Annotated in this window: 415 protein-coding genes, 12 tRNA genes, 1 other RNA gene, 8 pseudogenes and 1 riboswitch (2 of these 437 only partly in view); of the genes and pseudogenes, 211 read left to right on the top strand and 225 right to left on the bottom strand. The window is 69.6% G+C overall.

Translation table 11 applies throughout. The annotated features are described in order from the left end of the window. Positions 1-386, bottom strand: the 5' portion of a protein-coding gene (locus ACH4YL_RS04840) for a VOC family protein (RefSeq protein ID WP_398504877.1). It extends 7 nt beyond the left edge of the window; 386 of the gene's 393 nt are visible here — the first part of the coding sequence; it begins with the start codon at positions 384-386; its stop codon lies off the left edge, out of view. Positions 387-524: 138 nt separating this feature from the next. Beyond that, on the bottom strand, positions 525-1,433 hold the full coding sequence (locus ACH4YL_RS04845) for a GlxA family transcriptional regulator (RefSeq protein WP_398505594.1): 909 nt from the start codon (positions 1,431-1,433) through the stop codon (positions 525-527). 139 nt (positions 1,434-1,572) lie between these two features. Between ACH4YL_RS04845 and ACH4YL_RS04850 the strand changes: the two genes are divergently transcribed. The 3 genes from ACH4YL_RS04850 to ACH4YL_RS04860 all read left to right on the top strand — a co-directional run bounded on the left by ACH4YL_RS04850 (position 1,573) and on the right by ACH4YL_RS04860 (position 4,907). Beyond that, positions 1,573-2,166, top strand: coding sequence for an MBL fold metallo-hydrolase (locus tag ACH4YL_RS04850; protein ID WP_398504879.1), 594 nt, complete (start codon positions 1,573-1,575; stop codon positions 2,164-2,166). A gap of 168 nt (positions 2,167-2,334) precedes the next feature. After that, complete coding sequence (locus tag ACH4YL_RS04855) at positions 2,335-2,922, top strand: hypothetical protein (protein ID WP_398504880.1); 588 nt, start codon at positions 2,335-2,337, stop codon at positions 2,920-2,922. 152 nt (positions 2,923-3,074) lie between these two features. Beyond that, the gene (locus tag ACH4YL_RS04860) at positions 3,075-4,907 is read left to right on the top strand and encodes a sulfatase (protein ID WP_398504882.1); all 1,833 of its coding nucleotides are present in this window, start codon (positions 3,075-3,077) and stop codon (positions 4,905-4,907) included. A gap of 70 nt (positions 4,908-4,977) precedes the next feature. On the opposite strand, the gene ACH4YL_RS04865 is transcribed toward ACH4YL_RS04860, so the two are convergent. After that, the gene (locus ACH4YL_RS04865; RefSeq protein WP_398504884.1) at positions 4,978-5,736 is read right to left on the bottom strand and encodes a CDP-alcohol phosphatidyltransferase family protein; all 759 of its coding nucleotides are present in this window, start codon (positions 5,734-5,736) and stop codon (positions 4,978-4,980) included. A gap of 112 nt (positions 5,737-5,848) precedes the next feature. Between ACH4YL_RS04865 and ACH4YL_RS04870 the strand changes: the two genes are divergently transcribed. The 5 genes and pseudogenes from ACH4YL_RS04870 to ACH4YL_RS04890 all read left to right on the top strand — a co-directional run. After that, positions 5,849-6,847, top strand: a complete 999-nt coding sequence (locus ACH4YL_RS04870) for a zinc-binding alcohol dehydrogenase (RefSeq protein ID WP_398504886.1) — start codon at positions 5,849-5,851, stop codon at positions 6,845-6,847. Between the two features lie 105 nt (positions 6,848-6,952). Beyond that, complete coding sequence (locus ACH4YL_RS04875) at positions 6,953-7,351, top strand: 6-pyruvoyl trahydropterin synthase family protein (RefSeq protein ID WP_398504887.1); 399 nt, start codon at positions 6,953-6,955, stop codon at positions 7,349-7,351. A gap of 53 nt (positions 7,352-7,404) precedes the next feature. Next, entirely contained in the window at positions 7,405-8,499 is a 1,095-nt protein-coding gene (locus tag ACH4YL_RS04880; protein ID WP_398505595.1) for a glycosyltransferase family 4 protein, read from the top strand. Beyond that, positions 8,496-9,410 carry a methyltransferase domain-containing protein gene (locus ACH4YL_RS04885; RefSeq protein WP_398504888.1) on the top strand — a complete coding sequence of 305 codons (915 nt, stop codon included), beginning with the start codon at positions 8,496-8,498 and terminating at the stop codon, positions 9,408-9,410. The genes ACH4YL_RS04880 and ACH4YL_RS04885 overlap by 4 nt, the downstream gene beginning before the upstream one ends. Positions 9,411-9,436: 26 nt before the next feature. Then, positions 9,437-10,336, top strand: a pseudogene (locus ACH4YL_RS04890) (lysylphosphatidylglycerol synthase transmembrane domain-containing protein); the annotation flags it as partial. On the opposite strand, the gene ACH4YL_RS04895 reads toward ACH4YL_RS04890, so the two are convergent. Beyond that, positions 10,268-11,140 (bottom strand): RibD family protein, encoded by an 873-nt coding sequence (locus ACH4YL_RS04895; protein ID WP_398505596.1) that lies wholly within the window; start codon positions 11,138-11,140, stop codon positions 10,268-10,270. The pseudogene ACH4YL_RS04890 and the gene ACH4YL_RS04895 sit on opposite strands and share 69 nt — an antisense overlap. A gap of 29 nt (positions 11,141-11,169) precedes the next feature. After that, the gene (locus ACH4YL_RS04900; RefSeq protein ID WP_398504890.1) at positions 11,170-11,973 is read right to left on the bottom strand and encodes a creatininase family protein; all 804 of its coding nucleotides are present in this window, start codon (positions 11,971-11,973) and stop codon (positions 11,170-11,172) included. A gap of 148 nt (positions 11,974-12,121) precedes the next feature. Between ACH4YL_RS04900 and ribA the strand changes: the two genes are divergently transcribed. Next, a complete protein-coding gene (gene ribA / locus ACH4YL_RS04905) occupies positions 12,122-12,781 on the top strand; it encodes a GTP cyclohydrolase II (RefSeq protein WP_398504892.1) in 660 nt (219 codons plus the stop codon). 30 nt (positions 12,782-12,811) lie between these two features. On the opposite strand, the gene ACH4YL_RS04910 is transcribed toward ribA, so the two are convergent. The 3 genes from ACH4YL_RS04910 to ACH4YL_RS04920 all read right to left on the bottom strand — a co-directional run bounded on the left by ACH4YL_RS04910 (position 12,812) and on the right by ACH4YL_RS04920 (position 14,139). After that, complete coding sequence (locus ACH4YL_RS04910) at positions 12,812-13,198, bottom strand: VOC family protein (RefSeq protein ID WP_398504894.1); 387 nt, start codon at positions 13,196-13,198, stop codon at positions 12,812-12,814. Position 13,199: 1 nt separating this feature from the next. After that, complete coding sequence (locus tag ACH4YL_RS04915) at positions 13,200-13,487, bottom strand: ArsR/SmtB family transcription factor (protein ID WP_398504896.1); 288 nt, start codon at positions 13,485-13,487, stop codon at positions 13,200-13,202. 79 nt (positions 13,488-13,566) lie between these two features. Beyond that, on the bottom strand, positions 13,567-14,139 hold the full coding sequence (locus tag ACH4YL_RS04920; protein ID WP_398504899.1) for a GNAT family N-acetyltransferase: 573 nt from the start codon (positions 14,137-14,139) through the stop codon (positions 13,567-13,569). Positions 14,140-14,198: 59 nt separating this feature from the next. Between ACH4YL_RS04920 and ACH4YL_RS04925 the strand changes: the two genes are divergently transcribed. Both ACH4YL_RS04925 and ACH4YL_RS04930 read left to right on the top strand, forming a co-directional pair. After that, positions 14,199-14,465, top strand: a complete 267-nt coding sequence (locus ACH4YL_RS04925; protein WP_398504901.1) for a hypothetical protein — start codon at positions 14,199-14,201, stop codon at positions 14,463-14,465. Positions 14,466-14,507: 42 nt separating this feature from the next. Continuing rightward, positions 14,508-16,001 (top strand): APC family permease, encoded by a 1,494-nt coding sequence (locus ACH4YL_RS04930; RefSeq protein WP_398504903.1) that lies wholly within the window; start codon positions 14,508-14,510, stop codon positions 15,999-16,001. Between the two features lie 12 nt (positions 16,002-16,013). On the opposite strand, the gene ACH4YL_RS04935 is transcribed toward ACH4YL_RS04930, so the two are convergent. Next, positions 16,014-16,403, bottom strand: a complete 390-nt coding sequence (locus tag ACH4YL_RS04935; protein WP_398504905.1) for a hypothetical protein — start codon at positions 16,401-16,403, stop codon at positions 16,014-16,016. 793 nt (positions 16,404-17,196) lie between these two features. Here ACH4YL_RS04935 and ACH4YL_RS04940 point away from each other — a divergent pair. Beyond that, complete coding sequence (locus ACH4YL_RS04940; RefSeq protein WP_398504907.1) at positions 17,197-17,694, top strand: lamin tail domain-containing protein; 498 nt, start codon at positions 17,197-17,199, stop codon at positions 17,692-17,694. A 161-nt stretch (positions 17,695-17,855) separates the two neighbouring features. Here the strand turns inward: ACH4YL_RS04940 and ACH4YL_RS04945 are convergent, their stop codons facing one another. From ACH4YL_RS04945 to ACH4YL_RS04965, 5 genes are all read right to left on the bottom strand, one after another. Beyond that, entirely contained in the window at positions 17,856-18,302 is a 447-nt protein-coding gene (locus ACH4YL_RS04945; RefSeq protein ID WP_398504908.1) for a hypothetical protein, read from the bottom strand. Between the two features lie 195 nt (positions 18,303-18,497). Continuing rightward, positions 18,498-18,920: a hypothetical protein gene (locus ACH4YL_RS04950; RefSeq protein ID WP_398504910.1), complete on the bottom strand. Its 423-nt coding sequence runs from the start codon at positions 18,918-18,920 to the stop codon at positions 18,498-18,500. Positions 18,921-18,968: 48 nt separating this feature from the next. Next, positions 18,969-19,376, bottom strand: coding sequence for an SHOCT domain-containing protein (locus ACH4YL_RS04955; RefSeq protein WP_398504911.1), 408 nt, complete (start codon positions 19,374-19,376; stop codon positions 18,969-18,971). 110 nt (positions 19,377-19,486) lie between these two features. Continuing rightward, complete coding sequence (locus ACH4YL_RS04960; RefSeq protein WP_398504912.1) at positions 19,487-19,684, bottom strand: hypothetical protein; 198 nt, start codon at positions 19,682-19,684, stop codon at positions 19,487-19,489. 109 nt (positions 19,685-19,793) lie between these two features. After that, the gene (locus tag ACH4YL_RS04965; protein ID WP_398504913.1) at positions 19,794-22,460 is read right to left on the bottom strand and encodes a LuxR C-terminal-related transcriptional regulator; all 2,667 of its coding nucleotides are present in this window, start codon (positions 22,458-22,460) and stop codon (positions 19,794-19,796) included. A gap of 177 nt (positions 22,461-22,637) precedes the next feature. On the opposite strand from ACH4YL_RS04965, the gene ACH4YL_RS04970 reads away from it, so the two are divergent. Then, entirely contained in the window at positions 22,638-24,005 is a 1,368-nt protein-coding gene (locus tag ACH4YL_RS04970) for a diacylglycerol/lipid kinase family protein (protein ID WP_398504914.1), read from the top strand. A gap of 48 nt (positions 24,006-24,053) precedes the next feature. Here the strand turns inward: ACH4YL_RS04970 and ACH4YL_RS04975 are convergent, their stop codons facing one another. Beyond that, positions 24,054-24,908 (bottom strand): ABC transporter permease, encoded by an 855-nt coding sequence (locus ACH4YL_RS04975; RefSeq protein WP_398504916.1) that lies wholly within the window; start codon positions 24,906-24,908, stop codon positions 24,054-24,056. After that, positions 24,905-25,906, bottom strand: a complete 1,002-nt coding sequence (locus ACH4YL_RS04980) for an ATP-binding cassette domain-containing protein (RefSeq protein ID WP_398504918.1) — start codon at positions 25,904-25,906, stop codon at positions 24,905-24,907. The genes ACH4YL_RS04975 and ACH4YL_RS04980 overlap by 4 nt, the downstream gene beginning before the upstream one ends. Positions 25,907-26,039: 133 nt before the next feature. Between ACH4YL_RS04980 and ACH4YL_RS04985 the strand changes: the two genes are divergently transcribed. The 3 genes from ACH4YL_RS04985 to ACH4YL_RS04995 all read left to right on the top strand — a co-directional run bounded on the left by ACH4YL_RS04985 (position 26,040) and on the right by ACH4YL_RS04995 (position 29,109). Further along, complete coding sequence (locus tag ACH4YL_RS04985; RefSeq protein WP_398504920.1) at positions 26,040-27,236, top strand: sensor histidine kinase; 1,197 nt, start codon at positions 26,040-26,042, stop codon at positions 27,234-27,236. Beyond that, on the top strand, positions 27,233-28,009 hold the full coding sequence (locus tag ACH4YL_RS04990) for a response regulator (RefSeq protein ID WP_398504922.1): 777 nt from the start codon (positions 27,233-27,235) through the stop codon (positions 28,007-28,009). The genes ACH4YL_RS04985 and ACH4YL_RS04990 overlap by 4 nt, the downstream gene beginning before the upstream one ends. A 320-nt stretch (positions 28,010-28,329) precedes the next feature. Continuing rightward, positions 28,330-29,109 carry a maleylpyruvate isomerase family mycothiol-dependent enzyme gene (locus ACH4YL_RS04995; protein WP_398505598.1) on the top strand — a complete coding sequence of 260 codons (780 nt, stop codon included), beginning with the start codon at positions 28,330-28,332 and terminating at the stop codon, positions 29,107-29,109. 88 nt (positions 29,110-29,197) lie between these two features. Here the strand turns inward: ACH4YL_RS04995 and ACH4YL_RS05000 are convergent, their stop codons facing one another. From ACH4YL_RS05000 to ACH4YL_RS05010, 3 genes are all read right to left on the bottom strand, one after another. Beyond that, positions 29,198-29,650 carry a phospholipase gene (locus ACH4YL_RS05000; protein WP_398504924.1) on the bottom strand — a complete coding sequence of 151 codons (453 nt, stop codon included), beginning with the start codon at positions 29,648-29,650 and terminating at the stop codon, positions 29,198-29,200. 352 nt (positions 29,651-30,002) lie between these two features. Continuing rightward, on the bottom strand, positions 30,003-30,683 hold the full coding sequence (locus tag ACH4YL_RS05005) for a response regulator (protein ID WP_398504926.1): 681 nt from the start codon (positions 30,681-30,683) through the stop codon (positions 30,003-30,005). Beyond that, a complete protein-coding gene (locus tag ACH4YL_RS05010) occupies positions 30,680-31,831 on the bottom strand; it encodes a sensor histidine kinase (protein ID WP_398505600.1) in 1,152 nt (383 codons plus the stop codon). Before ACH4YL_RS05010 ends, ACH4YL_RS05005 begins: the two co-directional genes overlap by 4 nt. Positions 31,832-32,014: 183 nt before the next feature. Here ACH4YL_RS05010 and ACH4YL_RS05015 point away from each other — a divergent pair, with 183 nt between their 5' ends. From ACH4YL_RS05015 to ACH4YL_RS05025, 3 genes are read left to right on the top strand one after another with little or no spacing between them, the layout of a single operon-like run. Beyond that, positions 32,015-32,950 carry an ABC transporter ATP-binding protein gene (locus tag ACH4YL_RS05015; protein WP_398504927.1) on the top strand — a complete coding sequence of 312 codons (936 nt, stop codon included), beginning with the start codon at positions 32,015-32,017 and terminating at the stop codon, positions 32,948-32,950. Beyond that, positions 32,947-34,500, top strand: coding sequence for an ABC transporter permease subunit (locus tag ACH4YL_RS05020; protein ID WP_398504929.1), 1,554 nt, complete (start codon positions 32,947-32,949; stop codon positions 34,498-34,500). The genes ACH4YL_RS05015 and ACH4YL_RS05020 overlap by 4 nt, the downstream gene beginning before the upstream one ends. Then, positions 34,497-35,312, top strand: coding sequence for an ABC transporter permease (locus tag ACH4YL_RS05025; RefSeq protein WP_398504931.1), 816 nt, complete (start codon positions 34,497-34,499; stop codon positions 35,310-35,312). The genes ACH4YL_RS05020 and ACH4YL_RS05025 overlap by 4 nt, the downstream gene beginning before the upstream one ends. A 95-nt stretch (positions 35,313-35,407) precedes the next feature. Here ACH4YL_RS05025 and ACH4YL_RS05030 read toward each other — a convergent pair whose 3' ends face one another. Beyond that, complete coding sequence (locus tag ACH4YL_RS05030) at positions 35,408-36,037, bottom strand: GNAT family N-acetyltransferase (RefSeq protein ID WP_398504933.1); 630 nt, start codon at positions 36,035-36,037, stop codon at positions 35,408-35,410. 128 nt (positions 36,038-36,165) lie between these two features. Here ACH4YL_RS05030 and ACH4YL_RS05035 point away from each other — a divergent pair, with 128 nt between their 5' ends. After that, positions 36,166-36,486 (top strand): GYD domain-containing protein, encoded by a 321-nt coding sequence (locus ACH4YL_RS05035; RefSeq protein ID WP_398504934.1) that lies wholly within the window; start codon positions 36,166-36,168, stop codon positions 36,484-36,486. A 66-nt stretch (positions 36,487-36,552) separates the two neighbouring features. Here the strand turns inward: ACH4YL_RS05035 and ACH4YL_RS05040 are convergent, their stop codons facing one another. Continuing rightward, positions 36,553-37,290: an SDR family NAD(P)-dependent oxidoreductase gene (locus ACH4YL_RS05040; RefSeq protein ID WP_398504936.1), complete on the bottom strand. Its 738-nt coding sequence runs from the start codon at positions 37,288-37,290 to the stop codon at positions 36,553-36,555. A gap of 147 nt (positions 37,291-37,437) precedes the next feature. Here ACH4YL_RS05040 and ACH4YL_RS05045 point away from each other — a divergent pair, with 147 nt between their 5' ends. Both ACH4YL_RS05045 and ACH4YL_RS05050 read left to right on the top strand, forming a co-directional pair. Next, positions 37,438-37,971 (top strand): FxLYD domain-containing protein, encoded by a 534-nt coding sequence (locus ACH4YL_RS05045; RefSeq protein ID WP_398504938.1) that lies wholly within the window; start codon positions 37,438-37,440, stop codon positions 37,969-37,971. A 180-nt stretch (positions 37,972-38,151) separates the two neighbouring features. After that, a complete protein-coding gene (locus ACH4YL_RS05050; RefSeq protein WP_398504940.1) occupies positions 38,152-38,376 on the top strand; it encodes a cold-shock protein in 225 nt (74 codons plus the stop codon). A gap of 12 nt (positions 38,377-38,388) precedes the next feature. Here the strand turns inward: ACH4YL_RS05050 and ACH4YL_RS05055 are convergent, their stop codons facing one another. Next, positions 38,389-38,793 (bottom strand): DUF5997 family protein, encoded by a 405-nt coding sequence (locus ACH4YL_RS05055; RefSeq protein WP_398504942.1) that lies wholly within the window; start codon positions 38,791-38,793, stop codon positions 38,389-38,391. Between the two features lie 58 nt (positions 38,794-38,851). Here ACH4YL_RS05055 and ACH4YL_RS05060 point away from each other — a divergent pair, with 58 nt between their 5' ends. Together ACH4YL_RS05060 and ACH4YL_RS05065 are read left to right on the top strand one after the other, a co-directional pair. Continuing rightward, positions 38,852-39,613, top strand: a complete 762-nt coding sequence (locus ACH4YL_RS05060) for a LysR family substrate-binding domain-containing protein (protein WP_398504944.1) — start codon at positions 38,852-38,854, stop codon at positions 39,611-39,613. Positions 39,614-39,933: 320 nt separating this feature from the next. Then, on the top strand, positions 39,934-41,847 hold the full coding sequence (locus tag ACH4YL_RS05065) for a protein-arginine deiminase domain-containing protein (RefSeq protein WP_398504946.1): 1,914 nt from the start codon (positions 39,934-39,936) through the stop codon (positions 41,845-41,847). A gap of 69 nt (positions 41,848-41,916) precedes the next feature. On the opposite strand, the gene ACH4YL_RS05070 is transcribed toward ACH4YL_RS05065, so the two are convergent. From ACH4YL_RS05070 to ACH4YL_RS05080, 3 genes are all read right to left on the bottom strand, one after another. Next, positions 41,917-44,430, bottom strand: a complete 2,514-nt coding sequence (locus ACH4YL_RS05070) for a SpoIIE family protein phosphatase (protein WP_398504948.1) — start codon at positions 44,428-44,430, stop codon at positions 41,917-41,919. Positions 44,431-44,743: 313 nt separating this feature from the next. Continuing rightward, the gene (locus ACH4YL_RS05075) at positions 44,744-46,054 is read right to left on the bottom strand and encodes a phytase (protein WP_398504950.1); all 1,311 of its coding nucleotides are present in this window, start codon (positions 46,052-46,054) and stop codon (positions 44,744-44,746) included. Between the two features lie 756 nt (positions 46,055-46,810). Further along, the gene (locus ACH4YL_RS05080; protein ID WP_398504951.1) at positions 46,811-47,830 is read right to left on the bottom strand and encodes a M28 family peptidase; all 1,020 of its coding nucleotides are present in this window, start codon (positions 47,828-47,830) and stop codon (positions 46,811-46,813) included. Between the two features lie 127 nt (positions 47,831-47,957). Between ACH4YL_RS05080 and ACH4YL_RS05085 the strand changes: the two genes are divergently transcribed. After that, positions 47,958-48,452 (top strand): hypothetical protein, encoded by a 495-nt coding sequence (locus ACH4YL_RS05085; RefSeq protein WP_398504953.1) that lies wholly within the window; start codon positions 47,958-47,960, stop codon positions 48,450-48,452. A 78-nt stretch (positions 48,453-48,530) separates the two neighbouring features. On the opposite strand, the gene ACH4YL_RS05090 is transcribed toward ACH4YL_RS05085, so the two are convergent. Beyond that, positions 48,531-48,890 carry a hypothetical protein gene (locus ACH4YL_RS05090; protein WP_398504955.1) on the bottom strand — a complete coding sequence of 120 codons (360 nt, stop codon included), beginning with the start codon at positions 48,888-48,890 and terminating at the stop codon, positions 48,531-48,533. A 117-nt stretch (positions 48,891-49,007) separates the two neighbouring features. Between ACH4YL_RS05090 and ACH4YL_RS05095 the strand changes: the two genes are divergently transcribed. Then, positions 49,008-49,748, top strand: a complete 741-nt coding sequence (locus ACH4YL_RS05095) for a PP2C family protein-serine/threonine phosphatase (RefSeq protein WP_398504957.1) — start codon at positions 49,008-49,010, stop codon at positions 49,746-49,748. 41 nt (positions 49,749-49,789) lie between these two features. On the opposite strand, the gene ACH4YL_RS05100 is transcribed toward ACH4YL_RS05095, so the two are convergent. The 4 genes from ACH4YL_RS05100 to ACH4YL_RS05115 form a co-directional block, all read right to left on the bottom strand. Beyond that, complete coding sequence (locus ACH4YL_RS05100; protein ID WP_398504958.1) at positions 49,790-50,299, bottom strand: hypothetical protein; 510 nt, start codon at positions 50,297-50,299, stop codon at positions 49,790-49,792. A gap of 124 nt (positions 50,300-50,423) precedes the next feature. Further along, on the bottom strand, positions 50,424-52,178 hold the full coding sequence (locus tag ACH4YL_RS05105; protein ID WP_398504960.1) for a cation:proton antiporter: 1,755 nt from the start codon (positions 52,176-52,178) through the stop codon (positions 50,424-50,426). Between the two features lie 106 nt (positions 52,179-52,284). Next, complete coding sequence (locus ACH4YL_RS05110) at positions 52,285-53,178, bottom strand: SDR family NAD(P)-dependent oxidoreductase (RefSeq protein ID WP_398504962.1); 894 nt, start codon at positions 53,176-53,178, stop codon at positions 52,285-52,287. Between the two features lie 59 nt (positions 53,179-53,237). Beyond that, positions 53,238-53,981 (bottom strand): SDR family oxidoreductase, encoded by a 744-nt coding sequence (locus ACH4YL_RS05115; RefSeq protein WP_398504964.1) that lies wholly within the window; start codon positions 53,979-53,981, stop codon positions 53,238-53,240. 140 nt (positions 53,982-54,121) lie between these two features. On the opposite strand from ACH4YL_RS05115, the gene ACH4YL_RS05120 reads away from it, so the two are divergent. Both ACH4YL_RS05120 and ACH4YL_RS05125 read left to right on the top strand, forming a co-directional pair. Further along, entirely contained in the window at positions 54,122-54,805 is a 684-nt protein-coding gene (locus ACH4YL_RS05120) for a helix-turn-helix domain-containing protein (RefSeq protein WP_398505602.1), read from the top strand. Between the two features lie 10 nt (positions 54,806-54,815). After that, entirely contained in the window at positions 54,816-55,649 is an 834-nt protein-coding gene (locus ACH4YL_RS05125) for a helix-turn-helix transcriptional regulator (protein WP_398504965.1), read from the top strand. Between the two features lie 4 nt (positions 55,650-55,653). On the opposite strand, the gene ACH4YL_RS05130 is transcribed toward ACH4YL_RS05125, so the two are convergent. Continuing rightward, positions 55,654-56,919 carry an MFS transporter gene (locus tag ACH4YL_RS05130; protein ID WP_398504967.1) on the bottom strand — a complete coding sequence of 422 codons (1,266 nt, stop codon included), beginning with the start codon at positions 56,917-56,919 and terminating at the stop codon, positions 55,654-55,656. 105 nt (positions 56,920-57,024) lie between these two features. On the opposite strand from ACH4YL_RS05130, the gene ACH4YL_RS05135 reads away from it, so the two are divergent. From ACH4YL_RS05135 to ACH4YL_RS05160, 6 genes are read left to right on the top strand one after another with little or no spacing between them, the layout of a single operon-like run. Next, on the top strand, positions 57,025-58,038 hold the full coding sequence (locus ACH4YL_RS05135) for an ABC transporter substrate-binding protein (protein WP_398504968.1): 1,014 nt from the start codon (positions 57,025-57,027) through the stop codon (positions 58,036-58,038). Further along, positions 58,028-59,140 carry a FecCD family ABC transporter permease gene (locus tag ACH4YL_RS05140; protein WP_398504970.1) on the top strand — a complete coding sequence of 371 codons (1,113 nt, stop codon included), beginning with the start codon at positions 58,028-58,030 and terminating at the stop codon, positions 59,138-59,140. The genes ACH4YL_RS05135 and ACH4YL_RS05140 overlap by 11 nt, the downstream gene beginning before the upstream one ends. Beyond that, positions 59,137-59,952 carry an ABC transporter ATP-binding protein gene (locus ACH4YL_RS05145; RefSeq protein ID WP_398504972.1) on the top strand — a complete coding sequence of 272 codons (816 nt, stop codon included), beginning with the start codon at positions 59,137-59,139 and terminating at the stop codon, positions 59,950-59,952. The genes ACH4YL_RS05140 and ACH4YL_RS05145 overlap by 4 nt, the downstream gene beginning before the upstream one ends. Continuing rightward, positions 59,949-60,767: a Rossmann-like domain-containing protein gene (locus ACH4YL_RS05150; RefSeq protein WP_398504974.1), complete on the top strand. Its 819-nt coding sequence runs from the start codon at positions 59,949-59,951 to the stop codon at positions 60,765-60,767. The genes ACH4YL_RS05145 and ACH4YL_RS05150 overlap by 4 nt, the downstream gene beginning before the upstream one ends. Continuing rightward, on the top strand, positions 60,764-61,828 hold the full coding sequence (locus ACH4YL_RS05155; RefSeq protein WP_398504976.1) for a GHMP kinase: 1,065 nt from the start codon (positions 60,764-60,766) through the stop codon (positions 61,826-61,828). Before ACH4YL_RS05150 ends, ACH4YL_RS05155 begins: the two co-directional genes overlap by 4 nt. After that, on the top strand, positions 61,749-62,759 hold the full coding sequence (locus ACH4YL_RS05160; RefSeq protein ID WP_398505604.1) for a pyridoxal-phosphate dependent enzyme: 1,011 nt from the start codon (positions 61,749-61,751) through the stop codon (positions 62,757-62,759). The genes ACH4YL_RS05155 and ACH4YL_RS05160 overlap by 80 nt, the downstream gene beginning before the upstream one ends. Positions 62,760-62,931: 172 nt before the next feature. Here ACH4YL_RS05160 and ACH4YL_RS05165 read toward each other — a convergent pair whose 3' ends face one another. Then, the gene (locus ACH4YL_RS05165; protein ID WP_398504978.1) at positions 62,932-63,465 is read right to left on the bottom strand and encodes a DM13 domain-containing protein; all 534 of its coding nucleotides are present in this window, start codon (positions 63,463-63,465) and stop codon (positions 62,932-62,934) included. Between the two features lie 224 nt (positions 63,466-63,689). Here ACH4YL_RS05165 and ACH4YL_RS05170 point away from each other — a divergent pair, with 224 nt between their 5' ends. Then, the gene (locus ACH4YL_RS05170) at positions 63,690-65,855 is read left to right on the top strand and encodes an NPCBM/NEW2 domain-containing protein (protein WP_398504979.1); all 2,166 of its coding nucleotides are present in this window, start codon (positions 63,690-63,692) and stop codon (positions 65,853-65,855) included. A 102-nt stretch (positions 65,856-65,957) separates the two neighbouring features. Continuing rightward, positions 65,958-67,058, top strand: coding sequence for a magnesium and cobalt transport protein CorA (locus tag ACH4YL_RS05175; protein WP_398505606.1), 1,101 nt, complete (start codon positions 65,958-65,960; stop codon positions 67,056-67,058). Between the two features lie 24 nt (positions 67,059-67,082). Here the strand turns inward: ACH4YL_RS05175 and ACH4YL_RS05180 are convergent, their stop codons facing one another. Beyond that, positions 67,083-67,220 (bottom strand): hypothetical protein, encoded by a 138-nt coding sequence (locus ACH4YL_RS05180; RefSeq protein WP_398504980.1) that lies wholly within the window; start codon positions 67,218-67,220, stop codon positions 67,083-67,085. Positions 67,221-67,305: 85 nt separating this feature from the next. Between ACH4YL_RS05180 and ACH4YL_RS05185 the strand changes: the two genes are divergently transcribed. Continuing rightward, entirely contained in the window at positions 67,306-68,589 is a 1,284-nt protein-coding gene (locus ACH4YL_RS05185) for an alpha/beta family hydrolase (RefSeq protein ID WP_398504982.1), read from the top strand. Here the strand turns inward: ACH4YL_RS05185 and ACH4YL_RS05190 are convergent. The 3 genes from ACH4YL_RS05190 to ACH4YL_RS05200 form a co-directional block, all read right to left on the bottom strand. Further along, positions 68,576-68,755 carry a hypothetical protein gene (locus ACH4YL_RS05190; RefSeq protein WP_398505608.1) on the bottom strand — a complete coding sequence of 60 codons (180 nt, stop codon included), beginning with the start codon at positions 68,753-68,755 and terminating at the stop codon, positions 68,576-68,578. The genes ACH4YL_RS05185 and ACH4YL_RS05190 overlap by 14 nt on opposite strands. Positions 68,756-68,872: 117 nt before the next feature. Continuing rightward, on the bottom strand, positions 68,873-69,415 hold the full coding sequence (locus tag ACH4YL_RS05195) for a PadR family transcriptional regulator (protein WP_398504983.1): 543 nt from the start codon (positions 69,413-69,415) through the stop codon (positions 68,873-68,875). Positions 69,416-69,620: 205 nt separating this feature from the next. Further along, positions 69,621-71,654: an FAD-dependent oxidoreductase gene (locus ACH4YL_RS05200; RefSeq protein ID WP_398504985.1), complete on the bottom strand. Its 2,034-nt coding sequence runs from the start codon at positions 71,652-71,654 to the stop codon at positions 69,621-69,623. Positions 71,655-71,849: 195 nt separating this feature from the next. Here ACH4YL_RS05200 and ACH4YL_RS05205 point away from each other — a divergent pair, with 195 nt between their 5' ends. The 5 genes from ACH4YL_RS05205 to ACH4YL_RS05225 all read left to right on the top strand — a co-directional run bounded on the left by ACH4YL_RS05205 (position 71,850) and on the right by ACH4YL_RS05225 (position 78,358). Then, on the top strand, positions 71,850-72,437 hold the full coding sequence (locus ACH4YL_RS05205; protein ID WP_398504987.1) for a hypothetical protein: 588 nt from the start codon (positions 71,850-71,852) through the stop codon (positions 72,435-72,437). 46 nt (positions 72,438-72,483) lie between these two features. Continuing rightward, positions 72,484-73,266 (top strand): hypothetical protein, encoded by a 783-nt coding sequence (locus ACH4YL_RS05210; RefSeq protein WP_398504989.1) that lies wholly within the window; start codon positions 72,484-72,486, stop codon positions 73,264-73,266. 131 nt (positions 73,267-73,397) lie between these two features. Continuing rightward, entirely contained in the window at positions 73,398-74,492 is a 1,095-nt protein-coding gene (locus ACH4YL_RS05215; RefSeq protein ID WP_398504991.1) for an LLM class flavin-dependent oxidoreductase, read from the top strand. A 5-nt stretch (positions 74,493-74,497) separates the two neighbouring features. Then, entirely contained in the window at positions 74,498-75,118 is a 621-nt protein-coding gene (locus ACH4YL_RS05220) for an FMN reductase (RefSeq protein ID WP_398504993.1), read from the top strand. An 87-nt stretch (positions 75,119-75,205) separates the two neighbouring features. Then, positions 75,206-78,358: an ATP-binding protein gene (locus ACH4YL_RS05225; protein ID WP_398504995.1), complete on the top strand. Its 3,153-nt coding sequence runs from the start codon at positions 75,206-75,208 to the stop codon at positions 78,356-78,358. Positions 78,359-78,364: 6 nt separating this feature from the next. Here ACH4YL_RS05225 and ACH4YL_RS05230 read toward each other — a convergent pair whose 3' ends face one another. From ACH4YL_RS05230 to ACH4YL_RS05250, 5 genes are all read right to left on the bottom strand, one after another. Beyond that, positions 78,365-79,441: a MerR family transcriptional regulator gene (locus ACH4YL_RS05230; protein WP_398504997.1), complete on the bottom strand. Its 1,077-nt coding sequence runs from the start codon at positions 79,439-79,441 to the stop codon at positions 78,365-78,367. A gap of 131 nt (positions 79,442-79,572) precedes the next feature. Beyond that, positions 79,573-80,430, bottom strand: coding sequence for an ABC transporter permease (locus ACH4YL_RS05235; protein ID WP_398504999.1), 858 nt, complete (start codon positions 80,428-80,430; stop codon positions 79,573-79,575). Beyond that, positions 80,427-81,398, bottom strand: a complete 972-nt coding sequence (locus ACH4YL_RS05240; RefSeq protein ID WP_398505000.1) for an ATP-binding cassette domain-containing protein — start codon at positions 81,396-81,398, stop codon at positions 80,427-80,429. The genes ACH4YL_RS05235 and ACH4YL_RS05240 overlap by 4 nt, the downstream gene beginning before the upstream one ends. 104 nt (positions 81,399-81,502) lie before the next feature. Further along, a complete protein-coding gene (locus ACH4YL_RS05245) occupies positions 81,503-82,054 on the bottom strand; it encodes an NADPH-dependent FMN reductase (protein WP_398505002.1) in 552 nt (183 codons plus the stop codon). Positions 82,055-82,199: 145 nt separating this feature from the next. Beyond that, positions 82,200-82,583: a hypothetical protein gene (locus tag ACH4YL_RS05250; protein ID WP_398505004.1), complete on the bottom strand. Its 384-nt coding sequence runs from the start codon at positions 82,581-82,583 to the stop codon at positions 82,200-82,202. Positions 82,584-82,760: 177 nt separating this feature from the next. Here ACH4YL_RS05250 and ACH4YL_RS05255 point away from each other — a divergent pair, with 177 nt between their 5' ends. After that, positions 82,761-83,645, top strand: a complete 885-nt coding sequence (locus ACH4YL_RS05255; RefSeq protein ID WP_398505006.1) for a hypothetical protein — start codon at positions 82,761-82,763, stop codon at positions 83,643-83,645. On the opposite strand, the gene ACH4YL_RS05260 is transcribed toward ACH4YL_RS05255, so the two are convergent. From ACH4YL_RS05260 to ACH4YL_RS05275, 4 genes are all read right to left on the bottom strand, one after another. Then, the gene (locus ACH4YL_RS05260; RefSeq protein ID WP_398505007.1) at positions 83,625-85,571 is read right to left on the bottom strand and encodes an FUSC family protein; all 1,947 of its coding nucleotides are present in this window, start codon (positions 85,569-85,571) and stop codon (positions 83,625-83,627) included. The two genes, ACH4YL_RS05255 and ACH4YL_RS05260, sit on opposite strands and share 21 nt — an antisense overlap. 58 nt (positions 85,572-85,629) lie before the next feature. Next, positions 85,630-86,574: an NADP-dependent oxidoreductase gene (locus tag ACH4YL_RS05265; protein WP_398505009.1), complete on the bottom strand. Its 945-nt coding sequence runs from the start codon at positions 86,572-86,574 to the stop codon at positions 85,630-85,632. A 99-nt stretch (positions 86,575-86,673) separates the two neighbouring features. Continuing rightward, on the bottom strand, positions 86,674-87,693 hold the full coding sequence (locus tag ACH4YL_RS05270) for an endonuclease/exonuclease/phosphatase family protein (protein WP_398505011.1): 1,020 nt from the start codon (positions 87,691-87,693) through the stop codon (positions 86,674-86,676). Between the two features lie 55 nt (positions 87,694-87,748). Beyond that, a complete protein-coding gene (locus ACH4YL_RS05275) occupies positions 87,749-88,489 on the bottom strand; it encodes a TetR/AcrR family transcriptional regulator C-terminal domain-containing protein (RefSeq protein ID WP_398505013.1) in 741 nt (246 codons plus the stop codon). Between the two features lie 266 nt (positions 88,490-88,755). Between ACH4YL_RS05275 and ACH4YL_RS05280 the strand changes: the two genes are divergently transcribed. After that, a complete protein-coding gene (locus ACH4YL_RS05280; protein ID WP_398505015.1) occupies positions 88,756-89,565 on the top strand; it encodes an MBL fold metallo-hydrolase in 810 nt (269 codons plus the stop codon). Positions 89,566-89,585: 20 nt separating this feature from the next. Here the strand turns inward: ACH4YL_RS05280 and ACH4YL_RS05285 are convergent, their stop codons facing one another. Both ACH4YL_RS05285 and ACH4YL_RS05290 read right to left on the bottom strand, forming a co-directional pair. Continuing rightward, on the bottom strand, positions 89,586-89,969 hold the full coding sequence (locus ACH4YL_RS05285) for an RNA-binding S4 domain-containing protein (RefSeq protein WP_398505017.1): 384 nt from the start codon (positions 89,967-89,969) through the stop codon (positions 89,586-89,588). Positions 89,970-89,979: 10 nt separating this feature from the next. Further along, positions 89,980-92,505: an FtsX-like permease family protein gene (locus tag ACH4YL_RS05290; protein ID WP_398505019.1), complete on the bottom strand. Its 2,526-nt coding sequence runs from the start codon at positions 92,503-92,505 to the stop codon at positions 89,980-89,982. Between the two features lie 205 nt (positions 92,506-92,710). On the opposite strand from ACH4YL_RS05290, the gene ACH4YL_RS05295 reads away from it, so the two are divergent. Further along, entirely contained in the window at positions 92,711-94,183 is a 1,473-nt protein-coding gene (locus ACH4YL_RS05295) for an APC family permease (protein WP_398505021.1), read from the top strand. A 9-nt stretch (positions 94,184-94,192) separates the two neighbouring features. Continuing rightward, on the top strand, positions 94,193-95,155 hold the full coding sequence (locus tag ACH4YL_RS05300; RefSeq protein ID WP_398505023.1) for a hypothetical protein: 963 nt from the start codon (positions 94,193-94,195) through the stop codon (positions 95,153-95,155). Between the two features lie 36 nt (positions 95,156-95,191). Here ACH4YL_RS05300 and ACH4YL_RS05305 read toward each other — a convergent pair whose 3' ends face one another. Beyond that, positions 95,192-97,246, bottom strand: coding sequence for a PhoX family protein (locus ACH4YL_RS05305; RefSeq protein ID WP_398505025.1), 2,055 nt, complete (start codon positions 97,244-97,246; stop codon positions 95,192-95,194). 285 nt (positions 97,247-97,531) lie between these two features. Between ACH4YL_RS05305 and ACH4YL_RS05310 the strand changes: the two genes are divergently transcribed. Further along, the gene (locus ACH4YL_RS05310) at positions 97,532-99,094 is read left to right on the top strand and encodes a VWA domain-containing protein (protein ID WP_398505027.1); all 1,563 of its coding nucleotides are present in this window, start codon (positions 97,532-97,534) and stop codon (positions 99,092-99,094) included. On the opposite strand, the gene ACH4YL_RS05315 is transcribed toward ACH4YL_RS05310, so the two are convergent. Both ACH4YL_RS05315 and ACH4YL_RS05320 read right to left on the bottom strand, forming a co-directional pair. After that, positions 99,075-100,181, bottom strand: coding sequence for a sensor histidine kinase (locus ACH4YL_RS05315; RefSeq protein ID WP_398505028.1), 1,107 nt, complete (start codon positions 100,179-100,181; stop codon positions 99,075-99,077). The genes ACH4YL_RS05310 and ACH4YL_RS05315 overlap by 20 nt on opposite strands. Further along, the gene (locus tag ACH4YL_RS05320) at positions 100,178-100,831 is read right to left on the bottom strand and encodes a response regulator transcription factor (RefSeq protein ID WP_398505030.1); all 654 of its coding nucleotides are present in this window, start codon (positions 100,829-100,831) and stop codon (positions 100,178-100,180) included. The genes ACH4YL_RS05315 and ACH4YL_RS05320 overlap by 4 nt, the downstream gene beginning before the upstream one ends. 145 nt (positions 100,832-100,976) lie before the next feature. Here ACH4YL_RS05320 and metG point away from each other — a divergent pair, with 145 nt between their 5' ends. Continuing rightward, the gene (metG, locus tag ACH4YL_RS05325) at positions 100,977-102,590 is read left to right on the top strand and encodes a methionine--tRNA ligase (RefSeq protein WP_398505032.1); all 1,614 of its coding nucleotides are present in this window, start codon (positions 100,977-100,979) and stop codon (positions 102,588-102,590) included. Positions 102,591-102,646: 56 nt separating this feature from the next. Here the strand turns inward: metG and ACH4YL_RS05330 are convergent, their stop codons facing one another. From ACH4YL_RS05330 to aspS, 5 genes are all read right to left on the bottom strand, one after another. Beyond that, complete coding sequence (locus ACH4YL_RS05330; protein ID WP_398505034.1) at positions 102,647-103,402, bottom strand: L,D-transpeptidase family protein; 756 nt, start codon at positions 103,400-103,402, stop codon at positions 102,647-102,649. Positions 103,403-103,413: 11 nt separating this feature from the next. Continuing rightward, positions 103,414-104,256 (bottom strand): hypothetical protein, encoded by an 843-nt coding sequence (locus tag ACH4YL_RS05335; RefSeq protein ID WP_398505036.1) that lies wholly within the window; start codon positions 104,254-104,256, stop codon positions 103,414-103,416. Further along, positions 104,234-104,758 carry a SigE family RNA polymerase sigma factor gene (locus tag ACH4YL_RS05340; RefSeq protein ID WP_398505038.1) on the bottom strand — a complete coding sequence of 175 codons (525 nt, stop codon included), beginning with the start codon at positions 104,756-104,758 and terminating at the stop codon, positions 104,234-104,236. Before ACH4YL_RS05340 ends, ACH4YL_RS05335 begins: the two co-directional genes overlap by 23 nt. A 148-nt stretch (positions 104,759-104,906) precedes the next feature. Next, positions 104,907-105,857: an intradiol ring-cleavage dioxygenase gene (locus ACH4YL_RS05345; RefSeq protein WP_398505040.1), complete on the bottom strand. Its 951-nt coding sequence runs from the start codon at positions 105,855-105,857 to the stop codon at positions 104,907-104,909. Positions 105,858-105,983: 126 nt separating this feature from the next. Beyond that, positions 105,984-107,756 (bottom strand): aspartate--tRNA ligase, encoded by a 1,773-nt coding sequence (gene aspS, locus ACH4YL_RS05350; protein WP_398505041.1) that lies wholly within the window; start codon positions 107,754-107,756, stop codon positions 105,984-105,986. Between the two features lie 150 nt (positions 107,757-107,906). Here aspS and ACH4YL_RS05355 point away from each other — a divergent pair, with 150 nt between their 5' ends. Next, on the top strand, positions 107,907-110,033 hold the full coding sequence (locus tag ACH4YL_RS05355) for a SpoIIE family protein phosphatase (protein ID WP_398505043.1): 2,127 nt from the start codon (positions 107,907-107,909) through the stop codon (positions 110,031-110,033). Here ACH4YL_RS05355 and ACH4YL_RS05360 read toward each other — a convergent pair. The 3 genes from ACH4YL_RS05360 to ACH4YL_RS05370 form a co-directional block, all read right to left on the bottom strand. After that, positions 109,988-111,052, bottom strand: coding sequence for an AI-2E family transporter (locus ACH4YL_RS05360; protein WP_398505044.1), 1,065 nt, complete (start codon positions 111,050-111,052; stop codon positions 109,988-109,990). The two genes, ACH4YL_RS05355 and ACH4YL_RS05360, sit on opposite strands and share 46 nt — an antisense overlap. 129 nt (positions 111,053-111,181) lie before the next feature. Continuing rightward, on the bottom strand, positions 111,182-112,156 hold the full coding sequence (locus ACH4YL_RS05365) for a pirin family protein (protein ID WP_398505046.1): 975 nt from the start codon (positions 112,154-112,156) through the stop codon (positions 111,182-111,184). Between the two features lie 129 nt (positions 112,157-112,285). Next, complete coding sequence (locus ACH4YL_RS05370) at positions 112,286-112,747, bottom strand: SseB family protein (RefSeq protein WP_398505048.1); 462 nt, start codon at positions 112,745-112,747, stop codon at positions 112,286-112,288. A gap of 131 nt (positions 112,748-112,878) precedes the next feature. Here ACH4YL_RS05370 and ACH4YL_RS05375 point away from each other — a divergent pair, with 131 nt between their 5' ends. The 3 genes from ACH4YL_RS05375 to ACH4YL_RS05385 all read left to right on the top strand — a co-directional run bounded on the left by ACH4YL_RS05375 (position 112,879) and on the right by ACH4YL_RS05385 (position 116,561). Beyond that, a complete protein-coding gene (locus ACH4YL_RS05375; protein WP_398505050.1) occupies positions 112,879-114,705 on the top strand; it encodes an acyl-CoA dehydrogenase in 1,827 nt (608 codons plus the stop codon). A gap of 98 nt (positions 114,706-114,803) precedes the next feature. Next, positions 114,804-116,102: a M18 family aminopeptidase gene (locus ACH4YL_RS05380; protein ID WP_398505052.1), complete on the top strand. Its 1,299-nt coding sequence runs from the start codon at positions 114,804-114,806 to the stop codon at positions 116,100-116,102. A gap of 87 nt (positions 116,103-116,189) precedes the next feature. After that, positions 116,190-116,561, top strand: a complete 372-nt coding sequence (locus ACH4YL_RS05385; protein ID WP_398505054.1) for a hypothetical protein — start codon at positions 116,190-116,192, stop codon at positions 116,559-116,561. A gap of 54 nt (positions 116,562-116,615) precedes the next feature. On the opposite strand, the gene ACH4YL_RS05390 is transcribed toward ACH4YL_RS05385, so the two are convergent. After that, entirely contained in the window at positions 116,616-118,391 is a 1,776-nt protein-coding gene (locus ACH4YL_RS05390; protein WP_398505055.1) for an NHL domain-containing thioredoxin family protein, read from the bottom strand. A gap of 39 nt (positions 118,392-118,430) precedes the next feature. On the opposite strand from ACH4YL_RS05390, the gene ACH4YL_RS05395 reads away from it, so the two are divergent. Further along, entirely contained in the window at positions 118,431-118,925 is a 495-nt protein-coding gene (locus tag ACH4YL_RS05395; protein ID WP_398505056.1) for an LURP-one-related/scramblase family protein, read from the top strand. Between the two features lie 243 nt (positions 118,926-119,168). Further along, entirely contained in the window at positions 119,169-119,996 is an 828-nt protein-coding gene (locus ACH4YL_RS05400) for a maleylpyruvate isomerase family mycothiol-dependent enzyme (protein ID WP_398505058.1), read from the top strand. 24 nt (positions 119,997-120,020) lie between these two features. Here the strand turns inward: ACH4YL_RS05400 and ACH4YL_RS05405 are convergent, their stop codons facing one another. Together ACH4YL_RS05405 and ACH4YL_RS05410 are read right to left on the bottom strand one after the other, a co-directional pair. Next, complete coding sequence (locus ACH4YL_RS05405) at positions 120,021-121,319, bottom strand: nitrate/nitrite transporter (protein ID WP_398505060.1); 1,299 nt, start codon at positions 121,317-121,319, stop codon at positions 120,021-120,023. Beyond that, positions 121,316-121,957 (bottom strand): GntR family transcriptional regulator, encoded by a 642-nt coding sequence (locus ACH4YL_RS05410; protein ID WP_398505062.1) that lies wholly within the window; start codon positions 121,955-121,957, stop codon positions 121,316-121,318. The genes ACH4YL_RS05405 and ACH4YL_RS05410 overlap by 4 nt, the downstream gene beginning before the upstream one ends. A gap of 223 nt (positions 121,958-122,180) precedes the next feature. Between ACH4YL_RS05410 and ACH4YL_RS05415 the strand changes: the two genes are divergently transcribed. Next, positions 122,181-123,092, top strand: a complete 912-nt coding sequence (locus ACH4YL_RS05415; protein ID WP_398505063.1) for a D-alanyl-D-alanine carboxypeptidase family protein — start codon at positions 122,181-122,183, stop codon at positions 123,090-123,092. Between the two features lie 83 nt (positions 123,093-123,175). Here the strand turns inward: ACH4YL_RS05415 and ACH4YL_RS05420 are convergent, their stop codons facing one another. The 3 genes from ACH4YL_RS05420 to pdhA (ACH4YL_RS05430) are packed head-to-tail and all read right to left on the bottom strand — an operon-like array spanning position 123,176 to position 126,780. Beyond that, the gene (locus tag ACH4YL_RS05420) at positions 123,176-124,633 is read right to left on the bottom strand and encodes a dihydrolipoamide acetyltransferase family protein (RefSeq protein WP_398505065.1); all 1,458 of its coding nucleotides are present in this window, start codon (positions 124,631-124,633) and stop codon (positions 123,176-123,178) included. A 15-nt stretch (positions 124,634-124,648) separates the two neighbouring features. After that, positions 124,649-125,629, bottom strand: a complete 981-nt coding sequence (locus ACH4YL_RS05425) for an alpha-ketoacid dehydrogenase subunit beta (protein WP_398505067.1) — start codon at positions 125,627-125,629, stop codon at positions 124,649-124,651. Between the two features lie 2 nt (positions 125,630-125,631). Further along, on the bottom strand, positions 125,632-126,780 hold the full coding sequence (gene pdhA, locus ACH4YL_RS05430; protein WP_398505069.1) for a pyruvate dehydrogenase (acetyl-transferring) E1 component subunit alpha: 1,149 nt from the start codon (positions 126,778-126,780) through the stop codon (positions 125,632-125,634). A 327-nt stretch (positions 126,781-127,107) separates the two neighbouring features. On the opposite strand from pdhA (ACH4YL_RS05430), the gene ACH4YL_RS05435 reads away from it, so the two are divergent. From ACH4YL_RS05435 to ACH4YL_RS05445, 3 genes are all read left to right on the top strand, one after another. Next, positions 127,108-127,770 carry a response regulator gene (locus ACH4YL_RS05435; protein ID WP_398505071.1) on the top strand — a complete coding sequence of 221 codons (663 nt, stop codon included), beginning with the start codon at positions 127,108-127,110 and terminating at the stop codon, positions 127,768-127,770. A gap of 125 nt (positions 127,771-127,895) precedes the next feature. Then, positions 127,896-128,312: a pyridoxamine 5'-phosphate oxidase family protein gene (locus ACH4YL_RS05440; RefSeq protein ID WP_398505073.1), complete on the top strand. Its 417-nt coding sequence runs from the start codon at positions 127,896-127,898 to the stop codon at positions 128,310-128,312. Positions 128,313-128,327: 15 nt separating this feature from the next. Further along, positions 128,328-129,335, top strand: coding sequence for a phosphotransferase (locus tag ACH4YL_RS05445; RefSeq protein ID WP_398505075.1), 1,008 nt, complete (start codon positions 128,328-128,330; stop codon positions 129,333-129,335). A gap of 29 nt (positions 129,336-129,364) precedes the next feature. Here the strand turns inward: ACH4YL_RS05445 and ACH4YL_RS05450 are convergent, their stop codons facing one another. Further along, positions 129,365-130,882 (bottom strand): protein kinase, encoded by a 1,518-nt coding sequence (locus ACH4YL_RS05450; protein ID WP_398505077.1) that lies wholly within the window; start codon positions 130,880-130,882, stop codon positions 129,365-129,367. Between the two features lie 307 nt (positions 130,883-131,189). On the opposite strand from ACH4YL_RS05450, the gene ACH4YL_RS05455 reads away from it, so the two are divergent. The 6 genes from ACH4YL_RS05455 (at position 131,190) to ACH4YL_RS05480 (ending at position 138,669) form a co-directional block, all read left to right on the top strand. Further along, on the top strand, positions 131,190-132,806 hold the full coding sequence (locus ACH4YL_RS05455; protein WP_398505078.1) for a protein kinase: 1,617 nt from the start codon (positions 131,190-131,192) through the stop codon (positions 132,804-132,806). A 498-nt stretch (positions 132,807-133,304) separates the two neighbouring features. After that, the gene (locus tag ACH4YL_RS05460) at positions 133,305-133,553 is read left to right on the top strand and encodes a hypothetical protein (protein ID WP_398505080.1); all 249 of its coding nucleotides are present in this window, start codon (positions 133,305-133,307) and stop codon (positions 133,551-133,553) included. Between the two features lie 96 nt (positions 133,554-133,649). After that, a complete protein-coding gene (locus tag ACH4YL_RS05465) occupies positions 133,650-134,291 on the top strand; it encodes a PadR family transcriptional regulator (protein WP_398505082.1) in 642 nt (213 codons plus the stop codon). A gap of 104 nt (positions 134,292-134,395) precedes the next feature. Next, a complete protein-coding gene (locus tag ACH4YL_RS05470) occupies positions 134,396-135,169 on the top strand; it encodes an ABC transporter ATP-binding protein (RefSeq protein WP_398505083.1) in 774 nt (257 codons plus the stop codon). Then, positions 135,166-138,030, top strand: coding sequence for an FtsX-like permease family protein (locus ACH4YL_RS05475; RefSeq protein WP_398505085.1), 2,865 nt, complete (start codon positions 135,166-135,168; stop codon positions 138,028-138,030). Before ACH4YL_RS05470 ends, ACH4YL_RS05475 begins: the two co-directional genes overlap by 4 nt. A gap of 99 nt (positions 138,031-138,129) precedes the next feature. Beyond that, the gene (locus ACH4YL_RS05480; protein WP_398505087.1) at positions 138,130-138,669 is read left to right on the top strand and encodes a bacterial proteasome activator family protein; all 540 of its coding nucleotides are present in this window, start codon (positions 138,130-138,132) and stop codon (positions 138,667-138,669) included. A 122-nt stretch (positions 138,670-138,791) separates the two neighbouring features. Here ACH4YL_RS05480 and ACH4YL_RS05485 read toward each other — a convergent pair whose 3' ends face one another. From ACH4YL_RS05485 to pdhA (ACH4YL_RS05515), 7 genes are all read right to left on the bottom strand, one after another. Continuing rightward, positions 138,792-139,772, bottom strand: coding sequence for an NAD(P)H-quinone oxidoreductase (locus ACH4YL_RS05485; protein WP_398505088.1), 981 nt, complete (start codon positions 139,770-139,772; stop codon positions 138,792-138,794). Between the two features lie 42 nt (positions 139,773-139,814). Continuing rightward, positions 139,815-140,894, bottom strand: coding sequence for a potassium channel family protein (locus tag ACH4YL_RS05490; protein WP_398505089.1), 1,080 nt, complete (start codon positions 140,892-140,894; stop codon positions 139,815-139,817). Continuing rightward, complete coding sequence (locus tag ACH4YL_RS05495; RefSeq protein ID WP_398505091.1) at positions 140,891-142,345, bottom strand: molybdopterin molybdotransferase MoeA; 1,455 nt, start codon at positions 142,343-142,345, stop codon at positions 140,891-140,893. Before ACH4YL_RS05495 ends, ACH4YL_RS05490 begins: the two co-directional genes overlap by 4 nt. Then, a complete protein-coding gene (locus tag ACH4YL_RS05500; RefSeq protein ID WP_398505093.1) occupies positions 142,342-143,268 on the bottom strand; it encodes an NTP transferase domain-containing protein in 927 nt (308 codons plus the stop codon). The genes ACH4YL_RS05495 and ACH4YL_RS05500 overlap by 4 nt, the downstream gene beginning before the upstream one ends. Before the next feature lie 164 nt (positions 143,269-143,432). Beyond that, positions 143,433-144,818 (bottom strand): dihydrolipoamide acetyltransferase family protein, encoded by a 1,386-nt coding sequence (locus ACH4YL_RS05505; protein ID WP_398505094.1) that lies wholly within the window; start codon positions 144,816-144,818, stop codon positions 143,433-143,435. After that, positions 144,818-145,822, bottom strand: a complete 1,005-nt coding sequence (locus ACH4YL_RS05510) for an alpha-ketoacid dehydrogenase subunit beta (protein ID WP_398505095.1) — start codon at positions 145,820-145,822, stop codon at positions 144,818-144,820. Before ACH4YL_RS05510 ends, ACH4YL_RS05505 begins: the two co-directional genes overlap by 1 nt. Then, positions 145,819-146,955: a pyruvate dehydrogenase (acetyl-transferring) E1 component subunit alpha gene (pdhA, locus tag ACH4YL_RS05515; RefSeq protein ID WP_398505097.1), complete on the bottom strand. Its 1,137-nt coding sequence runs from the start codon at positions 146,953-146,955 to the stop codon at positions 145,819-145,821. The genes ACH4YL_RS05510 and pdhA (ACH4YL_RS05515) overlap by 4 nt, the downstream gene beginning before the upstream one ends. Before the next feature lie 204 nt (positions 146,956-147,159). On the opposite strand from pdhA (ACH4YL_RS05515), the gene ACH4YL_RS05520 reads away from it, so the two are divergent. After that, positions 147,160-147,681, top strand: a complete 522-nt coding sequence (locus tag ACH4YL_RS05520) for an Lrp/AsnC family transcriptional regulator (protein ID WP_398505610.1) — start codon at positions 147,160-147,162, stop codon at positions 147,679-147,681. Between the two features lie 79 nt (positions 147,682-147,760). Here the strand turns inward: ACH4YL_RS05520 and ACH4YL_RS05525 are convergent, their stop codons facing one another. Both ACH4YL_RS05525 and ACH4YL_RS05530 read right to left on the bottom strand, forming a co-directional pair. Then, a complete protein-coding gene (locus ACH4YL_RS05525) occupies positions 147,761-148,354 on the bottom strand; it encodes a TetR/AcrR family transcriptional regulator (protein ID WP_398505099.1) in 594 nt (197 codons plus the stop codon). Beyond that, entirely contained in the window at positions 148,351-149,868 is a 1,518-nt protein-coding gene (locus ACH4YL_RS05530) for a 3-hydroxyacyl-CoA dehydrogenase (protein WP_398505101.1), read from the bottom strand. Before ACH4YL_RS05530 ends, ACH4YL_RS05525 begins: the two co-directional genes overlap by 4 nt. 123 nt (positions 149,869-149,991) lie before the next feature. Between ACH4YL_RS05530 and paaN the strand changes: the two genes are divergently transcribed. Further along, positions 149,992-151,653: a phenylacetic acid degradation protein PaaN gene (gene paaN, locus ACH4YL_RS05535; protein ID WP_398505103.1), complete on the top strand. Its 1,662-nt coding sequence runs from the start codon at positions 149,992-149,994 to the stop codon at positions 151,651-151,653. Positions 151,654-151,675: 22 nt separating this feature from the next. Here the strand turns inward: paaN and ACH4YL_RS05540 are convergent, their stop codons facing one another. The 5 genes from ACH4YL_RS05540 to ACH4YL_RS05560 all read right to left on the bottom strand — a co-directional run bounded on the left by ACH4YL_RS05540 (position 151,676) and on the right by ACH4YL_RS05560 (position 155,559). Next, positions 151,676-152,479: a TrmH family RNA methyltransferase gene (locus ACH4YL_RS05540; RefSeq protein ID WP_398505105.1), complete on the bottom strand. Its 804-nt coding sequence runs from the start codon at positions 152,477-152,479 to the stop codon at positions 151,676-151,678. A 133-nt stretch (positions 152,480-152,612) separates the two neighbouring features. Beyond that, positions 152,613-152,837, bottom strand: a complete 225-nt coding sequence (locus tag ACH4YL_RS05545; protein ID WP_398505107.1) for a hypothetical protein — start codon at positions 152,835-152,837, stop codon at positions 152,613-152,615. Between the two features lie 95 nt (positions 152,838-152,932). Further along, positions 152,933-153,283: a hypothetical protein gene (locus ACH4YL_RS05550; protein ID WP_398505108.1), complete on the bottom strand. Its 351-nt coding sequence runs from the start codon at positions 153,281-153,283 to the stop codon at positions 152,933-152,935. 132 nt (positions 153,284-153,415) lie between these two features. Beyond that, on the bottom strand, positions 153,416-154,675 hold the full coding sequence (locus tag ACH4YL_RS05555; protein WP_398505109.1) for an HTTM domain-containing protein: 1,260 nt from the start codon (positions 154,673-154,675) through the stop codon (positions 153,416-153,418). Further along, on the bottom strand, positions 154,672-155,559 hold the full coding sequence (locus ACH4YL_RS05560; protein ID WP_398505111.1) for a DUF5819 family protein: 888 nt from the start codon (positions 155,557-155,559) through the stop codon (positions 154,672-154,674). The genes ACH4YL_RS05555 and ACH4YL_RS05560 overlap by 4 nt, the downstream gene beginning before the upstream one ends. A gap of 113 nt (positions 155,560-155,672) precedes the next feature. On the opposite strand from ACH4YL_RS05560, the gene paaA reads away from it, so the two are divergent. The 6 genes from paaA (at position 155,673) to ACH4YL_RS05590 (ending at position 160,566) form a co-directional block, all read left to right on the top strand. Then, the gene (paaA, locus tag ACH4YL_RS05565; protein WP_398505112.1) at positions 155,673-156,638 is read left to right on the top strand and encodes a 1,2-phenylacetyl-CoA epoxidase subunit PaaA; all 966 of its coding nucleotides are present in this window, start codon (positions 155,673-155,675) and stop codon (positions 156,636-156,638) included. After that, on the top strand, positions 156,635-156,925 hold the full coding sequence (gene paaB, locus ACH4YL_RS05570; protein ID WP_398505113.1) for a 1,2-phenylacetyl-CoA epoxidase subunit PaaB: 291 nt from the start codon (positions 156,635-156,637) through the stop codon (positions 156,923-156,925). Before paaA ends, paaB begins: the two co-directional genes overlap by 4 nt. Next, positions 156,922-157,638, top strand: coding sequence for a 1,2-phenylacetyl-CoA epoxidase subunit PaaC (gene paaC, locus ACH4YL_RS05575; RefSeq protein WP_398505114.1), 717 nt, complete (start codon positions 156,922-156,924; stop codon positions 157,636-157,638). Before paaB ends, paaC begins: the two co-directional genes overlap by 4 nt. Next, complete coding sequence (gene paaD, locus ACH4YL_RS05580; RefSeq protein ID WP_398505116.1) at positions 157,632-158,144, top strand: 1,2-phenylacetyl-CoA epoxidase subunit PaaD; 513 nt, start codon at positions 157,632-157,634, stop codon at positions 158,142-158,144. The genes paaC and paaD overlap by 7 nt, the downstream gene beginning before the upstream one ends. Beyond that, a complete protein-coding gene (locus tag ACH4YL_RS05585) occupies positions 158,145-159,194 on the top strand; it encodes a 2Fe-2S iron-sulfur cluster-binding protein (protein WP_398505118.1) in 1,050 nt (349 codons plus the stop codon). It abuts the gene before it with no gap. Between the two features lie 214 nt (positions 159,195-159,408). Beyond that, the gene (locus ACH4YL_RS05590; protein WP_398505120.1) at positions 159,409-160,566 is read left to right on the top strand and encodes an acyl-CoA dehydrogenase family protein; all 1,158 of its coding nucleotides are present in this window, start codon (positions 159,409-159,411) and stop codon (positions 160,564-160,566) included. Between the two features lie 25 nt (positions 160,567-160,591). Here ACH4YL_RS05590 and ACH4YL_RS05595 read toward each other — a convergent pair whose 3' ends face one another. The 4 genes from ACH4YL_RS05595 to ACH4YL_RS05610 form a co-directional block, all read right to left on the bottom strand. Beyond that, positions 160,592-160,936 (bottom strand): rhodanese-like domain-containing protein, encoded by a 345-nt coding sequence (locus ACH4YL_RS05595; protein WP_398505122.1) that lies wholly within the window; start codon positions 160,934-160,936, stop codon positions 160,592-160,594. A 63-nt stretch (positions 160,937-160,999) separates the two neighbouring features. After that, positions 161,000-161,833, bottom strand: a complete 834-nt coding sequence (locus tag ACH4YL_RS05600; protein ID WP_398505123.1) for a hypothetical protein — start codon at positions 161,831-161,833, stop codon at positions 161,000-161,002. Positions 161,834-161,866: 33 nt separating this feature from the next. Further along, the gene (locus tag ACH4YL_RS05605; RefSeq protein WP_398505124.1) at positions 161,867-163,396 is read right to left on the bottom strand and encodes a DUF2252 domain-containing protein; all 1,530 of its coding nucleotides are present in this window, start codon (positions 163,394-163,396) and stop codon (positions 161,867-161,869) included. Positions 163,397-163,536: 140 nt separating this feature from the next. Beyond that, complete coding sequence (locus ACH4YL_RS05610) at positions 163,537-163,887, bottom strand: winged helix-turn-helix transcriptional regulator (protein ID WP_398505126.1); 351 nt, start codon at positions 163,885-163,887, stop codon at positions 163,537-163,539. A gap of 145 nt (positions 163,888-164,032) precedes the next feature. Here ACH4YL_RS05610 and ACH4YL_RS05615 point away from each other — a divergent pair, with 145 nt between their 5' ends. Next, positions 164,033-164,644 carry an FMN-dependent NADH-azoreductase gene (locus ACH4YL_RS05615; RefSeq protein ID WP_398505127.1) on the top strand — a complete coding sequence of 204 codons (612 nt, stop codon included), beginning with the start codon at positions 164,033-164,035 and terminating at the stop codon, positions 164,642-164,644. 199 nt (positions 164,645-164,843) lie between these two features. Here the strand turns inward: ACH4YL_RS05615 and ACH4YL_RS05620 are convergent, their stop codons facing one another. The 3 genes from ACH4YL_RS05620 to ACH4YL_RS05630 all read right to left on the bottom strand — a co-directional run bounded on the left by ACH4YL_RS05620 (position 164,844) and on the right by ACH4YL_RS05630 (position 167,515). Next, entirely contained in the window at positions 164,844-165,515 is a 672-nt protein-coding gene (locus ACH4YL_RS05620) for a response regulator (RefSeq protein ID WP_398505128.1), read from the bottom strand. Positions 165,516-165,551: 36 nt separating this feature from the next. Beyond that, the gene (locus tag ACH4YL_RS05625) at positions 165,552-167,264 is read right to left on the bottom strand and encodes a sensor histidine kinase (protein WP_398505129.1); all 1,713 of its coding nucleotides are present in this window, start codon (positions 167,262-167,264) and stop codon (positions 165,552-165,554) included. 167 nt (positions 167,265-167,431) lie between these two features. Further along, a tRNA-Leu gene (locus ACH4YL_RS05630) sits at positions 167,432-167,515 on the bottom strand. A 320-nt stretch (positions 167,516-167,835) separates the two neighbouring features. Here ACH4YL_RS05630 and ACH4YL_RS05635 point away from each other — a divergent pair. From ACH4YL_RS05635 to pknB, 6 genes are all read left to right on the top strand, one after another. After that, positions 167,836-168,687 carry an FhaA domain-containing protein gene (locus ACH4YL_RS05635; protein WP_398505130.1) on the top strand — a complete coding sequence of 284 codons (852 nt, stop codon included), beginning with the start codon at positions 167,836-167,838 and terminating at the stop codon, positions 168,685-168,687. A gap of 10 nt (positions 168,688-168,697) precedes the next feature. Further along, positions 168,698-169,210, top strand: coding sequence for an FHA domain-containing protein (locus tag ACH4YL_RS05640; protein ID WP_398505132.1), 513 nt, complete (start codon positions 168,698-168,700; stop codon positions 169,208-169,210). A gap of 129 nt (positions 169,211-169,339) precedes the next feature. Continuing rightward, entirely contained in the window at positions 169,340-170,836 is a 1,497-nt protein-coding gene (locus ACH4YL_RS05645) for a Stp1/IreP family PP2C-type Ser/Thr phosphatase (RefSeq protein WP_398505133.1), read from the top strand. 25 nt (positions 170,837-170,861) lie between these two features. After that, positions 170,862-172,271: an FtsW/RodA/SpoVE family cell cycle protein gene (locus tag ACH4YL_RS05650; protein WP_398505135.1), complete on the top strand. Its 1,410-nt coding sequence runs from the start codon at positions 170,862-170,864 to the stop codon at positions 172,269-172,271. After that, positions 172,268-173,728 carry a peptidoglycan D,D-transpeptidase FtsI family protein gene (locus ACH4YL_RS05655; RefSeq protein WP_398505137.1) on the top strand — a complete coding sequence of 487 codons (1,461 nt, stop codon included), beginning with the start codon at positions 172,268-172,270 and terminating at the stop codon, positions 173,726-173,728. Before ACH4YL_RS05650 ends, ACH4YL_RS05655 begins: the two co-directional genes overlap by 4 nt. 180 nt (positions 173,729-173,908) lie before the next feature. Continuing rightward, complete coding sequence (pknB, locus tag ACH4YL_RS05660) at positions 173,909-175,891, top strand: Stk1 family PASTA domain-containing Ser/Thr kinase (RefSeq protein ID WP_398505139.1); 1,983 nt, start codon at positions 173,909-173,911, stop codon at positions 175,889-175,891. A 111-nt stretch (positions 175,892-176,002) separates the two neighbouring features. Here pknB and ACH4YL_RS05665 read toward each other — a convergent pair whose 3' ends face one another. From ACH4YL_RS05665 to ACH4YL_RS05690, 6 genes are read right to left on the bottom strand one after another with little or no spacing between them, the layout of a single operon-like run. Then, complete coding sequence (locus ACH4YL_RS05665) at positions 176,003-176,680, bottom strand: class E sortase (protein ID WP_398505141.1); 678 nt, start codon at positions 176,678-176,680, stop codon at positions 176,003-176,005. A 60-nt stretch (positions 176,681-176,740) separates the two neighbouring features. Then, the gene (locus ACH4YL_RS05670) at positions 176,741-177,994 is read right to left on the bottom strand and encodes a class E sortase (RefSeq protein WP_398505143.1); all 1,254 of its coding nucleotides are present in this window, start codon (positions 177,992-177,994) and stop codon (positions 176,741-176,743) included. After that, complete coding sequence (locus ACH4YL_RS05675; RefSeq protein WP_398505145.1) at positions 177,991-178,629, bottom strand: aminodeoxychorismate/anthranilate synthase component II; 639 nt, start codon at positions 178,627-178,629, stop codon at positions 177,991-177,993. The genes ACH4YL_RS05670 and ACH4YL_RS05675 overlap by 4 nt, the downstream gene beginning before the upstream one ends. Further along, complete coding sequence (locus ACH4YL_RS05680; RefSeq protein WP_398505146.1) at positions 178,626-178,799, bottom strand: hypothetical protein; 174 nt, start codon at positions 178,797-178,799, stop codon at positions 178,626-178,628. The genes ACH4YL_RS05675 and ACH4YL_RS05680 overlap by 4 nt, the downstream gene beginning before the upstream one ends. A gap of 57 nt (positions 178,800-178,856) precedes the next feature. Further along, positions 178,857-179,576, bottom strand: a complete 720-nt coding sequence (locus ACH4YL_RS05685; protein ID WP_398505148.1) for a class E sortase — start codon at positions 179,574-179,576, stop codon at positions 178,857-178,859. 20 nt (positions 179,577-179,596) lie between these two features. Beyond that, on the bottom strand, positions 179,597-180,364 hold the full coding sequence (locus ACH4YL_RS05690; RefSeq protein ID WP_398505150.1) for a DUF881 domain-containing protein: 768 nt from the start codon (positions 180,362-180,364) through the stop codon (positions 179,597-179,599). Positions 180,365-180,506: 142 nt separating this feature from the next. Between ACH4YL_RS05690 and crgA the strand changes: the two genes are divergently transcribed. Further along, on the top strand, positions 180,507-180,764 hold the full coding sequence (gene crgA / locus ACH4YL_RS05695; protein WP_398505152.1) for a cell division protein CrgA: 258 nt from the start codon (positions 180,507-180,509) through the stop codon (positions 180,762-180,764). A gap of 256 nt (positions 180,765-181,020) precedes the next feature. Here crgA and ACH4YL_RS05700 read toward each other — a convergent pair whose 3' ends face one another. Then, entirely contained in the window at positions 181,021-181,920 is a 900-nt protein-coding gene (locus ACH4YL_RS05700; protein ID WP_398505154.1) for a rhomboid family intramembrane serine protease, read from the bottom strand. A gap of 179 nt (positions 181,921-182,099) precedes the next feature. Then, a complete protein-coding gene (locus ACH4YL_RS05705) occupies positions 182,100-182,633 on the bottom strand; it encodes a peptidylprolyl isomerase (protein WP_398505156.1) in 534 nt (177 codons plus the stop codon). 295 nt (positions 182,634-182,928) lie between these two features. Between ACH4YL_RS05705 and ACH4YL_RS05710 the strand changes: the two genes are divergently transcribed. Continuing rightward, positions 182,929-183,612 (top strand): DUF5324 family protein, encoded by a 684-nt coding sequence (locus ACH4YL_RS05710; RefSeq protein ID WP_398505158.1) that lies wholly within the window; start codon positions 182,929-182,931, stop codon positions 183,610-183,612. 60 nt (positions 183,613-183,672) lie between these two features. Here the strand turns inward: ACH4YL_RS05710 and ACH4YL_RS05715 are convergent, their stop codons facing one another. Then, a complete protein-coding gene (locus tag ACH4YL_RS05715) occupies positions 183,673-184,071 on the bottom strand; it encodes a DUF6344 domain-containing protein (RefSeq protein WP_398505160.1) in 399 nt (132 codons plus the stop codon). A 174-nt stretch (positions 184,072-184,245) separates the two neighbouring features. Further along, a complete protein-coding gene (locus ACH4YL_RS05720) occupies positions 184,246-185,154 on the bottom strand; it encodes a LysR family transcriptional regulator (protein ID WP_398505162.1) in 909 nt (302 codons plus the stop codon). Between the two features lie 94 nt (positions 185,155-185,248). Between ACH4YL_RS05720 and ACH4YL_RS05725 the strand changes: the two are divergent. From ACH4YL_RS05725 to ACH4YL_RS05745, 5 genes and pseudogenes are all read left to right on the top strand, one after another. Next, positions 185,249-185,829: pseudogene (locus ACH4YL_RS05725) on the top strand ((2Fe-2S)-binding protein); the annotation flags it as partial. Positions 185,830-185,873: 44 nt separating this feature from the next. Then, positions 185,874-185,987 (top strand): annotated as a pseudogene (locus ACH4YL_RS05730) (xanthine dehydrogenase family protein subunit M); the annotation flags it as partial. A 68-nt stretch (positions 185,988-186,055) separates the two neighbouring features. Then, on the top strand, positions 186,056-186,442 hold the full coding sequence (locus ACH4YL_RS05735; RefSeq protein WP_398505164.1) for an FAD binding domain-containing protein: 387 nt from the start codon (positions 186,056-186,058) through the stop codon (positions 186,440-186,442). Between the two features lie 235 nt (positions 186,443-186,677). Further along, positions 186,678-187,073 carry an XdhC family protein gene (locus tag ACH4YL_RS05740; protein WP_398505166.1) on the top strand — a complete coding sequence of 132 codons (396 nt, stop codon included), beginning with the start codon at positions 186,678-186,680 and terminating at the stop codon, positions 187,071-187,073. Then, complete coding sequence (locus ACH4YL_RS05745) at positions 187,070-187,795, top strand: intradiol ring-cleavage dioxygenase (RefSeq protein ID WP_398505168.1); 726 nt, start codon at positions 187,070-187,072, stop codon at positions 187,793-187,795. The genes ACH4YL_RS05740 and ACH4YL_RS05745 overlap by 4 nt, the downstream gene beginning before the upstream one ends. A 27-nt stretch (positions 187,796-187,822) precedes the next feature. Here ACH4YL_RS05745 and ACH4YL_RS05750 read toward each other — a convergent pair whose 3' ends face one another. Beyond that, entirely contained in the window at positions 187,823-189,334 is a 1,512-nt protein-coding gene (locus ACH4YL_RS05750) for an FAD-binding oxidoreductase (protein ID WP_398505170.1), read from the bottom strand. A 172-nt stretch (positions 189,335-189,506) separates the two neighbouring features. Here ACH4YL_RS05750 and polX point away from each other — a divergent pair, with 172 nt between their 5' ends. Then, complete coding sequence (gene polX / locus ACH4YL_RS05755) at positions 189,507-191,240, top strand: DNA polymerase/3'-5' exonuclease PolX (RefSeq protein ID WP_398505172.1); 1,734 nt, start codon at positions 189,507-189,509, stop codon at positions 191,238-191,240. A gap of 127 nt (positions 191,241-191,367) precedes the next feature. On the opposite strand, the gene ACH4YL_RS05760 is transcribed toward polX, so the two are convergent. Together ACH4YL_RS05760 and ACH4YL_RS05765 are read right to left on the bottom strand one after the other, a co-directional pair. After that, complete coding sequence (locus tag ACH4YL_RS05760) at positions 191,368-191,763, bottom strand: iron chaperone (protein ID WP_398505612.1); 396 nt, start codon at positions 191,761-191,763, stop codon at positions 191,368-191,370. 184 nt (positions 191,764-191,947) lie between these two features. Then, positions 191,948-192,403, bottom strand: coding sequence for a carboxymuconolactone decarboxylase family protein (locus ACH4YL_RS05765; RefSeq protein ID WP_398505174.1), 456 nt, complete (start codon positions 192,401-192,403; stop codon positions 191,948-191,950). A 179-nt stretch (positions 192,404-192,582) separates the two neighbouring features. Between ACH4YL_RS05765 and ACH4YL_RS05770 the strand changes: the two genes are divergently transcribed. Further along, positions 192,583-195,051 carry a tetratricopeptide repeat protein gene (locus tag ACH4YL_RS05770; RefSeq protein ID WP_398505176.1) on the top strand — a complete coding sequence of 823 codons (2,469 nt, stop codon included), beginning with the start codon at positions 192,583-192,585 and terminating at the stop codon, positions 195,049-195,051. Between the two features lie 93 nt (positions 195,052-195,144). Here the strand turns inward: ACH4YL_RS05770 and ACH4YL_RS05775 are convergent. Next, positions 195,145-195,217 (bottom strand) — tRNA-Ala (locus ACH4YL_RS05775). A gap of 180 nt (positions 195,218-195,397) precedes the next feature. Between ACH4YL_RS05775 and ACH4YL_RS05780 the strand changes: the two genes are divergently transcribed. Both ACH4YL_RS05780 and ACH4YL_RS05785 read left to right on the top strand, forming a co-directional pair. Further along, positions 195,398-195,946 carry a helix-turn-helix domain-containing protein gene (locus ACH4YL_RS05780; protein ID WP_398505178.1) on the top strand — a complete coding sequence of 183 codons (549 nt, stop codon included), beginning with the start codon at positions 195,398-195,400 and terminating at the stop codon, positions 195,944-195,946. A 49-nt stretch (positions 195,947-195,995) separates the two neighbouring features. Further along, positions 195,996-197,342, top strand: coding sequence for a serine/threonine-protein kinase (locus ACH4YL_RS05785; RefSeq protein WP_398505179.1), 1,347 nt, complete (start codon positions 195,996-195,998; stop codon positions 197,340-197,342). A gap of 75 nt (positions 197,343-197,417) precedes the next feature. Here the strand turns inward: ACH4YL_RS05785 and ACH4YL_RS05790 are convergent, their stop codons facing one another. The 12 genes from ACH4YL_RS05790 to dnaA form a co-directional block, all read right to left on the bottom strand. Then, positions 197,418-198,854 carry a hypothetical protein gene (locus ACH4YL_RS05790; RefSeq protein WP_398505181.1) on the bottom strand — a complete coding sequence of 479 codons (1,437 nt, stop codon included), beginning with the start codon at positions 198,852-198,854 and terminating at the stop codon, positions 197,418-197,420. Continuing rightward, a complete protein-coding gene (locus tag ACH4YL_RS05795; RefSeq protein ID WP_398505183.1) occupies positions 198,851-200,815 on the bottom strand; it encodes a VWA domain-containing protein in 1,965 nt (654 codons plus the stop codon). The genes ACH4YL_RS05790 and ACH4YL_RS05795 overlap by 4 nt, the downstream gene beginning before the upstream one ends. 209 nt (positions 200,816-201,024) lie before the next feature. Beyond that, the gene (locus tag ACH4YL_RS05800; RefSeq protein ID WP_003958712.1) at positions 201,025-201,159 is read right to left on the bottom strand and encodes a DLW-39 family protein; all 135 of its coding nucleotides are present in this window, start codon (positions 201,157-201,159) and stop codon (positions 201,025-201,027) included. A gap of 180 nt (positions 201,160-201,339) precedes the next feature. Then, a tRNA-Ile gene (locus tag ACH4YL_RS05805) sits at positions 201,340-201,413 on the bottom strand. Positions 201,414-201,482: 69 nt separating this feature from the next. Beyond that, positions 201,483-202,028 carry a DUF3566 domain-containing protein gene (locus ACH4YL_RS05810; protein ID WP_398505185.1) on the bottom strand — a complete coding sequence of 182 codons (546 nt, stop codon included), beginning with the start codon at positions 202,026-202,028 and terminating at the stop codon, positions 201,483-201,485. Between the two features lie 120 nt (positions 202,029-202,148). Next, on the bottom strand, positions 202,149-204,758 hold the full coding sequence (gyrA, locus tag ACH4YL_RS05815) for a DNA gyrase subunit A (RefSeq protein ID WP_398505187.1): 2,610 nt from the start codon (positions 204,756-204,758) through the stop codon (positions 202,149-202,151). Positions 204,759-204,799: 41 nt separating this feature from the next. Beyond that, positions 204,800-206,869, bottom strand: a complete 2,070-nt coding sequence (gene gyrB, locus ACH4YL_RS05820) for a DNA topoisomerase (ATP-hydrolyzing) subunit B (RefSeq protein WP_398505189.1) — start codon at positions 206,867-206,869, stop codon at positions 204,800-204,802. A 538-nt stretch (positions 206,870-207,407) separates the two neighbouring features. Further along, on the bottom strand, positions 207,408-207,983 hold the full coding sequence (locus tag ACH4YL_RS05825; RefSeq protein WP_398505191.1) for a DUF721 domain-containing protein: 576 nt from the start codon (positions 207,981-207,983) through the stop codon (positions 207,408-207,410). Then, the gene (gene recF / locus ACH4YL_RS05830; RefSeq protein ID WP_398505193.1) at positions 207,980-209,131 is read right to left on the bottom strand and encodes a DNA replication/repair protein RecF; all 1,152 of its coding nucleotides are present in this window, start codon (positions 209,129-209,131) and stop codon (positions 207,980-207,982) included. Before recF ends, ACH4YL_RS05825 begins: the two co-directional genes overlap by 4 nt. A 31-nt stretch (positions 209,132-209,162) precedes the next feature. Continuing rightward, positions 209,163-210,038 (bottom strand): phosphogluconate dehydrogenase (NAD(+)-dependent, decarboxylating), encoded by an 876-nt coding sequence (gene gnd / locus ACH4YL_RS05835; protein WP_398505195.1) that lies wholly within the window; start codon positions 210,036-210,038, stop codon positions 209,163-209,165. Positions 210,039-210,174: 136 nt separating this feature from the next. Further along, positions 210,175-211,305, bottom strand: coding sequence for a DNA polymerase III subunit beta (gene dnaN, locus ACH4YL_RS05840; RefSeq protein ID WP_398505197.1), 1,131 nt, complete (start codon positions 211,303-211,305; stop codon positions 210,175-210,177). A gap of 876 nt (positions 211,306-212,181) precedes the next feature. Further along, the gene (gene dnaA / locus ACH4YL_RS05845) at positions 212,182-213,924 is read right to left on the bottom strand and encodes a chromosomal replication initiator protein DnaA (RefSeq protein ID WP_398505199.1); all 1,743 of its coding nucleotides are present in this window, start codon (positions 213,922-213,924) and stop codon (positions 212,182-212,184) included. Between the two features lie 361 nt (positions 213,925-214,285). Here dnaA and rpmH point away from each other — a divergent pair, with 361 nt between their 5' ends. From rpmH to ACH4YL_RS05890, 9 genes are all read left to right on the top strand, one after another. Continuing rightward, on the top strand, positions 214,286-214,423 hold the full coding sequence (gene rpmH / locus ACH4YL_RS05850) for a 50S ribosomal protein L34 (RefSeq protein WP_006381191.1): 138 nt from the start codon (positions 214,286-214,288) through the stop codon (positions 214,421-214,423). A gap of 18 nt (positions 214,424-214,441) precedes the next feature. After that, positions 214,442-214,813, top strand: a complete 372-nt coding sequence (gene rnpA, locus ACH4YL_RS05855; protein WP_398505201.1) for a ribonuclease P protein component — start codon at positions 214,442-214,444, stop codon at positions 214,811-214,813. Then, positions 214,810-215,169: a membrane protein insertion efficiency factor YidD gene (yidD, locus tag ACH4YL_RS05860; protein ID WP_398505203.1), complete on the top strand. Its 360-nt coding sequence runs from the start codon at positions 214,810-214,812 to the stop codon at positions 215,167-215,169. The genes rnpA and yidD overlap by 4 nt, the downstream gene beginning before the upstream one ends. 3 nt (positions 215,170-215,172) lie before the next feature. Continuing rightward, positions 215,173-216,441, top strand: coding sequence for a membrane protein insertase YidC (yidC, locus tag ACH4YL_RS05865; protein ID WP_398505204.1), 1,269 nt, complete (start codon positions 215,173-215,175; stop codon positions 216,439-216,441). A 14-nt stretch (positions 216,442-216,455) separates the two neighbouring features. Beyond that, entirely contained in the window at positions 216,456-216,965 is a 510-nt protein-coding gene (locus ACH4YL_RS05870; protein ID WP_398505206.1) for a protein jag, read from the top strand. A gap of 113 nt (positions 216,966-217,078) precedes the next feature. Then, positions 217,079-217,795 carry a 16S rRNA (guanine(527)-N(7))-methyltransferase RsmG gene (gene rsmG, locus ACH4YL_RS05875; RefSeq protein WP_398505208.1) on the top strand — a complete coding sequence of 239 codons (717 nt, stop codon included), beginning with the start codon at positions 217,079-217,081 and terminating at the stop codon, positions 217,793-217,795. Between the two features lie 293 nt (positions 217,796-218,088). Next, positions 218,089-219,165 (top strand): ParA family protein, encoded by a 1,077-nt coding sequence (locus ACH4YL_RS05880; RefSeq protein ID WP_398505210.1) that lies wholly within the window; start codon positions 218,089-218,091, stop codon positions 219,163-219,165. Beyond that, positions 219,162-220,268 (top strand): ParB/RepB/Spo0J family partition protein, encoded by a 1,107-nt coding sequence (locus tag ACH4YL_RS05885; RefSeq protein WP_398505212.1) that lies wholly within the window; start codon positions 219,162-219,164, stop codon positions 220,266-220,268. The genes ACH4YL_RS05880 and ACH4YL_RS05885 overlap by 4 nt, the downstream gene beginning before the upstream one ends. 309 nt (positions 220,269-220,577) lie before the next feature. Beyond that, the gene (locus tag ACH4YL_RS05890) at positions 220,578-221,195 is read left to right on the top strand and encodes a GNAT family N-acetyltransferase (RefSeq protein WP_398505214.1); all 618 of its coding nucleotides are present in this window, start codon (positions 220,578-220,580) and stop codon (positions 221,193-221,195) included. 86 nt (positions 221,196-221,281) lie between these two features. Here the strand turns inward: ACH4YL_RS05890 and trxA are convergent, their stop codons facing one another. The 7 genes from trxA to ACH4YL_RS05925 form a co-directional block, all read right to left on the bottom strand. Beyond that, positions 221,282-221,614 carry a thioredoxin gene (trxA, locus tag ACH4YL_RS05895; protein WP_398505216.1) on the bottom strand — a complete coding sequence of 111 codons (333 nt, stop codon included), beginning with the start codon at positions 221,612-221,614 and terminating at the stop codon, positions 221,282-221,284. 52 nt (positions 221,615-221,666) lie between these two features. Then, entirely contained in the window at positions 221,667-222,641 is a 975-nt protein-coding gene (trxB, locus tag ACH4YL_RS05900; RefSeq protein ID WP_398505218.1) for a thioredoxin-disulfide reductase, read from the bottom strand. A gap of 122 nt (positions 222,642-222,763) precedes the next feature. After that, the gene (locus ACH4YL_RS05905) at positions 222,764-223,681 is read right to left on the bottom strand and encodes an anti-sigma factor family protein (RefSeq protein ID WP_398505220.1); all 918 of its coding nucleotides are present in this window, start codon (positions 223,679-223,681) and stop codon (positions 222,764-222,766) included. Further along, on the bottom strand, positions 223,678-224,400 hold the full coding sequence (gene sigM / locus ACH4YL_RS05910; protein WP_398505222.1) for an RNA polymerase sigma factor SigM: 723 nt from the start codon (positions 224,398-224,400) through the stop codon (positions 223,678-223,680). The genes ACH4YL_RS05905 and sigM overlap by 4 nt, the downstream gene beginning before the upstream one ends. Positions 224,401-224,425: 25 nt before the next feature. Next, positions 224,426-226,126 carry a protein kinase family protein gene (locus ACH4YL_RS05915; protein WP_398505224.1) on the bottom strand — a complete coding sequence of 567 codons (1,701 nt, stop codon included), beginning with the start codon at positions 226,124-226,126 and terminating at the stop codon, positions 224,426-224,428. 120 nt (positions 226,127-226,246) lie between these two features. Next, positions 226,247-228,403, bottom strand: a complete 2,157-nt coding sequence (gene murJ / locus ACH4YL_RS05920) for a murein biosynthesis integral membrane protein MurJ (RefSeq protein ID WP_398505226.1) — start codon at positions 228,401-228,403, stop codon at positions 226,247-226,249. Positions 228,404-228,448: 45 nt separating this feature from the next. Then, a complete protein-coding gene (locus ACH4YL_RS05925; protein ID WP_398505228.1) occupies positions 228,449-230,821 on the bottom strand; it encodes a DUF6049 family protein in 2,373 nt (790 codons plus the stop codon). Between the two features lie 181 nt (positions 230,822-231,002). On the opposite strand from ACH4YL_RS05925, the gene ACH4YL_RS05930 reads away from it, so the two are divergent. Next, positions 231,003-232,469 (top strand): CCA tRNA nucleotidyltransferase, encoded by a 1,467-nt coding sequence (locus tag ACH4YL_RS05930; protein WP_398505230.1) that lies wholly within the window; start codon positions 231,003-231,005, stop codon positions 232,467-232,469. 125 nt (positions 232,470-232,594) lie between these two features. Here ACH4YL_RS05930 and ACH4YL_RS05935 read toward each other — a convergent pair whose 3' ends face one another. The 3 genes from ACH4YL_RS05935 to ACH4YL_RS05945 all read right to left on the bottom strand — a co-directional run bounded on the left by ACH4YL_RS05935 (position 232,595) and on the right by ACH4YL_RS05945 (position 235,798). Continuing rightward, positions 232,595-233,863: an MFS transporter gene (locus tag ACH4YL_RS05935; RefSeq protein ID WP_398505232.1), complete on the bottom strand. Its 1,269-nt coding sequence runs from the start codon at positions 233,861-233,863 to the stop codon at positions 232,595-232,597. A gap of 76 nt (positions 233,864-233,939) precedes the next feature. Beyond that, on the bottom strand, positions 233,940-235,022 hold the full coding sequence (locus tag ACH4YL_RS05940) for an inositol-3-phosphate synthase (protein ID WP_398505234.1): 1,083 nt from the start codon (positions 235,020-235,022) through the stop codon (positions 233,940-233,942). A gap of 59 nt (positions 235,023-235,081) precedes the next feature. Beyond that, a complete protein-coding gene (locus ACH4YL_RS05945) occupies positions 235,082-235,798 on the bottom strand; it encodes a helix-turn-helix transcriptional regulator (RefSeq protein WP_398505236.1) in 717 nt (238 codons plus the stop codon). Between the two features lie 359 nt (positions 235,799-236,157). On the opposite strand from ACH4YL_RS05945, the gene ACH4YL_RS05950 reads away from it, so the two are divergent. After that, complete coding sequence (locus tag ACH4YL_RS05950) at positions 236,158-238,845, top strand: transglycosylase domain-containing protein (protein ID WP_398505238.1); 2,688 nt, start codon at positions 236,158-236,160, stop codon at positions 238,843-238,845. Between the two features lie 123 nt (positions 238,846-238,968). Then, positions 238,969-240,483 (top strand): glycosyltransferase family 87 protein, encoded by a 1,515-nt coding sequence (locus ACH4YL_RS05955; RefSeq protein ID WP_398505240.1) that lies wholly within the window; start codon positions 238,969-238,971, stop codon positions 240,481-240,483. Positions 240,484-240,579: 96 nt separating this feature from the next. Here ACH4YL_RS05955 and ACH4YL_RS05960 read toward each other — a convergent pair whose 3' ends face one another. The 3 genes from ACH4YL_RS05960 to ACH4YL_RS05970 form a co-directional block, all read right to left on the bottom strand. Beyond that, positions 240,580-241,611, bottom strand: coding sequence for an alanine racemase (locus tag ACH4YL_RS05960; RefSeq protein ID WP_398505242.1), 1,032 nt, complete (start codon positions 241,609-241,611; stop codon positions 240,580-240,582). 85 nt (positions 241,612-241,696) lie between these two features. Continuing rightward, positions 241,697-242,815 carry a lipid II:glycine glycyltransferase FemX gene (locus ACH4YL_RS05965; protein WP_398505244.1) on the bottom strand — a complete coding sequence of 373 codons (1,119 nt, stop codon included), beginning with the start codon at positions 242,813-242,815 and terminating at the stop codon, positions 241,697-241,699. A 108-nt stretch (positions 242,816-242,923) separates the two neighbouring features. Then, on the bottom strand, positions 242,924-243,241 hold the full coding sequence (locus ACH4YL_RS05970; protein ID WP_398505246.1) for a hypothetical protein: 318 nt from the start codon (positions 243,239-243,241) through the stop codon (positions 242,924-242,926). Positions 243,242-243,500: 259 nt separating this feature from the next. Between ACH4YL_RS05970 and rpsF the strand changes: the two genes are divergently transcribed. From rpsF to rplI, 4 genes are all read left to right on the top strand, one after another. Beyond that, positions 243,501-243,791, top strand: a complete 291-nt coding sequence (gene rpsF, locus ACH4YL_RS05975) for a 30S ribosomal protein S6 (RefSeq protein WP_006604399.1) — start codon at positions 243,501-243,503, stop codon at positions 243,789-243,791. A 74-nt stretch (positions 243,792-243,865) separates the two neighbouring features. Further along, positions 243,866-244,471 (top strand): single-stranded DNA-binding protein, encoded by a 606-nt coding sequence (locus ACH4YL_RS05980; RefSeq protein ID WP_398505248.1) that lies wholly within the window; start codon positions 243,866-243,868, stop codon positions 244,469-244,471. A gap of 56 nt (positions 244,472-244,527) precedes the next feature. Continuing rightward, on the top strand, positions 244,528-244,764 hold the full coding sequence (gene rpsR / locus ACH4YL_RS05985) for a 30S ribosomal protein S18 (RefSeq protein WP_003956534.1): 237 nt from the start codon (positions 244,528-244,530) through the stop codon (positions 244,762-244,764). A gap of 17 nt (positions 244,765-244,781) precedes the next feature. Next, the gene (gene rplI, locus ACH4YL_RS05990) at positions 244,782-245,228 is read left to right on the top strand and encodes a 50S ribosomal protein L9 (RefSeq protein ID WP_398505250.1); all 447 of its coding nucleotides are present in this window, start codon (positions 244,782-244,784) and stop codon (positions 245,226-245,228) included. 180 nt (positions 245,229-245,408) lie between these two features. Here rplI and ACH4YL_RS05995 read toward each other — a convergent pair whose 3' ends face one another. After that, positions 245,409-246,746, bottom strand: a complete 1,338-nt coding sequence (locus tag ACH4YL_RS05995; RefSeq protein WP_398505252.1) for an MATE family efflux transporter — start codon at positions 246,744-246,746, stop codon at positions 245,409-245,411. A 442-nt stretch (positions 246,747-247,188) separates the two neighbouring features. Here ACH4YL_RS05995 and dnaB point away from each other — a divergent pair, with 442 nt between their 5' ends. Genes dnaB through ACH4YL_RS06010 form a run of 3 tightly spaced genes read left to right on the top strand, consistent with a single transcriptional unit; the run spans position 247,189 to position 249,508 of the window. Then, positions 247,189-248,655 (top strand): replicative DNA helicase, encoded by a 1,467-nt coding sequence (gene dnaB / locus ACH4YL_RS06000; RefSeq protein WP_398505613.1) that lies wholly within the window; start codon positions 247,189-247,191, stop codon positions 248,653-248,655. Between the two features lie 11 nt (positions 248,656-248,666). Beyond that, positions 248,667-248,861: a hypothetical protein gene (locus ACH4YL_RS06005; protein WP_175302441.1), complete on the top strand. Its 195-nt coding sequence runs from the start codon at positions 248,667-248,669 to the stop codon at positions 248,859-248,861. 14 nt (positions 248,862-248,875) lie between these two features. Next, a complete protein-coding gene (locus ACH4YL_RS06010; protein WP_398505255.1) occupies positions 248,876-249,508 on the top strand; it encodes a DUF2461 family protein in 633 nt (210 codons plus the stop codon). A 57-nt stretch (positions 249,509-249,565) separates the two neighbouring features. Here ACH4YL_RS06010 and ACH4YL_RS06015 read toward each other — a convergent pair whose 3' ends face one another. After that, entirely contained in the window at positions 249,566-249,760 is a 195-nt protein-coding gene (locus tag ACH4YL_RS06015) for a hypothetical protein (protein ID WP_398505257.1), read from the bottom strand. 278 nt (positions 249,761-250,038) lie between these two features. Then, complete coding sequence (locus ACH4YL_RS06020; protein WP_398505258.1) at positions 250,039-251,178, bottom strand: abortive phage infection protein; 1,140 nt, start codon at positions 251,176-251,178, stop codon at positions 250,039-250,041. A gap of 227 nt (positions 251,179-251,405) precedes the next feature. Between ACH4YL_RS06020 and ACH4YL_RS06025 the strand changes: the two genes are divergently transcribed. After that, a complete protein-coding gene (locus tag ACH4YL_RS06025; protein ID WP_398505260.1) occupies positions 251,406-252,785 on the top strand; it encodes a serine hydrolase domain-containing protein in 1,380 nt (459 codons plus the stop codon). A gap of 53 nt (positions 252,786-252,838) precedes the next feature. On the opposite strand, the gene ACH4YL_RS06030 is transcribed toward ACH4YL_RS06025, so the two are convergent. The 5 genes from ACH4YL_RS06030 to ACH4YL_RS06050 form a co-directional block, all read right to left on the bottom strand. Next, the gene (locus tag ACH4YL_RS06030) at positions 252,839-253,999 is read right to left on the bottom strand and encodes a winged helix DNA-binding domain-containing protein (protein WP_398505262.1); all 1,161 of its coding nucleotides are present in this window, start codon (positions 253,997-253,999) and stop codon (positions 252,839-252,841) included. A gap of 67 nt (positions 254,000-254,066) precedes the next feature. Further along, positions 254,067-254,519: a GNAT family N-acetyltransferase gene (locus ACH4YL_RS06035; protein ID WP_398505264.1), complete on the bottom strand. Its 453-nt coding sequence runs from the start codon at positions 254,517-254,519 to the stop codon at positions 254,067-254,069. A 10-nt stretch (positions 254,520-254,529) separates the two neighbouring features. Beyond that, entirely contained in the window at positions 254,530-254,988 is a 459-nt protein-coding gene (locus ACH4YL_RS06040; RefSeq protein ID WP_398505266.1) for a MarR family winged helix-turn-helix transcriptional regulator, read from the bottom strand. Between the two features lie 114 nt (positions 254,989-255,102). Then, on the bottom strand, positions 255,103-255,987 hold the full coding sequence (locus ACH4YL_RS06045; protein ID WP_398505268.1) for a GNAT family N-acetyltransferase: 885 nt from the start codon (positions 255,985-255,987) through the stop codon (positions 255,103-255,105). Positions 255,988-255,992: 5 nt separating this feature from the next. Next, positions 255,993-256,550, bottom strand: a complete 558-nt coding sequence (locus tag ACH4YL_RS06050; protein ID WP_398505270.1) for a DUF2269 domain-containing protein — start codon at positions 256,548-256,550, stop codon at positions 255,993-255,995. A gap of 76 nt (positions 256,551-256,626) precedes the next feature. On the opposite strand from ACH4YL_RS06050, the gene ACH4YL_RS06055 reads away from it, so the two are divergent. Both ACH4YL_RS06055 and ACH4YL_RS06060 read left to right on the top strand, forming a co-directional pair. Continuing rightward, complete coding sequence (locus ACH4YL_RS06055; RefSeq protein ID WP_398505272.1) at positions 256,627-257,277, top strand: HAD family hydrolase; 651 nt, start codon at positions 256,627-256,629, stop codon at positions 257,275-257,277. A gap of 285 nt (positions 257,278-257,562) precedes the next feature. Further along, positions 257,563-259,149: a globin domain-containing protein gene (locus tag ACH4YL_RS06060; protein WP_398505274.1), complete on the top strand. Its 1,587-nt coding sequence runs from the start codon at positions 257,563-257,565 to the stop codon at positions 259,147-259,149. Between the two features lie 16 nt (positions 259,150-259,165). Here the strand turns inward: ACH4YL_RS06060 and ACH4YL_RS06065 are convergent, their stop codons facing one another. From ACH4YL_RS06065 to ACH4YL_RS06080, 4 genes are all read right to left on the bottom strand, one after another. Further along, on the bottom strand, positions 259,166-259,645 hold the full coding sequence (locus ACH4YL_RS06065; protein ID WP_398505276.1) for an NUDIX domain-containing protein: 480 nt from the start codon (positions 259,643-259,645) through the stop codon (positions 259,166-259,168). Positions 259,646-259,697: 52 nt separating this feature from the next. Beyond that, the gene (locus tag ACH4YL_RS06070; RefSeq protein WP_398505278.1) at positions 259,698-260,588 is read right to left on the bottom strand and encodes a LysR family transcriptional regulator; all 891 of its coding nucleotides are present in this window, start codon (positions 260,586-260,588) and stop codon (positions 259,698-259,700) included. Positions 260,589-260,771: 183 nt separating this feature from the next. Next, entirely contained in the window at positions 260,772-261,932 is a 1,161-nt protein-coding gene (locus ACH4YL_RS06075; protein WP_398505280.1) for a cystathionine gamma-lyase, read from the bottom strand. 13 nt (positions 261,933-261,945) lie between these two features. After that, a complete protein-coding gene (locus ACH4YL_RS06080; RefSeq protein WP_398505282.1) occupies positions 261,946-262,323 on the bottom strand; it encodes a phage holin family protein in 378 nt (125 codons plus the stop codon). A 45-nt stretch (positions 262,324-262,368) separates the two neighbouring features. Here ACH4YL_RS06080 and ACH4YL_RS06085 point away from each other — a divergent pair, with 45 nt between their 5' ends. The 4 genes from ACH4YL_RS06085 (at position 262,369) to ACH4YL_RS06100 (ending at position 264,644) form a co-directional block, all read left to right on the top strand. After that, a complete protein-coding gene (locus ACH4YL_RS06085; protein WP_398505615.1) occupies positions 262,369-262,686 on the top strand; it encodes a cupin domain-containing protein in 318 nt (105 codons plus the stop codon). 192 nt (positions 262,687-262,878) lie between these two features. Further along, complete coding sequence (locus ACH4YL_RS06090) at positions 262,879-263,091, top strand: DUF5326 family protein (protein WP_398505617.1); 213 nt, start codon at positions 262,879-262,881, stop codon at positions 263,089-263,091. A 196-nt stretch (positions 263,092-263,287) separates the two neighbouring features. After that, complete coding sequence (locus ACH4YL_RS06095; protein ID WP_398505284.1) at positions 263,288-264,058, top strand: IclR family transcriptional regulator; 771 nt, start codon at positions 263,288-263,290, stop codon at positions 264,056-264,058. A gap of 151 nt (positions 264,059-264,209) precedes the next feature. Continuing rightward, positions 264,210-264,644: an SsgA family sporulation/cell division regulator gene (locus tag ACH4YL_RS06100; RefSeq protein WP_398505286.1), complete on the top strand. Its 435-nt coding sequence runs from the start codon at positions 264,210-264,212 to the stop codon at positions 264,642-264,644. A 51-nt stretch (positions 264,645-264,695) separates the two neighbouring features. On the opposite strand, the gene ACH4YL_RS06105 is transcribed toward ACH4YL_RS06100, so the two are convergent. Then, on the bottom strand, positions 264,696-266,045 hold the full coding sequence (locus tag ACH4YL_RS06105; RefSeq protein WP_398505288.1) for a YibE/F family protein: 1,350 nt from the start codon (positions 266,043-266,045) through the stop codon (positions 264,696-264,698). Between the two features lie 72 nt (positions 266,046-266,117). Then, positions 266,118-266,274: riboswitch (TPP riboswitch) on the top strand. Here ACH4YL_RS06105 and thiC point away from each other — a divergent pair. The 3 genes from thiC (at position 266,267) to ACH4YL_RS06120 (ending at position 271,626) form a co-directional block, all read left to right on the top strand. After that, positions 266,267-268,033: a phosphomethylpyrimidine synthase ThiC gene (gene thiC, locus ACH4YL_RS06110; protein ID WP_398505290.1), complete on the top strand. Its 1,767-nt coding sequence runs from the start codon at positions 266,267-266,269 to the stop codon at positions 268,031-268,033. (Overlaps the previous riboswitch by 8 nt.) 363 nt (positions 268,034-268,396) lie before the next feature. After that, positions 268,397-270,037, top strand: a complete 1,641-nt coding sequence (locus ACH4YL_RS06115; protein WP_398505292.1) for an alpha/beta fold hydrolase — start codon at positions 268,397-268,399, stop codon at positions 270,035-270,037. Further along, positions 270,034-271,626 carry an alpha/beta fold hydrolase gene (locus ACH4YL_RS06120; protein WP_398505294.1) on the top strand — a complete coding sequence of 531 codons (1,593 nt, stop codon included), beginning with the start codon at positions 270,034-270,036 and terminating at the stop codon, positions 271,624-271,626. The genes ACH4YL_RS06115 and ACH4YL_RS06120 overlap by 4 nt, the downstream gene beginning before the upstream one ends. Positions 271,627-271,656: 30 nt before the next feature. Here the strand turns inward: ACH4YL_RS06120 and ACH4YL_RS06125 are convergent, their stop codons facing one another. From ACH4YL_RS06125 to ACH4YL_RS06135, 3 genes are all read right to left on the bottom strand, one after another. Then, positions 271,657-272,484: a hypothetical protein gene (locus ACH4YL_RS06125; protein ID WP_398505296.1), complete on the bottom strand. Its 828-nt coding sequence runs from the start codon at positions 272,482-272,484 to the stop codon at positions 271,657-271,659. Between the two features lie 148 nt (positions 272,485-272,632). After that, positions 272,633-273,736 (bottom strand): metallophosphoesterase, encoded by a 1,104-nt coding sequence (locus ACH4YL_RS06130; protein WP_398505619.1) that lies wholly within the window; start codon positions 273,734-273,736, stop codon positions 272,633-272,635. Positions 273,737-273,896: 160 nt separating this feature from the next. Then, on the bottom strand, positions 273,897-275,009 hold the full coding sequence (locus ACH4YL_RS06135; RefSeq protein WP_398505297.1) for a LacI family DNA-binding transcriptional regulator: 1,113 nt from the start codon (positions 275,007-275,009) through the stop codon (positions 273,897-273,899). 387 nt (positions 275,010-275,396) lie between these two features. Here ACH4YL_RS06135 and hisC point away from each other — a divergent pair, with 387 nt between their 5' ends. The 6 genes from hisC (at position 275,397) to ACH4YL_RS06165 (ending at position 285,964) form a co-directional block, all read left to right on the top strand. After that, positions 275,397-276,476 carry a histidinol-phosphate transaminase gene (gene hisC, locus ACH4YL_RS06140; protein WP_398505298.1) on the top strand — a complete coding sequence of 360 codons (1,080 nt, stop codon included), beginning with the start codon at positions 275,397-275,399 and terminating at the stop codon, positions 276,474-276,476. 249 nt (positions 276,477-276,725) lie between these two features. Next, on the top strand, positions 276,726-278,234 hold the full coding sequence (locus tag ACH4YL_RS06145; protein ID WP_398505299.1) for a cytochrome ubiquinol oxidase subunit I: 1,509 nt from the start codon (positions 276,726-276,728) through the stop codon (positions 278,232-278,234). A 21-nt stretch (positions 278,235-278,255) separates the two neighbouring features. Beyond that, positions 278,256-279,257, top strand: coding sequence for a cytochrome d ubiquinol oxidase subunit II (cydB, locus tag ACH4YL_RS06150; protein WP_398505300.1), 1,002 nt, complete (start codon positions 278,256-278,258; stop codon positions 279,255-279,257). Between the two features lie 15 nt (positions 279,258-279,272). After that, positions 279,273-283,013, top strand: coding sequence for a thiol reductant ABC exporter subunit CydD (gene cydD, locus ACH4YL_RS06155; protein ID WP_398505301.1), 3,741 nt, complete (start codon positions 279,273-279,275; stop codon positions 283,011-283,013). A gap of 81 nt (positions 283,014-283,094) precedes the next feature. After that, the gene (locus ACH4YL_RS06160) at positions 283,095-284,804 is read left to right on the top strand and encodes a GAF domain-containing sensor histidine kinase (RefSeq protein ID WP_398505621.1); all 1,710 of its coding nucleotides are present in this window, start codon (positions 283,095-283,097) and stop codon (positions 284,802-284,804) included. A 107-nt stretch (positions 284,805-284,911) separates the two neighbouring features. After that, positions 284,912-285,964, top strand: a complete 1,053-nt coding sequence (locus tag ACH4YL_RS06165; protein ID WP_398505302.1) for a M23 family metallopeptidase — start codon at positions 284,912-284,914, stop codon at positions 285,962-285,964. A gap of 33 nt (positions 285,965-285,997) precedes the next feature. Here ACH4YL_RS06165 and ACH4YL_RS06170 read toward each other — a convergent pair whose 3' ends face one another. Further along, positions 285,998-286,870, bottom strand: a complete 873-nt coding sequence (locus tag ACH4YL_RS06170) for a Cof-type HAD-IIB family hydrolase (RefSeq protein WP_398505304.1) — start codon at positions 286,868-286,870, stop codon at positions 285,998-286,000. A 190-nt stretch (positions 286,871-287,060) separates the two neighbouring features. On the opposite strand from ACH4YL_RS06170, the gene ACH4YL_RS06175 reads away from it, so the two are divergent. Next, positions 287,061-287,960, top strand: coding sequence for an LLM class flavin-dependent oxidoreductase (locus tag ACH4YL_RS06175; protein WP_398505306.1), 900 nt, complete (start codon positions 287,061-287,063; stop codon positions 287,958-287,960). Between the two features lie 15 nt (positions 287,961-287,975). On the opposite strand, the gene ACH4YL_RS06180 is transcribed toward ACH4YL_RS06175, so the two are convergent. From ACH4YL_RS06180 to ACH4YL_RS06200, 5 genes are all read right to left on the bottom strand, one after another. Beyond that, on the bottom strand, positions 287,976-288,545 hold the full coding sequence (locus ACH4YL_RS06180; RefSeq protein WP_398505308.1) for an RNA 2'-phosphotransferase: 570 nt from the start codon (positions 288,543-288,545) through the stop codon (positions 287,976-287,978). Between the two features lie 126 nt (positions 288,546-288,671). After that, positions 288,672-289,625 (bottom strand): MerR family transcriptional regulator, encoded by a 954-nt coding sequence (locus ACH4YL_RS06185; RefSeq protein ID WP_398505310.1) that lies wholly within the window; start codon positions 289,623-289,625, stop codon positions 288,672-288,674. A 9-nt stretch (positions 289,626-289,634) separates the two neighbouring features. Next, positions 289,635-290,540: a metal-dependent hydrolase gene (locus ACH4YL_RS06190; RefSeq protein WP_398505312.1), complete on the bottom strand. Its 906-nt coding sequence runs from the start codon at positions 290,538-290,540 to the stop codon at positions 289,635-289,637. Then, entirely contained in the window at positions 290,537-292,306 is a 1,770-nt protein-coding gene (locus tag ACH4YL_RS06195; protein ID WP_398505313.1) for an SDR family oxidoreductase, read from the bottom strand. Before ACH4YL_RS06195 ends, ACH4YL_RS06190 begins: the two co-directional genes overlap by 4 nt. 10 nt (positions 292,307-292,316) lie before the next feature. Next, the gene (locus ACH4YL_RS06200) at positions 292,317-293,159 is read right to left on the bottom strand and encodes a M24 family metallopeptidase (protein WP_398505315.1); all 843 of its coding nucleotides are present in this window, start codon (positions 293,157-293,159) and stop codon (positions 292,317-292,319) included. A 229-nt stretch (positions 293,160-293,388) separates the two neighbouring features. On the opposite strand from ACH4YL_RS06200, the gene ACH4YL_RS06205 reads away from it, so the two are divergent. The 5 genes from ACH4YL_RS06205 to ACH4YL_RS06225 all read left to right on the top strand — a co-directional run bounded on the left by ACH4YL_RS06205 (position 293,389) and on the right by ACH4YL_RS06225 (position 297,726). Continuing rightward, complete coding sequence (locus tag ACH4YL_RS06205) at positions 293,389-294,354, top strand: ABC transporter ATP-binding protein (protein WP_398505623.1); 966 nt, start codon at positions 293,389-293,391, stop codon at positions 294,352-294,354. Continuing rightward, entirely contained in the window at positions 294,351-295,253 is a 903-nt protein-coding gene (locus ACH4YL_RS06210) for an ABC transporter permease (protein ID WP_398505317.1), read from the top strand. Before ACH4YL_RS06205 ends, ACH4YL_RS06210 begins: the two co-directional genes overlap by 4 nt. Further along, positions 295,250-296,161 (top strand): ABC transporter ATP-binding protein, encoded by a 912-nt coding sequence (locus ACH4YL_RS06215; protein ID WP_398505319.1) that lies wholly within the window; start codon positions 295,250-295,252, stop codon positions 296,159-296,161. Before ACH4YL_RS06210 ends, ACH4YL_RS06215 begins: the two co-directional genes overlap by 4 nt. A 16-nt stretch (positions 296,162-296,177) precedes the next feature. Next, positions 296,178-296,897 (top strand): ABC transporter permease, encoded by a 720-nt coding sequence (locus tag ACH4YL_RS06220; protein ID WP_398505321.1) that lies wholly within the window; start codon positions 296,178-296,180, stop codon positions 296,895-296,897. Positions 296,898-297,111: 214 nt separating this feature from the next. Beyond that, complete coding sequence (locus ACH4YL_RS06225) at positions 297,112-297,726, top strand: NADPH-dependent F420 reductase (protein WP_398505323.1); 615 nt, start codon at positions 297,112-297,114, stop codon at positions 297,724-297,726. 371 nt (positions 297,727-298,097) lie between these two features. On the opposite strand, the gene ACH4YL_RS06230 is transcribed toward ACH4YL_RS06225, so the two are convergent. From ACH4YL_RS06230 to ACH4YL_RS06270, 9 genes are all read right to left on the bottom strand, one after another. After that, positions 298,098-298,907 carry an HAD family hydrolase gene (locus ACH4YL_RS06230; protein ID WP_398505325.1) on the bottom strand — a complete coding sequence of 270 codons (810 nt, stop codon included), beginning with the start codon at positions 298,905-298,907 and terminating at the stop codon, positions 298,098-298,100. Next, entirely contained in the window at positions 298,904-300,181 is a 1,278-nt protein-coding gene (gene serS / locus ACH4YL_RS06235; RefSeq protein WP_398505327.1) for a serine--tRNA ligase, read from the bottom strand. Before serS ends, ACH4YL_RS06230 begins: the two co-directional genes overlap by 4 nt. 684 nt (positions 300,182-300,865) lie before the next feature. Further along, positions 300,866-301,801: a prephenate dehydratase gene (pheA, locus tag ACH4YL_RS06240; protein WP_398505329.1), complete on the bottom strand. Its 936-nt coding sequence runs from the start codon at positions 301,799-301,801 to the stop codon at positions 300,866-300,868. 68 nt (positions 301,802-301,869) lie between these two features. Next, a complete protein-coding gene (gene efeB, locus ACH4YL_RS06245; protein WP_398505331.1) occupies positions 301,870-303,102 on the bottom strand; it encodes an iron uptake transporter deferrochelatase/peroxidase subunit in 1,233 nt (410 codons plus the stop codon). Positions 303,103-303,109: 7 nt separating this feature from the next. Next, positions 303,110-305,062, bottom strand: coding sequence for a copper resistance protein CopC (locus ACH4YL_RS06250; protein WP_398505333.1), 1,953 nt, complete (start codon positions 305,060-305,062; stop codon positions 303,110-303,112). Positions 305,063-305,092: 30 nt separating this feature from the next. Then, complete coding sequence (locus ACH4YL_RS06255) at positions 305,093-305,548, bottom strand: copper chaperone PCu(A)C (protein WP_398505335.1); 456 nt, start codon at positions 305,546-305,548, stop codon at positions 305,093-305,095. Beyond that, positions 305,545-306,204: an SCO family protein gene (locus ACH4YL_RS06260; protein WP_398505336.1), complete on the bottom strand. Its 660-nt coding sequence runs from the start codon at positions 306,202-306,204 to the stop codon at positions 305,545-305,547. Before ACH4YL_RS06260 ends, ACH4YL_RS06255 begins: the two co-directional genes overlap by 4 nt. A gap of 59 nt (positions 306,205-306,263) precedes the next feature. Then, the gene (locus ACH4YL_RS06265; RefSeq protein WP_398505338.1) at positions 306,264-306,995 is read right to left on the bottom strand and encodes a YcnI family protein; all 732 of its coding nucleotides are present in this window, start codon (positions 306,993-306,995) and stop codon (positions 306,264-306,266) included. Between the two features lie 95 nt (positions 306,996-307,090). Continuing rightward, on the bottom strand, positions 307,091-307,894 hold the full coding sequence (locus ACH4YL_RS06270; protein ID WP_398505339.1) for a hypothetical protein: 804 nt from the start codon (positions 307,892-307,894) through the stop codon (positions 307,091-307,093). Positions 307,895-308,086: 192 nt separating this feature from the next. Between ACH4YL_RS06270 and ACH4YL_RS06275 the strand changes: the two genes are divergently transcribed. Further along, positions 308,087-308,548, top strand: a complete 462-nt coding sequence (locus tag ACH4YL_RS06275; RefSeq protein ID WP_398505340.1) for an ATP-binding protein — start codon at positions 308,087-308,089, stop codon at positions 308,546-308,548. Positions 308,549-308,613: 65 nt separating this feature from the next. On the opposite strand, the gene ACH4YL_RS06280 is transcribed toward ACH4YL_RS06275, so the two are convergent. Continuing rightward, positions 308,614-310,083, bottom strand: a complete 1,470-nt coding sequence (locus ACH4YL_RS06280; protein ID WP_398505342.1) for an aminopeptidase P family protein — start codon at positions 310,081-310,083, stop codon at positions 308,614-308,616. Between the two features lie 100 nt (positions 310,084-310,183). Then, on the bottom strand, positions 310,184-311,734 hold the full coding sequence (locus tag ACH4YL_RS06285) for a PP2C family protein-serine/threonine phosphatase (protein ID WP_398505344.1): 1,551 nt from the start codon (positions 311,732-311,734) through the stop codon (positions 310,184-310,186). Between the two features lie 487 nt (positions 311,735-312,221). Between ACH4YL_RS06285 and ACH4YL_RS06290 the strand changes: the two genes are divergently transcribed. Further along, on the top strand, positions 312,222-312,905 hold the full coding sequence (locus ACH4YL_RS06290) for a bifunctional DNA primase/polymerase (protein ID WP_398505346.1): 684 nt from the start codon (positions 312,222-312,224) through the stop codon (positions 312,903-312,905). A 242-nt stretch (positions 312,906-313,147) separates the two neighbouring features. Next, complete coding sequence (locus tag ACH4YL_RS06295; RefSeq protein ID WP_398505348.1) at positions 313,148-313,714, top strand: hypothetical protein; 567 nt, start codon at positions 313,148-313,150, stop codon at positions 313,712-313,714. Between the two features lie 223 nt (positions 313,715-313,937). On the opposite strand, the gene ACH4YL_RS06300 is transcribed toward ACH4YL_RS06295, so the two are convergent. From ACH4YL_RS06300 to ACH4YL_RS06310, 3 genes are all read right to left on the bottom strand, one after another. After that, positions 313,938-314,930, bottom strand: coding sequence for a DUF5926 family protein (locus ACH4YL_RS06300; RefSeq protein WP_398505350.1), 993 nt, complete (start codon positions 314,928-314,930; stop codon positions 313,938-313,940). A gap of 370 nt (positions 314,931-315,300) precedes the next feature. Next, positions 315,301-315,900 (bottom strand): ATP-binding protein, encoded by a 600-nt coding sequence (locus ACH4YL_RS06305; RefSeq protein ID WP_398505352.1) that lies wholly within the window; start codon positions 315,898-315,900, stop codon positions 315,301-315,303. 53 nt (positions 315,901-315,953) lie between these two features. Beyond that, a complete protein-coding gene (locus ACH4YL_RS06310) occupies positions 315,954-316,763 on the bottom strand; it encodes a glycerophosphodiester phosphodiesterase (protein ID WP_398505354.1) in 810 nt (269 codons plus the stop codon). Positions 316,764-317,024: 261 nt separating this feature from the next. Between ACH4YL_RS06310 and ACH4YL_RS06315 the strand changes: the two genes are divergently transcribed. Continuing rightward, a complete protein-coding gene (locus tag ACH4YL_RS06315) occupies positions 317,025-318,710 on the top strand; it encodes a trypsin-like peptidase domain-containing protein (protein ID WP_398505355.1) in 1,686 nt (561 codons plus the stop codon). Positions 318,711-318,764: 54 nt separating this feature from the next. On the opposite strand, the gene ACH4YL_RS06320 is transcribed toward ACH4YL_RS06315, so the two are convergent. Beyond that, complete coding sequence (locus ACH4YL_RS06320; RefSeq protein WP_398505357.1) at positions 318,765-319,388, bottom strand: class I SAM-dependent methyltransferase; 624 nt, start codon at positions 319,386-319,388, stop codon at positions 318,765-318,767. Positions 319,389-319,529: 141 nt separating this feature from the next. Here ACH4YL_RS06320 and ACH4YL_RS06325 point away from each other — a divergent pair. Then, a tRNA-Ser gene (locus ACH4YL_RS06325) sits at positions 319,530-319,614 on the top strand. Positions 319,615-319,956: 342 nt separating this feature from the next. On the opposite strand, the gene ACH4YL_RS06330 is transcribed toward ACH4YL_RS06325, so the two are convergent. Together ACH4YL_RS06330 and ACH4YL_RS06335 are read right to left on the bottom strand one after the other, a co-directional pair. Then, positions 319,957-322,587, bottom strand: coding sequence for a hypothetical protein (locus tag ACH4YL_RS06330; protein ID WP_398505359.1), 2,631 nt, complete (start codon positions 322,585-322,587; stop codon positions 319,957-319,959). 249 nt (positions 322,588-322,836) lie between these two features. Beyond that, the gene (locus tag ACH4YL_RS06335; RefSeq protein WP_398505361.1) at positions 322,837-323,106 is read right to left on the bottom strand and encodes a hypothetical protein; all 270 of its coding nucleotides are present in this window, start codon (positions 323,104-323,106) and stop codon (positions 322,837-322,839) included. Positions 323,107-323,326: 220 nt separating this feature from the next. On the opposite strand from ACH4YL_RS06335, the gene ACH4YL_RS06340 reads away from it, so the two are divergent. The 7 genes and pseudogenes from ACH4YL_RS06340 to ACH4YL_RS06370 all read left to right on the top strand — a co-directional run bounded on the left by ACH4YL_RS06340 (position 323,327) and on the right by ACH4YL_RS06370 (position 329,871). After that, positions 323,327-323,653, top strand: coding sequence for a DUF5919 domain-containing protein (locus ACH4YL_RS06340; protein WP_398505363.1), 327 nt, complete (start codon positions 323,327-323,329; stop codon positions 323,651-323,653). After that, positions 323,650-324,435, top strand: a complete 786-nt coding sequence (locus ACH4YL_RS06345; protein ID WP_398505365.1) for an inositol monophosphatase family protein — start codon at positions 323,650-323,652, stop codon at positions 324,433-324,435. The genes ACH4YL_RS06340 and ACH4YL_RS06345 overlap by 4 nt, the downstream gene beginning before the upstream one ends. A gap of 31 nt (positions 324,436-324,466) precedes the next feature. Continuing rightward, positions 324,467-324,577: pseudogene (locus ACH4YL_RS06350) on the top strand (UTRA domain-containing protein); the annotation flags it as partial. A gap of 249 nt (positions 324,578-324,826) precedes the next feature. After that, positions 324,827-325,159, top strand: a complete 333-nt coding sequence (locus tag ACH4YL_RS06355) for a trypco2 family protein (protein WP_398505366.1) — start codon at positions 324,827-324,829, stop codon at positions 325,157-325,159. A gap of 136 nt (positions 325,160-325,295) precedes the next feature. After that, a pseudogene (locus ACH4YL_RS06360) lies at positions 325,296-325,706 on the top strand (trypsin-like peptidase domain-containing protein); the annotation flags it as partial. Positions 325,707-325,985: 279 nt separating this feature from the next. Continuing rightward, positions 325,986-328,682: a tetratricopeptide repeat protein gene (locus ACH4YL_RS06365; RefSeq protein WP_398505625.1), complete on the top strand. Its 2,697-nt coding sequence runs from the start codon at positions 325,986-325,988 to the stop codon at positions 328,680-328,682. 370 nt (positions 328,683-329,052) lie between these two features. After that, positions 329,053-329,871 carry a hypothetical protein gene (locus tag ACH4YL_RS06370; RefSeq protein WP_398505368.1) on the top strand — a complete coding sequence of 273 codons (819 nt, stop codon included), beginning with the start codon at positions 329,053-329,055 and terminating at the stop codon, positions 329,869-329,871. Positions 329,872-329,926: 55 nt separating this feature from the next. On the opposite strand, the pseudogene ACH4YL_RS06375 reads toward ACH4YL_RS06370, so the two are convergent. Next, positions 329,927-330,322: pseudogene (locus ACH4YL_RS06375) on the bottom strand (Ku protein); the annotation flags it as partial. A gap of 956 nt (positions 330,323-331,278) precedes the next feature. Here ACH4YL_RS06375 and ACH4YL_RS06380 point away from each other — a divergent pair. Beyond that, positions 331,279-331,983: a hypothetical protein gene (locus tag ACH4YL_RS06380; protein ID WP_398505370.1), complete on the top strand. Its 705-nt coding sequence runs from the start codon at positions 331,279-331,281 to the stop codon at positions 331,981-331,983. A 161-nt stretch (positions 331,984-332,144) separates the two neighbouring features. Here ACH4YL_RS06380 and ACH4YL_RS06385 read toward each other — a convergent pair whose 3' ends face one another. After that, a complete protein-coding gene (locus ACH4YL_RS06385) occupies positions 332,145-332,840 on the bottom strand; it encodes a hypothetical protein (protein WP_398505372.1) in 696 nt (231 codons plus the stop codon). Positions 332,841-333,292: 452 nt separating this feature from the next. Here ACH4YL_RS06385 and ACH4YL_RS06390 point away from each other — a divergent pair, with 452 nt between their 5' ends. From ACH4YL_RS06390 to ACH4YL_RS06400, 3 genes are all read left to right on the top strand, one after another. After that, entirely contained in the window at positions 333,293-334,543 is a 1,251-nt protein-coding gene (locus ACH4YL_RS06390; RefSeq protein ID WP_398505374.1) for an HAD family hydrolase, read from the top strand. 178 nt (positions 334,544-334,721) lie between these two features. Beyond that, a complete protein-coding gene (locus ACH4YL_RS06395) occupies positions 334,722-335,687 on the top strand; it encodes a DNA-processing protein DprA (protein ID WP_398505376.1) in 966 nt (321 codons plus the stop codon). After that, positions 335,684-336,427 (top strand): ComF family protein, encoded by a 744-nt coding sequence (locus ACH4YL_RS06400; protein ID WP_398505377.1) that lies wholly within the window; start codon positions 335,684-335,686, stop codon positions 336,425-336,427. Before ACH4YL_RS06395 ends, ACH4YL_RS06400 begins: the two co-directional genes overlap by 4 nt. A gap of 558 nt (positions 336,428-336,985) precedes the next feature. Here the strand turns inward: ACH4YL_RS06400 and ACH4YL_RS06405 are convergent. From ACH4YL_RS06405 to ACH4YL_RS06415, 3 genes are all read right to left on the bottom strand, one after another. Next, a complete protein-coding gene (locus tag ACH4YL_RS06405) occupies positions 336,986-338,209 on the bottom strand; it encodes an HTTM domain-containing protein (protein ID WP_398505378.1) in 1,224 nt (407 codons plus the stop codon). Continuing rightward, entirely contained in the window at positions 338,199-338,810 is a 612-nt protein-coding gene (locus tag ACH4YL_RS06410; RefSeq protein WP_398505627.1) for a DUF5819 family protein, read from the bottom strand. The genes ACH4YL_RS06405 and ACH4YL_RS06410 overlap by 11 nt, the downstream gene beginning before the upstream one ends. Positions 338,811-339,052: 242 nt before the next feature. Then, positions 339,053-340,384, bottom strand: a complete 1,332-nt coding sequence (locus ACH4YL_RS06415; protein ID WP_398505379.1) for an ice-binding family protein — start codon at positions 340,382-340,384, stop codon at positions 339,053-339,055. 631 nt (positions 340,385-341,015) lie between these two features. Here ACH4YL_RS06415 and ACH4YL_RS06420 point away from each other — a divergent pair. Together ACH4YL_RS06420 and ACH4YL_RS06425 are read left to right on the top strand one after the other, a co-directional pair. Then, positions 341,016-341,288: a hypothetical protein gene (locus ACH4YL_RS06420; RefSeq protein ID WP_398505381.1), complete on the top strand. Its 273-nt coding sequence runs from the start codon at positions 341,016-341,018 to the stop codon at positions 341,286-341,288. Positions 341,289-342,117: 829 nt separating this feature from the next. Then, positions 342,118-342,657 (top strand): GNAT family N-acetyltransferase, encoded by a 540-nt coding sequence (locus tag ACH4YL_RS06425; RefSeq protein WP_398505383.1) that lies wholly within the window; start codon positions 342,118-342,120, stop codon positions 342,655-342,657. Between the two features lie 727 nt (positions 342,658-343,384). Here ACH4YL_RS06425 and ACH4YL_RS06430 read toward each other — a convergent pair. Further along, a complete protein-coding gene (locus tag ACH4YL_RS06430; RefSeq protein ID WP_398505385.1) occupies positions 343,385-343,963 on the bottom strand; it encodes a TetR/AcrR family transcriptional regulator in 579 nt (192 codons plus the stop codon). Positions 343,964-344,054: 91 nt separating this feature from the next. Between ACH4YL_RS06430 and ACH4YL_RS06435 the strand changes: the two genes are divergently transcribed. Further along, positions 344,055-344,501 (top strand): anthrone oxygenase family protein, encoded by a 447-nt coding sequence (locus ACH4YL_RS06435; RefSeq protein ID WP_398505386.1) that lies wholly within the window; start codon positions 344,055-344,057, stop codon positions 344,499-344,501. 126 nt (positions 344,502-344,627) lie between these two features. Here ACH4YL_RS06435 and ACH4YL_RS06440 read toward each other — a convergent pair. From ACH4YL_RS06440 to ACH4YL_RS06455, 4 genes and pseudogenes are all read right to left on the bottom strand, one after another. Continuing rightward, a pseudogene (locus ACH4YL_RS06440) lies at positions 344,628-345,054 on the bottom strand (IS5/IS1182 family transposase); the annotation flags it as partial. A gap of 141 nt (positions 345,055-345,195) precedes the next feature. Further along, complete coding sequence (locus ACH4YL_RS06445) at positions 345,196-345,855, bottom strand: class I SAM-dependent methyltransferase (protein WP_398505387.1); 660 nt, start codon at positions 345,853-345,855, stop codon at positions 345,196-345,198. An 820-nt stretch (positions 345,856-346,675) separates the two neighbouring features. Further along, positions 346,676-347,614, bottom strand: coding sequence for a sigma-70 family RNA polymerase sigma factor (locus tag ACH4YL_RS06450; RefSeq protein ID WP_398505389.1), 939 nt, complete (start codon positions 347,612-347,614; stop codon positions 346,676-346,678). 10 nt (positions 347,615-347,624) lie between these two features. Continuing rightward, positions 347,625-348,827, bottom strand: coding sequence for an NAD(P)/FAD-dependent oxidoreductase (locus tag ACH4YL_RS06455; RefSeq protein ID WP_398505390.1), 1,203 nt, complete (start codon positions 348,825-348,827; stop codon positions 347,625-347,627). 294 nt (positions 348,828-349,121) lie between these two features. Between ACH4YL_RS06455 and ACH4YL_RS06460 the strand changes: the two genes are divergently transcribed. Next, complete coding sequence (locus ACH4YL_RS06460) at positions 349,122-349,937, top strand: DUF899 domain-containing protein (RefSeq protein ID WP_398505391.1); 816 nt, start codon at positions 349,122-349,124, stop codon at positions 349,935-349,937. Positions 349,938-349,983: 46 nt separating this feature from the next. Here ACH4YL_RS06460 and ACH4YL_RS06465 read toward each other — a convergent pair whose 3' ends face one another. The 3 genes from ACH4YL_RS06465 to ACH4YL_RS06475 form a co-directional block, all read right to left on the bottom strand. Continuing rightward, the gene (locus ACH4YL_RS06465) at positions 349,984-350,424 is read right to left on the bottom strand and encodes a VOC family protein (protein ID WP_398505392.1); all 441 of its coding nucleotides are present in this window, start codon (positions 350,422-350,424) and stop codon (positions 349,984-349,986) included. 139 nt (positions 350,425-350,563) lie between these two features. Further along, positions 350,564-351,088 (bottom strand): hypothetical protein, encoded by a 525-nt coding sequence (locus ACH4YL_RS06470; protein WP_398505393.1) that lies wholly within the window; start codon positions 351,086-351,088, stop codon positions 350,564-350,566. 237 nt (positions 351,089-351,325) lie between these two features. After that, positions 351,326-352,399 (bottom strand): alkene reductase, encoded by a 1,074-nt coding sequence (locus ACH4YL_RS06475; RefSeq protein WP_398505394.1) that lies wholly within the window; start codon positions 352,397-352,399, stop codon positions 351,326-351,328. Between the two features lie 117 nt (positions 352,400-352,516). On the opposite strand from ACH4YL_RS06475, the gene ACH4YL_RS06480 reads away from it, so the two are divergent. Further along, a complete protein-coding gene (locus ACH4YL_RS06480) occupies positions 352,517-352,897 on the top strand; it encodes a MerR family transcriptional regulator (RefSeq protein WP_398505396.1) in 381 nt (126 codons plus the stop codon). Between the two features lie 215 nt (positions 352,898-353,112). On the opposite strand, the gene ACH4YL_RS06485 is transcribed toward ACH4YL_RS06480, so the two are convergent. From ACH4YL_RS06485 to ACH4YL_RS06495, 3 genes are all read right to left on the bottom strand, one after another. Next, positions 353,113-354,174, bottom strand: coding sequence for a hypothetical protein (locus ACH4YL_RS06485; RefSeq protein WP_398505397.1), 1,062 nt, complete (start codon positions 354,172-354,174; stop codon positions 353,113-353,115). Between the two features lie 146 nt (positions 354,175-354,320). Next, positions 354,321-354,905, bottom strand: a complete 585-nt coding sequence (locus tag ACH4YL_RS06490) for a TIGR03086 family metal-binding protein (RefSeq protein WP_398505398.1) — start codon at positions 354,903-354,905, stop codon at positions 354,321-354,323. Positions 354,906-355,257: 352 nt separating this feature from the next. Continuing rightward, entirely contained in the window at positions 355,258-356,178 is a 921-nt protein-coding gene (locus tag ACH4YL_RS06495) for a helix-turn-helix domain-containing protein (RefSeq protein ID WP_398505399.1), read from the bottom strand. 323 nt (positions 356,179-356,501) lie between these two features. On the opposite strand from ACH4YL_RS06495, the gene ACH4YL_RS06500 reads away from it, so the two are divergent. After that, the gene (locus ACH4YL_RS06500) at positions 356,502-356,909 is read left to right on the top strand and encodes a RidA family protein (protein WP_398505401.1); all 408 of its coding nucleotides are present in this window, start codon (positions 356,502-356,504) and stop codon (positions 356,907-356,909) included. 25 nt (positions 356,910-356,934) lie between these two features. Here ACH4YL_RS06500 and ACH4YL_RS06505 read toward each other — a convergent pair whose 3' ends face one another. From ACH4YL_RS06505 to ACH4YL_RS06520, 4 genes are all read right to left on the bottom strand, one after another. Continuing rightward, the gene (locus ACH4YL_RS06505) at positions 356,935-357,192 is read right to left on the bottom strand and encodes a hypothetical protein (protein ID WP_398505403.1); all 258 of its coding nucleotides are present in this window, start codon (positions 357,190-357,192) and stop codon (positions 356,935-356,937) included. 176 nt (positions 357,193-357,368) lie between these two features. Beyond that, on the bottom strand, positions 357,369-357,722 hold the full coding sequence (locus tag ACH4YL_RS06510) for a VOC family protein (protein WP_398505405.1): 354 nt from the start codon (positions 357,720-357,722) through the stop codon (positions 357,369-357,371). Positions 357,723-357,894: 172 nt separating this feature from the next. Beyond that, on the bottom strand, positions 357,895-358,680 hold the full coding sequence (locus tag ACH4YL_RS06515) for an MBL fold metallo-hydrolase (protein WP_398505406.1): 786 nt from the start codon (positions 358,678-358,680) through the stop codon (positions 357,895-357,897). A gap of 142 nt (positions 358,681-358,822) precedes the next feature. Then, positions 358,823-358,951, bottom strand: a complete 129-nt coding sequence (locus ACH4YL_RS06520) for a hypothetical protein (protein ID WP_398505407.1) — start codon at positions 358,949-358,951, stop codon at positions 358,823-358,825. A gap of 130 nt (positions 358,952-359,081) precedes the next feature. On the opposite strand from ACH4YL_RS06520, the gene ACH4YL_RS06525 reads away from it, so the two are divergent. Further along, the gene (locus ACH4YL_RS06525; RefSeq protein ID WP_398505408.1) at positions 359,082-360,365 is read left to right on the top strand and encodes a GDSL-type esterase/lipase family protein; all 1,284 of its coding nucleotides are present in this window, start codon (positions 359,082-359,084) and stop codon (positions 360,363-360,365) included. Positions 360,366-360,466: 101 nt separating this feature from the next. After that, positions 360,467-360,925, top strand: coding sequence for a hypothetical protein (locus ACH4YL_RS06530; protein WP_398505409.1), 459 nt, complete (start codon positions 360,467-360,469; stop codon positions 360,923-360,925). 16 nt (positions 360,926-360,941) lie between these two features. Here the strand turns inward: ACH4YL_RS06530 and ACH4YL_RS06535 are convergent, their stop codons facing one another. Together ACH4YL_RS06535 and ACH4YL_RS06540 are read right to left on the bottom strand one after the other, a co-directional pair. Beyond that, positions 360,942-361,136 (bottom strand): hypothetical protein, encoded by a 195-nt coding sequence (locus ACH4YL_RS06535; protein ID WP_398505410.1) that lies wholly within the window; start codon positions 361,134-361,136, stop codon positions 360,942-360,944. Positions 361,137-361,267: 131 nt separating this feature from the next. Further along, positions 361,268-362,158 carry a bifunctional DNA primase/polymerase gene (locus tag ACH4YL_RS06540; RefSeq protein WP_398505411.1) on the bottom strand — a complete coding sequence of 297 codons (891 nt, stop codon included), beginning with the start codon at positions 362,156-362,158 and terminating at the stop codon, positions 361,268-361,270. 321 nt (positions 362,159-362,479) lie between these two features. On the opposite strand from ACH4YL_RS06540, the gene ACH4YL_RS06545 reads away from it, so the two are divergent. The 9 genes from ACH4YL_RS06545 (at position 362,480) to ACH4YL_RS06585 (ending at position 371,130) form a co-directional block, all read left to right on the top strand. Then, entirely contained in the window at positions 362,480-362,785 is a 306-nt protein-coding gene (locus tag ACH4YL_RS06545; RefSeq protein ID WP_398505412.1) for a hypothetical protein, read from the top strand. Between the two features lie 204 nt (positions 362,786-362,989). Beyond that, the gene (locus tag ACH4YL_RS06550) at positions 362,990-364,168 is read left to right on the top strand and encodes an acyl-CoA dehydrogenase family protein (protein ID WP_398505413.1); all 1,179 of its coding nucleotides are present in this window, start codon (positions 362,990-362,992) and stop codon (positions 364,166-364,168) included. Continuing rightward, a complete protein-coding gene (locus tag ACH4YL_RS06555; protein ID WP_398505414.1) occupies positions 364,165-365,061 on the top strand; it encodes a bifunctional MaoC family dehydratase N-terminal/OB-fold nucleic acid binding domain-containing protein in 897 nt (298 codons plus the stop codon). The genes ACH4YL_RS06550 and ACH4YL_RS06555 overlap by 4 nt, the downstream gene beginning before the upstream one ends. A 2-nt stretch (positions 365,062-365,063) precedes the next feature. Beyond that, positions 365,064-366,086, top strand: a complete 1,023-nt coding sequence (locus ACH4YL_RS06560) for an acyl-CoA dehydrogenase family protein (RefSeq protein WP_398505415.1) — start codon at positions 365,064-365,066, stop codon at positions 366,084-366,086. Further along, positions 366,083-366,499, top strand: a complete 417-nt coding sequence (locus ACH4YL_RS06565) for a MaoC family dehydratase (RefSeq protein WP_398505416.1) — start codon at positions 366,083-366,085, stop codon at positions 366,497-366,499. Before ACH4YL_RS06560 ends, ACH4YL_RS06565 begins: the two co-directional genes overlap by 4 nt. Then, positions 366,496-367,662 carry a lipid-transfer protein gene (locus ACH4YL_RS06570; protein ID WP_398505417.1) on the top strand — a complete coding sequence of 389 codons (1,167 nt, stop codon included), beginning with the start codon at positions 366,496-366,498 and terminating at the stop codon, positions 367,660-367,662. The genes ACH4YL_RS06565 and ACH4YL_RS06570 overlap by 4 nt, the downstream gene beginning before the upstream one ends. Positions 367,663-367,714: 52 nt before the next feature. Continuing rightward, positions 367,715-368,611: a DUF1906 domain-containing protein gene (locus ACH4YL_RS06575; RefSeq protein ID WP_398505418.1), complete on the top strand. Its 897-nt coding sequence runs from the start codon at positions 367,715-367,717 to the stop codon at positions 368,609-368,611. Positions 368,612-368,750: 139 nt separating this feature from the next. Beyond that, positions 368,751-369,338: a SigE family RNA polymerase sigma factor gene (locus ACH4YL_RS06580; protein ID WP_398505419.1), complete on the top strand. Its 588-nt coding sequence runs from the start codon at positions 368,751-368,753 to the stop codon at positions 369,336-369,338. A gap of 145 nt (positions 369,339-369,483) precedes the next feature. Then, entirely contained in the window at positions 369,484-371,130 is a 1,647-nt protein-coding gene (locus ACH4YL_RS06585) for a long-chain fatty acid--CoA ligase (RefSeq protein WP_398505420.1), read from the top strand. 45 nt (positions 371,131-371,175) lie between these two features. Here the strand turns inward: ACH4YL_RS06585 and ACH4YL_RS06590 are convergent, their stop codons facing one another. Beyond that, the gene (locus tag ACH4YL_RS06590) at positions 371,176-374,958 is read right to left on the bottom strand and encodes a PAS domain-containing protein (RefSeq protein WP_398505421.1); all 3,783 of its coding nucleotides are present in this window, start codon (positions 374,956-374,958) and stop codon (positions 371,176-371,178) included. A gap of 169 nt (positions 374,959-375,127) precedes the next feature. Further along, positions 375,128-375,583, bottom strand: a complete 456-nt coding sequence (locus ACH4YL_RS06595) for an SSI family serine proteinase inhibitor (protein WP_398505422.1) — start codon at positions 375,581-375,583, stop codon at positions 375,128-375,130. Between the two features lie 263 nt (positions 375,584-375,846). Between ACH4YL_RS06595 and ACH4YL_RS06600 the strand changes: the two genes are divergently transcribed. The 15 genes from ACH4YL_RS06600 (at position 375,847) to ACH4YL_RS06670 (ending at position 389,864) form a co-directional block, all read left to right on the top strand. After that, positions 375,847-375,940: transfer RNA gene (locus ACH4YL_RS06600), tRNA-Ser, on the top strand. 205 nt (positions 375,941-376,145) lie between these two features. Next, positions 376,146-376,218, top strand: a tRNA-Arg gene (locus tag ACH4YL_RS06605). A gap of 417 nt (positions 376,219-376,635) precedes the next feature. Further along, complete coding sequence (locus tag ACH4YL_RS06610; RefSeq protein ID WP_398505423.1) at positions 376,636-376,890, top strand: hypothetical protein; 255 nt, start codon at positions 376,636-376,638, stop codon at positions 376,888-376,890. A gap of 314 nt (positions 376,891-377,204) precedes the next feature. Further along, complete coding sequence (locus ACH4YL_RS06615) at positions 377,205-377,450, top strand: hypothetical protein (RefSeq protein WP_398505424.1); 246 nt, start codon at positions 377,205-377,207, stop codon at positions 377,448-377,450. A 156-nt stretch (positions 377,451-377,606) separates the two neighbouring features. Then, on the top strand, positions 377,607-378,062 hold the full coding sequence (locus tag ACH4YL_RS06620; RefSeq protein ID WP_398505425.1) for a hypothetical protein: 456 nt from the start codon (positions 377,607-377,609) through the stop codon (positions 378,060-378,062). A gap of 263 nt (positions 378,063-378,325) precedes the next feature. After that, the gene (locus ACH4YL_RS06625) at positions 378,326-379,201 is read left to right on the top strand and encodes an arginase family protein (protein ID WP_398505426.1); all 876 of its coding nucleotides are present in this window, start codon (positions 378,326-378,328) and stop codon (positions 379,199-379,201) included. 58 nt (positions 379,202-379,259) lie between these two features. Further along, on the top strand, positions 379,260-380,126 hold the full coding sequence (locus ACH4YL_RS06630) for a DUF2797 domain-containing protein (protein ID WP_398505427.1): 867 nt from the start codon (positions 379,260-379,262) through the stop codon (positions 380,124-380,126). Between the two features lie 88 nt (positions 380,127-380,214). Next, the gene (locus ACH4YL_RS06635; RefSeq protein ID WP_398505428.1) at positions 380,215-380,559 is read left to right on the top strand and encodes an antibiotic biosynthesis monooxygenase family protein; all 345 of its coding nucleotides are present in this window, start codon (positions 380,215-380,217) and stop codon (positions 380,557-380,559) included. Continuing rightward, positions 380,540-381,436 (top strand): amidohydrolase family protein, encoded by an 897-nt coding sequence (locus ACH4YL_RS06640; RefSeq protein WP_398505429.1) that lies wholly within the window; start codon positions 380,540-380,542, stop codon positions 381,434-381,436. Before ACH4YL_RS06635 ends, ACH4YL_RS06640 begins: the two co-directional genes overlap by 20 nt. 67 nt (positions 381,437-381,503) lie before the next feature. Continuing rightward, a complete protein-coding gene (locus ACH4YL_RS06645; RefSeq protein WP_398505430.1) occupies positions 381,504-382,241 on the top strand; it encodes a response regulator transcription factor in 738 nt (245 codons plus the stop codon). Beyond that, positions 382,241-383,851: an ATP-binding protein gene (locus tag ACH4YL_RS06650; RefSeq protein WP_398505431.1), complete on the top strand. Its 1,611-nt coding sequence runs from the start codon at positions 382,241-382,243 to the stop codon at positions 383,849-383,851. The genes ACH4YL_RS06645 and ACH4YL_RS06650 overlap by 1 nt, the downstream gene beginning before the upstream one ends. Positions 383,852-383,876: 25 nt before the next feature. Further along, positions 383,877-385,262, top strand: a complete 1,386-nt coding sequence (locus tag ACH4YL_RS06655) for a glycosyltransferase (RefSeq protein WP_398505432.1) — start codon at positions 383,877-383,879, stop codon at positions 385,260-385,262. Further along, positions 385,259-387,463, top strand: a complete 2,205-nt coding sequence (locus tag ACH4YL_RS06660; RefSeq protein WP_398505433.1) for an ArnT family glycosyltransferase — start codon at positions 385,259-385,261, stop codon at positions 387,461-387,463. Before ACH4YL_RS06655 ends, ACH4YL_RS06660 begins: the two co-directional genes overlap by 4 nt. A gap of 95 nt (positions 387,464-387,558) precedes the next feature. After that, a complete protein-coding gene (locus ACH4YL_RS06665) occupies positions 387,559-389,073 on the top strand; it encodes an MFS transporter (protein WP_398505434.1) in 1,515 nt (504 codons plus the stop codon). Between the two features lie 35 nt (positions 389,074-389,108). Next, complete coding sequence (locus tag ACH4YL_RS06670) at positions 389,109-389,864, top strand: TetR/AcrR family transcriptional regulator (RefSeq protein WP_398505435.1); 756 nt, start codon at positions 389,109-389,111, stop codon at positions 389,862-389,864. Positions 389,865-389,899: 35 nt separating this feature from the next. Here the strand turns inward: ACH4YL_RS06670 and ACH4YL_RS06675 are convergent, their stop codons facing one another. The 3 genes from ACH4YL_RS06675 to ACH4YL_RS06685 all read right to left on the bottom strand — a co-directional run bounded on the left by ACH4YL_RS06675 (position 389,900) and on the right by ACH4YL_RS06685 (position 393,553). After that, positions 389,900-390,367, bottom strand: coding sequence for a PPOX class F420-dependent oxidoreductase (locus ACH4YL_RS06675; protein ID WP_398505436.1), 468 nt, complete (start codon positions 390,365-390,367; stop codon positions 389,900-389,902). Positions 390,368-390,605: 238 nt separating this feature from the next. Next, positions 390,606-393,044 carry an MFS transporter gene (locus tag ACH4YL_RS06680; protein WP_398505437.1) on the bottom strand — a complete coding sequence of 813 codons (2,439 nt, stop codon included), beginning with the start codon at positions 393,042-393,044 and terminating at the stop codon, positions 390,606-390,608. A 20-nt stretch (positions 393,045-393,064) separates the two neighbouring features. Further along, positions 393,065-393,553: a MarR family winged helix-turn-helix transcriptional regulator gene (locus ACH4YL_RS06685; RefSeq protein ID WP_398505438.1), complete on the bottom strand. Its 489-nt coding sequence runs from the start codon at positions 393,551-393,553 to the stop codon at positions 393,065-393,067. A 197-nt stretch (positions 393,554-393,750) separates the two neighbouring features. Here ACH4YL_RS06685 and ACH4YL_RS06690 point away from each other — a divergent pair, with 197 nt between their 5' ends. Further along, entirely contained in the window at positions 393,751-393,975 is a 225-nt protein-coding gene (locus ACH4YL_RS06690; protein WP_398505439.1) for a hypothetical protein, read from the top strand. Between the two features lie 24 nt (positions 393,976-393,999). Here ACH4YL_RS06690 and ACH4YL_RS06695 read toward each other — a convergent pair whose 3' ends face one another. From ACH4YL_RS06695 to ACH4YL_RS06735, 9 genes are all read right to left on the bottom strand, one after another. Next, positions 394,000-394,770, bottom strand: coding sequence for a hypothetical protein (locus ACH4YL_RS06695; RefSeq protein WP_398505440.1), 771 nt, complete (start codon positions 394,768-394,770; stop codon positions 394,000-394,002). 81 nt (positions 394,771-394,851) lie between these two features. Beyond that, positions 394,852-395,706 (bottom strand): RNA polymerase sigma factor SigF, encoded by an 855-nt coding sequence (locus ACH4YL_RS06700; RefSeq protein WP_398505441.1) that lies wholly within the window; start codon positions 395,704-395,706, stop codon positions 394,852-394,854. Between the two features lie 235 nt (positions 395,707-395,941). Then, the gene (locus ACH4YL_RS06705) at positions 395,942-396,787 is read right to left on the bottom strand and encodes an RNA polymerase sigma factor SigF (protein ID WP_398505442.1); all 846 of its coding nucleotides are present in this window, start codon (positions 396,785-396,787) and stop codon (positions 395,942-395,944) included. Positions 396,788-396,980: 193 nt separating this feature from the next. Next, a complete protein-coding gene (locus tag ACH4YL_RS06710) occupies positions 396,981-397,274 on the bottom strand; it encodes a Dabb family protein (RefSeq protein ID WP_398505443.1) in 294 nt (97 codons plus the stop codon). Between the two features lie 16 nt (positions 397,275-397,290). Continuing rightward, positions 397,291-397,455: a hypothetical protein gene (locus ACH4YL_RS06715; protein ID WP_398505444.1), complete on the bottom strand. Its 165-nt coding sequence runs from the start codon at positions 397,453-397,455 to the stop codon at positions 397,291-397,293. A gap of 217 nt (positions 397,456-397,672) precedes the next feature. Then, positions 397,673-397,757: transfer RNA gene (locus tag ACH4YL_RS06720), tRNA-Ser, on the bottom strand. Between the two features lie 44 nt (positions 397,758-397,801). Then, a complete protein-coding gene (tadA, locus tag ACH4YL_RS06725; protein WP_398505445.1) occupies positions 397,802-398,230 on the bottom strand; it encodes a tRNA adenosine(34) deaminase TadA in 429 nt (142 codons plus the stop codon). A 74-nt stretch (positions 398,231-398,304) separates the two neighbouring features. Beyond that, positions 398,305-398,841, bottom strand: a complete 537-nt coding sequence (locus ACH4YL_RS06730) for a hypothetical protein (RefSeq protein WP_398505446.1) — start codon at positions 398,839-398,841, stop codon at positions 398,305-398,307. Between the two features lie 155 nt (positions 398,842-398,996). Continuing rightward, the gene (locus tag ACH4YL_RS06735; protein ID WP_398505629.1) at positions 398,997-399,182 is read right to left on the bottom strand and encodes a hypothetical protein; all 186 of its coding nucleotides are present in this window, start codon (positions 399,180-399,182) and stop codon (positions 398,997-398,999) included. Positions 399,183-399,265: 83 nt separating this feature from the next. Between ACH4YL_RS06735 and upp the strand changes: the two genes are divergently transcribed. Then, a complete protein-coding gene (gene upp, locus ACH4YL_RS06740; RefSeq protein WP_398505447.1) occupies positions 399,266-399,901 on the top strand; it encodes a uracil phosphoribosyltransferase in 636 nt (211 codons plus the stop codon). 27 nt (positions 399,902-399,928) lie between these two features. Here the strand turns inward: upp and ACH4YL_RS06745 are convergent, their stop codons facing one another. Next, the gene (locus ACH4YL_RS06745) at positions 399,929-400,552 is read right to left on the bottom strand and encodes a LytR C-terminal domain-containing protein (protein ID WP_398505448.1); all 624 of its coding nucleotides are present in this window, start codon (positions 400,550-400,552) and stop codon (positions 399,929-399,931) included. 136 nt (positions 400,553-400,688) lie between these two features. Continuing rightward, positions 400,689-400,985 (bottom strand): type II toxin-antitoxin system VapB family antitoxin, encoded by a 297-nt coding sequence (locus ACH4YL_RS06750; RefSeq protein ID WP_003955420.1) that lies wholly within the window; start codon positions 400,983-400,985, stop codon positions 400,689-400,691. 96 nt (positions 400,986-401,081) lie between these two features. Between ACH4YL_RS06750 and ACH4YL_RS06755 the strand changes: the two genes are divergently transcribed. Beyond that, positions 401,082-402,623, top strand: a complete 1,542-nt coding sequence (locus ACH4YL_RS06755; RefSeq protein WP_398505449.1) for a helicase HerA-like domain-containing protein — start codon at positions 401,082-401,084, stop codon at positions 402,621-402,623. 25 nt (positions 402,624-402,648) lie between these two features. On the opposite strand, the gene ACH4YL_RS06760 is transcribed toward ACH4YL_RS06755, so the two are convergent. After that, positions 402,649-404,184 carry a M28 family metallopeptidase gene (locus ACH4YL_RS06760; RefSeq protein ID WP_398505631.1) on the bottom strand — a complete coding sequence of 512 codons (1,536 nt, stop codon included), beginning with the start codon at positions 404,182-404,184 and terminating at the stop codon, positions 402,649-402,651. Between the two features lie 201 nt (positions 404,185-404,385). After that, a complete protein-coding gene (locus ACH4YL_RS06765; RefSeq protein ID WP_398505450.1) occupies positions 404,386-404,970 on the bottom strand; it encodes an HhH-GPD-type base excision DNA repair protein in 585 nt (194 codons plus the stop codon). A gap of 114 nt (positions 404,971-405,084) precedes the next feature. Between ACH4YL_RS06765 and ACH4YL_RS06770 the strand changes: the two genes are divergently transcribed. Genes ACH4YL_RS06770 through ACH4YL_RS06785 form a run of 4 tightly spaced genes read left to right on the top strand, consistent with a single transcriptional unit; the run spans position 405,085 to position 410,697 of the window. Next, positions 405,085-406,245 carry an AAA family ATPase gene (locus tag ACH4YL_RS06770; protein WP_398505451.1) on the top strand — a complete coding sequence of 387 codons (1,161 nt, stop codon included), beginning with the start codon at positions 405,085-405,087 and terminating at the stop codon, positions 406,243-406,245. Continuing rightward, positions 406,242-406,658 carry a hypothetical protein gene (locus tag ACH4YL_RS06775; RefSeq protein WP_398505452.1) on the top strand — a complete coding sequence of 139 codons (417 nt, stop codon included), beginning with the start codon at positions 406,242-406,244 and terminating at the stop codon, positions 406,656-406,658. Before ACH4YL_RS06770 ends, ACH4YL_RS06775 begins: the two co-directional genes overlap by 4 nt. Next, positions 406,655-408,340: a hypothetical protein gene (locus ACH4YL_RS06780; RefSeq protein ID WP_398505454.1), complete on the top strand. Its 1,686-nt coding sequence runs from the start codon at positions 406,655-406,657 to the stop codon at positions 408,338-408,340. The genes ACH4YL_RS06775 and ACH4YL_RS06780 overlap by 4 nt, the downstream gene beginning before the upstream one ends. Then, a complete protein-coding gene (locus ACH4YL_RS06785) occupies positions 408,337-410,697 on the top strand; it encodes a bpX6 domain-containing protein (protein WP_398505455.1) in 2,361 nt (786 codons plus the stop codon). Before ACH4YL_RS06780 ends, ACH4YL_RS06785 begins: the two co-directional genes overlap by 4 nt. A 52-nt stretch (positions 410,698-410,749) precedes the next feature. On the opposite strand, the gene ACH4YL_RS06790 is transcribed toward ACH4YL_RS06785, so the two are convergent. After that, the gene (locus ACH4YL_RS06790; protein ID WP_398505457.1) at positions 410,750-413,068 is read right to left on the bottom strand and encodes a glycosyl hydrolase family 18 protein; all 2,319 of its coding nucleotides are present in this window, start codon (positions 413,066-413,068) and stop codon (positions 410,750-410,752) included. Positions 413,069-413,241: 173 nt separating this feature from the next. Between ACH4YL_RS06790 and ACH4YL_RS06795 the strand changes: the two genes are divergently transcribed. Continuing rightward, entirely contained in the window at positions 413,242-414,318 is a 1,077-nt protein-coding gene (locus tag ACH4YL_RS06795) for a helix-turn-helix domain-containing protein (RefSeq protein WP_398505458.1), read from the top strand. Between the two features lie 18 nt (positions 414,319-414,336). On the opposite strand, the gene ACH4YL_RS06800 is transcribed toward ACH4YL_RS06795, so the two are convergent. Beyond that, positions 414,337-415,485 (bottom strand): sulfite oxidase, encoded by a 1,149-nt coding sequence (locus ACH4YL_RS06800; RefSeq protein ID WP_398505459.1) that lies wholly within the window; start codon positions 415,483-415,485, stop codon positions 414,337-414,339. 123 nt (positions 415,486-415,608) lie between these two features. Between ACH4YL_RS06800 and ACH4YL_RS06805 the strand changes: the two genes are divergently transcribed. After that, positions 415,609-416,997 carry an FAD-binding oxidoreductase gene (locus tag ACH4YL_RS06805; protein WP_398505461.1) on the top strand — a complete coding sequence of 463 codons (1,389 nt, stop codon included), beginning with the start codon at positions 415,609-415,611 and terminating at the stop codon, positions 416,995-416,997. Positions 416,998-417,021: 24 nt separating this feature from the next. On the opposite strand, the gene ACH4YL_RS06810 is transcribed toward ACH4YL_RS06805, so the two are convergent. After that, positions 417,022-417,987 (bottom strand): ArsR/SmtB family transcription factor, encoded by a 966-nt coding sequence (locus ACH4YL_RS06810; protein ID WP_398505633.1) that lies wholly within the window; start codon positions 417,985-417,987, stop codon positions 417,022-417,024. A 58-nt stretch (positions 417,988-418,045) separates the two neighbouring features. Between ACH4YL_RS06810 and ACH4YL_RS06815 the strand changes: the two genes are divergently transcribed. Continuing rightward, positions 418,046-419,347 (top strand): MFS transporter, encoded by a 1,302-nt coding sequence (locus ACH4YL_RS06815; RefSeq protein ID WP_398505463.1) that lies wholly within the window; start codon positions 418,046-418,048, stop codon positions 419,345-419,347. Between the two features lie 66 nt (positions 419,348-419,413). On the opposite strand, the gene ACH4YL_RS06820 is transcribed toward ACH4YL_RS06815, so the two are convergent. Then, positions 419,414-420,577, bottom strand: coding sequence for a serine hydrolase domain-containing protein (locus ACH4YL_RS06820; RefSeq protein ID WP_398505635.1), 1,164 nt, complete (start codon positions 420,575-420,577; stop codon positions 419,414-419,416). A gap of 174 nt (positions 420,578-420,751) precedes the next feature. Next, positions 420,752-421,645: a hypothetical protein gene (locus ACH4YL_RS06825; RefSeq protein WP_398505465.1), complete on the bottom strand. Its 894-nt coding sequence runs from the start codon at positions 421,643-421,645 to the stop codon at positions 420,752-420,754. A 156-nt stretch (positions 421,646-421,801) separates the two neighbouring features. On the opposite strand from ACH4YL_RS06825, the gene ACH4YL_RS06830 reads away from it, so the two are divergent. Then, positions 421,802-422,005, top strand: coding sequence for a hypothetical protein (locus tag ACH4YL_RS06830; protein ID WP_398505467.1), 204 nt, complete (start codon positions 421,802-421,804; stop codon positions 422,003-422,005). A gap of 228 nt (positions 422,006-422,233) precedes the next feature. On the opposite strand, the gene ACH4YL_RS06835 is transcribed toward ACH4YL_RS06830, so the two are convergent. Continuing rightward, a complete protein-coding gene (locus tag ACH4YL_RS06835; RefSeq protein ID WP_398505469.1) occupies positions 422,234-422,470 on the bottom strand; it encodes a hypothetical protein in 237 nt (78 codons plus the stop codon). Positions 422,471-422,561: 91 nt separating this feature from the next. Here ACH4YL_RS06835 and ACH4YL_RS06840 point away from each other — a divergent pair, with 91 nt between their 5' ends. The 4 genes and pseudogenes from ACH4YL_RS06840 to ACH4YL_RS06855 all read left to right on the top strand — a co-directional run. Next, positions 422,562-423,140 carry a flavoprotein gene (locus tag ACH4YL_RS06840; protein WP_398505471.1) on the top strand — a complete coding sequence of 193 codons (579 nt, stop codon included), beginning with the start codon at positions 422,562-422,564 and terminating at the stop codon, positions 423,138-423,140. 64 nt (positions 423,141-423,204) lie between these two features. Then, a complete protein-coding gene (locus tag ACH4YL_RS06845; protein WP_398505473.1) occupies positions 423,205-423,330 on the top strand; it encodes a hypothetical protein in 126 nt (41 codons plus the stop codon). A 97-nt stretch (positions 423,331-423,427) separates the two neighbouring features. After that, positions 423,428-423,925, top strand: a complete 498-nt coding sequence (locus tag ACH4YL_RS06850) for a hypothetical protein (protein WP_398505475.1) — start codon at positions 423,428-423,430, stop codon at positions 423,923-423,925. 168 nt (positions 423,926-424,093) lie between these two features. Further along, positions 424,094-424,393, top strand: a pseudogene (locus tag ACH4YL_RS06855) (tyrosine-type recombinase/integrase); the annotation flags it as partial. Positions 424,394-424,473: 80 nt separating this feature from the next. Here ACH4YL_RS06855 and ACH4YL_RS06860 read toward each other — a convergent pair. Continuing rightward, a tRNA-Ser gene (locus ACH4YL_RS06860) sits at positions 424,474-424,561 on the bottom strand. A gap of 73 nt (positions 424,562-424,634) precedes the next feature. Here ACH4YL_RS06860 and ffs point away from each other — a divergent pair. From ffs to ACH4YL_RS06890, 6 genes are all read left to right on the top strand, one after another. Then, positions 424,635-424,729: signal recognition particle sRNA small type (gene ffs, locus ACH4YL_RS06865), an RNA gene on the top strand. 90 nt (positions 424,730-424,819) lie between these two features. Further along, a complete protein-coding gene (locus tag ACH4YL_RS06870; RefSeq protein WP_398505476.1) occupies positions 424,820-427,069 on the top strand; it encodes a DNA polymerase III subunit gamma and tau in 2,250 nt (749 codons plus the stop codon). A 72-nt stretch (positions 427,070-427,141) separates the two neighbouring features. Further along, positions 427,142-428,392: a phosphoribosylamine--glycine ligase gene (gene purD, locus ACH4YL_RS06875; RefSeq protein ID WP_398505478.1), complete on the top strand. Its 1,251-nt coding sequence runs from the start codon at positions 427,142-427,144 to the stop codon at positions 428,390-428,392. A 308-nt stretch (positions 428,393-428,700) separates the two neighbouring features. After that, complete coding sequence (locus ACH4YL_RS06880) at positions 428,701-430,335, top strand: hypothetical protein (RefSeq protein WP_398505479.1); 1,635 nt, start codon at positions 428,701-428,703, stop codon at positions 430,333-430,335. Between the two features lie 184 nt (positions 430,336-430,519). Further along, positions 430,520-431,977 carry a N,N-dimethylformamidase beta subunit family domain-containing protein gene (locus tag ACH4YL_RS06885; RefSeq protein WP_398505481.1) on the top strand — a complete coding sequence of 486 codons (1,458 nt, stop codon included), beginning with the start codon at positions 430,520-430,522 and terminating at the stop codon, positions 431,975-431,977. A gap of 116 nt (positions 431,978-432,093) precedes the next feature. Next, the gene (locus ACH4YL_RS06890) at positions 432,094-432,993 is read left to right on the top strand and encodes a phosphoribosylaminoimidazolesuccinocarboxamide synthase (protein WP_398505483.1); all 900 of its coding nucleotides are present in this window, start codon (positions 432,094-432,096) and stop codon (positions 432,991-432,993) included. A gap of 61 nt (positions 432,994-433,054) precedes the next feature. Here ACH4YL_RS06890 and ACH4YL_RS06895 read toward each other — a convergent pair. The 8 genes from ACH4YL_RS06895 to ACH4YL_RS06930 form a co-directional block, all read right to left on the bottom strand. After that, a tRNA-Gly gene (locus ACH4YL_RS06895) sits at positions 433,055-433,127 on the bottom strand. Between the two features lie 22 nt (positions 433,128-433,149). After that, entirely contained in the window at positions 433,150-433,758 is a 609-nt protein-coding gene (locus tag ACH4YL_RS06900) for a response regulator (protein WP_398505485.1), read from the bottom strand. Further along, positions 433,755-434,996 (bottom strand): sensor histidine kinase, encoded by a 1,242-nt coding sequence (locus ACH4YL_RS06905; RefSeq protein ID WP_398505487.1) that lies wholly within the window; start codon positions 434,994-434,996, stop codon positions 433,755-433,757. Before ACH4YL_RS06905 ends, ACH4YL_RS06900 begins: the two co-directional genes overlap by 4 nt. A 26-nt stretch (positions 434,997-435,022) precedes the next feature. Further along, positions 435,023-435,787, bottom strand: a complete 765-nt coding sequence (locus tag ACH4YL_RS06910; protein ID WP_398505489.1) for an ABC transporter permease — start codon at positions 435,785-435,787, stop codon at positions 435,023-435,025. Position 435,788: 1 nt separating this feature from the next. Continuing rightward, positions 435,789-436,712, bottom strand: a complete 924-nt coding sequence (locus ACH4YL_RS06915; protein WP_398505491.1) for an ABC transporter ATP-binding protein — start codon at positions 436,710-436,712, stop codon at positions 435,789-435,791. Positions 436,713-436,867: 155 nt separating this feature from the next. Then, positions 436,868-436,943 (bottom strand) — tRNA-Gly (locus ACH4YL_RS06920). An 80-nt stretch (positions 436,944-437,023) separates the two neighbouring features. Beyond that, positions 437,024-437,095, bottom strand: a tRNA-Gly gene (locus tag ACH4YL_RS06925). A 111-nt stretch (positions 437,096-437,206) separates the two neighbouring features. Then, positions 437,207-437,542 carry an Lsr2 family protein gene (locus ACH4YL_RS06930; RefSeq protein ID WP_398505493.1) on the bottom strand — a complete coding sequence of 112 codons (336 nt, stop codon included), beginning with the start codon at positions 437,540-437,542 and terminating at the stop codon, positions 437,207-437,209. Positions 437,543-437,833: 291 nt separating this feature from the next. On the opposite strand from ACH4YL_RS06930, the gene purS reads away from it, so the two are divergent. From purS to ACH4YL_RS06955, 5 genes are all read left to right on the top strand, one after another. Then, a complete protein-coding gene (gene purS / locus ACH4YL_RS06935; RefSeq protein ID WP_215092426.1) occupies positions 437,834-438,079 on the top strand; it encodes a phosphoribosylformylglycinamidine synthase subunit PurS in 246 nt (81 codons plus the stop codon). After that, positions 438,076-438,756 carry a phosphoribosylformylglycinamidine synthase subunit PurQ gene (gene purQ / locus ACH4YL_RS06940; protein ID WP_398505495.1) on the top strand — a complete coding sequence of 227 codons (681 nt, stop codon included), beginning with the start codon at positions 438,076-438,078 and terminating at the stop codon, positions 438,754-438,756. Before purS ends, purQ begins: the two co-directional genes overlap by 4 nt. Further along, complete coding sequence (gene purL, locus ACH4YL_RS06945) at positions 438,753-441,002, top strand: phosphoribosylformylglycinamidine synthase subunit PurL (protein ID WP_398505497.1); 2,250 nt, start codon at positions 438,753-438,755, stop codon at positions 441,000-441,002. Before purQ ends, purL begins: the two co-directional genes overlap by 4 nt. A gap of 130 nt (positions 441,003-441,132) precedes the next feature. Beyond that, on the top strand, positions 441,133-441,633 hold the full coding sequence (locus ACH4YL_RS06950; protein ID WP_398505499.1) for an ArsR/SmtB family transcription factor: 501 nt from the start codon (positions 441,133-441,135) through the stop codon (positions 441,631-441,633). Positions 441,634-441,643: 10 nt separating this feature from the next. Further along, positions 441,644-442,507 carry a M23 family metallopeptidase gene (locus ACH4YL_RS06955; RefSeq protein WP_398505501.1) on the top strand — a complete coding sequence of 288 codons (864 nt, stop codon included), beginning with the start codon at positions 441,644-441,646 and terminating at the stop codon, positions 442,505-442,507. A 45-nt stretch (positions 442,508-442,552) separates the two neighbouring features. Here ACH4YL_RS06955 and ACH4YL_RS06960 read toward each other — a convergent pair whose 3' ends face one another. After that, on the bottom strand, positions 442,553-442,954 hold the full coding sequence (locus ACH4YL_RS06960; RefSeq protein WP_398505503.1) for a nuclear transport factor 2 family protein: 402 nt from the start codon (positions 442,952-442,954) through the stop codon (positions 442,553-442,555). A gap of 93 nt (positions 442,955-443,047) precedes the next feature. On the opposite strand from ACH4YL_RS06960, the gene ACH4YL_RS06965 reads away from it, so the two are divergent. From ACH4YL_RS06965 to purM, 4 genes are all read left to right on the top strand, one after another. Further along, the gene (locus ACH4YL_RS06965) at positions 443,048-443,839 is read left to right on the top strand and encodes a sterol carrier family protein (RefSeq protein ID WP_398505505.1); all 792 of its coding nucleotides are present in this window, start codon (positions 443,048-443,050) and stop codon (positions 443,837-443,839) included. 61 nt (positions 443,840-443,900) lie between these two features. After that, positions 443,901-444,725: an META domain-containing protein gene (locus ACH4YL_RS06970; RefSeq protein ID WP_398505507.1), complete on the top strand. Its 825-nt coding sequence runs from the start codon at positions 443,901-443,903 to the stop codon at positions 444,723-444,725. Between the two features lie 98 nt (positions 444,726-444,823). After that, positions 444,824-446,341, top strand: coding sequence for an amidophosphoribosyltransferase (gene purF, locus ACH4YL_RS06975; RefSeq protein WP_398505508.1), 1,518 nt, complete (start codon positions 444,824-444,826; stop codon positions 446,339-446,341). 31 nt (positions 446,342-446,372) lie between these two features. Further along, entirely contained in the window at positions 446,373-447,440 is a 1,068-nt protein-coding gene (gene purM, locus ACH4YL_RS06980) for a phosphoribosylformylglycinamidine cyclo-ligase (protein WP_398505510.1), read from the top strand. Between the two features lie 91 nt (positions 447,441-447,531). Here the strand turns inward: purM and ACH4YL_RS06985 are convergent, their stop codons facing one another. After that, on the bottom strand, positions 447,532-447,783 hold the full coding sequence (locus tag ACH4YL_RS06985) for a DUF3073 domain-containing protein (protein WP_360873139.1): 252 nt from the start codon (positions 447,781-447,783) through the stop codon (positions 447,532-447,534). 290 nt (positions 447,784-448,073) lie between these two features. Beyond that, entirely contained in the window at positions 448,074-449,156 is a 1,083-nt protein-coding gene (locus ACH4YL_RS06990; protein WP_398505512.1) for a Leu/Phe/Val dehydrogenase, read from the bottom strand. Positions 449,157-449,312: 156 nt separating this feature from the next. Here ACH4YL_RS06990 and ACH4YL_RS06995 point away from each other — a divergent pair, with 156 nt between their 5' ends. Both ACH4YL_RS06995 and bldC read left to right on the top strand, forming a co-directional pair. Further along, the gene (locus tag ACH4YL_RS06995; RefSeq protein WP_398505514.1) at positions 449,313-450,152 is read left to right on the top strand and encodes a hypothetical protein; all 840 of its coding nucleotides are present in this window, start codon (positions 449,313-449,315) and stop codon (positions 450,150-450,152) included. 510 nt (positions 450,153-450,662) lie between these two features. After that, positions 450,663-450,869: a developmental transcriptional regulator BldC gene (bldC, locus tag ACH4YL_RS07000; protein ID WP_003949541.1), complete on the top strand. Its 207-nt coding sequence runs from the start codon at positions 450,663-450,665 to the stop codon at positions 450,867-450,869. Positions 450,870-451,210: 341 nt separating this feature from the next. On the opposite strand, the gene ACH4YL_RS07005 is transcribed toward bldC, so the two are convergent. The 3 genes from ACH4YL_RS07005 to hrpA form a co-directional block, all read right to left on the bottom strand. Then, positions 451,211-451,405: a DUF6274 family protein gene (locus tag ACH4YL_RS07005; protein WP_398505516.1), complete on the bottom strand. Its 195-nt coding sequence runs from the start codon at positions 451,403-451,405 to the stop codon at positions 451,211-451,213. A 152-nt stretch (positions 451,406-451,557) separates the two neighbouring features. Continuing rightward, a tRNA-Asp gene (locus ACH4YL_RS07010) sits at positions 451,558-451,632 on the bottom strand. Positions 451,633-451,745: 113 nt separating this feature from the next. Beyond that, on the bottom strand, positions 451,746-452,095 hold the 3' portion of the coding sequence (gene hrpA, locus ACH4YL_RS07015) for an ATP-dependent RNA helicase HrpA (RefSeq protein ID WP_398505518.1). It continues 3,580 nt past the right edge of the window; 350 of the gene's 3,930 nt are visible here — the last part of the coding sequence; the start codon falls outside the window, past its right edge; it ends in the stop codon at positions 451,746-451,748.

The raw sequence follows: 452,095 nt of genomic DNA on the forward strand, positions 1-452,095 counted from the left end.
ACCGGCCGGCCGGCGGGTTGGAACAGTTCGATGAGGTTGCCTGCCGGGTCGGTCAGCAGGATCTGGCGTCCTCCGGGACCGGCGACGACCTCACTGAGGAAGGAAACACCGGCGCTGCGCAGCCGAGCGATCTCGGCATCGAGGTCGTCAAAGGTGAGGTGGATGCGATTGCCGCCCGCGACGGCAGCCTCCTTCGGGGTGGCCCGGGCGCCCGAGCTCGCCGGGCCCGACAGCAGCAGACGCAGCCGACCACGGACCACGTCGGCGAAGGCAGGCGCGGCGCTGGAGTGCAGCGTGAACCCGAGGTGGGTGGTGTAGAAGTCGGTGGCGGCCTGCACGTCATCGACGAGGTAGCGGACGCTGACGTATTCGTCGTGAGTGGTCATGGCTCGAACCTCGCAACGGTCTCGTTGGTTTCAGGACCGGCATCAGCTGCCTGATACAGGTGCCCATTATCTGCCGCCGCGTACTGAAAGGCCGCGTGACCCTTGCACCGACAGGCCTGCGTCGGCCCGCCCGGCTCGCTACGGCGCGTTGCTGAAGGAGCGGCGGTAGGAACGGGGCGGTACACCCCGGCGGCGTACGAACTGTTCGCGCAGGACAGCCGCGCTTCCGTATCCGACCCGGTGGGCGATCTCCTCGATCGGCAGGTCCGTGGTTTCCAGGAGTTCCTCGGCGCTGCTCAGTCGCAGGCTCCGGAGCCAGGCGTGCGGGGTGGTGCCGGTCGCGGCGGCGAAGCGGCGGGCGAAGGACCGTTTGCTCATCACGGCGCGCCGGGCCAGTTCCGCGACGGGAAGCGGTTCGTGGAGGTGCTCGCGGGCCCAGGCGAGCACCTCGGCGAGACGCTCGTCCTGGCAGTCCTCAGGTACGGGGGAGGTCAGATACTGGGCCTGACCGCCGTCCCGGTGCGAGGGCAGCACCATGTCGCGGGCGACGGCGTTGGCCATCGCGGCCCCGTACTCCCGTCTCAGCAGGTGCAGGCAGAGATCGAAGCCCGCGGCGGCTCCCGCACCCGTGGTGATCCGCCCTTCGTCGATGTACAGGGCGTCGGGGTCCACAGCGACGTCCGGGTGGCGGTGGGCCAGCAGTTCGGCGAACCGCCAGTGCGTGGTGGCCCGTCGGCCGTCGAGCAGACCGGCGGCGGCGAGCGCGAACGTGCCGACGCAGTGGGCCGCGACCAGTGAGCCGCTCTCGTTTGCGGCCGACAGCGCGTCAAGCACGGCGGGACCGGGTGGCGTACGGAAGCCGGCCCATGGCAAGGCGATCACCAGATCGGCGGCAGCCAGCCGGTCCAGGCCGTGCTCGACCATGAGCGGCACGCCGAGGTCGGTAGGGACCGGCCCGGGCCGGTCGGTGCACAGCACGAAGTCGAAGCCGGGCAGCCCCTCCCCGTGAGGACCGAACACCTCGGCGACGATGCCCACGGCGAGCATGCCGACACCAGGTGGTGCGTACGCGGCAACGGTCACGAAAGGCGGCACGGGAGCAGTGTGGCACGGCTGGCACGAATCCTGCGATGAGCGGCAGCAGTGCCACTCGTCAACGACCCGGCCTGCCCGCGACGATGGGGACATGACAGACGAACCGCTCGGCCGCAGCGCCGTGTACACGATCCTCACCACCGGCTACGTCGGCTCCACCGGTCCCGGAGTCGCCGCCACCGTCTCCTACGTCACCGACGGCGACCGGCACGTGATCTTCGACCCGGGCATGGTGGCGAGCCGCGACCACATCCTCGGCCCGCTCGCTGAGTTGGGGCTCGGCCCCGACGACATCACCGACGTGGTGCTCAGCCACCACCACCCGGACAACACCATGAACGTGGGCCTGTTCGGACGGGCCAGGGTCCACGACCACAAGGTGGAGTACGTGGGCGACCAGTGGAGGAACCGGGACGCGGAGGGCTATGAACTGACCCCGTCGCTGCGGCTGATCCGCACACCGGGACACAGCCTTGAGGACATCACCCTGCTGGCCGGCACGGACACGGGCGTGGTGGCGTTCGCCGGCGACCTGTGGTGGCACTCGGACGGCCCCGCGGACGACCCCGTAGCCCCGGACCGCGAGGTACTCCGCGCCTCCCGGCTCCGCGTGCTGGCCGCCGCGGACCTGATCGTGCCCGGCCACGGCGGCCCCTTCAAGGCCGACATCACCGCGCCACGCTGACTGTCCCGTCCACGCTGTGAGATGCAGAACTCCGTCGCGCCGGAATGCGCAGCTCACGCCAGTGGTACCGCCAACCGGGTCGGGCTGTCGGCCGGTTCGGCACGGTGTCAGACCAGTGGCCGGATTTGCGCGCACACTGGTGGCCCCCTGAAGCAGGCGGGAGAGACCGTGGACGACCCCAGCCCTCAAGGAGGCGGGAAAGACGTCGGCACGGGCGGACGCAGCGCTCCCTCTCAGCCGGGAGTCATCGGCATCGCGCTCGCCGCCATGCTGACAGCCGCACTCGCAGAGGGTTCCTGGCAGTGGTTCGCCACATACATCGGAGTGACGCTTCTTGCGTTGATCTTCTGCTTTTATCGCCTGCCGGCGTGGAGGCCCGGCCTCCACGCCGCGTACGTCGCAAACCTGACGGCGTATTCGCTCGTCGTGGGCTTGTGCGTCGCGATCACGCTGGCTCCGATGCTGCAGCGCTGGGCGTGGTTGTTTCCGATGCCGGGTACCCGCAGCGAGTGCCGTGAGCTGGGCAAGTACGAGAGCCTACGCACGGAGGCCTCGCTGGCGAACCTCGCCGGTCACGGACGTGCCGCCCTCGCTCAGGCGCAATACCTCCAGAGCCATACTGCCGTTGCCGACTGCCTGTCAGCCACAACAACCCTGTGGCTGCCAGTCTATGGACTCGGGGCGGCCGTACTGGTGGGCTTGGGCGCGTGGTTCTTCGACCGAGCTCGGGCGCGCAGTGACGCAGGGCGTGCCTGAACCGGACGGCGCATCGGCAGCGGCCCCTTCCGATCACGGCGACCTGGTTGCTTGAACTGAAGCCGCCGGCGAGGCGTACAGATAGGGGCGGGCCGCGACCTCCCGGCCTGATCCGGCGGCCACCCGCCGGGCTTCGCACGGAAGGACCTTCGGTGTCGCTCTGGACGCGCTCTCGTCAGCTGCCGAACACGGACAACGCAAGTACGGACTCCGCCGCCGTTCAAGACGCCGCCGCACGTGACGACGCCGACGTTGGCGAAGACACCACCGCCGGGGAACCCGCCCGTGGCGGCTCCGGCGACTCGGGCGACTCCGGCGAAACGGTCGCCACCGCCCGCCGGGACAAGCACCCGGCCGTTGCCTGGGTGATCGCTGCCCTCGCCGCCCTGTTGGTGCTCTTCGCTCTCCTCCTGCCGAACCAGCTCACCCGCCTCACGCCCGGCGCGTTCGTGCGCATCCCGGTGGAGGGGATCTTCGGTGCCGCCGTGCTGCTCACCCTGCAGCCGAGGGCGAGGCGGGTGGCGGCGGTGTTCGCCGGCGCGGGGCTGGGCCTGTTGACCGTCCTGAAGCTCCTCGACATGGGCTTCTACTCGTTTCTCGACCGGCCCTTCGACCCGGTGCTCGACTGGATCCTGTTCGACGACGCCGAGGCGTTCCTCAGGGACTCCGTCGGCCGGGGCGGCGCCATCGGTGCCGTGGTCGGGGTCGTGGTCGTCGTCCTTGCGCTGCTCGTCCTCATGACACTGGCAGTCGTCCGGCTGAGCCGTCTCGTCGTCCGGCACAGCGCCGCGGCGACCCCTGCCATCCTCGTACTCGGGACCGCCTGGATCACCTGCACGGCGCTCGGCGTGCAGGTCGGGGGCGTACCGGTCGCGTCCACGAGCACCGCCACGCTCGTGAAGAGCCATGTGAAGCAGATGCGTGCGGGCTTGAACGACGAGCAGGTGTTCGCCAGGGAGGCCCGGATCGACGCCTTCCGCGACACTCCGGCCGACCGGCTGCTGACCGGGCTGAGCGGCAAGGACGTCATCTTCGTCTTCATAGAGAGCTACGGGCGCAGCGCGGTCCAGGACCCGGCAATGGCGTCGCAGGTCGGTGCGGTGCTCGCGGACGGGAACAGCCGGCTGCGCGCGGCCGGGTTCTCCTCCCGGAGCGCCTTCCTCACCTCGCCGACGACGGGCGGAGGCAGTTGGCTGGCCCACTCCACCTTCGCGTCAGGCCTGTGGATAGAGAACGAAGGGCGCTATCGCAGCGTCACCTCGAGCGATCGGCTGACCCTCACCGGCGCCTTCCAGGAGGCGGGCCGGTGGCGGACGGTCGGCATAATGCCGGGCGTCACGCGGGCCTGGCCGGAGGGACGGCTCTACGGTCTCGACCAGATCTACGACTCCCGGCAACTCGGGTACGAGGGACCGAAGTTCAGCTGGACGCCCGTACCCGATCAGTACAGCCTGTCGGCGTTCGAGCGCCTGGAGCACGGCAAGCCGGGCCGCGAGCCGCTGATGGCGTCGATCATCCTCACCTCCAGCCACCAGCCCTGGGCGCCCATACCCAGGATGATCGGCTGGGACCAGGTCGGTGACGGCTCCGTCTACCACTCCATCGAAGAAGCGGGCAAGGACCCCGAAGAGGTGTGGAAGGACCCCGACAACGTGCGCACCGAGTACCGGAATGCCATCGAGTACTCGCTGAACAGCCTCATCTCCTACGTGGAGAAGTACGGCAACGACGACACCGTGCTCGTCTTCCTCGGCGACCACCAGCCCGTCCCGACCGTCACCCGCGGCGAACTCGGCCGGGACGTGCCGATATCGATCGTCGCCCGCGACCCGGCCGTGCTGGACCGGATCTCCGGCTGGGGCTGGCACGACGGTCTCAAGCCAGGGCCGAAGGCTCCGGTCTGGCGGATGGACACCTTCCGCGACCGGTTCCTCACCGCCTACGGCCCGAAGCCCGGCCCCGTCCCGTCGCCGCCGACTCGGTGACCGCCGGGTCACACCATCGGAACGTTCCGGGACTACGAAGACCGGGAGCGCTGCGGGACGGGGGGGCGGGTCAAGCCCTCTCGTGACTCGGGTCCCGGACCACCACTGCGCTGTCACGGACCCTGACGCGCCACAGCCACCTGATGTCACGCGCGAAAGACCAGACGAGCAGTGCCAGCGCCACGAGGACTGCCGCGTACGCAGGCAGGCGCGGGACGATCCCGGCGCCGACCACGAGAAGGACGATCCCTTGCAGCGCGGCCACCGTCTTGCGGGCCGTGCTCGGCGGAAGTGGCCCGTTCAGCCACGGCAGTACGCGGGCCGCGACGACGAAGGCGTAGCGCATGGCGCCGATCAACAGCACCCATGCGCCCAGTGACATGGCGACGTAGACGCTGAGCACCAGGATGAGGAAGGCGTCGACCTCCATGTCGAAGCGTGCCCCCAGGGCGGACTCCGTCCCCGTGCGCCGGGCGACTTGGCCGTCGACCCCGTCAAGGATCAGCGCCACCGCGGCGAGGCCGACCAAGACCGCGACCGGCGGACGGCTCAGGAAGGAATCCGCTATCAGCGCGGTCACACCTCCGACGAGCGTCGTCCGGGCCAGGGTGACACCGTTGGCCGGACCGAAGGGCCTGGGCCACCGCCGGCTCAGGGCACGGGTGAGCACAGCCCAGGTGGCGAGCGTGAACGCCAGGCCCGTCAGCCATCCCGCGGGCCCCAGCCCGACCACCGTGGCGAGCACGGCCAGCAGCAGCGTCTGCGCTCCCGCCCCCACGGCCGTCTCCGGGCGCAACAACCTCGCGTCGTAAGTGCCGATCAGGGCCACCGCGCTCCACCCTCCGGTCGTGTGACAGAGTCGATGAGTGCCGCGTACCGTTTGCGGCCTCGTGATTATCAGAACGTGAACCGTCACCCCAGCGTTCAGCAGGAGGTCGCCGATGGAGCGAGCCGCACGCGCCTTCTGGCTCCGCTCCCCCGGCCACGGCGAGATTCGCGACGCTTCTCTGCCGGAACCGGCGGACGACGACGTCGTCGTGCGCACGCTGTTCTCCGGCGTGAGCCGTGGCACGGAGAGCCTCGTCTTTCGCGGCGGCGTACCGCGGAGCCAGCACACCGCGATGCGGGCGCCGTTCCAGGACGGTGAGTTTCCCGGGCCCGTGAAGTACGGCTATCTCAACGTCGGCCTCGTCGAGGAAGGACCGCGGCATCTCGTCGGCCGCACGGTCTTCTGCCTCTACCCGCACCAAAGCCGTTACGTCGTCCCGGCGAGTGCCGTGACCCCGGTGCCGGACACCGTCCCCGCAGGTCGGGCCGTGCTGGCCGGGACGGTGGAGACCGCGGTGAACGCCCTGTGGGATGCCGCGCCGCTGATCGGCGACCGGGTCGCCGTCGTGGGAGCGGGCATGATCGGCAGCTCTGTCGCCGCGCTTGTCGCCCGGTACCCCGGCGTGCGCGTCCAGTTGGTCGATGCCGACCCGGCCCGTGCCGCCGTCGCCGAAGCGCTGGGCGTCGACTTCGCGCTCCCCGAGGACGCCCTGGGCGACTGCGACCTGGTGTTCCACGCGAGCGCCACCGAAGCCGGACTCGCGCGCTCACTGGAGCTCCTGGCCGCGGAGGGAACGGTCCTGGAGCTGAGCTGGTACGGCGACCGGCAGGTCAGCCTGCCGCTCGGAGAGGCCTTCCACTCCGGCCGGCTGGTGCTGCGGGCCAGCCAGGTGGGGAGGGTGTCACCGGCGCGGCGCTCCAGCCGGACGTACGCCGACCGGCTCGCGCTCTCGCTCGAGCTGCTCGCCGACCCGGCCTTCGACGCACTGATCACCGGCGAATGCGCCTTCGAGGAACTGCCGTCGGCGCTGGCCGAGATCGCCTCCGGTGCCCTTCCCGGGCTCTGCCACCGGGTGACGTACGACACGGCCGCTGCCGCCGGTTCCGCCTGAACATCGAACGACCTGGGCCTTTGAACGCGCAGTACGCTCCGGCCGTACTGAAGTGCAGGGGCCGTCACCGGCCCGCATGCGTCGGAGACCGGGAGGTCGCAGCCGTTGTTCAGCGTCACCGTCCGTGAGCACCTGATGATCGCCCACAGCTTCCGCGGGGAGGTCTTCGGCCCCGCGCAGCGTCTGCACGGAGCGACGTTCCTTGTGGACGCCACCTTCCGCCGTCCCGAGCTCGACGCCGACAACATCGTCGTCGACATCGGCCTGGCCACCAAGGAACTGGGCGTCGTGGTGGGTGAGTTCAACTACCGCAATCTCGATGACGAGTCCGAGTTCGCCGGTATCAACACCTCGACGGAGTTCCTGGCCAAGTTCATCGCAGACCGGCTGGCCGACCGGGTGCACGCCGGTGCGCTGGGCGAGGGCGCCCGTGATCTGGCCGGCATCACCGTCACCCTGCACGAGTCACACATCGCGTGGGCGAGCTACGAGCGCGCACTGTGAACCACTCAGCCGCCACCGCCGCCGCCACGCCCGAGCACTCGGTTCGGGTCGTGATGCCCGGCGGAGTCGACGATCCGGCGGCACCGAGTGGCGGCAACACCTACGACCGCAGGGTGTGCCGGGACCTGTCCCGGCTGGGCTGGCAGGTTCATGAGCACGCCGTCGCGGGCGACTGGCCCCAGCCCCGGGAGGACGCGCGCGCGGAACTGGCGCGAATACTCCGGGAGTCGGCCGACGGCTCCCTCGTCCTCCTCGACGGGCTCGTCGCGTGCGCGGTCCCCGACATCATCGTCCCGGAGGCCGGCCGGCTGCGCCTCGCGGTACTGGTGCACCTGCCGTTGGGCGACGAGACCGGACTCGCTCCAGGCACGGCAGCGGCTCTGGACGCCAAGGAACGCACGACGCTGCGGGCCGTGGCTGCGGTCGTGGCCACCAGCGACTGGGCGGCCGGCAGGCTCGTGGACCACCATGGGCTCGACCCCGGCAGGGTCCACGTCGCCGCGCCCGGAGCCGACATCGCGCCGCTGTCCGCCGGCACCGCATCAGGCACCGCATCAGGCGCCGACAGCGCCCCGCGCCTGCTGTGCGTCGCCGCGGTGACCCCGCGCAAAGGCCAGCACGAGCTGGTCAAGGCCCTCGCGACCGTCGCCGACCTGCCGTGGAGCTGCGTCTGCGTCGGCGGACTGGGCCAGGATCCCGGTTACGTGGCCCGGCTGCGGGAGCTGATCGGCGAGCACGGCCTCGGCGACCGGGTTCAACTCGCCGGCCCCCGGACCGGCCCCGAGCTGAACGCGAGCTACGCCGCCGCCGACCTCCTGGTGCTCGCCTCGCACGCCGAGACGTACGGCATGGCCGTGACCGAGGCGCTCGCGCGCGGCATTCCCGTACTGGCGACGGACGTCGGCGGCCTCCCGGAGGCGGTCGGGCACGCGCCCGACGGCAGCGTCCCGGGCGTTCTCGTGCCGCCCAACGACCTGGCGGCTCTCGCTGCGGCGTTGCGCCACTGGCTCCGCGAGCCCGGCGAACGCCATCGCTCGAAGGCGGCCGCACGACGGCGGCGCACCGCGCTGGCCGGCTGGGAGACGACCTCGAGGAACCTCGCCAAGGCGCTGGAACAACTCCAGCAGGACTCCCGGAGGACCACATGAGTGGCACCGACGCAGCTCGTTACGCCCCGGAGTGGCTGGCCCTGCGGGAGGGCGCCGATGCCGCCGCCCGCTCACGCGAACTCCTCGCCCCGCTGCGACAGCAGCTGGCAGTGGCGGCCAAGCCGGCCGACCAGCCGGAACGGGACGTGGCGTTGGTGATCCGCGACCTCGGCTGCGGCACCGGTTCCATGGGACGCTGGCTCGCGCCTCGTCTGAACGGTCCCCAGCACTGGATCCTGCACGACCACGACCCCGATCTGCTCGAGCTGGCCGCCGCGCGGATGCCCCGTACGGCCGCCGACGGCAGCCGCGTCACGGTCACGGTGGAACGCGGAGACGTCGCCCACCTGGACGCGGACGGCCTCCGAGGCACCTCGCTGGTGACGGCGTCCGCGCTGCTGGACCTGCTCACCCGCGACGAGTTGGACGCTCTCGCCGCGGCCTGCGCCGCGGCCGAATGCCCGGCACTGCTGGCGCTCTCCGTCGTGGGGCGGGTCGACCTCACTCCGGACGACCCGCTGGACGCCGAGATGGCCGAGGCGTTCAACTCCCACCAGCGCCGCGAGGATCGGGGCCGCAGGCTCCTCGGACCCGACGCCGTCGCGGCGGCCTCCGCGGCCTTCGCCCGCCATGGCATGACCGTACGGGCGCACAACAGCCCGTGGCGGCTCGGTCCCGGTTCCGCGGGCGGCCAGGGCCGGCCGGGCTCTGGCGACGACGGGTCCGCGCTGATGGGTGAGTGGCTGCGCGGCTGGGTCGACGCCGCCGTCGAACAGTCGCCGGAGCTTGCGCCGCGTGCCGACGCGTATGTGCGGCGCCGCCTTGCGGCGTGCGAGGCCGGTGAGTTGCGGATCGTGGTGCACCACAGCGATGTGCTGGCCCTGCCCCGGCCGACGGGAGGCGCGTCGTGATCAAGGCGGTCCAGGCGCGTCTGGGCATGCTCGCCGGAGCGGCCATCCTCGTGGCGATGGTGTCCTGGCAGGGCGGCGCCTTCCTCGACGGTCTGCGCGGAATCGACGGCCCGACCCTGCTGGCCGCTCTCGGCCTCGGCCTGTTCACCACCGTGTTCAGCGCGTGGCGCTGGTGCCTGGTGGCCCGAGGCCTGAAAATCCGGATTCCGCTGGTCCCGGCCGTCGCCGACTACTACCGCGCTCTGTTCCTGAACGCGGCGCTGCCCGGCGGTGTCGTCGGCGACGTGCACCGCGCGGTACGGCACGGGCGAAGCTCCGGGGACCTCGGGCGGGGCGTCCGCGCGGTCGTCCTCGAACGGATCGCGGGCCAAGTGGTCCTTGTCGCCGTCGGCGTGACGCTCCTGATCGCGCAACCCTCCCGGGCCCTTGCGGAGACCGGCCGCGTCGTCGCGACGCCGGGCGCCGCGGCGGCCCTGGCCGTGGTGTGCGGGCTGGCGATCGTGGCTGCCGTCCGGCTCCGCAGGAAGCCGGGCACCTCGCGATGGCACCGCGCGGTACGCGCCACGCTCGCCGAAGCGCGCCTCGGACTGCTCGCCCGTGGGACCTGGCCAGGGGTGTTGATGTCGTCCGTCGCGGTGCTGGCGGGCCATCTCGCCATGTTCCTTCTCGCCGCCCGAGCCGCGGGATCAACCGCGCCCGCGGCCGAGTTGCTGCCTCTGATGGTGCTGGCGCTGCTCGCCATGGCGCTGCCGCTGAACGTCGGCGGCTGGGGGCCCAGGGAAGGAGTCACCGCCTGGGCCTTCGGAACCGCGGGTCTGGGCGCTGCCCAAGGGCTGACCACTGCCGTGGTGTACGGACTACTGGCCCTCGCCGCGAGCCTGCCCGGTATCGGCGTGCTCGTCGCCCAGTGGTTCACCGGGATGCGCCGTCGTCCGCAGGTCGAGTTCGAAGAGAGTGTCCTCGCCAAGGGCAGCGCGTCGCGTCGGCGGACGGAGCGCGTCCCGCATCAGCTCCGGACCGGGGAAACCGAGTCCTCGGACGCCGTCGCCGAGCAGGACCGGTGCCACGGTGACATAGAGCCGGTGCAGCGCCCGCGCGTGGAGAAAGCGCGACACGGTTACGCCGCCGCCCTCGACCAGCACGCGCCCCAGGTCGCGTCGCGCGAGCTCACGCACCAGGCGTCGTGGGGCGAACGCGCTGTCGGGCAGGGGCAGTACGTCAACGCCGTCAATGTCCGCGGCGGCCTTCCCGCGCTCGCTGTCGGCGCCCACCACCCACAGGGTCGGTGCCGCCCCGTCGGTGAACACCTTGCGTTGCAGCGGCACTCGGCCGTGCGGATCGAGGACGACGCGTACCGGGTTGGCTCCCGTACAGGAACGGACCGTCAGTTGGGGATCGTCCGCGACGGCGGTGCCGGCCCCGACGATGACCGCGTCGGCGAGCGCGCGCAGGCGGTGCAGGTGCTCGCGGTCCTCCTCGCCGGTGACGTAGTCGGCGTCGCCCGTACGGCTCGCGATGAAACCGTCCAGACTCTGCCCCAGCTGCGCGAACGTGAAGCGGGGACCGGCCAGGCACAGCGACAGATAGCGGTCGGCGAGGGCATCCGCCTCGGGCGAGGCGTTTCGCCACTGGCGTCGGCCGTCCGCGTCCCGGAACAGCCCGGCGGCCTCGGCGTCCGCCTCGGTCCGGATGCCGCGCAGCAGCTCCCAGGCTGCCGATGCGTCGAGCATGCCGACACGGTGCGACGCGGCGCGGCCGGTCAACGCGTCTCCCGAATCCGGGACTCTGCGTCTGCCTCTGCCGACGGCTCTTCCGCCGGCTCTTCCGGTGTCAGGAGTGAGAAGTATTCGGCGAATGAATCGACGAGGCCGGCCAACAACTCTTTCCCCTTACCGGGCGAAGCCATCGACGGGCTGCCGATCACGCCGGATTCCGTGTAGGCCCGCATACCGAGAGTGAGCAAATGCTCCCGGTCGTCGGCGAGGAAATCGGAGGTCTCGTAACCGGGGCGGACGAGTTCTGGATGGTCATGCAACAGGATGGACGTCTCCACTTCACCCGCATGCATATCGCTGTGGGGCGACGTCTGCACACCGGCCCTGTCCCGTGCCGCACTCCAGTCGGCCGGGCCGGGGAAAAGGGCCATGCGAATTCCACTGCCGGCGGACTCCTGAACCACGTTGCGCAGTACGTAGTTTCCGCCGTGACCGTTGATCAGAACCAGGTTATTGATACCGGAACGGCGGAGCGATTCGGCGATGTCCCGCACGACGGCAGTGAGTGTTGTCGCAGAAATGCTGACGGTTCCCGGCCAGGCAGCGTGCTCGTGCGAGCAGGAGATCGTCAGAGGAGGAAGACAGTGGACCGGATACGCGGAGGCGACCTCCCTGGCGATGGCGCAGGCTATGACCGTGTCGGTCATCAGGGGGAGAAACGGCCCATGTTGCTCGAAACTGCCGATGGGAAGGACCGCCACATCGGCTCGGCCCTCCCTCACATCCTCCGTCGTTGTCTCCAGCGGCAACAGCCCCAATGCCGGCAGCCGGACGTACGGGCCACTCATGTTTCCCGACCCACTCTTTCTTCGTTCCAGGAGATGCGGCCGCCGAGCGACCCCAATTGAGATGGTCGAACGTGATTGCCGAATAGGCAAGTTGACCCTCTCGCCGATTAGGATTCCACCACCCGAGGTTACCCGATAGGATCTGGCCATGATAGATACGGATGACGCACACCACCCCGACACCGCTCGTTCATCAGGCGTCGAACGCGTGGCAAGTGTCCGACTGTCCACCGAGCATGGTGATTTCCTCGCCGTGGGCTACCTGGACCGCGATCGCGGCGATGAACAAATAGCCTTGATATACGGCGACGTTGAGGGAGCCGGAACGCTTACCCGGCTGCATTCGGAGTGTCTGACCGGGGACACCTTCGGATCCAAGCACTGCGAGTGCGGGGATCAGCTGTCCGCGGCGCTGCGAGCCATCGTGAGCGAAGGACGCGGCATTCTTGTCTACCTCCAGGGGCACGAGGGGCGAGGCATCGGCCTGTTGGCCAAGCTTCAGGCGATGCAGCTCCAGGCGGAGGGGCTGGACACCGTCGAGGCGAATCTCGCGCTCGGGCTCCCGGCCGACGCTCGCGACTACAGGGTGGCGGCGGACATCCTGCACGACCTCGGCGTGCGATCCGTACGACTGATGTCGAACAACCCGCGTAAGCGCGCGGCGCTGCTCAAGCACGGCATCGAGATCACCGAACAGGTTTCGCTGCTGACACCACCGCGCGAGGAGAACATCTTCTACCTGCGGACCAAGCGGGAACGCCTCGGTCACTACCTTCCGCACCTGGACCGCGCACCCGAACCGTCCTGAAGCACGGCCGGCTCGTGCGCGGTCCGCTCGCTACTTCTGGTGCGCGATCTGGATCAGGTTGCCGCAGGTGTCGTCGAGGACGGCCACGGTCACCGGCCCCATCTCGACCGGCTCCTGCGTGAACCGCACCCCGAGCCCGCTCAGCCTCGCGAACTCCGCGTGGACGTCGTCGACGGCGAAGGACGTGTACGGGATCCCGTCCTCGACCAGCGCCTGCTTGAAGGGCTTGGCGGCGGGGTGGCCATCCGGTTCCAGGACGAGTTCGGTGCCGTCGGGGTCGTCGGGCGAGACCACGGTCAGCCACCGGTCTTCGCCGATGGGGACTTCGGTCTTCTTCACAAATCCCAGCACCTCTGTGTAGAAGCGCAGGGCCTTGTCCTGATCGTCGACAAGGACGCTGGCCAGGTTGATCCGCATATCAGGTCTCCGGTCGGTCACGCCTGAGCCACCGGGTGGCGATGCGCTCAAGCGGTTCTGTGTTGAGGTCGTGGAACTTGCAGCGGCCTTCCCGCCGGGTCTCGATCAGGCCCGCGGCTTCGAGCACGGCCAGATGCTGCGAGATCGCCTGGCGGGACGACCCGAGCCCGTGCTTCATGGCAAGCCGCGCGCAGATCTCGAACAGCGTCTGCCCGTTCCGATCGGTCAGCTCGTCGAGGATCTTTCTCCGGGTGGGATCGGCAATTGCCTTGAAGACATCGTCTGCCACTCCGCAACAATAGGCAAGCATCCACTTGCCTATCAAGTCGCGTGCGCGATGCGCGCCGGATCGAGGGCCCATCCGCGGGTCAGCGCAGGTCGAGCCGCATCAGGACCCGGGGATGACCGGCCAGCACCGAGGTGGTGTCGGCGACGTGGGTGAACCCGGCGCGCTCGAAGTTCTTCCGGATCCCGGCGTACGCCATCGTCATGTCGACCTTGGCGTCACCGTTGTCGAGTGGATAGGCCTCGATCGCCGGTGCGCCGTGGTTGCGGGCGAACTCGACCGCGCCGGCGATGAGGGCGTGCGAGATTCCCTTCTTCCGGTGGCCGGGGCGTACGCGGATGCACCACAGCGACCAGACCGGCAGGTCGTCGACGTGCGGAATCTTCCGGTTGCGCGCGAAGGAGGTGTCCGAGCGCGGCGCCACGGCGGCCCAGCCGACCGGCTCGTCGCCGTCGTAGGCGAGCACTCCCGGAGGGGGTTCCGTACGGCACAGCTCGGCGACGCACTCTCCGCGGGCCGGCCCGCGGAGCTCGTTGTTGAGCTTGGACGGGATCCGGTAGCTCAGGCACCAGCAGACGTTGGCCCCGGGCGACTTCGGGCCGAGCAGGGTCCGGACATCCTCGAAGACCGAAGCCGGGCGAACCTCAATGGTCATGGCACCACAGTGGCACGGCGCGTTCGCCCTAGAAATCGAACACGTGTTTTAATTCAGGTATGGCGCGACCCCTCCACCCCGACGACCTGCTGGCGGCGCAGCACGAGTGGAACCGCACGTACGCGGAGCTTGCCGACCGGCCGGTGGACTACACGGCGCTGCGACGCAGGCTGCTCCGACTGTCCGGCCGGATCTTCTGGCACCCCTTCTGGTCGACCACCGCCGGCCGGGGACCTGCCGCCCGGGTGGAGCTGCGCCGCCGGGTCCGCGCGCAAGAGCGGGACATGCACGCCAAAGCGGGGCTCAATGGCGCAAATGCGAAGTAACTCCCTGTTCTATGGATTCACGCACAACCGGAGCGAGGGAACATGGCCGACGACACTGTGGACGCAGTCCCGCCTGCCGGGTTGAAGGCCAACGCGATCAACTTCGTCGACGCGCTCGTCATCGGGCTCAACGCCACCTCCCCGGCGTACTCGCTGGCTGCGGTCATCGGCCCGATCGTGGCGCTCGTGGGCATCTACGCCCCTGGCGTGATGTTCGCGTCGTTCGTGCCGATGCTGTTGATCGCGTCGGCGTTCTACTACCTCAACAAGGTCGACCAGGACTGCGGCACGACGTTCTCGTGGGTCACCCGGGCCATGGGGCCCTGGGCCGGGTGGCTCGGTGGATGGGCCATCGCGATGACCGGAGTCCTGGTGGTCGGGTCGCTGGCGGACGTCGCCGTTACCTTCGCCCTGCTCGCCTTCGGCCTCGACAGCTGGGTCGACAACGACTTTGTGCGCCAGTTGCTGACCGTGCTCCTCATCCTTGTGATGACGGCCGTGTGCGTCATCGGCATCGAGGTGTCGTCCAAGGTGCAGAACGTCCTCATCCTCGCGCAGATCGCATTCCTGCTCATTTTCGTCGCGGTGGCGCTCTACCGTGTCTACGCCGGTACGAGCACGTTCGACTTCATCGAACCGTCGATCGACTGGCTGAACCCCTTCGGGGCCGGAGGCGCGGCGCTGACCGGAGCCCTGCTGCTGGGCGTGTTCATCTACTGGGGCTGGGAGTCGGCGGTCAATCTCACCGAGGAGACGGAGGACTCCGCCACCGCTCCCGGCAAGGCCGCCGTCTGGTCGACGATCGTGCTGCTGGTGACTTACGTGTCGGTCGGTTTCGCGGTCGTGGCCTACGCGGGGACGACCTTCCTGGCCGACAACGCCGAGGAGGAGGAGTTCATCTTCGCCCTGCTCGCCGGCGAGGTGATGGGGCGCTGGGACTGGGTCGTACTGCTTGCGGTCTCGACGTCCGCGCTGGCCTCGACGCAGACGACGATCATCCCGGCGTCGCGCACCGCCTTGTCCATGGCGCGCCGTCAGGCGCTGCCGCAGCATTTCGCACGTATCCACCCGCGGTTCCACACGCCCGACGTGAGTACGTGGTGGGTCGCCGGCATCGCCATCGCCTGGTACGTCGTCGTCAACCGGATCAGCACCAACGCCCTCTTCGACTCGCTCACGGCGCTGTCCTTGCTGATCGCGTTCTACTACGCGCTCACGGGCGTCGCCTGCGCGGTCTACTACCGCCGCCATCTGACCGAGAGCGTCCACAACTTCGTGCTCATCGGCATCGGCCCGCTGGTCGGCGCCGGACTCCTGACGTGGCTGCTCGTGAAGTCGGTCTCCGACATGTCCGACCCGGCGAACTCCTACACCGGAACCTCGTGGCTCGGGCTCGGCCCGCCGCTTGTCATCGGCATCGGCATCGCCGTCGCGGGTCTGGTTCTCATGGTCGTGTGGCGGCTGATGGCACCCGCCTTCTGGTCGGAGCACGCGGGTGTGGTCGACCCCGAGCTTGTGCACGACAAGGAGTCCTGAAGCATCGGTTGCTCACACCGCGGCGGCGCGTGATCGCACGGCCAGAGCTGTCCAGACGTCCCGGTCGTGCGGCAGTTCCACGACCTGTGCTCCGGCGGCCCGCAGAAAGGCCGTGACGGCGCCCGACCTGCGGTCGTCGAGGGAGAAGACCCATGGTCCGGGGACCAGGACCGTGTGGATGGCGCCCACCGACGCCTGGGCGAGCAGCCGCCGCAGCTGGGGCTGAACCATCCGGTGGGAGACGCCGTTGTCCAGAAAGACATGCGGCGGATGGAGTCCGAGTACGTCTGCGTGCACCTCCAGCGCGCGCACATGGAGTGCCATGCGCCAGATGTCGTAGGGGAAGCAGCGCAGGTAGGCCGCGGTGACGGTGCCGGGCTGGTGGGCGTGCGTGCTGGTCATGGGGCGTTCCTTGCTGAGCGAAGAGCCGTGGCGGCCCTGCGATTCCGCTCGTCTTGCGCCCGGTGCCTGAAGGAGGCCGGGACGGGCGCCGACGCTCGGTGAAGGCGTGGCTGTACGTGTCCGGCGCGATGTCGCCTGGTGGACGGCATGACCGGACGGGAATTGGCCGGGCCTGCGATCGCCGCGATCGGCAGCGCTGACGGGCCTGCTCTCAGGGCCTTCCCGCAAACAAGGTTCCGCTCGGGGAGCGGATGGTGCGGGCCGCTGCGGCTCTGTCGTTCCGCTCCACGGTCCACCACTCACCTCTCACAATGGACCGAACCTCACGCAATGTCTAGACCACTGCAAATACTCCGCATCGCGACATTCGGCGCCGCACCCGAGCCGTACCCGAGGAGCCTCCCGTTCCCGGACATCCGTACGACACCGCGTCGCCTGTGCGAAGAAACGTTCAGAGGTGTCGTTACGAGATGCCGTCCGCCGTCCGGATGACACACCGGGTGCCCCACGCGGCGGTACGCCGCGGCACGCAAGGGCTTGCTGTTGACCATTGAACGGATCGGTGCAGCGATCAGTGAATGTCAGGGTCACGTTCGCGCCTATGCATGACCGATACAGGCGATTGTTACGGAAATATCCGCAAACTGTAACGCGCGCCGATTGACCCGCTATCAGACCTCGTGACGCCTCAGAGTGTGGTCCTCGGCCCAGCACGGGCCGGGAACCTGCAACTCGCATCGCTCCACTTGCTCTCAGCAGCGTGTGGAGCACTGTTCTTGAGGAGACGTCACCTATGTCTGCTTCTCGCACCACCCGCCGTATCGTCGCGACCGCCCTCGCGACCGGCGCCGTCCTCTCCGCCGTCGCCCTGCCGGCCTCGGCCAACGACAACGACCGCTACCGCGACCGCGACCGCGACCGGCACCACGGGCAGTCCCGGGTGAGCATCAGCGACGTGCAGGCCGACAGCCCCGGACGCGACAACCGCAGCAACCGGTCCCTGAACGCCGAGTGGGTCGAGATCACCAACAACGGCCGCCGCAGCGTGGACCTGGACGGCTGGACCCTGCGCGACGAGGACGGCAACCGCTACCGCTTCGACGACGTCCGCCTCGCCGGCCGTTCCACCGTCCGCATCCACACCGGCTACGGCCGCGACACCCGCACCGACCTCTACCAGGACCGCCGCAACCACATCTGGGACAACTGGTCCGACACCGCGACCCTGCGCGACGACCGCGGTCGCACCGTCGACACCGAGTCATGGGGCCGCGGGCGCAACCACCACTGATCCAGCCGATGAGGGTCGTCCGGTGTCGACACCGGACGACCTGCCCCTCCAACGGCCGCGTGCCCCGGGCAGCCTGATCTGCCCGGGGCACAACAGTGTCGAGTACCGACAGGTCGCCGCTGCCGGACGTCAAGGATTCATCGGGGAGCAGCTGCGTCGGCTCACCGTCTCCGGCCCCGCCCCTCGGGGAACTGGCCCAGGTGGACCGCGCCGTGGACGACCCGCGCAAGCTCCCGGGCGTCCTCGGTGAACGTGTCGATGCGGATCCTGTCCCCGCTGTGCAGCCGGATCTCACAGGTGAAGCCCATGCCCCGGGCCTCGGCCAGCGGACGGCCGTCGTCGCCGCCGGCGCCCACCTGCGAGATGTCCTCCCAGGGGATCAGTGTGGCGTCGCCCGCCACCCGGTGGGTGAGCCCTCGCTCATGGATGTCGAAGCACTGCTCCCGGGTGCGGAACGACTGCATCAGCCGCCAGCTGCCCAGACCCAGACCCGCCAGGCCGACCCCGAGCAGCAGCCCCGCCAGCTGCGGCGCACCCTCCGTACTGCCGATGGAGGCGACCGCCACCGGCACTCCGAAGGCCATGCCCACGGCCCCGACGGCCAGCATGATCCCTGCCTGCCGCAGGCGCCGGCTGCCGTCCGTACGGTGTTCTCGAACGAACCCTCCCAGCCGCCTGGCCGCATCCGTGCGCCGCATCGAGCCCCCCTATAGCGTCGTGGACACCTCAACCGTGCGCCTCAATGGTGCGCCTCTTTGCCCGTCCTTTCACCCCCGCCCCCCGCGGGGATGAACGGGCGGACCTCATCCGGTCATGGTGTCTTTGTTGACGACGCACAGTGCCCAGATGACAAAGGCGTACAGCGCGATCGCGATGACCGACCAGACCGGGTAGTACGGCAGGGTCAGGAAGTTCACGATGATGAGCAGGCCCGCGAGGCCCACACCGACGATCCGCGCCCACATCGGCGCCCTGAACAGGGCGAGGCCCACGAGGACGGCGACGGCTCCGAGGATCAGCTGGAACCAGCCCCAGCCGGTCAGATCGAATCGGAACACGTAGTTCGGTGTCGACACGAAGATGTCGTCCTCGGCGATGGCCATGATGCCCCGGAAGACGTCGAGGACACCGGTGATGATCAGCATGACTGCGGCGAACACCACGAGTCCGCCCGCGACCGATTGGGATGTGTCGGACGTGTGCCTCGCCTGCGTTGCCTGTGACATGGCGTTTCCTCTCTTGACCAGATCGGCGCCGGTTGGGTGAGCGTGGGCTCAGTGCAGGATCTTTTCCTTGGCCCGCTCGAATTCCGCGTCGGTCAGCTCGCCCTTGGCCTTGAGCTCGGAGAGCTTGGCCAGCTGGTCCGCCCCGCTGCCCGCGCCGCCTGCCGTGTCCCGGATGTAGGTGTCCATGGCGGCTTGCTGCTGCCGTGCGTGGTTGATCTCGCGATTGCCCATGCTCTTGCCCCGGACGATCACGTACACGAGCACGCCGAGGAACGGGATGAGCATCACGAAGAGCAGCCATCCGGCCTTCGCCCATCCGCTCATGTCGTCGTCCCGGAAGATGTCGATGATGATCCGGAACAGCAGGACCAGCCACAACACCCACAGGAAGATCCACAACACGGTCCAGAACGCGCCCAGTACCGGGTAGTCGTACGCCAGGATCAAGCCGTCCATCGTTTCCTCCAGCCGTTTGGCTCGGAACAAGGTCTGATCCCCTCCAGCGTCCGCTCGCCCGCACCACCGGTCCTCACCCGCGGAGGGTGATTCGTGTGCCCCTCGCCGGGTCAGTCGGGCAGCTGGCGCATCTCGACGACGTGCAGGCCCAGGTCCTGGAAGCGGACGAGCAGCCCGTAGAGATGCGCCTCGTCGGTGACCCGGCCGAAGAGCAGTGTCTGCTGTGGCGCGAGCACCTTCTCCAATTCGGGGAAGGCATCAGCGACCGTCAAGGAGAGCCGGCCGGTAATGCGGAACTCGTATCGCATGGGCGCACTTCCCATGTCTGGGGGATCGGTCCTCTCTCGCCCTTCGCATGGTCCCCGCCGAACCGCACGGCGGCATCACCCGGACCAGGTGATACGAGGCGCCAAACGATCACAGCAGATTGAATTCCTTCGCCCGGCGGACCGCCTCGCCGCGCCGGGAGACCGACAGTTTGCGGTAGACGCCCTTCAGATGCGTCTTGACCGTGTTCGCCGACAGATGCAGCTCCACGGCGATCTCCTCGGTCGACATCATCTGCGCGGCAAACCGAAGCACCTCGCGCTCGCGGTCGGTGAGCCGCTGGACAAGAACCGGGCCCGATGACGTCTCGGCCAGCCAGGCGTACGTGTCGGCGAGTTCGGCCCGGCGCTCCAGCAGGTGCCGCAGCCAGGGATCGGCTTCGGCGAAGGGACGGCGCAGCTGTTCGGGTCGGGCCGCGCTCAGCGCCTGGGCCAGCAGGCCGTCCGCCGTCGCGAAGTCCTTGGCCAAGGTGGCGGCATGGGCCTGCAGCAGCAAGGAACGGACCTGGTCGGCAGTGCCTGCGTCGGGCCGGTTGCTCAGCGGCGCCAGGAGACGCAGAGCGCGATCGGTCTCTCCCGCGGCCAGGTGAGCCGCGGCGAGGGCGACGGTGGCGGCCGGTGAGCCGGAGCCGACGTCGCCCAGAGCGCTGATCGCCTCCCGGGGATCGCCGCAGGCCAGATGGACGGCGGAGCGGGCGACGGCTCTGCGCTCGGCCGGCCAGGGCGGCGGCGGCTGAGGTCCGGACGGCCCCTCGCCTCGGCCCGATAGCCGTGTCTCGCCCTCGGATTTTTCCGCGGCCTCGATGGCCTCCAGCGCCTCTCGCCAGTTCCCGTACGCCAGGTCGAGCCCGGAGCGGATGATCGCGTGCTCGGTGGCGCAGAGGGGATCGTGCTCGGTGTCCGCCGAGTCGGCACAGAGGCCGAGATGACGCTGCGCACCCCAGAGATCGCCCTGTTCCGATGCGACGGTGGCCAGCGCGAGATGGCAGAGCCCGGTGCGCTCGGCCGGCGGCATGCCGCCCTTCTCGGCGACGGAAAGAGCCTGCAAGGCATGCCTCTCCGCCTCGCCCAGTGCCCCGGTCACGCTCTCGACCAGGGCCAGCTCCCCCAGACAGCGGTGCCGGACGGCCTGTGTCACATCGGGGCCGCAGCTCTTCACCGCGTGCGTGAAGGAGGTGCGGGCGTCGCCGAGGCGTCCGGCCAGCAGGAGCGCCCGGGCCAGCCCATAGCGACGCAGCGCCTCGAGCTCCGGGTGTTCCGCCAGTCTCGGCCCCGCCAACTGCGCCATGAGGTCGCCTGCCTGCCCGGCCAGAACCTCGGGTGGCGGCGAAGACACGGCGGAGGGACCCGCGAGGAGCCGTAGCAGCGCTTCGGCGAGCAGCGCTTCGGCCGGCGGCTCTGCTCCGGCGGCCGTGCTCCGCAAGTGCTCCCCGGCCCGGTCGAGTTGCGTACGGCAGCCCGGCGCGTCGTGTTGTGCGAGCGCGCGGGCCGCCGCGACGAGGGCCGGGGCGGCGCCGGCGACGTCCACGGGCATGCCGGAGAAGAGCCGCTGGAGCCGGTGGGCGTCCGGGCCGGTGAGGAAGCGTCCGATCGCGAGGTGGTCGACGGTCAGGGCGGCCGCGTACTGCCACTCACCCGCCTCGGTCGCGTGCTCCAGCGCTTCGGTGAGCCGCCCCGAGTCGGCGAACCAGCGCGCCGCGACACGGCGCAGCTGAGGTTCGAGACCGGGCCGGCTGCTGCGCAGATGGGCGCGGAGCACTTCGGCGAACAGCGGGTGGCAGTGGTACCAGGGCGTGTCCCCGGTCCGTTCGACGAAGGCGTTGGCGCGGGTGAGCCCGGCCAGGATCCACTCGGCGTCCTCGTGCCCGGTCAGCGCGTTCGCCAGCTGCGGGTGCACGCGCTCCAGGATGCTCGTACGCACCAGCAGATCCCGGGTGGCGGCGGGCTGGGCGTCGAGCACTTCGGAGAGCAGGTAGTCGGCGACGACGCTCTGGGACGCGGCGAAGGACCGGGCGAAGCTGTTCGGGTCGTCGGCGCTCTGCATCGCGAGGGCGCACAGTCTGAGCCCCGCCGCCCAGCCCTCCGTACGGCGGGTGAGGGCGCTGACGCTGTCGTCCTGCGGGGCCACGCCGTGCCGCTTCAGCAAGGTCGCGGTCTCGTGCTCGTTGAACGCCAGGTCAGCGCCGCGGATCTCGCAGATCCGGTCTTCGGCGCGGTAGCGGTGCAGCGGGAGCAGCGGATCGAATCTGCTGATCAGCACGAGGCGCAGCTGTGGTCGCGCATGGCTCACGACGAAGTCCAGGCCGGACGCCACCTCGCGGGACGGTGCCCGGTCGAGGCCGTCGAGGACCAGGACCACCGGGTGGTTCAGGCGGGTCAGAGCGGCGGCAAGCCGGGCCAGCAGCGAGTGATCGACGGTGCCCGGCCGCGCCGGTGTGCCGACATCGTCCGGCAGCGGCACGTGCTGGTGGCGGAAGGCCGCGACGACATACGCCCAGAACGCGCCGGGGACCCGGTCGTCGCCCTCGACGGTGAGCCACACGACCGGTCCAGGCGTCGCGGCCTGAACCGCCCACGAGGCGGCGAGTGTGGTCTTGCCGGCGCCTGCCGGACCGGTGATCAGGGTCAGCGGCCCGGCCGTACCGGCGGTCAGCCGGTCCTGCAGCCGCCTCCTGGTGACGAACGTCCTGGGAACCGCGGGGACGGCGAATTTCGCGGTGAGAAGAGGGTCGCCGTCCGGCGTCTGCTGTGCCCTCATACGGGCGGGGCGGAGGTCTCCCCCGCCGTCCGCCGGTGCTGAGGCTGCGCTAGGGGGCATTGGCGTTTCCGTCCGGCCATTCAGTAGCTCAAACCGGATCACACTGGTATGAACAGCACAATCGTCACAGGGCGTGCTCATGATCGCCACGCGGGCGCAACGAGGGGCGGAAGGTGAATGGACACGGACACGGTTGGAGGCGGGCACGGCAGCGCGGCACAGCGCTGGGCCGCGCGTTCGGCACTGGCGGCCGGGGCAGCGGCCCTCGTGGTGCTGCTGGTGTCTGCCGGGCTCAGAAGCATCGCGCTGGTGGCTCTCTGGGTGGGCGGACTGGCCGTCGGCGCTGCCGGCGTGTGGTGGGCGCTGAGCCGTCGCGGACTCGTCAGGGCAATCGGGTTCACACTGGCCGCGGCGGCACCGGCCGTGGTGCTGGCGCTCTGCGTCGTGGCCGGCCTGCTGTGGGAGATGCTGGTCTCCGCCGCCCTGTGGGCCCTGGCCGTCTGGGTCGGCAGGATCGCTCTCAGAGGAGACGGCAAACCGTCCCGCACACAGGAATCCTCGACCACACCGCCCGTACGCGCCTTCCTGATCATGAACCCGCGGTCCGGCGGCGGAAAGGTGGTGCGGTTCGGCCTGAAGGAGAAGGCCGAGGCGCTCGGGGCCGATGTCCTGCTGCTGCCCGCCGATCATCAGGAGGACGTCGTCGAGCTGGCGCGCAGAGCCGTGGCCGACGGCGCCGACCTGCTCGGCGTGGCGGGCGGCGACGGCACACAGGCCCTGGTCGCGGGCGTGGCGGCCGAGCACGGCGTTCCGTTCATGGTCATCCCGGCCGGCACCCGCAACCACTTCGCCCTGGACCTCGGACTGGACCGGGAAGACCCCTCGACATCGCTGGACGCGCTGACCGACGGCGTCGAACTACGCATCGATCTCGGCTTCGTCGGCGACCGCGCCTTCGTCAACAACGCCTCCTTCGGCGCGTATGCGGCCGTCGTCCAGAGCCCCGCCTACCGCGACGACAAGATCCGCATCATCATGCAAATGCTTCCGGACCTGCTGACCCACCAGGCCGGTCCCCGGCTGGTGGTGCACGCGGGCGACGTGACCATCGACGAGCCTCAAGGCGTGCTGGTCAGCAACAACCCGTACCGGGTGGACGATCTTGTCGGACTCGGGCGCCGGGACCGGCTGGACTCCGGCTTCCTCGGCGTCCTCGGCATCCAGGTCGACAACGCGGCTCAGGCGGCCGGCATGCTCCGCGGGAAGAACGCGAGTGGCCTGACCGTGCTGACCACCCATGAACTGGTCGTCGACGCCGACGAACCCGAGGTCCAGGTCGGCGTCGACGGCGAGGCACTGACCCTGCCCACGCCCGTGCGCTGCGGGATCCGGCCGCGGGCCCTGCGCGTACGAGTGCCACGGAACCGCCCCGGCCTGCCTCTGTCGAAACCGCCGATGGACTGGCGACGGCTGCGGACGCTGGCGCTGACGATGGGGCGGGTTGCGGTGGGCACAGGGGCCGGGAGCAAAGGGGCCGGGCGGTAGCGCGTCGCGGGCGGGACGGTGGCGCGCCCGGCTCGGGCTCCCGCGGCGTCACAGATCGCGGCGGCGCACCATCACCACCGCGAGGACTGCCGCGGCAAGCGGCCACGCGGCGAACACGATCCACGCCTCGGTGATCGTCTCCGGGTACTTGCCCGGGTCGAAGTGTGACGCGGGGTTCTCGACCAGGGCCTCCCATGCCGTGAGAGGCATGGCATTGCCGATCTCCGCGACCCATCGGTACGTATCGCCCTGGAACAGCGCCGGCAGCAGGAGCAGCACGCCGACGACAGCGACGACGGTGCCCGTGGCGTGCCGGATCAGCGCGCCGAGTGCCATGCCGACCAGGGCGCAGAGCGGTGCGAGGAGCGCGGACGCCACGACGGCCCGCAGTGCGCCGGGATCGCTGACCGACAGTCCGCCGTGTTCGCGCAGGAGCGCCTGGCTCACACCGAACGAGGCCGCGGAGACGGCCGTGCCGAGGACGAGCATCACCGCCGCCACGACGGTCACCTTGGCCGCCACCACCGGACCACGAGCGGGGACGGCCGTGAAGGTCGTACGGATCAGTCCGCTGGTGTACTCGCCGAAGACCACGATGGCGCCGACGCTGCCCGCGATGATCATGAGGATCTGGTAGGCGGGATCCACGAAGGCGGTCGACATCGGATCGAAGCGGAACTCGGGATTGAAGGGGTCGGCGGCCGGCTGGTGTGCCAGCCGACTAGCGTTGGACCGGGCCGAGTTCACATTGATCCCGATGACGACGAGCGCGCCGACCCCTAGGACCCAGTAGGTGGAACGCAGCGACCACAGCTTGATCCACTCGGCGGCGAGCAGCTGCCGGAACCGGCCGCGGGACTCCGTTCGCTGCTCGGGGACGACGGGAACGACAAGGGCGGTCATCGTGCCTCTCCTGCCCGTGACTCTTCTGCTCGGGACTGTCCTGCCCGTGACTCTTCTGCTCGGGACTGTCCTGCCCGTGACTCTTCTGCTCGGGACTGTCCTGCGAGGAATTCGACGCTGTCTGCGGTGAGTTCCATGAACGCCTCCTCCAGCGATGCGGTCTTGGGACTGAGTTCATGCAGCAAGATCCGGTGCCCGAAGGCGAGTTCGCCGATACGGGCCGCGCTCAGCCCGGTCACCGTGCACACCTCGTCGCCGCCCGGCTGCACCGAAGCGCCTTCGGAGGTCAGCACGGCCGCCAGCGCGGCGGTGTCGGGAGTACGCACGGTCACGCGCAGCCCGGTGCCGCGGGCCGCGAAGTCCGCCGGGCTCTCCGCGGCGATCAACTCGCCCCGGCCGATGACGATGAGCTGGTCGGCGGTGTTCTCCATCTCGCTCATCTGATGGCTGGAGACAAAGACGGTGCGGCCCTCGGCGGCCAGCCGCCGGAACAGGCCGCGCACCCACAGCACGCCCTCCACGTCCAGGCCGTTGAGCGGCTCGTCGAACAGCAGCACCGGTGGATCGCCGAGCAGCGCGGTGGCGATGCCGAGGCGCTGCTTCATGCCGAGGGAGAACCCGCCGACCCGGCGCCGCGCCACCTCGGCGAGGCCCACATCCTGGAGCACCTCGTCTACTCGCCTCCGCGGGATGCCGTTGCTCCGCGCCAGCGCGGACAAATGCGCCGCGGCGCTGCGCCCGCCGTGCACATCGCCCGCGTCGAGCAGCGCGCCGACGTGCCGCAGCCCGCGCGGACGGTCCCGGAACGGGCGGCCGTCAACGGTGGCGGTACCGCCGGTCGGATCGTTCAGGCCGAGGATCATCCGCAGCGTGGTGGTCTTGCCGGCCCCGTTCGGGCCGAGGAACCCGGTGACATGCCCCGGGCGCACCGTGAAGCTCAGTCGGTTGACGGCGGCGGTCCGCCCGTAACGCTTCGTCAGTTCGTTGACTTCGATCACCCGGCCAACGGTGCCGGGCGCCGCACCCGCACGGCATCGGGCCGGCGATCACATTCGCGGCGGCGGCTGTAGCCCGTGGGCGTACGCCCACGGGCCGATGCCCCGGCGGGCAGCACGCGGCTACGATCCGCGCATGTCGCCCCTGCCACGTCCGCCGCTGCTCAAGCGCGTCCCGCCGGGCGTGTGGATGGTCCTCGTCTGGTGTGCGGTCACCGCGTACACCATCGTCATCGAGGAGCTGCCGGGCTGGTCGCGGTGGTCCTTCCTCTTCGACAGCCAGGGGAACAATCCGCCGCGCTGGCCTCAACTGGCCGTCGCCTTCGTGATGGTGCTGTGCGCGGCGCTGCCGCGCCGCCGACCGCTGGCGGCCCTCGCCCTGCTGCTCGCCGGAACGATCGTCTCGGCGGTCGCGCTGGGCGTGAAGGACATCCCGCTGCTGCAGTTTCTGGCGGTCGACATCGCTCTTTGCTTCATCGCCGCCACCCGCAGCCGCCGCACCTCGGTCACCGCGGCCGTCATGGCGCTCGTGGTGCTGCTCGGATATGCGGTCGCGCGGGTGCTGCTCGGGATGCCCATCGAGACCTCGACCGTGCTGATCGTCGCCCTGACGACCGTCATCGTCTGGCTGATCGGCAATTCGATCCACCAGAGCCACCAGCATGCCGAGACACTGCGGGCCCAGGCCGCGGACCGGGCGATCACCGCCGAACGGCTCCGGATCGCCCGCGAGTTGCACGACATGGTCGCCCACAGCATCGGCATCATCGCCATCCAGGCGGGCGTGGGCAGCCGCATCATCGACACCCAGCCGGCTGAGGCCCGTAACGCACTGTCCGCCATCGAGGCCACCAGCCGCGAGACGCTGTCGGGGCTGCGGCGGATGCTCGGCGCCCTCCGCCGGTCCGGTCCCGGCGAAGAGGCACGGCCCGCACCGCTGGACCCGGCGCCGGGCCTGGCGGACGTCGACCGGCTGGCCGCGAGGACGCGGGACGCGGGCGTACGCGTCGATGTGCGGTGGCACGGAGAACCTCGTCAGCTGCCGGCGGAGATCGACCTGTCCGCGTTCCGCATCATCCAGGAGGCGGTCACCAACGTGGTGCGTCACGCGGGCACCGGACACTGCCGGGTGTCCATCGGCCACCAGGACGACGAGGTGTCCGTCGAGGTCGTCGACGACGGGCGGGGCGGCGCGGTCGAGGGCACCGGATACGGCATCGCGGGGATGCGCGAACGAGTCGGCCTGCTGCACGGCCACTTCACCGCCGGGCCCCGCCCGGAAGGCGGCTTCCGGGTGGCGGCCCGGCTGCCGGTGCCGACGGGGATCCGATGACGGACGAGGCGGAGGCGGGCGAGGCGGAGGCGGGCGAGGCGGAGGCGGGCGAGGCGGAGGCGGGCGAGGCGGAGGCGGGCGAGGCGAGGACGGGCGAGGCGATTGGGGTCGAGCCGAAGGCGGTCCGCCTCGTACTCGCCGACGATCAGCCACTCGTACGCGCCGGCCTGCGCGTGCTCATGGCCGACACCCCCGACCTCGACGTCGTGGCCGAGGCCGCGACCGGCGCCCAGGCGGTCCAACTGGTCAGGGACGTCCGGCCCGACGTCGTGCTGATGGACATCCGGATGCCCGGCATGGACGGAATCGAGGCCACCCGGATGATCACCACGGGTCCCGGGACGGCACGTGTCCTCGTGCTGACCACGTTCGACGACGACGATCACGTGTATGCCGCGCTGCGGGCGGGCGCGAGCGGATTCCTCGTCAAGGACATGGCGCTGGAGGACATTCTCGCGGCGATCCGCGTCGTCGCCGCCGGGGACGCACTGATCGCGCCGAGCGTCACCCGCCGCCTGATCGAGGAGTTCGCCGCCCGCCCCGAACCCGCACCGCAGCCACGGCCGGTCGAGGGCATCACCGGGCGGGAATGCGAGGTGCTGACGCTCGTCGGACGCGGCATGTCCAACAGCGAGATCGCAGGCCACCTCGGCATCAGCGTGGCCACCGCGAAGGCGCATGTGGCACGGCTGTTCACCAAACTCGACGCCCGCGACCGGGTGCAGCTGGTGATCACCGCGTACGAGGCGGGCCTGGTGGCACCGCCTCGGTGAACGCGCACAACTTGCGCGGCTACAGCAGGAAGACCAGCCCGACCCCACCCGCGCCCCCGGCAATCAGCCAAGCTGGGTGTCGGCTCCCGCCATGCCGCGGCGCACCGCGCGTGGGAGGAGGGCTGGATCTGACGGGTGCCCGCGTTCCTGCTCAGGCGCTTGTTCTGGCCACCGATGCCTGGTTGTGTACCGCACACGATTTCGAACGGTACGAGGCGAGGATGGGAGCCGTGGCATCGGTGACAGGGCAGAACGCTGGTCAGGAGGCCGGCCGGGACGCCGGTCAGGACGCCGGTCAGGACGGACGCGGCACGCTTCCCGTGGGGCTTGCGGACGCGATACGCGCCACCGCCGAGGAGATCGCCGCCTTGCTGCGCGGCGTTCCCGACACGGACATCCCCGTACCCCGGTCGGAGTGGAGCGTCGGCGCGGCGGCGGCCCATCTGGCGCAGGCCAATGAGCTGATGGCCGATGTCGCTGCCGGGCACGAGCGCCGCTATGGGGACGGCACTCCACAGAGCCTGGCCGCTGCCAATGAGCGTGCGCTCGCCGAGTTCGGCGAGCGCGGGGCCGATCCGCTGGCGGGGATGATCGTGGAGCAGGCCGAGGCCTTTCTCAGAGCAGTTGACCAGCACGCGGTGGAGGGGACGGTGGTCACCCCGCTGGGGCCGATGAGCCGGGCCGAACTGGGCTCGTATCTGCTGACGCACCTGCTCGGCCACGGCTACGACCTCGCCCGCGCGCTGGGGCGCCCGCACATGATCGACCGCGCCCGGGTCGAACTGAGTCTGCCGTTCATGATCACGGCCATGCCCCGGGTCGTCAACGCCACTGCCACGGCCGGGCTGACCGCCTGCTACACGGTCCGCCTGTGGGGCGGGGCCCGCTTCGGCGTCACATTCACCGGCGGTGCCGTCGCCGTGAGTCCGCAGCCACCGAGCCGCCCGGACTGCACCATCCTCACCGAGCCGGTCACCTTCCTGCTCATGGCGCTCGGCCGCTGCGACCCGCGCGGTGCCATCGCCAGGGGTCGCGTACTCGCCTGGGGACGCAAGCCGTGGCTCGCTCCCCGCTTCCCGACACTCTTCACCGCGCCCTGAACGAGACCGCTCTCAACGACACGGCTCTGAACGACACCGAGTCCGGGCGCGGGGTGCGGCGCACCCGCGTCCGGACTCGGTGGCAGCATCAGCCGAAGATGTCGACCGCGTGGTAGTACGTCCAAGCCGTGCCGTTGCAGGCCGACTTGGTGGCGCCCGAGTAGTTGTTGCAGACGCGCTTGAGGTCCTCGTAGAAGGCGGAGTCGATCCGGGCCTTGTTGGCGGAGAAGGAGCCGGCCGCCTTGTAGTTGCGGTAGCCGAAGTCGTGACGCGCGCAGGACATCTGGAACGGGAAGCCGAAGGGGTTGTCGGGCGAGGAGCTGCAGTAGTCCGTCGACCAGTCGAAGCCGTACGCGGCCCACGCGCCCTGGTTCTGGCGGGCGGCGCTCCAGGCGTTGTAGCTGGAGGCGCTGGTCTGGGTCCAGGAGCTGAGGACCTGGGGCTTGTCCGCGGGGGCCGCCGAGGCGGACGCGGCGGGGATCAGGGCCAGGGGTACGGACAGAACGGCGGCGGAGAGGGGTAAGGCGTAACGACGACGCATGCGTGACCTCCATGGGTGGGGGGCCGTGCTTCCCCGTGGGATCTCACGGGGCGAATCCAGCGTGACGTCATGTCCCTGTCATGCAAAGCCCAAATAGGGCACGCATAAGGGGATTTCTGAAGTGATTCGCCGCCAGAACCGCAGATGTTCAAGGAAAGAGAGGTTTCAAGGCGGCCGGGCCCCATACATGGCTGCTCCATGGCGCTGCCGGAACACCGGACGAGCAACCCGATGGCGCGGGTGACGCAGTTGACGCCACCCATGCGCCACGCCGGTCGGCCGACTGTGGTCACGGTCGGCTTCAACCGCGAGGCCAACCGCGAGGGCCTGCCCTTGGGACCAGGCCCCGGGTCTATCCCCCGGCGCCTGGCACCACCAGCCCCGATTCGTACGCCGCGACCACTGCCTGCGTACGATCCCGCAGCCCCAACTTGCTCAGCACCCGGCTCACATGGGACTTGACCGTCTCCTCGCTGACATACAACCGGGCGGCGATCTCCGGGTTGGACAGTCCTTCGGCGATGAGCCGCAGCACCTCCGTCTCGCGCGGGGTGAGCGCGGCCAGCGGTGCGGCAGGGGCAGCGGACTGCTTGCGGCGCAGCCGGGCGAACTCGTGGACGAGGCGGCGGGTGACGGTCGGCGCGAGCAGCGCCTCGCCCGCGGCGACGATCCGTACGGCGTCGAACAGGTGCTCCGCCGTGACGTCCTTCAGCAGGAACCCGCTGGCACCGGCGCCCAGCGCGTCATAGACGTGCTCATCGAGGTCGAAGGTGGTCAGGATGAGGATCCGCGGACCGGCGCCGTCCCCGGCGGCGGTGCAGATCTGTCCGGTGGCCTCGATGCCGTCCATGCCCGGCATCCGGACGTCCATCAGCACGACATCGGGACGCTGCTCCCCGCAGACCCGTACCGCCTCGGCGCCGTCGGATGCGGTGCCGACCACGGTGAAGTCGGGCTGGGTGTCGAGGAGTCCGGCGAAGCCGGCCCGTACCACCTCGTGGTCGTCCACGACGACGATCCTGGTGCTGGTCATCGGACGGCCTCCGAGACCGCTGCGGGGAGCCGTGCCTCCACCAGGAAGCCGCCGCCGGGCGCCGGTCCTGAGCGCAGCTCGCCACCGACCGCCGCGACACGCTCACGCATCCCCAACAGGCCATGGCCGGAAGGCCTGTTCTCTGCGGCCGGCCCCGGTCCGTTGTCCCTGATCCGCAACTCGAGTGCCTCCGGGGCGTAGCGCAGTTCGACATCGACGGCCGCACCCGGAGCGTGCCGCCGGGCGTTCGTGAGCGCCTCCTGGACTATGCGGTACGAGGTGAGCTCGATGCCCGGGTCGAGCGGTGCCACCGGTCCGCTGACGATCAGCCGGGTGCTGGCCCCGGTGGCCTCGCGGGCCTCGTCCAGAAGTTCATTGAGCTGGGTGAGTCCGGGCTGGGGCTTGCGGGTGACCGGCGGCGCGCCCGCGTCCTCGCGCAGCACCCCGAGCAGCCGCCGCATCTCCGTCAGCGCGGCCCGGGCGGTGTTCCCGATGTCCAGCAGCCGCTTCGCCCCCGCCTCGGGCATGCCCGGGGTGGCCAGCCGGGCGGTCTCCGCCTGCACGGAGATCATCGAGATGTGGTGTGCGACCACATCGTGGAGCTCGCGGGCGATCCGGGCACGCTCGCCGCGTGCCGCATGCTCCAGCAGCGTGTCCGCGATGGCCCGTTCGGTTGCATCGCGCGCCACCGCCTCCGCGCGCGTGCGGCGGCCGATGCCGTCGGCGGCCGCCGCAGCCGCGAACACGGCGACCAGCACTGCATAGACACGGACGCCGGTGGTCTCGGGATCGGCGAGCGCCACCGCGACATACGGCAGCACCATCAGCACCGCGAGCCGGCGGGAGCCGCGGTTGCCGAGGCGGTGCAGAACGAGCAACTGGGCGGCGAGCCCGGCGAGCGTCAGGCATTGGAAGCCGGCGAGCGCCAGCACGCTCGCGGCGGTGACGGTGACGGCTGCGGTGGTCAGATGCACCCGCACGAGCGCGGCCGGGGCTGTGGTGCAGAGAGCGAGCAGCAGCGCGAGCGGCAGATTGGCCTGGATGCCCGCGGCGCGGACAGCGATCTCGAAGGCCGCGAGCAGCGCGAGCACCGCCGCGACCCCTGCCGGCCCGTCGGCGGATCCCGCGATCCGTTGCGCCCCGCGCATGATTCCTTCACTCACGCAGACCATTGTCCCGGCGCGAACGCCCGATTACGTCCCCCTGGCCAGCAGTCCTCACATCCCCCGCGCGAGGGACGCGACAAGGCGGCTGTCCCTCAGGTCAGGGGTGCCGAAGAGCCCTCCCTCGCGTGACGACCGGGGGCGCCTGGTTTCTCTAGCCTTTTTCGCATGCAGGCAACCATCGAAGTTCAGGGATTGCGCAAGCAGTTCGGGCAGACCGTCGCCGTCGACGATCTGTCCTTCACCGTGCAGCCCGGCCAGGTCACCGGCTTCGTCGGGCCGAACGGCGCGGGCAAGTCCACCACGATGCGCATGCTTCTCGGCCTTGACGCGCCAGACGCGGGCAGCGCGCTGATAGGAGGGCGTCCGTACGCAGCGCTGCGCCATCCGCTGACCGAGGTGGGGGCTCTGCTCGACGCGGCTGCCGTGCACCCGAGCAGGCGCGGCCGTGACCACCTGCTGTGGCTGGCGCACTCGCATGGGCTGTCGGCGGGCCGGGTGGACGAGGTGCTGGAGAGCGTCGGCCTCGCCTCGGCGGGGAGGCGGCGGGCGGGCGGTTACTCACTGGGCATGCGACAGCGGCTCGGCATCGCCGCGGCACTGCTCGGCGACCCGCCGGTGCTGCTCCTGGACGAACCGGTCAACGGCCTTGATCCGGAGGGCATCCGGTGGATCCGCGGCTTTCTTCGCGCACTGGCGCGGGAGGGCCGTGCGGTGTTGGTGTCCAGCCATCTGATGAGCGAGCTCGAGGACTCCGCCGACCACCTGGTGGTCATCGGCCGCGGCCGGCTCATCGCCGACACCTCCGTCGCCGGACTGCTGGCCGCGGCCTCGGGCGACCGAGTTGCGCTGCGTACGTCCGCGCGTACGGAAGCGATGGCGCTGCTGGCCCGCGAGGGCGGGACCGTCGCCGCCAACGGGCAGGAATCGCTGACCGTGACCGGGCTGCCGGCGGAGCGGATCGTCTCGCTGCTGGGCGCCGGCGGGGTGCCGTTCTCCGAGGTCAGTGCGCACCGGGCGACGCTTGAGGAGGCGTACATGGAGCTGACTCGCGACGCGGTCGAATTCCAGTCCGCCGCGGTGAACGGGGAGGACGCGCGATGACCACTCCCACCACTCCCGCGAATCCTCCCGCTCCTGCCGTCACCCCCTACCGCTCCCAACTGGCTTCCGCACGTGCTGGTTTCCCACAGCTGCTGCGGGCCGAGTGGACCAAGCTGCGCACCGTAAGCAGATGGGGCGCCACTCTGCTCGCCGCGGTAGTGGTCACCGTGCTCGTCTCGCTCCTCTCCGCGTACAGCGGCAGCAGCAGCTTCTCCGGGAACCGGTCCGCGCCCCCGGTGGGCCCGGACGGCACCGTGGTCTCCGACAACTTCCCCTTTGTGCACCAGCCGTTGACCGGAGACGGCAGCATCACCGCGCGGGTGTCCCCGTTCACCGGCCGCGAGGGCTCCATTGCTCCATGGGCCAAAGCCGGAATCATGATCAAGGAGAGCACCAAGCCGGGCGCGCCCTACGTCGCGGCCATGATCACCCAAGGGCACGGAGTCCGGCTCCAGTCCAACTTCACCCATGACATTGCGGGGGGCGCCACCAACGACGACGAGCCGCACTGGCTGCGGCTCACCCGCTCCGGCGACGAGCTCACCGCGTACGAGTCGGCCGACGGCAAGGACTGGAACAAGGTAGGCACAGCAAAGCTCACCGGGCTGCCGCGGACCGCACAGGCAGGTCTGTTCGTCGCCACACCCGGACAGGTCCGTGTGGAGCGACAGTTCGGCTCCACCTCGGTCGGTTCGGAGCCCGCCGAGGTCACCGCGTCCTTCGACCACCTGACGGTGGACGGCGGCCAGGGCGGCTGGCTGCAGGACGACATCGGCGAGGTCCTCCCCGAGGGCAGCGAGGAGACCCAGGGGGCGACGGAGAAGTCGACGGAGAAGTCCGGCACTTGGACGCTGACCGGCTCGGGCGACATCGGCCCCTTCACCCCGGAGACAGACCTCACGCAACAGTCCCTCAGCGGAGCCCAGATCGGGCTGATCCCGCTGGCCGCGTTGGGCGTGCTGTTCATCACCGCCGAATACCGCCGGGGCATGATCCGCACAACACTGACGGCCAGCCCGCGTCGGGGCAGGGTGCTTGCCGCCAAGGCCGTCGTGCTGGCGGGAGCCGCATTCGTGGCCGGACTTGTCGCCGCCGTCCTGTCCTTCCTGCTCAGCGAACCCGCATTGCGGGAAAAGGCCCCCAACCCGCTGTTCCACCCCGAAGCGGCACTCACCGACGGCCCGGTACTCCAGGCCGTCGTTGGAACTGCCGTGCTGCTGGCCGCCGTCGCCGTACTCGCGCTGGCCGCGGGCGCGCTCCTGCGGAACACGGCGGCAGCGATAACGCTGATCGTGATCCTGCTGGTACTTCCGGTCCTCCTCCTCTCCGGGCTGCCGCTGGACACCGCGAACTGGGTGATGAAGCTGACGCCACTCGCCGGATTCGCAGTGCAGCGGACGCTTCCGGAGTACGCCCACACTGACGACATCTGTCTGCCCGAGGACGGCTGTTACCCGCAGGGCCCGTGGACGGGACTCGCGGTGCTGTGCGCCTACGCGGCCCTCGCCCTGGGCCTGGCCATCTGGCGGCTGCGGAGGCGGGACGTATGACGGGCGGCCCTACGACCCGCCGTACAACGGGACACACGAGCGGTGCCCTGCACGCGGAGTGGACCAAGCTCCGCACGCTGCCGAGCACTTGGTGGCTGATGCTTGCCGCCGTGGCGCTCATGGTGGCGCTGGGGGCGATGGCCACCGGCTCGGTGACCACAGATCAGTGCCCGTCCCCGACCGAGTGCCACGAGGACACGGTCAAGCTGAGCCTCACCGGAGTCTGGCTCGGTCAGGCGGTGGTCGCCGTCCTCGGGGTGCTGGCGATGAGCAGTGAGTACGGCACGGGAACCATCCATGCGACGCTGACGGCGATACCGGGCCGCGTCCGCGTCCTCGCCTCCAAGTCGGTGATCGTCACTGCGGCCGCACTGGCCACAGGCGCAGTCGCCGTCCTCGCCTCGCTCCTCGTCGCCCGGCTGATCCTCCCCGGCAACGGCTTCAGCGCGGCCCCGCTCTCCCTCGCTGAAGGCCCGACCCTCCGCGCCGCCACCGGCACGGTGCTCTACCTCGGCCTGATAGCCCTGCTCGCTCTGGGGGTGGCGGCGCTCGTACGGGACACGGCGGGGGCAGTCACATCGGTGCTCGGACTGCTCTACGCCTTCCCCGTCGTGGCGGAGCTGGTCGCCGACGAGCGCTGGAGCGAACGCCTCCAGAAACTGACGCCCACCTCGGCCGGCCTGTCCATCCAGGCCACCGAGAACCTGGACGCCCTCCCGATAGGCCCCTGGCCGGGCCTCGGCGTCCTGACGGCCTGGTCGGCTGCGGCGCTGCTGGCGGGAGCGGCGGTGTTCAGGCTGAGGGACGCGTGAGCGGACGGGGCTGTGCCCCTGCCATGCCGGAACCGACCGCTTGGTTCCCCATCGGCAGGTGGCTGGGTGTGGCGGTGGTTCGGAGATCGCGTACCTCAGTGGCCAGGGTTCGGCCCGGAGCTCAACGTGCGGCGGACCAGGACGCGTCCCGTCGGGGTAGGGCGGGCGACCTCCTCGAAGCCGGCGGCGAGGAAGAGCGGCAGCGTGCCGGTGTAGGAGCCGGAGGGGCTGCGGCGGGTGGTGGCGGGGTCGACGGGGACCGCCTCGACGACCCGGCCGCCGCGGCGGGAGATCTCGTCGAGCGAAGCCGCGAGCAGAGCGCGCGTCACCCCGCGGTGCCGCCACTCCTCGAGCACGAAGAAGCAGGGCAGCACCCAGGGGTCGTCGTCCGCCGGCGTCCGGCCGGTGGCGCCCTGAGGAGCGGAAGCCGTGTCGCGGGTGGTGTTCAGCCGCGGAAAGGAGCTGCGCCGGTCGAGGGCGCACCAGCCGACCGGCTCATCCCCGACGTACGCCAGCAGCCCGGGAAAGCGGTCCTCCGCCAGAAGCGCCTGGGCCTCGACGCGCCGGGGACGGATACGCGGTTCGTTCTTGCTCTCACGCCACCAGAAGCACCAGCAGCCGCGATTGCCACCCATACGGCGGCACAGCGTGGCGAAATCGTCCCACCGGCCCTGCGTCAGCGGCGCGATGTCGATCGTCCGTGGCGGGGTGTCGTCGTGCGGCATCGGACGCGGTCTCCTCATGGCGGACGGCGGCAGCCTAGGGCCTTGCACTCATAACGACGTAGGAAGCGAAACAGAGGAGAATCCGACCAAAGACCACAAATCATGACGTATGCGAAAGGCGGCGTCCGATGCCTAAGTACCTTGTCAAGGCCACGTTGACCGTGGACGGGCTGAAGGGCCTGCTCAAAGAAGGTGGCACGGCCCGCCGTGAGGTCGTCGAGCGCTTGGTCCAGAGCCTCGGTGGTCAGGTCGAATCAATGAACTGGGCATTCGGCGGCGACGACGTCTACGTCATGGTGGACCTGCCGAGCAATGTCTCCGCAGCGGCCATGGGCCTGGTCACGTCGGCGGCCGGCGGCGTTCACACGAGCACGGTCGTGCTGCTGACGCCTGAGGAGATCGACGAGGCGGTCCGCCAGAAGGCGGAGTACCGCGCCCCCGGCGACTGACGCACCGGATTCGGCAGCCCCGGGTTGCCCCCGCCCTGCATTCCTCCGCCCCCACATTCCTCTGCCCTACAGTCCGCCTGCCACCCGCAGAATCGCCCCCGTCGCATAGGAGGCGTCGTCGGACAGCAGCCAGGACACCGCCCCGGAGATTTCTTCGGGCTGCCCCGAGCGGCCTATCGGAATGGTCGTGGCCAGCCGTTCGGGCCGTTGTGGATCCTCGTGGAACTCGGTCCAAATGATTCCGGGCGCCACACAGTTGACCCGGATACCGTCGGCGGCCACCTCCTTGGCCAGCCCGACCGTCATGGTGTCGACGGCTGCCTTGGTGGCGGCGTAGTGGACGTACTGACCGGGGCTGCCCAGCGTTGCCGCGGCCGAGGAGATGTTGACGATGGCGCCGCCACCGGTCCGCGTCATGTCCCGCACGGCCCGCCGCGCGCACAGCAGATACCCCAGGACATTGACCTCCAAGGCGCTCCGCATGCCGCTCGGGTCAGCGTCTGCGAGGCGTCCGTTGGGGCCGCTGACGCCCGCGTTGTTCACCAGCCCGGTGACGGGACCGAGTTCGGCCGCTGCGGTCTCGAAGAGCCGGTCGACCGCGGCCTCGTCCGCGGTGTCCACCGGTACGGCCACACATCGGCGACCGGGCTCCCTGACCTCGGCCGCCACCGCTTCCGCGGCGGCTGCGTCGGAGCGGTAACCGATCACCACGTCATGCCCGTCGGCAGCCAGCCGCCGGCAGATCGCGGCTCCGATTCCACGGCTGCCCCCGGTGACGACTGTGACGTTCCGCTGCTCTTTCACGGGGATCACCCTAAGACTCGACGCGGCTCGGCCATGTGCCGCGGCCCCGTCCAGCCTTGCCGGGCCATTCGGGTGAACAGCCTCCACCACCACCGCCTCGACATGCGCCCGCGCCTGACCAGTCATTCACTGGCTGAGGGAGGTGTCATGGCCGGATACAGGATGCCGGGAAGCTGGAAGCGTCGTGCGGTCGGGGCCGTCGTCGCCGTGGGCGTCGCCGTCGGGGCGGCAGGCTGCACGGACGACAGCAGCAGCCCCTCGGACGTCGCGAGCAAAGCCGCGTCCGCCATCGAGTCCGCGGGCGCCGAGGTCACCGCGGCCGCGTCGTCACTGTCCTCCCAGGCGGCGGAGGCAGTGGAGTCCGCGACCACGGAGGCGCAGCGGAAGCTGGACGAGATCAAGGGCGGCGTGAACGCCAAGGACGTCGTGAAGCTCGGCGCCCCGCGCGCCGGCGGCGAGGGGCGGATCACCGTGACCGTCACGGCGACCAACGCCACCGACTCCGACAAGTCCTTTGCCGTGCAGGTCAACTTCCGGGACCAGGGCGGCAATCTCCTGGACACGGTCGTCGTCACGGTGCGCGACGTGGCGGCGGGCACCAGCGGCAATGCCACCGCGGTCAGCAACCGCAAGCTGTCCGGTGAGGTGAAGGCGGAGGTCGGCAGCGCGCTGAGGTACTGACCGCGCTGAGGCACTGACGCTGCGGCATGTCCGTGCGTACGCCTCCGACGCGGAGGCGCCTCCGGTTACGGCCGGCCGGGACTGCGCAGACAACTCCGGTCAACACTCCCGGTGTTGGCGAAGCGAGGTGCTCAGTACGACGGCACACACGGCACAAACCGGACCCGTAGGGTTCCACTCATGGTTACTGCGACTGTCCGCGAGTGGCACGAAGAGGAAGGGTGGGGCGTACTCGACTGCGCCGAGACGCCCGGCGGCTGCTGGGGCCACTTCTCCCACATCCAGATGGACGGGTTCCGCAGTCTGCTGCCCGGACAGCACGTGGACCTCGAATGGGAAGCCCCCGGCTTCAAACAGGACGGGTACGACTACCGCGCGGTGAGCATCGCGCCCCGGCCCGTCTGACGTCCGCAGAGGTCAGGAACGCGGTCCGCGGGGCTTCTCGTCCCGTTCCGCGTTCTTCTCCTTGATGCGCGCCGCTTCCTTCCGGACGTCCGCCTGGGTCGCGCGCTCCCGCTGCAGCCACTCGGGGCTTTCCTGCTTCAGCGCGTCGATCTGTTCCGTCGTGAGCGGGTCCGTGACTCCGCCGCGTGCGAGGCCCGCGATCGAGACACCCAGTTTCGCCGCGACCACCGGGCGGGGGTGCGGGCCGTTGCGTCGCAGTTCTTGCAGCCACTCCGGCGGGTCGGCCTGCAGTGCGTTCAGCTCGGCCCGCGAGACCACGCCCTCCTGGAATTCGGCGGGGGTGGCCTCGAGGTACACACCCAGCTTCTTTGCCGCGGTTGCGGGCTTCATCGTCTGGGTGGTCTGGTGCGACGTCATGGTGTCCAGGGTAACGAGCGTGTGCGCCGCCTCCGACCACGACCGATAGCCTGGTGAAGTGACAGGCTCGGATGCATCCCCTTCGTTCCGGCTCGCCTACGTCCCTGGCGTGACGCCCACGAAGTGGGTGCGGATCTGGAACGAGCGACTGCCCGACGTCCCCCTGACCCTCGTCCCGGTGTCCCCGGCCGAGGCGTTTGACCTGCTGCGGAGCGGCGGAGCGGACGCCGGTTTCGTACGTCTGCCGGTCGACCGGACCGACCTCAGCGCGATCCCTCTGTACACCGAGACGACCGTCGTCGTGGTCCCGAAGGACCACGTCATCGCGGCGGTCGACGAGGTCTCCGCGGAGGATCTGGCCGACGACATCGTGCTGCACCCCTTCGACGACACCCTCGACTGGGAACGACGGCCGGGACTGGCCGCGAACGAGCGCCCGGCCACGACGGCCGACGCCGTCGAGCTGGTGGCGGCGGGAGTGGGGCTGCTCGTCGTGCCGCAGTCGCTCGCCCGCCTGCACCATCGCAAGGACCTCACATATCGGCCGGTCTCCGACGCCCCCGAGTCGGGCGTCGCGCTGTCCTGGCCGCAGGACGCGACCACCGATCTGGTGGAGGACTTCATCGGCATCGTCCGCGGGCGGACCGTGAACAGCACACGGGGCCGTACGCAGGCACCGGCCGCGGCCCCGGCGACGCCGAAGCGCAAGCCCGTGGCCAGTAAGGCGAGTAAGGCCGGTAAGGCGACGGGCAAGAGTCCACGGAGCGGTTCCGGCGGCCCCAAGGGCGGCAAGCGGGGCAAGCCGCGCCGCCGGTCATAGCCACGCCGGTCGTAGCCACGCCGGTCATAGCCACGCCGGTCATAGCTACGCCGGTCACATCCCCGGCTGCGCGCGCCCGGACGACCAGCCGCATCACCGGGACACCGTGATCATCACCACCGGGCCCTCCGCCGGTGCTCCCCGCCCTCCGGGCTTCATGGAACAACGTCGCCAGTAGCGCACCGCGCGCGACGCGACGTCATGCCACGGGCTGACATCCCGACCGACCCCGGTATGAACCCCGTTCACTCAGGCAACCCATCCCCCGTCTCCGCCCCTCTTCCGGCTCGGTAGCTGACCACCACCAGAAGGGGCACATCTTGCGTACGAGTCATGCGAGACGAGCGGCGCTCGCCGTCACCATCGTCGGGGCCGTACTGGCCCCCGTGTCACCGGCGTTCGCCGCCGGTGAGCCGCAGGCCGATCTCCGGGCGGATGTGAACCGGGACGGGCGCGTGGACGTCGCCGGGGGGACGGATGCCGACGGGGAGGACACCTGGACCACTCAGCGCGGGGCGATATTTCTGCCCAACATCGATGACGACACCAAGCGGTGCGCCATCAAGGGCCCGGGTGGCAAGCCGCTGCCCGACGCCAAGCTCGCCGCGTGCAACGACGCCGCCGACACCACGGTGAACGGCTCCGACGACGCCGCCGATCTCGCGCGCGTCCGTTCCGTACCGATGGCAAAGCTGCCGAACACCGCGACCGGCACCCTCAAGGTCACGGCCGGGGCCAAGAACACCCGGGTCTTCGTCAAGCGCTCGACCGGCTGGGTCTGGGTCACCGCCAAGACCCGCCTGACAGCAGCCGAGTTGCGGGCCGGAGTGGAGCTCGGGGTCGAGAGCACCGATGTCATACGGGACGACAAGAAGTGGGGCGGCCGGGCCACCGTCCGGCTGACCGTCACGACCAACGGCAAGAGCAGCTCGGACGACATCACCCTCCGCGTCGCGCCGCTGCTCACCCACCACCATGTGCAGAACGCGCAGCAGCTCCTGGTCACCAAGGTGCCCGGGAAGGACGACTACGCACTGCGGAACCAGGCCTTCGTCAAGGGGCTCGCCGCCGAGGTCAAGTCCGCCGGGATCAGCAAGCCGTTGGTGACCTTCGACAAGTACCAGGACGTCTGGGCGCAGGACTTCGTCGAGCCCGGATACGTCAGCATGACCGGCCCCGGCGGACGGGCGCAGACCATGCGCATCATGCTGCGGTCGGCGCAGGCCGACCGTGAGGCCGGGCGGGAGCTCTTCGAGAAGCTGCGCGGCAACGGCGTCGGCGTCGTGCAGGTGTCCGGGGTCAAGGACACCGAGGAGTGGACCCTCAACTCCATGGGCAACCTGGAGACCATCCCTCCGTACGCGAACGGCGGCCGGTCCTTCCCCGCCGGGCGCATCATCATGGGCGAGCGCAAGGACAACGGCTCGAAGCCCGCGCTGGCGATGCGCACCCTGCTGAAGTCGCAGGGATTCCAGGACCCGTTGTTCCTCGACACCTCGTGGCTGCATGTCGGGCACGTCGACGAGTTCGTGCAGTTCCTGCCCGCGAACACCCCGCGTGGCTGGAAGCTCGCCATCGCCGACACCGACGCGGGGATCCAGCTGCTGCGCGATGCGCAGAAGGCCGGGAACGGCAAGACGAAGATGTTCTCCGTGCCCGGCAGCAAGGACCTGCCCGCGCCCAAGGAGACCATCGACCAGGCGCTCGCCTCGAAGTACCTGGTGGCCGACAACACCCTCGCCGCGCAGCGGATCGCGGCGAACCTCGCGACGCTCAAGCGCGAGACCGGTGTGACCGACGCCGAAATCGTCAAGGTGCCCGCGCTGTTCACGCGCGGCACGGACGAGGGCGAGCGCGGTGACCGGATGCCGCGGCTGTCGCGGATGGGAGCCGGCGAAGTCCCGGACGGGGTCCGGGAGTACGGGCAGCAGAAGGAGCTCGACCGGCACGCCGACCGCGCCGGAGCGGCGGAGACCGTGATGACCAGCGCGTACGTGCCGGGTGCGGTCAACGGCATCCTGCTCGGCCGGGACCGCTACCTCGCTCCGCGCCAGTGGGGTCCGGTCATCGGCGGCAAGGACATCTTCACCACCGCCGTGACCGCCGCGTACACGCAGGCCGGCATGAAGGTCTCGTACATCGACGACTGGCACACGTACCACGTCGGCATGGGCGAGATTCACTGCGGGACGAACACGCTGCGGGATGCTTCCGCCCCCTGGTGGAAGCTGTAGCAAGGCCCGGTATCAGGGCCCCGTATCAGGGCCCGGTGAAACGGCCTGGTGCGCACGTCTCTCCACTCTCTACGCGGAGGCGTGCGCACCGTCCTCCGGCGGGGACACCAGCGTCTCCGCCCACACCTGCTTCCCACCGCTCAGCGGCACCGAGCCGTACGACTCCGACACCGCCTCCACCAGCATGATCCCGCGGCCGCCCGTCGCCTCCCAGCTCACGCTCGCTGGTCTGACGGGCGCCCGCGGCGAGGAGTCGCTGACCGCCACCCGCAGCCGCTCTCCGGCCAGCATGAGGTCGAGGCGGATCTGGCCCTGCGTGTGTACGAGTGCGTTGGTGACCAGTTCGGAGACGATCAGCAGGATCGCGTCCCGCTCCTCCGCCACCCGCCACGCGCGCAGCGTGCGGGAGGTGAAACGGCGGGCGTGCGCGACCGCTTCCGGCAGTCGCCAGACCGTCCAGCCCGCGCGCAGCGGCCGGACTCCTATGCCGTCGTAGCGCAGCAGCAGCAGCGCCACGTCGTCGTCGCGGCGGTTGGCGCCGCCGAGCAGTTCGTCGGCCATCCGGCCGGGGTCGGTCGGGTCGGCGGTGGACAGTGCGCCGCACACGCGCCGCAGGCCGTCCTCCAGATGCAGGCTCGACGACTCGACCAGGCCGTCCGTGAGCAGCGCGAGCACCGCGCCCGGCGCCAGCGCGACCGCGGTCATCGGGAACTCCGCCTCCGCGAGCACGCCCAGCGGCGGCCCGCCCTCGACGGTCAGCTCCCGTGTGCTTCCTTCCGGGCTGCGCAGTAAGGGCGGCAGATGCCCCGCCCGTACGCACCAGGCGTTGCCCTCCTCCATGTCGATGGCGACATAGCAGCAGGTGGCGAAGAGGTCGGTCTCCATGCCGACAAGCAGCCGGTTGGCGAGCGAGACGACGACGTCCGGCGGATGGCCCTCGACGGCATAGGCCCGGATCGCCGTGCGCATCTGGCCCATGATCGTCGCCGCGCCGGCGTTGTGGCCCTGCACGTCGCCGACGACCAGCGCGACATGGTTCTCGGAGAGCGGGATGACGTCGTACCAGTCGCCGCCGACCTCGAGTCCCACCGTCGCGGGCAGATAGCGGGCGACGGCCAGTCCGCCGGGCAGGCGCGGGAGTTTCCGCGGCAGCAGGCTGCGCTGGAGCATCGTGGCGAGTTCGTGCTCGGCGTCGAAGGCGTGGGCGCGCACCAGCGCCTGGCCGACCAGGCCCGCGGTCGCGGTGAGGAGCGAGCGTTCCTCCGGGCCGAACTCGTGCGGCTCGTCCCAGCCGACCAGGCACGCGCCGACCACCCGGCCCTCGGCCGGCAGCGGCAGTACCGCGAGACCGCCGGGGCCGACGCCGTGCAGGCCCGGTTCGAGTGCGGAGCCCGCCGTCCACAGGCTGGCGCGGCCCTCGCGCAGTGCGGCCTCCAGCGTGGGCAGGGCGTACGCGGGTGCGTCGGGCCACTCGGAGCGCCATTCGGAACGCCACAGCTCCGGCCAGTCGTCCGGCTCCGGCGGGTCGAGGACGGTGACCACCAGCCGGTCCGCCTCGAGTTCGGCGAGCGCCACCCGGTCCGCGCCCAGCGGGTCGCGCAGCGCCGCGACGACCGCGCGGCTCACGTCCCGTACGGTCATCGCCCCGGCCAGGGCGACCGACAGCCGCTGCACCCGGGAGACCTCGTCGCCGCCGGCCCGCAGGTGCGAGGCGTCGGCGAGCACGCCGAGCACCCGCTCCGGCTTGCCTTGACCGTCCACCAGCACCCGGCAGCGCAGCCGCAGCCAGCGCAGCTCGCCGTTGGGGCGGCGGATGCGGAACTCCAGTTCGCGGCCGCCGGAGGTGGTGCGGCCCGGTTCGACGATCGACATCAGCGCGTGCAGGTCGTCGGGGACGGTGTGTGCGAGCAGGGTCTCCACGCGTCCGTCGAAGTCGCCCTGCGGGATGTCGACGAGGTCGAGGACCTGGCTGTCCGCGTCGATCTGGCCGCTGCTCAGGACGAGCGTGAACTTGCCGACGCGCAGCCGGTCCAGCGCCGGGCCGAGCACCGGCCGGGCCCGGGAGCCCGGTGTGCCCGGTTCGGCGCCCGTACGCCCGATCGGGTGGGCGCCCAGCTCGCCGCCGGCCTCGAGGAAGGCGGTGACCTGGTCGGCGTACAGCTCCAGAAAGCTGCGCCGGTCCTGGTCGAAGCCCTCAGGTTCGTCGTCCACGACGACCAGGCAGCCGAGTGCGCTGCCGTTCCCGCCGAGCGGCAGTGCGCCGACCGAGATGTCGGCCGGCGGCGGCGCCTCCGGATGCTCGCCGTACGCGACAAGGCCCGCCGCGTTCAGCCAGAGCGGGCGGCCGGCGCGGAAGGCGTCCACGACTGGACCGTGACCGGACAGGGGGTAGCTGGGCGAGAGGCCGTACCGGGCCGTGGAGCCGCCGGACGACTCCGCCAGCTGGAGGCAGTCGTTCTTCTTGCCCAGCACATAGACAGCGGCCAGCGCCGCCCCGCCGAATACCCGGATCCGCTCTCTCACAGTCCGCAGCGCCTCCATGGCCGGATGTGGACGCGATTCGGTGGCGGCATCGCCGGACATGTCATCGTTCCTCGCCTCCGACGGTCTCACGGCGAAGCGGCCCTACGAGGCGGCCCGCCCACCTCGTCGCGCGCCCGGACCAGTCGCTTCCAGCCTAGGGAAGGTGGGCGTCGCGTGCGGTGCTTCTGCGGGTGTTCCGGGGCTTTGGGCCTCGTGGGACGGGATTGCCCTGCCAGTACAGACCCGGTTTTCGGGCCGCACTGACAGGGTGTGGATGCATGGTCGACAGAGAGTTGCCGAACGGCGGAAACCGGCCTCGGCCCCGGACTCGGTCGGCTTCGGACCCGGGCTCGGTCCCGCCCTCGCTCGGGCCTCAGTCGTCGACGGCGTCCAGGACGTCGCCGAGGCTCACGAACTTGAAGCCGGTGGCCTCCCGGTCGCCCTCGACCGGAGTGTCGTGGCCGTCCTGGACGACAAGCAGACCGCGCGGGTACTTCTTGCCGAGCGGCGCGTTGAGCACGGCCGCGCCGTCGCACTCCTCGGATCCGTCGACCGTCCCGGTGGCGGCGACGCGGAAGCCGCCTTCGTACTCGTTGTCGTCCTTCAGCTCGCGGTCGTACAGCGCGAAAGTGTTGTCGCCCTGGCTGGAGGCGAGCAGATAGCCGTCGCCGTCGGACTCGGTGAGCAGGGTCAGCCCTTCGACGTCGGCGGAGATGCGGGTGCCGCCGAAGCCCGGGTCGGCGCCCGGGGCGCACTCCTCGGTCTCCTCGTCGTAGACGCCCGGTACGCCGAACTCGCGGACCTTGTCCACGAGTTGGGGCTTGCCGGTGAGGTCGGCGCGGATCCGCCAGATGCCGATGTCCTCCTGACCGGCGTAGAGCACCCCGTTGGCGGGGTCGACGACCATGCCCTCGACCTGCGGCAGTTCGCCGGGCTCGGCGCAGGGGGTCCAGGACGTGCCGTTCGGCAGCCGGAAGGCGGACGGCAGGTCGATCGTGCGCAGCTTGCGGTAGCCGACGGTGCCGCCGGGCTTCGCGGTCAGCTCCAGCAGCGCGACGCTGGTCCTGTTGCGCTGACTGACCAGCGCGTATGTGCGTCCGCTCGTACGGTCGGTCCAGGTGGCGAGGCCGTAAACGGTCCTCTGGTCGTTGATCTCGTCCTGGTCGGCCGAGAACACGGGCGCGGCGGCGGGGTCGGTGATGTCGGTGAGCGGCGTACGGCTGTTGCCGTTGATGCGGTAGAAGCGCAGCCGGTCCTGGCCGCGGTCGGTGGTCACGGCGATGTCGGCCCGCCCGGACGTCAGCCGCAGACCGTGGACGAGGTCCACGTTGTTGAACCTGCCCGGTGCGTCGTCCGGACCCGGCGCGGCGGGCGCGGGGATGGACTGCACTGTGCGGGCGTCGAGGTCGAAGACCCGAAGCCCGCCTTCCTTGGCGGTGGCGACGACGAGGCTCCGGCCGGGGTCGGCGGCGTTGCGCCAGATCGCGGGGTCGTCGGCGTTGGCGTTGCCGCCTGCCTCGTCGTCGTAGAGCGTGGCGGTCTCGGCTCGCGGCGTGACCGCGGGCAGTGGTTCGGAGGCATGGTTGCGCGCCTCGGCGGGCGTGGCCGCGGCGAGTGCGGCGATCGCCGCGAGAGCGGTGCCGAGGACGAGGGCGGCCGGCTGTGCAGAGCGGGGCCTGCTCACGAATGCGCTCCTAAGTCGGTAAGCGGATGTCAGGAACCGGATGTCAGGAAACCGGATGTCGGGAACATGACGATTGCTCAGGTGAGCGTGGAAGCAGGGGGTGGCGGTGGGGCGTACGGGAGGCGATTCCCGCGTGTGGGGGCCGTGAATTCGACGATGCGCGGTGGTACGGCCGGTTGGCCGGCGGGATGCGGCGTGCGGCTGTCGGCCCACCGGGCCACGGGACACGGCCAGTTGGCGCGGCGTCCGACGCGCGGCGGCACCGCCGGCCGGCAGGGCGGGCGGGAAGGGAACGGGCGCGGCCTGGCCGCCCGCCGCACCGCGCCTCAGCGGCCGTCGGCCGGTGTGGCCAGGACACGGCGGCGCGCGGCGGCACGGCGGTTGGCCAGCGGGATGCCGCGCACCGCCGTCGGCCCACCGGGCCACCAGACGCCGTCAGTTGGCGCGGCGTCCGATGCGCGGCGGCACCGCCGGTTGGGCGGCGGGATGCGGCGTGCGCCACCGGCGCGGACAGTTGGCGCCGCGGCGACGCACCGCGCCGCCGCTGGCCGGCAGGGCGGGAAGAGAACGGTCGCGGTCAGGCCGCCGCTGGCCGGCAGGGCGGGAAGAGAACGGTCGCGGTCAGGCCGCCGACCGGCCGGCAGGGCGGGAAGGGAACGGGCGCGGCCTGCCTGCCCGCCGCACCGCGCCTCCGGAGCCGTCAGCCGGTGGCCAGGGCACTGACAACGCGAAGCGCCAAGTCACCGCAGACCGGCGTCAGTTGGCGGGCCAGGACACCGCCGTCGTCGCCGTTGCCACCGACACCGTCGTCAGGCGGGCGTAGTCGAGCGTGTCCGGGGTGTCCGTCGGGCGGTGGTAGTTGGGGTTGCGGAAGTTGGCCGTGTTCGTGAGCATCAGGGCCGGGATTCCCGCGTTCCAGAAGGACGCGTGGTCGCTGCGGCCCAGGTGGTTCATCGGGGGAACCGCAAGGCCGATGAGCGCGCCCAGCGGGCCGTCGGGGCGCGGATCGCGCAGGGTGACGACCGGGAGCGGCGGGTCCATGGACTTTGCCGCGTGGCGCCAGAGCGCCGCCGCGGGGGCCGTCGAGCGGCGGTGGACAACCAGCGTGAAGTCGCCGCGGCGGCCGGATGAGCGGACTTCGGCGGCCACGGCGGGAAACGCCCTGGCGAAGCCGGGTGGCATCCGCTGCGTACCGGGACCGGTCGCGAAGCAGCCGACGGACTCCAGGCAGATCATGCCCGCCACCCGCCGCCCGGCCCGACGGGCCCGACGGGCCGCGACCCGGGAGCCGATCATCCCCAGTTCCTCCATGTCGAAGATCATGAGCGTGACGGCGGGCTGTTGCGGCAGAGCGCCGAGGAGGCGGGCGACCTCCAGCAGCGCGGCGACTCCGGACGCGTTGTCGTCGGCGCCGGGGCTGCCGTCGACCGTGTCCAGATGCGCTCCGACGATCACGGTGGGCCGGGAGTCGCCGCCCGGAAGCCGGGCCACCAGGTTCGCCCCGGCCAGCCGCCGGTGCAGCCGGAGCCCGAGCGCGACGGCACGGCTGCCGGGACGGTCCGCGGAGCCGAGCCGCCACCGGACGTCGAACGGCTGCCGCTCCGTCCGCCAGCCTGCCGCGGCCAGCTCACGGGTCACATACGCCTCGGCCCGCCGCATCGCCTCGGGCTCGCGCATCCGGCTGCGCGGCCGGTCGGCGAGGAACTCGACATCGCCGCGCAAACGCTGCGAGTCGGCGCGCAGGCCCAGTTCGCGTACGAGGTCCGTGGCGTCCATGGCACCGATGGTCGCGTACGTCCCCGATCCGCGCCCCTCCTGACATCTGTCAGGACCGCGGGCCCCGCCCCGCTGGCTAGCGTCACGCCTCGTACCAGGCCGTATCTGTCGAGGAGAACACCGAACCGTGGCACGTATCCGTAAAGCACTCACCGCGGCGGTCACCAGCGTCGCCGCCCTGTCCGCGGTGCTGGTCGCCGCTCCCACAGCCTCCGCCTACGACGGCTCGCCCTGCCACTCGCCGACCAACCGCCAGTTGACCAACCCGTACAACGGCCTGACCTTGAACCAAGAGGTCAAGTACTGCCCGCTGTGGCGCGGCAACGTGCCGGTGTACGCCGGCCGGGACGCCAACAGCGCCGTCGTCGGATACCTGACGTACGGCGGTTCCTCGAACTGGTTCGTCTACGAGAAGCAGGGCGGCACCGTCAGCCTCAGCGGCGGCGTCAACAACTGGTGGGCCAGCACGCTGGCCGACAACGGCCAGTGGGGCTGGGTCCCGGAGGTCTACTTCTCCGGCGGCGACAACTACGAGAGCGACGCGGGGCTGTACGAGCCCGGCGACGTTGCCTGCGTCTGGCCCTGCGACGCGTACCGCCCCACGCCGCCGTGGCGAGCCTGATTCCGTAGGCCGGTCGGGGGACCGGGCGCGCCGGCGGCACGGGGGCCGTCGGCGCGCCCGGCGTGAACTGCCTCTGGATCAGGCGGGCTGCTTCACGCAGGTGCCGACCACATAGCCGGTGACGCCGTGACGGGTCACCTTGACCCAGCGCTTGCTGGTGATGTTGCACTTCGTGTACTCGCCGCCGTAGTACATCCGGCACGGCGAAGGAGCGGTCTCCCCCTTGTTCAGCTGGGCAAGTGCCGTGCCGCTGGTGCTCGTTCGGTCGCGGATGATCACCGTCTCGAATGCCTTCGCCGTACAGCCCGCCGCGGAGGCGGTGACCGCGACGGTCTCCGTCGCGGAGGCGGGTCCGCCGGCGATGATCGTGGTGCCGACCAGTGCGGCGGACATCGCGGCGGACATCAAGGTCGCGCCGAAGATCCGGCGTGCGCGCATATCTGTTGCTCCCCGTATTTCGTTGACGCGGGCATGCCGCCCGCCCGTGCACGGGGAAGACTAGATCCACAGGCGGAAGACTCTGCCCCGGTCCCTTCGGAGCGGGACACTTGTGGTGTGCCGTACATAGCCGTGACCGCCCTGAGTCACGCGGGTCTGCTCCGCGACCACAACGAGGACAGCCTCGTCGTCGGGCCGTGGACTCTGTGCGGCACGGTGACCGAGAACCCCCAGACCCTGCTGTTCCCGGTCGGCTCACCCCTCGTCGTCGCGGTCGCCGACGGCCTCGGCGGGCATCCGGCCGGCGAGGTGGCCAGCGCGCTCGTCGTCCGGCGGATCGCCGCGCTCGGCCCTTCGCTGGACGACGAGGAGACACTCGGTGACGCCCTGGAACTCTGCAACCACGTCGTGTACTCGGCCGCGGTGGACGATCCCGATCTGCTGGCCATGGGGACGACGGTCGCGGGGGTCGTCGTCCTGGAGAAGTCGCTGATGGTGTTCAACGTCGGCGACAGCAAGGTGTACGACGCGACTCCCGGCGAACTGCGCCAGGTGAGCGTGGACGACAGCCCGCCGCCGGCGCCGGGACGGCGCACCACGTCGGCGGTCACCCAGACCCTCGGCGGCAGCCCGGACTTCAGAGCCGTCACACCGCATCTGGCGTTGTTCCCGCTGTCCCCCGGCGACCGCTATCTGATCTGCAGCGACGGTCTCACCGATCCGGTGCCGGACGAGGAGATCGACGCCCTGCTGCGGGTGCACGACGACGGCCGCGCGACCTACGAGCTGTGGAAGGCGGCCATCGAGGCCGGCGGCCCCGACAACATCACGCTCGCGCTGGTCCGCCTCGGCGAGTAGGCGCGGCGAGTGTGCCGCAACAAGTAGGCGCGGCGAGGAGGTCAGCCCGCGGTGGCCTTGCGCCCGTGCTTCGGGTGGTACGCGGCCAGCGCCCACAGCACGAAGACGTTCATCGCGATCATCAGCACCGACCAGAACGGCGCGTACGGCAGGAACAGGAACTGGACCACGATGCCGAGCGAGGCGAAGAACATCCCCACGTGGCGCGCCAGGCCCACGCCTCTGAGCAGACCCACGCCCGTGAGGGCCGCGAGGACGCCGACGATCAGGTGGACCCAGCCCCAGCCGGTGAGGTGGAGCTCGTAGACGTAGGACCCGATGCTGCTGTAGACGTCGTCGCCGGCGATCGCGGCTATGCCCTGGAGGATCGCGAGCACGCCGTCCACGAGCAGCAGGATGCCGGCGAAGAGATAGCCCGTCTCCGCCCAGGCGCTTTCCGGGTCGGGGGCCGGAGCCGGGGACGAGAGCCCGTCGGCGCGCTGCCACGGCTGGTCTGCGCCGCCCATGCCGCCACTCGACGGGGTTCCTGAAGCGTGCGGTTCCTGACTCATTCGGCCCGACCATCCTTAGGAGCGGTGTGCTGCGGGTACCGGCTTCCGAGCCTGCGGCGGAGGCGGACGGGCGGCGATCCGGCGGCGGCCAGTCGGGTGACGGCCCGCGCGGTGACGGCCGGGGTTACGGGCGGCGTGGGCCCAGCAGTACCAGCAGGTCCGTGTCCTTGATCTGCGGCGCTTCGGCCGCCGGAGTGAGCGCGCCCTGAGCGTCCACCGTGAACAGCAGGTCGTGGGCCTCCGGGACGCCGTCCGCGCCGCGCCGGGTGACGACGCGCGCGCCTTGTGCGTAACGGCGGGACACTTCCGCGGCGTGCAGTTCGTCGCCGAAGACCGTCCGGTCGCCGGTGAAAGGCGCGACGACCGCGCCGCCGTGCGGTGCGTGCGCGAGCCGGTACACCGGCGGGGCTTCGTCGTCGGACCCGAGCACGGCGGAGGCGAGCGCGTTGAAGTCGTCGTCCGCGGTGAGCAGGAGTACGGACGTGATGCCTTCCAGGACCGCGCCCTTGCCGGTGGCGTAGCCCAGCAGCTCGCCCGGGGCGAGTTCGAGGCCCGCCCCGGCGATGCGTTCGCGACGGCCTTCCTCCCCCGCCCACATCACGACGCCGAGCCCGGCCGCCTTCAGCGCGCTGCCCAGCTCCACCACCCACATGTCCCCGCCGACCAGCAGCGGACGTGAGCGGGCGCTGCGTACGACGCCCAGCCGGCGGGCCGCCGGGACCGCGGTCAGACCGTAGAGCGTCACCGTCGCGACGATCACCACGAACGTGGCCGGAAGGATCTTCGTGGCCCCGCCCACTCCCTTGTCGGCGAGTGTCGCCGAGAACGCCGACGCCGTGGACGCGGCGACGATGCCCCGCGGGGCCATCCAGCCGATGAAGGCCCGCTCGCCGCGCGCGAGATCGGTGCCGTACGTCGCCGCCGCGGTCACCAGCGGCCTGACCACGCACACCAGCACCGCCACCAGCACCAGCGTCGGCAGGACCACATGGCGCAGCGAGGCCGGAGTGACCGTGGCGGAGATGGAGATGAAGAGCAGTCCGACGATCTGCGTCACCAGGGTCTCGAAGAACGGATGCCGGGCCGGTACGTCCAGCCCCGGCAGATTCGCCACCGCCACGCCCATCACGATGGCGGCGATGAGTCCCGTGTCGTCCCGTACGGCGTCGCAGAGCGCGGCCACCCCGACGACCGCGGCGAACTGGGCGGATGTGCCGAGCACTTCGCCCAGCGGCAGCCGGGTCAGCAGCACCCACAGCACCGCGGCCCCGACGGCGCCGCCGGCAAGACCGATCGCGGTGCTGACCGCGAAACCTCCCACGACACGGCCCACGCTCTCGTTTCCGCCGTTCAGCACCGCGTGGAAGACCAGCGCGCCGAGGATGCCGCCCACGGCGTCGATCAGGGATCCCTCCCAGACGAGGATGCGCTGCAGCCGCTCCGAAGGCCGTACGAAACTCAGCAGCGGTCCGACCACGGTCGGCCCGGAGACGACGAGGATCGCGCCCAGCATGAGGGCCGCCCGGTCGGACAGGCCGAGGAGCGGCGCCGCGGTGAACGCGACGACGGCCGTCGTGAGGAGTGTGCCGATCCAGATCAGCCGGACCACGACGCGGCGGGTGTGGCCGGTCAGTTTCCGCAGGTCGAGGCCGAGGCCCGCGTCGTACAGCACGACTGCCACCGCGAGCGAGACCAGCGGCGGGAAGGCGTCGCCGAGCAGGCGGTTGGGGTCGATGTCGTCGGTCAGCGCGCCGGCGGCGAAGCCGACCGGGAGCAGGACGATGATGGCCGGAATCCTGAGCAGCGTCGCCAGGATCTGGGACCCGGCGGCGAGCACGACGGTCAGCCCGATGCCGGCGAGGATCTCCTGCGTCGTCACCGCCGGCGCCTCCCGCTCCCGATCTCGCTTCCGCCTCCCGGTCCCGTTCTGGAATCCGACCACGGGCGGCCGGCGCGCGCATGCCGGGCACCGCCCTGGCGCCCGGTCAGCTCACGCGCGGCGTGAGCAGATCCGCGAGGCCGAGCCGGTCGAGGAACTGCGCCCGGACGCGGTCGGCGACATCGCTGACCTCCTGCGAACCGTCGTCACTGGGATCGACATGGACGCGGAACGGGCGCTCCCCGCGCGGCGCTTCGACCACCGAGACGATGGCGTCGGCGACGGCGGACACATCGGCGTCCGGCGGCGCGAGCGCGGCGAGCCGTGCCCCGACCTGCTCGTTCAGACCGGCGTAGAACTTCTCGTACGCGGCCGCGGTGTTCTGGTCGGCCGGGCGGCCGCCGTTGGCGAAGTGGTTGGTGCCGGAGGTGAAGGCGCCGGGCACCACGATGGACGTCTCGACGCCGAAGCGGGCCAGCTCGGCGGCGTAGCTGACGGCGAGCGCGTCCATCGCCGCCTTCGCCGCGAAGTACGGGGCCAGATACGGCGGAGTGCCGCCGCGGGTGCTGGTGGAGCCGACCCAGAGCAGCAGGCCGTGGCCCTGGGCGCGCAGCCGCGGCAGGGCGGCGCGGTTGACGCGCTGGGTGCCGAGGACGTTGGTGTCGTAGACGGCGGCGATCTCCTCCGGCGTGAAGGCCTCTGTCGGACCGGTGACCATATGGCCGGCGTTGTGGACGACGACGTCGATGCCCGGCGTCTCGGCGAGCACACGCTCGACTGCGGCGTCCACGGAGGACTGCGAGAGCACGTCGAGTTCGACCGTACGGAGGTCTTCGCGGTGCTCGGCGGCGTACACGGCGGCCTCGTCCGCCCGGGCCGCATTGCGGCCGGCGAGGTCGCGCATGCCCGCGTACACGGTGTGGCCGGCGCGGGCCAGGGCCCGCGCGGCGAGCGCACCGAATCCGCTGGACGCGCCGGTGATGAGGATCGTCCGGCTCATTGCTCGTTGCTCCTTGTCGACGTTGTCGTGCAGGGGTGGTCACAGTCGTGCAGGGGTGGTCAGACGATGCCGCCGTTGGCGCGGACGACCTGGCCGTTGATCCAGCGGCCGGGCCCGGCGAGGAAGGCGACGACCTCGGCGATGTCCTCGGGCGTGCCGAGGCGTTCCAGCGGCGGCTGCGCGGCCATCCGCGCGACGGTCTCCTCGTCCTTGCCGTCGAGGAACAGCGCGGTGGCGGTCGGTCCGGGTGCGACGGCGTTGACCGTGATGTCCTTGCCGCGCAGTTCACGGGCGAGGATCAGGGTCAGCGCCTCGACGGCTCCCTTGCTCGCGGCGTAGGCGGCGTACGTCGGCATGTTGAGTCCGAGCACCGACGTGGAGAAGTTGATGACCGCTCCGCCGGGGCGCAGCCGGCGCGCGGCCTGCTGGTTGACGACGAAGGTGCCGCGGATGTTGGTGCGGTGCATCCGGTCGAGCGCGTCGAGGTCGAAGTCGGCCAGCGGCCCCAGGACCATCGTCCCGGCCGCGTGCACGACCACGTCCACGCCGCCGAAGGCCTGCTCGGCGGCGTCGAACAGCGCCTCCACCGCCTTCTCGTCGGCCACGTCGGCGCGCACGGACAGAGCCCGGCCGCCGGCCTCGCTGATCGCGGCGACCGCGGACTCGGCCTCCGCCTGGTTCCCGGCGTACGCGATGGCGACCGCGTAGCCGCCCGCGGCGAGATGTTCCGCGGTACGGCGGCCGATGCCGCGCGAGCCGCCGGTCACGATCGCCACACGAGTGCTGTCCGGCGCTGTAGTCATCGTGTCGGTCCTTCCGGAAGGGGTCGTCGGTGCTGGTGACATCGACGATCCCCGCGGCGGCGGACGGCAGCGAGAGTGCTTCTTACCCTGGGGACGGCACCACCTGGTTCGGATCCGCGCGCTCGCGGACACTCGAAGGCATGGAACTCGGCCACTTCGTGCGGACCCGCCGCGCAGCGCTGCGTCCCGCCGACGTCGGTCTGGCGGGCGGGCCCCGCCGCCGTGTGCCGGGCCTGCGGCGGGACGAGGTCGCGCGGCTCGCCGGTCTCTCGCCCGGCTACTACGCCCGGATCGAGCAGGGCCATGAGCGCCGCCCGTCCGCCGCCGCGCTCGCGGGAGTGGCCCGCGCGCTGCGGCTGAACCGGGACGAGCACGATCTGCTGTTCCGGCTCACCGGCCGTACGCCCGCGCTCGAACGGCATGTGGAACCGGCCCTGCTCACGCTGCTCGACCGGCTCGCCGACCTGCCGGCGCTGATCACGACGGGGGACGACGAGGTGCTCGTACGCAACGGTCCGGCGCGGGCGCTGCTCGGCCACCGGCCCACGGCCCGCATCGCCGCCGACGGACCGGCCCGCGTACGGCTCGTCCATCCCGCGCTCGGACCGCTGGAGCTGGACCGCGGCAGCCTGCTGTCCGCGGACGGCGGCCAGCGGCTGGTCTGGTTCACCGCGCCGCCGCTCGGCCCGGCGGCCGATCTGCTGCGCCTGCTCACCGTGATCGGCACCCAGGAGCTGCACGCAGTCGGCTCGGACATCGGCTCGGACGTCGGCCCGGATATCCGCCCGGATATCGGCTCTGGCAACCGCGATCAGAGGATGTGACGATTCCGCCATGGACCGGAAGGAACTCGGCAGCTTCCTCAAGACCCGCAGGGCGAAGATCCGTCCGGCCGACGCGGGACTGCCCGAAGGCACCCGCCGCCGGGTCTCCGGCCTGCGGCGCGACGAGGTCGCCCTGCTCTCCGGGATGTCCACCGACTACTACATCGAGCTGGAACAGGGCCGCGGCCCCCGGCCCTCCGAGCAGATGCTCACCGTGATGGCCCGCGCGCTGCGGCTGACCGCCGACGAGCGCGACTACCTGTTCCGGCTGGCCGACTACGCGCCGCCGGTCTCGCCCGCCACCGAGCAGGTCCGTCCGCGGCTGCGCGATCTGCTCGACCGGCTCGCCGACACCCCGGCGCTGATCATCACGGATCTGCACGAGGTCCTCGAACAGAACGCCCTGGGCGCCGCGTTGCTCGGCCCGCACAACATCGGCCCCTGGCCACAGGGCAGTTTCGCGTACCAGTGGTTCACCGATCCGAACTCCCGAGGCATCTATCCGCAGGAGGACCACGACACCCAGTCGCGGGCGTTCGCCACGGATCTGCGCGCCGCGCTGGCCCGGCGCGGCAACGACCGGGCCACCGCGGAGCTGATGAACCGGCTCTGCGCGGAGAGCGAGGAGTTCGCGGCCCTGTGGAAGGCGCACGACGTCGCCGTGCGGCACAGCGACCGCAAGCGGATCGTGCACCCGGAGCTCGGCGTCGTCGACGTGTACTGCCACAACATGCCGACGGACGACGGCCGTCAGCGCCTGCTGTGGTTCGCGCCGGTGCCGGGAACGGCGTCCGGCGGGCAGCTCGAAGCGCTCACGGCGTCGGCCGGCGGGCGCCGGGCCTGACGGTTCAGGCGGACGCGGCCCCGGTCCGCGCCTCAGTACGGGAGAAGTTCCGGGCCGTCGGCACCAGGGCCGCCGCGGCCGGTGCGAGGAAGCAGATCAGCGCGCACGCCCCGAGCACCGGGCGGACTCCGAAGGCGTCGATGGCCGGGGCGATCAGGGCGAGGCCGACCGGGGCGAGACCGTAGGAGAGCATGAAGTCCAGCGAGGAGACCCGGGCCAGTTTGTCCGGTTCGACCTCTCGCTGAGTGGCCGTGAACCAGGGCACGTTGAAGAGTTCGATGCCGATTCCGGCGACGGCGTACGCGCCGATCACGACGGCGGGATGCACCGGCAGCATCAGACTGAGCGGCGCGAATCCGTACAGAGCGAGCCCGGCGAACGCCGCCCAGCCCTGTGCGCGCGGCCGCCAGCGCGCGATCACCAGCGCTCCGCCGAGTGCGCCGACGGTGTAGGCGGTCATGGCCGCCGCGAGCACCACTTCGGTGTCGTACCGGTCGCGGCTGATCAGCGGCAGGGCGACGCCGGTGGCGGAGTATCCGGTCGCGATGACGGCGGTGAGCGCGGCGAGACCGGCCAGGAACCACGGATGCCTGCGGGCCTCGCGTATGCCGTCGATGAACTCGGCCCGGAACGAGGCGCGTTGCACCGGCCCGGCCGGCGCGTCCTGCGGGCCGGGACCCGGCACGAGCGCCGCGACCAGCCAGAGCAGACCGATGCCGAGCAGCAGCGCCCGGATGTCGAGCACCACGGCGAGCAGCGCGGTCAGCGCGGGTCCGGCGAGCGTGGTGACCCGTACGGACAGGGTCATCGCGGCATTGGCCTGCTGCCTGCGCCCGCCGTCCACCACCTCGGCGGTGAGCGCCTGGAACGCCGGCCGGCACGCGCCCTGACCCGCTCCGGCCAGCGCCGCGGCCGCGGCCATCAGCAGCAGCGAGCGGCCGAGCCCGGCGGCGAGCAGCGGAGCCGCGGTCGCGGCGGCGAGCGCGGACCACAGGACGACCGCACGGCGTGAGTGCCGGTCGGCCAGCACCCCGCCCACGGCGACCGCGGCGAGGAATCCGGCGGTACGGGCCGCGAGCAGCAGACCGAGCGCGGCGGGCGAGAGCGTCCGGTCGAGGACCGCGAGGCCGAGGACGAAGGGCAGTGCCCAGGTGGCCAGACCCGAGGCCGTCGTACCTGTCCAGAGCCGCAGGAACGCGGTGTCGAGAAGGACGGAACGCGCGGGCGGCGGCTCGGTCTTGGAGGCGGCCGGTGCGGGCGAAGTCGCCACGGTGTGAGCTCCCGTCGGTAGCTTAATGAAAATGATTACCGTTACAGTACCCCTTGCCTCCGGTCGCTCCAGACCGGTGCGCGTCCGCGAACCACCGGAGGATTCATGCGTCAGCCCGTCCGCATCGGCACAGCCCTGGCACTCGTTCTCGCGACAGCGGGCTGCTCGGCCCAGGCCGGCGGCTCCGGCCCGGCGGACAAGGCCGCCGCCGCAGCGAAGACGACCGTCACCAGCTGCGGCCAGAAACTGTCCTTCGCCAAGCCGCCGCAGCGGGCCGTCACGCTGGACCAGGGCGCGACCGAGACGCTGCTGGAACTCGGCCTCACCGACCGGATGGCCGGCACGTCCAATCTGAAGACGAAGATGCCGGAGCAGTACCGGGCCGCGTACGCGAAGGTCCCGGTGCTCAACCCGAAGATCATCACCGGCGAGCAGCTGCGCGCCGCCACCCCTGACGTCGTCGTCGCGTCCTTCGCCGATCTGTACGCGAAGGACCGGGCGGGCACCCGCGAGGAGCTGAGCTCGCTCGATGTGCCCTCGTACGTCAGCGCCGTTGAGTGCCCAGAGCAGAGCGGACCCGGCAGCACGCCGTTCGACCTGCTCTTCCAGGACTACGAGAACCTCGGGAAGATCTTCGGCGTCGAGGACCGGGCCGCCGCGCTCGCGAAGGAGCAGCGGACCGCCGTCGAAAAGGCGGCCGCGGCCGGCGCGAAGGTCAAGGACAGGCCGACCGTCGTGTGGGTGTACTCCGTCTTCAACGGCGCGCCGTACGTGGCCGGAAAGAGCGCGCTGCCCAGCGCGATGAGCTCGATCGCAGGCGCGAAGAACGCCTTCGACGACGTTGCCGAGGACTGGCCGGAGGTCTCCTGGGAGGAGATCGCCGAGCGGGACCCGGACTTCATCGTGCTCGGCGACCTCTCCGAGCGCGGGCGGCCCGGCGACAGCGCCGACGAGAAGCGGGCGCTGATGCGCAAGGACCCGCTGGTGTCGAAGCTGACCGCGGTGCGGGAGAACCGGATCATCGAGGTGCCCGGTGTCGAGATGGACCCGTCGGTGCGCTCCGTCAACACCCTTGGCCTGCTGGCGAAGGGCATGAAGGACCTCGGGTATGTCCGCTAGTTCTCCGGTCCCGGCCAGGGTGGATCTGCTGCATCCGGCGGCGCGCGCGGAGCCCGTTCCCGTACGGGACTCCGTACCGGCCACCGGGCGTTCGGCGCTGTCGCAGGCCGCGCTGTTCCTGCTCGGCGCGGCGGCGCTGCTCGCGTCCGTCGCGGTGTCCGTACGCGTCGGCACCACCGACATCGGATACGCCGACGTGGCCAGGACCTTCGGCTTCCGTCTCGGCCTGGACGTCGAGCCGTTGCCGCGGCTCGTCGACTCGCTGATCTGGGATCTGCGCCTGCCGCGCGTGCTGATGGCGGCGCTGGTCGGCGCTTCGCTCGCGGTGTGCGGCGCCGTGCTGCAGGCCGTGACCCGCAACGCGCTCGCCGACCCGTATCTGCTCGGAGTGTCGTCGGGAGCCTCGACCGGGGCCGTGGCGGTGGTCGTCCTCGGCATCGGGGCGGGCTCGCTGGGCGTGGCGGGCGGGGCGTTCGCCGGCGCGCTGCTGTCGTTCGGGCTGCTGATGCTGCTGCTGCGGCGCTCCGGCCTGGACTCGATGCGGATCGTGCTGACCGGAGTGGTCGTCGGCCAGCTCTTCACCGCGCTGACCTCGCTGGTGCTGATGGCCGCGGGCGACGCGGACAGCACCCGCGCGATCACGCACTGGCTGCTCGGCTCGATGGCCCCGTCCCGCTGGGACTCCGTCGCCGTCTGCGCCGCCGTCACGCTGGCCGGGCTCGCCGTGGTCTGGCTGTACGCGAACGCGCTCGACAGTTTCTCGTTCGGCGCCGACACCGCGTCCTCGCTGGGCATCGACGTACGCGCGACGCGTGCCGTGCTGCTTGTGGTGACCGCGGTCCTGACCGCCGTGGCCGTCGCCTCCGTCGGCGCGATCGGCTTCGTCGGGCTGATCGTGCCGCACGGCATCCGCTTCCTGACGGGGCCGCTGCACCGGACGCTGCTGCCGTACTCGGCGCTGGCCGGCGCGGTCTTCCTGGTGTGGACGGACGCTCTCGCCCGGGTCGCGTTCGCGCCGCAGGAGGTCCCCGTCGGAGTGTTCACGGCGCTGCTCGGCGTGCCGCTGTTCCTGCTCGTCCTGCGCAAGCGAGGTGAGCTGTGAGGATCAGCGCGGAACGACTGAGCTGGTCGGTGGACGGCACGACCGTCGTACGCGATGTCGGCCTGGACATCGCACCCGGCGAGACCGTCGCACTGCTCGGGCCCAACGGGTCGGGAAAGTCCTCGCTGTTGCGCTGCATCGCGGGTCTGCGCGCCCCGTCCGCAGGCACGGTCCGCTACGACGGCGAACCGATACGGGAGTGGAGCGCGCGCCGGATCGCGCAGCACGTCGCCTTCGTCGAACAGGCCGCGGACATCGACAGCGATCTGCGCGTCGCCGACGTCGTCGGCCTCGGCCGCACCCCGTTCCGGGACCGCTGGCGCGGCCAGGGCGCCGCCGACCGCGCGGTCGTCGCGGCCGCGCTCGACCGGGTCGGACTCACCGCGCTCGCCACACGCGAGTGGAAGGCGCTGTCCGGCGGCGAGCGTCAACGCGCCCATATCGCACGGGCCCTGGCCCAGCAGCCGTATGCCGTCCTGCTGGACGAGCCGACCAACCACCTCGACGTACGGCACCAGCTGGAGCTGATGGATCTGCTGGCCGGCACCGATCAGACCGTGCTGGTCGCGCTGCACGATCTGTCGCTGGCCGCGCGGTACTGCGACCGGCTGCTGCTGATGCACCGCGGTCGGCTGGTCGCCGCCGGCCCGCCGAAGGACGTGCTGACGCCGGAGCTGCTCGCCGAAGTCTTCGAAGTGGACGCGGAGATCGGCCCGGACACCCTCGGCAATCCGGCGGTCGCCTACCGCGGCGTCGCGCCCCGAGCCTCCCTTTTCAACGAGCTCAACAAGCCCCACAAGGAGTCCCAGTGAAGAACGTCGACGAGCTGCTGACCGCCGTACTGGCCGGAGAGCTCGGGACGCCGCCCGCCGAGCTGACCGCGACCAGCGTGTTCTGGATACATCACGGCACGCGACTGGCGGGCGGCGACACCACCTACCTCAACCAGTACGTCCTCGTACGGCTCGGCGGCTCCTTCGGCGGCTGTGCCTTCGAGGCTGGTGAGATCGATCCGGCGATCTGTCGCGACTCGTCCGGCATCACCATGGACGTACTGCTGCGGGAAGCGCCCCGCCCGCTGCGGATCGCCGCGCTCGACGCGTATCTCGCCGAGACGCGCCCGCACCGGGATGCCGGTGCGGCCGGTGACGCCGAGCCGGTGGCGCTGCCCGCCGGGCCGCCGGAAGTTCGGGCGCGTGCCCGGGACGAGGCCGTCGCCGGGCTCCTCGACATCCGGGACGGCGCGAAGGTCGCGCTGATCGGTGTCGTCAATCCGCTGGTGGCGGCGATCCGTGAGCGCGGCGGGGTGCCGCTGCCGTGCGACTTCAACCTCCGCACGACGCAGTGGGGCGACCCGGTCACCAAGGACATGGACGAGGTGCTGGAGCGGGCCGATGCGGTTGTCGCCACCGGAATGACGCTCAGCAACGGCTCGTTCGACACGATCCTCACGCGCTGCCGCGACAGCGAGCTGCCGCTGGTCGTCTACGCACAGACCGGCAGCGCGGTGGCCCGTGCCTTCCTCGGCCACGGGGTGACCGCGCTGTCCGCGGAGCCGTTCCCGTTCTCCCAGTTCAGCGCCGAGCCGACGGCGCTGTACCGCTACCGCGCCACCAGCGGCTCATGACGGCGGACACCCGCCGTGCCGGCGCCGATGTCGTGAGCCGCGGCAGGGGGTACGCGTCCTGTCACCACGGCGAGATCCTGCAGGGCGTCTTCCTCGACGGCCGCGGGCGGCGCCGCGCCGGCCTGGTCACGCTGCCGATGTACGGACTCGGCACGACGGCCGAGTTCGTACGCCGGCCGGGCACGGACCTCTCGGTCGTACCGGCCGACCGCACCAAGGCGCTGCGGGCCGCGGGCCTCGCCGTCGAGGAGTGCGTGCGGCTCCTCGGTGGCCCGGCCTGCGGTGGTGAGTTGCGGCTGACCGCCGACGTACCCGTCGGTCTGGGCATGGGCTCGTCCAGCAGCGATGTCATCGCCGCGGTGCGCGCGGTCGCGGACGCGTACGGACTGCGGCTGCCGCCCCAAACCATCGCCGCACTCGCGGTCCGCGCCGAGCGGGCGTCCGATCCGCTGATGCTCGACGGGCGGCCGGTGCTGTTCGCCCAGCGCGAGGGACACGTCCTGGAAGTGCTCGGCGAGGCGCTGCCGCCGGTCGTCGTGGTCGGCTGCACGCTCGGCGGCGGGCGGCCTGTGGACACCCTGTCGCTGCCCGCCCGACGTTACGACGACGAGGAGGTACAGGCCTTCGAGCAGCTGCGCTCGGCGCTCCGGCGGGCGATCGCCGACCGCGATCCGGCACTGCTCGGACACGTCTGCACGGCCAGCGCGAAACGCGGCCAACGGACGCTGCGCCATGCCGAGTTCGACACACTCCGCCATGTCGCGCGGCGGACCGGCGCGACAGGAGTGCAGATCGCGCACAGCGGCAATGTGGCCGGGCTGCTGTTCGACCCGGCTGGTTCGGGCCTGCGCCGCCGGATGCGGCACTGCGTACACGCGCTGAACAGCAACGGCATTCCCGTCACCCGGACCTTCACGACCTTCACCACCACCGAGGAGATCCCGGATGGATCAGCAACTGGGCGCGCGGCCGAACGGCGCGATGGACGAGCACATCGCGGAGTCGATCGGCCGGCCGGACCTGATACGCCTCGACGACCGGCTCATATGTCTGCGCTTTGAGACCATGAAGGTCGTCTCCGCACTCGCCGCGGTACGGCACCTGCTCGACACCGGAGCCGTCCGCCGCGGCGACACGCTGCTCGACAGCTCCAGCGGTATCTACGCCTACGCGCTCGCACTGGCCTGCCACCGCTACGGGATGCGCTGCCACATCGTCGGCTCGACCACCGTCGACCACACGCTGCGCACTCAACTCGCGGTGCTGGGCGCGACGTTGGAACAGATGGAGCCGTGCAGCGACCTGAAGCTCGACCAGAAGCGGCGGGTCGCACGCGTGCGGGAGATCCTGCGCGAGCACCCGGACTACCACTGGATGCGCCAGTACCACGACGACATCCACTATCTCGGATACCGGGCCGTCGCCGACCGCATCCACCAGGAGACCGGCACCGACGAGCTCACGGTCGTGGGCGGCGTCGGCTCCGGGGCGTCCACCGGCGCGCTCGCCCGCTGTCTGCGGGAGCGTGCGCCGGGGGTCGGTCTGGTGGGCGTCCAGCCGTTCGGCAGCGTCACGTTCGGCAGCGAGCATGTCGCCGACCCCGAGATCATCATCGCCGGGATCGGCAGCTCCATTCCGTTCGGCAATGTCAATCATGATCTGTACGACACGGTGCACTGGACCGCCTTCGACGCGGCGCTCGCCGGCAGCGTGGATCTGCTGCGCAGGCATGCGGTCTTCGCCGGCCTGTCCACCGGGGCCGCGTATCTCACCGCCCGGTGGGAGCGCGACTGCGCGCCGGGGCGGACGGTGCTGTTCATCGCCGCCGACACCGGCCACCGCTATGTGGACTCGGTGTTCGCCCGCCACCGGGAGGCCGGCCGCATCGAGGACTTCGCGCCGCGTGCGGTGTCGTCCCAGGCGGAGCTGGCGCTGCCGTGGTCCCGGATGAGCTGGGACCGCGCACCGGCGCCCGGGCACGACAGGCCCTAGGGAGTGTCGTCAAAGTATCGCCGTCCGCCCGGAGGGCGGGGCATGCGGCGTCCGGTGCGTGCGATCGCAAGGCGCCGGTGCGCCCTCGTAGCGGAGCTACTTGGGCGTATCGGCAACGCAGCGAGCGTGCGTGCAGGGCGTCGCATGCCAGGCGAGACTTTGCGGACACGACCTAGACGCGGGAGAGTTCGGCCGCCCCGAAGGAGACGTCGAAGCGGTCGCACCAGATGCTCACGCTGTTGTAGTCGGACAGGTCGACGTCCCTCGGCAGCGCGTAGTTCTGGTCGCCCTTGTTGCCCTTCAGCTCGCCGAGGCTGAGGTGCGACTTGTCGTCGAACACGTGCCAGCCGGCCCGGCCCTCCTTCACCGGCGCGTCCGCGAGCAGGACGCGCAGGGCCGGGCCGTTGCTGGTGTCGAGGTTCTCCAGCCGCAGGACGTGTGAACCGTCGGCCAGGCGCACGATCTTGATGGAGCCGGTCGTCCTGTGCTCATGGCTGATCAGCTCGCCCGCCGCGACGGTCCGCGGTGCCGCGGCCGCGGCGCCTTGGTCCTGTGCCGCAGGCGCGGCGGCGGCCGGCAGTTCCTCTCGTACGGTCTCGTCGACCCAGAGCTTCCACGGCTGGAACCACAGGGCTCCGAAACCGGCCGCGACCAGGCCCAGCACGAGCAGCCCGATGACCACCGGCCGCCTCAGAATGGCTCGCATGTCTCTCGTCCCCCAGATCATGTGCGTGTGCGTTCTCCTGCCCGATTCAACGCGACGCGGAGCACGATCGGCTGCGGATGACCGGTGACGAAAGTCTTACGGCGGGCCCGCCGAGCTCCCGCCCTGACGGATGTATTGACATGTACCGGCCTTGGCGCTGGGATGTGGTGACTTTCGTTCGTCCCCGTTTACTTGTGTGCGACATTCACCCCACGGAGCCGCACGTGCGAACCGAACGACACTCCATCAGACCCTTCCGACAACGCCTCGTTGGCGTCGCCGCGGCCTTAGGTCTGGCCGCCGGCGCGCTCGTGACCACCCAGGCCGCCGCGGCCGAAGCCCCCGCGACACCCGCCGCGCCCGCGGCACCCGCGGCACCCGCCGCCGACAACGGCCTTGCCCGTACGCCCCAGATGGGCTTCAACAACTGGAACTCCACCCACTGCCGCGCCGAGTTCAACGAAGCCATGGTCAAGGGCGTCGCCGATGCCTTCGTGACCCAGGGCCTCAAGGACGCCGGCTACACCTACGTCAACATCGACGACTGCTGGGCCCTGCCGAACCGCGACGCGAGCGGCAATCTCGTTCCCGACCCGGTCCGCTTCCCGAACGGCATCAAGGCCGTCGCGGACTATGTGCACTCCAAGGGCCTCAAGTTCGGGATCTACTCCAGCGCAGGCACCAAGACCTGTGACGTACAGGGCTTCCCCGGCGGCCTCGGACACGAGCAGCAGGACGCCAACCTCTGGGCGTCCTGGGGCGTGGACTACCTGAAGTACGACAACTGCAACAACACCGGCGCCGACGCCCGGCAGCGCTACAAGGCCATGGCCGACGCGCTGAAGGCCACCGGCCGGCCGATCCTCTACAGCATCTGCGAGTGGGGCGAGAACCAGCCCTGGAACTGGGCCGCGGAGTACGGCAATTCCTGGCGCACCACCGGTGACATCTCCGACTCCTGGACCAGCATGATCAATATCGCCCACCGGAACCAGCCGCTCGCGCCGTACGCCAAGCCCGGCGCGTGGAACGACCCCGACATGCTCGAGGTCGGCAACGGCGGCATGACCGACACCGAGTACCGCACGCACTTCAGCCTCTGGGCGCAGATGGCCGCGCCGCTGCTCATCGGCAGCGATCTGCGCAGCGCCTCGCCCGCGACCCTGGCGATCCTGAAGAACACCGACGTCATCGCCGTCGACCAGGACAGCCTCGGCAAGCAGGGCACGGTGGTCTCCAGCTCCGGCGGTCTGGTCGTGATGTCCAAACCGCTGGCCGACGGCAGCCGTTCGGTGACGCTGACGAACGAGACGACATCGGCGAGGACGATCTCGACGACCGCCGACGCGATCGGGCTCGGCGGCGCGTCCTCGTACGCGCTCAAGGACCTCTGGACCAAGCAGACCAGCACCACGACGGGTGCCATCAGCGCCTCGGTGCCCGCGCACGGCACGGTCATGTACCGCGTGACTCCGGGCAGTCCGGTGCCGCCGCCGACCGGGGTCAACCAGCTCAGCGATCTGCCGTGGACATCGGCGGCGAACGGCTGGGGTCCGGTCGAGCGCGACCGCAGCAACGGCGAGCAGACGGGCGGCGACGGCCGCACGCTCACCATCGGCGGCACCACCTACGCCAAGGGCCTCGGCACCCACGCACCGAGCGACGTGACGTACCACCTGGGCGGCGCATGCCGGTCGTTGAGCGTCGACGTCGGGGTGGACGACGAGTCGACGGCGGGCGGGTCCGTGGTGTTCCAGATCTACCGGGACGACGCGTTGGTCGCGGACAGCGGAGTGCGCAGGGCGAGCGATCCGCCGACGCGGCTCACCGCGGACCTCAGTGGCGCGGCCAAACTGCGGCTGGTCGTCACCGACGGCGGCGACGGCATCGACTACGACCACGCCGACTGGGCCGACGCCGAACTGGCCTGCGGAAACGGCCCGTCGGCCGGCACGCACGCGCTGAGCGACCTGGCGTGGAGCGCGGCGGTGGGCGGCTGGGGTCCGGTCGAGCGGGACCGCAGCAACGGCGAGCAGCCGGCCGGCGACGGCCGCACGCTCACCATAGGCGGCACCACCTACGCCAAGGGCCTCGGCACCCACGCACCGAGCGACGTGACGTACTACCTCGGCGGCACGTGCTCCCGGCTCACCGTGAACGTCGGCGTCGACGACGAGTCGGGCGGATCCAACGGCTCGGTCGTCTTCCGGATCTACCGCGACGGCACACTGGCCGCGGACAGCGGCCGCGTCACGGGCGCGGACACGGCCAGGCCGCTGACGGCGGACCTCACGGGCGGCCTCGAACTGAGGCTGTCCGTCACGGACGCCACCGACGGCGGCAACTACGACCACGCCGACTGGGCGGGCCCCCAGCTGACCTGCGGGTAGTTGCGGTGTCCTGAATCCCGACCGCCGGGTGGGCCTTACGGTCCGCCCGGCGACCGGTGGCAGACTTGGGCTCGGTCGTCCGAAGGAGCCACCGCCGTGCCCATGATCCGCAAGCTGCGCCGCGTGATGCGCCGCGCCTACCGCCGTACCGTGGATCTGAGCCACCCCGCCCGTTCGCCGCTGGGCAGTTCGGTGGTCAACTGCGTGATCTACGAGGACGGTGTGCGCCAACCAGGCCAGCCCCCGGCCGACGAGGCGCTGCGCCTGGTCCGCAAGTCCGGACGCGCGTTCGTCTGGATCGGGCTCTTCGAGCCGACCGAGGCCGAGTTCGCCGGGATCGCCGAGCTGTTCGGGCTGCATCCGCTCGCCGTCGAGGACGCGGTGCAGGCGCATCAGCGGCCCAAGGTGGAGCGGTACGAAGGCATCGGCAAGAGCGCCGGCTCACTGTTCGCCGTCTTCAAGACCTGCCGGTATGTCGAGCACGACGAACTCACCGCCCACAGCGAGGTGGTCGACACCGGTGAACTCATGGTCTTCGTGGGCTCCGACTTCGTGATCACCGTCCGCCACGGCAGACACGGCTCCCTCGGACCGCTCCGCGAGGCCCTGGAGGCCGTGCCCGAGCAGCTGGCGAAGGGCCCGGCCGCCGTGCTGCACGCCATCGCCGACCAGGTCGTGGACGACTATCTCGCCGTTGTCGACGCCGTGCAGACGGACATCGACGACGTCGAGACCACCGTCTTCAGCGAACAGGCCGGCCGCGGCGACGCCGGCCGGATCTACCAGCTCAAGCGCGAACTGCTGGAGCTGAAGCGGGCCGTCGGGCCGCTGGACCGGCCGCTGTGGACACTGGCCACGACCCAACTGCCGCCGGTCGGCCCCGACATACAGCCGTACTTCCGTGATGTCGTCGACCATCTGGCCCGGATCAACGAGCAGATCACCGCCTTCGACGGACTGCTCGACTCCATTCTCCAGGCGCACCTCGCGCAGGTGACCGTCGCCCAGAACGAGGACATGCGCAAGATCACGGCATGGGCGGCGATCGTCGCCGTGCCGACGATGGTCTGCGGTGTGTACGGCATGAACTTCGAGCACATGCCGGAGCTGCGCTGGACGTACGGCTACTACCTCGTCCTCGGCGTCATGGCGACCGCCTGCGTCGTCATCCACCGCGCCTTCCGCCGCAACGGCTGGCTCTGAGGCGCAACCGGGCCGGACCTGGCGTCACTGCGCCGCGGGCCGGACCGCGGCCGTGCTGTTCCTGACCACCAGCCGCGTGCCCAGCTCGATCCGCGCCGGCTCACCCTCGGCGTCACCCTGACCGGTCCGGTTCGCCGGCTGGACCACACCCGCGAGCTGCATGCCCGCCTCAGCAGACAGGCTTAGGCTGGTGGGAGAGACGGTACGAGCGTGGTTCCTGTCTCCCCTGGGTTGGGGGTGAACCACTGTGCTGTTCACCGATCGCACCGATGCCGGGCTTCGGCTCGCCGAAGCGCTCCGGCACCTACAGACGGAGAAGCCCGTCGTCCTGGGGCTGCCCCGCGGCGGAGTCCCGGTGGCCTTCGAGGTGGCGCGGGCACTCGGCGCACCGCTCGATGTGATCGTCGTCCGCAAGCTCGGCGTCCCGTACCACCGGGAGCTCGGGTACGGCGCGATCGGCGAGGGCGGCGTACGGGTCATCAGCGAGGACATCGTCGCGCTCAGCCGGGTCGGGCGGGACGAGCTCGACGCGGTCGAGCGGGCCGAGGAGGCCGAGCTCGGGCGGCAGGCGAAGCGGTTCCGGGCGGACCGGCCGCGAGTGGCGACCGGCGGCCGGACCGTGATCGTCGTGGACGACGGCATCGCCACCGGCGCGACGGCCTCGGCCGCCTGCGAGGTCGTACGGGCACAGGGCGCGGCCCGCGTGGTGCTGGCCGTGCCGGTCGCGCCGCCGGACGCGGTCGAGCGGCTGCGCGCCGAGGCGGACGAGGTGGTGTGCCTGTCCACGCCACGCCTGTTCCGTGCGGTGGGCGAGTGGTACCAGGACTTCTCGCAGACCCCGGACGAGGAGGTCGTCGCGCTGCTCGCGCAGGCCACCGCGCCTGAGGCGGGCAGCATCGAGACCGCGGTGGAGCTGGATGCGGACGGGGTCCGGCTGGCCGGGGACCTCAGCAGGCCGGAGGGCGCGGAGGAGATGGTGATGTTCGCCCACGGCTCCGGCAGCAGCCGGCACAGCCCGCGCAACCGGAAGGTGGCCGGGGCACTGAACCGCGCGGGCCTCGGCACGCTGCTCTTCGACCTGCTCACACCGGCCGAGGAAGCCGACCGGGCCAATGTCTTCGACATCGCGACGCTGGCCCGCCGTCTCGCCGGCGCCACCGACTGGCTGCGCACCCGCGAGTCCGTCCCGATCGCCTACTTCGGTGCGAGCACCGGAGCCGCGGCGGCACTGGCGGCGGCCGCGTCCGCCGACGCGGACATCGCCGCCGTCGTCTCCCGCGGCGGCCGCCCCGACCTGGCGGGTGAACACCTCTCCGAGGTCCGCGCCCCGACGCTGCTCGTCGTGGGCGGCCGCGACACGCTGGTGCTCGAACTCAACCGGCACGCCCAGGCCGAACTGCGCTGCGAGAACCGGCTGGAGATCGTTCCCGGCGCCACGCACCTCTTCGAGGAACCGGGCGCTCTGGACCAGGTCGCGGATCTGGCCACGAACTGGTTCACCAGCCATCGCCTGCGCACTACGTCTGCGTGACGAACAGGCCCAGAGCGAGGACGGCGACCAGGCACCCGTACAGCGCGAGCGTCACCGAGCGCGCCTCGGCGGACGGGTCGCCGCCGCCGGCACGGGATAGGCGGAGAGCAGAAGTCGCCAGCATGGCGAGCGCGGCCGTGGTGAAGACGGCGATCAAGGAAACCATCACGCGGCGACGTTCTCACGGCCGGTCGGGACCCGCACTCCGGAGTACTCCGTCCCGGTGGGGCGGGCCGCGGCGGCAGCCTAGGTTGCCGCAACCCGGCGACCTCTTCGAGACGCTTCACACCGTCCGCGTGGGAAACTCCGCCAGCGCCTCGGTCAGCCACTTCGTCCAGAACGTCTCCAGCTCGATGCCGCCGCGCAGCACGATGTGCCGCAGCCGGTCCTGCTCGGTGCCCTGCCGTTCCGCCGGGAAGTCGCGTTCCTCGATCGCCAGATACTGCTCCAACTGCCGCTTGTGCAGCGCGAGATGACGTTCCAGCTCCGCGGCCATTCCCGCGCTGCCGACCACGCCCGCCGCGCGCAGCCGCAGCAGCAGCGGATCGCGGACCGGCCTCGGGTCCTCGGCCCTGGCCACCCATGCGGTCAGCTCGGCGCGGCCCGCGGGCAGCACCTCGTACTCCTTCTTCTGCCCGCGGGTCGGCTGCGCCGCCGGCAGTGCGCGGATCTGGCCGGCCTGCTCCAGCTTGCCCAGCTCGCGGTAGATCTGCTGGTGCGTGGCCGACCAGAAGTAGCCGATCGACTTGTCGAAACGGCGGGTCAGCTCCAGACCCGAAGAGGGCTTTTCGAGCAGCGCAGTGAGGATCGCGTGCGGCAGGGACATGGCCCGATCCTAGGTTCGGACGACAGGCGCTAGGGAGTGTCGGCAAAGTATCGCCGTCCGCCCGAAGGGCGGGGCATGCGGCGTCCGGTGCGTGCGATCGCAAGGCGCCGGTGCGCCCTCGTAGCGGAGCTACTTGGGCGTATCGGCAACGCAGCGAGCGTGCGTGCAGGGCGTCGCAGGCCAGGCGAGACGTTGCGGACACGACCTAGAGCGCCGCCGCCAGCCGGGTGCCCTGGTCGATGGCGCGCTTCGCGTCCAGCTCGGCCGCCACGTCCGCGCCGCCGATGAGATGCACGGAACGGCCGGCCGCGGCCAGTTCCTCGTACAGTCCGCGCTGCGGCTCCTGACCCGTGCACAGCACGACCGTGTCGACGGGCAGGACGGTGGTGGTGCCGTCCACCGTGACATGCAGCCCGTCGTCGTCGATCCGCTCGTACGTCGCCCCGGCCGTCATCGTCACGCCGCGGTGCTTGAGCTCCGTCCGGTGGATCCAGCCCGTCGTCTTGCCGAGGCCGGCGCCGACCTTGCTGCTCTTGCGCTGCAACAGATGCACGGAACGCGGCGGCGCGGTCCGCTTCGGCTCGGTCAGCCCGCCCGGCGCGCTGTAGGAGGTGTCGACGCCCCACTGCCGGAAGTACGTCTCGGCGTCGAGGCTCGCGCCCTCCCCGGCGTCGGTGAGGAACTCGGCGACGTCGAAGCCGATGCCGCCCGCGCCGACGACCGCGACCCGCTCGCCGACCGGAGCGCCGTCGCGCAGGACGTCGAGATAGCTGAGGACGCTCGGGTGGTCGACGCCCGGGATCTCGGGGATGCGCGGGCTGACGCCGGTGGCGACCACGATCTCGTCGTACGCGCCGGACTCGAAGGTGTCCGCGTCGACGCGGACACCGAGGCGGAGTTGCACGCCGTGCGTGTCGAGCTGCGTACGGAAGTACCGCAGCGTCTCGTTGAACTCCTCCTTGCCCGGGATCCGCTTGGCGATGTTCAGCTGCCCGCCGATCTCGTCGGCCGCGTCGAAGAGCGTGACCTCGTGGCCGCGTTCGGCCGCCGAGACCGCGCAGGCGAGCCCGGCGGGACCGGCGCCGACGACGGCGACGCGCAAGCGCCGCCGGGTCGGGAACAGCACCAGCTCGGTCTCGTTGCACGCGCGCGGATTGACCAGGCAGGAGGTGAGCTTGCCGCTGAAGGTGTGGTCCAGGCAGGCCTGGTTGCAGCCGATGCAGGTGTTGATGGTGTCGGCGCGGTCCGCCTCCGCCTTGGCGACGAAGTCCGGGTCGGCGAGGAACGGACGCGCCAGCGACACCATGTCCGCACGGCCGTCGGCGAGCAACTGCTCGGCGATCTCGGGGGTGTTGATGCGGTTGCTGGTGACGAGCGGCACGGACACCGAGCCCATCAGCTTCTTCGTCACCCAGCTGTACGCGCCGCGCGGCACCGAGGTCGCGATGGTCGGGATACGGGCCTCGTGCCAGCCGATCCCGGTGTTGATGATCGTCGCTCCGGCCGCCTCGATCTCCTTGGCGAGCGTGACGACCTCGTCGAGCGAGGAGCCGCCGGGCACGAGATCGAGCATGGAGAGCCGGTAGATCAGGATGAATTCGGCGCCGACGCGCTCACGGGTGCGGCGGACGATCTCCAGCGGCAGCCGGATGCGGTTCTCGTACGAGCCGCCCCAGCGGTCGGTGCGGTGGTTGGTGGCGCTCGCGATGAACTCGTTGATGAAGTAGCCCTCGGAGCCCATGATCTCGACGCCGTCGTACCCGGCGGACTGCGCGAGCGCGGCCGCCCGGACGAAGTCCTCGATCGTCTCCTCGACCTCGTCGTCGGTGAGCGCATGCGGGACGAACGGGCTGATCGGCGCCTGGATGGCGCTCGGCGCGACAAGATCGGCGTGGTACGCGTACCGCCCGAAGTGCAGGATCTGCATCGCGATCCGGCCGCCCGCGGCATGCACGGCGTCCGTCACGGTCCGGTGGCCCTCCGCCTCGGCCTCGGTGGTGAGCTTGGCGCCGCCCTCGTACGGCCGTCCCCGGTCATTGGGCGCGATGCCGCCGGTGACGATGAGCCCGACGCCGCCGCGGGCGCGGGCGGCGTAGAAGGCGGCCATCCGCTCGAACCCGTTCTCCGCCTCCTCGAGCCCGACGTGCATGGAGCCCATCAGGACCCGGTTGGGGAGCGTGGTGAAACCGAGGTCGAGGGGGCGCAGGAGATGGGGGTACGGGGTTGTCGTCTCGGGCATCGCGGAGGCCTCCTCGGGCGGGGTCGGTCGCTTTCTGTTGTAGCGGCCGCGAGATGTTTTTGCAACAAGGTGCAAAACCGTGAGCGAAACCTCACCCCGGACCCGCTCTCGGGCCGCCGATCCGACAAACGTGCCAATCATCCGTACGGGTGGAGTTGGTCGCCGCCCACGTCCGCGCGCCCATAGCGTGCCCCTGTGGCGGGATGGGAGCAGTTGAGCGCGCTGGGGATCGTGGCGATTCTCGGCACGCAGGGGGTCGCAACAGCGTCGGCGGACGAGCTCCCGCCGGCCGGCGGGCCGTGGCTCGAGCCGGTGTGCGCACTGGTGCTTGTCGAGGTGCCGCCGCCCGTACCGGTGTCGGTACAGGTCTCGATCGAGCTGTTCGGCGACTGCGCACCGCCGCCGGAACCGGCGCCGCCGCGGCCCGCACCTCCGGCGCCCGCGCCACCCGGCACACCCGCGCCCAGCACGCCGCCCCCGCCTCCGCCCGCGCCGGAGCCGGTGCAGCCGGCACGTCCCGAGCCGCCGGCCCCGACGCCGAAGACACCGGAGCCCGAGCCGTCGCCGGAGCCGGAACCGGAGACCGAGACGCCGACCGTCGTCGAACAGGCCGGCCCGCCGGCCGCCCCCCGTGCCGTACGCAACTACCGTCCCGCTCCCGGGCGGCGGGACGACGGCGGCACACCCCTCACGATCCTGATGCTGGTGACCAGCGTCCCGGCCGTGCTCGCGGCGGCCATGCTGCGCCCGCGCTCGGGGTCAGCCTCCTCCCGCCGCTCCTGAACCCACCGCCACACCCCCGCACCCCCCACCCTCACGGAGATCACTCATGTCGGAATGGCTGGTCCTGGCCCTCGCGATGGCCGCCGCCTGCGCCGTCGTCCTCGTCGTCACACTGCTCAGCCACCGGCTGAACCGGGCCGGATCGGTGGACGGCGAAGCGGCCGAGACCCCCGACGTCCTCGAGTACATGACGATGATGGTCGGCGTGGTGTACGCAATCGTGCTCGGTCTGGCGATCGCCGGCGTCTGGGAGGCCCGCAGCGCCGCACAGGACGACGTACGCCGCGAGGCACAGGCCCTGTACGAGGTCACCAAGCGCGCCGAGGTCTATCCGGCCGACGTCCAGGAAGGGCTGCGCGCGGACATCGACGAGTACGTCTCCCATGTCGTCCACCAGGAGTGGCCGCGGATGATCGACCGCAACGAGCTGTCCGGCCGGGGCGGCGAGCTGCTCGACGTCGTGCGCGCCGACATCGCGCAGCGGAAGCCGGCCGACGAGCTGGAGGCGCAGGCGTACCAGCCGATGCTCGACCAGGTCGCCATCGCGGACGACGCGCGCAACGCCCGCGCGGAGAACGCCGGTGAGACGCTGCCGGGCGTGGTGTGGTTCGGCCTGATCAGCGGCGCCCTGGTGACGATCGGGCTGATCTTCACGATGCAGATGGGCCGCTCGTCCCGGGAGCTGCTGCTCGCCGGTCTCTTCTCGGCGCTGATCGCGTTTCTGCTGTTCCTGGTGTGGGACTTCGACGCGCCGTTCGGCCGGTCGGGCTCCGAATCGGCGGATGCGTTCCGCGAGCTGTTCGCGAGCGCCGCGGGTACGGGCAGCTAGCCGCGAGTACGGGCCCGGATCCGGAGCCCCGGAGCAGAAGCCCCGGAATAGAAGGGCTGTGCCTCTCGTTGGCGCGTATGGTTCAATATTCAACCATCGAGGTTGAAGCCCTTACGCGAGAGGTGAGCTCCATGCAGTTCGGCATCTTCACCGTCGGCGACGTCACCACCGACCCGACCAACGGCCGCACGCCGAGCGAGCACGAGCGGATCAAGGCGACGGTCGCCATCGCCCGCAAGGCCGAGGAGGTCGGACTCGACGTCTTCGCGACCGGTGAGCACCACAACCCGCCGTTCGTCCCGTCGTCCCCCACCACGCTCCTCGGCTACATCGCGGCGCGTACCGAACGGCTGATCCTGTCCACCTCCACCACGCTGATCACCACCAACGACCCGGTGAAGATCGCCGAGGACTACGCGTACCTCCAGCACCTCGCCGAGGGCCGCGTCGACCTGATGATGGGCCGCGGCAACACCGGACCGGTCTATCCGTGGTTCGGCAAGGACATCCGCCAGGGCATACCGCTCGCCATCGAGAACTACGCGCTTCTCCACAAGCTGTGGAGGGAGGACGTCGTGGACTGGGAGGGCAAGTTCCGTACGCCGCTGCAGTCCTTCACCTCCACGCCGCGACCGCTCGACGGCGTGCCGCCGTTCGTCTGGCACGGCTCCATCCGCTCGCCGGAGATCGCCGAGCAGGCCGCGTACTACGGCGACGGCTTCTTCCACAACAACATCTTCTGGCCGATGTCCCACACCCAGAAGATGGTCGAGCTCTACCGGCAGCGGTACGCGCACTACGGACACGGCACGGCCGAGCAGGCCATCGTCGGCCTCGGCGGCCAGGTCTTCATGCGCAGGAACTCGCAGGACGCGATCAGCGAGTTCCGCCCGTACTTCGACAACGCGCCGGTCTACGGACACGGTCCGTCGCTGGAGGACTTCACCGAGCAGACGCCGCTGACCGTCGGCTCCCCGCAGCAGGTCATCGAGCGGACCCTCGGCTTCCGTGAGGCGGTCGGCGACTACCAGCGCCAGCTGTTCCTGATGGACCACGCGGGACTGCCGCTCAAGACCGTGCTGGAGCAGCTCGACATCCTCGGCGAAGAGGTCGTGCCGGTGCTGCGCAAGGAGTTCGCCAACCTGCGGCCGGCCGGGGTGCCGGAGACCGCGCCGCTGCACCCCGCCGTCCGCATCCCCGTCGCCGCTGCCGGCAAGGAGGCGTAACCGTCATGCAGACACTGAAGCTGGTCGCCGTTTCGGCCGGACTGAGCGTGCCGTCCTCGACCAGGCTGCTGGCCGACCGGCTCACCGAGTCCGTACGCAACCGGCTCGCCGAGCAGGCCACGGACGACGGGTTCGAGGTCGAGGTGACCGTCGTCGAACTGCGCGAGCTGGCCGTGCCGATCGCCAACCACCTGGTGACCGGGTTCCCGGCGCCGGCGCTCGGCGAGGCGATCGAGGCGGTGACTGAGGCCGACGGCCTGATCGCGGTGACGCCCGTCTTCGCGGCCTCGTACAGCGGTCTCTTCAAGTCGTTCTTCGACCTGATCGAGCCCGACGCGCTCACCGGCAAGCCGGTGCTGATCGCGGCCACCGGCGGCACCGCCCGGCACTCGCTGGTGCTGGAGCACGCCATGCGTCCGCTCTTCGCCCACCTGCGCGCCCTGGTCGTGCCGACCGCGGTGTACGCGGCGTCGGAGGACTGGGGCGGCACGGGCGACGCGCTGACGGACACGCTGCCGAACCGGATCGGGCGCGCGGGCGGTGAGCTCGCGGAGCTCATGGTCACGGCGTCCGCCAGGACGGCGCGCAGGACGGCCGATCCGCTGGCCGAGCTGCGCTTCACATAACCGGAGGGCCCGAACGCCGGAGGCGGCACAGGAACTCGCACGGATTCTCATGTGCGGGTTGTCAGTGCCGCCTCCTATGGTTTCGGCATGACCCCTGCACTGATCGGGCGTGACCACCCCGCAGGCGTCCTCCGCGCGGAGATCGGCCGGGCGACGGACAGCCACGGCGGCCTGCTGCTGGTCACGGGCGAGGCAGGGATCGGCAAGACCTCGCTGGTCACCGACGCCGCCGACGAGGCGCGGCGGCGCGGCGCGCTGGTACTCGGCGGCTCCTGCTGGGACTCGGAGAGCGCGCCGGGCTACTGGCCGTGGGTGCAGGTGGTGCGCGGACTGCGGCGCGGCGTCAGCCAGGACGAGTGGGCCGAGGCGGAGAAGGCGGCGGGCGGACGGCTCGCGGTGCTGCTCGGCGAGGCGTCCGGCGGGGCGTCCGGGGAGGACGACAAAGAGCCGTTCGCGGTGTACGACGCGGTGACGACCGCACTCGTCACGGTGTCCCAGAGCCGCCCGGTCATGGTGGTCCTGGACGATCTGCACTGGTCCGACCCCGCCTCACTGAAACTGCTCGAATTCGCGGCCCAGCACGCCTGGTTCGAGCGGCTGCTCCTGGTGGGGACGTACCGGGACGCGGAAGTGGAGACCCCCGACCATCCGCTCCAGCCGCTGATCCTCCCGCTCGCGGCGCGGGCGACGACGACGCTGACGCTGACCGGCCTGAAGCGGGACGAGGTCGGCTCGCTGATGACGCTCACGACGGGGCGCGAGCCGGCGGCGGCGCTCGTCGACGAGGTGCACCGGCGTACCGGCGGCAATCCCTTCTTCGTCGAGCAGACCGCGCGGCTCTGGCACGGCGGAAGCCCGGTCACGGCGGTCGCGCCGGGCGTGCGTGAAGCCGTGCGCAGGCGGCTGACGCTGCTGCCCGAGCCGGTCGGGGAGCTGCTGAACAGCGCCGCCGTGCTGGGGCGCGAATTCCGTCGCGGGGTGCTCGCCGTCGTGGCCGGTGCGCCCGTGCCGCATGTGGACCGGCTGCTGGACCGGGCCGTCGCGGCGCGGCTGGTGACCGTGCGTGAGGGCGGCCGGTTCGCCTTCGCGCACGATCTGGTGCGGGAGACGCTGTACGACTCGCTGGACGACGCGGACGCGCGGCGGCGGCACGGCACGGTGGTCCGGGCGCTGGACGGGGCTCCGGACATCGCGGACCAGGTCATCCCTGCCGACCTCGCGAGGCACGCATATCTGGCGGGCGACGAGCTGCCGGCCGAGCGCCGCACCGAGCTGCTGCTGACGGCGGCGCGGGACGCGTCGAGCAGGCTGGCCACCGAGGAGGCGGTCGGGCACTACCGGCGGGCGTTGGAGGTCGCGGAGGAAGGCGCGCGGGGCGGCGGCGAGGACGAGCCGTTGCAGCGAAGAGCCGCGCTGATCGCCCTCGACCTCGCCGGCGAGCTGCACCACTACGGCGCCGCGGAATCGGAGTCGTGGCCGGTCTTCGACCACGCCGCGGCCCTCGCGGACGAGGTCGGCGAGCCCGAACTGCTCGCCCGCGTCGCCATCACGCTGCATGTGCACGGTTCCCTGGCCGACGAACGGCGCCGGAAGCAGACGGCGGCACGGCTGCGGGAGGCCTACCGCGCGCTGGTCGGTGGCACCGCGGACGCCGAGGAGTTCAGTCCCGAACGGATCGCACAGGAGCTGGCCGTGCGGTACACCGCGCACGCCAGGCGCCTGGAGGACGACGAGGCCCTCGCCTTCGCGCTGTGGGCGCGGCACGACTCGATCTGGGGCCTCGGCACCGCCCAGGAGCGGATGGACCTCACGAGCGAGATGGCGGCGGTGGCGCGCCGTACCGCCAACCGCGACATGGAGTTCCACGCCACGGCGATGCGCTGGGTCACGATGCTCGAACTGGCCGACCCCCGCTATCTCGATCAACTGCGCACCTCACAGGCCGTCGCCGAGCGGCTCAAGGTGCGCCGCCTCGAACTGGGCAAGGCGGTCGACAAATGCCTGGTCGACGCGCTCACCGGCCGCTTCGACGAGGCCGAGGAACATCTGGCGGGCGTCAGCGTGCTCGGCCACGAGCACTCGCCGTTCGCCTTCATGTCGCTGCACATCGAATGGAGCCTGCGGCTGCTCCAGGGACGCGTCGGCGAGGCGGACGCGATCCTGGCGCAGCTGGAAGAGACGGCCCACCCGTATCCCGGGCTGCTGGAAGGAGTCACCGCGGCCGAGCGCGGCGACCGGGCGACCGCGCTGAGGCTGCTGTCCGAGCTGGACGCCGCGCCGGACCCGCTGCCCCGGGTGTTCGCGCCGCTGGGGATGCGGCTGCGGGCGCAGGCGGCGGCTCTTTCCGGGGACGAGGATCTCATCGCGGCGGCCTGGGCCGAGCTCGATCCGTACCGGGGCCAGTGGGTCGTTTCCCTGTACGGCTGCGACATCAGCGGCCCGGTCGACCTCTGGCTCGGCTTGCTGGACGCGGCGCGCGGCCGCTGGACCGAGGCGATCGACGAACTCACCGCGGCGATCGCCTCCGCGGACCTCCTCCGCGCCCGGCCCTGGGCGGTGCGCGCGAAGTCGGCCCTGGCGGGAGCGCTGCGCGCCCGCGCGACGGCCGGCGACGTCGCGCGGGCAGGGGCCCTGGCGGCGGAGGCGACACAGGAGGCGGAGTCCCTCGGCCTGCGACCGGCCGGGACTCCGCCGCCGCACGACGCGCCCGTACGGGACGAATTCCGCCGCGACGGAGCCGTCTGGGTCCTCACCTACCGCGACAGGCCCGTTCATGTCCCGGACGCCAAGGGCCTGCGCGACCTCGCCGTACTGCTCGCACGCCCGGGCACCGAGGTCCCCGCCGTCCGCCTGCTCGCCCCGGAGGCGGGCCAGGCATTCGGCGGGGACCCGGTGCTCGACGAGGAGGCCAAGTCGCAGTACCGGCGACGCCTCGAGCGCCTGGACGAGGAGATCGACCGGGCGGCGGAGCTGGGCGACACGCGCAGGGCCGATGAGTTCGACCGCGAACGATCGGCCCTGCTGGACGAGTTGCGCACGGCCGCCGGCCTCGGCGGCCGCACGCGCCGTCTCGGCGACGAGGCCGAGCGGGCCCGTAAGACGGTCACCGCCCGCATCCGCGACACCCTGCGCAGACTCGACGCGCTCCACCCCGAACTCGCCGCACATCTGCGGGAGTCCGTCACCACCGGTTCGTACTGCTCCTACCACCCGCCGCGGCCGGTCGACTGGCGTCTGTGACCGCGCTCAGAGCCGCACCACATCGGCGACGACGCACGCGATGTTGTCGGGGCCGCCCGCGCGATGAGCGAGCGCGACCAGTTCGGTGACGGCCTCCTCCGGGTCCGCGACCGTGGCGAGCGCCCGGCGTACGTCCGCGTCCGGCACCGCCGTGAACAGGCCGTCCGAGCACAGCAGATACCGGTCGCCGGCCCGCGCCTCGTGCAGCCGCAGATCGGGCCGGACGGCAGCGCCACCGCCGTCCAGCGCGCGCAGCAGCAGCGCCCGCTGAGGATGCGTCGCCGCCTCCTCGGGGCTGAGCTCACCCTCGTCGATCATCGACTGGACGACCGTGTGGTCATGGGTGATCTGGAAGAAGTCGCCGTCGCGCAGCACATAGGCGCGGGTGTCCCCGACATGGACCAGGGCCAGCTGCGAGCCGGTCCACACCATCGCGGTCAGCGTTGTGCCGGACTCGGCGAAGCCGCTGACGGCGGTGTCGGCCCGAAGGACCGCGTCCTCAAGGGCGTTGAGCAGGTCTCCGACCCGGGTGGAGCCGGATTCCTCCGCCTGCAGGGGCTTGAGCGCGTCGATCGCCGCGGTGCTCGCGGGCGCGCCCCGGCCCCCGTACCCGTCGGCGACGGCGATCAGCCGGGAACCGGCGTACGCGGCATCCTGGTTGGTCTCCCGGACGAGTCCGCGGTCCGACCGTGCGGCGTAGCGGAACCCCAGAGGTGCAGTGAGCTGAGACATGGTGTCGGTGTCCTTCCCTGACAACTGGTCGACGAGGAAGACAGCCAGGTCACGCCGGGCGGAGGTGTCCGCCTCCACCTGGGCCCAGTACGCCCGGATGTCCCGGGCGGCCGCGGCCGCGTCCGACGCATGCAGGTCGCAGACGTCCTGGATCCGGGCCAGCGGCATGCCGATCCGGCGCAGCCACGCCACCAGCCGGGCCCGCTCCAACTGCGTCTCGTCGTAGTACCGGTAGCCGGTGTACGAGTCGACGCGGGCGGGCCGCAGCAGGCCCAGCTCGTCGTAGCGGCGCAGCGCCTTGGCGGACAGCCGGGAGGCGCGGGCGAACGCGCCGATCGTCAGCAGACCCATGCTTTCCTCCTCGTACCGGGCGCTCCGCCCGGCCCGACCGATGCTGCGGCTTCCCCCGCCGGGAAGGTCAAGGCAGACGGCGGCGGGCGCCCCCGGACCACCGAGGACGCCCGTCTCACCCGCCCGCAACCTCACTTGCGGTTGTAGAGCCGCATTGTCACCGAGCCGAAGACCAGCACGAACAGGCCCGCCCAGCCCAGCGACCACGCGATGTCCGCCGCCGGCCAGTTGCCGGCCATCAACTCCCGTACCGCCGTGGCCACATGGGTCACCGGGCTGTTGTTGACGAAGGCCTGCAGCCAGCCCGGCATCGTCTTCGGGTCGACGAAGACATTGCTCAGGAAGGTCAGCGGGAAGATCACCATCATGCTGACGCCCATCACGGACTTCTCCGTGCGCAGCAGCAGCCCGAACATCGTCCAGATCCAGGAGAAGGAGAACGAGAAGACCATCAGCAGCGCGACGCCGAGCAGCATGCCCGGGACTCCGCCGTCCGGCCGGTAGCCGATGATCACGCCGACCGTCAGCATCACCACGGACGCGAGGAAGTACCGGACGACATCGCCGAGGAGATAGCCGACCATCGGGGACGGCCGCCAGATCGGCAGCGTGCGGAAGCGGTCGAAGACGCCCTTGGTGATGTCGGTGTTGACCGCGACGCCCGTGTACATCGTGATCATCACGACGCTCATGGTCAGGATGCCCGGCAGCAGGAACTGGATGTACGCCTCGACCGAGCCGGCCAGCGCCCCTCCGAAGAGGTACGTGTACATCAGCACCATCATGATCGGGAACGCCGTCACGTCGAAGAGCTGCTCCGGCACATGCTTGATCTTCAGCATCGCCCGCCAGCCGAAGGTCAGCGACGCGGAGAGCGCGCTCGGCCGCGGTGGTCGTTCCTTGCTCACCAGCAGCGCGGCGAGATGCTCCGCCTTCGGCGCGTCGAGTACCAGGTCTTCGACATCCTTGGTGGTGGTCGCGGTGCTCATGCCGCCGTCCCCTTCTTGTCGGTGAGGGCGAGGAAGACCTCGTCCAGGCTGGGCTGTCCCAGCGCGAAGTTGTCCACGGTGATTCCGGAGCGGGCGAGCTCCGCCAGTGCTCGCGCGGCCTGTTCCGCCGCGCCTTGATCCGTGCCGTGTCCGTTGACGCGGGCGGTGAGGGCGACCGGGTCCGAGTCGAGCTGGACCTCGGCGTTCAGGGCCTGGGCCAGGACGCGCTCGGCGTCCGGCCGCTGCCCGGCGTCGCGCAGCCGCAGATGGACCGCGCCCGAGCCGACCGACGACTTCAGCTCGCCCTTGGTGCCTTCGGCGATGACCTTGCCGTGGTCGATCACGGCGATACGGGACGCCAGTTGGTCGGCCTCGTCCAGATACTGCGTGGTCAGCAGCACCGTCGTGCCCTGGGCGACGACCGCGCGCACGATGTCCCAGACCTGGTTGCGGCTGCGCGGGTCGAGGCCGGTGGTCGGCTCGTCGAGGAAGAGCAGATCGGGAGTGTTCAGGATGGACGCGGCGATGTCGATTCGGCGCCGCATGCCGCCCGAGTAGTTCTTCACCTGCTTGTCCGACGCTTCGGAGAGGCCGAAGGCCTCCAGCAGTTGGGCGGACCGCTCGCGGGCGTCCGGCTTGGGGTGGCCGAGCAGCCGCGCCAGCAGCACCAGGTTTTCGGTGCCCGTGAGGTCCTCGTCGACAGAGGCGTACTGCCCGGTCAGGCTGACCCTGCTCCGTACCGCGTCGGCGTCCTTCTGCACGTCCTTGCCGAACACGCGGGCCTCGCCGCCGTCCGGCCGCAGCAGGGTGGCGAGCATCTTGACCGTGGTCGTCTTTCCCGCGCCGTTCGGCCCGAGGACGCCGTACACGGTGCCCGCCGGCACGCTGAGATCGACGCCGTCGACGGCCCGGTTCTCACCGAAGACCTTCACCAGACCCGCGGTCTCGATTGCCAGTTCTGTACTCATCGTCAGTTCCTTCGGAAGGTCTCGGAGGTCTCTCGGAGGTCTAGGAGGTCCAGCAGGTTCACGGGTTTGACCGTTGCCAACGGCGGAACTCATCGGCGGCGGCGTCAGGAAACGTACGGACGTGCGGCGCGGGCCTCGCGCAGCGCCAGTCCCCACCAGCCGAGCTGGTCGAGCATCAGCGCGGCCGCGCGGTCGCGGTCCTCGCCGGTCTCGTCGAGGAGGTTGATGCTGACGCCGTTGCGCAGGGTCACGGTGTGCAGCTCGGTGAAGACCGAACGCAGCTGCTCGACCGCGTACAGACCGCGCGAGCCGTGCCCGTAGCTGACGAAGGCGACCGGCTTGGTCTGCCACTCGTCGTAGGCGTAGTCGATGGCCTGCTTGAGGGAGGCGGGGAAGGAGCGGTTGTACTCCGGGGTCACGACCACGAACGCGTCGGCGCGGCCGACCTCGGCGACGAAGTCCCGCATCTGGCCGGTCGCGCGGTCCGGATAGCGGACCGGGAAGTCGAAGTCGACGAGATCGACCACCGACAGCTCCAGCTCCGCACGCTCGGCGGCCCGCTCGGCGAACCAGCGGCCGACCTTCTCGCCGACCCGCCCCTCACGTGTGCTGCCGATGATGACCGCGACACGCAGCGGCGGTACGTCCTGCTGCATCGGCGCCTCCCTCCATCGGTCTCACTCTGTAGGCGCGAGACGACGACGCGCGGCCGCCAGATCGGATCTGGCGGCCGCGCGAGGTCAGGGATTCCGGCGGGTCTGCGCGGGACGTGGCAGACGGAGAAGCTCACGGCTCGGAAGCTCACGACTCCCGCATGTAGAAGATGTAGAAGCTCACGGCCAGCATCACGGCACCGATGACGAGCCCGATCACGGAGGAGTGCAGCACGCTCTCGCCGGTCTGGCTGTTCAGGAAGCCCATCGCCACGCCGGTCAGCACTCCGTACGCGCCGGCGCGCAGCTCGCGCGGCAGCGACTGCTGGAAACGGCCCAGCGTGTACGCCAGCCCGGCGAAGATGAGCCCGACGACCGCGCCGAAGAGGACGTCCCACCAGGTGACGGGCTGGCCTTCGCGGCGGAGGAATCCGGCGTAGAAGCCGTAGAACACCCCCAGCGAGAGGGGCAGCGCCCAGCTGAGGGAACCGTGGTGCTGTCGCTGAACGGGCATCGTTGCGTGTGTGGCCATGGCGGAGAGCTCCTTCCCTCTCGTCCTGCCTTCAGAGCACACCCGCCGCGGCCGCCTGGCAAGTCAGAGGCCAGGACCGGGCGGCATGGACCGGGCATGGGCTGCCCGGGCGACCGACCCACCCTGGTCGGCGGAGCACCGCTCGCGCCGGGCCCCCGCCCCGCGTTCCCTGGAGGAGTGCGGAGCTTCCTGTCAGCGGTGCTGATCGCCCTCGTGGCCGTCCTGACGCCGCTGAGCGCGCTCGCCGTCTGGGCGGACCGGGACATCGGCGACACGGACGGATATGTGGCCGCGATGGCTCCGCTCGCCTCCGACCCCGCGGTGCAGAACGCGGTCGCGGTCCGGATCACCGACGAGGTGATGCAGAAGATCGACGCGGGTCCGTTCCAGGAGGGCGTGCAGCAGCTCGTGCACGAGGCGGTGATCTCCTTCGCGGGCACGGAGGCGTACAAGACGGCGTGGAACACGGTCAACCGAGCCGCGCACACGGCCGTTGAGGATTCGCTGACGAGCGACAGCGCGGACTCGGTCGGCATCGATCTGGCGCCGGTGATCGAGCAGGTGAAGCGGCAGCTCAGCGACGAGGGCATTCCGTTCGCGGACCAGATCCCGGTCGGGAACACCAGGATCACGGTCCTGGAGGCCGACCGGCTCGGCGAGGCGCGCGAGGTCTTCGACGGGCTCCAGATCGCGGGCGTCTGGCTGCCGGTGGCGACGCTGCTGCTCGCGGTGACGGGAGTCCTGCTCGCTCTCCACCGGCCGCGGGCCCTGACCGGCCTCGGCCTCGCACTCGCCGCGGGCGGCCTGCTGCTCCGCGGCTCGGTGGCCGTGGGCCGCGGCCTCGCGCTCGACGACCTCCCCCCGGATGTGGACCGCCCCGCGGCGGGAGCGGTCTTCGACGCGCTGACCTCGCCCCTGCGCACGACGTCGTGGTGGCTGCTCGGCGCGGGCCTCGCGCTGGCGGCGGGAGCCTGGCTGCTGCCCCACGCCCTGTCCCGGGTCGCCGCGGCCGGCGCAGGTCCGGTGCCGAAGGCCCTTCGTTCACCTCTCCCGGGCCGGTGACGCGATCGCCCGCGCCGCCCGCACCTCCTGCCGCAGCGGAGCCAGCACGCCCTCCTCGTCGCCCGTCAGCTCCGCCCTGACCTCCACCAGCACCTCGCTGCTGCGTACGCCCGCCGCCAGCTCGCGCAGCTGCTGTTCGATCTCGGCGATCTCCTCCGGCGCAGGCGGCTTCGCGCCGTAGGTGACGCGGACGCGGGCTGCCGTCGTCGCGTCCACGATGCGCTCGACCGCGACGACCAGCGGCCACCAAGCGGCCGCCCGGGTCCCCGTCGGCGGCGGTTCGGTCAGCGCCCGCTGGAACTCCGACCGTACCGACGACAGGTCGCGGTAGATCCGGCGACGGCGGCGCACCCGTTCGCTCTGGTCCTTCCCCGCTCCGAACGCGAACGCCACATAGCCCGCCGCGTCGTCGACCGCCTCCGCCAGCCGGTCGCCGATCCGGGTGTGCCAGCTCTCCGGCCAGAGCAGATAGCCCGCGACCAGCGCGATCGTGCAGCCGATGAGGCTGTCCACGAGGCGCGGCAGGAGCAGGCCGAAGCCCTCGTGGTTGAGGACGTCCGAGAGCAGCAGGATCACGGGTGTGATGGCCGCCGTCTGGAAGGCGTAGCCCTTCGCCGTGAGGGCGGGGATCAGCGCCGCGAGGACCAGCATCACCGGTACGTCCCACCAGCCGCGCGGGACTTGGGAGAGCACCGCCGCGGCGACCACGAGACCCGCCGCCGTGCCGAGCGCGCGCAGCACCGCGCGGGAGAAGACCGAGCCGAAGTCCGGCTTCATGACAAAGGTGACGGTGAGCGCCACCCAGTACGAGCGCTCCACCGTCACCAGCGAGGCAAACGCCTGCGCGAGGCCGATGCAGAGCGCGAGCCGCAGGCCGTAGCGCCAGGACGGTTCGGAGAACAGCACGCTGCGGGTCGTGCGCCGGAAGCGGATCCGCAGAGCGGCCGGGCGGCCGAGCCGGTCGTCGACGTTGTACGGGTCGGGGTCCGCCTTGTGCACGACCGCCGCGGCATGCCGCAGCGCGCTCTCGACGGCGCGGTCCGCGGGGCCTTCCGGCTCCGGCAGCACCAGCCGGGGCGCTGCACCGCGCCGCTGTTCGGCGACGTCGTCGGCCAAGTCCCGTACCGCCGCGGCGATTTCGGGCCGCCGCGAGGCCCGCCCGTGCAGATGCGCGGCGGCGGCCGCCTCGACCAGCGGAATGAGCACATTGAGCTGCGAGAGCTGCCGCACGAGCGGGCTGCGCCGCCCGTGGTCGCCCGCCCGCCGCGCGAGGATCAGGTCGTACGAGGTGTTCAGCGACTCCGTGACCGCCTGGCGCTTGTCCTCGTACTCCGCTGTGCCGGCGGCCGCCAGCACGTCCGCGACGCTGCGATAGGTCGCGGCCACCGCGGCCCGCTCCGGCTCGCGTCCGCGCAACGGCCAGGCCAGCAGCGTCAGTACGAGCACAAAAAGCCCGCCGAGCCCGAGCAGCAGCGGCGCCTTCCACCACGGCTGCGGCATCGGCAGTCCCGCGCCGACGACCGCGTTGAGCAGGAGCAGCAGTCCGGAGACGGAGGCGACCGCGCCGATCGACGAGATCATTCCGGAAACCAGCGCGACCAGCGTCAGCACGCCGACCGCGAGCCAGCCCTCGCCGTACACCAGCGTGCCGAGCGTGACGCCGACCGCGCCGAAGAGCTGCGGCACCGCGATGTTGAAGATCCGCATCCGGTACGCGTCGGCGGTGTCGCCGATGACCCCGGCCAGCGCGCCCATCGACGCCAGCGCGCCGTACACCGGCTGTCCGACGGCGAGCCCGACCGCGAGCGGCGCGGAGAGCGCGACCCCGGCCCGGCAGACCGCGGCCCACGGCACCGGCGCCTGCTGCGGCCGCAGGCCCTTGAGCAGCCACTCGGGTGGGGACAGCCGTCCCGCTCGGGTCTCCATGGTCAAGACATGCCTTATTCAGGCGTGCGGGAGCAAGTCCCGTATTGACAGGTGGGCGTCAGAGCGCGAAGACCGTCTTGCCGCGCGCGCCGCCGGCACGGGACGTTGCCAGCGCCTCCGGGGCCTTCTCCAGCGGGAGTTCGGCGTCCACCGGCACCAGGAGCTCACCGTCCGCGGCCGCCGCTGCCAGGGTGTCGAGCAGGGCGGCCGACGGATGCTGCTGGAAGTCGACGCCCTCGACACCTTGCGGGAGCCGTGCCGCACCGGCCACGGAACGCGTGGTCAGGGCCCGGCCGCCGGGACGGACGTGCGCGGCGTACGCCGTGAAGGCGTCCGGATCGGCGGAGACCAGGTCGATCAGCGCGTCAATGCCGGCCGGGCAGCCGGCCCGTACCGCCGAACCGGCGTCCTGCGCCGTGACGTCGATCGTCGCGGCCGCTCCGAGCGCGGCCATCCGCTGCTCCTCGTCGCCGCGCACCGCCGCCAGGACCCTGACCCCGCGGGCCGCCGCCAGTTGGGTCAGCAGGCTGCCGACGCCGCCCGCCGCGCCGATGACCAGCAGCGACTGTCCGGCGGTCACTCCGGCAGCGGCCAGGATCTGTGCGGCGGTCATCCCGGCCGTCGGCAGCAGGGACGCGGTCTTCAGCGACAGCCCGTCCGGTACGTAGGTGATCGCCCCGTCCTGCGGCATCGTGACGTACTCGGCGTATGTGCCGGTGCCCACCGGCGGCCGGCCCGCCTGGCCGAAGACCGCGTCGCCGACCCGGAAGCGGTTGTCGCCGGGCCCGACCACATCGACGCGGCCCGCGAAGTCGCCGCCCAGGACCAGCGGAAAGACATGCGGGGCCACGCCCTCCAGGGCTCCGTCGGCGACCCGCCAGTCGAACGGGTTGAGCGCCGCGTACTCGACCTTCACCAGGACCTCGCCCTCGGCGGGGTCCGGCTTGGGGACCTGGATCAGTTCGGGCTCGGCCTTGAACGCCTTGACCGCGACAGCGCGCATCCGGAACGCCTCCTGACTGACGGCCCCCCAGGGCCCTGTCCGGCCTGATCGGCCGGACAGGACCAGGTGTCACGGACCTACTTTCACCCGGCGCGGCGGTCAGCGCACGTCGTCGTGGAGTTCGAGCCGGACCAGCAGCGCACGGTGGTCGGTGTCCGCCAGCTGGAGAAAGCGGGCCCTGCGCACCGAGAAGTCCTCGCTGACCAGCACATGGTCGATCTGCGCGCCGAGCGGCCTGCGCACCTCGGCCGGCCAGGACGGCGTACGGGACGCGCCCACGAGAGTGGCGCTGTCGCGCAGATCGCCGGCGTCGAGCACCCGGCGGAAGGCGGCATGGTCCTGCGTGGCGTTGAAGTCGCCGGCGAGGATCGTCGGGGAACCCTTCACCCCGGCGGCGTACACCCGTACCCGCCCGAGCTCCCGGTTCCAGTCGGCGATGCCGGCCGGGACGGGCGGCAGCGGATGGGCGAGCTGGAGATTCACCTGCCGTCCCGCGACGACGGCGACGGCGCCCGGCATCGCGAGCCTGCTCTCGATGCCGGCGGCGGTGCGCAGCGGATGTTTGCTGAGGATCGCCGAGCCGGAGGCCCAGTCGCCCTCGACGACCTTGCGGTACGGGTAGTCGGCGGCGGAGACCTTCGCCGCGAGCGCTTTCGAGCAGCTGCTCGCGCACTCCTGGACGAAGACGATGTCGGGGCGCTCGCTCCGGAGGGTCGCCAGCAGGCCCTCGGTGGCGTTGCCGAACTCGACGTTCGAGGTGAGCACCTTCAGACGGCCGACGACCGGCCCGGGCGGATCGTCGGTGAGACCGGTGTCGTACGGCCTGACGAACCAGCCGGTGACCGCGAGCACCGCGACCGCCCAGACCATGCCGGTGCGCCAGCGCGCCAGCAGCGCGAGCAGCAGCGCGAAGCCGGCTGGGGCCAGCAGCCACGGCAGAAAGGCGAGCAGCTGCGGCACGGGCGTGACGAAGTCGGTGTCCGCCGCGCGGCAGACCGCGACCACGGTGGGCGCGAGCAGCAGCAGACCCGCGAGCCAGGCGGCGGCACGGCGGCCGCCGGAGGCGCGGTACGGGAGGTCGGGCCCGGCGGCCGGGGCCGCCTGGATGGTGCTGTCCAAACCGGCCTCCGGGAGCGGGTGCACGTACGGGGTGGGTCACTCCCCTGTGAGGACGTCAGTTCCGCCGGACTTGTTGCGGCACGTCACCGGCAATCTTGCGTGCCGGGGCGTACGGCCGCAGCGCGGCGATCAGCAGGTCCAGTCCGAAGGCGAACTCGGCGTCGTGGTCGATCACCGCCAGGAGCGGGGCGAGCTTGGCCACGGCCGGGAGTCCGGACTCCGCGAGATCCGCCGTCCGCTCCCGCAGCTCCGCGTCGTCGTACTCCGGGGAGCAGGGCGAATGGAACTGCCGCAGCAGAGAGCCGATCTGGAAGGCGATGAGCAGCCGCAGCGCGTGCACGGCGGCGGCCTCCTCGAAGCCGTGCTCCAGCAGGACGGCGAGGGAGCAGTCGATGATCACCAGCGCGCTCGGCGAGGAGAGGTGGTGGACCAGCACCAGCTCGCAGGCGCGCGGGTGGCGCAGCGACGCCTGCCGGAAGGCGTACGAGAGGGAGCGGATGCCGTCCTCCCAGTCGCCGTCGGGCTTGCGGGTCATGGACAGCTGGATGTCCGTGGTGATGAACTCCGTGATCCCGTCGAGCACATCGTCCTTGCCGCCCACGTGGTTGTAGAGCGACATCGCCTGGACGCCGAGGGTGGCGGCGATCCGGCGCATGGAGAGCGCGGTCACGCCCTCGTCGTCGACGATGCGGAGCGCTGCGGCAACGATCCGCTCACGGGACAACGGCTCACGGGCCGTCGCCTGTTTCGTCAACGACTCGGCCCGCGTGGGTTGTTGACCTGACTCGGCAGACATCCGACCGCTCCCCGGTTTCGCCCAACCACTTGACGGCTTACAGCGTAAGTGCTTCTCTCGGGCCGGTACTTACGGTGTAAGTACGGCACAGGCCTGGAGGGCCAGTTCACATGAGCAAGGCAGTGCGTGAGGCGTTGTTCCCCGACCATCTCGAGCATACGGAGCGGACACCGCGCGAGTCAGCCCTCCTCTGCGCGAGACCGTCGCCCCCTGCCGGACCCGCCCCCGCACTTCCACTCCCTCTCAAGCCGTAGCCGGAGGAACGCATGTCCTGGCCCACGGTCCACCACCTCGACTGCGCCCCGATGCACCCCGTCGGCGGCTCCCCGCTGGTCGCTCACTGCCTGCTGGTCGTGACGGGCAGCGGCCTCCTCCTCGTCGACACCGGCCTCGGCGCCGCGGACATCGCGGACCCGCGCCGGCTCGGCCCGCTGTTCCGCCGCACCATGCGCCCGACGCTGGACCTGTCGCACACGGCGGTCCATCAGATCCGGGCGCTCGGCTACGACCCGTACGACGTGCAGGACATCGTCCTGACCCACCTCGATCTGGACCACGCGGGCGGCCTCGCGGACTTTCCCTGGGCGCGGGTCCATGTGATGACCGACGAGTACCGCGCGGCGATGCGGCGCGACGGCCGCCTCGACGCGAGCCGCTACGTCACGGCCCAATGGGCGCACGGCCCGCAGTGGATGATCCACGACACGGCGGACTCCGACTGGCACGGCTTCGCGGCCAGCCGGGTCCTGCGTGCCCCGGACGTCCTGATGGTCCCGCTCCCGGGCCACAGCCGCGGCCACTGCGCGGTCGCGGTCCAGCAGCCGGACCGCTGGCTGCTCCACGCGGGAGACGCGTACTTCTTCCACGGCGAAATGGACCTCCGCCGCCCGCGCTGCCCGCGCCCGGTGGCCCTGCACCAGCGCCTGGTCGCGGACCACCACGGGCAGCGGATGACGCAGCTGGAACGGTTGCGGGAGCTTCGGCGGATCGACCCGAGAGTGATCCGGATCTTCTCCTCGCACGACGCGTACGAGTTCAGCCAACTCACCGCACAAACGGTCGGTCCGCTGCGCTGACGCACGCAGCAGGACCACCCCTACGGCTTCGGCAGTCCGCCCTGGAGCCGTTCCATCTCCCGCCTGTCCCGCTTCGTCGGACGCCCCGCGCCCCGTTCCCTGATCGCCACCGGGGCCGTGAACTCCTTCGGCGGAGGCGGCGGGCTGTTGTCCACGTAGCACTGGACCGCGACCGGGGCGCCGACGCGCTTCTTCACGATCTGGGAGACGACCACCAGGCGCTCGCGGCCCGCGTGGAACAGCCGGACCTGGTCGCCCGTGCGCAGCGCGTGGGCCGGTTTGACGCGGTCGCCGTTGACGCGGACATGGCCCGCGCGGCAGGCCGACGAAGCCTGGGAGCGGGTCTTCGTCAGGCGTACCGACCAGATCCAGGCGTCGACCCGTACCGTCCCTGCAGCATCCATGTCCCCGACTCTACGACTCCCGCGCCGCCCGCACCGGCAGGATTTTCAGAGCCCGCCATGCCGGGATCAGCGTCGCCGACAGCGCCAGTGCCAGTGCCGTGCCCACCACCGTGCCGTAGATCCACAGCGGGCCCGTCGGCAGCAGGCGGTCCGCCGCCGCGTGGGCGAACGGGACCAGGGTCGTCGCCGCGGCCGCCGTGCCCAGCAGGACGCCGATGGCCGCCACCAGCAGGCCCTCGACCGTCAGCATCCGCATGACCTGCGCCTTCGTCGCGCCGGTCAGCCGCTGGAGGCCGAACTCCCGGCGGCGTGCGCCCGTCGCCATGGCCAGGCTGTTGACCACCGAGATCGCGGTGTACGCGACGATCATGCCGACCAGCAGATAGTTGATCCACGCCTGCGTCTCGGTGTCCTCGGAGTGCGCGGCGATCAGCGCGTCGCGGTCCGACACCGCCAAGCCGGGAGTACGGGCCGTCAGTTGGCCCAGCGCGTCCTCGACATCGGCGCCGGGCTTCGCCACCACCAGGACCTGTTGCGGCAGGCCCTCCGTCGTGTGCGGCGCCAGCAGTTCCGCCGGGAGCAGTGCCGCCTCGGAGCCCGCCTTCGGACGGTACGTCGCAACCACCTTCACCCGCGCCGTACTCCCGTCCCCGAGCCGCAGCGTCAGCGTCTCGTCCACCTCGTGGCCCGACTCTTCCGGCAGCGCGATCGTGTCGCCGCGCAGGTCCCCGAGGCTGCCCGCGGTCACCGTCGCCGTGCCGGCCGCGCCCGCCGCGCTCACGCCCTGCAGCGCGATGCCGTCCTCACCGGTCTCCGCGCCCCGTCCGTCGGGCCGCTCGATGAACCCTGTGCTGGTCACGTACGCACTGGCCGCCGCGACGCCGGGCAGCTCACGGACCCGGTCGGCCAGGTCCGGCGCCACCGTGCCGGATGCGGAGGTGACGACCGCGTCCGCGCGCAGATTCTCCGAGAAGGCCCGTTCCACGACGTCGGCCTGCGTCGTCTGGAGGTACAGATTGGCCGTGGCGACGCCGACCGCGAGCATCACCGGCGTGACGGCCGCGGCGACCTGGACGATGCGGGCCCGGGAGTTGAGCATCGCCAGCTGACCGGTGGTGCCGGTCAGCGCGCCGACCGGCCAGTGCAGCAGCGCCGCGCAGACCCTCGTCAGCCACGGGGCGATCAGCGCGAGACCGATCGCCGCGCAGATGACCGTCGGGCCGGCGGTGCTCGCCGCGATCGGTCCGTCCATCACCGTCCAGGTGACGATGGCGAGCGCGGCCGCGCCGCCGAGGAAGACAATGGCGAACAGCAGCCGGATCACGGAGAACCAGCGCTGTTGCAGGGCCGCGTCGGCGAGCGCCTCGGTGGGCCTGGTCCGTACCGCGCGCCGGGTCCCGATGAGGCCCGCGCCGACGGCGGTCGCCAGCACCGCGCCGCCCGCCGCGGCCAGCGGGATCCAGCCCTGGCTGAACTGCACGGCGTCCGTTGTCACACCGCTCCGCGCGAGCTGCTCGAACAGCGCGGCGCCGAGCCGGCGGCCGGGCAGCCAGGCGAGCAGCGCGGCCGCGACGGCGATGACAAGCGTCTCGGCGACCAGCATCCGGCGCAGCTGGCGCGGGGTCGCGCCGATCGCGCGCATGAGGGCGAGTTCGCGGCGGCGCTGGGCCGCGGAGAGTGCCATGGTGCCGGCGGTGACAAAGAGCGCGACCATGACGGCCATGCCGCCGAAGACGGCGGAGAGCGAGATCAGGTCCTCGCGCCGCTCCAGGGCGGCGGGGTACTCGGCGAAGCCGCGGTCGTCGCCGGAGAGAATCTTGACGGGTGCGCCGGCGAGCACGTCATCCACAGCTGCCCGGACCTGGTCGAGGTCCGCACCGGGCCGCGCCACGACCGCCAGTGCGTCGAAGCTGCCCGCGCCCGAAAGCCGCTGAGCCACCTCGTCGGAGAAGAACACCGTCTCCCGCGCCACCGTCGCGGCCCGTGCCACACCGCTCACCTCGTACGCCGCCGTCTCCCCGTGCGCCGCGACCCGTACCGAATCCCCCACTCCCGCACCGGACTTCGCCGCCGTCGCCGCGTCCAGCACCACTTGGCGGGCGCCGTTCGGCGCGGACCCGGACTCCAGCCGGTACGGCGCGAGCGACGCCGAGCCCCACCCGTGCCCCTGCACTCCCACAGAACCATTCAGCACCGTCGCCGCGAACGTCACATCGCCGACCACCTGCCGCACTCCCGCGGCACCCCGCACCTTCTGGGCCAGCGCGGCGTCCACCGGCACGCTCTCCGCGAGCACCGCCTGCTCGCTCTCCTCCGGATCCCCGGGATGCAGCTCGTACGAACGGTCGCCGGTCACCACCAGCGAAGCCCTGGCAAGCCGCTCCGGCGGCACGTTGTTGCGGATGCCGGTCTCCAGCAGCCCTCCGCAGGCCAGCACGATCGCCGTGCCGCAGAAGAGCGCGACGAAGGTGGCCAGGAAGCCGCCTTTCCGGAACCGCAGGGTACGTAGCGCCAGCCGCATCATGTCCATGGTCATGACGCTACGGAGAGCGAGAACCGGGGCCCATGGCGTCACCCAGTCTCTTAAGGGTGGGGGAAGCCCCACCCCGCTCACCACCGCGCACGCATCCGACTACGATGCGCTCGTTCTCCCCTTTACGGAGCCCAGCACTCCGGCCCGGGACGTTCATTTCTGACGCATCGACAGATGTCGTGCGGCACAAGCGCGTTCGGAGAGTGCCATGCGCAACAACTCCGTCAGAGGACTGCAGCCCAACGTTCTCGGGACCTTCGACACGATCGTGATGGCCATCGCCGGCAGCGCCCCCGCCTACTCAATCGCCGCGACCACCGCCGTACTTGTCGCGACCGTCGGCCTCGCTGGACCGGCCGCACTGCTCTACTGCGCGATCCCGATGCTCGGCATCGTGCTGGCCTTCGGCCGCCTCGGCCGGATCGACATCAACGCGGGCGCGGGCTACTCCTGGGTGGGCCGCACGCTCCACCCGTTTCTCGGGTTTCTCTCCGGCTGGGCGCTGGTCGTCTCCACGACGCTGTTCATGGTGGCCGGTTCGCTGCCCGCCGGCGCGATGACGCTCGCGCTCTTCGACCCGGCACTCGGCGAGAACACCGCGCTCGCGACGCTCGTCGGCGCGGCCTGGTTCCTGGCCATGCTGCTGGTGGTGCTGGGCGGTGCCCGGCTCACCGTGCGCGCACAGCTGCTGATGACCGGTGTCGAGCTGACGATCCTGCTGTTCTTCATCGTCGCCGCGCTGCTGCACAACGGCGCCGCGGCCGCCTTCGACTGGTCGTGGCTCGGCTTCTCGCACTTCGACGGACCGGCCGGATTCGCCTCCGGCGCGCTGATCGCCGCCTTCTACTACTGGGGCTGGGACGTCACCAGCAATCTCAGCGAGGAGACCCGGGACAGCCGCCGCACCGCCGGACTCGCCGCCCTCGTCGGCGTCGGCGTCGTCTTCCTGCTCTTCGAGGCCTTCACGATCGCGGTGAACGTGATCCTGACCGCCGAGGACATCAAGGCGGGCGGGGCCAATGTGCTGTCCCTGCTCGGCGATGCGATCTGGCCCGGTGTCGGCGGAAAGCTGCTGGTCGTGGCGGTGCTGCTGTCCACGGTCGCGACGCTGGAGACGACGCTGATCCAGGTGACGCGCTCGCTGTTCGCGATGGGCAGGGACCGTACGATGCCGGCCGCGCTCGGCACGGTCCACCGGCGCTGGAACACGCCGTGGGTGGCGGTCGCCGTCGTCGGCGCGGTCGCGCTCGCGATGTTCGTGGCGTCCACCGCGCTCGGCTCGGTCGGCGCCGTGCTGGAGGCCGCCGTCGCCGCGATCGGACTCCAGATCGCCTTCTACTACGGGCTCGCCGGCATCGCCGCCGTCGTCGCCTACCGCAAGACGCTGCTGCGCTCCGTACGGGACTTCGTCCTCGGCGGCGCCTGGCCGCTGCTCGGCGCGCTGTTCATGCTCTGGGTCCTCGTCGAGGCGCTGGGCGAGCTGAGCAATGCCTCGCTCGCTATCGGCATCGGCGGGCTCGCGGCCGGAGTCTGGCCGATGATCCGGTACTGGCGGCAGGGAAGTTCGTACTACCGCCCGGCGCGACTGGACGCGTCGTCGGCCATCGCGCCGTGCGAGGACGGCGACAGCGACTCGCGCCGTCCCGACTATGCCAACTCCTCGCTGGCCACGGACTTCTGAGCGACTCAGATGGCCGCAAGACGCCGCTTCACCCCGGACTTCGACCCCGCTTTCGGGGACCGCCCGCTCGCCGAGGCCCTGCACGACATCGTCATCGGCCGCTGGCAGGGCGTACGGGATCTGCTGCGCGACACCGGCGACGACTGGCCGCTGCGCACCCACCGGCTGCGGCTGCTCTCGCACGCGGCGGTGGGAACGTCGGCCGTGGATACCTGGCGCGCGGCCGAGCCGGCGAGCGGGGACGCGGCGGTGCTGCGGGCGGCGACGGAGGTCGTACGCGTCTTCCACCAGGCGATCGAGATGGGCCGCAAGACGGCGATCGACCGTGCGCGGCTGGACACGACGGTGCGGATCTGTCTGACCGCCGCCGACGCGAAGCCGGCCGATCCGATGCCGTGGGTGTCGCTGCTGACGGTGGCGCGGCTGTACGAGACGGGTGTGCCGCGGCGCGAACTGCGGCGCTGGTGGGACGAGTTGCGCCGGCGCGACCCGTACAACATCGAGGGCCATGTGCAGCTGCTGCGCTACTGGTCGGCGCGCTGGCACGGCACGCACGGCGCGATGTACGACTTCGCACGGGACGCGGTGGGCGCGGCGCCGCCCGGCTCGCCGCTGCCGGTGCTGGTGCAGATCGCCCGGGTCGAGGAGTACCGGTACGCCACCGAAACGGCCAAGGGCCGGCCCCCGGTGCGGGACTTCGGACGGCACTGGCACCACGAGCTGGCGGTGGCGGAGGTACGGCGCACCTGGGACCGCTGGATCGGCGGCCGCACGCCGGGGCCCGCCGCCCCCGAAGAGGTCGGCGAGCTCAACTATCTGGCGCATGCGGCCTGTTACGCGGGCATGGGCCAGGAGGCCCGGTATCTGTTCGTGCAGCTCGGGCCGCGGGCGGCGCGGGTGCCGTGGCAGTACACGGGCGACCCGGAAGAGCAGTTCATGAGGTGGCGCACACAGGTGCGCGCCACCTCATAGGCACCGGCTCACTCCGGAGTGATGCCTGAGACCTGCTTACACGCCGATGTCGCGGCCGTCCTTGCGCCAGACGGAGACGACCGACGGGCGGACGAGCTTGCCCGGTCCGTCCGGCCAGATGCTCTTCGGCTGCTCGACGGACGCGCCGTCGAGCTCGCCCGGGTGCTGGACCGCGACCAGGACCCGGCGGTCCTGGATGATCGGGCCACAGGTCTCCGCGCCGGCCGGGACGGTGAGGAACTGCTTGAGCTCACCGCGCCGCTCACCCTGCGTCGCCACGCCGAACAGGCCGTCGTGGGAGCCGAGCTGGGCACCGTCCGTGGAGATCCACAGGTTGCCGTGGTCGTCGAAGGCCACATTGTCCGGGCAGGAGATCGGGCTGACCTTCTCCTTCGGGTAGCCCGCGAAGTACGTGGCCGGGTCGTTCGGGTCACCGGCGACCAGGAAGAGCCGCCAGGCGAAGCCGTCGCTCGTCGGGTCGTCCCAGTTCTCGGCGAGCTCCAGGATCTGGCCGTGCTTGTTCAGGTTGCGCGGGTTGGCCTCGTCAGCACCGGGCTTGCCGGTCTTGCCGCGGTCGGTGTTGTTGGTCAGCGCGATGTACACGCGGCCGGTGCGCGGGCTCGGCTCGACGTCCTCGGGACGGTCCATCTTGGTGGCGCCCACCTTGTCGCCGGCGAGGCGGGTGAAGACGTACACCTCCTCGGCCGTCATGCCGGGCACGTGCGAGACATCGCCGGTGGCGAGCGGGATCCAGACGCCGCTGCCGTCGAACTCGCCGTCGTTCGGGAGCTTGCCGGTGCCGTCGATCTCGGCGGCCGGGCTGTCGCCGGTCAGCTTGGCGACATACAGCGTGCCCTCGTCGAGCAGCGTGAGGTTGTGCTCGCGCGCGCTGCGGCTCGAGCCCTTCTTCATCTTCTTGCTCGACACGAACTTGTAGAAGTAGTCGAAGCGCTCGTCGTCGCCCATGTAGACCACCGGACGGCCGTCGGCGGTCAGCCGCGGCTGGGCGGCCTCGTGCTTGAAGCGGCCGAGCGCGGTGCGCTTGCGCGGGGTCGAGTCCGGGTCGTACGGGTCGAGCTCGACGACCCAGCCGTGGCGGTGGACCTCGTTGGGCTCCTGCGCCACGTCGAAGCGCTTGTCGAACCGCTCCCACTTGCGCTCGGTGGCGGCGGTGCCGATGCCGTAGCGCTTGTCGGTCGCACTCGAGCCGTTGGCGAAGTACTGGTTGAAGTTCTCCTCGCCGTGCAGCGTGGTGCCCCACGGGGTGGTGCCGCCGGCGCAGTTGTTGAGCGTGCCGAGGACCTTGGTGCCGGTCGGGTCGACGGAGGTCTTCAGCAGCGCCGACCCTGCGGCCGGGCCGGTGACCTTGAACTCGGAGGTCGCGGTCAGACGCCGGTTGAGGTAGTGGCGGGTGACCGGCGTGAGCTTGCCGGAGCTGCGCTCACCCTGCACGACGACGACGGAGAGGCCGTGCGCGGCCCAGGCGATCTCGACCTGCTCGCGGGTCGGGTTGGCCGCGTCGTAGCCCCTGAACATCAGGACTTCGTCCGTGTACTCGTGGTTGGCCACGAGGATCTGCCGGTTGTGCTCGTCGAGCGGGAGCAGCGACAGGAAGTCGTTGTTGTAGCCGAACTGGCCGGCCTGCGCCTTGGCGGTCTGGTTGTCGGCGTCGAAGGCCGGGGCGCCGCGGAGGATCGGCTCGCCCCAGCGGATGACGACGTTCTGGGCGTATCCGTCGGGGACGGTGACCTTGTCGTCCTTGTTGGGCGCGACGGGCGCGAAGCGGAGTCCGCGGGCGCCGTCGGTCTTGCCGCCGTGGCCGAAGGTGTCGGCCGGTGTGGCGGAGGCCTGGGTTCCGTCCAGGCCGACGACGGCGGTGGTGCCGGCGGCAGCGGCGACGGTCACGACGGCGGCGGCGCGCACCATCGAACGGCGGGAGAGCGTGCTGGCTATGACGTCGCCGACGTACTCGTTGTCGCTGGTGTTCGGCACCTCGTGGAAGCAGGCGTCGCCACAGCGGTATCTACAGGTAAGGGCGGAACGTCCGCCTGCATGCGGTTTTGTGCTCAACAACGGCAGGAGCTTGCGCACTTGGTCCTCCTCCGGCGCACCCCGCGCCGACATCGTGTCGGAATATCTCCGGCCGTGACGTTAGGGGTGTATGTGTGCAGGGTGGCGGACACAAGGTGAACGCCGGATGAATCCACGGGAGTTTGGTTTGAGCAGGGTGACTGGTGGCGCGCGGTGCCCGCCCCTGCCGGGGACGGCCGCGGGCGGCCGCTAACCTTACGTGTCCGCCCTGGCCAGGACACCCCTTGGACGCCCGGCCCAGGTGCGGACATACACGGCACTCAACTCATGCGAAAGGCCTCGCACATGGGCATTCGGAGCTTGCTGCGCAAGGTGTTCGGTCGCGACCGCTCGGAGCCGAACGCCACGGCGACGGCCCCGTCGGCCTCAGCCTCCGTCCCGCCCCAGCCGTCCCACCCGGACCAGTCCCCCGAGGACAGGGCGGCGGACCTGGTGTCGGCGGCATTCGACAACCCGACCCCGTCCCGGGGCTCGTCCACCGGCTCGGTCCCGCCGCAGACCCGTACGGAACGGGAGCCGGAGGGTGAGCCTGCGGAGGCTGCCGCGACGGCTGCCGCCTCGGACGAGGCCCCGGCTGCCGCCGACGTTTCGGCGGAGCCGGAAGCCGCGGCCGTCGAGGCCGAGCCCGCCGCCGACGCGCGGGCTGAGGCTGCCGCCTCGGACGTCGAGATCCCGGCCGCGGCCGAGCCGGAGGCCGACGTCGCCCCGGCAGAGCCGGAGGCCGTGCCCGCCGAGGCACAGCCCGCCGCAGACACGGTGCCCGAGGCCGAGGCCTCGGATGCCGAGCCGGTCGCGGCGGCCGAACCGGTGACCGCGGAGGTCGTCCCGGCCGAGCCGGAGGCCGTCACCGTCGAGGCGCAGCCCGCCGAACCGGAGACCGCAGAGGTCGCTCCGGCGGAGCCCGAGCCCGTCACGGAGAACCAACCCGTGACCGCCGAGGTCGCTCCTGTCGAGCCGGAGGCCGAGCCCGCCGAGGCGCAGCCCGCCGCAGACGCGGGGTCTGAGGCCGAGACTGAGGCCCAGCCCGCCGAGCCGGTAGCGGCGGCCGAACCCGTGACCGCAGAGGTCGTCCCGGCCGAGCCGGAGGCCGTCACCGTCGAGGCCCCGGACACCGAGCCGGTCGCGGAAACCGAACCCGCCGAGCCCGAGCCCGTCGCGGCGGCCGCGCAGAGTGACGTGCCCCTCGATGTCACCGACGTCACCGCGCTCGCACGCGTCCAGGCGCAGGCGCCCGGGCTCACCGGGGCGTACGCCGCCGCCGGGGACGCTCTCGAGCGCGCCGGGCTCACCGGCACCCGCGCCCGGGTGTATCTCGTGCTCGACCGGTCCGGGTCCATGCGGCCGTACTACAAGGACGGCAGCGCACAGTCCCTCGGCGAGCAGGCTCTCGCTCTCGCCGCGCAGCTGGATCAGGACGCCGCCCTCAGCGTCGTGTTCTTCTCGACCGAGGTCGACGGCACCGGCGAGCTCAACCTCGACGCGTACGAGAACCGCATCGACGAGCTGCACGACTCCCTCGGGCGGATGGGGCGTACCAACTACCACCTCGCCGTCGAGGAGGTGCTGGCCCTGCACGCCAAGGCCGACCCCGCGAGCGCCGCGTTCGTGATCTTCCAGACCGACGGGGCTCCCGAGTCCAAGACCGCCGCCACCGCCGCGCTGGCCGCGGCCGCGGACAAGCCCGTGTACTGGCAGTTCGTCGCCTTCGGGGAGCACGACGCGAAGGCCTTCGACTACCTCCGCAAGCTCAGCGCCACCAACGCCGGGTTCTTCCACGCGGGCCCCGTGCCCCGTGAGCTCCCCGACGCGGAGCTGTACGACGGGCTCCTCAGGACCTGGAAGCCGTAGGCGGTTTCGCCGTAGGCAGTGTCACGGTGACGGTCAGGCCGCCCTCCGGGCCCGGCTCGGCCGTCACCGTGCCGCCGTGTGCCTCGGCGATCGAGCGGACGATCGACAGGCCGAGGCCCGCACCCGGGCCCATCCGGTCGCGGCCCTCGCCCCGCCGGAACGGCTCGAACAGGCCCGGAATGTCGGAAGCGTCCACCACCGGCCCGGCGTTGGCGACCACCAGCACACCGCCCGCCACCGACACGGACACCGTCCCGCCCGGCACGTTGTACGTCACCGCGTTCGCCAGCAGATTCCCCACCAGCTGAGTCAGCAGCATCGGGTTCCCGCGCACCAGGCCGCTCGACGAGACCGTCGCCTTCACCTCGTGCCGCGCCGCCTCGTCGGACACGATGTCGCCCAGGTCGACGTCCTCCCGCTCCGACAGGCCCCGCTCGCTGCGCGCCAGCACCAACAGCCCCTCGATCAGGCGCTCGCTACGGCGGTTGCTGTCCAGCAGCACCTGTTTCACATCGGACTCGTCCAGGCCCACCTGGATCGCCGTGCGCTGCGTGGCCAGCGGCGTACGCAGCTCGTGCGACGCGTTCGCGATGAACCGCCGCTGGCTGTCGAACGCCTTCTCCAGCCGCGCCAGCAGCGCGTCCAGCGTGTCCCCGAGCGCCTTCAGCTCGTCGTCGGGCCCGCGCACCGCGATCCGCCGGTCCAGGGTGTGCTCCGAGAGCCGCCGGGCCCTCGCCGTCATCTTGTGCACGGGACGGAGCACGCGTCCCGCCATCCACCACCCCACCACCACCGCGACGACGGCCGTCGTCAGCAGCGCGAACGCCGACCAGATCAGCATTTGCTGTCCCGCCGCGTCCCGGACGCTGTCGGTCAGCTGGACGACCGTGACCCCGCGTACGTCCGACACCGGCAGCGCGGGCTCGGTGCGCGCCCTGATCGCCGCGACCCGGCTCTCCGTTCCGGCGCGGGAGAGCAGGTTGACGACCCCGAGCAGCAGCCCGCCGAGGACCAGGAAGACTCCGCCGTAGACGAGCGCGATCCGCGTCCGGATCGTCGAACCCGGGCCTATGAGGCCGCGGCTCACAGCGCGTACCCCACGCCCTGCACCGTGCGGATCAGCCCCGGCTCCCCGAGCTTCGACCGCAGCTTGCTCATGCAGACCCGTACCGCGCCCGTGAACGGGTCCGCGTGCGCGTCCCAGGCCCGCTCCAGCAGTTCCTCCGCCGAGACCGTCGCACCGTCCGCCTCCAGCAGGATCTGCAGCACGGAGAACTCCTTCGGCGACAGGTCGAGATCCCGCCCGTCCCGCGTCGCCGTCCGCCGCACCGTGTCCAGCCGTACGCCGTGCCGCTCCAGCAGCGGTGGCACCGGCCGTGCGCTGCGCCGGCGCAGCGCACGCACCCGGGAGACCAGCTCCGGGAACTCGAAGGGCTTGCCCAGGTAGTCGTCGGCGCCGAGGTCGAGGCCCTCCACCCGGTCCTCCATCGACGCCGCCGCGGTCAGCATCAGGATTCTGGTGCGGGATCCGGACGCGACGAGTTCGCGGGCGACCTCGTCGCCGTGCACCCGCGGCAGATCACGGTCGAGCACGACCACGTCGTAGTCGTGCAGTCCGAGGTAGGCGAGCGCCGCGTCCCCGCTGTAGACGGTGTCGACGGCGAATCCGGCCCGCCGCAGCCCGGTGGCGACCAGCTCGGCCAGGATTTCCTCGTCCTCGGCCACCAGTACCCGCATGCTGTCGTCCCCTTGCACCCGCCGAGCCGCCTCTCCCCCAAGGATGCGTCTTTCTACGGGACGGGATGTTTCGCGAACGTCTCCACGGCCGCGGTGCGGATTATCCGGGTGAGTGGACCTTCCGCGGGCCGATAGGATTTCGACCATGGCGGCCACTGGATCCGAGAAGCAGGGGGCGAAGGCGTACTACGTCTCGACCCCCATTTACTACGTCAACGACGCTCCTCACCTGGGCCACGCCTACACGACCGTCGCAGGCGACGTGCTCACCCGCTGGCACCGCCAGCGCGGCGAGAAGGTGTGGTACCTCACCGGCACGGACGAGCACGGTCAGAAGATCATGCGCACTGCCGAGGCGAACGGCGTCAGCCCGCAGGAGTGGTGCGACAAGCTCGTCGAGGAGGCCTGGAAGCCCCTCTGGGAGCACCTGAACATCGCGAACGACGACTTCATCCGCACGACGGAGAAGCGGCACACGGACCGTGTGCAGGAGTTTGTGCAGGACCTGTACGACAAGGGCGAGATCTACCAGGGCGGGTACGAAGGCCCGTACTGCGTGGGCTGCGAGGAGTACAAGATCCCCGCGGATCTGCTCGACGGCGAGGGTGAGTACGCCGGGCAGAAGCTCTGCCCGATCCACAAGAAGCCGGTGGAGATCCTCAAGGAGGAGAACTACTTCTTCAAGCTCAGCGAGTACGGCCCGAAGCTGCTGGAGTTCTACGAGGCCAACCCCGGCTTCATCCAGCCCGAGTCCGCCCGCAACGAGGTCGTGAACTTCGTCAAGCAGGGCCTTCAGGACCTGTCGATCTCGCGCTCGACGTTCGACTGGGGCATCAAGGTCCCGTGGGACCCGAAGCACATCATCTACGTGTGGATCGACGCGCTGCTGAACTACGCGACCGCGGTCGGCTACAACGAGAACCCGGCGAAGTTCGAGTCGACCTTCCCGGCCAATGTGCACCTGGTCGGCAAGGACATCCTGCGCTTCCACGCGATCATCTGGCCCGCGATGCTGCTGGCGAACGGCCTGCCGGTGCCCGGCAGGATCGCGGCGAACGGCTGGCTGATGGTCGGCGGCGAGAAGATGTCGAAGTCGAACCTGACGGGCATCAAGCCGCAGGACCTGACCTCGCACTTCGGCGTGGACGCGTACCGCTGGTACTTCCTGCGCGCCATCGCGTTCGGCCAGGACGGCTCGTTCTCCTGGGAGGACTTCACCGCCCGCTACACCAGCGAGCTGGCCAACGACTACGGCAACCTCGCCTCCCGCGTGGCGGCGATGGTCGGCAAGTACTTCGGCGGGGCGCTGCCGGAGGCGACGGCGTCCGGCGAGGCGGAGAAGGCGGTCCAGGAGGGCCTTGCCAAGGCGGTCGCGGAGGCCGACCGGAAGATCGGCGAGGAGCTGGACTTCCAGGGCGGCATCCTGGCGATCTTCGACTTCGTCAAGCAGGTCAACGGCTATCTGACCGAGCAGGAGCCGTGGAAGGTCGCCAAGGACGACTCCGCCGAGGGCCAGGCCCGTCTCGCGACGATCCTGTACACGGCGGCCGAGTCGCTGCGCGCGGTCGCGGTGCTGCTGAACGCGGTGATGCCGGTGACCTCGCAGGCGCTGTGGGACTCGCTCGGCGCGGAGGCCCAGCTGGGCGCGCTGGCGGACCAGCGGGTCCAGGACGCGGGCGAGTGGGGCCGGCTGCGGCCGGGCGCGACGGTGACCAAGGGCGCGGTGCTGTTCCCGCGCCTGGAGGAGAAGCCCGCGTAGTCAGGCGTACGTGAGAAGGGGCCCCGGACCGTGTCGTCCGGGGCCCCTTTCGCGCGTCAGCGGGCCAGCGCCGCCGCGTCGCCCATCGCCACCAGCGGGTGTTTCGCCGGGTCCAGCCACCGCAGCAGTTCCTTCATGCGGGCCCTCGGCAGCGCCACGCAGCCCTGCGTCGCACCACCGTGATCCACATGGATCCAGATGCCGCCGCCCTTGGACGCACCGAGCGGGCGGGTCCAGTCCAGCGGTGTCGTGCCGGGCTTGCGGTTGTAGTTGACCGCCACCACGAAGTCGAACGCCCCGGCCAGCGCCTGCCCGTCGAAGCCGGTGCCCCTCGCGCTGAAGGCGGGACCGCGGTCGTACGGCAGCTTCGTGCCCGGGTCCGGCAGCCGGCCGCCCGCATCGGTCAGGCCGAACACCCCGACCGGGGAGCGCAGGTCGCCCTGCCGGTGGTCGTCGGTCCAGCCGCGCAGCGCGTTGCGGGCGGGCCACGGGCCGGAGACGGGCTGCCAGCCGCGTACCGGGTCGCGCTCGTAGAGGACCGCGGTGGAGCGGTTGGAACGCGGGCTCTCGCCCGTCACCACGATCGCCTGCCGGGTCGCGTCGGGTATCTGCCCACGGGTCTTGGGTCCGAGGGCCGGTATCTCCTCGGCGCGCACCGGCACGACGGTCGGTGGTTCGGGCGCGGACCGGCCGATGCTGCCGCCTTCGGAGCCGTTGCTCACGGATCTCGGGGACGGCTCGGTCGCGCACCCGGTGAGCAGCAGTCCGGCGGCCAGCAGCGCGGCCGGAAGCACTCCCGTGCGGAAGGACATGCGCGGACCTTTCACCTCGGGTTGCCCGGTGTCGGGTCGGTCAATGACTGGCCGGTCGTCGCACGCTTGGGCGGCGGTGTCGAGGCTGCCGTCGGCGGGGCAGCGGCTCCGTCGTCGCCGAAACGGGCTCCCGCGAGCATCCGCCGCACGTCGTCCACCGTCTTCGCCGACGTGCCCACTCCGGCGCAGAGACTGACGGACACCACCCCCGAGTCCGGGTTCGGCAGAGCGCCGAGCAGCGTGCTGTACTCGCTGCCGCCGCGGATCGCCCGGCAGGCGGGCTGCACGGTCTGCCTGTACAGCACGGGCGGGACCTGCACCTTGGTGCGCAGTCCCGCACTGCTCTCCATGGCCAGCGTAAGCAGCACGTGGCCAGGCTGCAGGGCCTGGACCGGCAGGCACTCGCGCTGGTCGCTCGCCGGGCAGGGCCGGTCATGGGCCGTGAGCTGCTGCGTACCGGCGAAGCCGCGGGCCGGGGCCTTGTGCAGAAGGTCTTCGGGCTCGGCCAGGGCGTGCCAGTCGGCGGGCAGCCGCAGCGTGAGGTTCCCGAGGTCCGGGAAGCGTACGGCGGTGGTGCCGCCCGTGCTGAGGGACGGCGCGGGGCCGGCGGGCTGCACCGGCTCGGGGTCGCCGCGCAGCGCCTGCGGCATCAGCGTCCCCGCCAGCACCAGCGCCGTCACGGCGGCCGCGGCGGCGCCCGCGGTACGGCGCCGCAGGCGGCGACGGGCGATCCGTTCGCGTACCTGCTGGAGCCGTCCGTCGGGAGTGGGCAGCTTCGGCGTCCCACGCTCCAGCAGGATCCGCAGCTCCAGCTCCTCGAAGAGGTCCGGGTCACGGTCGCGCACAGCGGTCACCGCCTTCCGCCACGGTCTGCGGCAGCGCGGCCCGCAGCGTGCGCAGCGCCTTCGCGGACTGGCTCTTGACCGTGCCGGGCGCGCAGCCGAGCGTGGCGGCGGTGTCCTCGACGCTCAGGTCCTCGAAGTAGCGCAGCACCACCACCGCGCGCTGCCGCACCGGCAGCGCGCGTATCGCGGCGGCGAGCGACTGTTCCAGGTCGACGCTCTCGTAGGCGTCGGACGAGGCGGCCGCGTCCGGGAGTTCGCCGTGCGGCACCTCGCCGCGCCAGCGTCTGCGCCACCACGACGCATGCGTGTGCACCAGCGCCTTGCGGATGTAGGCCTCCGGATGGTCCCCGGAGATCCGGTGCCACTTGGGCCACACCTTCGCCAGTACGGTCTGGAGCAGGTCCTCCGCGAGATGCCCGTCGCCGGTCAGCAGCCAGGCCATCCGCAGCAGCCGCGGACCCCGGGCGGCGACAAACGCCTCGAAGTCCCCGTCGCCGCCCTCGGAGCCCATCGCCCAGTCCTCGCCTCTGTCTCTGTATTCCGTCTCCCACGCCATGGGAACGCGGCGGGACACGGGTCGGGTTGCCCGCGGCACGCAAGAAGGGCCCGGGAACCTTTCGGTTCCGGGCCCTGCTTGGGTGCGTGGCGTACGGCGCGGGTCAGCCGGTGCCGGTGTGCGTCTCGTCCGGGTCGACGCCGAGCGTCAGCGAGGCCTGAACTCCCCTGGCGATGCGCCCCTTCTGGTACCTCAGCGTGAGCAGACCGCCCTCGGCGCCGTTGTCCGGGTAGATGCTGTCCTCGTCGAGCGTCGTGCGCTCCGTGGTGCTCGTGGAGTACGGCGCGACCTTCGCGGAGTCCAGCACCGCGTTCTCGGCGAGGAAGAGCTGTCCGGTGTGGCAGGTGTGCCCGCCCTCGTAGCCGCTGTCGGTCAGCTTGCCGCCGACATGGACCTTGGTGTGGATATGGACGCAACGTCCCCGGTACCAGCCGGGGAAGACGGTCTTGAACTGCACATAGCCGCTCTTGTCGGTGAGTTGGGTGCCGCGCAGATACCGCTTGTCGTCGGTGGGCTCCTCGTGGCCGCCGCCTCCGCCGGTCCCGCCGGAGGGCGGCGTGCCGGTCGGTTCGCCGGTCGGCGTACCGGTCGGTGTGCCGCTGGGAGCGTCCGTCGGAGCTCCGCTCGGCGGCGTACCGCCACCGCCGCCGCCCGAACTGAGGTCCTCGTAGCCGGAGTAGATGCCCAGCGCGTCGCAGTGCCAGATGTCGACCGCCGCGCCCTTGAGCGGCTTGCAGGTGTCCGAGTCGATCACCTTCAGGCGGAGGGTCATCGGGATGCCCTCCCGGTCCTCCGTGATGTCCCTGCGGATCTTGTCGGCGTCGATGTAGTACGGCCCCTCGGTGGTCTCCGAGGTGAGCCGGTAACACACCTCACCCGTGGCGGTCGCGGTTCCGGAGGGCGTTGCGGACGCCTTCTTCGCCGACTCGCCGGCCGACGCCGTGGCGGCGACACCGGCCCCGACGCCGGCGGCGGCCAGCGCCGCCCCGCCCGCGACGATCAGCCGGCGCCGTGTCATGTCCCGTTTGTGGGCGGGTCCCTGGGTTTCGTCCATGACCGGGACGCTAGGGAGCCGCCCTGGCAGGGACATGGGAGCGGGCTGTCGGCTTCCTGTGCGAGTGCCCGGGTACGGCGAAGGGGCCCAGGACCTTCCCGGTCCTGGGCCCCTTCGCCGTATGCGCTACTCGCCCGGCTTCGCGACCGGCTTGCGGAGCGCGATGTTCAGCTCCTTGAGCCGCGCCTCTTCCAGCTCCGTCGGCGCGCCCATCATCAGGTCCTGCGCGTTGCCGTTCAGCGGGAAGGCGATCGTCTCGCGGATGTTCGGCTCGTCGGCCAGCAGCATCACGATGCGGTCGATGCCCGGCGCGATGCCGCCGTGCGGCGGGGCGCCGAACTGGAACGCGCGGAGCATGCCGGAGAACTCGTGCTCCACGGTCTCCTTCGAGTAACCCGCGATCTCGAACGCCTTGAACATGATCTCGGGCTCGTGGTTCCGGATCGCGCCGGATGACAGCTCGACGCCGTTGCAGACGATGTCGTACTGCCAGCCCAGGACATCCAGCGGGTCCTGGGTCTGCAGGGCCTCCAGGCCGCCCTGCGGCATCGAGAAGGGGTTGTGCGAGAAGTCGATCTTGCCGGTCTCCTCGTCCTTCTCGTACATCGGGAAGTCGACGATCCAGCAGAACCGGAACACGCCCTCCTCGAAGTGGCCCGCCCGCTTGGCCGCCTCGACACGGACCGCGCCCATGATCTTGGAGACCTCGTCGAAGTCCCCAGCGCCGAAGAAGACCGCGTGGCCGGGCGCGAGCGAGAGACGCTCGGTGAGGACCTTGACGTTCTCCTCGGTGAGGAACTTGGCGATCGGTCCGGTGAGCGAGCCGTCCTCGCCGACGCGCACCCACGCCAGGCCCTTCGCGCCGTGCTCGACCGCGTACTCGCCCAGGCCGTCGAAGAACTTGCGGCTCTGCGCGGCGACGTCCGGCACCGGGAGCGCGCGCACGTGCTTGCCGGCGAACGCCTTGAACTCCGAGCCCTCGAAGACATCGGTGATGTCCACCAGCTCCAGCTTCGCGCGCAGGTCCGGCTTGTCGTTGCCGTACTTGAGCATCGACTCGCGGAACGGGATGCGCGGGAACGGCGAGGTGACATGCCGTCCGTCGCCGAACTCCTCGAACAGCTCGGTCATCAGCTGCTCGATCGGCCGGAAGACGTCCTCCTGCTCGACAAAGCTCATCTCGACGTCGAGCTGGTAGAACTCGCCCGGCGAGCGGTCGGCGCGCGCGTCCTCGTCGCGGAAGCACGGCGCGATCTGGAAGTAGCGGTCGAAGCCGGAGATCATCAGCAGCTGCTTGAACTGCTGCGGGGCCTGCGGCAGCGCGTAGAACTTGCCGGGGTTCAGGCGCGAGGGGACCACGAAGTCACGCGCGCCCTCGGGAGAGGTCGCGGTCAGGATCGGCGTCGCCATCTCGTTGAAGCCGAGCGCGGTCATCTTGTGGCGGATGGCGGAGATGACGGCCGTGCGCAGCATGATGTTGCGGTGCATACGCTCGCGGCGCAGGTCGAGGAAGCGGTACTCGAGACGGCGCTCCTCACCCACCCCGTCGTCGGTGTTGATCTGGAACGGCAGCTGCTGCGCCGCGCCCAGCAGCTCGACCGCGGTGACCTCGACCTCGATCTCGCCGGTGGGCAGCTCGGGGTTGATGTTCTCGGCGCCGCGCGAGACGACCTGTCCGTCGACGCGGACGACCGACTCCTTGTTGACCTTGTCGAGGGCCTCGTAGGCGGCGGTGCCGGGGCGGGCGACGAGCTGCGTGATGCCGTAGTGGTCGCGCAGATCGATGAAGAGGATGCCGCCCAGGTCTCGGCGATTGTGCAGCCAGCCACTCAGCCGGACGTCGGTGGAGACGTCAGAGGCGCGGAGCTCGCCGCAGGTGTGGGACCTGTACCGATGCATCGTCGTTCATCCAGTCTTAGCGATTGGGGGTGGGCCGGGCCCGTCAAGGTTACCGCCCGGCTCCCGTACCACTCATTGACATATGCATGCCCCGACCGAGGGCGGCACCCCGGCAGGTCGTCGCGCGGAAGATCGGAATAAAGTGAGGCAATGCGCACGGAGGACGTCCTGGCCGCGATCGCGACCGGCCTGTGGCGGTGGGACAACACTTCCGGGACGGTCACCCTCGACGCTGAGGCCGCCCGGCTGCTCGAGCTGCCCGCCGAGGCCGGTGTCTATCCGGAGTCCGCCGTACGCTCCCGTTTCCACCCGGTCGACTGGAACGAGATCAACGGCGTCGTTAACCTCGCCATCGCCGAGGGCACGCTCGCCGAGTCCCGGCTGCGGATCGTCGACGGGGAGGGCCGAGTGCTGCGGACCGTACGCGGCCGGTCCAGGCCGATCCCGCGCGACGGCCGCTACGAACTGGTCGGCACGATCCAGGAGGTCGCCGAGCCGCCGGCCGGCAGCGCGGCCCGGACGCCCGTCACCGGCGACTGGCGGCGTTCCCGGGAGGCCTTTCTGCTGGACGCGGGCCGGGCGCTGGCCGAGGCCCGCTCCACCGCCGAGGTGCTGCGGGTGGCGGCCTCGCTGTCCATGCCGGGTTTCTCGCCGGACGGTCTGGCGGTGTTCGGGGTCGCGGGCGAGCGGCTGACGATCATCGGGCACCACGGGCACGGCGAGGGCGACGAGAACCCGTTCGCCACCATGTCGCTGGAAACGGACTATCCGGCGGCCGAGGTGGTGCGCACCGGCCGGGCCTCGTATCTGCCGACGCCGGAGGAGTACCGCCGCCGCTATCCCACCACCTGGCCGCTCGCGCAGCGCTTCGGCCGGCAGTCCTGGGCCTTTCTGCCGCTGATCGTCGCCGGGCGCACGATGGGCGCGTGGATGGCGGCCTTCAAGCATCCGGTCGCCTTCACGCCCGACGAGCGGTCCGTGCTGACGACGGTCGCCCGGATGCTGGCGCAGGCGCTCGCACGGGCCGGCGTCGCCGAGTCGGAACGCGAGCTGTCGCTCGGACTGCAGCGCTCGATGATGCCCGTGCTCGGGCCCGCGATCCCGGGGATGGCGGTGGCCGCGCGGTATGTGCCGACGGGCGGCGGACTCCAGGTCGGCGGCGACTGGTACGACATGATTCCGCTGCCCGGGGGCGCCTCCCATGCCGATGGCCATGGAGGTGGACGGTTCGCGCTGGTCATCGGCGATGTCCAGGGCCACGACGTGCGCGCGGCCGGACTCATGGGCCAGCTGCGGATCGCGCTGCGCGCGTACGCCTCCGAAGGGCACCGGCCGGACGCCGTGCTCTCCCGGGCCTCCCGGTTTCTGCACGGCATCACCAGTACGTACGAGGAGGGCGACCACATCGGTCCCCGCTTCGCCACCTGCCTCTATCTGGAGGTCGACCCGTCGACCGGGCTGATCGAGATCGCCCGGGCCGGGCATCCCGACCCGGCCGTGCGGACGGCCGACGGCACGGTCCTGATGCGGCCCACCGAGGGCGGCCTGCCGCTCGGCATCGACCCGGACACCGACTACCCGACGACGCGGCTGGTGCTGGAGCCTGGCGACACGATGATGGTCTGCACCGACGGGCTCATCGAGACCGGCGGCCACGACCTGGACACCGGCTGGGCACGGCTCCGCTCGGTCCTCGAGGGCCATCCGGACAAGTCGCTGGACGAGCTCGCCGACACCCTCGTACAGGCCGTGCACGGTCCCGGCTCGCACTACACCACCGGACCGCTCGCCGACCGCCGCGAGGACGACATCGCGGTTCTGCTGCTGTTCAGGGAGGTGGCGCCGGCGCGGGTGGCCCCGCGGCGCACGGCGATGAGCGTGGCCCAGGCGGAGCCGGAGCGGATCGCGGCCGCCCGCCAGCAGGTGAAGGAGCTGCTCCACGACTGGGCAGACCACGAGCAGATCGACGCCGCGGTGCTGATGGTCTCCGAGATGGTCACCAACGTGCTGGTCCACACGGACGGCAACGCGCTGCTGGTGGCGGAGGTGACCGGCGGCGACGGCACACGACGGCTGTGGGTGGAGGTCACGGACGCCAGCGACGAACTGCCGCACAGGCGGCGGCCCGGTGAGATGGCCTCGTCCGGGCGCGGGCTGCTGCTGATGGAGATGCTGGCGGACGCGTGGGGCGTGGATCCGCGGGGCGAGGGCAAGTCGATCTGGTTCGAGCTCTACGAGTCGGACGGGCTCTCGGCCGCGGCTTCCGCTCCCGAGTAACGGGTGCGCAGCTCGCCGATCACGCCGAACACCGCGGCGGTCAGCGGCACCGCGAGCAGCATCCCCAGAATCCCGGCGACGGACGCCCCCGCCGTGATCGCCAGCATCACCACGGCCGGATGCATCCGCACCATGCGGCTCTGGATCATCGGCTGGAGCACATGCCCCTCCAGCTGCTGCACGGCCAGCACCACACCCAGCGCCCACAGCGCGATCACGAACCCCCGGTCCGCGAGCGCGACAAGGACGGCGACGGCGCCCGAGACGAACGCGCCGAGGTAGGGGATGTACGCACCGACGAACACCAGCGCGCCGAGCCCGACGGCTCCGGGGACGCGCAGGATCAGCAGCCCGACGGTGATGCAGATCGCGTCGATGAGCGCGATGAACGTGGTCCCGCGCATAAAGCCCTCGACGGCCTTGAACGCGCGCCGCCCCATGGCCTCGATGACGTCACCCGCCGCGCGCGGCGCGAGCGAGCGCAGCGCGCCCACCGCCCTGTCCGAGTCCCGGAGAAAGAAAAAGCTGAGCAACAGGGACAGTACGGCGGTGGCGATCAGCTCGCCGACCACGCTCAGCCCGCTGATGACTCCGGACGCGGCCGTCTCACCGAACTTACCCAGCAGATCCCTGGAGTTGGCGGCGAGATCGTCCAGCGAGGTCCCGGCGGCCCCGAACCGTTCGGCGAGGTCCTTCGCCGCCTGCCGCAGCGAGTCGACGATCTGGTCGCCGGTATCGATCAGTGCGCGGACGACCAGGTACATGGCCCCGCCGACCACCCCGACCACGGCGACACAGGTCAGTCCCGCGGCCAGCGAGCGCTGCACCTTCATCCGCAGGAGCCACCGGTTCACCGGCCCGAGGAGCGCGGTGCCGAGGAGCGCCAGCAGCACGGGCGTGACGGCGGTCTGCAGGACGATGACCAGCCAGACGCCGACCGCGATCACTCCGGCCACCAGCAGTGCGACCACGCACCAGGCCGCGACACGCCTCACGGACTCCGGAAGAAGGGTCTGCACGAACCCACCCGATCACAGGCCCGTGACCCCGTCCCGCCCACCGGGGCCGCGCGGGTGACGCCCCATCAGGTGACGCACCCCTTCGAGTGCGTCACCCGCCTCACCGGCTCCGCGGGGGAGCCGGGTGGGCTACAGACCGCCCTCGTCCATCCCGTGCACGGCCGGGATGGTGCCGAGCCGGCCCTTCTGGAAGTCCTCGAACGCCTGCTGAAGCTCGGCCTGCGTGTTCATCACGAACGGCCCGTAGTGCGCCATCGGCTCACGGATCGGCCGGCCGCCGAGCAGGATGATCTCCAGGTCGCCGGTGTGCGAGCCGTTCTGCTTGTCGTCGGCCCACACGGTCAGCGAGCCGCCGTCGCCGAACACCGCGGTCTGGCCCATGTGCACGGGCCGCCGCTCGGCGCCGACCGCGCCGCGACCGGCGAGGACGTACGCGAGGCCGTTGAAGTCCTCGCGCCACGGCAGTGTGATCTGCGCGCCCGGCCGCAGGGTGGCGTGGATCATCGTGATCGGCGTGTGCGTGATGCCGGGGCCTTCGTGGCCGTCCAGCTCACCGGCGATGACCCGCAGCAGCGCGCCGCCGTCCGGCGAGGTGAGCAGCTGGACCTGGCCGCCGCGGATGTCCTGGTAGCGGGGGTCCATCATCTTGTCGGCGGCCGGCAGGTTGACCCACAGCTGAAGCCCGTGGAAGAGGCCGCCGGACATGACGAGCGACTCCGGCGGCGCCTCGATGTGCAGCAGCCCGGACCCGGCGGTCATCCACTGGGTGTCGCCGTTCTGGATGGTGCCGCCGCCACCGTTGCTGTCCTGGTGGACGAAGGTTCCGTCGATCAGGTACGTGACGGTCTCGAAGCCGCGGTGCGGATGCCACGGCGTGCCCTTGGGCTCGCCCGGCGCGTAGTCCACCTCGCCCATCTGGTCCATCATGATGAACGGGTCGAGGTACTTGTAGTTGATCCCGGCGAACGCACGCCGCACCGGGAAGCCCTCCCCCTCGAACCCACTGGGCGCCGTGGTCACGGCGAGCACGGGACGGGTCACAGCTCCGGCCGGCGCGGAGACGCGCGGCAGGGTGAGCGGATTCTCGACGGTCACTGCAGGCATGGCGGGACCTCCTTGTACGACCAGGTTAGTTGAATTCTGAACTTCCTGCCACCCGGAACGAGAAACGCCCGGGAGGAATTCCCCCCGGGCGTACCGCCTGCGACCTGTCAGCCGCCTGTCAGCCTTGCGTCAGCCGTACATCCGCCGCATCGCGAAGTCCACCATCTGCTCCACGGCCTTCGCGTCGAAGACCATCCGGTGCTCACCCTCCATGTCGAGGACGAAGCCGTACCCGGTCGGCAGCAGATCGATCACCTCGGCGCCGGTGATCACGAAGTACTTGGACTCCTTGCCCGCGTACCTGCGCAGCTCCTTGAGCGAGGTGAACATGGGGATGACCGGCTGCTGGGTGTTGTGCAGGGCCAGGAAGCCGGGGTTGTCGCCGCGCGGGCAGTAGACCTTCGAGGTGGCGAAGATCTGCTGGAAGTCCTCGGCGGACAGCGATGCGGTGGTGAAGGCCCGCACCGCGTCGGCGAGCGAGGGCGGCGACGGCTCGGGGTACAGCGGCTGGCCGCCGTGCTGCGGCGCACCGTAGGGCTGCTGCGGTGCGTACTGCTGCTGAGCACCCGGGTTCTGGTCGTAGCCGTACATGTCCGCAAGAGTAACGAGTCACAGTTGACCCAATAGGGGTTGCGTCTTATTACCGACGGGTAGCATCATCGTAGCTACTTACAGGTATGCGGATCAGAAATCTGCCTCCCGATCTTTACGGAGCCGTCGCCATGGGGCACTACAAGTCGAATCTCCGCGACATCGAGTTCAACCTCTTCGAGGTCCTCGGGCGCGACAAGCTGTACGGCACCGGCCCGTTCGCGGAGATGGACGTCGACACCGCCAAGAGCATCCTCGAAGAGGTCGCCCGCCTCGCCGAGAACGAGCTCGCCGAGTCCTTCGCGGACGCCGACCGCAACCCCCCGGTCTTCGACCCCGAGACCAACACCGCGCCCGTCCCGGCGTCCTTCAAGAAGAGCTACCAGGCCTTCATGGACTCCGAGTACTGGCGTCTCGGCCTCCCGGAGGAGATCGGCGGCACCACCTCGCCCCGCTCTCTGATCTGGTCGTACGCCGAGCTGCTCCTCGGCTCGAACCCGGCGATATGGATGTACTCCTCGGGCCCGGCCTTCGCCGGCATCCTCTTCGAGGAGGGCAACGAGGCGCAGAAGAAGGTCGCCGAGATCGCCGTCGAGAAGCGCTGGGGCTCCACCATGGTCCTCACCGAGCCGGACGCCGGCTCGGACGTCGGCGCCGGCCGCACCAAGGCCGTGCAGCAGGACGACGGCACCTGGCACATCGAGGGCGTGAAGCGCTTCATCACCTCCGGTGAGCACGACATGGAGGAGAACATCCTTCACTACGTGCTGGCGCGCCCCGAGGGCCACGGCCCCGGCACCAAGGGCCTGTCCCTCTTCCTCGTGCCGAAGTTCAACTTCGACTGGGAGACCGGCGAGCTGGGCGAGCGCAACGGCGTGTACGCCACGAACGTCGAGCACAAGATGGGCCTCAAGGCGTCCAACACGTGCGAGATGACGTTCGGCGACCAGCACCCGGCCGTCGGCTGGCTGATCGGCGACAAGCACGACGGCATCCGCCAGATGTTCATGATCATCGAGTTCGCCCGGATGATGGTCGGCACGAAGGCCATCGCGACCCTGTCCTCCGGCTACCTGAACGCGCTGGAGTACGCCAAGGAGCGCGTCCAGGGCCAGGACCTGATGAACTTCGCGGACAAGTCCGCGCCCAAGGTCACCATCACGCACCACCCGGACGTCCGCCGCTCGCTCATGACGCAGAAGGCGTACGCCGAGGGCATGCGCGCCCTGGTCCTCTACACCGCGGCCGTCCAGGACGAGATCGCCGCCAAGGAGTCCGCGGACGAGGACGCCGCTTCGCTCGTCGCGCTGAACGACCTGCTGCTGCCGATCGTGAAGGGCTACGGCTCCGAGAAGTCGTACGAGCAGCTGGCCCAGTCGCTGCAGACCTTCGGCGGCTCCGGCTACCTCCAGGAGTACCCGGTCGAGCAGTACATCCGGGACGCCAAGATCGACACGCTGTACGAGGGCACCACGGCGATCCAGGGCCAGGACTACTTCTTCCGGAAGATCGTCCGCGACCAGGGCCAGGCGCTGAACACGCTGTCCGAGGAGATCAAGAAGTTCCTCGCGGTCGGCACGGGCGGCGAGGAGCTGGCCCCGGCCCGCGACGCGCTCGCCAAGGCGGCCGTGGACCTGGAGGCGATCGTCGGCACGATGACGAACGACCTCATCGCCACCGGCGAGGACGTCAAGAACATCTACAAGGTGGGCCTGAACACCACGCGTCTGCTGATGGCCTCCGGCGACGTGGTCGTCGGCTATCTGCTGCTGCGCGGCGCGGCGGTCGCGGCGGAGAAGCTGCCGACGGCCTCCGCGAAGGACGTGCCGTTCTACCAGGGCAAGATCGCGGCCGCGAAGTTCTTCGCCGCCAACGTCCTGCCGGGCGTCTCGGCCGAGCGCGCGCTCGCCGAGACGGTCGACGGCTCGCTGATGGACCTGGACGAGGCGGCCTTCTAGGCCCCGACCGACCGTCCGTGATGCGGCCCGCCCCTGCTCAGGGGCGGGCCGCATCTTTCCGTACGCGCCCCGCGCACGCCCCTCGTTAAGGTGACTTCATGAGCAGCAGCGCGCCCCGCTTCGACCGCGGCCACACCGACGACCTGATGTCCTTCCTGACGGCCGCGCCGTCTCCGTACCACGCGGTGGCCACCGCCGCGGAGCGGCTGGAGAAGGCGGGCTTCCGGCAGATGCTGGAAACCGACGCGTGGGACGGGACCAGCGGCGGCAAGTACGTGCTGCGGGGCGGGGCGATCATCGCCTGGTACGTCCCGGAGGGCGCGGCCGCCCACACTCCGTTCCGGATCGTCGGCGCGCACACCGACTCGCCCAATCTGCGGGTCAAGCCGCAGCCCGACATGGGCGCCCACGGCTGGCGGCAGATCGCCGTCGAGATCTACGGCGGCCCGCTGCTGAACTCCTGGCTCGACCGCGATCTGGGCCTGGCCGGCCGGCTCACACTGCGCGACGGCACGACGCGCCTGGTCAACATCGACCGGCCGCTGCTGCGCGTGCCGCAGCTCGCCATCCACATGGACCGCGGGATCTACGAGAAGGGTCTCCAGCTCGACAAGCAGAAGCACATGCAGCCGATCTGGGGCCTGGGCGACGTCGTGCACGAGGGCGATCTGATCTCGTTCCTGGAGGAGGAGACCGGGCTCCCGGCGGGCGAGGTCTCCGGCTGGGACCTGATGACGCACTCGGTCGAGGCCCCGGCGTATCTCGGCCGCGACCGCGAACTGCTCGCCGGCCCCCGGATGGACAACCTGCTGTCGGTGCACTCCTGCACGGCGGCGCTCGCCGCCGTCTCCGCCTCCGGCGACCTGCCGTACATCCCGGTGCTCGCCGCCTTCGACCACGAGGAGAACGGCTCACAGGCCGACACCGGCGCGGACGGCCCGCTGCTCGGATCGGTGCTGGAGCGTTCGGTGTTCGCGCGCGGCGGATCGTACGAGGACAAGGCCCGCGCCTTCGCCGGCACGGTCTGCCTGTCGTCCGACACGGGTCACGCGGTGCACCCGAACTACGGCGAGCGGCACGACCCGACGCACCACCCGCGCGCGAACGGCGGCCCGATCCTCAAGGTCAACGTGAACCAGCGGTACGCCACCGACGGCAGCGGCCGGGCGGTGTTCGCGGCGGCCTGTGAGAAGGCGGGCGTGCCGTGGCAGACATTCGTCTCGAACAACGCGATGCCGTGCGGCACGACCATCGGCCCGATCACCGCGGCCCGGCACGGCATTCAGACCGTGGACATCGGCGTGGCCATCCTGTCGATGCACAGCGCGCGCGAGCTGTGCGGCGCGGACGACCCGTATCTGCTGGCGAACGCGCTGTCGACGTTCCTGGCGGGCTGACGTCCCGCTGAAGTCCCTTCGTACGAGGGGCAGTTGACGGCCATTGCGAAACATCCGGGAAAGGCCGCGCCCGGCACGCTGACGACCATGGTTCTGCTCGGTCACCAGACGGTCGGCTCCCACCGGCCCGGCCCTTCACGTCGCACACTGTCCCTCGCGCTCGCCTCGGCGGCCGCCGTCCTGCTCGCGGGGACCTGGCTGTTGATCCAGCGGCACAACGAACGGCCGCCGTGGGCGCAGGACATCGCGTACGAGGCGGGCTTCGTCCAGGGCAACCGCGTCCGCCACTACGACAGGACCGGCCAGGAGGTGAAGGACCTCCTGGCCGGCGGCTGCGCCCGGCTCCGGGCGGAAGGCGTGGGCGGGCTCAAGGCGACATACGACCCGGATCTGTGGGTGGACGGCTGCCTGGCGGGCGCGGCGGGGCGACAGCCCGAGCGGCAGGGCCTGTTCCACTAGCCGGTGTTGAGCCCGACCCGCCGTTGAGCCCGATCCGCCGTTGAGCGCGATCCGCTATTGGGCCTGATCCATCCCGGCCAGTACGAGCGGCAGCCGCGAGGCCCCGTCCGCGGTCAGCTTCACCGGCACGCCCCAGTCCTGCTGATGCACATGGCAGGCCGGGTACTCGTTGGCCGGGTCGTCGTCGCAGGACGCGGCCATCGCGGAGACATGCAGCACGCCTTCGCCGATCTCCGGATTGAGCTCCACGTCGCGGGACAGATCGGTCCCGGCCCCGTCGCCACCCGTCAGCAGCTCGGGCGGGGTCGAGGAGACGAGCAGCCGGGTGGAAGGCCCGTACCGGGTGTCGAGCTTCTGGCCCGCCGGGGCCTGGAAGACGACATCCAGCCGCAGCGTGCCCGGGGCCACTTCGGTGGCGGCGCGCTGGGTGCGGTGGGCGACCGCCTCGACCCTGACCGCCTCCTCCGGCAACCGCAGCCGGGTCAGCCGGTGCCGGGCCGACTCGACGACGACGATCTCGTCACCGTCGAGCACCGCGCCGGACGGCTCGCGCAGATCGGTCGCGAGCGTGGTGACCTCGCCGCTCGCCGGGTCGAAGCGGCGCAGCGCGTGGTTGTACGTGTCGCTGACGGCGACCGACCCGTCCGGCAGCGCGGTCACGCCGAGCGGGTGCTGGAGCAGAGCCTGGCCGGCCGGTCCGTCGCGGTGCCCGAAGTCGAAGAGACCGGTGCCGACGGCGGTGTGCACCACCAGATCACGGTCGATCCAGCGCACCGCCGAGGTCTCGGAGTCGGCGATCCACAGCCGTTCCTCGGTCGCCGCGAGCCCGGACGGCTGGGCGAACCAGGCCTCGGCTGCGGGCCCGTCGACAAGCCCTTCGTTGGTGGTGCCCGCCGCGACCTCCACGGTCCTGGCGGCCGGGTCGTACGTCCACAGCTGGTGCACGCCGGCCATGGCGATCCACAGCTTCCCGCCCCACCAGGCCAGGTCCCACGGCGACGACAGCGCCACATCCAGCGCCGGACCGCTGGTCGGCGAGCCCTGCCACCACTGCTTGCCGGTACCGGCGAGCGTCTCGATCGCACCGGTTTCGGGGTCGTACGCGCGGATGGCGTGGCTCACGGTGTCGGCGACCGCGACGCGCCCGTCGGGCAGCAGCGCGAGGCCCTGCGGTTCGTTGAACTCGCCGTCGCCGATGCGCCGTACGACGCTCTCGCCGTCCGGCTCCAGCTCGACGAGCTGGTTGCGCGTGGTGTCGGAGACGAGCAGATTCCCGGACGGCAGGCGGACGGCCTTCCCGGGGAACCGCAGATCGGTCGCGACGGGCTCGGGCGGCACATACGGCCCGTCACCGCGCCGCAGCGTCCCCTTGGCCGCGTGCTCGGCCTCCAGCTCCTCCACCAGCTTCGCGATGGCGTGCGCATGTCCCTCACCGGCGTGCTGGGCGACGACGTAGCCCTCGGGGTCGATGACGACGAGCGTCGGCCAGGCGCGTACGGCGTACTGCTTCCAGGTGGCGAGCTCGGGGTCGTCCAGGACGGGGTGGTGCACCTGGTACCGCTCGACGGCGTCGACGACGGCCTGGTGCTCGGCCTCGTGCACGAACTTCGGCGAGTGGACGCCGATGATCACCACGGTGTCGCGGTGCTTCTCCTCTAGCTCACGGAGCTCGTCGAGGACGTGCAGGCAGTTGATGCAGCAAAATGTCCAGAAATCGACAATTACGATCTTTCCTCGCAAGTCGGCGAGGGTGTACTGCCTGTCACCTGTGTTCAGCCAGCCGCCCTTGCCGATCAGCTCAGGGGCCCGAACGCGTGCACGTGTAGCCATATCCCCATCCAACAGCACGAGCGGGGGTACGCATTCCGCATGAGATATCTCGTGCGGGACAAGATCTTCGCGATCGGCGACGACTACTGGATCGAGGACGAGCACGGCCGCCACGCCTTCCTCGTCGACGGCAAGGCCCTGCGGCTGCGCGACACCCTGGAGCTCAAGGACCCGACGGGTCTGGTGCTGATCACGCTGAAGAAGAAGCTGCTCAGCCTGCGGGACACGATGACCATCGAGCGTGACGAGCAGCCGCTCGCCACCATCCGCAAGAAGCGGCTTTCGCTGCTGCGCAACCACTACCGGGTGACGCTGGTCGAGGGCACGGAGCTCGATGTGAGCGGGCGCGTCCTGGACCGGGAGTTCGTCGTCGAGTACGACGGGGAGCTGCTGGCCCACATCTCGCGGAAGTGGTTCCAGGTCCGCGAGACGTACGCGGTCAACGTCGTCCGGGAGGACGCGGACGCCGCGCTGCTGATCGCCGTCGCGGTGTGTGTGATCCGGATGGCGGAGAAGGAGCGGGAGTCGGACTGACGGTCCGGCATGTCCGGGCGGCCCGCCGAGTGAGCCGGGAATGACCCGGTTCGTACCGGTCCGGGCACGCTGCCGTAGACCCACTCCCCGCCCTGGCATTCGAGGCGCCCACACCGGCCTACGATCGTCACACGAAAGCCCTGCCGGGCCAGGGCCCGGCAGCGTAACTTAACTGCCGAGCCTCCCACGCAGCCCAGCAGTCAGCAGCCCAGCCCGCGTACCGCAGAACCGCCGAGGGGTCCCGTGACCGTCCATCCCAGCCTCCAGACCTACGCCGACGCCTGGACCCACTCCATCGAATCGATAGCCGAGCTGGTGCAGCCGCTCGTCGAGGGTGAGTGGAACCGGCCCACTCCGTGCCCGGGCTGGTCGGTGCGTGACCTGGTCTCGCATGTCATCGGCATGGAGTGCGAGATGCTCGGCGACCCGCGGCCCATCCACACGCTGCCGCGCGATCTCTACCATGTGCAGAGCGACTTCGCCCGCTACATGGAGATGCAGGTCGATGTGCGCCGGCACCACACCGCTCCGGAGATGACCTCGGAGCTGGAGTACACGATCATCCGCCGGGCCCGGCAGCTGCGGAACGAGAACCGCGGGCCGGACACCATGGTCCGTGCGCCGCTCGGCACCGAGCAGACACTCGAAGTCGCCATGCGGATGCGGGCGTTCGACACGTGGGTGCACGAGCAGGATCTGCGCATCGCGCTCGCCAAGCCGGGCAACCTCGACGCGCCGGGTGCGTACATCGCGCGGGACTTCCTGCTCGAGGCGCTGCCGAAGGTGGTCGCCAAGGACGCGGGTGCGCCGCCGAGTTCGGCGGTCGTCCTCGATGTGCACGGGCCGGTGGAGTTCCTGCGTACGGTCCGGGTGGACGCGGACGGTCAGGGCACGGTCGACGGCGCGCCCTCGCTCGGGCCGCTGGTGACGCTCGCCATGGACTGGGAGACGTTCTACCGGCTGGCCTGTGGGCGGGTCCGGGCGACCGCGGTGCCGGACCGGATCAAGGCGGACGGCGACCCGGATCTGGCGGCGGCGATTCTGCGGGAGTTCGCGGTCACGCAGTCGTAGGCGAACGGTTCACGCACCGGCCCGTCACACCGGTACGTGCACCGTCTCCACCCGGCTCGCCACCAGCCGCTCCCGCTCCCGCCGTACCGTCCGTGCCCTGAGGCGCAGGATCTGCGCGATGCCCAGCGCCTCCAGCACGAACACCGACGAGAACGCGATCCGGTAGTTGTCGCCGGTCGCGTCCAGCAGCACGCCGACCGCCAGCAGTGTCGTCATCGAGGCAACAAAACCGCCCATGTTGACGATGCCGGAGGCGGTGCCCTGACGCTGCGGCGGATTGGCGGGGCGGGCGAAGTCGAAGCCGATCATCGACGCGGGCCCGCAGGCGCCGAGCACCGTGCAGAGTGTGATCAGCAGCCACATCGGGGCATGGTCGCCGGGGTAGACGATGGTGGTGGCCCAGAGCAGCGCGGTCGCTGCGACCGTGCCAAGGGCGAGCGGGACCCGTGCGGCGTGGTGACGGGCGATGACCTGTCCGTAGACGAGGCCCACGACCATGTTGGAGAGCACGACCAGAGTCAGCAGCGAGCCGGCGCCCTCCCGGGACAGGCCCTGCGCCTCGACCAGGAACGGCATGCCCCACAGCAGCAGGAACACCATCGCCGGGAACTGGGTGGTGAAGTGCACCCACATGCCCAGCCTCGTGCCCGGCTCCCGCCAGGACAGGGCGATCTGCTTGCGTACGAACGCGGCCCCGGAGTGCTGCGCGGGCGCGGGTTCGTGGCCCTCGGGATGGTCCTTGAGGAAGAGCAGCAGCAGGACGAGGACCACACCTCCGGCCGCCGCGCTGCCTGCGAAGGTGGCGGTCCAGCCGAGGCCGTGCAGCATCCGCGCGATGAGCAGCGTCGAGACGAGATTGCCGGCCATGCCGAAGAGGGCGGCGACCTGGCCGATGAGCGGTCCGCGGCGGGCCGGGAACCAGCGGGAGCCGAGCCGCAGCACGCTGATGAAGGTCATGGCGTCGCCGCAGCCGAGCAGCGCGCGCGAGGCGAGGGCCATTTCGTACGACGGCGAGAGCGCGAAGCCGAGCTGGCCCGCGGTGAACAGCACCACGCCGAGGGCCAGCACCTTCTTGGTGCCGAGCCGGTCGACCATCAGGCCGACGGGTATCTGCATGCCCGCGTAGACCAGCAGTTGGAGTATGGAGAAGGTGGAGAGCGCGGAGGCGTTGACGTCGAAGCGGTCGGCGGCGTCGAGTCCGGCGACGCCGAGGGACGTACGGAAGATGACCGCGACGAAGTAGACGGAGACGCCGATGCCCCAGACGGCTGCGGCGCGCCGGCCTCCCGGCGGGTCTCCGGGCAGTGCGACGGGCGCGGTCACCGGACTTCGCCCCGCGCGAGGTTGCTGAACCAGCCGACGTGCCGGTGGACGAGTGCCGCGGCCTTGTCCGGGTCACCGGCGCGGAGCGCTTCGAGGATCTCGCTGTGTTCGGCGACGTTCTTGGTGATGCGGTCGGGGTGCGCGTGCATCACGGCGACGCCCATCCGCAGCTGGCGGTCGCGGAGTTGGTCGTAGAGGCGGGAGAGGATCTCGTTGCCGCCGCTGCGCACGATCTCGGCGTGGAAACAGCGGTCGGTGACGGCGACGGCGGCCAGATCGCCCGCCTCGACCTGGCGCTTCTGCTGCTCCAGCAGCTCTTCGAGCCGGGCGAGCAGCCGCGGCGACGCCGGTACGGCCTTGCGGGCGGCGTGCTCCTCGACCAGCAGCCGGGTCTCCACGACGTCGGCGATCTCCTGGGCGGAGACGGCGAGGACGAGCGCGCCCTTCTTCGGGTAGAGCTTGATCAGCCCTTCGACCTCGAGCTTGAGGAGGGCTTCGCGGACGGGCGTGCGCGATACGCCTACGGCGTCGGCGAGTTCACCTTCGGTGAGGAGGGTGCCGCCTTCGTAGCGGCGGTCGAGGACGGCCTGCTTGATGTGGGTGTAGACGCGGTCGGCTGCGGGTGCGGCGGCGGGCATGCGCACAGCTTAGATACAACACAGGTGCATCAGAAAGCCGTGTCCACGATGCAGGACGGAACTTGTGTGGCAGAGGCGTACATCCCTTCGACACGTTCGTGAGTCTCGTATCGGGGCCCTCGTGTCACCGTGGCGCGCTACACCGGTCCCACTTCGACCATTTCGTCGCTTTTGGACGAATTCGTGAACTCGGAGCGTTTTCTTGATATCCAGCCTCCCGGGCGTGCGCAACGCCGCCGTGGTCGCCCTCACCGCCGGCGCGCTGCTGACCGTCTCGCCCCTGGCCGCGCCCGCACACGCGGTCCCCGTTCCGCCGATCGCGAGCAAGGGCGCGGTCCTGCTGAACAACGCGACCGGCACCGCCGTCTACACCAAGACCCCGGACACCCGGCGTCAGATGGCCAGCACGACGAAGATCATGACGGCCGCGGTGGTCGTGAACACCAAGGGCATCAACCTCAACCACGTGGTCACGATCAAGCAGTCGTACCGCGACTACGTGGTCAAGCAGGGCGCCAGCTCGGCCGACTTGAAGACCGGCGACAAGGTGACCGTCCGTCAGCTGCTGTACGGCACGATGCTCCCGTCCGGCTGCGACGCCGCGTACGCGCTCGCCGACCTCCTCGGCAAGGGCACCACCCCCGCCGCGCGGACCAAGTCGTTCATCGCCAAGATGAACCAGACGGCCACCTCGCTCGGCCTGAAGAACACCAAGTTCGATTCGTTCGACGGCATTTCGCAGGCGGGCCAGAACTACACGACGCCCCGCGACCTGGCGAAGATCGCGAGCTACGCGATGAAGAACGCCAACTTCCGGGCCGTCGTCGCGACTCCGAAGTACGTGACCACGGCGCCCACCAGCAAGGGCACCAAGCGCACCTACACCTGGTACAACACCAACCAGCTGCTCGGCTCCTACAAGGGCGCCATCGGCATCAAGACCGGCACCGGCACCGCCGCGGGCCCCTGCCTGGTCTTCGCCGCCACCCGCGGTGACAAGACCTTCGTCGGCGTCACGCTGAACGGCGCCGACCGCTACAAGGACGCCGCGAAGCTGCTCGACTTCGGCTTCGGCTCCAGCACCGCGAAGACGATGCAGCTGCGCTCCCTGCCTGCGGGCGCGGAACGCGACTGACGCACGGCGCAAGGCGCAAGGTAAAAGCAACGAGGTCCCGTGACGCTGAGCGCGTCACGGGACCTCATGCGTAGGGGCAGTGATCAGGCCCAGGTGATCAGCCGCTTCGGCTGCTCCAAGATCGCGGCGACGTCCGCCAGGACCTTGGAGCCGAGCTCGCCGTCGACGAGCCGGTGGTCGAAGGACAGCGCCAGCGTGGTGACCTGGCGCGGCTTGACCTTGCCCTTGTGGACCCACGGCTGGAGCTTGATCGCGCCGACCGCGAGGATCGCGGACTCGCCGGGGTTCAGGATCGGCGTGCCGGTGTCGACGCCGAAGACGCCGACGTTGGTGATGGTCACCGTGCCGCCCTGCATCGCCGCCGGGGTCGTCTTACCCTCGCGGGCCGTGGCCACCAACTCGCCGAGCGCCTGCGCCAGTTCGGGCAGGGTCTTGTCGTGCGCGTCCTTGATGTTCGGCACGATCAGACCGCGCGGCGTGGCCGCGGCGATGCCCAGGTTGACGTAGTGCTTCTGCACGATCTCCTGGTTCGCCTCGTCCCAGGCGGCGTTGACCGCCGGGTTCCGCTTGATCGCGACCAGCAGCGCCTTGGCGATCAGCAGCAGCGGATTGACCCGGAGACCGGCCATGTCCTTGTCGGCCTTGAGCTCGTCGACGAGCTTCATCGTCCGCGTCACGTCGAGCGTGATGAACTCCGTGACATGCGGCGCGGTGAAGGCGCTGCCGACCATCGCGGCAGCGGTGACCTTCCGTACGCCCTTGATCGGGATACGCGTCTCCCGCGCACCGGCAGGCACGGCGACCGGCGCGGCCGCGGCCGGAGCGGCGGACACCGGCTCCGCGACGGGCGCGACGGGTGCGGGTGCCGTGGCCGCCTGCGCGGCCGCGTGCACGTCGTCCCGGGTGACGGTCCCTTCGGGACCGGTCGGCACGATCGTCGCCAGGTCGATCCCGAGGTCCTTCGCGAGCTTGCGCACCGGCGGCTTGGCGAGCGGCCGGGCGGCCGGGGCGGCGCCCCCGGTGTGCCCGTTCATCTCGGCCTGGATCGCGGCGGCGGCGTACTGCTCCGGGGCGGGAGCGGCGGCCGGCGGAGCGGCCGCGGCGCCGGCCGCGCCCGGCACGGCCGGGACCGCGGCGCCCTTGCGCGGGCGGCGCTTCGTCGAGGACTCGGCGACGCCGTAGCCGACGAGCACCGGCTGCCGGCCCTGCGGCGCGGCAGGTTCGGCGGGCTCGGGGACCTCAGCGGCAGGAGCTGCCGCGGCAGGCGCGTCGCCGCTTCCCGGGGCCACGTCGATCGTGATGATCGACGTGCCGACGTCCACCGTCGTGCCCTCCTCGAAGCGCAGCTCGTGCACGACCCCGTCGTACGGAATCGGCAGCTCGACCGCCGCCTTCGCCGTCTCGACCTCGCACACCACCTGGCCGTCGGTCACGGTGTCACCGGGCTGTACGTACCACTTGAGGATCTCGGCCTCGGTGAGTCCCTCGCCCACGTCGGGCATTTTGAACTCGCGGAAGCGGAGCGAAGTGTCTTGCGTCATGGTCACAGCACCTCCTCAGTACGCGAGCGAGCGGTCGACGGCGTCCAGAACCCTGTCCAGACCGGGGAGGTACTCCTCCTCGAGCCTGGCCGGCGGATACGGCGCGTGGAAACCGCCGACCCGCAGCACCGGGGCCTCCAGGTGGTAGAAGCACCGCTCCGTGATGCGAGCGGCGATCTCCGCGCCGGAACCGTAGAAGACCGGGGCCTCGTGCACCACGACCAGGTGGCGCGTCTTCTGCACCGACGTCTGGATGGCGTCGAAGTCGATCGGGGACATCGAGCGCAGGTCCAGGACCTCCACCGACTTGCCCTCTTCCTGCGCCGCGGCGGCCGCCTCCAGACAGACCTTCACCATCGGGCCGTACGCGGCGAGCGTGAGGTCCGTGCCGGTCCGCGCGACGCGGGCGGTGTGCAGCGGTCCGGGGATGGCGTCGACATCGACCTCACCCTTGTCCCAGTAGCGCCGCTTGGGCTCGAAGAAGATCACCGGGTCGTCGCTCTGGATCGCCTGCTGAAGCATCCAGTACGCGTCCGACGAGTTGGACGGCGAGACCACCTTCAGGCCCGCGACATGCGCGAACAGCGCCTCCGGCGACTCGCTGTGGTGCTCGACCGCGCCGATGCCGCCGCCGTACGGAATGCGCACGACGACCGGCATCTTGATCTTGCCGAGCGCCCGGGCGTGCATCTTCGCGAGCTGCGTGACGATCTGGTCGTACGCCGGGAAGACGAAGCCGTCGAACTGGATCTCCACGACGGGCCGGTAGCCGCGCAGCGCGAGGCCGATCGCCGTGCCGACGATGCCGGACTCGGCGAGCGGCGTGTCGATGACGCGGTCCTCGCCGAAGTCCTTCTGCAGTCCGTCGGTGACCCGGAAGACGCCGCCGAGCTTGCCGACGTCCTCACCCATGATCAGGACCTTGGGGTCGGTCTCGAGCGCCTTGCGCAGCGACTCGTTGAGCGCCTTCGCGAGCGGGAGCTTCTGTACGGCCATGGTTACTTGCCCTCCTCGGCGAAGGACGCCTGGTACGCGAGGAACTGGGCGCGCTCCTCGTCGACGAGCGCGTGCCCGTCGGCGTAGACATTCTCGAAGATCGCCAGGTGGTCCGGGTCGGGCATGGCCCGCACCGCCTCACGCACCCGCTTGCCGAGCGTCTCGCTCTCCTCCTCCAGGGAGGTGAAGAACGCCTCGTCGGCGTGGCCTGCGTTCTCGAGATACGTACGGAGCCGCAGGATCGGGTCCTTGGCCTCCCAGGCCTGGCGCTCCTCGTCCGCACGGTACTTCGTCGGGTCGTCCGACGTGGTGTGCGCGCCCATCCGGTAGGTGAACGCCTCGACCAGCGTCGGTCCCTCGCCGCGGCGGGCCCGCTCCAGCGCCGACCGGGTCACGGCCAGGCAGGCGAGGACGTCATTGCCGTCGACGCGGACGCCCGGGAAGCCGTAGCCCTGGGCGCGCTGGTAGAGCGGCACCCGGGTCTGCTTCTCGGTCGGCTCGGAGATCGCCCACTGGTTGTTCTGGCAGAAGAAGACCACCGGCGCGTTGTAGACCGCCGAGAAGGTGAAGGACTCGGCGACATCGCCCTGGCTGGACGCGCCGTCGCCGAAGTACGCGATCACGGCGGAGTCGGCGCCGTCCTTGGCCACGCCCATCGCGTAGCCCGTGGCGTGCAGCGTCTGCGAGCCGATGACGATCGTGTACAGGTGGAAGTTGTTGGTGTTCGGGTCCCACCCGCCGTGGTTCACACCGCGGAACATGCCGAGCAGATTGGTCGGGTCGACCCCGCGGCACCAGGCGACGCCGTGCTCGCGGTAGGTCGGGAAGACATAGTCGTCGTCGCGCAGCGCGCGGCCCGACCCGATCTGTGCGGCCTCCTGGCCCAGCAGAGATGCCCACAGACCGAGCTCGCCCTGGCGCTGGAGCGCGGTCGCCTCGGCGTCGAAGCGGCGGGTCAGGACCATGTCCCGGTACAGTCCGCGCAGCTCGTCGGGGCTCAGGTCGATTTCATAGTCCGGGTGCTCGACGCGCTCGCCCTCGGGCGTCAGCAGCTGTACGAGCTGAGGCTCGGAACTTTGCGGCTTCTTCGCGGCGCTGGCGCGCTTGCTGCTGCGGCGCGGTTTGCGCGCGGCAGTGCTCTCCACGGTCACGTGCGTTGCTCCTCCGTCGGTCCGGCCCCCGGGTTCGCCGGCGTGGCCAGTGCGGCTCGCCTGATTCCGTACGCGTGCACGGGGTGGGTGCGACTCGTCCGGGAACAGGCGTGACAGGTGCCCCGGCGAGCGCCCTGCCAAAGGCACGTTACCCAGTGGGCAGCATTACTGCGAAACCCCACTTGACCTGCGATTTTGCTTGGATTTCCAAGTAAATCGAGAAATTCGGGAACAACCACTGGTCACAGCCTTGCAGGCCGCCGGAACACGGGCACGTTATCCCGGCGACCCCGGGCACGGGAAGAGTAGGTGTGTGAGACTCCTTTCGTGCGTGAAGAGGGAAAAATCACGGTATTTCTCGTTGACGACCACGAGGTCGTTCGGCGTGGCGTCCATGAGCTGCTCTCCGTGGAGGACGACATCGAGGTGGTCGGCGAGGCCGGCACGACCGCGGACGCCCTGGTCAGGATCCCCGCGACCCGCCCCGATGTCGCCGTGCTGGACGTCCGGCTGCCGGACGGCAGCGGCGTCGAGGTCTGCCGCGAGATCCGTTCGGTGGACGACAGCATCAAATGCCTGATGCTCACCTCGTACGCCGACGACGAGGCCCTCTTCGACGCGATCATGGCCGGCGCCTCGGGCTATGTGCTCAAGGCGATCCGCGGCAATGAGCTGCTGACGGCCGTACGGGACGTGGCGGCCGGCCGGTCGCTGCTGGACCCGGTGGCCACCGCCCGGGTGCTGGAGCGGCTGCGCGACGGCAACAGCCCCAAGGACGACAAGCTGGCGGGCCTGACCGAGCAGGAACGCAGGATTCTGGACCTGATCGGCGAGGGCCTGACCAACCGGGTCATCGGCGAACGGCTGCATCTCGCCGAGAAGACCATCAAGAACTATGTCTCCAGCCTGCTCTCCAAGCTGGGCATGGAGCGGCGTTCGCAGGCCGCCGCGTATGTGGCCAGGGTGCAGGCCGAGCGTCAGAACAACTGACGTCCCCGTAGGAGGGTCACCCGTTCGGGCTGACCCGTTCCGGCACCACGACCGGGACCAAGGTCCCTTCGGCCGGGGGCAGGGGCCTCTGTTCCGACAGGTGCCGGTGACCGAGAGTGGAAGTCATGTCCACCGAGGATCGCCGCGCCATCGAACTGCTCACCCGGGTCTCGTACGGACGGCTGGCGACCAGCATGCGCGCGCTGCCGTTCGTGGCCCCTGCCCGGCACATCGTGGTGGACGGCCGGGTCGTCCTGCGGATACACCGCGGTTTCGGCTATCACCGAGCGTGCAACGGCAGCGTGGTGGCGTACGGCGCGGACAACTTCAACTCCGGGGCCGCGGCGCTGTGGTCCGTGCAGTTCACCGGCAAGGCGGAGATCGTCCAGCCGCCGGACGACCAGATCAGGCTGTTCGGCGAGCAGCCGCACCACATGAACGGCGAGGCCTTCGATCCGGTCTTCATGCGCATCGAGCCGCAGTTCGTGACCGTGCACACCCTGGACTATCTCGAAGAGCCGCCCGTGCGGCACGCCGCGTGATCTAACATCTGGCGCGTGCCGCGCTCATCTGCAACAGCCCCACCCGTCGGTGCGCTGCTCAGCCGCTACGAGGACCCGGGCGAACCGCTCTCCTGCGAGCCCGTCACCCTGGGCCTCCTCAACCGCGGCTACCGGCTCGCCACCACCCGCGGCGCGTACTTCCTCAAGCACCATCTCGACGGCGACCACGAAGCCATCGCGCGCCAGCACCGCGCCACCCAGCGGCTCCAGGCGCTCGGCGTGCCCGTCGCGCCGCCCGTCGAGGACGCGCAGGGCCACACCGTCGCGGTGATCGGCGGCCGGTGCTACGCGCTGCATCCGTGGGTCGACGGACGGCATCGCGACGGCGCGCATCTGACAACGGTCCAGTGCCGCCGGCTCGGCTCACTGCTGGGGCTGGTCCACACCTGTCTGGAGCAGGTCATGGAGGTGGACGCCACAGAGCGCCGCGAGTACGAGAGCGCCGACCCCGACGAGACCTTCGCGGTCATCGACGAGCTCCTGGCACTGGCGCGGGCCGCCAGGCCCCGGGACTCCTTCGACAACCTGGCCGAGCACCGCCTCCTGGAACGCCGCGCCCTGCTGGAACGCCATGCTCACCGCCGCCCGCCGCCGGCCTGCGCGGGAGGCTGGGTCCACGGCGACTTCCACCCGCTGAACCTGCTCTACCGCGGCGCGGAACCGGCCGCGATCGTCGACTGGGACCGGCTCGGCGTCCAGCCGCGCGCGGAGGAGGCGGTCCGGGCGGCGGCGATCTTCTTCGTCCAGCCCGCCGGAGAGCTGGACCTGGCCAAGGTCCGTGCGTACGCACAGGCCTACCGCCGCGCGGCGGGCGCGGACGCGGCAGAGCTGGCGGCGGCGGTGCACCGGGTGTGGTGGGAGCGGCTCAACGACTTCTGGATACTGCGCTGGCGCTACCTGCTGCACGACCGAAGGGCCGACCCGCAATTCGCTGCGGTGTCGGCCCTGGCGGTGTGGTGGACGAGGGAGTACGACGCGGTGCGCGAGGCGTTCGCGGCGTAGGGCGGCGTGGGTGGGGCGGCGTGGGGCGACTACTCGCCGTTGCCGCTCGGCCCGCCTGTCGGGTCCGTCGGGTCGTCCGTCGGCGTCGGCGGGTCCGTCGGGTCCTCGGTCGTCGGGTCGTCCGTCGGCGTCGGCGGGTCCTCCGTCGTCGGGTCGTCCGTCGGCGTCGGCTTGGTGCTCGGCGTGAACGACGGGGTGTCGGACGGCGTGAACGACGGCTGCTGCTCGTTGCCCGTGGACGTCTCCTCGTCCTCCGTGGGCTCGGTCTCCTCGTCCGTCGGCGACGGAGTGGTCTCCTGCGTCGACGGAGTGTCGGAGATCGTCGTGCCGTCCGACGGGTTCTTGCCGGTGTCGTTCGCCTTGTTCAGCGCGAACGCGATGCCCATGGCGATGGCGACCACGGCGAGCGCGGCCAGCAGCCACAGCTTGCCGCGGCCACCGCCGTTCTTGCGCCCCCGGCCGCCGTTGTACCCGCCGGTGTATCCGCCGTCGTCCGGGTTCATCGGCGGCAGGATCGGGCCCTGCGAGGTCTCGCCGTGCACCGGGTGCTGCATCGCGGTCGGCCCGGTCATCCCCATCGCCGGGGTCAGGCCGCCTTCGTGCATGTCGACCGGGCCGGTGTTCCAGGCCCCGGTGTGGCTGCCGGCCTGCTGGAGCATCTGCAGCCCGTACTGCACCAGACCGCGCATCTCCTCCGCGCTCTGGAACCGGTCGTCCGGGTCCTTCGCCAGCGAGCGCATCACCAGACCGTCGAGCTCCGGCGGCACCACGTCCGAGACCTCGGACGGCGGCAGCGGGATGTCCTGGACGTGCTGGTAGACCACCGAGAGCGGGGTCTCGCCGGTGAACGGCGGCCGCAGCGCGAGGAGTTCGTAGAGCAGACAGCCCGTCGCGTACAGATCGGAGCGGTGGTCGACGGCCTTGCCCAGCGCCTGCTCGGGAGAGAGGTACTGCGGCGTGCCCATGACCATGCCGGTCTGCGTCATCGTCGTCGACGCACCGTGCAGGGCACGGGCGATGCCGAAGTCCATCACCTTCACCGCACCGGAGTTGGTGATGATGACGTTCGCGGGCTTGATGTCGCGGTGCACGATGCCGTGCTGGTGCGAGTACGCGAGCGCCTCGAGCACACCGGAGACGATGATCAGCGCCTGCTCCGGCGGCGGGGCCTCCGCATTGATCAGGAGATCGCGGATCGTGCGGCCCTCGACCAGCTCCATGACGATGTACGGCACGGACTGGCCGTTCACCTCGTCCTCGCCGGAGTCGTACACGGCGACGATCGCGTGGTGGTTGAGGCCCGCGACCGACTGCGCCTCACGCGTGAAGCGGGCCTTGGAGACCGGGTCCTCGGCAAGGTCCGCGCGCAGCAGCTTCACCGCGACGGTACGGCCGAGCCGTACGTCCTCCGCGGCGAACACCTCGGCCATGCCACCGCGGCCGAGGCGGTGGGTGAGGCGGTACCGGCCGTCGCCCACCAGCCCGCCGGCTCCCCAGGAATCAGCCGAATCCGGCACTCCGCCGCCTGCTTCGGGTTCGGGTGCCATCAGTCCTCGCTGTCGTCCTCATCGGTGCCTGTGTCGTGTCACGCTACAGCCTTCGCGCGACCGGACCGTTCGGGATGGACCGGCCATCAAACCCGCTGTCCGGGTGGCCAGGCAAATTCCATGCGGTTCCTGTAACGCTTCCGAGACGCTTGTTGTGCGTACGGTCACGGAACGGGCACCTGGCTTGACGTGTCGGACCCCTCGGGCAGACTTGCCCCGTAATACGGATCACGATCGCGAACGGATCACTATCGCGGGCCGTCAGGCTTGCGCGCCGAGGAGTTCGCGCCGAGGGGGATGCACAGTCATGAGCCAGGACGGCGCGCAGGGCCGCTATGCGGGTGGTTCCGTGGCGGGTGGCCGGTATCAGCTTCGCGACCTGCTCGGCGAGGGCGGCATGGCGTCCGTGTACCTGGCGTACGACAGCGCACTCGACCGCCAGGTCGCCATCAAGACGCTGCACACGGAACTGGGGCGCGAGCAGTCCTTCCGCGAGCGGTTCCGGCGCGAGGCCCAGGCGGTCGCCAAGCTGTCGCACACCAATATCGTCTCCGTCTTCGACACCGGCGAGGACGAGCTCGACGGCTCGCTGATGCCGTACATCGTGATGGAGTACGTCGAGGGCCAGCCTCTCGGATCCGTACTGCAGACGGACATCCAGCAGTACGGCGCGATGCCGGCCGACAAGGCGCTGAAGGTGACGGCCGATGTGCTGGCCGCGCTGGAGACCAGCCATGAAATGGGCCTGGTCCACCGCGACATCAAGCCCGGCAACGTGATGATGACCAAGCGCGGCGTCGTCAAGGTGATGGACTTCGGCATCGCGCGGGCCATGCAGTCCGGCGTCACGTCGATGACGCAGACCGGCATGGTCGTCGGCACTCCGCAGTATCTGTCGCCCGAGCAGGCACTCGGCCGCGGTGTGGACGCCCGCTCCGACCTGTACTCCGTCGGCATCATGCTCTTCCAGCTGCTGACCGGCCGACTGCCGTTCGACGCGGACTCGCCGCTGGCCATCGCGTACGCGCATGTACAGGAGGAGCCGGTCGCTCCGTCCACCATCAACCGCTCCGTCACCCCATCGATGGACGCACTGGTCGCGCGGGCGCTCAAGAAGAACCCGAACGAGCGATTCCCGAGCGCGGCGGCGATGCGCGACGAGATCGCGCGGGTGGCGAGCGCCGGTCAGACCGGCGCTCCGATGATCATCGGCGGCGCTCCGGCGTCCAGCGGCTCGGGCGTCGGCTCGGCGGTCTTCCCTCCGCTGGACCAGTCGGCTCCGCCGCCACCGCACAGCGTGCAGACGCCGTACCAGCCGGGCCCGTACGGCCCGCCGACCCCGGCGCCGACGCCCGCTCCCGCCCAGCACTACGGATACCCGCAGACGCCCGCGCCTGCGTACCAGAACCCGGTCTCGACGCCGCCTCCGTACACCATCTCGCCGCAGGCGCCCCATACTCCGGCCCCGAGCGGCGGCGGTGGCGGCGGCAAGCGGAACATGCCGGTCATCGTCGGTGCGATCGCGGTGGCGGTGCTGGCGGTCGGCGGTCTGATCACGGCGATCGTGCTGAACAAGGGCAACGACGAAAACAAGGGCGGCGACGACCCGACCGCGAGCCAGACGGCCGAGACCGGGGTCGTGCCGCCGGACCGCTCGCGGACGATCGAGACGTCCAAGTGCACGGACGCCTACGAGGACGGCACGGACCCGTCGAAGGTCCAGGCGCCCGATCTGCTGTACAAGGACGTGCTCTCGGTGAAGGAGTGCCTGCGGGCGGCCGGCTGGACGTGGAAGGTCGTCGAGGTGCACAACCCGCAGTACCCCAAGGACGCGGTGCTCAAGCAGTTCCCGGGCCAGGGCCAGGCGGTCGTCCCGAAGAACCAGGAGTTCGAGCTCGAGATCTCCTCGGGCAAGTCGGGCTGACGGCCCTTTCGGGCCCGGGACACGGGCCTGACCCTCCCCGATGCCGGGGCCCGTTGACGACGGGCGCCCGAGATGCCGGAAGTGTCATGACATGTGACGCTGAGTCCGATATCTCGGCGGCTCGGCACGGGAGGGGGTCACCCGGTGACTCCAATGCTCCGCACGCGGTGCGCAATCGCGGTCACAGTCACCGCCGCGGTCGCCTCGCTGCTGCTCGCCGCCCCGACGGCGTACACCGAGGAGTCCAGGGGCCCGGAACGCGCAACCAGCGCCAGACCCAGCGCCTCCACCTCCTACGCGGGACGCCCGGCCGGCGAGGGCCGTCCGCGGCCGGGGCGACCATCCGTACCGAAGAGCCCGAGCGAGTCACAGGTTCCCGACGCGTCCGGAAGGCCGTCGCGTCCCCCGTCCGCTCCACCCGACGCGTCCCGTTCCGATTTTGCTACAGAATCCGGCTCCGCTTCCGCGTCGAAATCCGCCTCCGACACACCGTCGCGCGTGAACCCGTCCCCCTCCTCACCCCCTCCCACGGAGGAGGAGGCACTCGAGACGGAGGAGCTCGAGGACGCCGCCAAGCCTCAGTCGCCCGCGCCGACCCTCACCGCGCCCGCCGATGCACGTCACAGGACCGAACAGGCCGTTCCCGAGGCCGTCGCGCACCAGATTTCGCCGGTGTCACTGGGCATCGGCATGGCCCTCATGGGGCTTGGAATCGGCTTCCTGGGCGTACGGATGAGGCGTCGCTGAGCCTCCTCGTTCCCTTCATGTCCCCCTCAAGACGGACCCGGAGGCTCAGTCTCCCGATGGTTGCCGGGCTCGGCATACCCGGTATACATACTGAGTATGTCCATTCGCCACGGCCTCCTAGCCCTCCTCGAGCACGGTCCTCGTTACGGCTCACAGCTCCGCAGTGAGTTCGAGTCACGCACCGGCGCCACCTGGCCGCTGAACGTGGGCCAGGTCTATACGACCCTCAACCGCCTGGAGCGCGACGGCATGGTCGCCCAGAGCGGCGAGGACGACGCCGGCCATGCGCTGTATGTGATCACGGACGCCGGGCACGCCGAGCTGAAGAGCTGGTTCCAGACGCCCGTGGACCGCAGCAGCCCGCCCCGCGACGAACTCGCCATCAAGCTCGCGATGGCGATCGGGGCTCCCGGCGTGGACATCCGCGCCGTCATCCAGTCGCAGCGCCACCACACCGTGAAGGCGATGCAGGACTACACCCGGCTCAAGGCGCAGGCGCTGGCCGCCATCGAGAACGAGGGCTCGCAGGAGCGCGACGACGTGGCCTGGCTTCTCGTACTGGAACAGCTGATCTTCCAGACGGAGGCCGAGGCCCGCTGGCTCGACCACTGCGAGGTGCGGCTGATCCGGCTCGCACTCTCCGCCAAGGCCGACCCTGGAGCCGACCGTCCTACGGCCGCCTCGCTGCTCACGCAGCAGCCCGCGGCGGATGCCGCGTCCAGGGCGGAGCCCACCTAGCTGCCCCGGCCGGTACACGACCACCGGCGCGGGCCACCACCGCGCAGTTCCCACTCACGCACTCACACTTCCGCTCACCCGTCCGTCCAAGGGGGACCGTTCCCATGTCCAACCTCCAGTCACATCAGACACACCAGCCACATCCGACGCAGCAGCAGCCCGTGCTTCAGCTCAAGCAGCTGACCCGGGTGCACGGCAGCGGCGCGACCGAGGTGCACGCCCTGCGCGGCATCGACCTCGATGTCTTCCCGGGCGAACTCGTCGCCGTCATGGGCCCGTCCGGCTCCGGCAAGTCCACGCTGCTCACCATCGCGGGCGGCCTCGACGCACCCACCTCGGGAAGCGTGATCGTCGAGAACACCGACATCACCACCGCCGACCGCAAGACGCTCGCCGCACTGCGTCGCCGCAGCATCGGCTATGTCTTCCAGGACTACAACCTGATCCCGGCGCTCACCGCCGCCGAGAACGTCTCGCTGCCGCGCGAACTGGACGGCGTCTCCGCCCGCAAGGCCCGTGGCGAGGCCGTCGCCGCGCTGGAGGAGATGGAACTCGGTCATCTCGCCAACCGCTTCCCGGACGAGATGTCCGGAGGCCAGCAGCAGCGTGTCGCCATCGCCCGCGCCCTCGTCGGCGAGCGCCGGCTCGTACTCGCCGACGAGCCGACCGGCGCGCTGGACTCCGAGACCGGGGAGTCCGTGCTCGCGCTGCTGCGCTCCCGCTGCGACGCCGGCGCGGCCGGCATCCTCGTCACACACGAACCGCGCTTCGCGGCCTGGGCGGACCGTGTGGTCTTCCTGCGCGACGGCGCGGTGGTCGACCAGACCGTCCGCAGCCAGGCCGACTCGCTGCTCTCGGGCCAGGCGGCCGAACTGTGAATACCTGGTACCACTCCTGGCGGGCCGCGATCCGGATCGCCCGCCGCGACGCCGTCCGCTTCAAGGGACGCAGCTTCCTCGTCCTCGCGATGATCGCTCTGCCCATCCTCGGTGTGAGCGCCGCGGATCTGACGCTGCGCAGCGCGCAGCTCTCCACCGAGCAGAGCCTGTCGCGCGAGCTGGGCGGAGCCGATGCCCGGCTGTCCGACCCCGGCATGGGCGGCGCACCGCTGATGCAGGACCTGGACGGTAACGGCTATGCGCCGGTCGGGGACTTCGAGAACAAGCCGTATCCCGAGGGCCAGACCGATGTCGCCAAAGCTCTGCCCGCCGGCGCCAAGTCCCTGACGGACCGGACCGGTTCGGCCAAGCTGCGCACCACGCACGGCCTGCTGAACACCGAGATCCGCGAGCTCAACTCCTCGGACCCGCTGGCCAAGGGCCTCATGGTCGTCGACCGCGGACGGCTTCCGCAGAAGGCCGGCGAGGTCGCCGCGACCACACACTTCCTCGAGGAGAGCGGTCTGAAGGTGGGCTCGACGCTCACGGCGCGCGCATTCGACCGCGAGTACCGGATCGTGGGCGCGTACGAAATCCCGAGCGCGCTGAACGCCGACCAGGTCAACGCGCTGCCTGGCGCTCTGCTCGCACCGCTCGACAAGGCCCTCGAAAAGGCCGGACTGCCGACGACCGCGAGCAGCGCCACGTATCTGGTGGGCGTCGACGGTGGTTTCACGTGGAACATGGTCAAGCAGGCCAACACCAAGGGTGTGACGGTCCATTCGCGCGCCGTCGCGCTGAACCCGCCGGCCAACGCCGACATTCCGTACTACCAGCAGGACGGTTACGGGAAGTACGAGGAGAGCACGGGCGCAAAGGCCGCCGCGCTCGCCGCGGTCGGCACCGTCGTCGGCCTCGCGATGCTGGAGATCTGTCTGCTGGCAGGGCCCGCCTTCGCGGTCGGCGCCCGGCGCTCGCGTCGCCAGCTCGGCCTGGTCGGCGCCAACGGCGGAGACCGCCGCCATATCCGCGCCATCGTCCTCGCCGGCGGCCTGGTGATCGGCGTTGCCGCGGCCGTGGTCGGCACCCTTCTCGGTCTGCTGCTCACCTTGGCGCTGCGCCCGCTGCTCGAGGAGTACATGGGCGCGCGGTTCGGCAGCTTCGACGTGCGGCCGCTGGAGCTGCTCGGCATCGGGCTGCTCGCCGTCTTCACAGGTCTGATGGCGGCGCTCGTGCCGGCCATCACCTCGTCCCGTCAGTCCGTACTGGCCTCGCTCACCGGTCGCCGCGGCGTCCGGAAGAGCAACCGGGTGCTGCCGGTGATCGGTCTGATCGCCGTCGCACTGGGCGCGACGATCGCGCTCTACGGATCCACGATGACCGACCAGGCGATCGTGGTCGCGGGCGGCAGCGCCATCGCCGAGCTGGGTGTGGTCGCGCTGACGCCGGCCCTGGTCGGCCTCTTCGGCCGCACCGGGCGCATCCTGCCGCTCTCTCCGCGGCTCGCGCTGCGGGACGCGGTGCGCAACCGGGGCCGTACGGCTCCCGCGGTCGCCGCCGTGCTGGCCGCCGTCGCGGGCACGGTCGCGGTGGCAACCTACGCCGCGAGCAACGAAGCCCAGGCCAAGGCGGCGTACGAGGCCCGGCTGCCGCACGGCGCGGTCTCCGTGATGCTCGAGGAGGCCGGCGGCCGGGACGTGCCCGCCGTACGTGACACGGTGCAGAAGATGCTGCCCATCGACGTACGCGCCGATGTGGACCGCATCGTGGTCGGCAAGACCAACTGCCCCATCTACGGCGGTTACGACGGGGGCTGCGGACGGTACGAGGTGATGGTGCCGAAGGCCAACGAGTGCCCGCTGTGGGTGACCGACCCGGCCCATCCGGACCAGGATCCCGCGGACAAGTTCAGCAAGGCCGAACGGCGCAAGCTCGCGAACGACTGGCGCTGCCAGGAGTCCGGCGGCTGGATCAGCGTCGACGGCGGAGTGCTGGTCGGCGACGCCAAGCTGGTGAAGGCGCTCGCGATCGACGACCCGGCAGCCGAGAAGGCGCTGGCGGCGGGGCAGATCGTCTCCTTCGACAAGAGGAACATCGACGCCAACGGCAAGATCTCCATCCGGCTGATCACCGATGTCAAGGCAGCCGACGCGGCCATGGAGAAGGGCAAGGAGGCACCGGGTGCCGTCAAGTCGTTCGACACGCACCAGGTCTCCGGGCAGCAGAAGAGCTACGGCGTCTCGATGATCCTGCCGCCCGCCGCGGCGAAGGCCGCGGGCATCACCACGGTCCCGTTCGGCGCGTACTACTCCACGGACAAGATGCCGAGCAGCGAACAGCGACAGCGGCTGGACAGCGAGCTCGACAAGACCGGCTCCGACATCAACCTCCACATCGAGAACGGCTACACCAGCGAGAACAGCATCATCCTGCTGGCGCTGACGGTCTTCGCCGGACTGATCACCATCGGTGCGGCCGGCATCGCCACGGGTCTCGCGCAGGCCGACGCCGAGGCCGATCTCAAGACGCTCGCCGCGGTCGGCGCACCTCCGCGGGTGCGCAGGACTCTCAGCGGGTTCCAATGCGGGGTGGTGGCCGCGATGGGTGTGCTGCTCGGTTCGGCGGCGGGTGTGCTGCCGGCGATCGGGCTGCGGCTCACCGAGGAGCGCCAGGAGATGAAGTGGTACCAGGAGAGCCTTGACCAAGGCTTTGCCTCGTCCGACTCGCTCCCGTACGTGCCGATCATCGTGCCCTGGGAAACCCTTGCCGCGCTGCTGATCGCGGTCCCCGTGGGCGCCGCGCTGCTGGCTGCTCTGGTGACCCGCTCCCGTGGGGCCCTGTCCCGCCGCGAGGCCACGTAACCGGCGTCTGATCACCTATTTTGTGCCCCCGTACGAGGGTGGATCTCTCTCGTACGGGGGCACACGTGTGGTGAGGCGCGTGTGCGAGAGAATGGCGGCATGGAGATGCCGAGGAATGAACGGTCGCAGGAGAATCCTCACGTCCTGGTCGTGGGACAGGACGGGATGACGCTCGGCGGCGGTGACAGTGACGACGAGTCGCGCGAGGTCCCGGTGACGGAGATGGTCGAACAGCCTGCCAAGGTCATGCGGATCGGCAGCATGATCAAGCAGCTGCTGGAGGAGGTCAGAGCAGCACCTCTCGACGAGGCGAGCCGGGTACGGCTCAAGGAGATCCACGCCAGCTCGGTGAAGGAGCTGGAGGACGGCCTCGCCCCGGAGCTCGTCGAGGAACTGGAACGCCTCTCCCTCCCGTTCACCGACGAGGCCATCCCCTCAGAGGCCGAACTGCGCATTGCGCAGGCCCAGTTGGTGGGCTGGCTGGAGGGCCTGTTCCACGGCATTCAGACGGCACTGTTCGCCCAGCAGATGGCGGCCCGCGCCCAGCTCGAACAAATGCGCCGGGCCCTCCCGCCTGGCGCCTCCCACGAGGACGAAGACCCCCAGCACGGCGCGATCCGCTCGGGCCCGTACCTCTAGGCCGTCAAACGAACAAGCCTTCAAACGAACTGAATCGGCCGGGGCGCTTGCCCCGGCCGATTGCGTGCTCGGGCCGCGGCCCGGCGCCGGATGCACCCCGGGCCGGTCCGCAGGGCGTGGGACTACCCCGCCACCAACAGCACCTTGCCGACGTTCGCGCCGGACTCCAGCACCCGGTGCCCCTGGGCCGCATCGCTCATCGCGACCTGCCGGTCCACGACCGCCCGGACCCGGCCGTCCTCGAGCAGCGGCCACACATGCTCCCGCACGGCCGCCACGATCGAGGTCTTCTCGCCCAGCGGCCGCGCCCGCAGCGACGTCGCGGTGACCGCGGCCCGCTTACGCAGCAGTGCCCCCAGGTTCAACTCGCCCTTGACGCCACCCTGAAGGCCGATCACCGAGAGCCGCCCGTTGACCGCCAGTGCCTGCACATTCCGGTCCAGATACTTCGCGCCGACGATGTCGAGGATCACGTCCGCCCCGGCTCCGTCCGTTGCCTTCCGCAGCTCCTCCACGAAGTCCTGCTGCCGGTAGTCGATCAGAATGTCCGCGCCCAACTCGGCGCACCGCGCGAGCTTCTCGGGCCCGCCGGCCGTGACGGCCACCCGCGCGCCCACCGCCTTGGCGAGCTGGATCGCCATCGTGCCGATGCCGCTCGCACCGCCGTGGATCAGCAGCGTCTCGCCCGGCCGCAGGTGCGCGATCATGAACACGTTCGACCACACCGTCGCGGTCACCTCCGGCAGCGCCGCCGCCGTGACCAGGTCAAAGCCATTCGGCACCGGCAGCAGCTGCCCGGCCGGCACCGCGACCTGCTCCGCGTACCCGCCGCCGCCGAGCAGCGCGCAGACCTCGTCGCCCACGGTCCAGCCCGAAACCCCGGCCCCGATCGCCGTGATCCGGCCCGAGCATTCGAGGCCCGGGTACGGGGACGCCCCGGGCGGCGGGTCGTAGAAGCCCTGCCGCTGCAACAGATCCGCACGGTTGACCGCGCTCGCCGCAACCTCGACGAGGACCTCTCCATCGCCGAGTACGGGGTCAGGCACCTCGGCCCACACAAGCGCCTCGGGACCACCAGGTTCGGGAATCGTGATCGCATGCATGGCCGCGAGGCTACTCCAGCCGTCCAGGAGGCAGGACCGAGGCTAATCCCGGGCGTTGAGCGGTGAGCCTCTGTCCGCGCGCACGATCGTGATCAGACGGTCCGTCAACTGGAGCGGGCTGGCGGCGGGATCGTCATAGGCGATCAGCCGATGCCCCCGGAGCACGCTCACCACCAGATCGTCCGTCTCCCGGACACCACGCCCCGCCTCGGCCTTTATCACCGGCCGTTCGATGAGATCCAGGCCGCTGCCCTGCTGGATCAGGTCCTCCATCACCGCGCCCGCGCTGGGGCTGAGCACGGACAGACCCAGCAGCCGGCCTGCCGCACTGGCGCTGGTGATGACCGCGTCCGCACCGGACTGCCGCAGCAGCGGTGCGTTCTCCTCCTCACGCACCGCGGCAACGATCTTGGCTCGGCGGTTGAGCTGCCGCGCCGTGAGCGTGACCAGCACCGCCGTGTCATCGCGCTGGGTCGCGATGACCACCTGCCGGGCCTTTTGCACCTCGGCACCGAGCAGCACGTCGCTGCGCGTCGCATCGCCCACCACACCCACATAGCCATCGGCGTTGGCGGCCTCGATCACCTTGCTGCTGGGGTCGACGATGATGACCTGTTCCTTGCTCAGACCCGTGGCGGTCAGCGTCTGCAGCGCGGAACGGCCCTTTGTCCCGAAGCCGACGATGACGGTGTGCTCACGCAAGCGAAGCCTCCAGCGGTTCAGCCGAAATTCCTCGCGGGTCCGTTCGGTGAGGACCTCAAGAGTGGTGCCGACCAGGATGATCAGAAAGAGCACGCGCAGGGGCGTCACCAGCAGCACATTGGTGAGTCTCGCGACGTCGCTCTGCGGGACGATGTCGCCGTATCCCGTGGTGGAGAGGGTGACCGTGGCGTAGTAGACGGCGTCGAGGAAGTCGACGGACCCATCGGCGTTGTCGTGGTAGCCGCCGCGGTCGGACCAGACGAGCAGCACGGTGAGTGCGAGCACCGCCAGCGCCATCAGCAGCCGCTTGGCGACCTGCCGCAGTGGGCGCTCGACCACGCGGCGTGGGAGCTTCACACGCCTGGTGGCCAGCTGCTCGTCGTCCTGCCGGGCCATGGCGTCATGGCCAGGAAGTTTCACGTGAAACACCCGTCCTCAACGGCCGAGGACGCCCCCGGCGTCCAGGGCAGATCGAGGACCTCCAGCTCGTCTCCGGGCCGTGCACCGCCCGGCGGAACGACGGCCAGCCCATCGGCGGCGGCGATCCCGCGCAGCATCGCCGGCCCGTTGTAGTGCAGCGGCACGAGGTGCTCGGCGCGATGGACGAAGGGCACCAGGCGGGTGTCGTAGGGATGCCCGTGCACCTCGTCGCGTACGGGCGCACGGTACGGAGCAGGAGCCGACAGACCGGCCAGACCGCGCAGCAGCGGCTCGGCGAGCGTGAGCAGCCCGGAGACGGCCGCGAGCGGATTGCCGGGCAGCCCCACCAGATGCCTGGCCGGGTGGTCGCCCTCGGACGTGAGCCGCGCCAGCAGCATCGGATGCCCCGGCCGTACGGCGACTCCGTCGACCAGCAGCTCGGCACCGGCCTTCCGCAGCACCGGATGCACATGGTCGACGGGACCGGCGGCCGTACCGCCGGTGGTGACGATGAGATCGGCCTCGGAGGTGGTGACGGCCCCGTGGAGTGCGTCGGCGTCGTCACCGAGTCGCCGGGTGGCGACGACCTCGACGCCCAGGGCGCGCAGCCAGGGGCCGATCAGCGGGCCGAGGGCATCACGGATCAGGCCGTCGTGGGGGAGTCCGGCGGTGAGCAGTTCGTCGCCGAGGACCAGGACCTCGACGCGCGGCCGCGGGACGGTGAGCAACGCGTCGTAGCCCGCCGCCGCTGCCAGTCCCAGCACCGCCGGGGTCACCAGGGAGGCGGCGGGCAGCAGTTGGTCGCCCGAGCGGCACTCCTGTCCTCGCGCGCGGATGTCCTGGCCGGGCACCACATCCCGCTCGGCGTACAGCACCCGCTGTTCCGCGTCGGTACGGGCGTGCTCCGCACGGATCACCGCGGTGGCCTCGGGCGGGATACGGGCGCCGGTGGCGATCCGCACCGCCGCGCCGTCCGGCAGCGGCGGAGCGTCGGCGTGGCCCGCGAGGATGGAGCCGTCGCCTTGGACACGCCAGGGGCCGGGGCCCGCGACCACCCAGCCGTCCATGGCGGAGGTGTCGAACGACGGCAGATCACAGAGCGCGGTGAGCGGCTCGGCGAGGACCTGGCCGAAGGCCTGGTCCAGGGGCACGCTGCGGGTACGGGCCGGGACGCTGCGCCCGATGCGCGCGGCGAGTGCGCGGGCGTCGGGCCACACGGTCGCGCGATGGCGTTCACCGGCGGGGTCGGCACGGTTGGCGGGGTCGGCGGGCGTTGCGGGGGTGGGCTCCTGCCGTGTCTGCCGGCCCACGAGCGCAAGGGCTTCCTCGACGCCGTCGGACTCGGCCTCGACCTGAGCCCGGGCCTGGGCCCGGTCGGCGGCGTCCTTGGCTCGATCGGCGCCGGGCGTCCGGGGCTCGTCGGCGCCGACCTCGTGGTTCTGGCCGTTCATCCGGCGTCGGCCTGCCCTGGCCCGGCGGCCTTGTCCTGGGGCGGGGCCTGTTCGGCCTCCCGGGGCAGGGCCGGTTCGGCCTCGTCCGCCCACCGAACGGCAAGCGCGGCGGCCTTGCGGGCCGCCTCCGCGACCGCCTCGGGGCCGCCGTCGCCCGCCTTGGCCGCCGCGTAGCCCACCAGGAAGGTGGTCAGCGGTGCGGCGGGGCGGGCGACGCCGTGCGCGGCATCCCGGGCGACGTCGAGCAGGACGCCGATGGGGACGTCGAGTTCGATGCCGAGTTCGTCCTTGACTGCGGTGATCCATTCGTCCAGCACGTTCCCATGCTCCCTGATACGGGCCCTGGCCGCGGAGATGTCCTCCCAGGTGTCGCAGTCGAAGGAGGCGAGTGGCTCCGCGTCGATCCGGGCAAGGTCCAGTTCATCCGTCAGCAGCCGCAGCGGCAGCCCGGCGAGAGTCCCGTACTCGGTGGCGAGCAGGGCCAGTTCACGGCGGAGCGGCTCGGTGCGGTAGGCGGCGACGAGCGGCTGATCGCGGCCACCGGCATCGGTGAGCAGGGCCGCCTCGCGCCCGCTGGTGCCGAGAGCGCCGATCAGCCGGTGCACGGTCCGCTCTTCGAGGAACGGCAGATCCGCCGAGAGGACCAGCACGGAATCGGCCCCGACCTGCCGCACTCCGGCGTCCAGCGCCGCGAGCGGCCCGCCGCCCGGCGGCTCCTCGCGCGCCCAGACCACGGGCCGGGCAGTGGCCCGACGACCGCCGACGACCACGGTGCGTCCCGCGTCACGACAGGCACCGAGGACACGGTCGAGCAGGGCGCGCCCGCCCACGCTCACGGCCGGCTTGTCTGCCCCGCCCAGGCGCTTCGCGGCACCTCCGGCGAGCACGATGGCGTCATACGCGGTGGCGGCATACGCGGTCATGCCTGAAGTATGGGCCGCGATCCGCGTGGGCGGGGAGCCTCGAGTGGATCTTTCTTTCCGCTCCCCGGCCCAGTTTTCCTTGTCCAGGGCCTTTCGTCTGGATCAGGCCGGATCAGTGCTTGGTGCCAGGGCACGCGAGCCCGGCAAGATCCAGACGGCAGACCCTAGAGGCTGCGCAGCAGCACCGACGGGTGCTCCACACAGTCCGCCACGTAGCGCAGGAAGCCGCCCGCCGTGCCTCCGTCGCAGACCCGGTGGTCGAAGGTGAGCGACAGCTGGACGACCTGGCGTACGGCCAGTTCGCCGTCGTGCACCCACGGCTTCGGGACGATCCGGCCGACGCCGAGCATCGCCGCCTCCGGGTGGTTGATGATCGGCGTGGAGCCGTCGACGCCGAACACTCCGTAGTTGTTCAGCGTGAACGTCCCGCCCGTCAGATCCGCCGGAGTCAGCGTCCCTTGCCTGGCCTTCTCCGTCAGCCTGCCGAACTCCTCGGTCAGCGACTCGGCCGAGCGGCTGTGCGCGTCGCGCACCACGGGCACGACCAGACCGCGCTCGGTCTGCGCCGCGAACCCGAGATGCACCTCGGGCAGCCGCACGATCTCCCGGGCCTCCATGTCCACCGTGGAGTTGAGCTCCGGGTGGCGGGCGAGAGCGGCCGTGCAGATCCGGGCGAGCAGCGCGATGAGCGAGATCTTCGGTCCGCCCGCCGCGTTCATCGCGGCCCGCGCGGCCATCAGCTCGGTGGCGTCCGCGTCGACCCAGCAGGTCGCTTCCGGTATCTCGCGCCGGCTGCGGGAGAGCTTGTCGGCCACGGCCCCACGCACGCCGCGCAGCGGTATCCGCTCACCGCGCAGCCCGGCGGAGACCGGGGCGGCCGGAGCGACGGGCTCGGTTGCGACCGGTGTCCCGGTGGCGGACCGCATCGCGAATTCGACATCGGCCCGCAGAATCAGGCCGTCGGGACCGGACCCTGCCAACTGCCGCAGATCGAGACCGTTCTCCCGGGCGAGCCTGCGTACGAGCGGCGAGATGACGGGCACGGGCCCGCTCTCCGCCACGGTCCGACGCGGGGGTTCGGCAGGGGGTTCAGCAACGGGGGCGGGAGCCTGGGCAGGAGGTGCGGTCAGCGCCTGTGCGGCCGGAGCCGCAGGCCGGATCCGTCGCCGACGGGCCGCGGGCGCACCCGTGCCGTAGCCGACGAGCACATTGCCGGACGACTCGTGGGATGCGCCGGAGCCGGCGGCCTCAGTACCGCGGGACGAGCCGGAGGAGTTTGCAGCCCCTGCCCCGCCCAGATCCACCGCGCCGACGGCAACCGTCAACAGCGGCGCACCGACCGGAAGTTCCGCACCCTCCTCGCCGAAACGCGCGGTGACCACACCTCCGTACGGGCACGGCACCTCCACCATCGCCTTGGCCGTCTCGACCTCGACGACAGGCTGGTCGATGGCGACGACATCGCCCACGGAGACCAGCCAGCGCACGATCTCCGCCTCGGTCAGCCCTTCTCCGAGGTCCGGCAGCTTGAACTCCAGCACCTGAGCCATCAGCTCCCCGCCTCCCACTGCAGCCGCGCGACCGCGTCCAGCACCCGGTCCACTCCCGGCAGATGGTGCCGCTCCAGCATGGGCGGCGGATAGGGAATGTCGAATCCGGCCACCCTGAGCACCGGAGCCTCCAGATGGTGGAAGCAGCGCTCGGTGACGCGCGCGGCGATCTCTCCGCCGGGGCCGCCGAAGCCGGTGGACTCATGGACGACGACCGCCCGTCCCGTGCGCCGCACGGACGCGCAGACCGTCTCGTCGTCGAACGGCACGAGCGAGCGCAGATCGACGACTTCCAGGTCCCAGCCCTCGGCCGCGGCGGCCTCCGCCGCCTCCATGCAGACCGGAACGGACGGACCGTAGGTGATCAGCGTGGCGCTGCGCCCGGGACGGCGGACCACGGCCCGGCCGATCGGCTCGACCTCGGTCGGAGCCTCGGGCGACCAGGTCGCCTTCGACCAGTACAGCCGCTTGGGCTCCAGGAAGACCACCGGGTCGTCGGACGCGATGGCGGCCCTGAGCAGCCCGTACGCGTCGTCGACGGTGGCGGGCGTGACGACATGGAGCCCCGGAGTCGCCATGTAGTAGGCCTCGGACGAGTCGCTGTGGTGCTCGACGCCGCCGATTCCGCCGCCGTACGGCACGCGGACGGTGATCGGCAGCGGCATCCCGCCGCGCGTGCGGTTCCGCATCCGCGACACATGGCTGATCAGCTGCTCGAACGCCGGGTAGGCGAAGGCGTCGAACTGCATCTCGACGACCGGCCGCAGCCCGTACATCGCCATGCCGACGGCCGTGCCGAGGATGCCGGCCTCGGCGAGCGGCGTGTCCGTACAGCGGTCTTCGCCGAACTCCTTGGTCAGCCCGTCCGTGACCCGGAAGACCCCGCCGAGCGTGCCGACGTCCTCCCCCAGCACATGGACGGTCGGGTCCTCGGCCATCGCGTCGCGCATCGCGCGCTGCAGGGCCTGCGCCATGGTGGCGGGCTTCACCGCGGCCGTGGTCATCGAGCGTCTCCCTCAGCGTCGAGCTCGGCCCGCAGCTGCGCCGCCTGCTCACGCAGCTGGCTCGTCTGCTCCGCGTAGACATGCGCGAACAGGTCCATCGGGTCGAGCACAGGCTCGGCGTTCATCCGGTCGCGCAGCTCGGCGGCCATGGTCTCGGCAGCCTCCGCCGCGGCCCGTTTGCCGTCCTCGTCCAGCAGTCCTCGCTCCGTCAACTCCCGCTCCAGCAGCCGGATCGGATCGTGCGCACGCCAGGCCTCGACCTCGCTGTCGACGCGGTAGCGCGTCGCGTCGTCGGCGTTCGTGTGCGCCTCGATGCGGTACGTCACGGCCTCGATCAGTGTCGGGCCGCCGCCGCGCCTGGCCCGGGCCACGGCCTCGCCGAGCACCTCGTGCACCGCGGCCGCGTCGTTCCCGTCGACCAGTCGGCCGGGCATTCCGTAACCCACGGCCTTGTGCGCGAGCGAGGGCGCGGCGGTCTGCTTGGCCAGCGGAACCGAGATCGCGAAGCCGTTGTTCTGTACGAGGAAGACGACGGGGGCCTGCCACACCGCGGCGAAGTTCAGCGCCTCGTGGAAGTCGCCCTCGCTGGTGCCGCCGTCGCCGACCATGGCGAGCGCGACGACGTCGTCACCCTTGAGCCTGGCCGCGTGGGCAAGGCCGACGGCGTGCGGCAGCTGGGTGGCGAGCGGGGTGCACAGCGGCGCTATGCGGTGCTCGTGCGGGTCGTATCCGGTGTGCCAGTCGCCGCGCAGCAGCGTGAGTGCCTGCACGGGGTCGAGGCCGCGCGCCACGGCCGCGAGCGTGTCGCGGTAGCTGGGGAAGAGCCAGTCGCGCTCCTCCAGGGCCAGCGCGGCCGCGACCTCGCAGGCCTCCTGCCCGGTGCTCGACGGGTAGACGGCGAGGCGGCCCTGCTTGGTGAGAGCCGTCGCCTGCGCGTTGTACCTGCGTCCGCGCACCAGCTGTGCGTACAGCCTCAGCAGCAGCTCGGGGTCCGCGCCGGCCGCGGCGTCTGTGCCGAGCACGCGGTACGGCTCCGGGTCCGGGAGCAACGGTGTGGGGTCGGTGCGGGGCTTCCACGCCGGGGGCGGGGTGGGCCGGTAGGCGGCGGCACCGGGCAGCTCCTGAACCGTCATGCTGCTCTTTCGCAACGCGAGCACCTCCTCATGGGAGCGACGACGAAGCGGCCCGAGTGTGGCTCGCCTCACCTACCGATTGTTCGGTCGTGGACGCATTTTGGCTACAGGCACCTTCAGCCTGTGGACAAACGGTTCTCCACAGCCTCTGATGGAGACAGGTCGTCCATGTCGGAGAGGCGGGGGGATATGGCAGCTGAACAAATGGCCGAGGGCGGGAACCGGGCGGAGCAGGGTCCTCCGGCGCGACCGCTGGACGCCATCGACCGGGACATCCTCCGCATCCTCCAGACGGACGGCCGCGCCTCGATCCGTTCGGTGGCCGAGCGCGTCCACGTATCCCGCGCCAATGCGTACGCCCGCATCAACCGACTCATCGACGACCGCGTCATCCGCGGCTTCAGCGCCCGGGTGAACCACGAGCGCGCAGGCCAGGGCGCCTCCGCCTACATCACGCTCAAGATCGTGCAGAACTCCTGGCGCACGGTGCGCGAGCAGCTGGAGGCACTGCCGGGAGCCGCCCACATCGCGCTGGTCAGCGGTGATTTCGACGTACTGCTGCTGGTGCACACCCCGGACAACAGGACGCTGCGGGAGCTGGTGCTGACCCGGCTGCAGTCGATCCCGGAGGTGCTGTCCACGCGCACGCTGCTGGTCTTCGAGGAGACGGATCTCGACCCCGGGCCGGGCGGCCAGGGCCCGGCCACCGAAATCGACCCGCTATAGAGCTGACCCGTACGTGGCCCCTATGGCGCCCGCCGGTACGCCTGCCCCGCAGGGCCGTCCGCAGCGCGGGTGACCGCGTCTACGAGTCCGTACGCAGCCCGTCGAAGGCGAGGCGGACCACCGTCTCGGCCACCTGGTCGGCGTCGTATCCGCCACCCGGGTGCGGCCGGTACCACTCCACCAGCGAGTTCACCATGCCGAAGAGCAGCCTGGTCGCCAGCCGGATGTCCACGTCCGCGCGGAGATCGCCGTCCGCCGCGGCCGCCTTCAGCAGATCGGCGACCCGCTGGTCGAACTCCCTGCGCCGCTCCATCGCCCAGCGCTCGGTCTTCGTGTTGCCCCGTACGCGCAGCAGCAGCGTCACATAGGGCAGGTCGGCCACCAGCACCTCTACGGTGCGCCGGGTCACGTACTCCACACGCTCGATGGCGCGCCCGCGCACCGCGCCCGGCTCGTCGAGGATCGCGAAGAGCGCGTCGAGCGCCCGGCTCACGGCCCGGCGCAGCAGCTCCTCCTTGCCCGCGACATGGTGGTAGATGGACGACTTGGAGATGCCGGCGGCCTGGGAAAGGTGCTCCATGGACGTGCCGTCGTAGCCGCGCTCGTTGAAGATGCGGACGGCGACGGTCAGCAGCGTCTCCGGGGTGTACGTGTCCCGCTTGGCCGTGGTCATGTGCCCGCCTCGTCCTTCTCCATCCGGATGTACGACTGCCGGTAGAGCCCCAGGGAGGGGGCGTAGCGTCCGGTGGGCACGCGTGTGTCGAGCTCGTCCAGCAGCTCGTGAGCCCAGGCGCGGCCCAGCCTGTGCCCCCATTCCACAGGCCCCAGCGGGTAGTTCACGCCGAGCCGCATCGCGGTGTCGATGTCCTCCGCCGAGGCGACTCCCTTGGCCACGGCGTCGGCGGCCAGATCCACCAGCATCGCGACCGTACGGGCCACGATCATCCCGGGTACGTCCTTGATGACGCTGACGCTCTTGCCTATGGCCTGGAACAGGCCGATCGACTGCCTGAGCGTCTCCCATCCGGTGATCTCGGAGGCGGAGAGCGCGATCCGGGTGGCGTCCCGGTAGTCGAGCGCCAGGTCGAAGTAGACGACGTCGCGGAACTCGGCCGAGGTCTGGCCGTCGGCGAGCACGAGCTGGCCACCGCTGGGAAGCAGAATCCTGGTGCCCTTGTCCTCGTCCACCTCGCGGACGGTGATGCCGGCCTCCCGGATCAGCCCGATGAGCTCCCCCGCGGGCCCGAGATCGCCTTCCACGGTGATCTCGGACGGCGGCTCGGTGGCCGGTGCGGTGTGCGGCTCGGGGCGGATCGCGTCGTCCTCGTACGGGAACCAGCCGCGCCCGCTCTTGCGGCCGTGCTGCCCCGACTCGACCAGCCGCCGCTGGGCGAGCGAGGGGGTGAATTTGGGGCTCTGGAAGAAGGACTCCCAGACCGACCTGGTCACGGCCTCGTTGACGTCCTGCCCGATCAGATCGGTGAGCTCGAAGGGGCCCATCTTGAAGCCGCCGGACTCGCGCAGCACCGCGTCGATCGTGGCGGGGTCGGCGCCCTGCTCCTCGTAGACCGCGAAGGCTTCCGCGTAGAAGGGCCGGGCGATGCGGTTCACGATGAAACCGGGGGTGTCGGCGCAGCGCACTGGCGTCTTGCCCCAGGCCTTGGCGGTCTCGTACGCGCGCGTGGCGGCCGCTGCCTGGGTGGCGAAGCCGCTGACGACCTCGACCAGGGGGAGCAGGGGCGCCGGGTTGAAGAAGTGCAGTCCGACGAAGCGGCCGGGGTGCTTCAGGGCGCCGGCGACGGCGGTGACGGAGAGGGACGACGTGTTGGTGGCGAGGAGGCAGTCGTCCGCGACTATCTCCTCGAGTGCCGCGAACAGCTCCTGCTTCACCGGCAGTTGTTCGAGCACGGCCTCGATCACGAGTGCCGTGTCGGCGAGCTCTGCGAGGTCCGCCGCCGGACTCAGCCGCGCCTTGGCCTGATCACGCTCGGCCGCCGGTATCCGGCCTTTCTCGACCAGCCGGTCGAGGCGCTTCCCGATGGCCTCCGCGGCCTCGCCCGCGCGTCCGGGAAGCGCGTCGTACAGCCGTACCGGATGGCCCGCGACAAGGGCGACCTGGGCGATTCCCTGCCCCATGGTGCCGGTGCCCACCACGGCGACGGTGCGGCTCTTATCGATGGCGGTCATGGGAGAGATCCTCCCCGATGAGTTGTCCACAGGTTTGACAGGCCCCCTTGTCCCGACCGATCGTTCGGTTACTCTAACTCTGTCATTCCATTCCTGCCCAGCTCGACGAGGAGTTGGTCCGTCATGCAGCTGACCGAGACCCACCGGCCGACGCTCGACCAGGCCCTCGATGCGATCCGCACGCGCGCCTACTGGTCCCCGCACCCCGAGCACCCCAAGGCGTACGGCGAGGACGCGCCGGCCGAAGGCCTCGCCGCCTTCGAGGCGCTCCGCGGTACCCGCTTCGACCTGGACCAGCCGGGCACCGACGACTGGACTGGCGGTGAAGTCTCGCCGTACGGACCGGAGTTGGGCATCCAGTATCCCCACCCGGACGTGGACGTCCTGCTGCCCGCGATGCGCGCGGGCATGGTGGCCTGGCGCGAGGCCGGTCCGGAGACCCGGGCGCTGGTCTGCGTGGAGATCCTGTCCCGCATCAGTGCCCGCACCCATGAGTTCGCGCACGCGGTGATGCACACCAGCGGGCAGGCCTTCATGATGGCGTTCCAGGCCGGCGGCCCGCACGCCCAGGACCGCGGCCTGGAGGCCGTGGCGTACGCCTACGAGGAGCAGACCCGCACTCCGGCCGCCGCCGACTGGTCCAAGCCCCAGGGCAAGCGCGACCCCCTGGAGCTGCGGAAGTCCTTCACCACGGCGGGCCGCGGCATCTCCCTGCTGATCGGCTGCAACACCTTCCCGACGTGGAACGGGTACTCGGGCCTGTTCGCCTCCCTGGCCACCGGCAATCCGGTCCTGGTCAAGCCGCACCCGCGCGCGGTGCTGCCGCTCGCGCTCACGGTGCGCGTGGCCCGCGAGGTGCTCGCCGAGGCCGGCTTCGATCCGAACCTGGTCTGCCTGGCCGTCGAGCGACCGGGCGAGGGCATCGCCAAGACCCTCGCGCTGCGGCCCGAAGTCAAGATCATCGACTACACCGGGTCCACCGCCTTCGGCGACTGGCTGGAGGCCAACGCCCGACAGGCGCAGGTCTACACCGAGAAGGCAGGCGTGAACACCGTCGTCGTCGACTCCACGGACAACTACAAGGGGATGCTGTCCAACCTCGCGTTCTCGCTCTCCCTGTACAGCGGCCAGATGTGCACCACCCCGCAGAACTTCCTGATTCCGCGCGACGGCATCACGACCGACGCCGGACACAAGTCGTACGACGAGGTGGTGGGCGACCTCGCCGCCTCGGTGGGCGGCCTGCTCGGCGACGACGCCCGGGCGAACGCGCTGCTGGGCGCGCTGGTCAACCCCGATGTGAAGGCCCGGCTCGAGGGCGCCGCCGCGCTGGGCGAAGTGGCACTGCCCTCACGGAAGATCGCGAACCCGGAGTTCCCGGAAGCCGTCGTCCGTACGCCGGTGATCGTCAAGCTCGACGGCGCCAAGCCGGACGCCGAGGCCGTGTATCTGACCGAGTGCTTCGGCCCGGTGTCGTTCGCGGTCGCCGTCGACTCGACGGCCGACGGTCTGGAGCTGCTGCGGCGCACGATCCGTGAGAAGGGCGCGATGACGATCGGCGCGTACACGACGTCGGCCGACACGGAGCGCGCGATCGAGGACATCTGCTTCGACGAGTCGGCGCAGCTCTCCCTGAACCTCACGGGCGGGGTGTACGTCAACCAGACGGCGGCGTTCTCCGACTTCCACGGCTCGGGCGGCAACCCGGCGGCGAACGCGGCGCTGTGCGACGGCGCGTTCGTCTCGAACCGCTTCCGGGTGGTGGAGGTCCGCCGCCAGGCCTGACGAGGTGGTGCCGGCCGTGGCCTCAGGGAGCACCTGGGGCCGCGGCGGTCCGGTCCTGCGCGTTCGGGGCCTGCGGCGGACCTCCTCCCCAGTGGAAGAGGGTCATGGCCACACTGGTGGCGAGGTTGTAGCTGGACACCTGGGGCCGCATGGGGAGCGCCAGAAGCTTGGTTGCCTGCTCCCGGAGCTCGGGCGAGACGCCATGGCGCTCGGAGCCGAACACCAGCAGCGCGTCGTCAGGGATGGCGACGGACCGGATGTCCGCGCCCTCCGGGTCAAGGACGTACAGCGGGCCCGGCGGCAGGTCGGCGGGCTGGAGCCGCTCCACTGCGGTGGCGAAGTGCAGGCCGGCCGCAGACCGGACCACGTTGGAGTGCCACGGGTCCATGTCGCCCGTGGTGACCACACCTGTGACCCCGAAACCGGCAGCGAGACGGACGACGGCCCCGACGTTCCCAAGATTGCGGGGGTTGTCCAGAACGACGATCGGTGACGACCGGGGCAGCGCCGCCAGACCCTCGAGGTTCGCCTGACGGTTGCGCCTGAACACCAGAGCGGCGACCCGTGTGGGATGGACCTTGGGCACCAGCTCCCGGAGGGTGTCGGCCGGCACCTCCACGACGAGCTCCTCGATCCGGGCCGTCACGTCGTTAGCCAAGTCAGCGGCAAGGGCCAGGGCGGCCTCTTTGTCACTGGTGATCGCACACCGCACGTCAGCCCCGAAACGAAGCGCGTGTTTCAGCGCATGGAAGCCGTCGAGGAACACCGTGTCCGGGGCCGTTTCGCGCCATTGCCGCACAACGCTCGTGGCGTCGTCATCGCTCATCGCCTCAGCCTACGGACGCTCCCCGATGTCCCGGCGCACCAGGGGCGATGCGTTCCAAGGGCATCTCGCCGCTCCGTGCCTGTCTGCCCGCCTGCCTGTTCTGGATGCCTGGATGCCTGGATGCCTGGATGCCTCATGGAAGGATTTCCAAGGGTTCGTACTCATGCGCTCTGCCGTTGATCCACTCGACCCATGTGGGGTCGTCGAGCAGCGCCCCGGCATCCGGAAGTCCGGCCCGTCTGAGGAACTCCAGCAGATCCCGGTCGGAGTGCGCGAGGCCCATGATCTGATCGCGCACCGTGACCCGTCGGCCGCCTGACGGGCTGATCCGGTGCACCACGATCGGCGGGTGGCTCATGCGTCCAGGCTGCGACGGCTCGCCCGACACAGCACGCCGGGCTCTCGACCGGGGCGACGCAGGGCGCAGGACTCGACGTGTTCGGCCATGACGGTCTACGCCTCCCCGTCCTCGGCCTGCTCATGGGCGTGCTTGAGCGACATCCGCGCATCGACGACGTCCGCGGTCAGGGTCGCCCAGTACGGATGCGTGCTCACTGCGGCCGACAGTTCGAGCAGCCGTCGGCGCAACCGCTCCACCTCCGCCGCCTGCTCCTCGGTGTAGCCCGGGCTGTCCGGGAAGGACACCACGCGGTCGCCGAGTACGTGCTTCTCGCTCGTCCAGCCGGGCTCCGGGGTCACCGACCACGGCAGGGCCCGGCACAGCGCCACGTACTCGGCACGCGTCCGGTGCAGGTCGAGTTGGGCGACGCGGAGATCGTCGGGGAAGTCGTACGGTTCAGCCACACCGGAATGGTACGTCTGTTCGATTTTCAATGGCGAGCGCCGCGCCAAACTGAGGTGAGGCGAACTGAGATGAGGTGAGGCGAAGCGACGGGCTCCGACCCGAGCTTCGAGCCCGAAGAGGCGGCAGCTGCCTCAGCCGACGAGCGTGCGCGTCTGATCCGGGCTTTCCTGCCGCTGCCTGGGCACCTTGGCCGCCGCCCTCGGGAACAGCCGGTCCCGTCCTCGCGTCGCTCTCGCGCCGAGCCAGACCAGGAAGGCGGTCGGCAGGAAGACCGCGTCGGCAGCGATCATCGCGAGCGAGAAGAACGGCAGCCCGAGCAGTACGGCGATGGCCGCGTGCTCCAGCATCATGGCCACGAGCAGGACGTTCTTGACGCGGCGGTTGAAGAGCGTGAAGGGGAAGGCGACCTGCACGACGACCGTGCCGTAGGTGAGGACCATCACCATCACGCCGCCCGAGGCGAGCAGGTCGGAGAGCGCCGGCCAGGGCGTGAAGTAGTCGAGCTTGAGCGGGTAGTAGAGCGCGGTGCCGTCCTGCCAGCGCGAGCCCTGGATCTTGTACCAGCCGGCGGTGGCGTAGATCAGACAGACCTCGGCCATGATCACGACGAGGCCGGCGTTGTGGGCGAGATTGGCGAGAGCGTCCAGCAGGATGCGCGGCTCGCTGCGCGGGGCGTGCCTGTTCACCATCCACCACAGCCCCTGGGCCACCCACACCACCCAGAGGAGCAGGAGTATGAGCCAGCCGGTCTGGTTCAGGAAGGTGGCGATGAACAGGCCGATGCCCAGTACGGTCCAGAGGGCCGGACCGACGCGGTCGCGAGTCCTCTCCGGTGCCGTGGAGGCCTCCGGGCTCGTCGAACGCGCCGCGAACGCCGCTCGTCGCGCGTCCAGGGACCAGACCTGTCCGCAACGGGTCACGACGAGATAGATCGCTATGAGGTGGATGACGTTGTCGCCGCCGTCGCCCATGAAAATGGAGCGATTCTGCAGCGACAGCACACCGATCATGAAGAGCACGGACATCGTGCGGGTCCGCCAGCCGAGCATCAGCAGCACGCTGGACAGCGCGGAGACCGCGTACACAACCTCAAACCAGAGGGTGCTCTCCGACCACATGAGCATGGTGAAGGCGTCATTGCCCGCAATGAGCTGCCGCGCCATGTCCCAGCTCCATGGACCGGTCGGACCGTACATCTCATGGCGGTTGGGGAACTCACGGAGCAGGAAGAGCAGCCAGGTGCCGGCGAAACCGATCCGGATGATGGCGCTCTGGTACGGGCCGAGGGCCGTGGAGGTAATGCGCTGCAGGGCTCCGGCGACCCCACGGTCGGAGGTCCCGCGGTCGGTTGGCCGGCGTTCGGTTGTCCCGCGGTCGGTGGCATCGCTCACTTGCGTGCCTCCGTACGTCCGTTGTCGGCCCCTCCGGGCAGATCGGCGACGGTGACCGTCCACCACGGCAGGACGCGGTACACGGGTCGGGTGTCGATCTTCTCGTCGCTCCACTTCGGGGGCTTGACGGAGCGGGTCGAGGACCTGAGCCGGATGCGCTCGACGGGGCCGCCGAGGTCCTGCGCTTCCAGGCGCAGCATCACGATGCGCCGGACATAGCTTTCGGAGAGCTGGCCGCGCAGGCCGTTGCCACGGTTCTCGTTGTCGTGCGAGTTGATGTAGAAGTCCCAGGCCCGGCGCAGCTCGTTCTGCTGGGTGTGGCTGGGGAGGAGATTGCCGCGGATCGCTTCGCCGTCCTCGGCGGACAGATCGATCCAGTCGGTGCTCCTGCGGCCGCCCTCCGAGTCCGTGAACTCGGCTTTCACCTGTACGGCGACGTTCTGCTGGAGCGGGTTCGGGGCGAAGAGCTTCCAGTTCTGCTCGAACTCGGGATAGACCCAGCCGTCTACCGCCTTGCCGTGCTGCTTGGTCACTGTGTTGGACGGCGCGACGTGCAGAAACACCATGACGAGATGAACGCCGGCCAGGACAGCGACGAGCGCGAGGGAGACGGCGACGGCCACCTGGTAGGGCAGCGAGAGCGCTGCGATGCCGCGGGGAATGGGCCCGGGATCGACAGGCGCGGGCTCTGCGGGCCCGGGGTGGGGCTGGGGCGACTGGGTGAGCTCGGGGTGGGGCTGCGGCACAGGCTCAGTGGGCTCGGACTGCGGCCGGGACTCGGACACGACAGTAGGCCGGGACTCGGGCTCGGGGGCGTCTCCGGACGGCGGCCCGGAGCTCAGGCTCCCGGCGCTTTTTACGCCCTCGTCCTCGTTGGAGTCCATCCCGCCCCGATCCCCATCGGTCCACCTCGGTTATCCACAGGGTTGACACCTTAAGGGCCCTCGACTCACCATTGAAGTCCATGAACCGAACGATCGGTCGGTAGGGGGCCCGGATGACGGCAGTGACTGCGGATACGTACGAGGCGGTTTTCGACGCCGCCGTAGCCGCCGACGAGCGCATCGAGCCACGCGACTGGATGCCTGACGCCTACCGCGCGACGTTGGTCCGGCAGATGGCGCAGCACGCCCACTCCGAGATCATCGGCATGCAGCCCGAGGCGAACTGGATCACGCGCGCGCCGTCGCTGCGGCGCAAGGCGATCCTGATGGCCAAGGTGCAGGACGAGGCCGGCCACGGCCTGTATCTGTACAGCGCCGCCGAGACCCTGGGCACCAGCCGCGACGAGCTGCTCGACAAGCTCCACGCGGGCCGCCAGAGGTACTCGTCGATCTTCAACTACCCGACGCTGACCTGGGCCGATGTCGGCGCGATCGGCTGGCTGGTGGACGGCGCGGCGATCACCAACCAGGTGCCGCTGTGCCGCTGCTCCTACGGTCCCTACGCCCGCGCGATGGTCCGGATCTGCAAGGAGGAGTCCTTCCACCAGCGCCAGGGCTACGAGCTGCTGCTCACGCTCTCGCGCGGCACGGCCGCCCAGCACGAGATGGCGCAGGACGCGGTGAACCGCTGGTGGTGGCCGTCGCTGATGATGTTCGGCCCGCCCGACGACGAGTCGTCCCATTCGGTGCAGTCCATGGCCTGGAAGATCAAGCGGCATTCGAACGACGAGCTGCGTCAGCGCTTCGTCGACATCTGCGTCCCGCAGGCCGAGGCCCTCGGCCTCACACTCCCCGACCGCGATCTGCGGTGGAACGAGGAGCGGGGTCACCACGACTTCGGCGCGATCGACTGGGCGGAGTTCCAGGAGGTCCTCAAGGGCAACGGCCCGTGCAACGAGCAGCGGCTCACACAGCGCCGTAAGGCACACGAAGAGGGCGCCTGGGTCCGCGAAGCGGCTTCGGCATACGCCGAAAAGCGCCAGGCACAGCACGCGAAGCCCGGGGAGGCGACGGCATGAGCAGCTCGACCAACTGGCCGCTGTGGGAGGTCTTCGTGCGCTCGCGCCGTGGACTGTCGCACACGCACGCGGGCAGCCTGCACGCCCCGGACGCGGAGATGGCGCTGCGCAATGCCCGCGATCTCTACACCCGGCGGAACGAAGGCGTGTCCATCTGGGTGGTGCCCTCCACGGCGATCACCGCGTCCTCGCCGGACGAGAAGGACCCGTTCTTCGAGCCCTCAGCCGACAAGCCCTACCGGCACCCGACCTTCTACGAGATCCCGGACGGGGTGAAGCACCTGTGACCACCACGGTGAATGCCGCGGCGCTCGCCCTCGGCGACGACGCGCTGGTGCTCTCCCACCGGCTGGGGGAGTGGGCGGGTCATGCGCCCGTTCTGGAGGAGGACGTCGCTCTCGCCAATATCGCGCTGGATCTGCTGGGCCAGGCGCGCGTGCTGCTCTCACTCGTCGGCGACGAGGACGAGCTGGCGTATCTGCGCGAAGAGCGCGAGTTCTGCAATCTCCAGCTGGTCGAGCAGCCGAACGGCGACTTCGCGCACACCATCGTCCGCCAGCTCTACTTCTCCGTCTACCAGCGGCTGCTGTACGGGCAGTTGGCGACCGGCGACAGCGAGTTCGCCGGGCTCGCGGCAAAGGCGGTCAAGGAGGTCGCCTACCACCAGGACCACGCCGAGCACTGGACCGACCGCCTCGGCGACGGCACCGCCGAGAGCCATCAGCGGATGCAGCGGGCGTGCGACGCGCTGTGGCGGTTCACCGGTGAGATGTTCCAGCCGGTCGAAGGGCTGGACATCGACTGGCAGGCGCTGGAAGCCGGCTGGCTGGAGACCGTCACCGCCGTGCTGGTGCGCGCGACGCTGACCGTGCCCGAAGGGCCTCGGTCCGGCGGCTGGGCGGCGGGCGCGGGTCGCCAGGGACTGCACACGGAGTCGTTCGGGCGGATGCTGGCGGAGATGCAGCATCTGCACCGCAGCCACCCGGGGGCGTCATGGTGACCGACACGCGCCTCACCGGCGAGACACGGCTGGAGGCGGAGCTGCGCAAGCTGGCCGGCTCCGTGCCCGACCCGGAGCTGCCCGTTCTGACGCTGGAGGAGCTCGGTGTGCTCCGCGGGGTACAGGTCCTCGGCCCGGGCAGGGTCGAGGTGGAGCTGACGCCGACCTACACAGGCTGCCCGGCGATCGAAACGATGACCTCCGACATCGAGCAGGTGCTGCACGACCACGGGATACCGGAGGTCTCGGTCGTGAAGGTCCTCGCGCCGGCCTGGTCGACCGACGACATCAGTGCGGAAGGTCGGCGCAAGCTCGCCGAGTTCGGCATTGCGCCGCCGCGCGCGCACGCCGCGGAGGGCCCGGTGGCGCTCACGCTCTCCGTGCGCTGCCCGAACTGTGGCTCCACCGACACCGAGATGCTGAGCCGGTTCTCCTCCACCGCCTGCAAGGCGCTGCGCCGCTGCGTCAGCTGCCGCGAACCCTTCGACCACTTCAAGGAGTTGTAGATGTTCCATCCGCTCCGGGTCAGCGAGGTCGAACAGCTCACGGACGACTCGGTGGCCGTCACCCTCCAGGTGCCGCCCGAGCTCCGGGAGGCCTTCCGCCACACACCCGGCCAGCACCTGGCGCTTCGCCGACTGGTGCAGGGCGAGGAGATCCGCCGTACGTACTCGATCTGCGCTCCGGCCGCTCCGGCAGGCGCCGATCCGGTCCTGCGCGTGGGCATCCGGCAGGTCGACGGCGGCGAGTTCTCGACGTATGCGCTCAAGGAGCTCGCCGTCGGCGACATCGTCGAAGTGATGCCTCCGATGGGCCGGTTCCTCCTCGATCCGCGGCCCGGCTACTTCGCGGCGATCGTCGGCGGCAGCGGCATCACGCCAGTGCTGTCGATGGCTGCGACGCTGCTGGCGCGGGAGCCGGAGGCCCGGTTCTGCCTGATCCGCAGCGACCGCACCGTGGCCTCGACGATGTTCCTGGACGAGGTCGCCGACCTCAAGGACCGCTTCCCGGAGCGCTTTCAGCTGGTCACAACACTCTCCCGGGAGGAGCAGGCGGCAGGTCTGCCGTCCGGGCGGCTCGACGGGGACCGGCTGACCGAGCTGCTGCCGGCTCTGCTCCCGGTGGCGGACGTGGACGGCTGGTACCTCTGCGGCCCCTTCGGCCTGGTCCAGGGCGCGGAGCGGGCGCTGCGCGGCCTCGGCGTCAGTCGGAGCCATATCCACCAGGAGATCTTCCACGTCGATGACGCACCGGCCCCGGCGCCGGTGGCCGCGCCGTCTCATGCGGAGCTGACGGCGACGCTGGACGGCCGGTCGGGCAAGTGGCCGGTGCAGGAAGGGGAGTCGCTGCTCGAGACGGTGCTGCGGAGCCGCGCGGACGCTCCGTATGCGTGCAAGGGCGGGGTCTGTGGGACCTGCCGCGCCTTCCTGGTCTCCGGCGAGGTGCGCATGGACCGCAACTTCGCGCTGGAGCCCGAGGAGACCGAGGCGGGCTATGTGCTGGCCTGCCAGTCCCATCCGGCAACGCCCGAAGTGGAGCTGGACTTCGACCGCTGACCCCGTTCACCCGGTGCCGCGTCCACTTCCAGGGGCCGCGCTCCTTTCCAGGGCGGCGTACCCGTCCAAGGGCTGTGTTCGCTTCCAGGGCTGTGTTCATTTTCAGGAACGTGTTCTATCTTGGCGGTCTCGATGGGCTTGACGGTCCGTCAGATACACGGGGACACAGCCCGGACAGCGTTCTTGCGGCATCGGCGCGTGGGAGGACAAGCCAGTGGACTTCACCTTCACCGAGGAGCAGCAGGCGGCCGTCGAGGCTGCGAAGGCCGTCTTCTCCGGCGTCGCGCCGGACGGTGTGCCGAGCCCCGCGCTCACACCGGGCGCGGTGGCCGAGGAGTTCGACCGGCCGCTGTGGGCCAAGCTCGCTGACTCCGATCTGCTGAGCCTGGTGCTCTCGCCGGAGCGCGGCGGTGCCGGCCTCGACGCCATCGCGCTCTGCCTGGTGCTCCGCGAATCCGCCAAGGTGCTGGCCCGCGTGCCGCTGCTGGAGACCAGCGCGGTCGCGATGGCCGTGGAGCGTTATGGCGACGCCGAGTTGAGCGACGAGATTCTTCCGCGGGTCGGCCGCGGCGAGCTGGTGCTCACCGTCGGTGCCAACGGCCGAACCGGTCATGATCCCGCCGAGCTCGCTGTTTCGGCGCGCCCCGACACCGACCGCGGCGAGGGCTGGCTGCTCGACGGCGTGCAGACGGGCGTGCCCTGGGCCCACTCCGCGGACCTGATCGCCGTGCCCGCGCACACGGATGACGGCCGCGCCACGCTGGCACTGATCGCCCGCGACCGCGAAGGTCTTTCCTTCGCCGAGCAGATCTCCACCAGCGGTGAGCGGTTCGCCGAAGTCAGCCTGGATTCCGTACGGATCGACAGCCGCGAACTGATCGACGCCGAAGGCGCCTGGGAGTGGCTGCGTCAGCTCCTGGCCACCGGGACATGCGCGCTGGCGCTCGGTCTCGGCGAGGGCGTGCTCACGATGACCAGCGAATACACGGGCAAGCGCGAGCAGTTCGGATTCCCGGTCGCCACGTTCCAGGCCGTTGCCGTCCAGACAGCAGACCGCTTTATCGATCTGCGGGCGATGGAGGCGACGCTGTGGCAGGCGGCCTGGCGGCTGACTCCGGCGCGGGGGAGCGCGGGACTCGGCGGACCGTTGCCGGTGGCCGGGGATGTCGCCGTGGCGAAGATCTGGGCCTCGGAGGGCGTTCGCCGCGTCGTCCAGACCGCCCAGCATCTGCACGGCGGCTTCGGCGCCGACACGGACTACCCGCTGCACCGCTATCACGCCTGGGCCAAGCAGCTTGAACTCTCACTCGGCCCGGCCGCGGCCCACGAGGAAGCTCTGGGCGACCTGCTGGCCGCCCACCCTCTGGGCTAGCGCCTGCCGGACAAAGGCCCCTGGCTCACAGGACGAAGGCCGGGGTGCCGTTGTCCGTGACCATCGGGCGGCCGGCACCGTCCCACGCCTGCATGCCGCCGTCGACATTCACCGCGTCGATGCCCTGCTGCACCAGGTACTGGGTGACCTGCGCGGACCGGCCGCCGACCCGGCACATCACATAGGCCCGGCGTCCCTCGGCCACCGCCTCGGTCACCTCGCCGAACCTGGCCACGAAGTCGCTCATCGGCACGTGCAGCGCGCCCTCGACATGTCCGGCCGCCCACTCGTCGCTCTCACGAACGTCCAGCACCAGACCGTCGGACGGCACCTCCGCGACGTCCACCGAGGGGAGCGGGGCGAAATTCATGGGTCATGCCTTCTCTCGTACCTACGCGGCAGGGCTGCCGGGTTCCGGAGAACCCCGGAAAACCTACTGCACCAGACCGGACAGTTCCTTCTCGCGTTCGGCGACCTGGGCCAGCAGCTGCTCGGCGATCTCCTCCAGCAGCCGGTCCGGGTCCTCCGGAGCCATCCGCAGCATCGAGCCGATCGCGCTCTCCTCCAGCTCCTTCGCGACCGCGGTCAGGAGCTCCTTGCGCTGCGCCAGCCACTCGAGCCGGGCATAGAGCTCCTCACTCTCGCTGAGCGGCGGCTGCTCGGGCACGGGCCCGGCCTCCCACTCCGCGGCCAGCTCCCGCAGCAGCTCCGCGTCGCCCAGCCCGTACGCCGCGTTCACCCGCGTGATGAACTCCTCGCGCCGGGCCCGCTCCGTCTCCTCCTGTGCCAGGTCCGGATGGGCCTTGCGGGCGAGCTCGCGGTAGAGCTTGCGCGCCTCGTCGCTCGGCCGCACCCGCTTCGGCGCCCGGACAGGCTGCTCGTTGAGCATGGCGGCGGCCTCGGGGGAGAGGCCGTCGGAGTCCATCCAGTCGTGGAACAGCTCGTCGACACCTGGCATGGGCATCACGATGGCCCGCGCCTCCTGAGCCTTGCGCAGATCCTCCGGATCGCCGGTGCGGGCGGCCCGGGCCTCGGCGATCTGCGCGTCCAGCTCGTCCAGCCGCGCGTACATCGGGCCGAGCTTCTGGTGGTGGAGCCTGGAGAAGTTCTCCACCTCCACCCGGAACGTCTCCAGAGCGATCTCGAACTCGATCAGCGCCTGCTCGGCCGCGCGCACCGCCTTCTCCAGCCGGGCCTCCGGCCGCGGCTGCGCGTCCTGCTCTTCGTCGTTCCGGGTCGTTGGACTCCCGGGGGCATCCTGGGTCACTCGTCCAGCCTACGGGCGTGGCGGCGTGCCCTGTCACACCCCCAGCTCAGCGGCAATCCGCCCGCTCTTGATCGCCGCCAGCAGCTCCGCGTGATCCGCTTCCGTACGGTCCGCGTAGAGCATCGCGAAGCCGGCCACGGCCTCGTCCAGCTCTTCGCCCTTGCCGCAGTACCCGGCGATCAGCCGCGGATCGGCACTGTGCGCATGGGCCCGCGCCAGCAGCGCGCCGGTCATCCGCCCGTAGTCGTCCACCTGGTCGGGTGCGAGCGCGGCCGGATCGACGCTGCCCTTGCGGTTCCTGAACTGCCTTACCTGGAAAGGCCGTCCGTCGACCGTCGTCCAGCCCAGCAGGATGTCGCTGACGACCTGCATCCGCTTCTGGCCCATGACCACACGCCTGCCCTCGTGCACGACCTCGGGCACGGGGAATCCGGCGGCCGGGAGATACGGCAGCAGCGCCGACGGCCGCGCCTCCTTCACCTGAAGCACCAGCGCATCGCCGCGGTGGTCGAGCAGCAGCACCACATACGACCTGGTGCCGACGCTTCCGGTGCCGACCACACGGAACGCCACATCGTGGATCGCGTACCGCGCGAGCAGCGGCAGCCGGTCCTCCGACACCGTGCCCAGATAGTGCTCCAGCGACGATGCGACGGCGCGCGCCTCCGCGTCCGGCACGCGGCGCAGCACCGGGGGCGCGTCCACGAAGCGCCGTAGTTCGCCGCTGCCGTCGGTCACCGCCACCGTCGCCTTCGCGGCGAAGCGCGCACTGGTGTTGTTGCGGGCCTTCTCCGAGACCCGCTCCAGGGTGCCGAGAAGATCGCGCGCGTCCGTGTGGGAGACGAGCTCCTCGTCCGCGATGGCGTTCCAGGCGTCCATCGCGGGGAGCCCTGCCAGCAGGCGCATGGTGCGCCGGTAGGCGCCCACGGCGTCCAGCGCGGCTGCCCGGCACACGGTCTCGTCCGCGCCCGCCACCCGGCCGGCCAGCACCAGGGAGACAGCGAGCCGCTTGACGTCCCACTCCCAGGGGCCGACGACGGTCTCGTCGAAGTCGTTGAGGTCGATCACCAGGCGGCCGCGCGCGTCGCCGTACAGGCCGAAGTTCGCGGCGTGCGCGTCGCCGCAGATCTGCGCGCTCACACCCGTGGTCGGCGTGCCCACCAGGTCGTGGGCCATCAGCCCGGCCGAGCCACGCAGAAAGGCGAACGGCGAGGCGGCCATCCGGCCGACCCGTATCGGCGTCAGCTCCGGCACCCGGCCACGGCTGGACTCCTCCACGGCCTCGACCGCGTCGGGCCGGCCCACGGCCAGCATCAGCGAGTCGTGCGAGGACCGCGGTACCCGCTCCCGCAGCGCCTTGCCTTCCTGCTTCGGCGTACGCCCTGCAGCCGAAGAGCCCATCACGCCATGGCCATGGCGCCGTGCGAATCCGGGGACGTCCGGGATACGCACGCTCTGCGGGGACCCGCCTGCCGAACCGGTCACGGCCTCGCCCTCCGTCGTTGACGCGGAACTCCCGGACTCCGCCCGCTCCGCCGGCATCACCGTCTCAGCTTCGCTCATGACGTGCTGCCTCCCCCGTCGTCGTACATCCTCAACATCAACTGGCATCGACCGTACAGCCGCCGCCCGGCAGTCGTCTCCCCCTGTGGATAACGTGCAGCCGCTCTGCGGCCTGCGCTTTCGTACCGCTTCGTACCGCGCTAGCAGGAGTCCTTGGCGCCCGGCGCCAAATGCTGATCGGCCCAGAGCGCCAGCTCCTTGAGCGCGGGCTCCATCGCGGTCCCGGCCGCGGTCAGCCGGTACGAGACCCGCAGCGGCGGCCCTTCGTCGACCTCGCGGACGACGAGCCCGGCCGCACCCAGCTCGGTGAGGCGGTCCGAGAGCATGCGCTCGCTGATGCCCGGGATGGCCCGCCGCAGCTCGGCGAAGTGGACGGCGCGCTGCTGCAGCACGGAGACGATCAGGCCGGTCCAGCGCTTGCCGAGCAGCTCGAAGACGCGCGTGATGCCCACGTCGACCTTCTTGCACGCCTCTTCACTGTGTTCCGCCATGGCTTCAGAGTACTGCGCCGAAGGCAGGGACTTACAAAAGATTAGTGACTGTGCTATCCATAGGTGCATACGGAACTTCAGTTCCGAACGAATCCCCCGAGTCCAGTCCCCTGCATAACCCGGCATCATCCCTATGGAGAACCTCATGGCCACGCTGCTGCACCTCGACTCCGCCGTCTTCCCCCAGGGGTCGGCGTCCCGCGATGTCACCGCCGCCTTCGTCCAGGCCTGGCGGGAGCAGCACCCGGAGGGCGAGGTCGTCTACCGCGACCTTGCCGCCGCTCCGCTGCCCCACCTGGACATCGCCGCCGTCTCTGCCGGCGCGGATGACGCGCTGCGCGCCGAGCTCGCAGCCGAGCTGCAAGCGGCGGACGCCGTGCTGATCGGCGCTCCGATGTACAACTTCACGATCTCGTCCACCCTGAAGGCATGGCTCGACCAGGTGATCATCGTCGGCCACAACGCGAGCCCCGACGGCCCGGTGGCGGGCACCCCGGTCACCGTCGTCGCCAGCCGCGGCGGCTCCTACGCTCCCGGTACGCCGCGTGAGGACTTCGAATTCGTCCAGAACTACCTGGAGAAGGTGCTCACCGGCATGCTCGGTGCCGAGGTCGACTTCATCGTCCCGGAGCTGACCCTGGCTCACGTCAAGGAAGAGATGGCGGAGCTGATCCCGCTGGCCGAGGCATCGCGCGCCAAGGCCCTGGACGAGGCTGCCGAGAAGGCCAAGGCCCTCGCCGCCCGTCTCGTGGCCTGATCGCCCGCACCCGGCGCAGCGCACGCACCGCACGCCACACGCGCTCCCCGCGCACCGTGCGTCCCGCGCACCACATGTGAACGCCCGCAGCGGGTCCACCCCTGCGGGCGTTTCACGTGAAACAGGCAACGCGGATGTTCCACGTGAAACGTGGAGCGCGGGGCTCGCCGCTCAGTACCTGCTGCTCAGTACCCGCTCCTCAGTACCCGCTGCCCAGCCCCGCGTCGCGCGCCAGCAGCGCCGCCTGCACCCGGTTCTCGCACTCCAGCTTCGCCAGGATCCGGCTCACATACGTCTTCACCGTCGCCTCGCTCATATGCAGCCGCCGCCCGGCGTCCGCATTGGAAAGCCCCTCGCCGAGCAGCGACAGCACCTCCCGCTCGCGCGCGCTCAGCCCGGCCACCCGGACCCGTGCCTCCTCGCTGCGGGTCGCCGCCCGCCCCGTGGCCAGCTGGTCCACCACATGCCGAGTGGCCCCGGGAGAGAGATAGGCGTCTCCGGCGGCCGCGGCCCGTACCGCCCCGATGAGCTCCGCGGGCGCGGTGTCCTTCAGCAGAAAGCCCGCGCCGCCGGACTCCAACGTCCGCAGCACGTTCTCCCGTTCACCGAAGGTCGTCAGCACGATCACCCGCGCCTCCGGGACCGCCCGCCGCAGCTCCCCCATCGCCGTGAGTCCGTCCATGACCGGCATCTGAATGTCGAGGAGCACCACATCGGCGCTGTGCGCCCGCGCCAGGTCGACGGCCTCGCGCCCGTTCGCCGCCTCCGCCACGACCTCGATCTCGCGGTCAGAGGTGAGGATCATCCGGATCCCGGCCCTGATCAGCGGCTCGTCATCGGCGATGACGACCCGGATCCGCGACCCCGTCACTTGAAACCCCCCACGCCTACGCGGCTTCCTGCCTGGCTAGCGACTGACCTCGTACGACTTCTTCTCGATCAGCTTGCCGTCCTTGAAGCAGAACCGGAACACCGGCTCGGTCTCGATGTTCTCCCCCACCTCCGAGGACATCAGCACCAGACAGTCCGAGCCCTCGGGCTCCTTCGGTCCCTTCCCGCCCAGCCCGGTCGTGGAGATCGTGTCCCCGCTGGGAAGCCGGTCGCGTACCTCGCTCTCCGCGTCACCGACCTGCACCATGTCGTACTCGCCCGGGTCGATCATTCCTTCCTCTATCGACCCCACCACGAAGAACAGTCCGAAGATGCCCACGGCCCCCAGCACCAGCGCCGCCGCCACGGCTATCCCACAGCCCAGCGCGACACCGCTGCCCTTGCTCCGGCCCTGCTGTCCGTCCATCGCCATGGCCCCCACCGCCAACTCCCGCTCCGTAACGCTCCAGTTCATGACCGGAACACCGTCCGCGTAAGTGGCCTGCGGCGACTGCTGGCGGAAGTCGTCCTCCGCGGCGACGAAAGGCGCTGCCTCCACCACTCCGTACGGCAGCACTCCCGCCACCCGAAAGCCCCCGTCGTCCGCCGGCCCGGCATGCACGATCCCGCCGACCAGTCGCGCGCGCTCCCGCAGCCCGGTCAGCCCCTGCCCGCCGCTGACCACCTCGCCGGGTGCCGGAGCCGCCCCGGGACCGCTGACGATCTCGACGACGAAGGAGTCCGGCTCGTACCGCAGCTCCACATCGATCGGAACCCCGGGAGCGTGCTTGTACGCATTGGTCAGCGACTCCTGGACGATGCGGTACGCCGCGTGGTCGGCCGCCGCGGCGAGCGGCCGCGCCTCGCCCGTGCACCGCAGTTCCACCTCGTTGCCCGCGGCCCGCGCCGCCGCCACGAGACCCGTGATCCCGGCCGTACCGCGCGCCGCCCGCCCCGACTCGTCCACCGGGGCCGGTGCCTCGACCCCGTCCCGCAGAATCCCGACGACCTCCCGCAACTCGTGCATCGCGGTCACCGACGCGCTCCGCAGCACCCCGACCGCCTCCCGCTGCCGGTCCGTCAGCTCGGGATCGACCTCCAGCGCACCGGTGTGCACGGAGATCAGCGCCAGCTGGTGTCCGAGGCTGTCGTGCATGTCCTGGGCTATCCGCTGCCGTTCACGCAGCCGCGTCTGTCCCTCGATCATCACGCGCTCCCGCAGCAGCTGTGCGTTGCGCTCCTGCAGCGCATGCAGCAGCGTCCGGCGCTGCGTCCAGTACCGGCTGGCCAGACCCGGCACGACCGTCGCCGCCAGGAAGTACAGAGTGGCGAGCAGCACCAGCGTCAGCGGCCGCTCCTCGGACCAGGTGTCCACGAGCATGGAGGTGACGAAGAGGGCGTACGCCACGGTGAAGGCCGTCAGCGCACGGCCGGCGCCGACAATCCTGCGCCCCGCCGACCAACCGACGACCATCAGCACCGGCGCGAAGCCGGTCGTGAGGGGCGCGAGCACGCCCGTGAGCACCAGCACAGGTGTGGGCATCCGCCGCCGCAGGAACGAGAGCAGCGCCGCAGCGGCCCCCACGAAGAACAGCCGGGGCCCGGCACCCCCCGTCAGCTCCTCGGTACCGGCCGCCATGAGGCCCAGCACCAGCGCAAGAACCACTTCGGCGGCGGTCCTCTTGCGCGACCACAGCTCAGGTGCCGCCAGCCACGCCCACCCGGCCCGGATCTTCATTGACGCGTTCACGCCCGAACCCTAGACAGTCGGCCGCCGCGCCCGCGGCCGACTTTCGTCGCGCCGGAAAGCGACGAACGTCGCACAGTCGCATATCCCACACTCCAGCGACCCGTCCGAGTGCATCCGGGCAACGCAGAAGCCCCGTAGGTCGATGACCTACGGGGCTTCCGATCTTGTGCGCGAGGGGGGAGTTGAACCCCCACGCCCTTTCGGGCACTGGAACCTGAATCCAGCGCGTCTGCCTATTCCGCCACCCGCGCATTGGGTGCTGCCGCCTGCCGTTTCCCACCTGATTCGGTGCGTCCGCCTGGCGACATCCAGAAGATTAGCACGCTGCACACGGTGGATTCACATCCGTTTGTTTGCCGAACCGGACCCTGGAACAGGGAACCGATGGAGGTCCGGCCCCACTCCTCCTCGGCGCACGCCGGGTGCGGGACACTGTCAGGAGGCCGCCTCTACGATCCGTGTGAGAGGTGACACTCATCGACGGGGCAGACAAGGGGAACCAGCCGATTTCCCGACGCGTGGATACGATCAGTAAGCAGTACCAGGACGGCAAGCACGGAGGAGGTGCCTCATGGGAGTCCTGAAGAAGTTCGAGCAGCGACTCGAAGGTCTGGTCAACGGCACCTTCGCCAAGGTGTTCAAGTCCGAGGTCCAGCCTGTCGAGATCGCCGGCGCCCTCCAGCGCGAGTGCGACAACAACGCGACGATCTGGAACCGCGAGCGGACTGTCGTCCCCAATGATTTCATCGTCGAGCTCAGCGCGCCCGATTTCGAGCGCCTGAGCCCGTACTCCGGCCAGCTCGGCGACGAGCTCGCCGGCCTGGTGCGCGACTACGCCAAGCAGCAGCGCTACACCTTCATGGGCCCCATCAAGGTCCATCTGGAGAAGGCGGACGACCTCGACACCGGTCTGTACCGGGTGCGCAGCCGCACCCTCGCGTCGAGTACGTCACAGTCGCCCGAGCGGGCTCCTGCAGGCCCCGGTCCCGCGGGCCCGGCCGCCGCACGCGGCGGGTACGGCTATCCGCCCGTCGGCGCTCCTCCCATGCCGGCCGCGCCGCCTCCGGGCGCCGGCCGCCCCGGTCCCGCGCCCGTCGCGGACCGCCGCACGGCACCGGGCCCCGGCCCGCTGCCGGGCACCCAAGTACGACGCTGGATCGAGATCAACGGCACCCGCCATCAGATCTCCCGCCCGACGCTGGTGCTGGGTCGCAGCACCGACGCCGATGTGCGGATCGACGACCCCGGCGTATCGCGCCGGCACTGTGAGATCCGGACCGGAACGCCCTCGACGATCCAGGATCTCGGGTCTACCAACGGCATCGTGGTAGACGGGCAGCACACCACCCGCGCTACGCTCCGCGACGGCTCGCGGATCGTCGTGGGCAGCACCACCATCGTTTACCGGCAAGCCGAAGGGTGAAGCGGGGGCAATGTCAGAGCTGACCCTGACGGTCATGCGGCTAGGTTTCCTGGCCGTTCTGTGGCTGTTCGTGATCGTGGCCGTCCAGGTCATCCGCAGCGATCTGTTCGGTACGCGGGTGACGCAGCGCGGCTCACGCCGCAATGCCGACGCGCGACCGCAACAGCCGCGCCAGTCCGCCGCGCCACCGCAGCAGCGGCAGCAGACGAACAACCGCCAGCGGCGCGGTGCGCCCACCAAACTGGTCGTCTCCGAAGGCACCCTCACGGGCACCACGGTGGCCCTGCAGGGCCAGACCATCACGCTGGGCCGGGCGCACGATTCAACGATCGTGCTGGACGACGACTACGCGTCCAGCAGGCATGCCAGGATCTACCCCGACCGTGACGGCCAGTGGATCGTCGAGGATCTCGGGTCCACCAACGGCACGTATCTCGACCGGACCCGACTCACCACACCGACGCCGATTCCGCTGGGCGCGCCGATCCGCATCGGCAAGACCGTCATCGAGCTGCGGAAGTAGTACGACAATGAGCGAGCGGAGCGAGCGAGCCGCAGCGGTCCCGACAGCGGACCGGGACGGGCTCCCGACCGGAGGGTGGGCAGTGTGGCTCGAGACCGGCTGTACCCCGATCCGACCGGCGAGGTGCGCATGAGTCTGTCTCTGCGCTTCGCCGCCGGATCGCACAAGGGCATGATCCGGGAGGGCAACGAGGACTCCGGCTACGCCGGCCCGCGCCTGCTGGCCATCGCCGACGGCATGGGCGGCCAGGCCGCCGGCGAGGTCGCCTCCTCGGAGGTCATCTCGACGCTCGTCACGCTCGACGACGACGTGCCCGGCTCGGACATCCTCACCTCGCTCGGTACGGCCGTGCAGCGCGCCAATGAGCAGCTCCGGCTGATGGTCGAGGAGGACCCGCAGCTCGAAGGCATGGGCACCACGCTCACCGCCCTGCTGTGGACCGGCCAGCGCCTCGGCCTCGTGCACGTCGGTGACTCCCGCGCCTATCTGCTGCGCGACGGCGTGCTGACGCAGATCACGCAGGACCACACCTGGGTGCAGCGCCTCGTCGACGAGGGCCGGATCACCGAGGAAGAGGCCACCACCCACCCGCAGCGCTCCCTGCTGATGCGCGCGCTGGGCAGCGGCGACCATGTCGAGCCCGATCTCTCCATCCGCGAGGTCCGGGCCGGCGACCGCTATCTGATCTGCTCCGACGGCCTGTCCGGCGTCGTCTCCCACCAGACGATGGAGGAGACGCTCGCCAGCTACCAGGGCCCGCAGGAGACCGTGCAGGACCTGATCCAGCTCGCGCTGCGCGGCGGCGGCCCCGACAACATCACCTGCATCGTCGCCGACGTCCTCGACACCGACTCCAACGACACCCTGGCCGGGCAGCTCAACGACACCCCGGTCGTCGTCGGCGCGGTCGCCGAGAACCAGCTCCAGCTGAACGACGGCGGCGCCATGCAGACCCCGGCGGGACGCGCGGCCGGCCTCGGCCGTCCCGTACCGCCGCAGCAGAACGGCAGCTTCGGCCCGCCCGGCAGCGGCGACGGGATGGGATACGGCGGAATGCCGCCCGAGGGCAGCTTCGGCGCGTACTCCGACGAGGACTTCATCAAGCCGCGCGGCGGCCGCCGCTGGCTCAAGCGGTCCTTCTACATCGTGCTCGCGCTGGCGGTCGTCGGCGGCGGTCTGTACGGCGGCTACCGCTGGACGCAGACCCAGTACTACGTCGGATCCAAGGGCGAGCACGTCGCGCTCTACCAGGGCATCAGCCAGGACCTGGCCTGGCTCTCGCTCTCGAAGGTGGAGAAGGACCACCCCGAGATCGAACTCAAGTACCTCCCGCCCTACCAGCGCAAGCAGGTCGAGGACACGATCACCCAGGACAGCCTCGGCAAGGCGCGCACGAAGGTCGACGAGCTCGCCGCGCAGGCGACGGCCTGCAAGAAGGAAGAGCAGCGCCGCGAGGCCGCCGACAATGCGAGCGCCCCGCCGCCCGGTGAGGGCGAGGCCGGTGGCACCACCGGCAAGCCGACCACCCAGAACGCCCAGACCAAGCCGACCGCAGCCACTCCCTCTCCGAGTCCCACCCTCTCGGAGGAGGAGCAGAAGCTGGCCTCGAACTGCGGAAAGCAGTAATCAGCCGTAGGGGGCCTTCTCCACCATGAGCGTTGTCACCAACACCACCACGATCGGCGCGATCGAAGCACCGAGCCGCCGCAACACCGAACTGGCGCTGCTCGCCTTCGCCGTCGTCATCCCGGTGTTCGCGTACATCAACGTGGGTCTCGCCCTCGACGGCGAGTTCCCCAGCGGCGTACTCGGCTACGGGCTCGGCATCGGTCTGCTCGCCGGCGTGGCCCATCTCGTGGTGCGCAAGTTCGCCAAGTACTCCGACCCGCTGCTGCTGCCCCTGGCGACCCTGCTCAACGGCCTTGGCCTGGTGCTCATCTGGCGTCTCGACCAGTCGCCCCGGCTGATCCAGCGCGCCGAGCGGCTGTTCGGCGCGTTCTCCCCCGACGCCCCCAAGCAGCTGCTGTACTCCGCGGTCGGGATCGCGCTCTTCGTGGCCGTACTGCTGATCCTCAAGGACCACCGGATCCTGCAGCGCTACACGTACATCTCGATGGCCGTGGCGCTGGTCCTGCTGATCCTGCCGATGTTCTTCCCAGCGGTGAACGGCGCGAAGATCTGGATCAGCCTCGGCCCCTTCTCCATCCAGCCCGGCGAGTTCGCGAAGATCATCATCGCGGTCTTCTTCTCCGGCTACCTGATGGTCAAGCGCGATGCGCTCGCGCTCGCCAGCCGCCGCGTCATGGGCCTGTACCTGCCGCGCGGCCGTGACCTCGGCCCGATCCTCGTGGTCTGGGCGATGTCCATCCTGATCCTGGTCTTCGAGACCGACCTCGGTACCTCGCTGCTGTTCTTCGGCCTCTTCGTGATCATGCTGTACGTCGCCACCGAGCGGACCAGCTGGATCGTCTTCGGTCTGCTGATGTCCGCGGTCGGCGCGGTCGGCGTCGCCACCTTCGAGCCGCACGTCCAGCAGCGCGTCGACTTCTGGCTCAACCCGTTCGCGGAATCGACCTGGCTGCAGAGCGAGCAGGTCGGCCAGGCGCTGATGTCCTTCGGCTCCGGCGGCACGCTCGGCACCGGCCTCGGCCAGGGCAACTCCGACCTGATCGGCTTCGCCGCCAACTCCGACTTCATCCTCTCCACCGTCGGCGAGGAGTTCGGCCTCGCCGGCATGATGGCGTTCCTGCTGATCTACGGCCTGATCGTGGAGCGCGGCGTACGCACCGCACTCGCCGCCCGCGACCCGTTCGGCAAGCTCCTCGCGATCGGCCTCTCCGGCGCCTTCGCCATCCAGGTCTTCGTGGTCGCCGGCGGTGTGATGGGCCTCATCCCGCTGACCGGTATGACGATGCCGTTCGTCGCGGCAGGCGGCTCGTCCGTGATCGCGAACTGGGCCCTGATCGCCATCCTGATCCGTATCAGCGACACCGCGCGCCGTCCCGCGCCGGCTCCCGCTCCGTCCCCCGACGCCGAAATGACCCAGGTGGTCCGACCGTGAACAAGCCCCTGCGCCGGATCGCGATCTTCTGCGGACTGCTCGTCCTCGCCCTGTTGGTGCGCACCAACTGGCTGCAGTACGTCGAGGCGGAAGAGCTCAACACGCACAAGAAGAACCGCCGCGTCCTGATCGAGCGCTACAGCAACGAGCGCGGCAACATCATCGTCGACGGCAAGCCCATCACCGGCTCGGTCGAGACCAACGACACCGACTTCACGTTCAAGCGCACCTACGTCAACGGGCCCATGTGGGCGCCGGTGACCGGGTACGCCTCGCAGGCCTTCGACGCCAACCAGATCGAGAAGCTCGAGGACGGCATCCTCACGGGCAACTCGGACCAGCTCTTCTTCGACCGCACGATGGCGATGTTCACCGGCGACAAGAAGAAGGGCGGCAACGTCGTCACGACCCTCAGCGGCGCCGCGCAGACGGCCGCCTACAAGGGCCTCGGCTCCAAGAAGGGCGCGGTCGCGGCCATCGACCCGCAGACCGGCAAGATCCTCGCGCTGGCCTCGACGCCTTCGTACGACCCCGCAACCTTCGCCGGCTACGGCGCCTCCGACGAGAAGGCGTGGAACGCGCTCGAGAAGGACAAGGACAAGCCGAAGCTGAACCGCGCGCTGCGCGAGGTCTATCCGCCCGGCTCGACCTTCAAGGTGGTCACGGCGGCCGCCGCGCTGGAGCACGGCATCGTCACGGACATCAACGCGGCGACGGACACTCCGGAGCCGTACACGCTTCCCAACACCACCACGAAGCTGCCCAACCACGCCGGCGGGTGCGAGAACGCCAGCCTGAACAATGCGCTCAAGGTCTCCTGCAACACCGTCTTCGCCAAGCTCGGTGACGAGGTCACCCGCGACAAGATGGTGGAGACGGCGCAGAAGTTCGGCTTCAACAACCCGGAGATCGACACCCCGGTCCGCGCGGCTGCCTCGGTCTACGACAAGGCGATGGACAAGCCCGGCAACGCGCTGTCCTCCATCGGCCAGTTCAACACCGCGACGACCCCGCTCCAGATGGCCATGGTCACCGCGGCGATCGCCAACGACGGCAAGCTGATGAAGCCGTACATGATCGACCAGCTGGAATCTCCCAACCTGGACGTCATCAGCAAGACCGAGCCGCAGGAGATGAGCCGCCCGGTCTCGCAGAAGAACGCGCAGCTCCTGCAGGAGATGATGGAGAACGTCGTCGAGAACGGCACCGGCGGCAACGCCAAGATCGACGGGGTCACGGTCGGCGGCAAGACCGGCACCGCCCAGCACGGCGAGAACAACAGCAAGAACCCGTACGCCTGGTTCATCTCGTACGCGAAGACCGACGACGGGTCGCCCGTCGCGGTCGCGGTCGTCGTCGAGGACAGCGAGGCCAAGCGCGACGACATCTCCGGCGGCGGCCTGGCCGCCCCGATTGCCAAGGCCGTGATGCAGGCGGTACTGGACAGCAAGAAGTGATGCGAGAAGTGACGCGGATCACGTCCGGCCCCCATACCTGCACATTGCGATACCGGTCGGGTATCAGGTGACGGTCACGGGCCGATCAGGTGGTGCGTGGCCGGTACCGTATGCGCGAACAGCACACCGCCGGACCACACGCTGGTGCGGTCGGGACTGACGGAGAGGGCTGGATCAGTTATGGAAGAGCCGCGTCGCCTCGGCGGCCGGTACGAACTGGGCTCGGTGCTCGGCCGTGGTGGCATGGCAGAGGTCTACCTCGCCCACGACACCCGGCTCGGCCGCACCGTCGCCGTGAAGACGCTGCGGGCCGACCTGGCCCGTGACCCGTCCTTCCAGGCCCGGTTCCGCCGTGAGGCCCAGTCGGCCGCCTCGCTCAACCACCCGGCGATCGTCGCGGTGTACGACACCGGCGAGGACTACGTGGACGGGGTCTCGATCCCGTACATCGTGATGGAGTACGTCGACGGCTCCACGCTCAGAGAGCTGCTGCACTCGGGCCGCAAGCTGCTGCCCGAGCGCACGCTGGAGATGACCATCGGCATCCTCCAGGCCCTCGAGTACTCGCACCGCAACGGCATCGTCCACCGCGACATCAAGCCGGCGAACGTCATGCTGACGCGCACCGGCCAGGTCAAGGTCATGGACTTCGGCATCGCCCGCGCCATGGGCGACTCCGGCATGACGATGACCCAGACCGCGGCGGTGATCGGCACCGCGCAGTACCTCTCCCCGGAGCAGGCCAAGGGCGAGCAGGTCGACGCACGCTCCGACCTGTACTCCACCGGCTGTCTGCTCTACGAGCTGCTCACCGTGCGTCCGCCGTTCATCGGCGACTCCCCGGTGGCAGTGGCCTACCAGCACGTACGGGAAGAGCCGCAGCCGCCGAGCAACTTCGACCCCGAGATCACGCCCGAGATGGACGCCATCGTCCTGCGGGCCCTGGTCAAGGACCCCGACTACCGCTACCAGTCCGCCGACGAGATGCGCGCGGACATCGAGGCCTGCCTCGACGGCCAGCCGGTCGCGGCGACGGCGGCGATGGGCTCGGTCGGCTACGGCGGTTACGCGCCGGACGACCAGCCCACGACGGCGCTGCGGCAGGCCGACCCCGGCGGCCAGACGTCGATGCTCCCGCCGATGAACCCGGACGACGGCGGCTTCGGCAGCTATGACGACCGCCCGGGCCGTCGCCGCCAGAAGAAGTCGAACACCTCGACCGTCCTGCTGGTGCTGGCGGGAGTCCTGGTGCTGGTCGGCGCGGTGCTGATCGGCAGGTCGGTCTTCGGCGGCGGTGGCGGCGGAAACGGCGAGGTGCCGGTGCCGTCGCTCGTCGGCAAGACCATGGTGGAGGCCAAGACGCTGGCGACCAACGCCGGTGTCGAGGTCGCGCAGTCCGGCACGGAGCGCTGCGACCAGCCCAAGGGCGCCATCTGCAAGCAGACGCCCGGCGAGGGCGAAAAGATGGAGCAGGGCGAGACGATCCAGGTGGTGGTCTCCGAGGGCGCTCCGAAGATCGAGGTCCCGGACGTCACGGAGAAGTCCCAGGCGAACGCCGAGGAGGCGTTGAAGCGCAAGGGCTTCAAGGTCGAGGTCGTGGAGGAGGAGTCGGACGAGGAGCCCGGCACCGTCTTCAAGCAGGACCCGCCGGGCAACAGTCAGGCCGAGAAGGGCTCGACGATCACCATCACGGTGGCCAAGGAGTCGCTCGTCGACGTGCCGCCGGTGGTGGGCCAGCAGTTCGACGCCGCCAAGGCCCAGCTCGAAGGCCTCGAGTTCGAGGTCGTGCGGAACGACGTCGACTCGAACCAGCCCTTGGGTCAGGTGATCAAGCAGTCTCCGGAGGGCAAGGCGTCGAAGGGCGCGAAGATCACGCTCGACGTCTCCAAGGGACCGCAGGTGACGCAGCAGCCTGTTCCCGAGGTCAGGACCAGGACGGTCGGCCAGGCCAAGCAGATCCTGGCTCAGCGCGGCTTCACGCAAATCCAGTTCGCGCCGGGCAGCCCGACGGATGACAACGCCATCGTCATCGGCATGGACCCGCAGCCGGGTACGCAGGTGGACCCCGCGACCCAGGTGATCACGCTCCAGACGACCGCCGGGAACGGCGGGAACAACGGCGGGAACGGCGGCGGGTTCATCGGCGGCCAGGACAGCGACTGACCGGTCCTCAGGACGCTTCACACAGGAAGCCCCGGCACCCTCCCAAGGGTGCCGGGGCTTCCCGCTGTCGGCGCGGGCCGTGCCGGGGCTTCCCGCTGTCGGCGCGGGCCGCTAGCGCAGCTCGTCCGGCAGCGTGCGGTCCTTGTCGACCTTCTGCGTCCGCACCAGCTCGCCCCAGACGATGTACCGGTAGTCCGAGGTGAAGACCGGCGTGCAGGTCGTCAGCGTGATGTAGCGGCCCGGCTTGGTCTTCCCCGACCCCTTCGGGACCGGCTGCAGCACATCCACGTTGTACTTCGAGGTCTCCGGGAGCTTCTTGTAGACCTTGTAGACGTACCAGGTGTCCTTCGTCTCGAAGACGATCGGGTCGCCTTCCCGCACCTTGTCGATGTTGTGGAACTTCGCGCCGTGGCCGTCGCGGTGCGCGGCGAGCGTGAAGTTGCCCTTGCTGTCCCAAGGGAGCGCCGACTTGATCGGGTCCAGGTAGTAGCCCGCGATGCCGTTGTTGAGCTTCTTGGCGTCGGTGCCCTTCTTCACCAGCACCTCGCCGTTCTTCATGGCGGGCACGTGGAGAAAGCCGATGCCGTCCTTGACGTCGAGCGCGCCGGGACCGTTGTTCGCCCAGTCGTCGCGCATGCTGTCGCCCTGGCGGGAGGCCTCACGGTCGGCGAGGACATTGGTCCACCACAGCGAGTAGACGACGAAGAGCCCCAGCACCACGCCCGCAGTGATCAGCAGTTCGCCGAAGACACTGATGGCGCCGGCGATCCGGCTGCGCGCACGTGACACTGCACCTTTTCCCGTCTTGAAGCTTGAAGCCTGTCAGCAAGTCATCTGTCAGCAAGTCAGTCAGCCGACGAGCGCGTCCGGTTTGCCCTTGCTGCGCGGCCGTTCCTCGACCATCTTGCCCCACACGATCATTCGATAGGTACTCGTGAATTCAGGCGTACAGGTCGTCAGCGTGATGTACCGGCCGGGCTCGGTGAAGCCCGAGCCGGGCGGCACCGGACCGATCACGCCGATGTTCGACGGCGAGGTCTGGGGCAGGATGCTCGCCATCTTGTACGTGTAGTACGCGTCCTGCGTCTCAACGACGATCGGGTCCCCCGGCTGAAGACGGTTGATGTACCGGAACGGTTCGCCATGGGTGTTGCGATGGCCGGCCACCGCGAAATTGCCCGACTTGTCCGCGGGCATCGCGGTCTTGAGCTTGCCCTCGCCGTAGTGGCCCACCATGCCGCGGTCGAGGACCTTGGGCTTGCTGATGCCCTCGGCGACCGGGACGACCACATCCAGCTTGGGGATGTACATGATGGCGAAGCCCTGGCCGGGCTCGAAGGCGCCGGGCTGACGGCCGTTCGCGAAGTTGTCCTCGATCCTGTTCTTCTCCCGGCCGGCCTGCTGCTCGGCGCGTATGTTCGTCCACCACAGCTGGTACGTGACGAACAGCAGCATCAGCACGCCGAAGCTGATGAAGAGCTCGCCGATGGCACGGCTGGCGATGACGGCGGGGCTGTCCTTGGCCGCACGGGCCGCACGGCGGGCCTCGACGCGCGTCATGGGCCGCTCGCGGCCCGCGGCGGCGGGCGAGGCCTCAGGGTGCCTGCGGCCGCGGCCCTTGGCCGCTCTGCGGCGCTCGGCGCGGCCGGGACCGGCCGGGGTCTGGGCGGCGCGGCGGGTGTCGGACGTACGCAGCGCGACGGTCTCGTCGTCCGGAACCTCCGGAGCGTCGGCAAAGAACGCGTCGCGCGCGTCCGGCTGCGGGTCGGGCGCGGCCACCGGTATCGGCTGTGTGAGCTGCTCCGGTCTCACTTGCTCGGGCACGGCCTGCTCGGGCATCGCCGAGACGAACGGCCCGGGCTGCGGCGCGTGCGGCTGGGCCTGGGCCTGCGGCCGCCCGTACCAGTCCTGCTCGTAGCCGACCGGGTCGTACCACTCCTGCGGCTGGGACGGCTGCGTCTGAGGCGGCTGCGTCTGCTGCGGGGGCTCCTCGGCCGGCGGAACGTTGGCCGTCCGGAACCACGGCGAACCGTGCTCCCCGGGCGGAAGGGGGTCCGTCAGCGGGTCGTACTCGTACCCGTCCTCAGGGCCTGCGGCGTTCACGCCAGAGCCTTGCCCACCACCGGCGCGAGCCCCGCCGAACGCTCGACCGCCCCGGTGTCGCCGCACTGCTCGAGCCAGTTGGCGAGCATCAGATGCCCGTGCTCGGTGAGCACCGACTCCGGGTGGAACTGGACGCCCTCGACCGCCAGTTCACGGTGGCGCAGCCCCATGATGATGCCGTCCGCGGTGCGCGCCGTGACCTCCAGCTCGTCCGGCAGGTCCGCCGGCTCCGCGGCCAGCGAGTGGTAGCGGGTCGCGGTGAACGGCGAGGGCAGCCCGGCGAACACGCCCTTGCCCTCGTGTGTGACCGGCGAGGTCTTGCCGTGCAGCAGTTCCGGCGCGCGGTCCACCACGCCGCCGTACGCCACCGCCATCGACTGCATGCCGAGGCAGACGCCGAAGACGGGCACGCCAGTGGCCGCGCAGTGGCGCACCATCTCGATGCACACACCGGCCTGCTCGGGGGCGCCGGGACCGGGGGAGAGCAGCACGCCGTCGAAGCCGTCCTGCGCGTGCTCGAGCGCGACGGCGTCGTTCCGCACCACCTCGCACTCCGCACCCAGCTGGTACAGGTACTGGACGAGGTTGAAGACGAAGCTGTCGTAGTTGTCGACGACGAGGATGCGCGCGCTCACCGGGCCGCCCCCGCTCCGTCGACCGTCACGTCATTGAACGGAAGCAGCGGCTCCGCCCACGGGAAGACGTACTGGAACAGCACGTAGACGACCGCGAGGGCCAGCACGAGCGAGAGGAATGCCCGCACCCATACGTTGCCCGGCAGATGCCGCCAGATCCAGCCGTACATGCTGTCCCTTTCCGTGTTGGTACCGCACCAGACTAAAGGGCGGCCGGGGCACATGTGTCAGCTGCGCAAAGCTTCCGGTTTGCCGTCGGTCACAGGCTGGGTGGCGTCGAGATGCGCCCAGGCGATCAGCCGGTGGCTGCTGCCCCACTCCGGGTCACAGGTGGTCAGCGTCAGATAGCGGCCCGTCCCGTCGAAGCCGGACTTGCGCGGGACGGGGTCGATGACGCCGATGTCGCTCGGCAGGGTGCGGTAGGGCTCCTTCTCGATGCGGTACGTGAACCAGGTCGTCCCGTCCGTCAGCACCACCGCGTCCCCGGGCCGCAGCTTCGGGAAATCCTTGAACGGGTCGCCGTAGGTGCGCCGGTGGCCCGCGACCGAGAAGTTGCCGGTGTCGCCGAGCCGGGCGGTGGAGGCGTAGTGCCCGAGGCCCTTCTTGAGGGTCTTCGTCGCGGTGCCTTCCAGGACCGGCCAGTCCCAACTCCCGCCGAAGCGGGGGATGTACATGACGGCGAAGGGCTTGCCGTTCTCGTACGCCTTGGGCGCGGGCGGCACGGTCGCCCCGGGAGCGGGCCCTGGGGCGGGCGCTGGGTTTGTCGGGGCAGGCGTCTCGATCGTGCCTCGCGACCACTGGTCCTGGAGCCGGTCGATCTGGCCGTCCGTGGCGCCGGCCGCCTTGACCCCGGTCCAGAACAGGACGTACACGACAAAGAGCACAATCAAGGTGCCGACGGTGATGCACAGTTCGCTGAAGGTCCTGACGACGATCCGTACCGACACCGACCCCCCAGGCGCTACCGCTACTGCACGGGCTTCGCGTAGTGGAGATCCACTGTGCCCGAGTAGCCCGGGAGAGTCACCGCCCCGCGCTCGTCGACTTTCCAGCCGAGGCCGTAGGCCTTCACATACAGCTGGTAGTTCTGGATCGCCGGGGACTCGTCAAGCGCCTTCTTGAGCGCGCTCTGGTCGCCGACGGCGGTGACCTTGTACGGAGGCGAGTAGACCCGCCCCTGCAGGATCAGTGTGTTGCCCACGCACCGTACGGCGCTGGTGGAGATCAGCCGCTGGTCCATGACCTGGATGCCCCGCGCGCCGCCCTGCCACAGAGCGTTGACCACGGCCTGCAGGTCCTGCTGGTGGATGACGAGGTCGTTGGCCTGCGGTTCCGGGTAGCCGGGGGCGGCCTGGGCGTTCGGCGGAGCATCATTGAGGGTGACGGTGAGAGCGGGCCCGGTGAGCTTCTCGGTGCCCGCGGCCCTCTCCAGCGCGCCGAGCTTCGCGTCCTCGGCCTTGGTGGATCCGTCGTCGCGCTGGGCCAGGGCGTCGACGTCCTCACGCAGGGCCGCCATGGACTCGTCGAGATCGCCGTTCTTGGTACTGCGCTGCTGGATCAGGTCCGAGAGCTTCAGCAGCGAGTCGTCGGTACGGAGGTTGGTGCCCTTGGCGGTGTTGAAACTGGTCACAAAAATCAGCCCGGCCAGCGCGAAGACGGCAGCCGTCAGCAGCCGGCCGGTGCTCCACCGGAAGCGGTGAACCGGCCCTTGGGGTGAGTCGGCAGAATTGCTCAACGTACCCTTATCTCCTCAGGCGCCGCGGAAGCACTACGCTAACGGACGCCCGGGGGAGGCAGCGGTTCCCCCCTCGCTCCATCCCCGGCGCCAGCCACAGTTCCCTGCGCGGTCACGCAGCGCATCGACAGGAGAGTCCCTCGTGCCGAAGTCACGTATCCGCAAGAAGGCCGACTTCACGCCGCCGTCGGCATCGAAGCAGGCGACCGCCATCAGGCTGACCAATCGCAGCTGGGTCGCACCGGTGATGCTCGCTCTGTTCCTGATCGGGCTCGCCTGGATCGTTCTCTTCTATGTGACCGAGGGCGATCTTCCGATCAAGAGCTTCGGCAACTGGAACATCGTCGCGGGCTTCGGCTTCATCGCCGCCGGCTTCGGTGTCTCCACCCAGTGGAAGTAGCTCCACCACAGCCTCGGAGTCAAGCCTTGCCCCAAGGTTATCCACAGCGTTGTCCACAGTGGGGAAAAGGTCTGACGATCTGTGGATAACCTTCTGGGCATTGACGCCGGTGTGACTGCATCGGCCATCTTGGTGAAGTGTCCCGCCCCTTGTCCCTGCTGGGGAAACCCAGCTCAGCGACAAGGGGCACACTTGTCCCCCACAGCATGCACAAGATCCGCCACACGCTGTGGACAACTTTGGGGAAAGGTTCCGCTCAGGTGAGCGAGGCGGTCCTGACGATCACGATGGCCACGATCGCCAGCAGGACCACGGCACAGCTGCCGATCTGCACCAGCCTGCGGTGCTCGCGCGGCGCGTAGACCAGACCGGCGGTGACCAGACCACCGGCGACCAGGCCGCCGATGTGGCCCTCCCAGGAGATGTTCGCCCACGTGAAGGTGAAGAACAGGCTCAGCGCGAGCAGCGCGATGACCGGCCGCATGTCGAGGTTCGCGCGCCGCGCCAGCACGGCGAAGGCGCCCATCAGGCCGAAGATCGCGCCCGACGCACCGAGCGAGGGCTGATTCGGCGCGGCCAGCAGATAGGCCAGCGCACTGCCGCCGAGACCCGCGATCAGATAGACGGCGAGGAAGCGGGAACGGCCGAGAGCCGGTTCCACCATCCTGCCGAGGACCCACAGACTGATCAGGTTGAAGAGAATGTGCTGCACTTCTTCGTGCAGGAAAGTGGCGGTGATCAGGCGGTACCACTCGCCGTCCGCCACTCCGATGACATCGAAGCCGAGCTGGGGGCTGCGGGCGAGCCCGATCAGCTCCGTCTCGGCGAGGAACCGGTCGCCCAGCGCCAGCACCACGACATACACAGCGACATTGATCGCGACGAGAATCTTCGTGACGAAGAAGGGATCGGCCTCTATGGTGCCGCCGGCGACGGTCCGCGGCTGGTTCGCGGCCGGCGCGTGTCCCGTACCGGAGCCCTTGCGCACGCACTCCGGGCACTGGAAGCCCACCGACGCGTCGATCATGCAGTCCGTGCAGATCGGACGCTCGCAGCGGGCACAGCGGATGCCCGTCTCACGGCCCGCGTGGTTGTAGCAGCTGGGCAGGCTGTGCGCGTCCTGCGGCTCCTGCGGACTGCCCGGCGCCTGGTCCATGACGTCCCTCGATCTCCTTAGCTCAACACACCGCCCCGTCCATCCAGACGGACGGACGGGGCGCATTTGTTCCCTCAGGTTCGCTGCGGCAGCGTTCTTTCCCGGATCGATACCGGGTGCACTCGCGGGAGCGGCTCCGCGAGGGGACCAGCCCTCGCGGATCACGGCTCTGCCGGGGATCAGCCCTCGCGGGTCTCCACGACGACGGACTCGATCACGACGTCGTTGACCGGGCGGTCGGTGCGGGGGTTGGTCTTCGTGCTCATGATGGCGTCCACGACCTTCTTGCCGGCCTCGTTCGAGACCTCGCCGAAGATGGTGTGCTTACGGGTCAGCCAGGCGGTCGGCGCCACGGTGATGAAGAACTGCGAGCCGTTGGTGGCCGGGCCGGCGTTGGCCATGGCCAGCAGGTACGGCTTGTCGAAGGCGAGATCGGGGTGGAACTCGTCCGCGAACTCGTAGCCCGGGCCGCCGGTGCCGTTGCCCAGCGGGTCACCGCCCTGGATCATGAAGCCGCTGATCACGCGGTGGAAGACCGTGCCGTCGTACAGCTTGTCCGTGGACTTCTTGCCGGTCGCCGGGTGGGTCCATTCGCGCTCGCCCTTGGCGAGCTCGACGAAGTTCTTGACCGTCTTGGGGGCGTGGTTCGGCAGAAGCCGGATCTCGATGTCGCCTTGGTTGGTCTTCAGGGTGGCGTAAAGCTGCTCGGCCACGATGTGCCTTCCGTAAGTCTTCCTCTGACGTCGCCCGATCCTCGCACGGAAGGGGCTCCCGGGGAGAAAAGACGCCGAGTAGTCGTCGGAGCGGCGCGCTATGGGGCGAACCGTGGCATCGTCGACCGCAAGCTCCCTACAACTCCGCACAACTCCCCAGATGACCCGGATGCCCGCCCCGCATGCCGAGGCAGCGCCGAGCGGGCATGATTTCCAAACAGGCGGAAAGGCGAATCTGTGCCCAACTGGGGATGAACCCCAGGCCCCCAGAACGCCACCGAGGAGGAGGATCCCCGTGACCCGCATGGACAGCGTGCGCGCCGCGACCGATACGGCGAAGGAGAGCGCGCGTCACGCCGCGGACGTGGTGGCGCCCTACGCCAGTACGGCCAGGGACCAGGCCACGCACTACGCGCATGAGGCGCGCGTACGGCTTGCGCCCAAAGTGTCGAAGGCAGCTCAGCAGGCCCGCGTTCAGGCCCGCTACCAGTACGACGCCCGTGTTGCGCCGCATGTGCCGCCGAAGGTGGACGACGCAGCGCACCGGGCCGCGGTCCAGACCCGGAAAGCCGCTCGTCAGGCGGCGGACTACACGGTTCCGCGCGTCGAGCACGCGGTGGCCGTCGCTCAGCCCATGAAGGAAGAGGCTGTGATCCGCTCCGCTGCCGTGCTGGCCGCGCTGCGCGGTCAGGTGACGGCGAAGGACATTCAGAAGCTCGTGAGAAAGCACGAACGGCGCTCGAAGGCCGCACGGCTCGCCAAGGGTCTCGCGATCATCGGCGTGCTGGCCTGTGGAGCCATCGCCGTGTGGAAGTGGTGGGACAAGCAGGCCAACCCGGACTGGCTGGTGGAACCGCCCGCGGCCACCGAGGTCTCTCCGCTGTCGTCCGTCGACGGCAGTGACCAGGCTGATCTGGACCCGGAGGTGCAGGCGAAGCAGGCCGAGGCGGAGGCTGGGGACCGCGACGAGGGCCGCTGATCACAGACCGTCCGTGTGGCCGGGCGGGTGGCGTCGGGAGAAGTACGAGTCCCCGGCGCCTCACGCCGAGGTGAACGCCTGCTCCGGGACGCTGCCCGCCGCCCCGCTGCCCGTGCCGCTCTCGTCGTCCGCGTCGATCGCGGGCACGTGCCGGGTGGCGGGCGACGAGCCATGGGCTTCTGCGCGGATGCGCTGCTTGATCGTGGGCGGCAGCGACCTGTCGCGCGCCCCCGGGCTCCATCGTGTGCCCTGAGCGGGCACTGTCGGCGGGACAGCCTCCTTGCGCGCCTGCCGCGGCAGTGCCGGGCGCTGCGGCGTGCGGGCGGCCGGCTGCTTCGCCGGCTGGGCGGTGGCGGTGGTGGCGGTGGCGGTGAGCCCCGCCGGGACGAGCAGCGCAAAGAGCGCGGCGATGAACGCGGTGAACGCGGTCCACAGATTCCTGACCTTTACGGCGGCCATGACCCCTCGCTTTCGGGTTGAGCGTTTTACATACCTTCCTCATGATGTGTACGCATCTCGAGTTGCGTCGTAGCCACGCAGCCGCCAACCAGTTCTTCTGATCAACACCACCCGGTCGGTCCAATGGGGCGGCTTCGGCGCGGTGCAGCCCGGTTCCGGACGCGTCCGCGCGGTTCAGCGCGTGGCGTGCGCGCTCTCCCGCACGATGCCCCGCAGCCAGGCGGCTGCCGGATCGCCATCGAGGCGCGGGTGCCAGGTGATTCCGTACGGAAAAGGCTGGAGCTCGGGCGGGGTCTCGGCGATCCGGAGCGCCGGGTCGTCGGCGTACGAGAGGGGCATCCGGCGCGGGAGGGTGGCGATGAGGGGTGTGCCCGGAAGTGCGGTCGCGGCGGCGGAGTGGTACGGGACGCGCAATCCGGTGGGCCGGCGCAGGCCGAACTCCGCCAACCGCCGTTCCACGACGGTCTGTTCGGCGCTGTTGATCGTCACCATGACATGCGGATGGCTCACGTACTCCGCCATGGTCAGCCGGCTTGCTGTGACCGGGTGATCGCGGGAGAGGAGACAGACGAATTCCTCGTCGAACAGCGTTTCCCAGCGCAGTGTCCCGGGCGGGACGACGCCGGAGATCGTCAGGTGCACGCGGCCGTGCTCCATGTCCTCGAAGGTGGTGTCGCTCATCGGCTCCACGGTGAGCGAGACGCCGGGCGCCTGGTGGAACACCTGCTGGAAGAGGTGTGGGCCGAGCAGGGTGGTGGCGTAGTCCGTGCACTGGATGCGGAAGAAGTCGGTCGCCGTGGCCGGGTCGAAGACATCGCCGCGCAGCACGGTCTCCAGCCGGGGCAGCAGGATGGTCAGCTCGGCCTGGATCTTGCCGGCGCGTGGGGTGAGTTCATAGCCGCTGCGGGTGCGGACCAACAGCTCGTCGCCGAAGGTGTCCCGGGCGCGCTGGAGCGTGCGGCTCATGGCGGGCTGGCTGAGGTGGAAGCGCTCGGCGGCCCGCGAGACATGGCGCTCCTCGAGGAGCACAGCCAGTGCTTCGAGCAGGTTCAGATCGGCCCCGCGGATATGCGTCGGGCGCATTCTGTAGCTGTTCAACTTTCATTGGACGTATGGCGACGGCGGTAGAAGGCTCATCCGCAACCCGCGATTCGGGACAGACGAGGAGCGCTGAGCGATGTCCGATCACAGCAGACGCGATGTGTTGAAGGCGGGCGGTGCCACCGCGGCCGCGGTGCTGGTGCCCGTGGCCGACGGCGCGGAACCGGCCGCCGCAGCAGAGCCGGCGGCCGTTCCCCGGGCCGTCGGCGACATCTCGCTCCGGGTCAACGGGAGCACCCACCGTCTGACCGTCGAGTCCCGGGTGACGCTGCTGGACGCGCTGCGCGAGCAGACCGGCCTGACCGGCACCAAGAAGGCTGCGACCGCGGTGAATGCGGCGCGTGCACGGTGCTGGTCGACGGGCGGCGCATCACGTCGTGTCTGACGCTCGCGGTGATGCAGCAGGGCCGGGACATCACGACGATCGAGGGTCTGGCGCGCGGCGACCGGCTGCATCCGGTGCAGGAGGCGTTCGTACGGCGGGACGCCTTCCAGTGCGGCATCTGCACACCGGGCCAGATCATGTCGGCAGTGGCCTGCATCGACGAGGGCCACACCGGGTCAGACGACGAGATCCGCGAGTGGATGAGCGGCAATCTGTGCCGCTGCAGCTGCTATCCGAACATCGTCGACGCGATCGCCGACGCGGCGAAGGCGGTGCGGCGACGAAGCTCTTCGACTACACGCGCGCCACGCTTCCCGTGGACGCGGTACGGCTCGTCGCCGCCGATCCCACCGCCACATACGTCGCCGGCGGCACCGAGCTCCTCAATCTGATGAAGGACGGCGCCGAGTCGCACGACCTCGTCGTCGACATCAACGCCCTGCCTCTCGCGGCCGTCGAGGAGAACGGCGGCGGGCTGCGGATCGGCGCCTGGCCCGGATGTCCGATGTCGCGCTCCATCCCGTCGTACGAAAACGACTGCCCGTGCTGTCCCAGGCGCTGCTCGCCTCGGCATCCCCGCAGGTCCGCAACATGGCGTCGATCGGCGGCAACCTGCTGCAGCGCACCCGCTGCTGGTACTTCCGGGGCGAGGACTTCGCCTGCAACAAGCGCAAGCCGGGCAGCGGATGCGCGGCGCTCACGGGACAGAACCGCTGGCATGCCGTTCTCGGTGGCAGCGACCAGTGCATCGCCGTCCATCCGTCCGATCTCGCGGTCGCACTGCGGGCGCTCGACGCGACGGTGCACACGCTGAAACAGCGCAGCCGAGCGCCGACGGCAGCCGGGGTGCTGTTTCACGTGAAACAACGGAGCTCACGCCACTGATCGCCGAGGACGCCCGCCGGCTGCTCCTACGGGAAGAGAGCGCGCTCCTCACCTACCGGGACGGCTCCCGGGTCTTCGTCACCTGCGTCGTCCCTCCGCCTCGCATGCTGATCTTCGGCGCCGGCGATTTCGCGGCGGCCCTGGCGGCGATCGGCAGGGTTATGGGTCACCGGGTCACGGTCTGTGACGCCCGGCCCTGTTCACCAGCGCCGACCGCTTTCCCGACGCCCACTCGGTGGTGGTGCGCCGTCCGGACCGGTACCTCGCCGAGGAGGCCGCGGCCGGCCGGCTGGACGCCCGTACGGTCGTCGTCTCGCTCAGCCACGACCCGAAATTCGAAGTCCCGCTGCTGGAGCTGGCCTTGAGCATGGAGCTGGCGTATGTCGGGGCGATGGGGTCGCGCCGCAGTCATCTGCGCCGGCTGGACACCCTGCGCGAGAATGGAGTCTCCGAGGGCGCGCTGGCCCGGCTCTCGTCTCCCGTCGGCCTCGACCTGGGCGGGCGCACCCCGGCGGAGACCGCTGTGTCGATCGCCGCGGAGATCGTGGCCGTACGGCACGGTGTGCAAGGTGCCCGGCTCTCGCACCGCGACGGCCCGGTCCACCTTCGACAGAAGGAGAGGGTCGCATGACCACTCGGCGTACCTTCCTGGTGGCCGCCACCGGATCGGCCGGACTGGCCGCGCTCGGGACGGCCTGCACGGCCGGCTCGGACAGCGACCAGGGCAGCGCGGCGACCAGTGGGGCGGGCGACACCGCGACAGGGACCTCGACTCCGCCGCAGTCCGCCGGCGACGGCACCTCGCCGGGCTGCGTGCTGACCCCGCGGTCCACCGAGGGGCCGTACTACGTCGATCTGGACCGGGTCCGCGAGGACGTCACCGAGGGCCGGGACGGCGCACCGCTGCGGCTCGACCTGACGGTGGTGAGGGCGTCAGAGGGCTGCCGGCCGGTCGCCGGGGCGGCCTTCGACATCTGGCACTGCGACGCCACCGGCGACTACTCGCTGAACGGCGCGAGCTTTCTCCGCGGCACACAGCTCACGAACGCGTCCGGCCGGTGCGCCTTCCGCACGATCGTGCCGGGCTGGTACGCGGGACGGGCTCCGCACATCCACTTCAAGGTGCATCCGGATCCGGCGGCGGACGGGAGTGCGGAGTTCACCGGCCAGTTCTATCTGCCGGAGGATCTCCTCGCCGCGGTCTACGCCCGCGAACCCTACGCACGCCGTCCCGGCCCGGACACCTCCAACAGCCGGGACTCCTTGTACCGGGCCAGCGGCCCCGCCACCACGCTGAAGCCGGTGCGTGACGGCGAGGGCTACCGGGCCTCGTATGTGGTGGGGCTGGCCTGAGACCGGCGCTGGGGCCTGTCGTCTGGGTCAGGCCCTAGGCCCGACCGCCTGGTCGTAGCGGAACAGGCGGCTGGGGTCGTAGCGGTGCTTGACCGCCACCAGGCGGCCGTAGTTGCCGCCGTAGTACGCGGTCTGCCAGCCCCGCAGGTCCGGGTCGGGGAAGTTGACGTACGCCGCGGAAGTCTCGAGCTCACGGCGGAGCGTGCGGTGCATCGTGCGGGTCTGCACCAGCAGGTCCTGAACGGCCTCCTGGGGTGTGCTGGGCTTCCAGTGCGTTCCGATGTCGATGACGAACGTGGCGTCCCGGTGGGGGTACGCGGTCTCGTCCGCGGCAGGGGCCCCGCTGCGTCCGCCCATCGCGAAGAGCGTGACGTAGCCCGAGTTGCCGACCGTTCCCGGCCGCCAGTGGCGGACCCATTCGACGACGGACTCGACCGTCCCGGGGCTCAGCCACCGGTTCGGCACAAGTGACTTGGACGCCGCCGCCGCACCCTCGCCGGGCTTCTCCAGGAGGTAGTCCTGCGCGGACCAGAAGTGGCGCTGCTCGATGAACTCCTTCGTCGGCCCGAGCTCCAGCACCGGGGCGAAGATCCGCCGCAGCGCCGCCTCGTCGCCAAGCCGCTGGCCCAGCAGCGCGACGGCCGCCGGTCCGTCGCCCGGGTGCTTGAAGCCGATGCGTACATCGAAGTCGCCCGCCTCGTCGGCCGCGAGGATCTCCTGCACGGCCGCCACCAGCCCGACCCCGGCCCGTAGATCGAAGGACAGGTCGAAGACGGTGGCGATCTGATCCGCGACCGGAGTGGCGTCGAAGGCGAACGCGGCGTTGATCCCGAAGTTGCCGCCCGCTCCGCCACGGCAGGCCCAGAACAGGTCCGCGTTCTCGTCGTCGGCGGCCCGCACCAGCGAGCCGTCGGCCAGGACCACGCGGGTCTCCGCCAGCCGGTCGCAGGTCAGACCCCACTTGCGGTCGTTGAAGCCGAGCCCGCCGCCGAGAGTAAGACCGGCCACGCCCACGCCGGGGCAGCGGCCGCCGGGGAAGTACAGATTGGCCGACCTGGCCGCGTAGACATCGGAGTTGGTCGCACCGCCGCCGAGCAGCAGCCGCGTGCCCTGGACCGTCACGTCCCTCATCCGGCGCAGCGAGATGAGAAGGCCGCGGGTGGTGGAGTAGCCGGCGTAGTTGTGGCCCCCCGAGCGCGGCGCGAGCGGCACGCCGTGCTGGGCCGCCCACCGCACAGACACCTGCACGTCCTGCGCCGTCGCACAGGCCACGATCCCGGCCGGCAGCACATCGGCGTACCGCAGGTTGTCCGGCAGGGCCAGCGTGCGGAACTCGTCACTGCCGGGCAGGTACAGCGCCGCCGCCGGGCTGAGCCTCCGGCGCAGCTCCCGCCAGGCCCGCGGCTCCGGCCCGGCCGCGGGCGCCGCAGCGGACCCGGCCGCGGCGGCTGCCGAGCCCTGGCCGCCGATCAGCCCGGCTGCCAGGCCGACAGCGGTGGCCCGGGCTCCGTTACGCAGTACGTCTCGTCGGCCGACCATCACAAGGTTCCTCTCCTCGTCCCACCTCGGAATGATCATGGTGTGGGCCATTGGAACCTTGTGGACCCGAGGCGCTCCGGACGGGCGGGGTGTGCACCCGAACGGCGTCCGCGGCCGGCCCACGGCCGCAGCCAGGTATGCCCGCCCGGCAGGACCGGAGCACCCTGGAGACATGGTCCGAGCCAACGAGGAGATCGAAGCGCTGCTGCAGGAGTACGCCGACCTCATCGCGATCACCGGCGGCGACGCCTTCAAGGTGCGTTCCTACGAAAAGGCCGCCCGGTCCATCGGCGGCCACCCTGCCGACGTCTCGAAGCTCGACGCCAAGGCCCTGCGGGAGATCCCCAACATCGGCAAGTCGATCGCCGACAAGATCGTGGAGTATGTGCGCTCCGGGAACATCTCCACCATCGAGGAGACCCGGGCGTCGATCCCCGCCGGCGTCCGCGAGCTGATCACGATCCCCACCCTCGGGCCCAAGAAGGCCATGGTCCTCCATGAGGAGCTGGGCATTTCATCCGTGGACCAGTTGCTCGACGCCATCCGTGAGGAGCGGCTGCGCGATCTGAAGGGCTTCGGCGAGAAGACCGAGGAGAACATCCTGCACGGCATCACCCTGATGCAGCAGGCGGGCAGCGGCCGGATCCTCATCGGGGCCGCCATGGACACCGCCGAGCAGATCGTCGCCGAGCTGTCCCGGATCGCCGGATGCGAACGGTGCACCTACGCCGGCTCGCTGCGCCGCATGAGGGAGACGATCGGGGACATCGACATCCTGGTCGCGGCCGAGAAGTCGGCACCGTTCATGGAGGCCATCGGGAACCTGCCGTACACCGCCGAGATCATCGCGCACGGCGAGAAGAAGACCTCCATCCGCACCGCCAAGGGCCTCCAGGTCGATCTGCGGGTCATTCCGCCCGTCTCCTGGGGAGCGGGACTGCAGTACTTCACCGGCTCCAAGGCGCACAACATCCGCACCCGCGAGATAGCCGTGCACCACAAGCTCAAGCTCTCCGAGTACGGGCTCTTCGACGTCGAGACCGGCAAGACGATCGCCTCGGAGACGGAGGAGGAGATCTACGACCGGCTCGGCCTGCCCTGGATACCGCCGACGCTGCGGGAGGACCGGGGCGAGGTCGCGGCCGGGCTGCGCGGCGAACTGCCCGAGCTCGTGGCCGACGGCGACATCAGGGGAGACCTGCACACCCACACCGACCTCACCGACGGACTCGCCCCGCTGGAGGACATGGTCGCCGCCGCTGCCGCTCTCGGCTACGCGTACTACGCCGTCACCGACCACGCGCCGAACCTCTATATGCAGCGCATGACCGACGAGAAGATGCTCGCGCAGCGGGAGCGCGTACGTGAACTCGACCGCAAGCACCGCGGAATGAGGCTGCTGCACGGCACCGAGCTCAACATCGGCCCGGAGGGGGAGGTCGACTGGCCCGACGACTTCCTGGCCGGCTTCGACCTGTGCGTGGCATCCGTCCACTCGCACTTCAACCAGAGCCGGCAGGCCCTGACGCGCCGTCTCGTCCGCGCCTGCGAGAACCCGTACGTCGCCGTCATCGGCCATCCCACCACTCGGCTGATCGGCAAACGCCCGGGGATAGACGCCGACTTCGACGCGGTCTTCGAGGCCTGCGCGAGAACGGGCACCGCACTTGAGATCAACGCGCATCCCGAGCGGCTCGACCTGCGCGACGAGGACATCCTGCGCGCGAAACGGTACGGCGTGAAGTTCGCGGTGAATTCGGACGCGCACTCCACCACGCATCTGCCCTACATGCGGTACGGGGTGGGCACGGCTCAGCGCGGCTGGCTGACGAAGGACGATGTCATCAACACCTGGCCCCTGACGAAGCTGCGCCGTTTCCTGCGCGGCGGGGGCGCTCGGACGTAGCGATCGCAGCCGCCTCACCGGGACCGAGGTCCTTGACGTGTGCAAACCCATGAAGGCGGCCTCGGCACGAGAAAGCCCCTCGATCGACGTTTCCGCAGATCGAGGAGCCTTCCGCTGCCCTCGGGCCTCAGTGCACTGCTTTCTTCACGAGCTCGCCGATCCTCGTCTCGTCGGCGGCGGTCAGCTCCTTCAGGGCGAAGGCGGTCGGCCACATGGCGCCCTCGTCGAGGTTCGCCACATCGTTGAAGCCGAACGTCGCGTACCTCGCGTTGAACTTCTCCGCGCTCTGGAAGAAGCAGACGACCTTGCCGTCCTTGGCATACGCGGGCATCCCGTACCAGAGCTTCGGCGCGAGGTCCGGCGCGCTTGCCTTGACGACAGCGTGGATTCGTTCGGCCATCACCCGGTCCGACTCCTGCATCTCGGCGATCTTCTCGACCACCGCGGCCTCGTCAGCCGCCGCCTTGTCGGCGCGCGATGCGCGGCGTGAGGACGCTCTCAGCTCCTTGGCGCGCTCCTTCATGGCGCTTCGCTCCTCGTCCGTGAATCCTTCGGACGTCCCCTTGGCCGCGGTGGTCCTCTTGGCGGGCTTCTGCGTGGCGTTCACGGCGGTTTCCTCCTGATATGCGGATTGCTGGTTGTTCTTCATTCTGGAGAGGTGCCGCGGCGACGGCTTCTCCGAAACTGATCTTCGGTGCCGGCGCCCGTCAGCCCCACGCGCCGGCGATCTGGCGGGTCGTGGCGTTGAGCCGGTTGAACAGGTTGGTGACACCGATCATCAGGACGATCGCGGCCAGCTGCTTCTCGTCGAAGTAGGTAGCGGCCGTGTCCCAGACTTCGTCGCTCACCGGGTCGGGACGGTCGGCCAGCCGCGTCGCCGCCTCGGCCAGCGCGAGGGCCGCCCGCTCCTCCTCGGTGAAGTACGGGGCTTCCCGCCAGGCGGCGACCGTGGCAAGGCGTTCGTCGCTCACGCCGGCCTTACGGGCCGTCTTGGCGCCGCCGTCGACGCAGGCGCTGCAGCCGTTGATCTGGCTGACCCGCAGGTGCACCAGCTCCAGCGTCTGCCCGTCCACGCCACCGGAGTGGACGGCCTTGAAGATCTCCTGAATGGGCTGCATCGCGTCGGACAGCACAACTGCGGGGTTCTGCATACGGGACTGCATCTGTCTGCACCTCTTCCGGGTCGGTGCCCCGTTCCCTCGGGGCGTGACTCCATAACAGCCGGGACCGCCTGCCACGACCACGCGGATGGGACACCGTGGGACAGCTGAAACAGCCTTGACCGGCGGTGACTTGGCTGGCGAAACTTCTGGCGAAGCGGGACGGAAACGCGGGGGGAACAGTGAACGGTCAGGAACGGACGGCACACGCCGACCCACAGGAGGAGCTGGCCGCGCGGCTGCGGCTGCTCCAGGAGCTGTCGGGGCTCGGCGTACGGGCTCTCGCGCGGGACGCCGACCTCAGCTCGTCGTCGCTGTCGCGCTACCTCAACGGGCAGACGGTGCCGCCCTGGCCCGCGGTGGTCGCGCTCTGCCGCCTCGTCAAACGCGACCCGCGCCCTCTGCGTCCCCTCTGGGAACGGACCTCGAACCCCTTGCCGGCGCCGCCGAAGAGCAGCCGCCTGGTGCGGCCGGCGCCCCGCAACGATCTGCCGCGCGACGCACCCGACTTCACCGGACGCGAGGAGCAGCTCGCCGCGGTGTTCGCCGCGGTCGCCAGCCATCGGGCGGTCTCCGTCGACGGCATGGCGGGCGTCGGCAAGACCTGTCTGGCGGTGCACGCCGCGCACCGGCTCGCCGCCGGCTTCCCGGACGCCCAGCTCTATGTGGACCTGCACGGGTTCACCGAGGGCCGGCCCCCGCTCGACCCCGACTCCGCACTGCGGATGCTGCTCGGCGCACTCGATGTCCCCTCCGAGAAGGTCCCGCAGGAGGGAATCGAGGAGCTGGCAGCCTGCTGGCGGTCGGAACTGGCCCGCCGACGGGTCGTCGTGGTCCTCGACAACGCCGCCGACGCCGACCAAGTCCGCCCGCTGCTGCCCGGCGCCGGCCCCTCCGTCGCCCTGATCACCAGCCGCAACCGGCTCCTCGGTCTGGACGAGGTGCCTCCGGTCTCGCTCGACGTGCTGAGCCCGCAGGAGAGCGCAGAACTCCTTGCCCGCGCCAGCGGCGACCCAGGCGGCCCCGACAGCAGACTGGCCCGCGATCCGGAGTCCGCCGCCGAGGTGCTGCGGCTGTGCGGCCATCTGCCGCTGGCCCTGCGGCTGGCCGCGGCACGGCTGCGGCACCGGCCGGGCTGGACCGTGGGCATCCTCGTCGAGCGGATGGCCGAGGGCGCGAGCGAGTTCGACGCCGAGTTCAGCGCGGCGTTCGCCATGTCGGTACGGCAGTTGAACCGGTCCCAGGCCCGCCTGTTCCGGATGCTCGGCCTGTTGCCCGGGGAGTTCTTCGACGAGTACGTGGTGGCGGCGCTGGCGGACATGCCGCTGCGCAGCGCCCGGGCGATGCTGGAGGACCTGCTCGACGCGCACCTCGTCCAGCAGCCGACGGGGAGCCACTACCGGCTGCACGACCTGGTGCACCAGCACGCGCGCCGGGCCGCCGCGGAGCAGGACTCGGCGGCCGAGCGGGAGCGGGCCCTGGGCCGGGTGCTCGACTACTACGTGCACGCGGCAGCCGCCGCCGACGCCGCGATGCCGTTCCTGTCGTCCGGTCGTACGGCCTCCGCGGGCCGGCCGCCGGCCGAGCTGCCGAGGTTCGCGGACAAGAACGCGGCTCTCGCCTGGCTCGTCAAGGAGTACGGAAACCTGATGGCCGCCTTCGAGACGGCGGCCGCCGTCGGGGCCGACGTGCACGTGTACGAGCTGCCGCGCTTCCTGCGGGCGTACTTCGCCCGCCGCTGCGGCACGACGCATCTCAACTTCCTCTTCGAGCGTTCGCTGGCTGCCGCCGAGCGCCTGGGTGATCCGCTGCAACTGGCCGAGGCACACAGTGACCTGGGCTTCGCGCGCTACAACGCGGGCCGGATGGCGGAGGCCGCCGCCGCATACGAGGCAGCCGGACTCCGGGTGTCCCAGGCGGGAGACACCCGGGCGGAAGCCGAACTGGCCGTGCGCCGCGGTTACCTGAGCTGGGACACGGGCCACGTCGAGGAGCCGCTCGAACTCTTCCGGCTGGCGGGGAAGCTGTACGAGCAGGCCGACAGCCCGGCGGGCGCGGCCCACGCGGCCGCGTCGGAAGCCTGGGCGATGCTGCAGCTCGGACACCGGGAGGAGGCGGCGCAGCGGGCCCGCGAGGTGCTGGGCATCCCCCACACCGACCCCGCCTGGCCGCCCACGCTGACGGCTCGGATCACCCTCGGCGTGGCCATCGCCCACGAAAAACCTGACGAGGCAGCGGAGCATCTGCGTCAGGCACTGGCGCTGGCCCGCGACGACGGACACCTGAACAACCAGGCGTGGTGTCTCAACTGCCTGGGCGTCGCGCTGCGGCAGATGCGCCGCTACGAGGAGGCGCTGGCCAGCCACCGGGAGGCGTTCGCGCTGCTCGACGAACTGTTCGAGGAACACTGGAAGATCCATTTCCTCAACGGCTACGGCGAGACCTGCCGGCTTGCTGGTCTCCCCGAAGAGGCCCTCCGTCTGCACCGGCAAGCGCTGGAGCTGGCCCCGAAGCTCGGAAACCGGTACGAGGAAGCGCTGGCCCACGAAGGGATCGCGATCGTGCTCGACGAGACGGATCCGGCCGAGGCCGCCGAGCACCGTGCGGCGGGGCAGGCCGTCCTGCAGGAGCTCAACCCCGGGGCTTACTGATCGGCCCGGAATGAGATGGCGGTGGCATGACACGCCCCTTGGGACAAAAAGACCCCCTGATCGCGTTTCCGCAGATCAGGGGGTCTTTGTGAGTGGAGCCTAGGGGAGTCGAACCCCTGACATCTGCCATGCAAAGACAGCGCTCTACCAACTGAGCTAAGGCCCCGGAAGGGTGGGTACGGCCGAGCAGACACACACATCGGCCACCGCCGCAGACCAGAGTACCGGGTGACCCCCTGGATCCTGCAAAAGGATTGGGACTCCCCGTCGGCGACCACTCTCCGTAAGATGCTCGGCGAGGTTCGCAGCAGCGAAGCCCGCTTTGGGGAAGCGATGGGGAGACGCAATGGACGCCGCACAGCAAGAGACGACCGCTAGAGCCAGAGAGCTGCAGCGCAGCTGGTACGGAGAGCCGCTGGGGGCGCTCTTCCGCCGGCTGATCGATGATCTGGGTCTGAACCAGGCCCGGCTCGCAGCCGTGCTCGGGCTGTCGGCTCCGATGCTCTCCCAGCTGATGAGCGGCCAGCGCGCCAAGATCGGCAACCCCGCGGTGGTCCAGCGCGTACAGGCACTGCAGGAGCTGGCGAGTCAGGTAGCCGACGGCAGTGTCAGCGCGGTCGAGGCGACCGACCGGATGGAAGAGATCAAGAAGTCGCAGGGCGGCTCCGTCCTCACCGGCACCAGCCAGAGCACCAGCAGCTCGGGGGCGCCGACAGTGCGCCGGGTCGTACGCGAGATCCAGTCGCTGCTGCGCTCCGTGTCCGCCGCCGGCGACATCATTGATGCGGCCGACTCCCTCGCCCCGACCCACCCCGAACTGGCAGAGTTCCTCCGGGTGTACGGCGCGGGGCGCACCGCGGACGCGGTGGCGCACTACGAGTCACACCAGAGCTGATCACCGAGGCACGGAGCCTCACTAGGGAACGGGGAGCGGGCGCAGCGCAATGGGTGAGGTCTTCGCTGGTCGGTACGAACTGATCGACCCGATCGGGCGCGGCGGCGTCGGTGCGGTCTGGCGCGCCTGGGACCACCGGCGCCGTCGCTATGTGGCCGCCAAGGTGTTGCAGCAGAGCGATGCTCACACGCTGCTGCGCTTCGTCCGCGAACAGGCCCTTCGGATCGATCATCCCCATGTCCTCGCCCCGGCCAGCTGGGCCGCGGACGACGACAAAGTGCTGTTCACCATGGATCTGGTGAGCGGCGGGTCGCTGGCGCATGTGATCGGCGACTACGGCCCGCTGCCGCCCCGTTTTGTGTGCACCCTGCTCGATCAGCTGCTGTCCGGTCTTGCCGCGGTGCACGCGGAGGGGGTCGTGCACCGCGACATCAAGCCGGCGAACATCCTGATGGAGGCCACCGGGACCGGACGGCCGCATCTGCGGCTGTCCGACTTCGGGATCTCCATGCGCAAGGGCGAGCCGCGGCTGACCGAGACCAACTATGTGGTGGGCACGCCCGGTTACTTCGCGCCCGAGCAGATGCTCGGCGCGGAGCCGGACTTCACCGCCGATCTCTTCGCGGTCGGCCTGGTCGCGCTCTATCTCCTCCAGGGCCAGAAGCCCGACTCCCAGGCGCTGGTCGAGTACTTCGCCAACCACGGCACACCCGGCGCGCCTCAGGGCATCCCGGAACCGCTGTGGCAGGTACTGGCCGGTCTGCTGCAGCCCGACCCGCAGGCGCGGTTCCGTACGGCCACAGGCGCGCGCAAGGCGCTCACCTCTGCCGTCGAGATGCTTCCGGAGGCCGGCGCGGACGAAGAGCCGGTGGAGGTCTTCGACCAACTGGGCCCGCTTCCCTCGGGGTTCGGCGCGAACGGCCCCGAAGATCCGGCTCAGGCGGCCGCCCAGGCTCCCGTACAGCGGCCGCTTCCGCCGTCGGAGACCGGCAGCTTCCACCTGGCCCCGCCACCGCAGCAGCCGCCCACACAGCCGCCTCACCCGGCCCATCCGGCCACTCCTCCCCCCATGCCTGCGGCCTCCGAGCCGACGCCAACACCGACGCCGACTCCCATCCCCGCTCCCGTACCGGCGCACAGCGCATCCCCCCTTTACGCTCAGGCGCACCCCGAGCAGTACATGCAGCCCCGGACCGGTCCGACCGGTCCGGTGAGTTACGAACCGTCTCCTACTCGTGCTTACACCGCTCAGAGCGCTCAGGTTCCGCACCCGCACGCACCAGTTCCGCAGACGGCAGCAAAGCGACCGGGACCGCCCCCGAAGGTTGCGGTCCCGGTGCTGATCGTCGCGCTGATCTGTTTTGCGGTCGGAATCTGGGCGCTGACCCAGTCCTGAGCGCCCAGTCCTGAGTCACGCGCAGTCCCGATTCACGCAGCCCTGAGCCACGCGGCCCGAGCCGCCCGTCCTGAACTACCAGGCGGGCGGCGGCCCGTACTGCCCCTGCCCCTGTCCCTGCCCTTGCGCCTGTCGGGGATCCTGGACCGGCCCGCCAGGCAGCTGACCTCCCAGAGCCTGGCCAGGCACATGCCCCGCCACCTGACCGTGACCAACCGCCTGTACCGCGCCCGGCGTCCGTCGCCGCGCAAGCAGCATCCACGCCCCGAGCCCGAGCACCAGCACGGTCCCCGCGCCGATACCCGCTGCCGCGACCAACTTCATCGTGCCGCTCTTCGCCACCTCGGGCGCGCTCTTCCCGCTGTCGGCGGCCGCCTGGTCGTCGTCGGTGACCTGGAAGTCCCCGGCGGAGTCTGCATACGCCGGGGCGCTCGTCGCTTCTCCCTCGACGTTCACGCGCAGGGTGAGCGGAATCGCCGTCGTGCCGTACTCGTCGCCGACTTCCGGATTGAGCGTCACCGAGAGGTAGTACCAGCCGGCGAACCGCATGGCCTTGGTGGAGGAGTTCGAGTCGTACCGGTTCGCGTATGCCACCGGCGGCAGCGGATCCAGTGCGACCGACTTCTGCTTGCCGTCGTAGTAGCTGCTCTCGGCGTGCTCGGCCATCCCGCGCGCCGGGTTGTGGAGTGACAGCACCAGGGCGTTGGAAACAACATCGGCACTGTCGGAGGCCTGGCTGGAGCCGAGGTCCGCGCTGGCGAAGATCTGCTGTCCCCAGTTCACCGGCACCCGGTAGAACCTCGTCTGACCGGGGACGATCGAGTCCTGCCACTCGCCTTCCTTGAGACCGGTGGCGTCCGTGAAGCTCGTCCCACCGGACCGCTTCTCCGGACCGCCGCCGGGCGCCGGCGGCGAGGCTGAGGGCCAGTTCTCGGACGGCGCGGTCGCCGCGGCCGACTTCAGCCCGGGCTCGGAGGCGAAACGGATCTCCACGTCCCACGCTTCGGGTGTGGAGGTGTCCTCACTGGTCCGCTCGAGAAGGACGTAGTACGGGCCCGCCTCCTGGCAGCTGCTGCTGTCCTCCTCGATCGTCCGGTCCGCGTAGGCGGCGACCGGCCTGGCATACGCAGCGGAGCCGAACTGGGCGTCCTCACTGCCGCACTTGGTGCCCGAGCGGTCCTCGATGCTCACCGCGAGCTTGTCCGAGTAGGCGACCTTGGTGGCCAGCTTGGGAACCGCCACCGCCGAGATGTACGCATTGCTCTTGGCGTCCAGGTCGACCCGGTAATAGCGCTTCTCGCCCGGCTTGATCGAGTCCTTGTAGGCCGTGCCGGGCTGCAGGGACGGTCCGTCGCTGTTGACCGCCGCGCCCTGGACGGGCTTCACCGCGCTGTCGAAGACATACGGATTGGGTTTGCCCGCCGCCCATGCCTGCCCCGGCAGCGCCGCCACCGCGCACATCGCCGCGATGGCGGCCGCCGTCACCCGGCCCGTGCCGCGCTGCCTCTTCACGCGCTTCTCCTTGATGTGGTGGTGTCCGTGGTGTTGTCCGTGATCCTGCTCGTGGCCGTGCCGCCCGACCTGCGGCGTACGAGGACGAGGGCCAGGCCCGCGATCAGGATGACCGCTCCGCCGGCCGTAGCGGCGATCACGGTGCCGGACCATCCTGCCCCGCCGTTCGCTCCGCTGTCTGCGCGGGCGGCCGAATCGCCCTTGTTGTCCGCCTTGTTGTCCGCCTGCTGGGCGGCGGGCGGCGCGTCGTGCTGCGGCCCGGCCAGTTCCCTGCCCAGCACCGCCACCCTCAGCACCACGCCGATCTGCGGGTTCTCCGCGATCTCGGCGGCCTTCGCGCCCAGCGTGACGGCGATGTAGAAACCACCTCTGGTGTGCACCGGCACGACGTTCGGGTGGGACTCGTGGCGGTTGGTCCAGGCGACCGGCACGGTGCCCATCTCCAGGGCCATCGGCCGTCCGTTGTAGACCGTCTGCGGGCTGAACTCGCCGGTGCCGCCGCCGACCGGCGAACGTCCCGGCGTGAAGACCTGAGTGGCTCCGTACGACCAGACCGACGAAGAGCCCTTCACCGTCGGCTCGTTGGCGAACTCCACGTCGTAGCGAAGCTGCTGGCCCCAGCCCACCGGCACCTTGTACCAGAGCGTCTGCGAGGGCAGCACCTTGTCCCGCCACACGCCCTGTCCGACCTCCTTGGCGTCGTTGAACCCTGTGCCGCCCGTCACGTCCCGCGGATCGCCCGTCGGCAGTGAAGCGTCCTTGTCGCCCTCCCCGTACTCCGGCTGCGACTGCGCCGGCGTCACTCCATCGGGCAGCGGCTGCTCGACGCCGTACGTCAGCTCCAGCGGCCAGCGCGCGGCGTCCGAGGCCTTCTTGCTCTCCCGCCCGACGACCAGCCAGTACCGGCCCGCCCTGTCGCAGGCACTGGTGCCCTTCTCGCTGGGAATCCGGGCAACGGCCGAGGTCAGTGGTGTCGCGCCTTCCTTCTGGAAGAAGTGCTCGGTGCTGGTCTCACAGGAACTGTCAGTGCCGTACGCAATCCTGGTGCGCAGTGCGTCCAAGGTGTCGACCGCCGCCCCCGGTTGCGGCACCGCCGTCGCGGAGAACTGAACAGTGGACGCGTCATCCAGATCGACCGCGTAGTACCGCTCCTCACCGGGCCCGATGGTGTCCAGATACTGCCCCGGCAGAAGTGCGGGCGCCGCGTCGCGCCGCGGCGTGCCCGCGACCGGCTTGCCGCGGAATTGGTACCCGTCGGCGGACAGCTGCGCGGAGCGCTGGAGCTGGCGGGCGAGCGCCTTGGCGTCAGGAGCGTCGTAGTAACGGCCGTTGCCCGCCTTCGCGATGCACTCCAGCTGCTGCCGTGCCGCGCCGCGCACCTGGAAGCCGACGGCGTCGATCCGCAGTCCGACGCCCTCCTTCGAAAGCTGCTCGGCGACCTCACAGGGCTGTGGAGAACCGCAGTTGTCGTCGCCGTCGGAGATCAACAGGATCGTACGGGTGCCGATCGCGCCGTCCGTGGGCTCGGGAAGGTCCTTGGCGGCCTTTTGCAGCGAAAGCCCTATAGGAGTGTCGCCCTTGGGCTGCACGCCTGCCACGGCCTGCTTCAGGCCCGCCCGGTCCAGCGGCTGTACGGGCCGTACGAGCCGGGTGTCGGTGCACCCCGCAGGCTGATCGGCGCCATAGACGCGCAGCCCGGTCGGATGTCCGTCGGGCAGCGCGTCCACCACCGTGCCCACGGCCGCGCGTGCGGAGTCCATCCGGCTCCGCCCGGTGCCGTCGTCGTCCGCCATGGAGCCGGAGGAGTCGAGCACCATCACCAGGCTGCTCTTCCCGTCCGTCGCCGCCGGCTGCGCCGTCTGCTCGGCCGCGCCCGCGGCTGGCAGTGGCCCCACCGCCAGCGCGAGCAGCGCCGCCCCGATCGTTGCCGCCGACGCCCGGCGGCCCAGTGCTGCCTTCACTCGTGTTCCCCTCCCGAGTCCCCGAAGTTTGCTCTCGCAACCTAGTGATTTGCGGAGGTGAACTCAAGAGAAGGACTGTCACGGTCCCGCTACGGCAGACCGAGCTTCCAGGGCCCACGACCGGCCCACGACCGGCCCACGAACCCGGACAGCGCGAAGCCCCGGCCGCTTCACGCGACCGGGGCCTCACCACTCAAGATTGCTGCGTCTCACACACCCGAACCTGCGGGCACGGAGTCGGTCGCCTCCGTCCACAGATCCTGCTCGGCGCGATCCGCCTGGATCTGGCGGTACACGAGGAGCCCGCCGATGGCGGCCAGTGCGACCAGGAGAAGCTTCTTCACCGCGCGACCTCGTCTTTCCTTGACGTATGAGGACTTCTGCCGCCCGACTATACACACCGACCGATACCATTCGGTGACCTGCACGGGTCCCGGCCACGGCCTGTCAGGAAGCCCAACTGGGGTCCGGGACAAAGCGATCGGCCCGCACGGAGAAGCTCCGTACGGGCCGAATCAGAAATGTGGGGCTAACAGGATTTGAACCTGTGGCCTCATCCTTATCAGGGATGCGCTCTAACCAACTGAGCTATAGCCCCGCCGCGCTGCGCGCTGACTCATGAAGATTAGCGCACGTCGGGGCCAGTCCCAAAATCGGTTGTCCTGTCTCACTCGTCCTCTGCGAGCGTCAGCTCGACGCCGCCCACAAATCCTGCGGACAAGTTGTAGATGAACGCTCCGAGCGTCGCCAGCGCCGTGGCCAGCACCACATCGATGACCGCGATCACCGAGGTGAAGATGAGCACCCGCGGCAGCGACAGGAACGACTGAAGATCAAAACCATTGCTCTCGTTCGAGCCGGTGGCCTCGCTGATCGTGCCGCCGACCGTGGAGAAGACGCCCATGGCGTCCATGACCATCCACAGCACCGCGGCCGCGATCACCGTGCAGATGCCCAGCGCGATGGAGAGCAGAAAGCTGACCTTCATCACCGACCACGGGTCGGCCTTGGCCACCCGCAGTCGTGCCTTGCGGGTACGCGGAGTGGTCCGCGCACCGGTACGCGGCACCCGCACACCCGCCTGCGTTCCTCCGCCCCCAGGGGGCGAGGGATACGCCTGCGGCGGGTGGTACGGCTGAGCCGGCTGCTGCGGCGCCGGCTGCTCGCCGCCAAACATCTCGTACTGGGGCTGGTGCCCCCGGGTGTCCGTCACCGTCATCCCCCTGCGTTCGGCGGGGGTGGCCCCACCCTGGGAGTCCGCGGCAGGGCCACGGGCACCGTTCGCTCCAGCTCCGCCATCGGCCGAGCCGGCGCCCGTGGCTCCACTCACGCTTTACTCCTCGTGCTCCCCGGCCGAGGACTCGGTGCCCTCGACTGCCGCCTCGGCCGCACCGCCCTCGGCCTCCACGGTCCCTTCGACCTCTGCGGCCGCTTCGACCTCTTCAGCCTCACGACCGGCCTCGGCGTTACGAGCGATACCGACAACGGCATCGCGCTTGCCCAGGTTGATCAGTTGGACGCCCATGGTGTCACGGCCCGTCTCCCTGACTTCGTTGACTCGCGTACGAATCACACCGCCACCGAGGGTGATGGCGAGGATCTCATCCGAACCCTCGACCACCAGCGCGCCCACGAGAGAACCACGGTCCTCCACGATCTTGGCGGCCTTGATACCGAGGCCACCGCGACCCTGGACGCGGTATTCGTCGACGGCGGTCCGCTTCGCGTACCCACCATCAGTGGCTGTGAATACGAACGTACCGGGCCGGACGACATTCATCGAGAGCAGTTCGTCGCCCTCGCGGAAACTCATGCCCTTGACCCCGGATGTCGCACGGCCCATCGGGCGCAGTGCTTCGTCCGTCGCGGTGAACCGGATCGACTGGGCCTTCTTGCTGATGAGCAGCAGATCGTCCTCGGCCGACACCAGCTCGGCGCCGATCAGCTCGTCGTCGCTGCCGTCCTCCGTCTCACGGAGGTTGATCGCGATGACACCGCCCGACCGCGGAGAGTCGTAGTCCTTCAGCGACGTCTTCTTCACCAGGCCGCCCTTGGTGGCGAGCACCAGATAGGGCGCGGCCTCGTAGTCGCGGATCGCGAGAATCTCGGCGATCTGCTCGTCCGGCTGGAAGGCCAGCAGGTTGGCGACGTGCTGGCCACGCGCGTCACGGCCGGCGTCCGGGAGCTCGTACGCCTTGGCGCGGTAGACACGGCCCTTGTTGGTGAAGAACAGCAGCCAGTGGTGCGTCGTGGAGACGAAGAAGTGGTCGACGATGTCGTCTTCCTTGAGCTTCGTGCCCCGCACGCCCTTGCCGCCGCGCTTCTGCGAGCGGTAGTCCTCCGTCTTCGTGCGCTTCACATAGCCGCCACGGGTGATCGTGACGACGATGTCCTCCTCGGCGATCAGGTCCTCGATGGACATGTCACCGTCGAAGGGCACCAGCTTGGAGCGCCGGTCGTCGCCGAACTTCTCGACGATGACGGCCAGTTCCTCGCTGACGATCTGACGCTGCTTCTCGGGCGAGGCCAGGATCGCGTTGTACTCGTTGATCTTGGCCTGCAGCTCGTCGTGCTCGGCGACGATCTTCTGGCGCTCCAGGGCGGCCAGTCGGCGCAGCTGCATCTCGAGGATGGCATTGGCCTGGATCTCGTCGATCGTGAGGAGACCCATCAGGCCCTCACGCGCGATCTCGACCGTGTCGCTGCGCCGGATCAGCGCGATGACCTCGTCGATCGCGTCCAGCGCCTTGAGCAGACCGCGCAGGATGTGCGCCCGCTCCTCGGCCTTGCGCAGCCGGAACTTCGTCCGCCGGACGATGACCTCGACCTGGTGGTGCACCCAGTGGCGGATGAACGCGTCCAGCGAGAGCGTCCGCGGCACGCCGTCGACCAGCGCCAGCATGTTCGCGCCGAAGTTGGTCTGCAGATCGGTGTGCTTGTAGAGGTTGTTCAGCACGACCTTGGCGACGGCGTCGCGCTTGAGCACGATCACCAGGCGCTGGCCGGTGCGGGACGAGGTCTCGTCACGGACGTCGGCGATGCCGCCGATCTTGGCGTCCTTCACCAGGTCGGCAATCTTCTGCGCGAGATTGTCCGGGTTGGTCTGGTACGGAAGCTCCGTGACCACCAGGCACTGGCGGCCCTGGATCTCCTCGACCTCGACGACCGCGCGCATCGTGATCGAGCCACGGCCGGTGCGGTACGCCTCTTCGATGCCCTTGCGGCCCACGACCAGTGCGCCGGACGGGAAGTCCGGGCCCTTGATCCGCTCGATGAGCGCGTCCTGAAGCTCCTCGTGGGTGGCGTCCGGGTGCTCCAGCGCCCACTGTGCGCCGGCCGCGACCTCGCGCAGATTGTGCGGCGGGATGTTGGTGGCCATGCCGACGGCGATGCCCGCCGAGCCGTTCACCAGCAGGTTCGGGAAGCGCGCCGGCAGAACCGTCGGCTCCTGGTTACGCCCGTCGTAGTTGTCCTGGAAATCGACGGTCTCCTCGTCGATGTCCCGGAGCATCTCCATCGACTGCGGCATCAGCTTGCACTCGGTGTACCGCATGGCAGCGGCCGGGTCGTTGCCCGGGGAACCGAAGTTGCCGTTGGAGTCGACCAGCGGCATCCGCATCGACCACGGCTGCGCGAGACGTACGAGCGCGTCGTAGATCGAGGAGTCGCCGTGCGGGTGGTACGTACCCATGACGTCACCGACGACGCGGGCGCACTTGTAGAAGCCCTTCTCGGGCCGGTAGCCACCGTCGTACATCGCGTACAGCACGCGCCGGTGGACGGGCTTGAGACCGTCCCGTACGTCGGGCAGCGCACGCGAGACGATGACGGACATCGCGTAGTCGAGATAGGAACGCTGCATCTCCGTCTCGAGCCCGACGGGCTCGATCCGCAGTGCCGGCTCTTCCTCTTCGGTGGTCACAGGAGTGTTCTCGTCGGCCATTGCTGGTCTTCAGTCCTTTCGTGCGGTCAGCAGAGACCGACTCAGATGTCGAGGAAGCGGACGTCCTTGGCATTGCGCTGGATGAACGAGCGCCGTGCCTCGACGTCCTCGCCCATCAGCACCGAGAACAGGTCGTCGGCCTGCGCGGCGTCGTCCAGCGTGACCTGGCCGAGAACGCGGTGGTCCACATCCATCGTGGTGATGCGCAGCTCCTCGGCATTCATCTCGCCGAGACCCTTGAAGCGCTGGACCGAGTCGTCCTTGATCCGCTTGCCGTTCTGCTTGCCGAGCTCGACGAGCGCGTCGCGCTCACGGTCCGAGTACGCGTACTCGAAGTCGTCCCGGCCCCACTTGATCTTGTAGAGCGGCGGGCGCGAGAGGTACACGTGCCCGGCCTCGACCAGCGGCCGCATGAAGCGGAACAGGAAGGTCAGCAGCAGCGTGTTGATGTGCTGACCGTCGACGTCGGCGTCCGCCATCAGAATGATCTTGTGATAGCGGAGCTTCTCGATGTCGAAGTCCTCGTGGACTCCGGTGCCGAAGGCCGAGATCAGCGCCTGGACCTCGGTGTTCTGCAGGATCTTGTCGATCCGCGCCTTCTCGACGTTCAGGATCTTGCCTCGGATCGGCAGGATCGCCTGGTACATCGGGTTGCGGCCGGACTTCGCCGAGCCGCCGGCGGAGTCACCCTCGACGATGAAGATCTCGCACTTCGTCGGGTCGTTGGACTGGCAGTCACTCAGCTTGCCGGGCAGCGAGGCCGACTCCAGCAGGCCCTTGCGGCGGGTCAGGTCGCGGGCCTTGCGGGCCGCGACACGCGCCGTCTGCGCCTGGATGGACTTGCGGATGATGTCCGCGGCCTCGTTCGGATTGCGGTCGAACCAGTCCGTGAGGTGCTCGTGCACGACCTTCTGGACGAAGGTCTTCGCCTCCGTGTTGCCGAGCTTGGTCTTGGTCTGGCCCTCGAACTGCGGCTCGCCGAGCTTGACCGAGATGATCGCGGTCAGACCCTCGCGGATGTCCTCGCCGGAGAGGTTGTCGTCCTTCTCGCGGAGCAGCTTCTTGTCGCGCGCGTACCGGTTGACCAGGCCCGTCAGAGCGGCCCGGAAGCCCTCCTCGTGCGTACCGCCCTCATGCGTGTGGATCGTGTTCGCGAAGGAGTAGACACCCTCCGTGTACTGCGAGTTCCACTGCATCGCGATCTCGACCGAGAGCATCCGCTCCTTGTCCTCGGCCTCGATGTCGATGACCGTCGGGTGGATCAGATCGCCCTTGCGGGAGTTGAGGTACTTGACGAAGTCGACGATGCCGCCTTCGTAGTAGTACTTCACGGTGCGGGCCTGCTGCTCCTCGGCGGCCTCGGCCTCCGGGTCGTCCGCACCCATCGTCGCCTTCGCCGAATCGCGCTCGTCCGTCAGCGTCAGGGTCAGGCCCTTGTTGAGGAAGGCCATCTCCTGGAAACGGCGGGAGAGCGTCTCGAAGGAGTACTCGGTCGTCTCGAAGATGTCGCTGTCGGCCCAGAACGTCACCGTGGTGCCGCTGTCGTCGGTCTTCTCGCTCTGCGCGAGCGGGGCGGTGGGGACGCCGAGCTTGTAGTCCTGCGTCCAGCGGTAGCCGTCGCGCTTGACCTCGACCGCGACCTTCGACGACAGGGCGTTGACGACGGAGACGCCGACGCCGTGCAGACCACCGGAGACGGCGTAGCCGCCGCCGCCGAACTTGCCGCCCGCGTGCAGAACGGTGAGCACGACCTCGACGGCCGGCTTGTTCTCGGACGGGACGATGCCCACCGGGATGCCACGGCCGTTGTCGATCACGCGCACGCCGCCGTCGGCGAGGATCGTGACGTCGATGGTGTCCGCGTGGCCCGCGAGGGCCTCGTCGACGGAGTTGTCGACGACCTCGTACACAAGGTGATGGAGACCACGCTCACCGGTCGAGCCGATGTACATGCCGGGGCGCTTGCGGACCGCGTCGAGACCCTCGAGGACGGTGATCGCGCTGGCATCGTACGAGGCGGTGACCTCGCCGTTCCCACCGGCAGGAGTGGACGGGATGTTCTCGTTGGGGTTGCCGGAATCGGCCACGAAGCGCCCTTTCTGGCACAGCACAAGCCGTTCTCCGGGCAGGCGGGAGCGGCTGCGTCGTTCGACATGTTCCGCAAGTAGGCGGGATTGTTCATCAGTCTACCGGTACCGCCGAGCCGAATGGGGGTTTGCCGGTAGCTGAGTCCTCATGTGCCGCCCTGAACACTGACCGTCCGACTCCCCATATTCGGGAAGGGGCTCCAGGAGGCTCACACGGGCATTGAGCGCTTCGGCCTGTCAACCACCGGCTACGGTGAGGGACCCCTCACGGGGAATGCCGGGCCTGCGGGGGCCGGGGGCGCGGGAGTTGCGGTCGGTGCCGGGGGTGGGCGGGCGTCCTGCGGGGCCGTGACGGTGTCGCGTCAGAACTCGGGCGGAGCCCGGAAAAGACGGGCCCACCGTCGCGCGAAACCGCGCCGTCTGCGCTGGGTGAGCCCGAGAAACACTCAAGATTCGGCAGCTGTTCCCGGAGGACCTCAACGCCGCGCGAAGCTGCAGCGCAGAACCGCCGGAGCCAAGCCCCGGAACGCGGGGTCCCGGGGCCCAGCTCCCGGCCCGTACATCACCCGTACGTGTCACCCGGGCCGACGCTGCCCGGCGCCCGCAGCGGCCCGAACCTTCGCGGCGGCCCGCCCGGCCCCAACACCTTGATCAGCCGGACCGTCCCATGGCCCAGGTCCTCGTTCAGCCGCGCCACCAGCCGTGGCGCGAGCAGTCGCAGCTGTGTCGCCCAGGCCGTCGAGTCGCACTGCACGGTCAGTACCCGCTCGTCCTCGTCGTACCGCTGCGGCACACAGTGGTTCGCCAGATCGTCGCCGACGATCTGCGGCCAGCGGCCCATCACGCCGCCCACCGCCGCCGGTGTCTCCCAGCCGCGCTCGGTGATCAGCCGGTTGATCGCCGCACCCAGCGGCAGCGGATCGCGCCCGTCGGCCCGCGCACCGGAGCGCAGCCCTCCGCCCCGCCTGGCTTGCCGCTTTTCCTGCGCAGCCGCACCCCGCGCCTTCGCCTGTTCCTTCGCCGCGCGCAACGCGACCCGCGCCAGGTCCACGCCGGAGGACTCGGGCGTGGAGGGCGCGTTCAGAGGCTCAGGGGGCGCAGTGGGCCCAGGGGGCTCAAGCGGCTGGTTCTCGCTCATACGCGCTCCACCTCGCCGTCCGCCACCGTGAACCTCACTCCGGCCAGCACCCCCGGCACATCGTCGTCGACCGCCGCGGTCACCAGCACCTGCTCCGCCGGAGCGACCAGTTCCGCCAGCCGTTCCCGACGCCGCGCGTCCAACTCGGCGAAGACGTCGTCCAGTACGAGAACCGGCTCATTGCCCTCGGCCCGCAGCAGGTCGTACGAGGCCAGCCGCAGCGACAGCGCGTACGACCAGGACTCGCCATGGCTGGCGTAACCCTTCGCCGGCAGCTCGCCCAGCTTGAGCACCAGCTCGTCACGGTGCGGCCCGACGAGTGTCACGCCCCGCTCGATCTCCTGCTTGCGCACCTCGGCCAGCGCATCGATCAGCTGCGCGTACAGCTCCTCGCGACCGTGCGCACCCGCCGCACCCGCGGCTCCGGCCGCTCCCGCGCCCTCGGCGGAGGAACGGTACTCCAGCGTGACCGGACCACCCCCGGGAGCCAGTGCCTCGTACGCCTTGTCCGTCAGCGGCTGCAGCGCCGCGATCAGATCCATCCGCTGCGCCAGCAGCTCCGCACCGGCCCGCGCCAGATGCTGGTCCCACACGTCCAGCGTCGACAGGTCCATGCCGCGCCCACCGTGCCGCCGCGCCATCGCGGCGGACTTCAGCAGGGTGTTGCGCTGCTTGAGCACCCGGTCGTAGTCCGACCGCACGCCCGCCATCCGCGGCGACCGCGCGGTGACCATCTCGTCCAGGAACCGCCGGCGCTCGCCCGGGTCGCCCTTCACCAGCGCCAGATCCTCCGGCGCGAACAGCACGGTCCGTACGATCCCCAGCACATCACGTGGTTTGACCTGCGAGGACCTGTTGATACGCGCCCGGTTCGCCCGGCCCGGATTGAGCTCGAGCTCGATCAGCTGGGAGCGTTCGCCCTGTGTGACGGCCGCGCGTATCACCGCGCGCTCCGCGCCCATCCGCACCAGCGGCGCGTCGGAGGAGACCCGGTGGCTGGCCAGCGTCGCCAGATAGCCGACCGCCTCGACGAGATTGGTCTTGCCCTGCCCGTTCGCCCCCACAAAAGCGGTGACGCCCGGATCGAGTGGGACCTCGACCCGGGCGTACGAGCGGAAGTCGGCCAGCGACAAGTGCGTGACGTGCATGGATGTACGCCGACCTCCCCCGGCTCTGGGACTACTTGTTCTCGACCGCGTGACCGCCGAACTGGTTCCGCAGCGCAGCGACCATCTTCATCTGCGGGGAGTCGTCCTGACGGGACGCGAACCGCGCGAACAGCGACGCGGTGATCGCGGGCAGCGGCACTGAGTTGTCGATCGCGGCTTCCACAGTCCAGCGGCCCTCGCCGGAGTCCTGTGCATAACCGCGCAGCTTCTCCAGGTGCTCGTCCTCGTCCAGCGCGTTGACCGCCAGGTCGAGCAGCCAGGAGCGGATGACCGTGCCTTCCTGCCAGGAGCGGAGGACCTCGCGTACGTCGGTGACCGAGTTGACCTTCTCCAGCAGCTCCCAGCCCTCGGCGTAGGCCTGCATCATGGCGTACTCGATGCCGTTGTGGACCATCTTCGCGAAGTGGCCGGCGCCGACCTTGCCCGCGTGCACCGCGCCGAAGTCGCCCTCGGGCTTGAGCGCCTCGAACACCGGCTGCACCCTGGCGACATGCTCGGCATGGCCGCCGTACATCAGCGCGTAGCCGTTCTCCAGGCCCCAAACGCCGCCGGAAACACCGCAGTCGACAAAGCCGATGCCCTTGATGCCCAGCTCGACCGCGTGCTTCTCGTCGTCCGTCCAGCGGGAGTTGCCACCGTCGACCACGACGTCGCCGGGCGACAAAAGCTCGGCCAGCTCGTCGATGGTGGACTGGGTCGCGGCACCGGCCGGGACCATCACCCAAACGACCCGCGGGGCCTTCAGCTTGCCCACAAGTTCCTCAAGGCTGTGGACATCGGCGAGGTCCGGGTTGCGGTCGTAGCCGAGGACGGTGTGGCCTGCGCGGCGGATGCGCTCGCGCATGTTGCCGCCCATCTTGCCGAGGCCGACGAGACCGAGCTCCATCACAGATTCCTTAAGCGTTGTATGCCGATTCGTACCCGGCTCCGAGCCTACGCCCGGCCGGTGCGTACAGCCCGACGGGCCTGCTCGGGCGGGAGCAGGCCCGTGGGATTCACACCTTCGGCGGCCCTGGCGGGAGTCAGCCGGAGAGCCGTACGGGCATGATCAGGTACTTGTACGCCTCGTCCGCCTCGGCATCCACAGCCGGCTTGCCGCTCAGCAGCGCGGGCTTGGTGGAGGTGGTGAACGACAGCTGGGCGACCGGGGAGTCGATCGCGCTCAGACCGTCGAGCAGGAACGTCGGGTTGAAGGCGATCGAGATGTCGTCGCCCTCCAGCTGCGCGTCGACTCGCTCCACAGCCTGTGCATCGTCGCTGGAGCCGGCCTCCAGGATCAGCACGCCCTGCTCGAAGCTGAGCCGGACCGGAGTGTTCCGCTCGGCGACGAGGGCCACACGCTTGACGGCCTCGACGAACGGAGCGGTCTCGATGACCGCCACCGAGTTGAACTCGGTCGGGAACAGCGTCCGGTACTTCGGCAGATCGCCTTCGAGCAGCCGGGTCGTGGTCCGCCGCCCGGCGCCCTCGAAACCGATGAGCCCTTCGCCCGCACCCGAGCCGGACAGCGCGAGCGTGACCGTGTCACCGCTGGTCAGAGCCTTGGCGGTGTCCAGCAGCGTCTTGGCGGGCACCAGCGCGACGGCGGACGCCTCCGGGTTCTCCGGCTTCCACAGGAACTCACGGACCGCGAAGCGGTAACGGTCGGTCGAGGCCAGCGTGACGCTGTCGCCCTCGATCTCGATACGCACGCCGGTGAGGACGGGCAGCGTGTCGTCACGGCCGGCTGCGATGGCCACCTGCGCGGCGGCAGAGGCGAAGACCTCACCGGGCACGGTGCCGGTCGCGGTCGGCATCTGCGGCAGCGCCGGGTACTCCTCCACAGGCAGGGTGTGGAGTGTGAATCGCGAGGAGCCGCAGACCACGGTCGCCCGTACACCGTCTGTGGAAATCTCCACCGGGCGGTTGGGGAGGGCCCGGCAGATGTCGGCGAGAAGGCGGCCGGAGACGAGCACGGTGCCGTCCTCGTCCACCTCGGCATCGACGGAGACCTTGGCCGAGACCTCGTAGTCGAAGCTGGAGAAGCTCAGGGCGCCGTCCTCCGCCTTCAGAAGAAGGCCCGCGAGTACGGGCGCCGGCGGACGGGCCGGGAGGCTGCGGGCCACCCAGGCCACCGCCTCCGCGAGTACATCGCGCTCAACCCGGATCTTCACCGGAACCGCCTCCTGCTGTTGCTGGCTCGCCCTTGCTGGCCTTCGTCGTCGGCTGTGTCGCCGGGGACCAGTCTGACGCACGGCACCGACAGTCGGTGCGGGTCGGGGTCAAGTCATGCCAACCGGTGTCGCGGGCTCCGGGCCTCAGTTGTGCACAGGGCCGTCTTCGAAGCGAATTTCCCGGTAACTCTAAGTGGGAGTAGTAGTAGGGCCTGTGGAAACCGTGGATAACGTCATCCGCGCAGGTCAAGGCCGCTTTTTTGTCCACCGGGCCTGTGGGCGGAGGCGGTGGACAACCGGGGGTTTCTGTGGACGCCGGAAAGTTCTGCACATTCGGTGCACAGCCCGACGGGACTTCTCCCCAGTGCTGTCCCCAGCTTTACCCACGTTCCCCACAGGCCAACCGACCACGTTGGTGTGACGCCTTTCACTCGAGTCGGTGAGAGACGGTGTTTCGTTGCCGAACAGTGGACAGCGGTGTGGAGAAGCTGTGGGCAACAGGGCGATGCCTGTGGGCTGCCGGTGGACAACATCGATCACACCCTGTGGACACTTTCTGCGTCCACAGTCTGTGGAGCGTGGTTTGCCACAAATCCACAACCACTTGACCTGGTGTGATCAAGTCTCAACAACCGTACCTGTGGACGCAGTCTGGACAACTTCGCGGTCCCCAGGCTGTGGACGGAAGATCGTCCCCAGATCTGTGGAGAACCCCGCGGCACGGTCCCGTATTCGAACAGCGCGAGAACGCACCGGGGACGCGCAGCGGACGCGGAACGACTCGCAACGGCTCAGAACGACGAGGAGCGCCCCCGGGACGGGTGTCCCTGGGGCGCTCCTGACGTCTCTTGCGGGTGGCGTCTCGGCCTGGCTTCGTCAGCCGTTCTTGATCCGGTTGGTGAGCTCGGTGACCTGGTTGTAGATCGAGCGCCGCTCGGCCATCAGCGCGCGGATCTTCCGGTCCGCGTGCATCACCGTCGTATGGTCGCGGCCGCCGAACTGTGCGCCGATCTTGGGCAGTGAGAGATCGGTCAGCTCACGGCAGAGGTACATCGCGATCTGCCGGGCCGTCACCAGCACCCGGCTGCGCGAGGATCCGCAGAGATCCTCCACCGTCAGCCCGAAGTAGTCCGCGGTCGCCGCCATGATCGCGCCGGCCGTGATCTCGGGCGCGGAGTCCTCGCCGCCGGGGATCAGGTCCTTGAGCACGATCTCGGTGAGCCCGAGGTCGACCGGCTGCCGGTTGAGCGACGCGAACGCCGTCACCCGGATCAGCGCGCCCTCCAGCTCGCGGATATTGCGCGAGATCCGGGACGCGATGAACTCCAGTACCTCCGGCGGGGCGTTGAGCTGTTCCTGCACCGCCTTCTTCCGGAGGATCGCGATCCGGGTCTCCAGCTCCGGCGGCTGTACGTCGGTGGTCAGCCCCCACTCGAAACGGTTCCTCAACCGGTCCTCGAGCGTCATCAGCTGCTTCGGCGGCCGGTCCGAGGAGAGCACGATCTGCTTGTTGGCGTTGTGGAGCGTGTTGAAGGTGTGGAAGAACTCCTCCTGCGTCGACTCCTTGCTCGCCAGGAACTGGATGTCGTCGACGAGCAGGATGTCCACATCCCGGTAGCGCTTGCGGAACGTGTCGCCCTTGCCGTCGCGGATCGAGTTGATGAACTCGTTGGTGAACTCCTCCGAGCTCACATACCGCACCCGCGTCCCGGGGTAGAGGCTGCGGGCGTAGTGCCCGATGGCGTGCAGCAGATGGGTCTTGCCGAGCCCCGACTCCCCATAGATGAACAGCGGGTTGTACGCCTTGGCCGGGGCCTCGGCGACCGCGACGGCGGCCGCGTGCGCGAACCGGTTGGACGCGCCGATGACAAAGGTGTCGAAGAGGTACTTCGGGTTCAGCCGGGCATGCGGCTCACCGGGTCCCGGCGCCGGCGACGGCTGCGCGCCGAGCGGCCCGGGCACGCCGCGATGCCGGCCCCCGCTCTCGGGAAGCTCATGGCGCTCCGGCCGCTGCTGCTCGTACTGCTGACGCTCGGGCGGCTGCGGCTGCCGGTAGTCGTGCTGCGGCTGGTGCGGCCTGGTGGTGGCGTACGGGTCGCGGTCCTGGAAGCCGCCGAGCCGAGGCTGCTGCCAGGACAGGTCCTCCTGGGTGCGGGGCCAGGCACCCGGCTCGTGCCGCTGCTGCTGGTAGTCGGGATAGGCAGGGCGGATCTCCGGCATTCCGTCGTCGCCGGGCCGGCGCCCGTATCCCTGATAGCGATCGTTCTGCTGGTCGTCGTGCTGCGGGCCCTGATAGAGGGGCGGCTCCTGGGGCGGAGGCGCCTGCTGCGGGGCCGGGGGCTCGCCAACGGAATCGTCGACGGTGATCGCGATCCGGATCGGGCGGCCGCACTCACGGCTGAGGGTCTCGCTGATCAGCGGTGCGAGTCGGCCCTCGAGGACGCGCTTGCCCCATTCATTGGGGACGGCGAGCAGCGCGGTGTCGGCCACCAGTGCGAGTGGCTGGCAGCGCTCGATCCACTGCTTGTCCTTGGGCTCGATGCCCTGCTGGCCCTCCGCAAGGAGCTGTTCCAGCACTCGTGGCCACACTGCGGCAAGATCGGCAGGTACATCAGCCACAAGGCACGCTCTCTCACAGGTCCCACGAATGTGTGGTTCTCGGGACGGGATGGGAAGACAGGCAGGAAAGGAATCGGAGTTCAGCCACGGTAGTCGTGGCGACTGACGCGGTTCAAGTTGTTGTCCACAGCCTGTGCATAGTGGGCCGGGGTGTGACGCTGGTTTGACCGGATGGCGTAGCCGCGCGTACCGTAACCAGGTCGAGTTGTCGATGGCTGCTGCCGCCTGCCTCCGATGGGCAAAGATCACGATCAGTGATTGTGAAGCGGTGCACTCGGGCGTAAACGCGAGCTACTCGTGGGCGCACGGTGACAGCCAGGCGATGTCCCGCCACCACCGAATCTTTATCTGGAGCCCCCGAGTGAGCAAGCGCACCTTCCAGCCGAACAACCGTCGTCGCGCCAAGACCCACGGCTTCCGCCTGCGGATGCGCACCCGTGCCGGCCGCGCGATTCTCGCGAACCGCCGTGGCAAGGGTCGCGCCAGCCTGTCCGCCTGATCACGTACAGGTCGTGACGTGCTGCCTACCGAGAATCGGCTGAGGCGGCGCGAGGAATTCGCGACCGCGGTACGCCGAGGACGCCGGGCCGGTCGCCCGCTTCTCGTCGTCCATCTACGCAGCGGTGCAACGGACCCGCACGCGCCTGGGGAGAGCGCTCCTCCGACGCGTGCGGGTTTCGTCGTGAGCAAGGCAGTGGGCGGAGCGGTCGTACGCAACAAGGTCAAGCGCAGACTGCGTCACCTGATACGCGAACGACTCGTCCAGCTGCCCCCCGGTAGCCTGGTGGTCGTACGGGCGCTGCCCGGCGCGGGTGACGCCGACCATGCACAGCTGGCCCGAGACCTGGACACCGCTCTTCAGCGGCTGCTGGGAGGGGGCGCGCGATGAAGTACCCGCTGCTGGCTCTGATCAAGCTGTATCAGTGGACGATCAGCCCGCTGCTGGGCCCTGTCTGCAGGTACTACCCGTCGTGCTCCCACTACGGATACACGGCCATCGACCGCCACGGCGCGGTGAAAGGCACAGCGCTGACCGCCTGGCGCATCCTGCGGTGCAATCCGTGGTCGCCGGGTGGCGTGGACCATGTGCCTCCTCGCAAGCGTCCGCGGTGGCACGAGATGCTGCGTGATGCACTGCGCGGCAGTAAGGGCGGGCACTCAACCGCCGATGTGCCTCCCCGGGGGTCGACCCCCGAACCCCCGAGTCCGGCGGTAGAGACCTCGCCCAATGCTCAAGGAGCCTGATTAGTGGACACGATTGCCAGTCTCTTCAGCTTTATCACCACACCTGTTTCGTGGGTCATCGTCCAGTTCCACAGCATCTACGGGGCGATCTTCGGCCCCGACACGGGCTGGGCCTGGGGACTGTCCATCGTGTCGCTGGTGATCCTCATCCGGATCTGTCTGATCCCGCTCTTTGTGAAGCAGATCAAGTCGACCCGGAACATGCAGGCGCTCCAGCCGAAGATGAAGGCGATCCAGGAGCGCTACAAGAGCGACAAGCAGCGACAGTCCGAAGAGATGATGAAGCTGTACAAGGAGACCGGGACCAACCCGCTCTCCTCGTGCCTTCCGATCCTCGCGCAGTCGCCGTTCTTCTTTGCCCTGTATCACGTGCTGTCGAAGATCGCCTCGAACGACACCATCGGCGTCATCAACGAACCGCTGCTGCAGAGCGCTCAGAAGGCCCACATCTTCGGTGCCCCGCTCGCCGCGAAGTTCACGGACAGCGCGGAGAAGGTCGCGGCCCTCAACGCCTCGATCACTGATGTGCGCATCGTTACCGCGATCATGATCGTCCTGATGTCGGCGTCGCAGTTCTACACGCAGCGCCAGCTGATGCAGAAGAACGTCGACCTGACGGTGAAGACGCCGTACATGCAGCAGCAGAAGATGCTGATGTACATCTTCCCGGTCATCTTCGCCGTGATGGGCATCAACTTCCCCGTCGGTGTCCTCGTCTACTGGCTGACCACCAACGTGTGGACCATGGGCCAGCAGATGTACGTGATCAACCAGAACCCGACCCCCGGCAGCAAGGCCCAGGACCACTACCTGCAGCGGCTGCTGAAGAGCGTCACCTCCCGTGGCGAAGTGCGTTCGCGGCGCAAGCGCAACGTCATCCAGGCCATCGTCGCCAAGGGCCCGGACCGCAACGACAACGAGCGCAAGTTCATCACCGGTCTGGCCAAGGCCGGCCTCGCCGCCCAGGCGGACGGCACGGTGGCCAAGAGCGAAACGGCCGAGGCCGAAGCCGATGGCGGCGCTGCAGGCAGGCGCCAGCAGCCCAAGCGTCAGACCAAGTCGAAGCGCCAGTCCGGCAGTGCCCACCAGGGCGCGGCCAAGAGCACGGACGCAGACGACTCCTCTAAGCCCTCGCTGCAGAAGAAGGACGCGCCCCAGGATGCCGCGCCAAAGCCGGCCGGCAAGCCCGCCTCGGGATCCACGCGCCAGCAGCCCAAGTCCGGACAGCGCAAGGGCCAGCAGCGGCCCAAGCACCCGTCGTCCAAGAAGTAAGAAGGAGTCCATCCGTGACGGAAGGCACCATCCCCGCCGCCGCCGAGGGCGACACCCTGACCCGCCTTGAGCAGGAAGGGGAGATCGCGGCCGACTACCTCGAGGGTCTGCTCGACATTGCCGATCTCGACGGCGACATCGACATGGACGTCGAGGCCGACCGGGCTGCGGTCTCAATCATCAGCGAAGCGGGTAGCCGGGATCTGCAGAAGCTCGTCGGCCGAGACGGTGAGGTCCTGGAGGCTCTCCAGGAGCTGACTCGGCTCGCCGTGCATCGCGAGACCGGTGACCGCAGCCGGCTCATGCTGGACATCGCAGGCTTCCGGGCCAAGAAGCGCACGGAGCTTGCCGAGCTCGGCGCCAAGGCCGCGGACGAGGTGAAGAGCACCGGTGAGCCGGTGAAGCTGGACCCGATGACGCCCTTCGAGCGCAAGGTCGTGCACGATGCGGTTGCGGCCGCGGGCCTGCGCAGTGAGTCCGAGGGCGAGGAGCCGCAGCGCTTCGTCGTCGTGCTCCCCGCCTGACCACCATCGTTCCATCGGCCCCGTCTGTTCGCAGGCGGGGCCGATCTTTGTAAGCCTGATAGTCAGCCACCACGGTCCGCCCTGCGGTCGTGCGGTACGGAAGGACGGTTCCCGTGACGGAGGCAGCAGAGCTTCCCCAGGCGCCCGAAGTGGCGCGAGCGGTATTCGGAGAGTTCTTTCCGGAGGCCGTGCGGTATGCGGAGCTGCTCGCGGACGCCGGAGTCAAGCGCGGCCTGATCGGTCCTCGCGAGGTGCCGCGGCTGTGGGAGCGGCATCTGCTGAACTGTGCGGTTCTCTCCGAGGTCGTGCCCGAGGGTGTCACGGTCTGCGATGTGGGCTCGGGAGCCGGCCTGCCGGGTATCCCTCTGGCGCTAGTGCGCCCGGATCTGAAGATCACGCTCCTTGAGCCGCTGCTGCGGCGCACCAATTTCCTTCAGGAGGTTGTCGAGCTCCTGGGCCTCGATCACGTCACCGTGGTGCGCGGCCGGGCCGAAGAGGTTCTCGGCACACTGCCGCCCGTCCATGTGGTGACCGCGCGCGCCGTGGCACCGCTGGACCGGCTGGCGGGGTGGGGAGTGCCGCTGCTGCGTCCGTACGGAGAGATGCTGGCCCTCAAGGGCGACACCGCCGAGGAGGAGCTCCTGGGAGCTCGGGCCGCGCTGAGTAAGCTCGGTGTGGTGGAAACCTCGGTGCTGCATGTCGGCGAGGGACTTGTCGATCCGCTCGCCACGGTGGTGCGGGTGGAGGTCGGGGAGAGCCCGGGCGGAGTGCGTTTCGCGGCCAAGCGCGCCAAGGCTGCCCGCACGAGTCGCACACGTAGGCGCCGTTGATCCGTATCAGCTGATCGGTGCGGTGTGATCCGTACAGTCCGTACTGTCTATCAGCGATGCTCCATACAAGCAGCCATACGTACCCATTTCGGAGTGTCGTGCAGGTGTAGTCCTGCGGCCCGTGCATCGTGTTTCACGTGAAACGTCGCTCACTGCTGCAGGGAATCATCAGCCGCGGACGTGCTGCCGCTCCGACTCGGAACCGAGAGCCCCTCGTGAGGGCCCCGGAATTGTCCACAGAGGTGGATTCATCCACAGAACCACCTGCCTCGCTGGTTCACGACCCCGAAAGCATGGCAGGCTCTGTTCATCGCGAGCCTGAAGTCGAGGAGAGTGAATCCTTGCGGTCCGACGCCAACATCGCGGGACCGATGACCGACCCGGTCCCCGGTCCCCGTACAGAGTCTGCGGGAGCGGATGTTTCACGTGAAACACCGCCCCCGATGGACGACACCCCCATTGGTCGAGCTGCCCAGCTGGCTGTGGAGGCGCTGGGGCGTGCCGGTGAGGGTCTGCCCCGACCTGACCAGACACGCGTCATGGTTGTCGCCAACCAGAAGGGCGGTGTGGGGAAGACCACCACCACGGTCAACCTCGCCGCCTCGCTCGCGCTCCATGGCGCGCGCGTTCTGGTCGTCGACCTGGATCCACAGGGCAACGCCTCCACGGCGCTGGGGATCGATCACCACGCCGAAGTCCCATCTATCTATGACGTCCTGGTGGAGAGCAAGCCGCTCTCCGAGGTGGTCCAGCCGGTCCCGGACGTCGAAGGTCTCTTCTGCGCCCCCGCCACCATCGATCTCGCCGGTGCGGAGATCGAGCTGGTGTCGCTGGTGGCGCGGGAGAGCCGACTGCAGCGGGCAATCCAGGCCTATGAGCAGCCGCTGGACTACATCCTCATCGACTGCCCGCCATCGCTGGGTCTGCTGACCGTCAACGCGTTGGTGGCCGGTGCGGAGGTGCTCATCCCGATCCAGTGCGAGTACTACGCGCTGGAGGGCCTGGGCCAGCTGCTGAGGAACGTGGACCTGGTGCGCGGGCATCTCAACCCGACCCTGCACGTGTCGACGATTCTCCTCACCATGTACGACGGCAGAACCCGGCTCGCCTCGCAGGTGGCGGACGAGGTGCGCAGCCATTTCGGCGAGGAGGTGCTGCGGACGAGCATCCCCCGCTCGGTACGCATCTCGGAGGCGCCGAGCTATGGGCAGACGGTCTTGACCTACGATCCAGGTTCCAGCGGGTCGCTGTCGTATCTTGAGGCGGCTCGTGAGATCGCGTTGCGTGGGGTTGGGATCCAGTACGACCCGCAGCATGCCCATCTGGGCATTCAGAACAGCCAGCAGAGTATGTCGGAGGGGATCCAGTGAGCGAGCGACGTAGAGGATTGGGGCGTGGGCTCGGTGCGCTGATCCCTGCCGCTCCCCAGGAGAAGCAGGTGCCCTCTGACGGGGCTTCCGGCTCTCCAGGAGCGGCACCGGTGCTGACCGCGGAAAGAGGTGTGGCGGCAGCCAAGGTGACGACGCTGCCGTCCGCTGCTGTACCGCCCGAGGCCATGACTGCCGCACCGGAGCCGGAGGCCGTACCCCAGCCGGCCGAGCCGGCCGGTGCGCACTTCGCCGAGCTGCCGCTGGACGCGATCACACCCAACCCGCGCCAGCCGCGTGAGGTCTTCGACGAGGATGCCCTCGCCGAGCTCGTCACGTCGATCAAGGAAGTCGGTCTTCTTCAGCCGGTTGTCGTGCGCCAGTTGGGGCCGGAGCGGTACGAGCTCATCATGGGTGAGCGCCGCTGGCGGGCGTGCCGTGAGGCCGGTCTGGAGCGGATCCCCGCAATCGTCCGGCACACGGATGACGAGAAGCTCCTTCTGGACGCGCTGCTGGAGAACCTGCACCGCGCCCAGCTGAACCCGCTGGAAGAGGCCGCCGCCTACGACCAGCTGCTCAAGGACTTCAACTGCACGCACGACCAGCTGGCCGACCGGATCGGACGCTCGCGTCCGCAGGTGTCCAACACGCTGCGTCTGCTGAGGCTCTCCCCTCCGGTCCAGCGCCGCGTTGCCGCCGGGGTCCTCTCGGCCGGTCATGCCCGTGCGCTGCTCTCGGTGGATGACTCCGAGGAGCAGGATCGCCTTGCGCACAGGATCGTGGCCGAAGGGCTCTCGGTTCGTGCGGTCGAGGAGATCGTGACGCTGATCAACTCGAACCCCAAGAGCACGGCCAAGCCGAAGAGTCCGCGGGCCGGTGCCCGGCTCTCGCCGGCGCTCACCGATCTCGCCTCACGACTCTCGGACCGCTTTGAGACGCGAGTGAAGGTCGACCTCGGCCAGAAGAAGGGAAAGATTGTCGTCGAGTTCGCTTCGATAGACGATCTGGAGCGCATCCTTGGCACGCTCGCCCCGGGCGAGGGACGGGTCCTGGAGAAGGGACTCGCCGAGGAGAACGAGGAGTACGAGCAGGACGACGAGGGCTGAGGCCTTCCGTACTGATGCCGAGGGCGGGTCGTGACCGGGTTGTTGACCGGGACACTGCCCGCCCTTTGCCTGTCTGGCGGTATCGGCACCGGGGCCAGGTCGATACGATGCGTTCTGGTATGGCACATCCACCTTGATCCACCTCAGAGGGAGGGCGAGGGCCATGCGAACGGTGAGCCGCAGCCAACTGGTCACAGCTGGCTTGGGCCTGGGGGCAGTCGGGGGCTTCATCAGCAGCCTGCTCCATGAGCGGAGTGCGCTGGCGGCCGCTCGTCATGCGGCCGGGGAAGGAAGCGAGGAACAGCCTTCATGGGGCGTCGGCTTGTACCCCTCACGCTGGACAACCTTTCGGACCTTCCCAAGCGTTGTCGTGCGTGCGTCTTCTGGGAACTTGATCCGGTCAGCGGGGAAGCCGCGGTAAAAGCGGGAACTCCCGAGCTGGAGAAGGAGGCCTGGATCTCGGCCGTCCTGCTCGAGTGGGGATCCTGCGGCCGGGTTGTCTATGTCGACGAGGTGCCCGTCGGCTTTGTTCTCTACGCGCCTCCGGCGTATGTGCCGCGCTCAACGGCTTTCCCCACGAGCCCTGTCTCGGCGGACGCGGTGCAGCTGATGACCGCCTGGATCAACCCGGGGTATCAGGGGCAAGGGCTCGGGAGAGTCATGGTGCAGACCGTGGCGAAGGATCTCCTTCGGAGGGGCTTCCGTGCGATCGAAGCATTCGGCGATGCCCGCTGGAAGGAACCCGCCTGTGTGCTGCCGGCCGATCATCTGCTGGCGGTGGGCTTCAAGACCGTGCGTCCGCATCCGATGCATCCGAGGCTGAGGCTGGAACTGCGGACCACGCTCTCCTGGAAGGAAGATGTGGAGCTGGCCCTGGACCGGCTGCTCGGCGCGGTGCAGAAGGAGCCCGTGCTCCGTCCGCTGTAATCCTGGCTCCGCCAACAACGAGAATGGGCTCATCCCCGTGAGGAATGAGCCCATTCGTTGTTTCACGTGAAACAACGGCGCCGTGATTACTCGCCGATGAAGTTCTCAAGGTCGCGGACGATGGCGGCCTTCGGCTTGGCGCCGACGATCGTCTGGGCAACCTCGCCGTTCTGGTACACGTTCAGCGTCGGGATGGACATGACGCCGTACTTGGCGGCCGTGGCCGGGTTCTCGTCGATGTTGAGCTTCACGACCTCGATCTTGTCGCCGTGCTCGGCCGCGATGGCTTCAAGAGACGGCGCGATCTGGCGGCACGGACCGCACCAGGCGGCCCAGAAGTCCACCAGTACAGGCTTGTCGCTCTTGAGGACATCCTCTTCGAAGGTGTCATCGGTAACGTTCTTCAGCGCGCCGGCCACGGCGGCCTCCTTACTGATTTATGCGGGGTGTGCAGAGGAGTTGGTGCAGGGGTCAGACCGCTGAGGTCTTCTCCGGCTCGGCATCGTTCTCACCGTCGGCGAGAGCGGAGAGGTAGCGCTCGGCGTCGAGCGCGGCGGAGCAGCCGGTGCCGGCAGCCGTGATCGCCTGACGGTAGGTGTGGTCGACGACATCGCCCGCGGCGAAGACACCGGTGAGGTTGGTCCGCGTCGACGGTGCTTCGACCTTCAGGTAGCCCTCGTCGTCCAGGTCGAGATGTCCCTTGAAGAGCTCCGTCCGCGGGTCGTGGCCCACGGCGATGAACAGGCCGGTGACCGGGAGCGCGGAGGTCTCACCCGTCTTGGTGTTGCGGAGGGTCAGACCAGAGAGCTTCTGATCGCCGTGGATCTCGGCGATCTCGCTGTCCCAGGCGAAGGAGATCTTCGGGTCGGCGAAGGCGCGGTCCTGCATGGCCTTGGAGGCGCGCAGGGTGTCACGGCGGTGGACGATGGTCACGGACTTGGCGAAGCGCGACAGGAACGTCGCCTCCTCCATTGCCGTGTCACCACCGCCGATCACGGCGATGTCCTGGTCCTTGAAGAAGAACCCGTCACAGGTCGCACACCAGGAGACGCCGCGTCCGGAGAGCGCGTCCTCATTCGGCAGGCCGAGCTTGCGGTGCTGGGAGCCTGTCGTGACGATGACGGCCTTGGCACGGTGGACGGTGCCCGCGGTGTCGGTGACGGTCTTGATCTCACCCGTGAGGTCGACGGAGATCACATCGTCGGGAACGAGCTCGGCGCCGAACCGCTCGGCCTGGGCGCGCATGTTGTCCATGAGGTCCGGGCCCATGATGCCGTCGCGGAAGCCCGGGAAGTTCTCCACATCGGTCGTGTTCATCAGCGCACCGCCTGCGGTGACGGCACCCTCGAACACCAGCGGCTGCAGAGACGCGCGCGCGGTGTAGAGCGCCGCCGTGTAGCCGGCCGGACCGGAGCCGATGATGATCACGTTACGGACGTCGCTCACGGGTTACTTCCTCGTCTCTGCTGACTGCCTGTTGACTGGGCCGGGTCAATGACTCTCACCCCACCCAACGGATCCTACGGGGCTTGCATTCCCGGGGTGTCCGAGCAGCGCGGCGGGGTGTGTCAGCGCCGAGGATAGGCGTCGGTGAGCAGCAGTTTCCCCGTGGGTGCAGAACCGGTATCGGCGCATGCCGCGTCGATCACATACGCCTGAACCTGCTTGTTGTCCGTGGTGTGCGGGAACACGACGAGGTACACGGCGACGGGGCCGTTCTCACCTTCATAACTGTCCCGCTCGAAGGCGATCGGCGCGTCAGTCCGTCCAGTGCCCTTCTGAATGCAGGGCGGCACCTCTTGAGATGTCATCTCCATCTTGTCCGGCGCAGCAGAGCGGGTTTGGCCTTCGATCGAGGGCCCCTTCTCGATCTTCGTCTGGTCTCGAGCCGGACTGGAGGCGACGAGCGCCTTGACGCGGCCCTCAAGGCTGCTCGCGGAGAGGCTTTGCGCGGCGGCGTCTGCGCGACTGCTGGCGCCCTGATCTTGGCTCGCAGTGTTGTTGTCGCCGGTGAATTTGACCTGCTGGAAGAACAGCAGACTCATGCCGACAGCTGCTGCGCCGAACACTGTTCCCAGGACGACCTTGCGGCGCTTCCGGGCGTGACGACCGCGACCGGGACCGGTGGCACCGCGCGCATGTCCGGCGGGCCGATCGGCCGACGTGGTCTCGGGCTGCGGAGCGGTAGGCGATGTTTCACGTGAAACATGCGCGCTCTCTTCGGGGACGGTGGAGTCCAGAAGAGCCTCGGCGGCGAGAGCGGCATCGATGCGCTCCGCGATATCGGCAGGCATCCGTGATGCGCCGGGCAGCGTCCCGAGCAATCCGCGGATCTCCTCCAGGGACGCACGAACATCCGCGCACAGGGGGCAGCTGTCCAGATGCTGCTGCAGATCGGCTGTACGGGAGGGCGAGAGCAGGCCTTCGGTGAGATCAGAGATCTCCGAGACGTCCGGGTGCTGAGTCATGTCGGCCGTGGAAGTCACGCTCGCCCACCTCCGCCCTTCACAGCCGCAGGATCATTCGGCCCTGCGTCCCTCTGTCCCGATGCCGGTGGTTGTCCCGACGCTGGTGGGACGGATCCCCCCGGCGTCCGGTTCCTTCCCCCGCTGAGTTCGCTGCTATCCCTGGCATCACTGCGCAGATGGGTGAGCATCGGCAACAGCCGTGCCCGCCCTCGGGCGCAGCGGCTTTTGACGGTCCCTGTCGGCACATCGAGGATGCTGGCCGCTTCAGCGACGGGGTAGCCCTGCATATCCACCAGCACCAGTGCCGCCCGCTGGTCTGCGGGGAGTTTCGCCAGCGCGGCCAGCAGCTCACGATGCAGATCCTGGCGCTCGGCCGGGGCTTCGGCGGACTCATGAGGCTCGAGGAGCTGCTCCAGGCGCTCCGTGTCGTCGACCGGGGAGGTCTTGCGCGAGGCTGCTTTACGGGCCCGGTCGAGGCAGGCGTTCACGGTGATGCGGTGGAGCCAGGTGGTGACGGCGGACTGGCCGCGGAAGGTATGGGCGGCCCGGAAGGCTGATACCAGAGCGTCCTGGACTGCGTCAGCGGCTTCCTCACGGTCTCCGAGCGTACGCAGGGCAACGGCCCAGAGCCTGTCACGGTGCCGCCGTACGAGCTCACCGAAGGCATCCGGGTCCCCCGCGACATGGCGCGCCAGAAGATCCTGGTCGCTCATGTCGCCGAGTGTCGCGTCGTCCAACGGTGAGCCCCCTCCCCGGATGCCGTCAGCTGGTGATCTTGATCTCCGAGACCTTGCCGCGGTAGTCCCCGCCGTCATCCTGCGGAAGATCGGTCAGCCAGACCAGAACGTACCGCGACTGGACCGGCTCACCGGGCTTGAGGGCCACATTCGAACCAGATCCCTCGGTGACCTTGGTGAAGCCGTCGAAACTGGTCGGCTCCGAGGTGGCATCCTCCGGCGCGGCCAGCAGCTCCACCGAGGTGCTGCCTCCGAGGAAGGAGACATCCACCGTGCCGACCTGCTGAACCTTGCCAAGGTCGAGAACGATGCCGACGCCCGACTTCAGCCGCCCGAAGTCCGAGGTCTTGTAGAGATCCGTGTTCCAGGACGTGCTCGGGTCGCCGTCGTAGCTGTTCTTTATCGCAGCAGGCTTCTCGGTGCGATCCTGACCGAAGGGGTCGAAGTCATGGGCGTCGACGATGGAGACCGGCAGGCCGGCCTTGGGATCGTCGTTCTTCTCGCCGCCGCCGGTCTGCGAGGTTCCCGGATCCACCGGATCCTTGTCGCGGTCGATCAGCTTGTCCGCGATCTGCCAGCTGCCGAGCCCGAGCGCCGCGATCAGCAGCGCGGCAACCCCCCACTTGAGGACCCTGCCCGTACGGCTCTCGAGCGGCGCGGGAGGAGCGGGCGCCGGCTGGGGAGCCGTCGGCCCGGGGCGGTTCGCGGTCCGGCCGTACGTGCCCTGCTGGTAGGTGGTCCGCTGGTACTCGGGCCGGGCGGCGAAAGTGGGCTCCGGCGGGCGGATGCGGGGCATCGCGGCGACGGCCTTCGCCAGTTCGTCAGGCGTGGTGCACGGTGGCTCCTGGCGGGAGGCCGTGGCGCCATCGTTGACCAGTGCGCGCATTGCCAGCTCGGAGAGCCCGCGGTGGACCCCGGCCCGCACCTGGTCGGGGGCGAGGAGCCCCACGCCCTTGGGCAGCCCGGAGAGGCCGTACGCATCGCTGTGGTACGGCCAGCGTTGGGTCAGGGCGGCGTACAGAAGAGCGCCGATCGCCTCGGTGTCGGTGCGCTGCGGACGGTCGGCGGTGATTCCGCGCAGAGCGGCGTTCACCGCGAGTCCGCGGATCCGGTACTGCCCGGTCGAACTGCGCAGCACGGCACCCGGCGTCAGCCGGAGATGGGCCAGGCCCTCGCGGTGCGCGGCGGCCATCGCCTGGGAGAGCTGGTCGACGAGCTGGTATGCGTCGTGCGGTTCCATCGGGCCCATGGCGAGCAGAGCGGTGAGCTCGGTCGCGTCAGGAAGCCACTCGTGGACGACATAGACGAGGTCGTTCTCCTCGACCGCATCCAGGACCTGCACGAAACGGGGGTCGCCGAGAAGCGCCGACGAACGGGCCGCCGCGAGTACGGAACGGGCCCGGGGATGGTCGGCGGGGAGGAGATGGACCCCCACGGCGCGACGCAGCTTCTCGTCCACAGCACGCCAGCTGCTGAAACCGTCCAGACGGGTGACGCACTCCTCGAGCCGGTAGCGTCTGGCGAGCTTGTGGCCGCTGTGCAGCTCGGGCGTGGCGATGGTGGGCTCCGTGCCTTTCCGCTCGTTGCCCGTGTCCGGCGCGTCCTTCTCCGCCGTTTCCTGGGATTCCGCCGCCCCGTCGGTCGTGGCCTTGCCCGCCTGGGCGGTCAGCGGATCGTCTCCGCCGTTGTCGGCCACGTCGACGGCAGCCGTGCTACGTTCCGCCACCGTCGTTCCTGCCTCCCCATCCGTTGTGCATAACCAACAGCCAAGCCAATTGTGCCCACAGTCCGGCGCTATGCACGACACACAGCGGCGGGCGATGGTTGTGCGGGAACCACGCGTTCCTTATCGGCCAAGGCGCCCGCGCACCATGCCGACCATGGAGTTGAGCTCCTCGATGCGCATCTTCTTTGCCGCGACGAAGAAGACGCCGAGCAGCATGATCCCCCCGCCGACCAGCGCGGCAAGCGACGCGGCCGCACCGCTGCCGAGCGCCTTGATGATGACGAAAGCGACCGCACCGCCGGCAACCGCGGCGGGAACGGAAGCCATACAGAGACGGGCGTACGTGCGCATGACGTGTGCACCGTCCAGGTCGCCGCCCAGTCGCCTCTTCAGCCTGCGCCAGGCGATGCCCACGCCGACGACATAGGCGAGGCCGTACGAGGCTGCCATGCCGACAACGGCCCAGCGGGCGGGCAGCACCATGAAGCTGACCACGGAGGCGGCGGCATTCACGAGAGCCACGACCACGGTGTTGTAGAAGGGAGTCCGGGTGTCCTCGTACGCGTAGAAGCCGCGGAGCACGACGTACTGCACGGAGTACGGGATCAGGCCCAGACCGAAGGCCATGAGAGTGAAGCCGATGCCACGGGCGCCCTGGGCTCCCGACCCGGCGTAGAGCAGGGTCGCCATCGGTACGCCGAGTGCGACGAAGGCGAACGAGCACGGCACGATCGCGACGGCTGAGGTGCGCAGCCCGTAGGAGATGTCGTCACGGACCGCGGCAGGGTCGCCGTCGTGGGCCGAGCGGGAGATCCTCGGAAGTACCGCGGTCATCACAGAGACGGTGATGATGGCCTGCGGCATCTGCCACAGCAGCAGCGCGTAGTTGTACGCGGTGATACCGGTACCGGTGAAGCCTTGCTGCTCAGCGGTGGCGCCCGCCGCGGTGGCCAGCTGCGTGACGACGATCATGCCGAGCTGATTGGCGAGAACGAAGAAGAAGGTCCACTTGGCGAGCCCGACGGCCTTGCCCAGACCCTGGCCCTTCCAGTCGAAGCGCAGCCGCATCTTGAAGCCGGCCTCGCGCAGATACGGGACCATCGCCAGCGCCTGGACGGTGAGACCCAGGAGCGTGCCGAGGCCCAGCAGCCGGACACCTTCCGGCGTGATGGTCTCGGCCCGGACCCCGGTCTCGGTGAAGCTGCCGAAAGCCCAGATGAACGCCCCGAAGGTAGCGATGATCACGATGTTGTTCAGGACGGGAGTCCACATCATCGCGCCGAACCGGTCGCGGGCGTTGAGGATTTGGCCGAGAACCACGTGGAGGCCCATGAAGAACATGGTGGGCAGGCAGTAGCGGGCGAAGGCGACCGTTACTTCCATCTTCTGCGGGTTGGAGGCGATCTCCGGAGACATCATCCGGACCAGCAGCGGAGCGGCGAGCACACACACGGTCGTGACGCCGGCGAGCAGGACGACGACAAGTGTCAGCAGCCGGTTGGCGTAGGCCTCGCCACCGTCGTCGTCGTTCTTCATGGCGCGCACGAGCTGCGGGATGAATACCGCGTTCAACGCGCCGCCGCCGACCAGGACGTAGATCATTGTCGGCAGTACGTTGGCGACCTGGTAGGAGTCGTTGAGGGTGCCGACGCCGATCGCGGCGGCCATCACCAGGGTCCGAAGGAAGCCGGTCAGCCGCGAGACGATCGTGCCGGCAGCCATGACCGCACTGGACTTCATCAGGCTGGAGGCCCGTCCGCCCGGCTTCTTCGGGGCCGGTGTCGCCGGGATCGGTTCGGGGGCCGGAGTCGGCTGACCTGAGGCCTGCTGGTCCCGGAAGAGATGCGCGAACGCGTCAGGCTCCGGCTCCTGCTCTCCGGCGTGGGTGACCAGGTCGTCGACACCGGTGTACTGAGTGGTCCTGACGTCGTCCCCGTAGGGCAGATGACGGGACGGTCCGGAGGGCTCGGGCGGCGGGGTCTGCGCCCAGATACGGGGGTCGGGAGCGTGCTGGGGCGTCGGCGGCTGCTGGTACAGCGGCTGCGGTTCCTGGTACGTCCCCGGGGGCGGCGGCGGGTGGGAGGCGCGGTCGTAGAGCGCCTCGGTCACCGGGTCCTGGGCGGACAGATCTTGCGCCTGGTAGGGATCGCGGGCGTAGGCGTCCTGGACGTACGGGTCCTGAGCGTAGGGATCAGGGACAGGCTGGGGCGGCGGTACCTGGCCTGCGGGGTCCACGTCCCCGCTCTGGCCACGGTCACCGTCGTACGGCGCGTTCATTGCTACCCCACCTCATCGTCCCCGGCCGGCCGGCCACGACATCGCTCAACGGTCCACTTTCTCACCCGTGCCCGACGGGTCGCCGCTTTCGGGTCCGGTGTTTGGTGTCGGGTCACTCGCCTGCCCGGGATCGGGCCGGTCGATGTCACCCGAGGACTGTTCCGCGTGGTCCGACGGGTCGTCGCCGTCGGGAGCGAGCTCTGCGTCGTCCGATGCCGAGTCTTCCGGGGCCTCCGCGGTCTCTGCTCGGGCGGCCGCGCGCTTGCGCTGCGTATACATCCTGACGCCTGCGAGCACGAGCAGCAGCACGCCGCCGGCGATGACAAGCATCACGGTGGGGGTGATCTCGGAGACCTTCACCGTGAAATGCATCGCCTTGCCGTACGGCTTGCCGTCCTCGGTGTAGAGCTGGGCCGTCATCTGCACCGGGCCGTTGGCGTTCGCCGCCGCGTCGAACTTCACGGACTGGCTGTGGCCGCCCTCGACCTTGATGGGCTTTGCGGCGATGGCCTTGTCGTCGTCGAGGCTGAGGCGGGTGGCGTTGTCCGACTCCAGCCGCAGCACCAAGTGGTCGATGCCCTGGACCAGCCTGTTCTGGACGGTGACCGGGATCGTCGCGCTCCGCCCCGACAGGGTGATCTGAGACTTCTCGATCAGCTGAACCTGCTCGGTCAGTCCTTGCAGATAGGTGCGCACGTCGCCGCGATAGCCCTGAGCGGCCACCAGGGCGCCGCGCCAGGTCGTCGACATCTCCCGGTCGATGGCCCGGCCGAAGGGGGTCACCACCCGGTCCTGAGCGGTGAGGATGACCTTGAAGCTGTCGAGCTCGTTCTGCGTGTTGCGGATGTCACGGAAGGCATGGACCGGCAGCTCCTGCTTCCTGAGCCGGTCGGGGTAGCGGGAAGCGCTGGGCACCTTGGTCGTGGCATTGGCGTCGGGCTTGGCTCCCGCGGCCGCGATCAGGTCGACCGGCTGCGTCCAGCGCTGGGCAGAGAGGGCTTCCACCGCACGCGCCATGGACTGGGCCTGCGAGGCGGTCGGCATCCGCTGTGGTGCGACGACGATGCTCCGCTGGTTGTCCGTGTCCTGGAGGGCGACCGACAGCGTCTGGGCGAGGAATTCCTGGATCGCGAGCGTCGAGCTGCCGGCGTTGAGCATGTCGCCCTGGAAGGCGGTGGACAGCCGGGAGTCGGCCACCACGGCCGTTGTCCCGCCGCCGATGGGACGGGCGGCACTTGCTGTGTACGGAAGATCGTCGCGGAGACTGTCGCTGCGGGCGATCACCTTGTGCGCGCCTGCCGAGGTGGCGACGTCGACGATCGAGGAGTCGATCGCGCCGTCCACGGGCCAGGCGAAGTCGGTGGACGGTTTCACATGGAGGATCGTCTCGACGGTCTTCTCGGCGACCTCAGTGGCCGACTGCAGATGGCTCAGAGAACCGGAGACGTTCTTGCCGCGGTGGGCCAGAGACGCGAGATCGGGGTCCGCGAACGGCAGGGCGACCACCTTGCGGCCCTGGACCGCGGCCTCGACGGAGTTCAGCCACTGCTCGGCGAGCGCCTGATTCTTGCCGGCGACGGTGGTGTTTCCGCTTTTGACCTGGTAGTTCCTGGTCATCGCATCGACGGTGGCCAGAAGATCGGGATCGATGACCCAGGTGACGGGCAGCTTGCTGCCGAGCGAGACAAGCTGGCCCAGCCGCCCGTCCGGCGCGAGCTCGGCGGCCAGCGCCTCGTCCTCGAAGACCGGAGTCTGCTGCTCGTCCGACCCTGTCTCCGAGGTGAGATGGGTCGAGGAGATCAGCGGCCAGAGATAGGTGAACTGGGTCTTCTTTTCCGCGGCCTCGGGCTGCCAGGGGAGGAAGGTCCGCTCGATGCCCTTCAGCTGCTCGAACGGCTCGTCCGGGGTCTGGCCCCTTACGGTCACCCCGAGTTGGTAGACGCCGTCGTCGTCGAGTTCCAGCTCTCCGACAGGGACCGAGAGCGTGAAGTCCCGGCTGATGCCCGAGACGAGCTCGGGGAACTTCACGGCGTACTTGTCGTCGACGGCCGGGGCATCGGCATCTGCCGCATATCCGGTCCGCTCGGCCGCCCGGTCGATGGACGTTCTGCTGGACAGCCGCGGACCCACACGGAGGTCGAGCTGGGCGTCGGTGACCGTCTGCTTGCCCTTGTTGGTCACCGTGCCGGAGATCGTCAGCGTGTCGTTCTTGCCGGGCGCGACCGGCGTCAGAGTGTTGAGAGACACATCGACCGCCCGGGAGCCCGAGGGTTCATCGGCGGCAGACGCGGAAGGTGCGGCCGCACCAATGAGCAGTCCGGCCACCAGCGGGGCCCCGGCGATCAAGGCGGCTGTGCGTCGCAGCCACCGGCGGGCAGGAGAAGGACTCATCCCCTGGAAGTGTGCCGCCTCGGCCACGCGCCTGTCCGTCCCTCGTTGTCTGATGCCGTTGGTCGTTCTCGCCTCATTGCGTCCACGCATGGTAACGAGGTGCGCTGTGTCGAAGTGCCGCGGAGTGCCCCACATGATCGGAAGGGACCTTCGGACCGCTCATAAACAGGGACGCTCCGGTCGGCCGGGCAACGTACCCTGTTTTGTTGTGCCGAACGCCAATGAAGACAACCCCACTGCACTGAGTCAGGTGCAACACCGCGCGGTGACCGAACTGCTGCGGGTATCCCCTGTCGCCGACGACCTCGCCCGCCGCTTCCAGGAGGCCGGGTTCAGCCTTGCACTCGTTGGCGGCTCGGTGCGGGATGCGCTGCTGGGCCGGCTCGGCAATGATCTCGACTTTACGACCGACGCCCGCCCCGAGGACGTACTGAAGATCGTCCGTCCCTGGGCGGACTCGGTGTGGGACGTGGGTATCGCCTTCGGCACGGTCGGCTGCCAGAAGAGCGCACGTGTCGGAGAGGCTGTCCAGGACTTTCAGATCGAGGTCACTACATACCGCTCGGAGGCCTACGACCGGACCTCGCGCAAGCCCGAGGTGTCCTACGGCGAATCGATCGAGGAAGACCTGGTCCGCCGTGATTTCACGGTGAACGCCATGGCGGTCGCGCTGCCGGAGAAGGAATTCATCGACCCTCACAACGGCCGGGAGGATCTCGCGGCGCGTGTGCTGCGGACTCCGGGTACGCCGGAGGCGTCCTTCTCCGATGACCCGCTGCGCATGATGCGGGCCGCACGCTTTGCCGCGCAGCTGGACTTCGAGGTGGCGCCCGAGGTGGTCACCGCGATGAAGGAGATGGCGGACCGCATCGAGATCGTCTCTGCCGAGCGCGTGCGCGATGAGCTCAACAAGCTCGTCCTGTCCGCTCACCCTCGCAAGGGTCTGGCATTGCTCGTCGATTCCGGCCTGGCCGACCGGGTGCTTCCCGAGCTGCCCGCGCTGCGACTGGAGAGCGATGAGCACCACCGGCACAAGGACGTGTATGAGCACTCCTTGACGGTCCTGGAACAGGCCATCGATCTGGAGGAGAACGGCCCGGATCTGGTGCTGCGCCTGGCAGCGCTGCTCCATGACATTGGAAAGCCGCGGACTCGGCGCTTCGAGAAGGACGGCCGGGTCTCTTTCCACCATCACGAGGTGGTGGGCGCAAAGATGACCAAGAAGCGGATGGCCGCTCTCAAGTACTCCAACGACATGATCAAGGACGTCTCGCGACTGGTGGAGCTGCATCTGCGGTTCCACGGTTACGGGACCGGAGAGTGGACGGATTCGGCGGTGCGTCGCTATGTGCGCGACGCCGGACCGTTGCTCCCGGGGCTGCACAAGCTGACCCGTTCTGACTGCACGACCCGCAACAAGCGCAAGGCGAGCGCGCTCTCCCGGGCGTATGACGGGCTTGAGGAGCGGATCGCTCAGCTGAAGGAGCAGGAGGAGCTGGACGCCATCAGGCCCGACCTGGACGGCAACCAGATCCAAGAGATCCTGGGCATCGGGCCGGGGCCGGTCATCGGCAAGGCGTACGCCTTCCTCCTGGAGCTGCGGCTGGAGAACGGGCCGATGGAGCACGACGCGGCGGTTGCGGCACTCAAGGAATGGTGGGCGTCACAGGACTGACTGTGGGTGCCGAGCGGCGTGAAACGGCGCCATGTTTCACGTGAAACATGGCGCCGGATCCATGAGGACGCGGCGATGGGGCGATGTTTCACGTGAAACATCGCCCCTCGGCGTAAGAGGTGAAGCTAGAGGGCCGCGCTCGCGCGGCTCCAACGGGCCGTCGTCGCGGCAACCGCTGCGTAGATGGCGGCGACCACAAGGATGAGGGCCACGGATTGTCCGTCGGGCGGCAGCATCAGCGCCGCGACGGCCGAGGCCCCGACGAACGCGACGTTGAACAGCACGTCGTAGAGCGAGAAAACCCTGCCGCGGTAGGCGTCGTCCACCGATGTCTGGAGGACCGTGTCCGTGGTGATCTTTGCCGCTTGGGTGATCAGGCCCAGGACGAACGCGGCGACCAGTATCGGGCCTGGGGTGAACGGCAGCCCCAGAGCGGGGACAAGTACGGCGGCCGCTCCCGCGCACGCCACCAGCCAGTGGAACGGGCCCAGTCGGCCGACCGCCCATGGAGTCACCACCGCTGCCGTGAAGAATCCCGCCGCAGAGATCGCGAGGGCCACCCCGAGCAGAGCCAGACCGTCCTTCTCCTTCTCGTACCAGGCGTACCGGCAGAGCATCAGGACCATCACGGTGAGCGCTCCGTAGCAGAAGCGCAGGAGCGTCATCGCGATCAGCACCCGGGTCGCCGGCTTGCGTTCCGCTAGATGGCGCACTCCGCTCACCAGGCCGCGCGTCGTGGAGGCCAGCGCGGCGGCCAGCCGGGGCTGCACCAACTCCTCGTCGGGGCCCAGTAGTTTGCGGTCCATCCGGAGCGAGGCAAGCGCCGCGCAGAGATAGAGCGCGGCTCCGAGCATCACGACGGCGGCGTCGGAGTCTTCGGACACCAGCCGCACCGCAAAGGCGAGACCGCCGCCCGCGGTCGCGGCGAGCGTGCCGGCCGTTGGTGAGAGGGAGTTGGCCATCACCAGCCGCTCGCGATCGACTACACGCGGCAGCGCCGCGGAGAGCCCGGCCAGTACGAAGCGGTTGACGGCGGTGACGGACAGAGCCGAGGCGTAGAACAGCCAGTCGGGCACGGAAGCGAGGATCAGCACGGCCGTGCTGGACGCGAGGAGCGCCCGCAGCAGATTCCCGTACAGGAAGACCTGTCGGCGTTGCCAGCGGTCCAGCAGTACGCCGGCAAAGGGGCCGATCAAGGAGTACGGCAGCAGCAGCACCGCCATGGCGGAGGCGATGGCAGCCGGAGAGGTCTGTCTCTCCGGCGAGAACACCACGTACGTGGCAAGCGCTACCTGATACACGCCGTCGGCTGCCTGGGACAGCAGCCGGACGGTCAGCAGCCGACGGAAGTCGGTCAGGCGCACGAGTACGCGCAGGTCACGTACGACAGGCATGCGATCAAGAGTCACACACACGGAGGGTCCCTGGGCGGATTACCCAGGGACCCTCCGTGGACGATCAGAAGAACGCTTAGCGCTCGACCTCGCCCTTGATGAACTTCTCGACGTTCTCGCGGGCCTCGTCGTCGAAGTACTGCACCGGCGGGGACTTCATGAAGTACGAGGACGCGGAGAGGATCGGGCCGCCGATGCCGCGGTCCTTGGCGATCTTCGCGGCGCGCACGGCGTCGATGATGATGCCCGCGGAGTTCGGGGAGTCCCAGACCTCGAGCTTGTACTCGAGGTTCAGCGGAACCTCACCGAAGGCGCGGCCCTCAAGGCGGACGTACGCCCACTTGCGGTCGTCGAGCCATGCCACATAGTCCGACGGACCGATGTGGACGTTGTCCTCGCCCATCTCGCGGTCACGGATCTGCGAGGTGACGGCCTGCGTCTTCGAGATCTTCTTGGACTCCAGGCGATCACGCTCGAGCATGTTCTTGAAGTCCATGTTGCCGCCGACGTTCAGCTGCATCGTGCGGTCCAGGATGACACCCCGGTCCTCGAAGAGCTTCGCCATCACGCGGTGCGTGATGGTGGCGCCGACCTGCGACTTGATGTCGTCGCCGACGATCGGGACGCCCGCCTCGGTGAACTTGTCCGCCCACTCCTTCGTACCGGCGATGAAGACCGGAAGGGCGTTGACGAACGCGACCTTGGCGTCGATGGCGCACTGCGCGTAGAACTTCGCAGCGTCCTCGGAGCCGACGGGCAGGTAGCAGACCAGGACGTCGACCTGCTTGTCCTTGAGGATCTGGACGACGTCGACCGGGGCCTCGGCGGACTCTTCGATGGTCAGGCGGTAGTACTTGCCCAGACCGTCCAGGGTGTGGCCGCGCTGCACGGTGACGCCCGAGTTCGGGACGTCGCAGATCTTGATGGTGTTGTTCTCGCTGGCGCCGATGGCGTCCGCCAGGTCGAGGCCGACCTTCTTGGCGTCCACGTCGAAGGCGGCGACGAACTCGACGTCGGAGACGTGGTAGTCGCCGAACTGGACGTGCATCAGACCCGGCACCTTGCCGGCCGGGTCGGCGTCCTTGTAGTACTCGACGCCCTGCACCAGCGAGGCGGCGCAGTTGCCCACGCCGACGATGGCTACGCGAACCGAACCCATTCCGGTTGCTCCCTGTGTGTTCTCGGTATTACGGCTGAGACCTCGCTGATCGCTGGGTCTCACTTGGTGGTGTCGTCGGTCGGATCCGGCGGGGTCGAGGGCCCGGGGGGTGTATCCCCGGGCGACTCGGCACCCGTGTGCCGGGGCAGGCCGCCCGTCGCTCCAGATGTGTTGTCCTGCTGAGCTGAGCGCTCGGAGGAGGGATCTCGCCGATCCCGCCCCGCCCGCTCGCTCTCGATGAGCTCGTTCAGCCAGCGCACTTCGCGCTCCACGGACTCCATACCGTGTCGCTGCAGCTCAAGGGTGTAGTCGTCGAGGCGCTCGCGGGTGCGGGCCAGGGAGGCGCTCATCTTCTCCAGCCGCTCTTCCAGCCGGCTGCGACGGCCCTCCAGCACCCGCATGCGCACCTCGCGCTCCGTCTGGCCGAAGAAGGCGAAACGAGCGGCGAAGTGCTCGTCCTCCCAGGTGTCCGGGCCGGTGTGCGAGAGCAGCTCCTCGAAGTGATCCTTACCTTCCGCCGTCAACCGGTAGACGATCTTGGCGCGGCGTCCCGCAAGTGATGCGGCGAGAGCGTCTTCGGGAGCGCTGCCCGGTTCCTCGATCAACCAGCCGTTGGCGACCAGCGTCTTGAGGCAGGGGTAGAGGGTCCCGTAACTGAAGGCCCGGAAGATTCCCAGCGAGGTATTGAGCCGTTTCCGCAGCTCATACCCGTGCATCGGGGCTTCACGGAGCAGACCGAGAACGGCGAACTCGAGGATGCCGGAGCGCCTGCTCATCGTTGCCTCCTCCGCTGTCTCGGTCACTTATGCCGTGCTGATGTATCGACTCGATACATCAGCACGATAGGCGGACGTGCCGCCTGCGACAAGAGGGGCCATCGTGAACGGCATCACATCGTCAATTCATAGCGAGCAAGTTGCCTGATTTAGGGTGAACTTCAACGATAGGTGGGTTTTGACCGTGCGTAGTCTGTGCGGCATGCAGACCACCGGGAACCACGTGACGCCTGAGGGCGTCATCGCCGTGGATGCACAGCGGATGAGCTCTTTGCGGAGCTGGTCCGTATCCATTTCGGGGGGACCGGAACACAACTGCCGCTTCCAGGCGTCTTGCCTGCCCGAGGAGTAGTCGTTCGATGAGCGAGCACCGTCGCAAACCGCCACAGCCGCAGGGTGGCGGGCGTGCGGCCGCCAGGCGCGCCGCCCAGCAGCCGTCAGGCCGCCGCGCGGCCCCGTCCAGGGGCACCAGCGCTGGATCTGCTTCAGAGTCGTACGGTCAGGAGCGGCCCTACGGCGGCCGCGCCGAGGCCCGTCGTGCCGCGCAGCGCAGTGGCGGCACCGGTGGTCACGGAGGCCGTGGCGGGGGCCGCCGAGGCGGCGGTGGCGGAGGCCATGAGGGTCCCGGCCGCGGCCGTGGCGGGAGCCCCGGCAAGAAGCGGCTGATCGACTACCCGCGCCACAACAAGTACGGGTGGCGTCGCTGGGTGCCGTCGTGGAAGCTCGTCTCCGGGCTCTGCATTGCCTTCCTCGCCAGCCTGATGGGTGCGGCGACCATCGCGTACGCGATGGTGGAGGTGCCGAAACCGGACGAAGCGGCCCAGGCGCAGAACAACGTCTACTACTGGGAGGACGGCTCGCAGATGGCCGCCACCGGTGGTGAGGTCAACCGCCAGATCGTCGGGATCGAGGAGATCCCTGTGGCGATGCAGAACGCGGTGATCTCGGCGGAGAACAAGACGTTCCGGAAGGACAGGGGCATCGACCCGGTGGGCATCAGCCGGGCGCTGCTGAACATGGCCAAGGGCGGGCAGACCCAGGGCGGCTCCACCATCACTCAGCAGTATGTGAAGAACGCACGGCTCGGCGACCAGTCGCAGACCCTGAGCCGTAAGTTCAAGGAGCTGTTCATCTCCATAAAGGTCGGCACCGATATGGAAAAGCCGGACATCATGGCCGGCTATCTGAACACCTCCTACTACGGGCGCGGCGCCTATGGAATCCAGGCCGCGGCCCGTACGTACTTCGGCAAGAACTCGAAGGACCTGAACGCCAGTCAGTGCGCCTTCCTTGCCTCGCTGCTGAAGGGTGCGACTTACTTCGACCCGGCCGGCTCCACGGACATCGACCCCGCGGCGACGCCGGAGGCCAACAAGGCCCGCGCCACCGAGCGCTGGGGCTGGATCCTCAACGAGATGGTCAAGGACGGGTACCTGACCGCCGAGGAGAGGGCCTCGTACAAGGCGTTCCCACCGGTCAAGCCCGTCACGAAGGGCGCCAAGCTGGGCGGGCAGGTCGGCTATCTGGTGGACCTTGCCAAGGCCAACTTCCTCAACAACAACGCCGAGGGTGTGGGCGCCAAGGAGCTTGCGCAAGGCGGCTACGAGATTCACACGACCTTCGAGAAGGACAAGGTCAAGAAGCTCGAGGACGCGGTCAAGAAGGTCCGCAAGGAGAACATCGACCCGAAGAAGCGCCCCGAAAAGGACACCCACGTCCAGTTCGGCGGCGCGTCGGTCAACCCGCAGACCGGTGCCATCGTCGCGATCTACGGTGGCGAGGACGCGACCAAGCACTTCACCAACAACGCCGACGCGACCGGTGCCCAGGTCGGATCGACCTTCAAGCCGTTTGTGCTCGCCGCTGCCATGAGTGAGGGTGTGCGCGACCCCGAGGGTCCGGAAGAGCAAGGGAGGGACGAGCGCACCATCGTCGATCCCGACAAGAGCGTGTACAACGGCGTGAACAAGCTCAAGATCAAGAGGTGGGACGGCAGCGTCTGGCAGAACGAGGAGGGGAAGGAGTGGCTGCAGACCAATGACGGCGACGAGTCGTACAAGAACATCACGCTGCGTGAAGCCATGATCCACTCCGCCAACTCACCCTTCGTGCAACTCGGCATGGACGTCGGCATCCCGCAGGTGAGGCAGGCGGCCATGGACGCCGGACTGTTGGAGGGCTCCCTCAACAAGTCGAACGTCCCCTCGTTCTCGATCGGTATTTCCTCCCCCAGCGCCATCCGCATGGCTGGCGCGTACGGAACCTTCGCGGCCAATGGCGAGCAGCGGGACCCGTACTCCGTCACGAAGGTCGTCAAGCGCGGCAAGACGATCTGGGAGCACGAGGACGTGCCCGAGCGGGCTTTTGACACCGCCGTCGCGAGCAACGTCACCGACGTGCTCAAAGACGTCGTCGAAGACGACGAGGGCACCGGTAAGAACGCCCGGCTTCCCGGTCGTGACGTCGCCGGCAAGACCGGTACGACCGACGGAAACAAGTCGGCGTGGTTCGTCGGCTACACCCCGCAGCTGTCGACCGCGATCGACATGTACCGCCTCGACGACAACGAGAAGAGCGGCAAGAAGCGCGAGTTCCTCGAGATGTTCGGCACGGGCGGCCAGAAGAAGATCCACGGTGCCTCGTTCCCGTCCGAGATCTGGCAGGCGTACATGTCGGAAGCGCTAAAGGGCGCAAAGTTCCTGGAGTTCCCCAAGCCTGAGCCGATCGGTGACGCCGTCTGGGGCGGTGGCGCCACCAGCCCGTCGCCGACGCCGACCGAGTCGCCGTCCGGTTCTCCGTCCACGACGCCGTCGATCACGCCGTCCCTGACGCCGTCCGGCTCTCCGGACCCGAGCGAGTCCTGCAACCCGTGGGAGGACTTCACCTGCGGCACCCAGGGCGGCAGCACCGGCACCCCGACCAACGGCGGAGCCAACAACGGCGGCGCGGACGGCGGCGTCACAACGAGTCCAACGACGTCACCGGATACCAACGGCGGCGGTAACGGCAACGGCAACGGAGGCTTCTTCGGAGGATCGACGGGTTAGCAACCGTCTGTCCGAGCCCCGCAAACCTGTGAGGGCCGCCGCAACCCCGGTACGCACAGCCTGTGCGCTCCGGCTGCGGCGGCCCTCGCCGCGTACTGGATCCCGTACGGCAGGATGTGCACCATGCCCAGCGCAGAAGAGACGAGCGTGTACCAGGACCGGCCGGACGTACGGCCCACCCGGCGGGACTCCGTCGCGGCGTCCGGCAGCCAGCTGATCGGCGGTCCGATCGGCCGCTGGGCCAGTCGCGCCGGCAGCGGCTACCTCACGCCCGTGCGTGTCGTGGCATTGGTGGCCATCGGGATGTTTGCGCTGGGCATGGTGCAGAAGATGCCTTGTTACAACTGGGCGTGGTTCCGAGGCACCAGTTCCCAGTACACACACGCCTGCTACTCCGACATCCCGCACCTCTACCTGGGCCGCGGCTTCTCGGAAGGACTCATTCCGTACTTCGACCAGCTGCCCGGCGACATGGAGTACCTCGAGTACCCCGTGCTGACCGGGCTGTTCATGCAGGTCGCGTCCTGGCTCAATCTGGCCGGCGGCTCCATGCAGAACCAGGAGCAGATGTACTGGATGGTCAACGCGGGCATGCTGTTGATCTGCACCGCGGTCATCGCCGTCTGTGTGGCCCGCACACACCGTCGTCGGCCCTGGGACGCGCTCCTGGTGGCGCTGGCACCCGCCTTCGCCCTCACCGCCACCATCAACTGGGACCTGCTGGCCGTGGCTCTCACCGCGGCGGCGATGCTGATGTGGTCCCGCAGCAGGCCGCTGGCCTTCGGCATCCTCATCGGGCTGGCGACCGCGGCCAAGCTCTATCCCGTGCTGCTGCTCGGCCCGCTGCTTCTGCTGTGCTGGCGGGCCGGCAAATGGCGGGAGTTCACCACAGCGGCGCTGGGCGCGGGCGGTGCCTGGCTGGCGGTGAATCTGCCGGTGATGCTGCTGGCGCCGGAGGGCTGGAAGAAGTTCTACACCTTCAGCCAGGAGCGGCAGATCGACTTCGGATCGTTCTGGCTGATCATCACGCAGCGCACGGGCGAGCCCATCGAGGTCGACTCCGTGAACACCTACGCCACGCTGCTGATGATCCTGGCCTGCGCGGGCGTTGCGGCGCTGACGCTGAGTGCTCCCCGGCGGCCGCGCTTCGCGCAGCTCGCGTTCCTGGTGGTCGCCGCGTTCATCCTCACCAACAAGGTCTACTCACCGCAGTACGTACTGTGGCTGATTCCGCTTGCGGCGCTGGCCAGGCCGCGCTGGCGGGACTTCCTGATCTGGCAGGCCTGCGAGGTCATGTACTTCCTCGGGATCTGGATGTACCTCGCGTACACCACAAGCCCCAAGCACCAGGGACTGCCGCCCGAGGGCTATCAGGTGGCGATCGCACTGCATCTGCTGGGCACGCTCTATCTGTGCGCCGTGGTGGTGCGGGACATCCTGATGCCGGAGCGGGACGGTGTACGGCAGGACGGGTCGGACGATCCGTCGGGCGGTGTGCTCGACGGGGCCGAGGACGCCTTCGTGCTGGGGCGTGCGGCGCATCCTCCGCGGCATGCGGCGCACGCCGTGGAGGGGCCGAAGGTGGAGTGGGGCACAGGCTCTCCGCAGGGCTCCGGTGGGGCTCAGCCGTCGGCCTAGCGGCCTTCCTGACGGGTCCTGGCCGTCCCCTTACGGCCGTTCCTTCTCCCGGCCTCCCCAGGAGTCCTCTTGGATCTCAGGAGGCTCTCGGCGGCCCTAGCGGTCGACGAGGCGGTCGAACTGCGTTGTCGTATGGCGCAGATGCGCCACCAGCTCGTCGCCGACCTTCGGCTCCTGTGATTCCGCGGGCACGAACAGGATCGAGACCTGCATGTGCGGCGGCTCCGCGAACCAGCGCTGCTTGCCCTCCCAGACGAACGGCGACAGATTCCGGTTGACGGTCGCCAGGCCCGCGCGTGCGACGCCCTTGGCTCGCGGCATCACGCCGTGCAGGGCCTTCGGGGCCTCCAGGCCGACGCCGTGGGACGTGCCGCCGGCGACGACGACCAGCCAGCCGTCGGACGCGGCCTTCTGCTGGCGGTAGCCGAAACGGTCACCCTTGGCGACGCGCGTGACGTCGAGGACGGCGCCGCGGTACTCGGTTGCCTCGTGGTCGCCGAGCCACAGCCGCGTACCCATGCGCGCGCGGAAGCGGGTCTGCGGGAACTGCTGCTGCAGTCGCGCCAGCTCGGTCGCGCGCAGATGGCTCACAAACATGGCGTGCAGCGGCAGCCGGGCGGCGCGCAGCCGGTCCATCCAGCCGATGACCTCCTCGACCGCGTCCGAGCCGTCCGTACGGTCCAGGGGCAGATGGAGCGCGAAGCCTTCCAGCCGTACGTCCTCGATGGCGGCGTGCAGCTGGCCCAGCTCGTGCTCGGCGATGCCGTGGCGCCTCATGGAGCTCATGCACTCGATGACCACTCGCGCCCCGACCAGGGCGTGCACACCGTCGACCGAGGAGACCGAGCGGATGACGCGGTCGGGCAGCGGAACCGGTTCCTCACCGCGCCGGAACGGCGTCAGGACCAGGAGGTCGCCGCTGAACCAGTCCTTGATCCGGGCCGCTTCATAGGTGGTGCCGACGGCCAGCATGTCGGAGCCGAAGCGCGAGGCCTCTTCCGAGAGCCGCTCGTGACCGAAGCCGTAGCCATTGCCCTTGCACACCGGTACGAGTCCGGGGAACTGGTCGATCACGGACTTCTGGTGCGCCCGCCAGCGCGCGGTGTCGACGTACAGGGAGAGCGCCATGGCCGGCCCGGAACCTTTCTGGTGTGTGCGGTGTATCAGAGATATGTGCGAGATCTACGAGGTTACGGCGTGGGCCGCGGCGGCGTCAGCGGCGCGACATGTAGATGTCGAGCGCCTTGTGCAGCAGCTTGTTGAGCGGGAAGTCCCACTCGCCGACGTACTCGACGGCCTCGCCGCCCGTGCCGACCTTGAACTGGATCAGACCGAAGAGGTGGTCGGTCTCGTCCAGCGAGTCGCTGATGCCGCGCAGGTCGTAGACGGTAGCGCCCATGGCGTAGGCATCGCGCAACATCCGCCACTGCATTGCGTTCGAGGGCCGGACGTCACGGCCGATGTTGTCGGACGCGCCGTAGGAGTACCAGACGTGCCCGCCGACGACCAGCATGGTCGCCGCGGACAGGTTCACACCGTTGTGCCGCGCGAAGTACAGCCGCATGCGGTTGGGGTCCTCGGAGTTCAGCACCTTCCACATGCGCTGGAAGTACGAGAGCGGGCGCGGCCGGAAGTGGTCGCGCACGGCGGTGATCTCGTACAGCCGCTGCCATTCCTCAAGGTCCTCGTAGCCGCCCTGGACGACGTTGACGCCGGCCTTCTCGGCCTTCTTGATATTGCGTCGCCACAGCTGGTTGAAGCCCTTGAGGACATCGTCGAGCGAACGGTTGGCCAGCGGCACCTGATAGACGTACCGCGGCTGGACGTCGCCGAAGCCGGCACCGCCGTCCTCGCCCTGCTGCCAGCCCATCTTCCGCAGCCGGTCGGCCACTTCGAAGGCGCGCGGCTCGATGTGCGTCGCCTCGACGTCCCGCAGCCGCTTCACGTCGGGGTCCTGGATGCCCGCCTTGATCGCCGGCGCGTCCCAGCGGCGGATGACCACCGGCGGGCCCATCTTCACGGAGAACGCACCCTGCTGCTTGAGGTGGGCGAGCATCGGCTGGAGCCAGTCGTCCAGGTTCGGTGCGTACCAGTTGATCACCGGGCCCTCGGGCAGATAAGCGAGGTACCGCTTGATCTTGGGCAGCTGGCGGTACAACACCAGGCCCGCGCCCACGAGTTCGCCGCTCTTGTCGAACCAGCCCAGGTTCTCCGAGCGCCATTCCGTCTTCACGTCAGCCCACGCCGGGACCTGGCAGTGACTTGCCGAAGGCAGGCTCTGGATGTACGCCAGATGCTGCTCTCGGCTGATGGTCCTCAGGGTCAGGGTCATGCGGGGCGCTCCTCGGCAGGTGTGTCCCCATGGGTACAGGGGCTCCGGCTCTCGCGCCGAAGCCTACTGCGCTGGGGGAGCGCCCCGAATGGCCGTGTGAGAACGGGGCTAGTAGCTGATCAGGCCACCGAAGAGCCCGCCGTGTGCCATTCCGAGGAAAAAGCCGAAGGCCGAGGCGCCGAGTCCGACGATCAGGAGGAAGCGTTCGCGGGTTGTGACCGAGATGAACTGGCCGTATGCGCCCGTGAGAATCCCGATCAGTCCGGACCAAGAAGTGAGCAGGTGCAGGTTGTAGAACTGCGCGGACACAAACGCCACCGCACCCAGCACCAGGGTCGCCACCATCAGGGCGTCCTGGAGCGGATGAGGTTTGCCGTCTGTGGCGAGAAGAGAGCCTGTGGGGTTCTGTCGCATTGTTTGTGCCATGAAGCACCTCCTGGCCTTCCCGGAAGGCGGCGCCTGTGACGCCGCCCACACCCGATGGGTACAGGGTGGGGCCCCTGGCCACCGGATTTCAACCGGAAGGGCGGCAGCAGGTACTCTGTACGGTCTGCACCGGTGTCTGCCCTGACCAGAACACAATCCCCCCGGATTGTCAGTGGCGGCCGATACCGTTGCTTACGCATCACGACCCTCCTGCCACGGAACGACCGTGGCCGCTGAGTCCAAAGGAGGTGGGTTCCACATGCGTCACTACGAGGTGATGGTCATCCTCGACCCCGATCTCGAGGAGCGCGCTGTCTCCCCGCTGATCGAGAACTTCCTCTCCGTCGTCCGTGAGGGCAACGGAAAGGTTGAGAAGGTCGACACCTGGGGCCGTCGTCGTCTCTCTTACGAGATCAAGAAGAAGCCCGAGGGCATCTACTCGGTCATCGACCTGCAGGCCGAGCCTGCGGTCGTCAAGGAGCTCGACCGACAGATGAACCTGAACGAGTCGGTCCTCCGGACCAAGGTCCTCCGTCCCGAGACCCACTGAGCACCTAGCTCAGAGGTCATCGGGTTCGAGTAGCAGCAAGCAGCCAGAAGCAATCCCCGCCGAGAGGTTCACCCATGGCAGGCGAGACCGTCATCACGGTCGTCGGCAATCTCGTCGACGACCCCGAGCTGCGCTTCACCCCGTCCGGTGCGGCGGTCGCGAAGTTCCGCGTCGCGTCCACTCCCCGCACCTTCGACCGTCAGACCAATGAGTGGAAGGACGGCGAAAGCCTCTTCCTCACCTGCTCGGTCTGGCGTCAGGCGGCGGAGAACGTCGCCGAGTCGCTCCAGCGCGGCATGCGTGTTGTCGTGCAGGGCCGGTTGAAGCAGCGGTCCTATGAGGACCGCGAGGGCGTCAAGCGCACGGTCTACGAGCTGGATGTCGAGGAAGTCGGCCCCAGCCTCAAGAACGCCACGGCCAAGGTCACCAAGACCACCGGCCGCGGTGGCCAGGGCGGTTATGGCGGCGGTCAGCAGGGCGGCGGCAACTGGGGCGGCGGTCCCAGCGGTGGTCAGCAGCAGGGCGGCGGCGGTGCACCCGCCGACGACCCCTGGGCCACCAGCGCGCCGGCCGGCGGCGGCCAGCAGCAGGGCGGCGGAGGCAGCTGGGGCGGAAGCTCCGGCGGCTCCGGCGGTACTGGCGGTTCTGGCGGCGGCTACTCGGACGAGCCCCCCTTCTAAGGGATCCCTACCAGGGGAGCTCGTACCCCCACTTCTTGATCACACAGGAGATACACATGGCGAAGCCGCCTGTGCGCAAGCCTAAGAAGAAGGTCTGCGCATTCTGCAAGGACAAGACCGTTTACGTGGACTACAAGGACACGAACATGCTGCGGAAGTTCATTTCCGACCGCGGCAAGATCCGTGCCCGCCGCGTTACCGGCAACTGCACGCAGCACCAGCGTGACGTCGCCACGGCCGTGAAGAACAGCCGTGAGATGGCGCTGCTGCCCTACACGTCCACCGCGCGCTAAGGGAGGGTGACCGAATCATGAAGATCATCCTCACTCACGAGGTCTCCGGCCTCGGCACTGCCGGCGACGTCGTTGACGTCAAGGACGGCTACGCTCGCAACTACCTGGTCCCGCGTGGTTTCGCGATCCGCTGGACCAAGGGTGGCGAGAAGGACGTGGCGCAGATCCGCCGCGCCCGCAAGATCCACGAGATCGCGACCATCGAGCAGGCCAACGAGATCAAGGCCCGTCTCGAAGGCGTGAAGGTGCGTCTGGCTGTTCGCTCCGGCGAGGCCGGCCGCCTCTTCGGCTCCGTCACCCCGGCCGACATCGCCTCGGCGATCAAGGCTGCCGGTGGCCCGGAGGTCGACAAGCGTCGCGTTGAGCTCGGTACGCCGATCAAGACCCTGGGCGCGCACCAGGTGTCCGTGCGTCTGCACCCCGAGGTTGCCGCGAAGCTCGGCATCGAGGTCATCGCCGCGTAAGCGCTGCGCTGAGCAGAGTACGTAAGAAGGGCCGCATCCTGAGGGTGCGGCCCTTCTGCTGTGTTGGCGCGGCGTGGTGGGTCGTGTCTTATGCGCCTGTGTTTCACGTGAAACGTGGCTTCGGTAGCGCGGCTTGCGTGAGCCGGGTTCCCGTCCGCTCGGTTTCACGTGAAACAGGGATCAGCGCGTGGCGCCCGTGACGATCCAGCGGCCAGAGCGAGTGCGCAGCCACAGCGTGACCATGCGGACGGTCATCATCAGCGCCATCGCCCACCACAGGGCCGTCAGCCCGCCGCCGAGGACAGGGATGAGCAGCGCGACGGGCGCGAAGACCGCCAGAGTCACCAGCATGGCGCGGGCGAGATACGGGCCGTCGCCCGCTCCCATCAATACGCCGTCGAGGACGAAGACGACGCCGGCGATGGGCTGGGAGAAGGCGACCACCAGCAGCGCAGGGAGCAGGGTGTCGTGGACGGCGGGGTCACTGGTGAACAGCGGGATGAGCAGCGGTCGCGCGGCCACGATCAGCAGGCCGAGCACCACGCCGGTGGCGATGCCCCACTCCACCATGCGGCGGCAGGCCTGACGTGCCCCCTCGGCGTCACCGGCGCCCAGATAGCGGCCGATGATCGCCTGCCCGGCGATGGCGATCGCGTCGAGCGCGAAGGCCATGAGGCTCCACAGCGAGAGGACGATCTGATGGGCGGCGATATCGGTGTCGCCCAGGCGGGCCGCGACGGCGGTGGCGATCATCAGGATGGCGCGCAGCGAGAGCGTACGGACCAGGAGAGGGGCACCAGCCTGTGCGCTGGCTCGTATGCCCGACGCGTCCGGTCGGAGAGAGGCTCCGTGCCGTCGTGCGCCGCGGACAACCACGATGAGGTAGGCAACGGCCATGGCGGTCTGGGCGAGGACAGTGCCCCAGGCGGAGCCGGCGATGCCGAGGCCGGCGCCGTAGACAAGGCCCACGTTGAGGACCGCGTTGGCGGCGAAACCGCCGATGGCGACGTACAGCGGGGTCTTGGTGTCCTGAAGGCCGCGCAGCACGCCGGTCGCGGCGAGCACGATGAGCATCGCGGGGATGCCGAGGCTGGAGATCCGCAGATAGGTGGTGGCGTACGGGGCGGCCGTGTCGGAGGCTCCGAAGACCTGGACGAGCCAGGGTGCGGCGGGCAGGGTGACGGCGATGACGGCCACGCCTAGGAGCAGGGCGAGCCAGATGCCGTCCATCCCCTGCCGGATGGCGGCGGCCAGATCGCCGGCGCCGACGCGGCGTGCGACGGCGGCCGTGGTGGCGTACGCGAGGAACACGAAGACGCTCACGGCGGTCATCAGGAGGGCCGCGGCGACACCCAGTCCGGCGAGTTGCGGGGTTCCGAGATGGCCGACGATGGCGCTGTCGACGATCACGAAGAGCGGCTCGGCGACGAGGGCTCCGAAGGCGGGAACGGCGAGCGCGATGATCTCTCGGTCATGGCGTCGCCGGAGAGCCTTCGGTGTCGCGGGGGCCTGTGTCATGGCATCAATGTAATCTTCCACAGGTAAGAGATGCAATTGCCTTGCAGTCCTTACCGAGGGTCATCCGGTCGGCGCTGCTGTGCGCCGTTTGTTCTGATCTTGGTCCAGTCGGGAAAGTTTTTCTCCCCCACAGCCGGTGGACGGAAAAAGTGCAGGTCAGAGGGTATCCGGCGAGGCGGGCGCGACTTTGTCCACAGTGCTGTCCCCCGGTCCGTGCACAGGTTCTGCGGGGTTCTCCACAGCATCTGGTCGCTCGTCCACACGGCCTGTGGATAACCAGATTGGCTGACGGTGCCGACGGGCCTACCGTGGACCGTCGCCCGACGCGCCGGAAGCGGAGTCTGGCCGTTCGTTTTGTCAGTGCCGTGCCGTAGAAAGAGGTGCACGGCGAGGTCCGCGGGGCGGACGGAGGGAGGTGGGCCGGGTGAGCATTTCCGAGCCCTTGGACGACCCGTGGGCGGCCGACGGCGGCCCCGGCGATCGTCTGCCCGTCTCCCGTCAGCGTCGCAATGACAGCCGTGCCGGTCGCGAGGACCAGCACGAGCGCGGCAGGGACAACGGCGCGTGGGACGGCGGCTCTCCCGGCTTCGAGCGCGTGCCTCCGCAGGACCTGGATGCCGAGCAGTCCGTCCTCGGCGGCATGCTCCTCTCCAAGGACGCCATCGCTGACGTCGTGGAGATCATCAAGGGCCATGACTTCTACCGGCCCGCACACGAGACCGTTTACACGGCGATTCTCGACCTCTATGCCAAGGGCGAGCCGGCCGACCCGATCACGGTCGCGGCCGAACTGGTCAAGCGCGGTGAGATCACCCGCGTCGGCGGTGCGCCGTATCTGCACACGCTGGTCCAGTCGGTGCCGACCGCGGCGAACGCCTCGTACTACGCGGAAATCGTGCACGAGCGTGCGGTGCTGCGCAGACTCGTCGAGGCCGGCACCAAGATCACGCAGATGGGATACGCGGCCGACGGCGACGTCGATGAGATCGTCAACTCCGCGCAGGCCGAGATCTACGCCGTCACCGAGCAGCGCACCAGCGAGGACTATCTGCCTCTCGGCGAGATCATGGAGGGCGCGCTCGACGAGATCGAGGCGATCGGCTCGCGCAGCGGCGAGATGACCGGTGTGCCCACCGGCTTCACGGACTTCGACTCGCTGACCAATGGCCTGCACCCGGGCCAGATGATCGTGATCGCAGCCCGTCCCGCCATGGGTAAGTCCACGCTGGCGCTGGACTTCGCCCGGGCCTGTTCGATCAAGAACAACCTGCCCAGCGTGATCTTCTCCCTCGAAATGGGGCGGAACGAGATCGCGATGCGCCTGTTGTCCGCGGAGGCGCGGGTGGCGCTGCACCATATGCGTTCCGGCACCATGACCGACGACGACTGGACACGGCTGGCCCGTCGGATGCCGGATGTCTCCCAGGCTCCGCTCTATATCGACGACTCCCCGAACCTCTCGATGATGGAGATCCGCGCGAAGTGCCGGCGGCTGAAGCAGCGCAATGATCTGAAGCTGGTCGTCATCGACTATCTGCAGCTGATGCAATCGGGTGGCTCGAAGCGTGCCGAGAGCCGTCAGCAAGAGGTCTCGGACATGTCCCGAAACCTCAAGCTGCTGGCCAAGGAGCTGGAGCTCCCGGTGATCGCGCTCTCCCAGCTGAACCGTGGCCCCGAGCAGCGCACGGACAAGAAGCCCATGGTCTCCGACCTGCGTGAATCCGGCTCCATCGAGCAGGACGCCGACATGGTGATCCTGCTGCATCGCGAGGACGCGTACGAGAAGGAGTCACCGCGGGCGGGCGAGGCGGACTTGATCGTGGCCAAGCACCGTAATGGTCCGACGGCCACGATCACCGTCGCCTTCCAGGGGCACTACTCGCGCTTCGTCGACATGGCGCAGACCTGAGCGCTCGGCGTGTGGGATCTCAAGTTCGGCTGCACAATCTCACCGCCCGCTTCATATCGACTGCACTCTCCGTGTTCCTCGACGAACTCGCCCACCGCGCACGGCACATCGAACTGGCCGGCGAGCCCCGCCGCAGCACCTCCCACCTTGTCTGGGGTTACGCCTCCCTGCCCGTCTCACTCTCCGCGCGCGCGGATCATGGGTGAGCTATCCTCCGCGCATGCGCGGACAGTTCACCGGCTGGCCGGAGCAGGCCATGGACGTGTTGTGGCAGCTCCAGGGCGAACCGACCCACGCGACCCGCGAGCGCTACCGCGCGGACCGCGAACGCCTGGTCCGGCAGCCGATGATCGCCCTGCTCAACGAGGTCGCGGACACCGACCCCCGGTACGAGGACTTCTCCGTCTGGCACTACCGCACCGACTCCTGGTGGTGGCAGCACCAGGGCGCGGTGATCCGGCTCGGCCGCAAGATCGAGATCGGTCTCCGGTTCGCCCTGGACGGCCTGCGGATCCAGGGCGCTTGGTGGTACCCCGATCCCGGCCAGGTGGACATGTTCCGCAAGGCCGTGGCCTCCGAGGGGAGCGGCCGCGAACTGTCCGCCATCGTCGAGGACGTGCGGAAGAAGGGCTACGACATCTCAGGGGACGTGATGAAACGCCCCCCGCGCGGCTATCCGGCGGACCACTCCCGTACGAACCTGCTGCGCCACCGTTCGCTGATCGCCGCCCGTCCCCTCGGCTGCGAGGAGTGGCTGCACACCCCCGAGGCGGTCGACCGGGTCCTCTCGGCCGCCGCCGACCTGGACGCCCTGCTGATGTGGCTGGTCCGCCACGTGAAGCGCACCGCCTGACATCACGAGGGCGCCGCGGCACGGGAGGAACCACACCCGTGCCGCCAGCCCTCGCGCTCAGAAGATGCGCACCTTCAGCGCCGACCGGTCGTCCATCGCCCGATAACCGTCCGGCACTTCGGCCAGGGGGCCAGCACGGTCGAAGACCGGCCCCGGACCGAGGGCCCCGGAGAGCACATCCGGCAGGAGTTTGGGAATGCAGGCACGGACCCGGGCGATGCCCCCGCGAAGCGCGATGTTGCGGTCGAACATCCGGCGGCAGAACGACCCCCGCGTTTCCCGCCGTACGTCACCCCCACACAGCCGACCGCACCGCCGTCCCGGGTGATAGCGGGCCGTGAGACACCGCAGGTCAGCGATCTGCCCGTCCGGAGCGGCCTCAGTAAACCTGGCGGGGATGCACCGAGAGCCGAGACAACCGCAGATGAAGCAGCGTGAGACACCGCAAGAAGTCGCAGGTCACAGCCTCGGCCTATACAGCGAAGCGCGAGAACCTACACGGCTCCGGTCCGGCTCGGGATGCGCGCCGGTCAGCACCCCGCCCGGCGGTAGTGGCGGGCCAGCGCATGGAACGAATCCTTCGGCTCCCAGTGCCAGGTGGACGAGGGGTCCCCGGGGTCTTTCTTGATTGTTTTCGTGATGCTGTAGCTCGCCATGTCGAGGTCGAAGCGCGGCTCGGGCCGGTGCGGGGCGTCCGGGCTGACGAAGTTGTACACCATCGCCGCGTACAGTCCCATCGACTCGTAGACGTCCAGCACGTCGGTGAGGTAGGCGGCCTGGGTGCGCTCGCTGCGGACCAGGTCGCCGATGATTTCTTCCGGCTTCTTGTCGTAGTCGACGACGTTCCAGCCCATGCCGCCCTGCTCGGGAGCGCCTACGTAGGTGCATGACCCGAACTCGGAGATCACAACCGGCTTTCCCCAGCGCCGATACGGCGTGAGCTCCCGTACGTAGTCGGCCCGCCGGGGGAAGTACGAGTAGTAGTTGACGCTGACGATGTCGAACAGTCCCCAGTCCACGTCGTCGTCCTGTGCCGCGCCATAGGTCAGCCTGCCGCGGAAGACGGACCTGCCGACCGCCGCCGCACGCGCGATGAAGCTGCGCAGCCGCCGCATCATCTGCTCGGGGTCGAATGTGCCGTTGAGCAGGTTCTCGATCCGCTCCAGGACGTCTTCGCCGGGCACGATGCCCGGTACGAACAGCACGAACTCGCAGCCGACGCTGAGATGGACCTCGGCCCCATGCCGCCGCAGCCGTTCGGCGTGCCTGCCGGTCTCCGCCAGGTGGTCGAGGATCTCCCGTTCCGGGACGTCGCCCAGGCGCGGTTGGAGCCAGACGTGCAGTCCGTGCTCCGCCGCTTCCGTCGATGTGGCCGAGAGCCGGTCGATGCCGTCGCCGAAGACGGATATCGAGCCGGCGTGCAGCTCCTCCTTGATCACCCGGATGTCTTCGCGCATCCTGGCGGCGTTCCAGCCCGTCGCCGGCGTCTCGCCCTCTCCGACCTCGTAGCAGACGCCCCGGTACGTCAGGCCGCGCCGGTGCCGGGCCCCCGTCGCCGTCACGGCGGCCTCGGCCCGGCCCGTCGTCAGTAACGGCCCTGCCGCTCCCGCGACTCCGGCGGCCGCCGCTCCAGCCAGAAACCGCGCTCGACTAATGCCCTTGCGATGCACTCTGCCTCCCCAGTTGTCCGTCCATCGGTCGCGAACCCATCGTTCGGCGACGCGGTTCCAGTCTTGTCAGCGGTGGGACGCACGGCCGTCGGCCTATGGTCTACGGCGCCGAGACCTTGGTATCCGCGAGCCAATCCCGGCCGTCGCGGGAGCCCGGTCCTTCCGCGCGCCGCGTAATGCCGTGCAATGCAGTCGACTCGGTGCGGCCTCGCCGATAGACCTGCCTCATGACCTCACTCTTTGAAGAGCTTCTCCCCGCCACTCAGCGGACGCTGCTGCACCGCATCGCCGTCGCCCAGTCGGAGGGCCGTGCCCCGTCCTTCGCCGCAGGAGTGGCCCGTGACGGGCGAGTTGTCTGGACGGGCTCGCGTACCTCGGTCGACGGACATGCGCCGGACGCCGACACCCAGTACCGCATCGGCTCCATCACCAAGACGTTCACTGCCGTCCTGGTGCTTCGGCTGCGTGACGAGGGGCTGCTCGATCTCAACGACGCGTTGGAGAACCACCTTCCGGGGACGGGCGTGGGGGATGTGACCATCGCTCAACTCCTCGCCCACAGCGCCGGTTTGAGCGCCGAGGCTCCGGCACCGTGGTGGGAGCGGACGCCTGGATCGCTGCGTCCGGGCCTTGCCGACGTGCTCGGTGACCAGACGCGTATGCATCCCACCGGTCGCCGATTTCACTACTCCAACCCCGGCTACACACTGCTCGGTTCGCTGATCGAGGCGGTACGTGGAGCGTCCTGGGAGGACGTGCTGCGGCGCGAGATCCTGGAGCCTCTGTCCATGGACCGTACGAGCCCTCAGCCGCAGGCTCCGGCTGCCGGCGGTTGGGCGGTGCACCCCTGGGCCGATGTGCTGTTGCCGGAACCGTCGGAGGATCTCGGTCTGATGGCTCCGGCCGGTCAGCTCTGGTCGACGGTCACCGACCTCTGCCGCTTCGCCGTCTTCCTCGCCGACGGCGACGAGCGGGTGCTGAGCGCGTCGTCGGTGCGCGAGATGAGGACGCCGTCCGTGCCTCCGGAGGCCGGCGAGTGGGACAGCGCCTACGGCCTGGGGCTGCAGATCATCCGGAGGGACGGCCGCACGCTGGTGGGCCACGGGGGCTCCCTGCCCGGCTTTGTCGCGGGACTCTGGCTGAGCGTGGACGACGGCATTGCCGCGGTTGCGCTCGCCAATGCCACCTCTGGGCCTCTTACTGGAGCGGTCGCCACCGATCTCGTACGGCTCGTGGCCGAGGCGGAGCCGCGCATCCCGGAGCCCTGGCGGCCGCTGCCCGAGGTCGACCGGGAGCTTCTGGAGCTGACCGGGCCCTGGTACTGGGGGACTTACTCGTATGCCCTGCGCCTTGTGGCCGAGCGCGGTCTGGAGCTGGGGCCTCTCAACGGCGACGGCCGGGGTTCGCGCTTTGTGGCGGAGGAGGACGGGACCTGGACCGGACTGGACGGCTACTACGCGGGAGAGACGCTGCGCGTGGTGCGGGGCGCGGACGGCTCGGTGAGCCTCGATCTCGGGTCGTTCGTCTTCACGAGGGAGCCCTATGAGCCGGGAGAAGCGGTTCCCGGCGGTGTCGACAAGGAGGGCTGGCGCGGCCTCCGGCTGTGAAATCGGCGCGATGTTTCACGTGAAACGAGCGCATGGACGCCGCTGAGCAACGCCTACGCCGTCAACTCGCGTTCCAGCGGAGTACGGAAGCGAGGAGTGATCCGAGCCTCGCCGACCCAGTTCGAAAGCCGTGCGGCCTCCGCTTCGACAGCAGCGGAGGCCTCACGGCCAGGATCGGTCAGCAGCCGCCAGGCGATCTCACCGTCGGGCCGCTGTGCCCAGCCGCCGACTATCTGCCCGTTCCACCAAACGGTCGGGCCGATATTGCCCGACCGGTCGAAGAGTGACGAGCGGTGGTCGGCGGTGAGGTGGAAGCCGCGGTCGGCCCAGGCCATGGCACTCGGGTCGAGCGCGGGGAGCAGCGCGGCCCAGGGCTCGACGGGCGGCTCGGGCGCGGCGTCACCGGGCGCCACAAATCCAGTGCCTTCATCGAGACGGACCTCTTCCGCGCCGACAGCGGCCAGCGCCTTGCGTACGTCGCCGAGAGTCCAGCCCGTCCACCACTTGAGGTCGGCCTCCGTAGCGGGGCCGTACGAGAGAAGCCAGCGGCGGGCCAGTTCGGCCCGGCCCTCGGCGGCGGGCCGCGCCGGCCATGGGTCGCTTGCCGTCCAGCGGAACTGGCTGGAGGTCCAGGAGCCGCGTGGCCGGTCCCGTCGGATGCGGCAGTCGGCGGCGAGCACCCGGATCACGCGCGTTGCGACGCCCTGCACCGTCTCCCACTTCTTGCCGGGGAAGACGGTGATCTTCGTCTTCAGTGCCGGGACATCGGCGGAGAGCTGGCTGCCCGTCGCCGGGCCCCGCTCGGCGAGTGCGGCCAGCACCGACGCCTCGGTGTCGGCAAGCCAGCGCTCATCCAGGCCGTTCGCGTCCTCCGCGAGATGGCTGAGCAGTGTTCTGCGCTCCTTCGCGGCGATGGCGCGAGCGGTGGAGGCGTCGACGTAAGGGGCGAGTTCGGTGGAGACGGCGAAGAGTGTGTTCCGCATGGAGAGAAGGCGGACCAGCGCCACGTCCTCGTACAAGGACCGCTCCACGGCCTGCACACTCGGTTCGGCGAGGCGTGCGCAGACGGAGAGGAACACGGTCGCGGCATCAGTGGCATGCAGCGCGAGCACCGCGTCCGCGACCGCCACCGGATCGTCCGCCCGCACGGATGGAGCCAGCAGATGACGTCGGCCGAGGCGGATGCGGCGCTGCTCGTCGCTGATCAGGTGCACGCGAACTCCTCGGTCAGAGCGGCAGATTCAGAGCGCGGGGCCGGAGTGGTAGATCGGGTGACCGGGGTCAGAGCTGCAGCTTGAACCCGATGTGGGACGGCGTGAAGCCCAGCCGTTCGTAGAAGCGGCGGGCGTCCGTGCGGGAGGCGTCCGAGGTCAGCTGCACCAACTGGCAGTCCCGGCGGCGGGATTCGTCGATGGCCCACTCGATGAGCCGGGTGCCGAGTCCACTGCCGCGCTCGTCGGCGTGGATGCGTACGCCTTCGATGATCGAGCGGGTGCTCCCGCGCCGGGACAGCCCATGGATGATCGTGAGCTGGAGTGTGCCGACGACGCGGTCCGCGCGTACGGCGACGGCCTGGTACTGGTTCGGGTCCTGGGCCAGCAGTTCCAAGGCCGCGGCGTACGGGGTGAGGTCGTCCGGCGACTCGCGCTGAGCGCCCAACTGGTCGTCGGCGAGCATCGCCACTATCGCCGGGATGTCCTCGAGCGCCGCGGGACGTATTTCCAGATCGCTCATGATCCGCAGACTACGCGGGGACCCGCAGTTCCTCGACGGTCCGGACCAGGGGAGCGAGCTCGGGGTTCTTGGCGGCCTCGTCGAGGGCCTCGCGGAGTGCCGCGTCATTGGTCGGCCGGGCCTCGGTGAGCAGAGCCAGGCCGGCCTCGGTCACATCGGTGTAGATGCCACGGCGGTCGGTGTCGCAGAGATAGCGGGTCAGCAGGCCGCGGTCTTCGAGCCGGGTGACAAGGCGGGTCGTGGCGCTCTGGCTGAGAACAACCGCGTCGGCCACCTGCTTCATCTGGAGATGCCCGCCGGGGCCGCTGTGCTGGCGGCTCAGGACGTCCAGCAGGGAGTACTCACGTGTGCTCAGGCTGTGCTTGCTCTCGAGGGCGCGCTCGATATGGGATTCGATCTTGCCGTGGAGCAGGGACAGCGCGCACCAGCTCTGGGCGAGCGCGGTGAGTGCGGGATCGGTCGCGGTCATCTGTTTCCTCCTCCGGTCCGAGCGGCTCTCACCAGGATAGACGACGCGCGCAATATCCCGCGTTTGCAATTACCTGTGATCTGAATTGCTGTCCAGCCCTCTGGGCCGCGCCGGCTAGCCCGCCGCGACCGAGAGCGGAGCGAAGCGGCGGGTCCAGTCACCGGGCAGGTCATCGATGGCACAGGTCATGACCGCGTTGAACGCGACGGTCTCCAGGCCGTGCTCCTTCACCCAGGTCAGCAATTCCTCATGACGTACGTCGATGTCCGTGCGGAACGGCCGGTCGGTGGCGGCGGCGAGCGAGGCGATCAGCGCCTTCGCGGTCTCGGCGTCCCGGGCGATCAGCGGCCCGATGACATGGGTCTCCATGTTCGGCCAGGCTGCCGCGTACCCGGTCAGTGCGCCGTTGTCCTCCGCCACCCGTAGGTGGTCCGCGAAGGCGGGCAGCCGCGTGATCATGTGGGTGCGGTCCAGGCCGAACACCTCGGTGTCCAGGCGCACGATCGCGGACAGATCCTCCGCGGTCGCCGGCCGGGTGGCCACGGTAGGAGCGGTGGCCCGGTCCGAGGTGCGCTCCGAGGTCGGCTCCGAGGCCCGGAAGTGGCCGCGGACCATCTCGGCGCGCCCGATGGTGGTGAAGCCCAGCTCCTCGTAGAGAGGCTGTCCGTACGGGGTGGCATGCAGGGTGAGCGGGGTGTCTCCGGCCTGCTGCTGCAGGTACGTCATCATCCGGCGGCCGACGCCCTGCCGGGCGTATCGCTCGGCGACCAGCACCATTCCGATGGCGGCAAGTCCGCGTCCGTACGAGGTCACCACGCAGGCCGACACCAGCCCCTTGCCCGACGGATCGTCGATGCCGTATCCCGTCCCCGCCGTGAGCAGCAGGCCCCATTTGTGCTCCTCGCGAGGCCATCCGCGGTCCTCTGAGAGGTCGGCGCAGGAAATGAGGTCGTCCGTGGTGAGACGGCGGATGGGCAGCTCGGCCAGCGGTGTCGGCATGAGGATCAGGCTGTCGGACGCAGTGATCGCTCGTCCAGTGCTTTCCGGGAAGTGGTCTCAGGGGCTTGCGGGGTGCGCATCCGTCGTCCGCGGCGGGTCAGACCCCAAGGCTTCAGGACCGAGATGGCCGTCATGAACAGATACGCGCTGAGAGAGACGATCGGACCCATCGCGAGGTCGAGCGGACTGGCCAGTGGGCTGCCCGACGAGACGGTCTCGACGGCTTCCTTGACACCCGGGCGCAGCGCGAAGAGCGAGGCGGTGATGGTGATCAGGGTCAGCCAGAACTTTGTGTAGACCCAGCGGTGCCTGGCGAGGCCCCACTTGGTGCCGAGCGACAGAACGAGACCGCTGACCAGGGTCAGGACCGCGATGGGAATCACCAGCCAGTCGGTGAAGATCTTCATCGAGCGGACGGCGGCCTCGATCATGGGGCCGGAGTCCGTGGTTGCTGCGGTGAGGGCAAGCGCGAGCAGGCCGAGCGTGAGCCCGAGCCAGCCGGCGGCTGCGGAGACATGGACGACGAGGATGGCCCGGCGAGCGGGACGCTTGAGTGGTTTCACGTGAAACACGGTGCCGGGCGGGGAGTCGTATGACGTCTGACAGCGGGAGTAATCGCGGGTACTAACCTCGGCGTACATGGCGCACCCCGAGAGCCCTCGCAGACTCCATCTCTTCGATCTGGACGGCACGCTCATCCGCGGATCGGCGGCTCCGGTGGAGATATCCCGGCAGCTCGGGCTGCTGGAGGAGATCGGCGAACTGGAGCGTGACTTCATCGCTCGCAGGATCGGCCCGCCGGAGTACGCGGTCCGTGTGCACGCGCTCTGGTCCGATCTCACCGAGGCGCATGTGGCGGCCGCCTTTGAGGCGGCGCCCTGGCTCGAGGGCATCAGGGAGGTGTGGCGCGAGATCCGTGAAGGCGGTGACTACTGCGCGGTCATCTCCCTCTCGCCCTCGTTCTTTGTGGAGCGGCTGCTGGACTGGGGAGCGCATGCGGCCCATGGATCCCGCTTTCCCGATGTGCCCTTCACACAGCCTGTGGATCCGGCAGGCATTCTCAGCGCCGCTGCGAAGGTGAAGATCGCGAACCGGCTCTGTGCAGAGTTCGGGGTGGGCCTGGACACATGTGTTGCATACGGTGATTCCATGTCCGACGCAGAGATTTTCGCGTCGGTGCCCACCACGGTGGCGGTGAACGCTGACCACCATTTGTCCGGCCTGGCCACACATGTCTATGCGGGGGGCGATCTGCGCGAGGCCTATGAACTGGTGCGATTCGGCCGGTAGCTGAGGAACTCGCGGACGGTCCGTGGGGCCGGCAGATGGGCATGGGCGCACTCGAGCGTAACGGGAAAGCGGGTTCGGGCACCCGGACTTTCCGCTCTTTGGCCTATGCCAGGGCGCCGCCTGGCATGCTGCGACACGGGCGCTGCGGGCAATGTCACATTCCGGGCTTACTTCTCCTGATGCACCCGGTGGCGATGGTTAGTGTGGGCCGGTAGCTAGTCCTGTGGCATAGCGGGGATTTGAGGCACGTTCCGTGGTGGCGGAAGTGCGGAGACCGACCGAGAGATGTTCGAGGCGAGGCACACAATGGACGCTCCGACCACCACGTCGGCCGACAACGGCACTTCAGGCGACAACGACAAGGGTGGATGGTTCACCCCTCGCAAACAGCCCGTCCAGGGCCAGGCGCCCCCAGCTGAGGGCCCTTCCCCTGAGAGCGCGGGGCAGGAGCGCGTGGTTCCCCAGAGGCGGCCTGTGGCCTCCATACGCCCGGTGGGCTCCGGCGCCTCACGTATGGCCCCGCCGTCCCCTTCCACCGCCCCCCAGGCCCCGAGAAGCAACGCTCCGGCGCCCACCGCGCCTGTGGACGAGACTCACCGGTCCTCCGTACCTCAGCCTCTGCGCCGCGAAGCCGAAGAGCCCCACCAGGTAGCCGAGATCCATGGTGGTGCCCAGCCCGGCGAGACGCCGGCCGGCCACCAGCCGCACGACGGGAACGCCGGGCACAGCGCCCCCGCAGCCCCCGCGGCCCCCGCCGACAACGCGTCTCCCGACGCCATCCTCATCCGCCGCACCATGGCGGAGGTGGCACCCGTCGCGGACAAGGTCACCTCGTACTTCTACGCACTGCTCTTCGTCCGCCACCCGGAACTGCGCGGTCTCTTTCCCGCCGCCATGGACGCCCAGCGCGACCGGCTCCTCAAGGCACTGCTCACCGCCGCCGAGCACATGGACAACGCTGCCGTCCTCACCGACTACCTGAGGAATCTGGGCCGCGGCCACCGCAAGTACGGCACTCAGCCCGCGCACTACCCGGCCGTCGGCGAGGCGCTGATCGGCGCCCTGACCCGGTACGCGACGACGACCTGGGACGAGGAGACCGAGGCCGCCTGGGTGCGTACGTACACCACGATCTCCCAGATCATGATCGACGCTGCCGCCGAGAACGAGCGGCACGCGCCTGCCTGGTGGCATGCAGAACTGGTCTCGCACGACCTCCGGACCCCGGAGATAGCGATCATCACGGTCCGCCCCGACCAGCCGTACCCCTTCCTGGCCGGGCAGTACACCAGCCTGGAGACACCCTGGTGGCCGCGGATATGGCGGCACTACTCCTTCGCCGGCGCTCCCCGCTCCGACGGCCTGCTCTCCTTCCACGTCAAGGCGGTGTCGGCCGGCTGGGTCTCCAATGCCCTGGTCCACCACGCACGCCCCGGCGACGTACTTCGCCTCGGACCGCCCGCCGGTTCGATGACCGTCGACCACACCACCGACAACGGCCTGCTCTGTCTGGGCGGCGGCACCGGCATAGCGCCCATCAAGGCGCTGGTCGAGGATGTCGCCGAGCACGGCAAGCGACGGCCGGTGGAGGTCTTCTACGGGGCGCGCACCGACTTCGACCTGTACGACATCGACACCATGCTGCGGCTCCAGCAGACGCACCACTGGCTGTCGGTCCGCCCTGTGGTGGACGACCGGGCGCACTTCCCGGACGCCGTGCGGGAATTCGGCCCCTGGTACGAGTACGACGCCTATCTCTCCGGCCCGCCGGGCATGATCCGCAGCGGCGTCCACGCACTGCGGGGCATCGGCATACCGTCCGAGCGGATACGTCACGACTCCCTGGAGGAGCTCGTGGCCGCTGGCGACTAGGTCGCAGTCGCCAGTATCAGCCCAGGTCAGGGGCGTGCATCGCCCGTACGCCCTCGATGTTGCCGTCCAGATAGTGCCGCAGCGACAGCGGTACGAGATGGACCGCCGCGATGCCCACCCGGCTGAAGGGCACCCGCACGATCTCGTACTCGCCGCAGGGATCGTCGATCTCCGGGCCGTGCCGTCGCGAGGGGTCCATGGACTCCAGCCTGCAGACGAAGAAGTGCTGCACTTTCACCCCCGTCACACCGCCGTCCGCGATGTGTTCGACGGTGTCGACGAAGCACGGCACCACATCGGTGATCTTCGCGCCGAGCTCCTCGTCCACCTCCCGGTGGAGTGCGTCGACGACGGTGGCGTCCTCCGGCTCGACCCCGCCGCCGGGCGTCAGCCAGTACGGATCCACGCCGGGCTTGGTGCGCTTGATCAGGACAAGATCGTCGCCGTCGAGCAGGATGGCGCGTGCGGTGCGCTTGACCACTGGCCGTTCGGTCATGGCTAGAAAATGGCCCGCTCGGCACGTTCTGAAACTCCTGAGCGCGGGGCGTTCACCAGCCGACGGCAGCGCGCAGCAGCCACTCGTGCGCCCGCGCGATGTGCGGGAGTGCGAGCGTGCCGGTGCGTACGACGAGGAAGTAGGTGCGCAGCGGCGGCACCGGAGGATCCAGCAAGGCCACCACCCGCCCGGCCTGAAGGGCCTCCTCGCACAGATAGCGCGGCAGGACGGCGAGGCCCGCGCCCGAGGCGGCGGCCGCCAGGACGGCCCGCAGATCCGGTGCGATGACGGCGCCCGCGGCGGCCGGCCGGGTGTCGAAGACGGCGGACCAGTAGCGGGAGACCAGCGGCAGGGACTCGTGCACCTCCACCACGGGCAACTGCTCCAGCACCAGCTGCCCGCCGCGCAGCACGTCGGGACCCAGCCGGGCCGCCCAGCGCGGCGCCGCTATCAGCACGTGCTCCTCGTCGCACAGCGGAGTCGAGGTGAGCAGCCCACCGCGCGGCCGTGCCGTGGTGATGGCCAGATCGTGGTGGCCGGCGGCCAGCCCTTCCAGCGTCTCCTCGGTGGTTCCGAAGGACGCCCGCAGCGCCAGCCCCTGGGAGGTGAGCGGAGTGAGCGCGGGCAGGGCGCGCAGCGAGGTGAACTCCGGGGGGCCGGCGAGATGCAGGGTCCGTACGCCCGACTCCTCGTCGAGGCCGGTCTCGGCGATCTCCACCAGGGCGTCCAAATGCGGGGCGGCCCGGTGCGCGAGTTCGTCGCCGATGGTCGTCGGTGTGACACCGCGGGCCTGGCGGAGGAAGAGCGGACGGCCCAACTGCCGTTCCAGGGTGCGGATCTGCCCGGTCACAGCGGGCTGCGAGAGGCCCAGGAGCGCCGCGGCGCGGGTGAAGGAGCCGGCCCGGTGCACCGTGACGAACGTGCGCAGCAGGGCCAGATCCATGCCATGCCCCTCCCGGCCGACGATGCTCGCGGACCGGACAACTATAAATAAGTCGATAGGTCGCTGTCGCTACTGTGATTGGACACTGACACAGAGTCAACTAGCCTTGTTAGCACGGTTCTTGAGGGGGAGAACCGGGGCGGTCCGAGCCATGAGGGGGGAGGCTCGGGCCGCCCAGCTCCGCTACCCCTCCGCCCCCTCCGCCGCCTCGTCCAGCGCCCGCAGCACGTCGGCCACCAGATCGTCCGCGTCCTCCGCACCCGCCGAGAACCGGATGAAGCCCTCCGGCACCGCATCGCCGCCCCAGCGGCCCCGCCGCTCCGCGGACGACCGCACCCCGCCGAAGCTCGTCGCGTCGTCCACCAGCCGCAGCGCCTCCAGGAACCGTTCGGCGTGCCCGCGGTCGGGCAGTACGAACGAGACCACGGAGCCGAAACGCCGCATCTGCTGCGAGGCGATCTTGTACGAAGGGTCCGTCGGCAGGCCCGGATAGCGAAGTGCGCTCACCTCGCCGCGCCCGCCCAGGGCCTCCGCGAGCGCCAGCGCGTTCGCGCACTGCCGCTCGGCCCGCAGTTGCAGCGTGGCCAGCGAACGATGCGCCAGCCAGGCCTCCATGGGCCCCGGAATCGCCCCGACGACCTTGCGCCAGCCCCGTACACCGGCCGCCAAGCCGGCGTCACGACAGGTCACATGGCCGAGCAGGATGTCGCCGTGGCCCGTCATCCCCTTGGTGTCGCTCGCCACCGAGAAATCGGCGCCGAGCTGCAACGGACGCTGACCGAGCGGGGTCGCGAGCGTGTTGTCGACGGCCACCAGTGCGCCGGCGGCGCGCGCCGCCTCAGCCAGCCGCCGTACGTCGCACACATCGAGGCCCGGATTGGACGGCGTCTCGATCCACAGCAGCCGCGCACCCTCCAGAACCGACAGCTGGGCATCGCCTCCTGTCGGCGCGGTCCTGACCTCGACTCCGTACGCCTCAAGCCGTTCGCGCAGCAGCGGCAGCGCCTGGTAGCCGTCGTCCGGCAGCACGACTGCGTCGCCGGCCTTGAGCTGGGAGAAGAGCACGGCGGAGATCGCCGCCATCCCCGAGGCGAAGGTCACCGTCTCGACCGGCTCCCCCGGCGCCTCCAACTCGCCGATCGCCCGTTCCAGATGCGTCCACGTCGGGTTGGAGTCGCGCCCATAGGTGTACGGCCCGGTCGGCTCGCCCGGCAGATGGAAGTGGGCGGCGAAGACCGGGCCCGGCAGGGTCGGTTCGTACTTCACCGCCTCCGGCAGCCCGGCCCGCACCGCCCTGGTGCCGTCGCCCACGGCCCCGCGTGGCGTGGAGATGTTGTCGCTCATGGTCGTGCGGCTCTCAGTCGTTGTCGGGCAGGGCCATGTTCATCGCCCACGAGACGAGCGAAATGATCAGGCCGCCGAGTATGGCGGTCCAGAAGCCCTCCACTTGGAAGTTCAGGTCGAGCTGGTCGGCCAGCCAGGAGGTCAGCAGCAGCATCAGCGCGTTGATGACCAGGGTGATCAGCCCGAGCGTGAGGATGAACAGCGGCAGTGTGAGCAGCTTCACGATCGGCTTGACGAGGAAGTTGACCAGGCCGAATACCAGCGCCACCAGGACCAGGGTCCAGGCCTTCTTGCCGGTGCTGTCGCCGGTCAGGGTGATGTCCGAGAGCAGCCAGATGGCCACGAGCAGAGCCGCGGCGTTGGCGATCGTCTTGACTACGAAATTCTTCATGGTCTGATCGTGGCAGACGTGATCGGAACGATGGCAGGGGCGGACATGAAGGCATTCCGACTGGACGAGCTGGAGGCGGAGCGTGCCGCCAACGACGGCGCGTATCTGCAGTTCCTGCGCGAACGGAACATGTCGGTCGGCCTGTACGCGCTGGACGCCGGCGCACTGGATCCGCAGCAGCCGCACAACCAGGACGAGGTCTACTTCGTCGTGAGCGGCCGCGCGGCGATCACGGTCGGCATGGAGACGACCCATGTCGGACGCGGCAGCGTGGTCTATGTCCCGGCCGGGGTGGCGCACAAGTTCCACCACATCACGGAGGACCTGCGGGTGATGGTGGTCTTCTCGCCGCCCGAGAGCTGACGTCTTCCCGAGAGTCCCTCGAGAGCTGACGTCTACGCCTGGGAGCCGACGCCGACCCTGCCCGGTCCCTAGGGGTTCGATCAGGGGAGATCAAGGGCTCACGGGCCCCCGCGCGCCCCTGCTCCCGCCTAGCATCGAGGGCAGGAACTCAGAGAATCAGAGAATCAGGGAAACGGAGAAAGGCCGATGGCTGTGCGGGAGATATTCGCTGGGATGCCGTGGTGGGTGAAGTGGATCGCGGTGCCCGTCATCGCCCTTCTGCTGTTCGGAGGGTTGATTGCCAACCTTGTCGGCATCGTGATCGGACTGCTCTTCAAGATCCTTATTCTTGTTGCCCTGGTCGGTGGACTGGTCTTTGTCGTACGGAAGTTCACGGGTTCGTCGAACTCACGCAGTGACTGGTAACCGCTGTTCGGCCGGGTATTAGCCCGGCTGGGGGAATGCCTGTCGAACCCCAGGTACCGCCAGGCGGGCGCCCATTACATTGGCAACCCGCCCCGGCCCCTGGGAGCTTCGGCCCTTGGATGGTTCGTGCGGCGGGCGCGCGGGGGCGGCCCCCGCGGGCGGGCGCGCTGCCCGTCACCATGCCTGGGGGTGACCTTTGACCACGGCCACGAATGCCGCTGCCCCTACGTTGATCGGGTCGGTCCAGCGGGCGCTGAAGTTGTTGGACGCGGTGGCGGCGCACGCCGACGGGGCCCCCGCGAAACAGCTCGCGCGCGAAGCGGGGCTGCCTCTGCCCACCGCGTACCACCTGCTGCGCACCCTGACCCACGAGGACTATCTCCGCCGCGAGAAAGGGGTGTTCGTCCTCGGTGAGGCGGTCGGCCGGCTCGCTCTCGGCGGCGCTCTGCAGAATCGTCGCAGCAGGCTCGAGAAGTCGCTGGTGCACTGGCGGGACGCGATCGGCGTCCCGGTCTACTTCGCGCTCTACCACGAGGGCGAGATCGAACTCGTCGCCGTCGCCGACACCCCCTACGCCCCCGCCGTCGCGGAGTGGGCGGACTTCCGTGAGACCGGTCATGCACATGCGATCGGGCAGTGTCTGCTGAGCCAGCTCGACGAGGCCGGGCGGCGTGATCATCTGGACCGTCATCCCGTTCAGGCGGTCACGCCCTATTCCGTTCGGGACAAGCGTTCGCTACTGGAACGGCTCGCTTCGACGGAACGGATGCAACCCGTTGTGGAACGGCAGGAATATGCACTCGGCACGGTCTGTGCAGCTATTCCGATCACCGCAGGATCCGGCGCCGCGACGATGGCGATTTCTCTACCACTCCACCAGCAGGGACGATTGATGCCCGCGATTGAACAGCTGCGCAAGGGAATTGGCGGACTGCTCGGCTCCCTGGCGTTCTCTATCAGTATCTGAAAAATCACTCCTTGTGGACCTCTAGTACTTACACCACGATTACGTCAAGAGGGCCAAGAGGATCATTCCCGGCCGTTTTGAGCACGCTTCCGTCCAACAACACGTTCCGTCCAAGACGTCAATCACTGCTTCATCCACTGCGGGGTACACGATGCGCGAGTCGGTCCAGGCCGAGGTCCTGATGAGTTTTCTTGTCTCCGAGGAGCTCTCGTTCCGAATCCCGGTGGAGCTGCGGTACGACCCGGTGGATCCGTACGCGGTGCGGATGACCTTTCACCTTCCCGGGGACGCTCCGGTGACCTGGGCGTTCGGCCGCGAACTGCTGCTGGACGGGATCCACGGACCGAGCGGGGACGGCGATGTGCACATCACACCGACCGGGCCCGAGGGGAAGTGGGACCTCCGCATCCGGCTCCAAGTGGGCCGGGACCGGGCGGTGTTCCAGGTGGGCGGGGCGCCGATCGTGGCTTTCCTCGACCGCACCGACAGGCTGGTGCCGCTGGGACAGGAGCGTACGTTCGGAGACTTCGAGGGCAATCTCGAGAAGGCGCTCGGACGCATCCTCGCCGAGGAGAACGCCGGCTGAGGACTTCGGACGCCTGTTGAGGCACCTTGGACCACGGCTCTGAGGCCACCGCTACTTCTTGCGGCGGCGACCCGAGCCACCCCGCCCCAGCGGCCCGCTCCGGGCCCCTGATCCGCCCGGTGCCGCCTCTTCGTTGCGCGGCCGGTCCGCGGAGACCACCAGCGCCGCCAGGCCCGTGGTCACCGGCACAGAGGCGACCAGACCGATCGAGCCGATCAGGGTCCGTACGATCTCCTCCGCCACCAGCTCGCTGTTGGCCACGGTCCCCACGCTGCTCTGCGCGATCGAGAACAGCAGGAGCAGCGGCAACGCCGCGCCCGCATAAGCCAGTACGAGCGTGTTGACGACGGACGCGATGTGGTCCCGGCCGATCCGGATGCCGGCGCGGTACAGCCCGCGCGGCCCCATGGAGGGATCCGCCTGATGCAGCTCCCAGACCGCCGAGGTCTGGGTCACGGTCACATCGTCGAGTACACCGAGCGAGCCGATGATGACCCCGGCGAGCAGCAGACCGCTCATGTCGATCCCGGGGAACAGACCGTGAATCAGACCGGTGTTGTCGTCGGTGTTGCCGGTCAGGCTCGCCCAGCCGAGGAAGATCGAGCCGAGCACCGCGATCAGCAGCAGTGAGACCAGGGTGCCGAGGACCGCGACCGAAGTACGTGCGGTCAGCCCGTGGCACAGATAGAGCGAGACCAACATGATCGCGCTCGCTCCGACCACCGCGACGATCAGCGGATTGGAGCCCTGCAGGATCGCGGGCAGGATGAACATGGTCAGCACGGCGAACGAGGCGGCCAGCGCGATCAGCGCCATCACGCCACGCATACGACCCACGAGCACCACGGTGATCGCGAAGATCGCCGCCAGCACCATCATCGGGAAGCCGCGGTTCACATCGATCACCGAGTACTGCAGGTCGCGGGGTGCGTCGGGAGCGAACGCGACCACGACCCCCTGGCCGTCCTTCAGCTGCCGGGGCGCATCGGGCTGGATGATCTCGGTAAATTTGCGGCCTTTGTTCGCGCCGGAAGTGACCTCGACCGTCGCCTTCGCGCAGCTGCCCTGCTGCGCGTTGACCGCCTCGCGTCCCTCAGGCGTGGAGGTGTCACCGGTCGGCGGCACCTGCGCGGCGTTCACGTCCTTGCAGTTGACCTTGTCGACCTGCACCACCCTTCCGTCCTCGGTCTGCCGGTCGAAGCCGACACCGGTGCGTTCATGGGCGGGAGTGCCGCCCGGCCAGAGGACCAGAAGGCCCACGACGACCGCGGTGGCGAACGGAATCAGCACCGCGGCGATGACCTTGCGGAGATGCCGGGAGACGGGTGCTGCGGGTCCGTGACTGTGCGTATGGCCGTGGGGTTCTGGCGGCTGCTGCGGTGCTGGCGGCGAAGAGGTCACCGACCGATCATCGCAAGAACGGGAAGGGGGCCTCTGTTCAGCACGCCAGAAGTGGCGCTAGCGTGGTGGCACCTTTGCACACGCGGGAGCTCGGAGCACCGGGCTGAGAGGACGCTGACCTCCGTCCCTGTGGCGTTTCACGTGAAACGCCTCCGGACGGAAGCCGCTGCGTCGACCGCCGAACCTGTTACCGGGTAATGCCGGCGTAGGGAGTAGGTCTCATGACCGTTCAGGATGCACGCACGCCTGCCGTCGACCAGGCGGAGCGCACGCCGGGCTGGCACAAGGGATACGTCGAGGGCTCGCGCCCCGACCTCCGGGTGCCGGTCCGTCAGGTGCACCTCACCAATGGCAAGGACGTGACGCTGTACGACACGTCCGGGCCGTACACCGACCCCACCGTCGAGACCGATGTCCGCCGCGGACTTCCGCCGCTGCGGGAGAACTGGATCATCGGCCGCGGCGACACCGAGGAGTACGCGGGCCGTCCCGTCCGTCCCGAGGACGACGGGATCAAGCACACCTCGCCGCGCGGGGGCCTCAGGAATCTCGACGCGGTCTTCCCCGGCCGTCCGCGCCAGCCCCGCCGGGGCCGGGCGGGAGCGGCGGTCACCCAGCTCGCGTACGCCCGTCGTGGCGAGATCACGCCGGAGATGGAGTACGTCGCGATCCGCGAGAACGTCTCTCCGGAGGTCGTACGGGAGGAGATCGCGGCGGGCCGCGCCGTGCTGCCGGCCAACGTCAACCACCCGGAGATCGAGCCGATGATCATCGGCAAGCGGTTCCTGGTGAAGGTCAACGCCAACATCGGCAACTCCGCGGTCACCTCCTCCATCGAGGAGGAGGTGGACAAGATGACCTGGGCCACGAAGTGGGGCGCGGACACGGTCATGGACCTCTCGACCGGCCGCAATATCCACACCACGCGTGAGTGGGTGCTGCGCAACTCACCGGTCCCGATCGGCACGGTGCCGCTGTACCAGGCCCTCGAGAAGGTCGACGGCAGGGCCGAGGACCTGACCTGGGACGTCTACAAGGACACGGTCATCGAGCAGGCCGAGCAGGGCGTCGACTACATGACGGTGCACGCGGGGGTGCTGCTGCGGTACGTGCCGCTCACGGCCCGCCGCAAGACCGGCATCGTGTCGCGCGGCGGCTCGATCATGGCGGCCTGGTGCCTGGCGCACCACAAGGAGTCGTTCCTGTACGAGCACTTCGAGGAGCTCTGCGAGATCCTCGCCGCGTACGACGTGACGTACTCCCTCGGCGACGGCCTGCGGCCCGGCTCGATCGCGGACGCTAACGACGAAGCGCAGTTCGCCGAGTTGCGCACACTCGGCGAACTCAACACGATCGCCAAGCGCTTCAACGTGCAGACGATGATCGAAGGACCTGGTCACGTCCCGATGCACAAGATCAAGGAGAACATCGACCTCCAGCAGGAGATCTGCGAGGAGGCCCCGTTCTATACGCTCGGCCCGCTCACCACGGACGTGGCCCCCGCGTACGACCACATCACCTCCGGCATCGGCGCGGCGATGATCGCCTGGTGGGGCACGGCCATGCTCTGCTACGTCACGCCCAAGGAGCACCTGGGTCTGCCGAACCGCGACGACGTGAAGACCGGCGTCATCACCTACAAGATCGCCGCTCATGCGGCGGACCTCGCCAAGGGGCACCCGGGCGCTCAGGAGTGGGACGACGCGCTGTCGGACGCGCGCTTCGAGTTCCGGTGGGAGGACCAGTTCAATCTGGCCCTCGACCCGGACACGGCACGGGAGTTCCACGACGAGACGCTGCCGGCCGAGCCGGCGAAGACCGCGCACTTCTGCTCGATGTGCGGTCCGAAGTTCTGCAGCATGAAGATCTCGCAGGACATCCGGCGGCAGCACGGGGAGTCGCAGGAGGAGATCGAGGAGGGCATGGCGGAGAAGTCACGGGAGTTCGCCGCCGCGGGCAACCGCGTCTATCTGCCGATCGCCGACTGACCCGCACAGCCGCACGCCGCACGCAGACGACGAGCCGCACGCACACGACGTAGCGCCGTCCCGAGAAGCGAGAGCCTCTCGGGACGGCGCTACGTCGTGTCGGCGAGCCTTCGTAGTCACCGGGCGTGCGGTCCTGCCGGAGTCGCGCCGCGCCGTTGGACGCCTTCCGGTTGCCGTGGCATCCGCGGCGTTGCGCGGGACGGGCGACTCCGTGGCCCGGGCGTCGCGTGTTGCCGAGTGATCCGCCTGCGCGCGTGCGCATGCTGCACCACGCGGTGTCCGCCCCGACCTGCCGGCGTGAGGAACCACGTGGCGGTGCCCGGGCGGGGACGGCTGTGAACGTCGCCGGACGAATGGGATCACATGGCTGAGCGAAGCACTGGTTCGGGCGGCCCTTCGGCCGTTCAGGAGAGCGGCAGGACCGCAGGCACGCGGGCGCAGCGCCGCGGCGTACGACGGCGCTTCGGGCGCACGCTCACCGGGGCGGCGGTCGTCGCAGCTGTCCTGGCGTTCGTGAGTGCTGTGGCCCCGGCACCGAGCAGTGCCGCCGCACCATCCGTCGACGGCTCCCGAGGTGATCCGCCGCGGTTCGCGCCTGCTCCCTGCCCGGTGACACCCGAGCCGATCGCCGGTCGCTGCGGGTTCCTGGAGGTCCCCGAGAATCGGGCCGATCACGGCGGGCGGACCATCCGGCTGGCCGTGGCCATCATTCCGGCAGCCTCGGCGACACCCGCCGAGGAACCGGTGGTGTTCATGACGGGAGGTCCCGGAGGCGACGCGATCGGGGACATTCCCTTCCTGATCGGTGCCGGTGTTAACCGGGATCGCGATCTGATCGTCATGGCCCAGCGCGGAGAGCGCTTCTCAGAGCCGAATCTCGCCTGCCCGGAGGTGGACGCGTTCTCCGCCGAAGCCGTGGGGCTGCGCTACGACGCGCCGTCGACGGGCCGGCTCCTCGTGCGCGCGATGAAGGAGTGCCGCGATCGTCTGGCGGCCGACGGGACCGACCTGAGCGCGTACAACACCACCGAGAACGCCACGGACTTCGCCGATCTGCGCAAGGCGCTGGGAATTCCCCGGTGGAACGTCTACGGGTACTCGTACGGCACCGACCTGGCCCTCACCTACCTCCGCGAGCACCCCCAGGGAATCCGGGCCGTGGCGATCGACTCGGTCGTACCGCCGCGGGTCGTGAGCCTGCCATGGACATGGAGCAGCGCCCAGGAGGGCATCAACACCATCTTCGCGGCATGCGCGGCCCAGCCCCTGTGCCGCAACCGCTACCCGGACCTGCCTCGCACGCTGACGCAGCAGGTGCGCAGGCTGGAGGCGCACCCGCTGAGGCTGAGCGTGCCGCCGCCGGGCGGAGGAGACCCGGTGAAGGTCGTTCTCGACGGGGGCGCGCTGGCGAACCTGCTGGTCGCCAACGCCGTCCCGGCCGTCGACGTCCCCGCGGCGCTCGAAGAGCTCGCCCATGGAAATCCGCAGCGCTTCGCGCAGGCCCGCGCGGCCGGCGCGAATCCCGTCGTGGGTGAGACCGCCTACGGCCTCACGGAGTCGGTGGCTTGCGCCGAGTGGGTGCCGGGCTTTTCGGCGGCCGACCTGCTGAACGCGGGCCGCCGGGCCTTCCCGGGGTGGCCGGACACGGTTCTCGCGCAGGCCCCGCAGCTGCCTTTCCAAGAGCAGGTGTGCCGCGCGTGGGACGTGCCGGACCGCACCGCCTTCCATCGCATGACGACCTTCAGCAAGGTGCCGACGCTCGTCGTCTCGGGGACGTTCGATGCCAAGACCGGGGCGCAGTGGGGGCGTTTCGCCGCCCGTACGCTGCCCCGCTCGACCGTTGTGCGGATTCCCGGCATCGGCCACTGGGTCGTCCCCCAGTCGCCCTGCGCGCAGGACGTCCTGGCCTCGTTCCTTGCCAATCCGGTCTCGCCCGACACCAGTTGTGTGGCACCCCTGACGCCGAAACCTTTCACGATCATCCCTGAGCTGGAGTCCAGATGATGTCCACACGCGCGTCCCGCCGCCGCCACGTAGTGCGACGGCTCCCGGCCACCCTGGCCGCGGTCGCGATCGGTTCCCTCGTCACGGGCCTGCTCGGAACTTCCGCCCAGGCCGAGCCCCGCGACGGAGCGCCGGTCGGCACGGTCGCCCGGACGGTGGGCGAGGCCCGGTTCGTTCCGGGTCCCTGTCCGAGAACCGCGGACCCGATCCCGGCGCTTGAGGGAGCCCGGTGCGGAACGCTCACCGTGCCCGAGGACCGGGGGCGGCGCCACGGGCGGAAGATCACCCTCGGGGTCGCGATCGTGCCGGCGCTCACGAGCACGCCGGCTTCCGACCCGATCGTGTGGTTTGCCGGAGGGCCCGGCGACGACGCGGTCGGCGAGGCCCAGATGGCGATCGACGGCGGCCTGAACCGCCACCGAGACGTGATCTTCATGTCCCAGCGCGGGACCTACTCGGCCGACCCGGTGCTCACCTGCCCGAACATCGACGAGTTCAACGCTCGCGTGACCAGCCTGGTCTTCGGTGCGCGGTCCACCGAACGTCTGCATGTCGAGGCGACGCGGACCTGCCGTCAGCAGCTGGCGGGTCGCAGCGTCGACCTCGCTGCCTACAACAGCACCGAGAGCGCTGCCGACTACGCCGATCTGCGCCGAGCACTCGGCCTCGCGAAGTGGAATGTGTTCGGCATCTCCTACGGGACCGACCTGGCGCTCACGTACATGCGTGAGCATCCGCAGGGCATCAGGTCGGTCGGCATCGACGGGGTCCTGCCGCCGTCACTGGCGGGGCCGAGCCTGACCTGGAGCAGCGCCCGGGAGGGCTTCGACGGTCTGTTCCGGGCGTGCGCCCAACAGCCCGCCTGCGCGGGCCGCTATCCACAGCTGCCCGCCACGTTCGAACGCCTTGTCCGCGAGCTCGAAGCCCGCCCGGTCACCGCGAACGTCACGATCCCCGAGCGCCCGACGCCGGTGAAAGCGGTGCTGGACGGCGGAGCCCTGGTCAACTGGATGACATCGGCGACCCACGTCGCGGCGGGAGTGCCCCGCTCCATTGACGAGCTGGCCCAGGGCAATCCGCAGCGGATCGCGGATCAGTGGGTGAACGGCAAGTACAGCCCACAGGCGATCGGGCGGCTCAGCCACGGGCTCGCCTACGGCGTTTTCTGCAGCGAGTGGACACCGTTCGACAGCGAGGCGGACGTGATCCGGGCCGGGCGGCGTGCGTTCCCGTCATTCCCCCGCTCCGTGCTGGCCAACGGTCCGCAGCTGCCCTTCCTCCACGCGGACTGCCGTGCCTGGGACGTCCCCCCGGCGCCGCGTTCGTTCCGGGAGGTCACCCGCAGCAAAATCCCGACCCTCGTCATGTCGGGCGGGTTCGACTCCCAGACCGGGGCAAGCAACGGTGCGTACGCCGCCCGAACGCTGAGCCGGGCCACGGTGGTGACGGTCCCCTACACCGCCCATGTGACCTTCGCTGCGTCTCCGTGCGCACAAGCGATCACTCTCTCGTTCTTCGACAGTCCGACCGGGCCGGACACCGGATGCATCGCCGGCGTCCAGCCGCCTCAGTTCGAGATCGGTCCGTGAAGCACCGGTTCCGGGCAGGAAGGTGAGAGATCACTCCGGCTGGTGCTCCGGGCCGCCGAAATCCGGGCTCGTGAAGTCCGGGCTGGTGAAGGTGGGCCGCTGTCCCGCCGTCGAGCCCTCGCTCGGGCTGGAGTAGTCCGGGCCGCTGTAGCCGACCTTCGGGATCCGGCTCACATGGCGCGGCGGGGCAGCGGACTTCGGGTCGGCGCTGGGATCAGCCAGCGCCGCCCGCAGGAACGGCAGGAGGCCGCGTTCCAGGACAGCGTGCCGCCAGGCGTCCTTGGCACGTGCCACCTCGTCGGGCAGTTCGCCCGTCATCTCCTCGGCGGGCAGCTGGGTCGCGCCGTTGCGCAGCGCCGTGATCAGCAGTCCGATGGCGGCGGCCAGGATCGCGGCCGCCGTCAGCGCACCGAAGAACCAGCCGGCGGCCACCATGGTCTCGGCGAAGGCAGGAGTGGGGCTGAGCATTTTCAGGATGTAGCCGACCAGCAGGAATATCAGCGCGGCCGTCCCGGCGAGAACCGGAGCCAGCACCGCGATGACGGCGCCGAACCCGGCGCCGCGCTCGGCCGCCTCGCCGGCCGCGGGGGCCAGCACGGAGTTGTGCACGGATGCCACGGACGTGGGCGCGCGCATCTCTTCGCGGATCTTGATGTAGTGCTCGTACTCGGCAGCGGCGGCCGTGGTGATCAGCGCCGTCGCGTTCAGGGCCATCGTGCGCAGTTGTTCGGCGTTCAGTCGCTGCCCCACGGCAGCGAGATCCGGTCTGTCATGGGCGTTGCGCAGCGCGTCGTCGAGGATGCGCTCGTACTCGGCGCGGTCCTCGGTCAGCAGGTGCGGAGCGCTGTTCATGTGCATCCCCCGATGCTCCGTAGGGCCCGGATTGCCCGGGTCGACCGGGCGGTTGGGCGGAAACGGAGGAGAGCCTGCTACGGATAAGCCGATGGTAGAGCGGTTACAGCACGTGGTGACAGGGGGTTTCCGTAAATCGCGTGTCGCGGGCGGCTCAGTTGGGCAGCGGGAGTTGGACGACAAGAAGCTTTCCGGCCATGGTCACGCCGCCGTCCATGGCGATCGCCAGACCGTCCGCGTACACATGCGGTCCTTCGACAACCGGACGCGCTCCGTCCTCGCCGTCCTCCGTGCCCACTTCGCCGAGCAGATACGGAATGGGGCTGTGGCCGTGCACGACGCGGTTGCCTCCGTAGGCGGCGAGCAGTTCGCGTACGGCCTGCGGGCCGGCCTCGTCACGGAAGGCGAAGCGCTTGGTGAGCTTGCGGAACAGATCCCAGCACTCGTCGGCGTCGTTGCGGGTCAGGATCGCGTGGACGGTGTCGTTGACGTCCTCGATGGTGGAGCCGTAGTCGAGATATGCGGTGGTGTCGGAGTGCATCAGCAGATGCTCGTCCTCCTCGACCACCGCGTCGAGCCGCGCCATCCACTGCAGATGGACGTCCTGCAGGCGGTCCATGTCGGACTTCTGGCCGCCGTTGAGCAGCCAGGCCGCCTGAAAAGTGGCAGTGCCCGCACCGGAGTTGACGGGGGTGTCCCCGAAGCGCTTGGCGCCGAGGAGCAGCAGCTCGTGGTTGCCCATGAGGGCCTTGCAGTAGCCGCCGGCAGCCGCGGCCTCGGCGGAGAGCCGCATGACCAGATCGATGACGCCGATGCCGTCGGGGCCGCGGTCGGTGAAGTCGCCGAGGAACCAGAGGCGGGCATGGCCCGCGGCCCAGTTGCCGTCCGCGTCGATGAGGCCCTGTGCGGTGAGAGCCTCGACGAGTTCGTCGAGATAGCCGTGGACGTCGCCGACGACGTACAGAGGGCCGAGGCCCTCGGGCGACTCGTCCGGTGTGATCTCCACCTGGACGGTGTCGCCGGGGCCGCCGAGGGTGATCACCGGAAGATCGCGCTCGGTGGGCGTGTAGCCGTCCGGGGCCTCGCCCTTCGGGACCGCGTTTCCGGGATGTTCGGACTGGGGCGCTCCGGCTTCCTCCTGGGGCGCCTGTGACTGCACGGGAACCTGTGCGTACGGCGGAACGCGGAAATCGCGCAATGTCGCCGTCCGCACCACGGGTCCCTGACCGGCCCCCTGAGTCATCGACCCCTCCACCACCGTCGCGCCGCCGTTCACCTCTCGGCCCAGCCTGGTCGGGGTGGTCCGCGGTGTCGTCCGCCCATCATAGGAATGAGCCCCGCGCTGTGTGACGCACCAGGGGTGGTGAATCCATCTGCACCCCTGATGCGCCGGGTTGTTTCGCCCCAATTCGGAAGGTCTAGTCCGGTGATGGGGATCGCGGGGCGCTCACGGTCGTCCGCGGAGGGCGACGCTGCGAGGACGTCCGGACGATCAATTCCGTCGGTATCACCTGCTCGACCGGCCGGTCCTCGTCGATTCCCTCGATGGCGTCGATGAGGAGCTGGACGACCGCCGTGCCGATCCTGCGCGGCTTCAGCGACAGCGTGGTGATGGGCGGTTCGGTGGTCGCGTACACGGTCGACTCGCTGCAGCAGACCAGCAGCAGGTCGTCGGGGACGCGCAGGCCGTACCGTCGGGCGGCGGCGAGCAGATCGGTGCCGTTGGGGTCGAAGAGCCCGTAGACGGCATCGGGCCGGTCCGGGCGGGCGAGCAGCCGGTCGGCGGCGACGGCTCCGGCACACGGGTCGTGCGCCGGATAGGACTCGTAGACCGGGTCCTGGCCCACCCGCTCGCACCAGTTCAGATACGCGGTGGTGGACAGGCGGGTGTAGGTGTCGGTGGTGTTGCCGGTGAGGAGGCCGATCCGGCGGGCGCCGGCTTCGGCGAGATGGTCGAGCAGACCGAGTACGGCCGCTTCGTGATCGTTGTCGACCCAGGCGGTGACCGGAAGCGTCCCGGCGGGGCGGCCGTCGGAGACGACGGGCAGGCCCTGGCGGACGAGTTCGGTGACGACGGGGTCGTGGTCGGAGGGGTCGATGACGACGGTGCCGTCGAGGGCGACGTTCGACCAGACGTCATGGCGTGATGTAGCCGGAAGGATGACTAGGGCGTACCCGCGGGCTAAGGCCGCGGAGGTCGCGGCTCTGGCCATCTCGGCGAAGTACGCGAACTCCGTGAAGGTGAAAGGTTCATCCCCGTACGTCGTCACCGTCAGTCCGATCAGTCCGGACTTGCCGGTACGGAGCGTTCTGGCCGCCGCGGACGGGCGATAGCCCAGTCGATCGGCGACCTCGCGGACATGCCGGCGGGTGGCGTCGGGGAGCCGGCCCTTGCCGTTGAGCGCGTCCGAGACAGTCGTGATGGAGACACCGGCTGCGGCGGCGACGTCTCGGATGCCCGCCCGGCCTTGCCGGCTGCCCCGGCGGGATGTGTCCGTCCGGCTCACCTGGTGCTTCCCTGCTGCTGTCATGGCGAGCCGATAGTAGGGCTCGCGCGGTCGGTAAGGCCGGTCGCATATTCACTCGTTGACAGGCACGTTTCTGCAAGGTGATGGTCACCCAACTCCCTTGGAAAATAAGGGAGTTGATCCTATACGTAGCTGCGTCGGGGGCGCCGGGCGGTATCGGCCTGTCGAATGGTCCATGTTTCGAAGAGGTCTCAACTCACCACTACGGGGGATGCGCGCTACGGAGTGAGCCACCGGCGCGCGCCACAGTCAGGAGCGCTCCCCCTCTCTCGGCGCCTTCCCGGCCGGTCCCGCACCTTCCCTGCCGCCGCCCATTCGCAGCGGGCCGGAATCCTCTTAAGGTGAGCAGTATTGGTACTGATGTGTACGGACGGTCGAGGAGGACCTGCGGTGAGCGAGACGAGCCCCAAGCTGCGCGCCGAGCTGGACGGCATTCCCACTTACAAGCCCGGCAAGCCCGCTGCCACAGGTGGCCCGGTCGCGTACAAGCTCTCGTCCAACGAGAACCCCTATCCGCCGCTGCCGGGTGTGATGGAGAGCGTGATCGCCGCCGCGGGCGCTTTCAACCGATACCCGGACATGGCGTGCACCGGCCTGATGAACGAGCTGGCGGACCGTTTCGGGGTCCCGGTTTCGCATCTGGCCACCGGCACGGGCTCGGTGGGTGTGGCCCAGCAGCTTCTCCAGGCCACATCGGGCCCGGGTGACGAGGTCATCTACGCCTGGCGGTCCTTCGAGGCGTACCCGATCATCACCCAGATCAGCGGCGCGAAGTCGGTGAAGGTGCCGCTGACCGCCGGTGAGGTGCACGACCTGGACGCGATGGCCGGCGCGATCACCGACCGGACCCGGCTGATCTTCGTCTGCAACCCCAACAACCCGACCGGCACCGTGGTCCGCCGGGCCGAGCTGGAGCGGTTCCTCGACCGGGTGCCGTCGGATGTGCTGGTGGTGCTGGACGAGGCGTACCGCGAGTTCATCCGCGACGCCGATGTGCCGAACGGCATCGAGATCTACCGCGACCGCCCCAATGTGGCGGTGCTGCGCACCTTCTCCAAGGCGTACGGCCTGGCGGGGCTGCGGGTCGGCTTCGCGATCGCTCATGAGCCGGTGGCCGCGGCGCTGCGCAAGACCGCGGTGCCGTTCGGCGTCTCGCAGCTGGCGCAGGATGCGGCGGTGGCCTCGTTGCGTGCCGAGGACGAGCTGCTCGGCCGGGTCGGTTCGCTGGTCTCCGAGCGCGTCCGGGTGGCGGAGTCCCTGGTCAAGCAGGGCTGGACGGTGCCGGAGACGCAGGCGAACTTCGTCTGGCTGCGGCTCGGCGAGCGCACGGTCGACTTCGCGGCGGTCTGTGAGAAGGCCGGTGTCGTGGTGCGGCCGTTCGCGGGTGAGGGCGTACGGGTCACGATCGGCGAGACCGAGGCGAACGATCTCTTCCTGCACACCGCGGAGGCGTTCCGCAAGGAGCTCTAGACCGTCTCGAGCGCGAGATCGGGTGGGGCCGCAGGGCGGGCGCGAGTGCGTTGTCCTGCGGCCTCGAAAACGGCCGTCGCCCCCAGGTCCGGGCGGAAGGGGTACCCCGCTCATGGGTTCGGATTGCGTATGGGTCATAATTGCTTGTGAATGTGAACGCGTTCACAAGCGAGTCCTGATTATCCCGGGATAGGTGGGATCAGAGGGACAAACTGCCGCTGTGACCACGGCGAGTAAGGAGAAGCCGACGTGGACCTGGCTCTGGCGCCCGAGACTCTGGCGCGATGGCAGTTCGGCATTACTACCGTCTACCACTTCCTCTTCGTCCCCCTGACGATCTCTCTCGCCGCGCTCACCGCCGGCCTGCAGACCGCCTGGGTGCGGACGGAGAACGAGAAGTACCTCAGGGCCACGAAGTTCTGGGGCAAGCTGTTCCTGATCAACATCGCCATGGGCGTGGTCACCGGCATCGTCCAGGAGTTCCAGTTCGGCATGAACTGGTCGGACTACTCACGCTTCGTCGGTGACGTGTTCGGCGCACCGCTCGCCTTCGAGGCGCTGATCGCCTTCTTCTTCGAGTCCACCTTCATCGGGCTGTGGATCTTCGGCTGGGACAAGCTGCCGAAGAAGATCCATCTCGCCTGCATGTGGATGGTCTCGATCGGCACGATTCTCTCGGCGTACTTCATCCTGGCCGCCAACTCCTGGATGCAGCACCCGGTCGGCTACCGGATCAACGAGGAGCGCGGGCGGGCCGAACTCACCGACTTCTGGCATGTGCTGACCCAGAACACCGCGCTCACCCAGTTCTTCCACACCATCTCGGCCGCCTTCCTGGTCGGCGGCGCGTTCCTGGTCGGCATCTCGGCCTTCCACCTGGCGCGCAAGAAGCACATCCCGGTGATGCGGACCTCGCTGCGGCTCGGGCTGGTCACCATCGTGATCTCCGGACTGCTCACGGCTGTCAGCGGCGACCTGCTCGGCAAGGTCATGTACAAGCAGCAGCCGATGAAGATGGCCGCGGCCGAGGCACTGTGGGACGGCGAGGCGCCGGCGCCCTTCTCGATCTTCGCGTACGGGGACGTCGACGCAGGTCACAACAAGGTGGCCATAGAGATCCCGGGACTGCTGTCCTTCCTGGCCAACGACGACTTCACCTCGTACGTCCCGGGCATCAACGACGTCAACAAGGCCGAGCAGGAGAAGTTCGGGCCCGGCGACTACCGGCCCAATATCCCGGTCGCGTACTGGGGCTTCCGCTGGATGATCGGCTTCGGGATGGCGTCACTCACCATCGGTCTGATCGGGCTCTGGCTCACCCGGAGGAAGTTCCTGCTGCCGGCCGCACTGCGGACGGGCGACGACGAAGTGCCGCATCTGGTGCTCTTCCGGAACAAGGCGCTGAACCCCAGGCTCACCAACTGGTACTGGATCATCGCGCTCTGGACGATGGCCTTCCCGCTGATCGCCAACTCCTGGGGCTGGATCTTCACCGAGATGGGCCGTCAGCCCTGGGTGGTGTACGGCGTGCTGCGCACGCGTGACGCGGTCTCTCCCGGTACCTCGCAGGGCGAGGTGCTCACCTCGATGATCGTCTTCACGCTGCTCTACGCGGTGCTCGCCGTCATCGAGGTCAGGCTGCTGGTGAAGTACGTCAAGGCCGGACCGCCCGAGCTCACCGAGGCCGACCTCAACCCGCCCACCAAGATCGGCGGCGACGACCGTGACGCCGACCGGCCGATGGCCTTCTCGTACTGAGGCCCAAGGAGCTGCTGAGGCATGGAACTTCACGACGTCTGGTTCGTACTCATAGCCGTCCTGTGGATCGGCTACTTCTTCCTCGAAGGCTTCGACTTCGGGGTCGGTGTTCTCACCAAGCTGCTGGCCCGGGACCGGACCGAACGGCGGGTGCTGATCAACACGATCGGGCCCGTCTGGGACGGCAACGAGGTCTGGTTGCTGACCGCCGGCGGCGCGACGTTCGCCGCCTTCCCGGAGTGGTACGCCACGCTCTTCTCCGGCTTCTATCTGCCGCTGCTGCTCATCCTTGTCTGTCTGATCGTGCGCGGTGTCGCCTTCGAGTACCGGCACAAGCGGGACGAGGAGCGGTGGCAGACCAACTGGGAGCATGCGATCTTCTGGACCTCGCTGCTGCCGGCTCTGCTCTGGGGCGTGGCCTTCGGCAATATCGTGCGCGGCGTGAAGATCGACGGAGAGATGGAGTACGTCGGCACCTTCTTCGACCTGCTCAATCCGTACGCGATCCTCGGCGGGCTGGTGACGCTGACGCTGTTCACTTTCCACGGTGCGGTGTTCACGGCGCTGAAGACGCTGGGGGAGATCAGGGAGCGGGCGCGGACACTGGCTCTGAGGCTGGGTCTGCTCACGACGGCGCTGGCGCTCGCCTTCCTGATCTGGACCCAGGTCTCGCACGGCGATGGCAGCAGCCTGGTCGCGATGGTCGTCGCCGTGTTGTCGCTGGTCACGGCGATCGGAGCGAACCAGGTGGGCCGGGAAGGCTGGGCGTTCGCGCTGTCCGGAGTGACGATCGTGGCCGCGGTCGCGATGCTGTTCCTGACGCTGTTCCCGAACGTCATGCCGTCCTCGCTCAATGAGGAGTGGAGCCTGACGGTCACCAATGCCTCGTCGAGTCCGTACACGTTGAAGATCATGACCTGGTGTGCCGCCATCGCTACGCCGCTGGTGCTGCTCTACCAGGGCTGGACGTACTGGGTGTTCCGCAAGCGGATCGGCACGCAGCACATCGCCGATGCGCACTAGTGGGGGATGTTTCACGTGAAACCGATCGACCCGCGTCTGCTCCGGTACGCCCGGGCCACCCGTCGCTTTCTGGTCGCCGTGGTGCTCCTCGGACTGGTCGGGGCAGCGCTGGTCGTCGCCCAGGCGATGCTGATCGCCGACGTGGTCGTGGGGGCGTTCCAGAAGGAGCTCCCGGCCTCCGGACTCGCGACGCCGCTGGCACTGCTGGCGGCGGTCGCGGCCGGCCGGGCCGTCGTCTCCTGGCTGACCGAACTCGCCGCGCACCGGGCGAGCGCGGCGGTCAAGTCGGAACTCCGCGGTCGATTGCTGGCACGGGCCGCGGAACTCGGGCCTTCTTGGCTGAGCGGTCAGCGCACCGGCTCGCTCGTCGCGCTCGCCACGCGCGGTGTCGACGCACTCGACGACTACTTCTCCCGCTATCTGCCGCAGTTGGGGCTTGCGGTTGTCGTGCCGGTGGCTGTGCTGGCGCGGATCGTCACGGAGGACTGGGTCTCGGCGGCGGTCATCGTGGTGACCCTGCCGCTGATTCCGCTGTTCATGGTGCTCATCGGCTGGGCCACGCAGGCCCGGATGGACCGGCAGTGGCGGCTGCTGTCCCGGCTGTCGGGGCACTTTCTGGATGTGGTCGCCGGTCTGCCCACGCTGAAGGTCTTCGGGCGGGCGAAGGCACAGGCCGAGTCGATCCGGTCGATCACTTCTGAGTACCGGCGCGCCACGCTGAAGACGCTGCGGATCGCGTTTCTCTCGTCGTTCGCGCTGGAGCTGCTGTCGACGCTGTCGGTGGCGCTGGTGGCCGTCGGCATCGGGATGCGGCTGGTCCACGGCGATCTGGATCTGTACACCGGCCTGGTGATTCTGATCCTGGCGCCCGAGGCGTATCTGCCGATCCGGCAGGTGGGGGCGCAGTATCACGCGGCGGCGGAAGGACTTTCGGCGGCGGAAGAGATCTTTGAGGTCCTTCAGACCTCGCCGCCCGGCGGTGGGTCGGCTCCGGTGCCCGGCACCTTGCGGCTTGAGCTCGACGAGGTGACCGTCCGCCATGCCGGGCGCAGTGAACCGTCGTTGGCGGCGGCCACCATGGTCGTTTCACCCGGCGAGACGGTCGCGGTGGTCGGTCCCAGCGGAGTCGGAAAGTCGACGCTGCTCGATGTGCTGCTCGGGTTTGTGGAGCCGGCCGAGGGGCGGGTGCGGGTCGGGGGTGTCGACGTGGCCGAGCTCGAGCCGGAGCGGTGGCGCGAACAGATCGCGTGGGTGCCGCAACGGCCGTATCTCTTCGCCGGGACGATCGCGGAGAACGTACGGCTGGCGCGGCGGGATGCGGATGACGCGGCGGTGATGGATGCGCTGCGGGAGGCCGGGGCGTACGAGTTTGTGGCCGCGCTCCCCCACGGCCTGGACACCGTCCTCGGCGAGGACGGCGCGGGTCTCTCGGCCGGCCAGCGGCAACGGCTCGCCCTGGCACGGGCGTTCCTCGCCGACCGGCCGGTGCTGCTGCTCGACGAGCCTACGGCCGCGCTTGACGGCGAGACGGAGGCGGGCATCGTCGAGGCGGTGCGACGGTTGGCCGCGGGCCGGACGGTGGTGCTGGTGGTCCACCGCCCCGCGCTGCTCGCGGTCGCGGACCGGGTGGTGGAGCTGCGCCCCTCGGGGGTGGGTGTTGTCCCCGCCCACCCGCCCCTTGCGTGGGAACCCGGGGGTTCCCCGGACGCTTCCGGGATCCCGTGGCCGTCGGCTTCGCCGGACGGCGGGCTGGATCGTGCGCCCGGCTTCGCCGAGGCGGATGCGGTCGTTGGGCATGGAGCCCGAGAGGTCTCGAGTGCCGTGGCTGAGGGCGTTGTGTTTCGGCCCGCGAGGGCGGCAGGGGTGGTTGGCGACGGAGGCACAGAAGGCGCCAGTACCGCGGCCGGGGCGGCGGGGGTCGCTGGGCAGCGAGCCTCAGAGAGCGCCAGTGCCGGGGCCGGGGCCGTGGAGGTCCGGGCCGATCGGGTCGTGGGTGGGCGCTCGGCAGGGGTTCTCTCGCGTGTGCGCGGGGCCGCAGGGGAGTTGCGAGGGCGCTTTTGGCTCGCGTTGGTGCTGGGGAGCCTCGCGATGGGGTCCGCCGTTGGGCTCATGGGGGTGTCCGGGTGGCTGATTTCGCGGGCCTCCGAGCAGCCGCCAGTGCTCTATCTGATGGTGGCCGTGACCGCGACCCGGGCCTTCGGGATCGGGCGGGCCGTCTTCCGGTACGCCGAGCGGCTCGTGTCGCACGATGCCGTACTGCGGATGCTCGCCGAACTGCGGGTCGCCGTCTACCGGCGGTTGGAGCGGATCGCGCCCGCCGGGTTGCGGCAGAGCCGGCGCGGTGACCTGTTGTCCAGGCTCGTCGCCGATGTGGACGCCCTGCAGGACTACTGGCTGCGCTGGCTGCTGCCCGTGGGCGTCGCCGTCGTCGTGGGCGCGGGATCCGTCGGGTTCACGGCCTGGCTGCTGCCCGAGGCCGGGGCGGTGCTCGCTGTCGGACTGTTGGCCGCCGGAGTGGCCGTGCCGCTGCTCGGCGGGAGTGTCGCGCGGCGGGCAGAGCGTCAACTCGCGCCTGCGCGCGGGACGCTGGCCACCCATGTCGTCGATCTCCTGCGTGGCACCGCCGAACTGACCGTCGCCGGCGCGCTGGAGGACCGCCTCGACAGGACCCGCCAGGCCGACCGGCTGCTGACCGGGATCGCCTCCCGAACCGCGGCCGCGGCCGCGCTCGGCTACGGGCTCTCCGCGCTGGCCTGCGGGCTCACCGTCGTCGGCGCCGCGCTCGTCGGCGTGCAGGCGGTGGCGGCCGGGCGTCTCGACGGAGTGTCGCTCGCGGTCGTGGTGCTCATCCCGCTCGCCGCCTTCGAGGCCGTCGTCGGTCTGCCGTTGGCTGTGCAGTACCGGCAGCGGGTCCGCCGGAGCGCGGAGCGGGTGTACGAGGTGCTGGACGCGCCTGTTCCCGTACACGATCCGGAGCAGTCGGCGACCCCGCCCGCGACCGCGTTCCCGCTCGAAGTGCGAGGGCTGCGCGCCCGGCACGCAGGACAGCAGCGGGACGCGCTCGACGGTCTCGACCTCACGCTCACCGCCGGCCGGCGCATCGCCGTCGTCGGGACGTCGGGCTCGGGCAAGACCACCCTCGCGCAGGTGCTGCTCCGCTTCCTGGACGCCAGGGACGGGACGTACACGCTCGGCGGCGTGAATGCCGCCGCACTCGACGGCGACGCGGTCCGGCGGTTCGTCGGGCTGTGCGCGCAGGACGCGCACCTCTTCGACAGTTCCGTACGGGAGAACCTGAGGCTCGCGCGTACCGACGCGACGGAGGACGAACTTCGGCACGCGCTGGGCAGGGCGAGGCTCCTGGACTGGGTCGACACGCTGCCCGACGGCATGGACACCCTGGTCGGCGAGCACGGCGCCCAGCTCTCCGGCGGTCAGCGGCAGCGGCTCGCGCTGGCGCGAGCGCTGCTGGCCGACTTCCCGGTGCTTGTGCTCGACGAGCCCGCCGAACATCTGGACCTGGCGACGGCGGACGCACTGACGGCTGATCTGCTGACGGCGACCGAGGGACGCACGACGCTGCTCATCACCCACCGGCTGCGGGGACTTGAGGCCGTCGACGAGATCGTCGTGCTGGAGGACGGGCTGCCGGTGCAGCGCGGTCCGTACGACGAGCTTGCCGTGGCCGACGGTCCGCTGCGCCGGATGCTGGAGCGTGAGCGGGCCGCTGATCTGCTCGGCTCCCGGCGCGCGTAACCGGCTGGGGACGCCTTCTGGGAGGCGGGTGGACCCGACTTTCGTCGCCAAATGGGACTTATTAGTCTCAACGGCATGACAGTGCCCGAGCCCAAGGTTCCGAAAGATCCGATCGAGGCCGCGACAGCGGCGACCCGCAGCCTCCAGGGCCTGTCCACCGAGCTCACCGCGCGCGTGCCGCAGCTGCTGGAGGCCATGCGCTCCGTCGGTACGGGCTTGGAGCTGCACTCGACGCTGGACCGTATCTGCGAGACCGCGGCGGAACTGGCCGATGCCCGCTATGCCGCCATCGGCGTCGTCGACGAAGAGGGCACGGGACTGTCCGCCTTCGTGACGTACGGAGCCGACGAGGAGGTGGCGCAGCGCATCGGCCACCGGCCCGACGGACACCGTGGGCTGCTCGGTGCGCTGATCCACGATCCCGCACCGGTCCGCCTCGCCGACCTGACCTCCGATCCGCGCTCCGCCGGATTCCCGCCCGGTCACCCGCCGATGCGGAGCTTTCTCGGCGTCCCGATCCGCGTGCAGGGGGAGATCTTCGGCAATCTCTATCTGACGGAGAAGCACGGCGGCGGCGAGTTCAACGACTACGACCTCCACATGGTGCGCGTTCTCGCCACCGAGGCCGGGATCGCCATCGGCAATGCCCGCCTCTACGAGGCGGCGCGCCAACGCGAGCGCTGGATCGACGGTTCGGTGGCCGTCACCACCGCGCTGCTCTCCGGCGGCGATGCCGACGACGCCCTGGCTGTCGTCGCCGAACAGGCCCGCCGGCTGGCCGATTCCGCCGCCGGGATCGTGCTGCTGCCCGCGGAGGACGGGGGGCTGGAGATCGTCGCCGTGGCCTCCGATCGTCCCGCCACCTCGCTGGGCCTGGTCCTCCCCGCGGAGAGTGCGGTGGTGACGAAACTGCTGGCCGGTGAGCCGGTGTTCGTCGCGGACGCGGCGACCGACCCGCGGATGATCAGCAGGCCGGCCGGACAGTACGGACCGAGCATGATCCTTCCGCTGCACAGCGGCGGACGTGTGCTCGGTGCGCTTGCCATGCCACGGGCCCGCGGGGCACGGAAGTTCAGCGAGGCGGAGCGGACGCTGGCCACGCAGTTCGCCTCGCAGGCGGCGCTGGCGCTGATGATGGCCGAGGCCCAGCGGGACCGGGAGCGGCTCGCGGTGTACGAGGACCGCGACCGGATCGCCCGCGATCTGCACGATCTGGTGATCCAGCGGCTGTTCGCCACCGGGATGATGCTGGAGGGCGCGCAGCGCAGATCGCTGGTGCCCGCGGTCCAGGACGGCGTCGGCAAGGCGGTCGACGAGCTGGACGTCACGATCCAGGAGATCCGCACGGCCATCTTCGCGCTCCAGCAGGGACCGGCCGAGGCCCCGTCCGGGCTGCGGACCCGCGTACTGCGCGAGATCAACATGGCGGCGGTGCCGCTCGGTTTCAAGCCCTCGCACCGCTTCCTCGGGCCGGTGGACTCGGTTGTCGGCGAGCTCACCGGAAAGAACCTGATCGCGGCGCTGCGGGAGGCGCTGTCCAACGCCTTCCGGCACGCGGACGCGTCCCGTATCGACGTCGTCGTCGACGCCACCGTGACGCTTCCGGACGGTTCCGACGGCGTACGGCTGTCGGTCGCCGACGACGGTGTGGGCCTTTCGGAAGGCGGCCGGCGCAGCGGGCTGCGCAATCTGGCGCGGCGGGCCGAGTCGCTGGGCGGATCGAGCGACAGCGGCCCGGGCATCGGGGAGGACGGCGGCGGTACGACGGTGACCTGGGAGGCGCCCCTCTAGCCCGGTCAGCTCCCCGGCGGCCCACGGGCGTCGGATGCTGGGCCAGGTGGCCGTACGACACCGCACAGGTACCCGGTTTCGCCGCCGCGCCGGGTGACGATCCGGGCATGAGCTTGAGACACCGCGACAGGCTGCTGCTCGTCCCGGTGGCGCTGTGCGCACTCATCGGTACGGGCGCGACCGCGCCGGCGGCCACCGCGTCCGACGGGCCGGATGTGAGTGCCGGCACCGCGGTGGCGCGGCTGCTCGAGGACGCGGCGAAGGTCACCGCCGGCTATGAACGCGGCAGGCGCGCGGCCGAAGTGCAGCGCGCCGCGGCGGGGCAGTTGCAAGGCCAACTGGCCCGGCAGCGCGTCGAACTGAGCACGATCCACGACGCCGTTGGCGGGGTCGCCCGCGCCCAGTACCGCACCGGCGGCCCGCTCGCGTTCACCGCTCAGCTTCTGCTGGCGAAGGATCCCGACGAGTTGTTGCGCGGACGGCGGCTCGTCCGGCAGGCGGAGACCGCCGTCAACAAGCTGGTCGACCGGGTCCGGCAGGCCGAACAGCGCCTCTCCGCGGCGGAGAGCAGAGCCCGCGCGGCCTGGCAGGACCTCGACGTGCGCAAGGCGAAGCTGGCCACGATCAAGCAGGCCATCGAGACACAGCTCGAGGCCGCGCAGTGGCAGTTGCAAGGCGAGGCGGACCGCAGCGTCGCTGCCGGCACGTGCGCGGGCGCTGTACGGCTCGACCCGGGCACCGGTGCGCGGCCCGGCCCGGAGTGGGTGACGCCGGTGGAGCAGTACCGGCTGTCCGCCGGGTTCGACAGCGCCGGGGAGCGCTGGTCGCACCGGCACACCGGACAGGACTTCGCAGTCGGCATCGGCGCTCCGGTGCGCGCGGTCGGGGCGGGCCGGGTGCTCTCGGTCTCCTGCGGCGGGGCGTTCGGGATCGAGATCGTCGTGCAGCACCCGGGCGGGTACTACACGCAGTACGCGCACCTGGCCTCGGTCGCGGTCGACCAGGGCGAGCAGGTGCGCACTGGGCAGTCGATCGGGCAGGCGGGCACCACGGGCAACTCGACCGGGCCGCACCTGCATTTCGAGGTGCGGCTCACGCCGTATCTGGGGTCCGGAGTGGATCCGGCCGGCTGGCTTCGGGAGCGCGGGGTCGCGCTGTGACCTTGAAGTGGGCCTGGCCGAAAGAGACAGGAGCTAGTGCTCGCGCCGCGGGAGGTCGCGGAGTATCTGCTCGATGACGACCGCGACGCCGTCCTCGTTGTTGGCGACGGTCCGCCCGGAGGCCGCGGCGATCACATCCGGGTGGGCGTTGCCCATCGCGTACGAGGTCCCGGCCCAGGTCAGCATCTCCACGTCGTTCGGCATGTCGCCGAAGGCGACGACCTCGTCGGCCGAGATGCCGCGGTGCGCGCAGCAGAGCGCGAGGGTGCTTGCCTTGCTGACGCCCAGGCCGCTGATCTCCAGCAGGGCTGTCGGGCTGGAGCGAGTGACGGACGCGAGGTGGCCGATGGCCGTACGGGCCAGGATGAGGAAGCCGTCCGGCGTGAGCTCGGGGTGGTGGGCGAGCAGCTTGATCACCGGAGCGCCGGAGCCCGGCCCGTCCGCGTTGAGCAGCTTCTCGGCGGTGGCGACCGTCGCGCCCGGGTCCAGATGGAACGGCGGATAGCCCGGCTCGTAGTGGATGCCGGTGGTCATCTCGACGGCGAAAGAAGTGCCTGGGGCGGCGTCGCGCAGCGCGCGGACGACATCGAAGGCGGTCTCCCGCTCCAGGTCGCGGACCTCCAGCAGCTCTCCGCCGGCATGCAGATCCACGACGGCCGCGCCGTTGGCGCAGATCGCCAGACCGTGGCCATGGACATGGTCGCTGACGACATCCATCCAGCGGGCGGGCCGGCCGGTGACGAAGAAGACCTCGATCCCGGCGTCCTCGGCGGCGGCGAGTGCGGCGACCGTGCGGTCCGACAGGGTCTTGTCGTCGCGCAGCAGGGTGCCGTCGAGATCGGTGGCGATCAGCCGGGGAGCAGCGGGCAGCGGGCGGGGATCGGTAGCTGAGGTCTCTGAGGTCACAGATCCATTCTCATGTACGACGGTGCACGTGCGTGCAGGAGGGCGCACATCTGAGAGCACGTACGGCACGAGGGCGCAGATGCGCCTCGGCCGTGCGGGCCCGCGTCGACGGCCGGTACCCGCGGCGTACGCGACCGGCGGGTCTGAGGCGCGTACGGGCAACCCTCCGGAGACACGTACGCTCAAAGGCATGCGTTTGAGCACCGTGATCCTCCCTGTCCGCCGCTGGCACGAAGGTGGCCGCGACGAGTGGCTCCGAGCCGAGCAGCTCGGTTTCCACACCGCGTACACCTATGACCACCTGTCGTGGCGGACCTTCCGCGACGGCCCCTGGTACGGCGCTGTCCCGACGCTGACCGCCGCTGCCGCCGCCACCGAGCGGCTGCGCCTCGGCACGCTGGTGACCTCGCCGAACTTCCGGCACCCGGTCACGCTCGCCAAGGACCTGATCTCGCTGGACGACATCTCCGGCGGACGGATCACGCTGGGCATCGGCGCGGGCGGCAACGGCTTCGACGCGACGGTGCTGGGCCAGGAGGCGTGGACGCCGCGCGAACGGGCCGACCGCTTCGCCGAGTTCGTGCCGCTGCTCGACCGGCTGCTGACCGAGGACTCCGTGACGTACGACGGAACGTTCTACTCGGCGGTGGAGGCGCGCAACATCCCCGGCTGCGTGCAGCGTCCGCGGCTGCCGTTCGCGGTCGCCGCGACCGGGCCGCGCGGGCTGAAGCTCGCGGCGCAGCACGGGCAGGCGTGGGTGACCACGGGCGATCCGAAGATCTTCGAGACGGGTACGCCGGAGGATTCGCGCGAGGCGATCCGCGGGCAGATCGAGAAGCTCGGCAAGGCGTGCGCGGAGGTCGGCCGGGACGTGGCCGAACTGGACAAGATCCTGCTCACCGGCTTCACGCCGGACCGGGGCGCCCCGCTGGAGTCGCTCGACGCCTTTGTGGACTTCGCGGGCAAGCACTTCGAGCTCGGCTTCACGGAGATCGTGATCCACGCGCCGATCCCGGACTCGGACTTCGCCGCGGACCAGGCGGTCTTCGAGAAGATCGCGACCGAGGGCCTGGCCCAGCTCGGCGGCTGAGCCCCGGATCGGGGGCTACTGGCCGGACTGCTGGCCGGGAAGGCGGAGAAACTCCGGAGGTACGGCGTCGGCGAGCCAGACGCCGTTGGCGCTGACCCGGAAGACATGGCCGGCCTGGTGCATCGCCCCGGCGTCCACCGAGAGGACGACGGGGCGGCCGCGCCTGGCGCCGACACGGGTCGCGGTCTCGCGGTCGGGCGAGAGATGGACATGGTGGCGCTTCATCGGCCGCAGCCCCTCGGCCCGGATCGCGTCCAGGCTGGCGGCGACGGTGCCGTGGTAGAGGTACGCGGGCGGTTCCGCCGGCGGCAGGCCGAGGTCGACCTCGACGGTGTGGCCCTGGTTGGCGCGGATGCGCGGGCCGTCGATGGTGAATCGCCGCTTGTCGTTGACGGCGACAACATGGTCGAGCTCGGCGCGGGTGAACCGGAAGCCGTGCGCGGCCGCGGCCCGCATCAGCTCGTCGACCGGCACCCAGCCGTTCTCGTCGAGGGTGATGCCGATCCGCTCGGGCTGGTGCCGCAGATGCTTCGAGAGGTACTTCGACACCTTCACGGTGCGTCGTTCGTCGGGTCTTTCGTTCATGTCGTCAGCGTGCCCGTCAGCCGCATGTCAGCGCCACTGAAAATTATTGCTCTACAGGTTTGATCCACAGCCAACTGTAGTTATCCACAAGGGAATTGGCGCTTCTGTGGACAACAGAGGCCTGCTTCACGGCTCTTGATCAAGTTGCGGTGAATATCCGCCTTTTGAGGCAAGAGTGTCCAATGTCCTGGCCTGTACCTCCCGTTCGGCCGCGGCCGCGATGAAAGCCGCCGCGTTCTGGGTCCCAACCAGCGCGTCCACCGCCCGAATTGTCTCCGCGGGCAGTGCCACCGAACGAGGCTCGCTCTCGACCACCGGCGGGCCGCCCGCGCTCAGATGCTGCTGCAGATGGCGGGTCGCGAACGTCCGCATGGCCCGCGCCAGTTCGGCGTCCACCGTCTGCTGGGCGAGCGGTCTCAGCCGCCGTACCAACGACGCCGCCTCGGCCGCGTCCGCGTCCGTCGGCGGCCGGTGCCCCAGATAGCGTGCGAAGACATGCTCGGTCGTGAACTCCAGGAATCTGGAAGCGATGTGCTCCACCTGGCCGCGAAGCTCCCGCAGATGACCGGAGATTGCCGGAAGCGGCACCCCGGCCGCGTACAACTCGGCCGCCACCGCGAGCTCTTGCGGGCTGGGCACCAGGAACTCGTCGTCCCGACCGGGAACCGGCTCCAGCACGCCGAGCTCCACCGCCTCCCGGACCGCCGCGTCGTCCGGCTTGCCGCCGAACTTGGCGTCCAGCTCGTCCCTGGTGATCCGGGCCGCCTCCTCGTCCGTCCAGGGTCCCTGCACCTCGGCGACGAGACCCAGCACGCCGCCGAGCCCCCGGCCGGTGTCCCAGGCCTCCAGCAGCTCCTTGATCGAGGCCAGCGTGTAGCCGCGGTCGAGCAGATCGGCGATCTGCCGCAGCCTCGCCAGATGGGCGGAGCCGTACACATTGGCCCGGCCGCGGCGCTCCGGCTTGGGCAGCAGTCCACGGTCCTGGTAGGCGCGGATCGTCCGCACGGTGGCGCCGCTGCGGTGCGCCAGATCCTCGATCCGGTACTCGGCGCGATACTCGACTGCCGGCTCCGCGAACACGATCACTCCCTACTTGCCCATGGCGGCACGACCCACCGCTCCCGCCGCCGCACGGGCCGCGGGCGACGTGGCGAGATACTCGACCGCCTTGCGCAGCGACCCCTCCTGCGAGGGATGGTACGACCGCCGGAAGTAGCGGGGTATCGCCGCACCCAGCTCGCGCCAGCCGGGCAGCAGCCCCTTGTCCACCGCCCTGTTGTGCTCGCGCAGCGAGTACCGCAGCCGTCCGGCGAGCCGCGGGTCGTGGCGGATCAGATACGACGCACCCCACGCCCACAGCCACAGCAGCACGGGCGCGGTGACCGCCATGCCTTCGATGCGGCGGGCATAGCGCGGCAGGCCCGTGCCGCCGCAGTGCTGGTACATGTCGAAGGCCACCGCCCGGTGCTCGACCTCCTCCGCGCCGTGCCAGCGCAGCAGATCCAGCATGACCTCGTCGGATCCTGCCCGGTCCAGCCCCTCGGCGTGCAGCACCCAGTTCCCCAGGACCGCCGTGAACTGCTCGATCGCGGCGATCACGGAGAGCCGGAAGCGCAGCCACTCCTCGGCCGGTACCGGGGCGCCGAACGGCGGCTGCTCGCCGAGGACCTTCTCGAAGAGGAAGTCGACGTGCCGGGTGTACGCCTCCGTGTCCAGCCGCTGCTCGGCCAGATGATCCAGGACGTACGCATGCTGAACGCTGTGCGTGGCCTCCTGGCCCATGAAGCCCTTGACGTCCTTGAGCAGCTCCGGGTCGCGTACCAGCGGCAGGGCCTCCTTGAAGACCTTGACGAACCACCGCTCCCCGGCGGGCAGCAGCAGGTGCAGCACGTTGATGACATGCGTGGCGGTCGGCTCGCCCGGTATCCAGTGCAGCGGGGTGCCGTGCCAGTCGAACGAGACCCTGCGCGGCGAGATCTCGTAGTGGTCGCTCACAGCGGCGGCTCCATCCGGGCGAGCCTGCGCAGCGTCCTGGGCGTGAAGCGGGACATCAGCAGCGCGCCCCTGGCCTCAGGCGTCACCGGAACCACCGCCTGGTTCTTCACCACGGCGCGCAGGATCGCATCGGCGACCTTCTCCGGCGGAAAATTGCGCAGACCGTACAGCCGGGCGGACTTCTGCTGCCGCCGCTTCTCCTCCGCCTCGTCGACCCCGGCGAAACGCGCGGTGGACGTGATGTTGGTGTTCACCAGGCCGGGGCAGATCGCCGACACCCCGATCCCCTGGTCCGCCAGCTCCGCCCGCAGGCATTCGCTGAGCATCAGCACCGCGGCCTTGGAGGTGCTGTACGCGGGCAGCACCTTGGAGGGCAGATAGGCGGCCGCCGACGCGGTGTTGACGATATGGCCGCCCTGGCCGCGCTCGGCCATCTGCCTGCCGAAGAGCCGGCAGCCGTGGATGACTCCCCACAGGTTCACGTCGAGGACCTTCCGCCAGTCCTCGGCGCTCGTCTGGAGGAAGGAACCGGACAGCCCGATTCCGGCGTTGTTGACCAGGACGTCCACGATGCCGTACTCGGTGGCGACTTTCTCGGCGAGCTTCTCCATCGCCTGCTCGTCGCTCACGTCCACCGTCTCGGCCCAGGCGTCGGGCGAGCCGATCAGCCGGGACATCTCCGCCGTCCTGGCCGCGCCCTCCGCGTCCCGGTCCACCGCCACGATCCGCGCGCCCGCCTCGGCGAACGCGAAGGCCGTGGCCCGTCCGATGCCGCTGGCCGCGCCCGTCACCAGGACGAGCTGCCCGCCGAACCGCTCCGCGTACGGCCCCCGGGCCACGGCCTGGAGTGCTCCGGCGCCGGCCGCCTCGTCGTCGTGAGCCAGGACGAACTCGCCGATCCAGGACGCCAACTGGTCGGGCCTGGTACGCGGCACCCAGTGCTTGGCCGGCAGCGAGCGGCGGGTCAACTGCGGTGCCCACGTCCCCAGTTCGTCATAGAGTCGCTCGGAGAGAAAGGCGTCGCCGGTCGGCGTGATCAGCTGCACCGGCACGTGCGCGTACGCATCGGATCGCGGGCGGCGCAGCCGGGCGCGGACGTTGTCGCGGTAGAGCCATGCGCCGTGTGCCGCGTCCTGCGGGAGCGAGGAGGTCGGATAGTCGCCGCCGGGCACCTTCTCCAGCCGCTCCAGGATCTTCGGCCAGCGCTTGCCCAGCGGCCCGCGCCAGGCGAGTTCGGGCAGCACCGGCGTATGCAGCAGGTACACGTACCAGGACTTGGCGCCCTGGCCGAGGAGCTGGCCGACCCTGCGCGGCGTCGGCCGGGTCATCCGCTTCTTGATCCAGTGCCCGAAGTGGTCCAGGGACGGGCCGGACATCGAGGTGAAGGAAGCGAGGCGGCCCTCGGTGCGCTCCACCGTCGAGAACTCCCAGGCCTGCACCGAGCCCCAGTCGTGGCCGACCAGATGCACCGGCCTGTCCGGGCTCACCGCGTCCGCGACCGCCAGGAAGTCGTCCGTCAGCTTCTCCAGTGTGAAACCGCCGCGCAGCGGCTTCGGCGCGGACGAGCGGCCGTGGCCCCGGACGTCGTACAACACCACATGGAAGCGGTCGGCCAGCCGCGCTGCGACCTCGGACCAGACCTCCTTGCTGTCCGGATAGCCGTGCACCAGCACCACGGTCGGCTGCTCCGGGTCGCCGAGCTCGGCGACGCACAGCTCGATCCCGCCCGTACGGACCCAGCGCTCCCGCGCCCCGTCAAGACTCACGCCGTCCTCCTCATCGATCTTCCGCCCAGCGCCGCACATGCGGCAGATCGTCGTCCAGCCAGAACGCGCTCTGCTCGGGATCCTTGGAGTCGGTGACCACCAGGATCTCCTCGAACTTCGCGCCCGTACCCCGGAATCCGAGATGCGGCTCGACCGCCCACAGCCCCGGCCGCGGCGGGTGGTCGGAGAACTTGTACGGGCTCCACAGCGGCGACCAGCCGTCCCGGTGACCGTGCACCGCGTCGCCGGCAAGGCCCTTCAGCGACTGCGTGCCGAACCCGAAGAGATGCGGCGACCAGCGCCGCTCCTTCACCCGGTCGATCTTGTGGGCGATCACGCCGAAGGGATACGCGCGATGCCGGTTGGCATACCCCTGGCGGACCATCAGCCGGTCCACGTCCTCGTAGATCTCGCGGAGCGAACGCCGCTCCCGCACCTCGCGGAGGATCAGCTCGCGGTGTGCCTCCAGATCGGCGAGCAGCTTGCTGTGGACGGGGCTCGGGCCGAGGCAGCCCGAGTACCCGACGTCCGCGGTGTAGCCCTTGTACACAGGGGCCATGTCGAGGATGAAGGGCATGCCCGCCTCGAGGGCGCGGTTGGTCGGGAAGAACTGCAGCGGTATCCGGAAGCCGGCGAAGGCGGTGCGGTCCCCGAACCAGGCGAACGGCAGGTGGAACCAGTCGCGCACACCCCGTTCGCGCAGCCACTCACGCTGCATCCGGGCCGCGCCCCGCTCCGTCACACCGGGCTTGAGCTGCGCCGCGACCGCCTCCGCGCACTCGTACGCGAGGCGCTGCACTTCCCGGAACCCCCGCAGTTCCGCGGTCAGTTCGCTTGCCACTGCTGAGGTCATGCCACCTCGCTCCATGAGCGGTACGTATCCGTAACTTGACACTGATGAATGTGACAATGACCGGCGGCGGCGTCAAGGGGCGTGCACGACCTGTGGACAACTCAGGTCCATCGCGTTGTCTACTTAAGTCGCTGCCCCCTACGGGTCCGTACCTCTCGAGTCGGACACGGATCCAGCCGCCCAGGCTGACGCCCGCTGTGTCCTGCGCCACTACGGTCGAACCGTGACTGTGATCGCGACCGAAAGCCTGAGCAAGCGGTTCCCGAGGGTGACCGCTCTTGACCGGCTCTCGTTGGACATCGGACCCGGTGTGACCGGCCTGGTGGGCGCCAACGGAGCCGGCAAGTCCACGTTGATCAAGATCCTGCTGGGTCTGTCCCCCGCCACGGAAGGCCGGGCCGCAGTGCTCGGCCTCGACGTCGCCACCAGCGGCGGCGCCATCCGTGAAGCGGTGGGCTACATGCCCGAGCACGACTGCCTGCCGCCCGACGTCTCGGCCACCGAGTTCGTCGTCCATATGGCGCGCATGTCCGGGCTGCCGCCGACGGCCGCCCGCGAGCGCACCGCGGACACCCTGCGGCATGTCGGCCTCTACGAGGAGCGGTACCGCCCCATCGGCGGCTACTCGACCGGCATGAAACAGCGGGTGAAACTCGCGCAGGCCCTCGTCCACGACCCGAAGCTGGTCCTCCTGGACGAGCCGACCAACGGCCTGGACCCGGTCGGCCGCGACGAGATGCTCGGCCTGATCCGCCGCATCTGGACGGACTTCGGGATCTCGGTCCTGGTCACCTCGCATCTCCTCGGCGAACTCGAGCGCACCTGTGACCATGTCGTCGTCATCGACGGCGGCGCGCTGCTGCGCTCCAGCTCCACCAGCGACTTCACCCAGAAGACCGCGACTCTCGCGGTCGAGGTCACCGACACCGACCTGCACCCCGACGGCACCGCGGCGGTCCGCAAGGCGCTCGCCGCCGCCGGGATCACGCTGCACGCGGGCGTGGAAGACGGACTGCCCGGAGCCGGTCACATCCTGCTCGTCGAGGCGACCGGCGACGAGACGTACGACATCGTGCGCGACACCGTCGCCGAGCTCGGCCTCGGACTCGTACGGATGGAACAGCGGCGCCACCACATCGCGGAGGTCTTCCGCCCGGAGGCAGCGGATCAAGCGATGGAGGTGCAGGCCCGATGAGCACGCAGACCCCTGGGGCGGTCCCCGAGACCACCCGTATCCACAACATCGGCTACCGGAACTACGACGGACCGCGGCTCGGCCGCGCCTACGCGCGCCTTTCGCTCTACTCGCAGTCGCTGCGTGGCGCCTATGGGCTCGGCCGCTCCGCCAAGTCCAAGGTGCTGCCGATGATCCTCTTCGCGGTGATGTGCCTGCCCGCGGCGATCATCGTCGCGGTCGCCATCACCACCAAGCTCACCGACCTCCCGCTCGACTACACGCGCTACGCGATCGTCACGCAGGCGGTCATCGGACTCTTCCTGGCCGCGCAGGCCCCGCAGTCCGTCTCGCGCGATCTGCGCTTCAAGACAGTGCCGCTGTACTTCTCGCGGCCCATCGAGCGGATCGACTACGTCCTGGCCAAGTACGGGGCGATGGCCTCGGCACTGTTCGTCCTCACCGCCGCGCCGCTGGTCATCCTGTACATCGGCTCGCTGCTGGCCAAGATGGACTTCACCGACCAGACGAAGGGCTTTGCGCAGGGAATGGTCTCCGTGGCGCTGCTGTCCGTGCTCTTCGGCGGCCTCGGCCTGGTGATGGCGGCGCTCACGCCGCGGCGCGGGTTCGGCGTCGCCGCCGTGATCGCCACGCTGACCATCACCTACGGCGCCGTCTCCACCGTCCAGGCGATCGCCTGGGAGACCGACTCGCCCGGCGCGATCAAGTGGCTCGGCCTGTTCTCGCCGGTCACGCTCATCGACGGCGTACAGACCGCCTTCCTCGGCGCCACCTCCGCCTTCCCGGGTGAGGCGGGCCCCGGAGCGGGCGCGGGCGTGGTCTATCTGCTCGTGGTCCTCGCGCTGGTGGCCGGCTCGTACGCCGTCCTCATGCGCCGCTACCGGAAGGTCGGGCTGTGACAACCATCAACATCGAACACACCTCGCGGTGGTTCGGAAATGTCGTGGCCGTCAACGACGTGACCATGACGATCGGCCCGGGCGTCACCGGACTGCTCGGCCCCAACGGCGCCGGGAAGTCCACGCTCATCAACATGATGGGCGGTTTCCTCGCCCCGTCGACGGGAAGCGTGACGCTCGACGGACACGCGATCTGGCGGAACGAATCCGTCTACCGGCAGATCGGGATCGTGCCGGAGCGGGAGGCGATGTACGACTTCCTCACCGGCCGCGAATTTGTCGTCGCCAACGCCGAACTGCACGGCCTCGGCAAGGCGGAGGCCCAGAAGGCGCTCGCCACGGTCGAGATGGAGTACGCGCAGGACCGCAAGATCTCGACGTACAGCAAGGGCATGCGCCAGCGCGTGAAGATGGCCTCGGCCCTGGTCCACGAGCCGTCCGTGCTGCTGCTCGACGAGCCCTTCAACGGCATGGACCCGCGTCAGCGCATGCAGCTGATGGATCTGCTGCGGCGGATGGGCGCGGAGGGCCGCACCGTCCTGTTCTCCTCGCACATCCTGGAGGAGGTCGAGCAACTCGCCTCGCACATCGAGGTGATCGTGGCCGGACGGCATGCCGCCTCCGGTGACTTCCGTAAGATCCGCAGGCTGATGACGGACCGGCCGCACCGCTACCTGGTGCGCTCCAGCGACGACCGGGCGCTCGCCGCTGCCCTGATCGCCGACCCGTCGACGGCGGGCATCGAGGTCGACCTGACCGAAGGCGCACTGCGCATCCAGGCCGTCGACTTCGGCCGGTTCACCCAGCTGCTGCCGCGGGTCGCCCGCGAGCAATCCATCCGCCTCCTGACGGTCTCGCCCTCGGACGAGTCCCTCGAGTCGGTCTTCTCCTACCTCGTAGCGGCCTGAAAGGAGCTGTGACGTCATGTACAACCCCACAGTCGCCCGGCTCACCTATCGGGCCGTGCTCGGCAGGCGCCGGGCCGCGATCCTGTTCGTCCTGCCCGCGCTGCTGCTGGTCATCGCCGTGGCGGTACGGAGCTTCAACGGCGTGGACGACCAGGTCGCCGCGGACGTACTCGGCGGATTCGCCATCGCCACGATGGTGCCGCTGATCGGCGTGATCGCGGGCACCGGAGCGATCGGGCCCGAGATCGACGACGGTTCGATCGTCTATCTGCTGGCCAAGCCCGTGACGCGGCCGACGATCATCTTCACCAAACTGATCGTGGCGATCGCCGTGACCATGGCGTTCTCCGCGATTCCGACGCTGATCGCCGGATTCATCCTGAACGGCAACGGCCAGCAGGTCGCGATGGCATACACGGTGGCCGCACTGGTCGCGTCGATCGCCTACGCCGCGCTGTTCCTGCTGCTCGGCACGGTCAGCCGGCACGCGGTCGTGATCGGCCTCGTCTACGCACTGGTCTGGGAGACGCTGTTCGGCAGCCTCGTGCCCGGAGCGCGCACGCTGAGCGTCCAGCAGTGGGCACTCTCGCTCGCGGAGAAGATCGCCGGCGAAGGGCTGATCGGCTCGGACGTGGGCCTGCCGCTGGCGGTGACGCTGCTGGCCGGAGTCACGGTGGCGGCGACGTGGTACGCGGGCCAGAAGCTGCGGGTGCTGAAGCTGGCCGGCGAGGAGTAGGTCGGCGAGGAGTAGCCGGCGAGGAGTAGGTCGGCGAGGAGTAGCCGGCGAGGAGTGGGCCGGAAGGTTCCCGCGCGGGTTTCAAGGTCAACCCCTGTCCAAAGGACAGGGGTTGACCTTTTCCGCCCTCCTGCAGGACTAGGCCCATTCCCGGACCCGGCCTCGTCCCATCGACCGATCCCTTGGGTCCGCCGGCGCGCCTAACGTCGGGCACATGACCAACATCGGAGTTTTCGGAACCGGACATGTCGCCCGAGCGGTCGCCGCGGGAGCAGCCGCCGCCGGCCATCACATCGTGTTCGGCTCGCGCGAACCGGACAGCAGGAAGGACCTCGGCTTTCCCGTCGGCACGCTCGACGACGCCGCGGCCCACGGCGACATCGTCGTCAACGCCACGCCAGGCACCGAATCGCTCGCCCTGCTCCGGCCTCTCGCGGCGCGGCTCGACGGCAGGGTGCTCCTCGACATCGCCGTCGGGCTGACCGAGACCATGGAGCTCGCGCATCCCAACTCCAGCATCGGCGAACAGATCCAGCAGGCACTTCCCGCCACCAGAGTCGTCAAGACCCTCTGCACCATGGACGCCAACGTGATGGCCGCACCGCAGCGGCTCTCCCGGCCCGGCACGGTGTTTCTCTCCGGGGCCGACGCCGGGGCCAAGGCGCAGGTCGCGGACCTGCTGCGGGATCTCGGCTGGGCGGAGGAGACACAGCTCGACCTCGGCGGGATTCACACCGCCCGCGGCCAGGAGCATCTCGCGCTGCTGTTCATGGGAGTGGCCGGCGCACTCGGCACGTACACCTTCAACTTCGATGTCGTACGGAGCTGACGCGGGACCCGTACGGATAATCAGTGGCCCCGAACCGCCCGCCCGGGCACAGTGGTTGAGGTCGGCGCACAACAGTGCGACCGATGCCACCGACCGGGAGTGGAGCGCGGCGATGACCGAGAGTACGAGTCCGTCGAGCTCCCAGCAGGGCAGCGCCGGGCAGGCAGCGGAGTAGCCACCGACACTCCGCGGAGCCGCCCGCGAGCAGTTGCCCGGGGGCGGCCGCTTCGAGCGCGCGAGAGCGCGGGCCGCCCCCTCCCGGCGGGCTGGGACGTTTGTGCCCACCCGTCCCGCCCGGCGGAACGTCTGCCCATTACGAGGCCGCCCACAACGAGGCCCACAACGAGGCCCAGAACCAGGCCATCAACGCCCTAGGGCATCAACTGCTCCAGGACCACCGCGATGCCGTCGTCCTCGTTCGAGGCCGTGATCTCCTGCGCCACGGCCTTCAGTTCGTCATGCGCGTTGGCCATCGCCACTCCGTGCGCCGACCAGGCGAACATCGGAATGTCGTTCGGCATGTCGCCGAACGCGATCGTCTGCGCCGACTTCACACCCAGGCGCCGCGCCGCAACCGAGAGGCCTGTCGCCTTCGTCAGGCCGAGCGGCAGGATCTCCACTATCCCCGCGCCCGCCATCACCACGTCCACCAGACTGCCGACCGTCGCCCTGGCCACCTTGGCCAGGGCGTCGTCGTCCAGCCCGGGGTGCTGGATGTACATCTTGTTCAGCGGCGCCGACCACAGTTCCGCCGGGTCCTCGAAGGCCAGCGTCGGCAGCGGTCCTTCCTGCACCCGGTAGCCGGGGCCGACCAGCACCTCGCCGTCGAGTCCGTCGCGGCTCGCGGCCAGCGCCAGCGGGCCTATCTCCGCCTCTATCTTGGACAGCGCGAGCCCGGCCAGCTGCCGGTCCAGCGTCACCGACGTCAGCAACCGCCGCGCCCCGGCGTCATAGACCTGCGCGCCCTGGCCGCAGACCGCGAGGCCCTTGTACCCGAGGTCGTCCAGGATGTGCCGGGTCCACGGCACCGAACGGCCGGTGACGATGATGTGCGCGGCACCCGCCGCGGTGGCCGCGGCGAGCGCGTCGCGGGTGCGCTGTGAGACGGTCTCGTCGGAGCGCAGCAGCGTGCCGTCGAGGTCCGTCGCGATCAGGCGGTACGGGAACGGGGCGGAGCTCACTTGGCGACCGGCTCCAGTACCTCACGGCCGCCGAGGTAGGGACGGAGCACCTCGGGCACCCGCACCGAGCCGTCGGGCAGCTGGTGGTTCTCCAGGATGGCCACGATCGTCCGCGGGACGGCGCACAGCGTGCCGTTCAGCGTCGACAGCGGCTGCACCTTCTTGCCGTCGCGCATCCGGATCTGCAGGCGGCGCGCCTGGAAGCCGTCGCAGTTCGACGCCGAGGTCAGCTCGCGGTACTTGCCCTGGGTCGGGATCCACGCCTCGCAGTCGTACTTGCGCGAGGCGGACGCACCGAGGTCGCCGGTCGCGACGTCGATGACCTGGAAGGGCAGTTCAAGACCGGTCAGCCACTGCTTCTCCCAGTCCAGCAGCCGCTTGTGCTCGGCCGCCGCGTCCTCGGGGGCGACGTACGAGAACATCTCGACCTTGTCGAACTGGTGCACCCGGAAGATGCCGCGGGTGTCCTTGCCGTATGTCCCGGCCTCGCGGCGGAAGCACGGCGAGAACCCGGCGTATCGCAGCGGCAGCTTGTCCGCGTCGATGATCTCGTCCATGTGGTACGCGGCGAGCGGGACCTCGGAGGTGCCGACCAGGTAGTAGTCGTCCTTCTCCAGGTGGTACACGTTCTCCGAGGCCTGGCCGAGGAAGCCGGTGCCCTCCATGGCGCGCGGACGAACCAGCGCCGGGGTCAGCATCGGGATGAAGCCGGCCTCGGTGGCCTGCGCGATCGCGGCGTTCACCAGCGCGAGCTCCAGCAGCGCGCCGACGCCCGTCAGGTAGTAGAAGCGCGAGCCCGACACCTTGGCGCCGCGCTCGACGTCGATCGCGCCCAGCGCCTCGCCGAGCTCCAGGTGGTCCTTGGGCTCGAAGCCCTCGGCGCCGAAGTCGCGGATGGTGCCGTGCGTCTCGAGGACGACGAAGTCCTCCTCGCCGCCGACCGGGACGTCCTCATGGACGATGTTCCCGAGCTGGAGGAGCAGTCGCCTGGTCTCGTCGTCGGCCTCGTCCTGCGCGGCGTCGGCCGCCTTGACATCGGCCTTCAACTGCTCGGCCCGCTTCAGCAGCTCGGCGCGCTCTTCCGGAGAGGCCTTGGGGATGAGCTTGCCGAGCGACTTCTGCTCGGAGCGCAGCTCATCGAAGCGGATGCCGGACGACCTGCGCCGCTCATCGGCGGAGAGCAGGGCGTCGACGAGGGCGACGTCCTCTCCACGGGCGCGCTGGGAGGCGCGAACACGGTCGGGGTCCTCACGGAGCAGGCGAAGGTCAATCACCCCACCAGGTTACCGGTGCGGACTCGGGCCCTCTCAATCCGTTATTGCACCGCGTGCCTTATGTCTGAATTGCCGGAATTTGGAAAGGCGCCGGTATTCCACCGGGGCAAGCGTCAATAAACGCACCGCTTTTCGCTGAAACGGGGCATCCGGGCGGGGCCGGAATTGACCCGCTCCCCTTGCGCGCCCGGGGACTTGAGCTGGCGTTGTCCACAGGGATGTGACGCTCCGCAAGGTTATCCACAGGCTGTGTGAGCAGTCTGTGGATCGCGGAAGTGATCATTTTCAAAGCTGTGCGCGAGTCGAGAGATTCCCGGCCCAAACCCACCCCACACACTCATTCGGGTGGGAATTCCTCGCTCCAAAGAGTTGATCAATGAAATGGAGGTGACATCGAGATGACACGGGTGACCTGTCGTCCTGTGGATGGAACTGGGGCTAGTGGGCCGATTTGTCGACTGTGTCTGTTCGTCTTGTCGACTTGTCCCCAGGTCGAGAACCGTGCCTGTGGATAAGTTCTGTGGACAACGAAAAATGTGCAGGTAGGACCGGCGAGAACGATGGCGGAGCTGTGGCCGAGCCCGTAACGGTTCAGGGCGCGGCGATGGGTGGCCGCAGGGGTGGCCATGGGCGCAGCTGTACGGGGGCGGGCTCGGGAGCGGTCAGGGGTGCGAGCGCCACGCGTCAGGCGCGGCCGTCCTGGCAGCGCGCCAGCCAGTCGGAGGCCGCCGTGAACTCCGCGTCGGACGTCCCGGCGCGCAGCTTCCGTACGTCCTCCACCGCCACACCCGCACGCGGATACGAACCGAGGAAACGCACATTCGGGCAGATCCGCTTCAGGCCCATCAGCGCCTCGCCCACCCGCCGGTCGGCGATATGGCCCTCGGCATCCACGGCGAAGCAGTAGTTCCCGATCCCGGCGCCCGTCGGCCGGGACTGGATCAGCATCAGGTTGACCCCGCGCACCGCGAATTCCTGCAGCAGTTCGAGCAGCGCACCGGGGTGGTCGTCGCCGAGCCAGATGACCACCGACGTCTTGTCCGCGCCGGTCGGCGCCGCGGGCCTGGCGGGCCTGCCCACCAGGACAAAACGGGTCTCCGCGTTCTCAGCGTCGTGGATGTCGGTCACCAGCGGCACGAGGCCGTAGGTCGCCGCCGCGAACTCGCCCGCGAAGGCCGCGTCGTACCGGCCCTCCTGCACCAGCCGCGCGCCGTCCGCGTTCGACGCGGCCGACTCCCACAGCGCGTCCGGCAGATTCGCCCGCAGCCAGTTCCGAACCTGGGGCTGGGCGACCGGATGGCCGGTCACCGTCTTCACCTCGGACAGCTTGGTGCCGGGCCGCACCAGCAGCGCGAAGGCGATCGGCAGCAGCACCTCGCGGTAGATCATCAGCGGCTCGCCGGAGGCCAGTTCGTCGAGGGTCGCGGTGACACCGCCCTCGACGGAGTTCTCGATCGGCACGAGAGCGGCCGCGGCGTCACCGTTGCGTACGGCATCGAGCGCCGCCGGCACGGACACCATCGGGACGAGCTCCCGGGTGGCGGCTTCGGGCAGCGTCCGCAGGGCCGCTTCGGTGAAGGTGCCCTCGGGACCGAGATAGGTGTAGCGCGTGGCCGACATACCGTCACCCTAATGGGCTGCCGGGTTTCCCGACTCGAGAAGCCGTTGTCCCGCCTGGCTGCCGGGTTTCACGACTCCAGGAGCCGCTGTCCCACGTACTCGCCGTCCTTCGGCCCGCCCGGCACCGCGAACAGGCCGCTCGCTTCGTGGCGGATGAACGCCGACAGCGCGTCGCCGCGGTCCAGCTTGCGCTGCACCGGCACGAAGCCGCGCAGCGGATCGGCCTGCCAGCAGACGAAGAGCAGCCCCGCGTCCGGCGTCCCGTCCGCGCCGATCCCGTCGTGGAAGGAGAACGGCCGGCGCAGCATCGCCGCTCCGCCGTTCTGCTCCGGCGCGGAGATCCGGGCATGGGCGTTGTCCGGGATGACCAGCTTTCCGTCCGGGCCCGTCTCGTCGAGCGCGAGCTCGGTCGTCTCGGTGCCGCCGGTGAGCGGGGCGCCGTCGGACTTGCGCCGTCCGATGACCGCTTCCTGCTTGCTCAGCGGAAGCTTCTCCCAGTCGTCCAGCAGCATCCGGATGCGGCGTACGACGGCGTACGAGCCGCCGGCCAGCCAGTCGTACTTCGTACCCGACGGCACGAAGATCCGCCGGTCGAAGTCGGGCTCGGGCGGCTTCGGATTGCGCGTGCCGTCGACCTGGCCCATCAGATTGCGCGCGGTCATCGGCTTGCCGGTGGCTCCCGGCGAACGGTTGAAGCCGTTCATCTGCCAGCGCACCCGCGCCGCTTCCCCCGCGGCCTTCTGGATCGCGCGCAGCGCGTGGAAGGCGACCAGCGCGTCGTCGGCCCCGATCTGCACCCACAGATCGCCGTTCGAGCGCTTCGGATCCAGCTGGTCGGAGGAGAACGCGGGCAGCGGATCCAGCCCCGGCGGCCGCTGAGTCACCAGACCCGTACGGTCGAAAAAGGTGCGGCCGAAGCCGAACGTGACGGTCAGCGAAGACGGTCCGGCGTCCAGCGCGACGCCGGTGTCTCCGTCGGCAGCCGGCCGGCCCGCCATCAGCTCGCCCGCCAGCGCCGACCAGCGGCGCAGCAGCGCGGCGGCCTCCGTGCGGCCCGCGCCCGCCGTGAGATCGAAGGCGATCAGATGGCCGCGGGCCTGCAAGGGCGTGGTGATGCCCGCCTGGTGCGTGCCGTGGAAGGCGAGTTCGGTCGAGCCGACCTCGGCCAGCGCGGTCGGGGCGTCGCCGGTCGCGGCGGCGTGCGCGACGGCTCCGCCCGCCGCACCGAGCGCGAGACCGGCCGCGCCGGCCGCGCCCACGGTGCCGAGCAGCCGTCGCCTGGAGATCTCTTGGTCGTGCATAGCCGTGTCAGCCGATCTTGATGTTCTTGTCGACGGTCGTCTGGTCGATTTCGGAGCTCCGCACGGTCACCTGGACCTGCCAGTCGCCGGGCATCGGGATCTGGACCGCATCCGCGCTCCAGTGCCCGGCGACGACCCGGTCCGGAGTGATCGGCAGCGGGCCGATCTGCTTGGCCTTGAGCGTGAAGGAGACCTTCAGCTCGGGCACGTCCATCGGCTTTCCGTCCGGCCGGTCGAGCCAGACGTGCATTTCGTTGCCGCCGGGAGCGGCCGGGTCGAGAGTGAGCCGGGCCGTGCCCTTGCCGTTCTGGCCGCCGGTGTCGAAGGGGAGCTTGATCTCGACGGGTCCCGCGGGTGCGGCCGGTGCGCCCTGGACGGTGCCGCCGGCCTTGGCGGCTTCCTCTTCCGTACGGCCGGGTTCGGTGGAGGTCAGCACGGTGGTCACGGCGAGCACGACCACCGCGACGCCCGCCTCGGCCAGTACGGAACGGCGCAGTCCGGACCGTACGGGATCGGCGTCCCTGGCCTTCTTCTTCTGCGCGGTGGCCACCGCGGCCTGCTGGCGGGCGAGTTGAGCGGACCGCTCCGGATCCACGCCCTCTGCTGCGGCCTCGCTCTCGGACTCGGTTTCGGGAACGGTGACCGGCTCTTCTACGTCCTCGGTCTCGTCCTCGGTCGCGCCCTCGGCCTCCGCCTTCTCCTTCGCCGTCTCCGCAAGCTGTGCCGTCCACCGCCGCGACATCCGTGCGACGGCGACCATGACGACCACCAGCCCGACCTTGACCAGCAGCAGCTGCCCGTACGCCGTGTCCGTCAGCGCCGACCAGGAGCCGACCTGCCGCCACGACTGGTAGATCCCGGTCGCCACCAGCACGCAGACGCTTGCGAAGGCCATGGTGGAGAACCGCCGTACCGCCGACGGTTCCAGCGACGGCACGCGGAAGAGCGCGGTCAGCAGCGCGGCGAGGCCGCCGAGCCAGCCCGCCACGGCCAGCAGATGCAGTACGTCGACGGGCATCGCGAGACCCGGCTGGATGCCGGTCGACGCGTGCTCCGACAGGGCCCAGGTTCCGGCGACCCCGGCGGCGACGACGATGCCGCCGACGGCCAGACCGAAGGTGAGGTCCTTCTTCTCGCCCTCGTCCTCCCGCTTGGCGTACGCCCCGAACAGCACGGCGATGAACAGCGCGGCCGCTCCGAGCAGCAGCAGTCTGGAGACGAGCGCGGCACCGGTCTTGGTCTCCAGGACGTTCTGCAGCCCGCCGAGGTCGAAGGCGTCCGCGAGCTTTCCGGATCCCGTGTACGGGGTGCGCAGCAGCAGCATCGCGAAGGTGGCGGCGGTGAGCGCCACCCAGCCCTGGACGACGAGGCGTTGCAGTGGCCGTGCCGAAGCGCCGCGCTGCCAGCAGAAGAGCACGAAGGCGGCTCCGCCCGCCAGGAGTACGAAACCGGCGTACGCCACATAGCGCGCGATGTCGTACAGGACGCCGACCACACCTCCGCCGGCCTCCTGGTCGGGCAGCGCGACCTCGGTCTTCGACGGCGCTCCGATCGAGAACGTGAACGCGCCGGCGATCGGATGACTGTCGGCCGAAACGGCCCGCCACGCCACGGTGTACGTGCCGTCGGGCAGCCCCGGCAGCAGATCGACGCCGTAGCCGACCTTGCCGCCGCCGGACAGGTTGCGGATCTTGGCCTTGTCGGCGCGCTTGCCGCTCGGTTCGAGAACCCGGATCGAGTCGTCGTCCATCGCGACCTGCTCGGAGAAGGTGAGCGCGACGTCCTTGGGGGCGGTGGCGACCACCGCCCCGTCCTTCGGATTGCTCCCGGTCAGGGCGGCATGTGCCGCCGCGGGGCTCGCGGTCGCCAGCAGCGCGCCGAAGAGCGTGCCGACGAGCACGGCCGCGGCCAGCAGCAGCCGGACCGGCGAGGAGCCGAGGCGCGGGGCGGTGGCTGTCATGGTGTGATCAGTTCCCCTCAGTGCTCATCGTCAGTTCTTCTCCGGGTTGTACGTGGGCTCCTTGACGGGAAGTTCGACCTTGATCGGTCCGGACTTCTCGAAGTGCAGCTCCACGGCGACCTTCTGGCCCTGCTGCGGCTTCTGCTTGAGCTCCATGAACATGATGTGGCTGCCACCGCGTTCAAGATCGAGCTCGCCGTCGGCCGGGACGTCGAAGGACTCCGCCTTCTGCATCGTCTGGTTCTTCGACTCGTGGATCGTCACGACGTCGGAGATGGCGCTGGTGACGGACGTGAGCTTGTCGGCTGCGCCTCCGCTGTTGTGCACGGTAAGAAAACCGGCCGCCATGTCGTTGACGGGCTGCGGCATGAACGCGCCGCTGACCTTCAACTCGGGCGAGGAGGGCTCGCCGTCGGACGAACAGCCCGCCAGCGCCAGCCCCGCGCTCAGGGCCATGACGGCGGCGAGAGCGGTACGACGGCTCACGGCTTCTCTCCACGGATGAGCTTCGGCAGGTCCTTGGCGTAGTCGTCCGCCGAGGTGTCCTCGCCGTACAGCACATAGCCCGCGTCGGTCTTCGGAGAGAACGCGATGACCTGGGCGCCGTGCATGGAGACGACCGTTCCGTCCTTCTCCTTCTTCGGCGGGTCGATGCCGATGCCGATCTGGCGCGCGCCGGCCTGGATGGTCGCGAAGTCGCCGGTGAGTCCGGTGAAGGACGAGTCACCGGCGCTGGGCAGCCACTTGGCGAGCTCGGCCGGGGTGTCGCGCTCCGGATCGGTGGTGACGAACACGACCTGGAGTTTGTCCTGGTCGGCCTTCGGCAGCTGCTTCTTGGCGATGGCGATATTGCTCATCGTCAGCGGGCAGACGTCGGGGCAGTGCGTGTAGCCGAAGTAGATCAGTGTCGGCTTGCCCTTGGTCTGCTCACGCAGGTCGTACTTCTTGCCGCGGGTGTCCGTGAGGACGAGGTTCGGCTTGGTGAACGGCCGGTCCAGCACGGTCGCGGCCTTGGTGTTCGTATCGACGGAGACATCGGCGACGGGGCTCCCGGTCGCGTTGTCCGAGCCGGTCGAGCAGGCGGAGAGAGTGAGCCCGGCGGCCACGGCGAGCGTGGCCGCCAGCATGGTCTTCTTGCGCATGGAGAAATGTCCCAAAAGTGTTGTTACGAGGCGGCGTCAGGCGCTGTGTACGTCGGCGCTCAGGCGCTGCGACGGCGACCGGCCAGGACGCCGAAGGCGACACCGGCCGCGCCCACCAGGATGCCGACGACGCCCAGGATGCGCGCCGTGGTGTCGGTGTCGTCCGTGGACGCGGTCTCCTTCGCGTCGGCGCCGGTGTTCTTGGCGTCGGCGTTCGTGGCCTCGGCGCCCTTCGCGGCACCGCCGTGAGCGTCGGTGGCGGCCGCAAGCTTCAGGACCGGCGCGGGCTTCTCGGGCTCCTCCGCACCTTCCTTTGCTTCCTCGATCCAGCGCACGACCTCCTTGTTGTCGTACGTCTGGAGTGCCTTGAACACCAACTGCTCGGTGTCCTCGGGCAGCCGGCCGAGGGAGACCGGGAACTGCTGGAACTCGCCGGGACCGATCTTGCCGCCGTCCGCCGTCCACGTGATCTTGGACGGTGCCTCGGTGATCTGCTTGCCGTGCACCTCGAGCGGCTTGGCCAGCTTGGTCTTGGTGACCACGGCCTTCCAGCCGGGCACGGGCTGCGGCATCACGGACGCCATCGGGTGGTTGGTCGGCAGGCTGACCTCGAGCTTCACGGTCGAGGCGTTGTCACGTTCGTTGGGGACCTTGAAGTTGACCGTGGCGTAGCCGCCCTTGGCGGCCTCGCCCTGCGGCTGGACGGTGACATGCGCGAACGCGGTGCTGGAGAGCAGCAGCACGGAGGAGGCGGCGACACCGGCCGCGAGGGCGATACGGGAAACGTTCATGGCAGTGGACACTCCACAGTCGGAAGAGGTGAGTGTGTGCCGCGCACATACGGATGCACGGGCACCACGGCACCACTCCCGTCGAGTGGGCCGCGTCAGGCTGCGAGAGCGAGCCGACCGGGAGGCCCGCGCCTGATCACCGAATGCTGGAGCGCCTCTTCGCAGCACGGCGGAGGCGGGACGGCCGACGTCCTGGGCGCCCGCGGAGCGTCCGGCGACCCGGCAAGCCCGGCACGCAGCGCCCGTACGAGAGCGAGCGCGGCACGCAGCGAACGCAGCCAGGCCGCCTCCGCCACCTCCTGCGCCGAATCCGCCGACAACCGGATCAGCCGCACCAGTGCCAGATCGCCACGGCGCAGCAGCCAGCCGGTCACGACCGCGGCCAGCAGATGGCCGAGGACCATGGGCAGGCTCGGCAGCACGTCCGGCGACGCGGCGGCGCTCTGCGCCAGATGGGCGTGAGCGTCGTGCCCGAGCGTCGGCCCGGACGTCCCGGCCGGGTTGAGGCCCGCGGCGCTGACGACCCGGCGGGCTTCGGAGGGGCTGACCGAGGCGGCACCCGCACCGCACATCAGCTTCGCGGCCATCCGGATCAGCGCGTCGTCCGCCGTCGGGGCCAGCCGCAGATGCTGCTGTCCGAACCCGAACAGCGCGTGCAGAGTCAGCTGTCCCGCGGTCAGCGCGACAGCGATCGACGGCAGCGAGCGCGCGCGGCCCGCAAGGGGTGCGACCAGTGCGAACATCCCGATGAAGCCCGCCGCCAGCGTCCACCACGGAACGGCCGCGCACGCGGCCAGGGCATGTCCTGTCGCGGACAGCACGACGCAGACCGCGGTGAACACCGCGGCCCTCAGCAGCCGCAGACCGGCTCCGGCGCGTGCAACGGACAGGGACGACATGGCCGGGTCATCATCGCACTGCGCCTGGAGCCCCCATACGGCAGGTCCGGAAGGTCCACTTTGGCGGCATACACCGCCGCACCAGCGGCGCGCGTCCGCCGAATGAGCGCAATCACATCAACTGTGTGCTTACGGACCGTGTCTTGGGGCAATACGTATCGGTATGTCGAGCCGCAGCCAGGAGGCTGGAGCATGAGCATCTGGTGGTCTCTCCACTTGCGGCGCGAAGCCGCGAGCATTCCGCTCGCCCGGCGCCTGCTGCTCGGCACGATGGAAACCGCGGGGGTCGACCCCGACATCTCCTTCGATCTCTGCGTCGCGCTCAGCGAAGCATGTGCGAACGCCGTCGAGCACGGCGGCGGCCAGGGCGCGGGCGGGGCCTCGGCGGTGTACCGGGTCACGGCCTATCTGGACGGCGAGAAGTGCCGTATCGAAGTGGCCGATTCGGGGCCGGGCTTTCCCGCCAGACACGGCGGGCGGTGCGCCCACGCGATGCCGCAGGCGGGACCGACCGACGAGAGCGGTCGCGGACTCTGTCTGATCGAGCAGCTCGCCGACCATGTCCAGTTCGACAACCGGCCGGGCCGCGGCGCGGTGGTGAGCTTCGACAAGGTCCTGAAATGGCGGGAGGACGCGCTGCTCAAGGTCTCCTGAGACCTCGGGCAGTCGCGCCCTCCAACACCTCGTCGATCAGCCCGTCTTGATCAAGACGGAGTTGATCAAGCCTGCTTGACCTGCGCCATCCACGCCTCGATCTCGTCGGCCCGGCGCGGCAGCTCGGACGACAGATTCCGGTTGCCGTCCTCCGTGACCAGGATGTCGTCCTCGATCCGGACGCCGATGCCCCGGTACTCCTCCGGCACCGTCAGATCGTCCGCCTGGAAGTACAGCCCGGGCTCCACCGTCAGGCACATGCCCGGCTCCAGCGTCCCGTCGACATACGCCTCGGTGCGCGCGGCCGCGCAGTCGTGGACGTCCATGCCGAGCATGTGGCCGGTGCCGTGCAACGTCCAGCGGCGCTGCAGACCGAGCTCCAGCACCCGCTCCACCGGGCCCTCGACGAGGCCCCACTCGACGAGCCGCTCGGCGAGCACATGCTGCGCGGCGTCGTGGAAGTCGCGGAACTTGGCACCCGGCTTCACCGCCGCGATGCCCGCCTCCTGGGCGTCGTACACCGCGTCGTAGATCTTGCGCTGCAGCTCGCTGAAGCGGCCGTTGATCGGCAGCGTGCGGGTGATGTCGGCGGTGTAGAGCGTGTTCGTCTCCACGCCGGCGTCGAGCAGCAGCAGGTCTCCGGGGCGGACCGGGCCGTCGTTGCGCACCCAGTGCAGCGTGGTCGCGTGCGGACCGGCCGCGCAGATCGAGCCGTAACCGACGTCGTTGCCCTCGACCCGGGCGCGCAGGAAGAACGTGCCCTCGATGTACCGCTCGCTGGTCGCCTCGGCCTTATCCAGCACCTTGACGACATCCTCGAAGCCGCGCGCGGTCGAGTCGCAGGCCTTCTGCAGCTCGGCGATCTCGAACGCGTCCTTCACCGCGCGCGCCTCGGAGAGGAAGACCCGCAGCTCCTCGTCGCGCTCGGCGGTCACCTTGTCGGTCAGCGCGGCCTCGATGCCGGCGTCGTGGCCGCGTACGGCACGGACCGCTCCGGTCGCCTGCTTCAGCTGCTCGGGCAGCTCACGAACGTCCTTGGCAGGGATGCCCAGCAGCTGCTCGGCCTCCGCGAGCGAGTGCCGGCGCCCGACCCAGAGCTCGCCCTGGCCGGACAGCCAGAACTCCCCGTTCTCCCGGTTCGAGCGCGGCAGCAGATAGACCGTGGCCACATGTCCGTCGCCCTTGGGCTCCAGCACGAGGACGCCGTCCTCGGTCTGGTCGCCGGTGAGGTACGCGTACTCGGTGGAGGCGCGGAAGGCGTACTCCGTGTCGTTGGAGCGGGTCTTGAGATTGCCGGACGGGATCACCATGCGCTCGCCGGGGAAACGCGCCGAGAGGGCGGCACGGCGAGCAGCGGTCTGCGGAGCCTGCGCGATGGGCTGAAGATCGCGCAGCTCGGTGTCGGCCCAGCCGCCCGTCATGTTCTCCGCGAGTTCGTCGGACACGCCGGGGTACAGGCCGTTCTTGCGCTGCTTGATCGGCTGCTCTTCTTCCGGGGTCTCTTCCGGGGTCTCCGGGATGAGCTCCTCGGCCACGTCTGCCTCCTCGATACGACACTGGACCGCTCTCCATCGTATGTGCGACGTGAAGACGACCCTGTGCCCTGTGGAAAACGTGTGAGAAGTCAGTCAGCAGTCAGTCAAAACGGGCGGCGAGCAGCACGACGTCCTCCCCGCTCCCGTCCTCGTCCAGGCCGTCCGGCAGCACCGTGCGCAGCACATGGTCGGCGATCGCCGCCGGATCGTCGCGGGCCGCCTTCGGGACGCTCGTGGCGGCCGCGTGCAGCCGTGCGAAGGCCCGGTCCATGGGATCGCCGGTACGCCGCAGCAGTCCGTCCGTATACAGCAGCACCGTTTCTCCGGGCTCCGGCGACAGCTCCACGCTCGGCGCCTCCCAGCAGGCGAGCATCCCCAGCGGAGCGGACAGGGACGTCTCGACGAACTCGGTGCGGCGCTCGCCGATCACCAGCGGCGGTGTGTGCCCGGCTCCGGCGAGCACGATCTTCCCGGCCGCTGGTTCGGCGTAGGCGAACAGCGCGGTCGCGGTGCGGGCCGGCTCGGTCAGCCGCAGCAGCAGTTCGAGATCGGAGAGAACGGCGACGGGATCCTCGCCCTCCATCACCGCGTACGCCCGCAAGGAGGCGCGCAGCCGCCCCATCGCGGCCATGGCGCTCGGCCCCGAGCCGCTGACCGAACCGACGGCAAGACCCAGCGCGCCCTCCGGCAGCGGCAGCGCGTCGTACCAGTCACCGCCGCCGTGCGGACCGGTGCGGTGCTTCGCGGCGAGCTGGACGCCGGGCACCCGGGGCAACCTGCTGGGCAGCAGTTCCTCCGCGACGGTCACGACCGTGGCCCGCGCGTGCTCCAGCTCCAGAAGGCGGGCCAGATGCTCGGTGGCGTATCTCATATAGAGCCCCACGAGATGGCGCTGGCGCTCCACAGGCGCGGCCGGCTCGTCGTACATCCACACGGCGGCGCCCAGTGTGCCGGCCGCCTCGGACGCGAGAGGCTGGGTGTAGCTGGCCGCGTAGCCGAGGCGGACGATGACCTCGCGGTGGCGCGGGTCGAGGGTCTTGTCGGCGAGCAGATCCGATTGGGCGACCGCCTCCGGCGGCCCGGTGGGCCCCGGCAGTCCGTCCGGGCGCCGGCCGTCGAGGATCCGGCCGCACGCGGTCACGGCGCGCGGCACCGTATCGATATGTCCTAGTTCGGCATGGGTCAGGCCGAGGCCCTTGGTGAGGGCGGGGCCATGGTCCGGTTCGAAACAGTCGGCCCGTGCGGCTTCCGGGACCGGTTCGAGGACCACCATGCCGCGGCGGGCGCCGACCAGGGCGGCACCGGCGCGCAGCAGTTCATGGAGGGCGGCGTCGAGCGTGCTGGTTCTGGCCAGGCGCTCGGTTAGTTCGTGGAGGGTGGTCAGATCGGAGACCCAGCCGGCCAGGCGGTCCTGAATCACCGCGCCAGGAGGGGTCGGTGCGGCGGGGAGGGCGGACAGGGCCGGGGCAGTGTGCGTGGGGCTGGGGACAGCCGAATCGATTCCAGCCACTTTCGGCAGGTGAGGGGCGCTCATGGCAGTCGGCTTTCCGACTGGTGCGTTTCGCGCAATAGCATCGCAAACCCCCATGTGATTCTGCGCCGCTATCAATGCATCCACATGTACACGCACAAGTAAGGGGATGTCCAGCATTGCACCAGTGGGATTGATGGTGTCTACGTGACCATGAACTTGGCTGGAAAATGCACCCTACGGCGGTCAATTGAGGTCGACTGAGGGCGTTCGGCGGTGGATCCCTCCAAGGCTGAGGTCCGAGGGGGAGCGTCATTCCAAACGTGATGGGTACGTAAACGGTGATGGCCAGGGGCAGTTGGGTCAGCCCCGGAACCTGGCGACGGGCCCGGGCGTCCTAACAGCCGTAGGCCGCGCCGCATCCCCCAGTGGCGGGGAAAAAGTTACAACGGGACAGCAAGCGCCACGCGCGCGCCACCCCTCGCCATGCGTTTAATGGACTACAGCCCACGTTCGGCCCCCGGGCGGCGATCCTGCCGCAGGCGAATCGGGGGGTCGCCCATGCCACCGGCAAGGGGCGGTGATGCGCCGACTTGTACGCACAGTGAAGAGCTGCACACATGGTGTGATGTGGACCTCGGCGTTCAACGGAAAGGAACGAGCGCTCATGCGCGAGATCCTCGGAAGGCGACGAAGGCTCCGGTTCCGGCGCAAGAGGGGGCCTGCACAGCTCGAAGCGGCGCTCACCTGCGCCGCCGAGTGGCAATGGCCCGTACTCCCCGGTGTGGGGCTGAAAGCGGCCGGAGGCCGCAGTGACCGCGGGCGCGCGTGCGCCTGCCCCGACCCCGAGTGCGTCGTACCCGGCGCGCACCCCTTCGACCCCGGAATCCTCACTGCGACGACCGACGAGCGAATGGTGCGCTGGTGGTGGACCAACCGGCCCACCGCCCCGATCGTGCTGGCCACCGGAGGACGCGCGCCGTGCGCGGTGAGCCTGCCGGCGGTCGCCGCAGCCCGTGCGCTGTCGGTGCTGGACCGGATGGACATGCGGCTCGGCCCGGTAGTGGCGACCCCGACCCGCTGGTCGCTGCTGGTTGCTCCGTACACCCTCGAGCAGCTCGGTGAACTGCTCTTCGTCAAGGACTGCGTGCCGAGTTCGCTGCGCTTCCACGGCGAGGGCGGCTATCTGGTGCTGCCTCCTTCGGAGATCGGCACGGGCCCGGTGCGCTGGGAGCGGGCTCCGCTGCCCGGATCCGCGGCGCCGTGGCTGCCGGATGTGGAGGCCGTGGTCGACGCACTGGTGGAGGCGAGCACCAGCGCACCGGACGGCGGCAGCCGCCTCGCGTACTGAACGGCGCGTACTGAACGGCGCGTAAGGAACGGAACGGCGCGTACTGGCGTGGCGTACGGACGCCGGCGCCAGGACGGTCTCATGTACTGAACGGCGCGTCTCGAGGGCCGGCTCTTCACTCGTACGGGTTGGAGCCGGCCCGAGTTGTACGGGAATTGGGCGCGCGGCTCCCGGGGCGCGCGTATTTCGCCGATATCTTCGGGCCACCGTCAAGAGTTTCCGCGCAGCCGGCAGGTGGGCCCATGAATCTCCGCATGATCGGGATCGCCACGGTGGTCGTGCTCACCGCGCTGCTGCCGCTGACCGCCTCGGCGGGTGACGGGAAGCCAGGAGCCGGCTCCGGCTCCGGCTCCGAGGTCGCGCAGAAGGCCGAAACGATGCCCCAGACCGCAGCGGCGCCCGGGCTCGTGGCCGGGCTGGTGGCCGAACCTGAGCCGGCGTCCGAGCCGCAGGCCGAAGCGACGGCGCGATGTGGGCCGGAACTCGCCTCTCCCGAAGGGGTGGAGGCCCAGACCTGCATGCTGACCGAGGCGGGCGACACCTGGGCGCGTACCTACTATCGCAATGCGACGGGCGAGGAATTGAGTTCCGTACTCACCCTCATGGCGCCGGGCGGGCGCACTCTGCAGATCAACTGTGTGGTCGAACCCGGCGACGAGCCGGGTATCTGTGAGACGCCTCGTGAGCCCACTCGCGGCGTTACCACGCAGTATTCGGCGGTGGCCGAGTTCGCTTCTGCGGAGGATGCGGGGGAGGGACCGCTGTTGCTGCGGTCCGGGAGCAACTCCCCTACGACCGAGGGCCGTTGACGGAACCGACCGTTCCGCGGAAATGAAAACGCCCGGTCGCTGGCGACGGGGGATGCACCAGCGACCGGGCTTCTAGAACGGTAACAAGAGATCTGCTGTTCGCAAATTCGATCTCGGGTATTCGGACAGTGATTCTGCTGCCCCTAGCGCGAGTTGTGACTCGAGTCACGGCCTCGTCGAGGCATCAATGTCCGGTGCTCCGGGAAAAAGCGGGCTCCTGCCGTCAGCTCAGGGTTACTTGGCGGTTGGTGAGTCCGCCGCGGGCCCGGCGCTCGTCCGCGGTCAGCGGAGTGTCCGTCGCCAGCGCCCCGGCCAGCCGCTCCGCGAACTCCGCCGCAGGCTTCTCGCACTCCTCGGCCCCCATCGCGCTCGGCAGGTCCCAGACCGGGACCATCAGACCGTGCGCGCGGAACGAGCCGACGAGCCGCGTGCCTTCACCGATCGAGGTCGTACCGGCGGCGTGCAGCCGCGCGAGCGCGTCCAGGAGCTGCTCCTCGGCGTGCGGCATGACCCAGCGCAGATGGTTCTTGTCCGGGGTCTCGCACCAGTACGCGGCGTCGACGCCGGAGAGCTTCACGGTCGGGATCGCGGCGGCGTTGGCGCGCTCCAGCGAGGCGGACACCTCGGGAGTGGCGCTCTCGGCCGAGTCCGGAACCCAGAACTCGAAGCCGGCGTGGACGGCCGGCTCGAACGGGGCCTTCGGGTCGAGAAGATCCTGCAGCCGCGGACCGTCGGCCGGCGCACGCTCTCCGGGGACCGGGTTTCCGGGCTCGGTGGTCAGCGCCCGGCCCAGGATGGCGGCGAGATCGCGGCTGAGGTCGCCGGACGAGGTGTCGTTCTGCAGACCGAGCAGCACGGAGCCGTCGTCGCGGCGCAGCGCGGGCCACGCCATCGGCAGGACGGTCGCGAGGGTCACCGACGGCACACCTTCGGGCAGTCCGTCCTTGAGCGTCAGCGGGACGGTGGCTGCGGGAACGAGCTCGCGCAGCGCCACCCAGTCGCACTCGCCGGCCAGGCCTTCGAAGGGGCGGTGAACCAGCTCGGTCACCGCGTGCGCGGCGGCCCGGCCGTGACAGGCCTTGTAGCGCCGGCCCGATCCACAGGGACAGGGCTCGCGGGCTCCGACCACAGGAACGGGCTCATTGACGCCTGCGGCGCGGCCCCCGTCCTTGAGCTGAGGCTTCGAGGCCTTGGTCTGGGGGCGCTTCTTGGCCATGGTGCGGCTTCTCCCGATTGCGGCGGTGCTGTTGCAGCGGTCCAGTATGTGGGCGCGAGCCTAGACCCTCTCGGGCCGACCGTGCCGGGCTTGCGTGCCCTGGCGCCCACATCGGCGGCGTTGTCGTCAGCCGCCGACGTTCCGCTTGGGCTCCTGCCTCCGCCTTACAGCCGCACCGCACCGACCGCACCGCACCGACCGCACCGCACCGGACCGCACCGCACCGGACCGACCGCACCGGACCCGCTCACTGATCCGGCATGGCCGGCCGGAGGCCGGAGAAGGTCCGGCCATAATTCGCCGCCCCTTCCGGAGCCGGCGCCGACGGTAGTCCTGCCTCGACGATCTCCGGATTCGTACCGCGGAGACCTCAGTCGAGATCGTCGTACGCCTCCGCGAAATCGAAGCCCGGGCCAGCGACGCGCGTAGCAAAATCCTCGCGCCGATGCCCTTCCGTGACGATCACCCACACGGTGACCTCGCCGGCCGCACTGTCGCGGACACCCCAGTCCTGCGCCAGGGCGGAGATGATGTTGAGCCCGCGGCCGCCTCGTGCGGTGACCGAGGGTGTGGCCGGAATTGGCCTGGTCGGGCCGCCACCGTCCGTGACCTCGACCGTCAGCCGGCCTGCTCTGTCGACGCGCCAGGCGGCGCGGATGTCGCCGTCGCCCACCTCCGCGTGCCCCAGCGGCCTGCCGTGCCGGCAGGCATTGCTGAGCAGTTCGGAAAGGATCAGTACTGCATCGTCGACGACCGATTCGGACACCCCGTTGCCGCGTAGCTCCGCACGCATGCGGTGTCTCGCCTCACCCACGCCCGCAGGGCCATGGGGTACGGCCATGCTCGACGACGTGGGCACCTCCTGTGCCACCACCAACGCCACCCCCGAGACCTCCTTTGCCCCACGCCACGGTGTGAATGCCCCAATGGACTGGACCGGAAACCGGCCAAGGGCGGGCCAGTGACGCACTCGTAACGATCGAATACGGACCGAACGCGCCGGTGCACTCCCCGTAACCGAAGTTACAGACGTCCCAGCTGGGACAGGACCTGCCTCGGGCGGTTGGTGATGATCGCCTCCACGCCCAGGCGTACGCACAGCTCCACGTCCTCCGGCTCGTTGACCGTCCACACGTGCACGCGATGTCCGGCCTGGTGCAGCCTCGCGACATAGCCCGGGTGATTGCGGACGATCCGCATGCCGGGGCCCGCGATCCGCGCGCCGGCCGGCAGCCGGCCGTCACGCAGCCGCGGCGTCACGAACTGCATCAGATACACGGTGGGGATGGTCGGCGCGGCCGCCGCGACGCGGTGCAGCGAGCGGGCCGAGAAGCTCATGATCCGTACGGGCGACTCGTCCGCACTCGCGGGACCGGCGAGCGCGAAACGGCCGAGCAGGTGGATCAGCCGCTCCTCGACCTGGCCCGCCCAGCGCGTGGGGTGTTTGGTCTCGATGGCCAGCTCGATGCGGCGGCCGGAATCGGCCACCAGCTCAAGGAGTCGCTCCAGGGTGAGTACGGAGGTGAGCGACGGGTCGCCCCAGTCGGGGCTCTCGGCGGACTCCTCGCGGCCCTTCCAGTTCCCGAAGTCGAGGGCCGCGAGATCGGCCAGCTCCAGGGCGGATACGGCGCCGCGGCCGTTGGACGTCCGGTCGACGCGGCGGTCGTGGACACAGACGAGATGGCCGTCGGCGGTGAGCCGTACATCGCACTCGAGGGCGTCGGCGCCGTCCTCGATCGCCTTCATGTACGCGGCCAGGGTGTGCTCGGGTGCGTCCTCCGACGCGCCTCGGTGGGCGACGACCTGGATCTTGTGCTGCCGTGCTTGAGTCACCGCGTCATGGTGTCACCGAGACGGGGAAGGCGTGTGCAGGGGGCCGGTGGCGGGTCCGTACGGCGGGCTACGGCGGCTCGTGGCCGGGCTCGTGCGGAGTCTCGTACGGTGCACTGGAGATGCGTCCGAATTGTCGGACGTAAAGGATTACGGAGATACACACAGGTCCTGCTTACAGTGGCCTGACGGGCTGTGGGAAAAGCTTGGCGGCAGACACCTGCAGAGCGTGCAATCTCAAGTGGAACCTGAGGAGACAGAGCTGTGAGCACCGAGAACGAGGGCAACGAGGGCACTGCGCAGCCGGCCGCCCCGTCCGTACCTCCTGTGCCGGCCACCGCTCCTGAAAGCAGCCCCGCGTCCGCGCCGGGCGCCGGGGCGTCCGGACCTGCGGCCAATTCCGGACCGGCGGCACCGTCCGGAGCTGCGGTTACGTCCGGAGCTGCGCCTGCGTCCGGATCCGCGGGCACGTCCGGATCCGCTGGTACGTACGGATCTGCTGGTACGTACGGATCCGAGGGCGTGTACGCATCCGCGGGTGCCTCCGACGAGCCTCACTACGAGGGGGCCCGTCCCACAGAGCCGGCAGCGGCCGCGGCGGAGCAGCCCGGGCAATCCCCCCAGCCCGAGCCCGCCACCGCGCCGCTGCCTGGTCCCGTCCCGGCCGAGCACCACTCGGGTGCGGGCTGGCCGCCGCCTCCCGCCGCCCTTCCTTCTTACGGAGGCGGCGGCTCGGGGTCCGCGGGCTTCGGCTCCGGTTCCGGTTCCGGTTCCGCCTGGGGCGCTCCGGTCACGGCAGCCGAGCCGCCGCGGCGGAAACGATCCGGCGGACTGATCGCCGCGATGCTCGTCGCCGCTCTGGTGGCGGGCGGCGTCGGCGGCGGCATCGGCTACTGGGCCGCCGAGCGCAACGACGACAACGTCAACTCCACGACGGTCTCCGCCGCGGCTCCGAAGGACCTGAAGCGCGAACCCGGCACGGTTGCCGCGGTCGCGGCCAAGGCGCTGCCGAGCGTCGTCACGATCGAGGCGAAGGCGAGCGGCGGCGACATCGGCGGGAGCGGCGAGCAGGAAGGCGGCACGGGCACCGGCTTCGTGTACGACAAGGAAGGCCACATCCTCACCAACAACCACGTGGTGGCCTCCGCGGCGGACGGCGGCACGCTGTCCGTGATCTTCTCCGACGGCAAGCAGTACGACGCCGAGGTGGTGGGCCGGGCCCAGGGCTACGACGTGGCTGTGCTGAAGCTCAAGAACGCGCCGTCGGGGCTGACACCGCTGCCGCTCGGCGACTCGGAAAAGGTCGCGGTAGGCGACTCGACGATCGCGATCGGCGCGCCGTTCGGCCTCTCGAACACCGTCACCACCGGCATCATCAGCGCCAAGAACCGCCCCGTGGCCTCGGGCGACGGGTCCAGCGGCAAGAACTCGTACATGAGCGCCCTGCAGACCGACGCCTCCATCAACCCCGGCAACTCCGGTGGCCCGCTGCTCGATTCGGGCGGCGCGGTGATCGGCATCAACTCCGCGATCCAGTCGGCGGGCAACGGCCTCGGCCAGACGCAGGCGGGCTCGATCGGCCTCGGCTTCGCCATCCCGATCAACGTGGCGAAGAACGTCGCCGAACAGCTGATCAAGACGGGCAAGCCGGTCTATCCGGTGATCGGCGCGACGGTCGACATGTCGGGCAAGGACTCGGGCGCCAAGATCGCCTCCGAGGGCGCGGGCGGCACGGCGGCGGTCACGGCGAACGGCCCGGCGGCGAAGGCGGGCCTCAAGGCGGGCGACGTCATCACCAAGTTCAACGGCAAGCCGATCGACAGCGGACCGACGCTGATCAGCGAGATCTGGAACTACAAGCCGGGCGACAAGGTCACGCTGACGTATGAGCGGGACGGCAAGGAGCAGACGGCGCAGGTGGTTCTGGGCGAGCGCGAGGGCGACAGCTGATCCGGCGGGTGCTGCTGGTCCGGGGTCCGGGCTGGTCCTCCTGGTCCGGCCGGACTAGGAGGACACGGCGGTGCCGAGAGAGTCGGCGGCCATCGCCTTGGGCGCGCCCTTCTCGTAGAACACATCGAGTTCGGTGATCGTGAAACCCGCGGTCGTCAGCATCTCGACGATCGGCCGGGTGAGATGGCACCCGCCGAGAAACCGCTGGTTCACCGGGTCGAGCCGCCGCTGCCAGCGGCGTACGTTCTCGTCCTGCTCCGGAGCCAGCCCGTGCTCGACAAAATGCAGAGTCCCGCCGGGCTTGAGCACGCGCCGCACCTCGCGCAGGGCGGCAACGGCGTCGGGGATGGTGCACAGCGTCCACGTGGACAGGGCGGCGTCGAAGCTGTCGTCCTCGAACGGCAACGACTGACCGTCAAGACCGGCGCGCCGCACCGGGATGCTTGACGCTCCGATCCGTTCGCCGGCAAGTCTCCATCCGAGCTCGGAGGGCTCGACCGCGGCCACCCCGGTGACGGCCGGCGGATAGAAGGGGACGTTGTGTCCTGTGCCGAACCCGATCTCGACGACCTCGCCCTCCAGCCCCTCACAGACGCGGCGACGCAGGGGCCCGGCCTGCTTGGCCCCGCAGGCGACGTTGACGATCCGTGGCACGACTCGCTCGGCATAGAACCCCATCGCGGCCTCCGTCTCTCCTTTTCACGATGGCACCTGCGCGTCACGGACGCACCACTCCCACGGCCCGAAGAACGCTGCTGCGGCACCCGCTGCCGGGCCGGTACTCTGTAGGCCGCTCCGCAGCAGGTGAGGCGGGGCGTGGGTGGGTTGCCCGAGCGGCCTAAGGGAACGGTCTTGAAAACCGTCGTGGCGCGAGTCACCGTGGGTTCAAATCCCACACCCACCGCATGCAGGGCCTATAAGGCCAGGTGAGAAGGGGTGTCCGGAGCTTCCGGGCACCCCTCTCTTTTCGATTCTGTATCGAACTGTCTCGCTTGGATCCCAGATCAGATCATGGAGTGTGGGCCAGGGGCGGGCCGGATCGCCATGACAATCGCGGGCGCAGCGGACCGGACGGAGTGACGTTCTCGACTTGATCAGCAACATTTGACCCGAGCTCATGGACTAGGTAGTCAGGCGGCTGGGCGATGGCACAAGATTGCACGTCTCCCGCGAGGAAGTACTACGGACAGTGATTGTCCCTGGGGCCGCGCTCGTGGGGAGGCCCCTTACGAACTCCGTCGTCGGATCAGCTTCCGTTCCGGAAGCCGTACGGGCCGCCCGATTTGATGGCGGCGAGCACGCGCCACGTGCCGCGCGGCTTATGGAACCTGCGCATGAAGTCGGACAGGGCAGCGCTGTCGCTTTCGTCGGGGTCGAGCTGATGGCGGAGCGCTTGCCAGGCGATTTCGTAGTCAGAGCACGCCTGTTGGACAGATGCCTGGGTGACGAAGTTCGGCGAGGCGCCGTTGTGTCGCACCGCGTTCAGCCACTGAGTGCTGAGAAGGATGGGTGAGGGTGAGCCGGCTGGACTGTCCGAATTCTCGGACACGGCAACACTCACCGATGCGAGGCGAATCTCGAACGTCTCCTCGAAGCTCCTGATCTGCGCCTTCACGTCTTCGAGTTCGTTCCACGTGGCTTCGTCCAATAGGTCGTCCATCTCGGGCAGGCTGGACGGAAGCCCGCACTTGAACAGCAGCGTGATGTCCGCAACCTCCCTGACCCGCTGAAGGAGTTTCTCGCGATCACGCCAGTTGCGCCCCTGGTTGTCGGCAATGCGGTGGATGCACCGCCAGAGTTCAGCTTCGCTGGAGAACCACTTGGCGAGCATGTGAGACTCGGCGGGGAGCTGTTTGGCTCTGAGACGCCACGTGTGTTCCATGACTTCGGCACATCCGCTCAGCAGCTTCTTGTCGTATGCCATCATTTCTGGCTGAAGAGGATGCTCGAGACGATGGCGATCCGGCGCTGCATGTGGATAGGTCTCGCGCTCGAAGCGGATGAAGCGGCGTTCCAGACGCAATTTCGCCAGATCTGGGTCCTCGATGAGCAACCACGATCGGGTCAGGGGTTGGAAGCCGCTCAGATCGGCGTTCGCCGCGCCCTCCAGTTCGTCCACGGCGAGTTTGGCGAGGGCCTCCCCCGGATCGGCGTTCGCCCCGCCCTCCGGTTCGTCCACGGTCAGATCGGCATGGGCGCCTGGCTTCTCCTCTTCCTCGCCCCTGAACGGGTTCATCGCCACCGCGTACACACACGCGGCGTTGTAGCTGTCCTGCCAGAGGCGCCACCCCCGGGAAGTCCACGGGCGCACCCTTCGCAGCCAGCCCCTAGCCTCCTTCACCTGGTGCTTGAGTGTCTCGGCGGAGGAGGGCCAAGAAAGTGGGTTCTCCAGCTGCTTGAATTTGTGATCGCCTGCTTCGTGGTGGGCCCACGCCAGTCGCAGGGGCGCCCACACATCGCAATTGAGCCGCAGGGAGGTCCGAGTAAGTGTGCCGTGAGAGCGGATAAGAGGGAGCCGGAGATGAATCAGGCGGGGGTAGTCGGCGATGAGCTGGCGCATCTCCTCTCTGCAAGCGAGCTGGAAGAACACCCGGACGATCTCATACTGGCGCTCATCCTCTTCGAGTTTCTCCTTGAGCCACTTCTTGGCCCCTTCTTCCTGCTCCCTCCCGAATGGCCTTGTCGCACCGGGAGGTATGACCTCCATGAGGGTCCGCCAATGCCGATCGGCGAGGGCGGGGCCGAGAGCCAGCCGGATCTCCTTCCGCGCGTGTTCCCGTCGCGGGCACGGGCGGTCGTCTTCCTTGCACCATTGATGGGCAGTCCGCTCCGCCACTCCGAGGACGACGGCGTAGCGGAAGCGCGCCTCGAGCAGACCGCTGCGCCACCATCGGTAACGACGGCGAAGGACCCGGCGGGGATCCCAGGCGCTCATTCCCATGCGGGCATTGCGCTGTTCGTTGCTCTGCCCGTCCAAAAGCATCGCCCCGTAGTAGGTCTCCAGAGCGTCAAGATGCAGCCAGAGTTGTTCCTGGATTCCGGCGATCTGCGTGCGCAGATACAGGTTCGTCGGGTCGATTCGCAGCGCCTCGTAATAGTGGTCTAGGGCGTCGTCGAATTGCCGGTTCTTGCTGAGTTCCCGGCCTTGCTGGTAGGCGGCGAATAGTTGCGGCGGCAAGTCTCGTCCGCGCCACTCCTGCCAAGGGGGACGACGGCTGGCGCGGGTGACGGGCACCAGAGCCGCCATGACCCAGTATCCAGCCTCTCGTACCGCCTGCTCCCATGTGGAGAGCCAGAGCGCTTCCGTACGACTGCCCCGGATAGCGTACGAGGTGACGGTGACCGTGATGCCGAAACGGGGCTCCTGCTCCCGCACTCGGAGAACTCCGCGAACCGTGTAAGCGATCTTTGGTCGAAGACGACTGAAGAGGCGCAGCAAACTCGTCCCAATCTTCTTGGGCTCGAGGTCAACATCACCGAGCAGGTCGAGGAAGTTGTCTGCTGGGGCCTCTGTAGGAAGGGCTGAAGGAGGGTAGAGATTCGTCTCTGACAACTGCTTGCGCAATTGGGCAGTCAGCCCCTCCACTCGTGGTTCGACTTCCGGTGCTGACGCGACGAGCTGCTTCACGTCCACCGCACCCGGTTTGTGGGCGTAGAGCATTAGCATCAAGCGCCGAAGTACCGAGAGCAGGAGGATGAACAAAATCAGGCAACCGAGTCGAGTGCTGAACGGTGCGCCGTCGCTGCCGGCTGTTACCAAGCGCGCGGCGCCGTCGATGAACTGCATGAACCACTCAGCAGGTGCCTCAATGACTTCCGTCCAGCCAGTAGCCTGCCACGAGGACTTGTCGCCGACAGCGCGAACGACGGCGAACAAGACGCAGAAGGCGATGACTGTCTCTGTCGCTGAACGGGCCACATGAGGCGCTTGCAGCGACGAAGCATCGGCAGTGGAGTGGCGCTCGGAACGAGAGGACATTGTTGCCTCTAATGGCTGTAGCCTTCAGGAACAATACTTCTACGATTTCGTGGTCCGGCAAGTCGAAGCCGATCTGTTGGACGAGCAAGCCGCCCGAAACGGGCCACATCTAGCTCTGGACGTGCGGTGAGACTGGGCCCGAGGGCACTAGGGTCGACCACTCACGTAGTCCCGGATCTTCCTGCCCTCTTCGATCACCCGCACAGCTCCTTCGCCGACGGTAAGGCGTAAGGCAGCGCTCACTGTTGTGTCGTTGGCCATGCCATAGACGCCGTCGAACACTGACCAGACCTGGTCCACGAACTTGATTCGAGCCTGCCGGGCCACCAGAGCCCGCAAGTTCTGTTCAACGCGGACGCGGGCCTTCTCCTGCTCCTGCTTGACGACGTCTCTTACGCTGTCGCCAAAGCTGAACAAGGCGCCGTCATCGTCCCCGTCCTGAGGACTCAGCTCCTCCAGCCACTCCTGTCTGGCCCTGGCCAGTGCGTCAGCGAAGACCCAGATCCCGAACGGGCATGTCTGTAGTTGCGCGGCAGCCTACGTGGAATCTGAGAGTGCATTGCCAGCTGTCGCGTCGTGTGGCCTAGTCCTATTTGCCTTCGTCCAGGGCAACTTGAATGAGGTCGTTGGACCGCCCTTGGAAGCCGCGCAGCAACTTCGCGTAGAAGCGGTACAGGACGGCGCGCTCACCGCGCTGAACCTGACCATCCTGCAGGACCGCGTAGTCGAGCGGCTCAGTCCGGAGGCAGCGCAGCGTATCGAGTTCGGCGTGTATGACGAACCCATCCGGTTCAACATCACGCTGATCGACTCGCAGCTGTGCGTGGCGCAGCCGTACCTCCCGCAGACTCGTGTCGTGGACTCGCCGACGTTCCTGGTCCGGAAGCGCCGGACGACGGGCGGCCTCTTCCCGACGTTCGACCAGATCTTCACCACGCTGTGGGAAAGGCGAGCAGCTGAATGACCGACCTCCAGGGGCTCCTTCGTATCGCCGGCGCGGCACTAGACCAGGCGTCGACCCTGGTCACTGACATGGCCGTTGGATCAGTGACGGCCAAGGGCGATCGAGACATGGTCTCCGAGCTCGACTACGCGGTTGAGGAGCAGGTCCGCAGCTTCCTCCTCAAGGAGACTCCGGAGATCGGCTTCCTGGGTGAAGAGAGCGGCGGCTCCGGAATCGGGGGCAACCTCACGTGGGCGCTCGATCCGGTCGACGGCACGGCGAATATCGTCAACGGCTTGCCGCTCTGTGCAGTCTCACTGGGACTTGTTGAGAACGACCGCTCTGTTCTCGGCGTCATCGACCTGCCCTTCCTGGGACAGCGGTACAGGGCAGCGGAGGGGCACGGGGCGTACTGCGGAGAAACACGGATTGCCCCCAGTCGTAAGCAGACCTTGAACGAGGCGATCGTCGCCATTGGGGACTACGCAGTGGGGGAGGGCGCGCAAGCTCGGAACCGGCGTCGCCTAGCACTCACGGCCCTGCTCGCTGAACGAGTCCTGCGGGTCAGGATGCTCGGATCGGCAGCTGTCGATCTCGTGTGGGTCGCTTCCGGCAAGCTCGATGCGAGCATTGCCATGAGTAATCACCCGTGGGACATGGCAGGGGGTGTCGCGATCGCTCGCGAGGCCGGCGCAGTCGTCATGGACGTGCAGGGCGCTGCCCATGACCTGAGGTCCGCGGCCACCATTGCTGTCGCCCCAGGGCTTCGCGATGATGTCCTGCGACTACTCGAAGGTCTCTGAAAGCTTGCTGGAGTGCGTCGATAGTGCCACCCGTTCCGGAGTCCGTTTCGACCACGTGACGGAACGGGTCTCTGCTCGGCTACCCGAGTGCGAGGGGGCTGAGCTCCTGGAGCTCCCGGACGGCGAGCCCGTGCTGAGTGTTTCGGGGCCATGATCACTCGCGCCAAAGCAGCTCCAGCCCAAAGCCGTTCCACGGACCTCAGCAGTCTCAAGCTACCCCGTCCGGACTTCAGGCGATCACATGCGATCAGGGAGAGTGCCAATACGAGCGCGAACTGCTGAATGGTTGGCGCAGCGGGTGAGGCGGGAACTTCTCAGGCGCTGGTGGTCGTCTGCATTGATGCACTGTCAGGTGTGCACAGCTGTCGTGGAGTGTGGGGAGAGGTTTCGGATGTCTGAAGAGATCGGGATTGCGGAGGCTGTGGAGCATCTGCGGGCGCAGTTGGTGGCTGCAGCCGCTGGCAGTGGTACGGGGCCGAGATTTGAAGTAGGTCCGGTGGAACTGGAGTTCTCGGTGGAGATGCGCAAGGAGGGCAAGGCCGGTGCCAGCGTGAAGGCTTGGGTGGTGTCGGCAGACATGGGGGCTTCATTGTCGAAGGCATCGGTGCACCGGGTGAAGCTCGTGCTGACACCGAAGGACACCGTGACCAACAGCTCCTATCACGTGAACACCGACCAGCCAGATGCAACGGGCGAGATGCTCGGCTCTCGGTTTGGGGGGTAAGGGCAGCACCCGGCCACGTGGTGACAGAGACGTCGGCCGCCGACATGAGGCTTGAGCACCGAGCAGAGGAGGCACAAGGGTGGATCCGACGCGGGTAGCAGTGGTGCGTTCCGGCGGCGCCCGAGGGTCGGGATATGTGCTGGGCGGGCGGCTCGTACTCACGGCCGCACACGTACTCAAGGACCGTGCGCGAGTGTCTGTGCAGCTTCCCGGGAGGCCTGGCCAAGTGCCGTGCCAGGTGGTCTGGGATCGGTTCGAGGACGGGCCCCAAGGGTGGGATGCTGCGTTGCTCCTGGCAGAGCAAGACCTGTCGCCCCGGCCCTTGCCAGCGGTCCGGTGGGGGCGGTTGGTGACGATGCAAACCTGTCCGGCCCAGGCGCTGGGCTACCCGGTTGGGGGGCAGGCTGGCGGCGATGCCGTGTCATCTGTGCAGCGTGATGGGCGAGTACTCCCGGCCAGCGGCCGGGATCGGGACCGTTACGTTTTGGCCGGCGATGTCGGTGCCGAACCGCAGGGAGGCGCGTCACCTTGGGGTGGGATGTCCGGGGCTTCCTTGTGGTGCAGCAGTACACCAGCAATGCGGCCGCTACTGACGGGGGTGGTAGTTGGCGATCCTCCTGGTTGGACACATGCTCAGTTGGAGGCCGTGCCGAGTTATGTACTGGCCAGCGACCCAACGGTGCGGAGTCTGATCGAAGAGCACACCGGACGGGCAATGCTGCTAGAGCCTGCGGACCTACAACACATAACCGACTTAGCAACGATCCCTCGGCTAGCGCGTTCCCCAGCTGATCTGCTGCGCCCAGAGCAAGCCGTGGTGTCCTTCATGGGACGCGAAGAACTGTTGACGAACCTGACCGATTGGTGTCTGACACAGACTGTGGAGTGGGAATGGGGCGATGGGCTGGTGCAAGCCCGTCTTCTGACCGGACCCGGCGGTGCAGGCAAGACCAGGCTGGCCAGTGAACTAGCCTCCCACATGACCAGCCGTGGCTGGACCGCGATACGACTAACCCCAAATGTGGGCACGCCACTCGGAACGCTTTCCCAGGTGTGCAGACCGCTGTTGGTCATCGTCGACTACGCCGAAACTCGTATCGCGCAACTTCACGAACTGCTGGACGTCGTCGAACACGACCAAAGCACCAACCCTGTACGTATCCTGGCGCTAGCTCGTGCAACAGGCGACTGGTGGATCAGGGCAACTCAGCACCCGCGTAGTCAAGCCCTAGGCGCTGCCACAGTGACCCCGGTGCCCGCTCTACATCACAGCTCCCGAGATCGGGTGACCGCCTACAGGAAAGCTCTCAACCATTTCAGCGACCGACTGCGCCATGTATACCCCGGCCTAAACTGGCAGGCCCTCCTGTCACGTGTATGCGCCGTCACCGCACTACCCGCGCTCACGGCAGAAGAGTTTGACAGCCCACTGTCAATCCAAATGGCCGCTCTGCTAACGCTATTGGACAGCACTGGCACCCCACAGCAGACAGGCGTACAAACATCCTCCCTAGAGGGCCGGCTCCTGGGGCACGAGCAGAAATACTGGGACGACACCGCTAACAGTCCTGAACGGGGCCTGACTGGCGAACGCTGCGGAAGCGAAACCCGTTCGCTCGCCGTCGCCCTGGCGTCTCTGGCTCCTGCGACCGACCGTGACAACGCTCGGACGCTGCTGACCAACCTGCCCGGCCTGGAAGACGCCAGTGCGGCCGGAATCCGGGGTGCCCTATCGACCTGGCTCGCTGACCTCTACCCAGCGCCGGAGGGCTCTGTCTGGGGCAGCCTCCAACCCGACCGCATCGCCGAACATCACATTGGTATTCAAGTGATGCGAGAACCGGGAGTTATTTCTCGATACCTAGCCAATCTTGACGTAGCCCAGGCCTTTTACGCCTTGAACGTCCTCGCCCGAACGGGGCGGCATGCTCAATACAATTCGGCAGTTGAAGCTCTTCTGCGCGAATCTATCAACGCCTCTCCGACGATAATAGCTCCTGCAGCCCTGATCTCGGCAACGCAGACCCCCTATCCCGATCTGCTTATCGCCACCCTCTCAGATCTAACTAAGAAAACCAGCGATACATCCCTACTTAAGGTACTCCATGATTTCTTGCCGAGCTCCACTCTCACACTTGCCAATTATGCGGAAACTTTGACAACTTCTCTTGTGGACGCTTTGAAATCCCAGCCTGTTCGTGACACTCAGGAGCATTTCCCCGACCTCGCCCTCGCCCTTAACAGCCAATCTAATCGCCTGGCCGAGATCGGACGGAAAGAAGAGGCCTTGAGGTCCGCAAGTCAGGCCATCGAGATATATGAAGCATTGATCGAAAATCGGCAAGGTGACCACCTAGCCAACCTTGCCATGGCATTGAATAACAAATCGAATCGCCTGGCAGAAATCGGAAGAAGGGCTGAATCACTACAGACAATGGAGGAGGCTGTGCGATATTGGAGACATCTTGCAGGAAAGCAACCAGATGCTTACCTGTATCGCCTCGCCATGGCCCTAAATAACAAAGCAAACCGCCTGGCCGATATTGGACGTTGGCCCGAAGCGTTGAGTTTTTCGGATGAATCAATTCAAACGTTTAAATCACTACCCGAAGACCAGCAAAGAATCCACCTACCCGGTCTTGCAATGGCATTGAGTAGCCAGTCGAATCGCTTCGCGCAAGTCGGGAAAAGGTTGCAAGCATTGGAAGCGGCGACGGAATCTGTAGGGTACTGGAGAACTGTCACTGGGGACAATCCTGATTCCTTCCTGCCCGAACTTGCCAAGGCGCTCACGACTCAGTCCGCACATTTTTCCGAACTAGGGGAAATTCAGAAGGCAGTAGAGGTGGGAGCCGAGGCCGTAAAGCACTACAGATACCTTTCCAAGGCTCATCCAGAAGCATTTCGGCCCTTTTTGGCTGTTGCGCTAAACAATCAATCGAATCACCTACATGCGCTAGGCAACTATTCGGATGCGTTGTGCATGATATCTGAAGCGGTCGAGTTCTATCGCCCCTTGATCAAGGCTCACCCAGACGCTTTTCTGGCCAATTTTGCAGCTTTTCTGGGCACTCAGTCGACTCAGCTGGCCGAAGCTGGAAAATTCCAAGAAGCACTCGACGCCATCAATGAAGCGATTGACATCTATCGCCCCCTCGCCAGGGATCATCCGAACGCGTTTCTACCCAACCTCGCAGTTTTCCTGGGCGTTCAGTCGAATCGGCTGGCTGCAGCTGGAAATCCCCAAGAAGCTCTTGGTGTCATCAATGAAGCGATCGAGATATGTGCCCCCCTTGCAGAAAACCATCCAGCCGCATTTCTACCTGAACTCGCCGTGCTCCTGCATTATCAATCAAGGCGACTCATCGCCACCAAGGAATACGGTAGGGCATTGATTTCAATAGATCGCTCTATTGAAATATTCGATGATCTCTCCAATCTCTATCCTGCACGTTTTGGCGAGTATCTCGCTTCGTCTATAGAAATTCGCGACCTCCTTAAGGCTGCTACGCAAGATTCCTGACGGTTATGGCTACATGGCCCAAGCCGTGCAGCATGGGAGAACGGCAACCTCAACAGCCGCAGTCTGAATCGTCAGTAGCCGCTCATCGCCCATTGACGAACCCACTGGACCTCAACGACCGCATAGCCAAGTGCTCGAGGATTCGTGCCAGTCACGTGCCAGATTTGGGCGGGGAACAACGGGGAACACCCGGGACCAAGGCAGGGGCCCGTCCGCAGTCCGAGACCGCAATGGGTTGGGCGACATCGGATGCAGTACAGAGGGGCCCGATTGTGCTTGCGGTCAGAGGTTCCCGTTCACACAAAACTGATGGATCCAGGCGGGAGGCCAACAGTAAAGTAGCGCCAGGTAACGGGAGTTAGGGTGCGAAGTGGACTTCACCGATCAAATTAGCCGACTCACGCGAGCGCATCAGCTTGGAGCGGAGTTGTCGGCCGGCATGCAAGCTTGGGGCGTCAGTAGCCCTTACGGGGTGCGAGCCAGCATCGCCGAAGATCGACTTAGTTGGGAGCTGCGGCTCCAGGTATCTCAGTCTCCGCCACTTTCCGATTGGGGTTTCAGTTTCGGTGAAGCGGTAAACCACCTGCGGGCGACCCTCGATAATCTGGTCGTAGCCATCGCGCGGCAGTCCGGTGTGACGGACGAAAAGCAGCTCAAGGCTCTCATGTTCCCCATCTGCGGCACACCCAAGGAGTGGAAGAGCCGCCAAAAGGGGCTCGCTTGCTTGCCCGACTGGTGCCGCGACGCTCTGGAGCAGCTTCAACCGTTCCAGGGGCCCGAACACGGTCGCACCCTTGATGAAGACCTGCTGTTGGTCCTGCGTGATCTAGACAACAGCACCAAGCACCACCTGCAGGTCAAGCCCGATCTGGCACCACAGGCCATCCAGCACGCGCCAGCGGTCGAGTTCGAAACCGAGGAAGGGGCTGCTGCCAGCGTGCCGCCCGACACCGAGGTGGTAGTCGCTCCGTTTGAAGATGGTGCTGTCTTGCTCCGGCATCGGACAAGTGGCCGCATCAAGTCCGTCCAGGGGCAGTACAACATCACGGCTCATGTCCAGGTCGTCTCACCAGATGGTCGCGCTTTCGGCGTCACGAACCTGCTGGCAGCCTTGTGGGAGCACACACGGGTCGTTATGGGCCATGTGATCGGCACAGCCGAGCAAGGTGAAGGCAAGTCCGAGGCCTAGTTGCCCACCAGCCTGTCTCAGATTCCGTCCCATTCAGCCCCGTTCAGGCCGTTCACTCCAGGGCCTTGCGCAGCAGCACGTACGGTTTGGCCGCAACGGGGCCGTCTGCGGCCAGGTAGTAGCCGGCGGCGATGCGGATCGGGTCGATCGATTCGACCGGCACGAACGCTTCGATCTCGATCGCTTTCGCCGTCGGCAGCGGGAGGGATTCCAGCTCCTCGTCGGTGATCTGGACGGTGTCGCCACCGGGGAGCTCGTAGCCCTTGCCGATCTCGTCCTGCCGCAGCTCCTTGCCGTCGACCTCGCAGACCTTGCGATTGCGGATTGGACTCATGTCCTCCAAGTGCACCTGCCTAAACCGCACACTGCGGTCCTCCGTGGCAGGAAGCACCTTGATCGGGATCGTCACGAGGCCAAGGCTGATGGCACCGGACCAGACGGGGCCGGGCATGACATACCTCCACGACAGCCCCGAGACCGTCAGCGTACGGCGACGGACGGGCACGGCATTCGGGCTCACACGCCCCAGCCTCGAGCAGCGGGATCATGTCGACGGCCTGGTCGGTGAGGCTCCCGAAGGCGTGCCGGTTCCGCTGCGGGGAGGCCCGCCGACCCGCGCGAGAGGACCCGGCCGTCCCGATCCCCTCTACCGCGCCGCCCGACCGACCCGCCGTTCTCCCTTTTCCTTGATCGGGTTCGTGAGGGGGTGCTGTAGAGGGGATGTCAGACCCCCGACCACGGAAAACCAGGCTCGTGACCTGCGGTGATCCGGCGCGACCGCGAGTCGGGCAGCAACAGGTGTAGCAAGAGCAGTGACAAGAGGTGTTGCAACAGGTGTTGCAAGCCGCAGCGGCTCCGGCCGCTCGATGCCGCACCGCGCCGCGCGGAGGCCCCGCCGACGCCCGCAGACCGGCCCCTGCCAGGAGGTCCCCATTCCCGCGGCTGCCGACGCCCGCCCCACCCACCACCCACCCACCACAACGGGCAACAAGGCAGCAGACGAGGGAAGTCGGCCAACTCACCACCAACCACAAGGCCTCTGACCTGCGGGCTTGAGCGCCGTCACTGCGGGTTACGCAACCGTTCTCGCTGAGGTTTTTGCAAGGTTTCCTGCCACCGTTCTTGCAGCGGCTATTGCCGCCGCCAACCCGTGGTCGGGGGGACCATAGGCCCGACCACGGTCCGTGCGCCCGCGAGGCGCTAGCCGCCGCTTGTGGGCCGCTCGTTCGCGTCGCCGGCCACCTGGTGCTCTCCACCCAGGACACGGCGCTGACGCCCCGTAGCGAGGGCTGCGAGTTGTCTCTACTGTGATCGTTCATGGGGCGGGTCAAGAAGAACAAGCCGCGTCGGCCAGTCCCTGCCTCCCTACCTTGTAACACTCAGCCTTCCCTCGACAGAGGAAGAACCATGGCCCTCCGGACCGCCACAGTGGCAGCATGCATTCTCGCCCTAGCCCTCACCGGCTGCTCCACTTCTGTCCCCGATGTCGTCGAACAGACGGCTGCCGGTTCGGAGACCTCCGATGCGCCCGCCGCTTCCGCCAGCGCCAAGCCGGACGGACGCCTGATCTCTAGTGGTTTCGGCCAGCAGGACGAGTTCGTGTGGGTCACGTCCCTCGTCAGAAACGACTCCAAGCAGGTCGGGCAAACCGTCACCGTCCAGTTCAACGTTCTCAATGCGACTGGCAACATCATCGGCAGTGAGAGCCAGGTTGAGTCATTCAGCCGCCCGGAACAGCTGCTCGTCCTTGGTACCCAGGTAGACGTTCCGACGAGCGAGAAAGCCACGAGGGTTGAGGCCACCCTCCTCGTTGAAGAAGCTGGCGCCTTCTCCGACAGCCCATTCCCCGAGATCCCCACCAGCGCAGTGACCATCGGCAAAGGCGAGTACGGCGATACAACGGGGACTTTTGAAGTCAGCAACCCAACGAACGCACCGCTGAAGAACGCCCGCGTGGGCATCATCTGCTACAACGCCAAGCAGAACGTCATTGGCGGCGCTTCTGAGTATCCCGACCTCGTTCCTCCCTCAGGCAAGATCCGCATCGACTCCACCCTCAACACACGTGGCACTCCCGCCAAGTGCGACGCCTACGCCGGACCAGGTATCTGACTGCCCGCTCCGGTCTCAGGGCGGCCCCTCGCGGTCCAGTGGCTAGGGCGCATGCACCCGCTTGAGAGACACCTGGGCGGCTGGGCCAGCGGCCTGGCTCGGTATCCCAGATGTATGGCGGGACGCAGGGTAACCGAGGCAGGCGGCGCAGAGCCGTGTAGTTAGCTGGCTGGCCGTCCACCTCGGCGACGCCAGCGCCGTCGAACTGTAGGATCAGAACGCCTCGTAGGGTCTGCATCGTCGAGTGAAGTTCCTAGTTGCTCGCGAGCAGCAGCCGCAAACGCTGAACGTCGGTTCGACAACCTGTTGCGCATTACGCGGTGGTCTCGTTCAACGAGCGCTTCGAGTTGTTGCCGATCGCTATCTGTCCTGTGAGCTTCAAAGGCGTTGTCGTAGGAACCGACCAGGTCGACTATTGACTCCCAGATACCCTTGGCCTTCATCTCCATCTCGGAGGGGCCAGCGACTATGACTTCCATCACCCGATTCACGAAGGCAGTTAGCGTCGCATTCTCTGCTAGACCGTGACGGTCGAACTCCTCTCGTGTCGCAGGTACTTCAAAGCTGCCTATCGCCTCTAGTGCGTCCTCAATGGCGGTTACGGCTTCCAGGAAGGCTACATACGCCGCACGACGCGTTTCTAGGCGCTGCGTTCTGCGCTGCTCCTCTCGGTCTGCCTGCTTATCCAGCCGGTCCTGCCTGGCGCGCAGGAGGCTGATGCCACCGCTGACCGCTACGCCTGCCAACGCCGCGCCTGCGCTGATGAGTGCAACTTCCGCATGAACCATGGCGGCAGTGAAGCAGCGCAAGAGCTGCTGGGTGACAGAAACATGAGTTTGGGTCGTCGATTCGCTCACCGGGCCTGGAGCATACGCGGCCATCCAAATCCTGAAACCACCCACGGCAAGCCGCGGGCCCCCGGGCCGCGCCCACCCCACCCGGAAGTGCTCGCCGAGCTGGAGACTGCGCTCGACGCGGGGCTTGCCAGAATTCATCCACACCCGATTGCTCTGAGCTGTGCCCTTTGCCGGCGTGAGAGACGGCTGAAAGACGACACCATTGCCAAGCAGTGCGGTTCAACAGGTGGATGTCGTCGCAGGAGAAGGTGGCCTGGGTGAGAAATCGACGATGCCATGGCGCTGATCGAGGCCAAGGAGGACGACCGCCAGCGCCGCGCAGCGTAGGCCGCCCGTGGTCATGCTGGGGCCGTGCGGCGGAGAACTGGAAACGGTACGTGCGCGGTCAGACCGGCTGAGATCATGGCAAGAGGGTCAGATCATGATCACGGTGCAACAGCAGTGGGGGCGGGATGGACGACAAGAGCACGGTGCGCGCGGTCGCGATCGACCACAAGGCGGTCCTGCGAGCCCCCGGGCGGGCCCACGACGGGATCGCCGAGTTCCTTCAGTGGCTCGACGAACGCGATGTCTCCTTCGTGCTGCTCACCAGCGATCCGGTCGACGCCGAGGCCGCCCTGAGGGCTGCCGGCCTGCCCGCGCCCGCCCTCCACTTGTCCCGCGACGACATCCCCGGCAAACCGGCCCGCGGCAGCGGTGCCTGGCTGCAGGCGGTCGCCGACAGCCTCAAACTGCGCACGAACCAGATCGTGCTCGTCGGCACCTCGGAATGGGACTGGCGCACCGGCATCAACGCCGGCGTCGTTCACGTCCACGCCCGCTGGGCCAGCTCCGTCCGCGATAACAAGGGCATGCTCACTCTGGGTGCCGACGAGCCGGCTGACGTCGGTGAGCTCCTGGAGCACTTCCTCCTGGACGAGCCCCGCTGGGCCTTCAGCCACGACGACCCCGCCCGCTCCTTCAAGATCCGCTCCCTGCTGCCCCCCAACGTGCGGTTCCCCCGCACCGCCAACAGGACCTTCGAGCTCCAGGACGTCTTCACCCGCGGCCAGACCATCGCCGTCGGGACCCAGGACGCCCGCGACATCCTGATGCTCCGCCTGCTGTCCTCCGCCTACCTCGACGGCACCCTGCCCCACCGCAGCCTCTTCTGCGTCTACCCCAGCAGCTCCCCGGGCCAGGTCAGCCAGCAACTCGCCGGCTTCCTCACCAAGGCGAAGGTGATGGTCGGCTCCTTCTACCGCGAGGACCTCCTCGAGCGCGTCACCCAGGCCCCGGACACCAGCCTGGAACGGTGGCTAAGGACCACCGGCCAGGCGACCACGGCGGACATCTCGATCGCCGCCCAGGCCCGCACCGTCCGGATCAACCCCAAGTACCGGGGCAAGCTCGAGGGCAAGACCGTGATCGTCTTCGACGACTTCACCACCGAGGGCAAGTCCATCGAGTGGGCCCACACCCTCCTGACCAGCGCCAAAGCGGAACAGGTCATCGCCCTGACCATCGGCAAGTACCGCGCCTCCCGCCACACCGTCTACCAGCTGAGCCCCGGCACCACGATCGACCCCTACAAGGTCAGTTACCACCTAGCAGCCACGAGCTTTGTGACAACGCCCGTCACCGGAGCCGCGGGCCCGGGCCCCGACGACGCGCTCAAGGCCACGATGTCCCACTTCATCGCCGCCGCGCAGAACGCCGACTGATCCTTCGCGTCAGCGGGTCTCCGCAGCCGACGTCCGACCAGGGCAGCCGGGCCGACCATCGACCCGGCCGCACCCTTCCCGCCCGTACGAGGTCCGCGTACGCCATGATGGAGGTGGCCCAAGTACACCGCTTCATCCTTCGAACATTCCGGGGCCGCGAGTAGAAGGACTCACCCTGATGAATCTCGACATCACCATTGACCAGCACGATCTGCTGACCCTGTGCGCGCTGCGCGTCGACGACGCCTCCCTCGACTGGAGCCTGCTCGCCCGCGGTGCCCAGAGCCCCGACGGCCTGGCCGCCCTACTGGACGGGCAACTGCGCGAGGACTCACGTGTCGCCACCAAGAACCGGCCCCTGCTGCAGCAGGCCCTGGCCGCCGGCCTCGACGACGCCCGTGCCCGCGTCGACGACGAGCTGGCCGCAGCCGGGAAGGCGGGCGCCCGCTTGGTCACGGTCCTCGACGAGGACTACCCGGCGAACCTGCGCGTGATCGGCAACCTTCCGCCGTTCCTCTTCTACCGCGGGGAGCTCGACCAGCGCGACGCCCGCTCCATCGCCGTCGTCGGCACCCGCCACGCCTCCGAGGACGGACTGCGCCGGGCGGCCCGGATGGCCCGCGAGCTAGTCGAACACGACGTCGTGATCGCCAGCGGACTGGCCAAGGGCATCGACGCCGCCGCCCACCAGGCCACCCTCAGCGCTGGCAGCCGGACCTTCGCCGTCATGGGCACCGGCATCGCTGCCCCTATCTACCCGGCCGAGAACCGGCCGCTCGCCAAGGCCATCCTCGCCTCCGGCGGCGCCCTGCTCAGCCAGTTCTGGCCCACCAACGCCCCGGCGAAGTACACCTTCCCCCGCCGCAACGTCGTCACCTCCGGCACCACCCTGGGCAGCGTCGTCATCGAAGCCTCCAGCACATCCGGCGCCAAGATGCAGGCACGCCTCGCCGCCGAGCACGGCAAGCTCGTCTTCCTGATCCGGTCACTCGCCGACACCCAGCCCTGGGCCAAGAAGATGCTGGACGAGGACCGGGCGATCCTGGTCACCGCCTCCAGCGACATCACCGACCGCCTCGGACGCGCCGCGGACATCCAGGCCGCCGGCCAGCAGCGCCAACAGCTCGCCCTGGCCGACCTGTGACCACGGGTCTCCCCGATCCGGCAGGTTTTCCCAACTGCCCGGTGTGCGCCTACGTCGTCACCGGCACCGCCCGCCTGTGCTCCGACTGCGCCGGACGCACCCTTCAGCCCGTCGCCGACAGCCACTGCCAGGTCTGCTCCCAGGCCGTCGCGCCCGGCAGGCAGTGCGGCAACCGGCTGTGCGCGCTCCCGGAGGCCGAGCGGGGGTTCTCCCGCGTCGACGCCGTGGCCGTGTACTCCGGAGCCCTCCGCGACAAGATCCACCGGCTCAAGTACGACGGGGCATACGGTTGGGCCGTGATCTTCGGCAGGCTCCTCGTCGGCTGGATGGAGAGCCACCCCGAACAGATGCGCGGCGTCGACCATGTCGTCGGAAACCCCACCGCTGTCGGCCGCCAGCCGATCCAGCACATCGAAGCGATCATGGACGCCGCCTACACCGAGGACGTCACCCACGCCTTCCCACTCAGTCCGCCGGGCGCCCACCGCCTGATCAAAGGGACCGAAACGCCTCGCTCGGCCAACAAGAGCCTGGACGACAAGCGCGCGGCCGCGGCCGCGCACGCAGCCGCTCTGACGTGGGCCGGACACACGGGCGACATCAAGGGGCGCACGCTCCTGCTGGTCGACGATGTCTTCACCAGCGGGTCCCAGCTCCAGCACGTCGCGCTCCGGCTCCGGGCGTCCGGAGCCGCCGATGTCCGCGGGCTCGTCCTGGCGCGCGTCCCCTGGAGCGGATGACCTTGGTCGAGCGGCGCTGGTCGATGCCCCACGGGACAGCGCTGATTCAAAGCCTCTGCGAACAGAGCCCTCGTCGTGCGGGTGCATGGTGCCTGGCCGCTTTCGAAACGCCAGCGGCGTCGAAGTCAGGCCCCCGAAGCGGTTCTATGGGCCACGTGCGGGCCAGATTGTGCTCCTTGCACCAGGTTTGCAGCGGCCTCGCTGGTCAGCGCTGTGCTGGCGCCGTAGACGCGACGCTCTTGAAAACCGTCGTGGCGCGAGTCACCGTGGGTTCAAATCCCACACCCACCGCTTGCGGGTCAGCGTATGTGCTGGTCAGAAGGGGTGCCCCTGTTTCCGGGGTGCCCCTTCTTCATGCGCCGTGTCTCACCCTGAGCCGCGTCTGTCACGCCGTTGACCAGCCTGTGTGGACCAGGCGTGGACCAGGATCCGGCCTGCGAGTGCCGAGAACCCGCAGGTCACGCCCGTACTCTGAGCCCGCGCATGGACCGGTCTCCGATCGCCTCAGAGGCCCGGGGGTCCTTGAGGCGGTCGAGGATGACCACTCCGCGCGGCCGCTCAGCTCTGATCGGACGCGAGCTCGGTAGCCAGCGTGGTGTCTTTCTGCCCTGGCGGAGTCGCTCGATGCTTGGCGCTGGGTACGCCGGGCCTGCCCTGCGAAGGTACGGATCCGGATCCCGCCGCTCGGCCGGGTGCCGGCCGCCGCATTCCTGTGCGCTGTGCTGCGCGTCGCCACAGGTGAGGCAGGAAGGTGTAGAAGCGGTCGGGGAGGAACACGGCGTCCGCAATGATCATCGCGCCGGAGAAGAGGGGCAGCCCCATGAGCACGGCGATACCGATGTGCATGCCCAGCAGCACGGCCAGAACGGGGTACTTCAGCCTGCCGAAGAGCACGAACGGGAAGGCGACCTGCAAGAGCACCGTCACGTAGCCGGCGATCGCGATCACCATGGGGTACTCGTCCACGAGGTGGGAGAGTGCGGGCCAGGGCTGGAAGAGTTCGAGGTTCAGGGCGTAGTGGAGAGCGGTGCCGCCGCCCCAGGTAGGGCCCTGGATCTTGTACAGGCCGGCTGATCCGTAGAGGAAGCAGACTTGTGCCGCGATGACGAAGATGCCGCAGTTGTGCACCACCGTGGTCAAGGTGATGCGGGCATCGCGGAGTTGCTGGGCGTAGAAGCTCCTCGCCGGCTCCGGCGTGTTGCCCGCGCGAGCCGTCTTGAGCCGGTTTCTGCGTGCGTCCAGGGACCAGCGCCGACCGCACGCGGTGAGGACGAGGTAGAGGGTCATCAGCAGGACCAGGTTGTCGCCACCATCGGTCATGAAGATCGATCTGGCATGGAACGAGGTCACCACGACGGCGAAGAGGATGGACATGACGCGGGTCCGCCAGCCCAGCATGAACAGCGCGGACGTGACGAGGGCCAGCACGTAGCAGAGTTCGAAGTAGGCACGGCTTTCGGACAGGATCAGGATGCTGTTCCAGCCCGTCTGGTCGAAGAGCTGTTGTGCCAGCGCGGGTGTCCAGGGGGAGTTGGGGCCCCAGATCTCGTCACGGTGCGGCAACTCGCGTAGCAGAAAGATCAGGTAGAGCAGCCCGTAGCCGATGCGCAGGACCGACGCGGCATACAGGGACAGTGGCCGATCGGTGAGAAGCGCCCACAGAGCACCGATCCGGTCGAGGAGCCACCGGTGGGCTGTGCCGGCGAGCGAAGTCTCTTGGGCCGCAGGTCGGTGCGGCGTTGCTGCCGTGGAGGGGAGCTGGGGGATCTGCTCATTTCCCATGGGGGGTCACCTTCCACCAGGGCAGGAGCCGGTTGTCGGTGGGCGTCGGCGGGCGGTTCCCGGCTGCTGTGCCGGGGGCAGCGACGGGCAGTGTGACGACCCGAAGCTGAATGAAGTCGAAAGTCCCGCCGTCGTTGTGCGCAGCGACGCGGTCCGCAGCGATGTTGCGCAGATACTTCTGCAACATCACGGCCCGTTCCGAGCGTGCCGTGTCGCTTCCTCCGTGTGTATCGACATAGGAGGTCCAGGCGCGGCGCAGAAGGTTCTGTGACGTATGGCTCGGAAATACGTTGTGCTCGACGGCGGAATTGTCCACGGCAGCCAGGTCGAACCAGGAGCTCACCCGCACCGATCCGTTGGAGTCAGTGTGCGCGGTTCTCGCCAGGACTTGCCGGTTGAAGGAGTCGGGGTCCGGAGCGAAGAGCCGCCAATTCTGTTCGAAGAGCGGATACACCCATCCATTGACCTGTGGGCTGTACCGCTTCGATACAGGGTTGGCGGGGGCCACATGAAGGAACACCATGACGACATGGACCAGAGTCGTCACCAGACAGAGGACTACGGCGGTGTGCAGCCCTGCTTTCAGTGCACGAGCGCCCATGGGCCACTTGCCGGTCCCGACCGCTTCGTCGTGATGCTGCTTGGGGACCGGGCCGGAATCGGACTGATGAAGTTCCTTCACGCCCGCTGAATCAATTCCGCTCGACACCCGCCCACCCTGTCTTTCTCATATCTGCTGCTCGCCTGAGTTCTCTGGGACTCTCACCGATGGCGCGCGGCGGATTCGATGAGGATTCCGCCGCGCGCCGTCATCCGATGAACGGGCTTCGTGCAGCCTGCTGCCTAGCCCTCGTGACCTTGGTGGCCCTCATGGCCATGGCCTTCGTGGCCCCCGGGCTTGTCGCCGTAGCCGTAGTGGTCGTCAGGCTTCCCGCCTTGGTCGTGGCCCGGCTTACCGGGTCCACCTCCGTGGTCCGGCCGTCCACCGTGGTCCGGCCCGCCATGGTCCGGCCCACCCTGGTCATCGCCCGGCCTGCCGCCGTGGTCCGGGCCGCCGCCGTGGTCAGGGCCACCGCCCTGGTCCGGTCCGCCATGACCGTTCCCGCCGGCGACGTTCCCGCCGGTGATGGTCCCTCCGGTGGTGTTCCCGCCGGTCGTGTTCCCGGCGGAGTTGCCCGACGTGTCCCCGCCGGTCGTGTTCCCGGCGGTGTTGCCCGCGGTGTTCCCGGAGGTGTTGCCGGAGATGTTCCCCGAGGTGCCGCCGCTCACGAGGCCGACGCTCGGTCCGCCCAGGAGGCCACCACCGATCAGGCCCACGGTCGTGCCGGTCGTCGATCCGGCAGTCGGCGTTCCAGCGGTTGCGCCGGTCGTCGTTCCGGTGGTCGTTCCGGTGGTCGTTCCGGCAGTTCCACCGGCAGCGCACCCGCCGAGGAAGATCCTGTTGGTGTCCATCGTCACCTGGCCGTTACGGGCGAGCGCCCGGCCCTCGATGTTCGTCCCCGTTCGCAGGAAGATCGAGGTCAGAGCCATGATGGTGCCCACGAAGGTGGTGTTGGTGTTGAGGGTCGCCGAACTCCCGATCTGCCAGAACACGTTGCACGCCGAAGCGCCGTTCGTGAGGAGGATCCGGCTGGAGGTCGCCGTGGTCAGGGCTTCAGGAATCTGGAACACCCAGACCGCGTTGGGGTTTCCCCCCGCGTTAAGGATCAGGTCGCCGGTGAGTCCGACACCGCCGGCGGGGTCCCTCGTGTAGACGCCCGGAATCAGCTCTGAGGGGCCCGACGACCCCGTGCCGATTGCCGCCGGAAGGTCGAAGTCCTCGGCCTGGCCCTGCGCTTGGTTGTACGCCGTGACCAGGTCGCTCTTGGCCTGGAGGGCCGCAGCGTCCGCAGCGTGCACGGCACCGAGCACAATTCCGGGCGGGAATCCGGTGATGGACGGGGTCGGGTGCGTCCCGAGGTCGTGGTCGATCACCGTGGGGCCGGTGTTGGTGACTCCCGCACCGGCCAGAACGGAGTAGCTGGCGGTGGTGGCCAGAGGTACGGGGATTGCGATGGCCAGCGCCTGCGTCGGCGTCACAGCGACCATCACAGCGGCAACCGTTGCGGCGAGGGCCGAGGCCAGCCAGCCGGACAAAGTGCGGCGCTGAGCCGCTTGAGGGATTTTCAGCTTCATCAAGAGGCCATTTCCTGTGGGGGGCCGTGGCGTACCGGGCCCTACCGATCGCCCGGGAAGCCTTGTTGCTGTCGCTGCATATTACGCAGGAAATTCCACACGCCAACAATGAGTAAGGATAGAGGGGGGATTAATACGAACACATTCAACGGCGCAAAGTGCGGTGAAAATATTCAAACTCGTATTGTCGATCATCCGACATTCCCCCGAATGGGCGGAGCTCGATTAACTCACAAGGGGCAGCGCCGCACGCCTGCCCAATAAATCCAACCCCGCCGCACACGGAGATGTGCCGCCAGTCAGGTGATTTCACGAACTCGCCGCAGAACGGGCGTGGCGATCTATTCGTCGCCAATTCGCTTGGCCCTACTGGCAGTGGAATCGGGGGAATTCGCGCTCCCTTCTTCGAGCCCGCACCGGCGACACCGTCTACCCTGCACGCCTTGCTCTCGGACTTCCTCAGCGAACTCGCCTGACAACCTCAGTCGCTCCGCAGGCCCTGACTATTTCTCGGCGTCCGCGAGCGAACGGGGGCATGCTGGAAAGGCGGAGAGCTACCGGCGCGAGTTGGCTGCGGCTGTTCCCGGACGGCTCGCGTGTAGCGGTGCACCGCTGAGGAGGAAAGGGCGTCATGGCATCACTGGTCGAGCGGAAGGCGTACCGCGAAAAGATCATGCAGGCTCTGTACGAGACCACTGAAGGCAACCGCCTACTGGGTGTCACCGGGGCGCGGCTGCTTCACGATCTCGGGATCAGCGAAGAAGATCTGGCCGCCGCCTGCACGTACCTCGTGGGTGAGGAGCTGATCGAGGTCGACTGGGCCACGGGCAATACTCCCGTCATGGTCACGCTGACACACCGGGGCATTCGGCGTATGGAGGCGGAAGAAGAAGAGAGCGGTTGACGCGATGCTCGGGCACCTTCCGACCCATGCGAGGACCACTTTGCCCGGCAATAGGGCAGTAACATAGAACTTGGGTTGGTGCACTCTCACGTGCAACCGCCCGGAAGGGCGACCCCGGCGTGTATACGCCGGGGCCGTTGTCTCAGTCGTCGGCGCGACACCACAGCCCCTGACCCCGTCCAATGGATGTCCGTCCGCCGCACCGGCCTCACGGCGTTGCCCACCAACACCTCCAGCCGGCTCCGGTGCTTGCCTTGAATGCTCGGGCTGACCAAGACAACGCGAAAGACGGCACCCCCTTACCCGATTGAGGTGAGGGTGACGCCTCCGTGGATCACCGCAGGGCCGCAGTGATCTGCTGGCCGTCTCATTCTTCTTCGGCCGCCTCCAGGCCCTTTCGATCTGCTGGTTCGAGCGCTGATGGCTGCGGTGAAGACGCCGAAGTCATACGCGCTGAGAATGGACTCCCACCCCTTGCCTGTCGCGGCGTCTGAGTCAGCCCTAGGAACCGATGAAGCAGCTCTCAATGGCGCAGAAGTACGTCCGCAACTACCGAGTGGCTCATCTAGCGCGTAGCGCTGATGGGGACCTTTGAAAACGGCCGGGGCTGCTCCGCGCCCCACTTGCTTGGTCTTTGAACTGTCTGGGGAAGATGGGGAGCGGAGAGCGGTCCTTGATCACCAAAAATGTATGGTTTTGGCCGTACCTGGTGCCTGGCGGGTGAATTGGATCGGGCCTGTACGGCCCCGGTGGCGAGTGTGGGACCCGGGCCGGCTTGATCGGTCCGCGAGCCTTGATCGTTGCCGAGCCTGCTGATTGGTTGGTCGGCATGACTGAACTCGGGCCCGTCGCCTGGCCGCCTGCCCCGATCAAGACCGAGCGGCTCGTGCTCCGTGAGCCCGAGGCTCGGGACCGTGCGGCGTTCATCGAGCTGCTGGCGTCGCCAGAGGTGCACACCTACCTTGGCGGCCCCCGGTCGCGTGACGAGCTTGAGCGCGAGATGCCCGGGGTGCCCGAGCGGTGGCCGGGGAGTTTCGTCGTTGATCTCGACGGGGCGATGATCGGCCAGATCCTGCTCAGGAAGGCAACGGAGCATCGTCGCCCGGCTGCTGCGGGGAAGGCCGATCTCGGCTACCTGTTCCTGCCGCGGGCGTGGGGATTCGGGTATGCCGCCGAGGCGTGTGCGGCGGCACTCAATTGGTTCGACGGCGTCCTTCCCGGCGATCCGGTGGTGCTCACCACCCAGACCGCCAATGTCGGCTCGATGCGCCTCGCGGCAAAGCTGGGGTTCACCGAGGTAGAGCGGTTCCAGGCCTGGGACGCCGAGCAGTGGCTCGGCTTGCGGTCCCCGGTCACGCCGTCCGCTTGAGCTCGTGCTCGACGGCCGCGGAGCCCCTACGCAACAGGCACTGCTAGGACGGAGCCCTACGCGGTCGAACTCGTGGACGAAGCCGCGTTGTGAGCCCGCCGACCGGCAGGTCGGCAGGCCCGGTGATCGGTGACGGTCAGCCGATGCTCACTGGAGGCGTCTGAGCGGGCGATGTCGGTGACGCGGTTGGTGATCGTGGGGCGGGCGGCTTCCTGGGTGGCGAGCAGGGCGACGATCGTGACGGGCTGGTCGCAGTGGGGACAGTTCGGACGGCCGTCGGTGCCAGGGGGGCGACGGTTGTCGGGGCCGCCGACAGTACGGAAGGTACGGCACGAACGCGTCGGGCGCCTGACGCCGCTGGCCGGCGGTCCGCCCGCGTAAGCATCCAGGCCCCCGAACAGGCCGAACTTGCGCACGCAGACTGTCCAGACCAACCGCCAGATACGATGACACACCGGGCAAGACCACACGATGGATGGGGAGTCAGCCTGGGCGAGTCCCATCGCGGGGCACAGCACGTTGGAACTCGCCCACTGAGCTCACGGCGCTGGGGCGCGTATCGGGTCGTGATCAATGAGCACCGCAGCTTCCGGGGCGGGTGCCCCGTCGGGGGTACGGGGCCCGGCGATCTGCGGCTGCGCCGTGTGGGCGCGAGTGACCGGAAGCGACGCCGCAGGCAGGCAGCAGGGCCCGAGGACCCCGGCTGCGTGCCCGCCGGGACGGTGCGTCAGAGCATGGCGAGCCGGTCCACCAGTAGTTCCGTCCTCCGCTCGGTGTCCTCCGGCGGCAGCCGTCCCGCCCGGGTCAGGGTCGCCAGCCCGTGCAGGGCCGCCCAGAACACCTCGGTGAACAGCGCCGGGTGGACGCCGTCGCCGGCGACCTCGCCGAGGCTTTCCAGCAGGGCGGCGAAGGCGTCCTTCAGAGGTTCTGGGGTGTCCTCGTGCGCGAACGCCAGGCCGCCGTCGAGCTGGAACATGGCGTCGTAGACCGCCGGGTTGCGCTCGGCGAAGTCGAGGTAAGTGCGGGCGAGGGCGATGACCCGGGTGCGAGGGCCGTCCGCGGCGGAGGTCGCGGCCCGCAGTGCCGCGGCCATTTCGGCGGCACCCTCGAGGGCGACGGCGCCGATGATCTCGCGCTTGCCGCGGAAGTGGCTGTAGAGGACGGGCTGGCTGTATTCGATGCGCTCGGCGAGCCGGCGGGTGGTGACCGCGTCCCAGCCCTGCTGCTCGGCGAGTTCGCGGGCCGTCGCCACGATGAGGCGTTCGCGGCCCGCCCGTTCGCGCTCCTTGCGTTCCTGTACCGACATGGCTCGATCCTAGCATCGCTAGACAAGCGAGCGGCAGCAGTACTAGCGTTGCCTCATCATCTAGTGACGCTAGATCCCAGGAGGGGTCATCATGCTCAACGCACTCCAGGTCTTCACCACCGTGGTCGTCGGCGTGATGGTGGGGGTGGAGTTCTCCGTCGCATTCGTCATCAACCGAATCCTCAACGCCCTCCCCGGCGACAACGGCCTGATTGGCCGCGCCCACGGGGGCCGGATGCTCGGCGCCGTGATGCCGGTCTGGTACATCACCTCGCTCGTCCTCGTCGCGATCTGGGCCATCGCCGGATGGCACCACCACGGCACCAGCCTCGTCGTCACCGCCGCCGCACTGCTCATCCTCAGCGTGATCATGTCGATCCTGCTACTCGTACCGATCAACAACCGGGGCAAGACCTGGACCCCCGACAACCGACCCGCCGACTGGAAGCAGCAGATGAACCGCTGGGACCGCTACCACTACGTCCGCGTCGCCGTCATCATCGCCGCCTTCGCCCTGCTGGCCGCCGCCCTCACCTGAGCCCGCGGGCCGACACCGCGCTCCGTGGCGCACAATCCCCACTCCCCGAGCGGCAGCGGGCCACCGAAATCCCGACATCCGGGAATGCAGCCGCCACCAAGAGCCCACCACTGCGATCCCGACAAGCTACGCCCCTCGATGACCTGCGCGGCTCTCGGCTCTGGTTCGGCTGAGGTCTTTGATCCAGATCACCGAGGCACGCAGGTGAAGCCCGGCGAGGTAGCTTTCCGGGCTCTTGTCGTAGCGGGTCGCGATGCCCCGCCACCCCCTGAACTTGTTGATCAGGCGCTCACGGTGTTCCTCTCCTTGCAGAGCTCCGCGTCGTGGTCGACGGGGCGTCCCCCTTTACGGCCCTTCCTCTTCCGGTTGGCGGCCTGGTCCCGTTTCTCCGGGATGACGGCCTTGATGCCGCGCCTGCGCAGGTGGGCGCGGTTGCCGCGGGACGAGTCGCCTTGTCCCCGGCGACCGCGTCCGGGCGGGTGCGGGGACGGCCGACGGGCCCGCGGACGCGCACCTTGTCCAGAACGGGGATGAACTGCGGGCCGTCGGCGGCCAGGCGCAAGTGCGAGCTGGACAGGTCGATCGCGGACGGGGAGGCAAGCACGACGAAGCTTCTGGTGAGACGAGCGACCTCGGTCGTGAACTCGTCTATCAGGGGCTTCGCCACGTCAAGCCCCCGGGGCCCAACCATCACCTAGCGGCGCGCCAGCAGCACTCCGCCGAGCGTACGCGCGGCCGACGTGAGCGTGGGGTGGGCCTCGACGGTGAAGCCGGCCTCGTCGAGCCAGGCAGCCACTTGACTCGGCCGGCGACGACGGACGCAGGACTCCGGCCAGCTCTCGCCGTTCTCCTGCGGCTTGGGCGGTGAGGCGTCGCCGACGTGAAAACCCAGCAGCAGCAGACCGCCGGGCCGCAGCACCCGACGGAAGTCGGCAAGGACCGCGCCGATCGCGTCATCGGGGACGTGAATGATCGAGTACCAGGCGATCAGGGCGGCCAACGCACCGTCCGCAAGGCCGAGTTGAGTCATCGACCCCACCTCGAACCGCAGACCGGGATGCTCACTCCGCGCCACCTCGATCATCCGGGGCGACAGATCGATACCGAAGGCGTCCACGCCGAGGTTCCTCAGGTGGGCGGTGATCCTCCCGGGCCCGCACCCCACGTCCGCGACGGGCCCGCCGCCGTGCGCCCGCACCCACTCGGCGAACAGCGCCATGACCTCCCGCTCGGCCGGCAGTTCGGCCAGGAGGTTTCGCACCTCGTCCGCGTAGCTGGTGGCGTCGGCATCGTAGGACGCCCGGGTATCCGCCAACCACCGCTCGGCCTCTGGGCCTTCCCGTCCGGTGCTCACACCCGCAGGCTAGCCCAGGAGCCGGTCGCCGCATCAAGAATCCGGGGCCACCGCACCCCCCCACACACACATAGGCAGGTTGGAGCCGGCTGGCGGTTTTGGGGAGCCCTCTCCAGCTTCGCACTTCCCTCTAGGTCCCGCAGAACGGCGGTCTGGCGGGCCTTGTGGCAGGGCCTGCGGCCGGAGGTTGGGCCGTTCCGTGCCGCAGACCGCCCGAGGGCGGCCGTGATAGGGAATGGGCGACTCCGGATCGGTACCGCGCAACTGGCGGCTGTCCGCGCTCAGTTTCGTAGGGGATGAATTGCGAGGGGCGATTCGATCTGCTCGGGAGTCAGGGCCCTCGGCTGACATCAACGACGTGGGACATGCCCGGCGTTGAGTGATCGTGAACCGTCATGCTTCACGCAGTCACGTGCCTCTCAGGTCCGTCCGCTCAAACTCCGAAAGGCGGGTGTCGAACGCGAGGGGTGGCCATTCGCTGGCTGGAGTCCAGGCCGCGTCCCAGGGAGCTCTCGGACTGATGAACCGCGCAGCGGGTTCCGCGACACAGGGGACACGATCGAGGCTGTGACTTCGAGCGATGGGTGGCCAGGGGCGCTCGGATCCGCCCTGGGCCGCCCTCCGTGACGATTCCTGGTTGGCCACTGTGTCGACGTTGGCCACTGTGTCGACCGATAGTTGGCCATCGGGGGTCCGAACTGCCTGGCCGAGTCTGATTCTGGAGACCGACGTGCTTCGGCCCCCGTACTGCTGTGCAGCGCGGGGCCGAAGGCGTGCCATCCTCGCTCCGGCTCAGGTCACTGGATTTCGGTGGCTCTGGTCACCATGCGTTGATGACCGGCGCGTCGTGCTCGTGCTGCCGCCAGGCCTCGTTGAGGCGCCCGAGCCGGTCCGCTGCGGCGATGCCGCGCAGGGACGCGATCTTGCCGTCGCTGACTTCGAACGCCACGGCTCCCACGACCCGGTCGTCGACCACGGCGAGGACGGCCGGGGAGCCGTTGACCAGCGCGATATGGATTGCGGGCGAGCCGCCGGCCAGCCGCCGCTTCGCCGGCGTGGGCTTGAAGCCGGCCCGCACGTAGGAGGCGACCCGCTCGCGCGTCTTGTACCGCAACAGCCGCTTGGCCAGTCCGGCGCCGTCCGAGATCGCCGTCACGTCGTCGGTGAGCAGCGCCACCAGCCGTTCGGTGCGCCCCGACGTGGCGGCGGCGAGGAACTCCTCGACGACCCGGCGCGCGGACGCGGGGTCGGCCTCGCCGCCGCGGCGGCGCTCGGCGGCGACCCGGATCCGGGCCCGGTGGACATGCTGCTGGCTCGCGGACTCGGTGATGTCGAGGATCCCGGCGATCTCGGCGTGGCTGTACGAGAAGGCCTCACGCAGGACGTAGACGGCCCGCTCGACCGGCGAGAGGCGCTCCAAGAGGGTCAGTACGGCCAAGGAAACCGATTCGCGCTGCTCGAAGGTGTCGGCCGGGCCGAGCATCGGGTCGCCCTCGAGGAGTGGCTCGGGCAGCCAGGCACCGGCCGCTCGCTCGTGGCGCGCCTGCGCCGAGCGGAGCCGGTCGAGGCAGAGATTGGTGACGACCTTGGTCAGCCACGCTTCCGGCATCTCGACCCGTTCGCGGTCTGCGGCCTGCCAGCGCAGGAACGTGTCCTGCACGGCGTCCTCGGCGTCGGCGGCCGAGCCGAGCAGACGGTACGCCAGCGAGGCCAGCCGGCCCCGGCTGGCCTCGAACAGATCGATGGCTGCACTGTCCATGCGGAACAACCTATGCGGCGACCCTCACACCGGCCCGGTCAGGCGCGGTGGCCAGGCGGCGCTTGCGCTTCGGCATGCCGAAGGTGGGGTGGACGATGGCCCACCCGGCCCCCTTGAGCACGCCCGACTTGAGCCGTGCGGCGGCCTTGCCGCCCAGGTACCAGGACTTCGACCGGACGTCCCCGTCCACCATCTGGAAGATCGCGTCCCGCCGCCCGAGGCTGATGTGGTTGCCGTAGTACTTCAGCGCGGTGGTCGGGACCTTGTTGCCCGTCAGGCGCGCGATGATCGCAGCGGTCGCCTGCATGTTGGTGTAGCCGGCCGAGCCGCAGGACATCGGCAGCGGCCGGCCGTTCTCGCCGATCGCGTAGGCGCAGTCACCGGCGGCGTAGACGTCCGGGTGCGAGACCGAGCGCATGCTGCGGTCGACGACGATCTGGCCGGTCTCGGCGACCTCCAGGCCGCTGGCGGCCGCGATGGGGTGCACGGCGAACCCGGCCGACCACACGGTCACGTCGGCAGGGATGGACGTACCGTCGGCGGCGATCGCCCGCGTCGGCTCGACGGCTTCGATGCCGGTGTGCTCATGGACGGTGATGCCGAGCCGGTCGAAGGCCTGGCGCAGGTGACGGCGGGCCTTCGGGGAGAGCCAGGCGCCCAGCTCACCGCGGGCGGCGAGCGCGACCGAGAGGTCGGGCCGGGACTCGGCGAACTCGGTGGCGGTCTCGATGCCGGTCAGCCCCTCACCGACGACCAGCACGGTGCCGCCCTCGCCCAGGCCGGCCAGGCGCTCGCGCAGCCGCAGCGCCGAGGACCGGCCGGTCACATCGAAGGCGTACTCGGCCACGCCGGGGACGCCATGGTGGGCCACGGAGCTGCCGAGCGCGTAGAGAAGCGTGTCGTACGCGAGCTCGCCGTCGCCGTCGCCGTCGCCGTCCTCGCTCGTCACGGCGACGGTCCTGCGCTCGGGGTCGACGCCGGTGACGCGCGCCAGGCGCAGCCGCACCCCGGTGCCCGCGAATACGTCGTCGAGCTTGCGGAACGCGAGGTCCTGGCCGATCGCGAGCTGGTGGAGCCGCATCCGCTCAACGAAGTCGGGCACGGCGTTGACGACGGTGATCTCGGTGTCGGCGGAGGAGAGCCGACGAGCCAGGTTTCCGGCGGCGAAGGCCCCGGCGTATCCGGCGCCGAGTACGACGATGCGGTGCTTCATGGCGTTGCTCCTGTCTCGTTCGCGTGCCCCTTGAACGAGACGGCGCCCCGATTGCTGACAGGAGCCGGGTGTGACGCGGGTCACCGAACCAAGACGTGCGGCTGAGCCTCCGGCAGATGCTCGTTGGGCTCTCAGAGCGCGTCTGTGAACTTGCCAGTCCGACGTGGTCCGTGCAGGCTCGGCCGAGGGCGCCCCATGCCGCGATGAGTTCCGGCCGGGTCGCGAGTCTGTTCTGGTGTGCGTCGTAGGACGTCGTACGACGCTGCCCGGCACGAGACACCACGGAGGACACCCATGACGACCACGCCCGGCAACGCGAGCAGCAACCTCCCCGGCAAGCCGCCCGTCGTCGACCTGGCCACCTGGCAGAAGGCGCGCGAGGAGCTGCTGGTCCGCGAGAAGGCGCACACCCGTGAGGGTGACGCGATCGCCGCGGCCAGGCGGCGGCTGCCGATGGTCGAGTTCGACGGCGCGGTCGAGGTCACCGGCGTTGACGGGCCGGTCCCGTTCCTCGACCTGTTCCAGGGTCGCGACGAGCTCGTGGTCTACAAGCACATGTGGTACGACGGCGCGCCGCACCAGGGGCAGTGCGAGGGCTGCACCACGACGGCCTGGCACGTGAAGGACGCCGTCTACCTCAACGCCCGGGGCGTCTCGTTCGCCGTCCTGACCTCGGGCCCGTGGGACGAGGTGGCTTCCTTCGTCGAGTTCATGGGTTACAGCCAGCCCTGGTACTCGGTGCGGGGCGTGGAGGCGCCGGTCGGCGGAGAAATGGGGCACATCGTCTGCTTCCTGCGCGACGGCGACCGCGTGTTCCTCACCTACTCCACGACGGGCCGTGGCAACGAGCCGGTCAACGGCTCCCTCAGCCTGCTCGACATGACGCCCTACGGCCGCGGCGAGGCGTGGGAGGACAACCCCGAGGGCCGGCCCGTGATCGGCGATGTCCGTGAGGGGCACCCGTCCGAGGGCCGCCAGGCCTGCTGGTACTGGCGCTCGGACGCCGACGGCGTCGCCACCTGGGGCCCGACCAGCCGGCCCGTGCCGCAGTGGACCCGGCCCGGCGCGACTCCCGTGGAGACCCTCGGCCGGCACGGTCACCACCACTGACCGGTGCCCGGATGGTTCTTTGGGCGCACGGTCCCTTCGGCGGCCTTCAGTTGAGCTGTTCGGCCAGTCCGACGACGATGCCCTCGGGGCCGCGGACGTAGCAGAGCCGATAGATGTCCTCGTACTGCGCCAGCTCGCCGACGAGTTCGGCGCCGTGGGTGCGCAGGCGGGCGACGACGTCCTCGATGTCGTCGACGGCGAACATGATGCGACGAATGCCCAGCGTGTTCGCCGGTGCGTCCTTCGGCTCGGCGCTGATCGCCTTCGGCCTGCGGAACATCGCCAGCTCGATTCGCCCGTGGCCGTCCGGGGTCCGCAGCATTGCGACGTCCTGTCGGACATCGTCGATCCCGATGACACGCTCCACCCAACGTCCCTCGATTGGCGCCTTGTTCTCCAACTCCATGCCAAGTTCGACGAAGAACGAAATAACAGCGTCAAGGTCGTCGACAACGATGAGGACGTTGTCCATCCGCTGGATCGTCATGCTGGGTCTCCTTGGTACGGCAGCCAGGGTGGCCGCATCCACCCCTGAGACGGAGCCGCCAGGCCGTTCTCGACATCCTCTGCAACTTCTTCTCGAGAACCTCGTGACGCGGCAGTGCCCTTCACGCGCCAGCCGTACGTCAGGCGGCGTAGCAGAGCACCTCGGGGCCGGCCGGGGCCGAGGCGCGGGCCACGGTCGCGTGCACGGGACGGCCGGTGCGGACGGTGGCCGCGGCCTGCGAGCGGTTCCGCGCGAAGACGACGAGGCGCAGCACCGCGAACCGCGCGACACCGGCGAGTGCGGAGGCGGACAGGTAGACGACCTGCGCGAGCACCGCACCGGGCGCCGCCACCAGCTGCTGCAGGACAAGCATCGCCACGCAGGTCACCGCGTACGCAGCCGCCGCGGACCCGGCCGACTGCGCATGCTGGCGCCAGGTCGCGCGCCCGCCCGCGCCGAAGGTGAAGCGGGCGTGCAGCTCGGTGGCGAGCAGCGTGGAGACCACGGTGATCAGCGCGTTGGCCAGGACCCAGGGAATCCAGGAGGCGAGGGCCGCCACGGCGAAGCTGGAGGCGAGCCCGACCCCGCCGCCGCAGAGCACGAAGCGGGCGAAGGCGGTGAAGGCGCCGGGTGCCGTCTGCTCCTGGCCCTGTTCTCTCTCCATGACCCGTCCCCCATTTGATGGCTCACTCCGCGAAACGCGCACGCCTCGGTCTGCGAGGCCGAGGCGTGCGCTGCCTGTGGTGCCATCTTGGCACATGCGTGACACCAAGGCGAGCCAAATATGGCACCACCCGTGTTTCCGATGGCACCACGGCGTGGACGGAGTCGCGAATGTGCAGGTCAGCGAGTCAGTGCAGCCCTGCCCGCGCTGGGTTCGTTCGCTCGCCGCAGCTCGGAGTCAAGCCGCGTGCTGGTGGGTCGAGTAGGTCAGATAGCCCGCGTCACCACCCTGGTAGTACGTGGCCTCGTCGACGGGGGCGATCGGAAGTCCGCCCCGCAGCCGCTCGACCAGGTCGGGGTTGGCGAGGAAGGCGCGGCCGAAGCTGATGAGATCGGCGCCCAGGCCGAGCCAGTGGTCGGCGTCGTCCCGGCCGGTCTGCTTCGGTCCCATCGGAAGCACGGGGTTCATGACGAGGGTGCCCGGCCACGCCCGGCGCAGGGCGACGAGCACCTCTTCGTCGGCGGTGGCTTCGACGTGCACGTATGCCAGCCCGAGGGGGGCCAGTTCGGTCAGCAGCGCGGTGTAGAGGTCGCGGACCTCGGTGTCCTCGACTCCCCAGAACGTTCCGCCCGGTGAGAGCCGGATGCCGGTCCTGGCCCCGCCGACGGCCTCGACGGTGGCGGCGGCCGCTTCGACGGCGAATCTGATCCGGTTGGCGATCGGGCCTCCGTAGCGGTCCGTGCGCAGGTTGGCGTTGGACGAGAGGAACTGCGAGATCAGGTAGCCGTTGGCGCCGTGCAGTTCCACGCCGTCGAAGCCCGCGTCGACGGCACGGCGGGCGGCCCGGGCGTAGGACTGTGCGTGCTCGGGCACTTCGGCTGTGTCCAGTGCGCGCGGCATCGGAGCGGGCTTGGGCCCGGTCGGGGTGAACACGTCGCCGACGGCAGGGACGGCCGAGGGTCCGACCGGCTGCAGGCCGGTCGTGTCGGAGTGTGAAACCCGGCCGCCGTGCATGAGTTGGGCGAAGATCCGTCCGCCGTTGGCGTGGACGGCGGCGGTCACGGGACGCCATGCCTCGACCTGCTCGTCGGTGTGCAGTCCCGGTGTACCCGGGTTGGACTGCCCGATCACGCTCGGCTGCACTCCCTCGCTCACGATCAGCCCGGCCGTGGCGCGCTGGGCGTAGTAGGTCGCCATCGACGGCGTCGCCAGGCCACCGGCGGCGGCCCGGACCCGGGTCATCGGGGCCATGACCATCCGGTTGGGCAGCGTGAGGCCGCCGAGCCGGTAGCTGGTGAAAAGGGTCGTCATGTCAGGACTCCTTCGCGGTCCGCCGTGCCCGCGCCTCGGGCACATCGGCTACGCTAAAACCTGACACTGACGTCAGAGGCAAGTGTCTGTGACGCAGAACTCAGCCGGGAGGGCCTTATGCGGATCGGGGAGCTCGCGTCACGGGCTGGAGTCAGCGTCCGGTCCGTGCGCTACTACGAGGAGCAGGGGCTCCTCGCCAGCACCCGCAGTCCCAGCGGGCAGCGGCACTACACGGACGGCGAGGTCGATCGGGTCGCGTTCATCCAGCGGTTGTACGCCGCGGGCCTGTCCAGCCGCACCATCGTCGAGCTGCTGCCCTGCGTCGACGCGCCCAGTGAGGAGCACTCCGATTCTGCGCTGGAGCGGATGGCACTGGAGCGCGAGCGGCTCTCCACGCACATCGCCGACCTCGTGCGGACCAGGGACACGCTCGACGGGCTGATGGCCACGGCCCGGGCGCACCGGGAACAGCTGGGGACGGCCGCGGCTGCCGGCTGACTACCGCACGGGCTCGGGGACGTACGACAGCGACAACAGCGACAACAGCGACAACAGGGCCTCCTGGCACATCGGTTGGTTTCGCAACCCCGAGCTGCCGAGAGGCCCTGCCTTCATGCGCCGACGTCACCACCATCACGGACGTCACCGCCATCACCCGATCAGGACCCGTGTTCGATCCCGCAACCCCGTCGATCGGTTGGCGGATGGCTTCTCTAGTTCTTGACCTTGACCGGGGTCAGCGTGAATCCGTTGTTGGGCTTGCCCATCAGCAGGTCGGGCAGCCCACCGCTGAGGGCGAAGGTCGACCCGTGGGGACCCGCGGCGATGCCGCTGGTGACGGGGGCCGCGACGGTGTCGGTGACATCCAACGTGGCGTACTTCCAGTCGTCGCACGGGCGCACCCGCTGGATCTGAGCGGGCTTGCCGGTCAGGAGGCCGCTGCTGACCGCTGCGATGGAGCCGTCCGGCAGCACCCGGATGCCGGCGGTGAGGGTGGCCAACGGCGCGGAGAGCGCTACCTTCCGGGCCCGCTCGGGGTGGTTGACCGGTACCCGGACCAGAGAGCCGTCGGCCTTGGCGATGACGAGGTGGTTCTGCGGCGTCCACGCCACCGCGGTCATCCCGATGCCGGACAGGAAGTTGGGAACGTCGACCGTTCCCTTCAGGAGATCGCTGCGCAGGAGGACCGAGGCGCGGCCCTTGCGGTCGATGCGGAACACCGTCGGGGTGAGCTGGTCCACCGCGTACGCGGTGCCGTCGGGCGCCACCGTCACATCGGCGATCAAGTGCTGCTTGCCGTCGGCGGCGACCTTGGCCAGATCGGCGTACCAGCGACGCTTGCCGCTGGTCAGGTCGTAACTGCCCACTCCGGCGACACGGAACGTGGTGTCCTTGGACGAGCGGTCGGCAAGGCCGTAGTCCACGTTGCTGGCGAGAACGCGGTGCCTGTCGCGGTCGACGCGGACCGCTTGGACGGACACCAGGCTCGGGTCGTCGACGAGGGTGCGCACCGTTCCGTCGAGACCGACGGTGGAGATCGTGCTGTGCTTCAGCGAGCCGACGACGAAGCTCTTCGACTGCCGGTTGTAGTCGACCGAGTGGGGGAACACCCCCGGGCCGTTGGCCTTGATGACGTTGTGCGCGGCGTTTTCGGTCTGCTCGATCCTGTGCCTCGGCCGGCCGTCATCCGTGGAGGCGGCGGCCGTCATGACGGCGGTACCGGTGGTGAGCACTGCGGTGAAAGCGGCGGCAGCGAGCACGAGCTTGAGCTTCATGGAAATCTTCCTCCGTCTGTTGATGCGTTCTTCGGATGCGTTCGTCTGATGCGTTCTTCGCGCAAAGCTGTGAGTGATTGAGCGCGGCGTCGACGCTGCCGCGGACGGCGTTGGAGTACGGGCGGACCGGCTGCGGGCGGGGGAGTTCAGCCGGTGATCTCGCGTCCGAGCAGGGCTGCCAGGCGGTCGATCGCGGGAGCATCCGCCATGGCGGTACGGGACGGTGCGAACGGGCCGTCCGGGGCGGGCGGCAGCTGCGCCACCAGACCGCGGGCGAACTCCGTCTCCCGCTCGACCGCGGTGTCGTCGAACAGGGCCTTCCGGCCGGTGGCCTGCGCCAGATCCCAGCCGTGCACCAGGTGCTCCATGGTCTGCAGGTGCAGTGCGACGACGCCGGGCACCGCGCCGATCGGGGCCTGGACCGTGCGCTCCAGTGCTCCGGGCGGCGCGAAGGCGGCCACCAAAGTGCCGGCGGACTGGCGGAACGCCGCCTTCAGCGAGGCCGGCATGGACTCGGTGCCGACCGGCTGCTCGGGGCCATCCGCGGTGGGCTGCTCGGCCATCACCTCGGTGAACACCCGCTGTCCCGTCAGCAGGTGGTCGACCAGCTGCCGAACGTTCCAGTCGGAGCAGGGCGTGGGCGCGGTCCACTGGTCATCGGTGACGGTCTCGACCAAGTGGGCAACGGTGTCGACGATGTCGGTGAAAGCCGTCACGGGCGTGCTGGGCATGGGAGATCTCCATCTACGGTCAAAAGGGGCAGGGCGGGGTGTTCCGATGGCTCGCCGAGTGCGGGCATCGGCCCGTTGGACATGGCTGCCAAGGGCACGTCGTGCCCTTGTTGCGGAGGTGGGACGAGCGGCAGCGTCGTCGGCGACGGCGAGGTGGCCATGACACGCGCCGCTCAGGTCACTCGTGGCCCGGTTACCGGCAGTTGGCAACCGCAGGGGCGCTCGTCCGGGCGTGACGCATCGTCCGGCGGGCTGTGGTTCGGTGTCGGTTCGTCAGCCGGGCGGTTGGACCAGGTGGATCAGGTATGGGATCGGATTAGGTACAGGATCAGGTACAGGATCAGGATCAGGATCAGGCGTGCGAGGAGTTGCGGGTGATGGAACTGTCGGCCGTCGCCACCTCCCCGGCAGGGTGGACGGTCTGGTTGAGCAACTGCAACGCCGCTTCGGATGCCGATCCAGGCTCGGCCGTCGTCACGACCAACCGGACCCCCTGCCCCCGCGGCACCGGCAGCGAGTGCTGCATCACGTCCATCTCCCCGACCAGCGGATGGCGCATCCGGTACTCGGCCAGATCCCAGGCCCGTACGCGGTGTTCGGCCCAGAGCGTGGCGAACTGCGGGCTCTGCATGGTCAGTTCACCGATCAGGGATGCCAGGCGCGGGTCGTCAGGGTATTCGCCGACCGCCTGCCGCAGCTTTCCCACCACGTCTCTGGCCTTCCTCGGCCAGTCCACGTAGAGGTCCCGCGTGTGCGCGTCCAGGAACACCAGCCGGGCCGTGTTCGGACGCTCGGCCACCCGGTCCGGGCTGTCCGCGTTCAGGTGCCCCGCGAACAGAGCGTGCCCGGCACGGTTCCAGGCCAGCACGTCCGAGCGTCGGCCGATGACAACCACCGGTGCATCACCGAAGGTGTCCATCAACTGCCGTACCGCCGGGGTGACCCGCTCGGCGGGCAGTCGGCGACGGCGAGTCTGCTGCCGGCCATCACCAGCCAGGTCGTGCAGGTGACGTCGCTCCGCGTCGTCCAGCCCCAACGCCTTGGCCAGCGCATCGAGGACCTGCGGCGACGCGTTCAGCGACAGCCCTTGCTCCAGCCGGATGTAGTAAGCCACGCTGACCCCCGCCAGCTGGGCCAGTTCCTCGCGCCGCAGCCCCGGCACCCGCCGCCGCTCGCCGTACTCCGGCAGCCCCACGTCCGCCGGCTTCAACTGCGCCCGGCGCGTGGACAAGAACTCGCCGAGGAGGGGCTTGCCGTGCCCTGTTTCGTTCATGCGACCGAGTATGGTCCGGCGCCCATTTCCTAGCCTGCCACTGCGAGTAACAGGCACCGAGACCGGCGGACACCGCGGACACCGCGGAGGCCGCGCCCCGCGGCCGGTATCCCGTATCTCGTGTCCCGTCTCCCGGAAGGCGGGAATCTCGGCACGCAGCCGCGAACCACACGGTCACCGTCAGGTTCCCCAGTCACCGAAAAGTGCGTTCTTCCATGTCAGCGCACTCTCTCTTACGGTTTCCGAGTAACCATCAGAGAGCGTGTGCGTCTCGGGTTCTGTGGGAGCAAGCCCACGGACTCTCAGCCAAGAAAGCAGGCAGCATGGCCATCACCCTGGTAAACCCCGAAGGACTGCCGAAGGTCGACATCTACCGGCAGGTGTCGATCGCGACCGGGTCGCGGCTGGTCCACGTCGCGGGTCAGGTCGCCCGCGATGCTGAGGGTGGCCGAGTCGGCGAAGGTGACCTCGCCGCGCAGGTCGAGCAGTGCTACCTCAACATCGGCACCGCCCTGGCCGAGGCCGGCGGCTCCTTCGCCGACGTCGTGAAGCTGACCGTCTACGTGGTCGACTTGACCCCGGACAAGATGCCCCTGTTCCTGGAGGGCGTCGCCCGGGCGGCCGCGAAGCTGGGGGTCACCCCGGTACCGCCGCTCACCGGGTTGGGTGTCGCCGCGCTGGCCGAGCCCGACCTCCTGGTGGAGGTCGAAGCCACCGCGGTCCTCGACTGATCCAAACGAAACCGCACAGTCGTGGTCAGGGGTCCTCGGGGTCCAGCTCGAAGACGAAATAGACGCTCAGGCAGTAGGGCTCGTCTTCGCCGTGGAAGAAATCCCACGACACGTCTTGCAGGCGGATGTTCTGTTCCCGCACCCATTCATGGGCTTTCCTGAAGGCATCCGCGGCAGTTGTGGCGGGGAACAGCTTCCTGGCGATGGGATGCACCCCGGTCTCAGCGTCCGAGTCGTCGAAACCCTCCGGAACGTCCAGGCAGAAGTTGGGATCCAGCACCATGGGGTGCGCCCCTTCCAGTCGGTTTACCAGTACGAGTCGACAGAGGTTGACCTCCGAGCACGACGCCCGGAAAGACCGCCGCACACCCGGAAGAGTTGCTTCTGGCGACCGTCCGGCGGTGTCGCAGCCGGTGTCGCAGCCGGTGTCGCGGGCCCGCGATGATCCACGTCCGCGCCTCAGTCCCGGTGGTTCACGATGTTGACGACGTTGCCGTCCGGTGCCCGGACAAGAAACCGGCGTACGCCCCAGGCCTCCGTCGTCAGCGGACGTACGATTTCGAAGCCCAGTTCCTGCGCCTCCGCATAGGCGGAGTCGACGTCGTCCGTGTGCACGGAGACGACCGAGTCCTCGGATGCGGTGGCGTCACGCGTGACGAGCTGGATGTTCGCCCCGGTTTCGGGCGAGGTGTAGCGGGCCACCCATCCCAGGTTGAACTCCTCGGTGCTCAGCCCGAGGTAGTCGGTGTAGAAGCTCTTCGCCGCGTCGACGTCGGCCACCCGAAGGTTGGCCATGATGCGGTTGGCGCGCATGTGATTCCTCCAGTTCCCTGTCCGGCAGTTCCCTGTCCGGGGCGACGATCACGAGCGCCGTCGTGCCGTAACGGACGGCCAGCAGGAGTCGACCCAGGACACAGCCTGAACCAAACATCGCGCAGCGCAGTGGATGGCGCGGATGGTGTGGATGGCTGCGAATGAATCCGTCCTACGGTTCGACGAACGCCCGGGTCAGATGGGCGGGTGCCAGCAGGGCCCGGTGGGCCGCAGCTCGCTCCAGCAGTGCCTCGCGGGAGGCTCGGGCGGTGTCCGGGTCGCGTTCGTGGGCGTAGGCGACGGCCGGGTTGCCCAACTGGACGGCGTGCACCAGTGCGTCGCCGGTGACGACGACGTCCCGGCCGCCGGGCTGTTCGACAAGTACGGACTGGTGGCCCGGTGTGTGTCCGGGCGTGGGAAGCAGGGTCACCCCATGCCTCAGCCGGTGCTCCCCGTGCACTTCGTCGAGCTGTCCCGTTGCGCGCAGCGGCTCGACGACCCACCGCCACACCGGGTCCGACCGATCGAGGGCTGCCGTCTCCGCGTGCTGGACGAGGTAACGGGCCTGAGGAAAGAAGGGGTCCCCGGCTGCCGTCGTCGACCAGCCCACGTGGTCCTCGTGGAGGTGGGTCAGGACGACCGCCGCGACGTCCGCCGGGGCGATCCCGGCTTCGCCGAGCGCCTCCGGCAGCCGGCCGGGCACCGGGCACCACGGAGCGCCCGGGCCCTCGGCCGGCCCGACGCCCGCGTCGACCAGGGCCCAGCGCCCGCCGGGCAGCTCGATCGCGAAGCACCAGAAGTTCAGCCGCCACGTCCCGTCCGGCCCGTGTGCGTCAGGATCGAGGGAGGCCGCGCGTGCCCAGTCGCTTTCGCTCGCACCGGGAAAGGCGAGCCGCTCCGGCTTGAAGAACGTGCCGGCGGCGTCCAGCAATGCCAGAACCGCTCCGTGCCGTTCCAATGTGCCCTCCTGGGTCCTGCCCTGCCCTGCCCTGCCCTGCCCTGCCCTGTCCTGTCCGGTCAGGTCCTGTCCGGTCAGTTTCCGCCTCGCCCGACCTGTCCTGTGGACGCCGCTGTACAGGGGCGTGCCCGAGTGCCCGCTGTCACCACAGCGACGACTTGAAGAAACGCAGCACGAAGGCCATGAGCGCCAGCAGCAGCACTCCCGCGATCACGGCCATGGCCACCGCGGCTTGTCTCGCCTCGGCCCATCGGCCATTGCGCTCGCTCATCGGCACCTCCCGGCGGCACTGTAGCGCGCTCGTTCGAGTCTGAATGGCGCAGTCGAGCCGCCCCGCCAGCCACCCAGGGGTGGGCGGAAAACGAGGGGCGGACCATGCATCCGGCCAGCAGAATGCAAGCATGAACGACCGGCCCGACGACGTCCCCGGCACCTCCACGCCAGCCCGGGCGACGGACTGGATCTCCACGCCCACTGCCACGCCCACCACCGCGCCCGCCTCCACACCCATCTCGACACCCATCTCCACGCCCATCACCGCGGACCTCCTGCGCGGAGCCCTGGATCTGGAGCGCGCCGAACACGGAGTGCTGCCGCATCGGCTCCCCGCCCGGGCCCGGGCGCAGTGTTCCGACGGGCAGTTGGCCATGGCGGAGGCCCAGCCCTCCGGCGTACGGGTGGTGTTCCGCACGCGGGCCACCGTCGTCGAGCTGGATGCGCACCGCACCAAGAACGCCTACCAGGGCGCCCCACCCCGCCCCGATGGCGTGTACGACCTGCTCGTCGACGGCAGGCTGACCGGGCAGGCCGGTGTGACGGGCGGCAATGTACTGATGGTGGACATGGCGACCGGGTCCGCGGAGATCCTGCCCGGCCCGGTCGGCACCGTCCGGTTCTCCGGACTCCCCGACCGCGTCAAGGACGTCGAGATCTGGCTGCCGTACAACGAGATCACCCAGCTGGTCGCCCTGCGCACCGACGCTCCCGTCGAGCCGCTGCCGGATGAGGGCCGCAAGAAGTGGCTGCACCACGGCAGTTCGATCAGCCACGGCTCCGACGCCGCAAGCCCCAGCACAACCTGGCCCGCACTGGCCGGCTCCCTCGGCGGCGTGGAACTGACCAACCTGGGTCTGGGCGGCAGCGCTCTGCTCGACCCGTTCACCGCGCGGGCCCTGCGCGACTGCCCCGCCGACCTGATCAGCGTCAAGATCGGCATCAACCTCGTCAACACCGACCTGATGCGCCTGCGCGCTTTCGGCCCCGCGGTGCACGGCTTCCTCGACACCATCCGCGAGGGCCATCCGACGACTCCGCTGCTGGTCGTCTCGCCCATCCTGTGCCCCATCCACGAGGACACCCCCGGCCCCAGCGCCCTGGACTTCAGCAACCTCAGCGCGGGAAAGCTCCGGTTCCAGGCTGCGGGCGACCCTGCGGAGCGGGTCGGCGGGAAGCTGACCCTCACTGTCATACGGGACGAACTGGCCCGCCTCGTCAGGCAGCGGGCGGCCGACGACCCGGACCTGCACTACCTCGACGGCCGCGACCTCTACGGCGAGGTGGACTTCGCCGAACTGCCGCTGCCCGACCAACTCCACCCGGACGCCGCCGCACACCGCCGCATCGGCGAACGCTTCGCCGCGCTGGCCTTCGGGTCCGGCGGCCCGTTCGCCGCCATACGTGCCTGACTCGTCCAACCGTCCAACCGTCCAACCGCCCACCGTCCAATCGCTCATCCGGCCACTTCGAGCGCGTCGCCGGCGCGCACCACGAGAGAAGGAGCGGATCGATGAATCAACCAACCGCTGAAGATGCGCTGCGCCGGCTCGAGCCGCTCGTCGGCGAGTGGGCCTTCGAGGCGAAGTGGCCCGACGGGCAGCCATGGCCGGGCGGCGGAAGGGTCACCTTCGAGTGGCACCCATCGGGAGCGCATCCGATCCAGCGGGGGACGGCCGAGCTGCCCGAGGCTCCCGACAACATCTCCGTCATCGGATGCGATGCGGCCAACGGGACGTACTTCCAGCTGTACTCCGACGAGCGCGGCGTCTGCCGTGTCTACGAGATGACGGTCGGCAACGGCGAATGGAAGCTCTGGCGGGAGGGCGAGCCGTTCTCCCAGCGCTTCGCGGCGACCTTCAGCGACGACGGGAACACCATCACCGGGCGCTGGGAGATGTCTGAAGACGGCGCCGACTACGCGACCGACTTCGACCTCGTCTACCGCAGAGTTGCGAAGAGAACTTCCTAGTCGCTTCCTAGTCTTTCTAGTCGCCGCTGTCGGAGCTCTGGTTCAGGCCCCGGCGCTGGTTCTTTCCGGAGCGGCGCAGCAGCTCCCCCGCGCCGACCGTCACGGTCGCCACGATGCGAACCCAGCGCGGCCCGCCGCGCGCCGCCCACACCACACATACGCACCCGCCGATGGCGAGCGCGAGGACGCCGAGCAGTACCAGAACGGTCATGTCCCCCACCTAAGCGTTCGTACGGTCCGTACGGTTCCGGAATCTTCTCGGGCCGGAATCCTCTCAGGTCGGGAAGGGGCGCCGGGCCACCGGGTTCGGCCGAACGTGGCGCGGTGCCGGCGGCCCCCTGCTCAGCGGCCCCCGCGGCCCGACGTCAGGCGGTCCGCCGAGGCGATCGTCGCGCGGGCTTCGCGTTCGCTCAGGCCCGCGTGGACCGCCGCTTCGACGAGGGCGTCGGCAAGGGATTCGCCGATGCCGTTCTCATACGCGCGGCAGGCTGCCCAGAACAGCCGGGTGTTGCGCTGCCCCTCGTGAGCCGCGAGCACGAACTGGACCAGGCCCTGGCCCTGGGGCGGGCGTGAGCCGATGGGCTGGGCGGGGTGGTGAGGGCGTGCAGGGGGCGTGACCAGGCGCAGGAGTGCGCGGGGGCAGGGCGCGGGGGACAGTTCGGCGGTGCCGGGTGCGAGGCGGTACGCGCCGTGGGCGCTGACCGATCCGGGGCCGACCAGGTACCCGCCGGCGCCGCGGACGTCGATTCCGGGTGCGAGGCGGCTGGCGGAGTTCGGCACGACGACGTCGGGCGGGCCGGTCAGCCAGAGGTGGCGGCCGCCGCTCGGCGTGAGGACGGTGACCGTGTCCGGGATCGTGAACAGATGGCGCAGAGCCAGGTGCTGGAGCGCGGTCACGGAGTCGGTGTCGGAGTCTCTGTCGGACTTGGTGTCGAGGTCGATGCCGATCAGATGGTGCGGCGGCCGGCCGCACGCGATGCCGTAGCCGGTGGCCCAGGGCGCGGCGGCGAACAGGGCGCGTACGCCCGCGGGGTCGGTGGTGGCGTCATGGACGCCATGCCCCGGAAGGCCGCACTCGCCTCGGCACAGGACCGGCTCCGGATCGCCCCGGTGGGGGGAGCGAAGCGCTGGGAGCTTGGTGGGGGACAGGGGGATGACGGGGAGCCCGCGCTCTGCGGCGGAGAGAGCGTGGGCGAGGGCCAGGGTGGCGGTCTGCCGGGCGGTGGTGGCCATGGCTCTATTTTCGTACAAGCGTTCGAAGAAGGGAAGGGGGAAAGTTTGGCCGAAAGCGTGCCGTAACGCTTCATCCCGTGCGGCGACCGGGATGTGCCGCCGGCGGCGGCCGAGTGGGGGTTGAGCTGGAGTTATCCGGGCGTGAAGGGGGTTTATCGACATGTCCTCACGCTTCAGAGGGAATCGGGTCGTCTGGGGTGGTTCGCCGGGGATTCGGTGGGCAACTCTGAGGTCGCGACGTTGTGATCACGATCCGGGGCGGTCGGCCAACTGCCTTGGAACAAGCCGTAGTTCTGCAGTTCCGGTTCATGGAGGAAATACATGGCAAGCATCCGTACCGTCCGCGTCCTCGCCGCTGTCGCCGCACTGCCCCTCGCTGCCGTCCTCTTTTCAGGCGTGGCCCAGGCCGACAACGGCGCCTTCGCGGACGACGGATCGAACGCGACGGTGGCCTCGATCGTCGGCAGCGGCGTCGGTGGCGACAACTGGGGCAATTCGACCACCAGCCAGCAGGTGGCGAGCGGTGCCGGCGCGTCCAACGAGTCCAACATCGCCGGCGTGAACGGCTCTGGCTTCACCGCGATCGACCAGTCCGACACGGTGGTGACCTTCGTGAACCTGTGGTGACGGCCGGCCCGAAGGGGGGCTCGACGATGGGGTGAACGACCGCCCGCGCGACAGCACTTCGGTGCCGACGCGCGGGCGTTCGTGCGTGCGGGGACGGCTTCGCCGTGAACCACCTTGACAGGAGTCAGTGACCTGACGGACAGTCAGAAACCCAGTCGGACCCCAGTCGGAAACCCTGCCCGTACGCCCCGGAAGGCGGCCGCCGTGCACCTAGCCCCGACGGAGCGGCAGCAGCAGCTGCGCACCGAACTCCGCTCGTACTTCCGGACGGTGATGCCGGGAGGACCGCCGCCCGAAGAGGACGCGGCGGAGCAGCGCCGGCTGCTCCGGCGCATCGGCGCCGACGGAATGCTCGGCCTCGGCTGGCCCGTCGAGTACGGAGGGCAGGGCCGCGGCCCCGACGAGCAGTTCGTCTTCTTCGACGAGGCGTACCGGGCCGGCGCGCCCGTCTCGATGGTCACCCTGAACACCGTCGGCCCGACCCTCATGAAGTACGGCACCGAGGAGCAGAAGTCCTTCTTCCTGCCGCGCATCCTCCGCGGCGAGCTCGTCTTCGCGATCGGCTACAGCGAGCCGGAGGCGGGCACGGATCTCGCCGCGCTGCGCACGCGTGCCGTGCGGGACGGCGGCTCCTGGGTCGTCGACGGACAGAAGATCTTCACCAGCAACGGCCAGAACGCCGACTGGATCTGGCTCGCCTGCCGCACCGACCCGGACGCGCCCAAGCACAAGGGCATCTCGATCATTCTGGTGCCGACCGACGCGCCGGGCTTCTCCTGGACGCCGATCGAGACGGTGGGCGGGCTGACCACGACGTCGACGTACTACGACGGGATACGGGTACCCGCGGCCAACCTGGTCGGCGAGGAGAACGGCGGCTGGGGGCTGATCACCAACCAGCTCAATCACGAGCGGGTGGCGCTGGCCGCGATCGGGATGCAGGCCGAGGACTTCTTCGCGGCGGCGCTGGAGCGGGCCCGTACACCCGATCCAGTGACGGGTAGGCGTCGCATTGACGAGCCGTGGATCCAGTTCAGGGCCGCCGAGACACATGCCCGGCTGGCCGCAACGCGCCTGCTCAACTGGCGTTTGGTGGGGGATGTGGGGGCCGGCCGGCTCGCGCCCGGCGATGCGAGCGGCGTGAAGTTCGCGGGAACCGAATCCGCGGTCGAGGTGTATCGAATGTGTCAGGAAATCGCGGGGGAGGCGGGGCTGATCCGGGCCGGATCGCCCGGCTCACTCGACATCGGCGCTCTGGGCGACGGGGAGTTGGAGCGGATGAACAGAGCGGCGCAGATCAACACCTTCGGGGGCGGGGTGAGCGAGGTGCAGCGGGAGATCGTCGCGACGATGCGACTCGGGATGAAAAGGGGGCGGCGGTGACTCACCTGTATGAGCAGCTGAAGGCGTACGAGGGACGGGCGGCCGCCACCTCGGGCGTCGGCAAGGACCTGGTCAACGAGCCGATGATCAGGCACTGGTGCGAGGCGATGGGAGACACGAGTCCGGCGTACGAGGGGCCGCAGGCGACGGCTCCGCCGACGATGCTGCAGGCCTGGACGATGGGCGGTCTGTCCGGGCACACGGACCGCTCCGGGGCGTACGACGAGTTGTTTGGGCTGCTCGACGGCGCGGGGTACACATCGGTGGTCGCGACCGACTGCGAGCAGGAGTATCTGCGACCGCTCAGGGTCGGGGACCGGGTCACGTACGACGCGGTGATCGAGTCGGTGTCGGAGCGGAAGACGACGAAGCTCGGGACGGGCCACTTCGTTACGACACGCATGGATGTCCGGGCGGACGGCGAGCTCGCCGGGACACATCGCTTCCGGATCCTCAAGTACGCACCGGCCGCGGCGAAACCGAAGGGCAATCGCCCGAGGCCGGTGATCAACAGGGACAATGCCGGATTCTGGGACGGCGTGGCCGAGCACAAGCTGCTGATTCAGCGCTGCGAGGGATGCCGGTCTCTGCGCTTTCCCTGGCTGCCGGGGTGCAATGAGTGCGGGTCGCAGGAGTGGGACACGGTCGAGTCGAGCGGCGCGGGGACGGTCTACTCGTACGTGGTCATGCACCACCCTCCCTTCCCGGCCTTTGATCCTCCTTACGCGGTGGGCCTGATCGAGCTGGCCGAGGGCGTGCGGATGGTCAGCAATGTGGTCGGGGTGCCGCCCGACAAAGTGCGGATCGGCATGCCGGTGGAGCTCGAGTTCCTGCGTGTGGACAAGGAGTTGGAGCTGCCGGTGTTCAGCGCGCTCCCGGGGGGTGAGGGCTGACCATGGACTTCACACCCACGGACGAGCAGACCGCGGCGCGGGAGCTGGCGGCACGGATCTTCGGCGACCTGTCCACACCTGACCGGCTCGTCGCGGCGGGCACGGGGACGGACGCCGAGTTGTGGAAGGCGCTGTGCTCGGCGGGACTGACGGCGGCGGTCGAGGACGTTGGCCTGCTGGGTCTGGTGCTGCTGCTGGAGGAGCAGGGCCGGACCACCGCGCAGGTGCCGTATGCGGTGACGTGTGCGTACGGGCTGCTGGCGGTCGCCCGGCACGGCACGGAGGAGCAGCGGGCGCGGCTGCTGCCCGGGCTGCGGGACGGTTCGACGGTGGCGACGGGTGCGCTGGACTCGTCGGGAGCGGTTCGTTCCGGACCGGGGTTGACCGGCACTCTGAGCTGGGTCCCATGGCTGCGGGACGCGACCCATGTGCTCGTCGCGGATGCCGACCGCACCCTGTGGTGGGTGCGGGTCTCCGACGCGCAGACCGAGCCGGTCGAGACCACCGCACCCTGGTCCGCCGGCCGCCTTGTCCTCGACGGCACACCCGCCGAGCGGATCGGGGACGAGCGCGCGTACGAGGACGTGCTGGCCGCGAGCCGGATCGCCTTCGCGGGACTGCAGGCCGGGGTGTGCGCGGGCTCGCTCGCCCGCGCGGTCCAACACACCACGACCCGGGAGCAGTTCGGACGTCCGCTCTCCACCAACCAGGGTGTGCTCATCCGCGCGGCCGACGCGCACATGGACACGGAGGCGATACGGGTCACGGCGTACGAGGCGGCCTGGCGGTACGACGACGGCCTGCCGTGTGTCACGCATGCGCTGACCGCCGCGTGGTGGGCGTCCGAGGCGGGCAAGCGCGTCGTCCACGCGGGTCAGCATCTGCACGGCGGCATGGGAGCCGACCTGGACCACCCCGTCCACCGGCACTTCCTGTGGGGGCGGCAGCTGGACGCGTATCTGGGCTGCGGAAGTGAAGTCCTGGCGGAGCTGGGAGCGTTGCTTGCGAAGGAGGAAGCGCTGTGAGAGCCGGTGACGAACTGCCGCCGCTGGAAATCCCGATCACCCGCACGCTGATCGTCGCCGGAGCCGTGGCCTCGCGCGACTACCAGGACGTGCACCACGACGCGGAGCTCGCGAAGGCGAAGGGCTCTCCCGACATCTTCATGAACATCCTGACGACCAACGGCCTGGTCGGCCGGTACATCACGGACTGCTTCGGCGCGCGGGCCGTGCTCCGTAAGGTCGCGATCCGGCTCGGCGCGCCCAACTACCCGGGAGACACGATGGTGTTGCGCGGCACGGTCACCTCCGTCGAGGACGAGCGCCGGGACACCGCGGAGGTCAGGCTGGTGGAGGTCAAGGTCGTAGGAGCCAACGGCCTCGGCAACCACGTCACGGGCACGGTCACCGTGAGCGTCCCGGAGGACCGCTCATGAGCATCCGCAGCAAGGACACGCTCGGCGGCAGGGCGGCGGTCGTGGGCATCGGCGCGACGGAGTTCTCCAAGGACTCCGGGCGCAGTGAGCTCAAGCTGGCCGTCGAGGCGGTGCACGCCGCTCTCGGCGACGCCGGCCTCTCCCCCGCCGACGTCGACGGACTGGTCACGTTCACCATGGACACCAGCCCCGAGATCACCGTCGCGCAGGCGGCCGGCATCGGTGAGCTCTCCTTCTTCTCCCGTATCCACTACGGCGGCGGCGCGGCCTGCGCCACCGTCCAGCAGGCCGCTCTCGCCGTCGCCTCCGGGATCGCCGAAGTCGTCGTCTGCTACCGGGCGTTCAACGAGCGGTCGGGGCGGCGCTTCGGCTCCGGAGTTCAGCACCGCGAGCCGTCCGCAGAGGGCACGGCGCTCGGCTGGAACCTGCCGTTCGGGCTGCTCACGCCGGCGTCCTGGGTGGCCATGGCGGCCCAGCGCTATCTGCACACCTACGGTCTGACTCCCGAGGCGTTCGGCCATGTCGCCGTCACCGACCGCCGCCATGCGGCGAACAACCCCGCCGCGTACTTCTACGAAAAGCCGATCACACTCGCCGACCATGCGGCCTCGCGCTGGATCGTCGAGCCGCTGCGTCTCCTCGACTGCTGCCAGGAGACCGACGGCGGCCAGGCGATCGTCGTCACCAGCACCGAGCGGGCCCGCGACCTGCCGAAGCCGCCCGCGGTGATCGTCGCCGCTGCCCAGGGCGCCGGGCGCGCGCAGGAGCAGATGACCAGCTTCTACCGCGACGATCTCGCCGGACTGCCGGAGATGGGCGTCGTCGCCCGGCAGCTCTGGCGGACCTCAGGGCTCACGCCCGGGGAGATGGACGTCGGGATTCTGTACGACCACTTCTCCCCGTTCGTGCTGATGCAGCTGGAGGAGTTCGGGTTCTGCAAGCCCGGCGAGGCGGCGGAGTTCGTGGCGGCGGACGCGCTGCCGCTGAACACCCATGGCGGCCAGCTCGGCGAGGCCTATCTGCACGGGATGAACGGCATCGCGGAGGCGGTCCGGCAGATACGGGGCACCTCGGTGAACCAGATACCGGGCGCGGCCAGGGCACTGGTCACGGCGGGCACGGGCGTTCCCACATCCGGGTTGATCCTGGGCGCGGACGGCTGAGCGGGCGGGCCCAGCGGTGGCCGGGCGGGCCGGGCCGCCGTTCACTCAGCCCATGCGCCTTCGGACCTGGGCCCCGGCCGCGGCCCTCACACTCGTCGCCCTGCTCGCCCTGCTCCTCGCTGCGGCGCCCGACTCCGACGTACCGGCCGGCGTCGAGGCCGCCGCGCTGGGTGACGCGCCGCTCGACGCGCCCGCCGGGGCCGCCGTCGACACCACCGCGGACACCGCCGTCACCTTCCGCGGCCAGGCGTTCGACACCTGCCGGACCCCGAAGCTGGCCACCATGCGGGCCTGGCGGAAATCGTCCCCGTACGGCGCGGTGGGCGTGTACTACGCGGGCCGCGGCCGTGGCTGCCTCGAGCAGCCCCATCTGAACCGGAGTTGGGTCGCCGAGGTGCACCGGATGGGCTGGCAGGTGCTGCCGGTCTTCGTCGGCTCGCAGGCTCCCTGCGTACGGGACGAGCACCGGCGAAAGGTGGCCATCGGCAGCAAGCCGGCCGCTCAGGGCCAGCGGGAAGGGAGTGAGGCGGTCAGGCAGGCGTGGGCCCTCGGCATGATCAGGGGCAGCGCGCTCTACCTCGACCTGGAGGCGTACGACGTGGACAACGAAACCTGCGCCCGCACCGCGCTGGACTTCGCCCGCGCCTGGAACCGCGAGGTGCGCCGCCAGGGCTATGTGCCGGGCTTCTACAGCAGCGCCGACTCGGGAGTGCTGCACATGGAGCGGGCCCGGCTTGCCGGGACGGGCGATCTGCCGTCCGCGATGTGGTTCGCCCGCTGGCGCGGCAAGCCCTCGCTCTACGGCGAGCGGGTGCTGAACCCGTACGCCTGGCGGCCCAGCAGGCGCATCCACCAGTACGAAGGCGAGGTGACCGAGCAGCACGGCGGCCACAGTCTGACCATCGACCGGAATATGGCGGATGCTCCCGTCGCACGTATCCGACCCTGAGGGTCATCTCCACCTTCACCTGAGGGTCTCCTCCACCTTCAGGAGGTGGAGCCGGCACCACCACTACAACCTGAGGCGGACATGTCTTCGGGACCTCTGGCCGATCCGCAGGAGTAGTACCCGCTCCTAGCGTGGAGCCATGACCACGCCAGTCTGCACAAGCGCTTCGAAGGCCGCCGTTCCGGTGCCTTTGTCGTACGGATCCGACGCACACCGTGCGCCCTACGCGCCGCGCTACCCGTCGTTCTCGTCGTATGTACGGGCGCGGGGGCCCGTGCTGCTTCGTACCGCCCGCTCGCTCACCGCCAACCCGTGCGATGCCGAGGACCTGTTGCAGACCGCGCTCACCAAGACGTATGTCGCGTGGGAGCGGATCGAGGACCACCGGGCGCTCGACGGCTATGTCCGCAGGGCCCTGTTGAACACCCGGACTTCGCAGTGGCGCAAGCGCAAGGTGGACGAGTTCGCCTGCGACGAGCTGCCCGAGCCGGAGTCCGTGCCCACGCCCGACCCCGCCGAGCAGCAGGTGCTGCACGACGCGATGTGGCGAGCCGTGATGAAGCTGCCGGACCGGCAGCGCGCCATGGTCGTGCTGCGGTACTACGAGGATCTCAGCGAGGCCCAGACGGCCGAGGTGCTCGGGGTGTCGGTCGGCACGGTCAAGAGCGCGGTCTCCCGCGCGCTCGGCAAGCTCCGCGAGGACCCGGAGCTCTCGCCCGTACGCTGAGCGGCCCGGCCGGGCACCATGCCCGAGTGACTCTCGGTAGTCGCGTCGAAACATTACCCGGGGGTAGTGACATACCGCGCGGTACGTGAGCAGAATCTTCCCACCCTTACTGCCACGTAGCGCTAGCGCCCACCGGGAGGACGCCGTGCTGAGCACCATGCAGGACGTACCGCTGACTGTGACCCGCATCCTTCAGCATGGGATGACGATCCACGGAAAGTCGCTGATCACCACTTGGACGGGGGAAGCCGAGCCGCAGCGGCGGACCTTCGCGGAGGTCGGTGAGCGCGCGACGCAACTGGCCAACGCCCTGCGCGACGAGCTCGGGATCGACGGTGACCAGCGCGTCGCCACGCTGATGTGGAACAACGCCGAGCATGTCGAGGCGTACTTCGCGATCCCGTCGATGGGCGCGGTGCTGCACACCCTCAATCTCCGGCTCCCTCCAGAGCAGCTGGTGTGGATCGTCAACCACGCCGCCGACCGGGCCGTGATCGTCAACGGCAGTCTGCTGCCGCTGCTCGCGCCGCTGCTGCCCCACCTGCCCTCGATCGAGCACATCGTCGTCTCCGGCCCCGGCGACCGCGGCCTGCTGGCCGACACACCGGCACGGGTGCACGAGTACGAGGAGCTGATCGCCGGCCGGCCCACCACCTTCGACTGGCCGGAGCTGGACGAGCGCACCGGTGCCGCCATGTGTTACACCTCCGGCACCACCGGCGACCCCAAGGGCGTCGTCTTCTCCCACCGCTCCATCTACCTGCACTCCATGCAGGTCAACATGACCGAGTCGATGGGACTGACCGACCGGGACACGACTCTCGTGGTGGTCCCGCAGTTCCATGTCAACGCGTGGGGCCTGCCGCACGCCACGTTCATGACCGGCATCAACATGCTGATGCCGGACCGTTTCCTGCAGCCCGCGCCGCTCGCCGACATGATCGAGCGCGAGAGGCCCAGCCATGCGGCCGCGGTCCCCACCATCTGGCAGGGCCTGCTGGCCGAGGTCACCGCGAACCCGCGCGACCTGTCCTCCATGAAGCAGGTCACCATCGGCGGTTCGGCCTGTCCGCCCGCGCTGATGGAGGCGTACGACAAGCTCGGCGTACGGCTCTGTCACGCCTGGGGCATGACGGAGACCTCCCCGCTGGGCACGATGGCGCATCCGCCGGCCGGTCTCAGCGAAGAGGAGCAGTGGCCGTACCGCATCACGCAGGGCCGCTTCCCGGCCGGGGTCGAGGCCCGGCTGGTCGGGCCCGGAGGCGAGATCCTCGCGTGGGACGGGGAGTCGGCCGGTGAGCTGGAGGTGCGCGGCAACTGGATCGCCGGTGCGTACTACGGCGGCGCGGGCGGTGACGACTTCAAGCCGGAGGACAAGTTCAGCGAGGACCGCTGGCTGAAGACCGGCGACGTCGGCGTGATCAGCCCCGACGGCTTCCTCACCCTGACCGACCGGGCCAAGGACGTCATCAAGTCCGGCGGCGAGTGGATCTCCAGCGTCGAGCTGGAGAACGCGTTGATGGCCCACCCCGAGGTCGCGGAGGCGGCGGTGGTCGCGGTCCCCGACCAGAAGTGGGGCGAACGCCCGCTCGCCACAGTCGTGCTGAAGGAAGGCTCGACCGCGGACTACGAGACGCTGAAGGCGTTCCTCGGCGAGACGATCGCCAAGTGGCAGCTGCCGGAGCGCTGGGCGATCATCCCGGCCGTGCCGAAGACCAGCGTCGGCAAGTTCGACAAGAAGGTCATCCGTAAGCAGTACGCGGCCGGGGAGCTGGACGTCACCCAGCTCTAGTCGCAAAACGAGGGGGCGGCGGCCACAACCGCCGCCCCTTTCGCTCTAGTTCGTCCCTATCTTCGCGAGCAGATCGACGATACGGGCCTGGACCTCGCTGCTCGTGGAGCGTTCCGCGAGGAACAGCACCGTCTCGCCGGACGAGAGCCTCGGCAGCTCCGCCCGGTTGAGGCCCGCCGAGGTGTAGACGACCAGGGGTGTGCGGTTGAGCTGGCCGTTCGCGCGCAGCCAGTCGATGATCCCGGCCCGGCGGCGGCGTACCTGCATCAGGTCCATCACCACCAGGTTCGGCCGCATCTGCGTCGCCAGCGTGACCGCGTCCGTGTCCGCGCCGGCGCGGGCGACCTGCATCCCGCGGCGTTCCAGCGTCGCCGTCAGCGCGAGCGCGATCTCCTCGTGCTCCTCGATCAACAGCACGCGCGGCGGGTGCTGTTCGCTGTCGCGCGGGGCCAGCGCCTTGAGCAGGATGGCCGGATCGGCGCCGTACGCGGCCTCTCGCGTCGCCTGTCCCAGGCCCGCCGTCACCAGCACCGGGACCTCGGCGGCCACCGCGGCCTGGCGCAGCGACTGCAGCGCCGTCCGGGTGATCGGGCCGGTCAGCGGGTCGACGAAGAGCGCCGCCGGGAAGGCCGCGATCTGCGCGTCGACCTCCTCGCGGGAGTGCACGACGACCGGGCGGTAGCCGCGCTCGCTCAGCGCCTGCTGCGTGGAGACGTCGGGCGCGGGCCAGACCAGCAGCCTGCGCGGGTTGTCCAGCGGCTCCGGTGGCAGCTCGTCGTCGACGGGCTGTGGCAGCGGCTGGTTGGCCACCTCGACCGCGCCGCCCGGACCGTCCAGCGGCTGGGGGCCTTCCGCGCCCTCGTCGGGCGCGCCTATGGCGTACGACCGGCCTTCGGACCGCTCGGCACGTTCGGCGGGCAGTCGCGGAGCGTTCTGCGCGGTGGCCTGCGGATGCGGCCGCGCGGCGGGCTCGGGACGCTCGCCGTCGGGCGGCGTGGCCAGCTTGCGGCGGCGGCCGGCCAGGGTCTGGTTCTGCTTCTCCGCGATCTGCTGCGAGAACGGCACACCCTGCCCGAGCGTGCGCACGCTGAACGCCCGGCCCTGTGAGGCGTCCGCAGGAACCGGAGCCGGAACAGGAGCAAGGGCAGGAGCAGGCACCGGCGCCTCCGCGGGCAACGGCTGTGCGACCCGCGGCGCGGCACCGGACGTCGCACCGGCGGGCCCTGCAGTCTCATCGGTTGCGGGCAGCGGCATCGGCAGCGATACGGAACCGGTCCCTTGCGCCGTCGCCCGGCTCGCCGACGAGTCGTCGGAGGTGGCGAGCGCGGCGAGGCCGCGGCCGGACGAGCCGTTCTCTGCCCACTGCGGCTGCACCGGCTGCAGCACCTCGGGGGCCGCATCGTCCTGCGTCTCCTTGCGGGCCCGGCGGCGGCCGGTCGGCGCGGGATGCGGCTGCGGCGGAGTGTGGTCGGCGCCGGGCTCGGTCCGTACGGCATCGTGCTGACCGGGCAGGGACGCGTCCGCCTCTCCGGCCGTCGGAGGGATGCGGTCGGCCTCGGCGGGCGGCAGCGCGAACGCCGTGCGCGGCCCTGCCTCCATCTCGTTCGGGGCGGCCGCCAGCGCACGCCTGGCCCGCCGTCCGGACGGCGGCGCATCCACCGTTTCCACGGACGGGGCCGATGAGGCGGCGGGCAGCTGCGGCAGCCCGCCCTCCACAGCCCGTCGCGCGCGGCGGCCGGCGGCAGCGGTTCCGGCGGGGTCCACGGGCACGCCCTGCGGCGGCACCGTGTCGCCGAGCGCCGCGCGCCCGGTCGACGCCGCGCCCTCCGCGCCCGTCACCACAGAGCCCTCGGCCGGCCTCGTGGCGACCGCTACGGACTCCTCGGCAGGGCTCGGCCGCCCGCGCCGCCGCCCGGTCCCGCCGGCAGCAGCCGCGACGCCGCCGCCGCTGCCATTGCTCGCGCTGGTGTCCTGCGCCGGGACGAGTTCCTGCTGCGGGGCGTCCGTACGTGCTCGCCGCCGTCCCGTAGGAGCAGCTCCGGGCTGCGCGACCACCGGGTCTTCCGTCGCGACGGGGCTCTCCAGGAAGGCGTCCGTCGAGGCCCGCCGGGCTCGCCGTCGCCCGCTGCCGGAACCACCGGACGGGCCGGTCTGCTGCTCCGGCAGCGCCAGCTCCCCGCCCGGCGCCGCGGGCACCGTGACCGTCCCCGCGCCCTCGCCCAGCGGCAGCTCCAGGACGTACGCGCTGCCGCTCATTCCCGGCACCTCGTGCGTCTGCAGCACCCCGCCGTGCGCCCGCACGATTCCGCGCACGATCGGCTCGTGCACCGGGTCGCCGCCGGCGAACGGTCCCCGCACCTCGATCCGTACGACGTCACCGCGCTGCGCCGCCGCGACCACGATCGTCGAGTCCATGTAGCCGCCGCCCGGAACCACCCGGGCCTTGCCGGTCGAGTCGACTCCGGCCACGTCCGCGACCAGATGCGCGAGCGCCGTCGCCAGCCGTCCCGCGTCGACCTCGGCCTCTATGGGCGGCGCGTGCACCGCGAACTGCGCCCGGCCCGGGCCGATCAGCTCGATCGCGCCCTCGACACCTGCCGTAACGACCGCGTCGAGCAGCACGTTCGCCTTGGAGAGCTGCTGCGCACCGGTGTCGAGCTGCTGGAAGCCCAGGACATTGTCGACAAGCGTCGTCATCCGGGCGTATCCGGCGCTCAGATGGTGCAGGATCTGGTTGGCCTCCGGCCACAGCTGCCCGGCCGGGTCGGCGGCCAGCGTGCCCAGTTCGGAGCGGAGTTCCTCCAGCGGCCCGCGCAGCGACTCGCCGAGCACGGCGGTCAGCTGGGCGTGCCGGGCGGCCAGCTCCTCGTACTGCTCGTCGCGCGCCTCGATCTCGGCCGCGTACCGCTCCGACTTGTCCGCCAGCTCGGCGGTGAGTCGCTCGGTGGTCTCGGTCAGCTCCGCGCCCAGCCGCTGCGCGGTCTCCTCGAGCCGGGCCTCGTGCTGCTTGGCCAGTTCGTCGTACGGACGCCGGTCGGTGAAGGTCATCACCGCGCCGACGAGCTGGTCACCGTCCCGTACCGGCGCAGTCGTCAGATCGACGGGCACCTGCGAGCCGTCCTTCGCCCACAGCACCTGGCCGCGCACCCGGTGCTTGCGGCCCGACTTGAGCGTGTCCGCGAGCGGCGACCCTTCATACGGGAACGGCTCACCGTCCCCGCGCGAATGCAGGATCAGCGGATGCAGCTCCTGGCCGCCGAGGTCGCTCGCGCGGAATCCGAGGATCTGCGCGGCGGCCGGGTTGACCAGCACGACGCGTCCCTCGGTGTCGGTGCCGACGACGCCCTCGGCCGCGGCCCGCAGGATCATCTCGGTCTGCCGCTGCGAACGCGCCAGCTCGGCTTCCGTGTCCACCGTGCCGGACAGATCACGTACGACGAGCATCAGCAGCTCGTCGCCCGTGTAGCCGCTGCCGGTGTACGAGTCGTAGGCCTCGCGCCCGTCCTCGAGACTGGCGCTGGTCACCTCGACCGGGAACTCGCTGCCGTCCGTACGCCGCGCCACCATCCGGGCGGGCTTGGTGCGACCGCGCTCGTCCGCGGCCTCGGGCCTGCGCATGGAGCCGGGGATCAGCCGCGAGTCGAAGGAGGGCAGCAGATCGAGCAGCCCGCGTCCGACGAGGGCGGTGCCGGGGGTCTCGAAGAGTTCGAGGGCGATGGTGTTGGCGTTGACGACCGTGCCGTTGCAGTTGACGAGGACGAGCCCGTCGGGGAGCGCGTCGAGTATGGCTGCAAGGCGAGCAGCGCCTCGGGATGGCCTGCTGCTCACGACGACGGTTCCTCCCTGACCTACTGCACAGTGCGGACGGCCGGTCCCATCTTGCCTCTCGGACCTCAGCCTGTCACTGGAGGGAGTCTAAAGGCAGTGGATGCGGCGGGGACGGCGGATGAGGGGGAGCTCTCACCAAGGTTGTGTGCACATGGCGTACCCCTCAGGTCTATGACCTGGTGTTCGGCAGCACCGGCTCGATGGTCTGCCAGCGCGAGATTTCACAGCCGTTCGTCCGGCTGAAGGTGGCGTCCACCTGGCGCCCGCGCCACGTTCCGGTGATGTGCGCGGTCTCGGAGCCGCCCATCTGCTGCGTGCACATCTGACCCTCGGGGACAGGAGCGAAGGGGTCTCTTCCTTCCTGCGCGAGCTCGTCGAGCCGGGCACAGGCGGCGTCGGCGGACGGGTGCGTACCGCCGCTCGGACCGCACTCCAGCTCGAAGCGTCCCTCGGTCCGGGCGTTCCCGGTCTCGGCGACGGTCACGGTCAGCCGGTCCTGCGTGTCCGGCGAGGACAGCAGGGGCAGCGGCAGCGGGAAGGGAAAGGGAGAGGCGGCGGCGACGGGCACGGCGCCGGCCAGCGCGGCGGCGGACACGGAGAGGGTGAGGACGAGGCGGCGCAGCATGGGTGCTCCTGGTGCTGAGAGTCACGAGAGATGCCGGGGCGGTGCCCCGGCATCTCTAACGCTCCTTGCGCGGGGGCGTTGCGCAACCGGACCGCGCTCTTAGAGGGACACCCGAGGGGCATCCGCGGATCTTCGGCCGCCCCCCAGGTCGGAACGGCTTTGCCCTGCGGCCCGCGCGCCTAGTACCGTGGACGGCGATTGGTGACACCCCGCTCGGCTGTGTCATCATCTGCACGCACCACTCGTGCCCGCGCGGGTGTGCTGGAGGCGTCGCCTAGTCCGGTCTATGGCGCCGCACTGCTAATGCGGTTTGGGTCTTAAAGCCCATCGAGGGTTCAAATCCCTCCGCCTCCGCCAGTTGATCACCGAAGCCCCGCCATACGGTCGGGGCTTCGGTCGTTCCGGGGGCTGTGAAGCAGGCTGTGCGGCGTGCGTTTCCGCGCCGTTTCTGCGGTGTTTTCGCAGGTCAGACCAGATGTGCTTAACGGATTTCACCTGGCGGCGCAGGTCATGTAATGTTGTTCCCGCAACGCCGACCGGGCAGAAAAGCCCGGCCAGCCAAGCACTCGTAGCTTAACGGATAGAGCATCTGACTACGGATCAGAAGGTTGCAGGTTCGAATCCTGCCGAGTGCACACAGCTCAGAGGCCCCCGGAGATATCCGGGGGCCTCTTGCGTTGGGCCGTACAGCAGCGAAGTACAGCAACGATGCCGATCGGTGCACTTTGCCGTCCACATCCCCCGGGCGGCAGCAACCGTCAACGGACGCCTTCAGCTCAAGCACCTGCGTGACCTCACTGGGCGGCGGGCTGAGTGCTGGCAGGCTCGCCCCCAGCTCAAGAGCACTGCAGAAAAGTAAGGGAAACGAAGTTTCCCCTCAGTGGCGGATACCCGGTGGGACCTTCAAGATAGCCGGCGAGCCGCATTTGGCTCCCCAACAACCCTTCTGTGCTGCGGGGTTGAGGGCATTCGCAGGCCGAAGCTGTGCGGGGCACCCGCGATCTTTGAGGGAAGGGAACGAGTGCCGCCGCCGAGAACCAAGGGAGCAATACATGGGCAACCTGGCCCTCCACGTCCCGCTCACTCGCTGGGCTGGACGTGCACCGTGGACTGTCGCACGGGACACGCGCGGTGGCAATCTCGTGGTCACGCTGGCAGTCATCGTGAGTTGTGTGATCAACGGCGACAGCTTGACTGGCGTGCTGCGGCAAGCCACTTGGTTGGTCGTCGCGATCATCGCGCTCGTAAGCGTCCAATGGGTCGCGTCGATGCGGCGCGTTTCGGTGGATGACCCGCGCCCCATCTAGCGACGTCGCCGTGGCTGTGGAGTGACGGCGGCCACAATCGAGTGCGGACGTGGCGGTATTGCTACGCCGACTGCCAACGAGTGTGAGCCCCTCTGCATCAAGGCCAGAGGGGCTTTCACGTTGCTCGGGCAGCGCGCTGCTTCAGCTGGTACTGCCCAGCGCGTCGGACAGCCTGCCGATCGCCGGGCGTACAGCATCCTCGCTCGCTTCGGCGTAGGCCTCGAGGCAGGGGCACACCATGTCTTCATTGGCGGGGCATGGGCATGCGACGGACAAGGACACGGCAGACTGCCGCTGTGTGGATACCAGTGGCAGTGACGATGCTGCTCTTCGTGCTCGCGTCGGCCTCTGCCATTTTCCAAGCCTGCAAGGGCGAGTGGTGGACCGCACTCGCGGTCTTCCTGCCTTCCCTCGGTGTGGCCGCGCTGCTTGGTGCCTTGGAGTGGCAGCGAACGTCGCTCTTCTGGGTGGCGGGCATGTTCGTCGTGGCCGGCTTCGGCGCAGAGGCCATGGCCTACTGGAGAACTCGAACGGCCGGTAGGGGACAGGTGGGCCAGTGAGCGCGGGCGACGTGTCGAGGTCGGTGGAGTCTCAATGGGCGAGTCAGCCCAGTCAGCGATCTTGAACCCGTTGTCGTCGTGATGTGACCGTGGGCTGGCGCGGACTTTCTAGGAAATCGATTGCAGCAGACTCAGGGCGCGCGCCGATACTCCGGCATGAGCACATTCGCAGAGGTCATCGTGTTGGCCCTGGGCGCTGACGAGGTTATGGAGCCGCTCACCCGTGATGACGAGCAGCGGACCTGGCGAGGTCGATTCGTGCCGATACAGAGCCAGTGGCTCGGTTCCTTTGGCATCGGTTGGGCCACGGAGTTCGAACGTATGCGATCGCGGTGTGGACTGCTGCGGCACTTGGAGTCACTCCCGTGGCCTCGCCCGGAAAGCGTGCAGGTCCTGATCCACGATCAGGACGACGACTGCTTCGGGCTATGGATGATCCAGGACGGCATGCTGGTGGAGGTACCTCTTCCGCGCACAGAGCGCTTCCATCAACCGGCTCCGCCCACCGAGGAGTTTCCGCCGGACCCGGGATACCTGCTCCGGACGGACCAGGGCCATGACCTGCCTGAGCAGACCCCGATAGACCGCCGGGATCCGCGGTCTGCCTGGTAACACCCCCGCCGAAGCAACGCTCTCGGGCCAGGCCGCAACACTGACGGCAGTCGTGACGGCGACGACGGCACACAGACGCTCGTGATCGCTAACCTGGGCGACCAGAACAGGAGGCCTCCGGGGCCCCTGGCGAGGCGGTGCCCGATCCTACGGGTCAGAGGGTTGCAGGTTCGAATCCTGCCGAGTGCACCGTTGAGAGGCCCCTCGGAGAGATCCGGAGGGCCTCTTGCGTTCACGGTGTTCTCCGGCGCAAAGGGATCGGCATGCGGCAGATCGCGATCATCGAAGCCCCGTCCATTCTCGGGCTGCGGCCGTCCGGGGTCGAGGAGTTGCCCGGGGCGCTGCTCGGGGCCGGGCTTGCGGAGCGGTTGGGGGCCGTGAGCGCGGGGCGGGTTGAGGCTGCTGCGTATGACCCTGTGCGGGATCCCGACAGCGGCGTGCTCAATGCCGCCGGGATCGCGCGGTACTCCGGCCGGCTCGCCGATGTCGTCTCGGGCGTACTCGATCAGGGGCTGTTTCCCGTCGTACTCGGCGGGGACTGCAGCATCCTGCTCGGCAACCTTCTTGCCCTCAGACGGCGCGGGCGGCACGGGCTGTTGTTCCTCGACGGGCACAGCGACTTCTATCAGCCGGCCGCCGAGCCGAACGGGGAGGCCGCTTCCATGGAGCTCGCGCTGGCGACCGGGCGGGGGCCGCGGGTGTTGAGTGATCTTGAGGGGCTTGGGCCGCTCGTGCGGGACGAGGACGTCGTCGCCTTCGGGTTCAGGGACGCGGAGGAGTCCGCGGAGGCCGGGATGCAGCCGTTGCCGGCGGGGCTGGAGGCCGTCGATCTGGCGGGTGTACGGGCTGTTGGGGCCCGGGAAGCGGCGCGGCGGGCGGTCGGGCGGCTCGCGGGGATCGGCGGGTACTGGGTGCATCTCGATGTGGATGTGCTGGACGACGCCGTCATGCCCGCCGTCGACTACCGCATTCCCGGCGGACTGAGCTGGGCCGAGCTGGAGGCCGTACTGGAGACCGCGCTCGGGGACGAGCGGGCCGTCGGGTTCGACATCGCCATCTTCAACCCGCGACTCGACCCCGACGGGACTCTGGGCGCGCGTCTTGTGGAGTGTCTGGCGCGCGGCTGGAACTCGGCGTAGGCGGGCGGCCGGTGTCTGTGGGCTCCGGTAGCCTCCCCGTTTTCGGCCGGAGGTGTGTATGGCATGGCGGTGCGCGGGGCTCGGCTGGCCCCGCGGGGCGCGGATGGCCGTGCTGCGGTGGGAAGGCGGGCGCGTCAGTCCGCTGACCGCCGGGAAAGCGCTGGGGTTCCGGGCCGAGGGCCTGCGGCAGTGTGTCGGTGCGCGCGGGAACGTGTGTCCGCTCGGGGCCGTCGTGGCGGGGCGTGCGACGCAGGCGCGGTGTGCCGAGTGTGCGCGGCTGGACCGGGCGCACTCGGTGGCCGCCGACACGATCGCCGACGACCCGCGCACGTACCGCGTCTATCTGGCCTGGTTCGGGCCCGGGATGGTCAAGGTCGGCATCACCGCGGAGGAGCGCGAGTCCGCGCGGCTGCTGGAGCAGGGGGCCGTCGTCTTCAGCTGGCTCGGACGCGGGCCGCTGATGGCGGCGCGGCGGACGGAGGAGCTGCTGCGCAGCGCGCTGGGTGTGCCGGACCGGATTCCCTACGCCGACAAGCGGGCGGCACGGGCCGAACTGCCGGCGCAGGCCGAGCGGGCCGCCGAGATCGAGGACCTGCACCGGCGCGCGCTGGGCCTGGCCGGCTGGGCCGAGTCGCTGGAGCCGCTGGGCTTCGAGGCCGTCGACCATGCCGAGGTCTTCGGGCTCGACGGGCTGCCGCCCGCGACCTCGGTGGTGCGCGCGCTGGTGGACGGCGGTGCGGTGGCGGGCACGCTGCTGGCGGCCGCGGGGCCTGATCTGCATCTGCTGACCGCGGGTGACGGGGTCGTGGTGCTCGACACCCGGCTGATGAGCGGGTGGTCGCTGATCGGCGCGGACGCGAGGGCCGGGGTGACCGTGCCGACGGCCGATGTCGGGCCGGGGGCCGTCCAGGACGGGCTCTTCTGAGCCCGTTGGCAAAGGCTTGGATCCCGTTCGGATCCCTTATGGCAATGAGGCTGGACACCTCCGTGACCTGGAACGGAGGGTGGTGGTCATGAGCAATCAGACGATCAGGCCTGTCCCCGCTTTTGAACCGCCGTACTACACCGCTGTCTTCACCTCCGTGCAGACGGAGACGACCGAGGGCTACGCCGAGACCGCCGAGCGCATGATGCAGCTGGTGAAGGAGATACCGGGCTTCCTCGGATACGAGTCCGCGCGGGCGCCCGGCGGGCTCGGGATCAGCGTCGGATACTTCAAGGACGAGGACGCCATCGCCGCCTGGCAGCGTGATCTGGAGCATCAGGCCGCGCAGCGACGCGGGCGGGCGGAGTGGTACGCGAGCTACAGCCTCCATGTCGGCAAGGTCGAGCGGAGCCATGGTTTTGAGCGCGAGTGAACAAGAGGCCGAGGACGTACGGGAGTTCTGGGGCAGGCTCGGGCTGCCGGGGCTCGTCGATGTGCACAGCCACTTCATGCCGGAGCAGGTGCTGCGCAAGGTGTGGGCCTACTTCGACGCCGTCGGGCCGCTGACCGGTCTGGAGTGGCCGATCGCCTACCGGCACGAGGAGGAGCAACGGGTCGCGCTGCTCCGGGAGTTCGGGGTCCGCTCTTTCACCTCGATGCTCTATCCGCACAAGGCGGGCATGGCCGACTGGCTCAACGGCTGGGCCGCGGACTTCGCCGCCCGCACCCCCGACTGCGCGCACACCGCGACCCTCTTCCCGGAGGACGGCGTGGAGCGCTATGTGCGCGAGGCCGTCGAGAGCGGGGCCCGGATCTTCAAGTCGCACCTCCAGGTCGGGGCGTACGACCCCAATGACGCGCTGCTGGATCCCGTGTGGGGACTGCTCGCCGAGGCCGCCGTGCCGGTCGTGATGCACTGCGGCTCCGGGCCCGCGCCCGGCAAGCACACCGGGCCCGAGCCGGTGGGCCGGCTGCTGGCGCGGCATCCGCGGCTGCGGCTGGTGGTCGCGCACATGGGGATGCCGGAGTACGCGGACTTTCTCGATCTGGCGGAGCGGTACGGAGAGGTCCGGCTGGACACGACGATGGCGTTCACCGACTTCAGCGAGCGGTTCGCGCCCTTCCCCGAGCGGTACCGGGCGCGGCTCGCGGCACTCGGAGACCGGATCGTGCTGGGGACCGACTTCCCGAACATTCCGTATCCGTACGTCCACCAGCTGCGGTCGCTGGAGCGGCTGGGGCTCGGCGACGACTGGCTGCGGGCGGTCTGTTACGAGAACGGGGCGCGGCTGCTCCGGCGGACCCACTAGCTCTTTCTCAGGGAATTCACAGGAACGCGCAAGGCCGTTCTCAGGGCGGGGTCGCAGGGTGACCAGCATGACCGCGACCTCGCCCCAGGGGCGTACCGAAATGCTCAGGCCGGACGGCAGCCCCGTGCGGGTGCTCGTCGTGGACGACGAGACGGCGCTGAGCGAGCTGCTGTCGATGGCGCTGCGCTACGAGGGCTGGGAAGTGCGCAGCGCGGGCGACGGCGCGGGCGCTGTCCGTTCCGCGCGCGACTTCCGGCCCGACGCGGTGGTGCTCGATGTGATGCTGCCCGACATGGACGGCCTCGCCGTCCTCGGGCGGCTGCGCCGCGAGCAGCCCGCTGTGCCGGTGCTCTTTCTGACCGCGCGGGACGCGGTCGAGGACCGGATCGCCGGGCTGACGGCGGGCGGCGACGACTATGTCACCAAGCCCTTCTCGCTGGAGGAGGTCGTGGCCAGGCTGCGCGGGCTGATCCGGCGGTCCGGCGCGGCGACCGAGCGCAGCGAGTCACTGCTGGCGGTCGGCGATCTGACGCTGGACGAGGACAGCCACGAGGTGTGCCGCGGCGGCGATTCGATCCATCTGACGGCGACGGAGTTCGAGCTGCTGCGCTATCTCATGCGCAATCCGCGGCGGGTGCTCAGCAAGGCGCAGATCCTGGACCGGGTGTGGTCGTACGACTTCGGCGGCCAGGCCAATGTCGTCGAGCTGTATGTCTCGTATCTGCGCAAGAAGATCGACGCGGGGCGTACGCCGATGATCCACACCCGGCGCGGGGCCGGATATCTGATCAAGCCCGGTGAATAGTGGCGGGCGTGCGGGGCAGAGGCCGTCGATGGTCGTTGCGGACCCGGCTGGTGGTCTCGGCGGTGGCGCTGATCGCGGTGGTGGCGGCGGTGATCGGCGCGGTCACGACGATCGCGTTCGACAGCTATATGTACGGCAAGCTCGATGATCAGCTGCGCAGCATCTCGGTACGGGCCGATCCTCCGCCCGGCCTGCCGGGGCTGAGCGGTCCCGAACCCGAGCCGCTGGAGTTCCTCGGCCGTGGCGGCCAGCCGTTCGGCACGGTCGGCGCCGTGGTCTCCGACGGCGGTGAGGTGACCGAGGCGAGCCGGACCGTGGAGAACACCACCCCGGTCCGCGAGGACGACACGACGCCGCTCAGCGCTGCACAGGAGAAGGCGCTCGCGCAGGTGCCGCTCGACGGAGAGGTGCACAGTGCCGAACTCCCCGGGCTCGGCGGCTATCACGTGGTCGCCGTGCACACGGCGACCGGTCCGGACGTGCTCGTCGGCATTCCGACCGGCGAGGTCGAGGACGCGCTGAGCACCCTGATCGTCGTCGAGATCTGTGTCGCCGCCGCCGGCCTCGTCGCCGCCGGAATCGCCGGAACGGTCCTCGTCGGAGTCGCCCTGCGGCCGCTGCGGCGGGTCGCCGCGACCGCGACCCGGGTCTCCGAACTGCCGCTGCACAGCGGCGAGGTGGCGCTGCACGAGCGCGTGCCGGACGCCGAGGCTGATCCGCGGACCGAGGTCGGGCAGGTGGGCGCGGCACTCAACCGGATGCTGGGGCATGTCGGTTCGGCGCTCGCGGTGCGGCAGGAGAGCGAGACGCGGGTGCGGCAGTTCGTCGCGGACGCCAGCCATGAGCTGCGTACGCCGCTGGCGTCGATCCGCGGCTACGCGGAGCTGACGCGGCGCGGCGGCCGGGACGATGCCGGTCCCGACACCCGGCATGCCCTCGGCCGGATCGAGGCCGAGGCGACCCGGATGACGGGCCTGGTGGAGGATCTGCTGCTGTTGGCGCGGCTGGACGCCGGACGCCCGCTCTCGTACGAGAGCACTGATCTCTCGCCGCTGGTCGTGGACGCGGTCAGCGACGCGCGGGCGGCGGGCCAGGACCACAAGTGGCGGCTCGAACTGCCCGTGGAACCGGCGACGGTGCCCGGCGACGCGGCCCGGCTGCATCAGGTTCTGGTCAATCTGCTGGCGAACGCCCGCACGCACACACCTCCCGGCACGACCGTCACCGCCCGTGTGCGCTGCGGCGGCCCGGCGGTCGTGCTGGAGATCGAGGACGACGGTCCCGGCATCCCGCCGGCGCTGCTTCCGCATATCTTCGAACGGTTCGCCCGCGGCGACGCGTCCAGGTCCCGGCACGCCGGATCCACCGGCCTCGGCCTGGCGATCGTGGACGCGGTCGTGACCGCGCACGGCGGCCGGGTCGGAGTGCGCTCCGAGCCGGGGCGCACGGTCTTCGGCGTGCAACTGCCCGCGTGGAACGCCGCGTTCCAGCCGCAGCAGGACATGCAGCAAGGCATGGAGCAAGGCACGCAGCAAGGCATGCAGCAGGGCCCACGGCAGAGCTTCGCGTACGACTCACAGACGGAGCACAGGCACATCACACAGCCGTGACAGCGCGCCCGCCGAGTGTCGTTCCATGCGAACCGACACCCCAATAGGGACTCTGCCGGCCCGGGAGCATCTGCTCGCCGACTCGGCCGACCTGCCCGTACTCGATGTGGTGATCCCGGTCTACAACGAGGAGGACGACCTCGAGAGGTGTGTGCTGCGGCTGCACGAGCATCTCGCGCGGACCTTCCCGTACGGCTTCCGCATCACTGTCGCCGACAACGCGAGCACCGACCGCACCCCTCAGGTCGCGGCCCGCCTCGCGGCCTCGATCGCCGAAGTGCGGTCGTTCCGGCTGGAGGAGAAGGGGCGCGGGCGCGCGCTGCGCACGGTGTGGTCGCACTCCGACGTCCCCGTCCTCGCCTATATGGACGTGGATCTGTCCACCGACCTCAACGCGCTGCTGCCGCTGGTAGCGCCGCTCATCAGCGGGCACTCGGACCTGGCCATCGGCTCCAGGCTCGCCCGCTCGTCGCGCGTGGTGCGCGGCCCGAAGCGGGAGTTCATCTCGCGGGCCTACAACCTGATTCTGCGCGGGTCGCTGGCCGCGCGGTTCTCCGACGCCCAGTGCGGGTTCAAGGCGATACGCCGCGAGGTCGCCGAGCGGCTGCTGCCGATGGTCGAGGACACCGGATGGTTCTTCGACACCGAGCTGCTGGTGCTGGCCGAGCGCGCCGGACTGCGCATCCACGAGGTGCCGGTGGACTGGGTCGACGACCCGGACTCGACCGTGCACATCGTGAGCACCGCGACCGAGGACCTGAAGGGCGTGTGGCGGGTCGGCAGGGCGCTGGCGGTCGGCGCGCTGCCGCTGGACCGGCTGGCGCGGCCGTTCGGCGACGATCCGCGGGACCGGCAGCTGACCGGAGTGCCGGGCGGGCTGGCCCGCCAGCTCGTCGGGTTCTGCGTCGTCGGCGCGCTCTCCACGCTGCTGTATCTGCTGCTGTACTCCGTCTTCCGGGCGGGCGTCGGGCCGCAGGCCGCCAACGCGTTCGCGCTGCTGCTGTCCGCCGTCGCCAACACGGCGGCCAACCGCCGCCTCACCTTCGGAGTGCGCGGCCGGGACCGCGCCGTACGCCATCAGGCCCAGGGCCTGGTCGTGTTCGGCATCGGGCTCGCCCTGACAAGCGGCTCGCTCGCGGCCCTCGACGCGGCCGCGGGGAACGCGTCGCACGGCACCGAGCTTGCGGTCCTGATCACGGCGAACCTGGCGGCGACGGTGCTGCGGTTCCTGCTCTTCAGGGCCTGGGTGTTCCCGGAGCGACGCGAAGCGTCTGCTCCCGCTCCCCAGGATCCGTATCCGTACCTGCCCACGACCACAACCGCCGGCGATGGTGCCGCGGACCACACCTGGGACGTGACCGTGCAGCTGCACCGCATCCCGCAGGACCACGACACGAGGAACGCACGATGACCCTGGCTCCCGACGACCACGCACAGCAGACCGCGGCCGTGCCCGAGGTGCTCACGACCGGCCCGGCTCCGCGCACGCACGCGCGTGCCCGGGGCACACGCGCCGGGCGCCTGTGGCGCGGACGGCCCGAGGACGCGCCATGGGTGCGTCCCGCCTTTCTCGCGCTGCTGCTCGCCACCGCGCTCCTCTACGTCTACAACCTGAGCGCGTCCGGCTATGCCAACTCCTTCTACTCCGCCGCCGCCCAGGCCGGCAGCGAGAGCTGGAAGGCCTTCTTCTTCGGCTCCTCCGACGCTGCGAACTCCATCACCGTCGACAAGCCGCCGGCCGCGCTCTGGCCGATGGCCCTGTCCGTACGGCTCTTCGGCCTCGGCTCCTGGCAGATCCTGCTGCCCGAGGTGCTCATGGGTGTCGCGACGGTCGGCGTCGTGTACGCGGCGGTGCGCCGGCGCTTCACTCCCGCGGCCGGTCTGATCGCGGGCGCGGTCCTGGCCGTGACGCCGGTCGCCGCGCTGATGTTCCGCTTCAACAACCCGGACGCGCTGCTCGCGCTGCTGATGACGGTGACCGTGTACTGCGTGCTGCGGGCGCTGGAGGACGCGCGCACCAAGTGGCTGGTCTGGGCGGGCGTGGCGGTCGGGTTCGCGTTTCTGACCAAGACGCTCCAGGCGTTTCTGATCCTGCCGCCGCTGGCGCTGGTGTACGCGGTCTGCGCGCCGACCACGCTGCGACGCCGGCTCGGCCAACTCGCCGTCGCCGGGCTCACGATGGTCGTCGCGGGCGGCTGGTGGGTGGCCATCGTCGAACTGTGGCCCGCCTCGTCGCGTCCGTACATCGGCGGCTCGCAGAACAACAGCTTCCTGGAGCTCACCTTCGGCTACAACGGCCTCGGCCGGATCAACGGCAACGAGACCGGCAGCGTCGGAGGAGGCGGTGGCGGCGGTGGCGGAGGCGGCTGGGGCGAGACCGGCATCGGCCGGATGTTCAACGACACCATCGGCGGCCAGATCGGCTGGCTGCTGCCCGCGGCACTGCTGCTGCTCGTCGCGGGACTCGCGGTCACCTGGCGCGCGAAGCGTACGGACACGGCCCGGGCCGCATTCCTGGTCTGGGGCGGGTCGCTGCTGATCACCGTGGCGATCTTCAGCTTCATGGCGGGGATCTTCCACGAGTACTACACGGTGGCGCTGGCGCCGTACATCGCGGCGCTCGTCGGCATGGGCGCGACGGTGCTGTGGGAGGAACGGCGGTCGTTGGCGGCGTCGGCGGCGCTGGCCGGGACCGTCGCGGTGACGGCGTACTGGTCGTACACACTGCTGGGCCGGAGCACGGACTATCTGCCGTGGCTGCGCTGGGCGGTGCTGATCGGCGGCCTGGCGGCAGCGGCCGGCCTGCTGCTCGCGGGCAGGGCCGGACGTCCGGGGCGCCGACTGGCGCTCGGCGCCGCGGTGTTGGCGCTGGCCGCGTCGGTGGCCGGGCCGGTGGCGTACTCGCTGACCACGGTGAGCGAAGGGCACGCGGGCTCGATCGTGACGGCGGGGCCGGCGGTGGCCGGTGGCCGTGGCGGTCCGGGCGGCGGTCCGGGCGGCGGCGGTGACGACGGCCGTGGCGGGATGCAGCCGCCGACCGGTCAGCAGGGACAGGGGCAGGGACAGGCTCCGGGTCAGGGCGGCCAGGGTCAGGGTCAGCCGCCGAACGGCTTCCCGGGCCAGGGCCAGGGCCAGGGCCAGGGCCAAGGCCAGGGTCAAGGCCAGGCACAGGGCCAGGCTCCGGGTCAGGGCGCTCAGGGCCAGATGCCCGGTGGCACGGGCGGCCGCGAAGGCGGCGCCGGCGGCATGGGCGGACTCCTCAACGGCGCGAACGTCAACTCCGAAGTCGAGGCCAAGCTCAAGGAGAACGCCGACGACTACACCTGGGCCGCCGCGGCCATCGGCTCCCAGAACGCGGCCAGCTACCAACTGGCCACCGAGAAGCCGGTGATGTCGATCGGCGGCTTCAACGGCAGCGATCCGTCGCCGACGCTCGCGCAGTTCAAGCAGTACGTGGCGGACGGAAAGGTGCACTACTTCATCGGAGGCGGCGGCATGGGCGGCGGCCCCGGCGGCGGTGGCAGTTCTGCGATCACGACCTGGGTGGCGGAGAACTTCACCGCGGTCACGGTGGACGGCACCACGCTGTACGACCTGACCGCCGAGAAGTAGCCCGCGACCTGGCCGAACAGCAGCGCTATACGGCGTACGAGAAACTCTTGTACGGTGTACGGGACGCCATCTCGTACACCGTACAAGGAGCATGCATGACGGCAACGACTGCCGAGACGGCCCCCAGCACTGGTCCTGCCGGTCGCCATCCGCAGCGCTGGCTGATCCTCGGCGTCATCTGTCTCGCCCAGCTGACCGTGCTCCTCGACAACACCGTCCTCAGCGTCGCGATCCCGTCGCTGACCAGGGAGCTCGACGCCTCCACCGCCGACATCCAGTGGATGATCAACGCGTACTCGCTGGTCCAGTCGGGACTGCTGCTCACGGCCGGCAACGCGGCCGACCGCTACGGCCGCAGGAAGATGCTGATAGCCGGGCTCGTGCTCTTCGGCATCGGCTCACTCGCGGCCGGACTCGCCCAGTCCGCAACCCAGTTGATCGCCGCGCGCGCGGGCATGGGCGTCGGCGGCGCGCTGCTGATGACCACGACGCTCGCGGTCGTCGTCCAGATCTTCGACGACACCGAGCGGGTCAGGGCGATCGGCCTCTGGTCCACCGTCAACTCGCTCGGCTTCGCGGCCGGTCCGCTGATCGGCGGGGTCATGCTCGACCACTTCTGGTGGGGCGCGATCTTCCTGGTGAACATCCCGGTGGCGGTGATCGGCCTGTTCGCGGTCGTCGCGCTCGTACCGGAATCCAGCAACCCGCAGGGCGACCGGCCCGATCTGCTCGGCGCGCTGCTCTCCACCATCGGCATGACGGCAGTCGTGTACGCGATCATCTCGGGCCCGCAGCACGGCTGGACCTCGACGCAGGTCCTGGCGTCGGCGGCGGTCGGTGTTCTGGTCCTGGGCGTCTTCGTGCTGTGGGAGCTGCGAATCCCCCACCCCATGCTGGACATGCACTTCTTCCGCAACCAGCGCTTCATCGGCGCGGTCGCGGGCGCGGTCCTCGTCGCCTTCGGGATGGGCGGCTCGCTCTTCCTGCTCACGCAGCATCTGCAGTTCGTGCTCGGTTACGGGCCGCTGGACGCGGGTCTGCGTACGGCGCCGCTCGCGCTGACCGTCGTCGCGCTCAATCTGACCGGTGTCGGCGCGCGGCTGCTGCCGAAGCTCGGCACGCCGGGAACCATCGCGGCCGGTATGGCGCTGGTGTCCGCGGGCCTCGCCACCATCGCGCTGCTGGGCGGCGACGCGTACTCCGGGATGCTGCTCGGGCTGGTCGTGATGGGCGCGGGTGTGGCCCTGTCCATGCCTGCGATGGCCAACGCGATCATGAGCGCGATTCCGCCGGAGAAGGCGGGCGTGGGGGCCGGGGTGAACGGCACGCTCGCCGAGTTCGGCAACGGCCTCGGCGTCGCCGTCCTCGGCGCGGTGCTGAACTCGCGCTTCGCCTCGCTCGTACCGGCGGTCGTCGGCGCGGCCTCTCTCCCGGCGGCGCTCGCGGCGGCGGACGGACCGGCGGACCGCGCCAGGATCTCCGACGCCTTCGCCTCCGGACTGGAGACAAGCCAGCTGGTCGGCGCGGTGGCGGTGCTGGCCGGCGGGCTGCTGGCCGCGATGCTGCTGCGCAGGGCGGAGCGGGCAGACTCACTCAGGACAGCGGCATAGCATCGGGAACGGGGGCGAACCGAGGAGGATGCGGGATGGTGAGCGCGGCGCGGACCAGTGTGTGGCTGGAGGGCAAGGCGGCGGACCGCGGCCGTAAGTCCGGCCCCGGGGGTCAGCCCGCGGGCCTCGACCGCACCAAGATCATCGAAGCGACGGTACGGCTGCTGGACGCGGAGGGCGCGGCGAAGTTCTCGATGCGCCGGCTCGCGGCGGAGCTGAACGTCACCGCGATGTCGGTCTACTGGTACGTGGACACCAAGGACGACCTGCTGGAACTGGCGCTGGACGCGGTGTTCGGCGAGGTCCGCCTGCCGGACGTCGGCGCGGGGGCCCAGTGGCGCGAACAGCTGCGCGAGCTGGCGGTGGAGTACCGGGCGGTGCTGGTACGCCATCCCTGGGTGTCCCCGCTGATCGGCACGTTCCTGAACATCGGCCCGAACTCGATGGCGTTCTCGCTCGCGGTCCAACAGGTCATGCGCAACACGGGTCTTCCGCCGCACGGTCGGATGGGCGGCCTGTCGGCGGTGTTCCAGTTCGTGTACGGCTTCGGCACGATCGAGGGGCACTTCATCCAGCGCTGCGCGGCGGCGGGAGTGAGCCAGGACGAGTACTTCCGGGACGCGATGGGGACGGTGAGCGAACGGCCCGAGTTCAGGGAGATGCTGGCGACCGCGACGGAGGCGATGGAGGCGAGGGGCGGGTCGACGGTGGAGGAGATGAGGGAGCGGGACTTCGAGTTCGCGCTCGAGCTCCTGGTCGCGGGCATCGAAGCCATGGTGGCCCGCGCGTAAGGGTGCTCAGGCCCGTGGCCCAGGCACCCCACCGCTCAGGAAGGGCTGCGTCCCGGCGGGAAGCCGCCCGTCGCCACCGGACCCCATCTCACCGGCGTGACGCGGATGATCGACTTGCCCTGCTTGAGCATGGCTTCGCGGTACTCAGCCCAGTCCGGGTGCTCACCGCGGATGTTCCGGAAGTACTCCACCAGCGGTTCCACCGACTCCGGCGCGTCCAGGACCTCCGCCTCGCCGTCGATCTGGACCCAGGGGCCGTCCCAGTCGTCCGACAGGACGATCACGCTGACGTGTGGGTCCCGCTTCGCGTTGCGGGTCTTCGCGCGCTCGGGATACGTCGAGACCACGATGCGCCCCGAGTCGTCGACGCCGCAGGTGAGCGGTGAGCCCTGAGGCGTGCCGTCAGCGCGTCGGGTGAGGAGGATCGCCCGGTGACGGGGGCGTACGAAAGACAGCAACTCGTCCAGTTCCACCGCGGTATTGGTGGCGATGTTGGGTGCCATGCGTCGAAGCCTAGACCTCGCGCTCCTGAACCGCCTGGATCGTCAGCTCGACCTTCAGCGTCGTGCCGATCGCCGAGATACCCGTCTGCACCACCTGGTTGTAGTTCATCGCGAAGTCCTCCCGGCTCAGCGACGCCGTCGCGCGGACAGCGATCGGCGGGGCGGCAGGCCGTCCCTGCCTGCCGCCCCGTGTCCGGGCCGCCCGCCTCCGCTCGAAGCGCGCGGCCCGGAGTCTCGACTACTCGCCCGGGTGGGCGAGTTCGATGTCGTGGTCGTCCACTCCGCGACCGGCGACTGTCAGCGCGCCGGCCACCGGCGGGTACCCGGTCGCGATGACCGTGTACTCCCCCGCGTCCAGGTCGGCGAAGGCGTACGCCCCGTCGTCCCCGGTCGTCGCCGTGGCGACCACATGGCCCGCGGTGTCCACGAGCGTGACCCGGGCGTCGGCCAGCGGCCTGTGGTCCGGGCCGCCTCGTACGGTGCCGCGGACCAGCGCTCCTGACTGCAGGACCGCCTCGATCCGCGTGATGCCGTGGCCGGCGATCTCCACCGTGCGGGCCAGCGGGCGGTGACCGGACGCGTTCACGGCGACGGTGACCGGTCCCGGCACCAGGTCCGTGAAGGCGAACCAGCCGTCCTCCGCGGACTTTCCGGTGGCCAGCACATCGCCGCGGACATCCGTGACGATCACCATCGCGCCCTCGACCGGCGTCCCGCTCGCCGCGGCCCGCACGGTCCCGGCAAGACCGCTGGTGCCGGAGAGGAGGATGTCGTACGCCAGCGGCTCGTCACCCACGAGCACCGTGGAAGCCTGGGGCTGGAAGCCGTCGGCGGCGGCGATCAGCACATACGTGCCGGCGCCCGGCACCTCCAGTGCGTAACCGCCGTCCTGCTGGACGACCGAGCGGCCGAACTGCCGTCCGGCCGGCGAGATCAGCGTGACCGTGGCTCCGGGGACCGGCGCGCCTTCGGAGCCGCGCACCACACCGCGTACCGGAGTGCCGCCGGACGTCGCGACCACGGCGGTCTCCACGGCCTCCGGCACGGCTTCCGGCACCTCGACGGTCTCGGAAACCTGCGCGGCCGGCTCCAGCTTGTTGCTCTTCAGCGCCACTTCCTTGATGAACAGCGTCACCAGGAACGCGAGCAGCGCGAACGGCGCCGAGTAGAGGAAGATGTCGCCGACCCCGTGTCCGTACGCGCTCTCCATCACCGTACGGATCGGCGCGGGCAGCTTGTCCAGGTCCGGAATCCCGCCGCCCGCCGTGCCGCCGTGGCCCAGCGCCGCGCCCTGCGGGCCGAGTTCGGCGAGCCCGTCCTTGACGTAGTGCGTGACCCGGTTCGCCATCACCGCGCCGAGCGCCGAGACGCCGATCGCGCCGCCGAGCGAACGGAAGAACGTGACCACGGACGAGGCCGAGCCGAGGTCCTCCGGAGCGACCTGGTTCTGCGTGCAGAGCACCAGGTTCTGCATCATCATGCCGAGGCCGAGGCCCATGACCGCCATGTAGACGGCGATGTGCCAGTACTCCGTGTCGTACCGGATCGTGCCGAGCAGTCCGAGGCCCGCCGTCACCAGCACACCACCGCTTACCAGCCAGGCCTTCCAGCGGCCCGTCTTGGTGATGAACTGGCCCGAGACCGTGGAGGACAGGAACAGGCCCGCGATCATCGGGATGGTCATGACGCCGGACATGGTCGGCGACTTGTCGCGCGCCAGCTGGAAGTACTGGCTGAAGAAGACAGTGCCGGCGAACATCGCGACGCCGACGAATAGCGAGGCGAGCGAGGCCAGCGTGATGGTGCGGTTGCGGAACAGCCGCAGCGGGATGATCGGTTCGCTCGCCCTGGACTCGATGAGCAGGAAGAGCCCGCCGAGCGCGACCGCGCCGCCGACCATGGCGTAGGTCTGCCAGGACGCCCAGTCGTACTTGTCGCCCGCGAAGGTCACCCAGACCAGCAGCAGCGACACGGCGGCGCTGATGAAGAACGCGCCCGACCAGTCGACCTTGACCTGCCGCTTCACGACCGGCAGCTTCAGCGTCTTCTGCAGCACGATCAGCGCGATGAGCGCGAACGGGACGCCGACGTAGAAGCACCAGCGCCAGCCGAGCCACTCGGTGTCGGTGATGACGCCGCCGAGCAGCGGGCCGCCGACCGTTGCGACGGCGAACGTCGCACCGAGGTAGCCGCTGTACCGGCCGCGCTCCCGCGGCGCGATCATCGCGGCCATGATGATCTGCGCGAGAGCGGTGAGTCCGCCGACGCCGATGCCCTGCACGACGCGGCAGGCGATCAGCATGCCGGTGTTCTGCGACAGGCCGGCGACGACCGAGCCCGCCACATAGATGACCAGCGCGATCTGGACCAGCAGCTTCTTGTTGAACTGGTCCGCGAGCTTGCCCCACAACGGGGTGGTCGCCGTCATCGCGAGAAGGGCCGCGGTGACGACCCAGGTGTAGGCGCTCTGCCCGCCGTCGAGATCGGTGATGATCTCCGGCAGGGCGTTGGAGACGATGGTGGACGACAGAATGGCGACGAACATGCCGAGCAGCAGCCCGGACAGCGCCTCCATGATCTGACGGTGGGTCATCGGCGTATCGCCGGCGGCGGCGCCCGACGCGCCTCCGTGCTTGGCGTGGCCGCCCCGCACACCTGCTGGTGTGGTTGTAGCCATGTCCATCCTTTTCTTACGTGTCATTGCGCGGGTGTCGCGGGTGTACGGGAGTGGGGGTGCGGCTCTTCGTGGTGGTGCGCCCGGCAGTCTCCGAAGGACTCCCGCAGGCGGGCGAGCATCACGATCAGCTGTCCGACTTCGTCGTCGGACCAGTCCTTGAGGTTGCGGGCGAACATGTCGGTCGTCCGCCGCGCGAGCTCGTCGAGCATGTCGAGGCCCGCGGGGGTCAGCCGCAGGATGCGGGAGCGCTTGTCGCCCGGGTCCGGCAGCCGCTCGATCCAGCCGCGCTCCGCCGCATGGGCGACATGCCTGCTGGTCACGGACATGTCGACGGAGAGCAGCTCGGCGAGCCTGCTGATGCGCATCTCGCCGTTCCGGTCGAGCAGGGTGAGTACGGCTGCCGAGCCGGACGGGCACTCGGCGGGCAGCATCCGGGCGAGCCCGCGTTTCACCGCGCCGATCGCGCTGAGCTGACGGGCCAGTTCCGCGTACTGACTTCTTGCCGCCACGGCCTGTCCCTCCCAGCATCTTGTTGCTTAGGGCAACCATAAAAGCCGTTGGTTGCTGAAGGCAAACGAAAAGCGGGCTTGCAGTAGTAAAGGAACCCAAAAGGCTTCGCATGCCTCCGGTCATGGCGCGCTACCGGGGTCATCTGCTGCCTACCGGGGGTTGGGCCGTGCACCCCGGTTCGCTAGGGTCCTGACCCATGGCACACAACCCCCACGCTCCCCAAGGTCAGGGCCCCGAGGGCAACTACGACCCGGCGGGCAGCACCCAGATGTTCCGCGCCTTCGTCGACGAAGGCGCGCCCCAGCAGAGCGGCCGGGCCGCGGCGGCCCCCGCGCAGTCCGGTCCGCGCGTCGGGCTGATCGTCGGAGTCGTCGCGGTCATCGCGATCCTCGGCGCGGTCGCCTGGCTCGCTCTCTCCTGAGCCTCGCCCGTCCCGTAGGGCGGATCACTTCCAGACGGCGCTGACGTCCTGGGTCTCGATGTGCATGCCCAGGGGTACGCGCCAGGCGTCCACGCACACGGTGTACGCCTGCTTCTTCGCCGATCCCGCGGGGATCGGCGCGGGCAGCGGCTGAGCGGACTCGACGGTCGCCCAGTCGATGCCGAGCAGGCCGATGATGTGCGTCGCGAACGTGACGGTGCCCGAAGTCACGGGCGAACCGCCGGTGTTGCGGAACTCCACGGTCACCTTCTCGCACCAGCGCTGTTCCAGCGCGGACCGGATCGGCTCGGTGAGAGTGAGAAGCGCCGGTCCGGCGGGCGGTTGCCCGGGAGTCTGCGCGGGCGGTGTCGTCGGTGTGGTGCCGGTGCCGGGTGTGGTCGGCGTGGCGGGTGTGCCGCCCGAGCCGCCGGTGGTGCCCGAACCGTCCGAGCCCTCCGACCCGCCGCCCGAGCCTCCCGTCCCGCCGGCCGTGGATCCCGTACCACCACTCGTACCGCCGCCGCCGGGGACAGCCGGCAGCTCGCCTCCCGGCGCAGTCGTGCCGCTGCCCGACGGCCTCCCCGCCGGGCCGTCGGGCGGCGCGGCGCCGTCCAGCGGCACGAGGACTACTTTGCCCTTCGGCGGTACCGCGGCCGTAGGAGCCTCCTCGGGCCCCGACCCGGCGGCGCCGACCGCCACATAGCCGTCGCCGCCACCGCTCCCGCACGCGGTCAGCGCCCCGCCGAAGCAGAGTGCCGCCGCCGCGAGAGCCGCTGCTCCTTGACGTCGTCGCATCGCGCCAGTGTGTCTGACGCATCGTCAATAAGGAACCCCGGCCGCAGGGGTGTCGGTCGGATCAGGCCGGGGCTACCGGGCTCAGTCCGCGATCAGGCCGTCCCGCAGCTGCGCGAGCGTACGGGTCAGCAGGCGGGAGACATGCATCTGCGAGATGCCGACCTCCTCGCCGATCTGCGACTGCGTCATGTTGGCGAAGAAGCGGAGCATGATGATCTGCCGCTCGCGGGGCGGGAGTTTGGCCAGCAGCGGCTTGAGCGACTCGCGGTACTCCACGCCCTCCAGCGCACTGTCCTCGTACCCCAGACGGTCCGCCAGGGAGCCCTCGCCGCCGTCGTCCTCGGGCGACGGGGAGTCCAGCGAGGAGGCCGTATAGGCATTGCCGACGGCGAGTCCGTCGACCACGTCCTCCTCGGACACCCCGAGCACCACCGCCAGTTCGGGCACGGTCGGCGAGCGGTCGAGGCGCTGCGCCAGCTCGTCGCTGGCCTTGGTGAGCGCGAGCCGCAGCTCCTGGAGCCGGCGCGGCACGCGCACCGACCATGAGGTGTCGCGGAAGAAGCGCTTGATCTCGCCGACGACCGTCGGCATCGCGAACGTCGGGAATTCCACGCCCCGTTCGCAGTCGAACCGGTCGATCGCCTTGATCAGGCCGATCGTGCCGACCTGGATGATGTCCTCCATCGGCTCGTTCCGGCTGCGGAACCGGGCCGCTGCGTACCGGACGAGAGGCAGATTGAGCTCGATGAGGGTGTCGCGCACATAGGTGCGCTCCGGGCTGTCGCCGGTCCCTTGGTCGTCCAGCGCGCGGAGCCGCAGGAACAGGGAGCGGGAAAGAGTGCGCGTGTCGATGGCTTCCGAGCTGTCAGGCGTGACAGGTGCGGGAGCGCTCTTGGTGAGCGTAAGCACCTTCGAGCTGCCCTGTTCTGCGGACATGCCACCCCCTTGAGGTTCGCGGACGGTCGCGGTGGCCGCGACCATCGGAGGAACGCAGCCTGCACCTGAAATACCGGCCGCGAGGCTGCGGCAAACGCGCCTCCGGCAGAATGTCACATGTCGGCAACACGCTGTAGTGACATGTCGACAAGTATCGGGCCAAACTGCCCAGGAATCTGGGGGTGTGCGGTTTTTGGCGCGCTGAAATGGGCCGTTCGAGGTCTACCCGTTCCAGCTACGCCTCGATCCTGTTTGCGGATCGCAATCGGGCGAAGCTTCTCGCCAGAAGTCTTGACACATGCATCTGCGAGACACCCAGCTCCTGGCTGATCTGTGACTGCGTCAGATTGCTGTAGTAGCGCAGCATCAGGATCCGTTGCTCCCTTTCGGGCAGCTGCACGAGGAGATGGCGTACGAGATCGCGGTGCTCGACTCCGGCCAGCGCCGGGTCCTCGTAGCCGAGCCGGTCCAGCAGCCCCGGCAGCCCGTCGCCCTCCTGGGCCGCCTCCAGTGACGTCGCGTGGTACGAACGGCCGGCCTCGATGCAGGCCAGTACCTCGTCCTCGCCGATCTTCAGCCGCTCGGCGATCTCGGCGGTCGTCGGGGAGCGGCCGTGAGCCGTCGTCAGATCCTCGGTCGCGCCGTTGACCTGCACCCACAGCTCGTGCAGCCGGCGCGGCACATGGACGGTCCGTACGTTGTCCCGGAAGTACCGTTTGATCTCTCCGACGACCGTTGGCATCGCAAACGTCGGGAACTGGACCCCGCGGTCCGGGTCGAAGCGGTCGATCGCGTTGATGAGCCCGATCGTGCCGACCTGGACCACATCCTCCATCGGCTCGTTGCGGGAGCGGAAGCGGGCGGCGGCGTAACGCACCAGCGGCAGGTTGGCTTCGATCAGCGCCCCACGCACCCGGGAGTGTTCCTTGGTGCCCGGCTCGAGCGCCTTGAGCTCACCGAAGAGCACCTGGGTGAGCGCCCGGGTGTCGGCGCCTCGGCTCTGTGGTCTGGCGGCGTTCGCAGGAGGGTCGTCCGGCCGCTCGTTCTGGGGCGGCACCTGAGGCGCAGTACTGGCCGGCACGGTCACGCCACCCCTTCGCGGTCAACGCGGTCAACTTCGGTCCACTCATCCGTCAAAAGCGGTCATAGCATCACAAGACATGTCCACTGTGTGCAAGCACCTGATAACTCCGTGTTGAAGGCAAGTTGAGCCATAAACCTCAAAAACCCCCCGCCGTAGTGGCGAGGGGCCGGAAGAACAGGGGGCGGGGCTGTCAGAACTCGTAGTCCGCGATCACCCACGTGGCGAACTCGCGCCACTGTGCCGCGGCCGCCTGATGGGCCGGATGCTCCAGATACCGCTGCAGCGCATCGCGGTCGGCGACCGCGGAGTTGATCGCGAAGTCGTACGCGATCGGCCGGTCCGTGATGTTCCAGGCGCACTCCCAGAACTCCAGCTCGGGCACGAGCCCGTCGAGCTCCCGGAAGGCCTGCGCGCCGGCGACCACACGCGGCTCGTCGCGCTCGACACCCTCGTTGAGCTTCAAGAGGACCAGATGGCGGATCAAGGGGGTGCTCCCGCTGCTAATTGACGATCTCGGTCATGAACTCGCCGACGCCCTGAGCGGCGCTCGATATGCCCTCGAACCCTATCTGGACCAGGTCGGCGGCCTTGGCCGGGGACGTGATGATCGTGTACAGCACGAAGACGACGACCACATAGAGAGCTATCTTCTTCGTTTGCACCATCAGCCCCTGCCTCCCCTGCGATTCTTGGCCCCTGTGGCTCGATCGTGCAGGCGGGCGTGAGTCTAACCGAGCCCTTGACGGCCAAGGGCCCGGCCATCGGGGCCTTTTGCGGAGCTTCTTCTCCGCTTCTTCTTCGCGTGCCCCAGGACAGTCTGCGGACAGTCTGCGGACAAGCGGAAGGGCCCCGGCGCGATGCGCCGGGGCCCTTCCACAAGAGCGGTAGCGGAGGGATTTGAACCCTCGGTGACTTGCGCCACACTCGCTTTCGAGGCGAGCTCCTTCGGCCGCTCGGACACGCTACCGGGAGAGAGCTTAGCCCAAGGTGGGCCATGCGATGAAATCCGTATCAGCGCTCGCGGAAGAAGGCCGTCAGCATCCTCGCGCACTCCTGCTCCAGCACGCCGAGGACGACCTCCGGCCGGTGGTTGAGCCGCCGGTCCCGTATGACGTCCCACACGGAGCCGGCCGCGCCCGCCTTCTCGTCCCGCGCGCCGTAGACCACCCGGTCCACCCGGGACTGCACGATCGCGCCGGCGCACATCGTGCACGGCTCCAGCGTGACGACGAGTGTGCAGCCGGTCAGCCGCCAACTGCCGAGCTCCGCCGCCGCCCTGCGGATCGCCAGCACCTCGGCATGCGCCGTCGGGTCGCCGGTCGCCTCGCGTTCGTTGTGCCCCGAGGCGAGCACCGTGCCGTCGCGCGCCAGCACGACGGCACCGACCGGCACATCGCCGGACAGCGCCGCGCGCTCCGCCTCCGCCAGGGCGAGACGCATCGGCGCCTCCCAGGGGTCGCGTACCGGGTCGTGCCCATGGGCCGGCGGTACGCGACCGGATGCCGTTCCCGTCACTAGCGGACGGTCTCCAGCACGTCGGCGGCGCCCAGCGCGTCCGCGATCTCCAGCAGTGCGTCGGTGTCCAGTGCCAGCAGCTCCTTCTCCGAGAGGCCGAGATCCATCAGGATGTCCCGGTCGCCGACCGGGCCTGCGGGCACCGTCTCGGCGGCCGTGCCGGAGTCGGCGTCCTCGTCGTCGCTGTCGTCGTCCGGCTCCCCGTCTTCGGTGCCGTCGAGGTCCAGCGTGTCGAGGTCGTCGGCCGGGTCGTCATCGTCCCTGCCGAGCAGTTCGTTGGTGAGGATCTCCCCGTACGAGGAGCGTGCGGCCGCGGCCGCGTCCGAGACGTAGATACGAGGATCCTCCTCGCCCTCCACGCGGACGACGCCGAACCAGGCGTCCTCCTGCTCGATGAAGACGAGCACCGTGTCCTCGTCCACCGAGGCTTCGCGGGCCAGGTCGGTCAGATCCGACAAGGTCTCCACATCGTCGAGCTCTGTGTCGCTCGCTAGCCACCCGTCATGAGTGCGCGCGAGCAGTGCGGCGAAGTACACCGTGACTCTCCCACTGATCAGAGGTGTGACGACCGGCGGTGCGCTGCTCTGTGCCCCGCCCACTCGGAATCGTGGCAGAAACCAGGGCTTTGCGAGAGGTCTTCCGTCGTTGCGTCGGCCATCAGTTCTTACAAGGACCTTTTACGAGGTGCCCGCTACCAGCGGAAGGTCCGCATGCGCATCTGCTGGCGCATCCTTGCCGCCCGGGCCCTGCGGGGCTGTACGCGGTCGCGCAGCGCCTTCGCCTCATTGAGTTCGCGGAGGAACTGGGCGCGGCGGCGCCTGCGCTCCGCATCGCTCTCGGTTTCGCTCGCTATCTCGTACTGCTCGGGCTCCGGCATCGCCACACCACCCCAAGGATCCGTACGCACCTACCTTCCCTCCGGAACCGTTCCCGATGCCACCCCGGGCTACTGTTGAGCGCATGCGGATCCACGTTGTCGACCACCCTCTGGTGGCGCACAAACTCACCACGCTGCGCGATCAGCGCACCGACTCCCCGACCTTCCGGCGCCTCGCCGACGAGCTGGTCACCCTGCTCGCCTACGAGGCCACCAGGGACGTGCGCACCGAACTGGTGGACATCAAGACCCCGGTGACCGGGACGACGGGCGTCAAGCTCTCGCACCCGCGGCCGCTGGTCGTACCGATCCTGCGGGCCGGCCTCGGCATGCTCGACGGCATGGTGCGGCTGCTGCCGACCGCCGAAGTGGGCTTCCTCGGCATGATCCGCAACGAGGAGACGCTGGAGGCCTCGACGTACGCGACCCGGATGCCGGAGGACCTCTCCGGCCGCCAGGTGTACGTCCTGGACCCGATGCTGGCCACCGGCGGCACGCTGGTCGCGGCGATCCGCGAGCTGATCAAGCGCGGCGCGGACGATGTGACCGCGGTCGTGCTGCTTGCGGCGCCGGAGGGCGTCGAGGTGATGGAGCGCGAACTGGCGGGGACGCCGGTCACGGTCGTCACGGCGGCGGTCGACGAGCGCCTGAACGAGCGCGGCTACATCGTCCCGGGCCTGGGCGACGCGGGCGACCGCATGTACGGCGCGGCGGAGTAGCACCCGCGCAGCCCCCTTACCCGAGGTTCAGCACTTTCCGGAAGGCGCGGGTGCCGGGCGCGCGAGGATCGCGAGTGCGGCGTCCGCGTCCGGCTTTGCCGTCAGCGCGGTGAACGCGGTGCCGAGGATCAGGTCCACGTCCGCGGTCTTGCGTGCGTCCGTCTTGGTCGTGGCGCCCTTCAGCTGCGTTCCCAGAACCGAGAACGGTCCCTTGGACGCCGACGGCGCGCCGAGCAGCATTCCGGGGCCCGCGACCTTCTTGTCGTACGCGGCCGGCGCGTTGCCGACCTTGCCGATTGCGAAGCCACGTTTCTTCAGTTCGTCGGCCGCGGCCTTGGCGAGTCCGCCGCGCGGAGTCGCGTTGTAGACGTTCACCGTGATCTGGCTCGGCTTCAGCGTCACCAGAGGCACGGCCGAGGGCTTCGGCGCGGGCTTGCAGTCCGTCTTGCCGGCGGCTGTCGTCTGCTTCTCGTCGCCGGTGAAGACGTCGATGAGCTGCAGTGTTCCCCAGCCGGCCAGGCTGAGTGCGACCGCCGCGGCGATCACCGCAAATACGATCCTGCGGCGGTTGCGAGGGCGTCGCATCCGCGGGTACTTGGAGCCCGTGATGCGGTACTTTCCGCCCATGCCGGGGGGAGTCAGCATGCTCATGGGCGCAGCGTAATGCGACCCAGTGCCAAGCACTACTAAACGATCAACCGATTGCGTCCGTACGGCCGTGAATGTGCCCGAACGGGTCAGTGAAGGGTCGTTCGGGGAGTGCGACGCGGAAGTCCGTGGTGGCCGCTCAGCCCAGCTCGAGCACCCGGGCGTGCAGCACCTGGCGCTGCTGCAGCGCGGCGCGCACGGCGCGGTGCAGACCGTCCTCCAGATAGAGGTCGCCCTGCCACTTCACGACATGCGCGAAGAGGTCGCCGTAGAACGTGGAGTCCTCGGCGAGCAGCGTTTCGAGATCGAGCTGGCCCTTGGTGGTGACGAGCTGATCGAGGCGGACCGGGCGCGGCGCGACATCCGCCCACTGCCGGGTGCTTTCCCGGCCGTGGTCGGGATACGGCCGCCCGTTACCGATGCGCTTGAAGATCACACGGAAAGCCTACCGGTCAAGCGGCTCCGGGCGCAGCCATGGCGAGCGAGTGCGATTCTGGGCAAAATTACGCAAACCGGAAACCAGGGGACTCTTATGGCCGAGCGGTTGCCGCAGCCCGCGCAGGAGATCGCCTCCGGATACGCCCTCACCGGCGCGGCTCTCGACCTCGGCGCATTGCTCTGGGACGGTCAGTGCCATCCCGACGCGAAGATCCGTATCCCGCTGTCCATGCTCAACCGGCACGGCCTGGTCGCCGGCGCGACCGGCACCGGAAAGACCAAGACGCTGCAGCTGATCGCCGAACAGCTCTCCACGAACGGCGTGCCCGTCTTTCTCGCCGACATCAAGGGCGACGTGTCCGGGATCTCGGCGCCCGGCCGGGCGAACGAAAAGGTCCAGGAGCGGGCCGGGCAGGTCGGCCAGGAGTGGGAGGCCAAAGGCTTTCCGTGCGAGTTCTACGGGCTCGGCGGCATCGGCCCCGGAATCCCGGTCCGCGCGACCGTCACCAGCTTCGGACCCGTGCTCCTGTCCAAGGTGCTCCAGCTCAACCAGACGCAGGAGCAGTCGCTCGGGCTGATCTTCCACTACGCCGACTCCAAGGGCCTCGAGCTGGTGGATCTCAAGGATCTGCGGGCCGTGGTGGCCTTCCTGGTGTCCGACACCGGCAAGGCGGAGCTGAAGAACGTCGGCGGCCTCTCGACCGCGACGGCGGGGGTGATCCTGCGGTCGATCACCGCCTTCGAGCAGCAGGGCGTGAGCGGTTTCTTCGGCGAGCCGGAGTTCGACACGGCTGAGCTGCTGCGTACGGCGCCGGACGGGCGCGGGCTCGTGTCCGTACTGGAACTGCCGGCCGTGCAGGACAAGCCGCAGCTGTTCTCGACGTTCCTGATGTGGCTGCTGGCGGACCTCTTCGGCGATCTGCCGGAGGTCGGCGATGTGGAGAAGCCGAAGCTGGTCTTCTTCTTCGACGAGGCGCATCTGCTCTTCAACGGGGCGTCGAAGGCGTTCCTGGACTCGATCACCCAGACCGTGCGGCTGATTCGCTCGAAAGGGGTCGGCGGGTTCTTCGTCACGCAGACGCCGAAGGACGTGCCGTCCGATGTGCTGGCGCAGCTCGGCAACCGGGTGCAGCACGCGCTGCGCGCGTTCACGCCGGACGACGCCAAGGCGCTGAAGGCGACGGTGAAGACCTTCCCGAACTCGCCGTACGACCTGGAAGAGGTGCTGACCGGGCTCGGGACCGGCGAGGCGGTGATCACCGTGCTGAGCGACACGGGCGCGCCGACGCCGGTCGCTGCGACGAGGCTGCGCGCGCCGCAGTCCTTGATGGGGCCGATCGACGCGGCGGAGCTGGAGGCCGCGGTGAAGGCGTCGGAGCTGCACGGGCGCTATGCCGAGGCGGTGGACCGCGAGTCGGCGTACGAGAAGCTCACGGCGGAGGCCGCCGCGGCTTCCGAGGCCGCCGCGCGGGAGGCCGAGCCTGCGCGTCCTGCCGGGGCTGCCCGGAAGGACGAGTCGCTGGCGGAGCAGGTGATGGGCAGCGGGATCTTCAAGTCGCTGGCGCGCTCGATCGGCACGCAGGTCGGCCGCGAGATCTCCCGCTCGCTCTTCGGCACGGCCCGCCGCCGGAGATAGCTCCGGCGGCGGGCCTGGCGCGGAACTACTCGGTCACTTCGTGGTCGTGGCCGTCGTGCAGGCCGCCGCCGCTGCCCGCGTCGCCGTCCGTCGGGACGGTGACAACGGGCTTGTTCAGCGAACTGAGGTCGTGGGTGTAGGTGCCCACCGCGTTGGCGATGATGCCGATGTTGGCGGTGAACGCCGTCATGTTGATGTTGCTCAGGTTGTCGCCGGCCGCGTGGTAGTTCACGTCGTACGCGACTCCCGCCGTGCCGCCGAACTTCGCCGCCTGGGCCGCCGTCTTGATGCCCTCCGCGCCGGTGAACGTGCCGCCGGACGGGATGCCGACCTCGATGAACGGGCCGTAGTCGGAGCGGCCGGTGAAGTCAGTGCCCTCGTGCGGCGTGCCCCGCTTGTCGAGGAACTCGTTGATGTCGCGCTCGAGTTGTGCCGAGCCGGCCGGGCCGGGGCCCGCGCCGACGCCGTCCGAGTCGTCGCCGTCGTAGACGAAGAGCCCGTAGTTCGGCGAGGCGATCATGTCGAAGTTGAGATAGAGCTTCACCTCTTTGCGGTCGAGGCTGCTCATGTTCGCGACGTAGTGCTCCGAGCCGAGCAGGCCCAGCTCCTCCGCCGACCACCAGGCGAAGCGGACCTTGTTGGCCGGCCGCTTCTCCGCCTTGGCCAGCTCCTCGGCGACCTCCAGCAGACCGGCGGAGCCGGAGCCGTTGTCGTTGATGCCGGGGCCCGCGACGACCGAGTCGAGGTGCGAGCCGAGCATCACGGTGTTGGCGGCGTTGCCGCCGCGGGTCTCCGCGATGACGTTGTTGGTGGAGCGCTTCTGCTGCAGCTCGCGAATCTCGAACGAGATGTTGACCGGACCGGCGGCGACGTCCGCTGCGAGCTTGTTGCCCTCGGCCAGGGTGACTCCGCCGGTGGGTATCTTGCCGGCGGCCGGGTCGCCGAGGGTGCCGGAGAGCGCGCCGTCGGTGTTGTTGTAGATGACCGCGCCGACCGCGCCCGCGACTGCCGCGGCGTCCTGCTTCGCGGCGAAGGTGCAGCCGCCGCGCTTGATCAGCGCGATCTTGCCGGTGAAGTTCCCGGTGGCGTAGTCGGTGGGCTCGCAGCCCGGGGTGGCGTCCACCGGCACGGCGGCCAGGTCGGCCTTGATGCCGCCCACCGGAGTGGACTTGGTGTACGTCATCGCCTTGATCTCGACATCGCGCGGCGCGGGCGTGATCACGGAGAGCTTCTCGGCCAGCGTCTCGGTGTAGATGAAGTCGAACTGCTGGTACGAGACGTTGTAGCCGTACTTCTTCAGCTGCTGGTAGACGTACGCGGCGGAGGCGTCGTGTCCGAGGGTGCCGGCGGCGCGGTTGCCGCCGGTCGAGTCGGCTATCTGCTGGAACTTCTTCAGGTGCTTGTGTGCGTCCGTGGCGGACGCCTTGCCGACCAGCTTCTTCGCCAGCTTCGACGCATCTTTCGCCGCTTGCTCACCAGGAGCGGGGCGGTGGGCGGCGGCAGGGGAGGCGGATGCCAGCAGGAGCGGGGTGGCGATTGCGGCTGCGGCCAGAGTGGCCACGGCTCTGCGACGGGTTGCCTTCACAGAGTTCCTTCCCGGTGTGAACGAGGTTGAGGGGAAGTTAGCGATGTCCCAGACTTCTGTGAACGGTTGTGCCGCAACTCACGCCGCATTTCATCGCATTGACACCAGGACGTGATCACTCCACTTCAACACGCCGAGCGCCCACACCGAGCGCCGCGCCGAGCACCCTCGCCGAGGTCAGCCGCCTTTCTCCGCCTTCGCCGCCCGCTTCATCTCCTGCTTGTGCGCCCGCACCTTGGCCAGCGACTCGGGCCCGGTGATGTCGGCGGCCGACCGGAACGAGCCCTTTTCGCCGTACGCCCCCGCCGCCTCCCGCCAGCCCTCCGGCTGCACGTCGAACTGCTTGCCCAGCAGCGCCAGAAAGATCTTCGCCTTCTGCTCGCCGAACCCGGGCAGCGCCTTCAGCCGCGCCAGCAGCTCCTTGCCGTCGGCCACATCCCGCCACACGGCGCTCGCGTCACCGCCGTACTCGTCGACCAGGTACTGACACAGCACCTGCACGCGCTTGGCCATGTTGCCCGGGTAGCGGTGGACGGCGGGCTTCTCTTTCAGCACCTCGGCGAAGGCGTCGGGGTCGTACGCGGCGATCGCGGCGGCGTCCAGATCGTCGCTGCCCATCCGCTGCGCGATGGTGTAGGGCCCGGAGAACGCCCACTCCATGGGCACCTGCTGGTCGAGCAGCATCCCGACGAGCGCGGCGAGCGGACTGCGGCCGAGCAGTTCGTCGGCCTCGGACTGCTGGGCGAGATGAATCGTGGCCATGCCACGATGATCGCGCGGCGGTGGGTGCGCCGCCAGTGAAAGGGGCGTCCTGGGAGCGGGAAGCCCGGAGAATCCAGGTGCTCCGGGCATTGTCCCGCTCATACACTCGCGCATGTGATCGAAGAGACCCTTTCGCCCCTTCCGGCACTCGTGCAGGAGGACGCCCAGGCTGTCCGCGAGGCCGCCGCCGCCGCCCGTGCCGGGCTCGTCGATCGCGAGATCGTCACCGAGGCCGTCGTCCTCTGCGCGGTGGCGGGCGAGCATCTGCTGGTGATCGGGCCTCCCGGCACAGCCAAGTCGGAGGCCGTACGCCGGGTCTCGCACCGGCTCGGCGGGCGGCTCTTCGAGTACATCCTCGGGCGCTTCACCGAGCCCAACGAGCTGTTCGGGCCGATCGACCTGCGCAGGCTGCGCGAGGGCGTCGTCGAGGTGGAGACCTCCGGAATGCTGCCGGAGGCCGATGTCGCCTTCCTGGACGAGGTGTTCCTCGGCTCCACCGCCATTCTCAACACGCTGCTGGGGCTGTTGAACGAACGGTCCTTCCGGCGTGGCAGCACCGCCGTCGACGTGCCGCTGCGGGTCTGTGTCGGCGCGGCCAACACCCTCCCCGACGACCCGGCCCTCGAAGCCTTCGCCGACCGGTTCCTGGCCCGTGTCTTCGTCGAGCCCGTCGCCGACGCCCGGCTCGAAGAGCTGCTGGAGTCCGGCTGGGGCGGCATCGGCAAATCCGCCGGAACGCCCGGGAACCTCCTGCCGGTGATCGACCGGCTCGCGGCCGCCGCGCGCGGCTGCGATCTGACGGCGATACGTCCCTCTCTCGCCACCGCCGTACGCAGGCTGCGCGCGGCCGGTGTGCCGCTCACTGACCGCCGTGCCGTACGCAGCCAGCGGCTGGTCGCCGCCGCGGCCGTGCTCGACGGCCGGGACGCCGCCACCGAGGCCGATCTGTGGGTGCTGCCGCTCGTCGCGCCCACCGCGGACACTCAGGCGCTGGCCCGCGACACCCTCGTCGACCTGCTCGGCACCTCGCGCAACCAGAGCCTGCTGCACGCCGCCGAGGAGCTCAGCCGTGGCCCGCTCGCCCGCGCCGAACGGCTCGCGCGCACCGGCGGCACCCTTCTCGCCGGGCTCGGCCTGCCGCCGCATCCGCGGGACGAGCGGCTGCGGCTGGAGGCGACGCTGCGCGAGATCGACGCGTCGTTCGCGGCCGACGGCCTGCCGGAGCGGCTGCGTGTGGTGCGGGAGTTGCTGGTCGCCGCGGTCGCCTCACCGTGAACGACGCCGCGTTCGCCCCTCGTTGGACCCCGCGTGAGCCGCCGCTCCCGGCCGTCGCCGCCGCCGCGCAGGGAGCCGCCGCCCGTGCTCTCGCCGATGCCGTGCGCGACGGTCTGGACGACGGCCGTACGTCCCGGCTGCGTGCCGCGCGCGCGGACGACGGCTGGCTGATCGTGCTGTCCGACGACCCGGCCGGAGCCGATCTGCCGTGGGCCGACGGCGTTCACTGGCTCGGCATGGACTCCGGCCTGCTGCTGCCCGCACATCTCGCCGTCCGTCCCGACGCCGCGCTCGTGGCGCACGCCGTCGCCCGCCGTGTGCCGGACACGCACACCCTCCTCGCCCTGCTTCCCGGGCATCTGCTGTCCGCGCCCGTGCCGCGGCGGCCCGTACGGAAGGAGCAACTGGCGTGACAGTCAAGGACCTTCCGACGCATCTCGCGCCCTGGGCCGCCGAACTCGAAGTCCTCGACCTCGGGTGTGCCACCGCGCTGGGCCCGTTCGTCCGCGGCCTCGACGCGCTGCTCGGCGGCGACGACCGAGACGGCCGCGGCCTGGGGGACTTCGACGGCTATGACGGCCTGAGCAGGGCCGGTGCGCCCGACCGTCTGCTGATGTCTCAGTGGCTGCTGGCGGAGGAGGCGCCCGAGGAGTTTCTGCGCCGGGCGGCCCAGCGCGAGCTGCTGCATCTCGCGCCCGCCCGGCGTGCGCCACAACGCCGCGGCCGGATCGCCGTACTGGCCGACACCGGCCCTTCGCAGCTCGGCGCCGCCCGCCTGGTGCAGCTCGCCGCGCTCGTCGTGGCCCACCGGCGGGCCGCCGCCCGCGGCACCGGGCTGCTGCTCGGTCTGCTCGGCACACCGCCCGGTCAGTGGCGCGACGGCGAACTGCCGGAGCTGCTGCAGTTCTGGCTCTCCGGACGCGGCGCCGAAGAGCCCGACCCCGTCGACATCGATGCCTGGACCGGGACGCTCGACGCCCCGGACGAGGCCTGGGTGCTGGCGAGCGAGCAGCTCGCCGCCCGGACCAGGACCCGCCACCGTGTGCTGGTCACCCGCGAGAGCGGCTGGTCGGACGAGGGCGCCGCCGAGGTCGCGGTGACCGCGGCCGGACGCACGGCTCGGCTGGCCCTGCCGGATCCGGAAGCGGCCGTACGGATCCTGCGTGGCCGCGGCTGGCGGCGCAGCGGGCCCTCCGCGCCCGTCACCGTCACGGGCCGGGGCGTACGCCATATCGCCTTTCCCGGTGTCGCCCGCCGGCTGGTGATGCGGTCGGAGTCTCCCGCCGAGCTGCTGTCCGTACGGGTGCCGAGCGCGCCCGGCCGGGAGAACGCGCCGCCCAAGAGGCATCAGTTCCCGGGGCCGGTGCTGGCCGTCGGCTACCACCACCGCAGGCTGATCGGTCTGTGCCTCATCGGAGACATGCTGTACGCGCATGTCATCGGCAAGCCGTGGCAGGTCGCCGCCGAGTACCGCATGCCGGCCGCGAGCATCGGCATCGAGCGGGCGGCCGATGTCGAAGGTCTCGCCGGCGAACCGATCGCGCCGCTCGTCGCCGACGAGGCAGGCATGCTGTGCCGCCTGCGCGGCCAGTGGTACCGGCTGCCCTGGCACGATCTGCCCGTCGACGCCCTTGAGATCGTCTCCGCGCTGCCCGGCGGACCGCTGCTGGAGCGGCGACCGGGCGGACTGACTCTGCCCCATCTGCCGGACGGCGAAAGGGACTTCACCGACGAGCACGCGGTGCTCGGACCCGGGAGTGCGCATGCGAGGTCGCGGGCCGGTCACGTATGGCGGTTCGCCGGTCCGACCGGACCGGCCACCTGCGTACAGCGCACGGACAAGGGCGAGGAGCCGCTCGGCGTCGTCGTCCTGGAGGGCCAGGCGCATCTGGTCACCCGCTCGGCGGCCGGTCAACTCCTGCGTGTCCGCGGTCCCGTACGCAACACGGTGCTCACCAAATGGTCCGGCACTCCGCATCCGCCGGCCCTGCATCCCGGCCTTCCGCTGCTCGCCGTCGTGCGCGACAACGGCACCGTGGACGTGGCCGACCTGGAGAGCGGCGACCGGCTGCTGACGCTGCGGAGCGAGCTGTGACGGCTGCTTTCCGGGGCCGTGTCGAGGCCCGTGCGCTGGTGCTCGCCGCCGCTCTGCTCGGCGAGGCGGAGGCGCGCGCCCGTGTGCTGGAGCTGTGGCGGCCCGGCACGACCGTACGGCTGCTCCCGGACGGCGACTGGCTGCTGCTCTTCGCCGAGCCGATGTCCCTGCGCGCCGAGCACGCGCCCGGCCTGCCGCTCGCCGCCGGGCCGACGGGCCGGATCGAGGTGCCGCGGGCAGGAGAGACGCGGACGTACGACACGGACGCGCTGCCCGAGATCGACCCGGCGCAGTGGCTGGACCTCGACGACTACGCCGTCCACGCGCTCAGTCCGCTGGAGCCGCCCGAGCCGGCGCCCGCCGTCGTGCTGCCGCCGCCCGCGCCCGCAGCCGCGCCCGATCTGCGCGCGACGGCCGGTGTCGGCGAGACCTCCGCGTCCGCGCAGCGGCTGCGGGCGGGCATGACGACTCCGGCCGACGACAGGCACGAGCCGGTCGACGGCCTGCTGGTGCAGCTCGCGCTGCGCTCTCCGCTTGCGGGCTGGCTGCGCGGCCGCCATGAGCGCTATCTCCAGCAGCTCACCCGGCAGTTCGAGGACCGCAGCTGGGACCGGGCGCTGCGGGACGCCGTCGCACTCGCCGGCTCTGGAGCCGGCGGCCGTACGACACTGCGGCTGCCCGGCCACCGGACGGGCCCGCTGCGGCCGGCCAACTCCGTCACCTCCGGCGGCGGCGTGATCCAGTACGGCTCCTCCTCGTACGGGCATCTGCAACGCCTCTACCGCGAGGCCGCGGAGAGTCTGGAGAAGGAGGGCCGGATCCAGGAGGCCGCCTTTGTGCTGGCCGATCTGCTCGGTCTGCCCGAGGACGCCGCGGCGCTGCTGGAACGGCACGGACGGATACGGGCGGCGGCCGAACTGGCCGACGGACGTGGGCTCGACCCGGCTCTCGTCGTACGGCTGTGGTGGCGGGCCGGGCAGCGGGAGCGGGCGCTGGAGGTGGCCCGGGCGCGCGGTGCCTTCGCCGCCGCGATCGACCGGCTCGGGCCGCTCGACCAGCGGGACGCGCTCCGGCTGCGGCTCGCGTGGTCGGCCGACCGGTATGCGGCGGGCGACCACCTGGGCGCGGTCGAGGCGGCCTGGCCGGAGCCGGAGCTGCGGCCGGGCGCGGTGTCGCTGGCCCGCCAGGGGCTGGACAGCGAGGCTCCGGGCCGTCCGGCCCTGCTCGCGTACGCCCTGGCCAGACGGCCGGACCCGGCGCACCTCGACGAGGCGCGCGCCCTGCTCGCCATCACGCACCCGGACGAGGCGGACTGGCGCGCCCAGCGCGTCTTCGCCCGGACGCTGTGCGTCACCGAGCCGGAAACGCCGGGCCTGAAACGTGAGTTGAGCAGCGCGGCCCTCCGTGCCGTACTGCGCGGAGCCCGGCACGAGACCGACAAGGCGGCGCGTGCGCAGCTGGTCAAGTCGCTGCGCAAGCACGCCGATCCGCTGCTCGGCGCCGACCTGGCCCAGCTGCCGCACCTCGGCGAGCGGCCGACGCTGCATCTGAGCGCCGAGAGCGAGCCGGGCCGCCTTCCGGTCGAGGACGCGGTCGCGCTCTCGCCGAACGCGCTGCTCACCGCCCACGGCGAGCTGGGCGTACGGCTGCTCGGGCGGGACGGCCGGGTCAGGGCCCGCTGGGACGTGCCCGCGCACCGGCTGGTCGTCGCGGACCACGGCGGCACGGCGCTGCTGGTCGCCGAGCACGCAGACGTACGGGACATCTGGCGGCTCGACCTGTCCACGCGGCGGGTCCGGCGCTGGACGGCCCTGCGGGTGCGCGAGCTGGCGTCCTCGTACGACGGAAGTCTGCTCACCGTGGTCGACGAGGACGGCATCGCCTTCGTCGAGACGCGCTCGGAGCAGCCACGGGCGCTGTGGCGCGAACTCGACCGCGACCACCGCGTGGAGCGGCTCGAGCGGACGGGCGACTCGCTGACCGCCGTGGTCCTCGCGCCGTCCGCGGTGCCGGGGCGTGCGACGACGCGTGAGGTGTGGCGGTGGGAGCTGCCGTCGGTCACGCTGCGGAGCCGGAGCCCGCTGCGGGATCCCCGGCTGCCCGCCGACACGGTCGACGTGCTGTACGACGGGGATGTGACGGCGGCGGTGGTGGCGGCGGAGAACAGCCGCACGGTCCGGCTCGACGAGCCGCCGGGCGGGCGCCGGTGGGCGAGCGTCACGTTCCCGGGCGGGGCCGGCTTGCGGCTGCGTGCGTTCGGGGAGCTGGTCACGCTGCATGACGCGAGCGGGAGGATCGTGGTGCTCGACGCGGAGCGGCGGGCTCTCGTGGCGAACCTGAGAACGCGGCTGGGCTAGGGCCCCGCCCCGAAGGGACGAAGCCCTCAGCTGTCTGCCTGGTTCAGACCGGCTAATTCAGGCCGGTGTCCAGCGCTCCCATCAGCGTGCCGGTCGGTGTGTCACCGGACATTTCCCAGATCATCGCGCCCAGCAGGCCCTTCGATCTGATCCACTCCGTCTTCTTGCCGATCGACCAGGTGTCGTCGAAGCTCCACCACTGGCCGCCCTCGCCCGTGTAGCCGTAGGTGGAGATGGACTGTTCGTCGTGGTGGACCGTCAGGTTCGGGACGGTGGTGATCAGGTTGTGGTAGCCCCTGGTGCCTGCCTCCTCCGGGAACTGGCCCGGTGCCGCGCCGTTGGCCGTCTGCCATTCGCCGTTGACGCCGCCGCTCGCGACCTCCTTCCAGCCGCGTCCGTAGAACGGGAAGCCGATGGTCAGCTTGCGCGGGCTGACTCCGGTGTCGAGGTAGGTCTTGATCGCCGTCTCGATGCTGAAGTCGAAGGCGTACGGGTCCTGTGCGTCCCGGTGGAGGTTGGAGCCGTGGCCCGTGCGCTTGGGCTCCCAGGAGTTGTCGCTGCCCGCGCCGTGGAAGTCGTAGCCCTGCACATTGGCGAAGTCGAGATAGCCGAAGATCTTCGACAGGTCCCAGCCCGCCTGGATCTTCGCCGGGTCGGCCGGGGTGAACGCGGTGAGCAGCCGGTGCTCGCCGCCGAGCGCGTCCAGTTGCTTGCGGAACTCGGCGAGCAGCGCGGTCAGATTGTCCTTGTCGGCCGCGCCCCAGTGATTGCCCGGGTGGCCTTCCGCGCCCGGCCACTCCCAGTCGATGTCGATGCCGTCGAAGACTCCGGCGCCGGTGCCGGGGCCGCCCGCACCGTTGTAGACGGGCAGATTGCCAGTGATCCACACATCGACGCAGGACTTGACGAACTTCTCGCGCGAGGCCTGGGTCGCCGCCGCGTCGGAGAAGAACTTGGAGAAGGTCCAGCCGCCGAGCGAGACCACCACCTTCAGATGCGGATGCTTGGCCTTGAGCTTCTTCAACTGGTTGAGGTTGCCGCGGAGTTTGGCGAATCCGTCGTCGGCGACACCGTCCACCGACTGGGACGCCGGGAAGGCCCGCCCGTAGTCCGCGTCCGCGTCACCGGCGCCGGTGCCTTCGTCCGGGTCCTGCGGATTTCCGGAGACGCCCTTGGTGACGCCGGCCTGGCAGGTCAGATTGACCGGGTCGACGTTCTCGAAGGCGTAGTTGATGACATCGAGCTTGGCCGCGGCTCCTGAGGTGTCGAGGTTCTTCACGAAGTACTGGCGTCCGTAGATGCCCCACTGCGTGAAGTAGCCGACCTTGAGATGGTTTCCGGGACCCGCCACGTCGTCGGTGGTCACGGTCAGCGCGTTGGAGGCGGCCGACGCGTTGTCCGCGGTGTCGCGCGCCTTGACCGTGAAGGTGTAGGCGGTGGCGGGCGAGAGGCCGTCGACGGTGGCGGTCGTGGCGGGGGCCGGCACGGTCTTCGCGAGCGCGGTGCCCCGGTAGACGTCGTACGCCGCGACCCCTGCATTGTCCGTGGACGCGTTCCAGGCCAGGCTCACGCTGGCGGCCGTCTTGCCGGTGGAGCGCAGATTGCCGGGCGCGCTCGGCGGCGTCGGGTCGGTCGCCGGGTCCACGGTCTTCACGGTCACCGGCGCGCTCGCGGGACCGGTGTTCCCGCGGGTGTCCTTGGCGCGGACGGTGAAGGTGTAGCTGGTCGCCGGGGTGAGTCCGGTGACGGTCGCGCTGGTGGTGGTGGAACTCGCGACCGTGCTGCCGCCGCTGACCACCTCGTACGAGGCCACCGGATGGTCGCCGGCGGCTGCCGCCGGCCAACTCAGCGCGACGGTACGGGCGGTGACCGAGGTGGCCGCCGGGGTGCCCGGAGCGGTGGGCGGCTTGTCCGGGGTGCCGTCGCACTTGTCGCCGTTGACCGTGCAGCCGGTGGGCGGGCTCATGGGCCCGCTTGCGACGAACCAGTAGCTGTACGGCTCGGTGCTGGAGTTCGCCGCGACGGTGGCGTTGTAGTACGCGTTCTTGACCGTCACATGGCGGCCGTTGACGGTCGCCTCGCCGTTGTAGTGCTGGCTGATGGTGACGCCGGCGGGGAGGTCGAACTCGAGCTGCCAGCCGGTGACCGGGGCCGTTCCGCTGTTGCGGACGATGTAGGTGCCTTTCCACCAGGAGCCGTTGTCCTGGACGGAGAAGGCGGCGGTGAGCGTGCCGGCCGCGTGCGCCGGGGCCGCGAGGCCGGTGAGCAGGGCCAGCGGCAGCAGCAGTACGGCGAGCAGAACGGCGGCTGTGCGTCTGGTTCGACTGGTTCGTCCGAATCGTCTGGTCCGCCTGGATCGACTGGTGAACATGGCTCTCCCTGAGTGGGGTGGGGGGCCGTGCTTAACCCTTGAAGCTAGCTGGTCTGGACCAATACGGAAGGCCTTGGAGGGGCGGCTTCCCGTCGCTGTCGGCATTCCGCCGTGGTCGCCGCGAGTGAATAGAGGTCTGGACCATTCGCCGCAGTCCGCCTACCGTCGTGTCGGTGTCCCGACGGCAGCGCGGGGAGGGCGGAACGATGGGCAGGGGCCCGCACCTGGCAGCGGACGACCCGCCCGGAGGCCGCGAACGCCGGCTCGCCGCGCTGGGAGTCGCCGCCGACGACGAACTGCTCTACCGCGCTCTGCTCGCCCGGCCCGGCGCCACCGTCGCCGAACTCGCCGCCGCCACCGGCTGGGACACGGCCCGCGTCCGCCGCCGCACCCGCTCGCTGGAGAAACGGGGCATGCTCACGCGCGTCCCGAGCCGCCCCGTGCGCTTCACACCGGCCCCTCCGGACGTGGCGATCGAGGTGCTTGCGCTCCAGCGCCAGGAGGAGATCGAACGCGCGCGGCTCGTGGCGGCCTCGCTCACCGAGGAGTTCCACTCGGGCCGGCACGCCGAAGGCGGCCCGCCGGTCCAGGTGCTCAGCGGACGCGAGGCGATAGCCCAGCGCTTCTTCCAGACCCAGCAGTCCACCCGGCACGAGGTGCTGATCCTCGACCGCCCGCCGTATGTCGCGGAGCCGATCGACAAGCAGATCGCGGTCCAGTGCCGGCTGCTGGAGCGCGGCGTGCGCTACCGCACGATCTACGACCACCGCTCGCTGGAGTCGCCCGAACAGCTCGCGGTCTGCCGCGAGTTGGCCCACCGCGGAGAGGAGAGCCGGGTCCTGGCCGAGATCCCGCTCAAACTGGTCATCGCCGACCGCCGGGTCGCCCTGGTGCCGTTCGTGCTGCCGACCGAGCGGGAGGTGATGGTGCTTCAGGCCTCCGCGCTGCTGGACGCGCTGGTGGTCTTCTTCGAGATGCTCTGGGGGCGCGCCGTACCGCTGTGGGCGACGGGTGAGCGCTCGCCGGCCGACGAACGCGAGTTCTCCTACGACGACGAACAACTCCTGGCCCTGTCCGCGTCGGGCCTCACGGACCAGGCCATCGCCCGCCGCCTCGGCGTCGCGCAGCGCACCGTGGAGCGCCGGATGCGCCGGATCATGAACCTCCTCGGCGCACGCACCCGCTTCCAGGCGGGCCTGCAGGCCGCGAACCGGGGTGTGCTGGGAGAGGTCAGGCCGCCGGGCGCGTAGTCCACGCCGTCCCGGCCGTCAAACGGAGGCGTCGTCCGCCGGCAGGCAGTGGACCGCGACGCGCTGCACCAGGTTGTTCCCGAAGCCGCCGCGGTTCCACGGCTGGTCGACGGGCTGCGCGTCCCCGCTCGCATCGGTGGCGCGTGCGCTCAGCACATGGCTGCCGGGCTCGGCCGTCCAGGTCGCCCGCCAGCGCCGCCACGCCCAGTCGTGACCGTCCGGCGGGTCCAGGCCGGCCTCGTGCCAGGAGTCCCCTTCGTCCCAGCTCACGTCGACCCTGGTGACCGGCGCGCGGCCCGACCAGGCCCGGCCCTCCAGGTGCACCGGACCTGGGCGTACGACACGGGTGCGGGACATGAAGTCCGGGAAGCCGGGCGGGATCATCAGGGCCCGTGGCGCGATCCTGGTGACCGGCACGCCGGGGTCGTCGGCCGACTGCTTGTAGCGGTAGGCGACCTTCTGCTGGAAGCCCTCGAACGGGGTGTCGACGAGCGTGATCCCGCGCAGCCACTTCACATGCGCCATGCCGTACCAGCCGGGCACCACAAGACGCAGCGGACAGCCGTGCTGCGGCGGCAGCGGCCCGCCGTTCATCCCGTACGCCACCAGCACCTCTGGATCGCCGCTGGTGGCGTCCGCCACCGGCAGGCTGCGCTGGTAGTCCTGCTCGACCCCGCGCTCCACACCGTGGTCGGCGCCGGTGAAGACGGCCTCGACGGCGTCCGGCTGCACACCGCACTCGGCGAGCAGGATGCGGAGCGGCACTCCGGTCCACTCGGCGGTGCCGACGGCCTCGACCAGCCACGGCTGGCTGACGGGCCGCGGCTTGAGCCGGGCCCGGCCGTTGCCCGCGCATTCCATGGTCACCCGGTGCGTGACGGCCGGGAAGGACCGCAGGGCGGCCAGGTCCAGCGTCAGCGGCGTACGGACCCGGCCGTCCACGGAGAGCGTCCAGGCGCCGGTGTCTCCCGCCGCGGCGGGAATGTCGTAGTGGACGAGGACATAGTGCAGTCCGGCCGGTGTGAGGTCGTAGCTCAGCGCTTCCAGCGGCATTCCGTGGTTACGGGCGGCGAGCGCGAGTTCCTCCGGGCTGATGCCTTCCGCGGGCCCGGCGATCCGCCCCGGTGCGCTGATGCCGGCGATATCGCCGCTGCGACGACCGTCCATGAACCCATGGTGCGCCTCCGGGCGGGTCCTCGGCACTCTCATATGGGGAAATTGCGGGCCATCGCGAGCGGCGAGACGCTGGAGGTATCGAAAGCGCGGCCGTTGCCCCGGCAAGGAGATGTCATGGACAAAACCCCTTTGGAGGCGATGCGGACCACACTGCGCGGTCCGGTGATCGCTCCGCAGGACCCGGAGTACTCCGAGGCCCGTCAGATCTACAACGCGATGATCGACCGGCGTCCGGCCGCCTTCGTACGGTGCTCGGACGCGGCGGACGTGATGAACGCGGTCGACTTCGTCCGCGACCACGGTCTCGAACTCGCGGTACTCGGCGGCGGGCACAGCGGCCCAGGGCTCGGCCTGGTGGACGACGGTGTCACCGTCGACCTGTCGCCGATGCGCTGGGTGCGCGTCGACCCGGCCACCAAGACCGCGCAGGTCGGCGGCGGCAGCACGCTCGGCGACCTCGACCATGCCACGCACGCCTTCGGCCTGGCCGTGCCCGCCGGCATCATGTCGACGACCGGCGTCGGCGGCCTCACGCTCGGCGGCGGGCACGGCTATCTGACCCGTAAGTACGGCCTGACGATCGACAGCCTCCTCTCCGCGGACGTCGTGCTCGCCGACGGCAGCTTCGTCACCGCGAACGAGAAGGAGCACCAGGATCTGTTCTGGGCGCTGCGCGGCGGCGGCGGGAACTTCGGCGTCGTCACCTCCTTCACCTACCAGCTCCACCCCGTGCACACCGTGGGTGTGGCCGTCACCGTGTGGACGCTCGACCACATCCGCGAAGTACTGGAGTGGTACCGGGAGTTCCAGCCCCACGCGTCCGAGGACCTGTACGGCTTCTTCGCCGTACTCACCGTGCCGCCGGGACCGCCGTTCCCCGAAGAGATCCACGGCCAGAAGATGTGCGGCGTGGTGTGGTGCTGGACCGGCGACCTGGACCGCATCGACGAGGCGTTCGCCCCGGTGTCCCGCCCGGCCCCGCCCGCATTCCACTTCGCGGCGCCCATGCCGTATCCCGCGTTGCAGACCATGTTCGACGGGCTGATCCCCAAGGGCCTCCAGTGGTACTGGCGCGGTGACTTCTTCGACCGGATCACGGACGAGGCGATCGGCGTGCACGCCAAGTACGCGGAGGGCGTGCCGAGCGACCTGTCGACCATGCACCTGTATCCGGTCGACGGGGCCGCGCACCGCGTGGGACCGATGGACACGGCATGGGCCTACCGCGACGCGGTCTGGTCCGGCGTCGTCGGCGGCATCGACCCCGACCCGGCCAACGCCGCGACGATCACCCAGTGGGCCAAGGACTATCTGGACGAGCTGCACCCGACCTCCATGGGAGGCTCGTACATCAACTTCCTCGGCGCGGATGAAGGCCAGGATCGGGTGGAGGCGACCTACCGCGGGCACTACGGCCGGCTCGCGGGCGTCAAGCGGTCGTACGACCCTTACAACCTCTTCCACGCGAACCAGAACATCGAGCCGGCGCGGGCTCCGATGTAGGCCGGTTCCGCTGGAGAACGTGGATCAGCGGGGGCCTGCCAGCGCCTCTCCCACGCCGGTCCGCGCGTACAGCACCACCCGTCCCGTACGGTGCGCGCTCACCAGACCCGCCGCGCGCAGCGCCGTCAGATGCTGCGAAACCCCGCCCGGCGTCAGCCCGATGCGGCGGGCCAGGTCCGTGGTGGAGGCGGGCGCGGCGAGTTCGGCGAGCAGCGTTGCGCGGGTGCGGCCGAGCACTCCGGCCAGCGCGTCGGAGCACGGCTCGGCGCGCGGCTCCCACAAGGTGCCGACGCCGCGCGGCGGATAGCGCAGCGTCGGCTTCGGCTCGTCGCTGCCGAGCGTGGAGAAGATCCGCGGCCAGACGAAGGCGGAGGGGCTGAGCAGCAGGCCTCTGCCGTCCAGCCGCCGCATTCCGCGGACGCAGCGGGAGACCATCTGCAACGAGCCGGAGTCCCAGGTCAGCTGCGGATCGAGATCGTCGAACAGCCGCCGGGCGCCGCCCTCGGCGAAGCGCTTGGCCCGGTGCATGATGTCGCCGTCGAGGAGGGTGAGGATCCGCGGCCAGTGCGGCGCGAGCGCCACCTCCCAGTACGCCTCGATCACCTCCGCCAGCCGGCCGAGCCCGCGTTCCGGATCCTCGCGCAGCGCGGCGACCGCGGCCTGCGCGCCGGTTGTTGTGGTCCGCAGCCGTTCGTGCGGCGTGGCCCGCAGCGTCGCGAGCTCCACCTCCAGAGACGGCTGCGGGGTGGTGGGCGGCGGCACCAGGAAGCCGGGGATGCCGGTCGTCGGCACGGTGATCAGCGACGACAGCGGCGTGAGGTCCAGCTTCGCCGCGGCGAGCAGCGGTCGCACCTGCTCGGCCCAGCGGCGGTGCAGGCCCTGTTCGTCCGCGCCTTTGAGCACCCGCACGCTGGCCACGACTTCCCAGAGCGGTGAGACGGCGAAGCGGGTACGGGCCACGTCCTCGGCCGAGAACTCGATCTGCACCATCATTCAGCCGAGGCTAAATCATTGGTGGCGGATCCGGCCGCTCGGCACCGTACGGGTCATGCCCACAAAGAGCCCCTGGCAAATCGCCGACTTCCGCATCCTGTTCACGGCCACCGCGCTCAGCCAACTGGGCATCAACATCGGCTATGTCGCCGTCCCGCTGATCGCGGTGACCGCGCTCGACGCGAGCCCCGGCCAGGTCGGGCTGCTGGCCGCGCTGAGCACCGCCGCGTTCCTGCTGATCGGACTGCCGGCCGGCGCCTGGGTGGACCGGATGCGGCACCGCCGGGTGCTGATCGCCGCGGATCTGACGCGGGCTGCGCTGTTCACCTCGGTGCCCGTGGCCTGGTCGCTCGACGCTCTCACGCTCGGGCAGCTGTACGCGGTGGTGCTGCTGAACGGCTGCGCCACGGTCTTCTTCGACATCGGCTCGCAGAGCTTTCTGCCCCAACTGGTCGGCCGCGACGGGCTGGTGCAGGCGAACGCGGCGGTGGTCAGCCTCCAGGCGGCGGGCAGTGTGGCGGGGCGGGGCGCGGGCGGCGGGCTCGTCCAGCTGCTCACCGCGCCGGTGGCCGTGGTGGCCATGGCGGTCCTCCATCTCGCCTCGGCAGTGCGGCTCATCGGCATCCGCCGTGCGCCGGTCACCGAGGAGCGGCGGCAACAGGGCGGGCTGCGGGCCCAGATCGCCGAGGGCCTGCGCCATGTCCTCGGCAACAGGGAACTGCGCGCGCTGGCGCTCACCGCCTCGCTGAACAATCTCGGCGCCCAGATCATCAACACGCTGCTCCCGGTCCTGTTCACCCGCGAACTCGGCCTGTCCGCAGGCGTACTGGGCCTGTACTGGGCGGCCGGCGGCGTCGGCATCTTCCTCGGCGCCCGCTGCGCCCGCCCGATCGCCCACCGCCTCGGCCACGGCCGCGCCCTCGGCATCGCCGGCCTCTGCCTCGCACCGGCGGCCCTGCTCATCCCGCTGATCGACCGTGGCCCGTGGCTCTGGCTGGCCGGCGCTGGCTGGGTGCTCGCCACCTTCAAGATGGGCATGGACAACGTCCTCGGTGTGAGCCTGCGCCAGCGGCTGACACCCGACCCGCTCCTCGGCCGGATGAACGCCACTTTCCGCTTCATGCTCACCGGCGCGCTCGCGGTCGGCTCCGCGGCGGCAGGCGTGATCGGCGAGTTCGCCGGAGTGCACACGGCGCTGTGGGTGGGAGGCTGCTGCCTGGCGACGGCGTTCCTGCCGGTGCTGCTCTCGCCGGTGCGCAACCGGCGCGAGCTGCCTCTTCAGGCCCCGGGTTCCGCTGCCGCCGGTCCGGTTCCGAAGGCCCGGCACCAGCCCGGTTTCGCCCGCGACGCCGAGTGAAACCGCAGTGAAGCCGCGATGAAGCTGCCCACTCGCAAGCTCTGCGTCATGACGAGCGCTTCGATCTCAGCGCATCAGCGCCGGGATTCCGAACCGCGCGGCGGTGGCCCCGCCCACGTTTTTCGCGTCGGTGGCGGTGACCGCGTACACGACCGTGCGGGAAAGGTCGCGGGTGGCGGCAATCGCGGTGTTGTAGCCGGGGCGCGAGCCCGTCTTGCCCCACACCTCGATGCCGTCGGCCTGCAGACGTTCAAGACCGGCGCTCCTGGTGGCGCCCGGCACGCCCGCAGGCAGCGTGAACATCTCCTCCAGCTGCGGCCCCGGCACGATCCGGCCGCGGAACAGCGCGGTCATCAGCCGTTCCATGTCGCCGACGGTCGAGATCATGTCGCCGGCCGCCCAGCGGTCCGCGACCGTCCACACCGTGACATCCACCAGCTTGCCGTCGATGGCCTGGTAGCCGCGGTTGTGCGGGCCGCGGATGCCGAGCTCGGTGCCGGGGAAATAGCTGTGCCGCATGCCCGCCGGGCGGAAGACGAGCCGGGCGGCCTCGCTCTCGAAGCTCCGGCCGGTCACCTTCTCCACGAGCATCGCGAGGATCGTGTAGTTGATGTTCAGATAGTGCTGCCGCTCACCGGGCCGGAACTCCGGCCCTTTCGCGACCGCCGTTGCCACGTCGTCCTCGGGCGTGAGGGTGTCGAACCGGTGCGCGTACTGCTCCTCAAAGGTCTCTCCCCAGCCGTTCCCGTTCTGGATGCCGCTGGTGTGGTTGAGCAACTGCCGTACGGTGACGGGCTCGAACTCCGCCGTCAGCAGCCCCGGCAAATAGCGCTGCACGGGTGCGTCGAGGCCGACCTTGCCGTCGGCGGCGAGTCTCAGCACCACGGAGGCCGTCACCACCTTCGTCACGGACCCGGCGCGGACCCGCCCGTCGGCGAGCACCGGCCGCTGCGTCCGCACATCCCGCACTCCGGCGCTCCCCTCCCAGCGTCCGTCATGGCCCCCGGCGTGGAGGACGGCGGAGGTGGCGAAGTCGTCCGGCAGCCCGGCGAGAGCGGCCCGTAGCTCGTCGGCCTGCGGATGCGTGCGGGCCGGCGTGCGGGCCTGTGTCGCGGCCTGCGCGGGCGAATCGGCTTGCGCGGGGACGGCCAGGGCCCCGGCGGTCAGCCCGAAGACACTGAGGGCGGATACGGCGACGAGAGCGGTGCGGGTCTTGGGACCGATGCGCATGGACAACTGCCTCTCCTGGAACGGGTGTTGGGAACGGGACCCATCCTGGTGATCAACCGTCCGCGCCGGATCGTCGCCGAGGAGGGCGGACACCCGGGCAGCGATGCCAGGGCAACCCTCAGACGGGAGCCGGGAAGTGGTGGGGCCTTTCCCTAGGGGCCGGAGAGGGAGGGGTCAGTACGCCCGTGTGTCGAACCTCGCCGCGACGGCCTGCTCCAGCGTGAGCCCGCTCGCGTCGTCGTCCGGCTCGAGGAACGAATGGATCACGGCCAGCGCGACCGTGCCCATGAGGGAGCGCTTGTTGTCGTGATCGACGACGCCGGCGGCCGGGTCGCCGATGGCCCGCAGCGTCATGCCGTCGGTGGCCGTGGACAGCGCGTTGGCCAGGTCGTCGAGGGTGAGGCCCTTGCGCAGCCGCAGGCCCCGCTCCCGTATGACGGCGGAGTACAGCTTCTTCCACGAGCCCAGATAGTCCTCGTACACGGTGGAAATGATCCGTGTGACCTCGTCGTCCCCCTCGGCCGCCGTCATGAGGGCGAGACCGAGCCGTACGGAGGGCAGTTCGACACCTTCGGCGGTGTGCCGGTACGCGATGTCGTGCACGGCGCCCACGAAGTCCGGCCCGTGCACCAGGCGTTTGATGTTGGCGGCCCGCTGCTCGCGGTATTCGGGCCGGTAGTTCTCCCGCCACACCGCGAAGGTGATCAGGTCGGTGACGAAGTCCGAGTGCGGGCTCCAGCGGTCCCGCAGCATCGACACCCCGTTGCCGTGCCGCGCGAAGGGCCGCGGGTTCCCGGCGAACTCCTCGGCGACCCTGCGCTGCGACAGTGACCCGAGGAGCAGCCGCTCGCTGCTGACGCGCTGCTGTGCGCCGGGACCGAGATGCCGTACGAGCAGCCGCATGCCCGCGGCCAGCAAGGCTGCGGTGACCTTGTCGTTCGCGAGCCGGTCGCGGCCCCAGCGAGTACGGCGGTTGAGATTGCGGAGGACCCCGGACAGATCCTGGTTGTACGGGAACGGCAGATCCCGCTTCCCCCGGGGCCCGCGCGGCTCATCGATGTCGTCCATGCGCGCATACTTCCGCGGCTCTCGCGCGGCCAACAGGGGCGCAGCTGCGCGGAGTTCGGGGGAGCGCGGGCCGGCCGACTCCGCGCGGCTGCGGGGAGGCGGTGGCGCGGGTGACCCGGCTAAACCAGAGATCTGCCGACTTCAGAAGGGTGATCGATGATGCTCACCATCACGATGGGTATGGCCGCGTGGGTGCTGGCCGCTGTCGCCGCCAGCGGCGCGCTGGTCCGGCTGCTCCTCGGAGTGCTGACCGCACACGCGGCGCGCAAGGCGCTGAGGCCTTCGCCGGCGCGGGAGGCGGCGCAGCGGCTTGCGGTGCTGCGGGCGCTGCTCAACGGGCTGAAACCGCCAGGGCGTTGAAGGGGCGGCTCATTTCCGTCCCGGCTCACTCTCGTGCCGACGCGCAGAGCTCGCCGTCGACGGCCGCGAGGACCTCTACGCCCGCGAGGCGTCCACCGGCAAGCTGCCTGATCGCGGTCGGCGACGGTGGTGGGGCCTCAACGGCTTCAGCTAGGCACCGGTCGGCTTCTGCTCATCCCGAGCGACCGAAGCGCAACTGAGACCGAGTCTCCTCGCGTCGGCGGCCGATCAATCCTCCGGCAGGTGGTAGTACACCGTCGCCGAGAGCCAGTTACCGTGCTCGGTGACTTCCGAGTGCACCACGATGTCCTGGATCTCCGCCGGGCCCAGGTCCTCGATACTGTCGGCGACCCGGCGCAGCAGTGCGGGCGCGCTGTCGCATCCCGGTCCGGCCGGATTGGCCTGGGAGAAGTGATACGCGGTCCATTGCTCGGTCTCGGTCTCGGTCTGGGTCTGGGTCTGCACGCAGTTGATCGTAGTGGCAGGCGGTGACCGCCTCGTTGCGAATACTGGTGGCACTGGGTTCAGGACGATACGGGTTGATCGGGGAGTGAGCGTGGGCCGTCGCGGAGTGCTCGGCGTGGTGGGTACGGCGACCGACGGAGTCGAGACACTGCGTACGGGCCTCGTGGAACCTGCCCTCGCTCTCGGCTGGCGGGTCGCCGTGACGCTGACCCCGACTGCCGGCCAATGGCTGCACGCGAACGGTGAGTTCGAGCGCCTTGAGGCTGTGACCGGCCTGCCGGTACGGGACACTCCTCGCCTGCCGAGCGAGCCCCGCCCGCATCCCGTAGCTGACTGTTACGTCGTCGCCCCCGCCAGCGCGAATTACGTGGCCAAGCTCGCGACCGGCATCGCCGACAACCAAGCCCTCACGCAGGTCAGCGAGGCCATCGGCACCATCGGCGTCCCGGTGGTGCTCTTCCCTCGGATCAACGCCGCGCACGCCCGGCACCCTGCGTGGGAGCGGCACATCGAGTCCCTGCGCAAGGCGGGCGTGGAGCTCATCTACGGGCCCGAGGTCTGGCCGTTGCACGAACCCCGAGAAGGCCCACCAGTCCGAGAGCTCCCGTGGGCCGCGGTCATGGACTCCATCCAGCGAACGACAACGCACCTGGCCCGACAGCCGCGTTAGAGCTGGCCCGGCTGGAGGGTCGCGGCGGAAACTGTGCGGCACGTAAGTCGACGCCGACGGCTGGGTGAGCGACCTGGAAGTCGACTGGGACACCGCCGGTGAGATCGGCAAGGGCATCGCCACGGGCGTCGGAATCGCCGTGGTGGCGGTGCTCGGAATCGCCGGTGCCGCCGTCGGCGCCACCCTGTAGGACCGTCGGCACCACACCGTAAGATCGCCACAATCCAAGGCACACCGGGTGGCGGCGAGCCGCCGCCACCCGGCAGTCCTGGTGTAGGAGTACGCACATGGGGTACTGGGGTTCCCTCATCCTCGTCAACCACCCGCAGCCGCCGAGCGGGACGCCTGCCTTCGCTGGCGGACAGCGCGTGGTGCTTCTCCAGAAGCGCGCCGGTGACTGGCGGATGTGGTCGCTGGAGGGGCAGGGCTCCCTCGACGACGAGGATCTCGCCGGGCTGGTAGAGACCACCGGCGGGCCGGTCCTCGTCGGGTTCGTGATGGACAGTAACTGCATCGTGCTGGAGGGCCGGACCAAGGACCGGGCCACCTGGCGCACCTGTCTCGACCGGACGGCCATGTCCGCCTACATGGCGGAGAGCGGCCAGTCCGTTGACGAATGGTTCCTGGGCCCGGAGGAGGCTGCGGAGAACGCTGTGGAGTGGGCCCGGGCGGCTGGCCTGACCCCCTTGCCAGAGGCGCTCGCCGAGGTCCTGTCGAAGCGGTCCGACCCGTTCGTCGAGGACCTGTTCCAGGAATTCCTGGACGGCCTGGGCATCGCACGCTGAACCGCACAAGGGCCCTGAGGCTCCGGCTCGGCTTCGTTCACGGTCGGCAGCGGGGCGACAGGGCACGGCACTGACCCTTCAGTTGGGAGGCTTAGCAGTAGTCGTAGATCGCGTGGCAGCCGATGCGGTGGATCCTCGTGGGAGCGGTGAGTTCTGGCGGCACCGGGATACGTCCTTGCGTCACCGCTCGGTGGGCCGCTGAGTCCGAACACCGACTATCACGTGTGGAAGCGGCTGCTTCGGGACGCTGGTGTACGGGATGGGCGACTGCATGACGCTCGCCACACCGCCGCAACAGTGCTCCTGCTCCTCGGCGTCCCGGACGTCGTGATCGACTCGATCATGGGCTGGGAGCCCGGGGGAGCGGCACGGATGCGCGCTCGGTACATGCACATCACTGGGCCCATGCTCCGGAAGGTCGCCCAGCAGGTCGGCGACATGCTCTGGGAGCCGCCGCAGGCCAGCTGAGACGGAAACCGAGACGGACAACGCCGAAGGGCCCCACCGCGAACGGTGGGGCCCTTCAACGTATTGCCCGGTGAGAGCAATGGCGGAGGATACGAGATTCGAACTCGTGAGGGGTTGCCCCCAACACGCTTTCCAAGCGTGCGCCCTAGGCCACTAGGCGAATCCTCCGCCGCAAACAATACAAGACGTTGAGGAGTGCTAGCGAACTCGTTCCCGACCCCCGCCATCAGGTACTCTGTGCGGAGCCCCTCACGTGGCGCTATCTGACTGAACTCCCCCAGGGCCGGAAGGCAGCAAGGGTAGGTTGGCTCTGGCGGGTACGTGGGGGGCGTTTGCTTTGTGGTGACCGCGGCCCCGGCGCCGGCGGTTTTGGCGGTGTGGTGACGGCGGCCCCGGTTGTCAGTGGGCCCCGATAACCTCGTAGGCGTGTCGTCCCTTGCGCTGTACCGCCGCTATCGTCCCGAGTCCTTCGCCGAGGTCATTGGGCAGGAGCATGTCACCGACCCGTTGCAGCAGGCCCTGCGGAACAACCGGGTCAATCACGCGTACCTGTTCAGCGGGCCGCGCGGCTGTGGGAAGACGACCAGTGCGCGCATCCTCGCCCGTTGTCTGAACTGTGCGCAGGGGCCGACGCCGACGCCCTGCGGTGAGTGTCAGTCCTGCAAGGACCTGGCGCGCAACGGGCCGGGGTCGATCGATGTCATCGAGATCGACGCCGCCTCCCACGGTGGTGTGGACGACGCCCGTGACCTGCGGGAGAAGGCGTTCTTCGGGCCGGCCAGCAGCCGGTACAAGATCTACATCATCGACGAGGCCCACATGGTCACCCCGCAGGGCTTCAACGCTCTGCTGAAGGTGGTCGAGGAGCCGCCGGAGCATCTGAAGTTCATCTTTGCGACCACCGAGCCGGAGAAGGTCATCGGCACCATCCGGTCGCGTACGCACCACTATCCCTTCCGGCTGGTGCCCCCGGGGACGCTGCGTGACTACCTTGGCGAGGTGTGCGGCAAGGAGAACATCCCGGTCGCGGACGGTGTGCTGCCGCTCGTCGTGCGTTCCGGCGGCGGGTCCGTGCGGGACTCGATGTCCGTCATGGACCAGTTGCTCGCCGGTGCGGCCGAGGACGGTGTGACGTATGCCATGGCCACCGGTCTCCTCGGTTATACGGACGGGTCGCTGCTCGACTCCGTCGTGGACGCCTTCGCGGCGGGCGACGGGGCCGCGGCCTTCGAGGTTGTGGACCGGGTCATCGAGGGCGGCAACGACCCGCGGCGCTTTGTCGCCGATCTCCTGGAGCGGCTGCGGGATCTGGTGATCCTGGCCGCGGTGCCGGACGCCGGTGAGAAGGGGCTCATCGATGCCCCGGCCGATGTGGTCGATCGGATGCGGGCGCAGGCCCAGGTCTTCGGTGCGGCCGAGCTGAGCCGGGCTGCGGACCTGGTCAATACGGGGCTCACGGAGATGCGTGGGGCGACTTCGCCGCGGCTGCAGCTGGAGCTGATCTGCGCGCGCGTGCTGCTGCCCGCCGCCTTCGACGACGAGCGCTCGGTGCAGGCCAGGCTGGACCGGCTGGAGCGGGGCGCGACGGTTTCGGTCAGTGGTCCCGGACCCGCGATGGGATACGTGCCGGGGCCCGAGGCCGCGGCGCACATGCCGGAGCACATGCCCGGCCGGGCCCCTCAGTCCGGTCAGTCCGGTCAGGCCGTACCGCCGGTGCAGCAGGGCGGCGGTCCGGCCGCGGCCCGCGCGGCTGCTGCTGCCCAGGGGCCCGTACCGGAAGCTCCCGCGCCGGCCCCCGCTGCCCAGGCCCCCGCGCCGCAAGCCCCTGCCCCCCAGCCCACCGAGCAGCCGCCCGCCGGATCCCGCCCCGGCGCCTGGCCGAGCGCGGCCGCACCCGAGAGCGGTCGGCGTCCCGGCGGCTGGCCCACCGCCGCGGCACCCGCGAGCGGTCCTCAGCCCGCTGCCCCGGCCGCGCCCGCCCCCACCGCCCCCACCGCTCCCGCCCCCGCCCCTTCGGCCCCCGCCCCCGGCATGGCCCAAGGCGCCGCGCAGGTACGGAACATGTGGCCGGACATCCTGGAGGCCGTGAAGAACCGCCGCCGCTTCACCTGGATCCTGCTCAGTCAGAATGCCCAGGTCGCGGGCTTCGACGGCACCACGCTCCAGCTCGGCTTCATCAACGCCGGCGCGCGGGACAACTTCGCGAGCAGCGGCAGCGAGGAGGTGCTGAGGCAGGCGCTCTCCGAGCAGTTCAACATGCAGTGGAAGGTCGAGGCGATCATCGATCCCTCGGGCGGCACGGGCGGCCCGGGCGGCGGCCCCGGCAGCGGTCCGGGCAACGGCCCGGGCGGAGGCGGCTCGCCCCAGCCCCCCTCCGGCGGCTTCGGCGGCAGGCCGCCCCAGGCCGCCGCACCCCAGGCTCCGACGCGACAGGCCCCGGCCGCCGCACCACAGGCCCCCGCGCCCACAAGCGCACCTTGGCCCCCGGCCGCGCCCGAAGCATCCGCGCGCGAGTCCGCCCGCCCCGCCCCGGTCCACGCCCCGCCCCCGGTCGCACCGGAGGACGACGTACCGGAGGAGGACGATCCCGACCTCGTCGACTCCGCGCTCTCGGGCCACGACCTGATCGTGCGCGAGCTCGGCGCGACGGTCGTGGAGGAATATACGAACGAGTAGCGGGCCCCGCCTCGGACACCCGTACAGGACGCCCGTGAAGAACGGCACGCCACGGCGGTTAGGCTGGCTGCCGTGAAGGTCCTTGTCATCGGCGGCGGCGCCCGCGAACACGCCCTGTGCCGTTCCCTCTCCCTCGACCCCGACGTCACCGCAGTGCACTGCGCGCCCGGAAACGCCGGCATCGGCGAGATCGCCGAGCTGCACCCGGTCGACGCGATGGACGGCGCTGCCGTCGCCCGGCTCGCCACCGAGCTGGCGGCCGGCCTGGTCGTCGTCGGCCCGGAGGCCCCGCTCGTCGCCGGGGTCGCCGACGCCGTACGGGCCGCCGGCATCCCCTGCTTCGGCCCGTCCCGGGAGGCCGCCGAGCTGGAGGGCTCCAAGGCGTTCGCCAAGGACGTGATGGCCTCGGCCCAAGTGCCCACGGCCCGCAGCTATGTGTGCACGACCGCCGAGGAGATCGACGAGGCCCTCGACGCCTTCGGCGCTCCGTACGTCGTGAAGGACGACGGCCTCGCCGCCGGCAAGGGCGTCGTCGTGACGAGCGACCTCAAGAAGGCCCGCGAGCACGCGCTCGCCTGCGGCCGGGTGGTCATCGAGGAGTTCCTCGACGGCCCCGAGGTCTCGCTCTTCGCCATCACCGACGGCGAGACCGTGCTTCCGCTGACTCCTGCCCAGGACTTCAAGCGCGCCCTCGACGGCGACGAAGGCCCCAACACCGGCGGCATGGGCGCGTACTCACCGCTCCCGTGGGCCGATGCCAAGCTGGTCGACGAGGTCATGGCGACCGTCCTGCAGCCGACCGTCGACGAGCTTCGCCGCCGCGGTACGCCGTTCTCCGGCCTGCTGTACGCGGGCCTCGCGATCACCAGCCGCGGCGTACGGGTCATCGAGTTCAACGCCCGCTTCGGCGACCCGGAGACCCAGGTCGTACTGGCCCGGCTGCGCACCCCGATCGCGAGCGTGCTGCTCAACGCCGCCAACGGCACCCTCGACGTCGAGCCGCCACTGCGCTGGCGCGACGAGGCCGCCGTCACCGTCGTCGTCGCCTCGCACAACTACCCGGACACCCCGCGTACCGGCGATCCGATCGACGGCCTGGACGAGGTCGCGGCGAAGGATGCGCCCCATGCGTATGTCCTGCACGCCGGGACCAAGCAGGACGGCGACGCGGTCGTGAGCGCGGGCGGCCGGGTGCTCTCGGTCACCGCGACCGGCAAGGATCTCCGTCAGGCGCGGGAACGCGCCTACAGCGCGGTGGCCCGCATCAGCCTCGACGGTTCACAGCACCGCACGGACATCGCGCTCAAGGCGGCCGGGGAGTAGTCGGCAGGGGAGTAAGCGGCCGGGGAGTAGTCGGCCGGTGAGCAAGCGGTACGGGCCAAACGGGCCGTTCGCGACCTGAGCGGCGCCCGAAGTGAACCCGTAATCGCTTTCTTCCGTCATCACCTTTGCCCAGAGCCATTCCATCGGGTGACGGCTGAGCCATCCGGATGACGCCCGCCGACGCCCCAACTAGGGTGCGGCGCAAGCGTTCCGGCACTTGGCCCACCAGCCATTGCGATGTCACTGGCGGGTGCCACAGTGGGGGAGTGACCTACACCGTCGCAGGGCAGAGGGGGTGAGAACCGACCGTGTCCGGTACCGGTATCGGTGAGTCGATCGGCGCTCAGGCGGCGCGCTCGCGCGCGCTGGCCGTGCTCCGGGTCCGCAGCCGGGCACTGGCCGTGGCGCTGCTGCCCGCGGCGGTCGCTGTCGTGCTGCTCGCCGGCGGTGTCACCGGCCGTATCAGCGGCGGTAGTTGGGACACCGCTCGGTGGATCGCGACCGTCTGCGCGGTGGTCGTGCTGCTGCTCGCCGCGGCGGTCGCGGCCGTGATCGCACGGGCCTCGCCCGCTCTCAGCCCCACCGTCGAGCTCTCCGAGCGCGCGGCGCCCGACCTGTACCGGCTGGTCAGAGATCTCGCCGAACGCCTCGAAGTGCCCGCGCCCTCCGCGCTGGCGCTCACCCCGGACTGCGACAGCTGGCTCGAGGACCGTACGCACCCGGCCCATGCGATACGAGGCGGCCGCAGACGGCGTACGACCGAGGCGCCCGTGCTGGTCATCGGGTCGCCGTTCCTGTGGTGGATGCGGGTCGCCGAGCTGCGGGCGCTGCTCGCGCCGGTCGTGTCCGGCACCGCTTCGTCCGCACACCCGGACATAGCCGCGGCCCGCCGTTTCGTACGGGGCCTGGACGCCGCGGTCGCGGACGCCGACAGCCCCGGGCAGGGTGCGATACGCAGGGCCGCGCTCGGCTTCGTCGGCCGGATCGCCCGGCTGCTGCTGCGCAGCTGCCGGGCGCATGCCGCCGAGATGGAACGCGGCGTCGCATCCGCCGCATCGGAGCGTGCACAGGCTGTGGACTACGGCCTGCGGATCGTCGCCCAGGAGCAGGTCGGGCTCGCGTACGCGGGCTGGGACCGGCTGCTGACCCGGGTCGCGCTGCCCGCCTGGCGCATGGGCCGCTGGCCGTCCCGGCTCGACGCGGGCGTCGTCTCCGCGCTGACCGAGCTCTCCCGCCGCGACCGCCTCGCCGAGGGCTTCACCTCCAGGCTCGGCGAGCGCCCCGCCTGTGACCTGCTCGAAGAGCCCGGCGCGGTCGACGAGGCCGCGTCGCTGCTGGCCGCGCGTCTCTTCCACGGCGGCCCCGCCGAGCGGACCCCGGACTGGCTGCCGGTCGACTGGCAGCAGTATCCGGAAGAGGTCGTCGACCGTAAGTGGCGCACCGAAGCGGCCCGGCTCCACCGGGTCCTCGACGATCTCGGCGTACCGCCGTCCGCGGGGCCCGACGGCCCGACGCTGGCGCGTGTGATCGGCCATCTCGCCGGCCGTGGCACCGCCACCGGCGACCGTCTGGCGGCCGGGATCAGCGCGGAGGTGGCCCGCGAGGACGCGGCGGCCCCGCCCGTCGTCAAGAGCCCGGGCGACGCGCTGAACGGCTGGGGCGCGGACCCGCTCCCGCTCTTCCCGCTCCAGCCGCCGCGCACCGGCCGCGAGCTGCTCGCCGACCATGTGACCGCGATGGTCTGCTGCGCCGCGGTGGACACCGCCGGTGCGGCCCCGGGTCTCGACTGGCTCGACGGTCCGGCCCTGCTGATCAAGGGCGACCGCTGCGTGGATCTGGCGACCCGCGTCCTCACCCTCACGGAGGACGGCGACCCGGCCCCGCTCCAGACATGGCTGACAACGATCGGTGTGCGCCCGGAGAAGCCGGTCCGTCTCGTCTAGCCAAAGCCCGGCTCCGCTCGAGTCTCGCTCGAATCTCGTCCGGCTCATCCCGGAATCTGCGGTTCCGTTCACGTCAATTCACGACGAACGGTGACGGAGTGCATGCGTTATGTGATGTGCTGGAGACCGGCGCTGAACAGTCGGCGCTTCAGAGTTGTCCCGGGGCATCGAGGGAGGGCGCGGCATGGGGGCGGAGCAGATCAGGCGGTGGGAATCGGGCGCCCTCGCCCACGCCGTGACGGACCCTTTCGGCCAGGGCCCACTCCCCTGGCTCCGCGGCAGCGAGCACTACTTCGACGACACCGGCCAGGTCGTGCCCTGGTACGCGGACCCGGACCGCGGCAGGAGCGCCCGCGGACCGCGCACCGCCGACGACGTACGACGCCAGATCAAGGGCTTCACCTCCACCGGCGCCGTCGCTCCCGGTGAGGCGATCGACTTCCACATCACCGTGGACCCGCCCCAGCAGTTCTCCGTCGACATCTACCGGATCGGGCACTACGCGGGCGACGGCGCCTCGAAGATCACCACCAGCCCGCGTCTCGCCGGCATCGTCCAGCCGTCGCCGCTCACCGCGGACCGCACGGTCTCCTGCCACCACTGGTGGCTGTCCTGGCGACTGCAGGTCCCCACCTACTGGTCGATCGGGGCGTACGTCGCGGTCCTGACCACCGCCGACGGATACCGCTCGCACATCCCCTTCACCGTCCGCCACGACCATCCCGCCGACCTGCTGCTCCTCCTGCCGGACATCACCTGGCAGGCGTACAACCTCTACCCGGAGGACGGCCGGACGGGCGCCAGTCTCTATCACGCCTGGGACGAGGCGGGCCGTCTCCTGGGCGAGCGGGACGCGGCCGTCACGGTCTCCTTCGACCGTCCGTACGCAGGTGCCGGCCTGCCGCTCCATGTCGGGCACGCCTACGACTTCATCCGCTGGGCCGAGCGGTACGGCTACGACATCGCCTACGCCGACGCCCGCGATCTGCACGCGGGCCGCGTCGACCCCACCCGCTACCGCGGGCTGGTCTTCCCGGGCCACGACGAGTACTGGTCGGCCCCCATGCGCCGTACGGTCGAGCTCGCCCGCGACCACGGCACCTCGCTCGTCTTCCTCTCCGCCAACACCATGTACTGGCAGGTCGACCTCGGCCCCTCGCCTTCCGGCGTCGCCGACCGCCTGCTCACCTGCCGAAAACGCCGCGGCCCCGGGAAGCCCGCCCTGTGGCGCGAGATCGACCGTGCCGAGCAGCAGCTCCTCGGCATCCAATACGCGGGCCACGTCCCCGAGCCGCACCCCCTGGTCGTACGGAACGCGGACCACTGGCTCTGGGAGGCCAGCGGCGCCGGCGAGGGCGACGAACTCGCGGGCATGGTCGCGGGCGAGGCCGACCGGTACTTCCCGCGCACGGCGCTCCCCGAGCACCAGGGCCGGATCCTGCTCGCCCACTCCCCGTACCAGGACGGCGAAGGCGCCCAGCGCCATCAGGAGACCTCCCTGTACCGCGCGCCCTCCGGCGCCCTGGTCTTCGCGTCAGGCACCTTCGCCTGGTCCCCGGCGCTCGACCGGCCGGGCCATGTCGACACCCGGATCCAGCGCGCGACCGCCAACCTCCTTGACCGCATCTGCAAACGGGACTAGGCCTAGGCCCTGGACACCGGAAGCGCGAAGAGACGCCTCACCGGCCCCCTGGCCAGGCCCGCGCTCCCGGCGTACGGGACAATCGGTGCCGTTGGACATCATGACGGGGAGGAACCGTGTCCGGATTCGTCGAAAAGCCCGAGCCGCTCCAGGTGCCGGGCCTGGTGCATCTGCACACCGGCAAGGTGCGCGACCTGTACCAGAACGAGGCGGGCGACCTCGTCATGGTCGCCAGCGACCGCATGTCCGCCTACGACTGGGTGCTGCCCACCGAGATCCCGGACAAGGGGCGGGTCCTCACCCAGCTCTCGCTCTGGTGGTTCGAGCGCCTGGAGGACATCGTCCCGAACCACGTCCTGAGCACCGACCTCCCCGACGGAGCGCCCGCGGACTGGGCGGGCCGGACGCTCGTCTGCAAGTCGCTGCGCATGGTCCCCGTCGAGTGCGTCGCCCGCGGCTATCTCACCGGCTCGGGGCTGGCCGAGTACAACCAGTCCCGTACGGTCTGCGGCCTGGCGCTGCCCGAAGGGCTGACCGACGGCTCCGAACTCCCGGCACCGATCTTCACGCCCGCCACCAAGGCCGCCGTCGGAGAGCACGACGAGAACGTGTCGTACGAGGAAGTCGCCCGCCAGATCGGCGCCGAGACCGCCGCGCAGCTGCGCCAGGCGACGCTCGCCGTCTACAGCCGGGCCCGCGACATCGCCCGCGAACGCGGCATCATCCTCGCGGACACCAAGTTCGAGTTCGGTTTCGACGGTGACGAGCTGGTGATCGCGGACGAGGTGCTGACTCCGGACTCCTCGCGCTTCTGGCCCGCCGGGAGCTGGGAGCCGGGCCGGCCCCAGCCCTCGTACGACAAGCAGTACGTCCGCGACTGGCTGACCTCGCCGGCCTCCGGCTGGGACCGCGCGAGCGAGCAGCCGCCGCCCGCGCTTCCGCAGGAGATCGTCGAGGCGACCCGGGCCAAGTACCTGGAGGCGTACGAGCTGCTGACTGGCGCGACCTGGTCCTAGGTCGTGTCCGCAGCGGGACACGAAAAAGGCCCCGGTCACAAGGACCGGGGCCTTTTTTCTGAGCGGACGACCAGGTTCGAACTGGCGACCTCAACCTTGGCAAGGTTGCGCTCTACCAACTGAGCTACGTCCGCATGCGCCGTAGCGCGGAGACCACTATACCCAACCTCGCTGGCGTGCGAGACGGGCCGCCGTATGACGGTTCTCCGCACCCAGCTTGGAGACGGCCGACGAGAGATAGTTCCGCACCGTCCCCTGCGACAGCGAGGCCCGCTCCGCGATCTCCGCGACCGGTGCCCCGTCCGCCGCCAGCTCCAGTACTTCCGTCTCCCGCGCGGTCAGCGGCGAGTCCCCGGCGGAGATCGCGTCGGCCGCCAACTCCGGGTCCACATAGCGGTTTCCGGCGTGCACGGTACGGATGATCTCCGCCAGCCGCCTAGCGCTGACGGTCTTCGGGACGAAGCCCCGCACACCCGCCGTCAGCGCCCTTTTGAGATGGCCCGGCAGCCCATGACTGGTGACGATCATCGTCCGGCACTCGGGCAGTTCGGCACGCAGCGATGTGGCCACACTCACACCATCGGCCCCCGGCATCTGCAGATCGAGCACCGCGACATCGGGCCGGTGTGCCCGGGCCATGGCGAGCGCCTCGGTGCCGGAGGCCGCCTCGGCGACCACCACAAGATCGTCTTCGAGCGCGAGCAGCGCGGCGAGTGCGCCGCGGATCAGATGCTCGTCGTCGGCGAGGAGCACGCGTACGGTCACACCGCCTCCTTGATGTCCCGGCGGATGCCCTGGCCGAGGGGGACCCGCGCGGTCAGGCGGAAGCGTCCGCCGGCGGACGGTGCCGCGTCGAGCGTGCCGGACACCGCGGACAGCCGTTCCCGCAGGCCCGCCAGGCCCGAGCCCGGAGAGCTCCCATCGGTCCCGGCGGCTCCGTCCGCTCCGTCGTTCTCGACGACCAGGACCACCGTGCCGTCCGCCGCGTTCACCGAGATCGTGCAGCGCCGCGCGTCCCCGTGCCGCAGTACGTTCGTGGTGGCCTCCCGGACCACCCAACCCAGTGCCGACTGCACATCGCCGGGCAGTTCCGCGCCACTTGACTCGACTGCGCAGTCGATCCCGGCAGCCGCCAACACGCCCCGAGCGCCCTCCAGTTCCACCTGCAGGTCCGCCTCCCGGTAGCCGCGCACCACGTCGCGCACCTCGCGCTGCGACTCCTGCGCGATGCGCTGGACCTCGGTCATCTGGTCGACCGCCTCGGTCCGGCCGCGCCGGGCCAGTTGCACCGCCAGTTCGCTCTTCAGCGCGATGACGGCGAGGTTGCGGCCCAGCACATCGTGCAGGTCGCGGCCGAACCTCAGCCGTTCCTCCGCGACCGCGAGCCGCGCCTGTACGTCGCGCGCCGACCGCAGCTCCCACATCACCGCGAGCATCCACATCGACGCCCGCGCGGTGAAGGCCATCCACCCGGTCAGGAAACCGACGGACACCAGGGCGACCAGCACCTCGTCCGCCGGGCGGCCGGTCAGCGCGACCAGAGCGCACACCACGGCCAGCACGGCCGCCTGCACCAGAACCGTGGTGCGATTGCGTACGAGCAGACAGTGCACGATCAGGAACGGCACCAGCGCGGCCGCCAGCATCGTCGGCAGCAGCCCGCCCTCGTCGACCGCCGCCGCGAGCACCGTCACGGCGGACGCCTCCGCCACCGTCGCCCCCGCCGCCCACAGCAGCAGCTTCCGCGGCACCTGACCCTGCCCCAGATACGCGTCCATCGCGTGCCGGGCGAGCTTCCCGCAGAGCAGGCCCTCCGCGACGGCCAGCAGCGAGGCGGTCCCGACCAGAACCAGCTGCCAGTCCTCGCGGACCGGCAGGGCCATCAGCAGCAGTGCCAGCCCGAGGACCGCCGCCCACACGATCAGATAGAGCGTGCCGCGCGTGTACAGGTCCACCTTGGCCAGTCCGCTGCGGCCGCTCCAGCCCTTCACCCGCACAGCCATCCGCGTACTCCCTCGTGCCTGCGTGCTCAGCGGCGCGGCTCCCAGCGGAACCACCGCTGCACAGCAAACACCGAGATCACGGTCCAGGCCAGGGCGGTCAGCGCGGCGCCCAGCACGTCCATGGCGCCGGCGCCGCCCAGCCATCCGGCGCGTACGAGCGTCATCACACCGGTCAGCGGAAGCAGTTCGCACACCGACGCCATCCGCTCCGGCAGCACTTCCAGCGGGACGACCAGCCCGGAGCCCGGAAGCGAGATCAGGAACATCGGCATCGTGGTGAGCTGCGCGCTCTCCACGGTCCGGGTCAGGCTCGCCGTGGCCGCCGCAAGCGCGGCCATCAGCACCATCCCCAGCAGCACGCCCAGCACCAGCAGTTCGGGCCGCCGAGGCGCGTCCAGGTCCAAAAACGCGACCCCGGCCACCACCAGCAGGACGCACTGCACGAGCGCGACCCCGGCGGCGGGCAGCGCCGTCCCGACGAGGATCTCGTGGTCCGGCACCTCGCCCGTACGCAGCCGCTTCAGCACCAGTTCCTCGCGCCGCGCCACATAGGCCGAGACGAGGTTGAGATGGACCACCAGGATCAGCACGATCCCGAAACCGCCGGTCATCACCGCTTCGCCGACGCTCATCCCGGCGTCGGAGAGATCCATCCCGTCCAGCGCCGACATCAACGGCACCACCATGAACGCGGGCATCGCCAGCGCCACGGCGAGCGCGGTCCGGTTCCGTACGAGCAGCGTCAGTTCGGCCCGCCCCAGAGCGGTCAGCCGTCCGGTCATCGCAGTCATGTCACACCCCTGCCGTCTCGGTCTGCGCGATTGCGATGTCGAGAAAGGCCTCTTCGAGGGAGGCCGAGCGCGCGTCGAGCCCTTCGAGCCGTACGTCCGACTCCCGCGCCCACAACAGCAGTTCGCCCAGCGACTCCTGCAGCCGGTGCGTACGGATCTCGATCCGCCGCCCCTCCGCCGCGGCCTTCAGGGACAGCGGCAGCCGCCCCGGCGGCACCTCTTCGGGCAGCGCGAAACGGATCCGGGCCGGCCGCTCGGCCGTCACCTCCGCCGGTGTGCCCGCGGTGACGATCCGCCCCCGGTGCATGATCGCCAGCCGGTCGGCCAGCGATTCGGCCTCCTCCAGATAGTGCGTGGTCAGCAGCACGGTGGTGCCGCCCTCCTGCAGCGCACGCACCAACCGCCAGGTGTCGCGCCGTCCTTCCGCGTCGAGGCCGGTCGTCGGCTCGTCGAGGAAGAGCACCTCGGGCCTGCCGAGCAGCGCCAGCGCCAGATCGAGCCGCCGCCGCTCGCCGCCGGACAGCTGTTTGACCCGTACGCCGGACCGTTCCGCGAGACCGACCAGCTCCAGCGCCTGACGGGTCGGGCGCGCGCCAGTGGTGCAGCCCGCCCACATCCGTGCGGTCTCGGCGACGGTGAGATCGGACGGGAAGCCGCCCTCCTGGAGCATCACGCCGATCCGGGGGCGCACGGCGGCCCGCTCGCGATACGGGTCGTGGCCCAGCACTCGTACCCGGCCGCCGTCCGGAGCGGTGAGGCCTTCCAGCAGTTCGACCGTGGAGGTCTTGCCCGCGCCGTTCGTGCCCAGCAGCGCGAAGATCTCGCCGCGGGCGACGGCGAAGGAGATCCCGGCCAGCGCTTCGAAGCCGCCGGCGTAGCGCCGCCGCAGCGCCTCGGCCTCGATCACATACTCGTGAGTGGTCATGCTTCAAGGCTTCCGCCGACCGGGAGAACCGGGCAGTGCGTGCTGTCATCGGCGTCCATGACAAATGTCATGGGACACGGGGCCGTGGAGAAGAGGGGAGACGGGGGAGACAAACGAAGAAGGCCCCGGTCTTCTCGACCAGAGCCTTCATTCTGTGGAGCGGACGACGAGATTCGAACTCGCGACCCTCACCTTGGCAAGGTGATGCTCTACCAACTGAGCCACGTCCGCATTGCTGCCGCTCAGCTCTCACTGGGCGGTGCGAGCACCACTCTACCTGATCCACTTCAGTGGCCCGGTAAAGCGATGAGAGCGGGTGACAGGAATTGCACACTGCGCCTTCCCCCTGGAAGGGGGATGTTCTACTACTGAACTACACCCGCACGCTGCGTGAGGCCGGACCTTGCGGCCTCGCCCCTCGGCGTGCTGCAGACTCTAGCCGACCAGCGGGGGTGCAGTGCAACTCGGATCGGCGCGCGTCTCTCGGCCGCTTCTCAACTGGCCTCGCGGAACGCCTCGTAGACCGCCTTGGGGATGCGGCCGCGGGCCGGCACGTCCATCTTGTTGGACTGCGCCCAGGCTCGAACGGCCGCGGGCGCGGGCTCAACCGCGGTGTGCCGGTAGGTGATGCGGGACTTGTCGCGCTTCCCGGCGTTTGTCTGCTTTCGGCCGGCGGCCATGTACGGCGCCAGGGTCTTGCGCAGTTTCTTTGCATTGGCGGGATTGAGGTCGATCTCGTACGACTTCCCGTCCAGGGCGAACGTGACCGTTTCCGCCGCTTCTCCGCCGTCGATGTCGTCGGAGAGTGTGACCACTACTCGCTGAGCCACGGATCTCGGTCCTTTCCTGCGGTATCACCGGTTCTGACATGGGGCGATACCGGCTTTCCGGCTGCTGAGGGGCAATGCTGCTTTCCTCTGTATTCCTTTGTACAGCGAGTTGCGCCGCATTGTGAAGCCCATGCAATTGCATGCGCGTGTCCTTGGCAATGGCAGGCGGTAATTTTTTCCCGGATTTTCTCCGAACGTTACGCCAGACGTTCGCCAGATATCTACCCGCGTAGATTTTCCAGCCGGGTACGCTGATGGAACCGCCATCGCAACACACCACCGGGAGTGCCCGTGGCACGCGTCGTAGTCGACGTCATGCTCAAGCCCGAGATCCTCGACCCCCAGGGACAAGCGGTGCAGCGCGCACTGCCCCGCCTCGGATTCGACGGGATCGCGGACGTACGTCAGGGAAAGCGCTTCGAGCTCGAGGTGGAGGGCCCGGTCGACGACGCCGCCCTCGCCCGCATCCATGAGATGGCCGAAACGTTCCTCGCCAACACCGTCATCGAGGACTTCGTCGTGAAGGTGGAGTCGTGACGGCTCGCATCGGCGTCGTCACCTTCCCCGGCACGCTCGACGACCGGGACAGCCTGCGGGCCGTACGTCTCGCCGGCGCCGAGCCCGTATTGCTCTGGCACCGCGACAAGGACCTCAAGCAGGTCGACGCGGTGGTCCTCGCCGGCGGCTTCTCGTACGGCGACTATCTGCGGGCCGGAGCCATCTCGCGGTTCTCCCCGGTGATGGAGACGATCATCGACGGGGCGAAGGCGGGCCTGCCGGTTCTCGGCATCTGCAACGGCTTCCAGATCCTCACCGAGTCGCATCTGCTGCCCGGCGCGATGCTCCGCAACAACCATCTGCACTTCATCTGCCGCGACCAGAAGCTGCGGGTGGAGAACGCGGACACCGCCTGGACCGCCGACTACGAACAGGGCCAGGAGATCTCCGTACCGCTGAAGAACATCGACGGCCGGTACGTCGCTGACGAGCGGGTGCTGGACGAGCTCGAGGCCGAGGGCCGGGTCGCCTTCCGCTATCTCGACGGGAACCCGAACGGCTCGCTCCGTGACATCGCGGGCATCACCAACGCCGTCGGCAATGTCGTCGGCCTGATGCCGCACCCCGAGCATGCCGTCGAGCCCCTGATCGGCACCGGCCGCACGGACGGCCTCGCCTTCTTCACCTCGATCCTCAAGAAGCTGGTCAGCTCATGACTCTGGACACTGTCAAGCACGCGACGGGGACCCCGGACGTCGAGCAGCCGTGGAAGGAACTCGGCCTCAAGCAGGACGAGTACGCGCGCATCCGCGAGATCCTCGACCGCCGTCCCACCGGCGCCGAGCTCGCCATGTACTCCGTCATGTGGTCCGAGCACTGCTCGTACAAGAGCAGCAAGGTCCATCTGAAGCAGTTCGGCGAGAAGGTCCCCGAGAACGACGCCATGCTCGTCGGGATCGGCGAGAACGCGGGCGTCGTCGACGTCGGCCAGGGCTACGCGGTCACCTTCAAGGTCGAGTCGCACAACCACCCGTCGTACATCGAGCCCTACCAGGGCGCGGCCACCGGCGTCGGCGGCATCGTCCGCGACATCCTCGCCATGGGCGCCCGACCGGTCGCCGTCGTCGACCCGCTGCGCTTCGGCGCGGCCGACCACCCGGACACCAAGCGCGTGCTGCCGGGCGTCGTCGCGGGCATCGGCGGCTACGGCAACTGCCTCGGCCTGCCGAACATCGGCGGCGAGGTCGTCTTCGACGAGTGCTACCAGGGCAACCCGCTGGTCAACGCCGGCTGCATCGGCGTGATGAAGCACGAGGACATCCACCTCGCGCAGGCGTCGGGCCCCGGCAACAAGGTCATCCTGTACGGCGCCCGCACCGGCGGCGACGGCATCGGCGGCGTCTCGGTCCTCGCGTCCGAGACCTTCGAGTCGACCGGTCCGGCCAAGCGGCCGGCGGTCCAGGTCGGCGACCCGTTCCAGGAGAAGCTCCTTATCGAGTGCACGCTCGAGATCTTCAAGGAGAAGCTGGTCGCGGGCATCCAGGACCTCGGAGGTGCGGGCCTGTCCTGCGCCACGAGCGAGCTGGCGTCGGCCGGTTCCGGCGGCATGCGCATCGAGCTCGACACGGTGCCGCTGCGCGATGCGACGCTCTCGCCCGAGGAGATCCTCATGAGCGAGTCGCAGGAGCGCATGTGCGCGATCGTCGAGCCGGACAAGGTCGACCGGTTCATGGAGATCTGCGAGAAGTGGGACGTCATCGCCACCGTGATCGGTGAGGTGACCGAGGGCGAGCGGCTGGAGATCTTCTGGCACGGCGAGCAGATCGTCGACGTACCGCCGCGGACCGTCGCCCACGAGGGCCCGGTCTACCACCGTCCGTACGCCCGTCCGGAGTGGCAGGACGCGCTCCAGGCCGACGACGCCAACAAGCTTGCCCGGCCCGCGACTTCGGCCGAGCTGCGCGAGCAGGTGCTGAAGCTGGTCGCATCGCCGAACCAGGCGTCGAAGGCGTGGATCACCGACCAGTACGACCGCTTTGTGCAGGGCAACACCGTGCTGGCGCAGCCGGAGGACGCGGGCATGGTCCGGATCGACGAGGAGTCGAATCTGGGCGTGGCCATGGCGACCGACGGCAACGGCCGGTACGCGAAGCTCGACCCGTACATGGGCGCGCAGCTCGCGCTGGCGGAGGCGTACCGCAATGTCGCCGCCTCCGGCGCCAAGCCGCTCGCCATCTCGGACTGCCTGAACTTCGGTTCGCCCGAGGACCCGGCCGTCATGTGGCAGTTCGCCGAGGCCACGCGCGGTCTCGCGGACGGCTGCCTGCAGCTCGGCACGCCGGTGACCGGCGGCAATGTCTCGCTGTACAACCAGACCGGCGAGACGGCGATCCACCCGACGCCGGTCGTGGCGGTCCTCGGTGTGATCGACGACGTCAACCGCCGTACGCCGATCGCCTTCCGCGAGGAGGGCCAGCTGCTCTACCTGCTGGGTGACACCAAGGAGGAGTTCGGCGGCTCGGCCTGGTCCCAGGTGATCCACGACCACCTCGGCGGACTGCCGCCCGCCGTGGACCTGGACCGCGAGAAGCTGCTGGGCGAGATCCTGATCTCGGCCTCGCGCGACGGCATGATCGACGCGGCGCACGACCTGTCGGACGGCGGTCTGATCCAGGCGGTCGTCGAGTCCTGCCTGCGCGGCGGCACGGGCGCGCGGCTGGTCGTGCCGGACGGTCTTGACGCCTTCACCTTCCTGTTCAGCGAGTCGGCGGGGCGCGCGGTCGTGGCGGTGCCGCGCAGCGAGGAGCTTCGCTTCACCGACATGTGCGGGGCGCGCGGGCTGCCGGTGACCCGGATCGGTGTCGTGGACGGTGACTCCGTGGACGTGCAGGGCGAGTTCAGCGTCGCGCTGAGCGAGCTGCGCACGGCGCACGAGGCGACGATCCCGGGCCTGCTGGTCTGAGCCGTTCCGCTGTTTGAGCCCCTGCCCGGGTCTTTTCCGGGCAGGGGCTCTTTGCTTGTCCACATCGCTCGCCCAGGTCTCCTGTCCACATCCATTGTGCGAGATTACGTAGTTACGTATATTGGTGGTCATGGATCTGGAGGAACGCGTCACCGAGCTGGAACGCCGGCTCGCTGCGCTGGTGAAGGAGGACCGCGGGGGTCCGAAGCTGGTCGAGGGTGACTTCTGGGCGCTGGAAGGGCTCAAGTCTCAGCTCGCCGAGGTCGAGGCGCCCGACGGCGGCGTGCTGTTCACCGGAGCCGTACGCCTGCCGACGCAGGAGCGGTACGAATGGCAGTACGGCGCGCTCACGGACGGGCTGCTCGACGACGACTGGTCCGATGCCGCCGACTCCTTCGCCGCGCTCGGCCATCCGGTCCGGTTGCGGCTGCTGCGCGAGATACTCGGCGGCCGGCGCACCGCGGCCGAGCTCACCGAGCTCGAAGGCCTCGGCACCACCGGCCAGATCTACCACCATCTGCGCCAGCTGACCGGCGCGGGCTGGCTGCACACCACGAGCCGTGGCCGCTACGAGGTGCCGGGCGCGCGTGTCGTGCCGCTGCTCGTGGTGCTGGCCGCGGGCCGTCCATAGGGGGAATTCCATGTCTGTTCGTAAGGCGTCGGACCGCAAGACCGCGGTCATCGTGAACCGCGTGCTGTGGCTGGTGTTCGGCCTGCAGGCGCTCGCTTCAGTCTTTGTGGACCTGCCGTACAACTGGTGGCTGGGCTGGCTGCCCGCGCTGGGCGCGATCGCCATCACCGTCGCGCTGGCCCGTGCCGACCGGCGGCGGTTCGCCGGCGGGACTCGGGAGCCGGTTGTGACCGAAGCTCCGGTCACCGGCCGGTGGTCCGCCTTGAACAGCCCCACCGACAGGGTGCCGAGCCATGGCACGCACCAGTACGGGCAGACGTACGCGATCGACATCGTGGCCGAGCCGGAGGAGGGCATACGCCCGGCGTTCGCCTGGCTCTGGCCGATCGCCCGCCGCAGCCAGGACTTCCCGGCCTTCGACGCCCCACTGCTCGCCGTCGCCGATGCCACGGTCGTGCGCGCGGACGACAGCAGGCGCGACCATCTGAGCCGCAATTCACTGCTCGCGCTGCTCTACTTGCTGCTGATAGAGAGCGCCGTCCGGGCTCTGGGCGGCGCGGGCTGGGTCACCGGCAATCACCTGGTCCTCGACCTCGGCGACGGTACGTACGCGATGTACGCGCATCTGCGGCACGGCTCGCTCGAAGTCCGGGTCGGCGACCGGGTGCGTGCGGGTCAGCAGGTGGCCCGCTGCGGGAACTCGGGCAACTCCACCGAGCCGCATGTCCACTTCCAGCTGATGGACGGGCCGGATGTCGACACCGCGCGAGGCATCCCGTTCCGCTGGCGGAACATAGGCGTGCCCGCGAACGGTGAGTCGTTCACGGCGGCGGAGCAGACGCTGCCCTCCCGAACGCGTCAGCTGCCCTCCTGAACGCATCAGGAGGGCAGCGGGAGGGCCGTCCCCAGGTGGCCGACGTCAGCCTGCGCCCCAGAAGGCGTCCTCTTCGTCGATGTCCTCACTGCATTCGTCGATATCGCTGATCTTGCCGCCGACGATGGTGAAGAACAGCCCGCCTTTCATTTCGATGCCGCGATCGCCTCGCTCGGCATAGAACTTGTGGACCGACATCGCGTGCCCGCGCCCGTCCGCCAGAACGGTTTCCAGCTTGACACGCATGGTTCCCTCGGTGAGTTCGCCCATCCGCCGGTACATGTCCAGGACGTTGTCCCGGCCCTTGAAGTGCCCGGAGACCTGACTCGATCCCGGGGAGTGATGAACACAGTCCGTCGTCATCAGCGTGCCGAGTGTGTCCATGTCTCCTTTGCTGAATGCTTCGTAGCCCCGGCGCACCAGGGCGCTGTCCGGGTGCTCACCCATGGTCATTTCCTTCCCTTTGCCACTCCGCCCCTTTTTATCTTCCGCCGAGTAAGGGACCCCTGCCATGCGGCGGGACTGACTAATCTCGGGCACATGCCTCCGGCCAAGAAACGCCTCCGCAGTTATGACTCCGCCAAGACCCGCACGGCCGTTCTCGCGCAGTTCGAACACGTACGGAAAGCGGTCGGCACACTCGCGCCCGAGCAGTTCGAGCTGCCGACGCGCCTCGGGGACTGGACCGTGCGCGAACTGACCGTGCATCTCGCCACGGCCGTCGGGGTCGTCGGCAGGTACCTGGGACTTCCCGAGGCCCAGAAACAGGAAGTCGCGCTGCTGGACTGGCCGTTCGCCACCGCCACGGCCGCCGGGCGGGTCGACGAGGACACCAGGGCCGTCGCGGCGCGCTGGGACATCGGCAAGCTGTATGCGAGCACGGGGGCTCGCATACAGGAGCTCTTGCCCGGGGCGTCGGACGACCGTCTGGTGCCAACGCGTTTCGGAGGCATGCGCCTTGCGGACTTCCTGGTGACGCGAACGGTCGAGCTGATCGTCCACACCGACGATCTGAACGAGGCGACCGGCCTCGCCGTCCCGTACGACCGTCAGGCGCTGGCGGCCTGCACCCGGCTGCTGGCCGACGCGCTCGCGATGAAGGCGCCCGGCGGCTCGGTCGAGGTGCGTGTGCCGCCGTACGCCGTCGTGCAGTGCGTCGAGGGCCCCCGGCACACCCGCGGCACCCCGCCCAATGTCGTCGAGACCGATCCGCTGACCTGGATCCGGCTGGCCACCGGGCGTACGGGCTGGGCCGAGGCGCTGGACGCGGCGAAGGTCAGCGCGAGCGGGGAGCGCGCGGACCTCGGACCGCTGCTGCCGATCCTCGGCTAAGGCCTGTCGTAGCGGTGTTTGCAGGGTGGAACCGGAGCCTCACCCGCCCCGTCCCATGGGTATGCGTAACCAGCTGAGCATTCCTTTCACCGCCCTGGCCCTCCTCGCGCTCGCCGCGTGCGGCACGGAATCGGGATCGGATTCCGGGTCCGGCGCCGATTCCGGCGGCTCCGTGGCGACCGATCTGCCGCTCACCGGCGTGCACTGGACCGTCGACAGCGTGACCGTCGACGGAAAGAAGTCCGCGGCACCCGGTGGTGCGCATGTCGAGATCACCGAGAAGGGCCGTGCGCAGGGCAACTACGGCTGCAACCACTTCGGCGCGGACGTCACCGTCGACGGCGACACGATCACCGTCGGCCCCGGCGAGATGACCGAGATGGCCTGCGCCGAGGACGTCCAGGGCTTCGAGAACGCACTGCGCGACACGTTCACCGGCAAGCTCAAGGCGAAACTCGCCGACGCCGAGAAGAAGCTCACCCTGACCACCGAGAAGGGCGACTCGATCACACTCACCTCTGAGCCCGCGGCCCCACTGGTCGGCACCAAGTGGACGGTGAACTCGCTGGTCACCGGCGAGGTCGCGGCCTCGCTGCCGGCCGGCACGGAGAAGAACGCGCATCTGACCTTCGGCAAGGACGGTTCCGTGCGCGGCAACCTCGGCTGCAACAACTTCACGAGCACGGCAAAGATCTCCGGCGACACGATCACCTTCGGCCGTCTCGCGACGACGCGGCGTATGTGCGCGGGCACGGCGATGACGCTCGAGAGCCATCTGCTGAAGGTGCTGGAAGGAAATGTGACGTACAAGGTGGAGCACCGCGGACTGTCCCTCACCGGCCCTAACGGCACGGGAGTGTCCGCGACGGCGGCCCCTGTGAAGTGACCGGCCGGGCCGTTTGCCGGTGGCCCGGAGTGCCCTCTGAGGGGTGATCCACCATCCCCAATTCGGACCAGTGGTCGATCTCGCCTACACTCGGTGCCGTGCCACGTGGTGACGGTCGACTCAATCACGATCTGCTCCCCGGTGAGAAAGGCCCCCAGGACGCTTGTGGCGTCTTCGGTGTCTGGGCTCCCGGCGAAGAGGTCGCAAAGCTCACTTATTTTGGGCTCTACGCCCTCCAGCATCGCGGCCAGGAATCCGCGGGAATCGCGGTGAGCAACGGCTCGCAGATCCTTGTCTTCAAGGACATGGGCCTTGTCTCCCAGGTCTTCGACGAGACTTCGCTCGGCTCTCTCCGGGGCCATATCGCGGTCGGTCATGCCCGCTACTCGACCACCGGCGCCTCCGTGTGGGAGAACGCTCAGCCGACCTTCCGGGCCACCGCCCACGGCTCGATCGCGCTCGGCCACAACGGCAATCTGGTCAATACCGCCCAGCTCGCCGAGATGGTCGCCGACCTCCCGCGCCAGGACGGCCGCGCCACCCAGGTCGCCGCCACCAATGACACCGACCTCGTCACCGCGCTCCTCGCGGGCCAGGTCGACGGCGACGGCAAGCCGCTGACGATAGAGGAAGCGGCCGCCAAGGTCCTCCCGGAGGTCCTGGGCGCGTTCTCGCTGGTCTTCATGGACGAGGGCACGCTGTACGCCGCCCGCGACCCGCAGGGCATCCGCCCGCTCGTCCTCGGCCGCCTCGACCGCGGCTGGGTCGTCGCGAGCGAGTCCGCCGCACTCGACATCTGCGGTGCGAGCTATGTCCGCGAGATCGAGCCCGGCGAGATGATCGCCATCGACGAGAATGGTCTCCGCACCTCCCGCTTCGCGGAAGCGAAGCCCAAGGGCTGTGTCTTCGAGTACGTCTATCTCGCCCGTCCGGACACCGACATCGCCGGCCGGAACGTCTATCTCTCCCGTGTCGAGATGGGCCGCAGGCTTGCCAAGGAAGCCCCGGTCGACGCCGATCTGGTGATAGCGACGCCGGAGTCCGGCACCCCCGCCGCGATCGGCTACGCCGAGGCCAGCGGCATCCCGTACGGCTCCGGCCTGGTGAAGAACGCCTATGTCGGCCGCACCTTCATCCAGCCGTCGCAGACCATCCGTCAGCTCGGCATCCGCCTGAAGCTGAACCCCCTCAAGGAAGTCATCCGCGGCAAGCGCCTGGTCGTCGTCGACGACTCGATCGTCCGCGGAAACACCCAGCGCGCCCTGGTCAAGATGCTCCGCGAGGCCGGCGCCGCCGAGGTCCACATCCGGATCTCTTCCCCGCCGGTGAAGTGGCCGTGCTTCTTCGGCATCGACTTCGCGACCCGCGCCGAGCTGATCGCCAACGGCATGACGATCGAGGAGATCGGCACGTCGCTGGGCGCCGACTCGCTCTCGTACATCTCCCTCGACGGCATGATCGAGGCGACCACCATCGCCAAGCCGAATCTCTGCCGCGCCTGCTTCGACGGCGAGTACCCGATGGACCTTCCCGACCCCGAGCTGCTCGGTAAGCAGCTTCTGGAGACCGAGCTGGCGGGCGGCGCCGACGCCGCCGACGCGCTCCGTCGTCCGTAACCCCTGCAGTACGACACGAAAGCTCCCAGCCATGCCTGAGACAACCGGTGCCAGCTACGCAGCCGCGGGCGTCGACATCGAAGCGGGTGACCGCGCCGTCGAGCTGATGAAGGAGTGGGTCAAGAAGACACAGCGCCCCGAGGTCCTCGGCGGCCTCGGCGGTTTCGCCGGTCTCTTCGACGCCTCCGCCCTCAAGCGCTATGAGCGTCCGCTGCTCGCCTCCGCCACCGACGGCGTCGGCACGAAGGTCGACCTCGCCCGCCGGATGGGCGTCTACGACACGATCGGTCACGACCTCGTCGGCATGGTCGTCGACGACCTGGTGGTCTGCGGCGCCGAGCCGCTGTTCATGACCGACTACATCTGCGTCGGCAAGGTCCACCCCGAGCGCGTCGCCGCCATCGTGAAGGGCATCGCCGAGGGCTGTGTGCTGGCCGGCTGCGCGCTGGTCGGCGGCGAGACCGCCGAGCACCCGGGCCTGCTCGGCGAGGACGACTTCGATGTCGCCGGCGCCGGTACGGGAGTGGTCGAGGCCGACCGTCTGCTGGGCGCGGATCGTATCCGTACGGGTGACGCGGTCATCGCCATGGCGTCCTCCGGCCTTCACTCCAACGGGTATTCGCTGGTCCGGCACGTGCTGTTCGACCGCGCGAAGCTGGCGCTGGAGCAGCAGGTCGAGGAGTTCGGCCGGACGCTGGGCGAGGAACTCCTCGAGCCCACGAAGATCTACTCGCTGGACTGCCTGGCGCTGACCCGGACCTGTGAGGTGCACGCCTTCAGCCACATCACCGGCGGCGGTCTCGCCAGCAACCTGGCGCGGGTCGTTCCGGACGGACTGCACGCGATCGTCGACCGTTCGACCTGGACTCCGGGCCCGGTCTTCGATCTCGTCGGCAGGACGGGCCAGGTCGAGCAGCTCGAACTGGAGAAGACGCTGAACATGGGCGTCGGCATGATCGCCGTCGTCCCCGAGGAGTCGGTGGACGTGGCGCTGGCCACGCTCGCGGACCGCGGCGTCGACGCCTGGGTGGCCGGCGAGATCACCGACCGCGGCGAGCACACCACAGGTGCGGCGCTGACCGGCACGTACTCAAGTTGACCGCCGTCGCAAGCTGAACAGCACAGAACCCGGTCCGGGGTGCATCCCGGACCGGGTCGGTGTGTGCCTAGTGAAACGGCTCAGTACAACGTCAAGCGCCGCGGCGCTGTGACGACGGACCGGACTCGTCGTCCTCGTCATCGTCGTCGTTGTACAGATCCGCGTACTGTGCGTACGGGTCGTCTTCCTCGTCGTCGTCCTCGAACGGCTCGCCGTTCGGAGGCTGACTCGAAGTCGAAGCGCCCAGCTCGTTGGCCAGACGCGACAGGTCAGTCCCGCCGCTGTTGTACTTCAGCTGGCGGGCGACCTTTGTCTGCTTGGCCTTGGCCCGGCCGCGCCCCATGGCTCGACCCCCTCGGTGACGGGGCTCGACGGCCCCAGAGTCTTGACACGCGTTCATGATTCGGAACGGGCTCTCCGCGGAGAGACCGGTCCGTAGGGCTTCAACGGTACCTGCTTCCGCGGCCATACGGTACGCCGCCCGCATGACGCGCCACTTGGCAGGACCCGCGGGGAGCCCTGTCCCCGCTGGTCAACTGCGATTTTAACCTCTTCTTGGCAGCCGACCCGCCGACTCCGGGTGAGTCTTGTCTCCCAGGGCCCTCTCGGGGGCGGCGGGCCGGCCCGGCGACGTCAGCGCTTGCGGGCTTCCGCCATGCGGTGCTCGGCGATCCGGTCGGCCGCGGCGGCCGGCGGAATCCCGTCTTCCTTCGCACGTGCGAATATTGCCAGCGTGGTGTCGAAGATCTTCGACGCCTTCGCCTTGCAGCGGTCGAAGTCGAAGCCGTGCAGCTCGTCGGCGACCTGGATCACGCCACCGGCGTTCACCACGTAGTCGGGCGCGTAGAGGATCCCGCGGTCGGCGAGGTCCTTCTCGACGCCCGGGTGCGCGAGCTGGTTGTTGGCCGCTCCGCAGACCACCGTGGCGGTGAGCGCGGGCACGGAGTCGTCGTTCAGGGCGCCGCCGAGCGCACAGGGCGCGTAGACGTCCAGGCCCTCGGTGCGGATCAGCGCGTCCGTGTCCGCGACGGCGATGATCTGCGGGTGCTTGTCGAGAATCCGGCGTACGGACTCCTCGCGCACATCGGTGATGACGACCTCCGCGCCGTCCTGGAGCAGGTGCTCGACCAGGTGGTGGCCGACCTTGCCGACGCCCGCGACGCCGACCTTGCGGCCGCGCAGCGTCGGGTCGCCCCACAGGTGCTGGGCCGAGGCGCGCATGCCCTGGAAGACGCCGTAAGCGGTGAGGACGGAGGAGTCGCCGGCGCCGCCGTTCTCCGGCGAGCGGCCGGTGGCCCAGCGGGTCTCGCGTGCGACGACGTCCATGTCGGCGACGTACGTGCCGACGTCACAGGCCGTCACATAGCGGCCGCCGAGGGAGTCGACGAACCGGCCGTAGGCGAGGAGCAGCTCCTCGCTCTTGATCCTCTCCGGGTCGCCGATGATCACGGCCTTGCCGCCGCCGTGGTCGAGGCCGGCCATGGCGTTCTTGTACGACATCCCGCGCGAGAGGTTCAGCGCGTCCGCGACGGCCTCCTCCTCGGAGACGTACGGATAGAAGCGGGTGCCGCCGAGGGCGGGGCCCAGAGCGGTCGAGTGGATGGCGATGACGGCCTTCAGGCCTGAGGCGCGGTCCTGGCACAGCACGACTTGTTCGTGGCCGCCCTGGTCGGAGTGGAACAGGGTGTGCAGGACGCCGTCGGTCACATCGGTCACGGTGGTGACTCCCAAGTACGAAGCGGCGGGATGAAGGACTTCCTGCGGGTGGGGAAGTCCCAGTTGGGCACGAGGGTAAGTGCTACGCCAGCGTAGATCCGACGAGGTGCTGAGGATCACCCCCTGGCGGAGTACTGGCGTGGAAGGATTCGCGACATGCCAGCGCTGTCCTCGGTCCTCGTTCCTTACGCGGCCTACCTGCGGGTCTACGAGCCGCTGGCGGCATTCCCGGAGCCTGAACGCAGCCACTGGGCGCGGTACGCCCGGCGCGAGTCCACACCCACCGCTCAGGACGAACTCCGGCGCTCGCTGGCGGACTTGCTCCCGACGCCGCCGGTGCCGGTGCCGGTCCACGAGAGCGGCGACGCGTTCGTGACCGAGGTGGACGAGGTGGTCTGCGTCTGCCCGTGGCGGACCCGGCTGCGCGGCTGGCTGGCGCTGGAGTCGCTGGCGGACCAGCTGCCGACGCCGCTGCTGGACGCGGTGCTGCCGCCGGTGGTGCGCGGACAGGCTGCCGCGGACTACGAGCAGTGGCGCGAGCGCAACCCGGACGCGCGGCCGTGGATCAGGACGGCGGTCTGGCAGGTGCCGGTGCGCTGGTTCGTGCTCTTCTCGGACTCCGAGCGCGAGTACGAGCCGGCCGGGCCGGCGGCGGCCGTGCTGCGCTACCGCACGCCCATGGTGCAGGCCAGGCGCCGGGTGGCGCGGGCGCTGAAGACGCTGCGGGACTCGGTGGACGAGGGCGGTCTTGCCGAGGGCCTGGTGGACGTCGGGCGGTGGCTGGAGGAGTTCCATCCGCGTTCGCTGGTCGAGCTGGACTACGGCGGGCTGGTGCACGCGCTGAGCGCGCCCCAGCTCGCGGAGGACCACTCGGCGGCGGACGTGGCGGCCGGCATCGGCGCGCTGCGGGCCGGCGACAGCGAGGGCGCGGGTGAGGCGTACGCCAGGCTTGTGGAACGGTGGCGTGCTGTGAGAGACCTTCAGTTCGCCAACTGAGCGATTGTGTGGGTCCTTGACGACCATTGAGGTCCTCGATGACAACCCTCGAGGTCCTCGGTCCAGGACGTAGGTCCCGATCCGGGCCTTTGCCTCAAGCGTGACGGACGGCACTAACCAGGCCCTTGCGCCCATCGCCTACCCTCGTGTCAAAATAGGACAAGGAGTCCGGGGAGGACTCCTTCCGTCCAAGTATGGGTGGAATACTCGGCATTGCGCTCTATGGGGGGTCTGATGACTCCTGATCGCTCTGTGACTGATCGTCACTGTGGCGTGACTGTCCGTTATGGCATGGTCCATCGGACTTCCGCCGTTGATGAACACCTCAGAGGGCAATTCCGTCGGTTTGGCCGACGTGGCTGGACAGATGGTGTAGTTGTAGTGCCGAGGACAAGCCGTTCGTCCTATAACCGACTCGGCCCGCGTCCGCCCATTTCGGGCAACGCGGGTCAAGGTGCAGAATTTAGAGGAAAGAACCGAGAAGGTTCGGTTCTCCCGAGGAGGCCGCTCATGACCGCTCGCACCCCTGATGCCGAGCCGCTGCTGACCCCGGCTGAGGTTGCCACGATGTTCCGCGTGGACCCGAAGACGGTCACCCGTTGGGCCAAGGCTGGCAAGCTCACGTCCATCCGCACGCTCGGTGGACATCGCCGGTACCGCGAGGCAGAGGTCCGCGCACTGCTTGCGGGCATTCCGCAGCAGCGCAGCGAGGCCTGACACACCCCGTTGATCGGGCGATTCCGGGACCCCTATCCCGGTTAACCCCCTTATAGCTCCACATGACGGGCGTCAGCCCCAACTGACGTCATCATCGAACGGCATCGATCGCGCTGGACTCCGCCGGGTCCAGCGCGATCTTTTTGTGCCCTGGTGTGTGCCCCGGTTTGCGCCCCGGGGAGGGGCGGTCGGGAGGCCGCGGTGGTGCTCAGAGGGTGGTGCAATTGCACATATTAAATTGGTTGGTTGTAGGGAGGGGGTAAATTCCCCACTTCTGAAAACCCGTGCGGTGACTCCCGTCACACTGCACAACCCTTGCGCAAGTCGGGCCTGCCACCGACTCACTTGGCGGCGTGACCCGGGTCCTCGGCGGCGGGTGGCTCGGCGGCCGGCTCGGCCGAGGGCTCCATGGCGAGCCGTAGGAGGCGATGGCAGATGGGGCAGTGGCGGGTCAGATGCCGATAGCCGGACGCGGCCTTCAGATGGGCGCGCAGAAGCGCTCTGGTCTCGTGCTGCCTCGCTGCGGACGCCGCCATGCACGTCACCTCCGGTGTGTGCCGTCCCGTAGGGCCTGTCTTGTGGAAAGGCAGGCCCTAGTCATTGGGTACCGGTGGCAGATGACGCCGTCAAGGGCGGGAAACGCCGAAGGCCCGCACCTCTTGAGGTGCGGGCCTTCGATTCCTACGCGCGGTCCTGACGGGATTTGAACCCGCGGCCTCCACCTTGACAGGGTGGCGAGCACTCCAAACTGCTCCACAGGACCAGGTTTTCGCATGCCCACGCTCGCAAGTTGTCACTGCGTGCGCCTGGCTGCGAGAGAGACTGTACAGCAGGTCAGTGGGTGCGGTCGAACTCGATGCAAGGCGCCCCGCCGGGTCAGGGCGCCGCCGCGTCGATCGCCTTCACGATGCGCTTGTCGGAGACCGGATGCGCCGTGCCCAGCGCGTGCGCGAAGTAGCTGACCCGCAGCTCCTCGATCATCCAGCGGATGTCCAGGACCTCCTGCGGGACCGGCCGGCCCTGGGGCAGCTGCTCCAGGAGCCAGGCGTACTCGTCCTGCATCTCCTGGACCTTCTCCATGCGTGTGGTGTCCCGCTGGACCCCCGTCGGCATCTGCTGGAGCCGGCGGTCCACGGCGACCAGATAGCGCATCAGGTCCGGCAGCCGCCGCAGTCCCGTCCTGGTGACGAAGCCCGCCGGCATCAGCGCCGCCAGCTGCTCCCGTA

The sequence above is a fragment of the Streptomyces sp. NPDC020681 genome (assembly GCF_044334895.1).
GTDB lineage: Bacteria > Actinomycetota > Actinomycetes > Streptomycetales > Streptomycetaceae > Streptomyces.

Coding starts and splice junctions, on each gene's coding strand:
- ACH4YL_RS04845 (WP_398505594.1), bottom strand. CDS start 1,433: ATGCTCGCCGTGGGCATCGTCGCCGAGGTGTTCGGTCCTCACGGGGAG.
- ACH4YL_RS04850 (WP_398504879.1), top strand. CDS start 1,573: ATGACAGACGAACCGCTCGGCCGCAGCGCCGTGTACACGATCCTCACC.
- ACH4YL_RS04870 (WP_398504886.1), top strand. CDS start 5,849: ATGGAGCGAGCCGCACGCGCCTTCTGGCTCCGCTCCCCCGGCCACGGC.
- ACH4YL_RS04880 (WP_398505595.1), top strand. CDS start 7,405: ATGCCCGGCGGAGTCGACGATCCGGCGGCACCGAGTGGCGGCAACACC.
- ACH4YL_RS04885 (WP_398504888.1), top strand. CDS start 8,496: ATGAGTGGCACCGACGCAGCTCGTTACGCCCCGGAGTGGCTGGCCCTG.
- ACH4YL_RS04895 (WP_398505596.1), bottom strand. CDS start 11,140: ATGCTCGACGCATCGGCAGCCTGGGAGCTGCTGCGCGGCATCCGGACC.
- ACH4YL_RS04900 (WP_398504890.1), bottom strand. CDS start 11,973: ATGAGTGGCCCGTACGTCCGGCTGCCGGCATTGGGGCTGTTGCCGCTG.
- ribA (WP_398504892.1), top strand. CDS start 12,122: ATGATAGATACGGATGACGCACACCACCCCGACACCGCTCGTTCATCA.
- ACH4YL_RS04910 (WP_398504894.1), bottom strand. CDS start 13,198: ATGCGGATCAACCTGGCCAGCGTCCTTGTCGACGATCAGGACAAGGCC.
- ACH4YL_RS04920 (WP_398504899.1), bottom strand. CDS start 14,139: ATGACCATTGAGGTTCGCCCGGCTTCGGTCTTCGAGGATGTCCGGACC.
- ACH4YL_RS04925 (WP_398504901.1), top strand. CDS start 14,199: ATGGCGCGACCCCTCCACCCCGACGACCTGCTGGCGGCGCAGCACGAG.
- ACH4YL_RS04930 (WP_398504903.1), top strand. CDS start 14,508: ATGGCCGACGACACTGTGGACGCAGTCCCGCCTGCCGGGTTGAAGGCC.
- ACH4YL_RS04935 (WP_398504905.1), bottom strand. CDS start 16,403: ATGACCAGCACGCACGCCCACCAGCCCGGCACCGTCACCGCGGCCTAC.
- ACH4YL_RS04940 (WP_398504907.1), top strand. CDS start 17,197: ATGTCTGCTTCTCGCACCACCCGCCGTATCGTCGCGACCGCCCTCGCG.
- ACH4YL_RS04945 (WP_398504908.1), bottom strand. CDS start 18,302: ATGCTGGCCGTCGGGGCCGTGGGCATGGCCTTCGGAGTGCCGGTGGCG.
- ACH4YL_RS04950 (WP_398504910.1), bottom strand. CDS start 18,920: ATGTCACAGGCAACGCAGGCGAGGCACACGTCCGACACATCCCAATCG.
- ACH4YL_RS04955 (WP_398504911.1), bottom strand. CDS start 19,376: ATGGACGGCTTGATCCTGGCGTACGACTACCCGGTACTGGGCGCGTTC.
- ACH4YL_RS04960 (WP_398504912.1), bottom strand. CDS start 19,684: ATGCGATACGAGTTCCGCATTACCGGCCGGCTCTCCTTGACGGTCGCT.
- ACH4YL_RS04965 (WP_398504913.1), bottom strand. CDS start 22,460: ATGAGGGCACAGCAGACGCCGGACGGCGACCCTCTTCTCACCGCGAAA.
- ACH4YL_RS04970 (WP_398504914.1), top strand. CDS start 22,638: ATGGACACGGACACGGTTGGAGGCGGGCACGGCAGCGCGGCACAGCGC.
- ACH4YL_RS04975 (WP_398504916.1), bottom strand. CDS start 24,908: ATGACCGCCCTTGTCGTTCCCGTCGTCCCCGAGCAGCGAACGGAGTCC.
- ACH4YL_RS04985 (WP_398504920.1), top strand. CDS start 26,040: ATGTCGCCCCTGCCACGTCCGCCGCTGCTCAAGCGCGTCCCGCCGGGC.
- ACH4YL_RS04990 (WP_398504922.1), top strand. CDS start 27,233: ATGACGGACGAGGCGGAGGCGGGCGAGGCGGAGGCGGGCGAGGCGGAG.
- ACH4YL_RS05000 (WP_398504924.1), bottom strand. CDS start 29,650: ATGCGTCGTCGTTACGCCTTACCCCTCTCCGCCGCCGTTCTGTCCGTA.
- ACH4YL_RS05005 (WP_398504926.1), bottom strand. CDS start 30,683: ATGACCAGCACCAGGATCGTCGTCGTGGACGACCACGAGGTGGTACGG.
- ACH4YL_RS05010 (WP_398505600.1), bottom strand. CDS start 31,831: ATGCGCGGGGCGCAACGGATCGCGGGATCCGCCGACGGGCCGGCAGGG.
- ACH4YL_RS05015 (WP_398504927.1), top strand. CDS start 32,015: ATGCAGGCAACCATCGAAGTTCAGGGATTGCGCAAGCAGTTCGGGCAG.
- ACH4YL_RS05020 (WP_398504929.1), top strand. CDS start 32,947: ATGACCACTCCCACCACTCCCGCGAATCCTCCCGCTCCTGCCGTCACC.
- ACH4YL_RS05025 (WP_398504931.1), top strand. CDS start 34,497: ATGACGGGCGGCCCTACGACCCGCCGTACAACGGGACACACGAGCGGT.
- ACH4YL_RS05030 (WP_398504933.1), bottom strand. CDS start 36,037: ATGCCGCACGACGACACCCCGCCACGGACGATCGACATCGCGCCGCTG.
- ACH4YL_RS05035 (WP_398504934.1), top strand. CDS start 36,166: ATGCCTAAGTACCTTGTCAAGGCCACGTTGACCGTGGACGGGCTGAAG.
- ACH4YL_RS05045 (WP_398504938.1), top strand. CDS start 37,438: ATGGCCGGATACAGGATGCCGGGAAGCTGGAAGCGTCGTGCGGTCGGG.
- ACH4YL_RS05050 (WP_398504940.1), top strand. CDS start 38,152: ATGGTTACTGCGACTGTCCGCGAGTGGCACGAAGAGGAAGGGTGGGGC.
- ACH4YL_RS05055 (WP_398504942.1), bottom strand. CDS start 38,793: ATGACGTCGCACCAGACCACCCAGACGATGAAGCCCGCAACCGCGGCA.
- ACH4YL_RS05070 (WP_398504948.1), bottom strand. CDS start 44,430: ATGTCCGGCGATGCCGCCACCGAATCGCGTCCACATCCGGCCATGGAG.
- ACH4YL_RS05080 (WP_398504951.1), bottom strand. CDS start 47,830: ATGGACGCCACGGACCTCGTACGCGAACTGGGCCTGCGCGCCGACTCG.
- ACH4YL_RS05090 (WP_398504955.1), bottom strand. CDS start 48,890: ATGCGCGCACGCCGGATCTTCGGCGCGACCTTGATGTCCGCCGCGATG.
- ACH4YL_RS05100 (WP_398504958.1), bottom strand. CDS start 50,299: ATGAGTCAGGAACCGCACGCTTCAGGAACCCCGTCGAGTGGCGGCATG.
- ACH4YL_RS05110 (WP_398504962.1), bottom strand. CDS start 53,178: ATGAGCCGGACGATCCTCATCACCGGCGCGTCCAGCGGATTCGGTGCG.
- ACH4YL_RS05115 (WP_398504964.1), bottom strand. CDS start 53,981: ATGACTACAGCGCCGGACAGCACTCGTGTGGCGATCGTGACCGGCGGC.
- ACH4YL_RS05120 (WP_398505602.1), top strand. CDS start 54,122: ATGGAACTCGGCCACTTCGTGCGGACCCGCCGCGCAGCGCTGCGTCCC.
- ACH4YL_RS05125 (WP_398504965.1), top strand. CDS start 54,816: ATGGACCGGAAGGAACTCGGCAGCTTCCTCAAGACCCGCAGGGCGAAG.
- ACH4YL_RS05135 (WP_398504968.1), top strand. CDS start 57,025: ATGCGTCAGCCCGTCCGCATCGGCACAGCCCTGGCACTCGTTCTCGCG.
- ACH4YL_RS05140 (WP_398504970.1), top strand. CDS start 58,028: ATGTCCGCTAGTTCTCCGGTCCCGGCCAGGGTGGATCTGCTGCATCCG.
- ACH4YL_RS05155 (WP_398504976.1), top strand. CDS start 60,764: ATGACGGCGGACACCCGCCGTGCCGGCGCCGATGTCGTGAGCCGCGGC.
- ACH4YL_RS05160 (WP_398505604.1), top strand. CDS start 61,749: ATGGACGAGCACATCGCGGAGTCGATCGGCCGGCCGGACCTGATACGC.
- ACH4YL_RS05165 (WP_398504978.1), bottom strand. CDS start 63,465: ATGCGAGCCATTCTGAGGCGGCCGGTGGTCATCGGGCTGCTCGTGCTG.
- ACH4YL_RS05175 (WP_398505606.1), top strand. CDS start 65,958: ATGATCCGCAAGCTGCGCCGCGTGATGCGCCGCGCCTACCGCCGTACC.
- ACH4YL_RS05180 (WP_398504980.1), bottom strand. CDS start 67,220: ATGCAGCTCGCGGGTGTGGTCCAGCCGGCGAACCGGACCGGTCAGGGT.
- ACH4YL_RS05190 (WP_398505608.1), bottom strand. CDS start 68,755: ATGGTTTCCTTGATCGCCGTCTTCACCACGGCCGCGCTCGCCATGCTG.
- ACH4YL_RS05195 (WP_398504983.1), bottom strand. CDS start 69,415: ATGTCCCTGCCGCACGCGATCCTCACTGCGCTGCTCGAAAAGCCCTCT.
- ACH4YL_RS05200 (WP_398504985.1), bottom strand. CDS start 71,654: ATGCCCGAGACGACAACCCCGTACCCCCATCTCCTGCGCCCCCTCGAC.
- ACH4YL_RS05210 (WP_398504989.1), top strand. CDS start 72,484: ATGTCGGAATGGCTGGTCCTGGCCCTCGCGATGGCCGCCGCCTGCGCC.
- ACH4YL_RS05215 (WP_398504991.1), top strand. CDS start 73,398: ATGCAGTTCGGCATCTTCACCGTCGGCGACGTCACCACCGACCCGACC.
- ACH4YL_RS05220 (WP_398504993.1), top strand. CDS start 74,498: ATGCAGACACTGAAGCTGGTCGCCGTTTCGGCCGGACTGAGCGTGCCG.
- ACH4YL_RS05225 (WP_398504995.1), top strand. CDS start 75,206: ATGACCCCTGCACTGATCGGGCGTGACCACCCCGCAGGCGTCCTCCGC.
- ACH4YL_RS05230 (WP_398504997.1), bottom strand. CDS start 79,441: ATGGGTCTGCTGACGATCGGCGCGTTCGCCCGCGCCTCCCGGCTGTCC.
- ACH4YL_RS05235 (WP_398504999.1), bottom strand. CDS start 80,430: ATGAGCACCGCGACCACCACCAAGGATGTCGAAGACCTGGTACTCGAC.
- ACH4YL_RS05240 (WP_398505000.1), bottom strand. CDS start 81,398: ATGAGTACAGAACTGGCAATCGAGACCGCGGGTCTGGTGAAGGTCTTC.
- ACH4YL_RS05245 (WP_398505002.1), bottom strand. CDS start 82,054: ATGCAGCAGGACGTACCGCCGCTGCGTGTCGCGGTCATCATCGGCAGC.
- ACH4YL_RS05250 (WP_398505004.1), bottom strand. CDS start 82,583: ATGGCCACACACGCAACGATGCCCGTTCAGCGACAGCACCACGGTTCC.
- ACH4YL_RS05260 (WP_398505007.1), bottom strand. CDS start 85,571: ATGGAGACCCGAGCGGGACGGCTGTCCCCACCCGAGTGGCTGCTCAAG.
- ACH4YL_RS05265 (WP_398505009.1), bottom strand. CDS start 86,574: ATGCGCGCTGTCGCGGTCAAGGCGTTCAAGGCCGAGCCCGAACTGATC.
- ACH4YL_RS05275 (WP_398505013.1), bottom strand. CDS start 88,489: ATGTCTGCCGAGTCAGGTCAACAACCCACGCGGGCCGAGTCGTTGACG.
- ACH4YL_RS05280 (WP_398505015.1), top strand. CDS start 88,756: ATGTCCTGGCCCACGGTCCACCACCTCGACTGCGCCCCGATGCACCCC.
- ACH4YL_RS05285 (WP_398505017.1), bottom strand. CDS start 89,969: ATGGATGCTGCAGGGACGGTACGGGTCGACGCCTGGATCTGGTCGGTA.
- ACH4YL_RS05290 (WP_398505019.1), bottom strand. CDS start 92,505: ATGACCATGGACATGATGCGGCTGGCGCTACGTACCCTGCGGTTCCGG.
- ACH4YL_RS05295 (WP_398505021.1), top strand. CDS start 92,711: ATGCGCAACAACTCCGTCAGAGGACTGCAGCCCAACGTTCTCGGGACC.
- ACH4YL_RS05300 (WP_398505023.1), top strand. CDS start 94,193: ATGGCCGCAAGACGCCGCTTCACCCCGGACTTCGACCCCGCTTTCGGG.
- ACH4YL_RS05310 (WP_398505027.1), top strand. CDS start 97,532: ATGGGCATTCGGAGCTTGCTGCGCAAGGTGTTCGGTCGCGACCGCTCG.
- ACH4YL_RS05320 (WP_398505030.1), bottom strand. CDS start 100,831: ATGCGGGTACTGGTGGCCGAGGACGAGGAAATCCTGGCCGAGCTGGTC.
- metG (WP_398505032.1), top strand. CDS start 100,977: ATGGCGGCCACTGGATCCGAGAAGCAGGGGGCGAAGGCGTACTACGTC.
- ACH4YL_RS05330 (WP_398505034.1), bottom strand. CDS start 103,402: ATGTCCTTCCGCACGGGAGTGCTTCCGGCCGCGCTGCTGGCCGCCGGA.
- ACH4YL_RS05340 (WP_398505038.1), bottom strand. CDS start 104,758: ATGGGCTCCGAGGGCGGCGACGGGGACTTCGAGGCGTTTGTCGCCGCC.
- ACH4YL_RS05345 (WP_398505040.1), bottom strand. CDS start 105,857: ATGGACGAAACCCAGGGACCCGCCCACAAACGGGACATGACACGGCGC.
- aspS (WP_398505041.1), bottom strand. CDS start 107,756: ATGCATCGGTACAGGTCCCACACCTGCGGCGAGCTCCGCGCCTCTGAC.
- ACH4YL_RS05355 (WP_398505043.1), top strand. CDS start 107,907: ATGCGCACGGAGGACGTCCTGGCCGCGATCGCGACCGGCCTGTGGCGG.
- ACH4YL_RS05365 (WP_398505046.1), bottom strand. CDS start 112,156: ATGCCTGCAGTGACCGTCGAGAATCCGCTCACCCTGCCGCGCGTCTCC.
- ACH4YL_RS05370 (WP_398505048.1), bottom strand. CDS start 112,747: ATGTACGGCTACGACCAGAACCCGGGTGCTCAGCAGCAGTACGCACCG.
- ACH4YL_RS05375 (WP_398505050.1), top strand. CDS start 112,879: ATGGGGCACTACAAGTCGAATCTCCGCGACATCGAGTTCAACCTCTTC.
- ACH4YL_RS05380 (WP_398505052.1), top strand. CDS start 114,804: ATGAGCAGCAGCGCGCCCCGCTTCGACCGCGGCCACACCGACGACCTG.
- ACH4YL_RS05385 (WP_398505054.1), top strand. CDS start 116,190: ATGGTTCTGCTCGGTCACCAGACGGTCGGCTCCCACCGGCCCGGCCCT.
- ACH4YL_RS05390 (WP_398505055.1), bottom strand. CDS start 118,391: ATGGCTACACGTGCACGCGTTCGGGCCCCTGAGCTGATCGGCAAGGGC.
- ACH4YL_RS05395 (WP_398505056.1), top strand. CDS start 118,431: ATGAGATATCTCGTGCGGGACAAGATCTTCGCGATCGGCGACGACTAC.
- ACH4YL_RS05410 (WP_398505062.1), bottom strand. CDS start 121,957: ATGCCCGCCGCCGCACCCGCAGCCGACCGCGTCTACACCCACATCAAG.
- ACH4YL_RS05420 (WP_398505065.1), bottom strand. CDS start 124,633: ATGACGCAAGACACTTCGCTCCGCTTCCGCGAGTTCAAAATGCCCGAC.
- ACH4YL_RS05425 (WP_398505067.1), bottom strand. CDS start 125,629: ATGGCCGTACAGAAGCTCCCGCTCGCGAAGGCGCTCAACGAGTCGCTG.
- ACH4YL_RS05440 (WP_398505073.1), top strand. CDS start 127,896: ATGTCCACCGAGGATCGCCGCGCCATCGAACTGCTCACCCGGGTCTCG.
- ACH4YL_RS05450 (WP_398505077.1), bottom strand. CDS start 130,882: ATGGCACCCGAACCCGAAGCAGGCGGCGGAGTGCCGGATTCGGCTGAT.
- ACH4YL_RS05455 (WP_398505078.1), top strand. CDS start 131,190: ATGAGCCAGGACGGCGCGCAGGGCCGCTATGCGGGTGGTTCCGTGGCG.
- ACH4YL_RS05465 (WP_398505082.1), top strand. CDS start 133,650: ATGTCCATTCGCCACGGCCTCCTAGCCCTCCTCGAGCACGGTCCTCGT.
- ACH4YL_RS05470 (WP_398505083.1), top strand. CDS start 134,396: ATGTCCAACCTCCAGTCACATCAGACACACCAGCCACATCCGACGCAG.
- ACH4YL_RS05480 (WP_398505087.1), top strand. CDS start 138,130: ATGGAGATGCCGAGGAATGAACGGTCGCAGGAGAATCCTCACGTCCTG.
- ACH4YL_RS05485 (WP_398505088.1), bottom strand. CDS start 139,772: ATGCATGCGATCACGATTCCCGAACCTGGTGGTCCCGAGGCGCTTGTG.
- ACH4YL_RS05495 (WP_398505091.1), bottom strand. CDS start 142,345: ATGAACGGCCAGAACCACGAGGTCGGCGCCGACGAGCCCCGGACGCCC.
- ACH4YL_RS05500 (WP_398505093.1), bottom strand. CDS start 143,268: ATGACCGCGTATGCCGCCACCGCGTATGACGCCATCGTGCTCGCCGGA.
- ACH4YL_RS05505 (WP_398505094.1), bottom strand. CDS start 144,818: ATGGCTCAGGTGCTGGAGTTCAAGCTGCCGGACCTCGGAGAAGGGCTG.
- ACH4YL_RS05510 (WP_398505095.1), bottom strand. CDS start 145,822: ATGACCACGGCCGCGGTGAAGCCCGCCACCATGGCGCAGGCCCTGCAG.
- pdhA (WP_398505097.1), bottom strand. CDS start 146,955: ATGACGGTTCAGGAGCTGCCCGGTGCCGCCGCCTACCGGCCCACCCCG.
- ACH4YL_RS05520 (WP_398505610.1), top strand. CDS start 147,160: ATGGCCGAGGGCGGGAACCGGGCGGAGCAGGGTCCTCCGGCGCGACCG.
- ACH4YL_RS05525 (WP_398505099.1), bottom strand. CDS start 148,354: ATGACCACGGCCAAGCGGGACACGTACACCCCGGAGACGCTGCTGACC.
- ACH4YL_RS05530 (WP_398505101.1), bottom strand. CDS start 149,868: ATGACCGCCATCGATAAGAGCCGCACCGTCGCCGTGGTGGGCACCGGC.
- paaN (WP_398505103.1), top strand. CDS start 149,992: ATGCAGCTGACCGAGACCCACCGGCCGACGCTCGACCAGGCCCTCGAT.
- ACH4YL_RS05540 (WP_398505105.1), bottom strand. CDS start 152,479: ATGAGCGATGACGACGCCACGAGCGTTGTGCGGCAATGGCGCGAAACG.
- ACH4YL_RS05545 (WP_398505107.1), bottom strand. CDS start 152,837: ATGAGCCACCCGCCGATCGTGGTGCACCGGATCAGCCCGTCAGGCGGC.
- ACH4YL_RS05560 (WP_398505111.1), bottom strand. CDS start 155,559: ATGGACTCCAACGAGGACGAGGGCGTAAAAAGCGCCGGGAGCCTGAGC.
- paaA (WP_398505112.1), top strand. CDS start 155,673: ATGACGGCAGTGACTGCGGATACGTACGAGGCGGTTTTCGACGCCGCC.
- paaB (WP_398505113.1), top strand. CDS start 156,635: ATGAGCAGCTCGACCAACTGGCCGCTGTGGGAGGTCTTCGTGCGCTCG.
- paaD (WP_398505116.1), top strand. CDS start 157,632: ATGGTGACCGACACGCGCCTCACCGGCGAGACACGGCTGGAGGCGGAG.
- ACH4YL_RS05585 (WP_398505118.1), top strand. CDS start 158,145: ATGTTCCATCCGCTCCGGGTCAGCGAGGTCGAACAGCTCACGGACGAC.
- ACH4YL_RS05595 (WP_398505122.1), bottom strand. CDS start 160,936: ATGAATTTCGCCCCGCTCCCCTCGGTGGACGTCGCGGAGGTGCCGTCC.
- ACH4YL_RS05605 (WP_398505124.1), bottom strand. CDS start 163,396: ATGAGCGAAGCTGAGACGGTGATGCCGGCGGAGCGGGCGGAGTCCGGG.
- ACH4YL_RS05610 (WP_398505126.1), bottom strand. CDS start 163,887: ATGGCGGAACACAGTGAAGAGGCGTGCAAGAAGGTCGACGTGGGCATC.
- ACH4YL_RS05615 (WP_398505127.1), top strand. CDS start 164,033: ATGGCCACGCTGCTGCACCTCGACTCCGCCGTCTTCCCCCAGGGGTCG.
- ACH4YL_RS05635 (WP_398505130.1), top strand. CDS start 167,836: ATGGGAGTCCTGAAGAAGTTCGAGCAGCGACTCGAAGGTCTGGTCAAC.
- ACH4YL_RS05640 (WP_398505132.1), top strand. CDS start 168,698: ATGTCAGAGCTGACCCTGACGGTCATGCGGCTAGGTTTCCTGGCCGTT.
- ACH4YL_RS05645 (WP_398505133.1), top strand. CDS start 169,340: ATGAGTCTGTCTCTGCGCTTCGCCGCCGGATCGCACAAGGGCATGATC.
- ACH4YL_RS05650 (WP_398505135.1), top strand. CDS start 170,862: ATGAGCGTTGTCACCAACACCACCACGATCGGCGCGATCGAAGCACCG.
- pknB (WP_398505139.1), top strand. CDS start 173,909: ATGGAAGAGCCGCGTCGCCTCGGCGGCCGGTACGAACTGGGCTCGGTG.
- ACH4YL_RS05680 (WP_398505146.1), bottom strand. CDS start 178,799: ATGTACGGCTGGATCTGGCGGCATCTGCCGGGCAACGTATGGGTGCGG.
- ACH4YL_RS05700 (WP_398505154.1), bottom strand. CDS start 181,920: ATGGACCAGGCGCCGGGCAGTCCGCAGGAGCCGCAGGACGCGCACAGC.
- ACH4YL_RS05715 (WP_398505160.1), bottom strand. CDS start 184,071: ATGGCCGCCGTAAAGGTCAGGAATCTGTGGACCGCGTTCACCGCGTTC.
- ACH4YL_RS05720 (WP_398505162.1), bottom strand. CDS start 185,154: ATGCGCCCGACGCATATCCGCGGGGCCGATCTGAACCTGCTCGAAGCA.
- ACH4YL_RS05735 (WP_398505164.1), top strand. CDS start 186,056: ATGTCCGATGTCGCGCTCCATCCCGTCGTACGAAAACGACTGCCCGTG.
- ACH4YL_RS05745 (WP_398505168.1), top strand. CDS start 187,070: ATGACCACTCGGCGTACCTTCCTGGTGGCCGCCACCGGATCGGCCGGA.
- ACH4YL_RS05750 (WP_398505170.1), bottom strand. CDS start 189,334: ATGGTCGGCCGACGAGACGTACTGCGTAACGGAGCCCGGGCCACCGCT.
- polX (WP_398505172.1), top strand. CDS start 189,507: ATGGTCCGAGCCAACGAGGAGATCGAAGCGCTGCTGCAGGAGTACGCC.
- ACH4YL_RS05760 (WP_398505612.1), bottom strand. CDS start 191,763: ATGAAGGAGCGCGCCAAGGAGCTGAGAGCGTCCTCACGCCGCGCATCG.
- ACH4YL_RS05765 (WP_398505174.1), bottom strand. CDS start 192,403: ATGCAGTCCCGTATGCAGAACCCCGCAGTTGTGCTGTCCGACGCGATG.
- ACH4YL_RS05780 (WP_398505178.1), top strand. CDS start 195,398: ATGGACGCCGCACAGCAAGAGACGACCGCTAGAGCCAGAGAGCTGCAG.
- ACH4YL_RS05785 (WP_398505179.1), top strand. CDS start 195,996: ATGGGTGAGGTCTTCGCTGGTCGGTACGAACTGATCGACCCGATCGGG.
- gyrA (WP_398505187.1), bottom strand. CDS start 204,758: ATGGCCGACGAGAACACTCCTGTGACCACCGAAGAGGAAGAGCCGGCA.
- ACH4YL_RS05825 (WP_398505191.1), bottom strand. CDS start 207,983: ATGAGCGAGAACCAGCCGCTTGAGCCCCCTGGGCCCACTGCGCCCCCT.
- recF (WP_398505193.1), bottom strand. CDS start 209,131: ATGCACGTCACGCACTTGTCGCTGGCCGACTTCCGCTCGTACGCCCGG.
- gnd (WP_398505195.1), bottom strand. CDS start 210,038: ATGGAGCTCGGTCTCGTCGGCCTCGGCAAGATGGGCGGCAACATGCGC.
- yidD (WP_398505203.1), top strand. CDS start 214,810: ATGAAGTACCCGCTGCTGGCTCTGATCAAGCTGTATCAGTGGACGATC.
- ACH4YL_RS05880 (WP_398505210.1), top strand. CDS start 218,089: ATGGCAGGCTCTGTTCATCGCGAGCCTGAAGTCGAGGAGAGTGAATCC.
- ACH4YL_RS05890 (WP_398505214.1), top strand. CDS start 220,578: ATGGGGCGTCGGCTTGTACCCCTCACGCTGGACAACCTTTCGGACCTT.
- murJ (WP_398505226.1), bottom strand. CDS start 228,403: ATGAACGCGCCGTACGACGGTGACCGTGGCCAGAGCGGGGACGTGGAC.
- ACH4YL_RS05935 (WP_398505232.1), bottom strand. CDS start 233,863: ATGCCTGTCGTACGTGACCTGCGCGTACTCGTGCGCCTGACCGACTTC.
- ACH4YL_RS05940 (WP_398505234.1), bottom strand. CDS start 235,022: ATGGGTTCGGTTCGCGTAGCCATCGTCGGCGTGGGCAACTGCGCCGCC.
- ACH4YL_RS05945 (WP_398505236.1), bottom strand. CDS start 235,798: ATGAGCAGGCGCTCCGGCATCCTCGAGTTCGCCGTTCTCGGTCTGCTC.
- ACH4YL_RS05950 (WP_398505238.1), top strand. CDS start 236,158: ATGAGCGAGCACCGTCGCAAACCGCCACAGCCGCAGGGTGGCGGGCGT.
- ACH4YL_RS05955 (WP_398505240.1), top strand. CDS start 238,969: ATGCCCAGCGCAGAAGAGACGAGCGTGTACCAGGACCGGCCGGACGTA.
- ACH4YL_RS05960 (WP_398505242.1), bottom strand. CDS start 241,611: ATGGCGCTCTCCCTGTACGTCGACACCGCGCGCTGGCGGGCGCACCAG.
- ACH4YL_RS05965 (WP_398505244.1), bottom strand. CDS start 242,815: ATGACCCTGACCCTGAGGACCATCAGCCGAGAGCAGCATCTGGCGTAC.
- ACH4YL_RS05970 (WP_398505246.1), bottom strand. CDS start 243,241: ATGGCACAAACAATGCGACAGAACCCCACAGGCTCTCTTCTCGCCACA.
- rpsF (WP_006604399.1), top strand. CDS start 243,501: ATGCGTCACTACGAGGTGATGGTCATCCTCGACCCCGATCTCGAGGAG.
- ACH4YL_RS05980 (WP_398505248.1), top strand. CDS start 243,866: ATGGCAGGCGAGACCGTCATCACGGTCGTCGGCAATCTCGTCGACGAC.
- rpsR (WP_003956534.1), top strand. CDS start 244,528: ATGGCGAAGCCGCCTGTGCGCAAGCCTAAGAAGAAGGTCTGCGCATTC.
- rplI (WP_398505250.1), top strand. CDS start 244,782: ATGAAGATCATCCTCACTCACGAGGTCTCCGGCCTCGGCACTGCCGGC.
- ACH4YL_RS05995 (WP_398505252.1), bottom strand. CDS start 246,746: ATGACACAGGCCCCCGCGACACCGAAGGCTCTCCGGCGACGCCATGAC.
- ACH4YL_RS06010 (WP_398505255.1), top strand. CDS start 248,876: ATGCGCGGACAGTTCACCGGCTGGCCGGAGCAGGCCATGGACGTGTTG.
- ACH4YL_RS06015 (WP_398505257.1), bottom strand. CDS start 249,760: ATGTTCGACCGCAACATCGCGCTTCGCGGGGGCATCGCCCGGGTCCGT.
- ACH4YL_RS06025 (WP_398505260.1), top strand. CDS start 251,406: ATGACCTCACTCTTTGAAGAGCTTCTCCCCGCCACTCAGCGGACGCTG.
- ACH4YL_RS06035 (WP_398505264.1), bottom strand. CDS start 254,519: ATGAGCGATCTGGAAATACGTCCCGCGGCGCTCGAGGACATCCCGGCG.
- ACH4YL_RS06040 (WP_398505266.1), bottom strand. CDS start 254,988: ATGACCGCGACCGATCCCGCACTCACCGCGCTCGCCCAGAGCTGGTGC.
- ACH4YL_RS06045 (WP_398505268.1), bottom strand. CDS start 255,987: ATGCCGACACCGCTGGCCGAGCTGCCCATCCGCCGTCTCACCACGGAC.
- ACH4YL_RS06055 (WP_398505272.1), top strand. CDS start 256,627: ATGGCGCACCCCGAGAGCCCTCGCAGACTCCATCTCTTCGATCTGGAC.
- ACH4YL_RS06060 (WP_398505274.1), top strand. CDS start 257,563: ATGTTCGAGGCGAGGCACACAATGGACGCTCCGACCACCACGTCGGCC.
- ACH4YL_RS06065 (WP_398505276.1), bottom strand. CDS start 259,645: ATGACCGAACGGCCAGTGGTCAAGCGCACCGCACGCGCCATCCTGCTC.
- ACH4YL_RS06070 (WP_398505278.1), bottom strand. CDS start 260,588: ATGGATCTGGCCCTGCTGCGCACGTTCGTCACGGTGCACCGGGCCGGC.
- ACH4YL_RS06075 (WP_398505280.1), bottom strand. CDS start 261,932: ATGAGCGACAACATCTCCACGCCACGCGGGGCCGTGGGCGACGGCACC.
- ACH4YL_RS06080 (WP_398505282.1), bottom strand. CDS start 262,323: ATGAAGAATTTCGTAGTCAAGACGATCGCCAACGCCGCGGCTCTGCTC.
- ACH4YL_RS06085 (WP_398505615.1), top strand. CDS start 262,369: ATGAAGGCATTCCGACTGGACGAGCTGGAGGCGGAGCGTGCCGCCAAC.
- ACH4YL_RS06100 (WP_398505286.1), top strand. CDS start 264,210: ATGCGCGAGTCGGTCCAGGCCGAGGTCCTGATGAGTTTTCTTGTCTCC.
- thiC (WP_398505290.1), top strand. CDS start 266,267: ATGACCGTTCAGGATGCACGCACGCCTGCCGTCGACCAGGCGGAGCGC.
- ACH4YL_RS06115 (WP_398505292.1), top strand. CDS start 268,397: ATGGCTGAGCGAAGCACTGGTTCGGGCGGCCCTTCGGCCGTTCAGGAG.
- ACH4YL_RS06120 (WP_398505294.1), top strand. CDS start 270,034: ATGATGTCCACACGCGCGTCCCGCCGCCGCCACGTAGTGCGACGGCTC.
- ACH4YL_RS06125 (WP_398505296.1), bottom strand. CDS start 272,484: ATGCACATGAACAGCGCTCCGCACCTGCTGACCGAGGACCGCGCCGAG.
- ACH4YL_RS06135 (WP_398505297.1), bottom strand. CDS start 275,009: ATGACAGCAGCAGGGAAGCACCAGGTGAGCCGGACGGACACATCCCGC.
- cydB (WP_398505300.1), top strand. CDS start 278,256: ATGGAACTTCACGACGTCTGGTTCGTACTCATAGCCGTCCTGTGGATC.
- ACH4YL_RS06165 (WP_398505302.1), top strand. CDS start 284,912: ATGAGCTTGAGACACCGCGACAGGCTGCTGCTCGTCCCGGTGGCGCTG.
- ACH4YL_RS06175 (WP_398505306.1), top strand. CDS start 287,061: ATGCGTTTGAGCACCGTGATCCTCCCTGTCCGCCGCTGGCACGAAGGT.
- ACH4YL_RS06180 (WP_398505308.1), bottom strand. CDS start 288,545: ATGAACGAAAGACCCGACGAACGACGCACCGTGAAGGTGTCGAAGTAC.
- ACH4YL_RS06200 (WP_398505315.1), bottom strand. CDS start 293,159: ATGACCTCAGCAGTGGCAAGCGAACTGACCGCGGAACTGCGGGGGTTC.
- ACH4YL_RS06210 (WP_398505317.1), top strand. CDS start 294,351: ATGAGCACGCAGACCCCTGGGGCGGTCCCCGAGACCACCCGTATCCAC.
- ACH4YL_RS06220 (WP_398505321.1), top strand. CDS start 296,178: ATGTACAACCCCACAGTCGCCCGGCTCACCTATCGGGCCGTGCTCGGC.
- ACH4YL_RS06225 (WP_398505323.1), top strand. CDS start 297,112: ATGACCAACATCGGAGTTTTCGGAACCGGACATGTCGCCCGAGCGGTC.
- pheA (WP_398505329.1), bottom strand. CDS start 301,801: ATGTCGGCCACGCGCTACACCTATCTCGGTCCCGAGGGCACCTTCACC.
- efeB (WP_398505331.1), bottom strand. CDS start 303,102: ATGCACGACCAAGAGATCTCCAGGCGACGGCTGCTCGGCACCGTGGGC.
- ACH4YL_RS06250 (WP_398505333.1), bottom strand. CDS start 305,062: ATGACAGCCACCGCCCCGCGCCTCGGCTCCTCGCCGGTCCGGCTGCTG.
- ACH4YL_RS06260 (WP_398505336.1), bottom strand. CDS start 306,204: ATGCGCAAGAAGACCATGCTGGCGGCCACGCTCGCCGTGGCCGCCGGG.
- ACH4YL_RS06265 (WP_398505338.1), bottom strand. CDS start 306,995: ATGAACGTTTCCCGTATCGCCCTCGCGGCCGGTGTCGCCGCCTCCTCC.
- ACH4YL_RS06270 (WP_398505339.1), bottom strand. CDS start 307,894: ATGTCGTCCCTGTCCGTTGCACGCGCCGGAGCCGGTCTGCGGCTGCTG.
- ACH4YL_RS06275 (WP_398505340.1), top strand. CDS start 308,087: ATGAGCATCTGGTGGTCTCTCCACTTGCGGCGCGAAGCCGCGAGCATT.
- ACH4YL_RS06285 (WP_398505344.1), bottom strand. CDS start 311,734: ATGCTGGACATCCCCTTACTTGTGCGTGTACATGTGGATGCATTGATA.
- ACH4YL_RS06290 (WP_398505346.1), top strand. CDS start 312,222: ATGCGCGAGATCCTCGGAAGGCGACGAAGGCTCCGGTTCCGGCGCAAG.
- ACH4YL_RS06295 (WP_398505348.1), top strand. CDS start 313,148: ATGAATCTCCGCATGATCGGGATCGCCACGGTGGTCGTGCTCACCGCG.
- ACH4YL_RS06300 (WP_398505350.1), bottom strand. CDS start 314,930: ATGGCCAAGAAGCGCCCCCAGACCAAGGCCTCGAAGCCTCAGCTCAAG.
- ACH4YL_RS06320 (WP_398505357.1), bottom strand. CDS start 319,388: ATGGGGTTCTATGCCGAGCGAGTCGTGCCACGGATCGTCAACGTCGCC.
- ACH4YL_RS06345 (WP_398505365.1), top strand. CDS start 323,650: ATGACCGACCTCCAGGGGCTCCTTCGTATCGCCGGCGCGGCACTAGAC.
- ACH4YL_RS06355 (WP_398505366.1), top strand. CDS start 324,827: ATGTCTGAAGAGATCGGGATTGCGGAGGCTGTGGAGCATCTGCGGGCG.
- ACH4YL_RS06365 (WP_398505625.1), top strand. CDS start 325,986: ATGGGACGCGAAGAACTGTTGACGAACCTGACCGATTGGTGTCTGACA.
- ACH4YL_RS06380 (WP_398505370.1), top strand. CDS start 331,279: ATGGCCCTCCGGACCGCCACAGTGGCAGCATGCATTCTCGCCCTAGCC.
- ACH4YL_RS06390 (WP_398505374.1), top strand. CDS start 333,293: ATGGACGACAAGAGCACGGTGCGCGCGGTCGCGATCGACCACAAGGCG.
- ACH4YL_RS06395 (WP_398505376.1), top strand. CDS start 334,722: ATGAATCTCGACATCACCATTGACCAGCACGATCTGCTGACCCTGTGC.
- ACH4YL_RS06405 (WP_398505378.1), bottom strand. CDS start 338,209: ATGGGAAATGAGCAGATCCCCCAGCTCCCCTCCACGGCAGCAACGCCG.
- ACH4YL_RS06410 (WP_398505627.1), bottom strand. CDS start 338,810: ATGGGCGCTCGTGCACTGAAAGCAGGGCTGCACACCGCCGTAGTCCTC.
- ACH4YL_RS06415 (WP_398505379.1), bottom strand. CDS start 340,384: ATGAAGCTGAAAATCCCTCAAGCGGCTCAGCGCCGCACTTTGTCCGGC.
- ACH4YL_RS06420 (WP_398505381.1), top strand. CDS start 341,016: ATGGCATCACTGGTCGAGCGGAAGGCGTACCGCGAAAAGATCATGCAG.
- ACH4YL_RS06425 (WP_398505383.1), top strand. CDS start 342,118: ATGACTGAACTCGGGCCCGTCGCCTGGCCGCCTGCCCCGATCAAGACC.
- ACH4YL_RS06430 (WP_398505385.1), bottom strand. CDS start 343,963: ATGTCGGTACAGGAACGCAAGGAGCGCGAACGGGCGGGCCGCGAACGC.
- ACH4YL_RS06435 (WP_398505386.1), top strand. CDS start 344,055: ATGCTCAACGCACTCCAGGTCTTCACCACCGTGGTCGTCGGCGTGATG.
- ACH4YL_RS06450 (WP_398505389.1), bottom strand. CDS start 347,614: ATGGACAGTGCAGCCATCGATCTGTTCGAGGCCAGCCGGGGCCGGCTG.
- ACH4YL_RS06455 (WP_398505390.1), bottom strand. CDS start 348,827: ATGAAGCACCGCATCGTCGTACTCGGCGCCGGATACGCCGGGGCCTTC.
- ACH4YL_RS06460 (WP_398505391.1), top strand. CDS start 349,122: ATGACGACCACGCCCGGCAACGCGAGCAGCAACCTCCCCGGCAAGCCG.
- ACH4YL_RS06465 (WP_398505392.1), bottom strand. CDS start 350,424: ATGACGATCCAGCGGATGGACAACGTCCTCATCGTTGTCGACGACCTT.
- ACH4YL_RS06470 (WP_398505393.1), bottom strand. CDS start 351,088: ATGGAGAGAGAACAGGGCCAGGAGCAGACGGCACCCGGCGCCTTCACC.
- ACH4YL_RS06475 (WP_398505394.1), bottom strand. CDS start 352,399: ATGACGACCCTTTTCACCAGCTACCGGCTCGGCGGCCTCACGCTGCCC.
- ACH4YL_RS06480 (WP_398505396.1), top strand. CDS start 352,517: ATGCGGATCGGGGAGCTCGCGTCACGGGCTGGAGTCAGCGTCCGGTCC.
- ACH4YL_RS06485 (WP_398505397.1), bottom strand. CDS start 354,174: ATGAAGCTCAAGCTCGTGCTCGCTGCCGCCGCTTTCACCGCAGTGCTC.
- ACH4YL_RS06490 (WP_398505398.1), bottom strand. CDS start 354,905: ATGCCCAGCACGCCCGTGACGGCTTTCACCGACATCGTCGACACCGTT.
- ACH4YL_RS06495 (WP_398505399.1), bottom strand. CDS start 356,178: ATGAACGAAACAGGGCACGGCAAGCCCCTCCTCGGCGAGTTCTTGTCC.
- ACH4YL_RS06500 (WP_398505401.1), top strand. CDS start 356,502: ATGGCCATCACCCTGGTAAACCCCGAAGGACTGCCGAAGGTCGACATC.
- ACH4YL_RS06505 (WP_398505403.1), bottom strand. CDS start 357,192: ATGGTGCTGGATCCCAACTTCTGCCTGGACGTTCCGGAGGGTTTCGAC.
- ACH4YL_RS06510 (WP_398505405.1), bottom strand. CDS start 357,722: ATGCGCGCCAACCGCATCATGGCCAACCTTCGGGTGGCCGACGTCGAC.
- ACH4YL_RS06520 (WP_398505407.1), bottom strand. CDS start 358,951: ATGAGCGAGCGCAATGGCCGATGGGCCGAGGCGAGACAAGCCGCGGTG.
- ACH4YL_RS06525 (WP_398505408.1), top strand. CDS start 359,082: ATGAACGACCGGCCCGACGACGTCCCCGGCACCTCCACGCCAGCCCGG.
- ACH4YL_RS06530 (WP_398505409.1), top strand. CDS start 360,467: ATGAATCAACCAACCGCTGAAGATGCGCTGCGCCGGCTCGAGCCGCTC.
- ACH4YL_RS06535 (WP_398505410.1), bottom strand. CDS start 361,136: ATGACCGTTCTGGTACTGCTCGGCGTCCTCGCGCTCGCCATCGGCGGG.
- ACH4YL_RS06540 (WP_398505411.1), bottom strand. CDS start 362,158: ATGGCCACCACCGCCCGGCAGACCGCCACCCTGGCCCTCGCCCACGCT.
- ACH4YL_RS06545 (WP_398505412.1), top strand. CDS start 362,480: ATGGCAAGCATCCGTACCGTCCGCGTCCTCGCCGCTGTCGCCGCACTG.
- ACH4YL_RS06560 (WP_398505415.1), top strand. CDS start 365,064: ATGGACTTCACACCCACGGACGAGCAGACCGCGGCGCGGGAGCTGGCG.
- ACH4YL_RS06570 (WP_398505417.1), top strand. CDS start 366,496: ATGAGCATCCGCAGCAAGGACACGCTCGGCGGCAGGGCGGCGGTCGTG.
- ACH4YL_RS06575 (WP_398505418.1), top strand. CDS start 367,715: ATGCGCCTTCGGACCTGGGCCCCGGCCGCGGCCCTCACACTCGTCGCC.
- ACH4YL_RS06580 (WP_398505419.1), top strand. CDS start 368,751: ATGACCACGCCAGTCTGCACAAGCGCTTCGAAGGCCGCCGTTCCGGTG.
- ACH4YL_RS06595 (WP_398505422.1), bottom strand. CDS start 375,583: ATGCTGCGCCGCCTCGTCCTCACCCTCTCCGTGTCCGCCGCCGCGCTG.
- ACH4YL_RS06610 (WP_398505423.1), top strand. CDS start 376,636: ATGGGCAACCTGGCCCTCCACGTCCCGCTCACTCGCTGGGCTGGACGT.
- ACH4YL_RS06620 (WP_398505425.1), top strand. CDS start 377,607: ATGAGCACATTCGCAGAGGTCATCGTGTTGGCCCTGGGCGCTGACGAG.
- ACH4YL_RS06625 (WP_398505426.1), top strand. CDS start 378,326: ATGCGGCAGATCGCGATCATCGAAGCCCCGTCCATTCTCGGGCTGCGG.
- ACH4YL_RS06630 (WP_398505427.1), top strand. CDS start 379,260: ATGGCATGGCGGTGCGCGGGGCTCGGCTGGCCCCGCGGGGCGCGGATG.
- ACH4YL_RS06635 (WP_398505428.1), top strand. CDS start 380,215: ATGAGCAATCAGACGATCAGGCCTGTCCCCGCTTTTGAACCGCCGTAC.
- ACH4YL_RS06640 (WP_398505429.1), top strand. CDS start 380,540: ATGGTTTTGAGCGCGAGTGAACAAGAGGCCGAGGACGTACGGGAGTTC.
- ACH4YL_RS06645 (WP_398505430.1), top strand. CDS start 381,504: ATGACCGCGACCTCGCCCCAGGGGCGTACCGAAATGCTCAGGCCGGAC.
- ACH4YL_RS06655 (WP_398505432.1), top strand. CDS start 383,877: ATGCGAACCGACACCCCAATAGGGACTCTGCCGGCCCGGGAGCATCTG.
- ACH4YL_RS06660 (WP_398505433.1), top strand. CDS start 385,259: ATGACCCTGGCTCCCGACGACCACGCACAGCAGACCGCGGCCGTGCCC.
- ACH4YL_RS06665 (WP_398505434.1), top strand. CDS start 387,559: ATGACGGCAACGACTGCCGAGACGGCCCCCAGCACTGGTCCTGCCGGT.
- ACH4YL_RS06670 (WP_398505435.1), top strand. CDS start 389,109: ATGGTGAGCGCGGCGCGGACCAGTGTGTGGCTGGAGGGCAAGGCGGCG.
- ACH4YL_RS06675 (WP_398505436.1), bottom strand. CDS start 390,367: ATGGCACCCAACATCGCCACCAATACCGCGGTGGAACTGGACGAGTTG.
- ACH4YL_RS06680 (WP_398505437.1), bottom strand. CDS start 393,044: ATGGCTACAACCACACCAGCAGGTGTGCGGGGCGGCCACGCCAAGCAC.
- ACH4YL_RS06690 (WP_398505439.1), top strand. CDS start 393,751: ATGGCACACAACCCCCACGCTCCCCAAGGTCAGGGCCCCGAGGGCAAC.
- ACH4YL_RS06695 (WP_398505440.1), bottom strand. CDS start 394,770: ATGCGACGACGTCAAGGAGCAGCGGCTCTCGCGGCGGCGGCACTCTGC.
- ACH4YL_RS06700 (WP_398505441.1), bottom strand. CDS start 395,706: ATGTCCGCAGAACAGGGCAGCTCGAAGGTGCTTACGCTCACCAAGAGC.
- ACH4YL_RS06715 (WP_398505444.1), bottom strand. CDS start 397,455: ATGGTGCAAACGAAGAAGATAGCTCTCTATGTGGTCGTCGTCTTCGTG.
- tadA (WP_398505445.1), bottom strand. CDS start 398,230: ATGCGTCTCGCCCTGGCGGAGGCGGAGCGCGCGGCGCTGTCCGGCGAT.
- ACH4YL_RS06735 (WP_398505629.1), bottom strand. CDS start 399,182: ATGCCGGAGCCCGAGCAGTACGAGATAGCGAGCGAAACCGAGAGCGAT.
- upp (WP_398505447.1), top strand. CDS start 399,266: ATGCGGATCCACGTTGTCGACCACCCTCTGGTGGCGCACAAACTCACC.
- ACH4YL_RS06745 (WP_398505448.1), bottom strand. CDS start 400,552: ATGAGCATGCTGACTCCCCCCGGCATGGGCGGAAAGTACCGCATCACG.
- ACH4YL_RS06755 (WP_398505449.1), top strand. CDS start 401,082: ATGGCCGAGCGGTTGCCGCAGCCCGCGCAGGAGATCGCCTCCGGATAC.
- ACH4YL_RS06765 (WP_398505450.1), bottom strand. CDS start 404,970: ATGGCCACGATTCATCTCGCCCAGCAGTCCGAGGCCGACGAACTGCTC.
- ACH4YL_RS06790 (WP_398505457.1), bottom strand. CDS start 413,068: ATGTTCACCAGTCGATCCAGGCGGACCAGACGATTCGGACGAACCAGT.
- ACH4YL_RS06800 (WP_398505459.1), bottom strand. CDS start 415,485: ATGGACGGTCGTCGCAGCGGCGATATCGCCGGCATCAGCGCACCGGGG.
- ACH4YL_RS06805 (WP_398505461.1), top strand. CDS start 415,609: ATGGACAAAACCCCTTTGGAGGCGATGCGGACCACACTGCGCGGTCCG.
- ACH4YL_RS06810 (WP_398505633.1), bottom strand. CDS start 417,987: ATGGTGCAGATCGAGTTCTCGGCCGAGGACGTGGCCCGTACCCGCTTC.
- ACH4YL_RS06815 (WP_398505463.1), top strand. CDS start 418,046: ATGCCCACAAAGAGCCCCTGGCAAATCGCCGACTTCCGCATCCTGTTC.
- ACH4YL_RS06820 (WP_398505635.1), bottom strand. CDS start 420,577: ATGCGCATCGGTCCCAAGACCCGCACCGCTCTCGTCGCCGTATCCGCC.
- ACH4YL_RS06825 (WP_398505465.1), bottom strand. CDS start 421,645: ATGGACGACATCGATGAGCCGCGCGGGCCCCGGGGGAAGCGGGATCTG.
- ACH4YL_RS06830 (WP_398505467.1), top strand. CDS start 421,802: ATGATGCTCACCATCACGATGGGTATGGCCGCGTGGGTGCTGGCCGCT.
- ACH4YL_RS06850 (WP_398505475.1), top strand. CDS start 423,428: ATGGGGTACTGGGGTTCCCTCATCCTCGTCAACCACCCGCAGCCGCCG.
- ACH4YL_RS06885 (WP_398505481.1), top strand. CDS start 430,520: ATGGGGGCGGAGCAGATCAGGCGGTGGGAATCGGGCGCCCTCGCCCAC.
- ACH4YL_RS06905 (WP_398505487.1), bottom strand. CDS start 434,996: ATGGCTGTGCGGGTGAAGGGCTGGAGCGGCCGCAGCGGACTGGCCAAG.
- ACH4YL_RS06910 (WP_398505489.1), bottom strand. CDS start 435,787: ATGACTGCGATGACCGGACGGCTGACCGCTCTGGGGCGGGCCGAACTG.
- ACH4YL_RS06915 (WP_398505491.1), bottom strand. CDS start 436,712: ATGACCACTCACGAGTATGTGATCGAGGCCGAGGCGCTGCGGCGGCGC.
- purL (WP_398505497.1), top strand. CDS start 438,753: ATGACTCTGGACACTGTCAAGCACGCGACGGGGACCCCGGACGTCGAG.
- ACH4YL_RS06950 (WP_398505499.1), top strand. CDS start 441,133: ATGGATCTGGAGGAACGCGTCACCGAGCTGGAACGCCGGCTCGCTGCG.
- ACH4YL_RS06955 (WP_398505501.1), top strand. CDS start 441,644: ATGTCTGTTCGTAAGGCGTCGGACCGCAAGACCGCGGTCATCGTGAAC.
- ACH4YL_RS06960 (WP_398505503.1), bottom strand. CDS start 442,954: ATGGGTGAGCACCCGGACAGCGCCCTGGTGCGCCGGGGCTACGAAGCA.
- ACH4YL_RS06965 (WP_398505505.1), top strand. CDS start 443,048: ATGCCTCCGGCCAAGAAACGCCTCCGCAGTTATGACTCCGCCAAGACC.
- ACH4YL_RS06970 (WP_398505507.1), top strand. CDS start 443,901: ATGCGTAACCAGCTGAGCATTCCTTTCACCGCCCTGGCCCTCCTCGCG.
- purM (WP_398505510.1), top strand. CDS start 446,373: ATGCCTGAGACAACCGGTGCCAGCTACGCAGCCGCGGGCGTCGACATC.
- ACH4YL_RS06985 (WP_360873139.1), bottom strand. CDS start 447,783: ATGGGGCGCGGCCGGGCCAAGGCCAAGCAGACAAAGGTCGCCCGCCAG.
- ACH4YL_RS06995 (WP_398505514.1), top strand. CDS start 449,313: ATGCCAGCGCTGTCCTCGGTCCTCGTTCCTTACGCGGCCTACCTGCGG.
- bldC (WP_003949541.1), top strand. CDS start 450,663: ATGACCGCTCGCACCCCTGATGCCGAGCCGCTGCTGACCCCGGCTGAG.
- ACH4YL_RS07005 (WP_398505516.1), bottom strand. CDS start 451,405: ATGGCGGCGTCCGCAGCGAGGCAGCACGAGACCAGAGCGCTTCTGCGC.